General features: G+C 67.3%; 399 protein-coding genes, 3 tRNA genes and 3 pseudogenes (2 of these 405 only partly in view). 175 read left to right on the top strand and 230 right to left on the bottom strand.

All coding sequences use genetic code 11. The features are described from left to right. A protein-coding gene (locus POR01S_RS01790; RefSeq protein WP_052382610.1) for a metallophosphoesterase family protein crosses the window boundary here: on the top strand, positions 1-671 show its end. It extends 1,222 nt beyond the left edge of the window; only the last 671 of its 1,893 coding nucleotides appear in the window; the start codon falls outside the window, past its left edge; the stop codon is at positions 669-671. Positions 672-689: 18 nt separating this feature from the next. Here POR01S_RS01790 and POR01S_RS01795 read toward each other — a convergent pair whose 3' ends face one another. From POR01S_RS01795 to POR01S_RS01825, 7 genes are all read right to left on the bottom strand, one after another. Continuing rightward, the gene (locus tag POR01S_RS01795) at positions 690-1,805 is read right to left on the bottom strand and encodes an FUSC family protein (protein WP_255211783.1); all 1,116 of its coding nucleotides are present in this window, start codon (positions 1,803-1,805) and stop codon (positions 690-692) included. Between the two features lie 108 nt (positions 1,806-1,913). Further along, positions 1,914-3,158: a TIGR03862 family flavoprotein gene (locus POR01S_RS01800; RefSeq protein ID WP_042133364.1), complete on the bottom strand. Its 1,245-nt coding sequence runs from the start codon at positions 3,156-3,158 to the stop codon at positions 1,914-1,916. 46 nt (positions 3,159-3,204) lie between these two features. Beyond that, a complete protein-coding gene (locus POR01S_RS01805) occupies positions 3,205-4,446 on the bottom strand; it encodes a zinc-dependent alcohol dehydrogenase (protein ID WP_042133367.1) in 1,242 nt (413 codons plus the stop codon). A gap of 154 nt (positions 4,447-4,600) precedes the next feature. Next, on the bottom strand, positions 4,601-5,377 hold the full coding sequence (locus tag POR01S_RS01810; RefSeq protein WP_007158988.1) for an NYN domain-containing protein: 777 nt from the start codon (positions 5,375-5,377) through the stop codon (positions 4,601-4,603). Positions 5,378-5,389: 12 nt separating this feature from the next. Beyond that, the gene (locus tag POR01S_RS01815) at positions 5,390-6,316 is read right to left on the bottom strand and encodes a histone deacetylase family protein (protein WP_042133369.1); all 927 of its coding nucleotides are present in this window, start codon (positions 6,314-6,316) and stop codon (positions 5,390-5,392) included. After that, complete coding sequence (locus POR01S_RS01820; protein ID WP_007158986.1) at positions 6,313-6,945, bottom strand: exopolysaccharide biosynthesis protein; 633 nt, start codon at positions 6,943-6,945, stop codon at positions 6,313-6,315. The genes POR01S_RS01815 and POR01S_RS01820 overlap by 4 nt, the downstream gene beginning before the upstream one ends. Continuing rightward, a complete protein-coding gene (locus tag POR01S_RS01825; protein ID WP_052382612.1) occupies positions 6,942-8,558 on the bottom strand; it encodes a histidine kinase famiy protein in 1,617 nt (538 codons plus the stop codon). Before POR01S_RS01825 ends, POR01S_RS01820 begins: the two co-directional genes overlap by 4 nt. Before the next feature lie 171 nt (positions 8,559-8,729). Between POR01S_RS01825 and tesB the strand changes: the two genes are divergently transcribed. The 3 genes from tesB to POR01S_RS01840 all read left to right on the top strand — a co-directional run bounded on the left by tesB (position 8,730) and on the right by POR01S_RS01840 (position 11,547). Next, complete coding sequence (tesB, locus tag POR01S_RS01830) at positions 8,730-9,590, top strand: acyl-CoA thioesterase II (RefSeq protein ID WP_027599866.1); 861 nt, start codon at positions 8,730-8,732, stop codon at positions 9,588-9,590. Between the two features lie 114 nt (positions 9,591-9,704). Next, positions 9,705-11,153, top strand: coding sequence for an ATPase domain-containing protein (locus POR01S_RS01835; RefSeq protein ID WP_042133372.1), 1,449 nt, complete (start codon positions 9,705-9,707; stop codon positions 11,151-11,153). A 25-nt stretch (positions 11,154-11,178) separates the two neighbouring features. Next, a complete protein-coding gene (locus tag POR01S_RS01840) occupies positions 11,179-11,547 on the top strand; it encodes a response regulator (protein WP_007158982.1) in 369 nt (122 codons plus the stop codon). 79 nt (positions 11,548-11,626) lie between these two features. Here the strand turns inward: POR01S_RS01840 and POR01S_RS01845 are convergent, their stop codons facing one another. Then, positions 11,627-11,878 carry a CsbD family protein gene (locus POR01S_RS01845; RefSeq protein WP_007158981.1) on the bottom strand — a complete coding sequence of 84 codons (252 nt, stop codon included), beginning with the start codon at positions 11,876-11,878 and terminating at the stop codon, positions 11,627-11,629. Between the two features lie 136 nt (positions 11,879-12,014). Between POR01S_RS01845 and POR01S_RS01850 the strand changes: the two genes are divergently transcribed. From POR01S_RS01850 to cadR, 3 genes are all read left to right on the top strand, one after another. Beyond that, complete coding sequence (locus POR01S_RS01850) at positions 12,015-13,418, top strand: hypothetical protein (RefSeq protein WP_042133374.1); 1,404 nt, start codon at positions 12,015-12,017, stop codon at positions 13,416-13,418. Positions 13,419-13,587: 169 nt separating this feature from the next. Next, a complete protein-coding gene (locus tag POR01S_RS01855; protein ID WP_007158979.1) occupies positions 13,588-13,767 on the top strand; it encodes a hypothetical protein in 180 nt (59 codons plus the stop codon). A gap of 194 nt (positions 13,768-13,961) precedes the next feature. Next, on the top strand, positions 13,962-14,432 hold the full coding sequence (gene cadR / locus POR01S_RS01860) for a Cd(II)/Pb(II)-responsive transcriptional regulator (protein WP_042133376.1): 471 nt from the start codon (positions 13,962-13,964) through the stop codon (positions 14,430-14,432). 7 nt (positions 14,433-14,439) lie between these two features. Here the strand turns inward: cadR and rimO are convergent, their stop codons facing one another. Next, entirely contained in the window at positions 14,440-15,765 is a 1,326-nt protein-coding gene (gene rimO, locus POR01S_RS01865; protein WP_027599861.1) for a 30S ribosomal protein S12 methylthiotransferase RimO, read from the bottom strand. A 307-nt stretch (positions 15,766-16,072) separates the two neighbouring features. On the opposite strand from rimO, the gene POR01S_RS01870 reads away from it, so the two are divergent. Further along, positions 16,073-17,914 (top strand): potassium transporter Kup, encoded by a 1,842-nt coding sequence (locus POR01S_RS01870; RefSeq protein ID WP_007158976.1) that lies wholly within the window; start codon positions 16,073-16,075, stop codon positions 17,912-17,914. 46 nt (positions 17,915-17,960) lie between these two features. Here POR01S_RS01870 and POR01S_RS01875 read toward each other — a convergent pair whose 3' ends face one another. From POR01S_RS01875 to POR01S_RS23790, 5 genes are all read right to left on the bottom strand, one after another. Further along, positions 17,961-18,266: a hypothetical protein gene (locus POR01S_RS01875; protein ID WP_027599859.1), complete on the bottom strand. Its 306-nt coding sequence runs from the start codon at positions 18,264-18,266 to the stop codon at positions 17,961-17,963. A gap of 96 nt (positions 18,267-18,362) precedes the next feature. Further along, positions 18,363-19,637, bottom strand: a complete 1,275-nt coding sequence (locus POR01S_RS01880) for a virulence factor family protein (RefSeq protein WP_007158974.1) — start codon at positions 19,635-19,637, stop codon at positions 18,363-18,365. A 7-nt stretch (positions 19,638-19,644) separates the two neighbouring features. Then, on the bottom strand, positions 19,645-22,302 hold the full coding sequence (gene mprF / locus POR01S_RS01885; RefSeq protein ID WP_042133378.1) for a bifunctional lysylphosphatidylglycerol flippase/synthetase MprF: 2,658 nt from the start codon (positions 22,300-22,302) through the stop codon (positions 19,645-19,647). A 190-nt stretch (positions 22,303-22,492) separates the two neighbouring features. Continuing rightward, positions 22,493-22,569: transfer RNA gene (locus tag POR01S_RS01890), tRNA-Met, on the bottom strand. Between the two features lie 89 nt (positions 22,570-22,658). Beyond that, a complete protein-coding gene (locus tag POR01S_RS23790; protein ID WP_165904647.1) occupies positions 22,659-22,805 on the bottom strand; it encodes a hypothetical protein in 147 nt (48 codons plus the stop codon). Between the two features lie 172 nt (positions 22,806-22,977). Here POR01S_RS23790 and POR01S_RS01895 point away from each other — a divergent pair, with 172 nt between their 5' ends. The 3 genes from POR01S_RS01895 to dinB all read left to right on the top strand — a co-directional run bounded on the left by POR01S_RS01895 (position 22,978) and on the right by dinB (position 24,752). Further along, positions 22,978-23,304, top strand: a complete 327-nt coding sequence (locus tag POR01S_RS01895) for a hypothetical protein (protein WP_042133380.1) — start codon at positions 22,978-22,980, stop codon at positions 23,302-23,304. Positions 23,305-23,327: 23 nt separating this feature from the next. Then, complete coding sequence (locus tag POR01S_RS01900) at positions 23,328-23,561, top strand: hypothetical protein (protein ID WP_007158971.1); 234 nt, start codon at positions 23,328-23,330, stop codon at positions 23,559-23,561. 93 nt (positions 23,562-23,654) lie between these two features. After that, positions 23,655-24,752 (top strand): DNA polymerase IV, encoded by a 1,098-nt coding sequence (gene dinB / locus POR01S_RS01905; RefSeq protein WP_007158970.1) that lies wholly within the window; start codon positions 23,655-23,657, stop codon positions 24,750-24,752. Positions 24,753-24,756: 4 nt separating this feature from the next. On the opposite strand, the gene POR01S_RS01910 is transcribed toward dinB, so the two are convergent. Beyond that, positions 24,757-27,525 carry a response regulator gene (locus POR01S_RS01910; protein WP_042133383.1) on the bottom strand — a complete coding sequence of 923 codons (2,769 nt, stop codon included), beginning with the start codon at positions 27,523-27,525 and terminating at the stop codon, positions 24,757-24,759. A 213-nt stretch (positions 27,526-27,738) separates the two neighbouring features. Here POR01S_RS01910 and POR01S_RS01915 point away from each other — a divergent pair, with 213 nt between their 5' ends. From POR01S_RS01915 to mazG, 5 genes are all read left to right on the top strand, one after another. Beyond that, the gene (locus tag POR01S_RS01915; protein WP_169742403.1) at positions 27,739-28,629 is read left to right on the top strand and encodes an alpha/beta hydrolase; all 891 of its coding nucleotides are present in this window, start codon (positions 27,739-27,741) and stop codon (positions 28,627-28,629) included. Between the two features lie 80 nt (positions 28,630-28,709). Next, positions 28,710-29,609 carry a cysteine synthase CysM gene (cysM, locus tag POR01S_RS01920; RefSeq protein WP_007158967.1) on the top strand — a complete coding sequence of 300 codons (900 nt, stop codon included), beginning with the start codon at positions 28,710-28,712 and terminating at the stop codon, positions 29,607-29,609. Continuing rightward, the gene (gene rlmD / locus POR01S_RS01925; RefSeq protein ID WP_042133386.1) at positions 29,596-30,960 is read left to right on the top strand and encodes a 23S rRNA (uracil(1939)-C(5))-methyltransferase RlmD; all 1,365 of its coding nucleotides are present in this window, start codon (positions 29,596-29,598) and stop codon (positions 30,958-30,960) included. The genes cysM and rlmD overlap by 14 nt, the downstream gene beginning before the upstream one ends. A 61-nt stretch (positions 30,961-31,021) precedes the next feature. After that, on the top strand, positions 31,022-33,262 hold the full coding sequence (gene relA / locus POR01S_RS01930; protein WP_007158965.1) for a GTP diphosphokinase: 2,241 nt from the start codon (positions 31,022-31,024) through the stop codon (positions 33,260-33,262). A 69-nt stretch (positions 33,263-33,331) separates the two neighbouring features. Then, complete coding sequence (gene mazG, locus POR01S_RS01935; RefSeq protein ID WP_042133387.1) at positions 33,332-34,177, top strand: nucleoside triphosphate pyrophosphohydrolase; 846 nt, start codon at positions 33,332-33,334, stop codon at positions 34,175-34,177. A gap of 149 nt (positions 34,178-34,326) precedes the next feature. On the opposite strand, the gene POR01S_RS01940 is transcribed toward mazG, so the two are convergent. Together POR01S_RS01940 and fliK are read right to left on the bottom strand one after the other, a co-directional pair. Further along, positions 34,327-34,641 (bottom strand): EscU/YscU/HrcU family type III secretion system export apparatus switch protein, encoded by a 315-nt coding sequence (locus POR01S_RS01940; protein WP_007158963.1) that lies wholly within the window; start codon positions 34,639-34,641, stop codon positions 34,327-34,329. Further along, positions 34,638-36,212, bottom strand: coding sequence for a flagellar hook-length control protein FliK (gene fliK / locus POR01S_RS01945; RefSeq protein WP_042133390.1), 1,575 nt, complete (start codon positions 36,210-36,212; stop codon positions 34,638-34,640). Before fliK ends, POR01S_RS01940 begins: the two co-directional genes overlap by 4 nt. A 107-nt stretch (positions 36,213-36,319) precedes the next feature. Between fliK and ccmA the strand changes: the two genes are divergently transcribed. Genes ccmA through POR01S_RS01990 form a run of 10 tightly spaced genes read left to right on the top strand, consistent with a single transcriptional unit; the run spans position 36,320 to position 44,028 of the window. Next, complete coding sequence (ccmA, locus tag POR01S_RS01950; protein WP_042133391.1) at positions 36,320-36,925, top strand: cytochrome c biogenesis heme-transporting ATPase CcmA; 606 nt, start codon at positions 36,320-36,322, stop codon at positions 36,923-36,925. Continuing rightward, positions 36,922-37,593 (top strand): heme exporter protein CcmB, encoded by a 672-nt coding sequence (gene ccmB, locus POR01S_RS01955; protein ID WP_027599850.1) that lies wholly within the window; start codon positions 36,922-36,924, stop codon positions 37,591-37,593. The genes ccmA and ccmB overlap by 4 nt, the downstream gene beginning before the upstream one ends. Positions 37,594-37,603: 10 nt before the next feature. Then, positions 37,604-38,350: a heme ABC transporter permease gene (locus POR01S_RS01960; RefSeq protein ID WP_042133393.1), complete on the top strand. Its 747-nt coding sequence runs from the start codon at positions 37,604-37,606 to the stop codon at positions 38,348-38,350. Continuing rightward, positions 38,347-38,523, top strand: coding sequence for a heme exporter protein CcmD (ccmD, locus tag POR01S_RS23265; protein ID WP_074583134.1), 177 nt, complete (start codon positions 38,347-38,349; stop codon positions 38,521-38,523). The genes POR01S_RS01960 and ccmD overlap by 4 nt, the downstream gene beginning before the upstream one ends. Further along, the gene (gene ccmE, locus POR01S_RS01965) at positions 38,520-38,975 is read left to right on the top strand and encodes a cytochrome c maturation protein CcmE (RefSeq protein WP_027601890.1); all 456 of its coding nucleotides are present in this window, start codon (positions 38,520-38,522) and stop codon (positions 38,973-38,975) included. The genes ccmD and ccmE overlap by 4 nt, the downstream gene beginning before the upstream one ends. Then, a complete protein-coding gene (locus POR01S_RS01970) occupies positions 38,972-40,933 on the top strand; it encodes a heme lyase CcmF/NrfE family subunit (protein WP_042133395.1) in 1,962 nt (653 codons plus the stop codon). Before ccmE ends, POR01S_RS01970 begins: the two co-directional genes overlap by 4 nt. Further along, complete coding sequence (locus POR01S_RS01975; RefSeq protein WP_042133397.1) at positions 40,933-41,466, top strand: DsbE family thiol:disulfide interchange protein; 534 nt, start codon at positions 40,933-40,935, stop codon at positions 41,464-41,466. Before POR01S_RS01970 ends, POR01S_RS01975 begins: the two co-directional genes overlap by 1 nt. After that, positions 41,463-41,912, top strand: coding sequence for a cytochrome c-type biogenesis protein (locus tag POR01S_RS01980; RefSeq protein ID WP_042133398.1), 450 nt, complete (start codon positions 41,463-41,465; stop codon positions 41,910-41,912). The genes POR01S_RS01975 and POR01S_RS01980 overlap by 4 nt, the downstream gene beginning before the upstream one ends. After that, the gene (gene ccmI, locus POR01S_RS01985; protein WP_255211784.1) at positions 41,909-43,096 is read left to right on the top strand and encodes a c-type cytochrome biogenesis protein CcmI; all 1,188 of its coding nucleotides are present in this window, start codon (positions 41,909-41,911) and stop codon (positions 43,094-43,096) included. Before POR01S_RS01980 ends, ccmI begins: the two co-directional genes overlap by 4 nt. A gap of 35 nt (positions 43,097-43,131) precedes the next feature. Continuing rightward, a complete protein-coding gene (locus tag POR01S_RS01990; RefSeq protein WP_042134389.1) occupies positions 43,132-44,028 on the top strand; it encodes a hypothetical protein in 897 nt (298 codons plus the stop codon). Here the strand turns inward: POR01S_RS01990 and POR01S_RS01995 are convergent. Further along, positions 43,954-46,059 carry an NAD(P)-binding protein gene (locus POR01S_RS01995; protein ID WP_052382613.1) on the bottom strand — a complete coding sequence of 702 codons (2,106 nt, stop codon included), beginning with the start codon at positions 46,057-46,059 and terminating at the stop codon, positions 43,954-43,956. The genes POR01S_RS01990 and POR01S_RS01995 overlap by 75 nt on opposite strands. A gap of 170 nt (positions 46,060-46,229) precedes the next feature. On the opposite strand from POR01S_RS01995, the gene POR01S_RS02000 reads away from it, so the two are divergent. Together POR01S_RS02000 and POR01S_RS02005 are read left to right on the top strand one after the other, a co-directional pair. Further along, positions 46,230-52,835 (top strand): response regulator, encoded by a 6,606-nt coding sequence (locus tag POR01S_RS02000; protein WP_042133400.1) that lies wholly within the window; start codon positions 46,230-46,232, stop codon positions 52,833-52,835. Between the two features lie 6 nt (positions 52,836-52,841). Further along, entirely contained in the window at positions 52,842-53,756 is a 915-nt protein-coding gene (locus POR01S_RS02005; protein WP_027599841.1) for a diguanylate cyclase domain-containing protein, read from the top strand. Between the two features lie 18 nt (positions 53,757-53,774). Here the strand turns inward: POR01S_RS02005 and POR01S_RS02010 are convergent, their stop codons facing one another. The 8 genes and pseudogenes from POR01S_RS02010 to POR01S_RS02045 form a co-directional block, all read right to left on the bottom strand. Next, on the bottom strand, positions 53,775-54,803 hold the full coding sequence (locus POR01S_RS02010; protein ID WP_027599840.1) for a GGDEF domain-containing response regulator: 1,029 nt from the start codon (positions 54,801-54,803) through the stop codon (positions 53,775-53,777). A 96-nt stretch (positions 54,804-54,899) separates the two neighbouring features. Beyond that, a complete protein-coding gene (gene cheB, locus POR01S_RS02015) occupies positions 54,900-55,937 on the bottom strand; it encodes a chemotaxis-specific protein-glutamate methyltransferase CheB (RefSeq protein WP_042133401.1) in 1,038 nt (345 codons plus the stop codon). Continuing rightward, positions 55,934-58,120 (bottom strand): hybrid sensor histidine kinase/response regulator, encoded by a 2,187-nt coding sequence (locus POR01S_RS02020; protein ID WP_027599838.1) that lies wholly within the window; start codon positions 58,118-58,120, stop codon positions 55,934-55,936. The genes cheB and POR01S_RS02020 overlap by 4 nt, the downstream gene beginning before the upstream one ends. Then, entirely contained in the window at positions 58,117-58,644 is a 528-nt protein-coding gene (locus tag POR01S_RS02025) for a chemotaxis protein CheW (protein ID WP_042133402.1), read from the bottom strand. Before POR01S_RS02025 ends, POR01S_RS02020 begins: the two co-directional genes overlap by 4 nt. Then, positions 58,641-59,891, bottom strand: a complete 1,251-nt coding sequence (locus tag POR01S_RS02030) for a CheR family methyltransferase (protein WP_042133404.1) — start codon at positions 59,889-59,891, stop codon at positions 58,641-58,643. The genes POR01S_RS02025 and POR01S_RS02030 overlap by 4 nt, the downstream gene beginning before the upstream one ends. Further along, entirely contained in the window at positions 59,888-60,343 is a 456-nt protein-coding gene (locus POR01S_RS02035; protein WP_042133406.1) for a chemotaxis protein CheW, read from the bottom strand. Before POR01S_RS02035 ends, POR01S_RS02030 begins: the two co-directional genes overlap by 4 nt. A gap of 2 nt (positions 60,344-60,345) precedes the next feature. After that, entirely contained in the window at positions 60,346-62,151 is a 1,806-nt protein-coding gene (locus POR01S_RS02040; protein WP_027601902.1) for a methyl-accepting chemotaxis protein, read from the bottom strand. A gap of 218 nt (positions 62,152-62,369) precedes the next feature. Continuing rightward, a pseudogene (locus tag POR01S_RS02045) lies at positions 62,370-62,546 on the bottom strand (con-10 family general stress protein); the annotation flags it as partial. Between the two features lie 672 nt (positions 62,547-63,218). On the opposite strand from POR01S_RS02045, the gene POR01S_RS02050 reads away from it, so the two are divergent. The 3 genes from POR01S_RS02050 to cysE are packed head-to-tail and all read left to right on the top strand — an operon-like array spanning position 63,219 to position 65,141. Further along, complete coding sequence (locus POR01S_RS02050) at positions 63,219-63,761, top strand: helix-turn-helix domain-containing protein (RefSeq protein ID WP_042133408.1); 543 nt, start codon at positions 63,219-63,221, stop codon at positions 63,759-63,761. Between the two features lie 9 nt (positions 63,762-63,770). Continuing rightward, on the top strand, positions 63,771-64,337 hold the full coding sequence (locus POR01S_RS02055; protein ID WP_042133410.1) for a GNAT family N-acetyltransferase: 567 nt from the start codon (positions 63,771-63,773) through the stop codon (positions 64,335-64,337). Positions 64,338-64,352: 15 nt separating this feature from the next. Further along, positions 64,353-65,141 carry a serine O-acetyltransferase gene (cysE, locus tag POR01S_RS02060; protein ID WP_042133412.1) on the top strand — a complete coding sequence of 263 codons (789 nt, stop codon included), beginning with the start codon at positions 64,353-64,355 and terminating at the stop codon, positions 65,139-65,141. On the opposite strand, the gene POR01S_RS02065 is transcribed toward cysE, so the two are convergent. The 4 genes from POR01S_RS02065 to POR01S_RS02080 all read right to left on the bottom strand — a co-directional run bounded on the left by POR01S_RS02065 (position 65,123) and on the right by POR01S_RS02080 (position 70,522). Next, entirely contained in the window at positions 65,123-65,863 is a 741-nt protein-coding gene (locus tag POR01S_RS02065) for an NUDIX domain-containing protein (protein ID WP_042133414.1), read from the bottom strand. The genes cysE and POR01S_RS02065 overlap by 19 nt on opposite strands. A 5-nt stretch (positions 65,864-65,868) precedes the next feature. Continuing rightward, positions 65,869-68,394: a mechanosensitive ion channel domain-containing protein gene (locus POR01S_RS02070; RefSeq protein ID WP_042133416.1), complete on the bottom strand. Its 2,526-nt coding sequence runs from the start codon at positions 68,392-68,394 to the stop codon at positions 65,869-65,871. A 65-nt stretch (positions 68,395-68,459) separates the two neighbouring features. Continuing rightward, positions 68,460-69,503: an AraC family transcriptional regulator gene (locus tag POR01S_RS02075; RefSeq protein ID WP_042133418.1), complete on the bottom strand. Its 1,044-nt coding sequence runs from the start codon at positions 69,501-69,503 to the stop codon at positions 68,460-68,462. Further along, positions 69,500-70,522 carry a carbon-nitrogen hydrolase family protein gene (locus tag POR01S_RS02080; protein WP_027599827.1) on the bottom strand — a complete coding sequence of 341 codons (1,023 nt, stop codon included), beginning with the start codon at positions 70,520-70,522 and terminating at the stop codon, positions 69,500-69,502. Before POR01S_RS02080 ends, POR01S_RS02075 begins: the two co-directional genes overlap by 4 nt. A 195-nt stretch (positions 70,523-70,717) precedes the next feature. Here POR01S_RS02080 and POR01S_RS02085 point away from each other — a divergent pair, with 195 nt between their 5' ends. From POR01S_RS02085 to POR01S_RS02095, 3 genes are all read left to right on the top strand, one after another. Beyond that, a complete protein-coding gene (locus POR01S_RS02085) occupies positions 70,718-72,772 on the top strand; it encodes an NADPH-dependent 2,4-dienoyl-CoA reductase (protein WP_042133421.1) in 2,055 nt (684 codons plus the stop codon). Between the two features lie 287 nt (positions 72,773-73,059). Continuing rightward, positions 73,060-74,373, top strand: a complete 1,314-nt coding sequence (locus tag POR01S_RS02090; protein ID WP_169742404.1) for a chromosome partitioning protein ParA — start codon at positions 73,060-73,062, stop codon at positions 74,371-74,373. 11 nt (positions 74,374-74,384) lie between these two features. Beyond that, positions 74,385-75,308, top strand: a complete 924-nt coding sequence (locus tag POR01S_RS02095; RefSeq protein WP_081875151.1) for a 1-aminocyclopropane-1-carboxylate deaminase/D-cysteine desulfhydrase — start codon at positions 74,385-74,387, stop codon at positions 75,306-75,308. Here the strand turns inward: POR01S_RS02095 and POR01S_RS02100 are convergent. Further along, positions 75,281-76,261 carry a DUF1853 family protein gene (locus tag POR01S_RS02100; RefSeq protein WP_081347899.1) on the bottom strand — a complete coding sequence of 327 codons (981 nt, stop codon included), beginning with the start codon at positions 76,259-76,261 and terminating at the stop codon, positions 75,281-75,283. The genes POR01S_RS02095 and POR01S_RS02100 overlap by 28 nt on opposite strands. A 40-nt stretch (positions 76,262-76,301) precedes the next feature. Here POR01S_RS02100 and POR01S_RS02105 point away from each other — a divergent pair, with 40 nt between their 5' ends. From POR01S_RS02105 to POR01S_RS02115, 3 genes are read left to right on the top strand one after another with little or no spacing between them, the layout of a single operon-like run. Continuing rightward, positions 76,302-77,186, top strand: coding sequence for an NAD(+) kinase (locus tag POR01S_RS02105; RefSeq protein WP_007158929.1), 885 nt, complete (start codon positions 76,302-76,304; stop codon positions 77,184-77,186). Then, entirely contained in the window at positions 77,186-78,145 is a 960-nt protein-coding gene (locus POR01S_RS02110; protein WP_042133425.1) for a metallophosphoesterase, read from the top strand. The genes POR01S_RS02105 and POR01S_RS02110 overlap by 1 nt, the downstream gene beginning before the upstream one ends. Further along, complete coding sequence (locus tag POR01S_RS02115; protein ID WP_042133428.1) at positions 78,142-79,011, top strand: rhomboid family intramembrane serine protease; 870 nt, start codon at positions 78,142-78,144, stop codon at positions 79,009-79,011. Before POR01S_RS02110 ends, POR01S_RS02115 begins: the two co-directional genes overlap by 4 nt. On the opposite strand, the gene POR01S_RS02120 is transcribed toward POR01S_RS02115, so the two are convergent. Both POR01S_RS02120 and POR01S_RS02125 read right to left on the bottom strand, forming a co-directional pair. After that, the gene (locus POR01S_RS02120; protein ID WP_255211785.1) at positions 79,012-79,329 is read right to left on the bottom strand and encodes a hypothetical protein; all 318 of its coding nucleotides are present in this window, start codon (positions 79,327-79,329) and stop codon (positions 79,012-79,014) included. Between the two features lie 75 nt (positions 79,330-79,404). Beyond that, entirely contained in the window at positions 79,405-81,171 is a 1,767-nt protein-coding gene (locus POR01S_RS02125; protein ID WP_042133431.1) for a thiamine pyrophosphate-requiring protein, read from the bottom strand. Between the two features lie 252 nt (positions 81,172-81,423). Here POR01S_RS02125 and prmB point away from each other — a divergent pair, with 252 nt between their 5' ends. Both prmB and POR01S_RS02135 read left to right on the top strand, forming a co-directional pair. Continuing rightward, entirely contained in the window at positions 81,424-82,338 is a 915-nt protein-coding gene (gene prmB, locus POR01S_RS02130) for a 50S ribosomal protein L3 N(5)-glutamine methyltransferase (RefSeq protein WP_042133433.1), read from the top strand. Between the two features lie 50 nt (positions 82,339-82,388). Further along, complete coding sequence (locus POR01S_RS02135) at positions 82,389-83,708, top strand: DEAD/DEAH box helicase (protein ID WP_042133437.1); 1,320 nt, start codon at positions 82,389-82,391, stop codon at positions 83,706-83,708. 54 nt (positions 83,709-83,762) lie between these two features. Here POR01S_RS02135 and POR01S_RS02140 read toward each other — a convergent pair whose 3' ends face one another. The 4 genes from POR01S_RS02140 to POR01S_RS02155 form a co-directional block, all read right to left on the bottom strand. Next, on the bottom strand, positions 83,763-85,598 hold the full coding sequence (locus POR01S_RS02140; protein WP_042133440.1) for a putative bifunctional diguanylate cyclase/phosphodiesterase: 1,836 nt from the start codon (positions 85,596-85,598) through the stop codon (positions 83,763-83,765). Between the two features lie 114 nt (positions 85,599-85,712). Further along, positions 85,713-86,675, bottom strand: a complete 963-nt coding sequence (gene egtD, locus POR01S_RS02145; RefSeq protein WP_027599816.1) for an L-histidine N(alpha)-methyltransferase — start codon at positions 86,673-86,675, stop codon at positions 85,713-85,715. Between the two features lie 3 nt (positions 86,676-86,678). Continuing rightward, positions 86,679-87,962, bottom strand: a complete 1,284-nt coding sequence (egtB, locus tag POR01S_RS02150; protein WP_042133447.1) for an ergothioneine biosynthesis protein EgtB — start codon at positions 87,960-87,962, stop codon at positions 86,679-86,681. Positions 87,963-88,060: 98 nt separating this feature from the next. Then, the gene (locus POR01S_RS02155) at positions 88,061-89,290 is read right to left on the bottom strand and encodes a maltoporin (protein WP_042133449.1); all 1,230 of its coding nucleotides are present in this window, start codon (positions 89,288-89,290) and stop codon (positions 88,061-88,063) included. Positions 89,291-89,496: 206 nt separating this feature from the next. Here POR01S_RS02155 and POR01S_RS02160 point away from each other — a divergent pair, with 206 nt between their 5' ends. Continuing rightward, positions 89,497-90,441 carry a 2-hydroxyacid dehydrogenase gene (locus POR01S_RS02160; protein ID WP_042133451.1) on the top strand — a complete coding sequence of 315 codons (945 nt, stop codon included), beginning with the start codon at positions 89,497-89,499 and terminating at the stop codon, positions 90,439-90,441. 53 nt (positions 90,442-90,494) lie between these two features. Next, the gene (locus POR01S_RS02165; RefSeq protein WP_042133453.1) at positions 90,495-94,841 is read left to right on the top strand and encodes a DEAD/DEAH box helicase; all 4,347 of its coding nucleotides are present in this window, start codon (positions 90,495-90,497) and stop codon (positions 94,839-94,841) included. Between the two features lie 3 nt (positions 94,842-94,844). Here the strand turns inward: POR01S_RS02165 and POR01S_RS02170 are convergent, their stop codons facing one another. Continuing rightward, a complete protein-coding gene (locus POR01S_RS02170; RefSeq protein ID WP_027599811.1) occupies positions 94,845-95,570 on the bottom strand; it encodes a TorF family putative porin in 726 nt (241 codons plus the stop codon). Positions 95,571-96,039: 469 nt separating this feature from the next. Here POR01S_RS02170 and POR01S_RS23960 point away from each other — a divergent pair, with 469 nt between their 5' ends. Next, positions 96,040-96,171: a hypothetical protein gene (locus tag POR01S_RS23960; protein WP_007158915.1), complete on the top strand. Its 132-nt coding sequence runs from the start codon at positions 96,040-96,042 to the stop codon at positions 96,169-96,171. Between the two features lie 70 nt (positions 96,172-96,241). Here the strand turns inward: POR01S_RS23960 and POR01S_RS02175 are convergent, their stop codons facing one another. The 5 genes from POR01S_RS02175 to POR01S_RS02195 form a co-directional block, all read right to left on the bottom strand. After that, on the bottom strand, positions 96,242-97,006 hold the full coding sequence (locus POR01S_RS02175) for an ABC transporter ATP-binding protein (RefSeq protein ID WP_007158914.1): 765 nt from the start codon (positions 97,004-97,006) through the stop codon (positions 96,242-96,244). 34 nt (positions 97,007-97,040) lie between these two features. Then, positions 97,041-98,153, bottom strand: coding sequence for a succinylglutamate desuccinylase/aspartoacylase family protein (locus POR01S_RS02180; protein WP_007158913.1), 1,113 nt, complete (start codon positions 98,151-98,153; stop codon positions 97,041-97,043). 37 nt (positions 98,154-98,190) lie between these two features. Continuing rightward, positions 98,191-98,901, bottom strand: coding sequence for an ABC transporter permease (locus POR01S_RS02185; protein WP_007158912.1), 711 nt, complete (start codon positions 98,899-98,901; stop codon positions 98,191-98,193). Next, positions 98,898-99,638 carry an ABC transporter permease gene (locus POR01S_RS02190; RefSeq protein WP_007158911.1) on the bottom strand — a complete coding sequence of 247 codons (741 nt, stop codon included), beginning with the start codon at positions 99,636-99,638 and terminating at the stop codon, positions 98,898-98,900. Before POR01S_RS02190 ends, POR01S_RS02185 begins: the two co-directional genes overlap by 4 nt. Positions 99,639-99,740: 102 nt before the next feature. Then, a complete protein-coding gene (locus POR01S_RS02195; protein WP_007158910.1) occupies positions 99,741-100,520 on the bottom strand; it encodes a transporter substrate-binding domain-containing protein in 780 nt (259 codons plus the stop codon). Positions 100,521-101,015: 495 nt separating this feature from the next. On the opposite strand from POR01S_RS02195, the gene POR01S_RS02200 reads away from it, so the two are divergent. Then, a complete protein-coding gene (locus tag POR01S_RS02200; protein WP_042133456.1) occupies positions 101,016-101,501 on the top strand; it encodes a hypothetical protein in 486 nt (161 codons plus the stop codon). Here the strand turns inward: POR01S_RS02200 and POR01S_RS02205 are convergent. From POR01S_RS02205 to POR01S_RS02355, 31 genes are all read right to left on the bottom strand, one after another. Continuing rightward, positions 101,441-102,544 carry an FUSC family protein gene (locus tag POR01S_RS02205; RefSeq protein WP_042133459.1) on the bottom strand — a complete coding sequence of 368 codons (1,104 nt, stop codon included), beginning with the start codon at positions 102,542-102,544 and terminating at the stop codon, positions 101,441-101,443. The two genes, POR01S_RS02200 and POR01S_RS02205, sit on opposite strands and share 61 nt — an antisense overlap. Positions 102,545-102,547: 3 nt before the next feature. Then, positions 102,548-104,269, bottom strand: a complete 1,722-nt coding sequence (locus tag POR01S_RS02210) for an ATP-dependent DNA ligase (RefSeq protein WP_042133461.1) — start codon at positions 104,267-104,269, stop codon at positions 102,548-102,550. After that, entirely contained in the window at positions 104,266-105,285 is a 1,020-nt protein-coding gene (locus tag POR01S_RS02215) for a ligase-associated DNA damage response exonuclease (protein ID WP_042133463.1), read from the bottom strand. Before POR01S_RS02215 ends, POR01S_RS02210 begins: the two co-directional genes overlap by 4 nt. A 61-nt stretch (positions 105,286-105,346) precedes the next feature. Beyond that, complete coding sequence (gene cobA, locus POR01S_RS02220) at positions 105,347-106,093, bottom strand: uroporphyrinogen-III C-methyltransferase (RefSeq protein ID WP_042133466.1); 747 nt, start codon at positions 106,091-106,093, stop codon at positions 105,347-105,349. 241 nt (positions 106,094-106,334) lie between these two features. Then, positions 106,335-107,135 carry an ABC transporter ATP-binding protein gene (locus tag POR01S_RS02225; RefSeq protein WP_017642296.1) on the bottom strand — a complete coding sequence of 267 codons (801 nt, stop codon included), beginning with the start codon at positions 107,133-107,135 and terminating at the stop codon, positions 106,335-106,337. A gap of 12 nt (positions 107,136-107,147) precedes the next feature. Continuing rightward, positions 107,148-107,993 (bottom strand): nitrate ABC transporter permease, encoded by an 846-nt coding sequence (gene ntrB, locus POR01S_RS02230; protein WP_017642297.1) that lies wholly within the window; start codon positions 107,991-107,993, stop codon positions 107,148-107,150. 29 nt (positions 107,994-108,022) lie between these two features. Further along, positions 108,023-109,348 carry a CmpA/NrtA family ABC transporter substrate-binding protein gene (locus tag POR01S_RS02235; protein WP_042133469.1) on the bottom strand — a complete coding sequence of 442 codons (1,326 nt, stop codon included), beginning with the start codon at positions 109,346-109,348 and terminating at the stop codon, positions 108,023-108,025. A 289-nt stretch (positions 109,349-109,637) separates the two neighbouring features. Next, positions 109,638-110,882 carry a nitrate regulatory protein gene (locus POR01S_RS02240; RefSeq protein ID WP_042133471.1) on the bottom strand — a complete coding sequence of 415 codons (1,245 nt, stop codon included), beginning with the start codon at positions 110,880-110,882 and terminating at the stop codon, positions 109,638-109,640. A 63-nt stretch (positions 110,883-110,945) separates the two neighbouring features. Beyond that, complete coding sequence (locus POR01S_RS02245) at positions 110,946-112,616, bottom strand: bifunctional protein-serine/threonine kinase/phosphatase (protein WP_042133473.1); 1,671 nt, start codon at positions 112,614-112,616, stop codon at positions 110,946-110,948. A gap of 73 nt (positions 112,617-112,689) precedes the next feature. After that, positions 112,690-114,723 (bottom strand): M13 family metallopeptidase, encoded by a 2,034-nt coding sequence (locus POR01S_RS02250; RefSeq protein WP_169853332.1) that lies wholly within the window; start codon positions 114,721-114,723, stop codon positions 112,690-112,692. 150 nt (positions 114,724-114,873) lie between these two features. After that, complete coding sequence (gene nuoN / locus POR01S_RS02255; RefSeq protein ID WP_027599801.1) at positions 114,874-116,325, bottom strand: NADH-quinone oxidoreductase subunit NuoN; 1,452 nt, start codon at positions 116,323-116,325, stop codon at positions 114,874-114,876. Positions 116,326-116,332: 7 nt separating this feature from the next. Then, the gene (nuoM, locus tag POR01S_RS02260; protein WP_042133478.1) at positions 116,333-117,865 is read right to left on the bottom strand and encodes an NADH-quinone oxidoreductase subunit M; all 1,533 of its coding nucleotides are present in this window, start codon (positions 117,863-117,865) and stop codon (positions 116,333-116,335) included. A gap of 27 nt (positions 117,866-117,892) precedes the next feature. Continuing rightward, entirely contained in the window at positions 117,893-119,740 is a 1,848-nt protein-coding gene (gene nuoL / locus POR01S_RS02265; RefSeq protein ID WP_027599800.1) for an NADH-quinone oxidoreductase subunit L, read from the bottom strand. Then, on the bottom strand, positions 119,737-120,045 hold the full coding sequence (nuoK, locus tag POR01S_RS02270) for an NADH-quinone oxidoreductase subunit NuoK (RefSeq protein ID WP_007158894.1): 309 nt from the start codon (positions 120,043-120,045) through the stop codon (positions 119,737-119,739). The genes nuoL and nuoK overlap by 4 nt, the downstream gene beginning before the upstream one ends. Before the next feature lie 25 nt (positions 120,046-120,070). Beyond that, on the bottom strand, positions 120,071-120,583 hold the full coding sequence (nuoJ, locus tag POR01S_RS02275; protein ID WP_042133480.1) for an NADH-quinone oxidoreductase subunit J: 513 nt from the start codon (positions 120,581-120,583) through the stop codon (positions 120,071-120,073). A gap of 9 nt (positions 120,584-120,592) precedes the next feature. After that, positions 120,593-121,141, bottom strand: a complete 549-nt coding sequence (gene nuoI, locus POR01S_RS02280; RefSeq protein WP_007158892.1) for an NADH-quinone oxidoreductase subunit NuoI — start codon at positions 121,139-121,141, stop codon at positions 120,593-120,595. 10 nt (positions 121,142-121,151) lie between these two features. Then, complete coding sequence (gene nuoH, locus POR01S_RS02285) at positions 121,152-122,162, bottom strand: NADH-quinone oxidoreductase subunit NuoH (protein WP_007158891.1); 1,011 nt, start codon at positions 122,160-122,162, stop codon at positions 121,152-121,154. Further along, the gene (gene nuoG / locus POR01S_RS02290; RefSeq protein ID WP_042133483.1) at positions 122,159-124,876 is read right to left on the bottom strand and encodes an NADH-quinone oxidoreductase subunit NuoG; all 2,718 of its coding nucleotides are present in this window, start codon (positions 124,874-124,876) and stop codon (positions 122,159-122,161) included. The genes nuoH and nuoG overlap by 4 nt, the downstream gene beginning before the upstream one ends. A gap of 140 nt (positions 124,877-125,016) precedes the next feature. After that, positions 125,017-126,366, bottom strand: coding sequence for an NADH-quinone oxidoreductase subunit NuoF (nuoF, locus tag POR01S_RS02295; protein ID WP_017642309.1), 1,350 nt, complete (start codon positions 126,364-126,366; stop codon positions 125,017-125,019). Beyond that, entirely contained in the window at positions 126,363-126,863 is a 501-nt protein-coding gene (nuoE, locus tag POR01S_RS02300; protein ID WP_007158888.1) for an NADH-quinone oxidoreductase subunit NuoE, read from the bottom strand. The genes nuoF and nuoE overlap by 4 nt, the downstream gene beginning before the upstream one ends. A 2-nt stretch (positions 126,864-126,865) precedes the next feature. Then, positions 126,866-128,650, bottom strand: a complete 1,785-nt coding sequence (gene nuoC, locus POR01S_RS02305; RefSeq protein WP_042133486.1) for an NADH-quinone oxidoreductase subunit C/D — start codon at positions 128,648-128,650, stop codon at positions 126,866-126,868. 51 nt (positions 128,651-128,701) lie between these two features. Further along, positions 128,702-129,376 (bottom strand): NuoB/complex I 20 kDa subunit family protein, encoded by a 675-nt coding sequence (locus tag POR01S_RS02310; protein ID WP_007158886.1) that lies wholly within the window; start codon positions 129,374-129,376, stop codon positions 128,702-128,704. Between the two features lie 10 nt (positions 129,377-129,386). Next, positions 129,387-129,800: an NADH-quinone oxidoreductase subunit A gene (locus POR01S_RS02315; protein WP_007158885.1), complete on the bottom strand. Its 414-nt coding sequence runs from the start codon at positions 129,798-129,800 to the stop codon at positions 129,387-129,389. A gap of 258 nt (positions 129,801-130,058) precedes the next feature. Then, positions 130,059-130,820, bottom strand: coding sequence for a secretin N-terminal domain-containing protein (locus POR01S_RS02320; protein WP_042133489.1), 762 nt, complete (start codon positions 130,818-130,820; stop codon positions 130,059-130,061). After that, positions 130,817-131,347: a DUF7931 domain-containing protein gene (locus POR01S_RS02325; RefSeq protein WP_042133491.1), complete on the bottom strand. Its 531-nt coding sequence runs from the start codon at positions 131,345-131,347 to the stop codon at positions 130,817-130,819. The genes POR01S_RS02320 and POR01S_RS02325 overlap by 4 nt, the downstream gene beginning before the upstream one ends. 12 nt (positions 131,348-131,359) lie before the next feature. Beyond that, positions 131,360-132,535, bottom strand: coding sequence for a ribosomal protein uL16 3-hydroxylase (locus POR01S_RS02330; protein WP_042133493.1), 1,176 nt, complete (start codon positions 132,533-132,535; stop codon positions 131,360-131,362). 58 nt (positions 132,536-132,593) lie between these two features. After that, on the bottom strand, positions 132,594-133,964 hold the full coding sequence (gene purB / locus POR01S_RS02335) for an adenylosuccinate lyase (protein ID WP_007158881.1): 1,371 nt from the start codon (positions 133,962-133,964) through the stop codon (positions 132,594-132,596). A gap of 87 nt (positions 133,965-134,051) precedes the next feature. Then, positions 134,052-134,672, bottom strand: a complete 621-nt coding sequence (hflD, locus tag POR01S_RS02340) for a high frequency lysogenization protein HflD (protein ID WP_007158880.1) — start codon at positions 134,670-134,672, stop codon at positions 134,052-134,054. Next, positions 134,669-135,778, bottom strand: a complete 1,110-nt coding sequence (mnmA, locus tag POR01S_RS02345; protein WP_145247990.1) for a tRNA 2-thiouridine(34) synthase MnmA — start codon at positions 135,776-135,778, stop codon at positions 134,669-134,671. The genes hflD and mnmA overlap by 4 nt, the downstream gene beginning before the upstream one ends. A 1-nt stretch (position 135,779) precedes the next feature. Next, on the bottom strand, positions 135,780-136,232 hold the full coding sequence (locus tag POR01S_RS02350; RefSeq protein ID WP_042133495.1) for an NUDIX hydrolase: 453 nt from the start codon (positions 136,230-136,232) through the stop codon (positions 135,780-135,782). A 129-nt stretch (positions 136,233-136,361) separates the two neighbouring features. Continuing rightward, positions 136,362-138,593, bottom strand: a complete 2,232-nt coding sequence (locus POR01S_RS02355; RefSeq protein ID WP_042133497.1) for an NADP-dependent isocitrate dehydrogenase — start codon at positions 138,591-138,593, stop codon at positions 136,362-136,364. Positions 138,594-139,016: 423 nt separating this feature from the next. On the opposite strand from POR01S_RS02355, the gene POR01S_RS02360 reads away from it, so the two are divergent. Beyond that, the gene (locus tag POR01S_RS02360; RefSeq protein WP_007158876.1) at positions 139,017-139,226 is read left to right on the top strand and encodes a hypothetical protein; all 210 of its coding nucleotides are present in this window, start codon (positions 139,017-139,019) and stop codon (positions 139,224-139,226) included. Positions 139,227-139,327: 101 nt separating this feature from the next. On the opposite strand, the gene POR01S_RS02365 is transcribed toward POR01S_RS02360, so the two are convergent. The 4 genes from POR01S_RS02365 to POR01S_RS02380 all read right to left on the bottom strand — a co-directional run bounded on the left by POR01S_RS02365 (position 139,328) and on the right by POR01S_RS02380 (position 141,908). Then, positions 139,328-139,510 (bottom strand): hypothetical protein, encoded by a 183-nt coding sequence (locus tag POR01S_RS02365; protein ID WP_042133499.1) that lies wholly within the window; start codon positions 139,508-139,510, stop codon positions 139,328-139,330. Positions 139,511-139,651: 141 nt separating this feature from the next. After that, entirely contained in the window at positions 139,652-141,106 is a 1,455-nt protein-coding gene (locus POR01S_RS02370; protein ID WP_042133501.1) for an inorganic phosphate transporter, read from the bottom strand. An 82-nt stretch (positions 141,107-141,188) separates the two neighbouring features. Beyond that, the gene (gene queD, locus POR01S_RS02375; protein WP_074583066.1) at positions 141,189-141,545 is read right to left on the bottom strand and encodes a 6-carboxytetrahydropterin synthase QueD; all 357 of its coding nucleotides are present in this window, start codon (positions 141,543-141,545) and stop codon (positions 141,189-141,191) included. 105 nt (positions 141,546-141,650) lie between these two features. Next, a complete protein-coding gene (locus tag POR01S_RS02380; RefSeq protein WP_007158872.1) occupies positions 141,651-141,908 on the bottom strand; it encodes a DUF1652 domain-containing protein in 258 nt (85 codons plus the stop codon). A gap of 114 nt (positions 141,909-142,022) precedes the next feature. Here POR01S_RS02380 and POR01S_RS02385 point away from each other — a divergent pair, with 114 nt between their 5' ends. Then, entirely contained in the window at positions 142,023-142,640 is a 618-nt protein-coding gene (locus tag POR01S_RS02385; protein ID WP_042133503.1) for a hypothetical protein, read from the top strand. Here POR01S_RS02385 and POR01S_RS02390 read toward each other — a convergent pair. The 3 genes from POR01S_RS02390 to POR01S_RS02400 all read right to left on the bottom strand — a co-directional run bounded on the left by POR01S_RS02390 (position 142,595) and on the right by POR01S_RS02400 (position 146,069). Next, positions 142,595-144,466, bottom strand: coding sequence for an ABC transporter ATP-binding protein (locus tag POR01S_RS02390; RefSeq protein WP_027599789.1), 1,872 nt, complete (start codon positions 144,464-144,466; stop codon positions 142,595-142,597). The two genes, POR01S_RS02385 and POR01S_RS02390, sit on opposite strands and share 46 nt — an antisense overlap. 95 nt (positions 144,467-144,561) lie before the next feature. Then, entirely contained in the window at positions 144,562-145,116 is a 555-nt protein-coding gene (locus POR01S_RS02395) for a peptidylprolyl isomerase (protein WP_027599788.1), read from the bottom strand. 62 nt (positions 145,117-145,178) lie between these two features. Further along, positions 145,179-146,069, bottom strand: a complete 891-nt coding sequence (locus POR01S_RS02400; RefSeq protein WP_007158868.1) for a LysR family transcriptional regulator — start codon at positions 146,067-146,069, stop codon at positions 145,179-145,181. Positions 146,070-146,241: 172 nt separating this feature from the next. Between POR01S_RS02400 and POR01S_RS02405 the strand changes: the two genes are divergently transcribed. From POR01S_RS02405 to rarD, 3 genes are all read left to right on the top strand, one after another. Then, a complete protein-coding gene (locus POR01S_RS02405) occupies positions 146,242-146,832 on the top strand; it encodes a DUF3060 domain-containing protein (RefSeq protein WP_007158867.1) in 591 nt (196 codons plus the stop codon). A gap of 74 nt (positions 146,833-146,906) precedes the next feature. After that, complete coding sequence (locus tag POR01S_RS02410) at positions 146,907-147,758, top strand: EamA family transporter (RefSeq protein ID WP_007158866.1); 852 nt, start codon at positions 146,907-146,909, stop codon at positions 147,756-147,758. Continuing rightward, a complete protein-coding gene (rarD, locus tag POR01S_RS02415; RefSeq protein ID WP_027599786.1) occupies positions 147,755-148,663 on the top strand; it encodes an EamA family transporter RarD in 909 nt (302 codons plus the stop codon). The genes POR01S_RS02410 and rarD overlap by 4 nt, the downstream gene beginning before the upstream one ends. On the opposite strand, the gene POR01S_RS02420 is transcribed toward rarD, so the two are convergent. The 4 genes from POR01S_RS02420 to puuE are packed head-to-tail and all read right to left on the bottom strand — an operon-like array spanning position 148,660 to position 151,606. Next, on the bottom strand, positions 148,660-149,160 hold the full coding sequence (locus POR01S_RS02420; RefSeq protein ID WP_027599785.1) for an ureidoglycolate lyase: 501 nt from the start codon (positions 149,158-149,160) through the stop codon (positions 148,660-148,662). The two genes, rarD and POR01S_RS02420, sit on opposite strands and share 4 nt — an antisense overlap. Continuing rightward, on the bottom strand, positions 149,157-150,164 hold the full coding sequence (gene alc, locus POR01S_RS02425) for an allantoicase (protein WP_042133508.1): 1,008 nt from the start codon (positions 150,162-150,164) through the stop codon (positions 149,157-149,159). Before alc ends, POR01S_RS02420 begins: the two co-directional genes overlap by 4 nt. A gap of 24 nt (positions 150,165-150,188) precedes the next feature. Next, positions 150,189-150,701, bottom strand: coding sequence for a 2-oxo-4-hydroxy-4-carboxy-5-ureidoimidazoline decarboxylase (gene uraD / locus POR01S_RS02430; protein ID WP_027599783.1), 513 nt, complete (start codon positions 150,699-150,701; stop codon positions 150,189-150,191). Beyond that, a complete protein-coding gene (gene puuE / locus POR01S_RS02435; RefSeq protein ID WP_042133509.1) occupies positions 150,698-151,606 on the bottom strand; it encodes an allantoinase PuuE in 909 nt (302 codons plus the stop codon). The genes uraD and puuE overlap by 4 nt, the downstream gene beginning before the upstream one ends. A 216-nt stretch (positions 151,607-151,822) precedes the next feature. On the opposite strand from puuE, the gene uraH reads away from it, so the two are divergent. Further along, a complete protein-coding gene (uraH, locus tag POR01S_RS02440) occupies positions 151,823-152,194 on the top strand; it encodes a hydroxyisourate hydrolase (protein WP_042133511.1) in 372 nt (123 codons plus the stop codon). A gap of 68 nt (positions 152,195-152,262) precedes the next feature. Here uraH and POR01S_RS02445 read toward each other — a convergent pair whose 3' ends face one another. Continuing rightward, positions 152,263-153,309: an SGNH/GDSL hydrolase family protein gene (locus POR01S_RS02445; RefSeq protein ID WP_007158859.1), complete on the bottom strand. Its 1,047-nt coding sequence runs from the start codon at positions 153,307-153,309 to the stop codon at positions 152,263-152,265. 187 nt (positions 153,310-153,496) lie between these two features. After that, on the bottom strand, positions 153,497-153,820 hold the full coding sequence (locus POR01S_RS02450; RefSeq protein ID WP_042133513.1) for an ArsR/SmtB family transcription factor: 324 nt from the start codon (positions 153,818-153,820) through the stop codon (positions 153,497-153,499). Positions 153,821-153,927: 107 nt separating this feature from the next. Between POR01S_RS02450 and POR01S_RS02455 the strand changes: the two genes are divergently transcribed. Then, positions 153,928-155,025: an NADH:flavin oxidoreductase/NADH oxidase gene (locus POR01S_RS02455; protein WP_042133515.1), complete on the top strand. Its 1,098-nt coding sequence runs from the start codon at positions 153,928-153,930 to the stop codon at positions 155,023-155,025. 143 nt (positions 155,026-155,168) lie between these two features. Next, entirely contained in the window at positions 155,169-156,332 is a 1,164-nt protein-coding gene (gene ptaA / locus POR01S_RS02460) for a pyoverdine biosynthesis transaminase PtaA (RefSeq protein ID WP_027599778.1), read from the top strand. A gap of 213 nt (positions 156,333-156,545) precedes the next feature. Here the strand turns inward: ptaA and guaD are convergent, their stop codons facing one another. The 4 genes from guaD to xdhA are packed head-to-tail and all read right to left on the bottom strand — an operon-like array spanning position 156,546 to position 162,542. Continuing rightward, positions 156,546-157,850: a guanine deaminase gene (guaD, locus tag POR01S_RS02465; RefSeq protein WP_222932022.1), complete on the bottom strand. Its 1,305-nt coding sequence runs from the start codon at positions 157,848-157,850 to the stop codon at positions 156,546-156,548. 36 nt (positions 157,851-157,886) lie between these two features. After that, positions 157,887-158,714, bottom strand: coding sequence for a xanthine dehydrogenase accessory protein XdhC (gene xdhC, locus POR01S_RS02470; RefSeq protein WP_042133517.1), 828 nt, complete (start codon positions 158,712-158,714; stop codon positions 157,887-157,889). Then, the gene (gene xdhB, locus POR01S_RS02475) at positions 158,711-161,110 is read right to left on the bottom strand and encodes a xanthine dehydrogenase molybdopterin binding subunit (protein ID WP_042133519.1); all 2,400 of its coding nucleotides are present in this window, start codon (positions 161,108-161,110) and stop codon (positions 158,711-158,713) included. The genes xdhC and xdhB overlap by 4 nt, the downstream gene beginning before the upstream one ends. Continuing rightward, the gene (xdhA, locus tag POR01S_RS02480; protein WP_042133521.1) at positions 161,103-162,542 is read right to left on the bottom strand and encodes a xanthine dehydrogenase small subunit; all 1,440 of its coding nucleotides are present in this window, start codon (positions 162,540-162,542) and stop codon (positions 161,103-161,105) included. The genes xdhB and xdhA overlap by 8 nt, the downstream gene beginning before the upstream one ends. A gap of 313 nt (positions 162,543-162,855) precedes the next feature. Here xdhA and POR01S_RS02485 point away from each other — a divergent pair, with 313 nt between their 5' ends. After that, on the top strand, positions 162,856-165,432 hold the full coding sequence (locus tag POR01S_RS02485) for a bifunctional diguanylate cyclase/phosphodiesterase (protein ID WP_042133523.1): 2,577 nt from the start codon (positions 162,856-162,858) through the stop codon (positions 165,430-165,432). 17 nt (positions 165,433-165,449) lie between these two features. On the opposite strand, the gene POR01S_RS02490 is transcribed toward POR01S_RS02485, so the two are convergent. From POR01S_RS02490 to cydP, 8 genes are all read right to left on the bottom strand, one after another. Beyond that, a complete protein-coding gene (locus POR01S_RS02490; protein WP_042133525.1) occupies positions 165,450-166,088 on the bottom strand; it encodes a LysE family translocator in 639 nt (212 codons plus the stop codon). Positions 166,089-166,244: 156 nt separating this feature from the next. Continuing rightward, positions 166,245-168,206 (bottom strand): methyl-accepting chemotaxis protein, encoded by a 1,962-nt coding sequence (locus POR01S_RS02495; protein WP_042133527.1) that lies wholly within the window; start codon positions 168,204-168,206, stop codon positions 166,245-166,247. A gap of 520 nt (positions 168,207-168,726) precedes the next feature. Further along, positions 168,727-170,688, bottom strand: a complete 1,962-nt coding sequence (locus tag POR01S_RS02500) for a methyl-accepting chemotaxis protein (protein WP_042133528.1) — start codon at positions 170,686-170,688, stop codon at positions 168,727-168,729. Between the two features lie 217 nt (positions 170,689-170,905). Further along, entirely contained in the window at positions 170,906-171,208 is a 303-nt protein-coding gene (locus POR01S_RS02505; protein ID WP_042133531.1) for a cyd operon YbgE family protein, read from the bottom strand. Beyond that, positions 171,189-171,305: a cytochrome bd-I oxidase subunit CydX gene (cydX, locus tag POR01S_RS23270; protein ID WP_007158843.1), complete on the bottom strand. Its 117-nt coding sequence runs from the start codon at positions 171,303-171,305 to the stop codon at positions 171,189-171,191. The genes POR01S_RS02505 and cydX overlap by 20 nt, the downstream gene beginning before the upstream one ends. A 23-nt stretch (positions 171,306-171,328) precedes the next feature. Next, positions 171,329-172,468, bottom strand: a complete 1,140-nt coding sequence (gene cydB / locus POR01S_RS02515) for a cytochrome d ubiquinol oxidase subunit II (protein WP_042133533.1) — start codon at positions 172,466-172,468, stop codon at positions 171,329-171,331. A gap of 10 nt (positions 172,469-172,478) precedes the next feature. Then, positions 172,479-174,092 (bottom strand): cytochrome ubiquinol oxidase subunit I, encoded by a 1,614-nt coding sequence (locus POR01S_RS02520; RefSeq protein ID WP_042133535.1) that lies wholly within the window; start codon positions 174,090-174,092, stop codon positions 172,479-172,481. Positions 174,093-174,125: 33 nt separating this feature from the next. Then, complete coding sequence (cydP, locus tag POR01S_RS23795) at positions 174,126-174,269, bottom strand: cytochrome oxidase putative small subunit CydP (RefSeq protein ID WP_169742405.1); 144 nt, start codon at positions 174,267-174,269, stop codon at positions 174,126-174,128. 259 nt (positions 174,270-174,528) lie between these two features. On the opposite strand from cydP, the gene POR01S_RS02525 reads away from it, so the two are divergent. Next, a complete protein-coding gene (locus POR01S_RS02525) occupies positions 174,529-174,789 on the top strand; it encodes a hypothetical protein (protein WP_042133538.1) in 261 nt (86 codons plus the stop codon). 80 nt (positions 174,790-174,869) lie between these two features. Next, a complete protein-coding gene (locus tag POR01S_RS02530) occupies positions 174,870-175,871 on the top strand; it encodes a membrane dipeptidase (protein WP_042133540.1) in 1,002 nt (333 codons plus the stop codon). A gap of 28 nt (positions 175,872-175,899) precedes the next feature. On the opposite strand, the gene POR01S_RS02535 is transcribed toward POR01S_RS02530, so the two are convergent. Then, positions 175,900-177,087, bottom strand: a complete 1,188-nt coding sequence (locus POR01S_RS02535) for a BaiN/RdsA family NAD(P)/FAD-dependent oxidoreductase (RefSeq protein ID WP_027599764.1) — start codon at positions 177,085-177,087, stop codon at positions 175,900-175,902. A 193-nt stretch (positions 177,088-177,280) separates the two neighbouring features. Then, a complete protein-coding gene (locus POR01S_RS02540) occupies positions 177,281-177,784 on the bottom strand; it encodes an Lrp/AsnC family transcriptional regulator (RefSeq protein WP_217996690.1) in 504 nt (167 codons plus the stop codon). A 138-nt stretch (positions 177,785-177,922) separates the two neighbouring features. On the opposite strand from POR01S_RS02540, the gene POR01S_RS02545 reads away from it, so the two are divergent. Continuing rightward, a complete protein-coding gene (locus POR01S_RS02545) occupies positions 177,923-178,858 on the top strand; it encodes a DMT family transporter (protein ID WP_255211786.1) in 936 nt (311 codons plus the stop codon). A gap of 25 nt (positions 178,859-178,883) precedes the next feature. On the opposite strand, the gene POR01S_RS02550 is transcribed toward POR01S_RS02545, so the two are convergent. Further along, entirely contained in the window at positions 178,884-181,352 is a 2,469-nt protein-coding gene (locus POR01S_RS02550) for a PAS domain-containing protein (protein ID WP_081875152.1), read from the bottom strand. Positions 181,353-181,900: 548 nt separating this feature from the next. Between POR01S_RS02550 and POR01S_RS02555 the strand changes: the two genes are divergently transcribed. After that, a complete protein-coding gene (locus POR01S_RS02555; protein WP_042133542.1) occupies positions 181,901-182,893 on the top strand; it encodes a dienelactone hydrolase family protein in 993 nt (330 codons plus the stop codon). A 261-nt stretch (positions 182,894-183,154) separates the two neighbouring features. Beyond that, complete coding sequence (locus POR01S_RS02560; protein WP_042133543.1) at positions 183,155-183,604, top strand: DMT family transporter; 450 nt, start codon at positions 183,155-183,157, stop codon at positions 183,602-183,604. Positions 183,605-183,671: 67 nt separating this feature from the next. Here POR01S_RS02560 and POR01S_RS02565 read toward each other — a convergent pair whose 3' ends face one another. The 6 genes from POR01S_RS02565 to POR01S_RS02590 form a co-directional block, all read right to left on the bottom strand. Further along, on the bottom strand, positions 183,672-184,574 hold the full coding sequence (locus tag POR01S_RS02565; protein WP_027599758.1) for an allantoinase PuuE: 903 nt from the start codon (positions 184,572-184,574) through the stop codon (positions 183,672-183,674). A gap of 52 nt (positions 184,575-184,626) precedes the next feature. Then, positions 184,627-185,496: a MurR/RpiR family transcriptional regulator gene (locus POR01S_RS02570; protein WP_027599757.1), complete on the bottom strand. Its 870-nt coding sequence runs from the start codon at positions 185,494-185,496 to the stop codon at positions 184,627-184,629. 36 nt (positions 185,497-185,532) lie between these two features. Further along, positions 185,533-186,768, bottom strand: coding sequence for a cysteine desulfurase-like protein (locus POR01S_RS02575; RefSeq protein WP_042133546.1), 1,236 nt, complete (start codon positions 186,766-186,768; stop codon positions 185,533-185,535). Between the two features lie 20 nt (positions 186,769-186,788). Further along, positions 186,789-187,523: an amino acid ABC transporter ATP-binding protein gene (locus tag POR01S_RS02580; protein ID WP_042133549.1), complete on the bottom strand. Its 735-nt coding sequence runs from the start codon at positions 187,521-187,523 to the stop codon at positions 186,789-186,791. Then, positions 187,520-188,197 carry an amino acid ABC transporter permease gene (locus tag POR01S_RS02585; RefSeq protein WP_027599754.1) on the bottom strand — a complete coding sequence of 226 codons (678 nt, stop codon included), beginning with the start codon at positions 188,195-188,197 and terminating at the stop codon, positions 187,520-187,522. The genes POR01S_RS02580 and POR01S_RS02585 overlap by 4 nt, the downstream gene beginning before the upstream one ends. Before the next feature lie 64 nt (positions 188,198-188,261). After that, entirely contained in the window at positions 188,262-189,038 is a 777-nt protein-coding gene (locus POR01S_RS02590; RefSeq protein ID WP_042133551.1) for a transporter substrate-binding domain-containing protein, read from the bottom strand. Positions 189,039-189,560: 522 nt separating this feature from the next. Here POR01S_RS02590 and POR01S_RS02595 point away from each other — a divergent pair. Further along, complete coding sequence (locus POR01S_RS02595) at positions 189,561-190,793, top strand: glutamate carboxypeptidase (protein WP_042133553.1); 1,233 nt, start codon at positions 189,561-189,563, stop codon at positions 190,791-190,793. A 48-nt stretch (positions 190,794-190,841) separates the two neighbouring features. On the opposite strand, the gene POR01S_RS02600 is transcribed toward POR01S_RS02595, so the two are convergent. Beyond that, positions 190,842-191,804, bottom strand: coding sequence for an endonuclease (locus POR01S_RS02600; protein ID WP_042134407.1), 963 nt, complete (start codon positions 191,802-191,804; stop codon positions 190,842-190,844). 263 nt (positions 191,805-192,067) lie between these two features. On the opposite strand from POR01S_RS02600, the gene POR01S_RS02605 reads away from it, so the two are divergent. Then, positions 192,068-192,232 (top strand): hypothetical protein, encoded by a 165-nt coding sequence (locus tag POR01S_RS02605; protein WP_255211787.1) that lies wholly within the window; start codon positions 192,068-192,070, stop codon positions 192,230-192,232. Between the two features lie 94 nt (positions 192,233-192,326). Here the strand turns inward: POR01S_RS02605 and POR01S_RS02610 are convergent, their stop codons facing one another. From POR01S_RS02610 to POR01S_RS02630, 5 genes are all read right to left on the bottom strand, one after another. Further along, complete coding sequence (locus POR01S_RS02610) at positions 192,327-192,581, bottom strand: DUF2790 domain-containing protein (protein ID WP_027599750.1); 255 nt, start codon at positions 192,579-192,581, stop codon at positions 192,327-192,329. A gap of 165 nt (positions 192,582-192,746) precedes the next feature. Next, positions 192,747-193,919 (bottom strand): MFS transporter, encoded by a 1,173-nt coding sequence (locus POR01S_RS02615; protein WP_042133556.1) that lies wholly within the window; start codon positions 193,917-193,919, stop codon positions 192,747-192,749. A 77-nt stretch (positions 193,920-193,996) separates the two neighbouring features. Continuing rightward, the gene (locus tag POR01S_RS02620) at positions 193,997-194,485 is read right to left on the bottom strand and encodes a DUF3237 domain-containing protein (RefSeq protein ID WP_042133558.1); all 489 of its coding nucleotides are present in this window, start codon (positions 194,483-194,485) and stop codon (positions 193,997-193,999) included. Between the two features lie 41 nt (positions 194,486-194,526). Beyond that, positions 194,527-195,861: an alginate export family protein gene (locus POR01S_RS02625; RefSeq protein ID WP_042133560.1), complete on the bottom strand. Its 1,335-nt coding sequence runs from the start codon at positions 195,859-195,861 to the stop codon at positions 194,527-194,529. Positions 195,862-195,988: 127 nt separating this feature from the next. Further along, complete coding sequence (locus tag POR01S_RS02630) at positions 195,989-197,251, bottom strand: serine hydrolase domain-containing protein (RefSeq protein ID WP_042133561.1); 1,263 nt, start codon at positions 197,249-197,251, stop codon at positions 195,989-195,991. A 142-nt stretch (positions 197,252-197,393) separates the two neighbouring features. Between POR01S_RS02630 and POR01S_RS02635 the strand changes: the two genes are divergently transcribed. The 3 genes from POR01S_RS02635 to POR01S_RS02645 all read left to right on the top strand — a co-directional run bounded on the left by POR01S_RS02635 (position 197,394) and on the right by POR01S_RS02645 (position 199,383). After that, entirely contained in the window at positions 197,394-198,014 is a 621-nt protein-coding gene (locus tag POR01S_RS02635) for a TetR/AcrR family transcriptional regulator (protein ID WP_027601977.1), read from the top strand. A 339-nt stretch (positions 198,015-198,353) separates the two neighbouring features. After that, positions 198,354-198,704 (top strand): CidA/LrgA family protein, encoded by a 351-nt coding sequence (locus POR01S_RS02640; RefSeq protein ID WP_042133563.1) that lies wholly within the window; start codon positions 198,354-198,356, stop codon positions 198,702-198,704. Further along, positions 198,697-199,383 (top strand): LrgB family protein, encoded by a 687-nt coding sequence (locus POR01S_RS02645; protein WP_042133565.1) that lies wholly within the window; start codon positions 198,697-198,699, stop codon positions 199,381-199,383. Before POR01S_RS02640 ends, POR01S_RS02645 begins: the two co-directional genes overlap by 8 nt. Positions 199,384-199,433: 50 nt before the next feature. Here the strand turns inward: POR01S_RS02645 and POR01S_RS02650 are convergent, their stop codons facing one another. The 6 genes from POR01S_RS02650 to POR01S_RS02675 form a co-directional block, all read right to left on the bottom strand. Beyond that, positions 199,434-199,934 carry a hypothetical protein gene (locus POR01S_RS02650; protein ID WP_027599746.1) on the bottom strand — a complete coding sequence of 167 codons (501 nt, stop codon included), beginning with the start codon at positions 199,932-199,934 and terminating at the stop codon, positions 199,434-199,436. Between the two features lie 187 nt (positions 199,935-200,121). Then, a complete protein-coding gene (locus tag POR01S_RS02655; protein WP_042133567.1) occupies positions 200,122-200,679 on the bottom strand; it encodes a hypothetical protein in 558 nt (185 codons plus the stop codon). 282 nt (positions 200,680-200,961) lie between these two features. Continuing rightward, positions 200,962-201,390 carry a nuclear transport factor 2 family protein gene (locus POR01S_RS02660; protein ID WP_027599744.1) on the bottom strand — a complete coding sequence of 143 codons (429 nt, stop codon included), beginning with the start codon at positions 201,388-201,390 and terminating at the stop codon, positions 200,962-200,964. Between the two features lie 342 nt (positions 201,391-201,732). After that, positions 201,733-203,571 (bottom strand): amidohydrolase, encoded by a 1,839-nt coding sequence (locus tag POR01S_RS02665; protein ID WP_042133569.1) that lies wholly within the window; start codon positions 203,569-203,571, stop codon positions 201,733-201,735. A 73-nt stretch (positions 203,572-203,644) separates the two neighbouring features. Then, on the bottom strand, positions 203,645-204,208 hold the full coding sequence (locus POR01S_RS02670; RefSeq protein ID WP_042133570.1) for an antibiotic biosynthesis monooxygenase: 564 nt from the start codon (positions 204,206-204,208) through the stop codon (positions 203,645-203,647). A 66-nt stretch (positions 204,209-204,274) separates the two neighbouring features. Then, the gene (locus tag POR01S_RS02675; protein WP_027601982.1) at positions 204,275-204,961 is read right to left on the bottom strand and encodes a hydrolase; all 687 of its coding nucleotides are present in this window, start codon (positions 204,959-204,961) and stop codon (positions 204,275-204,277) included. Positions 204,962-205,230: 269 nt separating this feature from the next. Between POR01S_RS02675 and POR01S_RS02680 the strand changes: the two genes are divergently transcribed. Then, positions 205,231-205,692: a Rid family hydrolase gene (locus POR01S_RS02680; protein WP_042133572.1), complete on the top strand. Its 462-nt coding sequence runs from the start codon at positions 205,231-205,233 to the stop codon at positions 205,690-205,692. On the opposite strand, the gene POR01S_RS02685 is transcribed toward POR01S_RS02680, so the two are convergent. Then, the gene (locus POR01S_RS02685) at positions 205,689-206,627 is read right to left on the bottom strand and encodes a LysR family transcriptional regulator (RefSeq protein ID WP_223855448.1); all 939 of its coding nucleotides are present in this window, start codon (positions 206,625-206,627) and stop codon (positions 205,689-205,691) included. The two genes, POR01S_RS02680 and POR01S_RS02685, sit on opposite strands and share 4 nt — an antisense overlap. Before the next feature lie 335 nt (positions 206,628-206,962). On the opposite strand from POR01S_RS02685, the gene POR01S_RS02690 reads away from it, so the two are divergent. Beyond that, a complete protein-coding gene (locus tag POR01S_RS02690; protein ID WP_027599739.1) occupies positions 206,963-207,184 on the top strand; it encodes a hypothetical protein in 222 nt (73 codons plus the stop codon). A gap of 129 nt (positions 207,185-207,313) precedes the next feature. On the opposite strand, the gene POR01S_RS02695 is transcribed toward POR01S_RS02690, so the two are convergent. The 11 genes from POR01S_RS02695 to POR01S_RS02745 all read right to left on the bottom strand — a co-directional run bounded on the left by POR01S_RS02695 (position 207,314) and on the right by POR01S_RS02745 (position 219,055). Then, positions 207,314-207,559, bottom strand: a complete 246-nt coding sequence (locus POR01S_RS02695; RefSeq protein WP_027599738.1) for a hypothetical protein — start codon at positions 207,557-207,559, stop codon at positions 207,314-207,316. 270 nt (positions 207,560-207,829) lie between these two features. Further along, positions 207,830-209,419, bottom strand: coding sequence for a gamma-glutamyltransferase family protein (locus POR01S_RS02700; protein WP_150338848.1), 1,590 nt, complete (start codon positions 209,417-209,419; stop codon positions 207,830-207,832). An 11-nt stretch (positions 209,420-209,430) separates the two neighbouring features. Next, positions 209,431-210,303 carry an ABC transporter permease gene (locus POR01S_RS02705; protein ID WP_042133579.1) on the bottom strand — a complete coding sequence of 291 codons (873 nt, stop codon included), beginning with the start codon at positions 210,301-210,303 and terminating at the stop codon, positions 209,431-209,433. Next, on the bottom strand, positions 210,300-211,247 hold the full coding sequence (locus tag POR01S_RS02710) for an ABC transporter permease (protein ID WP_042133581.1): 948 nt from the start codon (positions 211,245-211,247) through the stop codon (positions 210,300-210,302). The genes POR01S_RS02705 and POR01S_RS02710 overlap by 4 nt, the downstream gene beginning before the upstream one ends. Before the next feature lie 2 nt (positions 211,248-211,249). Beyond that, on the bottom strand, positions 211,250-212,752 hold the full coding sequence (locus tag POR01S_RS02715; protein ID WP_042133583.1) for an ABC transporter substrate-binding protein: 1,503 nt from the start codon (positions 212,750-212,752) through the stop codon (positions 211,250-211,252). Then, positions 212,749-213,672 (bottom strand): oligopeptide/dipeptide ABC transporter ATP-binding protein, encoded by a 924-nt coding sequence (locus POR01S_RS02720; RefSeq protein ID WP_042133585.1) that lies wholly within the window; start codon positions 213,670-213,672, stop codon positions 212,749-212,751. Before POR01S_RS02720 ends, POR01S_RS02715 begins: the two co-directional genes overlap by 4 nt. Further along, positions 213,669-214,655, bottom strand: a complete 987-nt coding sequence (locus POR01S_RS02725; RefSeq protein WP_027599732.1) for an ABC transporter ATP-binding protein — start codon at positions 214,653-214,655, stop codon at positions 213,669-213,671. The genes POR01S_RS02720 and POR01S_RS02725 overlap by 4 nt, the downstream gene beginning before the upstream one ends. Beyond that, complete coding sequence (locus POR01S_RS02730; RefSeq protein WP_027599731.1) at positions 214,652-215,374, bottom strand: FadR/GntR family transcriptional regulator; 723 nt, start codon at positions 215,372-215,374, stop codon at positions 214,652-214,654. The genes POR01S_RS02725 and POR01S_RS02730 overlap by 4 nt, the downstream gene beginning before the upstream one ends. Before the next feature lie 635 nt (positions 215,375-216,009). After that, positions 216,010-217,371: a CitMHS family transporter gene (locus POR01S_RS02735; RefSeq protein ID WP_042133587.1), complete on the bottom strand. Its 1,362-nt coding sequence runs from the start codon at positions 217,369-217,371 to the stop codon at positions 216,010-216,012. 86 nt (positions 217,372-217,457) lie between these two features. Then, positions 217,458-218,162 carry an S-adenosylmethionine--2-demethylmenaquinone methyltransferase gene (locus POR01S_RS02740; protein WP_027599729.1) on the bottom strand — a complete coding sequence of 235 codons (705 nt, stop codon included), beginning with the start codon at positions 218,160-218,162 and terminating at the stop codon, positions 217,458-217,460. Continuing rightward, complete coding sequence (locus POR01S_RS02745; protein WP_037007868.1) at positions 218,159-219,055, bottom strand: DUF1932 domain-containing protein; 897 nt, start codon at positions 219,053-219,055, stop codon at positions 218,159-218,161. The genes POR01S_RS02740 and POR01S_RS02745 overlap by 4 nt, the downstream gene beginning before the upstream one ends. A 212-nt stretch (positions 219,056-219,267) precedes the next feature. Here POR01S_RS02745 and POR01S_RS02750 point away from each other — a divergent pair, with 212 nt between their 5' ends. Continuing rightward, positions 219,268-221,232: a sigma-54-dependent Fis family transcriptional regulator gene (locus tag POR01S_RS02750; protein ID WP_042133590.1), complete on the top strand. Its 1,965-nt coding sequence runs from the start codon at positions 219,268-219,270 to the stop codon at positions 221,230-221,232. A gap of 227 nt (positions 221,233-221,459) precedes the next feature. On the opposite strand, the gene POR01S_RS02755 is transcribed toward POR01S_RS02750, so the two are convergent. The 3 genes from POR01S_RS02755 to POR01S_RS02765 form a co-directional block, all read right to left on the bottom strand. Then, the gene (locus tag POR01S_RS02755) at positions 221,460-222,683 is read right to left on the bottom strand and encodes an MFS transporter (protein WP_042133592.1); all 1,224 of its coding nucleotides are present in this window, start codon (positions 222,681-222,683) and stop codon (positions 221,460-221,462) included. A 382-nt stretch (positions 222,684-223,065) separates the two neighbouring features. Continuing rightward, positions 223,066-223,974 (bottom strand): EthD domain-containing protein, encoded by a 909-nt coding sequence (locus POR01S_RS02760; protein ID WP_042133593.1) that lies wholly within the window; start codon positions 223,972-223,974, stop codon positions 223,066-223,068. Positions 223,975-224,142: 168 nt separating this feature from the next. After that, entirely contained in the window at positions 224,143-224,868 is a 726-nt protein-coding gene (locus tag POR01S_RS02765) for an SDR family NAD(P)-dependent oxidoreductase (protein ID WP_042133595.1), read from the bottom strand. Between the two features lie 103 nt (positions 224,869-224,971). On the opposite strand from POR01S_RS02765, the gene POR01S_RS02770 reads away from it, so the two are divergent. Next, positions 224,972-225,364: a winged helix-turn-helix transcriptional regulator gene (locus POR01S_RS02770; RefSeq protein WP_042133597.1), complete on the top strand. Its 393-nt coding sequence runs from the start codon at positions 224,972-224,974 to the stop codon at positions 225,362-225,364. A 181-nt stretch (positions 225,365-225,545) separates the two neighbouring features. Here the strand turns inward: POR01S_RS02770 and POR01S_RS02775 are convergent, their stop codons facing one another. Together POR01S_RS02775 and POR01S_RS02780 are read right to left on the bottom strand one after the other, a co-directional pair. Next, positions 225,546-226,271, bottom strand: a complete 726-nt coding sequence (locus POR01S_RS02775) for a TrmH family RNA methyltransferase (RefSeq protein WP_027601994.1) — start codon at positions 226,269-226,271, stop codon at positions 225,546-225,548. Next, positions 226,271-227,920: an NAD(P)/FAD-dependent oxidoreductase gene (locus POR01S_RS02780; RefSeq protein ID WP_042133599.1), complete on the bottom strand. Its 1,650-nt coding sequence runs from the start codon at positions 227,918-227,920 to the stop codon at positions 226,271-226,273. The genes POR01S_RS02775 and POR01S_RS02780 overlap by 1 nt, the downstream gene beginning before the upstream one ends. A gap of 244 nt (positions 227,921-228,164) precedes the next feature. Between POR01S_RS02780 and rlmE the strand changes: the two genes are divergently transcribed. Together rlmE and POR01S_RS02790 are read left to right on the top strand one after the other, a co-directional pair. Then, positions 228,165-228,785 (top strand): 23S rRNA (uridine(2552)-2'-O)-methyltransferase RlmE, encoded by a 621-nt coding sequence (gene rlmE / locus POR01S_RS02785; RefSeq protein WP_042133601.1) that lies wholly within the window; start codon positions 228,165-228,167, stop codon positions 228,783-228,785. A 352-nt stretch (positions 228,786-229,137) separates the two neighbouring features. Continuing rightward, positions 229,138-229,509 carry a hypothetical protein gene (locus POR01S_RS02790; RefSeq protein ID WP_027599722.1) on the top strand — a complete coding sequence of 124 codons (372 nt, stop codon included), beginning with the start codon at positions 229,138-229,140 and terminating at the stop codon, positions 229,507-229,509. A gap of 122 nt (positions 229,510-229,631) precedes the next feature. On the opposite strand, the gene POR01S_RS02795 is transcribed toward POR01S_RS02790, so the two are convergent. The 3 genes from POR01S_RS02795 to POR01S_RS02805 form a co-directional block, all read right to left on the bottom strand. Beyond that, positions 229,632-231,290 carry a methyl-accepting chemotaxis protein gene (locus POR01S_RS02795; protein ID WP_042133603.1) on the bottom strand — a complete coding sequence of 553 codons (1,659 nt, stop codon included), beginning with the start codon at positions 231,288-231,290 and terminating at the stop codon, positions 229,632-229,634. A gap of 773 nt (positions 231,291-232,063) precedes the next feature. Next, on the bottom strand, positions 232,064-232,810 hold the full coding sequence (locus POR01S_RS02800) for a BPL-N domain-containing protein (protein WP_042133605.1): 747 nt from the start codon (positions 232,808-232,810) through the stop codon (positions 232,064-232,066). Positions 232,811-232,943: 133 nt separating this feature from the next. Then, entirely contained in the window at positions 232,944-233,696 is a 753-nt protein-coding gene (locus POR01S_RS02805) for a DeoR/GlpR family DNA-binding transcription regulator (protein ID WP_042133607.1), read from the bottom strand. A gap of 104 nt (positions 233,697-233,800) precedes the next feature. On the opposite strand from POR01S_RS02805, the gene POR01S_RS02810 reads away from it, so the two are divergent. Next, positions 233,801-234,397: an NUDIX domain-containing protein gene (locus POR01S_RS02810; protein ID WP_027599718.1), complete on the top strand. Its 597-nt coding sequence runs from the start codon at positions 233,801-233,803 to the stop codon at positions 234,395-234,397. Between the two features lie 80 nt (positions 234,398-234,477). On the opposite strand, the gene POR01S_RS02815 is transcribed toward POR01S_RS02810, so the two are convergent. Continuing rightward, the gene (locus POR01S_RS02815; protein WP_007158734.1) at positions 234,478-235,038 is read right to left on the bottom strand and encodes a DUF1993 domain-containing protein; all 561 of its coding nucleotides are present in this window, start codon (positions 235,036-235,038) and stop codon (positions 234,478-234,480) included. A 41-nt stretch (positions 235,039-235,079) separates the two neighbouring features. Continuing rightward, positions 235,080-235,712 (bottom strand): pyridoxamine 5'-phosphate oxidase family protein, encoded by a 633-nt coding sequence (locus POR01S_RS02820; RefSeq protein WP_027602000.1) that lies wholly within the window; start codon positions 235,710-235,712, stop codon positions 235,080-235,082. 303 nt (positions 235,713-236,015) lie between these two features. Here POR01S_RS02820 and POR01S_RS02825 point away from each other — a divergent pair, with 303 nt between their 5' ends. After that, entirely contained in the window at positions 236,016-236,720 is a 705-nt protein-coding gene (locus tag POR01S_RS02825; RefSeq protein WP_042133610.1) for a glutathione S-transferase family protein, read from the top strand. Positions 236,721-236,778: 58 nt separating this feature from the next. On the opposite strand, the gene POR01S_RS02830 is transcribed toward POR01S_RS02825, so the two are convergent. Further along, positions 236,779-238,794 (bottom strand): peptidase U32 family protein, encoded by a 2,016-nt coding sequence (locus tag POR01S_RS02830; protein ID WP_042133612.1) that lies wholly within the window; start codon positions 238,792-238,794, stop codon positions 236,779-236,781. A 360-nt stretch (positions 238,795-239,154) separates the two neighbouring features. Between POR01S_RS02830 and POR01S_RS02835 the strand changes: the two genes are divergently transcribed. Next, positions 239,155-240,534: an MFS transporter gene (locus POR01S_RS02835; protein WP_156045003.1), complete on the top strand. Its 1,380-nt coding sequence runs from the start codon at positions 239,155-239,157 to the stop codon at positions 240,532-240,534. An 81-nt stretch (positions 240,535-240,615) separates the two neighbouring features. On the opposite strand, the gene POR01S_RS02840 is transcribed toward POR01S_RS02835, so the two are convergent. Next, positions 240,616-241,515, bottom strand: a complete 900-nt coding sequence (locus tag POR01S_RS02840) for a LysR family transcriptional regulator (RefSeq protein WP_027602003.1) — start codon at positions 241,513-241,515, stop codon at positions 240,616-240,618. A 97-nt stretch (positions 241,516-241,612) separates the two neighbouring features. Here POR01S_RS02840 and POR01S_RS02845 point away from each other — a divergent pair, with 97 nt between their 5' ends. Then, positions 241,613-242,233 (top strand): RraA family protein, encoded by a 621-nt coding sequence (locus POR01S_RS02845; RefSeq protein WP_027599711.1) that lies wholly within the window; start codon positions 241,613-241,615, stop codon positions 242,231-242,233. A gap of 15 nt (positions 242,234-242,248) precedes the next feature. Then, entirely contained in the window at positions 242,249-243,118 is an 870-nt protein-coding gene (locus POR01S_RS02850) for an NAD(P)-binding domain-containing protein (protein ID WP_042133614.1), read from the top strand. 67 nt (positions 243,119-243,185) lie between these two features. Here the strand turns inward: POR01S_RS02850 and POR01S_RS02855 are convergent, their stop codons facing one another. Continuing rightward, the gene (locus tag POR01S_RS02855; protein ID WP_223855447.1) at positions 243,186-244,091 is read right to left on the bottom strand and encodes a LysR substrate-binding domain-containing protein; all 906 of its coding nucleotides are present in this window, start codon (positions 244,089-244,091) and stop codon (positions 243,186-243,188) included. A gap of 126 nt (positions 244,092-244,217) precedes the next feature. Here POR01S_RS02855 and POR01S_RS02860 point away from each other — a divergent pair, with 126 nt between their 5' ends. The 4 genes from POR01S_RS02860 (at position 244,218) to POR01S_RS02875 (ending at position 248,360) form a co-directional block, all read left to right on the top strand. Beyond that, complete coding sequence (locus tag POR01S_RS02860; protein ID WP_042133616.1) at positions 244,218-245,090, top strand: transketolase; 873 nt, start codon at positions 244,218-244,220, stop codon at positions 245,088-245,090. A gap of 1 nt (position 245,091) precedes the next feature. Beyond that, positions 245,092-246,093: a transketolase family protein gene (locus tag POR01S_RS02865; RefSeq protein ID WP_042133618.1), complete on the top strand. Its 1,002-nt coding sequence runs from the start codon at positions 245,092-245,094 to the stop codon at positions 246,091-246,093. Between the two features lie 8 nt (positions 246,094-246,101). Further along, entirely contained in the window at positions 246,102-246,947 is an 846-nt protein-coding gene (locus tag POR01S_RS02870) for an NAD(P)-dependent oxidoreductase (RefSeq protein WP_042133620.1), read from the top strand. 84 nt (positions 246,948-247,031) lie between these two features. Continuing rightward, positions 247,032-248,360: an MFS transporter gene (locus POR01S_RS02875; protein WP_081347897.1), complete on the top strand. Its 1,329-nt coding sequence runs from the start codon at positions 247,032-247,034 to the stop codon at positions 248,358-248,360. A 151-nt stretch (positions 248,361-248,511) separates the two neighbouring features. On the opposite strand, the gene POR01S_RS02880 is transcribed toward POR01S_RS02875, so the two are convergent. Next, positions 248,512-249,402, bottom strand: a complete 891-nt coding sequence (locus POR01S_RS02880; RefSeq protein WP_042133622.1) for a LysR family transcriptional regulator — start codon at positions 249,400-249,402, stop codon at positions 248,512-248,514. A 103-nt stretch (positions 249,403-249,505) separates the two neighbouring features. On the opposite strand from POR01S_RS02880, the gene POR01S_RS02885 reads away from it, so the two are divergent. Together POR01S_RS02885 and POR01S_RS02890 are read left to right on the top strand one after the other, a co-directional pair. Continuing rightward, positions 249,506-251,032 (top strand): NADH-quinone oxidoreductase subunit L, encoded by a 1,527-nt coding sequence (locus POR01S_RS02885; RefSeq protein WP_169853330.1) that lies wholly within the window; start codon positions 249,506-249,508, stop codon positions 251,030-251,032. After that, a complete protein-coding gene (locus tag POR01S_RS02890; RefSeq protein WP_042133624.1) occupies positions 251,029-253,476 on the top strand; it encodes a YbcC family protein in 2,448 nt (815 codons plus the stop codon). Before POR01S_RS02885 ends, POR01S_RS02890 begins: the two co-directional genes overlap by 4 nt. An 86-nt stretch (positions 253,477-253,562) precedes the next feature. On the opposite strand, the gene POR01S_RS02895 is transcribed toward POR01S_RS02890, so the two are convergent. The 13 genes from POR01S_RS02895 to POR01S_RS02955 form a co-directional block, all read right to left on the bottom strand. Further along, positions 253,563-253,979 (bottom strand): NUDIX hydrolase, encoded by a 417-nt coding sequence (locus POR01S_RS02895; protein ID WP_042133625.1) that lies wholly within the window; start codon positions 253,977-253,979, stop codon positions 253,563-253,565. Between the two features lie 120 nt (positions 253,980-254,099). Continuing rightward, positions 254,100-254,345: a hypothetical protein gene (locus POR01S_RS02900; protein ID WP_222932021.1), complete on the bottom strand. Its 246-nt coding sequence runs from the start codon at positions 254,343-254,345 to the stop codon at positions 254,100-254,102. A gap of 165 nt (positions 254,346-254,510) precedes the next feature. After that, positions 254,511-254,720, bottom strand: coding sequence for a hypothetical protein (locus POR01S_RS02905; protein ID WP_042133627.1), 210 nt, complete (start codon positions 254,718-254,720; stop codon positions 254,511-254,513). Positions 254,721-254,744: 24 nt separating this feature from the next. Beyond that, positions 254,745-255,452, bottom strand: coding sequence for a FadR/GntR family transcriptional regulator (locus POR01S_RS02910; RefSeq protein WP_027599703.1), 708 nt, complete (start codon positions 255,450-255,452; stop codon positions 254,745-254,747). Between the two features lie 64 nt (positions 255,453-255,516). Beyond that, the gene (locus POR01S_RS02915; RefSeq protein ID WP_042133629.1) at positions 255,517-255,855 is read right to left on the bottom strand and encodes an L-rhamnose mutarotase; all 339 of its coding nucleotides are present in this window, start codon (positions 255,853-255,855) and stop codon (positions 255,517-255,519) included. 29 nt (positions 255,856-255,884) lie between these two features. Further along, positions 255,885-256,895: a zinc-binding alcohol dehydrogenase family protein gene (locus tag POR01S_RS02920; protein WP_042133631.1), complete on the bottom strand. Its 1,011-nt coding sequence runs from the start codon at positions 256,893-256,895 to the stop codon at positions 255,885-255,887. A gap of 91 nt (positions 256,896-256,986) precedes the next feature. Next, entirely contained in the window at positions 256,987-258,003 is a 1,017-nt protein-coding gene (locus POR01S_RS02925; RefSeq protein WP_042133633.1) for an aldo/keto reductase, read from the bottom strand. A gap of 14 nt (positions 258,004-258,017) precedes the next feature. Continuing rightward, complete coding sequence (locus POR01S_RS02930) at positions 258,018-258,962, bottom strand: ABC transporter substrate-binding protein (RefSeq protein ID WP_027599699.1); 945 nt, start codon at positions 258,960-258,962, stop codon at positions 258,018-258,020. Between the two features lie 30 nt (positions 258,963-258,992). Continuing rightward, complete coding sequence (locus tag POR01S_RS02935) at positions 258,993-259,979, bottom strand: ABC transporter permease (RefSeq protein ID WP_027602020.1); 987 nt, start codon at positions 259,977-259,979, stop codon at positions 258,993-258,995. Positions 259,980-260,016: 37 nt separating this feature from the next. Then, positions 260,017-261,567 carry a sugar ABC transporter ATP-binding protein gene (locus POR01S_RS02940; protein WP_042133635.1) on the bottom strand — a complete coding sequence of 517 codons (1,551 nt, stop codon included), beginning with the start codon at positions 261,565-261,567 and terminating at the stop codon, positions 260,017-260,019. Between the two features lie 354 nt (positions 261,568-261,921). Beyond that, positions 261,922-263,157: a nucleoside permease gene (locus tag POR01S_RS02945; protein ID WP_042133637.1), complete on the bottom strand. Its 1,236-nt coding sequence runs from the start codon at positions 263,155-263,157 to the stop codon at positions 261,922-261,924. 48 nt (positions 263,158-263,205) lie between these two features. Further along, positions 263,206-264,276 (bottom strand): sugar phosphate isomerase/epimerase family protein, encoded by a 1,071-nt coding sequence (locus tag POR01S_RS02950; RefSeq protein WP_042133639.1) that lies wholly within the window; start codon positions 264,274-264,276, stop codon positions 263,206-263,208. 2 nt (positions 264,277-264,278) lie between these two features. Beyond that, the gene (locus POR01S_RS02955) at positions 264,279-265,451 is read right to left on the bottom strand and encodes a Gfo/Idh/MocA family protein (RefSeq protein ID WP_042133641.1); all 1,173 of its coding nucleotides are present in this window, start codon (positions 265,449-265,451) and stop codon (positions 264,279-264,281) included. A gap of 162 nt (positions 265,452-265,613) precedes the next feature. Here POR01S_RS02955 and POR01S_RS02960 point away from each other — a divergent pair, with 162 nt between their 5' ends. Beyond that, a complete protein-coding gene (locus tag POR01S_RS02960; RefSeq protein WP_042133643.1) occupies positions 265,614-266,609 on the top strand; it encodes a LacI family DNA-binding transcriptional regulator in 996 nt (331 codons plus the stop codon). A gap of 24 nt (positions 266,610-266,633) precedes the next feature. Here POR01S_RS02960 and POR01S_RS02965 read toward each other — a convergent pair whose 3' ends face one another. The 4 genes from POR01S_RS02965 to POR01S_RS02980 all read right to left on the bottom strand — a co-directional run bounded on the left by POR01S_RS02965 (position 266,634) and on the right by POR01S_RS02980 (position 268,663). Continuing rightward, positions 266,634-266,870 (bottom strand): hypothetical protein, encoded by a 237-nt coding sequence (locus POR01S_RS02965; protein ID WP_042133645.1) that lies wholly within the window; start codon positions 266,868-266,870, stop codon positions 266,634-266,636. Next, on the bottom strand, positions 266,867-267,124 hold the full coding sequence (locus POR01S_RS02970; protein ID WP_042133646.1) for a hypothetical protein: 258 nt from the start codon (positions 267,122-267,124) through the stop codon (positions 266,867-266,869). Before POR01S_RS02970 ends, POR01S_RS02965 begins: the two co-directional genes overlap by 4 nt. A 144-nt stretch (positions 267,125-267,268) precedes the next feature. Beyond that, positions 267,269-267,481, bottom strand: a complete 213-nt coding sequence (locus tag POR01S_RS02975; protein WP_169742406.1) for a hypothetical protein — start codon at positions 267,479-267,481, stop codon at positions 267,269-267,271. Between the two features lie 294 nt (positions 267,482-267,775). Continuing rightward, entirely contained in the window at positions 267,776-268,663 is an 888-nt protein-coding gene (locus POR01S_RS02980) for a LysR family transcriptional regulator (protein ID WP_042133648.1), read from the bottom strand. Positions 268,664-268,865: 202 nt separating this feature from the next. Here POR01S_RS02980 and POR01S_RS02985 point away from each other — a divergent pair, with 202 nt between their 5' ends. Genes POR01S_RS02985 through POR01S_RS03005 form a run of 5 tightly spaced genes read left to right on the top strand, consistent with a single transcriptional unit; the run spans position 268,866 to position 275,478 of the window. Continuing rightward, positions 268,866-270,248: a glutamine synthetase family protein gene (locus POR01S_RS02985; protein WP_042133650.1), complete on the top strand. Its 1,383-nt coding sequence runs from the start codon at positions 268,866-268,868 to the stop codon at positions 270,246-270,248. 11 nt (positions 270,249-270,259) lie between these two features. Continuing rightward, positions 270,260-271,753: an aldehyde dehydrogenase gene (locus tag POR01S_RS02990; RefSeq protein ID WP_042133652.1), complete on the top strand. Its 1,494-nt coding sequence runs from the start codon at positions 270,260-270,262 to the stop codon at positions 271,751-271,753. Between the two features lie 55 nt (positions 271,754-271,808). Continuing rightward, positions 271,809-273,086, top strand: coding sequence for an NAD(P)/FAD-dependent oxidoreductase (locus tag POR01S_RS02995; protein ID WP_042133654.1), 1,278 nt, complete (start codon positions 271,809-271,811; stop codon positions 273,084-273,086). Positions 273,087-273,131: 45 nt separating this feature from the next. Then, positions 273,132-273,878: a gamma-glutamyl-gamma-aminobutyrate hydrolase family protein gene (locus tag POR01S_RS03000; RefSeq protein ID WP_042133656.1), complete on the top strand. Its 747-nt coding sequence runs from the start codon at positions 273,132-273,134 to the stop codon at positions 273,876-273,878. Positions 273,879-273,936: 58 nt separating this feature from the next. Beyond that, a complete protein-coding gene (locus tag POR01S_RS03005; RefSeq protein WP_052382618.1) occupies positions 273,937-275,478 on the top strand; it encodes an APC family permease in 1,542 nt (513 codons plus the stop codon). Between the two features lie 29 nt (positions 275,479-275,507). On the opposite strand, the gene POR01S_RS03010 is transcribed toward POR01S_RS03005, so the two are convergent. Then, on the bottom strand, positions 275,508-276,653 hold the full coding sequence (locus POR01S_RS03010; RefSeq protein ID WP_169853339.1) for an MFS transporter: 1,146 nt from the start codon (positions 276,651-276,653) through the stop codon (positions 275,508-275,510). Between the two features lie 173 nt (positions 276,654-276,826). On the opposite strand from POR01S_RS03010, the gene POR01S_RS03015 reads away from it, so the two are divergent. After that, the gene (locus tag POR01S_RS03015; RefSeq protein WP_042133660.1) at positions 276,827-277,438 is read left to right on the top strand and encodes a TetR/AcrR family transcriptional regulator; all 612 of its coding nucleotides are present in this window, start codon (positions 276,827-276,829) and stop codon (positions 277,436-277,438) included. 15 nt (positions 277,439-277,453) lie between these two features. On the opposite strand, the gene POR01S_RS03020 is transcribed toward POR01S_RS03015, so the two are convergent. Together POR01S_RS03020 and POR01S_RS03025 are read right to left on the bottom strand one after the other, a co-directional pair. Continuing rightward, positions 277,454-277,993 (bottom strand): nuclear transport factor 2 family protein, encoded by a 540-nt coding sequence (locus POR01S_RS03020; RefSeq protein WP_027602036.1) that lies wholly within the window; start codon positions 277,991-277,993, stop codon positions 277,454-277,456. A gap of 205 nt (positions 277,994-278,198) precedes the next feature. Continuing rightward, positions 278,199-279,905: an amidase gene (locus POR01S_RS03025; RefSeq protein WP_042133663.1), complete on the bottom strand. Its 1,707-nt coding sequence runs from the start codon at positions 279,903-279,905 to the stop codon at positions 278,199-278,201. Between the two features lie 228 nt (positions 279,906-280,133). Between POR01S_RS03025 and POR01S_RS03030 the strand changes: the two genes are divergently transcribed. Next, positions 280,134-281,072 (top strand): cation diffusion facilitator family transporter, encoded by a 939-nt coding sequence (locus POR01S_RS03030; protein ID WP_042133664.1) that lies wholly within the window; start codon positions 280,134-280,136, stop codon positions 281,070-281,072. Positions 281,073-281,079: 7 nt separating this feature from the next. Here POR01S_RS03030 and POR01S_RS03035 read toward each other — a convergent pair whose 3' ends face one another. Together POR01S_RS03035 and POR01S_RS03040 are read right to left on the bottom strand one after the other, a co-directional pair. Further along, positions 281,080-282,336, bottom strand: coding sequence for a DUF2254 domain-containing protein (locus tag POR01S_RS03035; RefSeq protein ID WP_042133666.1), 1,257 nt, complete (start codon positions 282,334-282,336; stop codon positions 281,080-281,082). A gap of 6 nt (positions 282,337-282,342) precedes the next feature. Then, the gene (locus POR01S_RS03040) at positions 282,343-282,975 is read right to left on the bottom strand and encodes a cyclodeaminase/cyclohydrolase family protein (protein ID WP_027599677.1); all 633 of its coding nucleotides are present in this window, start codon (positions 282,973-282,975) and stop codon (positions 282,343-282,345) included. 184 nt (positions 282,976-283,159) lie between these two features. On the opposite strand from POR01S_RS03040, the gene POR01S_RS03045 reads away from it, so the two are divergent. The 4 genes from POR01S_RS03045 to POR01S_RS03060 all read left to right on the top strand — a co-directional run bounded on the left by POR01S_RS03045 (position 283,160) and on the right by POR01S_RS03060 (position 286,596). Further along, positions 283,160-284,527, top strand: coding sequence for a GntT/GntP/DsdX family permease (locus POR01S_RS03045; RefSeq protein ID WP_007158688.1), 1,368 nt, complete (start codon positions 283,160-283,162; stop codon positions 284,525-284,527). A 13-nt stretch (positions 284,528-284,540) separates the two neighbouring features. Continuing rightward, the gene (locus POR01S_RS03050) at positions 284,541-285,092 is read left to right on the top strand and encodes a chromate transporter (protein ID WP_042133668.1); all 552 of its coding nucleotides are present in this window, start codon (positions 284,541-284,543) and stop codon (positions 285,090-285,092) included. Further along, on the top strand, positions 285,089-285,613 hold the full coding sequence (locus POR01S_RS03055) for a chromate transporter (RefSeq protein WP_007158686.1): 525 nt from the start codon (positions 285,089-285,091) through the stop codon (positions 285,611-285,613). Before POR01S_RS03050 ends, POR01S_RS03055 begins: the two co-directional genes overlap by 4 nt. 71 nt (positions 285,614-285,684) lie before the next feature. Continuing rightward, positions 285,685-286,596 carry a bestrophin family protein gene (locus tag POR01S_RS03060; protein ID WP_042133670.1) on the top strand — a complete coding sequence of 304 codons (912 nt, stop codon included), beginning with the start codon at positions 285,685-285,687 and terminating at the stop codon, positions 286,594-286,596. Positions 286,597-287,004: 408 nt separating this feature from the next. Here POR01S_RS03060 and POR01S_RS23275 read toward each other — a convergent pair whose 3' ends face one another. Both POR01S_RS23275 and POR01S_RS03065 read right to left on the bottom strand, forming a co-directional pair. After that, positions 287,005-287,199, bottom strand: a complete 195-nt coding sequence (locus tag POR01S_RS23275; RefSeq protein ID WP_074582846.1) for a DUF1272 domain-containing protein — start codon at positions 287,197-287,199, stop codon at positions 287,005-287,007. A gap of 16 nt (positions 287,200-287,215) precedes the next feature. Next, positions 287,216-288,202: a GlxA family transcriptional regulator gene (locus POR01S_RS03065; protein WP_042133672.1), complete on the bottom strand. Its 987-nt coding sequence runs from the start codon at positions 288,200-288,202 to the stop codon at positions 287,216-287,218. Between the two features lie 137 nt (positions 288,203-288,339). On the opposite strand from POR01S_RS03065, the gene scpB reads away from it, so the two are divergent. Next, positions 288,340-289,086: an SMC-Scp complex subunit ScpB gene (gene scpB / locus POR01S_RS03070; RefSeq protein WP_042133674.1), complete on the top strand. Its 747-nt coding sequence runs from the start codon at positions 288,340-288,342 to the stop codon at positions 289,084-289,086. 645 nt (positions 289,087-289,731) lie between these two features. Here the strand turns inward: scpB and gap are convergent. After that, positions 289,732-290,736, bottom strand: coding sequence for a type I glyceraldehyde-3-phosphate dehydrogenase (gene gap / locus POR01S_RS03075; protein ID WP_007158681.1), 1,005 nt, complete (start codon positions 290,734-290,736; stop codon positions 289,732-289,734). 136 nt (positions 290,737-290,872) lie between these two features. Here gap and edd point away from each other — a divergent pair, with 136 nt between their 5' ends. The 12 genes from edd (at position 290,873) to POR01S_RS03135 (ending at position 304,380) form a co-directional block, all read left to right on the top strand. Continuing rightward, positions 290,873-292,702 carry a phosphogluconate dehydratase gene (gene edd / locus POR01S_RS03080; protein ID WP_042133676.1) on the top strand — a complete coding sequence of 610 codons (1,830 nt, stop codon included), beginning with the start codon at positions 290,873-290,875 and terminating at the stop codon, positions 292,700-292,702. Next, positions 292,699-293,676 (top strand): glucokinase, encoded by a 978-nt coding sequence (locus tag POR01S_RS03085; protein ID WP_007158679.1) that lies wholly within the window; start codon positions 292,699-292,701, stop codon positions 293,674-293,676. The genes edd and POR01S_RS03085 overlap by 4 nt, the downstream gene beginning before the upstream one ends. 105 nt (positions 293,677-293,781) lie before the next feature. Next, complete coding sequence (locus POR01S_RS03090) at positions 293,782-294,522, top strand: response regulator (RefSeq protein ID WP_007158678.1); 741 nt, start codon at positions 293,782-293,784, stop codon at positions 294,520-294,522. Continuing rightward, positions 294,512-295,960: an ATP-binding protein gene (locus tag POR01S_RS03095; RefSeq protein ID WP_042133679.1), complete on the top strand. Its 1,449-nt coding sequence runs from the start codon at positions 294,512-294,514 to the stop codon at positions 295,958-295,960. Before POR01S_RS03090 ends, POR01S_RS03095 begins: the two co-directional genes overlap by 11 nt. A gap of 124 nt (positions 295,961-296,084) precedes the next feature. Then, positions 296,085-297,347, top strand: a complete 1,263-nt coding sequence (locus POR01S_RS03100) for an ABC transporter substrate-binding protein (RefSeq protein ID WP_042133681.1) — start codon at positions 296,085-296,087, stop codon at positions 297,345-297,347. Between the two features lie 163 nt (positions 297,348-297,510). Beyond that, complete coding sequence (locus POR01S_RS03105) at positions 297,511-298,428, top strand: carbohydrate ABC transporter permease (RefSeq protein ID WP_027599667.1); 918 nt, start codon at positions 297,511-297,513, stop codon at positions 298,426-298,428. Beyond that, on the top strand, positions 298,421-299,251 hold the full coding sequence (locus POR01S_RS03110) for a carbohydrate ABC transporter permease (protein WP_007158674.1): 831 nt from the start codon (positions 298,421-298,423) through the stop codon (positions 299,249-299,251). Before POR01S_RS03105 ends, POR01S_RS03110 begins: the two co-directional genes overlap by 8 nt. An 11-nt stretch (positions 299,252-299,262) precedes the next feature. Beyond that, on the top strand, positions 299,263-300,363 hold the full coding sequence (locus POR01S_RS03115; RefSeq protein ID WP_042133683.1) for an ABC transporter ATP-binding protein: 1,101 nt from the start codon (positions 299,263-299,265) through the stop codon (positions 300,361-300,363). A gap of 128 nt (positions 300,364-300,491) precedes the next feature. Beyond that, complete coding sequence (locus POR01S_RS03120) at positions 300,492-301,397, top strand: carbohydrate kinase family protein (protein WP_007158672.1); 906 nt, start codon at positions 300,492-300,494, stop codon at positions 301,395-301,397. Positions 301,398-301,437: 40 nt separating this feature from the next. Further along, the gene (locus POR01S_RS03125) at positions 301,438-302,649 is read left to right on the top strand and encodes an AGE family epimerase/isomerase (protein ID WP_042133685.1); all 1,212 of its coding nucleotides are present in this window, start codon (positions 301,438-301,440) and stop codon (positions 302,647-302,649) included. 64 nt (positions 302,650-302,713) lie between these two features. Beyond that, positions 302,714-304,114: a carbohydrate porin gene (locus POR01S_RS03130; RefSeq protein ID WP_007158670.1), complete on the top strand. Its 1,401-nt coding sequence runs from the start codon at positions 302,714-302,716 to the stop codon at positions 304,112-304,114. 92 nt (positions 304,115-304,206) lie between these two features. Continuing rightward, positions 304,207-304,380 carry a DUF1289 domain-containing protein gene (locus POR01S_RS03135; protein WP_007158669.1) on the top strand — a complete coding sequence of 58 codons (174 nt, stop codon included), beginning with the start codon at positions 304,207-304,209 and terminating at the stop codon, positions 304,378-304,380. 389 nt (positions 304,381-304,769) lie between these two features. On the opposite strand, the gene POR01S_RS03140 is transcribed toward POR01S_RS03135, so the two are convergent. Next, the gene (locus POR01S_RS03140; protein WP_042133688.1) at positions 304,770-305,639 is read right to left on the bottom strand and encodes a LysR family transcriptional regulator; all 870 of its coding nucleotides are present in this window, start codon (positions 305,637-305,639) and stop codon (positions 304,770-304,772) included. A gap of 141 nt (positions 305,640-305,780) precedes the next feature. Here POR01S_RS03140 and leuC point away from each other — a divergent pair, with 141 nt between their 5' ends. The 18 genes from leuC to POR01S_RS03230 all read left to right on the top strand — a co-directional run bounded on the left by leuC (position 305,781) and on the right by POR01S_RS03230 (position 323,910). Then, positions 305,781-307,205: a 3-isopropylmalate dehydratase large subunit gene (leuC, locus tag POR01S_RS03145; RefSeq protein ID WP_042133689.1), complete on the top strand. Its 1,425-nt coding sequence runs from the start codon at positions 305,781-305,783 to the stop codon at positions 307,203-307,205. Positions 307,206-307,216: 11 nt separating this feature from the next. Next, a complete protein-coding gene (gene leuD / locus POR01S_RS03150; RefSeq protein ID WP_027599661.1) occupies positions 307,217-307,861 on the top strand; it encodes a 3-isopropylmalate dehydratase small subunit in 645 nt (214 codons plus the stop codon). A gap of 45 nt (positions 307,862-307,906) precedes the next feature. Further along, positions 307,907-308,671: a class I SAM-dependent methyltransferase gene (locus tag POR01S_RS03155; protein WP_027599660.1), complete on the top strand. Its 765-nt coding sequence runs from the start codon at positions 307,907-307,909 to the stop codon at positions 308,669-308,671. A gap of 19 nt (positions 308,672-308,690) precedes the next feature. Beyond that, complete coding sequence (gene leuB, locus POR01S_RS03160; RefSeq protein ID WP_027599659.1) at positions 308,691-309,773, top strand: 3-isopropylmalate dehydrogenase; 1,083 nt, start codon at positions 308,691-308,693, stop codon at positions 309,771-309,773. A gap of 56 nt (positions 309,774-309,829) precedes the next feature. Then, positions 309,830-310,942 (top strand): aspartate-semialdehyde dehydrogenase, encoded by a 1,113-nt coding sequence (gene asd, locus POR01S_RS03165; RefSeq protein WP_007158663.1) that lies wholly within the window; start codon positions 309,830-309,832, stop codon positions 310,940-310,942. 76 nt (positions 310,943-311,018) lie between these two features. Further along, positions 311,019-312,014, top strand: coding sequence for an aspartate-semialdehyde dehydrogenase (locus POR01S_RS03170; RefSeq protein WP_027602050.1), 996 nt, complete (start codon positions 311,019-311,021; stop codon positions 312,012-312,014). Between the two features lie 123 nt (positions 312,015-312,137). Beyond that, positions 312,138-314,816 (top strand): motility hub landmark protein FimV, encoded by a 2,679-nt coding sequence (locus POR01S_RS03175; protein ID WP_042133692.1) that lies wholly within the window; start codon positions 312,138-312,140, stop codon positions 314,814-314,816. 71 nt (positions 314,817-314,887) lie between these two features. Beyond that, positions 314,888-315,739: a tRNA pseudouridine(38-40) synthase TruA gene (gene truA / locus POR01S_RS03180; protein ID WP_007158660.1), complete on the top strand. Its 852-nt coding sequence runs from the start codon at positions 314,888-314,890 to the stop codon at positions 315,737-315,739. Positions 315,740-315,793: 54 nt separating this feature from the next. Further along, a complete protein-coding gene (locus tag POR01S_RS03185; RefSeq protein WP_042133694.1) occupies positions 315,794-316,423 on the top strand; it encodes a phosphoribosylanthranilate isomerase in 630 nt (209 codons plus the stop codon). Positions 316,424-316,633: 210 nt separating this feature from the next. After that, positions 316,634-317,503 carry an acetyl-CoA carboxylase, carboxyltransferase subunit beta gene (gene accD, locus POR01S_RS03190; protein WP_007158658.1) on the top strand — a complete coding sequence of 290 codons (870 nt, stop codon included), beginning with the start codon at positions 316,634-316,636 and terminating at the stop codon, positions 317,501-317,503. After that, positions 317,503-318,795, top strand: a complete 1,293-nt coding sequence (folC, locus tag POR01S_RS03195) for a bifunctional tetrahydrofolate synthase/dihydrofolate synthase (protein WP_042133696.1) — start codon at positions 317,503-317,505, stop codon at positions 318,793-318,795. Before accD ends, folC begins: the two co-directional genes overlap by 1 nt. A 3-nt stretch (positions 318,796-318,798) precedes the next feature. Beyond that, the gene (locus tag POR01S_RS03200; RefSeq protein WP_027599653.1) at positions 318,799-319,464 is read left to right on the top strand and encodes an SPOR domain-containing protein; all 666 of its coding nucleotides are present in this window, start codon (positions 318,799-318,801) and stop codon (positions 319,462-319,464) included. A 54-nt stretch (positions 319,465-319,518) separates the two neighbouring features. Continuing rightward, on the top strand, positions 319,519-320,064 hold the full coding sequence (locus tag POR01S_RS03205; RefSeq protein WP_007158655.1) for a CvpA family protein: 546 nt from the start codon (positions 319,519-319,521) through the stop codon (positions 320,062-320,064). A gap of 81 nt (positions 320,065-320,145) precedes the next feature. After that, complete coding sequence (gene purF / locus POR01S_RS03210; protein WP_007158654.1) at positions 320,146-321,654, top strand: amidophosphoribosyltransferase; 1,509 nt, start codon at positions 320,146-320,148, stop codon at positions 321,652-321,654. A gap of 10 nt (positions 321,655-321,664) precedes the next feature. Then, complete coding sequence (locus POR01S_RS03215; RefSeq protein ID WP_042133698.1) at positions 321,665-322,876, top strand: O-succinylhomoserine sulfhydrylase; 1,212 nt, start codon at positions 321,665-321,667, stop codon at positions 322,874-322,876. Further along, positions 322,873-323,640 carry an SDR family oxidoreductase gene (locus tag POR01S_RS03220; RefSeq protein WP_042133700.1) on the top strand — a complete coding sequence of 256 codons (768 nt, stop codon included), beginning with the start codon at positions 322,873-322,875 and terminating at the stop codon, positions 323,638-323,640. The genes POR01S_RS03215 and POR01S_RS03220 overlap by 4 nt, the downstream gene beginning before the upstream one ends. A gap of 79 nt (positions 323,641-323,719) precedes the next feature. Further along, positions 323,720-323,795: transfer RNA gene (locus POR01S_RS03225), tRNA-Val, on the top strand. A gap of 38 nt (positions 323,796-323,833) precedes the next feature. After that, positions 323,834-323,910 (top strand) — tRNA-Asp (locus POR01S_RS03230). A gap of 138 nt (positions 323,911-324,048) precedes the next feature. Here the strand turns inward: POR01S_RS03230 and POR01S_RS24200 are convergent. The 3 genes and pseudogenes from POR01S_RS24200 to kdgR form a co-directional block, all read right to left on the bottom strand. Then, positions 324,049-324,912 (bottom strand): methyl-accepting chemotaxis protein, encoded by an 864-nt coding sequence (locus POR01S_RS24200; RefSeq protein ID WP_420893585.1) that lies wholly within the window; start codon positions 324,910-324,912, stop codon positions 324,049-324,051. Then, positions 324,904-325,731, bottom strand: a pseudogene (locus tag POR01S_RS24205) (MCP four helix bundle domain-containing protein); the annotation flags it as partial. The gene POR01S_RS24200 and the pseudogene POR01S_RS24205, both read right to left, overlap by 9 nt. A gap of 121 nt (positions 325,732-325,852) precedes the next feature. Further along, on the bottom strand, positions 325,853-326,635 hold the full coding sequence (kdgR, locus tag POR01S_RS03240) for a DNA-binding transcriptional regulator KdgR (RefSeq protein ID WP_027599650.1): 783 nt from the start codon (positions 326,633-326,635) through the stop codon (positions 325,853-325,855). A gap of 193 nt (positions 326,636-326,828) precedes the next feature. Here kdgR and POR01S_RS03245 point away from each other — a divergent pair, with 193 nt between their 5' ends. From POR01S_RS03245 to POR01S_RS03285, 9 genes are all read left to right on the top strand, one after another. Then, complete coding sequence (locus POR01S_RS03245; RefSeq protein ID WP_255211789.1) at positions 326,829-328,124, top strand: MFS transporter; 1,296 nt, start codon at positions 326,829-326,831, stop codon at positions 328,122-328,124. Further along, positions 328,111-329,022, top strand: a complete 912-nt coding sequence (locus POR01S_RS03250; protein WP_042133707.1) for an SMP-30/gluconolactonase/LRE family protein — start codon at positions 328,111-328,113, stop codon at positions 329,020-329,022. The genes POR01S_RS03245 and POR01S_RS03250 overlap by 14 nt, the downstream gene beginning before the upstream one ends. Then, entirely contained in the window at positions 329,019-330,002 is a 984-nt protein-coding gene (locus tag POR01S_RS03255) for a sugar kinase (protein WP_042133709.1), read from the top strand. Before POR01S_RS03250 ends, POR01S_RS03255 begins: the two co-directional genes overlap by 4 nt. A 4-nt stretch (positions 330,003-330,006) precedes the next feature. After that, complete coding sequence (manD, locus tag POR01S_RS03260) at positions 330,007-331,218, top strand: D-mannonate dehydratase ManD (protein ID WP_042133711.1); 1,212 nt, start codon at positions 330,007-330,009, stop codon at positions 331,216-331,218. A gap of 14 nt (positions 331,219-331,232) precedes the next feature. Beyond that, a complete protein-coding gene (locus tag POR01S_RS03265; RefSeq protein ID WP_042133713.1) occupies positions 331,233-332,261 on the top strand; it encodes a Zn-dependent oxidoreductase in 1,029 nt (342 codons plus the stop codon). Between the two features lie 70 nt (positions 332,262-332,331). Further along, positions 332,332-333,609, top strand: a complete 1,278-nt coding sequence (locus tag POR01S_RS03270; RefSeq protein ID WP_042133715.1) for an MFS transporter — start codon at positions 332,332-332,334, stop codon at positions 333,607-333,609. After that, positions 333,606-335,039, top strand: coding sequence for a mannitol dehydrogenase family protein (locus POR01S_RS03275; protein ID WP_042133717.1), 1,434 nt, complete (start codon positions 333,606-333,608; stop codon positions 335,037-335,039). The genes POR01S_RS03270 and POR01S_RS03275 overlap by 4 nt, the downstream gene beginning before the upstream one ends. A gap of 1 nt (position 335,040) precedes the next feature. After that, a complete protein-coding gene (gene uxuA / locus POR01S_RS03280) occupies positions 335,041-336,225 on the top strand; it encodes a mannonate dehydratase (RefSeq protein WP_042133720.1) in 1,185 nt (394 codons plus the stop codon). 73 nt (positions 336,226-336,298) lie between these two features. Continuing rightward, complete coding sequence (locus POR01S_RS03285) at positions 336,299-337,855, top strand: UxaA family hydrolase (protein ID WP_042133721.1); 1,557 nt, start codon at positions 336,299-336,301, stop codon at positions 337,853-337,855. A 9-nt stretch (positions 337,856-337,864) separates the two neighbouring features. On the opposite strand, the gene POR01S_RS03290 is transcribed toward POR01S_RS03285, so the two are convergent. The 5 genes from POR01S_RS03290 to POR01S_RS03310 all read right to left on the bottom strand — a co-directional run bounded on the left by POR01S_RS03290 (position 337,865) and on the right by POR01S_RS03310 (position 347,363). Next, positions 337,865-340,864 carry a chemotaxis protein CheB gene (locus tag POR01S_RS03290; protein WP_042133724.1) on the bottom strand — a complete coding sequence of 1,000 codons (3,000 nt, stop codon included), beginning with the start codon at positions 340,862-340,864 and terminating at the stop codon, positions 337,865-337,867. A 141-nt stretch (positions 340,865-341,005) separates the two neighbouring features. Next, positions 341,006-344,011: an efflux RND transporter permease subunit gene (locus tag POR01S_RS03295; RefSeq protein WP_042133725.1), complete on the bottom strand. Its 3,006-nt coding sequence runs from the start codon at positions 344,009-344,011 to the stop codon at positions 341,006-341,008. A gap of 3 nt (positions 344,012-344,014) precedes the next feature. Continuing rightward, entirely contained in the window at positions 344,015-345,112 is a 1,098-nt protein-coding gene (locus POR01S_RS03300) for an efflux RND transporter periplasmic adaptor subunit (protein WP_042133727.1), read from the bottom strand. A gap of 14 nt (positions 345,113-345,126) precedes the next feature. Continuing rightward, positions 345,127-345,912 carry a MipA/OmpV family protein gene (locus POR01S_RS03305; protein WP_042133729.1) on the bottom strand — a complete coding sequence of 262 codons (786 nt, stop codon included), beginning with the start codon at positions 345,910-345,912 and terminating at the stop codon, positions 345,127-345,129. 11 nt (positions 345,913-345,923) lie between these two features. Beyond that, entirely contained in the window at positions 345,924-347,363 is a 1,440-nt protein-coding gene (locus POR01S_RS03310; protein ID WP_042133731.1) for a TolC family protein, read from the bottom strand. Between the two features lie 96 nt (positions 347,364-347,459). Between POR01S_RS03310 and POR01S_RS03315 the strand changes: the two genes are divergently transcribed. Together POR01S_RS03315 and POR01S_RS03320 are read left to right on the top strand one after the other, a co-directional pair. Beyond that, on the top strand, positions 347,460-348,134 hold the full coding sequence (locus POR01S_RS03315; RefSeq protein WP_027602071.1) for a response regulator: 675 nt from the start codon (positions 347,460-347,462) through the stop codon (positions 348,132-348,134). After that, on the top strand, positions 348,131-349,300 hold the full coding sequence (locus POR01S_RS03320) for a sensor histidine kinase (RefSeq protein ID WP_042133733.1): 1,170 nt from the start codon (positions 348,131-348,133) through the stop codon (positions 349,298-349,300). The genes POR01S_RS03315 and POR01S_RS03320 overlap by 4 nt, the downstream gene beginning before the upstream one ends. Positions 349,301-349,354: 54 nt before the next feature. Here POR01S_RS03320 and POR01S_RS03325 read toward each other — a convergent pair whose 3' ends face one another. The 9 genes from POR01S_RS03325 to POR01S_RS03365 all read right to left on the bottom strand — a co-directional run bounded on the left by POR01S_RS03325 (position 349,355) and on the right by POR01S_RS03365 (position 358,760). Further along, positions 349,355-349,909 (bottom strand): ProQ/FinO family protein, encoded by a 555-nt coding sequence (locus tag POR01S_RS03325; protein ID WP_027599636.1) that lies wholly within the window; start codon positions 349,907-349,909, stop codon positions 349,355-349,357. Positions 349,910-350,307: 398 nt separating this feature from the next. Then, on the bottom strand, positions 350,308-351,753 hold the full coding sequence (locus POR01S_RS03330; RefSeq protein WP_042133736.1) for an aldehyde dehydrogenase family protein: 1,446 nt from the start codon (positions 351,751-351,753) through the stop codon (positions 350,308-350,310). Between the two features lie 54 nt (positions 351,754-351,807). Further along, on the bottom strand, positions 351,808-352,995 hold the full coding sequence (locus POR01S_RS03335) for a hypothetical protein (protein WP_042133738.1): 1,188 nt from the start codon (positions 352,993-352,995) through the stop codon (positions 351,808-351,810). A gap of 22 nt (positions 352,996-353,017) precedes the next feature. After that, complete coding sequence (locus POR01S_RS03340) at positions 353,018-353,638, bottom strand: hypothetical protein (protein WP_007158631.1); 621 nt, start codon at positions 353,636-353,638, stop codon at positions 353,018-353,020. A gap of 8 nt (positions 353,639-353,646) precedes the next feature. After that, positions 353,647-355,128, bottom strand: a complete 1,482-nt coding sequence (locus tag POR01S_RS03345; RefSeq protein ID WP_042133740.1) for an aspartate aminotransferase family protein — start codon at positions 355,126-355,128, stop codon at positions 353,647-353,649. 8 nt (positions 355,129-355,136) lie between these two features. After that, entirely contained in the window at positions 355,137-355,793 is a 657-nt protein-coding gene (locus POR01S_RS03350; RefSeq protein ID WP_027599633.1) for a class II aldolase/adducin family protein, read from the bottom strand. Beyond that, positions 355,790-357,424 carry a xylulokinase gene (locus POR01S_RS03355; protein WP_042133742.1) on the bottom strand — a complete coding sequence of 545 codons (1,635 nt, stop codon included), beginning with the start codon at positions 357,422-357,424 and terminating at the stop codon, positions 355,790-355,792. Before POR01S_RS03355 ends, POR01S_RS03350 begins: the two co-directional genes overlap by 4 nt. Before the next feature lie 10 nt (positions 357,425-357,434). Then, the gene (locus tag POR01S_RS03360; RefSeq protein ID WP_027599631.1) at positions 357,435-358,319 is read right to left on the bottom strand and encodes a TorF family putative porin; all 885 of its coding nucleotides are present in this window, start codon (positions 358,317-358,319) and stop codon (positions 357,435-357,437) included. A gap of 21 nt (positions 358,320-358,340) precedes the next feature. After that, positions 358,341-358,760, bottom strand: a complete 420-nt coding sequence (locus POR01S_RS03365; RefSeq protein WP_042133744.1) for a DUF2147 domain-containing protein — start codon at positions 358,758-358,760, stop codon at positions 358,341-358,343. 148 nt (positions 358,761-358,908) lie between these two features. Here POR01S_RS03365 and POR01S_RS03370 point away from each other — a divergent pair, with 148 nt between their 5' ends. Further along, positions 358,909-359,556: a TetR/AcrR family transcriptional regulator gene (locus POR01S_RS03370; RefSeq protein ID WP_042133746.1), complete on the top strand. Its 648-nt coding sequence runs from the start codon at positions 358,909-358,911 to the stop codon at positions 359,554-359,556. Between the two features lie 80 nt (positions 359,557-359,636). Then, positions 359,637-360,245, top strand: a complete 609-nt coding sequence (locus tag POR01S_RS03375) for a DapH/DapD/GlmU-related protein (protein ID WP_042133748.1) — start codon at positions 359,637-359,639, stop codon at positions 360,243-360,245. Here the strand turns inward: POR01S_RS03375 and POR01S_RS03380 are convergent. Further along, positions 360,242-360,817, bottom strand: a complete 576-nt coding sequence (locus tag POR01S_RS03380) for a cysteine hydrolase family protein (RefSeq protein WP_027602080.1) — start codon at positions 360,815-360,817, stop codon at positions 360,242-360,244. The genes POR01S_RS03375 and POR01S_RS03380 overlap by 4 nt on opposite strands. Before the next feature lie 107 nt (positions 360,818-360,924). Between POR01S_RS03380 and POR01S_RS03385 the strand changes: the two genes are divergently transcribed. The 9 genes from POR01S_RS03385 (at position 360,925) to POR01S_RS03425 (ending at position 371,981) form a co-directional block, all read left to right on the top strand. After that, on the top strand, positions 360,925-361,914 hold the full coding sequence (locus tag POR01S_RS03385; RefSeq protein ID WP_042133749.1) for a GlxA family transcriptional regulator: 990 nt from the start codon (positions 360,925-360,927) through the stop codon (positions 361,912-361,914). A 401-nt stretch (positions 361,915-362,315) separates the two neighbouring features. After that, positions 362,316-364,346 carry a hybrid sensor histidine kinase/response regulator gene (locus POR01S_RS03390; RefSeq protein WP_042133751.1) on the top strand — a complete coding sequence of 677 codons (2,031 nt, stop codon included), beginning with the start codon at positions 362,316-362,318 and terminating at the stop codon, positions 364,344-364,346. 199 nt (positions 364,347-364,545) lie between these two features. Beyond that, on the top strand, positions 364,546-365,772 hold the full coding sequence (locus tag POR01S_RS03395; RefSeq protein ID WP_042133753.1) for an SfnB family sulfur acquisition oxidoreductase: 1,227 nt from the start codon (positions 364,546-364,548) through the stop codon (positions 365,770-365,772). 4 nt (positions 365,773-365,776) lie between these two features. Continuing rightward, positions 365,777-366,133: a hypothetical protein gene (locus POR01S_RS03400; RefSeq protein ID WP_042133755.1), complete on the top strand. Its 357-nt coding sequence runs from the start codon at positions 365,777-365,779 to the stop codon at positions 366,131-366,133. A gap of 12 nt (positions 366,134-366,145) precedes the next feature. Beyond that, positions 366,146-367,111 carry a sugar ABC transporter substrate-binding protein gene (locus POR01S_RS03405; RefSeq protein ID WP_042133758.1) on the top strand — a complete coding sequence of 322 codons (966 nt, stop codon included), beginning with the start codon at positions 366,146-366,148 and terminating at the stop codon, positions 367,109-367,111. After that, on the top strand, positions 367,108-368,646 hold the full coding sequence (locus tag POR01S_RS03410; RefSeq protein ID WP_042133760.1) for a sugar ABC transporter ATP-binding protein: 1,539 nt from the start codon (positions 367,108-367,110) through the stop codon (positions 368,644-368,646). Before POR01S_RS03405 ends, POR01S_RS03410 begins: the two co-directional genes overlap by 4 nt. After that, entirely contained in the window at positions 368,630-369,619 is a 990-nt protein-coding gene (locus POR01S_RS03415; RefSeq protein WP_156045004.1) for an ABC transporter permease, read from the top strand. Before POR01S_RS03410 ends, POR01S_RS03415 begins: the two co-directional genes overlap by 17 nt. Then, a complete protein-coding gene (locus POR01S_RS03420; RefSeq protein WP_042133761.1) occupies positions 369,616-370,569 on the top strand; it encodes an ABC transporter permease in 954 nt (317 codons plus the stop codon). The genes POR01S_RS03415 and POR01S_RS03420 overlap by 4 nt, the downstream gene beginning before the upstream one ends. A gap of 8 nt (positions 370,570-370,577) precedes the next feature. Continuing rightward, positions 370,578-371,981: an LLM class flavin-dependent oxidoreductase gene (locus POR01S_RS03425; protein ID WP_042133763.1), complete on the top strand. Its 1,404-nt coding sequence runs from the start codon at positions 370,578-370,580 to the stop codon at positions 371,979-371,981. Between the two features lie 9 nt (positions 371,982-371,990). On the opposite strand, the gene POR01S_RS03430 is transcribed toward POR01S_RS03425, so the two are convergent. The 6 genes from POR01S_RS03430 to POR01S_RS03455 form a co-directional block, all read right to left on the bottom strand. Then, positions 371,991-372,548 carry a histidine phosphatase family protein gene (locus POR01S_RS03430; protein ID WP_042133766.1) on the bottom strand — a complete coding sequence of 186 codons (558 nt, stop codon included), beginning with the start codon at positions 372,546-372,548 and terminating at the stop codon, positions 371,991-371,993. 249 nt (positions 372,549-372,797) lie between these two features. Beyond that, the gene (locus POR01S_RS03435; RefSeq protein WP_027599618.1) at positions 372,798-373,508 is read right to left on the bottom strand and encodes an SOS response-associated peptidase family protein; all 711 of its coding nucleotides are present in this window, start codon (positions 373,506-373,508) and stop codon (positions 372,798-372,800) included. 86 nt (positions 373,509-373,594) lie between these two features. Beyond that, positions 373,595-374,047, bottom strand: a complete 453-nt coding sequence (locus POR01S_RS03440; RefSeq protein WP_042133767.1) for a YeeE/YedE family protein — start codon at positions 374,045-374,047, stop codon at positions 373,595-373,597. After that, positions 374,044-374,454, bottom strand: a complete 411-nt coding sequence (locus tag POR01S_RS03445) for a YeeE/YedE family protein (protein WP_042133770.1) — start codon at positions 374,452-374,454, stop codon at positions 374,044-374,046. The genes POR01S_RS03440 and POR01S_RS03445 overlap by 4 nt, the downstream gene beginning before the upstream one ends. Then, positions 374,451-374,801, bottom strand: coding sequence for a sulfite-sensing transcriptional repressor BigR (gene bigR, locus POR01S_RS03450; protein ID WP_042133772.1), 351 nt, complete (start codon positions 374,799-374,801; stop codon positions 374,451-374,453). Before bigR ends, POR01S_RS03445 begins: the two co-directional genes overlap by 4 nt. Before the next feature lie 100 nt (positions 374,802-374,901). After that, on the bottom strand, positions 374,902-375,765 hold the full coding sequence (locus POR01S_RS03455; protein ID WP_042133774.1) for an SDR family oxidoreductase: 864 nt from the start codon (positions 375,763-375,765) through the stop codon (positions 374,902-374,904). A gap of 106 nt (positions 375,766-375,871) precedes the next feature. Here POR01S_RS03455 and POR01S_RS03460 point away from each other — a divergent pair, with 106 nt between their 5' ends. Together POR01S_RS03460 and POR01S_RS03465 are read left to right on the top strand one after the other, a co-directional pair. Then, positions 375,872-376,750 carry a LysR family transcriptional regulator gene (locus POR01S_RS03460; protein ID WP_042133777.1) on the top strand — a complete coding sequence of 293 codons (879 nt, stop codon included), beginning with the start codon at positions 375,872-375,874 and terminating at the stop codon, positions 376,748-376,750. A 97-nt stretch (positions 376,751-376,847) separates the two neighbouring features. Continuing rightward, entirely contained in the window at positions 376,848-379,049 is a 2,202-nt protein-coding gene (locus POR01S_RS03465) for an OsmC domain/YcaO domain-containing protein (RefSeq protein WP_042133779.1), read from the top strand. A 40-nt stretch (positions 379,050-379,089) separates the two neighbouring features. On the opposite strand, the gene POR01S_RS03470 is transcribed toward POR01S_RS03465, so the two are convergent. The 12 genes from POR01S_RS03470 to POR01S_RS03525 all read right to left on the bottom strand — a co-directional run bounded on the left by POR01S_RS03470 (position 379,090) and on the right by POR01S_RS03525 (position 390,626). Beyond that, positions 379,090-380,706: a gamma-glutamyltransferase family protein gene (locus POR01S_RS03470; RefSeq protein WP_042133781.1), complete on the bottom strand. Its 1,617-nt coding sequence runs from the start codon at positions 380,704-380,706 to the stop codon at positions 379,090-379,092. Between the two features lie 16 nt (positions 380,707-380,722). Further along, entirely contained in the window at positions 380,723-381,811 is a 1,089-nt protein-coding gene (locus tag POR01S_RS03475) for a polyamine ABC transporter substrate-binding protein (RefSeq protein ID WP_042133783.1), read from the bottom strand. A gap of 13 nt (positions 381,812-381,824) precedes the next feature. Then, positions 381,825-382,601, bottom strand: a complete 777-nt coding sequence (locus POR01S_RS03480; protein WP_042133785.1) for an amino acid ABC transporter ATP-binding protein — start codon at positions 382,599-382,601, stop codon at positions 381,825-381,827. A 2-nt stretch (positions 382,602-382,603) separates the two neighbouring features. Further along, positions 382,604-383,371, bottom strand: coding sequence for an amino acid ABC transporter permease (locus POR01S_RS03485; protein WP_007158607.1), 768 nt, complete (start codon positions 383,369-383,371; stop codon positions 382,604-382,606). A gap of 12 nt (positions 383,372-383,383) precedes the next feature. After that, positions 383,384-384,190 carry an ABC transporter substrate-binding protein gene (locus tag POR01S_RS03490; RefSeq protein ID WP_042133787.1) on the bottom strand — a complete coding sequence of 269 codons (807 nt, stop codon included), beginning with the start codon at positions 384,188-384,190 and terminating at the stop codon, positions 383,384-383,386. A 40-nt stretch (positions 384,191-384,230) separates the two neighbouring features. Further along, entirely contained in the window at positions 384,231-384,917 is a 687-nt protein-coding gene (locus POR01S_RS03495) for a GntR family transcriptional regulator (RefSeq protein ID WP_027599608.1), read from the bottom strand. Positions 384,918-385,096: 179 nt separating this feature from the next. Continuing rightward, positions 385,097-385,924, bottom strand: a complete 828-nt coding sequence (locus POR01S_RS03500; protein ID WP_042133789.1) for a phosphodiesterase — start codon at positions 385,922-385,924, stop codon at positions 385,097-385,099. A gap of 12 nt (positions 385,925-385,936) precedes the next feature. Beyond that, positions 385,937-386,968 carry an ABC transporter ATP-binding protein gene (locus tag POR01S_RS03505; RefSeq protein WP_042133791.1) on the bottom strand — a complete coding sequence of 344 codons (1,032 nt, stop codon included), beginning with the start codon at positions 386,966-386,968 and terminating at the stop codon, positions 385,937-385,939. Then, positions 386,965-387,759 carry an ABC transporter permease gene (locus POR01S_RS03510; protein WP_042133793.1) on the bottom strand — a complete coding sequence of 265 codons (795 nt, stop codon included), beginning with the start codon at positions 387,757-387,759 and terminating at the stop codon, positions 386,965-386,967. The genes POR01S_RS03505 and POR01S_RS03510 overlap by 4 nt, the downstream gene beginning before the upstream one ends. Before the next feature lie 11 nt (positions 387,760-387,770). After that, on the bottom strand, positions 387,771-388,613 hold the full coding sequence (locus tag POR01S_RS03515; RefSeq protein WP_042133795.1) for an ABC transporter permease: 843 nt from the start codon (positions 388,611-388,613) through the stop codon (positions 387,771-387,773). A 1-nt stretch (position 388,614) separates the two neighbouring features. Next, complete coding sequence (locus POR01S_RS03520; RefSeq protein ID WP_042133797.1) at positions 388,615-389,628, bottom strand: ABC transporter substrate-binding protein; 1,014 nt, start codon at positions 389,626-389,628, stop codon at positions 388,615-388,617. Continuing rightward, complete coding sequence (locus POR01S_RS03525) at positions 389,625-390,626, bottom strand: substrate-binding domain-containing protein (protein ID WP_042133798.1); 1,002 nt, start codon at positions 390,624-390,626, stop codon at positions 389,625-389,627. Before POR01S_RS03525 ends, POR01S_RS03520 begins: the two co-directional genes overlap by 4 nt. Before the next feature lie 278 nt (positions 390,627-390,904). On the opposite strand from POR01S_RS03525, the gene POR01S_RS03530 reads away from it, so the two are divergent. The 6 genes from POR01S_RS03530 to POR01S_RS03555 all read left to right on the top strand — a co-directional run bounded on the left by POR01S_RS03530 (position 390,905) and on the right by POR01S_RS03555 (position 398,873). Then, the gene (locus POR01S_RS03530) at positions 390,905-392,659 is read left to right on the top strand and encodes an ABC transporter permease (protein WP_027602104.1); all 1,755 of its coding nucleotides are present in this window, start codon (positions 390,905-390,907) and stop codon (positions 392,657-392,659) included. A gap of 13 nt (positions 392,660-392,672) precedes the next feature. Beyond that, entirely contained in the window at positions 392,673-393,980 is a 1,308-nt protein-coding gene (locus tag POR01S_RS03535) for an ABC transporter ATP-binding protein (protein WP_042133801.1), read from the top strand. A gap of 26 nt (positions 393,981-394,006) precedes the next feature. Then, a complete protein-coding gene (locus POR01S_RS03540) occupies positions 394,007-395,065 on the top strand; it encodes a sensor histidine kinase (protein ID WP_037007009.1) in 1,059 nt (352 codons plus the stop codon). After that, on the top strand, positions 395,062-395,703 hold the full coding sequence (locus POR01S_RS03545) for a response regulator transcription factor (protein ID WP_042133803.1): 642 nt from the start codon (positions 395,062-395,064) through the stop codon (positions 395,701-395,703). The genes POR01S_RS03540 and POR01S_RS03545 overlap by 4 nt, the downstream gene beginning before the upstream one ends. A 140-nt stretch (positions 395,704-395,843) precedes the next feature. After that, a complete protein-coding gene (locus POR01S_RS03550) occupies positions 395,844-397,472 on the top strand; it encodes a methyl-accepting chemotaxis protein (protein ID WP_042133805.1) in 1,629 nt (542 codons plus the stop codon). A gap of 186 nt (positions 397,473-397,658) precedes the next feature. Next, entirely contained in the window at positions 397,659-398,873 is a 1,215-nt protein-coding gene (locus POR01S_RS03555; RefSeq protein ID WP_042133807.1) for a cyclic di-GMP phosphodiesterase, read from the top strand. Positions 398,874-398,906: 33 nt separating this feature from the next. Here POR01S_RS03555 and POR01S_RS03560 read toward each other — a convergent pair whose 3' ends face one another. Continuing rightward, positions 398,907-399,530, bottom strand: coding sequence for a VOC family protein (locus tag POR01S_RS03560; protein ID WP_042133809.1), 624 nt, complete (start codon positions 399,528-399,530; stop codon positions 398,907-398,909). Between the two features lie 129 nt (positions 399,531-399,659). Beyond that, on the bottom strand, positions 399,660-400,127 hold the full coding sequence (locus POR01S_RS03565) for a winged helix-turn-helix transcriptional regulator (protein ID WP_042133811.1): 468 nt from the start codon (positions 400,125-400,127) through the stop codon (positions 399,660-399,662). Positions 400,128-400,219: 92 nt separating this feature from the next. Here POR01S_RS03565 and POR01S_RS03570 point away from each other — a divergent pair, with 92 nt between their 5' ends. Beyond that, complete coding sequence (locus tag POR01S_RS03570; protein ID WP_042133813.1) at positions 400,220-401,182, top strand: aromatic alcohol reductase; 963 nt, start codon at positions 400,220-400,222, stop codon at positions 401,180-401,182. Between the two features lie 355 nt (positions 401,183-401,537). Next, positions 401,538-402,863 (top strand): M20/M25/M40 family metallo-hydrolase, encoded by a 1,326-nt coding sequence (locus POR01S_RS03575; protein ID WP_042133815.1) that lies wholly within the window; start codon positions 401,538-401,540, stop codon positions 402,861-402,863. Between the two features lie 55 nt (positions 402,864-402,918). Here the strand turns inward: POR01S_RS03575 and POR01S_RS03580 are convergent, their stop codons facing one another. Next, positions 402,919-404,043 (bottom strand): MFS transporter, encoded by a 1,125-nt coding sequence (locus POR01S_RS03580; protein WP_042133817.1) that lies wholly within the window; start codon positions 404,041-404,043, stop codon positions 402,919-402,921. Positions 404,044-404,280: 237 nt separating this feature from the next. On the opposite strand from POR01S_RS03580, the gene POR01S_RS03585 reads away from it, so the two are divergent. Further along, a complete protein-coding gene (locus POR01S_RS03585) occupies positions 404,281-404,736 on the top strand; it encodes a DUF2231 domain-containing protein (RefSeq protein WP_377708396.1) in 456 nt (151 codons plus the stop codon). Continuing rightward, positions 404,733-406,028, top strand: a complete 1,296-nt coding sequence (locus tag POR01S_RS03590; protein WP_042133821.1) for a PQQ-dependent sugar dehydrogenase — start codon at positions 404,733-404,735, stop codon at positions 406,026-406,028. The genes POR01S_RS03585 and POR01S_RS03590 overlap by 4 nt, the downstream gene beginning before the upstream one ends. 45 nt (positions 406,029-406,073) lie before the next feature. Here POR01S_RS03590 and POR01S_RS03595 read toward each other — a convergent pair whose 3' ends face one another. From POR01S_RS03595 to POR01S_RS03615, 5 genes are all read right to left on the bottom strand, one after another. After that, positions 406,074-406,382 (bottom strand): cytochrome o ubiquinol oxidase subunit IV, encoded by a 309-nt coding sequence (locus POR01S_RS03595; protein ID WP_042133823.1) that lies wholly within the window; start codon positions 406,380-406,382, stop codon positions 406,074-406,076. Then, positions 406,379-407,008: a cytochrome (ubi)quinol oxidase subunit III gene (locus tag POR01S_RS03600; RefSeq protein ID WP_042133825.1), complete on the bottom strand. Its 630-nt coding sequence runs from the start codon at positions 407,006-407,008 to the stop codon at positions 406,379-406,381. Before POR01S_RS03600 ends, POR01S_RS03595 begins: the two co-directional genes overlap by 4 nt. Next, entirely contained in the window at positions 407,005-409,068 is a 2,064-nt protein-coding gene (locus tag POR01S_RS03605) for a cbb3-type cytochrome c oxidase subunit I (protein ID WP_081875155.1), read from the bottom strand. The genes POR01S_RS03600 and POR01S_RS03605 overlap by 4 nt, the downstream gene beginning before the upstream one ends. Next, complete coding sequence (locus tag POR01S_RS03610; RefSeq protein WP_052382619.1) at positions 409,061-410,002, bottom strand: cytochrome ubiquinol oxidase subunit II; 942 nt, start codon at positions 410,000-410,002, stop codon at positions 409,061-409,063. Before POR01S_RS03610 ends, POR01S_RS03605 begins: the two co-directional genes overlap by 8 nt. Positions 410,003-410,123: 121 nt before the next feature. Then, positions 410,124-411,023, bottom strand: coding sequence for a LysR family transcriptional regulator (locus POR01S_RS03615; RefSeq protein ID WP_042133827.1), 900 nt, complete (start codon positions 411,021-411,023; stop codon positions 410,124-410,126). 146 nt (positions 411,024-411,169) lie between these two features. Here POR01S_RS03615 and POR01S_RS03620 point away from each other — a divergent pair, with 146 nt between their 5' ends. The 3 genes from POR01S_RS03620 to POR01S_RS03630 all read left to right on the top strand — a co-directional run bounded on the left by POR01S_RS03620 (position 411,170) and on the right by POR01S_RS03630 (position 415,047). After that, entirely contained in the window at positions 411,170-412,249 is a 1,080-nt protein-coding gene (locus POR01S_RS03620) for a 4-oxalomesaconate tautomerase (protein WP_027599586.1), read from the top strand. Between the two features lie 56 nt (positions 412,250-412,305). Further along, on the top strand, positions 412,306-413,619 hold the full coding sequence (gene dctA, locus POR01S_RS03625) for a C4-dicarboxylate transporter DctA (protein WP_007158581.1): 1,314 nt from the start codon (positions 412,306-412,308) through the stop codon (positions 413,617-413,619). A 114-nt stretch (positions 413,620-413,733) separates the two neighbouring features. Beyond that, positions 413,734-415,047 carry a CitMHS family transporter gene (locus POR01S_RS03630; RefSeq protein WP_007158580.1) on the top strand — a complete coding sequence of 438 codons (1,314 nt, stop codon included), beginning with the start codon at positions 413,734-413,736 and terminating at the stop codon, positions 415,045-415,047. Between the two features lie 157 nt (positions 415,048-415,204). Here POR01S_RS03630 and POR01S_RS03635 read toward each other — a convergent pair whose 3' ends face one another. Next, on the bottom strand, positions 415,205-415,993 hold the full coding sequence (locus POR01S_RS03635; protein WP_027599585.1) for a substrate-binding domain-containing protein: 789 nt from the start codon (positions 415,991-415,993) through the stop codon (positions 415,205-415,207). A gap of 151 nt (positions 415,994-416,144) precedes the next feature. On the opposite strand from POR01S_RS03635, the gene POR01S_RS03640 reads away from it, so the two are divergent. The 3 genes from POR01S_RS03640 (at position 416,145) to POR01S_RS03650 (ending at position 419,465) form a co-directional block, all read left to right on the top strand. After that, positions 416,145-416,822 (top strand): response regulator transcription factor, encoded by a 678-nt coding sequence (locus tag POR01S_RS03640; protein WP_042133829.1) that lies wholly within the window; start codon positions 416,145-416,147, stop codon positions 416,820-416,822. Continuing rightward, positions 416,800-418,173, top strand: a complete 1,374-nt coding sequence (locus POR01S_RS03645; RefSeq protein ID WP_027599583.1) for a sensor histidine kinase — start codon at positions 416,800-416,802, stop codon at positions 418,171-418,173. Before POR01S_RS03640 ends, POR01S_RS03645 begins: the two co-directional genes overlap by 23 nt. A 134-nt stretch (positions 418,174-418,307) precedes the next feature. Continuing rightward, positions 418,308-419,465, top strand: a complete 1,158-nt coding sequence (locus POR01S_RS03650) for a D-alanyl-D-alanine carboxypeptidase family protein (RefSeq protein WP_042134428.1) — start codon at positions 418,308-418,310, stop codon at positions 419,463-419,465. 15 nt (positions 419,466-419,480) lie between these two features. Here POR01S_RS03650 and POR01S_RS03655 read toward each other — a convergent pair whose 3' ends face one another. After that, on the bottom strand, positions 419,481-420,446 hold the full coding sequence (locus tag POR01S_RS03655; RefSeq protein ID WP_042133832.1) for an alpha/beta hydrolase: 966 nt from the start codon (positions 420,444-420,446) through the stop codon (positions 419,481-419,483). A 277-nt stretch (positions 420,447-420,723) separates the two neighbouring features. On the opposite strand from POR01S_RS03655, the gene POR01S_RS03660 reads away from it, so the two are divergent. Both POR01S_RS03660 and POR01S_RS03665 read left to right on the top strand, forming a co-directional pair. After that, positions 420,724-421,716 (top strand): helix-turn-helix transcriptional regulator, encoded by a 993-nt coding sequence (locus POR01S_RS03660; RefSeq protein WP_042133834.1) that lies wholly within the window; start codon positions 420,724-420,726, stop codon positions 421,714-421,716. 107 nt (positions 421,717-421,823) lie between these two features. Continuing rightward, positions 421,824-422,738, top strand: coding sequence for a SphA family protein (locus POR01S_RS03665; protein ID WP_412177551.1), 915 nt, complete (start codon positions 421,824-421,826; stop codon positions 422,736-422,738). Positions 422,739-422,747: 9 nt separating this feature from the next. Here the strand turns inward: POR01S_RS03665 and POR01S_RS03670 are convergent, their stop codons facing one another. Continuing rightward, on the bottom strand, positions 422,748-425,657 hold the full coding sequence (locus POR01S_RS03670; RefSeq protein WP_081875157.1) for a PAS domain-containing hybrid sensor histidine kinase/response regulator: 2,910 nt from the start codon (positions 425,655-425,657) through the stop codon (positions 422,748-422,750). Positions 425,658-426,051: 394 nt separating this feature from the next. On the opposite strand from POR01S_RS03670, the gene POR01S_RS03675 reads away from it, so the two are divergent. Beyond that, positions 426,052-427,368, top strand: coding sequence for an APC family permease (locus POR01S_RS03675; RefSeq protein WP_042133838.1), 1,317 nt, complete (start codon positions 426,052-426,054; stop codon positions 427,366-427,368). On the opposite strand, the gene POR01S_RS03680 is transcribed toward POR01S_RS03675, so the two are convergent. Continuing rightward, complete coding sequence (locus POR01S_RS03680; protein WP_042133839.1) at positions 427,365-430,451, bottom strand: hybrid sensor histidine kinase/response regulator; 3,087 nt, start codon at positions 430,449-430,451, stop codon at positions 427,365-427,367. The genes POR01S_RS03675 and POR01S_RS03680 overlap by 4 nt on opposite strands. A 228-nt stretch (positions 430,452-430,679) precedes the next feature. Between POR01S_RS03680 and POR01S_RS24210 the strand changes: the two are divergent. The 3 genes and pseudogenes from POR01S_RS24210 to POR01S_RS03690 all read left to right on the top strand — a co-directional run. Then, positions 430,680-431,444 (top strand): annotated as a pseudogene (locus POR01S_RS24210) (MCP four helix bundle domain-containing protein); the annotation flags it as partial. 66 nt (positions 431,445-431,510) lie between these two features. Then, positions 431,511-432,299 (top strand): methyl-accepting chemotaxis protein, encoded by a 789-nt coding sequence (locus tag POR01S_RS24215; protein ID WP_437123800.1) that lies wholly within the window; start codon positions 431,511-431,513, stop codon positions 432,297-432,299. 154 nt (positions 432,300-432,453) lie between these two features. Next, positions 432,454-432,762 (top strand): hypothetical protein, encoded by a 309-nt coding sequence (locus tag POR01S_RS03690; RefSeq protein WP_007158568.1) that lies wholly within the window; start codon positions 432,454-432,456, stop codon positions 432,760-432,762. Here POR01S_RS03690 and POR01S_RS03695 read toward each other — a convergent pair. Then, the gene (locus tag POR01S_RS03695; RefSeq protein ID WP_042133842.1) at positions 432,759-433,679 is read right to left on the bottom strand and encodes a GGDEF domain-containing protein; all 921 of its coding nucleotides are present in this window, start codon (positions 433,677-433,679) and stop codon (positions 432,759-432,761) included. The genes POR01S_RS03690 and POR01S_RS03695 overlap by 4 nt on opposite strands. Positions 433,680-433,948: 269 nt before the next feature. On the opposite strand from POR01S_RS03695, the gene POR01S_RS03700 reads away from it, so the two are divergent. The 3 genes from POR01S_RS03700 to POR01S_RS03710 all read left to right on the top strand — a co-directional run bounded on the left by POR01S_RS03700 (position 433,949) and on the right by POR01S_RS03710 (position 437,098). Next, complete coding sequence (locus POR01S_RS03700) at positions 433,949-435,421, top strand: iron-containing redox enzyme family protein (protein WP_042133844.1); 1,473 nt, start codon at positions 433,949-433,951, stop codon at positions 435,419-435,421. Between the two features lie 71 nt (positions 435,422-435,492). Next, complete coding sequence (locus tag POR01S_RS03705; protein WP_042133846.1) at positions 435,493-436,455, top strand: methyltransferase; 963 nt, start codon at positions 435,493-435,495, stop codon at positions 436,453-436,455. A gap of 64 nt (positions 436,456-436,519) precedes the next feature. Further along, on the top strand, positions 436,520-437,098 hold the full coding sequence (locus POR01S_RS03710; protein WP_042133848.1) for a glutathione S-transferase family protein: 579 nt from the start codon (positions 436,520-436,522) through the stop codon (positions 437,096-437,098). Positions 437,099-437,138: 40 nt separating this feature from the next. Here the strand turns inward: POR01S_RS03710 and POR01S_RS03715 are convergent, their stop codons facing one another. Genes POR01S_RS03715 through POR01S_RS03735 form a run of 5 tightly spaced genes read right to left on the bottom strand, consistent with a single transcriptional unit; the run spans position 437,139 to position 442,407 of the window. Then, positions 437,139-438,203 carry a 2,3-butanediol dehydrogenase gene (locus POR01S_RS03715; protein WP_042133851.1) on the bottom strand — a complete coding sequence of 355 codons (1,065 nt, stop codon included), beginning with the start codon at positions 438,201-438,203 and terminating at the stop codon, positions 437,139-437,141. A gap of 12 nt (positions 438,204-438,215) precedes the next feature. Continuing rightward, entirely contained in the window at positions 438,216-439,337 is a 1,122-nt protein-coding gene (locus POR01S_RS03720) for an acetoin dehydrogenase dihydrolipoyllysine-residue acetyltransferase subunit (RefSeq protein WP_042133852.1), read from the bottom strand. Further along, positions 439,334-440,353, bottom strand: a complete 1,020-nt coding sequence (locus tag POR01S_RS03725) for an alpha-ketoacid dehydrogenase subunit beta (protein ID WP_042133854.1) — start codon at positions 440,351-440,353, stop codon at positions 439,334-439,336. Before POR01S_RS03725 ends, POR01S_RS03720 begins: the two co-directional genes overlap by 4 nt. A gap of 25 nt (positions 440,354-440,378) precedes the next feature. Beyond that, positions 440,379-441,356: a thiamine pyrophosphate-dependent dehydrogenase E1 component subunit alpha gene (locus POR01S_RS03730; protein WP_042133856.1), complete on the bottom strand. Its 978-nt coding sequence runs from the start codon at positions 441,354-441,356 to the stop codon at positions 440,379-440,381. 1 nt (position 441,357) lies between these two features. Further along, positions 441,358-442,407 (bottom strand): ATP-NAD kinase family protein, encoded by a 1,050-nt coding sequence (locus tag POR01S_RS03735; protein ID WP_042133857.1) that lies wholly within the window; start codon positions 442,405-442,407, stop codon positions 441,358-441,360. A 365-nt stretch (positions 442,408-442,772) separates the two neighbouring features. Here POR01S_RS03735 and POR01S_RS03740 point away from each other — a divergent pair, with 365 nt between their 5' ends. Together POR01S_RS03740 and POR01S_RS03745 are read left to right on the top strand one after the other, a co-directional pair. Further along, positions 442,773-444,656 (top strand): sigma-54-dependent Fis family transcriptional regulator, encoded by a 1,884-nt coding sequence (locus POR01S_RS03740; protein WP_042133859.1) that lies wholly within the window; start codon positions 442,773-442,775, stop codon positions 444,654-444,656. 172 nt (positions 444,657-444,828) lie between these two features. Beyond that, positions 444,829-445,800, top strand: a complete 972-nt coding sequence (locus tag POR01S_RS03745) for an SDR family NAD(P)-dependent oxidoreductase (RefSeq protein WP_042133860.1) — start codon at positions 444,829-444,831, stop codon at positions 445,798-445,800. A gap of 16 nt (positions 445,801-445,816) precedes the next feature. On the opposite strand, the gene POR01S_RS03750 is transcribed toward POR01S_RS03745, so the two are convergent. After that, positions 445,817-446,269, bottom strand: a complete 453-nt coding sequence (locus POR01S_RS03750) for a type 1 periplasmic-binding domain-containing protein (RefSeq protein ID WP_042133862.1) — start codon at positions 446,267-446,269, stop codon at positions 445,817-445,819. A 211-nt stretch (positions 446,270-446,480) separates the two neighbouring features. Between POR01S_RS03750 and POR01S_RS03760 the strand changes: the two genes are divergently transcribed. Further along, positions 446,481-446,762, top strand: a complete 282-nt coding sequence (locus tag POR01S_RS03760; RefSeq protein ID WP_042133866.1) for a hypothetical protein — start codon at positions 446,481-446,483, stop codon at positions 446,760-446,762. A gap of 9 nt (positions 446,763-446,771) precedes the next feature. On the opposite strand, the gene POR01S_RS03765 is transcribed toward POR01S_RS03760, so the two are convergent. The 3 genes from POR01S_RS03765 to POR01S_RS03775 are packed head-to-tail and all read right to left on the bottom strand — an operon-like array spanning position 446,772 to position 449,746. Then, a complete protein-coding gene (locus tag POR01S_RS03765; protein WP_042133867.1) occupies positions 446,772-447,086 on the bottom strand; it encodes an AtuA-related protein in 315 nt (104 codons plus the stop codon). After that, positions 447,083-448,435, bottom strand: coding sequence for an acyclic terpene utilization AtuA family protein (locus POR01S_RS03770; protein WP_042133869.1), 1,353 nt, complete (start codon positions 448,433-448,435; stop codon positions 447,083-447,085). The genes POR01S_RS03765 and POR01S_RS03770 overlap by 4 nt, the downstream gene beginning before the upstream one ends. Continuing rightward, the gene (locus tag POR01S_RS03775; RefSeq protein WP_042133871.1) at positions 448,436-449,746 is read right to left on the bottom strand and encodes a CitMHS family transporter; all 1,311 of its coding nucleotides are present in this window, start codon (positions 449,744-449,746) and stop codon (positions 448,436-448,438) included. Between the two features lie 128 nt (positions 449,747-449,874). Here POR01S_RS03775 and POR01S_RS03780 point away from each other — a divergent pair, with 128 nt between their 5' ends. Beyond that, positions 449,875-450,547 carry the 5' portion of a LysR family transcriptional regulator gene (locus POR01S_RS03780; protein WP_042133873.1) on the top strand. Its footprint extends 209 nt past the window's final position, so the window shows 673 of its 882 coding nt (coding positions 1-673); the start codon lies at positions 449,875-449,877; its stop codon lies beyond the right edge, outside the window.

A 450,547-nucleotide genomic window follows, 5' to 3' on the forward strand; every position in this document is an offset into this window, starting at 1 on the left:
TGATCGTGCTGGACACCCGGACGCGTCGCTGGCGCAGCGAGCGGCGCCTGGAGCACCCCTCGGGGCTGATGGACTGGGAAGCCCTCTGCGAATTGCAGCAGGACCTGCTGGACCATCCCTCGGCGGTGATCGTCTCGGCTGCGCCCATGTTCGGGGTCAAGCTGATCGAGGCGGTGCAGCGCATCTTTACCTGGTTCGGCCAGCCGCTGATGGTGGATGCCGAGAACTGGATGGCCCACCCCGGGGCGGCCAAGACCATGCTCAACATCTTTCGCCACCGCCGCACCCCGGGCAACTACGTGGTGCTCTCCGGCGACGTGCACTATTCCTTCGTCTACGACATCCGCATCCGAGACCGGCGCGGTGAGCCGCGGCTCTGGCAGATCACCAGCAGCGGCATCAAGAACGAATTCCCGCCGCGCCTGCTGGCGACCCTGGACCGACTCAATCGCTGGCTCTATGCGCCCTGGTCGCCGCTCAACGGCTTCACCAAGCGCCGCCGCTGGGAACTGCAGCCGCGCCTGCCGGATCGCCGCGAGGCCGGCGAGCGATTGTGGAACGGTGCCGGCATCGGCCAGGTGCTGCTGGACGGGGAAGGGCGGCCGGCGGTGATCCGCCAGCACAATGCCGATGGCTCGCCGGCCACCGAGTTCGTCGAGCGCCCGCCCTGAGGTCGGCGCCGCCGCGCCCTAGGGTCTTCCGGGTGACAGGCGCCTGATCAGCCAGGTCGAGAGCCAGTACACCGGTTCCAGCACCAGAAAACCCAGCAGGATGCCGCCCAGTCGCGCCAGGCCTGCCACCGGGTCGATATGGTCATAGTGGTCAGGCACCATCACCACCAGAAACGCCAGCGCGAACTGCATGCCGAGATAGCCGATACCGAGCGGGCCGTTCTCGAGGTGTCTGCCGATCAGCACACCGAGCGCAACGCCCGCCAGCGTCAGCCAGAGGCTTTCCTGGCCGACCAACAACAGAAGGGCCGCCAGGCCACCCCCGAGCAGGCAGCCGAGCATTCGATGCAGCAGCCTTCTGGAAACCGCCTTGCCGGCGCTGCTCAGGCCGTCGAAGGGAACCACCATGACCGCCAGGATGGTGATGGCCGCCTGGCTGACATCCACCTCGATCTCTGCCGTCGCGCCCAGAGACAATAGGGCCAGAGCCAGACCTCCCTGCAGCGCATGGCGCAACGCTAGGGGCTGCCAGACACCCAGGGTTCGGGGTGTCGAGGCCACCGTGGTCGGCACCTTGGGCCACAGGCGCGCACGGACGCCGTAGGTGGAAAGGGCGCTCACCAGCACGCACGCCGAGGTGCCGAGCGCCACCTCCAACAGGCGTGACAGGGCGTATTGCTCGAGCTGATCGGGCGCCTGGAGGCTCGCCAGGACCACCATGGCGTAGGTGAGGCCGCCCAGCAACCAGGCATAGCCATAGCGGCCTACCAGTGTCAGATAGAGGGTGATGCTGCCCACTGTGCCCAGCAGGACGGCCTGCTCGTAGGGGTTCAGCTGCAGGTGGCGCAGGACCAACAGGGCGCCTGCGGCGCCGATACAGGTACCCAGCACCCGCAGGCAGCCGCGCGAGAAACTGTCGCGGACATCTGACCTCATCACGATATAGCCGCTGAACGCCGCCCAACCGACATGCTGAACCCCGGCCAGGTGGCCGAGCAGGATCGCCAGCAGGACCGAGGTCAGGGTTTCCAGTTCGTCGACCAGACGGCGCCGGTCGCGGCCGAACTGGCGGAGATCGCCTGCCAGATCGCGCAACAACTGCCTGAATTCCGACAACGCCTGAGAGGGAGACATGGATCCCTGATGAGTACCGTGATCGCTGCCTATGTTACCGCCGCTGATCGCCGTCTGGCAGCACGGGAGCCGGCCGCGAACGGTAGAGGCGCATCGCGACGGGACCGCTCAGGCCGAGCTGCCACCAGTGGCCAGCCAGCGCAGCACGCCCTGGCCCGCCGCGCGGCCACTGGCGAAGCAGGCCGTGAGCAGATAGCCGCCGGTGGGCGCCTCCCAGTCGAGCATCTCGCCGGCGCAGAAGACGCCCGGCAGCTGCCGGAGCATCAGGCCGTCGTCCAGCGCTTCCAGGGGTACACCGCCCGCGCTGCTGATGGCTTCCGCCAGGGGCCGCGCTCTGACCACGGTGAGGGGCACGGCCTTGCAGGCCTGGGCCAACCGGCCCATGTCCTGGAAGGTCTCTGGCGGGGCCAGTTCGCGGAGCAGGGCGGCCCGGGCGCCGTCGATCCCTGCGTGGCGCCGCAGGTGGTTGGCCAGGGACTGGCTGCCGCGGGGTCTGGCCAGGGCCCGGCCAAGTTCCGCCAGGTCACGCTGCGGCGCCAGGTCCAGGCTCAGGGTCGCCTGGCCATCCCGTTCGATGGCCTTGCGGATTTCGGCGGACAGCGCATAGACCAGGCTGCCCTCGATCCCGGTGTCGGTGAGCACGAATTCGCCCTGGCGTGGCGGCTGACCCGGCAGGGCCAGGGTAGACGGCTTGATCGGCGCGCCGGCATAGCGGGTCTTGAGGAAGTCGCTCCAGCCGGCCACCTCGAAACCGCAATTGGCCGGTTCCAGCGGGCGCAGTTCGACTCCTCGCGCGGCGAGCAGGGCCTGCCAGGCCCCATCCGAGCCCAGCCGCGGCCAGCTGCCACCGCCCAACGCCAGTACCGTAGCCTGGGGCTGCAGGAGCCGCTCGCCCTCCGGGATGGCCAGGCGCAGCCGGCCCTCGGCGTCCCAGCCCAGCCAGCGGCTGCGGGTATGGATGCGTACGCCCTGGTCGCGCAGGCGATGCAGCCAGGCACGCAGCAGGGGTGCGGCCTTCATGTCGGCGGGAAACACCCGGCCCGAGGTGCCGACAAAGGTCTCGATATCCAGCTCATGGATCCAGGCGCGCAGGGCGTTGCTATCGAAGCTATCGAGCCAGGGGCTGACGCCGCTCTCACGCTCGCGATAACGCTGACGAAAGGCAGACTGCTCCTCGGCATGGGTGATGTTCATGCCACCCACGCCGGCCAGCAAAAACTTGCGGCCTACCGAAGGCATGGCATCGAAGAGGTCCACAGGGACGCCTGCGGCGGCCAGGGTCTCGGCCGCCATCAGCCCGGCAGGGCCGCCCCCGATGACAGCGACGACGGGCGTGGCAGAAAGGAGAGACATGGCGGCATCCAGGAGCTGAGGAAAACCGCCATTGTACGCGACGCGACTAGACCACGCCGGCCTGGCCCAGGGGCGCCGCCAGGGGTTCTTCCAGTCGTTCGGGAATCAGCGGCTCGCTGCGTCCGGGCGTCAGGATCACCTTGCGGCAGTCCTCCTGCTTCTTGTCGAAGATCTTGTAGCCCTCGACCGCCTGCTCCAGGGACATCCGGTGGGTGATGATAGCCTCCGGCGCCAGGTCACCGCGCTCGATGTGTTCGAGCAGCTCCGGCAGATAGCGCTGCACGTGGGTCTGGCCCATCTTGAAGGTCAGGCCCTTGTCGAAGGCGTCACCGAACAGGAAGCCGTGGATGAAGCCGGCATAGACGCCCGGTACGCTCACGGTACCGCCACGGCGTACCGCGGCGATGCACTGGCGCAGGGCCTTGCCGCTGCTGCCTTCCAGCTTGAGGTTGGCGAGGATGGTTTCGGTGGTGCTGCCCTTGGCCTCGAAGCCCACCGCATCCACCACGCCGTCGACGCCGCGCTTGCCGGGCGTCTGCTCGATGATGGTGGCGGCCGGGTCGTCGTCTTCGTCGAAGTTGATCGGGATGACGCCATAGGTCTGCTGGGCATAGGCCAGCCGATAGGGGTGGTGATCGACCATGAAGATGCGCTCGGCGCCCAGCATCCGCGCACAGGCCGCGGACAGCAGGCCGACCGGGCCAGCGCCATAGATGGCGATGCTCGATCCCTGGCCGATGCCGGTGTTGAGCACGGCCTGCCAGGCGGTGGGCAGGATGTCGGACAGGAACAGCACCTTTTCGTCGGCCAGGGTGCCGGGCACCTTGAAGGGACCGGTGTTGGCCTTGGGCACCCGCACGTATTCGGCCTGGCCGCCCGGTACGCCGCCATAAAGGTGGCTGAAGCCGAACAGCGCCGCGCCCGGCGGGATCTGTTTCTTGTTGAGGATGGCGCCGCGACCGGTATTGGTGGTCTCGCAGGCGGCGTAGAGATCCTGGTTACAGAAGAAGCAGCTGCCACAGGCGATGACGAAGGGAATCACCACCCGGTCGCCTTTCTGCACGGCAGTGACGGCCGGGCCGGTTTCCTCGACGATGCCCATGAATTCGTGGCCGAAGATATCGCCGTGTTCGACGGTGGGAATCTTGCCGCGGTAGAGGTGCAGGTCCGAACCGCAGATGGCCGTGGCCGTCACCCGCAGGACGATGTCATCGGCGTCCTGGATGGTCGGATCGGGGACGGTATCGACGCGGACATCGTGGGCACCGTGGTAGGTCAAGGCTCGCATGGCGGTCTCCGAAGGGCGGTAAGCACCTAGGGTGGAGGCCGCCGTCAGCCGAGCGGTTCCGCGAGGTCGGACCGGTGGTATGGCGATCTGATAGCGACATTTCGCGACTTTTCGCCGCTATTGCCCGGGCCAGAGCCGGGCAGGCGCAGCGGCGTCAGCGGTTGCGGATATAGACGGCCTTGCCGGCGCTGCCGTCGGCGGGATCGCGTTCCTGAACCTCGAAACGATCGCCATGGGCCTTGACCAGGCCGCTGAATTTGCGGTGCCCATAGAGGCGGGCGTCGAAATCCGGCCGCACCTTGCCGAGGTTGGCCCCGACCATGCCCAGATTGGCCCAGCCGCCTTCGTCGGAGGCGTCTTCCACCGCCTGCTCGATGAGCTTGAGGATGGTGCTCAGCTTGGGCTTGCCGCGATTGGTGGTGGCGGGCTTGTCGCTGGCGCCGGCGGCCTCGCGCGGCTCTTCCCGCGGCTTGGACCTGAGGATCTCGGTGTAGATGAATCTGTCGCAGGCCGAGACGAAGGGATCCGGCGTCTTCTCCTCGCCGAAGCCGTAGACCGTCAGCCCTTCCTCGCGCAGTCGCGCCGCCAGGCGGGTGAAGTCGCTGTCGCTGGAGACCAGGCAGAAGCCATCGAAGCGGCGGGTGTAGAGCAGGTCCATGGCGTCGATGATCAGGGCGCTGTCGGTGGCGTTCTTGCCCTTGGTGTAGCCGAATTGCTGCACCGGCTGGATGGAGTGGTCGAGCAGCACCTTCTTCCAGCTGTTGAGCTGGGGTTGGGTCCAGTCACCGTAGATGCGCTTGACGCTGGCCACGCCGAAGCGGGCGATCTCGGCCATGAGGCCGTCGACGATGGCCGCGGGGGCGTTGTCGGCGTCGATCAGCACGGCCAGGCGTGCCTGGCTGGATTCGGGTGTCTTGGCGGTCTTGCTCATGGAAACTCCTGTTCAATGCAGGCCGAGCTCGTGCCAGACCTGGGTCGCCGTGTGATGGAGGATGCCGTGACGACGGGCCAGGGCCAGGCGATCGGCTGAATAGCCGCCGCCGATCACCCCCACCACGGGTATATCTGCCGCCAGGCAGCGCCGCAAGACGAAACCGTCGCGCGCCGCGAGACCGGCATCGGTCAATTCGAGATAGCCCAGGGCGTCGTCGCGATGGACGTCCACCCCGGCGTCGTAGAGCACCACGTCGGGCTGATGGAGCGGCAGCAGGTAGCCCAGGGCGTCGTCGAGCACCCGCAGGTAGCCGGCGTCGTCCAGGCCGCGGGGCAGGGGGATGTCCCAGTCGCTTTGCGCCTTGCGCGCCGGATAGTTGGTGGCGCAGTGCAGGGAAACGGTGACGGCGTCGGGCACCTCGGCGAGGATGCGCGCCGTGCCGTCGCCCTGGTGGACGTCGCAGTCCAGGATCAGCACCCGTCCGGCGCGTCCGCTTTCCAGCAGCGACAGCGCCAGTATCGCCAGGTCGTTGAAGATGCAGAAGCCGGCCGGATAGTCGTGATGGGCATGATGGGTACCCCCGGCGAGGTGACAGGCCAGGCCATGACGCAGCGCCAGCTCCAGGGTGAGCAGGGAACCGCCCACGGCGCGGATGGTGCGGCGCACCAGGGCTTCGCTCCAGGGCAGGCCCAGCTGGCGTTGCAGCGGCGGCGGCAGTTCGCCGGCCTTGAACGCCTGGATGTAGTCGGGGGCATGCGCCAGCGCCAGTAGCTCGTCCGGGCAGAGTTCGGGCCGTTGCCAGTTGTCGGCGCCCAGGATGCCGCTGGCACTCAGGTGTTCGTGCAGCAGCCGGAATTTCTCCATCGGAAAACGATGGCCAGCGGGGAAGGGCGGACTGTAGTCCTCGTGGTAGACCAGGGGCAGGCGTGTGCTCAAAACACCAGAAGCTCCAGGATGAACCAGAGGATACCGGTACAGAAACCCAGCGCCAGCAGAAACAGCAGGCCGTCGCGGGCGATGAGCGACAGGGCGAAGGAGGTCAGCGCCAGCCCCGCCGTGGTGTTGGCGAAGGGCACCAGATCCAGCACCGGCATGGTCGCGGCGATGAGGATGCAGAGCAGGGCGGTGACGAAGTGCGCCGGGCGCGAGGTGAGTACCCGCAGCCGCGACTTGACCACCTTGTCGACCCAGCGCGCCGGCTTCTGCAGCAGCCGCAGCGACTTGCGCAGCTTGCCGCGGGAGACGGAGCGCTGCAGCACCCAGCGCGGCAGCCAGAAGTGGTCGCGCCCCAGTAGCAGCTGACCGCTCACCAGCATCACGAAGACGGCGATGGCGGTGGCGATACCGGGAATGCCGGTGAGCGGCGAGATCGCCAGCACGCCCGGCAGGAGGATCATGGGGCCGAAGGAGCGACTGCCGATGGCGTCGATCAGGTGCTGCACCGAGACCTGGCTGGGGCTGTTACCCACCCGCTCCAGGCAGGCCAGAAAGCTCTGGAGGTCCACCGGGCCATCCTGCCCGGTGTCGCAGCTGGCGGGCTCGCGCTCCAGGGCCTCCTCTTTCATGGCTGGGCGCTGTCCAGCATGCGGCGGATCCAGCGGGTCAGGTCCTGGCGGCCATAGGGCTTGTTGAGGATGGGGAAGCGCTCGCCGTTGCCTTCTTCCAGTTCCAGGGCGTTGTTGGCGTAGCCGGTGGTGAGCAGGATGCGCAACTCGGGCTGCCGCCGCTGGGCCTCCTTGGCCAGCATTACGCCATTCATGCCGCCAGGCATGATCAGGTCGCTGAACAGCAGGTCGATGGCGGGTTCGCGCGCGAGAATGTCCAGCGCCTGCTGGCCATTGTGGGCGACCAGCACCTGGTAGCCGGTCTCTTCCAGGATGGCCTGGGCCAGGGCCGCCACGTCCGGGCGATCGTCCACCACCAGGATGGTCTCGGAACCGCCGCTGTCCTCGTGCGGGGTCGGCAGGGGCGCCGGGTGTTCGCGCGCCTCCTCTTCGGAAACGGGGAAGTAGAGACGCACCGAGGTGCCTATGCCGACCTCGGAATAGAGCCTGACCAGGCCGCCCGACTGCTTGAGGAAACCATAGACCATGGACAGGCCCAGGCCGCTGCCCTGGCCTTCGTCGCGGGTGGTGAAAAAGGGGTCCAGGGCGCGCCCGAGCACGTCGGTCGACATGCCGCAGCCGGTGTCGGTCAAGGCTATGCAGACATAATGCCCCTGGGCCAGGCCGCCATGGGCCAGGTCCTGGCCATTGACCTCGACGTTGAGGGTTTCCAGGGTCAGGGTGCCGGTGCCGCGCTCCTGCATGGCCAGGCGGGCGTTGTCGACGATGTTGAGCAGCGCCGTCTCCAGCTGGATCGGATCGAGCCGGCAATTCCACAGCGCCGGTGCCGGGCGGAAGATGAAGCGGAAGGGGCCGCCCAGGGCCTGGGCCAGGCGACTCTGGCGGGCATTAATGAGCTTGTTCAGGTCCACCGCGCGCCCGGTCAGGCGCTGCTTGCGGGCGAAGGCCAGCAGCTGCTGGGTGAGGGTCGCCGCCCGATTCACCGCGTCGCGGGTGTTGTCGACATGGCGCTTGGCCTTGTCCCTGTCCAGTTCCGGGCGGTCCAGGTTGATCCTCAGGATATCCAGGTAGCCGACCATCACCTGCAACAGGTTGTTGAAATCGTGGGCGATGCCGCCGGTGAGCTGACCCAGGGCTTCCATCTTCTGAGCCTGGCGCAGGGCGTCTTCGGCGTCGCGGCGGCGGGAGACGTCGAGCTGCGAGGCGAAGAAATAACGCAGCTGGCCCGCGGGATCGAGCACCGGCGAGATGAACAGCGCATTCCAGAAGGTCGAGCCGTCCTTGCGGTAATTCAGCAACTCGATGTCGCAGTCGCGCTGCTCGCGGATGGCGTTGCGGATCTCGGCGATGTGCTCCTGGCGGGTGTCGGGTCCCTGCAGAAAGCGGCAATTGCGACCCAGCACCTCGTCCAGGGCATAACCTGTGGTACGCAGGAAGGACTCGTTGGCAAAGATGATCGGATTATCCGGCTGGTGCGGATCCGTCACGATCATCGGCATCCGGGTCTTCTTCACGGCGGCAAAGAAGATGTCGTCGTGGCCGAGACCCTTGCCCAGCTCCGCGATCTGGGCCGCGGCGGGGTGGGAAGACGAAGCGTTGGCGGTTTCGGTCATGGAGAGGAAGCCTGCGAGCGGACAGCGATACCTTTATTGTGACCCTTTATACGGCCACAAGCTCCACCAGTTATCGTCATACGATGAGCAATGTGTCTGGAAGCACGGCGAACGCACAGGATTTGACCGGTTTTGCGTATGATGATCGCTCTCTGTCAAGGAACCCTACCCATGAGCAAGGTGCTGGACAACCTGGTCGATCTACTGACCCTCGAATCCCTGGCCCCCGATCTGTATCGGGGCGGCAGCCAGGATCTGGGCTTTCCCCAGCTCTTTGGTGGTCAGGTCCTGGGGCAGGCGCTGTCGGCGGCCAGCCAGACCGTGCCGGTGGAGCGCCGGGTGCACTCGCTGCACGGTTACTTCCTGCGCGCCGGGTCGGCGGTCGAGGCGGTGACCTACCAGGTGGATCGCATTCGCGACGGCGGAAGCTTTTCCACGCGCCGGGTCACCGCCTTCCAGGGCGAGCAGCCGATCTTCTTCTGCAGCGCCTCCTTCCATATCGAGGAGCCGGGTTTCGAGCATCAGACGACCATGCCGGAGGTACCGGCACCCGAGACCCTGCAATCGGAAATCGCCCACGCCCAGCGCTATGCCGAGCTGATTCCTGCGCCGCTGCGCGACAAGCTGCTCGGCCCGCGCCCGATCGAGATGCGCCCGGTGGTCTTTACCGACCCCTTCCAGCCGCAGCCCACCGAACCGGTCCGCCACGTCTGGTTCCGCGCCACCGGCGACCTGCCGGACCAGCCGGCCCTGCATCGCTATCTGCTGGCCTACGCCTCGGATTTCAATCTGCTGCCCAGTTCGCTGCTGCCCCATGGCACCAGCTTCTGGGATCGCTCGCTGCAGATCGCCAGCCTCGACCATGCGGTCTGGTTCCACCGCGATTTCCGCCTGGACGACTGGCTGCTGTACGCCATCGACAGCCCCTGGGCCGGTGGTGCCCGCGGTCTGTGCCGCGGCAGCATCTACAACCGCGCGGGTCAGCTGGTGGCCTCGGTGGCCCAGGAAGGACTGATTCGCAAACGCGGCTGAGATCCAGCCGTCCGGCTGGCTATTTGGTTATCACCCTTATAGGCTCTTGCCTGCGAAGGACTGGATGCCCGCGGCTGGGCGTCCCAGGCACAACATTAGTTTGAGGCATCGTTCTTGAATCGACTCGCGCGCGTCGTAACCGGTATCCAGGGGCTGGATGAGATCTTGAAGGGAGGCCTGGTTGCAGGTGCGTCCTATGTCATCCAGGGGCGTCCGGGTTCCGGCAAATCGATCATGGCCAACCAGATCGCCTTCAACCATGTGCGCGGCGGTGGGCGGGTTCTGTTCGCCACCATGCTGTCGGAAACCCACGAGCGGATGTTCCAGTTCTTTTCCACGCTGGATTTCTTCGACCGCTCCTGCATCGGCGACCAGGTCCAGTACCTGAGTGCCTTCGACACCATGGAAGGTGAGGGGCTGGACGAGGTGGTCCGCCTGCTGCGTCGCGAGATCAGCCGGCAGAAGGCCAGTCTGCTGGTGGTCGATGGCCTGCTCAATGCCCGGTCGCGCGCGGAAACGCCGATCGACACCAAGAAATTCATCGCCGAGTTGCAGGGGCATGCGGCCTTTGCCGGTTGCACGGTCATCTTTCTCACCAGCGCGCGTCTCGAGGACGGCAGCCCGGAACACACCATGGTCGATGGTGTGCTGGATCTGCACGAGGAAGAAATCGGCAGTCGCACCATCCGCCGCCTGGCGTTGCGCAAGACCCGTGGCAGCGGCGCGCTGCCGGGCTTTCACGAATTCACCATCTCCGATGCCGGCATCACCGTGTTTCCGCGCCTCGAGGCGCTGTATCGCGATCCTTCGGCCGGCGCGACCTATCGCGTCAGTCACCAGCGCGTGCCCAGTGGCATGGCGTCGCTGGATGCGATGATCGAAAACGGCCTGCCGGAGAGTTCGACCACCCTGCTCATGGGGCCATCGGGTGCCGGCAAGACCTCCATCAGTCTCAACTTCCTGGCGGCCTCGACGCCGGAAGCGCCCGCGCTGATGTTCGGCTTCTACGAGCCCCCGGAGCGACTGCTGCTCAAGGCGAGTGCCCTGGGCCTCGATCTGGCCAGCCGGGTCGACGAGGGCGCCTTGCATCTGCACTGGCAACCGACCACCGAGATGCGCCTCGACGAGGTCGGTCTCGAACTGCTGGCCATGGTCAGAGAGCACGGCATCAAGCGGCTGGTGATCGACAGCCTGGGCGCCATCGCCCGCTTCGCCCTGCCGCAGGGACGGCTCATCGAATACTTCAGCGCGCTACTGAACGAGCTGCGTACCCAGGGCGTCACAGTTCTAGCCACCTGGGAATTGCGCGACGTCTTTGGCGCGGACATCGCCGCGCCGGCGCCCGAACTTTCCAGCATGGTGGACAATCTGATTTTGCTGCGATTCGTCGAGGCCGAGGCCGAGATCAAGCGGGTGCTGTCGATCCTCAAGGTCAGGGACAGCATCTACGATCCAGCGCTGTGCGAACTGATCATCGACGACTCGGGAATCGAACTGAAAAAGGCATTCAAAGACATGGTGAAGGTACTTTCAGGTTCAGCCATGCCCTCCACACAACCATGATCGCGTCGGGTGGGAGAATCTCCAGATGACGACGATACTGGTGGTCGATGACGAATTCCTGATAGCGGACATCCTGGCCTTCGCCCTCGAAGACGAAGGCTACATGGTGGTCAAGGCGAGCAATGGTCGCCGAGCGCTTGACGTATTCGATCGCGAACTACCGTCCCTGGTCATCACCGATTTCATGATGCCGGTGATGAACGGCCGCGAGCTGGCAGAGGCCCTGCGTGAACGTCAAGGCTTGCAGCATCTGCCCATTATCCTCATGAGCGGCGCCCAGGCGCATCTGGCTCAGGAGAGTTCGGAGCTGTTCGATTCCGTGTTTCAGAAGCCGTTCAACATCAGCGACATCGTCGATGCGGTGCACAAGCACCTGGTGACCCTGGAGCAATGACGAACCCATAGCAAAAAGGCCTGTCTAGACAGGCCTTTTTGCTATGGGGCTGGCGCAGCGGCCAGCCCCGCGTCTCCGATCAGGAGCGCGAAAGCAGTACGCCCAGCACGAAGCCGACGCCGCCGGCGATGGCCAGGGCAGTGAAGGGCTTGTCGGCGGTCACGTTGCGCGCGCAGTCGATGGCCTGGCCATACTGCTCCTGCAGCTTGCCTTCCAGCTGACGGGCCTTGCCCTGGGCTTGCCAGTCGGCATTGCCGGTCGCCGCGCCAAAGCTATCCTGGACCTTGCCGGTAGCGTCCTTGGCATTGCCTATGATCTGATCGGTATTCATAAATGCACCTCGTGTGGGGAAACGGGGGAGGTCATGCCAAGCGGCATGCTTCCTTTATTGATCCGCGCCAGACGCATTTCGTTCAGGTCAATTTGCTGTTCGCGACGTGTATCGCGGTTCCCTGCCGAGAGGATCCATGATCTCCAGCCGTTTTTCCGCCCTTTGCCTGCTGTCGCTCCTGGCGGGCTGCAGCACTCAGCAGCCGCCGGCCGAAGCCCCGACTGGGGCCGACGACCTCTTCGCCCGTCCTATCATCGCCGAGAGCGTTCTGCGCGAGGGTTCGCGTCTGCAGATGGCGCTCGCCCTGGCCGATGGCGGCTCCGCCCTGGTCTCCCTGGATTGCGTGGCTGACCAGGCCGAGTTGCTCTACCTGGATGGCGCTCAGCGGGTCTATCCGGGGCGGGTGAATGCCTATGCCGCGCCCTTGCCGTTGAGCGCGGCCAAGGTCGCGGCGCTCAAGCAGCGTCCCGATGTGGCGGCGCTCTGCGCCCGGCCCGCCAACGCCGACTGGCGCGCCCTCGCCAGGGGCCCCGGCGGCGACACCCTGGTGATTGATCGCAACAGCCTGGTGGACGATAACAGCGTGCGCCGTTTCTGGGCGGGTCAGCAACTGCCCGTCGTCCTGCAGACGCCACGCTACGGTGCTCCGGTGCGCCAGTGGCGCGAATCCCTGGCGGCCGACTGCACGGCGCGCCGCTACCTGCTACTGGCGCGCTACGGCCTGGACGATGCGGGGCGGGTGACCGACAGCCAGCCGAGCGCCCAGGGCCAGGAAGCCTTCACGGCGGCGCCGGCCGAACGGCGTACCCTGCTGGAAGCCGCCTGTGATCGGCGAGACGCCTTGTTGGCTACGCCGCGCATGGAAGAGGTCAGGGCCGCCGCCACACCGCCGGCTGCTCCGCCGCCTCCCGGCGAACTACCCGCGGCCCAGGCGCAGCCCCTGCAGGCGCTCAAGGCGTTGGCGCTGCCCGCGCCGCGGGTGGTTGTGCAGCGCTTCGTGGAGGAGGGCGAGAGCCGCTACGAAGGCCAGACCCATGCCTATCGCGAAGAGGTGCAGGTCAGCCCTGGCGCCCAGCCCGGACTGCTGCGCTTCAGTGCCCAGGGCAAGGCGGCCCGGGTCGATTCGCTCACCTGGCGCGGGCTGATCGACCTGGTACGCCGTACCCGTATCGACAACGGCAACCTGCCGGTGGAAGAAGTCGCCAGCCTGGATCAGCTGACCTTCAGCGGCGACTGGCGCGCCCTTGCCGTTGGCAGCCAGGTCGGTTACCAGGCGCGGCAGACCCTGACCGGCAATCTCAAGGGCGCCGAGCAGCGCGAGATCAGGCTGTCCTGCAAGGTGGTTGGCGACGGCGAGGCGCGCCGGGTATTGGCCAGCCTCAGCGGCCGGGCCAAGACCCTGGAGTGCCGGCATGGCGAGGCGGGCCATGGCCCCCTGAGTCGCTGGACCTACCTGGAGGACTACGGCTTCTTCCACCTGACCAGTGTCGGAGCCGGACGCGCCATGGGCCTGGAAAAGCACCTTAGCGACCTGCGATAGCCGGCCCAGAGCCCCTGGTCAGGCCGGGGGCTGCTGCATGAGGTCTGGAAGTTCCCAGGTGATATTTTCCTCAGAGGTAAATATCACTCTCTAAAAGGACTCTTTTTGGCGAATTAGTACTGGGAGTACGCTGTGTCTATCGAAACAGCACAACCAAGAGGTATTCGCTATGAAAGTCCTGGGTGTCCAAGCCATCGTCGCCGTCCTGTTCATGGGTCTGCTGTCGGGCACGGCGTCCGCCGCCAGCCGCGATATGTCGAGCAAGTCGATTCGCGCCAATGCTCAAGCCCAATTCCAGTCGGAGCATCCCAACCGGGTCTCCGCGCTCTACCAGAACAACGCCAACTAATCTGGCGGCTGTCTCGACGCCCCGGCGACCCACTCATCGCCGGGGCGTCGTCCTGTCTGGCCCCTCGTCAGCCGGACTATCCATGTCTTCCCCCTCCGGTAACGTCGCTCCCTCAACCCCCTGACCGTCTTCCGTCCTTGCTGCAGCGGCTCCGGCACGGCAGGCTGTGCACCTCAGCTCAACGAGACAGGATGATGAAGATCGGCGAATTGGCCAGGCGCACCGATTGCGCCGTCGAGACCATCAGGTACTACGAGCGCGAAGGGCTGCTGAGTCCGGCGGCGCGCAGCAGCAGCAACTACCGCAGCTATGACGAAAGCCAGGTCGAGCGCCTGGTCTTCGTTCGCCATTGTCGGTCGCTGGACATGACGCTGGAGGAGATTCGCGCTCTGCTGGCCCTGCGCGATACCCGCGAACCCGGCTGCGCCCAGGTGGACGCCCTGATCGGCGACCATCTGCATCATGTCGAGGTGCGTATCCGCGAGTTGAATCAGCTGCGTGAACAGCTGGTGACCCTGAGGCGCCACTGCCAGGGAGAGGGCGAAGGGGACCGTTGCGGCATCCTGCGCGAACTCGGTCAGCCGGCGGCGCCATCGGCGACCACCGCCAGCTGCAGTGCGGCCGGGCACGCCCATGTGCCCGGCACCCACCGCCTGCATGACTAGCTAGGAATCAGAGCGCCTCTGCCCAGAGGTCGTACTCGTCGGCGTCGGTGACCCGCACCCAGACCTTGTCACCCGGCTTCAGCGGATTGGCGCTGTCGACGTAGACGTTGCCGTCGATTTCCGGGGCATCGGCATAGGAACGGCCAATGGCGCCCTGGTCGTCCACCTCGTCGATCAGCACCTCGATCTCGCGACCGATCTTGAGCTGCAGGCGCGCGGCGGAGATGGCCTGCTGGTGCGCCATGAAGCGCTCCCAGCGCTCCTGCTTGACCTCGTCCGCAACTGGCTCCAGGCCCAGCTCGTTGGCGGGTGCGCCCTCGACCGGCGAGTACTGGAAGCAGCCGACGCGATCGAGCTGGGCCTCGGTGAGCCAGTCCAGCAGGTACTGGAAGTCTTCCTCGGTCTCGCCGGGAAAGCCGACGATGAAGGTGGAGCGGATGGTCAGCTCCGGGCAGATCTCGCGCCAGCGCTTGATGCGCGCCAGGGTCTTGTCCTCGAACGCCGGGCGCTTCATGGACTTGAGCACCTTGGGGCTGGCGTGCTGGAAGGGGATGTCCAGGTAGGGCAGCAGCTTGCCGGCGGCCATCAGCGGAATGACGTCGTCGACATTGGGGTAGGGGTAGACATAGTGCAGGCGCACCCAGACGCCCATGCCCGACAGCGCCTCGCAGAGCTCCAGCATGCGCGTCTTGACCGGCTGGCCGTTCCAGAAGTCCAGCTTGTACTTGAGGTCGACGCCGTAGGCGCTGGTGTCCTGGGAGATCACCAGCAGCTCCTTGACACCGGCCTTGACCAGGCGCTCGGCCTCGGACAGCACGTCGCCCACCGGGCGGCTGACCAGCTTGCCGCGCATGGAGGGGATGATGCAGAAGCTGCAGCTGTGGTTGCAGCCTTCGGAAATCTTCAGGTAGGCGTAGTGGCGCGGGGTCAGCTTGATGCCCTGGGGCGGCACCAGGTCGATCAGCGGATTGTGCTCCAGCTGCGGCGGCACCACCTCGTGCACGGCGCTGACCACCTGCTCGTACTGCTGCGGACCGGTCACCGCCAGCACGCTGGGATGCACGCCGCGGATGTTGCCCTCGTCCACACCCATGCACCCGGTGACGATCACCTTGCCGTTCTCGGCGATGGCCTCGCCGATGGCGTCCAGCGACTCCGCCTTGGCGCTGTCGATGAAGCCGCAGGTGTTGACCACCACCACGTCGGCGTCTTCATAGGTCGGCACGATCTCGTAGCCTTCCATGCGCAGCTGGGTGAGGATGCGTTCGGAGTCGACGGTGGCCTTGGGACAGCCGAGGCTGACGAAACCGACCTTGGGGGCGGACGTTTGGATGGACATGGGCTAACCTCGGCGGGGCGCTCAGGAGGCGCCTTGATCAAAAAACGCGCGATTCTAGCCATCTCTGCCGCTGCTTGGAAGGGGCAGGCAGGTCCTGGCGACCGCGCAGAGCTTTTTGCCGACCAAGGAGTCTATGGTGCTGGAAGCGCTGCGCTGAGAGGTTGCGCGCGCCACGCTACCGGCCTTTTCAACTTGATCCTGACGCCGCTTCGGCGCAGGATTCGCCGATTTTAGACTCTAGGAGCCCTGCATGAGCCGTCCGGAACACGAGCACGGTGGTAAAGCCCCTTCGGCCTTGGGAATGATCGTGCTCGCCACCGGTGTGGTATACGGCGACATCGGCACCAGTCCTCTCTATACCCTCAAGGAAGTCTTTTCGCCGCACTACGGCTTGCCGCTGAATCACGACAGTGTGCTCGGCATCCTGTCGCTGATCTTCTGGTCGCTCATCTGGGTGGTCACCCTTAAATACATCACCTTCGTCATGCGTGCCGACAACCAGGGCGAGGGCGGCATCATGGCGCTCACCGCCCTGGCCCGGCGTGCCGCCCAGGGCTCGCCGCGCCTGGCCACCACCCTGGTGCTGCTCGGGCTGTTCGGCGCCGCACTCTTCTATGGCGACAGCATGATCACCCCGGCGGTCTCGGTGCTGTCGGCGGTGGAGGGCCTGGAACTGGCCTTCGATGGCCTGGAAGCCTGGGTGGTGCCCATCGCGCTGGTGATCCTGGTCGGCATCTTCGCCATCCAGAAGCGCGGTACCGCCACCATCGGCAAGTTCTTCGGGCCGGTGATGGTGCTCTGGTTCACCACCCTGGGCGCCCTGGGTGTCTATGGCATCGTCCAGCAGCCCGAGGTGCTCAAGGCCTTCAATCCCTACTGGGCGGTGCAATTCTTCGCCGATAACCCGGTGAAGGGCTTCATCGTGCTGGGCGCGGCCGTGCTGGCGCTGACCGGCGCCGAGGCGCTCTACGCCGACATGGGTCACTTCGGCCGCAAGCCGATCGCCCGGGCCTGGCTGCTGCTTGTGCTGCCGGGGCTGGTGCTCAACTACTTCGGTCAGGGCGCGCTGCTGCTCGCCGATCCCGCGGCGGTGCGCAATCCCTTCTATCTGCTGGCCCCGGAATGGCTGCTGCTGCCGATGATCGGCCTGGCCACCCTGGCCACCGTCATCGCCTCCCAGGCGGTGATCACCGGCGCCTTCTCCATGACCCGCCAGGCCATCCAGCTGGGCTACATCCCGCGCATGCAGATCCAGCACACCTCCAGCCAGGAGCAGGGGCAGATCTACATTCCGCTGATGAACTGGGCGCTGATGCTGGGCGTGATCTTCCTGATCCTGACCTTCCAGTCCTCGGCCAACCTGGCCGAAGCCTACGGCGTGGCGGTGACCGGCACCATGCTGATCACCAGCTGCCTGGTGTCGGCGGTGATCCTGCTGCTGTGGAAATGGCCGCGCTGGATCATGGTGCCGCTGCTGATCGGCTTCCTGCTGGTGGACGTGCTGTACTTCTCCGCCAATGCGCCGAAGATCTTTTCCGGCGGCTCCTTCCCGGTGATCGCCGGTATCGTCATCTTCATCCTGTTGACCACCTGGAAGCGGGGCCGGCAACTGGTGGTGGAGCGCCTGGACGACGGCGCGCTGCCGCTACCGATCTTCATCAGCAGCATCCGCGCCCAACCGCCGTTCCGCGCCAAGGGCACCGCGGTGTTCCTGACCGCCCGTACCGACGTAGTCCCCCACGCCATGCTGCACAACCTGCTGCACAACCAGGTGCTGCACGAGCAGGTGGTGCTGCTCACGGTGCGCTACGAGGATCGTCCGCGGGTGTCGCGCGGCGAGCGCATGGAGGTCGAGGACTTCGGTGATGGCTTCTATCGGGTGGTGCTGCACTACGGCTTCATGGACGAACCAGACATTCCCCTGGCGCTCAGCCATTGCCCCTATCCGGGACTGGATTTCACGCCGATGCGTACCACCTACTTCCTCAGCCGGGAGACGGTCATCGCCTCCAAGCGCCTGGGCATGGCGCCCTGGCGCGAGAATCTCTTCGTCTTCCTGATGAAGAACGCCAACGGCAACCTGAGATTCTTCAAGCTACCGGTGAACCGGGTGATCGAACTGGGTACCCAGGTGGAGATCTAGCCGAGCGCGAAAAGCGCAAAGGCCCCAGCAGGGGCCTTTTCTTTGCCTAGTTGAACACTGGCGGGGGGAGGGCGTCGGGATCGGTGATGAAGGGCATCTGCCAGCTGTCGAGGGTCTGGCCCCGGCTCTCCAGCTCGCTGCGTACCGTGCCGATGTAGCCGGCCAGGCGCAGGGGATCGGCGTAGTCCGCTTCGCCGAGCTGTTCTTCGGTATAGAGCGTCTTGCCCTGGGCATCCACCACGCCCAGTGCCAGGTCATGGCCATCCGCACCGGACGACACCACGCAGCCAAGGGGTTGGAAGGCATCCACCAGAATCTTGCTGGCGGCATCGGCGGAAAGCGGTGTGCTCATGTCGGGGGTCTCCGTGGCTGTTGCAGCCATAGACCGCGGGAGACCGGCTCCTTGTTCCGGCCGTTCGTCCGGGCCCGCAGGCCCGGACGGGATACGCTATTGCGGCGTACGGGCCTCGATGGCCTTGACCATGAAGTCGGCCAGCTTGTCGTAGTTCTCGTCGAAGTGGTGACCGCCCGGACGGCCCAGCTTCTCGCCCGGCTGGCCCGGCTGGGTGCAACCGCTGTCGTCCTTCTCTTCCTCGCCATAGACGCAGAACAGCTTGGCGGCGGGGATCTTGCTGGTTTCCGGCAGGGTGTCGGCTTCGTCACCCGGCTTGCCCAGCCAGCCTTCCACGGCGATCTCGAAGTTGCTCTTGCGGCTGAAGGCCAGCAGCAGCAGCGAGGTCACCTGGTCCTGATCCGCCTTGGGCAGGCGGTTGTAGACCGCCGGCAGGATGTCTGCGCCAAAGGAGTAACCGGCCAGCACGAAGTGCTTGGCGTTCCACTTCTCGCGGTATTCCTGCATCAGGTTGGCCAGGTCGGCGGCCACCTGTTCCGGGCTCTTGTGCTGCCAGAAGTAGCGCAGCGCATCCACGCCCACCACCGGATAGCCCGCTTCGTTCATGGCCTGGGCGGAGAGCCGGTCGATGTCGCGCCAGCCGCCGTCACCGGAGTAGAAGATGGTCACCACGTCGGGATGGCCGGGCTTGACGTCGGGATCGGCCGGCATCTCGATGGTCGGGATGTCGTTGTGCTGACCCAGCAGGCGGTTCTTGAGCTGGGTACGCAGCACCACCGGCAGGGCGGTGCCGTAGTCGGCGATGGTCAGGTCGGCATTGCTCTGCTGACGCACGAAGATCGCCGAATCATCGGTCGGATGATCGTTCCAGGCGATGTGCCACTGGCCGGCTGCCGCCTTGGCGGGCAGGGCGTCCGGGCAATCCAGGGTTTCCAGGTTGAAGCCGACGCTCAGGGCGGCGGCCTTCGGGTTGTCCTGGGTGGCCAGCCAGCGCCAGGCGCGGGCAGCGCCCGGGCCGATGCCGCCGACAAAGGTCGGCGCGCCGCTCAGCTGCTTGGCGGCGTTGGCGAAGTCGTCGTTCTGCGCCTGGCAGTTGTTGGAGACCTGGACCTCGTACTGGACGATCTCGGCGCCGGTGTTGGTCGCCAGCCCCAGCAGATCGGCGTCCGCCAGCTGCAGATCCGCAGGTGTGGCCAGAACCACGCGAGCGTGTGGCTCGCCCTTGGGCGCGGCCATGGTCAGCAGGCGACCGTCCGGCTGCGCCATGACCTTGACCTGGGGCGCCGAGGGCCAGCGATGGAGCCACCACCAGCCGAGGCCCCCCGCGATCAGCAGGATGACGAGCAGTACTGCGAGTGCACGTTTCAGCATAGGAGTCTCAACGTTTGACCAGGCCGGTATAACCCCCGGCGATTAGGGCGGCGGTATCGGCGAAGGCGACCAGGGGATCCAGGCCAGCGGGGACCGCCATGTAGCGCGGTTCCCATTCCGGATCGAACTTGTCCTTGAAGCGGCGCAGCCCCTGGAAGTTATAGAACTGTTCGCCACGTCTGAACACCATGGCGCCCAGGCGCTGGGTGATGGGGGCGCCGCGGCGGGGATGCAGGCCGGCCAGCGGGACCATGCCCAGCGAGAAGCGCGCGAAGCCGGCGGCCTTGAAGTGCAGGATCAGCCCGAGCATGAGGAATTCCATGGTCTGCTTGGGCGCATCCGCGGTGACCCGCATCAGGTCGATGCTGGCCAGATCCGGGCGTTCGGTCTCCAGGAGGTTGGCGAAGGCCACCGCCTTGCCCTGGAAGCGCACCACGGCGATGCGGAAGTGCCTGAGATAGGTCGGATCGAAGCGACCCAGGGAAAAGCCCTTCTCGCGCACCTGCTTGCTTTCCAGCCAGACGTCGGAGATGGCCTTGAGCTCGTCCAGGGGCGCCTCGCCCGGGGCGTGGAATTCGATGGCCAGGCCATCGCGCTGACCACGATTCCAGGTGTATCTGAGGTCCTTCTTGCCCTTGCTGTCGAGATCGAAGGCATGCAGGTCGACCCGCGCCTCTTCGCCGAGTTTGAGCGCGGTGAGGCCGATGTCCATGTAAAAGGGCAGGTTCTCCGCCCGTACCTGGTAGAACACCGGTCGTGCATGGTGCAGGTCGCAGAGGTCGCGAAATTTCCAGATCAGCTCGGCACGGGGCTGGGAGCGGCCGATGGGATCGAATAGGGCGATCAGGCTGCGGCCCCGCCGTCCGTACATCAGGAAGGCATCGTCGCTTTCGTGGAAGAGCAGGGCCTTGTCGCCGGTCATCACCAGGCCGCCATCCGGCTGGCTGGACTTGCGCACGATGCCGAAGGCGCGCTCGAGCTCGGCGCCGGTGGGCGCTTCGATGGGCGGTGGCGCGGCGCGCAGCAGCCAGCCCAGGGCGATGATCAGCAGCAGGACGGAGCTGCCCAGGGCGGCACGCAGGCCGCGCGGGGCATCGGCATCCAGCGCGAATTGCCACCACAGACGCGTTTCGTAGGGGACATCCTGGTAGGCGAACAGCAGCAGCCACACCGAGGCGGCGACCACGCAGATGCTGGCGGTCACGTACAGCGGCGAGAAGGGCTGTTCCATCAGCCGGCTGCGGCGATAGAAGGATTTACGAAAGATGGCAAGCAGCGCGGCCGTCATCGCCAGAATGGAGGCTTCCTCCCAGTCGAAACCTTTCAACAGGGACAGCAGGCAGCCCAGCAGCAGCAAAACCAAGGTCACCGCCCAAGCCGCGGAAAGGCGCCGGCGCAATCCCTGCGCCAGCAATAGACAGACGACGCCGATCAGGCTCGCGCCCAGGTGGGAGGCATCGATCAGCCGCTGGGGGAGCAGGAAGTCCATGCCCTCCAGGCGGGTGTCTATTTCAGGGGTGACCCCAGAAAAAAGCAGCACCACCCCAGAAAAAAAAACCAGGATGGCGAGGATGGGGGCGGCCAGGCCTGAGGCGACCCGTACGGCCGGGCTGTTCGACAGCAGGCGCCGGCCTTCGCTGAACAGCAGCACCAGGCAGGCGATCACGAACGGCAGTAACACATAGAAGAGGCGGTAGACCACCAGCGCCGCGGCTAGCTGCGCGGCGCCCAGCTCATTGGCGAAGGCGGCCAGCAGTACCGCTTCGAACACGCCGACACCGCCTGGAACATGGCTGAGCACCCCGGCGGCCAGGGCCAGCAGGTAGACCAGCAGGAAGGCACCGAAGGGCGGCGCCGTGGGCAGCAATAGATAGAGCACCATCGAGGCGGCGGTCACGTCGAGGATGGTGATCACCAGCTGCAGCACGGACAGCCGCAGGGTCGGCAGGCGCAGGGCGCGCTTGCCGATGCGGAAGTGCAGGGCATGGGCGCAGGGCTGCTCGGGCGCGCGCCAGCGACGCAGCGCCAGGATGCCCACGGCATAGCCGATCAGGATCAGGGCAGCCACCGTGACGATGACAGCTTCCGGCACGCGCAGGGCCTGGGTGGAGGCCGGCAGGTTGGTCAGGGCGGCGATGGCGGCCAGCGGCGGCAGGGCGGTGCCCAGCGCCAGACTGGAGAATACCGTCATCTGCGCCACTTCCAGGGCACTGAGCCCCTGACGGGCATAGAGGCGATAGCGCACCGAGCCGCCGGACAGCATGGACAGGCCGATCGCGTTGCCGATGGCGAAGGCGGTAAGACCACCCATGGTCCAGGTTCGGGCCGGCAAATTGACGTCGGCGAAGCGCATGGCCGACCACTCGTAACCGAGCAGGATGGTGAAACCGGCGGCCGCGGCGATGAGGGCGCCGATCAGCGAGGAATGGGGGATATCGTGGAGGGCATCGTGAAGGGCTTCGCCATCGATGCTGCTGAGCAGGTGCCAGCAGACCACCAAGGCGGCGGCGAACAGTACCAGGGTGACGCCCAGTTCGATGGGTTGTCGATAGGCCGTCAACCGCTCCAGAAGGCGCCAGGGTAGCGCTTGAGGGGGCGCTACGGGGTGGTCCGCAGGGGATGCCGGCTTCGAGGAGACCTCTTTGGCTGGATCAGGTGCAGTCATGCAAACTCCTCTAGACAGGAACGCGCGTCAGATTACTGGTCGCGCGCGGTTTGCCAAGCCTTGTACAGATAAAAAAGCTCTATACCAACCTTTGTAGCTCTTGCAGCTGCCAAGTTCGCACCGCTTGGATCTGACCTGGGTCAAATTCAGCGCAAAAAAAAACCACTCAAGAGAGTGGTTTTTTCGAATTTGGTTGCGGGAGCTGGATTTGAACCAACGACCTTCGGGTTATGAGCCCGACGAGCTACCAGACTGCTCCATCCCGCGTCCGATGGGGCTCAGTATAGGGCCAAGAAAAAATTCGTCAAGAAAAATTTAATAGCGATCAAAGGCTTATTTACCAAGCAGGGGCGGGCCTACTTGTCGCCGTCGCTTTTCTGCATCTGCACGGATGCCTTTTCACCGCTCGAGCGATTCTGTTGATCCGACTGGTCGCGATCGAAGCAGCCACCCAGCATGAGGCTGAGGAGCAGGGCGGAGGACAGGAGTAGAGGGCGTTTCATGAGGGTTCTCCTAGAGGTACGTCCTCAGTCGACCTGTCCTGGCGGCAAAGAGTCCGGAAACCCGATGAGAGTGCCTCTTCGATCAAGTGAGAAGGTGATAGCAAAACGCCGCTAAGCGGTTAAGGCGGGTGGTGGCCATGTGCTATCCTCGATGAGTGTTATGGAGAACCTCATGCAGCCTTCCCAGGATTCGAGTTGTCTGGATCAGCGCATCATGCGCGTGATGGATCACGATATAGCGACACTGGTCGCCCAGTTGTGCAATCTTTCCCTGGCGCTGACCGGCAGCAGTGCCAAAGGCGCGGCGGAGATGGCACTTCAGGTCGTGGAGAAAGTCGAATTGCTCGTCGACGACATGCAGACGCTCCGCGCCGCTGCGCAGGAATTGCTGGACACCACGTCCCGCCATGTTCGCTCCGGCCATATAGAAGATCGGACCGCCATCGCCGGCGACGAGAGTGCACCTTTCGACGATGGGCAGCGCGACCGGACCGTTTGACCAGGAAAGTCCAAGGGGCCGCCATGAATCTCCTGCTGGAAACCTTGCTCCACCATCTCCAGGGCCTGGGTCGCATCGAGTTCTTCGAGCGCAGCGAGCATTTCGCACGATTGATGATCACCACACCCGACGGCGTGATCGCCGAACGCCACCTTTATTACGATCAGCTGCACCATGCCCACGATCTCAAGGCGGTGGTCGATGAGCTGCGCGAAGAGGTCGTGCACCGGCAACGCCTGCTGCAAGACGTCGGTTGACGGGTGATTTGTCGTTCGCCATGGACAAATCCGGGCGGTCTTGGCTTACTGTACGGATAATCAGTCGTCATGCCCGGCCCGGCATCTGCTCCCATGGCTCCGGACAATTCTCTCGCCCAGCTCCCACCCAAGCGCCAGCGCAAGATCATCCATGTCGACTGTGACTGCTTCTATGCGTCCATCGAGATGCGTGACGATCCGCGCCTGGGCGGCAAGCCGCTGGCGGTAGGCGGGACCCCCGATCGGCGCGGGGTGGTCGCCACCTGCAACTACGAAGCCCGGGCCTTCGGGGTGCGTTCGGCCATGTCCTCCCATCAGGCGCAGAAACTCTGTCCCGACCTGGTGTTCGTCAAGCCGCGCTTCGAGGTCTACAAGGAGGTGTCGCGGCAGATCCACGGGATCTTCCAGGACTACACCGAGCTGATCGAGCCGCTGTCCCTCGACGAAGCCTACCTGGATGTCACCCAGTGCGAGCTGTTCAACGGCAGCGCTACCCTGATCGCCCGTGATATCCGCAGGCGGGTGTGGCAGGAGCTCAACATCACGGTGTCCGCCGGGGTCGCGCCCAACAAGTTTCTCGCCAAGATCGCCAGCGACTGGAAAAAGCCCAACGGGCTGTTCGTCATCGCTCCCCACGAGGTGGCTGACTTCGTCGCCGCGCTGCCGGTGGCCAAGCTGCACGGCGTCGGCAAGGTCACCGCCGACAAGCTCAAGCGTCGCGGCATCGTCCTCTGCAGCGATCTGCAGACCTGGTCGCGCTTCGATCTGCTGCGCGAATTCGGCAGCTTCGGCGAGCGCCTCTGGTCGCTGGCCCATGGCATCGACGAGCGCCAGGTCAAAGTGGACAGCCAGCGGCAGTCGGCCAGCGTGGAACGCACCTATGACCGCGACCTGCCCGACGCTGCCGCCTGTGCACAGGAATTGCCCGACTTGCTGGCCAAGCTCGAAGAGCGCCTGACGCGGCTGGCGGACCGCTATCGCCCGGAGCGGCCCTTCATCAAGGTCAAATTCCACGACTTCACCCAGACCACCCTGGAGCAGCAGGGTGCCGGTCGCGATCTCGACAGTTATCGGCGCCTGCTGGAGCAGGCCTACCGCCGGGGCAATCGGCCGGTACGGCTGCTGGGCGTGGGCGTGCGCCTGACCGATCTGCGCGAGGCGGCGCTGCAGCTGCGGCTGTTCGAGGACTAGCCCGCTAGAGCGGGCTCTTGGCCTGGGTCGACAGGTTGACGATGGCCGCGTCCAGTTCTTCCAGCGCCGGGCTGGAGGTGGGAGCGCCCTGCTTGAGCAGGGTTTCGCTGTGCTGGCAGGCCGCGCGCAGCTGGGGTACGCCACAATAGCGGGTGGCGCCGTGCAGGCGGTGGACGCGCTCGATGAGGGCGATCCGATCGCCGTCTTCACGGGCCTGGCGGATGGCCTGGCGATCCGCGGCCAGGGAGGCGAGCAGCATGCTCAGGAGATCCTTGGCCAGATCCGGCTTGTTGGCGGCCAGCCGCAGGCCTTCGTCGGCATCCATTACCGGCAGGGTGGAGATGTCCTGGCCACCGCTGTTGAGGCTGGTGACCTCGGGCGCCGAGCTGTGCAGCAGGCGCAGGCCGGTCCACTTGAGGATGACCTGGGCCAGTTGCCGATCGCTGATGGGCTTGGTGAGGTAGTCGTCCATGCCGCTCTGCAGCAGCGCGCGTTTCTCGTTGGCCATGGCGTGGGCGGTGAGGGCGACGATGGGCACCGGAGTGCCGCCCTCGCTGGCTTCCCAGTCGCGGATCGCCTCGGTGGCCTGGCGTCCGTCCATGCCGGGCATCTGCACGTCCATGAACACCAGGTCGAAGCGCTCCTGCTGCACCGCTTCCACTGCGGCATAGCCGCTTTCCACCGCCGTGACCTGGGCGCCCAGGTCGGTCAGCAGGGTCTCCACCAGCAGCAGGTTGGCCGGATTGTCGTCCACACAGAGCAGTCGCGGCGGGCGGTCGGTGATGCCCAGGCCACCGCTCTCGTTGCGCTGCGGCCGCTGGTTGAGCAATTCCGCCACCGCCTGCTCCAGCTTGCGACTGCAGGCCGGCTTGGAATGCAGCTGGCAATGGACATCGGGCAGCGAGGCATGGAAGACCGCCTGGTCGGTGGTCGGGCAATAGACCAGGGTGTTGCAGTCCTGGCGGCCCAGTTCCCAGATGCGCTCGGTGAGCAGATCCGGCGGAATGCTGCGGGCGCTGACGCCGAGTACCGCCAGGCTGACCGGCAACTTGCCGGAGGCCGGATGGGCGACGGCTTCGCTGAGCTGCTCGAGGGTCTCGAACGGCTCCACGCTCAGGCCGCATTCTTCCAGCTGGTGCTGCAGCGCCTGGCGGGTGAGGGGGTGGGGCTCCACCAGGCCGACGCGGCGACCGGCCAGGGCGATGCGCTTGTGACTCTCGACGCTGCCGTGGGCCTTGGGCAGGTTGAGGGTGATCCAGAATTCCGAGCCCTCGCCGGGGATGCTCTCCAGGCCGATCTCGCCGCCCATCTGCTCGATCAGGCGCTTGGAGATGACCAGGCCAAGGCCGGTGCCGCCGGCCTGGCGGGTCAGGGAATTGTCGGCCTGGGAGAAGGCCTGGAACAGCATCTGCCGGTCTTCGTCGGTGAGGCCGACGCCGGTGTCCTGGACGCTGATGCGCAGCTGGGCGTGGTCGTCGGTCTCTTCCTCGACCATGGCACGCACGGCGATGGTGCCGGAGTGGGTGAACTTGATGGCATTGCTCACCAGGTTGGTGAGCACCTGGCGCAGACGCTGCGGATCGCCGACCAGGTGGGTCGGGGTGTCGCGATAGACCAGGCAGACCAGTTCCAGGTGCTTTTCATGGGCCGAGGGAGCCAGGATGGTCAGGGTGTCCTGGATCATGTCACGCAGGTTGAACGGCAGATTCTCCAGCACCAGCTTGCCGGCTTCGATCTTCGAGAAGTCGAGGATCTCGTTGATGATGCCCAGCAGGCTCTCGGCGGAATTCTGGATGGTGCTCAGGTAATCCTGCTGGCGCGGGGTCAGTTCGCTCTTCTGCATCAGGTTGGTGAAGCCGATGATGCCGTTGAGCGGGGTGCGGATCTCGTGGCTCATGTTGGCCAGGAATTCCGACTTGATGCGGCTGGCTTCCAGCGCGGCCTTGCGCGCCAGATCCAGTTCGATGTTCTGGATCTCGATGGTTTCCAGATTCTGGCGCACGTCCTCGGAGGCCTGATCGATGTTGTTCTGCATCTCGAACTGGGCGTTTTCCATGGCTTCGGCCATGCGATTGATGCCGGTGGCCAGTTCGTCGAATTCGGGACTGCCGAGCTGGGTCGGCAGGCGGGTCTCCAGGCGACCTTCCTGCAGCTGGCTGACGCCCTGGGCGATCACCTGCAGCGGTCGGTTGATGCGCCGACCCATGCGCACCGCGATGAAGGCGGTGAAGGCCAGGCCGAGCAGGATCAGCAGGAGGCCGGCCACCAGGTTGCGATAGCCGCGCAGCAGGGTGGCGTGATGGGAGAGTTCGAGCTGGATCCAGCCCAGCGTCTGGGGGGTGGCCGGGCTGCCGTCGCTGCGGGTCAGGCGCAGGTCGTGGGTCTGCACCGGCAGGTTGAAGTGGGTGATGTCCAGACCGGATCTCATGCTGATGGTCTGGTAGTCGCGCCCGGTGAGCTCCACCGTCATCGAGGGACCGGCGTGGGCGAGGACGTTGCCGTCGGCATCCAGGAAGGTGATGGCGCGGACATCGGCCTGGTCGAGGGCACGCTGGGCGATGCGGTTGAGCTGGTCGTTGTCGCCGGTGCGCATGGCCGGGGCGATGAGCGGCGCCATCTGCTGGGCCACCAGCTGGCCGTGCTCGATGAGCTGGCTGCGCATGTCGGACAGCTGCACCCAGCTGAAGTAGACCCCCAGCAGGGCCGCCATGCAGCAGGTCGGGAGGACGCTCAACAGCAGGATGCGCCCCTTGAGTCCCAATTCGTCCAGCACTGCACGTCCCCCAAAGGAAATTTGGCCAGTCTAACCCCTTTACCAAATGTAAAGAGAGTCTTTGCGAAAAGGGTCGCACCCCCTGGCGCTCTGATTCGAGAAAATCCGCGAAGGCTGCCACGGTCCCTGGCCGCGGTGCACAACCATTGACCCCATCGGCGGTCTGGTAGGGACTGCCGGTCGTTCCGGTGCGGTTGCGTTCGAGGAGATCCTTTGAAGAAGAGTTGCAGTCTGATGCTAGCGGGGGCCCTGTTGCTGGGGACCGGCTGGCTGGCGCCGACCCAGGCCCAGGAGCCGAAGAAGACCACCCTGGTGGAGCGGGGGTCGATGTACTACAGCTTCGAGACGCACCTGCTCGACTCGGCGGATGGCAAGCGCCGCTATCGGGTCTATATCGGTATTCCCAAGCAGCCGGCGCCGATGATGGGCTATCCCGCGCTGTTCCTGCTCGATGGCGATGCCGCCCTGGCGCAACTCCAGGATGTCTGGCTGTCGCCCCATAAGCTGAAGAGTGCCCCGGTGCTGGTGGCGATCGGCTACGCCGATGCCGCGGACGCCATGCAGGAGCGCACCTACGACTACACCCCGGCGGTGGGCAATGGCCGCGCCCGCGATGACGTGCGCAAGGACTGGCCGGCAGGAGGCTCGCGGGCCTTTCTCGACCTGATCGAGCAGCGCATCAAGCCGCTGCTGACCCAGAGCGTGCCGGTGGATCCCAATCGCCAGACGCTGTGGGGCCATGGCTACGGCGGCCTCTTCGTGCTCGACACCCTTTATAGACAGCCGCAGGCGTTCCAGCGCTATGTGGCGAGCGATGTCGCCTTCGGCTGGCAGCAGGGCTTCATTCTCAAGCGGGCGCAGGAATTCCAGGGCGTGGGCGGGGCCCGGCCGGTGCAGCTCTGGCTGTATTCCGGTACCGAGGACCTGACCCGCAAGGTGGCGCCCGATGCCGCCAAGCGACTGGCCGAGCGTCTGGCCGGACTGCCGGGGATGCAGGTGACGCCCGAGATACGTCCCAACCTGGGTCCGGAGGGGGTGCTGTCAGTGAGCCTGCCCGCGGCCCTGGAAGTGGCCAGCGACGGTGCCGCCACGCGCCGACCCTAGCCAGGCGCCGGACGGGTAGGGTCGGCGGGGCTTTGGGAGTATCATGGAAGGCTTTCACCCTTGGCGGAACGAGCTGATTCATGAGTCTGCACTATCCCACCATCGCCGATTGCATCGGTAACACACCGCTGGTGCGCCTGCAGCGCCTGGCCGGCGACACCCGCAGTACCGTGCTGCTCAAGCTGGAAGGCAACAATCCGGCGGGCTCGGTCAAGGACCGCCCGGCGCTGTCGATGATCCGCCAGGCCGAGGCCCGCGGCGACATCCAGCCCGGGGATACCCTGATCGAGGCCACCTCCGGCAATACCGGGATCGCCCTGGCCATGGCGGCGGCCATCATGGGTTACCGCATGATCCTGATCATGCCCGACAACTCCAGTGCCGAGCGCAAGGCGGCCATGACCGCCTATGGCGCCGAGTTGATCCTGGTGAGCAGGGAAGACGGCATGGAAGGGGCGCGGGATCTGGCCACCCGGATGCAGGCCGAAGGTCGCGGCAAGGTGCTCGACCAGTTCGGCAATGGCGACAATCCGGTGGCCCACTACCTGGGTACCGGTCCGGAAATCTGGCGCCAGACCCATGGCAGCATCACCCATTTCGTCAGCTCCATGGGCACCACCGGGACCATCATGGGCACCTCGCGCTACCTCAAGGAGCAGAATCCCAAGGTGCAGATCGTCGGTCTGCAGCCGGAGGAGGGCGCGGCCATCCCCGGCATCCGTCGCTGGCCGGAGGCCTATCTGCCAAAGATCTACGAGGCCAGCCGCGTGGATCGCATCATCGACATGGGCCAGCAGGAAGCCGAGGACACCATGCGCCGCCTGGCGCGGGAAGAAGGCATCTTCTGTGGCGTGTCGTCCGGTGGTTCGGTGGCGGGCGCCCTGCGCATCGCCCGGGAAGTGGACAATGCGGTGATCGTCGCGATCATCTGTGACCGAGGCGATCGCTACCTGTCGACCGGCGTCTATGACGCGCGCTAAGCGGGGCGGTGGCGGACTGCGCTTCCAGCCGGCCGGTGGCGCCCGGGCGACCGGGGTGCCGACCGGCAAGCGGCAGCTGCTGGGCATCGAGCGGCTGTCCCATGACGGGCGCGGCATCGCTCACGAAGGCGGGCGGACCTGGTTCGTCGCCGGCGCCCTGCCGGGCGAACGGGTCGAGGCGCGGGTGCTCGGTGCCCGCAGCCAGGTGGTCGAAGCCCGTACCCTTAGAGTGCTGGAGGCCAGTCCGCTGCGGCGTACGCCGCCCTGCAGCGTGGCCGACCGCTGCGGCGGTTGCACCCTGCAGCACCTGCCCCATGCCGATCAGCTGACCCTCAAGCAGGAGGCCCTGGCCGAGCAGTTCCGCCGGCTGGCCGGGGTGCAGCCGCTGGCCTGGGCCGCGCCCATGGTCGGACCCGAATTCGGCTATCGCCGTCGCGCCCGCATCGCGGTGCGCTGGGACGAACGCCAGGGCCGCCTGGAGGTGGGCTTTCGCGCCGAAGCCAGCCAGGACATCGTCACCCCCGACGACTGCCTGGTGCTGGTGCCGGAACTGCAGCCCCTGCTGCGGGCGCTGCCGGAGCTGCTGAGCGGGCTGGAACGGCCCCAGGCGATCGGACATGTCGAACTCTTCCAGGGGACGGCAACCGCCTTGCTGGTGCGCCATACCCAGGCGCTGCTGCCGGGTGACCAGGCGCGCCTGCGCGACTTCTGCGCGGCGGCCGGCGTCCAGCTCTGGTGGCAGGGCAAGGGCGAGCCGCAACCGGACCAGGCCGACGCCAGGCTGGGCTATCGGCTGGCGCCCTGGGACCTGACGCTGGCCTATCAGCCGGGCGACTTCGTCCAGGTCAATGCCGCCATCAACGAAGCCATGGTCGCCCAGGCGCTGGACTGGCTGGCGCCCAAGGCCGACGACCGGGTCCTCGATCTCTTCTCCGGCCTCGGCAACTTCGCCTTGCCGCTGGCGCGGCAGGCGGCGGCCGTCACCGGGATCGAAGGGGTCGCGGCGATGACATCCCGGGCAATACAAAATGCGCGTGACAACGGCATCGGCAACGCGCACTTTCTACAGGTGGACCTGTCGAACCCGCTACCCGCCGATCTGGGCAGCCATTCGCTGGCGCTGCTGGATCCGCCGCGCGACGGTGCGCTGGAAGTGGTCCGGCAACTCAGCGGCCTGGGTATCGGGCGACTGGTCTATGTCTCCTGCAATCCGGCCACCCTGGCGCGGGACGCGGGAGAGTTGGTCCGACAGGGCTATCGCATGACAAGAGCGGGCATTCTCGACATGTTCCCGCAGACCGCCCATGTGGAAGCCATGGTGTTGTTCGAAGCGGGCGGGATGCCCGGGTAACGACGGCTCGCCAACCGATGCGAGCCAATCCGGCGAAGGCACCGCCGTGAGGAAGGGGTAGATGGTACAGGTCAGAGCGCATCAGCCAGTCAACGTCGATGGCAGCATCAACCTTCACGCCTGGCTGGATCACATCCAGAGCGTGGATCCGAATCTCGATCGCGAGACCTTGCTGGATGCCTGCGGCTTCGCCCGCACGGCGGAGGAGAATTCCGGCCAGGTCGAGCACACCTGGGCGGAGGGTACCTCCAGTTTCCACACCGGGCTGGAGATGGCCGAGATCCTGGCCGATCTCAAGCTGGATCAGGACAGCCTGATCGCGGCCATCGTCTACCGGGCGGTGCGCGAGGGCAAGGCGACCCTGGAGTCGGCCGCGGAGCATTTCGGGCCGGTGGTGGCCAAGCTGATCGAAGGCGTGCTGCGCATGGCGGCGATCAGCGAGAGTCTCAATCCGCGCAAGTCCATGGTGCTGGGCAGTCAGACCCAGGTCGACAACCTGCGGCGCATGCTGGTGGCCATGGTCGACGACGTGCGCGTGGCCCTGATCAAGCTGGCCGAGCGCACCTGCGCCATCCGTGCGGTCAAGAACGCCACCGAAGAGCGCCGCAACCGGGTGGCTCGCGAAGTGGCCGACATCTATGCGCCCCTGGCCCACCGCCTGGGCATCGGTCATATCAAGTGGGAGCTGGAGGACCTGTCCTTCCGTTACCTGGAGCCCCAGCAGTACAAGCAGATCGCGACCCTGCTGCACGAGCGGCGGCTGGATCGCGAGCAGTACATCGCCGATGTCATGCAGCAGCTGCGTGACGAACTCACCGCCACCGGCATCAAGTCCGACATCAGCGGCCGGGCCAAGCACATCTATTCCATCTGGCGGAAGATGCAGCGCAAGGGCCTGGAGTTCAGCCAGATCTACGACGTGCGCGCGGTGCGGGTGTTGGTCCCCGAGGTGCGTGACTGCTACACCGCGCTGGGTATCGTGCATACCCTGTGGCGGCACATTCCCCGCGAGTTCGACGACTATATCGCCAACCCGAAGGAGAACGGCTACCGTTCCCTGCACACCGCGGTGATCGGTCCGGAGGGCAAGGTGCTGGAGGTGCAGATCCGCACCCACGCCATGCACGAAGAGGCCGAACTGGGGGTCTGCGCCCACTGGCGCTACAAGGGTACCGACGTCAAGTCGGCCTCCAACCACTACGAAGAGAAGATATCCTGGCTGCGCCAGGTGCTGGAATGGCACGAGGAGCTGGGCGACATCGGCGGCCTGGCCGACCAGTTGCGGGTCGACATCGAGCCGGACCGGGTCTATGTCTTCACCCCCGACGGCCATGCCATCGACCTGCCCAAGGGGGCGACGCCGCTGGACTTCGCCTATCGGGTGCACACCGAGATCGGCCACAACTGCCGCGGCGCCAAGATCAACGGCCGGATCGTGCCGCTGAACTACCAGCTGCAGACCGGCGAGCAGGTGGAGATCATAACCGGCAAGCAGGGCTCGCCCAGCCGCGACTGGCTCAACCCCAACCTCGGCTACGTCAACACCTCGCGGGCCCGGGCCAAGATCGTCCACTGGTTCAAGTTCCAGGCGCGTGACCAGAACGTCGCCGCCGGCAAGGCCATGGTCGAGCGCGAGTTGTCGCGCCTGGCGCTGCCGCCGGTGGACTTCAATACGCTGGCCGAGAAGGTCAACTACAAGGGTGCCGAGGACATGCTGGCAGCCCTGGGCGCCGGTGACCTGCGCCTGGCCCATGTGATGCATGCCGCCCAGCAGCTGGTGGAGCCGGACAAGGGCGTCGATACCCTCGATCTCCTGCCGCGCAAGCCGACCAACAAGCCGGGCAAGCGCGGCGATGTGCAGATCCAGGGGGTGGGCAACCTGCTCACCCAGATCGCCGGGTGCTGCCAGCCGGTGCCGGGCGACGCCATCGTCGGCTACATCACCCTGGGGCGCGGCGTGACCATCCACCGGCAGGACTGCGCCAACGCCCTGCAGCTGGCCAGTCGCGAGCCGGAGCGGACCATTCAGGTGAGCTGGGGCCCGGTGCCGGTGCAGACCTATCCGGTCGATATCGTCATCAAGGCCTTCGACCGCTCCGGTCTGTTGCGCGATGTCTCGCAGATCCTGCTCAACGAGCGGATCAACGTGCTGGCGGTGAACACCCGCTCCAATCGCGAGGAAAACACCGCCAACATGCTGCTGACCATCGAGATCCCCGGCCTGGACGCCCTCGGTCGTCTGCTCGGACGGATCTCCCAGCTGCCCAACATCATCGAAGCCCGGCGCAATCGCGCCGCCTGAGCCGGTGACGATGCCCCCACGAGGCGCCTCCTGGCGCCTCGTTCTTTTTCCAGTGACAGGATTCACCCAATGTACAAGCTCGACGACCTGCTGCACCTCATGGCCCGGTTGCGCGACCCCCAACACGGCTGCCCCTGGGACCTGCGCCAGGACTACGCCAGCATCGTGCCCCACACCCTGGAAGAGGCCTACGAGGTCGCCGACGCCATCGCCCGGCGGGATTTTCCGCAGCTGCGCGACGAGCTGGGCGATCTGCTGTTCCAGGTCGTCTACTACAGCCAGCTGGGGCGCGAGGATGGCCATTTCGACTTTGGCCAGGTGGTGGATGGCATCACCCGCAAGCTGGTGCGACGCCATCCCCATGTCTTTCCCGATGGCGACCTGCATGGCCCGCTGGACCTGCCGCGGCTGGACGAGGCGACCATCAAGCGCCGCTGGGAAGAGATCAAGGCCGAGGAGCGAGCGGAAAAGGCGGCGGCGCCCGAGCAGCTGTCGCTGCTGGATGACGTGCCAGCCGCGCTGCCGGCCCTGAGTCGCGCGGCCAAGCTGCAGAAGCGTGCGGCCAATGTCGGCTTCGACTGGGCGGATGCCACGCCGGTGGTGGCCAAGATCCAGGAGGAACTGGACGAGGTGCGCGAGGCCATGGCCAACGGCCAGGCGGCCCAGGTGGCGGAAGAGGTCGGCGATCTGCTGTTCGTGATGGTCAACCTGGCGCGGCACCTGCAGGTCGACGCCGAAGACGCCCTGCGCCAGGCCAACGCCAAGTTCGAGCGGCGCTTCCGCTTCATCGAAGAGGCGCTGAAAGCCCAGGACCGCACGCCCCAGGAGGCCAGCCTGGAGGAGATGGATGCCCTGTGGGACGCCGCCAAGGTGGAAGAGAAGGGCGCCGTCGGGCATTCGTTGCGGCGGGGGTAGGGCAGGTTTTTGCGAATTTTATCGCGGCCATGCCGGTGCGCCGTAGCGACCGGCCTGACTGGACTATCGCGGCCATGGGCCGCTCCTATAAAAGCATCACTCCCTGTAGGAGCGGCCCATGGCCGCGATAAGAGAATTGAGCTGGATATCTACGGCATCCGCTCCCAACCGTACGACAGATCCGGTTGGTCGGCCAGGTGCGCCGGGCACTTGCCCTTGAGGTGCCAGGCGAAGGCGATGATCTCGGCCAGGGTGCGATAGAGCGCCTCGGGGATTTCCGCGCCCAGCTCCAGGCGCGCCAGGATGCGCACCAGGTCGGCGTTCTCATAGATGGGCACCTCGTGCTCCCGGGCGGTGGCCAGGATGAGTTCCGCCAGTTCGGCGTCGCCCTTGGCGGAGAGGATGGGGGCGCTGCTGCCGTCATAGGACAGCGCGATGGCCTGGCGGGCGGCGGTCGTGCTCATGCGGTGTCGTCGATCCAGCGTTGTTCGAGGGAGGTGCGCGGATGGCGTGCGGGACGGCCCTGGCGGCTGCTGAGGTCGCCGACCACGAAGCCGGCGGCCAGCAGGCGCTCGCGCAGATGGGGCAATTCGGTATCGATCAGGGTGGCGGTGGCGCCTTTTTCCGCCCAGAACTCGCTCGACAGCCGGCCACTGGCCAGTTGCGCGCGTACCTGCAGCGGGCCGAGCGGCGCCAGATCGAAGGCCAGTTCCACCTTCCACAGGCTGTCGCGGGCTTCACCGCGGCTGTCCGGCGGCGGTCGTTCCTCCTGGAAGCGCACCTGCACCGCGCCAAGGCGCTCGCCATCGCGCCAGGGGATCTCGGTCTGCCAGGTGGAGAGGTAATAGCCGTCCGGCAAGACCTGGGTCTGCGCCAGGCTGGCGAGCTGGTGGGTCTGCAGCCGGGCGATGACGCCGGTGGCCAGTTGCAGCAATTCGTCGAGTTCGGCGTTGGCGGCACTGAGGCCGCGACCATCGCGCTCACCCAGGGGAAAGTCCAGGGCGGTGGGCTGGCGACTGGCGGTGGCGGCGTCGCCCAGCGCCCGGCGCAAGGCATCGGGCAGATTCTGCTGGGCGGTCTGGATCGCGACCTGGGGATTGCGCAGGGTCTCGCCCGGCAGGCTCGCCAGTAGCCGATCCACTAGGCGCAGCAGGTTGGCCTTGAAGTCTTCCTGGAGCTCGGGACCGCCGCGATCCAGCAGTTGCTGCTCCAGTTGCAGACCGCTGCGCGCCAGGGCGCGCGCCCAGCCCTGCGGGGTGGTCAGGGCCTCGGTGTGTTCCAGATTGGCCAGCAGGGACTTGAGCGCCGCACCCACCGACGGTGGCAGGTCCGCCTCGGGGACGTCCTCCAGCCATTGCAGCAGGGCATTCATCGACAGTTGGCGCTGTCCCTGGCCCTGCAGTTGGCGGTCGATGTCGAGTTGGTCGAGGCGCTGCGCCATGGGCAGCACCGTGACCTCCTGGCTGTCCTTGATCACCACGGTCAGCAGGCTGCCCACCGGCACCGGGCGGGGCGATTCCAGCTTGAGCTGGCGACCTTCGAGACTGGAGCTCAGGGCCTTGGCGATCACCTCGTAGGTAGGCGCCGCACCGGGTGGCTGCTGCAGCAGGCTGCTCAGCACCCGCAATTGCAGGGTGGTGCCTACCGGCAACTGGCGCAGATCCAGTTGCTGCAGCGGCGGTGGTGGCGCGTCGCCCTCCAGGCTCTGCAGCAGTACGGCCAGCTGGGTGGAGCCGAGGGTGCTCACCAGCAGCTGGCTGCCCACCGGCAGGTTGTTGGTTGGACTCTGGGTGGTGAGCAGGACGCTGCCGCCCTCGGCCAGCTGCAGTTGCAGCAGGAACTGGAAGCTCTGGCCGGCCGGACGGGTGGCCAGCACCTCGGCGGTGGTCGTGCTGCCGGGCGGAATCAGGTCGTCGAGGGATTGCAGGGCCTGCAGGATCTGCGCCCCCGCGTCCGACGCCTGCGCCGCCGCGGCCCGGACGGGCAGGGCGGGCGTGACGCCAGCGCTGGGTTGGATCGCGGAGATGGAAGTCATCGGGCAGGTCCGGTGGAATCGCCTGTGTATAATGGCGCGCCTTCAAGGGCGTGTGCCGGGTTAACGGCCAGCGCCCGACCGACTTTAGTGCCGTGAGAACCCCTGTCTTGAATCAGCCCCTGCTCGACGCCGTCGCGCTCCGTTGCGAACGGGGCGGTCGCCTGCTGTTCGACGACCTGAGTCTGAGCGTGGCGGCGGGCGAATCGCTGCAGATCGGGGGCGTCAACGGCAGTGGCAAGACCAGCTTGCTGCGCATCCTGGCGGGACTGCTGCCGGCGGATGCCGGTACGGTACGCCGGCCCGCCGCCGGCGAACTGCTCTGGCTGGGGCATGCGCCCGGCATCGCCGAAGGGCTGACCGCGGCGGAAAATCTCCATAGCCTGGCCAATCTGTGGCGCCCGACGACCCGGGAGGCCTGCTGGACCGCCCTGGCGGCCGAGGGACTGGCCGACTGGGCGGACGAGCCCTGCCGACAGCTCTCGGCGGGTCAGCGTCGCCGCGTCGCCCTGGCCCGTCTCCAGCTGCCCGAACCGCCGCGGCTCTGGTTGCTGGACGAACCCTTCACCGCCCTCGACGCCAGCACCTGCGCGCGGCTGGAAGCGCGCCTGCAGGCGCATTGCGCCGCGGGTGGCGCCCTGGTGCTGACCAGTCACCGCGAGCTGGAAGCCGCCCCGGCCGCCCATCGCCTGCTCTGGCTGGACGCTGGTCGATGAGCGGCGCCTGGCTGGCCATCCTCGGGCGCGAAGGGCGCCTGGCCTGGCGCCGACCGGCGCTGTGGCTCACGCCTCTGGCTTTCCATGCCCTGGTGGTGACCCTCTTTCCCCTGGCCCTGGGGCCTGATAGCCAGCAGCTGGCCGCCCTGGCGCCGGGCTTGCTGTGGATCGCGCTGTTGCTGGCCCTGCTGCTCGGTCAGGAAGCCCTGTTTCGCAGCGAGTGGCAGGACGGCTCCCTGGAACTCTGGCTGCTGGCACCCCAGCCCTTGCCGCTGCTGGTCCTGCTCAAGCTGCTGGTGCACTGGTGCTTCGCCGGCCTCGGCCTGGTCGCCCTGACGCCGGTACTGGCGCTGATGCTGGGGCTGCCCGCCGCGGCCCTGCCGGCGACCCTGGCGGCCCTGACCCTGGGCAGTCTGGCCCTGACCCTGATCGGCGCCATCGGCGCGGCCCTCACCGTGGGCCTGGCCCGTGGCGGGCTGCTGCTGGCGCTGCTCAATCTGCCGCTGCAGATCCCGGTGCTGATCCTTGGCGCCAGCACCCTGGACGCGGCGCGGCTGGGCCTGCCGGTAGCGGGGCTACTGCTCTGGCTGGGTTGCCTGACCCTGCTGGCCCTGACCCTGGCCCCCCTGGCGATCGCCGCCGGCCTGCGCATCGGCGCGGCCCAATGACGAGGACGACATGAACTGGACCTGGCTGCATCGCCTGGGCTCTCCCGCCATCTTCTATCGCCTGGCCGGCCGGCTGCAGGGGCCCTGCCTGGCGCTGGCCGGACTGCTGCTGGCCGTGGGTCTGGTGTGGGGCCTCTTTCTGGCGCCGCCGGACTATCAGCAGGGCGACAGCTTTCGCATCATCTATGTGCATGTGCCGGCGGCCTTTCTGGCGCAATCCTGCTATCTGCTGCTGGCGGTCGCCGGAGCCATCGGCTTGGTCTGGCGCCTCAAGCTGGCCGATGTGGCCCTGCGCGCGGCCGCGCCGATCGGCGCCTGGATGACCGTGATCGCCCTGGCCACGGGGTCGCTGTGGGGCATTCCCACCTGGGGCACCTGGTGGATCTGGGACGCCCGGCTCACCTCGATGCTGGTGCTGCTGTTTCTCTATCTGGGCGTGATCGCCCTGGGGCAGGCCATCGACCATCGCGAGAGCGCCGCCCGGGCCTGCGCCATCCTGGCGCTGGTGGGCTCGGTCAATCTGCCGATCATCAAGTATTCGGTGGAGTGGTGGAGCACCCTGCACCAGCCGGCCACCTTCAGCCTGGTGGAGCGTCCCCCGATGCCGGCGGCCATGTGGCTGCCGCTGCTGGTGATGGTGCTGGCGTTCTACCTGTTCTTTGCCGGCGTGCTGTTGCAGCGCATGCGCCTGGAGGTGCTCAGGCGCGAATGGCGCAGTCGCTGGGTACGCCTGGAACTGGGCGAGGAGAGCGCGTGAGCGGCGTGGACTGGGCGCAAGCCCTTGGCATGGGGCGTCATGGCCTCTATGTCTGGCCGGCCTTCGGCCTGACCCTGATCGTCCTCGGCGGCCTGCTGCTGCACGGCTGGCAGGCGCGTCGACGGCTGCAGCGGGAGTTGCGCCAGCGCTGGCGGCGGGAGCGGCGGCCATGAATCCGGTTCGTCGTCGTCGGCTGCTGTGGATCCTGCTGCTGTTGCTGGGCGTAGGGGGCGCAGCGGCGCTGGCCCTCAGCGCCCTGCAGCAGAATATCAACCTCTTCTATACCCCGAGCCAGATCGCCCGAGGCGAGGCGCCGCGCGATACCCGCATCCGCGCCGGCGGCATGGTGGAGCAGGGCAGCCTGGTACGCGCCGCGGATTCCCTGGCGGTGAGTTTCGTCATCACCGATTTCCAGCAGGAGGTGCGGGTGAGCTATGCCGGCATCCTGCCGGATCTGTTCCGTGAGGGGCAGGGCGTGGTGGCCCTGGGTCGACTCGACGACCAGGGGCGCCTGGTGGCCGACCAGATCCTTGCCAAGCACGACGAGAAATACATGCCCCCCGAAGTGAGCCAGGCGCTGCGCCAGGCCGGACGGCCGCTCGACGGCGCGAGGCCGGCGCCATGATCCCGGAACTCGGACAACTCTGCCTGCTGCTGGGGCTGGCCATGGCTCTGGTGCAGGGCACCCTGCCGCTGCTGGGCGCCTGGCGCGGTCAGGCCGACTGGATGCGTCTGGCGCGCCCGGCCGCCTTCGGTCAGTGGCTGTTCCTGGCGCTGGCCTTTGCCGCCCTGACCTGGGCCTTTCTGCAGGACGACTTCTCGGTGGCCTATGTGGCGGCCAACTCCAACAGTCGCCTGCCCTGGTACTACAAGGTCAGCGCCACCTGGGGCGCCCACGAGGGCTCCCTGCTGCTCTGGGCGCTGATCCTGGCGGGCTGGAGTCTGGCGGTGGCGTGCTGTTCACGATCCTTGCCCCAGGCGCTGCTGGCGCGGGTGCTGGGCATCCTCGGGCTGGTGGCCACCGGATTCCTGACCTTTCTGGTCGCCACCTCCAATCCCTTCGCCCGCCTGCTGCCGCAATTTCCGCGGGAGGGCAACGACCTCAATCCGCTGCTGCAGGACCCCGGGCTGATCCTGCATCCGCCCATGCTCTACATGGGCTACGTCGGCTTTTCGGTGGCCTTCGCCTTCGCCCTGGCGGCGCTGCTGGAAGGCCGGCTGGACGCCGCCTGGGCGCGCTGGGCCCGGCCCTGGACCCTGCTCGCCTGGGCCTTTCTCGGCTGCGGCATCGTGCTCGGCTCCTGGTGGGCCTACTACGAACTGGGCTGGGGTGGCTGGTGGTTCTGGGATCCGGTGGAAAACGCATCCTTCATGCCCTGGCTGGTGGGCACGGCGCTCCTGCACTCCCTGGCGGTGACCGAGAAACGCGGCCTGTTCAAGGGCTGGACGGTGCTGCTGGCCATCGCCGCCTTTTCCCTCAGCCTGCTGGGGACCTTTCTGGTGCGCTCGGGGGTGCTGACCTCGGTGCATGCCTTCGCCAGCGATCCCACCCGCGGGGTCTTCATCCTGGCCTTCCTGCTGCTGGTGGTCGGCGGCTCCCTGGCGCTGTTCGCCTGGCGTGCGCCGGCGCTCAGCGGCTCGGTGTCCTTTGGCCTGGCGTCGCGCGAGGCGCTGCTGCTGATCAACAACCTGATCCTGGTGACCGCCGCCGCCACGGTCTTGCTCGGCACCCTCTATCCGCTGGTGATCGACAGCCTGACCGGCGCCAAGCTGTCGGTGGGCCCGCCGTATTTCGACCTGCTGTTCGTGCCGCTGATGGCGCTGCTGATGCTGGCCCTGGGCGTCGGGGTGCTGGTGCGCTGGAAAAGCAGCCCGGGTCGCTGGCTGGCGCGCCTGCTGGCACCCATCCTGCTGGGCTGCGCGGCCTTGGCCGGTCTGCTTGGCTGGTGGCTGGATCAGCCCAGGGCGGCGATCCTGGCGGTGCTCGCGTTGGCGGCCTGGATCCTGTTGACCGCGCTGCGCGACGCGCTGGGCAAGGTGGCGGCGCTGGGCTGGCGCCGCGGCCTGCGCAGTCAGCCCCGCAGCTACTGGGGCATGCACCTGGCCCACCTGGGGCTGGCGGTGCTGGCCCTGGGCGTGGTGCTGGCCAGCCAGCTAGATGTGCAGCGCGATCTGCGCCTGGCGCCGGGCGAGCACGTCGAACTCCAGGGCTATCGCTTCGGCTTCGCCGGTACCCAGCACTACGAAGGGCCCAACTTCACCGCCGAGCGCGCCCTGCTGCAGGTCGAGCGCGAGGGCCGGGTGGTCGCCCTGCTGACCCCGGAAAAACGCCGCTATCTGGCCAGTGGCGCGGTGATGACCGAAGCCGCCATCGACGCCGGCCTGACCCGCGATCTCTATGTGGCCCTCGGCGAGCCGCTGGGGCAGGGCGCCTGGGCCGTGCGCCTGCAGATCAAGCCCTTCGTCCGGCTGATCTGGCTTGGTGGCCTGCTCACCGCCCTGGGCGGCCTGCTGGCCCTGGCCGATCCGCGCTATCGCCGCCGCCGGTCGTCTTCCCCTGCCTCTGCCGCGGAGTCCCGCTGATGCGCCGTCGCCTGTTGCTCTGCCTGCCACTGCTGGCCTTTCTGGTGCTGGCCGGCTTTCTCTTTCGCGGGCTCTATCGCGATCCCCAGGCCCTGCCGTCGGCGCTGGTCGGCCAACCCTTTCCGGCGTTTTCGCTGCCAGGCGTGCAGGACGACCGCCTGTTCACCCGGCAGGACCTGCTCGGCCGCCCGGCGCTGGTCAATGTCTGGGGCACCTGGTGCGTGGCCTGCCGGGACGAGCACCCGCTGCTCACTCGACTCAAGGCCGAGGGCGTGGTGATCCACGGCATCAACTACAAGGATGACAACGCCAGCGCCCGCCGCTGGCTGGCGGAGTTCCACGATCCCTACCAGCTCGATATTCGCGACGACGAAGGCCGGCTGGGGCTGGACCTGGGCGTCTATGGCGCGCCGGAGACCTTTCTCGTCGATGCCCGGGGCGTGGTGCGCTATCGCCATGTCGGGGTGATCGATCAGCGCGTCTGGGACGCAGACCTCGGGCCGCGCTATCGCGGCCTGGTGGCGGCGCCATGAGGGCCGGCTGGCTGCTGCTGTTGCTGCTCTGGTCGATCCTGAGCCAGGCGGCCATCGACCCCTATGGCTTTCGCGACGACGCTGAGCGTGCGCGCTTCCAGGCGCTGACCCGCGAACTGCGCTGCCCCAAGTGCCAGAACCAGGACCTGGCCGATTCCAATGCGCCCATCGCCGGCGATCTGCGCCGCGAGATCCAGCGCCTGATGGCGGCCGGGCAGAGCGATGCCGAGATCATCGCCCACCTGAAGCAGCGCTACGGTGAATTCATCCGCTATCGACCGCCTTTCGAGGGGCGCACCCTGCTGCTGTGGCTGCTGCCGGGCCTGGGCCTGCTGGGCGGTGCCGGCCTGCTGCTGGTCCTGACGCGGCGGCGCCGGCCGGAGCAGGCCTTGAGCGAGGCCGAACGCCAGCGCCTGGCCGCGCTGCAGGCGGAGGAGGAGCCATGATGCCGACCTTCTGGGGATTGGCGGGGCTGCTGCTGATCCTGGCGCTGCTGATCCTGCTGGTACCGCTCCTACGCGGCGGACCCGCCACGGCGGACCAGCGCGCGGTGCTCAATCGCACCCTCTATCAGGAGCGCCTGGCCGAAGCCCAGGCGCGGGCGGCCCGGGGCGAGCTGGACGACCAGGCCCTGGCGCTGGCCGAAGCCGAGGCCGGCCGCAGCCTGCTCGCCGACAGTCCTGCCGAGGAGGCTTCGCCCCAGCGCCGCGGCCGTCGCCTGGGGGTCGCGGTCGCCCTGGGCGGCCCGGCCCTGGCCCTGGGGCTCTACCTGCTGCTGGGCGGCTGGCCGGCCTGGCAACTGAGTCAGCGTCTCGCCGCGCCGCCGGCCTCGCCCCAGGCGCTGCTGGCCGATCTGGAGGCAGCGACGCGACTGCAACCCCAGGCGGCCGACAACTGGTACCTGTTGGCACGCGCCTATGCCGGCCTGGGTCGCTACCGGGATGCCGTGGCCGCCTTCGAACAGGTCATTCCTCGTGATGGCCGGCGCGCGGAGGTCCTTGGGCAACTGGCCCAGGCTCGCTTCTTCGCCGCCGGGCGCCAGCTGGATGCCGAGACCCGGGCGCTGGCCGACGAAGCCCTGGCCGCCAATCCCGGGGAGCCCACCACCCTGGGGCTGCTGGGCATGGCTGCCTACGAACGGGGGGGCTACGCCGAGGCGGCAGGCTACTGGCAGCGGCTGGTCGCCGTGCTGCCAGCGGGCGATCCCCTGCGCGCCACCCTTGCCCAGGGAATCGCCCGGGCGGAGACGGCGGCGCGGGCGGCCGGTCAGGCGCTGGCCACGCCGGGGCTCGAGGTGGAGGTCCGCCTGGCGCCCGCGGTGGCGCAGCGGGTACGGCCCGAGGACAGCGTCTTCGTGCTGGCCCTGGCGCTGGATCAGCCCGGTCCACCGCTGGCGGTACGGCGATTGCGGGTTGCCGATCTGCCCCGGCGGGTACGCCTGGATGACCGCGACGCCATGCTGCCCCAGCGCAAGCTGTCCGACCACCGGCGGGTAAGACCCGTGGTGGTGATCGCCCGGGGCGGCGATCCGCTCAAGGGCGACTGGCGGCATGAGGGACAGCCACTGGAGCTCCCTTCTAGTGCGTTCAGCCTATTGCGCGTGGAGGTCGGTGATGCCATTGCGCCATGATCGGCCAGGATTCCAACACGCAGGGCAGGGAAGGCATGTACACCTATGAAGACGCCGTCGCGGCGACCCGCGAACTCTGTCGCCAGATCGAGAACGTGCCTGTCCGGCGGCGGGCGGTCCGCGAGGACTTCTACAGGAGCTTTGGCGACGCCGACAACGATGGCCTGAGCTATGGCGATTCGGAGCTGGCCTTTCTCGACTGGGAAATCCAGGCCGGTGTCCTGGATCCCGTGACCGGCAGCGCCTGGTGGCGCAACGTCAATCTGCACTTTATCTATCTGTCCGAGCTGGCCGGTTGCCTGGCGCAGCAGGGACTGGCCGGTGACCAGGCGCCCTATCCGACGCGCTGCTGGCTGACCTTCATCGCCGATCCCACCCCGCGTCACTGGTACCGGGCGCACAACGCCTCCATCCTCGCCGGCTTCGCCCTGCATCAGGAAGAGGCTCGCGCGGAGAACACGGTAGGCCAGCTGTTCCTCAACATCACCCTCTATCGGCTGATGTTCGCCCAGGCGCTGGTGGAGGAGGCGACGCTGTTCGCCGAGCTGGGGGCCCTGCTGGCCGATCCGCGCGGCTTCTCGGTCAAGCTGCTGGTCAGCCTCGCCGAGTTCTATCCCCCGCACTATCCCCTCACCGAGGCGGATCGCGAGGTGATCGAAGGACACGGGCTGGGTATCGAGGAACTGGGCGTACGCCTCATGGACGGCTGGATCCGCTTCGAATTACACAAGCTCTACAGCGAGGCCGCCGTCTGGAACCAGGCGCCCGAATTGCTGGCTTACCTGGACGGCGGCGAGCCGTGCTATCCGCCTGCCGTGGACCGCTGCACCGAGCGCGCAGCGGCCCAGACGGTGGCGCTATTGGAAGGCGTCCTCGCCGGGCAGGACCTCGTCATGGCCGAGCAGGGCGCGAGCGGTCTGCAGGCCGGATAGGGTCGCCGACTCCACGCAGCCCATGTTGAAGCCGTTGTCGATCCAGTCGCCGGTCAGGTAGAGGTTGCGGCAGACGCTGCCGTCGGTGGTCAGCCGATGGCGGCTGCTGCCGGCCACGCTCTGCACATAGCGCTCGCTGGGATCGACGTTGGCGCGCCAATATTGATAGTCGAAGCGCGCCTGGCCCTGGACCTCGGCGGGTGCCAGCAGGAAGTCCCAGCGATAGCCCGCCGGGGTCACGGCTTCCGGCCAATAGGCACCCAGCTTGCCGTTCATGAGGTCGAGGAAGGCCTGCTTCACCTTGGCGGCTTCCTGCTGCGGATAGTCATCCTTTTTGCCGATGGGCGGAGCGGCCGCGGCGGCGAGCACCCCGCAGAAATAGCTGATGTCCGCCGGCGGCGTGCCGCTCGACCAGTCCTCCCGCTCCACCAGGTAGCTGACATCGGCCCAGGAGTCCATCGCCTGGGCGGCGAAGCCCAGCAGCTCGGGGGCCTGGCCGCCCTCGGGCGAGCCGCTCCAGCCCAGTTGCCAGGCGTCGCGGTTCTGCCAGAGTTGCACGGCCTGGGTGGCGACGGTAGCCACCTGCCGGGTCATGCGCGCGAACGCCGGGTCCAGGGCGCACAGGCTGGGGGCCAGGTCGGCCAGGCCGGCCACGGAGATCCCCAGCACCACCTCGTCGAAGTCGCGGTCGACCTGCAGTTCCAGCCGCTCGACGCCCTGCCAGCCGCTCCAGTTGGATTCCAGGTTGATCTGGCCTTCCTGCAGGTCCCGGGCGATCTGGTCGTCGAGCTGCTCGTACAGCGGCGCCGAGGGCCAGCAGGGCAGGCCCTTGACGTCCACCAGCGGCTGGTAGGCGGCGCCCTTGAGCCTGACCTGGCGCTGGATCTGGAGGCGCGTCACCCGCGGACCCTGGCCGTCGTCGGCGGCTTCGATGGCGGTCACCTGGTGGAAGAAGCGGAAGTCCACCCCGCGGCGCGCGAGCACCTCGTAGTAGGGCGCGAAGACCACGTCGCCCATGCCGGCCTGCATGCGCCAGATAAAGGAGCCCTTGGCCGTGGTCAGGGCCAGCAGGGCGGCGCGCAGCACGGTGCCGGCCTCGACGTCGGGCTGGGCGAGATCGCCGTCGCGATAGGCGAAGATGCCGCCGTGCAGGGACTTGAGCACCGCGCCGTCCAGGGTCGCGGCGCTGGCGCCATGACGGCTCAGCCAGGCCTGGAAGGTTTCTGCGTTGAGCGCCGCGAAGCCCTTGGCATAGACCTCGTCGGCGAGCATGCCGATCAGCACGGTCAGGCCGAAGTCCATCAGCAGCCACAGCCGGTGGGCCTTGACGTGGGTCTGACTGCGGTCGTGCAGGATGTCGCCGAGCAGGCCGCGGAGCTTGCGCAGCAGCGCCAGCAGCACGGGATGGTCGACGCCGTCGGACAGCGCCGTGCGGGCCTGCTGCAGCTGGCGCTCCGCCTCGTTCAGGAGTCGCTCTTGCAGCTCCTCGCGGCAATGTGCGCGCAGCCGGGCGAACAGGCCACCTGGCGCAGCGGCGGTCGGGGTGTCGTCCTCCTCGCCCAGCCGCAGCAGCCACTCCAGCAGATCGCCGAGGGCGGCCATGAAGGGCTTGGGATTCCAACCCTCGCCGGGCTTGCCGGGCAACGCCAGGGTGTCGATGGGCCAGGTGGTCCACTGCGCCTGGAAGTCGTCGGCGAAGGCGGTGTGGGAATGCGGGAAGAAGGCCTCGTCGAGGGTCGCCAGCGGCGCGCCAGCGGGCCGGCCCAGTTCCTCGTAGCACTGCCTCAGGCTATGGAAGGCGTTGTAGTAGAAGCCGAACCAGACATGGATGCCGTGTTCCTCGATGCGCTGGTGGTCGGCGGCATTGCGTCCGCTGGCCCCCTTGCCGCCGAGACGCCAGCCCTGCTGGTACAGGGTGATCTGGTAACGCTCCTGCCAGTTGGGCTCATTAGTAATACGAAAGGCGGTGGTGACGGCGGACACGCCGCCGCCCAAGATGGCGATCTTGCGGACAGAAGGTACAGCGTCCATGCCTATTGCTCCGAAGTGTGCAAATTGTTGCACCAGTGGACGAATGCCAGATGATGGCTAGGGTAATATCACTTTATCGAAAAGTTCCCTTGAGACTTTAGCAAGGCAACGGAAATAGTTGAGGCGCTGGCCCGGCGTAGACCGGTCGGCCGAGGATCGAGGCGAACGCGGTGTTGAGGATTCCAGGCTACAGCTGCAAGACGCGGGTGAGCGAAAGCCGCCATGCCCTGATCTACCGCGGCACGCGCCTGGTCGATGGCCAGCCGGTGATCCTCAAGCAGCTGGCCGCCGACTATCCCACGCCCCAGGCCCAGGCCGGGCTGCGCCATGAATTCGAGCTGACCCGCCGCGCCAGTGCCAGCGGGGCGGTGAGCGCCGCCCTGGAACTGCTGGAATACCAGGGTCGCCAGGTGCTGGTGCTCGAAGACATCGGCGGTAGCGACCTGGCCGAGTTGCTCGCCGCCGGGCCGCTGGCGCTGGACGACTTCTTCGACTGGGCACTGGCCATTGTCCGCGCCCTGGCGCGGCTGCACCGGCTGCGCATCGCCCACAACGACCTCAATCCGCGCAACATCGTCTGCAACTGCACCACCGGCAGCCTGAGACTCACCGATCTGGGCATCGCCACGGCCTTTGGCGCCGTCCAGGGCAGCGACAGCCGCCTGGAGGGCTCGCTGACCTATCTCGCCCCGGAACAGAGCGGGCGGACCGGGCGGCACCAGGACTACCGCAGCGACTTCTATGCGCTGGGCGTGACCTTCTACGAGATGCTCGCGGGCGAGCCGCCGTTCCGCGCCCAGGATCCGCTGGAGCTGGTGCATGCGCACCTGGCGATGCGCGCACCCTCGCTGGTCGAGCGGGTCCCGACGGTACCGCCGATGCTGGCGGCGCTGGTGGACAAGCTCATGGCCAAGGCCGCCGAAGAGCGCTACCAGGGCTGCTTCGGCATCCTGCGCGACCTGCAGCGCTGCCAGGCGGCCCATCAGGCCGGTGAGCGGACGCCCTTCGCCCTCGGCGAGCAGGATCCGCCCGCGCGACTGGTGCCAGTGCGTACCCTGCAGGGGCGAGGCGCGCCGCTGCGCTTGCTGGAAGAGGCACTGGCCCGGGCGACCCTGGGTCGGAGCGAAGCCGTCTTTGTCAGCGGCCAGTCCGGGGTGGGCAAATCGGCGCTGGTGCAGGCCTTCGTCCGCCGCCAGGGCGATCGGGTGCTGCTCGCCCACGGCAAGTTCGAGACCCTTGGCAAGGAGGTGCCCTATGGCGCCCTGCGCCAGGCCGTGCGCGAACTGGTGGAGATCGGCCAGACCCTGGGCGAGGCCTTTGCCGACCGCCTGGTGGAGGGCCTGGGGGGCAACGCCGGGGTGCTGACCGAGGTCTCGCCCGAGCTGGCCAGCTGGCTCGGGCCCCAGGCACCGGTGGCCGAGTTGCCGCCGCTGCAGGCCGAGCAACGTTTCGACGAAGCCGTGATCGCGCTGCTGCTGGCCTTTGCCGCGGACTCCCGGCCGCTGCTGCTGTGGCTGGACGATCTGCAGTGGGCCGACAGCCCGTCGCTGCGGCTGATCGAGCGCCTGCTGGCCCGCGGCGATCAGGGGCCGCTGCTGCTGGTGGCGACCCATCGTGAAGAGCAGCTGGCGGGCAGTGCCCTGGAACGGTTGCTGGGTGCGGCGCTGATCCGCAATGTGTCGCTGGGACCGCTGTCGCGGGTGGAAATCGAGCGACTGATCGCCGAGCTGCTGCCGGCACCGGCGGAAGACCAGGCGGCCCTGGCCGGCCTCTGCCTGGACAAGACCCTTGGCAATCCCTTCTTCATCGAGCAGCTGCTGCGCAGCCTGCAGCAGGAAGGCCTGCTGGAATTCGACGGCGAGACCGGCCAGTGGCACTGGGAGCTGGCCCGGCTCCAGGCGCTGGACGTCTACGACAACGTCGTCGACTTCATGGTGGGCAAGCTCAAGGACCTGCCGGCCGCCACCTCGCAGCTGCTGCAATGGGCAGCCTGCCTGGGCACCCATTTCTCCAGCGACCGCCTGGCCGCGCTGATGGCGGAATCGCCCGCGGACATCCGCCGGCGCTGCCAGTCGCTGGTGCAGGAAGGCCTGCTCACCGAGCCCGAGGGTGGCCAGGCGGGTGAGCAGACGCCCACCCACTACAGCTTCCTGCACGATCAGGTGCGCCATGCCGCCCATTCGCTGCTGGCGCCCGCCGAGCGCGAACGTGTCCATCTACGTGCCGGGCAGCTGTATCTGGCCGAAGGCAGCGCCACGCGACTGGACGCGGTCAGTCACCTCAACCTTGCCGTCGCCCTGATCGAGACGCCCGCCGAGCGGCTGCAGCTGCTGGAGCTAAACCTGGACGCCGCCCGCAAGGCGCGCCAGGCCAATGCCTATCCGGCCGCCCAGGATTTCCTGCGCACGGCCGTCGCGCTGATCGACGCCGCCGCCTGGGAGAGCCGCCACGCGCTGCTGTTCCAGCTGCATCGGGAATGGGCCGAGGTCGCGCACCTCTGTGGCGATGCCACCGAAGCCCTGCGCATCTGCGAACTGCTGTTGCCGCGCGCGCGCAGCACCTTCGAGGAAGCCGGGGTGCGGGCCCTGCAGATCGATCTCTACAGCGGCCTCGGGCGCTTTACCGAAGCCCTGACCGTGGCCAAGGCCGGTATCCAGGCACTGGACGAGCCCTGGCCGGAGGCACCGGACGCCATCAATCAGGCCATTGGCGCCGACAGCGCCGAGGTCGAGGCCTGGCTGGCCACGCGCAACCCGGCGGCGCTGCTCGACCTGCCGCGCATGGAAGACCCGCGCGCCCAGTTGCTGATCCGCCTGCTGGGCCTGCTCTGGGGGCCGGCGATCAACGTCGACCTGCCAATGAGCCTGCTGGCGGTCATGCGCATCGTCAAGCTGTCGATCCAGTACGGCAACGGCGATCTCTCGCCCTTCGGCTATGCCAACTACGGCTCGCTGCTGTCGGCCTTCCACGGTCGCTACGAGCTGGGTTATCAGGTCGGGCGGCTGGCCGTCGACCTGGTCGACCGCACCGGCAATCTGCCGCTCAAGTGCAAGGTCTACACCATGTTCGCGGTGACCAACAGCCCCTGGTCGAGCCCCATAGCGGACAACGTCGCCCTGCTGCGCGAGGCCCTGGCGGCCGGTCAGCGCACCGGCGAGATCATCTTCACCGCCTACAGCGCCTTCCACATCCTCAAGCACCTGCAGCACGCCGGCGCGCCGCTGGACGACATCCTCGGCGAAACCGCGGAGATCGAGCGGATCCTGCTGGGGATCGGCGATCCCAACACCCTGGAGATCTTCACCATCCTGCGCCAGTCGCTGCGCCTGCTGCAGGGCATCACCCCGAGCCAGGAGACTTGGGACGAGGAGGGCAAGGACGAAGCGGCACTGGTGCGGCAGATGCAGGACAGCGGCCATGTCCTCTGCCTGAACTACTACGACTTCAACAAGATGCAGGCGGCGCTGCTGTTCCGCCGACTGCCCCAGGCCCGGCAGCACGCCGAAGCCATGGAGGCCTCGCTGGCGGCCAGCTTCGGCTGGTTCAGCATCGCCGAGCACGCCTTCTATCAGGCGCTGATCCTGCTCGCCGAGGGCGAGTTGGCGGGCGAGACCCTGGCCAAGATCGAGACCGCCCAGGATCGGTTGAGTGGTTGGGCGGCGCACTGCCCGGAAAACTTCGCCCACAAGCGCGACCTGGTGGCCGCTGAACGGGCGCGCCGCGAGGGCCGCGCCGACGCCGCCATGGACCTCTATGAGCAGGCCCTGGAATCCGCGCGGCTGCATGGCTTCCGCCAGGGTGCGGCGCTGGCCGAGGAACTCTATGGGCGTTTCTGGCTGGAACAGCAGCGTCCGCGCATCGCCCGGACCTACCTGCAGGACGCCCAGCGCAGCTATCTGCACTGGGGCGCAGCAGCCAAGGCCCAGGCGCTGGAAAACGAATTTCCCCACTGGTTGCGCGTGGCCGAGGCCACTGCCCTGACGGTGCAGCGCACCCAGGCCCAGTCCACCAGCGACATCATGCGCCTGGACTGGCTGTCGGTGCTCAAGTCGCTGCAGACCATCTCCAACGAACTGGCGCTGGATCAGCTGCTGGCGCGGATGATGCGCATCATCCTGGAGGAGGGCGGCGCTCAGCATGGCTTGCTGCTGTTGCCCGAGGGCGGGCGCTGGCTGGTGCAGGCCTCGGTCTGCAGTGGTGCCGCCGAGCCCAAGGTGCTGCAGGGACTGCCGCTGGCGCTGAACGAGCAGGATGCCGGCGAGGGCCTGGTGCCCCTGACCCTGGTGTCCCATGTGATCCGCCATCGCGAGCCGGTGATTCTCGACGACGCCGCTCGTGCCGGTCGGTTCGTCCGCGACGCCTACATGCGCGCGCGCCGTCCGCGGTCGGTCTGCTGCCTGCCGGTGCTGCGCCAGAATCGCCTGATCGGCATCCTCTATCTGGAAAACAACCTGCTGGCCCAGGCCTTCACCCCGGGGCGGCTGCAGGTGCTGAGCATCCTGGCCACCCAGGCGGCGATCTCCCTGGAACACGCGCAGATCTACGAGACCCTGGAGCAGCGCGTCGGCGAGCGCACCCTCGAACTGGACCAGGCGCGCATTCGCGCCGAAGAGGCGGCCGCGGCCAAGTCGCTGTTCCTGGCGACCATGAGCCACGAGATCCGCACCCCGCTCAATGCGGTGATCGGCCTCAGCCGCCTGACCCTGGGCACCAGGCTGTCCGGCGAACAGCGCGGCCATGTCGGCAAGATCCTCGATTCCGGCGAGACCCTGCTGAGCGTGATCAACGACGTGCTCGACTATTCGCGCAACGAAGCCGGCGGTACCCAGCTGGAACAACTGGGCTTCAACCTGGCCAAGGTGCTCGAACGCACCCTCAATCTCTGCGCCCTCAAGGCCCATGAGAAGGGTGTCGAACTGGTGCTGGATTGCGGTCCGGATATTCCCCTGGCGCTGGAAGGCGATCCGCTGCGCCTGCAGCAGGTGCTGGTCAATCTGCTGAGCAATGCGGTCAAGTTCACCGAGCGGGGCCATGTGCTGATCCGGGTCGGCGCCGTCTGCGAAGCCGGTCGTGCCCATTTCAGCCTGGCGGTGGAAGACACCGGCATCGGCCTGACCGAGGCCCAGCAGGCACAACTCTTCCAGCCCTTCACCCAGGCGGACGGCTCCATCAGCCGCCGCTATGGCGGGACTGGCCTGGGCCTGGCGATCTCCCGCCAGCTCACCGAACTCATGGGCGGCACCCTCGACGTCCACAGCGAAGCCGGGCGCGGCTCCTGCTTTACCCTGCGGCTGACCCTGCCGGTGGTGGGCGAGCCCGAGCGGCTGCCCAGCCAGACCCCGCGCCAGGTCCTGCTGGTGGACGACCACGGCCTGGCCCGGCGCACCCTGGGGCAACGGCTACGCGAACTGGGCATGCAGGTGGTGGAAGCCGAATCCACCGAGCAGGCCCTGGCGGCCATGGCCACGTCGGTCTTCGAATTGGCCATCGTCGACTGGCGCCTGGGCGGCGAAGACGGTCTGGCCCTGGCGCGCCAGCTGCGCGCCCGGCAACCGGAGTTGGCAGTGACCCTGCTGGCCTCGCCCTACGAGGCGGAAGAGGTGCGCAGCCTGGGCGAGGATCTGCCGGGTCTGGAGCTTCTCGACAAACCGGTCACCGGTCCCGCCGTGCAGCGCCTGCTGTCCGGACTGGGCCTGGCGCCGGTCGCCGCCCCGACGGTGGGGCAGAGCGTGGTGGACCTGCAGGGCATTCGCCTGCTGCTGGTGGACGATAACGCCATCAACCGCCAGGTGGTCATCGGCTTCCTGCAGGGCAGCGGCATCCTGATCGACGTGGCCGAAGACGGCCAGGCCGCGCTGGACCAGCTGGAACAGCAGCGCTACGACCTGGTGCTGATGGATGTCCATATGCCACGCCTGGACGGCCTGTCGGCAACCCGCGAATTGCGTACCCGACCGGCACTGGCCGGGCTGCCAGTCATCGCCATGACCGCCAACGGCCTGCCGGGCGATCGGGAGCGCTGCCTGGATGCCGGCATGAACGATCACCTGGTCAAGCCCCTCGATCCCGCCGAGTTGTTCCGCATCATCGCCGCCTGGGCCAACCTCGAGCAGCTGCAGCGCGCCGAGCGCAAGGCTGTGGAGGAGGTCGTGGAGGTCAAGGAGGTCGGCGTGCTGGCGCGGGCGCGTGCCAGTGCGGTGCTCGAACCCGAGTCGGCGCTGCGCCTGTTGCGCGGCAGCGCCCAACTCTATGAGCAGCTGATCCGGGATTTCCGCGTGCAACAGGCCGAACTGCCGGGGCGGATCTCCGCCTGGCGCGCAGCGGACGATGTCACCGCGCTGTTCGAGTGCGCCCACGGCCTGCAGGCCACCGCCGCCTATGTCGGCGCCCTCGACCTGCAGGAAGCGGCGCAACGCCTGACAAACAGGATCCGCCTGGCCCAGCCCATCGGCGAGGACGTGCGCCGCCTGCACGCCGAGGCTGAGCGCTGCCTGGCGTCTCTCGACGAGATCCTGGTCGAGGTGGCCGGTGGCGAGGAGGGCACGGTCGAGGAGCTGGAGGCCCTGCTCGAACGCCTGATCGCCCTGCTGCAAACGTCGGATTTCGCTGCCGAGGAGGTCCTCGACACCCTGCTGCGCGCCTGCGTGAGCACGCCCCACAGCGCCGACGTGGTGCGCATCCGCGAATGGGTGAACGAGGTGGAGTTCGAGCATGCCGCCGATGCCACCGCGGATCTGCTGCGACGGGTGCGGCAGGCCGGACAGCGGTCGAGCTAGGTGCCCATGGAGGGGCGCCGTCCGGACCTGCCGTTGATCCTCATCGTCGACGATCAGAAGAGCAATCTGCGCGTCCTCGGCGACCTGCTGCGCGACGAGGCGCGCATCATGCTGGCCAAGAGCGGGGTGCAGGCCCTGACCAAGGCCGCCCGCGAGCACCCCGACCTCATCCTGCTGGACGTGGTGATGCCCGGCATCGACGGCCTGCAACTGATCCAGCTGTTCAAGCGCCGCGCCGAGACCAGTGCCATCCCGGTGATCTTCATCACCGCGGCCAATGACCTGCACCGCGAGGTGGAGTGTTTCGAACTGGGCGCCAGCGACTTCATCCAGAAGCCCTTCAATCCTCTGGCCGTGCTGGCGCGGGTGCGGCTGCACCTGCAACTGGCCCGCCAGCGGCGGCTGCTCGAAGAGCTGGCGCACATGGATCCGCTGACCGCAGTGGGCAATCGCCGCCGCTTCGACGAGCAGCTGGCGATCGAGTGGCAGCTGGCGGTCAGCCGGCGGGGCTCGCTGGCCATCGCCATGCTCGATATCGACTACTTCAAGCAGTACAACGATACCCACGGCCATGGCGCCGGGGATCAGGCGCTGGCGCGGGTCGCTCAGGTGCTGGAACAGCGCATCCGCGAGCGGGATTGCCTGGCGCGTTATGGTGGGGAGGAGTTCGTGCTGCTGCTACCGGGCGCTTCGCGCACGGCCGCCGAGGCGGTGCTGGAACGCTGTCGGCAGGGCATCGCCGAATTGCGCATCGCTCATCCGCTGGCCGAGGACCGGCTCTGGCTGACCATGAGCATGGGCCTGGCCTGCTGTAATCCGACCCCCGAGCAGACCCCGGAGGGCCTGCTCAAGGCCGCCGACAACCTGCTCTACCAGGCCAAGGCCGAAGGGCGTAATCGCCTGGTCAGTCGCAGCTTCTAGGTTGCAGCCGCCGCGTCCCTAGGCCGGGAGGTCCTTGCCGCTGCCCTTGACCAGGTGCACCCGGTTGCGGCCTTCGGCCTTGGCCTGGTACAGCGCCTGGTCGGTGCGCTCGATGAAGGCTTCGTGGTCGTCACCGCTCTGCGGCTGGATGCTGCCGACGCCGATGGAGATGGTGACGAAGCCCAGGTCGCTGCCGGAGTGGGCCACCTGCAACCGCTCGACACCGGCCCGGCAGGCCTCGGCGACCTTGAGCGCGCCCTCGGCGTCGGTCTCCGGCAGCACCATGGCGAATTCCTCGCCCCCGTAGCGGGCCACCAGGTCGGCCGGTCGCTTGAGTTGCTCGGTGAGCACCGCCGCCACCTTCTTCAGGCAGAGATCGCCGCTGAGGTGGCCATAGGTGTCGTTGTAGCGCTTGAAGTGGTCGACGTCGCACAGCAGCAGGGCCAGCGGCTGGCGATTGCGCCGGGCTCGCAGCCATTCGCCTTCGTAGGTCTGGTCGAAATGGCGGCGGTTGTTGATGCCGGTGAGGCTGTCGATGGCCACCAGCTTCTGCAGCTGGATATTGGCCTCGGCGAGCTGGCGCTGGCTTTCGCGCAGGAAGCGAAAGGCCTCGTCGCGCTGGGCGCGCAGCACATGGGCCTCGGAGTGGTAGCGCACCCGCGCCAGCAGTTCCAGCTTGTCGGGCAACTTGACCAGATAGTCGTTGGCGCCGGTGGCGAAGCTCTGCGCCTTGACCTGGGGGTCCTCCTTGGAGGAGAGCACCACGATGGGCACGTCGCGCAGCGCCGGTTCGGCACGGAAACGCTTGACCGTTTCCAGGCCGTCGATCTCCGGCATGATCAGGTCCTGCAGGACCACCGTGGGCTTGAGTTGCAGGGCCATGCTGACCGCCTGGTGGGCGTCCAGGCAGTAATGCAGCTCGATGTCGGGCTGATCGGCGATCATCCGCCGCAGGGCTTCGATGATGATCAACTGATCGTCCACCAGCAGCAGGCGCACCTTGGGTGCGGTCAGGCTGTCCAGGGTATTACCCTCGTGCGTGGCCATTACTGCGAGTCCTTGTGCGGGCGGGGTCAAACGTCCCGCGTCTCTTCTTGGCCAGTCCCTGCCACTGCGTCGTCCAACGCTCCTGTTGGCGACCTGTCATATGCTGTTCCGCGAGCCGTTGCCGAAGCGTCGTTGCAGCCAGGCACCGATCTGCGTGGGGCTGAGTACGCGCTCCGCGGCGCCCATTCTAACCGCAGCCGCGGGCATGCCGTATACGGCACAACTGGCCTCATCCTGGGCCAGGGTCGGACAACCGCTCTGGCGCAGGGCATAGAGGCCGCTGGCGCCATCGCGGCCCATGCCGGTCAGCAGGATCCCCAGGGCCTTGGCGGCCCGCAGCGGGTGGCTGGCGAGGTTGTCGAAGAACACATCCACCGAGGGACGATAGGGGTAATCCACCGGTTCGGCGGTGTAGGCGAAGCGACCGCGCTCGTCCAGCAGCAGATGGTCGTCACCCAGGGCGACGGACACCTGACCGGGGGCGGGCAGGGCGCCGGGCAGGGCGGCGGTGACCGGCCAGGCGATCTGGGTGCCGAGCCAACCGATGAAGCTGGGGGCGAAGCGCCGATCGATGTGCTGTACCAGCACCACGCTGGCCTGGGGCGTGGGCGCCCAGGCCTCGAACAGACTGACCAGGGCTGCCGGGCCACCGGTGGAGGCGCCGATGGCCACCAGGGTGTCCGGCGTCGCCTGGGCGCGATCGGCGGGAGCGGCAGCGCTGACCGGTTGCGGGCGGGCGGCGCGTTCCGGCAGGCGCACCAGGGGTTCGATACGGGCGATCTTGCGCAGCAGGGCGCCGCCATCGGCACCGCCGCTGAGGGCCGGGGTGGCGGTCACGTCGAGGGCGCCGGCGCCCATGGCGCGAAACACGCCTTCGCAATCGTCGGGGGTGGCGGTGACCATGAGGATGGCGCAGGGCGACTGGGCCATGATCCGGCGGGTGGCCTCGATGCCGTCCAGACGGGGCATCTGCAGATCCATGAGGATCAGATCCGGGCGGTCCTCGACGCAGCGCGCCACGGCTTCCTCGCCGTCGTGGGCGATCCAGGCGACCGTATGGCGACCGTCGCCCGTCAGCAGGCGGCGCAGGGCTTCGGTGGCCAGCAGCAGATCGTTGACGATGGCGATTCTCATGGCGCTCCGATGAGGTCCTGCACGGCGGTGATCAGGGCATCGTCGTGGAAGCTGCCCTTGGTCAGGTAGTAGTCGGCACCGGCCTGCATGCCCTTGAGCCGGTCTTCCGGGCGATCCTTGTAGGACACGATCATCACCGGCAGCGCATGCAGACGCGGATCGCGGCGCACCAGTTCCACCAGTTCGATACCGTTCATGCGGGGCATGTCGATGTCCGACAGCAGCATGTCGAATTCGCCGGCGCGGACGGCGTTCCAGCCATCCATGCCATCCACCGCGACCTCCACCTGGTAGCCCTGGCCTTCCAGCAGCTTGCGCTCCATCTCGCGCACCGTGAGGGAGTCGTCCACCACCAGAATACGCTTGACCCGCCGGCTGTCCAGGACGGCGCCGCTCTGCACCTGGCGCAGGCGGCCTTCGCCGAGCAGGCGCTCGATGCCGGTGAGCAGATCGGCGACGTCCAGCAGGAGCACCGGACTGCCGTCGTCGAGCAGCGCCCCGGCGGTGACCGAGCGCAACTTGCCAAAGATCTCGTCCAGCGGCTTGAGCGCCAGGCCCTGCTCGCCCCGCAGGCGATCCACCACCAGCCCGTAGCGCCGGTCGCCGCTGCCGATCACCAGCACGGCGAGATCGCCGCTGGGTGGCGCGCCGTCCAGCTCCAGCAGCTGATGGGCGGCGACCAGGCCCAGGCGATCTTCGCCGAGCAGGAAGAAGGCCTTGCCCTCCAGCGAGTGCACTGCGGCCGGATCCAGGCGCAGCACCCGTTCGATCCGGTTGACCGGCAGGGCATAGGCCTCGCCGGCGATGTCGACGATGAGGGCGCGGACGATGGAGCGGCTGACCGGAACCAGCAGGTGGGTGCTGAAGCCCAGCCCCGGGCGGGTTTCCAGGCGGACCTCGCCATCCAGGGCGCGAATGGCGTCAGCCACCACGTCCAGGCCCACGCCGCGCCCGGACAGCTCGGTCACCGTTTCCTTGAGACTGAAGCCGGGCAGCAGCAGGAATTCCAGTAACTCCGCCGGGCTCAGCTCGGCGGCCACTGGCGGCGGACTGAGGCGGCGGGCGATCACCGCGGCGCGGATGCGCTCCAAGTCCAGGCCACGACCGTCGTCGTGCAGACTGACCTGCAGGCGGCCGGCGACATGCCGCGCCTCGAGGCGAATCTGGCCGCACTCGGGCTTGCCCAGGGCGCGGCGTTCGGCCGGGGTTTCCAGGCCGTGGTCGACGGCGTTGCGCAGGAGGTGATTGAGCGGGCTTTCCAGCCGCGCCAGCACCTCGCGATCGATCAGGGTGTCGGCGCCGTCCACCTGCAGCACGGCGTCCTTGTCCAGCCCCCGGGCCAGGTCGCGCACCAGTCGCGGAAAGCCCTGGACGGCATCGCGCAGCGGGCGCATGCGCACCCCCAGCACCTCGTCCAGCAGCCCCTGGCAGACCCCGAGCAGGCGCCGCTCATAGGCTTCCAGGGCCTGCAGCTGCTGCTGATAGCGATCGAGCAGGCCTTCCTGGCGCTGACGCAACTCGCTGCTGACCGCCTGGGCCTGGCCGAACAGTCCCTGCAATTCGGCGCGATAGCCCTGGAAGCCCTGGACCAGGCCATGCAGGCCGAGGCCCATGACCCGCGCCTCGCTAGTGAGGGCGAGAATCTGGTTGAAGCGACCACTGTCCACCCGCAGCGGATCCCGACTGCGCTCGGCGTCGGGTGCCGGTTCGTCCTGGACCGCCGGGGCAGGCATCGGCTCCTGGGGGGCGGCCACGACAGGCGGGGGCGCTTCGCTGTCAGTGGCGCTGAGCGCCTGCGCCAGTGCCCGCTGGGCATCACGCTGCTCGCGCTGCCAGCGCTGGCTGGCGGCTTCGTCCAGGCGACTGACCTCGCCGAGAACATCGACGCAGCGAAACAGCTGGTCGATATCCGCCGGTCCGAGCCTGCGGCGCCCGGCCTGAACGGCGACCAGGCAGTCCTCCATGGCATGGGCCAACTCCACCAGGCCGTCGAGATCGACGATGCGCGCCGCACCCTTGATGGAATGGGCCGCGCGCATCATCGGCTCGATCACCCCCGTGTCTGAGGGATCGCGCTCCAGACGCAGCAGGCCGGCATCCAGCGGCTGCAGATGACTCTGCACTTCGCTGGCGAAGAGATCATAGAGGGACATCTCGCGCACATCGCGCGGTGGCTGGCTCATCGCAGCGCCTCCTCCAGGGCTCGCTCCAGCCGTGGCAGATCGAGCAGACCGACCTGGTACTCGCCTTCGCGATAGACACCGTCCAGATAGCTGAGCAAGTCGCCGCCCAGGGTCGCGGGGGGCGGCTGCACCTCGCCGGGGGCATAGCGCTGCAGCCCCAGCACCTCGTCCACCTGCACGGCCCAGTCGCGGCGGCCGACATGCAACAGCAGCAGGCGCGGAAAGCCGCGGGTCTGGGCACCCGGTGCCACCGCCAGCAGCAGCTCCAGGGCAATGCAGGGCTGCAGCTGGCCGCGTACCGGGACGATGCCGCGCAGCAGCGGCGAACGCCGGTGAGGAACGCGGTGCACGGCGGTGGGTTCGGTGGCGGTCACCAGGCAACTGCCCGGCAGCCCCAGCCATTCGGCGCCCAGACGAAAGACCAGGGCGCTGGCCGAGCGCGCCTGGCGGTCGTCCAGGGGTTCGGCATAGTGCTCGGCCCAGGCGGCGCGCTCCAGGGCGCTGAGTTCACGATTCAGGCTCATGCGTCGTCACCGGCGCGGGTCTGGATGCGCGCGGCGCGCTCGCGCAGGCGTCCGGCTTCGTCGAGGCGGCCGGCTCTTTCGCAGATTAGCGCCAGGCGACAGAGGGCGGGATAGTGCCCCGGCTCCAGATAGAGGGCCTGGCGCAGCGCCCGCTCGGCTTCGGCGGCGCGGTCGTCGGGCAGGATCAGCGCCAGCAGGAAGTGGGCACCGGCCTGGCTGCGATCCGCCTCGAGCAGGTTGCGCAGCAGCGCCTCGGCTTCGGCGCCACGCCCGGCGTCGGCCAGGCGCTGGGCTTCTTCGAGCGGCTGAGCGCTGCTGGCGACCGGAGTTATCGGAGCGGGTGCGGGTGTGCTTCTGGCGCGCAGGCGGGTGGGCAGCGGCGGCGCCGGGGGCGGCGGTCGCACCGCGGCCTTGCGCCGTGGCGACGCCGGCTGCGGGTGCGGACGCGCGGGTTCGGCGCCCGCGGCCTGGCGTTTGACCAGTGCCGAGGCGTGGGCCACGCCCAGGCTGGCGAAGCCATGCCGCATGGCGCTGACCATTTCCGAACTGCCGACGCAGAGCAGGCCGTCGTCGTGCATCAGGGCGGCCAGGTGGCTGAGGGCGCGGCCCTGGGTCTGGTCGTCGAAATAGATCAGCAGATTGCGGCAGAGCACCACGTCGAAGGGCGCGCCGTCGCGCAGGCTGCCCAGCTGCAGGATGTTGCCCTGGCGAAAGCGCACCTGGTTGCGCACCCGTTCGGCCAGGCGCTGGCGATCGCCCTCGGCGTCGAAATAGCGATCGCGAAAGCCGAGGTCGCGGGCGCGAAAGGAATTGCGCCCATAGAGGCCGCGGCGGGCGCGCTCCAGGGACGGCTCGTTGATGTCCACCGCGGTGACCTGGAAGGCCTGTGCGGGCAGGCCGGTATCGAACAGCGCCATGGCCAGGGTATAGGGTTCTTCGCCGGTGGAGCAGGGCAGACTGAGCAGCCGCACCGGCGCGCCGCTGCGGGCGTGGCGCTCCTGGGCGAAGCGGGCGGCGTGGGCGATCGCCTGCGGATCGCGAAAGAACCAGGTCTCGGGGATGACCAGCAGGTCCAGCAGATCGGCGAATTCGCCTTCGTCGTCAAGGATGCGCGCCATATAGGCCTCCGCATCGCCCTCCTGGCGCTCGCGCAGGCGCTGGCGAATGGCGCGGCCGAGCATGTCGTCGGCGATGGCCAGGCCGGTGCGCGCCCGCACCAGGGGCGCCAGCCGGGGATCGAGCTTCACGCGGCCTCCTGGAACAGCAGGGCGGCCAGGGTCGGCGAGAGCAAGCGATCCGGTTCCAGCCACAGCCAGAGGCCCTCGGGCGTCTCCAGCACCTCGCCGAGCCAGGGGTAGTCGGGCAGGCGGACGCCGGCCGGTCGTGGCGCGCGGGCGGTGACCCGGCGCACGCCGGCGACGCCTTCCACCACCAGGCCGAGCGGACGGCTACCGCCCTCGGGCAGGGTGAAGTCCACCAGCAGGATGCGGGTGTCCTGGCGCGCCCGGGCCGCCGGGCCGCCGCTCATGGCGGTGACGTCGACCACCGGGATCGCCGCGCCGTGCAGATTCATCAGGCCGGCGACGCCCGCGGGCGCCGCAGGAAAGCGGGTGAGCTGCAGCAGGGGCAGCACCTGGCGGATCGCCGTCGTCGGCAGGGCCGCCACGGCCTCGGCCAGCTGGAAGACCAGGATCTGCATGCTCAACGAGTGACCGAGAAGGTAGCGACGCTGCTCTGCAGGTCCTGGGCTGCCTGCTGCAGATACTGGACCGCCTCGCTGGTAGCCTTGAGCGCCTCGGTGGTCTGCTGGGTGCTGTCGTTGAGCTGGGTGATGGTCTCGGCGATCTGGCCGGCGCCCACGGCCTGGGACTGCATGCCCTCCAGCACGATGTCGAAGCGCGCCGGCAGCTTCTGCACGTCCTCGATCACCTCGGCCAGCTGGTCGCTGACGCTGGCCACCTCCTGCACGCTGCGGCGGATCTCCTCGGAAAACTTGTCCATGCCCATGACGCTGGCGGACACCGCGGAATTCATGTCCTTGAGCATCTGCTCGATGTCGTCGGTGGCGGCGGTGGTCTGGTCGGACAGCCGGCGGATCTCGGTGGCCACCACCGAAAAACCCCGCCCGGCCTCGCCGGCCTTTTCCGCCTCGATGGCGGCGTTGAGCGACAGCAGGTTGGTCTGGTCGGCGACCTTGGTGATGGTGGTCAGCACCTTGTTGATGTGGCTGGACTTCTCCGACAGGGCGGCGAGCTTGGCGTTGATGGAATCGGTCGCCGCGACCATGCGCTGCATGGTGCCGTCCATGCTCGCCAGGCTGCTGCGCGCCTGCTCCGCGCCCTGGGTGGTCTCATCCGCCACCTGCACGGCTTCTTCCATGGTGCGTACCAGGGCGTTGGCGTTGGCGGCGATCTCCCGCGTGGTGCTCAGCACTTCCACGCTGGTCTGCGCCTGCTCGATGCTGGTGGCCTCCTGCTGGCGGGAGGAGGCGGCGATCTCGGTGGTGGAAGAGGTCACCTGGATACCGGCGCGCTGCACCTTGGCGATCATGCCGCGCAGGTCCTCGATCATCTTGCTCAGGCCGCGAGCCAGTTGGCCGATGGCGTCGTCGCCGGTGACGCTGGTGCGCCCGGTGAGGTCGCCCGCGGCAGCCCGGTTGACCACCCCGAGCAGGTCGTCCACATCGGCGCGCAGGCGGTGCATCAGCGCCTGTTCGCGCGCGTGGTCGTCCTGGATCTGCTGCGCCATCTGATTGAAGGCCAGGCCCACCTGGGCGAGTTCGTCACGGCCTAGCACCTGCACCCGAGCGCCGCTGTCACCGGCGGAGATGCGCGCCACGGTGTCGGTCAGGCGCCGAATCGAGCGCAACAGGTGATGGGACAGCAACCAGGCGATGAGGGCGGCCAGCAGGACGCAGAAGGTGCCGCCGGCCACCAGGGTCCAGGTCAGCTGGTCACGCACTTCCTCGGTATGGCCCGCCCGTTGCGCGGACAGCCGGCGCTCTTCGTCGCCTATGCCCTGGATCTGCTGGCGCAGGTTGGTGACCTGGGTGGACAGGGCGGTGACCAGCGGTTCGTTGGCCAGTTGAGCCGGACTGAGGTTGCCCGTCTCGCGCAGGCGCAGGAGGGGCTCGAAGGTGTTCTGCCGCCAGTTGTCGAGATCGGCGCTCAGGCGCGCGAAGCGCTGCTGCTGGCTGGCGTTGTCCTGGGTCAGTTGCTGGGGCACACGGACGGCCGCGGTCAGGGACGTCAGCGCCTGGCGCGCGGTATCGGCATCGGCGCTAGCGCCTGAGTACCAGAAGGTGCGCAATCTGGCGCGGGTTTCCAGCAGGTTGTTGTCCAGCGCCGTAACCGACAGCAGCACCTCGGCGGTGTGCCTGTCCCAGCGGTTGGCGTCGACCAGGCTCTGCAAGGCGGCATAGGTCAGCCAGAGCAGCAGGACCACCAGGGCGATGATGGCGGCGAAGCCGGCGAAGAGTTTGTTCTGGATGCGAATGTTGTTGAGCATGGGCACCGGCGCAGACGGACAGAAGCAGGGAGAGCGAGCCCTGGGGACCACTCGGGTTGTCCGATAAAAGTAGCACGGTCATGCATTTGTGTGAGTTGGAACTCACTGGAGGAGCAGGATAGGCGGCGGGCGGCGGGGCAGGAGGGTAAGCGAGAAGCAAAGGTAGCAGCCGGCCCGGAGTCTCTGATCCGAGGCGGCTGCCATGGGGGCAGAATGCCTCAGGTCGCCGCGGCGTCGTTCGCGGCCTCGGGACGGCGGGTGCCATGGCTGTTCTGGCCACCCTTGCGCCCGGCTTCGGACGCCCGGGCCGGGTTGTTGGCGAAGTTGCCGCCGCTCGCCCGTCCGCCCTTGCGACCCGCCTCGGCGGCGCGCTCGCGATTGTTGGCGAAGTTACCTGGATTGCTACTTTTGTTGGCCATAAGAACTTCTCCCACTTTCAATTATTGAACAGTTGAATGCGTGCCCCCAAAGGCTAAGCGATTCGGATATTGAGAGTAGGGGTTTATAAAGCGAGTTCGAGCGGGCTGATGGAGGGATATATTGTTATACGAGGTGCAACTTCGATACAGACTTAAACTTGAACTTTGTCCTGCTAGAGCCGTTTCCGGAAAAGTTGTACAGGAGCTGTAAAAGAATTCGGCCAAGGTCGGAATAACTTTCCGGTTGGAACCCCTGTCTGGCGCTGAAAATTCTTGAAACATCTTGCTGCAGGGAGCGTTTTCGCTGGGGTTTGATACGCTCAGGCATTCAGACGCCTTTATCGAAGTCGCGTTCTGGAGTCGCCTGAAAATTATCATCTTCGTCGCGCGTACCTGCTTGTTCGATGTTACAGAGTAGCGCTCTTTCGATGCCGGTGGAAGAATGCGGACGGCTTGGCTAGAGCCTCTCGTTGCTGAATGGTCCGGAAAGGCATCTGGATATAACGACGTGCCCGGTAAAGAGTTTCTCCGATAAGGTTTAACGCGATATCAACTTTGGCAGCGGCCTGATGCGACAGGGGTAGCACAGCAGTAACCGTGCACTTTTCTCTCTTATGTGAGAAAAATTCCCTGAATCGGGAGGTGGTCATGCTGGATCAACAACTGGCGGTAAGGCTCAAGGCGCTGCGCCTGGAGCGTGAATGGTCCCTGGAGCAATTGGCGTCCTTGAGTGGGGTCAGTCGCGCGACGCTGTCTCGCCTGGAGAACGCCGAGGTCAGCCCGACCACGGCGGTGCTCGGGCAACTCTGTTCAGCCTACGGCCTGACCCTGACGCGCCTGCTGCACAGCGTGGAAAGCCGCTATCCGGCCCAGGTCCAGCGCCAGGCGCAGCAGATCTGGAGCGATCCCGCGCAGGCGTTCACCCGCCGTTCGGTGTCGCCGCCGGCCCAGGCCCTGGCGGGTGAGGTCATCGAAAGCGCGCTCGGGCCGGGCGTGGACATCCGCTACGAGGCATCGCCCCGCCCAGGCCTCGAACACCATCTGCTGCTGCTCGAAGGCGAGTTGCAGCTGTGGATCGAAGACCAGTCCTACCGCCTGGGCGTCGGCAATTGCCTGCGCTATCGCCTCTGGGGCAGCAGCCGCTTCCTCAGTGGTCCGGCGGGCGCCCGTTATCTCCTGTTCATGATCTGAGGTGTGTCCATGAGTACGTCCCTGCGTATCGAGCAGCTCGAGGCTGCCGCCTTCACCCGTCACCTGGATGACTTTCAGCGCCTGCTGGCCGCCTGTGTCGAGCAGGGCGCCAACATCGGCTTCATCCTGCCGCTCGCCGACAGCGTGAATCGCCGTTTCTGGACCGAAGCCGTGGCGCCGGGCCTGGCCCGGGGCACCCGGGTGCTGTTTGCCGCGCTGCAGGACGACCGGGTGGTCGGCAGCGTGCAGCTGGTGCTGGATACCCCGGCCAACCAGCCGCACCGCGCGGACGTGGTCAAGTTGCTGGTGCATCCGGACTACCGGCGCCAGGGACTCGCGCGCCGGCTGATGCAGGCGGTGGAAGCGGCCGCGCGGGCCGAAGGACGGGAATTGCTGACCCTGGACACCCGCAGCGACGACCATGCCGAGCCGCTCTATCTGTCCCTCGGCTATCAGGTGGTCGGCAGGATTCCCGGCTATTCCCTGGATGCCCGCCAACCGGAACGCCGCGACAGCACCACCCTGATGTACAAGACGCTGAACGCCGTGCCCGTTAAGCTGGGCGCCTTCAGTTAAGGACGCCTATCCGCCATGCCGCCTCGCTCCGCTCCCGAACTCTGGCAACTCCTGCGCGCCCAGGCCGAGGCCGGGCGTCGCGATGCCCCGGCCCTGGCCGCGGGGCTGACGCGCGCGCTGCTGCAGCCGGTGGATCTGACAGCAGCCCTGGTCCGGCGCTGCGCCGAGGCCCTGGCGGAGGATCCGGGGCAGGCCGAGGCCCTCGCCGAGCGCTTCGCCGCCCTGCATGCCGAGTGGCCGGCATTGACCGCAGCGGCCTGCGCGGACCTGGAAGCGGTGCTGGCGCGGGATCCGGCCTATGCCAGCCTGCTGGAGATCTTCCTGTTCTCCAAGGGCTTCCTGGCGCTGCAGACCCAGCGCCTGAGCCATGCCCTCTGGTGCAACGACGAGCGGCTGCTGGCCCTGCACCTGCAGGCGCGTTGCAATCGGCTGCTGGCCATCGACATCCACCCGGCCGCCCGGCTGGGGCGCGGCATCATGCTCGACCACGGCACCGGTATCGTCATCGGCGAAACCGCGGTGGTGGAAGACGACGTCTCCATCCTGCAGCAGGTGACCCTGGGCGGCACCGGCAAGGAGCAGGGCGATCGGCATCCCAAGGTGCGGCGCGGGGTGATGATCGGTGCCGGGGTCAAGATCCTCGGCAATCTGGAGATCGGCGAAGGCGCCAAGATCGGCGCCAACAGCGTGGTCCTGCACCCGGTGGCGCCCCATACCACGGTGGTGGGCATTCCCGCCCGTCCGGTGGGGCGTCCGCGCGACGCTCATCCGGCCGAGAGCATGGATCAGTCCTTCGACGGCTGAGCGAGAAAGACCTCGGCCTTGGGATAGCGCTCGCTGTTCAGCGCACTCGCCTGCAGGCCCTCGGCCTGCGCCAGGCTGCGCACCAGCTCGCGATTGAAGGCGCTGTTGCCCGGATCCGCCAGGTACTCGGGCAGCGCCAGCCAGCGGGCGTCCTCGATCTCCTCCGGATCCTGGATGGCGATCTCGGCACTCAGCGGATCGAGGCGGCAGACCACATAGAGATTGGACTTGCCGAAGCGGTAGGGATGGGTGGTCACCAGGCCGACCACGCTGCGAAAGGCGCTGCGGATGCCGGTTTCCTCCCAGACTTCGCGGACCACCGCCGGCGCCAGGTCTTCGCCCAGTTCGACATGGCCGCCCGGCAGCTTGTAACCCTGGCTGCCGCGCTCGCGGATCGCCAGCAATTCGCCGCGGTCGTTGAGTACCAGGCCGCCCACGCCCAGGCTGTGGGTCGGCACGAAGGGCGCGAAGGCCGTGGGGGTGCCGCGCCAGACCAGGGTCAGCTCCTGCTCCAGGCAGTTGTGAAAGACGAAGCCGGCGGCGGTGGCGACCCCCACCAGATCGCCGAGGGCCAGGGGCAGGGTCAGCCAGATCAGGTTGCGTCCCTCGCGCCGAGCGCTGGTGAGCAACTCCGCTAGCGCCGGGGCAAAGGCCTCGCGGTCGGTGGGCAGCGAGGCGGCATCGATGATCAGGCCGTTGAAGGCGTCTTGGCGGTACTGCACGGGGTTTACTCCGCAGGGCGTGACGGGATGGGCGTGGAGGGTACGATACCGGCTTCGCTGGGCAGCAGCAGACTGGCGCGCGGATTGGCGATCTCGATGCCGCGCTCGCGGAAGCGTTCGAGGATGCGGCGATTGAGTTCGCGCTGCACGCCCCAGCGGCCCTTGTCGAGGCATCTCATCTGGCCGGCGATGGTCACCATGGAGCCGTCGACGGCGTCCACGCCCCAGATCTCCAGATCGGCGAGGATCAGGTCCTTGAAGGCATCGTCGGCGCGCATGCCGGCGCCGATGTCCTTGAGTTCGGCGATGACGCGCTCGATGTCTTCCTCGTAGCCCACGCTGATGCGCAGGGCCGCGTTGCCCAGACCGCGGTTGATGTTGTTGACCGCGGACACCGAGCTGAAAGGCACGATGTGCAGGGAGCCGTCGCCGGCGCGCAGGCGCACGGTGCGGATCGACAGGTATTCCACGGTGCCCGAGACCCCGGCCACGGTGACCCAGTCGCCCACCTGCATGGCGTTTTCCAGCAGCAGGAAGATGCCGGTGATGAAATCCTGCACCAGCTTTTGCGAGCCGAAGCCCAGCGCCACCCCGATGATGCTGGCGCTGGCCAGCAGCGGCGTGGTGTTGATGCCCAGCTCGCTCAGGGCGGTGAGGCCGACGATCAGCGCGACCAGGATGAGCAGGCCGGTGCGCAGCATGGGCAGCAGGGTGCGCAGCCGGGCGGCGCGCACCGTATCGCCGCGTTCGCTCCAGCTGCTCAGTCGCCGGTTCACCGCGGCGTTGGCGCCTTCCCAGATCGCCACGGCGATGATGGCGGCGATGAGGATGGTGAGGAAGGCGGACAGCAGGTTGCGACCGATGCTGCCCTCGCCGAACCAGTCCAGCACGTCCCAGCCCCAGGACTGGAACAGCGCCAGGGCGGTGATCAGGGTGACGATCACCCCCACCAGCCAGCGCGCCAGCGGGTAGTAGCGCTGCAGGTGCAGATCGCTGCCGCTGGCGCCTTCGCTCGCCGCCGGCTGGAACAGCCGACCCAGCAGGCCGAGCAGGAACACCGCCGCCAGGCGCCCGAGGATGACGATGCCGGCGGACAGCGCGACGAAGTTCATCAGCCGCGGCAGGCCGTTCTCGATGTCCAGCGCCCACATGGTCCAGCCGCCCATGACGAACACCGCGGCGAACACCGCCCAGACCTGGCCCAGCCAGGCGCGCAGCACGGCCAGGGCACCACTGCCATCCTGACGCCCGGCGATGCGCGCGGCCACCGGCCGGCGCACGTGGAAGATCAGCCCCACCACCAGCAGGTGGGCCAGCAGCGAGACCAGCTTGACGATGGCTTCGCGGCCTTCTTCGTTGGCGCCGAGGATGTCCGCGGCCTGAGCCAGCGCCAGCCCGAAGGTGATCAGGGCGACGAAGGCGTGCAGCCAGCGCAGCAGGGTGCAGGCGAGGGGCGCCTTGACCTTGAGCAGGCGGATGCCGTGGGCGGCGGGATCGATCAGCAGGCGAATGACGATCAGCGCCAGGCGGGTGGTGAGGTAGGCGCCGAGGAAGCCGCCGACCAGCTCGCGCAGGTTGGCATCCGAGCCCACCAGGTAGTGGATGAGCAGCGCCGCCATGGCCCAGAAGGCCAGCAGCGGCAGCACTTCCAGCACCAGCAGCCCGAGGGCGAAGGGCAGATGCCGCAGGGTGGTCCAGTGCTCTTCGCCGCTGCGTCGGGCGGGGCTGGCGGGCGCGGGATCGGCCGGGATGGAGCTGGGCGCGGGCTCATCCGGCACCGGTGCGGCGCTATCGGACGGGGCGATGGGCACCTCTTCGAGCTGATCCACGCCGTCGCGCTGGGTCATGACCAGGGCCACCGCGGGTTCGGCCGGGCGGGTGGCGGCCTCTTCGGAGGCCGGTGCCGCGGCCGCAGGCGGTGACGGCTGGGCCGCCTGCTGCTGGGCCTGGCGGCGGGCGCGGCTGTCGGCGTGATCGGCCTGGCGCTGCAGCCGTTGCCGAGGGCGCTGGAGTGCGCGGCGGATCAGCCACTCGACGAGCAGGCCGGCGGCAAAGAGGGTGGCCAGGGTCAGCAGGGCCTGCAACAGGGCCCGGCGACCCGCTTCGGAGGTGAAGCTGGCGCGCGACCAGTCCGGCAGGCTGCGTACCGCCCGCTGTACCTGATTCAGTTCGCTGCCCAGGTTGTCGGCCCAGCGCCCGACGCGACTGAGCGTCTGGGCGATCAGGCCATTGGCTTCCAGGGGCACCAGCGTCTTTTCTTCGCCTGTAGCCGGGGTGGCGGCCGTGGCCGGCGCAGCTGCGGTTGTTGTGCTCGCCGGCGCCGGGTTGGTCGCGGTCGTGCTGGCCGGCTGGCTGGCAATGGCTTGCAGGGTCAGGATCAGCTCCTGGCGCCGCTGCGGATCCTGCAGCAGGGCCGCGACCTGGCGCGCCTGCTGGGGGTCGAGGCCGGTCGCGGCCTGGGCGGGGGTTTCGGCGGCGCGCAGCGGCAGCGCCAGGCACAGCAGTAGCAGGGCAAACAGGAAATTGGGCATGGGGCGAGCGCAGTCCTGGTGAAGGATCAGGCAGTTAGGACCCACGATCGGCGCCTATGCTCCCTTCAGCCGGCCACGCCCTGCCGCTGCAGGCGCCGCCAGTCGCCGGGGGTCTGGTCGGTCCAGCGCTTGAAGGCGCGCTGGAAGGCGGCGGGGGAGGCGAAACCGAGCAGGTAGGCGATCTCGCCGAAACTGGCCTCGGTGTCGCGGATATAGGCCAGGGCCAGGTCGCGGCGGGTCAGGTTGAGCAGGGCGCGGTACTGGGTGCCTTCCTCGGCCAGCTTGCGCCTGAGCGTCCAGGAGGGCAGGCGCAGCCGGCTGGCGATCTGTTCCAGGGTCGGCTCGCCATGCCGCAACAGCGGCCCCATGACCTCGACCACCCGCTCGGTGAGTCCGCGGGTGCGGGTCAGCCGGCCGTGCTCGGCGTCGCTCAGCGCCAGCAACTGGCGCCAGGTGGCGGGGCAGTGTTCGGGACCGGGCCGGCTCAGGGTCACGGCGTCGAGCAACAGGGCATTCTCGGCGGCGCCGAATTCCACCGGGCAACCAAAGGCGGTCGCGTAGGACGCGAGGTCAGCCGGGGCAGGGTATTCGATGAGCACGCGGCGCGGTTGCAGCGCCTGGCCGGCCACCGTGCCCAGCAACGCCAGCCAGGCGCTCAGCACCGCGTCCACCACGAAGCGGTTGTAGGCGTTATAGGGGCTGATGCTATAGAAGTGCAGCCAGGCGTCGCGACCCTGGGCGGCATAGCGCGACCGGCCCCGGTAGTTGCGGCCATAGAGCGGCTCCAGCCTGAGCAACGTCTCGGCGGCGTGGCGCACGTCCGGCGCCTGGCCCACGGTGACGCCGGCGAGGCCGAGAAAGGCTGGTCGCATCGCCCGGCCCATGGCCAGGCCCAGCGCCGGATCGCCGGTCAGCTCCAGGGCGGCATGGCCCAGGCGCATGTAATGGGGAATCGACAGCCGTCCGCCGGGTTCGGCCAGCCGCGCCGCGCTCAGGCCGAAGCGCGCCAGCAGGCCGGCGGCATCGGCGCCCCGCTGGTCGACGGCCGCGGCCAAGGCCAGCACGAAGCCGGTGGAGAGATCGCCCAGGCGCAGCGCCGGCGCGCTCATAGCCGCAGATTGATCAACTTGCTGCCGGCCCGGGCAGGATCGGTGGCGGCTTCGGCGTCCGGGGTGAAGGCCCGGCTGCCGCCGCCGGCCTGCCATTCCCAGAGCCGTCCGCGCAACTGCACCTCCAGCGCGGCGCGAATGCCGGCGGCGCGCAGACGCTGCACATCGAAGGGCGCCGGTGCCGGGGTGGCGCCCGAGGCGAGGGCGGGGATCGCCAGCAGTTCCACCTGGGGATCGTCGAGCACCCTGGCGCGACCGGTGTCGCTGCCCTGGATGACGCCCAGACGGCCCAGCGGCGTCTCCAGCCGCAGCAGGGGTGGACTGAGATCGTCGCCGCGTTCCCGGGCTGTCAGAGGCCGCACCAGCGGCTGGCCGAGCACCTTGCCATCGGGTCCGAAGACCAGGGTGACATTGCGCAGCGGTCCCGTGCCCACCTGCAATTCGCCGTCGACCAGGGTCGGACCGGGCAGCACGATGGAGCCGGCCACCAGGGTGACACCGTACTGGCGGGCGAGTCCGCCGAAGAGTTGCTGATAGGCGCTGGCCATGTCCCAGGCCTTCATGCGCAACAGGCTGTCGGCCAGGCGCCGGTCACCCTCGGCCTGGAACCAGGCGCGGGCCACGCGCAGCGGATTGCCCAGCAGCAGCCACTGGATGGCGTCTTCGCTGCGGGCGGCGGCATAGACCTCGGGTTTCTCGCCCATCAGCGCCAGCGGAGTGCCCAGGTGTTCGGGCAGTACCACGATGGTCTGGGCGCCGATCAGACCCAGGCGCCGCGCATTGGCCAGATAGGCATCGAGCTTGAGGCGCAGTCGCTCGGGATTGCCGTAGTCCAGGGCGATCAGCTCGGGCTCGATCCCCAGCAGGTTGCCGGTGGTGGCGGCCGCCGGCGTGGTGGTCAGGTCCACGGCCAGGCTGCTGCGCAGATCCGACAGGTAATGGAAGGCTGGCCGCTGGGCCACCCAGCCCGCCAGTACGGCGAACAGGGCGATCAGCACCAGGAACACGAGCTTGCGCATCGGCACTCCAGAGCGGTCCGGCCTCCTGGGCCGGGCGGGATAAAGGTGCTCAGGGTAGGAGACCAGACCGCCACTGCCAAGGGGCGGCTGTGCATTTGGGTAAAGAGGTTGTCATTTCCGGTGATTGAGACGGGGGCGCGCTCCTCCTATCGTGGCGCCAGGCTTTCCCAGAAAGGCCAACCACCGGAGACCGCCATGATCGAGCTTGCCCCCCGTAATACCACCCCTCTGGAAAGCTATCCGCATCTGCTCGAACCTCTGCCCGTGGGGTCGATCACGTTGCGCAATCGCGTGGTGATGGGGTCCATGCACACGGGGCTGGAAGAGCGGCCCGGCGGTTTCGCGCGGATGGCGGCCTTTTTCGCCGAGCGGGCGCGGGGCGGGGTGGGGCTGATCGTCACCGGCGGCATCGCGCCGAACGAAGAGGGCGCCGTGGCCAAGGGCGCGGCCAAGCTGACCACCCCCGAGGAAGCCGAGCATCATCGGCCGGTAACGGACGCGGTGCACGCCGCCGGCGGCCGTATCTGCCTGCAGATCCTGCACGCCGGGCGCTATGCCTATAACCCCCAACTGGTGGCGCCCTCGGCGCTGCAGGCACCGATCAATCCCTTCACCCCGCGCGAACTGGACGAGGCCGAGGTGGAGGGGCAGATCGCCGCCTTCATCCGCTGCGCCACCCTGGCGCAACAGGCCGGTTACGACGGCGTCGAGGTGATGGGTTCCGAAGGCTATTTCATCAATCAGTTCATCGCCGCGCGGACCAATCACCGCACGGATCGCTGGGGCGGCGACTTCGCCCAGCGCTGCCGCTTGCCGCTGGCCATCGTCGAAGGCATCCGCGCGGCGAGCGGTCCGGATTTCCTGATCATCTTCCGGCTCTCGCTGCTGGACCTGGTGGAGCAGGGCAGTACCCCCGAGGAATGCCTGCAGCTGGCGCTCTGGCTGGAAGCCGCCGGGGTCAGCCTGATCAACACCGGCATCGGCTGGCACGAGGCGCGCATCCCCACCATCGCCACCCTGGTGCCACGCGGCGCCTTTGCCGCCGTGACCGCCCAGCTCAAGGGCCGGGTGCGGGTGCCGCTGATCGCCACCAACCGCATCAACACCCCCGAGGTGGCCGAGGCCATCCTCGCCGCCGGCCAGGCCGACCTGGTGTCCATGGCCCGCCCGCTGCTGGCCGATCCGGATTTCGTCGCCAAGGCCGCCGCCGGCCGTGCCGACGAGATCAACACCTGCATCGCCTGCAACCAGGCCTGCCTGGACCATACCTTCGCCGGCAAGCTGACCAGCTGCCTGGTCAATCCGCGCGCCTGCCACGAGACCGAGTTGCGGATCCTGCCTGCCGCCGAGGTCCGCACCTTCGCCGTGGTCGGCGCCGGACCGGCGGGCCTGGCCGCCGCCTGCACCTTGGCCGAGCGCGGCCATAAGGTAGTGCTGTTCGAAGCCAGCGAGCGCATCGGTGGCCAGTTCAATGTTGCCCGGCGCATTCCGGGCAAGGAAGAATTCGGCGAAACCCTGAGGTATTTCCAGCGGCGCCTGGAGCGACTGGGGGTGGATGTCCGCCTCAACCATCGTGTCAGCGCCGGCGAGTTGCAGGCCGAGGGCTTCGCCGCGGTGATCCTGGCCACCGGGGTGACGCCGCGGGTGCCGCCCATTCCGGGAGTCGACCATCCCAAGGTGCTGGGTTATCTGGACGTCCTGCTGGAGCGCAAGCCGGTAGGCCGACGGGTCGCCCTGATCGGCGCCGGTGGCATCGGCTTCGACGTGGCAGATTTCCTCACCCATGGCCACCAGGAGGTGGAGCCCATCACCGCCTTCTACCGAGAGTGGGGCATAGACCCCAGCTTCAGCAGCCGTGGCGGCCTGGCCCCGGCCGCGCCGCCGGCGGTGCCGCGCGAGGTCTGGCTACTGCAGCGCAAGCCGGGCAAGCCCGGCAAGGGCCTGGGCAAGACCACCGGCTGGATCCACCGCGCGCGCCTGCAGCAGCGCGGCGTCAAGGCCATTGGCGGGGTGGAATACCTGGGCATCGACGATGCCGGTCTGCACCTGCGCCTGCCCGATGGCGGCGAGCAGGTGCTGGACGTCGACAACGTCGTGCTCTGCGCCGGCCAGGAGTCCCTGCGCGAGCTGGAAGACGAACTGCTCGGCGCCGGCATGGCGGTGCATCGGGTCGGGGGCGCGGATGTCGCCGCCGAACTCGATGCCAAGCGCGCCATCGATCAGGCCACTCGCCTTGCCGCCGAGCTGTAACTCTTCGTTGCAATCGGGGATGATTTCTGTGATCCACTCCGCATAACATCGGTTCCGGACCGACCCTCGTCCCAATGTCTGGCCTCTCTTCCATCCCGCCGACCAGGATTGGCTAAGCTGCCGTCCTGATGCGTCGGGTGGGGGCCCGGCGCGTTGGAGCAGTCGGGCGGCGACGCGGATCAAGCGCGTCGCCGCCCGAGGTCGGCGCGCGGATGCAGGTCCGGTCGCCAATTGGCGAGAGGCCGGCCTCGGTATTCATGTGGGATCGACAGAGCACGCGGCGAGAGATGGCAGAGACGTTGAACGAAGAGGCGGTACTGACCCCGGTGGTGCTGGGGTTCGGCGACCAGGGTGTGAATCGCGCCTTGCTGTTTCCCGATTTCCAGGCGCTCTGGCAGGGCGACCAGACGCTGCTCGACTGCGCCGGACGGCGCCATCGCTTCGTCTATCTGCTGCTGGACGACCACCGCCGGGTCAAGGCCGCGGTGTTTTTCCTGCTGGCCTTCGATGCCCAGGGCAGTCCGCTGCCGGAGTGGGACCTGCCGCTTACGGAGCTGGCCGAGCGCGGCGATGTCGGTCCCGACCTGGGCGCCGGGCCGATTCGCCTGGCCAGTCGCAGCCACTGTCCGATTTCCTGGCACCAGGGCGATCTCTGGGATCCGCGCAGCGAGGCCGAGCATGACGACTGGCAGGCGATCCGCGACTGCCTGGGTCTGGTCGCGCCGCGCGATGGCGAGGTGGAGCTGGCCGGCGAATACCACCCCAGCGCCGCCGACGGCATCGATGTCGAGGCCCGTCTCGAACGGGTGCGCCGCATCCTCGCCCAGGAACACCAGGAGGCACTGGACAAGCTGATTGCCGGCCAGCGCACCCGGCTGCTGACCCTGACCCGCCAGCACCAGGAAGACCTGGCCCGCCTGCAGCGCGACGCCGACGAAGTCCGCGCCGCCAAGGCCGAGCTGGAGGTGCGCTACGCCGCCCTGGCCCAGCACCTGGAGCAACAGCACGACCTGGCCCGGCAGGAGCGCGAAGAACTCAACGAACAGATGCGCACCCTGGAGCGCAACGCCCTCTACAAGATCGAGGCGCTGCGCATCCAGTCCGAAGCCGAAAGCGAAGCCCGGGTGGCCGCCGCGGTGGGCGAGCTGAAGAATCAGCTGACCATCCGCGAGGTGGAACTCAAGTACCGCGACGAGCTGGACGGCCAGTTGCAGGAAGACATCCGCCAGCTGCGCGAGCGCTGCGCTCAGCTGATCGGCGACAGCAACGAAGGCCAGCTGGAGCGCCTGGCGCGCCAGGGCATCCTGTTCGTCACCTTCCAGCCGGGGGCGGGGCATCTGATCCTCAGCCGCCAGGACGTGCCGCGGTTCAGCGCCGATCCCCTGGGTTATGTCGCCGAGCACTGCAAGGTCAGCCGCGAGCAATACCAGCGCTGGCTGGAACATCACCAGCAGCCGGTGTGCCAGGCCGAGGTGGAGGGCGAGCGCTGCGGGCAGCCGGTGGTGCGGGTCGAGCATCCCGCCCAGTTCGATCCGCTGCGCTCGACGCTGTGCGCCGAGCACCGCGGCGATGACAGCGATGGCGACGTCGCCAATCTCTGAATCCCCGGCGGATGACATCTCTCCCACCCGCCGCGCTGCAGGAGGTGCAGCTCGCCGCCCTGGCGCCGCGCGACCTGCGCCTGGCGGTGCTGCGCCTGGATCAGCGCCCGGCCGCGCATAACGGCAACAAGGGCTACAAGCTGCGGCCCTGGCGCGAACGCCTGGCCCGGGGCGAGGGCCGTGGGCTCATCAGTCTCGGCGGTGCCCACTCCAATCATCTGCATGCGCTGGCCGCCCTGGGTCGGGAAGACGGCTTCGCCACTGTCGGCCTGCTGCGCGGCGAGCCCTGTCTGACGCCCACCGTCCAGGATCTGCAGGCCCAGGGCATGACCCTGCACTGGCTCGGCTATGGCGGCTATCGCCGTCGCCATGACGCCGACTTCTGGCAGCCCTGGCAGGCGCGCTATCCCGGGTTGCTGCCCATTCCCGAGGGGGGCTGCGACGAGCAGGCCGCCGCGGCCTGCGCGGCCATCGTCACGGAGTTGCGCCAGGGCCTCGCCGCCCTGGACTGGCCCGATTGCCAGCAAGTCTGGCTGGCCGCCGGCACCGGCACCACCCTGGCCGGGGTGATCCGCGCCGCCGATCCCGCCTGGCAGGTGGTGGGCGGCCTGGCGGTGCCATCCGGGCACGGCGTCGAAGCCAACCTCGACCGGTTGCTCGCCCAGCACATGGCCCCGAACTGGCGCCTGCTGGACGCCAGCCGCGGTGGCTTCGGCCGCCTCGATGCCGAACTGGCCCGGGCCATGGCGGAGTTCGAGGCGCAGACCGGGATTGCCCTGGAGCCGCTCTATACCGGCAAGCTCTGGCTGGCCCTGCGCCAGGCAATCGAGGGCGGCGCGCTGGCCCCGGGCAGTCGCCTGGTGCTGATCCACAGCGGGGGCCTCCAGGGCCGCCGCGCGCTGGAGCCTCAGCTGGCGAAGTGGGTCGGCGGCTGAAGCGGCCAACCCCCAGGCACCAGGAACAGCCGGGCATCCTCGTCGCCGCGTGCATCGCGCCGCACCAGCAATTGCGGCCAGATCGGCTCGCCGTCCGGCAGCGGCAGGCAGGGCGTGTCGGCCACTGCGGGTGCCAGCCAGTGGCCCTTGGGCAGCACCTCCCAGGGACCCTCCGGCAGTTGCCCGCGCGCGCACCACAGCTGGGGTTGTCGGGATGGCAGGGCGTCCGCCGGCCAGGGCAGGGGGCGATCGAGCGGCTGGAACAGATAGCCGCCCAACCACAGCGCCGCCCGCGGCGGGGCGATGTCCAGCGCCGCCAGGCTGGCCCGGGCCAGGGGCGTGGCCGACAGCGGCAACTGGCGCTGGCGCAGATGGGCGAGCTTGCGCGCCAGCTGGTCTTCGCCGCCGGGGCCCAGCCAGCGGGGCGCGTCCGCCGGGCCTTCGCCCAGGTAGAACTTCACCGCCAGTTCCAGGTGATGGACCCCCTCAGCGTCTTCCACCAGCAGGTCCAGTTCACCCAGGGTACGGTCACCGTCGCGCAAGGGCAGGTTGGCCGCCCGCAACCTCAGCCCCGGCGCGCGCTCCAGGGCGAATTGCCAGAGTCTTTCGTACTGGCGCCCCAGGCGGCGATCGCTGCCCTGGGCGAGCCAGGTCGCCAGGGCCGCGGGGGCCGCGTCCTGTTGCCGCAGCCAGTCGGCCAGACGTTCGGGGTGGGTCGCCCAGTCGCTGGCGGCCAGCGGATGACGGGTGTCGGCGGCTGCCAGCAAGGGCGGCGCGACCAGGGTCCAGGCGAGATCGCGCACCTGGGGCTGGCTCAGGCGGCGGGGCAGGGCGTGCAGCTCGGCGAAGGGCGTCATGGTGCCAGCATAGGCCAAGCCGGGCCGCTGCGGATCACCGGCGGCGACCCGTGGTCGGATGAGGGCGGTTTGCCGCTGCCAAGGGCTTTCGCCCATACTTTCCGCACTTTCCAGCCAACGGGGCCGCCGGCGCGTCATGGACTCCTTTCGTAACATCGGCATCATCGGTCGACTCGGCAGCACCCAGGTGCTGGACACCATCCGCCGGCTCAAGACCTTTCTGCTGCAACGCGGGCGCAACGTCATCCTGGAAAACACCATCGCCGAGGTGCTGCCCGGACACGGCCTGCAGACGGTGTCGCGCAAGCTCATGGGCGAGATCTGCGACCTGGTGATCGTGGTCGGTGGCGACGGCAGCCTGCTCGGCGCCGCCCGCGCCCTGGTGCGCCCGCGGGTTCCGGTGCTGGGGATCAACCGCGGCAAGCTGGGTTTTCTCACCGACATCCGCCCCGACGAGCTGGAGACCAAGGTCGCCGAGGTGCTCGACGGCCAGTACCTGATGGAGACGCGCTTCCTGCTGGATGCCTTCGTCGAACGCGGCGGCGAGATGATCGGCCAGGGCGATGCCCTCAACGACGTGGTGCTGCACCCGGGCAAATCCACCCGGATGATCGAATTTGAGTTGTACATCGACGGCCAGTTCGTCTGCAGCCAGCGCGCCGACGGCCTGATCGTCGCCACCCCCACCGGTTCCACCGCCTACTCGCTGTCGGCGGGCGGTCCCATCATGCATCCCAAGCTGGATGCCATTGTGGTGGTGCCCATGTATCCCCACACCCTGTCCAGCCGGCCCATCGTGGTCTCCGGCGACAGCACCCTGTCGATCCTGGTGTCGCCGAACATGACGATCTATCCGCAGGTCTCATGTGATGGCCAGAATCATTTCACCTGCGCACCCGGCGATACCGTGACCATTCAGAAGAAGCCCCACAAGCTCAGGCTGATCCACCCGCTGGATCACAACTACTACGAGATCTGCCGGACCAAGCTCGGCTGGGGCAGTCGCCTGGGAGACGATTGATGCCCCGCGGCTACGATCTGATCGGCGACATCCACGGCTGCGCCCATACCCTGGACCTGCTGCTGGAGCGCCTCGACTATCAACAGGTGGACGGCGTCTGGCAGCATCCCGAACGCCAGGCGATCTTTCTCGGCGATCTGGTCGATCGCGGCCCGCGCATTCGCGGCGCCCTGCGTCGGGTGCGCGCCATGGTCGAGGGTGGCCATGCCCACTGCATCCTTGGCAATCACGAACTCAATGCCCTGGCCTGGCACACCCCGGCGCTCCCCGGCACCGGCCAGACCTGGGTGCGCGAACACACCCCCCGTCATCGCCAGCTGATCCAGGAGACCCTGGCCGCCTTCGCCGATCATCCCGGCGAGTGGCAGGACCACCTGGACTGGCTCTACACCCTGCCGCTGTGCAGGGACTTCGGTCACTTCCGCATCGTGCATGCCTGCTGGGATCAGCGGCTGATCGACGAACTCCTCCACCACTATCCGGACGCCTGCATCGACGAGGACTTCGTCCGCCAGTCCATCGTCGGTGGCAGCCTCGCCAGCCGGGTCGCCTCACGCCTGCTCAACGGCGTCTCGCTGCCCTTGCCCCACGGCCTGCGCCTCACCGGCAGCGACGGCTACGTGCGGGCGCGCTTTCGCACCAAGTTCTGGGAGAGCGATCCCCAAACCTATGGCGACGTGGTCTTCCAGCCGGATGCGCTGCCGGCGGAAATCGCCTGCGAACCCCTGAGCGACGAGGAAAAGGCCGGGCTGCTCTGCTATGGCGAAGAGGAGCCGATGCTGTTCGTCGGTCACTACTGGCGCGATGGCCATCCCGAACCCCTGCGGCCCAACCTGGCCTGCCTGGACTACAGCGCGGTCAAGTACGGCAAGCTGGTGGCCTACCGCCTCGACGACGAACGCCAGATCGATCCGGCCAAGTTCGTCTGGATCGACGTCCAGCGCGAGGAGGGGCGATGAACCAGCCGCAACCCGTGCTGCGCGTGCCCCTGGGCCGTGACCTGCTGGGCTTCACCCGCCTGCTGCGGCGCCTGCAGATCCGCCACCGGGTGGTGGAAGAGGGCGACAGCCAGGTGCTCTGGGTGCTGGATCCGGCGCGGGTCGAAGAGACCCGCAGCCTCTATGAGCGCTATCCCGATGGCGATCCGCGTGGCGAGGTCCAGACCGCCCGCGGACCCCGCGACTTCGGCCTGCTGGCGCAACTCAAGGCCAGTCCGGTCAGCGCCGTCTTTCTTGCCATCACCCTGCTGCTGGGCCTGGCCACCGAACTGGGCGACAACCTGGCGCTGATCCACTACCTGACGCTGCAGGAATTCCGCCTGATCGACGCCGAGCACATCGCCTTCCTCGAACTCGACGCCAGCCTGGCCCGTGGCGAATGGTGGCGGCTGGTCACTCCGATCTTCCTGCACTTCGGTCTGCTGCACCTGGCGATGAACGCCCTCTGGTACTGGGAGCTGGGTCGGCGCATCGAATTCCGCCAGGGCGGCCTGATGCTGCTGCTCCTGACCCTGGTGTTCGCCGCCGGCTCCAACCTGGTGCAGTACGCCTGGACCGGACCGGCCCTGTTCGGCGGCCTGTCCGGGGTGCTCTATGGCCTGCTCGGCCACTGCTGGCTGTTCCAGTGGCTGGCGCCCAATCCGGCCTATCGCATGCCGCGCGGCGTGGTGGCCATGATGCTGATCTGGCTGGTGATCTGCCTGACCGGCGTCTTCGACCTGCTCGGTTTCGGCTCCATCGCCAATGGCGCCCATGTCGGCGGCCTGGTGCTGGGTTGCCTTACCGGCCTGCTGGGCGGTGGCCTGGCACGCCTGCGGCAGCGCTAGCTAGCGCCGCCGCTTGAGCTGGGGCGAGAGGCTCAGGGCATTGCGATAGCGCCAGCGCCGCTGGCTGCGGCGGCGCAACCAGAGCCCGACCAGCAACAGCAGCGCGCCGCCACCCAGGAAGCCCTGGGCGGTCTCGCGGGCCAGGGACAGATAGGGCGCCAACTGCGGCAGCTGCAGCAGCGCGGCACCGCCCGCCAGCAGCGCGGCCAAACCCGTCAGCACCGAGAGGGTGCTGAGGCCGGCGGCGAGGGAGGTTAGAAAGGGCCGCCGCAGGCGCAGCGGCGGCGGATCGAAACGGTCTTGCTCGGGCAACTGCATGCTCATACCCCAGGCGCTGTAAGGCCGCCGAGGTTATACGCCTCGGCGGTCCTTGGCGAGCCTGAGAGGCGCGGGCTAGCGCAGCAGCTGTCGGGCCCCCTGCTTGAGCATGTCCCAGCGATTCGGATCACCACTGGCGATGGCGCCGAGGAAGGCCCGCGCCTGCTCGAAGCTGATGTGCGGCGGCAACGGCGGCACGCTGGGGTCGGTGACGAACTCCAGCACCACCGGGCGATCCGCTTCGAAGGCCTGCTGCCAGGCATCGGCCACCTCGTCCGGACGATGGATGCGCAGGCCCTTGAAGCCGAGCAATTCGCCATAACGGGCATAGGGGAAGTCCAGCACGTCCTGGGCCGGGGCGAACTTGGGATCACCGGCCAGGGCGCGTTGCTCCCAGGTCACCTGGTTGAGATCGCCGTTGTTGAGCACCATGACGATAAAGGTCGGGTTACTGAATCTTTTCCAGTACTGCTGCAGGGTGACCAGTTCGGCATTGCCGTTCATCTGCATGGCGCCGTCGCCCACCAGGGCGATCACCGGACGATCCGGATGGGCGAACTTGGCCGCGATCGCATAGGGAATGCCACAGCCCATGGTCGCCAGCTTGCCCGACAGCGACCCCAGCATCTGCCCGCTCATGCGGATGTCGCGGGCATACCAGTTGGTGTGGGAGCCGCTGTCGCCGCAGAGGATGGCGTCACGCGGCAGTTGCTGGGACAGCTCATGGAACACTCGCTGCGGATTGATCGGGTCGGCGGGCGCCAGGGCGCGCTGCTCGATGGAGTGCCAGGAGTCGACCACGCTCTTCTCGATGCGCGCGCGCCATTTATCGTGGGGCTTGCTCTGCAGCAGCGGCAGCAGGCGCCTCAGGGTCTCGGCGGCATCGCCCAGCAGCGGCTGCTCGATGGGATACCTCATGCTGATGTTGCGCGCATGCAGGTCGATCTGCACCGCCCGCGCCTGGCCTTCCTTGGGCAGGAATTCGGTATAGGGAAAGGTCGAGCCGACGATCAGCAGGGTGTCACATTCCTTCATCAGCAGATCGCTGGCCTCGGTGCCGAGCAGGCCAATGGAACCGGTGACATAGGGCAGTTCGTCGGAGACAACACCCTTGCCCAGCAGCGCCTTGGCCACCCCGGCGCTGAGCTTCTCGGCCACCGCCATCACCTCGCTGCGCGCCTGCAGGGCACCGGCGCCCACCAGCAGGGCCACCTTCTTGCCGGCATTGAGGATGTCGGCGGCGGCCTGCAGGTCGTCTTCCTGGGCATAGGGCCGTGGCGGGATGGCACCGGCCCCGGAAAGGACATTGGCGTGCTGGTGCGGCGGGCTTTCCACCGCCGGCAATTGCTGGATGTCGTTGGGAATGATCACCGTGGCCACCTGGCGCTCGGCGATGGCCACGCGAAAGGCGCGGTCGACGACATGGCGCAGTTGCGCCGGATGCACCACCGTCTCCACGTAGGCGGAAACGTCCTTGAACAGGGTGTGCAGGTCGACTTCCTGCTGGTAGTCGCTGCCGAGCGACGAGGCGGCCTGCTGGCCGACCAGGGCGACCACCGGCACATGGTCCATCTTGGCATCGTACAGGCCGTTGAGCAGGTGGATGGCCCCGGGCCCGGAAGTGGCCAGGCAGACGCCCACCTCGCCGGTGAACTTGGCATGGGCGCAGGCCATGAAGGCGGCCATCTCCTCGTGGCGCACCCGCACATAGTCGAACTGCTCGGCCACCCGCCCCAGGGCACCCATGATGCCGTTGATGCCATCGCCGGGATAACCGAAGACGCGCTCGACGTTCCACTGCCCGAGGCGCTCCCAGAGATGGTCGGCTACGGTCTTGCTCATGACGTTCTCCTAACTGGACCTTTAGGCTTTGTCCGAAAAGTGCCTGCGCTCGGCCATGCTGCGTTAAAAAACCGTTCGGAATGCTCATTTACCACTCGTAAACTCCGCTTCCTCACGGATTTTTGCCTTGCCTGACCTTCGCTCGGCGACTTTTCAAACAAGCCTAGGTTAGGAAGAAGGGGTCCGGCGTTAAGTTCCTGCAGCCGGACCGGGCGCGGGTTAGAATGCGCGGCTGATCATCCGGAGCCTTTCATGAGCGAATCCCGCCTGCGCACCTTGCGCGACCACATCCGCTGGGCCGTCAGCCGCTTCCATGCCGAAGAGCTGTTCTTCGGCCATGGCCACGACAACGCCTGGGACGAGGCCCGCGCCCTGGTGCTGGGCGCCGTGCACCTGCCCTGGGACACCGCCGACCGCTACCTGGACTGCGCCCTGGAAGACGACGAGCGCTACGAACTCGGGGTGCTCTTGCACAGGCGCATCCAGGAGCGCGTGCCCACCGCCTATCTGCTCGGCGAAGCCTGGTTCTGTGGTCTGCCGTTCACCGTCGACGAGCGGGTGCTGGTGCCGCGTTCGCCCATCGGCGAGCTGATCGAAGCGCACTTCGCCCCTTGGCTGCCGGCCACGCCGGCGCGCATCCTCGATCTCTGCACCGGCTCGGGCTGCATCGGCATCGCCTGCGCCTATGCCTTCCCCGAGGCCGAGGTGGCCCTGGGCGATCTGTCCTACGACGCCCTGGAAGTGGCCTGGCAGAACATCGAGCGCCACGGCCTGGAGGAGCGCGTCTATACCGTCCAGGGCGACGGCTTCGCCGGCCTGCCGGGGCAGCGCTTCGACCTGATCGTCAGCAATCCGCCCTACGTGGATGCCGAGGACTTCGCCGACATGCCGGCCGAGTACCAGCACGAACCGGCCCTGGGCCTGGCCTGTGGTGACGACGGCCTGGATCTGGTGCGACGGATGCTGGCCGAAGCGGCCGATCACCTCACCGAGCAGGGCATCCTGGTCGTGGAGGTGGGCAACAGCCAGGTCCACGTCGAGGCGCTCTATCCGGAAGTCGATTTCACCTGGCTCGAATTCGAGCGCGGCGGCCATGGCGTCTTCTTGCTCGCCGCCGCCCAGTGCCGCGAGCACCAGGCGCTGTTCCGCAGCCGTCTGGTCCCCTGATCACCTGCGGTCGCCGGTGGCGGCCGCCTTTCATTACCGAGGTCTACCCCGTGTTTACCGAACTCGCTCTGCACGAGCGCCTGCTCAAGGCCCTCGACACCCTGGGCTTCAAGACGCCCACCCCGGTCCAGGCCGCCGCCGTGGGTCCGGCCCTGGAGGGCCATGATCTGCGCGTCACCGCCCGTACCGGCAGCGGCAAGACCGCGGCCTTCCTGCTGCCGCTGCTGGATCGCCTGCTCAAGGATCCCAAGCCGCGTTCCGGCGCCCGCGCCCTGATCCTGCTGCCGACCCGCGAGCTGGCCCAGCAGACCGCCAAGGAAATCGAACGCTTCGGCCAGTTCACCTTTCTCAAGGCCGGCCTGGTGATCGGCGGCGAGGACTTCCGCGTTCAGGCCGCCGGCCTGCGCAAGAATCCGGAGATCCTGGTGGCCACCCCCGGTCGCCTGCTGGAGCAGCGCAACGCCGGCAACGTGGATCTCAGGGACATCGAGATGCTGGTGCTGGACGAAGCCGACCGCATGCTCGACATGGGCTTCTCCGAGGACGTGCTGCAGATCGCCACCAGTTGCGAGCGCGAAGGCCGCCAGACCCTGCTGTTCTCCGCCACCAGCGGGGGCAACAGCCTGCGTCAGGTGGTCGAGCAGGTCCTGCGCGAGCCGCAGAATCTCATGCTGGACCGCACCGGCGAGCTCAACGAAGCCGTGGTGCAGCAGGTGATCCTGGCCGACGAGCCGCCGCACAAGGAGCGCCTGCTGCAGTGGCTGCTGGCCAACGAGACCTATCGCAAGGCCATCGTCTTCACCAACACCAAGGTGCAGGCCGATCGCCTGACCGGCCGCCTGGTGGCCGAGGGCCTCAAGGTCTTCGTGCTGCACGGCGACAAGGACACCAAGGACCGCAAGCTGGCCGTGGAGCGGCTGCAGAGCGGCGCGGTCAAGGTCCTGATCGCCACCGACGTGGCCGCCCGCGGCCTGGACGTGGACGGCCTGGACCTGGTGATCAACTACGACCTGCCACGCAGTGGCGACGAATACGTCCACCGCATCGGCCGCACCGGGCGCGCCGGCGAGGCCGGTCTGGCGATTTCCTTCGTCACCCATGGCGACTGGAATCTGATGTCCAGCATCGAGCGCTATCTCAAGCTGAGATTCGAGCGTCGTCACCTGCCGGGTCTCAAGGCCAGCTACAGCGGTCCGAAAAAGCTCAAGGCCTCGGGCAAGGCCGCGGGTGTGAAGAAGAAAAAGACCGAGGGCAAGAAGGACGGCAAGGCCAAGAGCAAGGCCAAACCCAAGTCCGAACGCCGTCCCGGCGCCCTGGTGCCAACGTCGGCCGACGGCTTCGCGCCGCCGCGCAAGCGCACCCAGGAGTGATCTTGCGGCGGGCCTGAGGCGCCAACCCGCGGCTAGACCGCGGGGCAGGGCGCCTCAGTGCTTGGCGGCGTTGTCGAACAGCTGGAAGACCGGCGCACGCCGCGTAGGGCGTCGTTGCAGATCCGGTTGCTGGATCAGCAACCAGGCCTGCAATTCCGGTTCGGGCATGGGCTTGCCGATCCAGAAGCCCTGGCCTTCGTCGCAGCCCATGGCCAGCAGGCTGGCCAGGGCCTCGGCGGTCTCGATACCCTCGGCGGTGATGCGAAAGCCCAGTTGATGGGACAGTTCGATCAGCGAGCTGACGATCAGCCGGTCCTTGGTGCGGTGGGTCAGTTCGCGGACGAAGCTGCGGTCGATCTTGATGGTGTCGGCCGGCAACTCACGCAGGTGCGAGAGGTTGTTGTAGCCGGTCCCGAAGTCGTCGATGGCGATGCCGATGCCCAGCTCGCGCAGGGCGGCCAGCTGCCGATGGATCAGCGCCACGTCACCCAGCAGGGCATTCTCGGTGACCTCCAGCTCCAGGCGCCGGGGGTCGACCGGATAGCGCTGCAGCAGGTCGGTGGTGTGCTCGGTGAAGTCCGGATCGTTCAGGTCATGGGCGGAGATGTTGATCGCCACCCCCAGGCCCCGGCCCTCGCGTTGCCAGGCATAAGCCTGGCTGATGGCCTGCTGCATGACCCAGCGACTCAGCGCGGTGATCAGCGCGGTCTTTTCCGCCAGCGGAATGAATTCCGCCGGACTGACCGGGCCCAGGTGCGGATGCTGCCAGCGCAACAGCGCCTCGACGCTGTGGCAGCGACCGGTGGCCAGATCGATGCGCGGCTGATAGACCAGGCTCAACTGGTCCTCGGCGCGCAGTGCCTGGGGCAGGGCGCTGAGCAGGGCGAAGGCGCGGCGGTAGGCGGCGTCATGCTGCGGATCGAAATACCGGCAGCCGCGCATTTCGGCGCGGGCATCGTCGGCTGTGGCGATCAGGGCACGCAGCCAGTCGGTGGGATGGTCGTCGGTCAGGGACATCACCCCCAGACCCAGCCGGGTCTGGATGGGAATGCCATTGTAGTCGAGCACCCCGGTCAATTCCTGCTGCAGGCGCTCGAGCAGCGCCCGCTGCGCGGCCTCGTCGGCGTCGTGCAGCAGAAAGCCGAAGCGGGCCGGTCCGAGGCGATACAGCGGTTGTTCAGCCGGTAGCAGGCGGCGCAGGTGCTGCTTGATGGCCCGTTGCAGGCCATCGAAATGCGCCTGGCCCATGGCCTTGATGAAGTCGTTGAGATAGCTCTGGGCGAACAGATCGGCCGCCACCGCCACCACCGAGGTACCGGCCCGGGCCAGGGCTTCGGCATCCTCGCTGAAGCGCTGACCATTGGGCAGCTGGGTGACCGGATCCCAGAAGGCTTCGGTGCGCAGCAATTCGATGTGCTGGCTGGCCAGGGCCGCCAGTTGCTGCAGCGCCACCAGCCGATCCTGGGGTAGGGCGGCGCGGGGAGCGGCATCGAACAGGCAGAGACTGCCGAGCATCAGCCCTTCGGCGGTGCGCAGCGGCGCGCCCAGGTAATAGCGGATGTTCGGTGCACCCCTCACCACCTGGAGGTCGGCGAAGCGGGCATCGTTGCGGGCGTCTTCCACCTGCAGCGGCAAATTGGTTTCCTGCAGGTGCTGGCAGAACGACTGGGTGCGCGGAACGGTGAAAGGCGCGCAGCCTACGGTGGCTCGACAATGGACCTGCTGGCCGTCAAGAAAGCAGATCATTGCATAGGGCACATCGAACAACCGGGCGCAGAGATCGGTGAGATCCTGGAAGGCACGGTCGGCAGGGCGGTCGATCAGGGCAAGATCGCGCAGCAGTGCAAGACGCTGGCGTTCGTTGGCCGCAGTGAGTGGAGCGGGCTCCATAGCAACGTCTCGGTGCGCTGTAGTAGCAGATTGCTACTTAGAGCGTGATCGGGTCGAGAGTTCCCTCTCTACCCGCCTCACAGTCTACCGGTTGTCATTTATCTGTCGAAAGGATCAGGCCGCGAAGTAGAACACGGCGAACAGCCCCTCGGGGTCGGTCCACACCCGCACCTGTCTGAAACCGGCGTCTTCGGCCAATGCACGAAAGCTCGCCAGGCTGTACTTGTAGGAATTCTCGGTATGCAGCCGCTCGCCTTCGCGGAAGGTGAAGCGGCGGCCTTCGAGACGTACCGTCTGGTCGCGGGTACTGACCAGGTGCATCTCGATACGCGCCTGTTCTTCGTTGAAGAAGGCCAGGTGGCGGAAGCGCTGCGGATCCAGATCGGTGTCCAGCTCGCGGCGGATGCGTTCGAGCAGGTTGAGATTGAAGTCGGCGGTCACTCCCGCGGCATCGTTGTAGGCCGCATCCAGCCGCGCCCTGTCCTTGATCAGGTCCACCCCGATCAGCAGGCCCCCGGTCGCCGGCAGCATCCGGTGCAGATTGCGCAGGAAAACGCCGGCTTCTTCCGGGGTAAAGTTGCCGATGCTCGAACCGGGAAAGAAGGCGATGGGGCGCAGGCCGTCGAGACTGTCGGGCAGGGTCATGGGCCGGCTGAAGTCGGCGCAGGCGGCGCTGACGTCCAGCCAGGGATAGTCGGCCGCCAGACGCTGGGTGCTGCTGAGCAGGAATTCCCGGGAGATGTCGATGCCCAGGTAGCCGGCCGGGTGCATGGCTTCCAGCAGCAGTCTCACCTTGCGACTGGCGCCGCTGCCCAGTTCGACCAGGGCGGCGTCGCGCCCCGCCAGGCGGGCGATCTCACCGGCCGCCGCGGCCAGGATGCCCTCTTCGGTGCGGGTGGGGTAGTACTCGGGCTGCCGGGTGATGGCCTCGAACAGCTCCGAACCGCGCTGATCGTAGAAGTACTTGGGCGACAGCGCCTTGGGGGTCTGGGCGAAGCCCTGGAGCACATCGTCCCGCAGCGAGCTGTCGGCGACGGTCACCGGTTGCTGATCGAAGAAGCGCACGGCTAGGGCCATGGGTCAGACCTCTCTGGCCAGGCGCAGGCCCGAGAACTGCCAGCGCATGGTGGGATAGAAGAAGTTGCGGTAGGTGGCACGCACATGGTCCTGGGGCGTGGCGCAGCAGCCCCCGCGCAGGACCATCTGGCCGGACATGAACTTGCCGTTGTATTCGCCCAGACTGCCCGGCAGTGGCTTGAAGCCGGGGTAGGGGCGGAAGGCACTGCCGGTCCACTCCCAGACGTCGCCGAACAGCTGGCGCATGCCCTGGTCCGCATTGGCGACCGGTTGCAGGTGATCCTGGTCGACGAAGTTGCCCTGGATCGGCTGGCGCGCCGCCACGGTTTCCCATTCCGCCTCGGTGGGCAGCCGGGCACCGGCCCAGCTGGCGTAGGCATCGGCTTCATAGAAGCTCAGGTGGCAGACTGGTGCGGTTGGATCCACCGGGGTCAGGCCGCCCAGGGTGAAGTGGTGCCAGACGCCATCGAGCTTCTGCCAGTACAGCGGCGCCTGCCAGCCAAGGGTGCGGATGGCCGCGGCGCCGTCGGACAGCCAGAGATCGCTGCGGCCGTAGCCGTTGTCTTCGATGAAGGCCAGGTATTCGCCATTGGTGATCAGCCGATCGGCCAGCTGGAAGTCATCGACGAATTGCCGATGCACCGGCGTCTCGCAATCGAAGGCGAAGCCGTCGCCGCCATGGCCGACATGCCGGACGCCGCCCGGATGGGCTTCCCAGCCCAGGGGCGCGACCGCGGCCTTGGGGCCCTTGGCCAGGTCGGCGCGATAGACCGGATGCAGGGGGTTCTGCGCCAGGATGTGCTTGATGTCCATGAGCAGCAATTCCTGGTGCTGCTGCTCGTGGTGCAGACCGAGTTCCAGGCGCCGGGCGATCTCGGCGGCATGTTCGGCCGGCGGCGCGCTGAGCAACTCGGCCATGGCCGTGTCCACCGCCGCGCGAAAGCGATAGACGTCGTCCACGCCCGGCCGCGACAGGTGCCCGCGGGCCGCCCGCGGAAAGGGCTTGCCGTGGGTCTCGTAATAGGAGTTGAACAGGTAGTCGTAGGCCGGATTGGGCGTCTGGTAACCCTTGAGGAAGGGCTTGAGGATAAAGGCCTCGAAGAACCAGGTGACGTGGGCCAGGTGCCATTTCGGCGGACTGACGTCGGCCATGCTCTGGATGACGTAATCCTCGACGGTGAGCGGGGCGCAGAGCGCCTCGCTGGCCCTGCGCACACGCTGGAAGCGCTCGAGCAGGGTGGTGGCGGTGTCACTCGCTGCGGGCAGCTCGCGGGCGAGAGGATTCATGGCGTTCTCCCTGGTCGGCCTTTTGGTTGTCAGGAAACCGACCGGGCGGCATAAGTTTAGTTCGCCCGGTTATGACGGGCGGTCTCGCTTGCCCCTGTCTACCACCAGGTTTCCAGCTGCACGCCGAAGTTGTTGCCGTGACGGGCATCGCCGAAGGCGCCGCTGTCGGACAGCGCCGTACCGGCCACGGCAGCATCCTGGGCACCGCGGTTCCAGCTGGCGTAGGTCCAGTAGAGGCGGATCTCCGGCCGGTCCATCAGCCCCATGCCGCCCAGCGCCAGGGTCGGCGCCACGGTGACCTTGTTCAGCTTGCGGGTGGCGCCGCTGTCGGGATGGATCTGGTCATGGCCGAACTCCACCTGCAATTTGAACAGACGGGTGAAGGCATAGCTGGGCCGCACGCCGAAGGAGTACCAGGTCTGGCCGCCATCGCCGGGGGCGCGGTCGCGCTGATAGAGCGCCAGCAACTGGCCGCCGAAGCGCGGGGTGAGCTGCCAGCGCGGCGATTCGAGCACGCGCAGGCTCTCGTAATCCCTATCGGCGGTCAGGCTGCCGGTCGCGCCCAGGCCGGTGCCTGGCCCGCGACCGTATTGCACGGTGAAGACGTTGACCCCGCCAAAGAATTGCGCCTGTTTGTGCTCGGCGGTGGCCGACCAGCCGCTGTGGGCATTCTGTACCTGACCGGCGCGCTGGATGTAGGACAGCCCCAGTTCGATCTCGCCACCGGGATTGGTCTTGATGCCGCCCAGGTTCAGGTCGTGGCGGTTGGCCTTGTCCGGCTGGTCGATGTTGTCTTCGCGACTGAAGGCGTAGCTCAGCCGCAGGCCGCTGTCGCCCAGGCCGTAGTCCTCCACGCCGAAACCGGTGCCGCTCGGATTCCAGTAGTAGAAGTCGTTGATATGGATGTCGTGACGCTTGTAGTAGCGACGCCCGGCCCAGAGACCACCGCCATTGAGCGCCGGCAGGCTGAGACTGGTCCAGATCTGCGGCAGGCGCACGTTGCCGTTGTCGCCGCTGAAGGTGGGGGTCTGGTCATAGACGTTGTAGAGGCTGGCCATGCCGTGCACCTTGAGTTCGGTGCCATCGACGCCCTTGTACAGGGTCTGGTGCACTTCGAGTTCCCAGTAGGTCTCGCATTCGTTACCCAGACGGTACTTGGCGGGTGCGCTGGGCAGCTGGAAGCAGCTCTGCTTGCCGCCTTCGGCGGAGCCGCCGACACCCACTCGCCCGTAGCCGCTGAATTCCAGCGCCGTGGCGGTCAGCGGCAGGCTGCCGGCAAGGAAGGCAAGACAGCAGGTGGTGCCGGCCTGGCGGAGAACTCTGGTCATCCCGAAAATCCCTGTGTGGTTGGCGGACGCCGATCGGACCTGGGCCCGGCTCGACAAGTTGCGCGAATTTCCCAACCGATCAAGGACTTGGCTTGGTTCGGAGGCACGGATCAAGACTGCCGAAAGCGGCAGCCTAAAGAGAATGGTTGACGACCGTGGCTCCTGCTGGCGACGCTTGGGTTTTGCCTCAGGGAAAGTATTACAAAATGAAACCGACGCTTCTGATGGCCCCGCAATTGCCCCAGGGACTGGTGACCCAGCTCGAAGCCCACTACCGGGTCCTGGGGCCCTTTCCTTCGGCCGATCCCGCGGCGCTGCCCGCGGGAGCTGAGGAGGCCGTGGCGCTGCTGACCATCGGCGGCCTTCCGACCCGCGCCGCGCTGCTGGATGCCCTGCCGGCGCTGCGGCTGGTGGCCTGCTACGGCACCGGCTACGAAGGCGTGGAACTGGACGCCTGCCGCGCGCGCGGTATCGCCGTGACCACGGCGGGTGATGCCAATGCCACCGCCGTCGCCGAATTTGCCTTTGGCCTGATCCTGGCCAGCGCGCGCCGCCTGCTGCAGGGCGATGCCTTCGTCCGCAGCGGCCGCTGGCAGGGCAACGCCGTCGAGCGCATGCCCCAGGTCCCGGGCCTGGCTGGGCGGCGCCTGGGCATCTATGGCCTGGGCGAGATCGGTCGGCGCATCGCCCGGCGTGGCGCGGCCTTCGACATGGAGATCGGCTACTTCAATCGCTCGAGGCGGGAAGGGCTGGACTACACCTACCATGGCAGCCTGCTGGAACTGGCGCGCTGGAGCGACGTGCTGGTGGTGGCGGTCCGCGCCAGCGCCGAGACCGTGGGGGCGGTGGATGCCGAGGTTCTGGTCGCGCTCGGCGCCGAGGGCCATCTGGTCAATATCTCTCGCGGCAGCGTGGTCGACGAGGATGCCCTGGCCGACGCCCTGGAGCAGGGGGTGATCGCCGGCGCCGGGCTGGATGTCTTCGCCCGCGAACCCGAGGTGCCCGAGCGCCTGCGCCAGCAGCCCAACCTGGTGCTCAGTCCCCATGTCGCGGCCAATGCGGCCTCGGCCCAGCAGGCCCAGCAAGAGGTGATGCTGGCGAATATCCAGGCCATGCTGCAGGGGGGCGAATTGCGCAATCGCATCGCCTGAGCCGCCGGTCGGCTTGGGTTGTGGCACCGGATGGCCCCTCCCATATTGGGCGCATGACCTCGAATTCGCCTGCCGCCGTCCTGGCGGACTTTCACGACGCGCCGCGCAGCTGGTTCACGACGCGCTTTCCCGCCCCGACCGAGGCGCAGCTCAAGGCCTGGCCGGCCATTCGCGCCGGTGAATCGGTGCTGGTGGCCGCGCCCACCGGGTCGGGCAAGACGCTGACCGCCTTCTTCGCCGTACTCGATGGCCTGGTGCAGGAAGCGTTGCAGGAGGGTGGCCTGCCCGAGGCCTGCCTCTGGCTCTATGTGTCGCCGCTCAAGGCCCTGTCCAACGACATCCGCCTCAATCTCGAAGAACCCCTGGCCGGCATCGGCGCGGCGCTGGAGGCGCGGGGGTTGCCGCCGCTGGCCTTGCGCACGGCGGTACGCACCGGCGATACCCCGCAAAAGGAGCGGGCCGCCATGCGCCGGCGACCGCCGCACCTGCTGGTCACCACCCCCGAATCCCTCTATGTGCTGCTGGGTTCGGATTCCGGGCGGCGAATGCTGGCCAGCGTGCGCGGCGTTATCGTCGACGAGATCCATGCCATCGCCGATGGCAAGCGCGGCAGCCACCTGACCCTGAGTCTGGCGCGTCTGGAGGCCCTCACGGGCCGTCCGCTGCAGCGCATCGGCCTGTCCGCCACCCAGAAGCCGCTGGCCGCCGTGGCCGCCTTTCTGGTCGGCCGCGATGCCAAGGGGCAGCCCAGGCCCTGCACCGTAATCGACATCGGCCACCAGCGCGCCCGCGACCTGGCGCTGGAGGTGCCGCCCATTCCCCTGGAGGCGCTGCTGTCCACCCAGGCCTGGGAGCTGATTTACGACCGCCTGGCCGAACTGGCCGAGGCGCACCGCACCACCCTGGTGTTCGTCAACACCCGCCGGCTGGCCGAGCGCATGGCGCGCCAGCTCTCGGATCGCCTCGGCAATGCTCAGGTCGCCGCCCACCACGGCAGCCTGGCCAAGGAGCAGCGACTGGACGCCGAGCAGCGCCTCAAGCGTGGCGAGTTGCGGTTGCTGCTGGCGACCGCGTCCCTGGAGCTGGGCATCGACATCGGCGAGGTCGACCTGGTCTGCCAGATCGGCTCGCCGGGCTCCATCGCCGCCTTCCTGCAACGGGTCGGTCGCGCCAATCACCAGGTCGGCGGGCTACCCAAGGGACGGCTGTTTCCCACTTCGCGCGACGACCTGGTGGAGTGCGTGGCGCTGCTCGACTGCGTGCGCCGCGGTGAGCTGGATACCCTGCACATCCCCGTGGCGCCGCTCGACGTCCTGGCCCAGCAACTGGTGGCCGAGGTCGCCTGCCAGGAGTGGTCGGAAGCGGGGCTGCTGGTCGTGCTGCGCCAGGCCGAACCCTATGCCGCGCTGAGCGAGGCCGACTACCGGGCCGTGGTGGAGATGCTCAGTCAGGGCTATACGGATCGCCGCGGTCCGCGCGCCGCCTATGTCCATCGGGACGCGGTCAACGGACTCCTGCGCGGCCGCCGCGGCGGCAAGGCGACCGCCGTGATGAGCGGCGGCACCATCCCGGAAAGCGGCGATTTCAGCGTGCTGCTGGAACCCCAGGGCCATACCGTCGGCAGCGTCAACGAGGATTTCGCCTTTGAAAGCCTGGTGGGCGACGTCTTCCAGCTGGGCAACACCGCCTACCGCATCGTCAAGATCGAAGGCAGCAAGGTGCGGGTTGAAGATGCCAAGGGGCAACCGCCCAACATTCCCTTCTGGCACGGCGAGGCGCCGGGGCGCAGCGATGAGCTGTCGGCGGGTCTGGCGCGCCTGCGCGCGGAACTCGAACCCCTGCTGCCCGGCGCCGACGAGCCGCCCGAATCGGCCGTCGCCCGCATTGGCGCGGCCTATGCGCTGGCCGAGGCCGCAGCGCGCCAGCTGGTGGACTATCTCGGTCGGGCGCGCCAGGCGCTGGGTGCCTTGCCGACCCAGCAGACCCTGGTGATGGAAAGATTCTTCGATCAGGCCGGCGGCATGCAGCTGATCATCCATGCGCCCTTTGGCAGCCGCATCAACCGTGCCTGGGGCCTGGCCCTGCGCAAGAGATTCTGCCGCACTTTCAATGTCGAGCTGCAGGCGGCGGCGACCGAGAACGCCCTGATCCTCTCGCTGGCGACCAGCCACAGCTTCGTGCTCGATGAGGTCTGGCGCTATCTGCATCCGGCCACCGCCGAGACCGTGTTGATCCAGGCGCTGCTCGACGCCCCGCTGTTCGCGGTGCGCTGGCGCTGGAACGCCACCACGGCCCTGGCGCTGCCGCGCTTCAGCGCCGGGCGCAAGGTGGCCACCCAGGTGCAGCGCATGCGCAGCGAAGACCTCCTGGCCACGGTCTTTCCCGATCAGGTGGCCTGTCTGGAAAATCTCGCCGGCGAGCGCCAGGTGCCGGAGCACCCACTGGTCCGCCAGACCCTCGATGATTGCCTGCACGAATCCCTCGACAGCCGCGGTTGGCTGGCCCTGCTGGGACGCATCACGGCGGGCCAACTGACCCTGCTGACCCGCGACCTGCCCGGACCTTCGCCGCTGGCCGCCGAGGTGCTCACGGCCAAGCCCTATGCCTATCTGGACGACGCGCCCGTCGAGGAGCGGCGGACCCTGGCGGTGCAGAATCGCCGCTTCGGCGGTGCCGATCCCGACGAACTGGGCGCCCTGGATCCGGCGGCCATCGCCCTGGTGCGGGAGGAAGCCTGGCCGCGGCTGGAAAGCGCCGACGACCTGCACGAAGCCCTGCTGGGCATCGGCTTTCTCACCGAAGCTGAAGTCGCACCGCAGCAGACCCAGGCGCGCCAGCTGGTCAAGGCCGGGCGGGCAGGGCGGCTGCGGCTGCCGGCGGCGACCCTGTGGATCGCGGCCGAGCGACTGCCATTGTTCCAGGCGCTGTTTCCCGGCGTCGCCACCGAGCCGGCGCTCGAGGCGCCGCCGGGTTTCGCAGCGCCCGCGGATGCCGAGGCGGCCTTGGTGGAGCTGCTGCGCGCGCGCCTCACCGCCCTGGGTCCGGTAGACCAGGATGGACTGGCCGCCAGTCTAGGGTTGCCGTCGGCCCAGCTCACACCGGCGCTGCTGGCCCTGCAGGGTGAAGGCTATGTCCTGCAGGGACGCTTCACCGCAGCGGACAGCGCCGGGGAATGGTGCGAGCGCCACCTGCTGGCGCGGATCCATCGCTATACCCTGGGGCGGTTGCGCAAGGCCATCGAGCCAGTGGCCCTGGCCGACTACCTGAGATTCCTACTGGAGCACCAGCATTTGACCGGTCCGGCGATCCTGAGAGGCAATGAGGGCCTGGAGCAGGTGATCGGCCTGCTGGAAGGCTTCGAGGTCGCCGCCGCCGGCTGGGAAGGCGAGATCCTGCCCAGTCGCCTGCCGAGCTATCAGTTCACCTACCTCGATGACCTCTGCCGCGCCGGTCGTGTGGTCTGGTTGCGCCTGCCCCAGGCGGGGCGCGGAGGCGGCGGACCGGTCAAGGGTTCGCCCATCGTCCTGCTGCCGCGCCGCCACCTGGCCGACTGGAACAGCCTGACCGAGCCCGCCGGCAGCGAAGTGCTGTCACCCAAGGCGCAACGGGTGCTGGAGGTGCTGACGCGCAGAGGTGCCTCCTTTTTCGATGAATTGCTCGGCGAGGCGCGCCTGCTGCGCAGCGAGCTGGAGACGGCCCTGGGCGAGCTGGTAGGGGCCGGTGCGGTAAACGCCGACAGCTTCGCCGGCCTGCGCGCCCTGCTGCAGCCGGCGGCCAAGCGCGGCAGCGGTCGCAGCGGTTCGCGGCGCGGGCGCATGGCGCTCTATGGCGGGATGGAGGATGCCGGTCGCTGGGTCGCCTTGCGGCCCGCCGAGGCGTCGGACGAGGCGCGGCTGCCGGATGCGCTGCTGGAGCGGCTGGTCGGGCTGCTGCTGCGTCGCTATGGCGTGCTCTGCTGGCAGCTGCTGCAGCGCGAAAGCGCCGTCCTGCCGCCCTGGCGCGATCTCCTGCGTGCCTGCCATCGCCTGGAAGCCCGCGGCGAAATCCGCGGCGGGCGCTTCATCGCCGGTCTGTCCGGCGAGCAATTCGCCGATCCGGCGGCCATCGCACCCCTGCGTGAGTGGCGCCAGCGTCCGGCGGAAGATCTCTGGGTGTGCGTCTCGGCGCTGGATCCGCTCAATCTGGTCGGCACCCTGCTGCCCGGGGCCAAGGTGCCTGCCGTGGCCGGCAATCGCCTGCTTTATCGCGACGGAGTGCCGATCGCCACGCGGGTGGGAACCAGGGTCAACTGGCTGGTGGAGCTGGACGCAGGAGAACAGGTGCGGGCGCGGCAGGCGCTGCAGCAACTGGGACGGGAACGGCCTCAGGTCGGCATCGGGCGCAGCCTGCTGCGGCAGTAACGACTAGAAGAAGGGGTGCGAGGCCTTGAGCATCAGGGCGCTGTCGCAGTAGGTGTTGTGGCCCGAATACACCGAGCAGTCGGCGCCTCTCAGGCTGGTGCCGCTGTAGGTCAGGTTGAACAGGGTATTCACCCACTTGCGACTCAGATTCACCGACCAGTCGTTGAAGCTGCGCACCATGCCGCCGCTGTCGAGGGTCGTGGGTACGTCCAGCACATAGTTGGTGTACTTGAGCGAGACACCGGTCTTGATCAGCGGCAGGGTCCCCAGGTCGGCATAGACCGAGGCATTGTGGCGCCCCGGGTCATTGGCGAAGGCGGCGCCCAGGCGCTTGCCATAGACGGTCATCCCGGAATACAGCTCGCGACTGGGATCGACGTTCTGGATCAGGTTGCTGTAGTTGATCACGCCCAGTTCGTAGCCATAACCTGGGGCGAAGCGGTGCTTGTAGCCGGCGTAGGTGTCCATCTCCAGCAGCGGCGCTTCCGCGGACGAGGCGTTGTTAGTCGTCCACTGGCCAAAGTACAGCCCGCTGTCGTGGGTGAGATCGAAGCCACCGCCCATGCCGGCGGAGTTCGGTGCGACCAGTCCCTGGGCCATGCTGCGTGACGGCGCCGTGCCCATCTTCAGATCGAAATCCCCTACCTCGCGCTGCATGCCCCAGCTGGCCGCCAGCGCCGGACTGGCCAGCAGCCCTAAAACGAGGAAGAGAGGTAAGGATCTGGTCATGGGAGCACTCCTGCCGTGCCGGTCACGCAAACTTGAGAAAGGATGTGATGGGGATAACAACAAGCAGGGAGAACATCGAGGTGCGAACACCCTGATGACATCGTTGTTATTGGATGAGAAACCGCGGCTAACCCGTTATCGTCCCTCGATGATAACCAACGAAGAAGGCATTTTTTCGCCATTCGTCAGTTTTCAGATCGAGAATTGAACTCGTCGTTAGGCTCCAGACCTTCGAATTTGATATGGGTTCCGATAACAATCGGCAACCGACTGCTCTGCGAGCGAGCATCCACGAGGCCACTGCCGTCCAGTAAAAGACACACTTTTTGACAAAGCGCAGCCCTGTTGCGACGAACAACCGCACGCCAGTGGATTGAATCGACAGGGAAAGGCTCAATATTGTGGAGGAGGGCAGCACGCGCTGCCCGCCATGGCTGTCCCTGACTGAGCGCTGGCTCGAGGAGTTTTCATGAACGACCGTATACAAGCTCTGATGCTGGACCTGCTCGCCCGACTCGGTCTGGTCAAGGCCATCCCGATTCCCAGTCGCGAGCGCGAGCAACTGGCTGCCCAGCGTCGTCGTCAGCAGCAGCGCCGCTGAACGCGCTGATGCGAATCCGAGCGGCGGGCGCCGCCGGGTTCGCGTAGGGTCCCCGGCCGGGGACCCGGGCTTACTTCAGATTGCCGCTGAGAAACTGGCGCAGGCGTTCGCTCCGCGGACTGACCAGCACTTCGCTCGGCGGACCTTCTTCCTCCACCACCCCCTGGTGCAGGAACAGCACCTGGGAAGACACCTCGCGGGCGAAGGCCATCTCGTGGGTCACCATGAGCATGGTACGACCTTCTTCCGCCAGGGCGCGGATCACCTTGAGCACCTCGCCGACCAGCTCCGGGTCCAGGGCCGAGGTGGGCTCGTCGAACAGCATGATCTCCGGTTCCATCGCCAGCGCACGGGCGATGGCGACCCGTTGCTGCTGACCGCCTGACAGGAAGGCGGGGTACTGTTCGGCAACCCGGGCGGGCAGGCCGACCTTGTCCAGGTACTTGCGTGCGCGGTCTTCGGCTTCCGCCTTGCTCACGCCCAGGGCCTTGCGCGGCGCCAGGGTGATGTTGTCCAGCACGCTCAGGTGACTCCAGAGATTGAAGTGCTGGAAGACCATGGCCAGGCGGGTGCGCAGATTCTGCAGCTGGGCCGCATCGGCCACCCGGACGGCGCCGCGATCATCGGCCATGCGAACGGTCTCGCCGTCCAGGGTCATGGTCACGGCGTTGGGCTGCTCGAGGAAGTTGATGCAGCGCAGAAAGGTGCTCTTGCCCGAGCCACTGGCGCCGATCAGGCTGACCACATCGCCGGTCTTGGCCTTGAGCGACACGCCCTTGAGCACTTCATGGTCGCCGTAACGCTTGTGCAGGCCTTCGACGGTCAGTTTGTACATGGATAGGGATTCCACAGCAGAAAAGGGGTAGGGATCACGGCGAGAGCAGGTAGCCGCTGCGATAGGCCTCGGTGCCCGCCACATGGGCGATCACCATGCCGGCGGTGGCCATGCGGCGATTGGAGCGCGCATAGAGGATGCCGGCGACCGCGCTGCGCACCTCTTCGACGCGATCGCTGATCGGATCTATGACGTGCGCCAGCACCTGGCCGACCGCGATGCGCTCGCCCACCTGGGCCTTGAGCACCAGCACACCGCCCTGGGTGGTCGCCACCGGCTCCACGGCCGCCAGCGGCGTGGCGGGTTGCAGCAGCGGCGGCAGCGGGGCGGCGGTGCCGCTCAGGAAGCCCTGGTGGCGCAGGTAGTTGACGATGGCCTCGGCATCCGCCGCGGCGAGATCATCACGCACGTCCAGCTGGCCACGCAGCTCCAGGGTCACCGACAGGCTGCCCAGGGGCAGGCGCTCGCCAAAGCGCTGGTTGAGATTCCACCAGAGCAGGGTGAAGCATTCATCGAAGGACTGGCCGCCCGAATCGGTGGCGAGCAGGCTGGCTTCGGAACCGAAGTAGCGCGCCAGCGGTTCGACCTGGGGCCAGGCTTCCGGCGTGGTGTAGAGGTGGGCCACGGCGTCGAAATCGCAGTGCAGGTCGAGCACCACCTCGGCGTCGCAGGCGAGGCGCTGCAGGGTCAGGCGCTGACTGTCGAGCTGGGTAGTGGCGGATTCCGCGGCCAGGGCCGTGCGGAAGACCTCGCGCACCAGGGCCTGGTTGGCGGCCACGTCATCGCCGAGGCGCTCGGCGATGACGGCCTCCACCTGGGCGGTCATGTCGCGGAAGCGGCGATTGAAGTTCTGCCCCGTCTCCAGCTCGTAGCGACCGAGGTGGACGTCGGCGACCTGCTGGTCCTGGCCGATGGGGTTGGCTACCGGCACCAGCACCACTTCCGCCAGCAGTTCACCGGCGGCTTCCAGCGCCTTGAGGCGCTGCTTGAGGTGCCAGGCGGTGAGCATGCCGGGCAATTCATCGGCATGCAGCGAGGCCTGGATATAGACCTTGCGACCGCTGTCGGCAGGGCCGAAGTGGAAGCTGTGGATGCAGCGCTCGGTGCCCGGGACCGGGGCGACCAGCGGATGGGTGAGATGGCGCATGACAACTCCGGGGCCGCGCCGGGCGCGGCCGCTTGGGTCAGTGGGTCGGGCCGAGGAAGGCCAGCCAGCGGCGCTCCGCCAGGCGGAACAGGCCGATCAGGATGAAGGACACCGCCAGGTACAGCAACGCGGCCAGGCCGAAGGCCTGGAAGGTCAGGAAGGTGGCGGTGTTGGCATCGCGGGCGATCTTGAGCAGGTCCGGCACCGTGGCGGTGAAGGCCAGGGTGGTGGAGTGCAGCATCATGATGACCTCGTTGCTGTAGAACGGCAGCGAGCGGCGCAGCGCCGAGGGCAGGATCACGTGCACATAGAGGCGCCAGCCGTCCAGCCCATAGGCCTTGGCCGCCTCGACCTCGCCATGGGGCGTGTTGCGGATGGCCCCGGCGAAGATCTCGGTGGTGTAGGCGCAGGTGTTCAGGGCGAAGGCTAGGATGGTGCAATTCAGGCCGTCGCGAAAGAAACTGCCCAGCATCGGCTGGTCGCGCACGAAGCCCAGGCTGTAGATGCCGGTGTAGCAGATCAGCAGCTGCAGATAGAGCGGGGTGCCACGGAAGACGTAGGTATAGAAGCCGATCGGCCAGCGCAGCCAGCGGCGCTCCGAGACCCGGGCCACCGACAGCGGCACCGAGACGATGAAGCCGATCACCACCGAGGCCACCAGCAGCCAGAGGGTCATGGCCAGGCCGGTGATGTGGTAGCCGTCGGTCCACAGCAGCGGTTTCCAGTATTGCTGCAGGAGTTCGATCATCGCTTGGCCTCCCGCACGCCGACGTGATAGCGCCGTTCCAGCGCCCCGAGGATGGCATTGGTCACGGCGGTGATGAGCAGGTAGATGACGCCGGCGACGATCAGGAAGTAGAACAGCTTGAAGGTGCCCTTGCCGGCCTCCTGGGAGGCGCGGACCAGATCGGCCAGGCCGATGATGGAGACCAGCGCGGTGGCCTTGAGCAGCACCTGCCAGTTGTTGCCGATGCCGGGCAGGGCGAATCTCATCATCTGCGGAAAGGTGATCAGGGTGAAGGTCTGCCAGCGGGTCAGGCCGTAGGCCAGGGCCGCTTCGCCCTGGCCGCGCGGCACCGCGAGGATGGCGCCGCGAAAGGTCTCGGTGAAGTAGGCGCCATAGATGAAGCCGAGGGTGGCGATACCGGCGGCCATGGGATCGATGTCGATGTAGTCCCAGCCCATGTAGTCGGTGAGGGCGCCCAGCCAGTTCTGCAGGCTGTAGAAGATCAGCAGCATCAGCACCAGATCGGGCACGCCCCGGATCAGGGTGGTGTAGCTCTGGGCGATGAAGCGCAGGGGTGCGAGGCGCGACAGCTTGGCCGAGGCGCCGAGCAGGCCGAGGATGACCGCCACGATCAGCGCGAAGCCGGCGAGCTTGAGGGTCGTCAGGGTGCCTTCCAGGATCAGCGGGCCGTAGCCATGCAGGCTGAGCGTGCCCAGTCCGATGGACTGCAAGAAGGAGTCGAAGGAATTCTGCTGCATGCGTCTTGGGAGAATCGCCTGGTGAGGCCGCGGGCGCCACGAGCGCCAACGGTCATACGTAAAACGCCCCCGGTGGCACCGGGGGCGTCTGCCGAACCGACCTTACTTGGGATCGTAGAGGTTCAGGTCGCCGAAGTACTTCTTCTGGATCTTGTCGTAGGTGCCGTCGGCGTGGATGGCCGCGATGCCCTTGTTGACGAAGGTCTTGAACTCGTCGTTGCCCTTGCGGATACCGATGGCGGTATCGGCCGGCAGCAGCTCGTCGTGGATGGCGGTGTTGGTGTAGCCCTTGCCCTGGGGCGACTTCATGAAGCCACCTTCGGCCTGCAGCATGTCCTGCATGGCGACGTCGATACGACCGGACACCAGGTCGGCATAGACCTGATCCTGGTTCTGGTAGCTCTGGACGTTGACGCCGTTGGGCGCCAGCTTCTGCTTGGCGAAGGTTTCCTGGATGGTGCCCTGCTGCACGCCGACGGTCTTGCCCTTCAGGCTTTCCGCGGTGGCCTGCAGGTTGGCGCCTTCCTTGGTGACCATGGAGGAGGGACCCGACCACAGCAGGTCGGAGAAGTCGATCTGCTCGGCACGCGCCGGGGTCTTGGTCAGCGAGGACAGGATGCCGTCGAACTTGCGCGCGCGCAGGCCGGGGATCAGGCCGTCGAAGTCACTCACCACCCACTTGCACTTCACTTCCAGCTTCTCGCAGATGGCGTTGCCCAGCTCGATGTCGAAGCCGACGAAGCTGCCATCGGCGGCCTGGGATTCGAAGGGCGGATAGGTGGTATCCACACCGAAGCGGATCTCTTTCCATTCCTTGGCCATCGCCGAACCGGCGGCCAGACACAGGGCGAGCGCAGAGAGAGTCAGCCAGCTTTTTTTCATGTCGGATCCTAGTGCGAATGTGGATGAAATCATGGCGCCAGTACGACGCCCGTGCCCTCGCGGGAGCAATAAGCTTACCAGTCGGCGAAGATCGTCCCAAATCTGTACGCGGTTGCCGCGTTGGTTACATCCTGTAGCAGCCGACCCAGCCAAGCGGCGCGCATTATGCACCGGAAAGGCGCGGCTTTCCTGCCCGTGGCGGACGAACGCACTGCTTTGGGTCTAAAAAGACACGCGTGCGCCAAAGGTGGGCAGAAAGGTAGCAGAAGACCCGATTCGATAAGACATCGTATCTGCTCGGTAGCAATAGCGGCGTGCGGCTGTGTGCAAAGGAAACGGGAGCGAGGCGAGATGACCGGTCGGGAAAAGGCGATGACCTCTGGCGTGCTCTACCAAGTTGGGTTCGACGACAGGCCCGGCCACGGAGACTGCGGCTTTCTGCCGCGACCGCTGGGGACAGGCCGGCACAGCTACCACAAGGCATTGGGCTAGCCGGTGGCGCGAGGCCTGGGCAGGCTACTGGCGCTGATCGCCCTGGCCGCACTCTATGGGGCGCTGCATGATCAGGTCAGCTATGGCCTGGGACCGGATTACTTCACCTGCCTGAAATTTCCCCAATTCGGCCTGCTCGACACGGCGCTGGTGCCTCATTGGCGAGCGGCCAGGGTCGGCCTGCAGGCCGGCGCGGTGGCCGGACTGCCGCTGGGCCTGGCGCTGCTCTGGCTGGCCCGCGGGCGGCCTGCCGGTGACCGCTATCTCTGGCGCGGCAGCGCGGCCGTGCTGCTCGGAGCACTGGGCTGCGCCCTGCTGGGCCTGGGCCTGGGTTGGCTCGCCCTGGAGCTGGGCAGCGTCCTGCAGGTGCCGGCCTGCGTGCAGGATCGTCGTGGTTTCCTGCTGGCGGCCTGGATGCACGATGGCAGCTACCTGGGCGCCTTGCTGGGGTTGCTGGTGTTCGCCTGGCGCAACCGACGTCGCCGTTGAAGGCGGGCGAGTCCCTGTTCGACGCCGGCCTCCAGCGCCAGAAAGAGCAGGGCGACCGCGCCGCCGAGCAGGGTGCTGCCGATCCGTTCGCGGGCGATGCTGGCCTCGGGCGCGCCGGCCAGGGCGACCATCAGTACCGTGGTGCCGGTGATGAACAGCGTCTGCAGCGAGTAGCGCCCGTCCTGCAGCAGATAGGCACCTGCCGCACACAGCAGGCAGGCGCCGGCCAGGACGGCAGGGGTGTCATCGAGCCAGATCACCGCGCCCGCCAGCAGGCAACCGGCCAGGGTGCCGCCCAACCGGCCGAGGCCGCGCCGCCAGGTGTCGCCCAGGCGCGGCTTGAGCACCAGCAGGGCGGTCATGGGCGCCCAGTAGCCGTGACCGTACTCCAGCAGGCCGGTCAGGGTCTGGCAGAGAGCGACCACGGCGGCGGCATAGAAGCCGTAGCGGCCGAGGCGAAACCTGTCCGCGAACAGCACCACGACCTCGTGGAGGTGGGCTTTCAGGGAGCCGGTGCGCAGCCGCCACTGGGAGCGGTAGAGCGCCTTCTGCACCAAGGCGAAGAGCACCAGTTGCAGCAGCCCACCGCCCAGCACCAGACCGCCCCGCAGCAGCGCCTGCTGCAGGTCACCGGGAAAGCCGCCGGCCACCAGCAGGGCCACCGTCCACTGCTGGGTGATCCACCAGGGGCCGTTGCCAACGGCGAACAGCCAGGCACAGCAGGCGGCCCAGAGGGCACCGGCCAGGACCAGCGCCGGCAGCTGATGACCTAGCAGGGAGCCGACCACGGCGGAAAAGGCCATCCCCAGCGCCGCCACCAGCATGGGTGCCAGAGGTTCGGCGGCAAAGCTCTTGTAGGCGCCGAAGCCGACGGTATAGGCGCCGCCCAGGGCCACCACGCAGGGCAGCCAGGCACCCGTCCAGCCGCCGGCGAGCAGGATGATCGCCAACGCCGGCAGGCAGGCCAGCGCCAGGGCCCAGCGCGGTTCCCGAGGGGCCCCTATGTCGCCATCGGCGACCGGCGGCGCGGTCTGACCGGCCATGGGCTAGGCCAGCAGATTCTGCAGGATGTCGAGGGTATCGGCTTCGGCCACCGGCTTGTCGTGGCGCCAGCGCAGCATGCGCGGAAAGCGCACCGCGACACCGCTCTTGTGGCGCTTGGACAGGGCGATGCCCTCGAAGCCCAGTTCGAACACCAGGGTCGGCTCGACGCTGCGCACCGGGCCGAACTTCTCCACCGTGGTGCGCCGGACGATGGCGTCCACCTTGCGCATCTCTTCGTCGGTCAGACCCGAGTAGGCCTTGGCGAAGGGCACCAGGGTGCGTTCGCTACTCTCCGGCGGACCGTCCCAGACGGCGAAGGTGTAGTCGGAATAGAGACTGGCGCGCCGCCCGTGGCCGCGCTGGGCATAGATGAGCACCGCATCCACCGAAAAGGGATCGACCTTCCACTTCCACCAGGTGCCCATGTCCTTGGTGCGACCGACGCCATAGAGCGAATCCTGGGCCTTGAGCATCATGCCTTCGACGCCCAGGGTGCGGGAGGCCTCGCGCTGGCGGGCGAGATCCTGCCAGTCGCGCCCGTGCAGCAGCGGCGAGGGTCTCAGCAACGGGCTGGCGCAACGGGCCACCACCCGCTCCAGCTCGGCGCGGCGCTGGCGTTGCGGCTGGCTGCGCAGGTCGTGGCCCTGCCATTCCAGCAGGTCGTAGGCGAGCAGGATGACCGGCACGTCTTCGAGAATCTTCTTGCCCAGGGTCTTGCGACCGATGCGCTGCTGCAGCAGGGCAAAGGGCTGCACACCGAAGGGGATGGGCGCGGCCGGATCGCGGCCATCCTGCTGCTCGCTCACCTCTTCGCTGCTGAGCAGGGTGTCGGGCGCGGCGTCTTCCTTCCAGACCACGATCTCGCCGTCGATCACGGTGCCATCGGGCAGCGCTTCTGCAAGGGGATGCAATTCGGGAAAACGATCGGTGACCAGGTCTTCGCCCCGCGACCAGATCCACAGCCGACCGTCGCGCTTGACCAGCTGGGCGCGGATGCCATCCCACTTCCATTCCACCTGCCAGTCCTCGGCCGGCCCCAGTTGCGCCTCGAACTGCTCCACCGGCAATTGCAGGGCGTGAGCGAGAAAGAAGGGATAGGGCTGACCGCCGCGCTGGGCGTGCTCGTCCGGACTTTCCGGGGCGACCAGGCGGGCATAGCCCTCGGCGGTGGGACGGTGGGAGAGATCGGTATAGCCCACCAGGCGCTGGGCGACGCGCTTGGGATCCAGGTCCGCCAGGGTGGCCAGGGCACGGGTCACCAGCAGCTTGGAGACACCGACACGGAATTCGCCGGTGATCAGCTTGATGCAGACCATCAGACTCTGCCGATCCAGCTGGCCCCACAGTGGCGGCAAGCGCTCGGCCAGCTCTTCCGGTGGCAGGCCGCGCAGGGGTAGCAGGTACTCCTCCAGCCAGAAGGCCAGGCCCTCGGCATTGGCGGCATCGGCGGTGGGAATCAGCAGGGCCATGGTCTCCGCCAGGTCACCCACCGCCTGGTAGCTCTCTTCGAACAGCCACTCGGGCAGGCCGGAGAGGGCCATGGTCAATTCGCGCAGCTGCCGGGTCGGCACCAGCCGACGGGGACGCCCGCCGGCGAGGAAATACACCGCCCAGGCGGCATCGGCGGCCGGGGCGCTGCCGAAGTAGTCCACCAGGGCCGCGAGCTTGGCATTGCTAGAGGTGGTGGCGTCGAGACGCCCGTAGAGTTCGGCGAAGGCCTTCATGCCTGGGCCTCCGCGGCGACGGGGGTGTCGTCTTCCTCACCGTATTCGGTGGTGAAGCCCTGGGCGTCCAGCCCCTGGTCGCGCAGGTAGCGCACCAGGGTGGCGACCGAGCCATGGGTGACCATCACCCGCTCGGCGCCGGTCTGCTCGATGGCCCACAGCAGGCCCGGCCAGTCGGCGTGGTCGGAGAGCACGAAGCCGCGATCCACGCCGCGCCGGCGGCGGGTGCCGCGCAGCATCATCCAGCCACTGGCGAAGGCGTCGCTGTGTTCGCCGAAGCGGCGGATCCAGGTACTGCCCCCGGCCGAGGGCGGGGCGATGATCAGCGCCTGACGCAACGCGGGATCGCTCTTCTTGAAGTCGCCGGCGTAGTGGGTCTCGGGAATGCGGATGCCGGCCTCGCGATAGACCCGGTTGAGCGGCTCCACCGCGCCATGGGCCAGGATGGGGCCGATCTCCGGATCGAGGCCGTGCAGCAGGCGTTGCGCCTTGCCGAAGGCGTAGCTGTAGAGGACGCTGGCCAGCCCCTGGGCCTGGTTGGCGCGCCACCATTGGTTGACCTCGGCGAAGATCTCGGCCTGGGGTCGCCAGCGATAGATCGGCAGGCCAAAGGTGGATTCGGTGATGAAGGTATGGCAGCGCACCGGCTCGAAGGGGGTGCAGGTGCCATCGGGTTCGACCTTGTAGTCGCCCGAGGCGACCCAGACCTCGCCGCGGTATTCCAGACGCACCTGGGCCGACCCCAGCACATGGCCGGCCGGATGGAAGCTCAGCCTGACCCCGTGGTGGTCGATGACCTCGCCGTACTCCAGGGTCTGGAGGTTGATGTCGGCACCGAGCCGGGCGCGCAGGATGCCGGCACTGGCCGAGGTGGCGAGATAGTGACCGTTGCCTACCCGGGCATGGTCACCGTGGCCATGGGTGATGACCGAACGTTCCACCGGATGCCAGGGATCGATGTAGAAGTCGCCGGGCGGGCAGTAGAGGCCGTCCGGGCGAGCGATGACGAGGTCCATGGGCGCCGCTCTGCTGGGGGATTACCCATAGGAACGGCGGCTGGGCTCCGGAGTTCGCCGCTCAGGCCTGGGCGGCGAAGCTCAGGGCCTGTTGCAGGGCGGCCTGGCCGACCACCTCGCCGATCACCAGGATCGCCGGGCTGCGCAGCTGGAAGAGGGCGGCGTCCACCTGCAGATCCTGCAGGGTCGAGCGGCACTCGCGCTGGCTGGGCAGGGAGGCGTTCTCGATCATGGCCACCGGGGTGGTCAGGGCCAGACCGCCGTCCAGCAGGCCCTGCTGGATCTCGGCCAGGCGCGCCACGCCCATGTAGACCACCAGGGTGGTGCCGGAGGCGGCCAGGGCCGGCCAGTTGGGCGCGCTGTCGTCCTGGGTGTGGGCAGTGACCAGGGTCACGCCCCGGGCCACGCCTCTCAGGGTCAGGGAGATGCCGCAGGCGGTGGCGCCAGCCAGGCCGGCGGTGATGCCGTTGACGATCTCGCTGCTGACGCCACGGGCGGCCAGCCATTCGGCTTCCTCGCCGGCGCGACCGAAGATGCAGGGATCGCCGCCCTTGAGCCGGGCCACGCAACGGCCCTGGCGGGCATAGCGCAGCATCAGTCGATGGATGAAGGCCTGGGGCGTGGAGCGGCAACCGCCGCGCTTGCCGACGCGGATCACCCGGGCGTTCGGACAGTGTTCGAGCACCGCCGGATTGACCAGGTCATCGATCATCACCACCTCGGCCTCACCCAGGGCGCGCACGGCCTTGAGGGTCAGCAATTCGGGATCGCCGGGGCCGGCACCGATCAACCAGACTTTCCCGCTCATGTAGTGACCTCTCGTATCCAGGGTGGCGACTGTAACGCAAAAAAAAGGCGTCCCGCTGCAAGCAGCTGGGACGCCTTTGTCCGGAGGGTCTTTCCTCGCCGTTGAAGAAAGACCTAAGTTGTCTGAGGATTTGCAGGCTTCGTGCCAGTTGCCCCAGCGAGACAAATCCCGGGTTTGTGCGCGCGGGAGACCGCAAAATCGCCCCGTTTCGAGGCGTGCTGCCTCGAAACGGGGCGAATCATCAGGCTACGGCACCGGGGTGGCTGTGCTTCTCGTAGAGGAAGCTCAGCACCGCGTGGCGATAGCCGTTGTAGCGGGGATCGTCGACCAGGGTGATGCGATCGCGCGGCCGCGGCAGGTCGATGGTTAGGATCTCGCCAATGGTGGCCGCCGGGCCGTTGGTCATCATGACGATACGATCCGAGAGCAGCACCGCCTCGTCCACGTCGTGGGTGATCATCATCACGGTGTTGCGCAGTTCGCTCTGGATGCGCATCACCTCATCCTGCAGATGCGCCCGGGTGAGGGCGTCCAGGGCGCCGAAGGGCTCGTCCAGCAGCAGCACCTTGGGCTCCATGGCCAGGGCCCGGGCGATGCCGACCCGCTGCTTCATGCCACCGGAAATCTCGCTGGGTCTTTTGTGCAGGGCATGGCTCATGTTGACCATTTCCAGGTTGTGCAGCGTCCAGGCATGGCGCTCGGCCTTGCTCTTGGCGCCCCGGAACACCTTGTCCACCGCCAGGGCGACGTTCTCGTAGACCGTCAGCCAGGGCAGCAGCGAGTGGTTCTGGAACACCAGGCTGCGCTCCGGACCAGGACCGCGGACCTCGCGGTTCTCCAGCAGGATGGAGCCGGAGGTGGGTTCGATCAGGCCGGCGACGATGTTGAGCACCGTCGACTTGCCGCAGCCGGAGTGGCCGATGATGGAGATGTACTCGCCGCGTTCGATCTTGAGATTGACGTCGCGCAGCACCGTGGAGGTCAGGCCGTTGCGGGTGAAGCTCTTGTCGACGTGCTCGATGCTCAGGTAGGGCTGGGCCATGGTGGGAGTCCTCTAGTTCGCGGTGCCGCGGGTGACCAGCCGGCCGATGAGGGCCACCAGCCGGTCGAGCAGGAAGCCGATGACGCCGACGTAGACCAGCGCCAGGATGATGTCGCTGATGCGCGAGGCGTTCCAGGCATCCCAGATGAAGAAGCCGATGCCCACGCCACCGATCAGCATCTCGGCGGCGATGATGGCCAGCCACGACAGGCCCACGCCGATGCGCAGGCCGGAGAAGATGTAGGGCGCGGCGGCCGGCAGCATGATCTTCTGGAAGTATTCCCAGCCATTCAGGCGCAGGACGCGCGCCACGTTGCGGTAGTCCTCGGGGATGTTGCGGATGCCCACCGAGGTATTGATGATGATCGGCCAGATGGCGGTGATGAAGATGACGAACAGCGCCGAGGGGTGGCTGTCCTTGAAGCCGGCCAGGGACAGTGGCAGCCAGGCCAGTGGCGGCACGGTGCGCAGGACCTGGAACAGCGGATCGAGGCCGCGCATGGCCCAGGCCGACTGGCCCACCAGCACGCCCAGGGCGATACCCACCACGGCGGCCATCAGGTAGCCGTAGGCGACGCGTTCGAGGCTGGCCAGCAGTTGCCAGGCCATGCCCACGTCATTGCCGCCGTTGTCGTAGAAGGGCTGGGTGATCAGCTCCCAGGTGTCGTTGACCACCTGGCTCGGCGGCGGCAGGGCCGCGCCGGGGCGACTGCACAGCAGTTGCCAGACGATCAGCAGCAGGGCGCCCACCACCAGCGGTGGCAGGCCATTGCGCAGCACCTGCTGGCCGAAGCGACGCAGACGGGTTTGCGGACGAAAGGTCGCGAGGGCCTTGGGCGGCCGGGTGTGGGCGTTCATCGGCGGCACTCCTTGAGGGATGGTGGACGTCAGGCCTTGAGCGTCAGGCTGGCGAGATAGGCCTTGGGGTCGGCGGGGTCGAACACCTTGCCGTCGAAGAAGCTTTCCTTGCCGCGCGAGTTGCCGGCGGGGATGTCGCCGGCCGGGACGCCGATGGCCGCCGCCGCTTCGCGCCAGAGATCGGCGCGGTTGACCTTGGCGATCAGGCCCTGGGCATCCAGGTCGCCGGGTAGATAGCCCCAGCGCTGGTTCTCGGTAATGAACCAGAGGTCGTGGCTCTGGTAGGGGAAGGAGGCATGCTCGTTCCAGAACTTCATCAGGTGCGGACTGTTCTGCACCACCCGGCCGGTACCGTAGTCGAAGGTGCCCTGCAGGCGGCCGACCACGTCCTCGGCGGGCGCGCCGATCCAGCGCCGCTTGGCGCAGATCTCGGCGACCTTCGGCTTGTTCGCCGCCACGTCGCAGTATTGCTGGGCCTCCAGTACCGCCTTGAGCAGCGCCACGGTGGCCTTGGGATTGGCCTGGACATAGTCGCCGCGCAGGGCCAGGGCCTTCTCGGGGTGATTGGCCCAGAGCTCGCCGGTGGTCAGGGCGCTGTAGCCGATGTTCTGCTTGATCAGCTGGGCGTTCCAGGGCTCGCCGACGCAGAAGGTGTCCATGTTGCCGACCTTCATGTTGGCGACCATCTGCGCCGGGGGCACCACCAGGGTGGTGATGTCCTTGTTCGGGTCGATACCGTTGGCTGCCAGCCAGTAGCGAATCCACAGATCATGGGTGCCGCCCGGGAAGGTCATGGCGGCCGAGGTCTTCTTGCCAGCGGCCTGGCGCGCGGCCAGGGCGGTCTTGAAGCCGCTGGCGTCGAGGCCGACCTTCTGCTCCTTGTAGTCGTTTGACAGGGAGATGCCTTGGCCGTCGACGTTCAGCCGCGCCAGCAGCGCCATGGGCAGCGGCTGGCCGTTGGGGGTGATCTTGCCGGAGGCCAGGTGATAGACCATGGGGGTGAGGATGTGGGCGCCGTCGATGCCATTGGCCGCCGAGCCCAGCACCAGGTTGTCGCGGGTGGTACCCCAAGAGGATTGCTTGAGCACCTCCACCTCGGTCATGCCGTACTTGGCGAACAGCCCGAGCTCGTCGGCGACGAACAGCGGCGCCGCATCGGTGAGGGCGATGAAGCCCAGTTTGGCCTTGGTCGTCTCCACGGCATCGCTGCCGGAGGCCCAGGCGGCGGACCTCAGCCCGGGTGGCAGCAGCGTGAGCGCGGCGCCAGCGCCCAGTACGCCGAGCGACTGCTTGAGGAAACTGCGGCGGGGGAGTCCGCGACCGGCCTGGTCATCGTTACGCGAGCTGTCGTCCATCGTCCTTCCTTATTTCGCGGGCACAAAAAAAGGCATCCACTCTCGGCAGGCTTGGGCTGCGAGCGTGGACACCTTCGTCCGGGGATTGCTGTGGGAGCGCGAGGCGCTCGCCAGGACTTTTGCAGGGACTGTGCCAAGCCCGGAATCCCGGGCGATCCAGGCCTTTGCGGTTCCTGGGCGCACAGTCAGGGGGCGTTCCGCTGGCGCGGTGCGCCCTGGCGGCGCATGGAGGGTGCCGAACGGGCCCGGGCAGTACGATGGCCAATACTGATCGGTGAATAGTGCCGACCTAGGGCTCCTGGCCGAGTAGCTGCCGGACCAGTTCGGGCAGCGGCCGGCCGCTGCGCATCGCCAGCCGCTGCAGATGCTGGTGGGCGTCCGCCTCCGGCAGTTGCAGCTGCTGCATGAGCTGCTGCTTGGCGCGCTCCAGCAGCTTGCGCTCGACCAGGGAGCGGCGGGTTTCCTGGAGCTCCGCCTCCACCTCGTGCAGGCGTCGGGTCTGCTCGTGCAGCAATTCGAGGATGCCGGGCTGACCTTCGCCTGGCCGGGCTTCACCCAGCGGATTGGCGGTCAGGCTGAACAGCAGCGGCGTGCTCGGCTCGCGGTCGAGCTCGGCCAGGCGGCGGGACAGCTTGCGATGGCTGTCCAGGTCCGCCCGGGCCTGGGCGATGCTCTTCGCACAGCGCGCGCGGAGTTCCAGGACCAGGTGCTGGGCGACCCCCTGCATGGCGTCCAGGCGGCGGGTATTGAGTTCGAACCAGAGTTCGGCCAGCGCCGGCTCCACCTGGGCACTCGCCGAGGTGCGCTGGGCGACGCCGCGCAGCCGTTCGATCTGCTGCCGCGAGGCGCACTCCTGCACCCCGTGCCAGAGGACCAGGGCCTGGGGATCGGCATGGTCGAGGAAACCGGCGAAGCAACGGGCCTGGCCACTGTCCAAGTCGTCGAGACGGGCCAGCAGCACGGCATCGAAATGACCCTGGGCGAAGCCGACCACGCCGGTCGCCCGGGCCTGGCCCGCCAGTTCCTTGCCCTGCATGAAGTTGAACAGCGCCACCAGGGCCCGGCTGAGACCCGGGTCGCTCGCCGTGTCGGCCGCCTCGAAGATGACCGCCAGCAAGCCGCCGATCAGGTGCGAGAAGGCCGCGGTGGCCTCTTCCATCCCCAGGCGCCGGTCGAGCACGCCGCGCCTCAGACCCGGCAGGCCATCGAGCAGGTGCAGGACACAGGCGATGCGGTTGAGCAGGCGCGGGCGATCCTGGGCCAGGCTGGCGTCGAAGGTGTCCAGGCCTTCGCGCAGACGCGTCTCGCTGCAGCGCGTCGTCGCCGAATGCCGTTCCAGGGCGCTGCGATAGCGATCGCTGCCCGTCCCCAGCAGGATATTGCTGAAGCCGCGCTCGCGCTGCAGGTCATGTACCAGTGCGCTGGCGCCCTCCACCAGTTCGCAGGTCAGGGCAAGCCCCTCCAGTTGCTGCAGTTCGCAACGGCGGGCCGCCAGCATGAAACGCAGGGCAGGGGGCATCTGGCGATCGGACATGGGGCGAGACTCGAGCAGGAGGCTGGCCACTGGCCTGCAAAAGCTGCTCCAGACCGGGACGCCTCAGTGGCGATAGAGCCACAACAGCCCGAGCACCAGGTTGGCTAGAAGCGACAGGGTCGCGACCACCTGCCAGGTGCGCAGCGGATCGCGGTGCAGCAGCGGCAGGGCGCGGACCGCCGGTTGCCGCTCGCCCTGCTCCAGCAGCAGCAGGGCTTCTTCCGCGGTTTCGAAGCGCTCGGCGGGGTCGACCGCCACGGCCCGCTGCAGCCAGTCGTCGAGCCAGGCCGGTACATCCGGACGCCGGCGCAGGGCGCTGGCCGGCGTGCCGAAGCGTGGGCGCTGGAAGGGCTCCACCTCGCCGTAGGGATAAGCACCGGTCAGCAGCTGATAGAGGGTCACCCCGGCCGCATAGAGATCCTGGGCGGGACTCGGCTCGGCACCTTCGAAGGATTCCGGCGCCCGGTAGCTGGGGGTGCCCGGACTGTCCTGCAGATCCTGGGACAGTTGCGGACAATAGGCCAGGCCGAAGTCCAGCAGGCGCAGTTCACCATCCTGGCCGCGGTGCAGATTGTCCGGCTTGATGTCGCGGTGAAGGATGTTGCGTCTGTGCAACTGGCCGAGCGCACGCAACAGGCGCGAGGCGACGTCCAGCCAGTCGGCCAGGGCCAGGGGCCCGTCGCTGGTCAGCTGTTGCGCCAGGGTGCGCCCCGGATATTCGCGCTGCACGAAATAGAGATGGGCGCGCCGTGGCAGCGGATGCACCTCGACGAAGGCGCGGCCGGCGACGCGCCGCAGGAACCACTCCTCCATGAGCAGGGCATGACCGGCCAGGGTGTCGAATTGCAGCGCCGCGGGGAGGGTCTTGAGCAGCCAGGGGCGGCCACCCTCGTCGGTGACCCGGTAGAGCAGCGATTGCCGCGACTCGGCCAGGCGCTCCACCACCGTCCAGCCTTCGAAGGCCTGGCCGGGTTTCAAGGCGGGCAGCGGCGGCCAGGTGTCGGCATTGGCCAGGGTATCGGCCAGGGATATGTCCGGCAGGCGATCGACCCGCACCAGCAGGGCGCTGGCATTGTCCTGGCCGCCGGCATGCAGGGCGCCAGCCACCAGCGCCTGGGCGGTCGCGTCCAGATCGCTGACGCCGTCGACGAGGATGCGCCTCATGCTGTCTTCGCCCAGCGCGGCCCAGACCCCATCGCTCACCAGCAGCAGGGTTTCGCCGGCTTCCAGTTCGCCTTCGCGAAAATCCACCACCAGGTGATTTTCCAGCCCCAGGGCGCGGGTCAGCACATGCTGCATGCCGGCCTGCTGCCAGACGTGGTCGACGGTGAGACAGGTCAGCCGTTCGCCGTGCCAGCGATAGGCGCGGCAATCGCCGACATGGGCCAGGGTGTAGCGCCGGCCGCGGATCACCAGGGCGGTGAGGGTGGTCAGCAGCGGCTGGCCATTGCCGGCGGCCTGCAACCAGCGATTCTGCGCCAGCAGCAGCCGCTCCAGCGCCTGGGCCACCGGCCAGGTTTCCGGGGTGGAGTAATAGTCCTGGGCCAGGGCCTGAAGGGTGGCGCGCGCCGCCAGGCCACCGTCCGGACAACCGCTGACGCCATCGGCGAGGGCGAACAGATGCCCCTTGGTCGCCGCCAGCGCCGCGCTGGGCTGGACACTGCGCAAGGCGTCCTGGTTTTCCTTGCGCGGACCGGTCGCAGTGGCTTCGGCGAAGGCGAGTTCTAGGGGCATGGACGGGGCGCCAGCGGAGAGAGAAGGCGAGCGATGCAAAAGCGATACCCGCTCGACCGACGCCCCCGGTCCGTCACCAGATTTCCACGCGCTGCTCGTCCGGCCGGACCATGGCATCGCCTGCCTTGCAGCTGAAGGCCTGGGCGAAGGCCGGCATGTTGGACGGCGCGCCGATGGCACGGAATCTCATGGGCGCATGGGGATCGGTGTTGAGGAACAGGCGCGCCTGCTCTTCACGGATCGAGCCCCGCCAGACCCGCGCCCAGTTGAGGAAGAAGCGCTGGTCCTGGGTATAGCCGTCGATCTTCCGGGCAGCCTCTTCCGGCTTCTTCGCCAGGGCCAGTTGCAGGGCGTCATAGGCGGCATTGATGCCGCCGAGGTCGCCGATGTTCTCGCCCAGGGTGAGCTTGCCGTTGACGTGCAGCTCCGGATGGTCCGGCAGCGGCCGATAACCGTCGAATTGCTGCACCAGCTTGCCGGTGCGGGCCTCGAAGGCCTTGCGGTCGGCCGGGGTCCACCAGTCGACCTGGTTGCCGGCACCGTCGAACTTGCTGCCCTGGTCGTCGAAGCCATGGCTGGCCTCGTGGCCGATCACCGCGCCGATGCCGCCGTAGTTGATGGCGTCGTCGCCGTCCGGATAGAAGAAGGGCGGCTGCAGGATGGCCGCGGGGAAGTTGATGGTGTTGTCGGTGGGGCTGTAGTAGGCGTTGACCGTCTGCGGATACATGCCCCATTCCTTGCGGTCGGTGGGCTTGCCGATCTTGTCCAGGTCATGCCGGTAGTTGAAGCGCGAGGCGGCTTCCAGGTTGGCATAGAATCCCTGGGGCTGGAGGGTCAGGCCGCTCCAGTCACGCCAGCGCTCCGGATAGCCGATCTTGGGCAGGAAGCTGTCCCACTTGGCCAGCGCCTTCTGCTTGGTCTCAGGGCTCATCCAGTCGAGCTGCTCGATGCGCGCCTTGAGCGCCAGCATCACGTTGTCCACCAGTTCCTGGGCGCGGGCCTTGGCCTGGGGCGAGAAATGCTCCTGCACATAGAGCTGGCCGAGACCTTCGCCCATGGCGCCGTTGACCGCGCGCAGCACCCGCTTCCAGCGCTCGCTCTGCTGCTGCTGGCCGCTCAGGGTCTTCTGGTTGAAGTCGAAGCTCTCCTGCTGGAAGGGCCGGGACAGCAGCGGCGCGGCGTCGTCGATCACATGGGCACGCAGATAGGCCTGCCACTGCTCGACGGGGGTCTCCGCCAGCATCCGGTCGAATTCGGCGAAGAAGCCCGGCTGGGACAGCGAAAAGCCCTGCTGGCCGGTGACGCCCTGGCTGGCGAAGAAGGCCTGCCAGTCGAAGTGCGGCGTCACCTGGTTGGCCTCGGCAAAGCTCAGGTAGTGATACTGGTTTTCCGGATTGCGCAGCTCCACCGGCTTGACCGAGGCGCGCGCCAGGCGACTCTCGAAGGCCAGCACCAGTTCGGCCTGGGCGGCGGCCCTGGCCTTGGGTACGCCGGTCAGGACCAGCAGCCGGGCGATGTGGCCCAGATAGGCCTGGCGCAGCTTGGCGTAGTCGGCTTCGGTGTAGTAGTCGGGTGTCGGCAGGCCCAGGCCGCCCTGGTAGGCATAGGCGATCTGCTGCTTGGCATTCTGGTAGTCGGCGCCGGAGCCGAAGGAGAACACCTGCATGTCGCCGCGGGCGAAGCTCTGTTGCAGGTACTTCACGACATCGGCCGTGGTGCGCAATCCGTCGATGGCCGCCAGTTGCGCCTGGATCGGTCGATAGCCGGCGCGCTCGATGGCGGCCTCGTCCATGCCCGAGCGATACAGCCAGCCGATCTTCTGTTCCACCGAGCCCGCTGCCGCCCGATCGGCCGTGCGGGCCGCCCGCTGCAGGATGGCATGCTGGTCGTTGAGCGATTTCTCCCCCAGGGCCATGAAGGAACCCCAGCGCGACTTGTCCGGCGGGATCGGATTGGCGGCGACCCACTTCTGGTTGACGAAGGTGTCGAGGTCGCTGCAGGCGGTGGCGGGGTCACTCAGTTCGGTGACGTCGAAGACAGGGGCGGCGAAGGCCTGGCCGCCGAGCAGCAGGCCGATGGCGAGGGTGAGAGGTTTCAACGCAGGCATGGGAGAAAAGGGTCTCCAGGATAGGACAGGAAAAGCAGGGTAGGGCGCCGAGGGTAGCGGTCGGGGCGCGACCCTGCCAAGGGCGGGTCTCTTGCGGACCCCAGAAACGACGATCCCCGCCGAAGCGGGGATCGTGGGCGACGTCCTGGATCAGAACACCGTCAGCTGCGCCAGTTGCAGCAGCGGCTGCGGATAGACGCCGAGGACGAAGGTCGCGATGGAAATGGCGATCAGCATCACGCCACCGGCGCGCTGACCCCAGTTCATCGGCGCATCGTGGCGCTGCAGGCCCTGCTCGGTCAGGTACAGGGTGACCATCACGCGCAGGTAGTAGAACAGGCCAATGGCGCTGCCCAGCACGATGGCCGCGGTCTGCCACCACATGCCCGCTTCCACGCCCACGGTGATGACGTAGAACTTGCCGATGAAACCGGCGGTGAGCGGGATGCCGGCCAGGGACAGCATCATCACCGTCAGCGCCGCGGTCAGGTACGGGCGGCGCCAGAACAGGCCGCGGTACTCGAACAGGGCATCGGCGTCACGCTGGCCGTTGCTCGGGCTGGACATCAGGGTGATCACGCCGAAGGCGCCCAGGCTGGTGAAAACATAGGTCACCAGGTAGACCGCTACGGCTTCCATCGACAGGCCTTCGCCCGAGGCCACTGCCACCAGCAGGTAGCCGAAGTGGGAGATGGAGGAGTAACCCAGCAGACGCTTGAGGTTGCTCTGCATCAGCGCCAGCAGGTTGCCGACCAGCATGGAGGCGATGGCGATGAAGGCGATGGCATCGTGCAGCCAGCCGTCTTCGGTGGCCATGGGCATGGTCTGGAACACCCGTACCAGCACGGCGAAGACGGCGACCTTGCTGGCGGTGGCCAGGAAGGCGCCGACCGGCGCCGGGGCGCCCTCGTAGACGTCCGGGGTCCAGAGGTGGAAGGGCACCAGGGACAGCTTGAAGCCGAGACCGACGATCAGCATGCCCAGGCCGATTTCCATCAGCAGGCCGGTGCTGGCCGGGGCGTCCATCTGCATGCCGATGTCGGCGAAGTTGAGGCTGCCGGACTGGGCGTAGAGCAGGGCCATGCCGAACAGCAGGATGGCCGAACCGGCGGCGGACAGCACCAGGTACTTCATGCCGGCTTCCAGGGAGCGGCGATTGAAGTAGCTGTAGGCCACCAGGCCGTAGACCGGTACCGACAGCAGTTCCAGGCCGATGAACAGACCGGCGACGTTCTGCGCCGCCACCAGCACCAGGCCGCCGGTGGCGGAGATCAGCAGCAGCAGGTACAGCTCTTCGCGGTTGCCCGGATAGCCTTCCATGTAGGCATGCGACAGGGTCATGCAGGCCAGGGTGGCGATCAGGATCAGCGCCATGTAGAAGCAGGTGAAGCCGTCGATGCGCAGCAGCGGGGTGACGTCGATGGCGCCGACGCCCAGGGCCGGGATGCAGGACAGCAGGGCCAGGTTGAGACCGATCACGCCCAGGGTCGGGATGATGGTGTGATCCCGCCGCCAGGCGATGCCCAGCATCACCACCACGGCGGTGAAGCCGGTGATGATGATCGGCAGGAGGGCGATGAAGTGTTCGTAGGTAAAGGTCATGGCGCTCTTACCGGGCGGAAACGAGAGAGGAGAAGGCTTCGCCGAGCCACTGCTGGACACCGGCCATGCTCGCGGCCGAGGTATCCAGCACCGGCTGCGGATAGACGCCGAGCAGCACCAGCAGCACGCCAAGCAACAGCAGCATCGACAGTTCCCGTGCGTTCAGACCCGGCAGGGCACCTTCGGCCCTGGCCGGACCGAAGTAGGCGCGGTGGATCATGATCAGCGAGTAGACCGAGGCGAACACCAGGCCGAAGGTGGCGATGACGGTGATCATCGGCACCACCGGGAAGGCGCCCAGCAGGATCAGGAATTCGCCGACGAAGTTGCCGGTACCCGGCAGACCCAGCGAAGCCGAGGCGAAGAACAGACTCAGGGCCGGCAGGTAGGGCACCCGCGCCCAGAGCCCGCCCATCTGGCGCATGTCACGGGTGTGCATGCGCTCATAGAGCTGGCCGCAGAGGATGAACAGGCCGGCGGCGGAGAGGCCGTGGGCGATCATCTGGACCACCACGCCCTGCAGCGCCTGGGGGCTGCCGGAGTAGATGCCGATCAGCACGAAGCCCATGTGCGAGACGCTGGAGTAGGCCACCAGGCGCTTGATGTCGGTCTGGGCGAACGACAGGATGGCGCCGTAGAAGATGCCGATGATGCCCAGCCACATGGCGATCGGCGCGAATTCCGCCGAGGCGTTGGGGAACAGCGGGATGGCGAAGCGCAGCAGGCCGTAGGCGGCGGTCTTGAGCAGGATGCCGGCGAGGTCGACGGAACCGGCGGTCGGCGCCTGGGCGTGGGCATCCGGCAGCCAGGAGTGCACCGGCACCACCGGCAGCTTCACCGCGAAGGCGATGAAGAAGCCCAGCATCAGCAGGTATTCCAGCTTGGGATCCAGTTGCAGCTGCAGCAGGTCTTCGTAGTCGAAGGTCAGGACGCCGGTCGCACCGTAGTTCACCAGCACCAGGGCGATGATCGCCACCAGCATGATCAGACCGCTGGCCTGGGTGAAGATGAAGAACTTGGTGGCGGCGGTGATGCGGCTCTTCTTGCCGTCCGCGGAGCTATGGCCCCACAGCGCGATCAGGAAGTACATCGGCACCAGCATCATTTCCCAGAAGAAGAAGAACAGGAACAGGTCCAGCGCCAGGAACACCCCCACCACGCCGCCGATGATCCACAGCAGGTTGAGGTGGAAGAAGCCGACGTGGCGCTGCACTTCGCGCCAGGAGCAGGTCACCGCCAGCACACCGAGCATGCCGGTGAGCAGGATCATCAGCAGCGACAGGCCGTCGAGACCGAAGTGCAGGCTGATGCCGAAGCGCGGAATCCAGTTCATCTGGAATTCCGCGGTCCAGGCGGTTTCGGCGCCAGGGGCCGGAGCCAGGCTGTAGTCGCCGTGGGCCCACAGCCACAGGCCGAGCACCAGCTCCAGCAGCATGGTGAACAGAGCGATCCAGCGGGGCACCAGCGGGCCGGTCTTTTCCGTGAGGAAGCAGAGCAGGCCGCCGATGAAGGGGATCAGGATTAGCCAGGGCAGAAGCATGACGTGTACTTATCCTTAGTCAGGGGGTCAGGCCAGCAGCAGCGCGCCGAGCAGCAGCACGGCGCCTCCCACGATGGAAGCCGCGTACCAGCGCAGACGGCCGTTCTCGGTGATGCTCAGTGCCAGGTTGCCACCGCGCGCCAGCATCGGGATCAGGCCGATGGCCTGGTCGATGGGATCGCGGCGCAGCAGGCGGGCCAGCAGCAGGTACGGCTTGACGAAGATCAGGTCGTACAGCCAGTCGAAGCCCCAGGCGTGATACCACCAGGTCCCGAAGAAGCGACCCGGTGCGCTCTTGGCCAGGCCGTTCACGAAGGAACGCTTGCCGAGGAAGAGCAGGGCGGCCAGCAGGATACCGGCGATGGCGATGGCCCCCGAGGTGATCTCCAGCGAGTGCTTGGCTTCGCCACCGGCATGGCCGATGGATTCCGGCAGCACACCGGCCAGCGGCGGCACGATCATCGCGCCGACAAAGGTCGAGAGCACCAGCAGCACCGCCAGCGGCAGGTTATGGGCGATGCCGTGGCCGGCATGGGCCTCGGTGTGCGCCTGGCCGTGGAAGGTGATGAAGATCAGGCGGAAGGTGTAGATCGAGGTCAGGAAGGCACCGGCCAGGCCTGCATAGAGCAGGTAGGTGTGGCCGCTGGCCATGGCTTCCCAGAGGATCTCGTCCTTGGAGTAGAAGCCGGCGGTGACCAGCGGCAGCGCCGCCAGGGCCGAACCACCCACCACGAAGCTGGCGTAGGCCAGGGGAATCTTCTTCCACAGGCCGCCCATCTTGAAGATGTTCTGCTCGTGGTGGCAGGCCAGGATCACCGAACCCGAGGCGAGGAACAGCAGCGCCTTGAAGAAGGCGTGGATCATCAGGTGGAAGATCGCCGGTTGCCAGGCGCCGACACCCAGGGCCAGGAACATGTAGCCGATCTGGCTCATGGTCGAATAGGCCAGGATGCGCTTGATGTCGGTCTGCACCAGGGCGGCGAAGCCAGCCAGCACCAGGGTCACGGCACCGACGATGCCGACCAGGTGCAGGATCTCCGGGGCCAGCAGGAACAGGCCATGGGTCCGGGCGATCAGGTAGACGCCCGCGGTCACCATGGTCGCCGCGTGGATCAGGGCGGAGACCGGGGTGGGACCGGCCATGGCGTCCGCCAGCCAGGTCTGCAGCGGCAGCTGGGCCGACTTGCCGACGGCGCCGCCGAGCAGTGCCAGGGTGGCCAGCACGATCAGCGGATCGCCGCTGGCGAAGACGTCGGGCGCCTTCTGCAGCAGCTCCTGGATGTCCAGGGTGCCCAGGGTCATGAACAGGATGAACAGACCGAAGGCCATGAAGACGTCACCGACACGGGTGACGATGAAGGCCTTCAGCGCCGCGTTGCCGTTGGCGCGCTCGCTGTAGTAGAAGCCGATCAGCAGATAGCTGCACAGGCCCACGCCTTCCCAACCGAAGTACAGCAGCAGCAGGTTGTCGCCGAGAACCAGCAGCAACATGCTGAAGATGAACAGGTTGGTGTAGGCGAAGAAGCGCGAGTAGCCCTCTTCACCGCGCATGTACCAAGAGGCGAACAGGTGGATCAGGAAGCCGACGCCGGTGACCACGCCGAGCATGGTCAGCGACAGGCCGTCCAGGTAGAGCGCCATGTTGGGCGCGAAGCCCTCCACGTTCATCCACTGCCAGAGGACGAGGGTCAGGTGACCGTCGGCGGGCGGCGCGACGTGGAAGTTCCAGCCGACCCAGGCGGCGACCAGCGCAGCCAGGCCCACCGAACCCACGCCGATCAGCGCGGAGAGATTCTCCGACAGCCGACCGCGGGAAAAGGCCAGCAGGAAGTAGCCGACCAGGGGAAAGGCGAAGGTGAGGGGTAGCAGGTTCATCCGTGCATCTCGCTGGCGGCATCGACGTCGAGGGTGTGGAAGCGGCGATAGAGCTGCAGCAGGATCGCCAGGCCGATACTGGCCTCGGCGGCGGCCAGGCTCAGCACCAGGATGAACATCACCTGGCCGTCGGGGGCGCCCCAACGGCTACCCGCGACCACGAAGGCCAGGGCGGCGGCGTTCATCATGATTTCCAGACTCATGAGCACGAAGAGGATGTTGCGGCGGACCATCAGGCCCACCAGGCCAAGGGCGAACAGGGCGCCGGCGAGGGCCAGGCCGTGTTCCAGAGGTATGGCGTTCATTGGCTGTTCTCCAGTCCTTGGCGACTCACTCGCCGATCCCGTCTTTGACGTCGCTGCGACCCAGGTGATAGGCCGCGACCAGGGCACCCAGCAACAGCATGGAAGCCAGTTCGACCGCCAGCAGATAGGGTCCGAACAGGCTGATGCCCACGGCCTTGGCTTCCACCGAGGTGTGGCCGATGGCGGCGCCGCCCGGGGTGCGCGACAGCACCACCATCAGTTCCACCAGCAGCGCACCGGCGAGGATCGACGGACCGATCCAGACCTTGGGGGTCAGCCACTTGCGCTCCTGCTCGGCGACGACCGGCCCGAGGTTGAGCATCATCACCACGAAGACGAACAGCACCATGATGGCGCCGGCGTAGACGATGATCTCCAGGGCCCCGGCGAAGGGTGCGCCCAGGGCGAAGAACACCATGGACACGGCCAGTAGCGAGATGATCAGGTACAGCAGCGCATGCACCGGATTGGTGTTGGTGATCACCCGGAAGGTGGCCAGGACGGCCACCCCAGCGGAGAAATAGAAGGCAAATTCCACGACAGCTCCTTAGGGCAGCAGGCTCTTCACGTTGATCGGCTCTGCCTCGCTCTGCGCGGCACCCTTGGGCTTGCCCGCGATGGCCATGCCGGCCACGCGGTAGAAGTTGTATTCCGGATACTTGCCCGGACCCGAGATCAGCAGGTCCTGCTTCTCGTACACCAGCTCCTGGCGCTTGAACTCGGACATCTCGAAATCCGGGGTCAGCTGGATGGCGGTGGTGGGGCAGGCCTCCTCGCACATGCCGCAGAAGATGCAGCGCGAGAAGTTGATGCGGAAGAACTCGGGGTACCAGCGACCGTCTTCGGCTTCGGTCTTCTGCAGCGAGATGCAGCCGACCGGGCAGGCCACGGCGCACAGGTTGCACGCCACGCAGCGCTCCTGGCCGTCGGGGTCACGGGTGAGCACGATGCGGCCGCGGTAGCGCGGCGGCAGGTACACGGGTTCCTCGGGGTATTGCAGGGTGTCGCGCTTGCGGAAGGCGTGGCCGAAGACCATCACCACGCTGCGCAACTGGGTGTAGGTGCCATGCAGGACGTGCAGGATTTCCTTGATCATGACGGATACCTCACTGGCCGATGGCCGGCGTGGCGCTATAGAGCACCACCGCACCGGTCACCAGCAGGTTGATCAGGGTCAGGGGCAGGCAGAACTTCCAGCTGAAGGCCATTACCTGGTCGTAGCGCGGACGCGGAATGGACGCACGCAACAGGATGAAGATCATGATGAAGAAGGCGGTCTTCAGGGCGAACCAGACAAAGGACAGCCAGGGCAGGGTATCCAGGAAGGGACCGTGCCAGCCGCCAAAGAACAGGGTCACCAGCAGCGCCGAGATCAGCACGATGCCGATGTACTCGCCGACAAAGAACATGCCCCACTTCATGCCCGCGTATTCGATGTGGTAACCGTCGGCGAGCTCCTGCTCGGCTTCCGGCTGATCGAAGGGGTGACGGTGGGTGACGGCGATGCCGGCGATGAAGAAGGTGCAGAAGCCGAAGAACTGGGGAATGATGAACCACCAGCCCTGGTGCTGCGCCTCGACGATGTCCCTCATGTTGAAGGAGCCGGTCACCGCGACGATGCCCATCACCGACAGACCCATGAACACCTCGTAGGAGAGGGTCTGGGCCGAGGCGCGCATGGCGCCCAGCAGCGAGAACTTGTTGTTGCTCGCCCAGCCGGCGAAGAGCACCGCATAGACGTTGACGCCGGCCATGGCGAAGAAGAACAACAGGCCGATGTTCAGGTCCGCCACGCCCCAGGTGGGGGTGATCGGGATGACCGAGAAGGCCACCAGCAGCGAGCCCATGGCGATCACCGGTGCCAGGGCGAAGATCATCTTGTCGGCGAACGGGGGCGTCCAGTCCTCCTTGAAGAACATCTTCAGCATGTCGGCGCCCAGCTGGAAGGCGCCGAAGGGACCGACCCGGTTGGGACCGTGGCGGTCCTGCCAGAGACCCAGCAGGCGCCGTTCGACGAAGCTCAGCAGCGCCCCGCAGATGACCACCGCCAGCAGGATGACGATGGCCTTGAGGACGCCGATCACCACGGCGATGAGGGTGGGGGTGAGCCAGGTCATGCCGCGGCCTCCTGCAGTCCTTCCACGGTGAGGCCGGCGAAGTCCACCGGAATCCCTTCGAAGCCGGCGGGCAGACCGACCAGGCCGGCGGACAGCTCGGGCTTGATCTGCAGCGGCAGGCGCAATTCCTGACCGGCGACCTGCAGGCGCAGCAGGGCACCTTCGTTGACGCCCAGGCGGTCGGCATCGGCCTTGGCCAGCGCCACGTAGGCGGCCGGGATGCGCTCACGCACCGGCTCGGCGCGCGAAGAGGTCTCTTCGCTGCCGAACAGGTGGTACAGCGGCACGGCCTGGAAGCCGGACGCGGTACCGCGGACGGCGGCGGCCGGGACGGCGAACCAGTTCAGGCGATCGCCCTGGGTCTCGATCAGGCGCACGCCCGGATCGCCGGCGCGCAGATGACCACCGACCTCGTCCTGGAACTTGTTCCAGGCCTGGGGCGAGTTCCAGCCCGGGGACCAGGCGAAGGGGATCTGCTGACGCGGCTCGGCGCTGCCGGCATAGCCTTCCATGGAGAAGGCGAAGGCGGTGTCGGCGTCCTGGGGCGCGCGCGGCTCGTGCACGCTGAGGTTGGCGCGCATGGAGGTGCGGCCGCTGTAGCGGTGCGGTTCGCGGGCGAGCTTGAGGCCCTTCACCCGGAAGCTGGCGTTGGGCGCGGCGTCGCGGATGCCGTCCAGTTGCGGCGCGGCAGTGGCCACGGCGTCGGTGACATGATCCAGCTGGGTCCAGTCCACCGGACGGTTGTCCAGGGTGTTGCGCAGGGCGTGCAGCCAGCGCCAGCCTTCGCGGACCAGGCTGGAGGGATCGTAGTAGCTCGGCTCATAGACCTGGAAGAAGCGCTGGGCGCGACCTTCCTGGCTGACCAGGGTACCGTCGCCTTCGGCGAAGCTCGCCGCCGGCAGCACCAGATCGGCGCGCTGGGCGGTGGCGGTGCGCTGGTGATCCAGCACCACCAGCACCTGGGCGCGGGCCAGGGCCTGATCCACCTGCTGGGCAGGGGCGCGGCGATAGAGGTCGTTCTCCAGCACCACCAGGGCATCGGCCTGGCCGTTTTCCAGGGCCGCGAAGGCGTCTTCGACGGACTCGCCGCCATAGAGCGCCAGACCCAGGCTGTTGGCTTCGGGCACCACCAGACTCAGGGAGCCGGCCTTGCCCTTGGCGGCCAGAGCCTTGGCCAGGTTGGCGGCGGCTTCGATCAGCGCCGGTTCACCCAGGGAGGTACCGGATACCACCAGTGGACGTTCGGCCGCCAGCAGGGTCTCGGCCAGCAGACGCGCCTGCTCGGCGACTTCGTCGCTCAGGCCGTCGACGGCCGGGGCGCTGGCGTCGATGGCATGGGCCACGGCATGGCCGAAACGGGCCAGTTCCAGCGGCGAGCCATGCAGACGGGCGTCGGCGACGTCGTCCAGGCGGGTGGCGGCGACGCTGGCGATGAACAGCGGATTGCGCTCGCTCTGGCCGATATTCTGCACGGCCGCGTTGAGCCAGGGCTGGATCTTCTGCGCCACGGCCATGGCCTCGGGCTTGCCCTTGACGGACTGCCGCAGGGACAGCGCCAGGCGGGCCGCGGTCTGGGTCAGGTCCTCGCCGAGGACGAAGACGGCGTCATGCTTTTCCATGGCGCGCAGGGTCGGGACGGGCAGGGGGCTGTCCTTGAGCACCTGCAGCACCAGGCGCACATTGGCCAGGTCACGGGCGCTCATGCCGCTGTAGAAGTTCTCGGCGCCGACCAGTTCGCGCAGGGCGTGGTTGCTTTCCAGGCTGGCACGCGGCGAGCCGATGCCGATCACCTTCTTGCCGCGCAGCAGCAGGGCGGCGCGATCCAGGGCGGCGTCGATCCCGGTTTCCAGGCTGCCATCTTTCAGCAGGGCCTGGCGCGGACGATCCTTGCGATTGACATAGCCATAGCCGAAGCGGCCACGGTCGCAGAGGAAATACTGGTTCACCGAACCGTTGAAGCGGTTCTCGATGCGGCGCAGTTCGCCATAGCGCTCGCCGGGGCTGATGTTGCAGCCCGACGAGCAGCCATGGCAGATGCTCGGGGCGAACTGCATGTCCCACTTGCGGTTGTAGCGCTCGGAGTGGGTCTTATCGGTGAACACCCCGGTGGGGCAGACCTCGGTCAGGTTGCCGGAGAATTCGCTCTCCAGGGCACCGTCCTCGACGCGGCCGAAATAGACGTTGTCGTGGGCGCCATAGACGCCCAGGTCGGTACCGCCGGCGTAATCCTTGTAGTAGCGCACGCAGCGATAGCAGGCGATGCAGCGGTTCATCTCGTGAGCGACGAACGGGCCGAGGTCCTGGTTCTGGTGGGTACGCTTGGTGAAGCGATAGCGGCGCTTGTTGTGGCCAGTCATCACCGTCATGTCCTGCAGGTGGCAGTGGCCGCCTTCTTCGCAGACCGGACAGTCGTGGGGATGGTTGGTCATCAGCCATTCGATGACCGAGCTGCGGAATTCCTTGGCTTCGGCGTCTTCGATGGAGATGTAGGTCTTGTCGCTGGACGGGGTCATGCAGGACATGACCAGGCGCCCGCGGGTGTCGTTCTCGTCGGCGAACTGCTTCACCGCGCACTGGCGGCAGGCGCCGACGCTGCCCAGCGCTGGGTGCCAGCAGAAATAGGGGATGTCGAGCCCCAGGGACAGGCAGGCTTCGAGGAGGTTGTCCGCCCCGTCGACCTCGTACGTCTTGCCGTCTACGTGGATAGTGGCCATAGGGTTTTCTTCTCACCCGCGCAGGGCGGGTCTGGCTAATGGGAAAACGTTCGCGCCGACCTGGCGATCGCCAGAGGCAGCGCCGGCCGGAACGGGTCCGGCCAGAAAGCGATGGAAGCGGCCCCCGCGGGGGCCGATCCTCAGGTCACGCTCGCCGAAGCAGTCGGTCGCGGCTCGCTGGGCGCCTTGCGCACACCGGCCTCGAACTCTTCGCGGAAATACTTGATGGCACTACCCAGGGGCTCGACGGCACCCGGTGCGTGGGCACAGAACGTCTTGCCCGGGCCGAGGAAGTTGACCAGCTGCAGCAGGGTGTCCAGATCGCCCTGCTGCCCCTCGCCCTTCTCCAGGCTGCGCAGGAGCTTGACGCTCCAGGGCAGGCCGTCGCGGCAGGGGGTGCACCAGCCGCAGGATTCCCGGGCGAAGAATTCTTCCATGTTGCGCAGCAGCGAGACCATGTTGACGCTGTCGTCCACGGCCAGGGCCAGACCGGTACCCATGCGGGTGCCGACCTTGCCGATGCCGCCGGCGTACATCTGCGCCGAGAGGTGCTCGGGCAGCAGGAAGCCGGTACCGGCGCCACCGGGCTGCCAGCACTTGAGCTTGAAGCCGTCGCGCATGCCGCCGGCGTAGTCCTCGAACAGCTCCTGGGCGGTGATGCCGAAGGGCAATTCCCAGACGCCAGGGTTCTTCACCTTGCCGGAGAAGCCCATGAGCTTGGTGCCCATGTCTTCGCTGCCTTCGCGAGCCAGGCTCTTGTACCAGTCGACGCCGCCCGCGACGATGCCCGGCACGTTGCACAGGGTCTCGACGTTGTTGACGCAGGTCGGCTTGCCCCAGACGCCGACGGCGGCGGGGAAGGGCGGCTTGGAGCGCGGGTTGGCGCGGCGACCTTCCAGGGAGTTGATCAGCGCGGTCTCTTCGCCACAGATGTAGCGACCGGCGCCGGTGTGGACGAACAGCTCGAAGTCGAAGCCGCTACCGAGGATGTTCTTGCCCAGCAGGCCGGCCGCCTTGGCTTCTTCCACCGCGCGCCGCAGGTTGGCGGCGGCGTCGACGTATTCGCCGCGCAGGAAGATGTAGCCGCGATAGGCCTTGAGCGCCCGGGCACTGATCAGCATGCCTTCCACCAGCAGGTGCGGCAGCTGCTCCATGAGCAGGCGGTCCTTCCAGGTGTTGGGTTCCATCTCGTCCGCGTTGCACAGCAGGTAGCGGATATCGAGGGATTCGTCCTTGGGCATCAGGCCCCACTTCACGCCGGTGGGGAAACCCGCGCCGCCGCGGCCCTTGAGGCCGGAGTCCTTGACTTCCTGGACGATGGCATCGGGAGCCAGCTCGGTCAGCGCCTTGCGCGCCGCGGCATAGCCGTCCTTCGCCTGGTATTCCTCCAGCCAAACCGGAGCGCCGTCTTCACGCAGGCGCCAGGTCAGGGGATGGGTCTCGGGGGTACGGGCAATGCTGTTGGCAGGCCCGAAGGAGGTCAGTCTCATGCGTATCCCTCCAGCAGTTTGGCCACGCCCGCGGGTTGGACATCGCCATGGGTGTCGTCGTCGATCATCAGCGCCGGGGCCTTGTCGCAATTGCCCAGGCAGCAGACCGGCAGCAGGGTGAAGCGGCTGTCGGCGGTGGTCTGGCCCAGGCCGATGCCCAGCTGGCGCTGGATCTCGCCAACCACGGATTCGTGGCCGCCGATGTAGCAGGTCATGCTGTCGCACACCCGAATGATGTGGCGGCCGACTGGTACGCGAAAGATCTGGCTATAGAAGGTGGCCACGCCCTCGACGTCGCTGGCAGGAATGCCCAGCACTTCGCCGATGGCGTAGATGGCGCCGTCCGGCACCCAGCCACGTTCCTTCTGGACGATCTTCAGGGCCTCGATGGACGCCGCGCGCGGGTCCTCGTAGTGGTGCATCTCGTGCTCGATGGCCGAGCGCTCGGTTTCGCTCAGGACGAAACGGTCGGTTTGGATCAGGGTTTCGGTGCTCATGCTCAGCGGTCCACGTCGGCCATGACGAAGTCGATACTGCCCAGGTAGGCAATCAGGTCGGACACCATGCTGCCGCGGATGACGGCCGGGATCTGCTGCAGGTGCGGGAAGCTCGGCGTCCGGATGCGGGTGCGGTAGCTCATGGTGCTGCCATCGCTCGTCAGGTAGTAGCTGTTGGCGCCCTTGGTCGCCTCGATCATCTGGAAGGCTTCGCCGGCCGGCATCACCGGACCCCAGGACACTTGCAGGAAGTGGGTGATCAGGGTCTCGATGTGCTGCAGGGTGCGCTCCTTGGGCGGCGGCGTGGTCAGCGGGTGATCCGCCTTGTACGGGCCCTCGGGCATGTGCTGCAGGCACTGCTCGATGATGCGCAGGCTCTGGCGCATCTCCTCGACGCGCAGCATGCCGCGGTCGTAGCAGTCGCCGTTGTGGGCGATGGGCACTTCGAATTCGAAGTTCTCGTAACCGGAGTAGGGGCGGGCCTTGCGCAGGTCGAAGTCCAGACCGGTCGCGCGCAGGTTGGGACCGGTGACGCCCCACTCGAGGGCTTCCTTGGTGTTGTAGACGGCGACGTTCTTAGTCCGGCCGATGAGGATGCTGTTCTTCATCGCGGCCTTTTCGTACTCGTCCAGACGCTTGGGCATCCAATCGAGGAATTCGCGGACCAGCTTGTCCCAGCCACGTGGCAGGTCATGGGCGACGCCGCCGATGCGGAACCAGGCGGGGTGCATGCGGAAGCCGGTGATGGCCTCGATCACCTTGTAGGCGCGCTGACGGTCGGTGAAGGTAAAGAACACCGGGGTCATGGCACCGACGTCCTGGATATAGGTACCCAGGTACAGCAGGTGACTGTTGATGCGGAAGAACTCGGCCATCATCACGCGGATGAAGTCGACCCGCGACGGCACCTTGATGCCGGCGAGCTTTTCCACCGAGAGGACGTAGGGCAGGTTGTTCATCACCCCACCCAGGTAGTCGATCCGGTCGGTGTAGGGGATGTAGCTGTGCCAGGACTGGCGCTCGGCCATCTTCTCGGCGCCGCGGTGGTGGTAGCCGATCTCCGGCACGCAGTCGACGATCTCTTCGCCGTCCAGCTGCAGGATGATGCGGAAGGCACCGTGGGCGGAGGGGTGGTTCGGACCCAGGTTGAGGAACATGAAGTCGGAATTCTCCGCATGCTCCTTCATGCCCCATTCCTCGGGCTTGAATCTCAGGGTTTCCTGTTCGAGGTCCTGCTTGGCGGCATTCAGCGCATAGGGATCGAACTCGGTCGCGCGCGCCGGATAGTCCTTGCGCAGCGGATGACCCTGCCAGTTGTCGGCCATCAGCATGCGCTTGGGCAGCGGGTGTCCGTCGAAGTGGATGCCGTACATGTCCAGCACTTCCCGCTCGTACCAGTTGGCATTGGGGAAGATGCCGGTGGCGGTGGGCAGGCGCAGGTCGTTGGCGGAGAGGGCCACCTTGAGCATTACATCGCTATTACGGTCGATGGACAGCAGGTGGTAGAAAACGGTGAAGTCCGCGTTGGGCATGCCGCGGCGGTGGGTCCGCAGCCGCTCGTCCACGCCATGCAGGTCATAGAGCATGACGTAGGGGCGGGGCAGATTGCGCAGGAAGCGCAGTACTTCGATGATTCGTTCGCGTGCCACCCAGATTACCGGCATGCCGGTACGGGTGTCTTGCAGGGTCAGGGCGTCGGCGCCGAATTGGCCCTGGAGTTCGCCAACCACCGACGCTTCGCCGGCAGGGGCGAGCGCAGAGGCGGACAGAGCGGTGTCTGCGGTCATGATGTTCCGTCGCTAATCGATCGTCGTCAGCGTGCAGGTCCCGAAGGGGACTTACACTTCGTCTGGGCTGCGCAGGTTGGTGACCTGGATGCGGCGCTCGCGGTTCTGCTCGCGCTGCGAAGGCATCTCGGCGCGGTAGATACCCTGGTCGCCCACCACCCAGGAAAGGGGGCGGCGTTCTTCACCGATGGAGTCCTGCAGGAGCATCAGGCCCTGGAGGAAGGCTTCGGGGCGAGGCGGGCAGCCGGGCACGTAGACGTCGACGGGCAGGAACTTGTCCACGCCCTGAACGACCGAGTAGATGTCGTACATACCGCCGGAGTTGGCGCAGGCGCCCATGGAGATCACCCACTTGGGTTCCAGCATCTGCTCGTACAGGCGCTGGATGACCGGGGCCATCTTCATGAAGGGGGTGCCGGCGATGACCATGAAGTCGGCCTGACGCGGCGAGGCCCGGATGACTTCGGCGCCGAAGCGGGCGATGTCGTGGGGCGCCGTGAAGGCGGTGGTCATTTCCACATAGCAGCAGGACAGGCCGAAGTTGTACGGCCACAGGGAATTCTTGCGTCCCCAATTGACCGCGCCCCGCAGGACATCTTCGAGCTTGCCCATGAAGATGCTGCGGTTGACCTGACTTTCGACGGGGTCGGCCACGGTTTCCCGCTGGCCGGCCGGATAGCGGTCTACTGCCGCATCGGGATCGATCCGGGTGAGATTGTATTGCATTGCCAAAGCCTCATTGTTTCGACTTCGCCTGCCGCTCGCGACGGCTCGCAGGCGCCCAATCGAGCGCTCCGATTCGCCACAGGTAGACAAGACCCGCCAACAGAATTGCTATGAAAATGGAGGCTTCCACGAAGCCGGCCCATCCCGATTCACGGATGGACACCGACCAGGCGAAGAGAAAGAGGGCTTCGACGTCGAAGATCACGAAGAGCATCGCGACCAGGTAGAACTTGGCAGAGAGACGAAGACGGGCACCCCCGGTGGGGACGATGCCGGACTCGAAGGGGTCGTTCTTGCTGCGGCCCACGGCTTTGCTGCCGAGCAGGCTCGAGACTCCGAGCATGAAGGCGATCAGACCAACCACGCCCAGGAGAAATACCGCGAAGCTCCAGTTGTGGGTCAGTAGGCTGATCGACTCAGACATGCTTTGAATCCTTAATTATTGGGTATCAGGCGCTATCAGTGCGACACGGTGTCGCAAGACAGACAGATTTTATGCTCTATCGATTCATTCTGTAAACTTATTGGTCCAAAAAGATTCTATTGGACTGCTTTGAATCAAACTAAACAGAACTTCCGGTTTATTTGAGAATGAATATAAGAATTATTCTCAAATAACTTCCTTCTGTTCCTGTGTCCTAGATTGCCAGCCGCGGCAGGAGTTCTGCCGTTCGCCGGTTTGCTAGTCGATGAGATCGGCGCGGATGCTCAGCTGACGGTCGTCACGGCCTTCGGTGGAGTAGTGGCGGACAAGGTCGCTCTGGTCGCCCTCGATCTGCTGCCGGAAGCCGCCCAGGTCCAGCCACTGGCCCAGGGGGCCGCTGATGCGGGTAGCGGCGCTCTGGGTCTGCACCGTGCCCGGACGCATGGCGGCGGCCCGGTCATCGACGCTGCTGATGTCCAGGTGCACCAGATTGCCGCTCAGGCGGGCGGTGACCTGAAAGCCCCGTTCGAGGCGGCGATAATCGGTCTGGGCGTAGCTCTGACCATAGGGCGAGGTCTGGTAGGTGGTCACCGGGACGTCTTCACCGAAGCGGATGAAGGCGGGATAGCCCTCGGTGACCTGGACGCGCTGGGCGCCATCCTCCTTCTGGCCGGTGCTGTCTTCGATGATGCGCACCTGGGGCGCACGCACGTCGCCGTTTACCGAATAACCCTGACTGGCGCCCGAGCTGCCGGCGCGGGTGGCCAGGGTGATGAGCAGGCGCCGCGGCTGGGTGTCCAGCTGGGCGAGCAGACTCTTGAGTTCGGCCAGCTTGGCCGGCTCGGCATTGACGATCAGCTGATTGCCGTAGACGTTGACCTTGCCTTCGCTGCCAAGGACGGCTTGCAAGGTAGGCAGCAGATCGTCGGCGGTGCGGTATTGCAGGGGTATGACCTCGGTACGAGGCGCCGCCCAGGCGGCGGTCGTCAGCAGCAACAGGAACGCCAGCAGACCTTTCACAGCACCATCCTCCGCAATTCCTGATCCGGCTGGCTGCTGGCCCAGAGGCGATCGAAGACCTGCTGCTGAACCTTGACGGCGGCGCGGTCGCCGTAGCGGACGAAGCCGGTGGGCGCGCTGCCCGTGCGGCGCAGCAGGGCCTGGTCGTCGACGATGAGGCAGCTGCCTTCCGGTTGCTGATCGGCCGGTGGCCGCCGGATCAGCAGATTGCTGGTCAGGCGTTGCGCCAGGGCGATGAGTCGGTGCCCCTGGCGCATGGCGAGGGCACTGTCGTTGATGAGGATGCGGACCTGATGCCGCGGATGGCCCAGCAGCAGACGCTTGATCGCCGCCTCGACGGCGAGATTGTCGTAGAGCGGTGCTTCCAGGTCGGGCGTCTGGATGCTCAGCTGGCGGCTGGCTTGGCCGATGAGGCGGACACCGTGCTCACGCAGGGCGTCCAGGCCTTCGAGGCGCAGGGCGAGGTCCTGGCCGAGCTGGGGTTCGGGCAATCCGTCCAGGGTCAGATCGGTAAAGGACTCGTCCACGGCGGCTCCCCATTACTCGTCGTCTTCTCCGGCGAAGATCAGGCTGCCCTGCTGGAGCAGTTCGCGGATCAGGCGCATGGCATCGTCGTCCTGCAGCCAGGGCGCGAGATTGGCCTCGTGCAGGACGTCCGCCGAGCATAGCAGGTCGAGCAGCGGTTGCAGCCGCATGGGCAGCAGGCGGCTCTGGCCGCTGGCGAAGACCATCACCTCGTCTTCCAGGCGACTCCAGGCGATGCGGCCGCTGGGGTTGCGCATCAGCAGGGCGCCTTCGTCGAGTTCCTTGCGCAGCTGCTTGGCGCTGAGGTTTTCTCCGGCGACGCGCTCCGGGTAGCGCGGCTCGGTCATGTGCTGGCCGAACCAGGCCAGCAGCAGGCGATCGTCGCTCAGGTGACGCTCCATGAGGCCGCGCAGCCGCTCGATGGCCTCGGGCGGAATCTCCGCCGGATGCTCGCTGGCCGGGGCGCAGCCGGCGTCGCTGTAGCGCTCGTCCTCGGGGATGAACTGGTTGAGGAAGTCGGTGAAGTGGGTGAGCACCTCGCCGGCACTGGGGGCGCGGAAGCCGATGGAGTAGGTCATGCACTCGTCTTCGGCGATGCCGTCGTGGGCCAGGCCCGGTGGCAGATAGAGCATGTCGCCCGGTTCCAGCACCCATTCGTCGGTCTGCTGGAAGTCGGCGAGGATCTTCAGCTCCAGGCCGTCGATCAGCGGGCTGTCGGCGGTGCACGGCTGACCGATGCGCCAGCGACGGCGGCCATGGCCCTGCAGCAGGAAGACGTCATAGTGATCGTAGTGGGGGCCGACACCACCACCGGGGGCGGCGTAGCTGATCATGACGTCGTCGACGCGCCAGCTGGGCAGGAAGCGGAAGGCCTCCAGCACCTCGGCCACCTCGGGGACGAACTGGTCGACCGATTGCACCAGCAGGGTCCAGTCGCGCTCGGGCAGGCTGGCGAAGGTGTCTTCCGGCAGCGGGCCGCGGCGCAGCTCCCAGGTGCGGTCCTGGCCGATGATCAGGCGGGATTCGATTTCCTCTTCCAGCGACAGGCCGGCCAGCTCGTCCGGTTCCAGGGGGCTCTGGAAATCCGGGATGGCCTGGCGGATCAGCAGGGGTTTCTGCTGCCAGTAGTCGCGGAGGAATTCACGGGCGGTCAGGCCGCCGAGCAGTTGCAGGGGTTGATCCGGGTTCATGCACACCTCGCGCAATGAAAAACGCCCGGCGAGGCCGGGCGTGAAAAAGAAGGCAGCCTCAGACCCGACGGGCCTGCTCGGCAGCGTTACCGATATAGCCGGCCGGGGTCAGCTGGCGCAGTTCGGCCTTGGCGGCTTCAGGGATTTCCAGGCCGTCGATGAAGTCCTGCAGGGCGCTGGCGCTGATGCCCTTGCCGCGGGTCAGCTCCTTGAGCTTCTCGTAGGGGTTAGCCACGCCATAGCGGCGCATCACGGTCTGCACCGGCTCGGCCAGGACTTCCCAGCAGGCATCCAGGTCTTCGGCGATGCGCGCGGCGTTGAGCTCCAGTTTGCCGATGCCCTTGAGGGTGGCTTCGTAGGCGATCACGCCGTGGGCCAGGCCGGTGCCCAGGTTGCGCAGCACGGTGGAGTCGGTCAGGTCGCGCTGCCAGCGGGAGATCGGCAGCTTGCTGGCCAGGTGCTGGAGGATGGCGTTGGCGATGCCCAGGTTGCCTTCGGAGTTCTCGAAGTCGATGGGGTTGACCTTGTGCGGCATGGTCGAAGAGCCGATCTCGCCGGCCACGGTCTTCTGCTTGAAGTAGCCGAGGGAGATGTAGCCCCAGACGTCCCGGTCGAAGTCGATCAGGATGGTGTTGAAGCGGGCGATGGCGTCGAACAGCTCGGCGATGTAGTCGTGCGGCTCGATCTGGGTGGTGTAGGGATTCAGGGTCAGGCCGAGGTCGTCTTCGATGAAGGTGCGCGCATTGGCCTCCCAATCGACGTCCGGGTAGGCGGACAGGTGGGCGTTGTAGTTGCCCACCGCGCCGTTGATCTTGCCCAGCGGGCGGATGGCGGCGATCTGCTCGATCTGGCGCTCCAGGCGATAGACCACGTTGGCCAGTTCCTTGCCCAGGCTGGTGGGGGAGGCGGGCTGGCCGTGGGTGCGCGAGAGCATGGGCACGTCGGCGAAGCGATGGGCCAGCACGCGGATCTCGCCGGCGATCTGGCGCATCAGCGGCAGCAGCACCTGGTCACGGCCTTCGCGCAGCATCAGCGCGTGGGACAGGTTGTTGATGTCCTCGGAGGTGCAGGCGAAGTGGATGAATTCACTCACCGCGGCCAGTTCCGGCAGGCCGGCGACCTCTTCCTTGAGCAGGTACTCGATGGCCTTGACGTCGTGGTTGGTGGTGCGCTCGATGTCCTTGACCCGCTGCGCCTGCTCGACGCTGAACTCGGTGGCCAGCTTGTCCAGCAGGGCATTGGCCTCGGCGGAGAAGGGCGCGACCTCGGGAATGCCCGCGTGGGCGGCCAGGCGCTGCAGCCAGCGGACCTCGACCTGGGCGCGGAAACGGATCAGGCCGAATTCGCTGAAGATGGGGCGCAGGGCGGCGGTCTTGCCGGCGTAACGGCCGTCGATGGGCGATACGGCGGTGAGCGAGGAGAGCTGCATGGGCATTCTCTTGGTAGCGGGGGAGAAAGGGGCGGAATTCTACACGCAAAGACCGGGGCTTTAGTACCGCCGCCGGCCGGTCCGGGATCAGCCGTTGCGCAGGGGATAGAGGTTGTCGAGCAGCTTGCGGCGATTGAGCACCAGTTGCCAGCGGTGACCGCCGAGCTGGCGCCACAGGCGGGCCGAGCGAATGCCGGCCAGCAGCAGGGCACGCACTCGCGAGGCGGTGGCTGATTGCTGCAGGTAGCGCATCTCGCCGTGCACCTGGATGCGCTGCTTGAAGGTGCTCAGGGTGTCCTCGTAGAGACCCCCGCAGGCAGCGATGACGTTCTCGTGAGCGACCCCGAAGTGCTCGACCTGGGACTGGATCTGGGTGAGGCGCCGGCCGATGAGATCGAGCAGGTCGCCGCGCTTCTCCAGCTTGCGTTCCAGGGCGGTCATCGCCAGGGCGTAGCGCAGCGGCTCGCGCTGCAGGCTGTTGGGGTTGCGCTCCAGGGTGCTGGAAAGCGCGCCGAGGCCCTCGCGCAGAGGCGCGACCTGGCCGCCGTAGACCTCCAGGGTGCTGCCCGGATCGCGCACCAGCAGGCTGCCGAGCAGACAGGCGAGGGGTTCTTCCGCGACCTGGCCGGTGCGTGCCAGCTGGTCGACCAGCACGGCGGCCTGGAAGACGCCGCCCAGGGCGATGAGTTGTTCCTGGGTGCGATTCATGCGGCGGGCGCCTCGGCGCAGGCGGGTTGATAATGTTCGATCACGCCGCCGCCCAAGCAGACGTCGCCGTCGTAGAAGACCACCGACTGGCCGGGGGTCACGGCGCGCTGGGGTTCGTCGAAGACTACCCGGTAGCCGGCGCCCTGGCGCTCGATCTGGCAGGGCTGGTCCTGCTGGCGATAGCGGACCTTGGCGGTGAGGCGGCGCGGTTGGGCGAGCTCCAGGTCATTGACCCAGAACATCTCGCTGACGGTCAGGGCCTCGGCGAACAGCCAGGGGTGGGCATTGCCCTGGCCGACGATCAGCACGTTGCGGGTCAGGTCCTTGCTCAGCACGTACCAGGGATCGTCACCGGCGTCCTTCATGCCGCCGATGCCCAGGCCCTGGCGCTGGCCGATGGTGTGGTACATCAGGCCGTGGTGGCGGCCGATGACCTCGCCGGTGGTGGTCTCGATGTCGCCCGGCTGCGCCGGCAGGTACTGCTTGAGGAAGTCGCTGAAGCGACGCTCGCCGATAAAGCAGATGCCGGTGGAGTCCTTCTTGCGCGCGGTGGCCAGGCCATGCAGCTCGGCGATGGCGCGGACCTCGGGCTTTTCCAGTTCGCCCACCGGGAAGAGGGTGCGCGCCAGCTGCTCGCCGCCCACGGCGTGGAGGAAATAGCTCTGGTCCTTGTTGGCGTCCAGACCCTTGAGCAGCAGGGTCTGGCCGTCGACGTCGCGACGGCGCACATAGTGGCCGGTGGCGATCAGGTCGGCGCCCAAGGCCAGGGCATAGTCGAGGAAGGCCTTGAACTTGATCTCGCGGTTGCAGAGGATGTCCGGATTCGGCGTCCGGCCGGCCTTGTATTCGGCGAGGAAGTGCTCGAAGACGTGATCCCAGTACTCGGCGGCGAAGTTGGCCGTGTGCAGCTTGATGCCGATGCGGTCGCAGACCGCCTGGGCATCGGCGAGGTCTTCCTTGGCCGTGCAGTACTCGGTGCCGTCATCCTCGTCCCAGTTCTTCATGAACAGGCCCTCGACCTGATAGCCCTGCTCCTTGAGCAAGAGGGCCGAGACCGAGGAATCCACTCCGCCGGACATGCCGACGATGACGCGGGTGCCGTTCACTTCAAAAACCTCTCATATCTACGATCATCGACAGGGGATAGCGGTGCCCGTCCAGGTACTTCTCGATGGCGTCCAGGACCAGGGGGCTGCGCAGCCGGGCCTGCTCGGCGCGGATCTCGTCGAGGGTCAGCCACACCGCGCGGGTGATGTCGGCGTCCAGGGCGCGCTCCGGCTGGTGGGCCAGGGGGCGGGCATGGAAGGCCGTGCGATAGTAGGTGACGCCATTGGTCGGGGCGACATAGAGGCCGATGCCGATCACGCCCAGGATCTCCACCTGCCAGGCGGTTTCTTCCAGGGTTTCGCGCCATGCCGCCTCGATCAGGCTCTCGCCCGGCTCCAGGTGCCCGGCCGGCTGGTTGAGCACCAGGCGACCCTGCTTCTCTTCTTCCACCAGCAGGAAGCGACCGGCGTCTTCCACCACGGTGGCCACGGTGACGTGGGCGTGCCAATCCATCTCGGACTCCGCTATCGGTAATCGCGCAGTATACGCCTTAAGCTTTGCGTGCCCCAAATGCAGCGAACCCCGGCCGGGGCCGGGGTTCGCTGTGATCACCCATTCAGGCTGCGGATGCAGCCCTCAGGTTCAGCCCTTGAGCTGTTCCAGGGCGGCATTGAGCGTGGCGCTCGGACGCATGGCCTGGCGGGTCTTGGCCTGGTCGGGGTGGTAGTAGCCACCGATGTCCACGGCCTGGCCCTGGACGCCGTTCAGCTCGGCGACCACCTTGGCTTCGTCGGCGGTCAGCGACTTGGCCACCGGCTCGAACTGGGCCTTGAGCTGGGCGTCTTCGCTCTGCTCGGCCAGGGCCTGGATCCAGTACAGCGCCAGGTAGAAGTGGCTGCCGCGGTTGTCCAGTTCACCGGCCTTGCGCGACGGCGACTTGTTGCTGTCGAGGAACTTGCCGTTGGCCTGGTCCAGGGTCTTGGCCAGGATCTTGGCCTTGGCGTTGCCGGTGGTCTCGCCCAGGTGGTTCAGGGATTCGGCCAGGGCCAGGAACTCGCCCAGGGAATCCCAGCGCAGGTGGTTTTCCTGCACGAACTGCTGGACGTGCTTGGGCGCGGAGCCGCCGGCACCGGTCTCGAACAGGCCGCCGCCGTTCATCAGCGGGACGATGGACAGCATCTTGGCGCTGGTGCCCAGTTCCATGATGGGGAAGAGGTCGGTCAGGTAGTCGCGCAGGACGTTGCCGGTCACCGAGATGGTGTCCTCGCCCTTGCGGATGCGCTCCAGGGACACGCGGGTGGCTTCCTCGGGCGCCAGGACACGGATGTCTAGGCCGTTGGTGTCGTGGTCCTTGAGGTAGCGCTCGACCTTGGCGATGACCTGGGCGTCGTGGGCGCGGTTCTGGTCCAGCCAGAAGATGGCCGGGGTGCTGCTGGCACGAGCGCGGTTGACGGCCAGTTTGACCCAGTCCTGGATCGGCGCGTCCTTGGTCTGGCACATGCGCCAGATGTCACCGGCCTCGACCGGATGCTCGAAGACCACCTTGCCCTGGTCGTCGGTCACGCGCACGGTGCCGTCGGTGGGGATCTGGAAGGTCTTGTCGTGGGAGCCGTATTCCTCGGCCTTCTGCGCCATCAGGCCGACGTTGGGCACGCTGCCCATGGTGCTGGGGTTGAAGGCGCCGTGCTGCTTGCAGTCCTCGATCACCACCTGGTAGACGCCGGCATAGCAGCGGTCGGGGATGATGGCCTTGGTGTCCTGCAGGTTGCCTTCGGCGTTCCACATCTTGCCGGAGTCACGGATCATGGCCGGCATGGAGGCGTCGACGATGACGTCGCTTGGCACGTGCAGGTTGGTGATGCCCTTGTCGGAATTGACCATGGCCAGGGCCGGGCGCTGGGCGTACTGGGCGTCGAAATCGGCCTTGATGGCGGCCTGGGTGGCTTCCGGCAGGCTGGACAGGCGGGCGTAGAGGTCGCCGATGCCGTTGTTGCGATCGAAGCCGGCTTCTTTCAGGGCGGCTTCGTGCTTGGCCAGGACGTCCTTGTAGAACTCGCCGACGATGATGCCGAACATGATGGGGTCGGAGACCTTCATCATGGTGGCCTTCAGGTGCACGGAGAACAGCACGCCCTGGGCCTTGGCGTCTTCGATCTGGGCGGCGATGAAGCTCTGCAGAGCCTTGCGGCTCATGGTCGAGGCGTCGACGATCTCGCCGGCCTTGACCGCGGTCTTCTCTTTCAGGACCTTGCTGCTGCCGTCCTTGCCGATCAGTTCGATCTTCAGGCTGCCGGCGTTCTCGATGGTGGCCGAGCGCTCGCTGCCATAGAAGTCATGGGCGTCCATGTGGGCGACGTGGGACTTGGAGTCGGCGCTCCAGGCACCCATGCGATGGGGGTGCTTGCGGGCGTAGTTCTTGACCGACAGCGGCGCGCGGCGGTCGGAGTTGCCTTCGCGCAGGACCGGGTTCACGGCGCTGCCCTTGACCTTGTCGTAACGCGCCTTGACGTCCTTTTCCTTGTCGTCCTTGGGCTCGTCCGGATAGTCCGGCAGCGCGTAGCCCTGACCCTGCAGTTCCTTGATCGCCGCCTTGAGCTGCGGGACCGAGGCGCTGATGTTGGGCAGCTTGATGATGTTGGCTTCGGGAGTGGTGGCCAGTTCGCCGAGTTCGGCGAGGTGGTCAGAGATGCGCTGCTCTTCCTTCAGGTACTCGGGGAAGAGGGCGATGATGCGGCCGGCAAGGGAGATGTCACGGGTTTCGAGGGCGACGCCGGAGGAGGCGGTGATGGCCTCGACGATGGGTAGCAGCGAATAGGTCGCCAGGGCGGGCGCTTCGTCGGTCAGGGTGTAGATGATCTTCGACGTGGTGGACATGTCTTGCTTTAACTCCTCTTTATCACAGCTGTGGCGCGAAGCCGGGCGAGCGAGGATCGACCCTTGAGTCGATAGACGCCCCAAGAAGGCGTTATCGGGCCGCGCGACAGGCGCGGCGGCGATGGACGTGCGATGCGACAAAGCGTCGCTGCGGAAATTGCGGGATCGGCCGATACAGCCAGCGGAACCGGCAGGGCCTGCAGCGACCCGTCAGTCGGCGGAGTATATCAGCGCGGCGCCTGGCGTGCATTCGTACTGCCGCGGCCTGGCTGTGGGCAGATGTTGCGGCTGTGACGGGTCTGGTAGAAGCGCACAGCCGCATCGAGCAACCAGGTCAAGAGGCTTGACCATTCGACGGCTGGCGCTGCACGGCAGTTGCTTAAGGGACTAAACTATTGCCCCTCTTAATCTGATGAGGTCGTTATGAAAACCAAGGACAATGCGTCCAAGAGTCGTTCCTGGGCTATCGTCGGGCTGGAAACGCTCGTGATCGTCGCCCTGTCGCTGTACGTCGCCTTCGGTGCCGGGCTGTTCATCAAGCACCACTGCTGGGACACCCTGACCCCGCAGCAGCAAGACCAGATCCTCGAGCAGATGAGCCGCAGTGCTCAGGAAAATACCCTGCTCACCTGATTCGCCTTCGCTCGAATCCCTTCTTTTCAAACAATAAGAATCCTTCTTTTTTCTCCCGCGCACTCCCTGGGTGTCGAGGTGGCCTCGTCACGTCCGCTTTTCTAGCAGACCAGGTGTTTGGCTGGACTCACGGGGGCGGTGGGGGTTGCCTTGGGCAGCACGCTGGGCGAGGAGGTCGCCACGGGTCTGGCACGACGTGCCAGGCGCAGCATGGCCCAGAGTATGGCCAGCGCCAGGGCCAGCCAGCCCAGAATCAGAAGAAGGATGTAGGTCGCAGGAGTCATTGACGTTCACCGTACGGCTGTCTCGGAAAGGTGTCTCTGCTGGGACACATTTCACTAGACTCGTCAATAGCTATCCTGTTCAGGCTTTCCCGACGAGGGGTCCGACCGGGCGCCGCCGATGCGGCGCCCGGTCGGCGCGGATCACAGGAACAGGTGCGCCAGCCAGAACAGGCCGGCGGAGAGGGCCATGGAGGCCGGCAGGGTCAGGACCCAGGCCATCAGGATGTTGCGCACCGTACTGCCCTGCAGGCCGCTGCGATTGGCGACCATGGTGCCGGCCACGCCCGAGGACAGCACGTGGGTGGTGGAGACGGGCAGGGCGAAGACGTTGGCCATGCCGATGGCGGCCACGGCCGTCACCTGGGCGCTGACGCCCTGGGCATAGGTCATGCCTTGGCGGCCAATCTTCTCGCCGACGGTCAGCACCACCCGGCGCCAGCCGACCATGGTGCCGATGCCCAGGGCCAGGGCGACCGCGATGATGACCCAGAAGGGCGCGTATTCGGTGGTGCTGGTGAGGTCCTTGCGCAGGCGGCTCAGGTCGTCGCGATCGCGCGCGGTCAACACCGGCAGCTTGCTCACCTTCTTGGCGGTGTCGTCCAGGCACAGCAGGTAGCGGCGCACCTGCTGGCGATGGTCGTCGCTCATGGCGCGGTAGTCGGTGATGCCTTCCAGATCGGCCAGCAGTGCCTGCAGGGTCGGCACGGTCATGTGCGGGGCGCAGCGGAATTCCTGGGGCAGGTCGCGATTGCCGGGCACTTCGGCGAGGAAGTCCTTGAGGTTGTCGCCCTGGCGCTCGTAGAACTGACCCAGGTGGATGGCGGCGTCGCGGGTGCGCTCGATCTGGTAGGTGGTGCTGTCCAGGTCCAGTACGAACTTGGCCGGGACGATGCCGATCAGCACCAGCATGATCAGGCCGATGCCTTTCTGGCCGTCGTTGGAGCCGTGCACGAAGCTCATGCCCATGGCCGAGAGGACCAGCATCAGACGATTCCAGAACGGCGGGTGCTTCTTGGCGTCCACTTCGCGGCGCTGTTCCGGGGTCTTGTGCATCTTCGACAGCGGCCGCCAGCGCTTGAGGGCAAGCAGCAGCAGGCCGGCGACGGCGAAGCCGGCCAGCGGCGAGAAGATCAGCGACAGGCCGATGTCGATCGCCTTCTGCCAGTTCACCCCTTCGCTCATCGGGATGCCGGTGAGCAGGGCGTTGGTCACGCCGACGCCGAGGATGGAGCCGATCAGGGTGTGGGAACTGGAGGCGGGGATGCCGAAGTACCAGGTGCCCAGGTTCCAGGTGATGGCCGCGGCGAGCAGGGAAAACACCATGGCCAGGCCGTGGCCGGTGTTGACGTTGATCAGCAGCTCCACCGGCAGCAGGTGGACGATGGCGTAGGCGACGCCAACGCCGCCGAGCAGCACACCGAGGAAATTGAAGATGCCGGAGAAGAACACCGCGAGGTGCGGCGGCATGGCCTTGGTGTAGATCACCGTGGCGACGGCGTTGGCGGTGTCGTGGAAGCCGTTGATGAATTCAAAGGCCAGGGCCAAGACGAGGCTGATGGCGACCCAGGCATGGAGTCCGCTGAAAAGTTCGAACATGGGGATACGTCGACAGTTGGCAGGCGCGAATTATGGCAGAAAAATGACTGCCGCCATCGCCACCTTGAATGGGAGGGGCGAATTAGTCGCCGCGGTAGATGCAGCCGCAGGTGCAGGTCTCATGGACGCGGACCTGGCTGAGCTCGGGCAGCTGGGGCTTGAGTTGTTGCCAGATCCAGCGGGCGAGCACCTCGCTGGTAGGGTTCTCGAGGCCCGGGATGTCGTTCAGGTAGTGATGGTCGAGACGCTCGTACAGGGGTTTGAAGACGGCCTTGATGTCGGCGAAATCCCGGACCCAGCCGGTATGGGGATCGACCGCGCCTTCGATGTGCAGGCCTACCTTGAAGGAATGCCCATGGAGACGGCCACACTTGTGACCTGCCGGAACATTGGGCAGGAAGTGCGCGGCTTCGAAAATGAATTCTTTGAAAATTTCCACGATAACCACTCGCGTTGGGCCACGGGGTGTGGCGGCTGCGGGGCGGCAGTCTATCAGCTCGACAGCGCCTTGCCGAACCTCCCGCTGCCCGGCAGCGGCCAGCGGCTAGCCCGGCATCGACCAGGGTTCCAGCAGATGGCCGTCGTGCGCCAGTTCCAGGCGGGTCCGTTCGATCAGCGCGGCGAGGTGGCCGGCATGGCTGTACTGGCTGCGGGCGACGTGGGCGACCGAGGCCAGGACCTGGCTGCCGTCCGTCACCGCGAAGGAAAAGCTGGCGTCGCTGGGGTCTTCACGGACCTCGCCGTGCAGCGGCAGAAAGGCCTTTTCGACGATGTGGACGGCGCGGGCGAGATCTATGGTCATGGACGGATTCCTCTGCAGATCGCCTTCTATAGAGGACCGGGTGGCGGAGAAATTCTGATTTGCCAACGCCTGCGGGCTTAGGCAGTCTCCCGGTCTTTGTCTGGACGTTTCCCCATGCGCAACAGCAATCCTCGTACCTTCTGGGCTCTGGTCGGCCTGGCCGCGGTCTTCGGTCTCGCCGGCCTGATCGGCAATCGGGTGGGCTGGGAGCGACTGGAGATCGGCTATCGGACGGTGCCGTCGCCCAGTGGCCTGGACATCGGCGTGGCGGGGCAGGTCATCACCGGTCTGCCGTCGCTGTGCATAGCCCTGGCGCTGGTCACCATAGTGACGGCGCTGATCATCCGCGGTGGCCGCCGCTTTCGTTCGCGGCTGCCCCTGCCGGTGACGGCGGCCATTCTCTGGGTGCTGCTGGCGGGCCTGCTGGTGCTCTTCTATCCCAGTACCCTGGCGTTCCAGTGGGAGAACCATCGCAGCGCGGCGGACATCGACTTCTATGTGCTGCAGGAGCGCCAGGGTCCGTTCCAGGGCACGGTGCAGAAAAGCCAGCGCCTGACCTACTACCGCGACTGCGGTGCCACCGGGCAGACAGCCTGCCCGGTGTTCGAGTGCGTGGTGGAAAGACGCAGCTGGCTGGGTGGTCTGCAGAAGATCGAAGGCTTCTACCCGGGGCTGGACCAGGAGCGTCAGTTGGAGCTGCTGCGCACCCGCTGCCTGCCCGGCACGCCGTGACCGACGAAACCGCCGGTCTGGTGGCGCCATAGGCGTGCATAGAGACCGTTGTAGGCGATCAGCTCGTCGTGGGAACCCATCTCGACGATCTGGCCGCGCTCCATGACCACCAGGCGGTCCATGCGCGAGATGGTCGACAGCCGGTGGGCGATGGCGATCACCGTCTTGCCTTCCATCAGGGTCTCCAGACTCTCCTGAATGGCCGCTTCCACCTCGGAATCGAGGGCGGAGGTGGCTTCGTCGAGCAGCAGGATCGGTGCGTCCTTGAGCAGGGTGCGGGCGATGGCGATGCGCTGACGCTGGCCGCCGGAGAGCTTGACGCCGCGCTCACCCACCTGGGCGTCCAGGCCGGTACGGCCATGGGCATCGGTGATGCGGGCGATGAAGTCGTCGGCCTTGGCCTTGCGCAGGGCCGCGTGCAGCTCCTCGTCGGTGGCCTCAGGGCGGCCGTAGAGCAGGTTCTCGCGAATCGAACGGTGCAGCAGCGAGGTGTCCTGGGTGACCACGCCGATCTGGCATCTCAGGCTTTCCTGGGTGACGTGGGCGATGTCCTGGCCATCGACCAGGATGCGACCGCCTTCCAGGTCATAGAGGCGCAGCAGGACGTTGATCAGGGTGGACTTGCCGGCGCCCGAGGGGCCGACCAGGCCGATCTTCTCGCCCGGGGCCACGTCGAGGGTCAGGCCTTCGATGATGCCGGCGCCCTTGCCGTAGTGGAAATGGATGTCCTCGAACAGCACGGCGCCACGGCTCACCTGCAAGGGCTTGGCGTCCGGGGCATCGCCGACCTGGCGCGGTTTGGCGATGGTGCTCATGCCGTCCTGCACCATGCCGATGTTCTCGAAGATGCCGTTGACCACCCACATGATCCAGCCGGACATGCTGTTGATACGGATCACCAGGCCGGTGGCCAGGGCGATGGCGCCCACGCTGATGACGCCCTGGTGCCAGAGCCAGAGGGCGAGGCCGGTGGTGCCGGCGATGAGGAAGCCACTGAGGATGGCGATGGTCACGCCCATGGCGGTGATCAGGCGCGCGGCGCTCTCGGCCTTTTCGGTCTGCTCTTCCATGGCCTGGCGGGCGTATTGCTCCTCCTGGGCGGAGTGGGAGAACAGCTTGAGGGTGGAGATGTTGGTGTAGCCGTCGACGATGCGTCCGGAGAGCTGCGAGCGGGCTTCGGAGGCGATGGCCGAGCGCTCCTTGGTCTGGGGCACGAAATACCAGAGGGCGATGACGTAGCCGATGATCCAGAGGACCAGGGGCACCATCAGCCAGACGTCGGCCTGGGCGAACAGGATCAGCGAGGTGACGGCAAAGATCAGCACGTGCCAGATGGCGTCCACCGCCTGCACCGCCGAATCGCGCAGGGAGACACCGGTCTGCATGATGCGGTTGGAGATGCGCCCGGCGAAGTCGCTGTGGAAGAAACCCAGGCTCTGCTTGAGCACATAGCGATGGTTCTGCCAGCGGATCAGGGTGGTGAGGCTGGGGGTGATGGTCTGGTGCACCAGCAGGTCATGCAGGCTGATGAACAGCGGCCGGATGACCAGGGTAACCACCGCCATCCAGATCAGGGTGCCGCCGTGCTCCTGGAAGAACACCGTGCTGTTGGGCGCGCTGCCGGCCAGGTCGACGATCTGGCCGATGAAGTTGAACAGGGCGACCTCGATCAGGGCGCCGATCAGACCGACCGCCAACAGCAGGGCGAAGGCCGGCCAGGCTTGCTTGAGGAAGTGCAGATAGAAGGCGCCAACGCCAGTGGGCGGCATTTCATCGGGGGCTTCCCGAAATGCATCGATGAGGCGTTCGAAGCGGCGAAAGATCATGCGGGGTCCTTGTGAGGAGGAGACGGCGTCTCGCACTGGGGCCTCGCCTGGTTGACCGGACGACCGCCAGCGGATCGTCCGGCAGGACGGGTCGGCTACAGCCGTTTGGCAGCGAGAATCATGACCGGTTCACGGGGAATGTCGCGCAGCATGCCCTGGCGGGTGGTCTGCACCCCGGCGATCTGGTCGACGACTTCCATGCCGCGCACGACCTTGCCGAACACCGCATAGCCGAAGTCGCGCGAGCCGTGGTCGAGGAAGGCATTGTTCTCGACGTTGATGAAGAATTGACTGGTAGCGGAATTGACGTCCGAGGTCCGCGCCATGGCCAGGGTGCCACGCAGATTCTTCAGGCCGTTGTCGGCTTCGTTCTTGATCGGCGCCTTGGTGCGCTTTTCCTGCATGTCGCGGGTGTAGCCGCCACCCTGGATCATGAAGCCGGGAATGACCCGGTGGAACAGGGTGCCCTTGTAGAAGCCGCTGTCGACGTAGCCGAGGAAGTTCTCGGTGCTGACCGGTGCCTTGGCCGCGTCCAGCTCGACCTCGATGTCACCCTTGTTGGTGCTGATGAGCACGTGCGGATTGTCCGCGGCCCAGGTGGAGGAGGCGACAAACAGCGCGCAGGCGGCAAGCAGGGCTTTGAACATGATGGATCCTTGAGTGGCGGAGACGACTGGCGAACGATAGCAACCCGGCCGGCACCCCGCCACGGTCAGCGTGGCAGGGCATGCTTGCGCAGCAGGTTCATGAGGATCTGCGAGGCCGGGCCCAGCTCGTGCTGGCGGGTCTTGTAGAGCTGGAAGGGATGGAAGCGCTGGGCGCCCTGTTCCAGGGGCAGCGGCTTGAGCAGACCGGCCTCGAGATCGGTCTGGATGGCGTCCCGGGGCAGCCAGGCGAAGCCCAGGCCGTCACGCAAGAAGGTCGCCGCGGTGCTGATGCTGCCCACCGTCCAGCGCTGCTCGGCGGCCAGCCAGCCGGCATCCCGTGGCTGGGCGCGGCCGCTGTCGCGGATCACGATCTGCAGCTGTTCTTCCAGATCGGCGGTCACCAGGGTGCGCTGCAGCTGGTGCAGCGGATGCTCGGGATGGGCGACGGCGACGAATTCCACGGTGCCGAGGGAGGCCCCCAGGTGCGCGGCGATGACCAGCCCGGTGATCGCCAGGTCCGCCGAGCCGTCGAGCAGGGCCTCTTCCACGCCGGACAGCACCTCTTCGCGCAGCCGTACCCGGCAGCCACGACTTTGCGGCATGAATTCGCGCAGGCACAGCAGCAGGGGACGGGTGGGGTAGGCGGCGTCCACCACCAGCCGCACCTCGGACTCCCAGCCCTGTTCCATGTGGTAGGCCAGTTCCTCCAGCTGGCTGGCCTGCTGCACCAGGCGGCGCGAGCGGCGCAGGAGCACGGCGCCGGCATCGGTCAGCACGGCGCGGCGTCCCTCTAGGCGCAACAGCGGCACGCCGAGCTGCTCCTGCATGCGCGCGACGGTATAGCTGACCGACGACTGGGAGCGATGCAGCACCTCGGCGGCCTGGGCGTAGCCGCCGTGATCCACCACCGCCTGCAGGGTCCGCCACTGATCGAGGGAAACGCGAGGAGTCTTCATCAAGCGCTCTGGGCTCACGAAAGGGCGCATGTTAGTGCCTAGCCTGGCAATGGCAAAACGCGGCGTCCATCACGGCATGAAAAAATGTCGGCTGGCGGGTCAAATGTCCCGCCGGCGCCAGCCTCCAAGCCTGCCGATGAGTTTCCCACTCTAGGCAAGACAAGGAGTCTCCATGTCGTCATTCAAGGCGTTGCTGGGTTGCTGTCTGGTCATCGCGCCGCTGCTGGTCCAGGCCGAGGAATCTCGCGCGGCGGCCGCCGATCCCATCGATATCGAAGGCATGAACATCAGCCGGACCCTCGACTGCGAGGGGCGCGACGTGTCCCTGTCCGGCGAGGGCAATACCCTGACCCTGAAAGGCCAGTGCGGTGAGGTGTCGGTCTATGGCAGCCATCATCGCCTGGTGCTCGACAGCGCCCGGGCGCTGACCATCCATGGCCTGGGCAGCGTGACCACGGTCAGGGGCGCCGTGGCCAGCCTGAGCATCGGCGGCGGCTATCAGCAGGTGCAGGCCAATGTGCGCGGCAGCGATGGCCTGGCCAAGGTCGATGCCTACGGCTACGGCGCCAAGGCGCGCCTGACCCTGCTCAGCCAGGCCGACATCGCCGTGGGTGGTTCCAGTCAGCAGGTCTACTGGTCCCGCGCGGCCGGGGTGGCCGAGCCCAAGACGCTGGTCTCGGGTGCCGACAACGTACTGCAGGCCAACCAGTCGGTGGCGGGCCTCACCGGCGGCGAACCCTCGGGCCTGAACGCCACCCGCTAGGCCGTGAAGGGCCGGGGGTTTCCCTCGGGCGGCGGGCACGTTAAGGTCGCGCACCTTTTTCGTGCGTCGCCGTCATGCCTTATCTCCTGCTCGTCACCCTCATCTGGGCGTTTTCCTTCAGCCTGATCGGCGAATACCTCGCCGGTCGGGTCGACAGCGACTTCGCCGTGCTGGTCCGCGTGGCCATCGCCTTCGTGCTGTTCCTGCCTTTCACCCGCTGGCGCGGGGTGCCGGGACGCTTCGCCCTGGGGCTGATGGCGGCTGGCGCGCTGCAATTCGGCATCACCTATCTATGCCTGTATCGCAGCTTCGCGGTGCTGACGGTACCCGAGGTGCTGCTGTTCACCGTGCTCACGCCCATCTACGTGACCCTGCTGGACGACGCCTGGCAGCGGCACTTGCGAATCTGGTCGCTGCTCGCCGCCGTGGTGGCGGTGGGCGGCGCGGCCTTGATCCGCTTCCAGCCGCTGACCGGTGACTACCTGCTGGGTTTTCTCCTGCTGCAGGTGGCCAACCTGACCTTTGCCGCCGGCCAGGTGCTGTGCAAGCACCTGGGGCATGCCTATGCCGGGCAGGGCGCCCTGCATCGCCATTTCGGGCTGTTCTTTCTCGGCGCCCTGCTGGTGGCGGCGCTGTCCTTTCTGCTGTTCGGCAATCCGGCGCGGTTGCCCGGCACCCTGTTGCAGTGGGGCGTACTGGTGTGGATGGGCGTCTTCGCCACGGCGCTCGGCCTCTACTGGTGGACCCTGGGCTCGCTGCGGGTCAACGGCGGCACCCTGGCGATCATGAACGAAGCCCATGTGCCGGCGGGCCTGCTGGTCAGCCTGCTGATCTGGCAGCACCCGGCCGATCTGCCTAGGCTGTTGCTGGGCGGTGGGATCATCCTGCTGTCGCTATTCATCAATCGTCTGGGGCGTCAGTCATGAACGTGCTGTCCGGCAAGGGCCTGGGCCTTTCGGTGCTGTCGTCGGTGCTGTTCGCGCTGATGCCGGTGTACTTCGCCTGGCTGGCGCCGTTGGACGGCCTGCAGGTGGTGGCCCTGCGGGTGGTCTGGTCGCTGCCCATGGTGCTCCTGCTGGTGCTGCTGCTGCGGGAGGGCAGGGCCCTGTGGGGCACGCTCAAGCGACTGGTGCGCGAGCCCCGGCTATGCCTGGCGATCCCGGCGGCGGCGCTGCTGATGGGCATCCAGTGGTGGGTGTTCGTCTGGGCGACCATGAACGGCGAGGCCATGGCCATGTCGCTGGGCTACTTCCTCTTGCCCCTGGCCATCGTGCTGACAGGCCGGCTGGTCTATGGCGAGCGGCTGCGGCCGCTGCAGCGCCTGGCGGTCGGCTGCGCGCTGCTGGGGGTGGTCAACGAGGTCTGGGTAACCGGGGCGCTGTCCTGGGTCAGCCTGCTGCCAGTGGTGGGCTATCCGCCGTATTTCGTCCTGCGCCGCTGGATGGCGGTGGACGCCTTGTCCGGGTTCGTCCTGGAGATGGTCTGCCTGCTGCCCTTCGCGCTGCTCGCCCTGCACTGGTTCTCGCCCGGCGTCATCCTGCAGCAGTCGCCCTGGCTCTGGGCGCTCCTGCCAGGCCTGGGCCTGCTCAGTGCCATCGCCTTCGCCGCCATGCTGGCGTCGAGTCGCATGCTGCCGCTGAGTCTGTTCGGCATCCTCAGCTATGTGGAGCCGGCGCTGCTGGTGTTCGTCGCCCTCTATGTGCTCGGCGAGCAGCTGCCGGAGGGCGCGATCTGGACCTATGGCCCCATCTGGCTGGCAGTGGCCTGGGTCTGTCTCGACAGTGCGCGCCTGCTGCGCAAGCAGCTCAGGCGCGCGCCAGTGGCGCCCTAGAGCGCCAGGGTCGGGCACTCCGCGGCCGCGAAAAAGAACTCGTCGCAGTTGGGCAGACTGCCGGCGCGATCGACGATGAGGAATTCATCCTCGTCGCGCAGGGCCAGCACAGGGTGGTGCCAGACGCCGGCATGGTAGTTGATGCCCTGGCGGCCATCGGTGCGGAAAACGCGGATGGCGCCGGCATCCGGGACCGTCGCCGGCGGCGCCACCACCACCAGGAAAGGCTCGCCGCGCAGCGGCACGAAGGCCTGGCTGCCGTGGGGATGGCGTTCGAGCATGGCGATGGTCAGCGGATAGTCCAGCCGCCGGGCGCGAAAGATGCTGATGATCGCCGCGCCGTCCGCCGGCCCCGTCTCGACCCGTGCCAGGGCGTGGTATCTCTGGGTCGAGCCGTTGTTGATGGGATACCAGTCCCGGTCCGCCGTCTCTATGACCTCGCCGAAGGGCGCGAAGCCCTCGGCGGTCAGCGGCTCGATGCGCAGTGGCCGGCTCATGCCTGGCCCCGCGCCACCTTGCCGAACAGTCGCAGTCGGCTGACGCCGCCGTCCGGGAAGATGTTCAGGCGCACGTGGGTGATGGGGCCGAGGTCGCGCACCTGCTCGCGGAAGCTGTGCTCCTGGTGCATCTGCAGCTTTTGCGGCGGCAGCAGCTCCTTCCAGAAGAGACTCTGGGTCTCGATCTGACCGTCGGTGCCGCCGCGCACATAGGCGCCCTGGATCTGGCAGCTGTCCGGGTAGTTGCCCTTGAAGTGCAAGGTGTCCACCAGGATTTCCTCGACGATGCCGGCGTGGCCCAGGGCGACGATGATCCAGTCGTTGCCGGGGGTGCGGCGGCGCGCGGTTTCCCAGCCGTCGGCCATGCTGGCGGCGCGGCCCGGATTGAGGATGTTGCTCATGCGGCCATAGTGCTCGTCATTGCAGGCCAGGGCGCGACCGCCGTTGAGGGCGGCGGCCAGATCCAGCACCTCGTCGTCGGCCTGGGCCGACCAGTCGCGGTGGGGGATGCCATAGACCCGTAGGCGGGCCACGCCACCGTCGGGATAGATGTTCAGCCGCAGGTGCGTCCAGGGGCGGTCATCGGCGATGGCATGGTAGTGGTGGCTGTTGCCCTGCATCTCGACGGCCGGCAGCACCTCGGTCCAGGCGGCATCGGCGGCCGGGTCGCCCTCGGCGCAGAAGCAGGCTTCCAGGGAGGCGGAGGGCGGGTAGTTGCCGGTGAACCAGCGGGTGTCGATGTCGACGCCCTTGATCGAGCCGGGCACGCCCAGGCGGATGACCGCATGGTCGTAGCCTTCGAAGCGCTTGCGCCGCGACTCCCAGCCGTCCATCCACTTGCCGTTGTCGTCGTAGACGCCTTCCTTCCACTCCGGCTCGTGGGGCTGGAGCATGCGGTCGGCGGCGGCGAACCAGTCGTCGGTGACGCTGATGACACGGGTGCCGAGGCGGGCATCGGCAAGGTTGAGGTACTTCTCGAAGGGCGCAGCGTAGGTGCGTTTCATGGGGTGCTCTTGTCGGGGGAGGGGTCAGAGGGTCTGCAGGCGGAAGAGGGCGATGCGGTCGATCTCGGCCAGGGCGCGCTGGAATTCCTGCTCCGGACTGTTGGGCAGGCGTTCCTCGAAGGCGGCCAGGATCAGGTGCCGGTTGCTGCCCTTCACCGCCATGATGAAGGGGAAGCCGAATTTGGCGCGGTAGGCCTCGTTGTGGCGGGTGAAGCGTTCGAGTTCGTCCGGGGTGCATTGATCGAGGCCGGCACCGGCCTGTTCGCCACTGCTGGCGGCGGTCAGTTCTCCCGCCAGGGCGGCGCGTCCGGCGAGATCCGGGTGCGCCTGGATCAGCGCCAGCTGTTCGGCCTGGCTGGCGCGGGCGACCTGGGCGGCGAGGCGCTGGTGCAGGGCTTCGACGCTGTCCGGCAACGGCTGGCCCTCGTCGAAGGCGCGCTCGGCGACCCAGGCGGAATGCTCGTAGATGCCGCCAAAGGTCGCGACGAAGGCAGCGCGCTCCAGCTGGCTGGGGGTGACGGTCTGGAAGGTGCTCATGCCGGCGGATGCTCCCGGTGCCAGTGACGGGCGATGTCCACCCGACGGGCGAACCAGACGCGCTCATGGCTCTGCGCGTATTCGAGGAAGCGCTTGAGGCCCACCAGGCGACCGGGGCGACCGATCAGCCGGCAATGCAGACCGATGGAAAGCATCTTGGGCGCGGTGGCGCCTTCTTCGTAGAGGGTGTCGAAGGCGTCCTTGAGGTACTGGAAGAACTGCTCGGCGGTGTGGAAACCCTGGACCTGGGTGAATCTCATGTCGTTGGTGTCCAGGGTGTAGGGGATCACCAGGTGCGGCTTGCCGGTGGGCGTATCGGGTTCCCAATAGGGCAGGTCGTCGTCGTAGGTGTCGCTGTCGTAGAGGAAGCCGCCTTCCTCCATCACCAGGCGCCGGGTATTGGGACCGGTCCGGCCGGTGTACCAGCCCAGCGGTCGTTCGCCGGTCAGTTCGGTGAGGATCTCGATGGCGCGCTGCAGATGGGCGCGCTCCTCGGCTTCGTCCATGTACTGGTAGTCGATCCAGCGATAGCCGTGGCTGCAGATCTCGTGGCCGGCCTGGACCATGGCGCGGATGACCTCGGGGTGGCGCTCGGCGGCCATGGCCACGGCAAAGATGGTCAGGGGCACCTGGTGCCTGGCGAACAGTTCCAGGATGCGCCAGACGCCGGCGCGACTGCCGTATTCGTAGAGCGACTCCATGGACATGTTGCGGACGCCCGGCAACGGCTGGGCGGCGACCATCTCGGAAAGAAAGGCCTCGGACTCCTTGTCGCCGTGGAGGATGTTGCGCTCGCCACCCTCTTCGTAATTGAGCACGAAGGACAGGGCGATGCGGGCGTCACCCGGCCAGCGGGGGTGGGGCGGCTGGGCGCCATAGCCGATGAGATCACGGGGATAGGTCATGGAAGGGGCATCCTGGCAGTCGAGATGTTTTGTATACAATGTTTGGAGACCTTTGCCGAGTCCCAGCAAGAATCCTGCCTAACTGGTCTGACCGGTCTGAAGACTTTCGGCCGGCTGGAACGCGCCCGGGCCGCAGACAGTGCCTCTGGCAGGGCTGTATACAATCGCTGGCTGAAAAACTGTTAGGCTGGCTCATCACCCTGTAGGAGCGCTCCCATGTCCGTTTCTTCCCCTGGCGGTTACTTGACGACCCATGTGCTGGACACCGCCGGTGGCTGTCCGGGCGCGGATATCGTCTTTCGCCTGTACCGTCTGGAGGGGGCCGCGCGGCAGGCCCTGGGTGAAGGGCGGACCAACGCCGATGGCCGCAGCGATACGCCGCTTTTGCAGGGCGACGCCTTCACGGCAGGGGTCTATGAGCTGGAGTTCGAGGTGGGCGCCTACTACCGGCGCCGCCAGGTGGCGCTGGATGAGCCGGCCTTTCTCGATACCGTGGTCCTGCGCTTCGGCCTCGCCGACGAGGGCGCGCACTACCATGTACCGCTGCTGGTCTCTCCCTACAGCTACTCGACCTACCGCGGCAGCTAGCGGCAACTGCTCCGCGGCGGTGCGCTTCCGCCCGAATCGGCACCAGGGTAGGGCGTAGGTCCGCGGAGCTAGTGGAAGGTCGGCTCGGTGTTGAGTCGCGCGGTGGCGAGCAGCGGACGATCCGGCACGGCACTGCCGGGCCAGGTCTGGGCGATGCGTTCCAGCACTACCTGGGCCAGCATGCTGTGGGTACGACTGGCGAAATGCCCGCGGGCGCCAAAGATATAGGCCTGGTCAGCGCCCGGTTCGACGTAGCTGTCCGGATCGCAGAATTCGCGACCGGGGAGACAGGCATCCCCTTCGGCATGGGTAAAGCCGTAGTTTCCGTAGTGAGCGAAGACCTCTTCCATCACCCGGTAGGCATCCACCAGCAGCAGACGGTCTCCGGCCGGCAGGTTGGCCTGCAGGGTATCGTTGTAGAGCTTGACCAGCTCATGGTTGCGCTGCGCCACCTGCTCGGTCCAGGGCTCGAGATAGGGCGCCTTGCCGTAGTCGGTGTTGTTGAGCACCACCAGCCGTTGGGCACCCAGGCTCAGCAGATAGCGCAGCAGCTTGACCTCGTTCAGGGCCGTATGCCGGATCCGCGCCTCGACCTGTTCGCGGACCTCGGGGGGCAACGGGGCGTCGGCCATCAGCGCGGCCTTGAGCTTCTTGTCGTAGAAGGGGCCGATGATGTCATTGCCGCCGATCTGCACCAGCACCAGGTCCTGCTGGCGGAAGCGGCCGTGCTGCATCTCGAAGTTGCGGATCTGCTGGGAAAAGGCCAGTGGCGCCTCGTTGTGGTCGAAGCCCGGCTCGGTGAAGCTGCCGGTCACGGCGCCGCCCTCGGCGTAGCAGAGACCGTCGGGGTCGCTCGGCCCCTCGTGGCCATAGCCTTCCACCTGACGATTCGGGCCCAGCTCGATGCCGTAGGCGTCGGCGATTTCCTGCGGGTAGGTACGACCGGGATTGGTCGCATAGATGTGGCCGAAGGTGCCGCAATCCATGAGGCTGTCACCAAAGGCGATGACCCTCTGGATACCCCGCGCCTCGGCGATGGGCTCGGGGCTGGGTACGAGGGCGAGTAGCGCGGCGACACCCGCCAGTGCGGTCGCCAATCCCCAGTGCTTGCCCATCCTCTACCTCCCGGCAGCGCCCAGCGTCTGTGCTGTCACCGCCTGCTGCAACCTTCATACCGGGAAGAGCGGGAAAAACGGCGGAGAGTTCCCTGCGCCCGGACCAGCCGAGACGGCAGGCGACGACAGGCAAGGACCTCGGGTGGGACGGGGCGATTGCGGCCCGCCCGCTGCCATTCAGGGTGGGTCAGTCCGGCTTGGCGACGGGATCGGAAGATTGCGCCAGGATGGCTGCCATCAGACCGGGGAAGCGCTTATCCAGGTCTTCGCGCCGCAACTGGTTCATGTGCGTGGTACCGGCGTTGCGGGTATGCACCAGGCCGGCGTCGCGCAGGACACGGAAGTGATGCGACATGCTGGACTTGGGACGGCCGCCGTCGAGTTCGCCACAGGTGGCCTCGGCGACCCGCGCCAGATAGCGGACGATATCCAGGCGCACGGGATCGCTGAGCGCGTGGAACAGACGCTCAAGGGAAAATTCGTCGGGACTGGGATGTTTGAAAGGGCGCATGCGCCAATCATACACCGGGGGTTGGCGATTATGTTATGTTCGATTAATATCGAATTAACGAACAAGACTTCAACGTACACCTTGTCAACATACGGGAGACCGCTCAGATGTTCGCATTGTTCCAACCCTTCACCCTCAAGGACGTGACGCTGCGCAACCGCATCGCCATTCCGCCCATGTGCCAGTACAGCGCCGTGGACGGCGTCATCAACGACTGGCACCAGGTCCACTATGCCGGCCTGGCCCGTGGCGGTGCGGGTCTGGTCGTCGTCGAGGCCACGGCGGTCTCGCCGGAAGGCCGCATCACGCCCGGCTGCGCCGGCATCTGGTCGGATGCCCAGGCCCAGGCCTTCGTGCCGGTGGTCCAGGCGATCAAGGCCGCCGGTTCGGTACCGGGCATCCAGATCGCCCACGCCGGTCGCAAGGCCAGCGCCAACCGGCCCTGGGAAGGTGACGACCATATCGCCGCCGACGACGCCCGCGGCTGGGACACCATAGCCCCGTCCGCCGTGGCCTTTGGCGCCAACCTGCCCAAGGTCCCCAAGGCCATGACCCTGGACGACATCGCCCGGGTCCGCCAGGACTTCGTCGACGCCGCCAAGCGGGCCTACGAGGCCGGCTTCGAGTGGCTGGAACTGCACTTCGCCCACGGCTACCTGGCGCAAAGCTTCTTCTCGGTGCATTCCAACCAGCGTGACGACCAGTACGGCGGCGACCTCGCCGGCCGCAGCCGCTTCCTGCTGGAAACCCTGGCCGCGGTGCGCCAGGTCTGGCCGGAGCACCTGCCGCTGACCGCGCGTTTCGGCGTGATCGAATACGACGGTCGCGACGAAGAGACCCTGGCCGAATCCATCGAGCTGGCCCAGGGCTTCAAGCGCGAAGGCCTGGACCTGCTGAGCGTCAGCATCGGCTTCTCCACCCCGACCGCCAACATCCCCTGGGGCTCGGGCCTGCTGGCGCCCATCACCGAGCAGGTGCGCAAGGCGACCGGCCTCAAGGTGGCCTCGGCCTGGAACATCGACACCCCGGCCCTGGCCAACCAGGTGGTGGCCGACGAGCAGCTGGATCTGGTGATGGTGGGACGCGCCCACCTGGCCGATCCGCACTGGCCCTACTATGCGGCCAAGGCCCTGGGCGTCGACAAGCCGTCCTGGGTGCTGCCAGCGCCCTACGCCCACTGGCTGGAGCGCTATCGCACCAGCTGAGGCTGAAGAAATGGCCGCCGCGGACCGGCGGCCATTTCTACTGGCGAGTGGCCAGTATGATAGCTAGCTAATCGTTAGGCCCGCACCTTGCATGACGTCAAAGCGATCCATCGCTGCTCTATCGTCATACAGGGAAAATTGTCATGTCCGAGATGTCTCGTCGCTCCTTCGTCAGCCTGGCCACCCTGGCCTCTGCCGCAGTTCCGCTGGTGGGCTGGTCCCGTCTGGCTGCCGCGGATACGGCCGCGCCGCCCGTGCGGGAAAAGGTGCTGATCAACTACAACGAGAATCCGCTGGGACCTTCGCCCAAGGCCGTGGCCGCCATGCAGCGAGGGGCGGCCCTGAGTGGCCGTTATCACTTCGAGTATCAGGAGCAGCTGATCGAGCTGTTCGCCCGCCAGCACGGCTTGCCGAAGGATCATGTACACGCCTTTTGCGGCTCCAGCGAACCCCTGCAGTACGCGGTGATGGCCTTTACCGGGCCCCGCAGCCTGGTGCTGGCCAACCCCAGTTACGAAGCGGCCATGGTGGCAGCCAAAGCCAAGGGGGCACCGGTCCACGAGGTTCCGCTGGACGCCAGCCATGCCCACGACATTCCCGCGATGCTGGCGGCGGACAGCCAGGCCGGGCTCATCTACATCTGCAATCCGAACAACCCCACCGGCACCGTCACGGCACGCGAGCGCATCGAATTCGCCATCGCCAATCGCCCCAAGGGTAGCGTGGTGATGATCGACGAGGCCTATATCCACCTGAGCAACGAAAAGAGCTGCCTGGACCTAGCCGCGCAGCATGACGATGTTCTGGTCCTGCAGACCTTTTCCAAACTCTACGGCATGGCCGGCGCCCGACTGGGCTTCGCCGTGGGTAAACCGGATTTGCTGGCCAGGCTGGAGGTGTTCGGCGGCGAGAATGCCATTCCGGTCGCCGCCATGCTGGGTGGCATGGCCAGCCTGGAGGATCGCCAGCTGGTAGCGCAGCGCCGCAAGGAGAATGCCGCCACGCGCGACGAGACCCTGGCCTGGCTTCGTCAACGGGGCTTCGCCTGCACGGCCTCCCAGGGCAACTGCTTCATGGTCGATACCGGTCATCCGGGCCAGCAGGTGATCGCCGCCCTGGCCAGGCGCAACATCGTCATCGGTCGCACCTGGCCGGCGTGGCCGACCTGGGTAAGGGTCAGCGTCGGGTTGCCGAATGAGATGAAGGCCTTCCGCGAAGCCTTCGTCGCGGTGCTCAAGGACCCGACGGCGCTGGCCGGATTCACGCCCTTGGAACGCCAGGGTGGCCAATTAGCGCAGCTCGCCTGATCCGCCGATAAAGCGCTTGCAGGGTGGCTAACGGCGCAGCCTTATCCACCCTGCCGCGTGCCTGCCAGTGGAAAACGCGGCGCGGTTTTCCACGCTACCGGATCGAGGCTCGGGCTTGGTCGTTTGGGTTTGTTGGGCTTCGCTAGGCTCAACCCAACCTACGTTGATGGGTAGGTTGGGTTGAGGCGGCTCCAGCGGCGAAGCCCAACAGGTTCAGCTGTCGCGGCTGTGTACCCGGCGACCCGCGGCATAGGTCTCGCGCACCACGCGGTCGTCGGCCAGGGTGGTGAGGACGAAGAGGGTTTCTTCCAGGCTCTTGGACTGCTGCAGGCGGTAGTCGAGCAGCGGGGTGGCCTTGAGGTCGAGCACCACGAAGTCGGCGTCGTGGCCGGGGGCCAAGCTGCCGATGCGGTCGTCCAGGCGCAGGGCGCGGGCGCCGCCGAGGGTGGCCAGGTAGAGCGACTTGAAGGGGTGCAGGCGATGGCCGCGCAGTTGCTGCACCTTGTAGGCCTCGCCGAGGGTCTGCAGCAGCGAGAAGCTGGTGCCGGCGCCGACATCGGTACCGAGGCCGACATTGACCTTGAAGGCTTCCATCCGCTCTAGATCGAACAGCCCGCTACCGAGGAAGAGATTGGATGTGGGGCAGTGGGCCACCGCCGAACCGGTGTCGTGCAGGCGCTGGCATTCGGCGTCGCAGAGGTGGATGCCGTGGGCGAACACCGAGCGCGGACCGAGCAGCTGGAAGTGGTCGTAGACGTCCAGGTAGTGGCTGCGCTCCGGGAACAGCGCCTTCACCCAGTCGATCTCCTTGAGGTTCTCGGAGAGGTGGGTGTGCAGGTAGACGTCCGGGTGCTCGGCCAGCAGGCGGCCGGCGGCTTCCAGTTGCTCCGGCGTGCTGGTGGGGGCGAAGCGCGGGGTGACGGCGTAGTGCAGTCGGCCCTTGCCGTGCCAGCGCTGGATCAGCGCCTTGCTGTCGGTGTAGGCGGACTCGGCGGTGTCCTGCAGATAGTCCGGGGCGTTGCGGTCCATCAGCACCTTGCCGGCGATCATGCGCAGGTCGAGGCGTTCGGCGACCTCGAAGAAGGCATCCACCGACTGCGGATGGACACTGCCGAACACCAGGGCCGTGGTGGTGCCGTTGCGCAGCAGTTCGCCGACGAAGACCTCGGCCACCTCGGCGGCCTTGGCCGGATCGGCGAAGGCACCCTCGGTGGGGAAGGTGTAGGTGTCCAGCCAGTCCAGCAGCTGTTCGGCGTAGCTGGCGATCATGCCGGTCTGCGGATAATGGATATGGGTGTCGACGAAGCCGGGGGTGATCAGGGCGTCGCGATGCTCGATGACCTGGGTGCCCGCGGGCAGGGTGGGCAGCAGTTCGGCGGCCGGACCCATGGCCTGGATGCGGCCGTCCGCGACCAGCAGCAGGCCGTCAGCGTGGTATTCGTAGGAGGCGTCCAGCCCCACCTCGGCCGGGTCGGCGAGGCTGTGGAGCAGGGCGGCGCGATGGGCGATGGCAGTCATAACGATCTCTGAAAGACGAAGCGGCGGAAAAGGGGATCAGCTGGGCGCGACGGCGTTGACCAGGCGCAGCGGCTGGTCCGCCTGCTGGGCCTGGCGGCCGTAGTGGGCGATGACCTCGCCGGCCACGGCGATGGCGATCTCCAGCGGCAACTTGCCCTGGACCTCGGGCAGGCCCAGCGGGCAGCGCACCGTGGCCAGGCGGTCGGCGCCGTGGCCACGGGCGGCGAGGCGGTGGCGGAACTTGGCCCACTTGGTCCTGGAGCCGATCAGGCCGAAGTAGCCATGGTCGCCGCGGGCGAGGATGGCGTCGGTCAGCTCCAGGTCCAGGGGGTGATTATGGGTCATGACGATGTAGTAGGCACCCGCCGGCATGCGGGCGATCTCGTCGACCGGCTCGTCGGTAACGATCTTTTCCACGCCAGCGGGCAGGACGGCGGGAAACTCCTGGGGCCGCGAGTCGACCCAGCGCACGGCGCAGGGCAATCCCGCCAGCAGCGGCACCAGGGCGCGAGCGACATGGCCGGCGCCAAAGACGATCACCGGGACGTCCTGCGCCAGCTGAGGTTCGAACAGCAGGGTGGTGACGCCGCCACAGCACTGGCCGAGGCTGGCGGCCAGGGAGAAGCGTTCCAGGCGCGGCTGGCGGGTGCCGGCGGCGAGCATTTCCCGGGCGATGTCCACGGCGCGGTATTCGAGATGACCGCCACCGATGGTCAGGTGCTGCTCCTCGCGCCCCACCAGCATCTTGGTGCCGGCCTCGCGGGGCGTGGAGCCCTGTTCGTCGGCCACGGTGATCAGCACGCAGGGTTCGCCGCGTGCCTCGAAGTCGGCCAGCAGGGCCAGCCAGCCACGTTTGGGGGTCATGCCGGTTCCTCCGTGGCGGGGACCGGGGTGGTGTGCAGCTCGGCGGCCAGGCGGCGCATGCGCTCCACGCCCCAGAGTACCCGCTCGGGGGTGGCGGGCGCGTCCAGCGCGGGATGGAAGCGGTAGTCCGCCACGCTGGCCACGGCGTCCTGCAGGGCGCACCACACCGAGATGCCGAGCATGAAGGGCGGCTCGCCCACGGCCTTGGAGTGGAACACCGTGGCCTCGGGATTCTGTCGATTCTCCACCAGCCGTACGCGCAGATCCGGTGGCACGTCGCTCACTGCCGGGATCTTGTAGGTGGAGGGACCGGCGGTGAGCAGCTTGCCGGCGTCGTTCCACACCAGTTCTTCCATGGTCAGCCAGCCCAGACCCTGGACGAAGCCGCCTTCCACCTGGCCGATGTCGATGGCCGGATTCAGGGAGGCACCGACGTCGTGGAGGATGTCGGTGCGCAGCAGCCGGTATTCGCCGGTGAGGGTGTCGATCAGCACCTCGGAGCAGGCGGCGCCGAAGGCGTAGTAGTAGAAGGGCCGACCGCGGGCCTGGTCGCGGTCGTAATGGATCTTGGGCGTGCGGTAGTAGCCGGTGCTGGACAGCGACACCTGGCCGACATAGGCCAGCTGGATCAGCTCCTCGAAGCTCAGCAGGCGATCGCGCACCCTGACATGGCCATTGCGGAAATCGACCTCTTCGGGCCCGATGTGGAAGTGCCGACTGGCGAAATCGATCAGCCGGTCCTTGATGGTCTGGGCGGCGTTCTGCGCGGCCTTGCCGTTGAGATCGGTGCCACTGGAGGCGGCGGTGGGCGAGGTGTTGGGCACCTTGTCGGTGTTGGTCGCCGTGATCTGGATGCGGGCTATGTCGACCTGGAAGACCTCGGCCACCACCTGGGCGACCTTGGTGTTGAGCCCCTGGCCCATCTCGGTGCCGCCGTGGTTCAGGTGGATGCTGCCGTCGGTGTAGACATTGACCAGGGCGCCGCCCTGGTTGAGAAAGGAAGAGGTGAAGGAGATGCCGAATTTCACCGGGGTCAGGGCCAGGCCCTTCTTCAGTACCGGACTGTTCCGGTTGAAGTCGCGGATGGCCGCACGACGCGCCTGATAGTCGCTACTGGCCGCCAGGTCCGCGGTCATCTCCTCGAGCAGATTGTCTTCCACCACCTGGTGGTAGTGGGTGAGGTTGCGCGTCTCCTTGCCGTAGTAGTTGCGCCGCCTGACCTCCAGCGGATCGAGACCGCGATGGCGGGCGATGGCGTCCATGACGTTCTCGATGGCCAGCATGCCCTGGGGGCCGCCGAAGCCGCGGTAGGCGGTGTTGGACGCCAGGTGGGTCTTGCATCTGTGGCCGGTGATCTGGGCATTGCCGAGAAAGTAGGCGTTGTCGGCATGGAACATGGCGCGGTCGATGATGGCGTTGGACAGGTCCGGCGAATAGCCGCAGTTGCCTGCCAGTTCGAAGCGGATGCCCAGCAGCCGGCCGTCTTCGTCGAAGCCGACGTCGTACTCGACGTGGAAGGGATGGCGCTTGCCGGTCATGTGCATGTCTTCAAAGCGCGGCAGGCGCATCTTCACCGGGCGCCCGGTGAGATGGGCGAACACCGCGCAGAGCGCCGCCGGCATGCCGGCCTGGCTCTCCTTGCCGCCGAAGGCACCGCCCATGCGTCTCATGTCGACGGTAACCCTGTTCATGGAGACGCCGAGCACCTCGGCCACCTGTTTCTGCACCTCGGTGGGATTCTGGGTAGAGGAATAGACCAGCATGCCGCCGTCTTCGGTGGGCATGACCGAGGCCACCTGGGTTTCCAGGTAGAAGTGCTCCTGGCCGCCGATGGCCAGTTCGCCCTGCAGACGATGGGGGGCAGCGGCCAGGGCGGCGGCCGCGTCACCCAGGTGGTGGCTGTGGCTGGGCGAGATGAAGTGCTCGCGGCGCAGCGCTTCCTTGACGTCGAGGATGGCCTCCAGCGGCTCGTATTCGACGAGGGCGGCCTGGGCGGCGCGGCGGGCAGCGTCAAGGCTGGTAGCGGCCACCGCCAATACCGGCTGGCCCAGGTACTGCACCTCGCCATCGGCGAGCAACGGATCGCCGGGGAGGACGGCGCCGATGTCCAGCTGGCCCGGTACGTCGGCGGCGGTGATGGCCAGGGCCACGCCGGGAATCGCGTAGCAGGGCGCGAGATCGATGTGCTTGATCCGCGCATGGGCGTGCTCGCTCATGCGCGCATAGACGTGCAACTGGTTGGGGAATTCCAGGCGATCGTCGATATACAGGGCCTCGCCACTGACATGCTTGTCGGCGCTCTCGTGCTTGAGCGATTTTCCGACGCCGGTGGCCAGGCCGGCGGCGAAGGCCGCGGCCATTTCCTCGGGGGTGCGAACAGGGAGGGTGCTAGACATGGGCGGTGACCCTCGTGGCGAGCGTGGGTTGGGTGGTCTCCAAGTGACATTTGCGCAGCAGATTCTGCGCCGTCAGCAGGCGGTATTCGCGACTGGCGCGGAAGTCCGACAGTGGGGCGAAATCCTCGGCCAGGGCCTGGACGGCGCGTTCGATGGACGCGGCATTCCAGGGCTGGCCAAGCAGTGCCTGCTCGCACTGAGCGGCACGCTTGGGCGTGGCCGCCATGCCGCCGTAGGCGATGCGTACCGCCGCGACGCGGTCCTGGTCGAGCTCCAGCGCGAAGGCGGCGCAGACCGCGGAGATATCGTCGTCCAGCCGCTTGGATACCTTGAAGGCGCGGAAGACCAGGCCCTCACGCGCCCGCGGCACCCGGACCGCCTGGATGAATTCGCCGGGTTCCAGGGCCGTCTTGCGGTAGTCGAGAAAGAAATCGTCCAGAGCCAGTTCGCGCAGGCGTTCACCCTGGCGCAACAGCAGGCTGGCGCCCAGGGCCAGCAACAGGGGCGGACTGTCGCCGATGGGCGAGGCATTGCCGATATTGCCGCCCAGGGTGCCCTGGTTGCGGATCTGCAGGGAGGCGAAACGCTGCAGCAGGGCGCCGAAGTCCGGGTAGTCGGCGGCCAGGGCAGCGGCGCAGTCGGCCAGCGGGGTGGCGGCGCCGATCTCGATCGAATCGTCGCCAACGGTGACGCCGCGCAATTCCGGGAGGTTGCCCAGGTAGATCAGGGTCTCCAGACGGCGATGCTGCTGGGTGACTTCCAGGGCCAGGTCGGTACCGCCGGCCAGCAGGCGCGCCTCGGGGTGCGCTTGGTAGATACCGGCCAGTTCGCTCAGGGTGGTGGGGCTGTGGCAGCGCCGGTTGGCGCCCTCCAGACGGGTGTCGGGTACTGGCGCCAGGGCCTCGAGGCGCTCCAGGGTCTGTTGCTCGCGGGCATCGAACTGATCCGGCTGACGGCCGGCGCAGGCCTGCTCGGCTGCGGCCAGGATCGGCCGGTAGCCGGTACAGCGGCAGAGATTGCCGGCCAGGGCCTCGTGGGTGGCGGCGTCATCCGGCGCGGCGACGTTCTTTTGCAAGGCGAACAGCGACATGACGAAGCCCGGGGTGCAGTAGCCGCACTGGGAACCGTGGCAGTCGACCATGGCCTGCTGCACGCCGTGCAGGCGGCCCTGGTGCTTGAGGTCCTCCACGCTGATCAGCTGCCGGCCGTCCAGAGCTGCGACGAAGGTCAGGCAGCTGTTGACGGTGCGATAGCGCAGCTGGTCGCCGTCGGGCTCGGCCAGCACCACGGTGCAGGCGCCACAGTCGCCCGAGGCGCAGCCTTCCTTGGTGCCGGTCTTGCCGCAGCGCTCGCGCAGGTACTGCAGCACGGTAAGGTTGGGATCGAGCTGCTCTTCAACGCGCAGCTCCTGGTCCAGCAGAAACCTGATCACGGCCGCTCTCCACCTGGTCTCGAATGCCTTGATGGTGGGTAAAGCTGACCGATAGGTCAACATTTGCCCGGGTGAGTGGCGCCCCTCTGTCGTTTTTGAGCAAGAGGGGCAGGAAAGGCTGCGCCGTCCTGGCGCACTCGGTACGTCGGCGCCCATGGATGGTGCAAAAGCAGCCGCTCTAGCGAGCTCTTCTGCGGAATATTTATGCGGGGGCTTCAAGCCGCCCAAGGCAGTGCCGATATAAAGGCAGACGATTACGGCCTGGCCGCCTGCCGTCAGCACCCCGTACAACCCGTTGCAACAGGTCGCCCCCGTGCCTACCCAACTCAATCGTGTCGCCCGTCAGGCCTCCCTCGGCTTCTTCGCCCTGGTCACCCTCATCTTCGCCCTGGCGGGCTGGATGCTGTTCGACCTGTGCGCCCGCATCGACGAGCAGCAACGCCACCACAGCGAGGCGGACGCCCAGCGCGCGCTGGAAACGCGGGTGGACAAACTGGGCCGGGTGCTGACCGATTATTCCTTCTGGCTGGAGGCCTATGCGCGGACCAATAAGAAGGTCGACGTCAACTGGGCCTACGAGGAGGACAACGTAGGGCCGTCCCTCTACAGCGGCTACGGGGTGAACGGCGCCTTCATCCTGGCACCCAATGGCATGACCCGCTATGCCGTGGTTGGCGGCGGCCGCAGCAAGATGCAACTGGACACCTGGCTCGGCGACGACCAGACGGCGCTGCTGGCGCAGGCGCGGGAACGCTCGCTCAAGGATGGCTATGCCCAGGGCTATTTCCTGATCGATGGCCAGCCGGCCAGCGTGCTGGCCGCGGTCATCCGCCCGGATGCGACCTACCAAGACTTCAAGCGGCTGTCCTATATGGTGTTCGTCGACATCCTCACGCCGGACAAGCTGGCCCAGCTCGGGCACGCCTTCGAATTGCCCGGGCTGACCGCGGAGCCCGGGGACCTGCCCGCCCTGGCGGAGCGGCCGACCCTGGTGGTGAGGTCCGATCCGGGTATCGCGGTGACCTTCCACTGGCTGGTGCATGGCATGGGGCATCGCCTGCTGACGCAATTCGTGCCGCTGCTGGCGACCATGTGTGGCCTGGCGCTGCTGCTGGTCTGGTACCTGCGCCGGCGGATCGCCCTGGCGGCGCGGCAGACCGACGTGGCCGAAGATGCCCTGAGGCACAGCGAGCAGCGCTTTCGTACCGTTTCCGAGGCCTCGTCCGACTGGATCTGGGAGAGCGACGCCGAACAGCGCCTGGTCTATCTCTCGGAGCGCTTCGTGGCCGTCACCGGCTTCAGCCGCGAAGACTGGCTGGGGCGTCCGCTGCACGAGTTGCTGGGCTACCCGCCGAGCCAGGTCGAGGAGGTGGCCCGGACGCCGCTGGCGGCCGGCCGCACCCGCCGTCCGCTGCCCTGCGAGATGCGCGATGCCCAGGCCAAGCTCAGGTACTGCCAGCTCTCGGCGCAGCCCATCATCAGCGGCGGCCTGCTGGCCGGCTTTCGCGGCACCGTATGCGACGTGACCGAGGAGATCGAGGCCAAGGCCCGCATCGAGCACATCAGCCGGCACGACGCCCTGACCGGACTGGCCAATCGTCATCAGCTGCACCGCTACCTGGCGCAGCGCTTCGCCGAGGGCGTCAGTGCCAGTCAGCCGCTGCATCTGCTGGCCCTCGACCTGGACCGCTTCAAGCCGGTCAACGACTCCCTCGGCCATGGGGCGGGCGATCAGGTGCTCTGCCAGGTCGCTCGCGAATTGCGCGCCAGCGTCCGGGAGGGCGATCTGGTCGCGCGCATCGGCGGCGATGAATTCCTGATCGCGGTGAACGGCTGCCTGAGTGCCGAGCAGGTGAGCCTGATGTGCAACCGGATGCTGGAGGGCATCGGCCGGACCATGCGCATCGACGAGCACGACATCAATATCGGCGCGAGCATCGGCATCGCCCAGGCGCCCCAGGATGGCCATGGCGCCGAGGATCTGCTGCGCTATGCGGACATCGCCCTGTACGAAGCCAAGGCCGCCGGGCGCAATACCCTGAGGTTCTATGAGCCCACCATGAACCAGCGCATCCTCGAACGGCGCCAACTGGAGACCGAGTTGCGCCTGGGATTGCAGCGGCTGGAATTCGAGCTGGATTTCCAGCCGCGATTCGACGCCAGCAGCCAGCGCCTGCTGGGCGCCGAGGCGCTGGTGCGCTGGAACCATCCCGCGCGCGGTCGCCTGGCACCGGCCGAATTCATCGGGGTGGCGGAGGAGACCGGACTGATCCTCGGCCTGAGCGACTGGGTGCTGCAGGAAGCCTGCAGCCAGGCGGTGGTCTGGGAGCCGGAGCTGATCGTGTCCATCAACCTGTCGCCGCTGGAGTTCCAGCGTGACGATCTGGTCGCGCGGGTGCGCAAGGTGCTCGACCGCACCGGCATCGATCCGGCGCGGGTCGAGCTGGAGCTGACCGAGAACGTCCTGCTGGACGACGCCGCGGGCGCCCTGGAGTTGATGAAGAAGCTCAAGGCGCTGGGGGTGCGGCTGTCCATGGACGACTTCGGTACCGGCTATTCCTCGCTGAGCTATCTGCGTACCTATCCCTTCGATTGCCTGAAGATCGATCGCAGCTTCGTCTCCAACATCGAGGTAAGCGAGAGCAACGCGGCCATCGTCGAGGCCATCGTCAGCATGGGGCGGGCGCTGTCGCTCACGGTGGTGGCCGAGGGCATCGAGACCGCCGGCCAACTGGCGCGCATCGCCGATCTCAGGTGCGACCAGGCCCAGGGCTTCCATCTGCAGCGACCGCTGTCCCAGGCGCGTTTCGCGGCCTTGCGGCAGGAGCAGTCACGACCGCGGGAAGCGTCCAACGACGCCAGTCGTACCCTGGTCGCCACCAGGCACTAGGCACTAGGCATTAGGCATTAGGCATTAGGCACTAGGACACCCAGGGCCGCACCCAGCAGCAGCGCGGCGAACAGCAGAAAGAGTCCGCCGGCCGCCCGGTTCAGGCGCGCGAGGGTGGAACCCGCGGTCAGGCGGGTACTCAAGGCTGCTGCGGCCCCGGCGTAGCTGCAGTGAATGAGGAGGCTCAACAGGCAGAAGCTCGCCACCAGCAGCACCAGCTGCGGCAGCACCGGGCGGTCGGCCTGGATGAAGGGCGGAAACAGCGCCAGAAAGAAGATGATCAGCTTGGGATTGGTGAGGGACACCAGCAGCCCTTGCCGGAGGCGTCTGGCGACGCCGATCGCCGGCCGGGTAGTGCCGGTCCGCTGGCCTGGAAGCGAGTCCTGGCGCAGGCGACTCAGACCCAACCACCCCAGATAGAGCGCGCCGAGCAATTGCAGCCCCTGCAGCGCCCGTGGCGAACTGCTCACCAGGGCGCCGAGCGCGGTGCTGGCCAGAATGGCTACCAGCAGGATGCCCAGCACCACACCGAGGATGCCTGGCAGGGCGCCGCGCCACTGCAGCAGCAGGGCGTTGTTGACCGTGAGCAGCACGCCCGGACCAGGACTGGCAATGGTGAGGCCGCACAGCAGCAGGTAGAGGGCAAAGGTATCCATGGCGTTTCCAGGCGGTCTGGTGGCCGGTCCTGGGCTGGCCGGTCCTGCGCTGCCGGCGACCAGTCGCTGACAGCGGCGCCCAGTCTGGCGACAGGGCGCGCCGGCGTCGCCATCCAGAGGGGCGGCTTTTCCACCGTACAGCGGCCGGCGCGGGGCTCAGGCCACCTGGAAGCGCCCCACCAATGACTGCTGGGCGTCGGCCAGGCGGGCCAGTTCGCGACTGGTGACCGCGGTCTGCTCGGCACCGGCGCTGACCTGGATGACCAGCTCATGGATGTCGCTGACGTTGCGGCTGATGTCTTCGGCGACCTGGCTCTGCTGCTCGGCGGCCGAGGCCACCTGGATATTGCGATCGTTGATCAGGGTCACGCCCTCGGCGATCTCGCTGAGCAATTCGCCGGCGCGGAGCATGTTGCCGGCGCCGGTCTGCACCTGGCCGAGGGTCTCCTGCATGGCCTGGGCGGCGCGGTCGGTGCCGCTCTGCAGGCGGCTGATCATCTGCTGGATGCTGCCGGTGGACTGCTGGGTCTTTTGCGCCAGGGAGCGTACCTCGTCGGCCACCACGGCAAAGCCGCGACCGGCCTCACCGGCGCGCGCCGCCTCGATGGCCGCATTCAGCGCCAGCAGATTGGTCTGCCCGGCAATGCCATTGATCACGTCCAGCACGAGGGAGATGGCGTCGCTCTCCTGCTTGAGTTCGGCGATGATCTGCGCGGTGCGCTCGGCCTGCACCGACAGCCCCTGCACCAGGCCGATGGTGGCCTGCAATTCGTGGCGACCCTGGCGGGCGCTGGCCTCGACCTGCCGCGAGCCCTCGGCGGCTTCGCTGGTGCTGCGGGCGACATCCTTGACCGTGGCGCTCATCTCGGCGATGGCGGTGGCCATCTGATCGGTGCCCAGGCGTTGCTGGGTCACGTTTTCGCTGGTCTGGATGGCGACCGCCGAGGCTTCTTCGGCGGCGGTGGCGACCTGCTGGGTGGCCGCGCCGATCTCCTGGATGACCTGGCCGAGTTCCTGGCTCATCAGATTGAGGTTGCCGGTGATGGTGCCGAATTCGTCCCGGCCCTGGTAGACGCAACGGGCGCTGAGGTCGCGGGTCGCCAGGCGGGTGAGGGTGCCGTTGACCTGTTCGACCGCCTGCCTGATGTTGCGGATGACCAGCCACGCCAGCACCGAAACGGCCACCAGCAGCACCAGCATCAGGCCGAGGGTGGTCCAGAGATCGCGGCTGGCGCCGTCGCGTAGCTGTTCGGTGGTGGCGATGATGCTGGCGCCCAGCTCCGTTTCCAGGGTGCCCAGCTGATCGATGCGCTGGGTGGCCAGGTCGAACCAGGTGTCCGGCTGCACATTCAGCGGTCTACCCGGCGTCGTGTAGAGCGCGCGCCGCTGCAACTGCGCCAGCTCCAGGGCACCGGGCTGCTTGAGGAGGTTCTCGAATCGCTGGACGACCTCGGGCGCGGACCTCTGCCTGAAGGCGTCGGCGTAGGCGGTGAATTCGCCGAGATTGCGTGCGATCTGCACCAGTAGCGGCAACTCCAGCCGATTCCTGCTGAAGGCTATCCCCAGCAGCGCGCGCTCGCGGCCGGCTCTTTCCTTCATCTCGACGAACAGATTCAGGGCATTCAGGGCGCGCTTGATCGCCGGATCCTCGACTTCGGCTTCGAGCTTGCTGTTGTAGCCGATCAACGCCTGGATCATCTCAGTATAGGCGGCACTGGATTGGGTACCGCTGATCGTCAGGCCGTCCACGGTGGTGCGTACCCCGGGCAGGCCGTCGAGGAGCTTCAGCACGGGTTGCAGGGCGGTATCGTCGCTGGCCACCCGGGCGCGCAAGGCGCCTTGGGCCTGGTCGCTGTCCTGGCGATAGGTTCGCAGGTCGTCACGCACGGCCGTGCCGCCACTGCTGAGAAAGGCGCCGCTGGCGCCCCGTTCGCGTTGCAGGTTGGTGATCAGGGTGCTGACGTCTTGCGCCGTGGCGCTGGCGGTCACGGTGTGATCGAGATTCTCCAGCGTCTGGTAGCGCTCCTTGAGGAAGAGACCGCAAATCAGCAGAAAGCCGGTCAGGGGCAGGAGCAGGATCAGCAGCAGCTTGGTACTCAGGGCGGCGTTCTTCAGCATCGGTCAGTCCTTCAAGAGATGACCCTCGCGCTTGCTGGGACGCGAGGGATAGGTTCCATGAGAGGTCACCGCGCAGGCATCGCCGGACAGGATTCAGCTGCTCAAAGCCTGACTGTTGCTTGGGGAAATACCCGGGTGGCGGATGCGCGCGCATGACCGGCTGTAATGCCTGCAAGTAGCGTGCTAGAGCGGTTCGTGGGTGTTGGTTGCCGATTCCCTGCTCCGTCTGGAACCGCGGAGTCGCCACCGGGGCTGAAGGGCGATGGCGGCAAAGGCCTGCGGTGGAAGGATCAAGCCGGGGCAGACGGTAGAACTCGGTACAGAGCACTGACGTCCGGGTTGGGGGCGAGGCTGGGCAGTGCCGAAGGGCGACCAAGCCCAGCGGCAGGGCAACGCAGGGAGGCGCGGAGGCGGGAGAGGATAGCGGGAGCGGGAGCGGGAAGAGCGAACTTGCAGCGTATGGCCAGAGAGGGGGACCTGGCGCTGTCCTCCTCTCTGGCCATCGAGTGCCTGGGTGGAGTCAGGCCACCCGGAAGCGACCCACCAGCGCCTGCTGCTGTTCGGCGAGGCGCGCCAGTTCGCGACTGGTGACCGCGGTCTGTTCGGCACCGGCGCTGACCTGGATCACCAGGTCGTTGATGTCGTTGACGTTGCGACTGATCTCTTCGGCGACCTGGCTCTGCTGTTCGGCGGCCGAGGCGACCTGGATGGTGCGGTCGTTGATCAGGGTCACGCCCTCGGCGATCTCGCCCAGCAGCTCGCCGGCGCGAACCACATTGCTGGCGCCGGTCTGCACCTGGCTCAGGGTTTCCTGCATGGCCTGGGTGGCGCGGTCGGAGCCGGTCTGCAGATTATTGATCATCTGCTGGATGCTGCCGGTGGATTGCTGGGTCTTTTGCGCCAGGGAGCGCACCTCGTCGGCCACCACGGCGAAGCCACGCCCGGCCTCACCGGCGCGAGCGGCTTCGATGGCGGCGTTGAGCGCCAGCAGATTGGTCTGCTCGGCGATGCCACGGATCACGTCCAGCACCGAGGAGATGGCATCGCTCTCGTGCTTGAGTTCGGCGATGATGTCCGAGGTCCGTTCGGCCTGCACCGACAGCCCCTGCACCAGGCCGATGGTGGCCTGCAATTCGCGACGACCCTGGCTGGTGTTGCCCTCGACCTGGCGCGAGCCCTCGGCGGCTTCGGTGGTGCTGCGGGCGACGTCCTTGACCGTCGCGCTCATCTCGGCGATGGCGGTGGCCACCTGATCGGTGCCCAGGCGCTGCTGGGCGACGTTCTGGCTGGTCTGGATGGCGACCGCCGAAGCCTCCTCGGCAGCGGTGGCGACCTGGACGGTGGCCGCGCCGATCTCCTGGATCACCTGGCCCAGCTCCTGGCTCATCTGGTTGAGGTTGCCGGTGATGGTGCCGAACTCGTCCTTGCCCTGATAGGCGCAACGGGCGGTGAGGTCACGGGTGGCCAGGCGGGTGAGGGTGCCATTGACCTGTTCGACTGCCTGCTTGATGTTGCGGATGATCACCCAGGCCAGCGCCGAGACGGCCACCAGCACCAGCAGCACCAGGCCCAGGGTGATCCAGAGATCGCGACTGGCAGCGGCGCGGGCCTGCTCGGCCTGGGCGCCGACGCTGGCGCCGAGGTCCGCCTCCACCTTGCCCATCAGGTCGATGCGCTGGGTGGCCAGGTTGAACCAGTCCTCCGGCTTGACGCCCAGGGCGTCGCCAAGGGGAACGGTAAAGGCCAGTTGCTGCAGGCGGCTGACTTCCTGGGCGCTGGGTTGCTTGAAGGTGTCGTCGAGCTGGCGGATGAACTCGGGCGTGGCCTTGCGCTGGAAGGCGTCGGCATAGGCGGAGAATTCGCCCAGGTTGCGGGCGAAGCGCGACAGCAGGCTGGCGTCGAAGCGATTCTGGTTGAAGGCCAGACCCAGGAGCACCCGCTCGCGACCGGCGCGTTCCTTCATCTCGACGAACAGATTGAGGGCGCCCAGGGCGCGCAGGATGGCCGGATCGTCGACCCCGGCTTCCAGCGAATGGGTGTAGCCGATCAGCGTCTTGATCAGGTCGGTGTAGGCCGCACCGGACTGGGTGCTGTTGAGCGCCAGGCCGTCGACCTTGGTGCGCAGCTCCGGCAGACCGTCCAGGGCACGCAGCAGGGCCTGGATGTTTGCATCGCTACCGCTGGCGAGGGTCTTGAGTTCGCCATGGGCGTTGTCGCTGTCCTGGCGGAAGGTCTTCAGCTTGTCCTGCATCGACTTGCCGCCGCTGCCGAGAAAGACGCCGCTGGCGCCGCGCTCGCGCTGCAGGCTGGTGATCACGGCGCTGATGCGCTGCGCCGTGGCACTGGCGGTGACCGTGTGCTCCATGTCCTTGAAGGTTTCGTAGCGGTCGGCGGTGTAGAGGCCCGAGATCACCAGGAAGCCAGCCAGCGGCAGCAGCAGGATCAGCAGGAGCTTGGTACTTAGGGGGGCATTCCTGAGCATGGTGGACTTCTCTGAGGCGGTCAGCAGGGGCGCCGGCGGCAAAGCGATCAGCCGTCGTGGGCGAGGTCGATTGCGGTTATGTCGGCACCCCGGGACGAACCTTTATAGTCAGGTTAATCAGTGGTGCGAGTGAGAATGCACCAGGCTGTATGTCAGGCGGTACGCCGGGTGGTGCGTGCTGCGCCCGGGGAGGCCGGGCGCTAGGGTCGGACGTCGATCAGCCCAGCTGCGCCCTGAAGAGCAGGGCGTAGCCGAGCACCAGCAGCGGCCAGCCCACCGCCGGCCCGAACACCAAGCGCCAGAGCCACAGGCGCGGCACGAAGCCGACGCCGTGGACCAGTCCGGCGGACACGCCCAGCATCACCGCCATCAGCAGCGGATGGCTGTAGTGGCCGCTGGCGTCGAGCATCAGCCCGGGGTGGATCAGCAGCAGCAGGGCCAGGGGCGCCGCCAGCAGCAGGGACAGCGTCCGCCCCAGCGGGTGGACGCGGGGCAGGGCTTCAGCATTCGGCGTCGTCATGGACGTCCAGCTCCCGGGTGCTTTCCAGCCAGAGGGCGTTGATGATGCCGAAGCTCGCGGCGAGCAGGACACCGAGGATCCAGGTGAAGTACCACATGGCGTGTCTCCTTGAGAGGCTGATCAGTAGAGGCCGTGGGGGTTGGCGTCGATGAAGCGGTCATCGACCTTGCCCCACATGCGGACGTAGCTCCACAGGGTGTAGGCGAGGATGAGCGGCACGAAGAGGGCCGCGGCGACGAACATGATGCCCAGCGTCTTGTGGCTGGAGACGGCGTCCCAGACGGTCAGGCTGGAGGCCGGATCCAGGCTCGACGGCAGCACGAAGGGAAACAGCGCGCAGCCGGCGGTGGCGAGGGTGCCGACGATGGCCAGGGCCGTGCCGGTAAAGGCCAGACCGGCCTGGCGCCAGCTGCTGCCCAGCAGCGCGAGGACGCTGCCGAGTACAGCCACGACCGGGGCGATCAGGGTCAGCGGTTGGGCATGGTAGTTGGCCAGCCAGCCCGGGTTGCCGGCCGCGACCACCTTGTGCAGCGGATTCAGGGCAGTGCCCGGATCGCCCTGGCTGATTAGCACATAGCCGTCGATGCCATGGGCCAGCCAGACGCCGGCCAGGCCGAAGGTGGCGAGATGCAGCAGGGCGCACAGGCCGGTGGCGCGGCGGGCGCGCTCGCCCAGGGCCTGGTGGGTGCGCAGCATCAGCCAGCTGCCGCCATGGGCGCAGAGCATGGCCAGGCTGACCCCGCCGCAGAGCAGCGCGAAGGGGTTGAGCAGGGCGAAGAAGCTGCCGCTGTAGGTGGATCTCAGGGTGTCGTCGAGCTGGAAGGGCACGCCCTGGAAGAGATTGCCGAAGGCCACGCCGAACACCAGCGCCGGGACCAGGCTGCCGGTGAACAGGCCCCAGTCCCAGGCGCTGCGCCAGCGGCTGTTGTCCAGTTTGCTGCGGTAGTCGAAGCCCACCGGGCGCAGGAACAGGGCGAAGAGCACCAGCAGCAGCGCCCAGTAGAGTCCGGAGAAGGCGGTGGCATAGACCATCGGCCAGGCGGCGAAGAGGGCGCCGCCGGCGGTGATGAACCACACCTGGTTGCCGTCCCAGTGCGGGGCGATGCTGTTGATGGCGGCGCGGCGTTCCTTGTCGGTCTTGCCGATCAGGGGCATGAGGATCATGGCGCCCATGTCGAATCCGTCGGTGAGGGCGAAGCCGATCAGCAGCACGCCGATCAGCACCCACCAGATGAGCTTGAGGACTTCATAGTCGAACATGGCGGTCTCCTCAGACGTTGGCCGGGGCAGCGGGCTTGGCCACCGCGGCCTGGCGCAGGGCGTCGCCGACCTGGGCGGCGCGTTCATGGAAGTAGCGGCCGGTATGCAGGCTGCTCGGGCCGAGGCGGGCGAAGCGGATCATCAGGTACAGCTCCACGATCAGCAGCAGGGTGTAGAAGGTGACCAGGGCGCCGATGGAACCCCAGAGGTCGGCTGGGGCCAGGGTCGAGGCCGACAGGTGGGTGGGCAGCACCTCGCTGATGGTCCAGGGCTGGCGACCATGCTCGGCGACCCACCAGCCGGTCTGGGTGGCGATCCAGGGCAGGGGCAGGCTGAACAGCGCCCCCTTCAGCAGCCAGGGTTTCCTGAGTTCGTTGCGCCGGGTCGAGGCCCAGAAGGCGCAGAGGAACAGGGCCAGCATCAGCACGCCGCTGGCGACCATGATGCGGAAGGTCCAGAACACGCTCGCCACGTTGGGGATGGTGTCCAGGGCGGCCTTGCGCACCTGCTCGTCGGAGGCGGCAGGCAGATCCTTGGTGTATTTCTTGAGCAGCAGGCCATAGCCCAGGTCATGCTTGCGGGCATCGAAGGCGGCTCGGGTAGCGGCGGAGTCGTCGCCGGCGCGCAGGCGCTCCAGCAGGGCATAGGCCTGGGCGCCGCTGCGGATGCGTTCTTCGTAGTGCTTGACCAGATCCTTGATGCCGGTGACCTGCTCGGTGGTGGAGCGGGTGGCGATCAGGCCCATCACATAGGGGATCTTTACCGCGTAGTCGGTGCGCATCTCCTGCTGGTTGGGGATCCCGAACAGGGTGAAGGAGGCAGGGGCTGCCTCGGTGTTCCACTCGGCTTCGATGGCGGCCAGCTTGACCTTCTGTACCTCGCCCACGCGATAGCCGGATTCGTCGCCCAGCACGATCACCGAGATGACTGCGGCCATGCCGAAGGCGGCGGCCACGGCAAAGGAACGCCGGGCGAAGCCGATGTCGCGGCCCTTGAGCAGGTAGTAGCTGGAGATCGCCAGGACGAAGATGGCGCCGGTGACATAACCCGAGGCCACGGTGTGGACGAACTTCACCTGGGCCACGGGGTTGAGCAGCAGAGCGCCGAAGTCGACCAGCTCCATGCGCATGGTGACGTAGTTGAATTCGGCACCGACCGGATTCTGCATCCAGCCGTTGGCCACCAGGATCCACAGCGCGGAGAGATTCGAGCCCAGGGCCACCAGCCAGGTCACCAGCAGGTGCTGCCCTTTCGACAGCCGCTCCCAGCCAAAGAAGAACAGCCCGATCAGCGTCGATTCGAGGAAGAAGGCCATCAGGCCCTCGATGGCCAGGGGCGCGCCGAAGATGTCGCCGACATAGTGGGAGTAGTAGGCCCAGTTAGTGCCGAACTGGAACTCCATGGTCAGGCCGGTGGTGACGCCCAGGGCGAAGTTGATGCCGAACAGCTTGCCCCAGAACTGGGTCATGTCCTTGTAGACCTGTTTGCCGGTCATCACATAGACCGACTCCATGATCCCCAGGATCACCACCAGCCCCAGGGTCAGGGGCACGAAGATGAAGTGATACAGCGCGGTCATGCCGAATTGCAGGCGTGACAGGTCCACGACGGATTCCGAGATCATCCCGGCAATCTCCTCAAGCGAAGGGAAGGGGTACTAGTCCAGCAGGTGGGCGCTGACCGCCTGGGTGGCGTTAGGCGGCACCGTGGGGGCGCTGAACCAGAGGCTCTTGATCGCCATGAGCAGCGCCAGCTTGATCAGCAGGATGATCAGCAGTTCCTTGACCAGGCGTCCGTTCATGGCGACCTCGCGAGCCGTGGCGCCGCTCCAGGACGGAGTGGCGGCTGCATGCAGGATGCGCCTGCTGGCCCTGGGCAAAACTGATCCAGATCAATTGGCCAGTGGCCATCGCCTGGGGCAGGTTGTCGCAGTCGTTCAGGTCGGGTTCAGAGGGGTTAAGACAGCGTTAAGACGCCTGGGCGCAAGGTGGAACCGTGACTGACGCCGGCCCGCTGCCGCGGCGACGCCAGCCCCCGTGTTCAAGACAGGAGGATCCACCATGAACGTCTTCAACAAGATGGCCGCTCTCGCCCTGCTCAGCACCGCCAGCTACACCGCCATGGCCGCCGAGATCAACGAAAGACGCGCCCAGGCCGCACTGCAGCCCAAGGCGGCCCATTCCGAGGTCGTCGCGGTGCAGACGCAGGCACCGGCACGCTGGGACCAGGTGCTCGATCCCCAGGCCTATGGCCAGGCGTCGGTGCGCTATCAGGCAAGGGTCGTGGATCCGGCGCTGCTGCGGACCGTGAACGTCGGTTAGCGCCGCGGCGGGCCGGGCGGACCCCGGCCCCCGTTCGCATGCTATGTTGCATCCCTCGAGACGTGCGTAGGGGGACGCCAATGCAGCCGGTCACAGCCATATCCGCGGGACTCGGGCCGATCCGCTGGGAGGCGCATGCCTGCCTGCCCCTGGTGCCGGGGCAGGACATGTCCGGCTTGCATCGCTATCGCGACGCCGGCTTCCATCATGTGTCGATCAACGTCGGCATGGACATGACGCCTTTCGCGATGGTGGTGCAAACCCTCGCGGATTTCCGCGCCTGGCTGGCGCGGCATGAGGCGCACTTCCGTCTGGTCGGCACGGTGGCCGACATCCACCGGGCGCGTGAGCAAGGCAAGCTGGCCGTGTCCTTCGATCTCGAAGGCTCGACCATGCTGCTCGACGACCCGGCGATGGTCGGGCTCTATGCCAGTCTCGGGGTGCGCCAGATGCTGCTCGCCTACAACCGCGACAACAGCTGCGCCGGGGGTTGCCATGGCGCGGGGGGCGGTTTGACGGCGCTGGGTCGCGAGATGGTGGCGGCCGGCAATGCGGCGGGCATCACCCTCGACTGTGCCCACGCGAGCGAGCGCGCCAGCCTGGAGATCATGGCGGTGTCGACACGGCCGGTGGTCTTTTCCCACACCAACATCAAGGCGCTCCACGAGCATCCGCGGACGGTGAGCGATCGCCAGATCCGCGCCTGCGCCGACCAGGATGGGGTGATCGGCTTGACCGGGCTAGGCATCTTTCTGGGTGATCCCGCGGCTTCGGTGGCCAGCTTTGTCCGCCAGATCGACTACCTGGCGGAGCGGGTCGGGATTCGCCATATCGGCATCGGGCTGGATACCGAATTGTGCCCGGCCGACCATGACCTGCCCGCTGGCGTCGACGCCGAAGACTGGTGGCCCGCACGCCACTATGGACAGCCGCATGGTCATACCCAGCTGCAACCCGAGGCGCTACCTGAACTGGTACGCCAACTGGCGGATCGGGGCTACACCGCCGCCGACATCGACGCCATCCTGGGCGGGAATTTCCTGCGTATCGCGTGCCAGACCTGGCCGTCTGCGGCTGCCTGACTCCAGGCGCAAAGCGCTTTCCTTTGGCCTAGACGTACTGCGCCGCCGCGTAACCCGACGCCCAGGCCCACTGGAAGTTGAAACCGCCCAGGTGGCCGGTGACATCCAGCACCTCGCCGATGAAGTACAGGCCGGGCGACTTGAGCGACTCCAGGGTTTTGGACGACACCTCGCGGGTGTCGACGCCGCCCAGGGTGACCTCGGCGGTCCGGTAGCCCTCGGTGCCCGCCGGGACCAGTTGCCAGTCGTGCAGGCGGGCGGCGATGACCTTGAGTTCGTCCGGGGTGTATTGCTTCAGCGGCCGGGACTGGAACCAGCTGTCGGCGAGCAGCGTGGCCATCTTCTTGGTGAACAGCTCGCCCAGCAGGGTCTTGAGTTCGCTGTTGGGCCGCGCCTGGCGCTGCTCGGCGAGCCACTGGGCCAGGTCCAAGTGCGGCAGCAGGTCGATGCTGAGGCTGTCGCCGGGTTGCCAGTAGGAAGAGATCTGCAGGATCGCCGGACCGCTGAGGCCACGGTGGGTGAACAGCAGATTCTCGACGAAGCTCTGGCCGTTGCAGCTGATCCGGCAATCTTCCACCGCCGTGCCGGACAGGGCGCTGCAGAATTCCTTGAGCTGCGGATCGGTGATGGTGAAGGGCACCAGACCGGCGCGGGTCGGCAGCAGCTGATGGCCGAACTGGCGGGCGACCTGATAGCCGAAGCCGGTGGCGCCGAGGGTCGGGATGGACAGGCCGCCGGTGGCGATCACCAGGGACTCGCCACGCACCGGGCCCAGGCTGGTCTGCAGCTGATAGCCGCCCGGGTCGAGGCGGGCGATCTCCTGCACCGAGGTATTGAGGCGGATGTCGACGCCGCCCTGTTCGCACTCGTCCAGCAGCAGGGCAAGGATGTCGCTGGCCTTGTTGTCGCAGAACAGCTGGCCGAGCTTCTTCTCGTGATAGGGCACGCCGTGCTTGGCCACCAGGGCGATGAAGTCCCATTGGGTGTAGCGCGCCAGGGCCGATTTGCAGAAATGCGCGTTCTGCGAGAGGAAGTTGGCGGGCTCGCAATAGAGGTTGGTGAAGTTGCAGCGGCCGCCGCCGGACATGAGGATCTTCTTGCCGGCCTTGTTGGCGTGGTCGAGTACCAGTACCCGGCGCCCACGCGCCGCAGCGCTCAGGGCGCACATCAAACCGGCGGCGCCGGCACCGATGATGATGACCTGGGTATCGAACACTGTGACTCCTTACCGAGAGAAAGGGGCCACTGGCCCGCGGCGGCGCATGTTACCCGATCGCTCGCCCGGGGTGGATGGCCGCCGTCGCGTCGCGGGTCCGGCTGTCCGGGCACCCTCCGACAGGCGCGGGCCGGGGCGGCAGGCGGTCCATGAGCACCCTCGGCCACGCTTGGGCGCGCGACAGCGGGCAGTCTCAGCGATGGCTGCCCGCCGCCCGTCCGCGCAGGTGATTGGTCGGTAGGGCGGTGGTGTACTTCACCTGGCTCAGGGCGAAGCTTGATCTGATGCTGGCGACGACGGGGATGGTCGTGAGGCAATCCAGCAGCAGCGTCTGGTACTTGGCCAGGTCCTCGCTCACCACCCTGAGCATGAAGTCGGCCTCGCCGCTCATCAGGTAGCACTCCATGACCTCCGGACGCTCCTTGATCGCATCCGTGAAGACCTCCAGCGACTGCTTGTCCTGCAGCTTGAGCGACACATGCACGAAAACGTTGATGGCGAGCCCCAGCGCGGCCGGATCGACCAGGGTCACGGCGCCGCGCAAGACGCCATGCTCCTTCATGTCCGCCACGCGCCGCCAACACGGGGACGTCGAGAGTCCGGCGATTTCCGCCAGTTCGGCATTGCTCAGTTCGGCGTTCTGCTGCAGGGCATCCAGGATGCGCAGGCTGGCATCGTCGAGTTTGGCGCGGTTCACGGTAGGAATTTCCTCTTTTAGAGCTCTGCAGGGTTGGATGTACCGATCTTTCCATTTTTCACGAAGAGAAAGGTGCGTTTTCGCGCGCGAGCGGAAATAGCATAACTCCGAGTGATCCATGGGCAACAGGGTGGCATCGTGAGCGCTACGATTCGGCAAAACCTCGACCTTCCAGGCAAGGCCTTCGGGCTTTCCTCCACCTATGTCGCGCTCGGCGTCATGGTGCTGCTGTGGGGAAGCAGCTGGCCGGTGACCAAGCTCGCCCTGCAATCGGTGCCGCCGCTCTGGCTGGCGACCGTGAGATTCGCCAGCGCCGCGGTCTGCCTGTGCCTCTACCTGGCGCTGCGGGGACAACTCAGGCTACCCACCCGGCAGGACCTGCCGATCATCGCCAGCGTGGGACTGCTGCAGATGATGACCTTCACCGGGCTTGGCATGGTGGCCATGGTGCAGATCGACACCAGCAGGGCCGTGCTGCTGGCCTACACCACGCCCCTGTGGTGCGTGCTGGTCGCCTGGCTGCTGTTTCGCCAGGCGCCGTCGCGCCTGCAGCTGACCGGATTGGCCATCGGCATGGCCGGGGTGGCCGTCGTCTGCAGTCCCGCGGAACTCGAATGGACGCAGCCGGGCACCGTGAAGGGGGCGCTCTTTCTCCTGCTCGCCGCGGTGAGCTGGGCGCTCGTCATCCTCCATGTGAAGCGCCATCGCTGGGTGACGTCGCCGCTGGCACTGGCACCCTGGCAGATGCTGCTGGCCGTGGTGCCCCTGGCCTTTGCCGCCTGGCTGAGCGAAGGCTGGCCGACCGCCGTCACCCTGGATACCCGGCTGTTGCAGGAGCTGTTCTTTATCGGTCCGATCGCCACCTCGGCCTGTTTCGTGATCTCGGCGGAGTTCGGCCGGCGGATATCCACCTTCGCCATGTCGACCGTCACGCTCGGGGTGCCCCTGGTGGGAACCCTGGCGTCCTGCCTGGCGTTTGGCGCCACCGTGTCGAGCCTGTTCGTCGCCGGGCTCGGCCTGGTGGTGGCGGGGGTGCTCGTCTCGGCCCTGGCGGTGCGCCCCGGCCGTGCCTGAGCCTGACCGTCCGTACCGCGGCGCCCTAGGTGGTCAGGGGCGTCGCGGTTTCTTCGAGGATCTGCTGCAGCCGGCGTGACAGGGCCTCCGCCGAATAGGGCTTGTGGATCAGCTCGAAGCCCTGGGCGCCATTGGTCGCCAGGACGTGGCTGTAGCCGGAGGTCAGCAGGATCGGCAGGCAGCGATAGAGGCGTCTGATCTCGATGGCCAGCTCCAGCCCGCTCATGCCGGGCATGACGACGTCCGAGAAGACCACGTCGAATCGACCCGGCTGGTCGGCGAGCAGGGCGAGGGCGCGCTCGGCGTTGGTGGCCAGGACTGCGTGGTAGCCGAGATCGCCCAGCAGGTCGACGGCGAAGCTACCCACCTCGAGATTGTCCTCGACCACCAGGACGGTGATCCCACCGCCATCGACCGTTGCCGTGGCATCAGCGAGGGTCGGTTGCGGCCCGCTGGCCGGCGCGAGCGGCAGATAGAGGTGGAAGGTCGTCCCGTGGCCGACCTCGCTGGTAACCCTGACCTCGCCACCGGACTGCTTGATGAAGCCGAACACCTGGCTCAGGCCGAGTCCGGTACCCTGGCCGACTCTCTTGGTGGTGAAGAAGGGCTCGAAGATCTGCTCCAGGTGTGCCCGGGCGATGCCACTGCCGTTGTCCGCCAGGGTGATGGCCACGGCTGGGAGGTCCAGCGCTGGCTGAGCCCCGCTGGCCGGAATGCCGGCGACGGTCATTACGCCTATGGTCAGGCGTCCGGCACCGCTCATGGCGTCGCGGGCGTTCACCGCGATGTTCACCATCGCGGTATCGAACTGGCTGGGGTCGGCATAGACCAGGCACGGGTCATCGCCTACCTCGAGCTCGATGCCCACCTGCGAACCCAGCAGGGTTTCCAGCATGTCACCCATGGCCAGGACATTGTCCCGCGCGGAAAACACCTCGGGCGCCAGGGCCTGGCGCCGGGCGAAGGCCAGCAGTTGCCCGGTCAATCGCGCGGCGCGATCCACGGTGGTGGAGATCGCTTCCAGGTAGCGCTCGCGTCGCGCATCGCTGAGGTTGGGGCGCTTGAGCAGGTCGCAGGAGGTGCGGGCGACGGTGAGCAGGTTGTTGAAGTCGTGGGCCACGCCCCCGGTGAGCTGGCCGATGGCTTCCATCTTCTGCGCCTGGCGCAGGGCGTCTTCGGCGGCCGCGAGATCCAGCGTCTGCTGGCGTTGCTGGGTCACGTCGCGCACGGTGGCATAGATGAGTTCGCCGTTGCGCGTGGCATTCCAGGAAAACCAGCGGTAGGTGCCGTCGCGGTGGCGATAGCGGTTTTCGAAGCTGACCAGCGCCATGCCCTGCTTGACGTCGCGAAACGCCTGGCGCGTGGCGACGAGGTCGTCATCGTGGACGAAGGTCAGGAAGGGACGGGCCTTGAGCTCGTCGAGCGACCAGCCCAGGGTCGCCGTCCAGGCCGGATTGAGGTTGACGAAGAAGCCTTCGAGGTCGGCCACGCACAGCGGATCGGTAGAGCAGTTCCAGATCTGGTCGCGCTCGGCGGTGCGCTCCGAGATGCGTAGCTCCAGCTCGTCGTTGAGCGCGGCAATGGCTTCGGCACGGGCCTGCTGCGCCTGCTGGGCGAGGATGCGACTGCTGATGTCGCGCGAGATGCAGACGATCTTGACCTCGCCGGTGCCGGCCACCGCGAAGGGCGAACAGGACACCTCCCACCAGCGCGGCTCGCCCCGGGCCGTGGGGCAGAATCCCTCGACCCGGGTGCCCTGGCCTTCGACGGCGCGCCTGACGGCGTGGCGGATCTTCTCGACCTCCGCGTCAGGCCAGAGCGCGGCGTATTCGCAGCCCATCACCTGATCGACGGACTGCAACTGGTTGAGCTCCAGGCCCTGGGCGTTCATGAATTCGATATGGCCCCCGGCGGAGAGGACCTTGACGCAATCCAGGCTGGCCTGGAGCAGGCTGCGGGAAAAGCCTTCGCTGTGCAGCACGTTGCGGGCGGCCACGAAGCGGCGCTGGGCGTCGATCTCCAGCGCGATCATGCTGGCGAAGAGTTCGAAGGCGGGCAGGATCTCCGGGCTGCTGGGCTTGGCCGGCTGCGGATCGATGGCGCAGAGGGTGCCGAAGAAGCTGCCGTCCTCCAGCACGATGGGCACCGAGATATAGCTGCGCAGGCCGTACTGCCTGGGCGTGTGATGATGGCGATAGAGCTCGTCCAGCACCACGTCGTCGATCACCACCGGCTGGCGATGGTCGCGGATCTCGTCGCAGATGGTCGATTTGACCTCCAGTTCGCCACCGGGCTCTAGGCCGAAGCCGATCAGGTCGAGGGTACTGCAGGCGATCCAGCGATCGTCGGTCACTCGGGCGACGGCGGCGAAGCCCATCCCTGTCATCCGACAGACCACGTCCAGGATCCTGGGTACCGCGGCGATCTCGGCAATGAGATCGATGTCCTGGGACAGGAGGTACGAGGGGACTGGAGTCGAGGTGAGAGTGCTCATCGGGTCGCTCGTACGGTGCCCTGCCGGGGCAGCGGGGAAGATGGCGAGCGACAGGTTGAAGCCTCCAACACGGATGCTAGAGGTGTTCGTCACAGGCCGTGCGCGGCCAGTATAGCGAGCATCCAAGCGAAGCGGGTGACAGGATGCCCACCGGTTTGCGATGGGCGTCTCCGTCTCTAGCCTGAGGCTGCGGCGGGTATGGCCGTGCGACTGCCCAGGGGCTGGCTGGCACTGGCGTTGAACAGCGCGGTGAGGGGCGCGTAGTTGTAGAAGGCAGTGATGGCCTCGGCCAGGGAGGCGCTCTGCGTGCCCGCCAGCGGTTTCGCCGCTGGCGCGGGGAGAATCGGAGGAAGCCGTCCTGGTGCATTTGGGAAACCTTTGCAGCGGAAAAGGGCGGCCGCTCAGAGGCTAGGAGGTTCGTACCTCAGGGCAGGATTGCGGGCAAAGGTGCCCATTCTGGCTAGTGCGGCGGGTTCTGCTCGCCGTCTTTCCAGCAGGGCACCGCCGATTGGCTACCCTGGGAAGACCTCACAAGAAGGATGCAACCGATGCGCTACCTGTCCGCTGGAACCCTGCGCCCCTTGCTCGCGGCCATTGCCGGTCTTGCCAGTGCCACGGCTTTCGCCGCCACCGCGCCCGCTACCGACATACCCGCTCGGCAAGAGGTGCTGACCTTCACCTCGCTGACCCTGAGCGATCAGCAATTCCTGACGGGGGACCAGGGCGGCACCGAGGTCCTGCTCGGCGGCGTACTATCGCTGCCGCCCGGCGAGGGCCGGGTGCCGGTGGTGCTTCTGCAGCATGGGTCGGGCGGGATGGGGGCCAACATCACCTATTGGCAGCGGCAGTTCAATCAGGCCGGCATCGCCACCTTTGCCGTGGATGGCTTCTCGGGGCGGGGCATCACCAGCACCGCCACCAATCAGGCTCAGCTGGGGCGGCTCAATTTCGTGCTGGATGACTATCGCGCCGGTGCCTTGCTCGCGCGGCATCCCCGCATCGATCCAGGCAAGATCATCCTGATGGGCTTTTCCCGTGGTGGGCAGGCCTCGCTCTATGCCGCCATGGAGCGCTTCGACAAGCGCTGGAAAAGTCAGGACTTCCAGTTCGCCGGCTATCTGTCGTTCTATCCCGACTGCTCGATCAGCTTTCGCGAGCAGGACCGGGTCGTCGCCAAGCCGCTGCGCGTCTACCACGGCCTGGCCGACAACTACGATCCCTATTCCCGCTGCGAGGGCTATCTCGCCACGCTCAAGCAGCAGGGCGCCGATCTCGGGGTGCACACCTATCCTCACGCCGAGCACGGCTTCGACAGCCCCTATGCCTGGAGTCCGGTGGTGGTCGCGAAGGGCAGCCAGACCGTGCGGGAGTGTCGGATTACCGAGAACGCCAAGGGCGAGTTGATCAACCAGCAGACCGGCAAGGTCTTTTCCTATCAGGATAGCTGTGTGGTGCTGGGGCCCAAGGTCGGGCCCGATGCGGAGGCGACCCGGCAGGCCACCCGAGATGTGCTGGCGGCGGTCAAGGCCATTGTGAAATAGGGCTGACGCTGGACATCGGCCCTGGCGGAGGAGGGCGCAGGACCGCATCGGGGTTCGAGCGGATCGGCTGGCGGGACCGGCATGGATCCAGGCGGCGGGTCAGGCCCGCTGGTCGAAAAAGCGCCCAATATCCCGGTGTAGAGCCTTCACGAGTGAGCGAGACGGCACTTTTACAAGATGTGTCCAGTCGTAATTCAGGCCTCGCCGGGTCGCTTGAGCGGCCCCGCGTCTCTCCCATGCTCCGCTCCGAGACGACTCCTGATGAATACTGCGAACTGGGCTTACATCCTTATCGTCGTGGCCGGATTCCTGCAGGCTGCCGGTGCGGCCATGAACGGCTCGCTGAACAAGGCGCTGGTCAATCCCTGGCTGGCGACCTCGGTGTCCTTCGTGATGGTCACCTTCGTCGCGCTCGGGCTGTTCATCTGCATGCCCAGGCCGCTGCCTTCGGTGAGCCAGATCGGCGACATGCCCTGGTGGGCACCCCTGGGCGGCATCGCCGGCGCGGTGGCGGTCTTTGCCGGTCTGCTGTTCATCCAGCGCCTCGGCGCAGCGCCGGTGAACGGCGTCACCATCACCGCGAACCTCATCGCCAGCCTGGCCATCGATCACTTCGGCCTGTTTTCCATGGAACAGCATGCGGTCAACGGCTGGCGGCTGCTGGGCGCGATCCTGATGATCGCCGGGGTGGTGCTGATTGCCCGGTTTTGAAGCCACACCCCGGTAATCCCGGGACAGCGGAGGCCTTCGAAGCGCCTCCGGATTCATGGGAACCGGGCTAGCCGTCAGCCCTTTCCAGCCAGGCGCGGGCGATCTCCTCGCGGGTCGCGAACCAGACCCCTTCAAACTGCCTGGCGTATTCGATGAATCTCTTGATCGCCCGGACCCGACCCGGACGACCCACCATGCGTGGGTGCAGTCCGATCGACATCATGCGCGGTCCGGTCGCGGAATCCTCGTAGAGGACCTCGAAGCTTTCCTTCATGTATTCGAAGAAGTCCGAGGCCTGAGACAGGCCGGGCGAATTCCAGTAGCGGAAGTCGTTGACGTCGGCGGTATAGGGCACGACGAGATGGCGGCTGCCCTCGACCTCGACGAAGTAGGGGACGTCGTCGTTGTAGGCGTCGGAGTCGTAGAGAAAACCGCCTTCCTCGGCCACCAGCCGGCGGGTGTGGATGCTGGCGCCGTAGCGGCAGTACCAGCCGACCGGCCGCTTGCCACAGGTGCGCTCGAAGGATTCGACGGCGAGGCGGATATGCTCGCGCTCCTCTGCTTCGCTGAGGCGAAAGACTTCCTCCCAACGATAGCCATGGCTGCAGATCTCGTGGCCACCGGCGACGGCCGCCTGGGCGACGTCGGGATTCTGTTCGAAGGCCACCGCACAGGCGTGGAAGGTCGCGCGTACCGATTGTTCGTCGAGGATGTCGAGGATCCGCCAGATGCCGACCCGGGAGCCGTATTCGTACATGGATTCCATGGCCAGGTTGCGGGTGCCGGCGGGGATGGCGTAGCTGCCCCATTCGGTCATCGACTCCTGGTCCGGATCGCCCATGGCGAGCGAGCGCTCGGAGCCTTCCTCGTAGTTGATCACCAGGCTGATGGCCAGACGGGCGCCGTTGGGCCAGGTGCCTTGCGGCCGTTGTCTTCCATAACCGACCAAATCGCGTGCAGGTGACAGCATCGGGATCTACTCCTGAAGTGATTGTTGTGAACTACCCGGTGAGCGCTTGGGCTCAGCAGTCGATGTCCTTCAGCCGTTCATGGTCGAAGGCGCCATCGGTATCGCCCTGGCTGAAGGCGAGTCCCATGGCCAGGGTCTGGGCGATACAGAAGGAGGCGGTGAGGGAGCGAAAGCCCAGCAGCTCGGCATCGTTGACCTCTATCACCGTCTCCGCCATCTTTCCGATCGGACTCAACACGGTGTCGGTGATGGCCACCAGCGTCACACCCGCCTCGCGCGCCTGCCGGCAGGCTTCGACGGTGTCCCTCGCGTAGGGTGGAAAACTCACCGCGATCAGCAGGTCGTCCTGGGCGATGGCGCTGACCTGTTCCGGCAGGGTGCCGCCGCCACCGCTGATCTGCACGGCGCGTCGGCCCACGCGGGCCAGGGCGTAGCTCAAATAGGCGGCCACCGGAAAGGCCCGCCGCAGACCGATGACGAAGGTTGTGCGCGCCAGCTGCAGATGGGCGATGGCGGCTTCGATATTGGCCTGCTGGTCGCCTTCCGCCAGGTGTTCCAGGGACACGATATTGGCCTGGCTGAATTCCCGCAGGATCGCCCCGACGTCGCTGGGGTCATCCAGCAGCTTTTCCCCACCGTAGTGCCGGATGCGCTCGCTGTGGGTGGCCGCGGCCTGTTGCAGCGGCGCGCGAAACAGCCGCTGCAGATCCTTGAAACCGGCGAAACCCAACGCCTGCGCCAGCCGGATATAAGCCGCCGGGGCGATGTTTGAGCGCTTGCCCAGTTCGGCGACCGTGCTGAGGGCGATCTCGTGGGGATTGTCGATGAGGAAGCGGGCCGCATCGCGCAGGCGCTCCGACAGGTGTTCGTGCTGGGCGGTTATGCAATCGCGCAGCTCCGCAAGGGTTTCCGGTAAGGCCATGAAAAACGCTCGGCAGGTGGAAAGGAGAGGCGCCGGTCAGCGCAATTCGGTGATTGCCTGATCGAGCGCGGCGATGAGACGGTCGATTTCTTCGAGCGTGTTGTAGTGCGCCAGCGACACCCGTACCACGCCGCCCTGGGGCGCCAGGCCCAGGGCTTCGATCAGGCGTCGGGCATAGAAGTCGCCGAAGCGGATGCCGATGCGCTGCTCGTCGACCTTGAGCACCACGGCTTCCGAGCGCACGCCTTCCACCACGAAGCTGATCGTGGGCACGCGCGCCTGGACGCTGGTCTTGCCGATGATGCGGACCCCGGGGCGCTGGCGCAGAAAGCCCAGCAGTCGTTCGGCGAGGGCATCTTCCTGGATCTCGAAGGCGTCGAATGCTGCCTGCATCCGCTCTCGCTCGCTACCCTGGATGCCCAACTGGTTGGCGATGTCGAGCAGGTAGTCGGAGATGCCGATGCAGCCAAAGGACAGCTCGTAGTTGACGTTGCCGGGCTGCAGTTTGTAGGGCACCACGTCCTGGCCGATGAAGAAGTGGTTAAGGCTGGGAAAGTCCAGCAGCAGGTCACGACGGCCCCAGAGCACGGCAAAGTGCGGTCCGAAGGTCTTGTAGAAGCTGTAGACATAGAAGTCGGCGCCGCTGGCCTGTACATCGACCAGCCGGTGTGGCGCATAGGCCACCGCATCCACGCACAGCTGCGCCCCCACGGCATGCACGCGGCGGGCGATCTCGGCGACGGGATTGATCGAGCCGAGGATGTTGGAGGCGTGGGTCACGGCTACGTAGCGGGTCTTGTCGCCGAGCAGCGCCTGCAGGTCGTCCAGTTCCAGCTCGAGGCTGTCGGGATCGACCTCCCAGACACGCAGGGTGGCGCCGCGGTCTGCGCAGAGCCGGACCCAGGGGCCGATGTTGGCCTCGTGGTCGCAGTTGGTGACGATGATTTCATCACCGGGCGCGATCGAGGGGGCGATGGCGCGGCAGAGTATCTGCAGCAGGTGGGTGGTCGAGCCGCCCATGATGACTTCGTCGGGATGAGCCGCGTTGATCAGCTGCATGACCGAGCGGCGCGCCTGCATCACCCGTTCGCCGGCCGCGACCGAGGGCGCGTAGGAGGCGCCCAGCTGGACACTGCTGTTGAGCAGGTAGTTGGCCACCCGGTCGGCGACCCCTTGCAACACCATGGAACCACCGGCGTTGTCCATGAAGGCGTAGTCGCCGGCCAGACCGGGAAACTGCTTGCGAACGTATGCGATATCGAGGGGATTCACGCGACTCTCTCCAGCCAGGATCAGTGGTGCAGGATGGCCTGCAGGAAGGCCCGGGTGCGGGGTTCCTGAGGGGCGGTAAAGAAGGGTTCCGGGGTGTTCTGTTCGACGACGCGGCCGCTTTCCATGAAGATCACCCGGTCGGCGACGCGCCGGGCGAAGCCCATTTCATGGGTCACCACGACCATGGTGACGCCGGAGCGGGCCAGGTTCTGCATGACGTCGAGCACCTCGCCGACCATCTCCGGGTCCAGCGCCGAGGTGGGCTCGTCGAAGAGGATGGCGCGCGGCTCCATGGCCATGGTGCGGGCGATGGCGACCCGCTGCTGCTGGCCGCCGGACAACTGGCTCGGGTACTTGTGGGCGTGATCGCCCATGCCGACCTTGACCAGCAGCTCCCGCGCGCGGGCGTGGACCTCGCGCCGGTTCAGGCCGCGCACCCGGATCGGCGCCAGCGAGACGTTGTCCAGGACGTTCAGGTGCGGATAGAGGTTGAAGCTCTGGAAGACCATGCCCACTTCGCTGCGAATACCGGCCAGGCGCGGTCCGTTCTCGACCCGTTCCCCGGCCACGCGGATATGGCCCTGCTGATAGTTTTCCAACAGGTTGATGCAGCGGATCAGCGTCGACTTGCCGGAGCCGGACGGGCCGAGGATGACCACCACCTCGCCTTCCTCCACCTGCAGATTGATGTCGCTCAGCGCCTGGAAATTGCCGTAGTACTTGTCGAGGTGTTCGATGTCGATCAGGGTGCTCATGCGGTCTTGCCTCCCATGGCATTGCGTCTTTCGACCCAGCTGACCAGTTGCACCATGGGCAGGAGCAGCAGCAGATAGAGCAGGGCGGCGCCCACCAGCGGGGTAGGGTTGGCCGTCAGGGCCTGGGCCTGGGTGGCCTGCTTGAGCAGGTCCGGCATCGCCACCACCGAGGCGAGAGCGGTGTCCTTCATGACGTTGATGCAGTTGCTGGTCATGGGCGGCAGCACGATGCGGATCGCCTGGGGCAACACGACGTCGCGCATGGTGTTGAAGAAGCTCATGCCCTGGGCGGCCGACGCCTCGAACTGACCGCGGGGAATGGCTTCGATGCCCGAGCGAAAGATCTCGGCGCTGTAGGCGCAGGACACGAGGGACAGCGCGCTGGCCGCTGCCGCGAAGGAGGACAGGCGGATCCCGACGAAGGGCAGCGCGTAATAGATCAGGACCAGCAGGACCAGCAGCGGGATGGACCTCATGATGTCGATGTAGATGCGTGCCAGCAGCCGGACCGGGGCGTAGGAATACAGCCGCAGCAGCGCCAGCAACAGCCCGCCGACCAGCCCCAGGACGATACTCACGAGGCCCAGCAGCACGGTCACGCCCAGGCCCCGGATCATCAGGGGGAGCGATTCGACGAGCACGTTCCAGTTGAAGAAGGTTTGCAGAAGATCCATGGGATACCTCGGTCACGGCCCGGGGCGCGCGGACGGCGTCCCGGGCCTGCAGCAGCGGCAGGACTCACTTGGGCGCGGCGGAGACCTTCAGGGTGCTCGACTCCTTGTCGGCCTCGGTACCGAACCACTGTTTGTGGATGGCGCCCAGGGTGCCGTCTTCCTTCATCTTGCTGATGATGTCGTTGACCTGATCGCTCATGGCCCAGCCCTTGGCATGCATCAGCGAATAGCGTTCACCGGTGGGGATGCGGGCGACGACGGTGAATTGCGGCTTGTCCTTGATGTAGTAGAGGACGGCGGGGATATCGCTCAGGTAACCATCGATGCGCCCGGAGCCCAGGTCCAGCATGGCCGGTGACAGCCCTTCGTAGCGCGAAACGTCGGCGAACTTGTATTCGTTCCTGTGCTGGCCGATCCACATGTCGCCGGTGGAGCCGGTATCGACACCCACGACCTTGCCATTCATGTCCGCCAGGCTTTTCACCTTGGAGTTGGTCCGGGCGGTCAGCGACTGGTCGCTGTCGAAGTAGGGTTGAGCGAAGGCGACCGATTCCAGGCGTTTGGGCGTGATGGTGATGGACGAAATCGCGATGTCCACGCGTTTCGACTGCACCGCGCTGAACAGCCCGTTGAAGGGAATGTTGACGAAATCCACGGTCTTGCCGGCCCGTTTCGCCACTTCCTTCACCACATCGACTTCAAAGCCGACGAAGTCACCCTTGGCGTCCTGGAACTCCCAGGGCACGTTGCCGACGTTGGCACCCACCGTCCAGTCGGCTGACCAGGCGGGCAGGGCTACGGCGGCGGTCATGAGCAGACCCAACGCTATCTTCGCTTTCATCTTCACTCCCTATTTTTCGGTGCGGTCAGTGGCTTGTTCCTTACGACGTCGAGCCGAGAGTAAGGCGATGAAATTTTTTATTCAATAGTCTTTTTTGATGAATATTTTGCTCCAAAATTGTGCGAAGTAGCTCGATGAATGCTCTGCTGTAGGGGCTTTGCGCGGGTTTTTCTGGCTGCATTTTCAGTCGATGGCCGGCGCTAGACACCTCCAGCGGCCGGTCGCACGCATGCCCGAAAATGAGTCACGCGACCTTTGGCTAGACGCTCGGCCCGGCAGCTCTCTTGCTGTCAGCGGACGAATGACAGCCTCCTCTGCAGCAGTGCGGCCGGATCGTGGGCGACTGGCCTTGGGCTAGCTCTGGCTACGGGCGTGTCTGGTCCCTGGATACTTCCTCAGGACAAGCACCGCCGGCAGCCCGCTACGGGCTCAGGCCGGTTTGGAACGGCGCGAATTTCCCCTATGTCCTTGTTGCGACTACAGTTGTCTGACTAATCCAACAATGCCAACAAGGAAAGCCCGATGTCCGCTCCGTTCTTCCGCACCACCCTCGCTGCCGTTCTCGCCTGCTGTATCGCCCTGCCCGCCAGTGCCGCGCTCGATGCGCGCATCCAGACCGCTGCGGAGCAGGCCAAGGCGCCGACGCTCAAGCTGCTGGAACAACTGGTCAACATCGACTCGGGTTCCGGCTACGAGCCCGGCCTGAGCGAGGTGGGCAAGCTGGTCAGCGCGGAATTGAAGACACTCGGCGCCACGCTGCAACAGGTGCCCAATACCGCGCCGGACAAGAGCCAGCACCTGGTGGCCACGCTCAAGGGCAGCGGCAAGGCGAAGATTCTCCTGCTGGCGCACATGGACACGGTGTTCAAGGAAGGCACCGCCAAGGCCCGGCCGTATCGCACCGATGAAAAACGCGCCTATGGTCCGGGCGTGTCCGACGACAAGGGCGGCATCGTGGTCGCCCTGGCGGCGCTGGAGATCCTCAAGCAGCTCGACTTCAAGGACTACGGGCAGATCACCCTGTTGCTGGACGCCAGCGAGGAAACCGGCTCCCAGGCCGCCACCGAGCTGATCGCCAGCACCGCCAAGCAGCACGACGTGACGCTGAATCTGGAGCCCGGTCGACCGGCCGATGGCCTGGTGGTGTGGCGCAAGGGCAGCGCCACCGCCGTGGTGGAGGTCAAGGGCAAGTCGTCCCACGCCGGCGTCTCGCCGGAGCTGGGGCGCAACGCCGCCACCGAGGTGGCGCACCAGGTGCTGCAACTGGGCAACCTGGGCGATGCGGAAAAGAAGACCTCGGTCAACTTCACCGTGATCGAGGCGGGCGAGCGGATCAACGTGATTCCCGATCATGCCGTGGCCAAGGCCGACGTCCGCGCCGCGCTGCCCGAAGAATTCGACCGGGTGGAAAAGGACCTGGCGCGCATCGCCGCCAACAAGCAGATCCCCGATGCCGAGGTGACCACGCGGCTGGAGCGTGGCCTGCCGCCGATGCCGCAGACGGCGGCGAGCGATCGGCTGCTGGCCATGGCCCAGGGCATCTATGGCGAGCTGGGCCGCAAGCTGACCGTCGAAGGCAGCGGTGGCGCCGCGGATGCCAGCATCGCCGCCGGTGCCGGCGTGCCCACCCTGGACGGCTTCGGCATCGTCGGCGGCAAGCTGCATACCCCCGAGGAGTACGTCGAACTGGACAGCGTGGCGCCGCGTATCTATCTGCTCACGCGCATGCTGGTGGAGCTGTCCAAGGGGCAGTGACGGCCTGGGCCCCCTGATGCATGGGGGCCAGCGCCCAGCGGCCAGCGATCAGGGCGCGCAATTGCCCGCCTTGGTGAAGCCGGCCGCCTTCGCTTCGGCTTCCGAGGCGAACGTGACCTGGTTCTTCGGCGACACCTGGGCGTAGCTCGGGCAGCCTTGCGGCAGGTGATAGACGTGGCTGTTGCGGTTGCCGATGATCGCGCCCTGGCTGGCAGCGGCAGGGCTATCGGTCTTGGCCGGTGCCTTCGGCGCCGATTTCGGTCCGGGCAGCGGGCTGACGATGCCGTCGCCGACCGGCTGGTAGCCCAGCGTCCAGTGCCGCTCGCCGGACACGAAGGGATTGCCGTAGCCCATCACCGCGGCGATGCGTCTGTCCCGTTCGCGCTCCCAGGCGGTGACCGGCTGCTGCTTGTCCCAGGCCATGAGCAGTTGCTGCTGCTGGCGCGACATGTTCAGGCCGTAGCGATCGAACATGTAGAAGGTGACCCGGGCGACCAGTCCCTTGACCTCGTCGCGCGGTTCGGCGGCGCGTTCCTGGAAGTCGATCCTGGTCGTGCAGCGGCCATATTGGGGCTGCACGCCCTGGGCCATGCCGTAGTTGAAATTGGCCCGGTCCCCATTCACCTCGCCCACGGCGGGGTAGAGGTTGAAGAGGTCGGCCTCCATGGCCCGGAACACCGGGTCATCCGCCACGCAGTGTTCGCGGCCGCCGTTCTGCCAGCACTGGCGCTGATGACCAAAGGTCCAGGCCGGCACGATGTGCTCCCATTCGGTGCGCTCCCCACGGGTTTCCTGCTTGCGTGCCTGGAAGCCGCAGGAGGCGGCATCGACGCGCCCCCCGGACTTGCCGACCCACTCCCATTGGCAGCCGCAATAGAGGTCGCCCTGGGCGCTGGTGTTCTGGTCGAAATAGACTTTTTGTTTGGCGATTACCTTGGCTTCGACAAAGGTATCGGGCGCAGCGGCGAACGCGGAGGAGGCCAGCAGCGTGGCCAGGAGAAGCGAGAGCAGAGGACGCATGTATCTTCACGGCTTATTTAGGGCGCCGAATTGTATAGCTTTTGCCGGGCTGATGGCGGGTGCAAAGGTTGGGGGGAGTCAAGGAAGCGCTCTAGCCCGAGGGGGCGGGAAACACCGCGGTGGAACGCATATTCAGCAACAATGAGATTCGCTACGATTTGTGAACCAAATCTCAAAAACTTGTCTGATGACGCAGTCTGCACATCTGTCCGGAGTTTTTTATGAATGGCCCCAACCCCTGCTGTGATCTGGGTATGAGCACCTCGTTGCTGGAGCAGGAGCTGGCCGAGCGCAAGACGCGTCTGGCCCATGCCCAGGCCCAGGCCGATGCCCAGCGCCAGTTCCTATCCTATGCGGACGAGCACGCCTGCATCGCCGTGCTGGAGCGGGCGCTGGCCAAGGCCTATCGGTTTTTCTAGTGTCTGGCTGCCGGCGCCTGGCGTGAGGCGCCCGGAGTCCGGCTAAGGGAGGCGCCTATTCAGGCGCTCCTTCGGCACTGAGTCGACTAGCGCCTCAATTCTGGTTGTAGCAGCCGTTGCCGAACACCTGGTAATCCAGCTCATGTTCCCGGCCAGCGTGATCCAGATAGTCGAGGCGGGCCGTGACGATCCCGCATTGGGCGCTCAGGTCGGTCTGGCTGACCACCCGGTCGACGTCGAGGGGAACGAAGAAGCCGGGCTGGTCGTGGATCAGGGCGGGATGGTCGGGAGCGGCCAGGGCGGAGCCGGTGGCGAGCAGACCGAAGAGACCGAGCAGCAGTGCTTTCATGATGAGTCCTCTTGAGTGGGGTAGCTATTCGCTGACCGGGCCACTCTAGGGGGACAGGAGGGACGTCAGCCTGACCGGCGCATGACAAATCGGTCATGGAGGTTTTCGTCTGGTCGCGCAGAAGGACGAGAGATCCGCGCGGACCTCTTACCAGGCGCCCAACGCTCAGACCGAGCAGTCCAGCGTCTTGCCCGGCACCCGGCGCCGCCCGCAGGACAGCATGACGATCACCAGGACGCAGCCGATGAGGATGGCCCCTGAGGACAGCACGAAAAGGCTGCGCCGGTCGTTACCTTCGATGATCAGGCTCAGCAGGGTCGGCGCCGCGGCGGCCGAGGCGACCTGCACCACGCCGACCAGCTTGGTCAGGCGACCGCTCGGATCGTGGGTTACGACCGACGACATGTAGTAGGACAGCGCCAGGTTCCAGCCGAAGTTCATCAGGAACACCGCGATCATCAGGTCCGAGGCCGTGTGGATGCGCGTGGCCAGCAGGTAGATGGCGCCGAGCACGGCCAGGGAGCCGGTGAGGATCATCGGCACCCGGCCGAGGTGCCGCCCGGCCAGGCTCGGCAGCGCCGCACCGGGCAGGCCGCCGAGCAGGCCAAGGCTGATCGCCCAGCCGATATCGACCGGTGCCACCCCGGCGTCGCTGGCGATGCCCTCGACGAAGCCCCACAGCGAATAGATCGACAGCTGCAGGAACAGCATGCCGAGCAGCGAGCAGACGCCGATCACCGTCAGGCCGGAGCGTAGCGACGCCTGGGAGACGGATCGTGTTTCCGGGCTGTGCCTGGCCGGCAGGCAGAGGCTCAGCAGGCAGACCAGGGCGAACCAGGCTGCCAGGTAGTAGATCGCCCCGGCGAAACCCTGCCACTGGGCGATCATCGGCATGATCACCGCGCTGCTGGCGAACAGGGCGGTCTGCACGAACAGCAGGATGCCGAAGGACCTGTCCTGGCCCGGCATGCTGCCCAGCCAGTAGATGGCGTAGGAGTAGAGCACACCCGAGCAGAGACCCGAGAGACCGCGCAAGGCCAGCAGCGGATCGAGCGTGGTGACGCTGGCGGTCGCGGTGTTGGCGAACAGCAGGAGCAGGGCGGTGCCCAGGGCCAGGGTGCGCGGACCGAGGAAGCGGATCATCGGCAGGTACAGCAGCGTCCCGACGATGGAGCCGCACATCTCCACGGACAGGGTCCAGCTCTGCTGCGCCAGGCTCAGGCCGAGGCGTTCGGTCAGCAGTCCGATAAAGATCGGCTGCACACCGATGACGAGGATCGAGGCGGCGGCGATGGCGATGCACGCGGCGCGTACCAGGGTTTGATGGGCGATGGTCATGGTCATTTACCTGCCGGCTCGGCCACGGCGGGGCCTGCCGCTTCAGTAGAAAGCCGTGCTGCGAGAAGGGTGGGCGGTCAGGTGAGGCGATAGCAATGGATGGCGACCCGGTCGGCGGCGGGATAGCCCACCTTGCCGATCATCACGCTACGGGTCAGCCAGTCGAGTCTGCCGCTGGCCACCTGGAAGCGCGGCGTGCAACTGCAGTGATAGTCCTCCTCGGCGATGGGCCAGAGGCCCTGGGCGACCTGCGCCCGGCCCCGGTCGCTGAGGGTGATCAGGCCGGTGTTGTGGATGTTGATCCACTCGCCCTGGTCGCTGCGCAGGCTGTAGCGAGCGTCCAGCTCGCCCACGCCATCGCTGCGCAGCAGATAGAAATCCGCGCCGCCGGCGATGACTTCGCCGCGCACGTTCAGGCCTTCGAACTGCCCGCCGGTGATGCGGTAGTTGCTGCGCTGGCCATCCGTGCAGGCGCCCAGGCCATCGGCCGGATCGATGATCACATGCAGGCTCAGCACCCATTCCAGCGTCGGCACGGCGATCCCGTTTTCTGTCTTGGTATTCATCACGCTCTCCTGTGCCCCTCGGGGGCAGTGGTGGCTGGTGGTCAGTAGCGATAGGTGAAGTACAGCTCGAGGGCGCTGAAGCGCTCGGTATCGCCGAACGCCTGGCGGGCGGCCGACCTGGCCTGCACCCAGTTGTACGAGAGCGAGCCGTAGAACTGCCGGTTGGGGGTCCAGTCGAGATACACCGCGGTCTCGTCGGCGAAACGCCGATCGCTGACCGCGGCGCCGCGGAAGTTGGCCTGGTCGAGCCAGAACTGGTAGTGGATGACGCCGAGGGTGAGGGTGTCGCCGAGGCGGTTCTTCAGCGAGAACTGCTGGACGCGCTCGTTGCTGTTGAACAGCAGGTAGTTGCCCACCACGTCGCCGATCAGCCAGGTGCTCCAGTCCGTGAACCCCTTGCTCAGCGGGTCCCAGGCTTTCTGGCGATTGTCAGTCGGGTTGCTGTCACCGGAGAAGACGGCGTAGCGATAGCCGAGGGTGGGGCTGAAGGGCAGGTCCTGGAATTGATAGTCGGCCTGGGCGTACCAGGCCCTGGCGTCGTAGCTGAGGGCGCCGTCACCGCCGCGCTGCACCGCGTATTCGCCATTGAGGGCGAGGTTGGGCAGGCCTGGCAGGTGACCACGCAAGGCCCGCAGGTTGTATACCCGCATGCCGTCGCGGCGGACCGCGGTGCTGCCTCGGCTGGCCAGGGTATCGACCGTCATGGCCAGGGCGCCGAGGGTCACCTGGCCGTCGAGGTCGTAATCCAGGTTGGCGCCGCTCAGGCGGAAGTCGCCGTAGTGATCGTCGGTGCGCAGGGTAAAGACCTGGGCCTGGGCTGGACCTTGGCCCCACGCCAGGATCGCCGAGTCGCGAAAGGCAGTGCGCGGACCGAGCCAGTAGGCGCCATCGCCGAACAGATCGAGATTGCCGTCCATGACGATGAAGCCGGTGCCGACCATGAAATTCTGGCGGCCCGCGGTGAATTTCCAGTCGCCCAGCTGCACCCCGGCATAGAGCTCTTCGGGGGCGAAACGGCCGTCCGAACTGCGGGTGAAGCCACCGGCATCGCCGTCGCCAAAGGTGGTGGCGCCGACCACCGAGCCCCCGGCGAGCAGATGGAGCCTGTCGCTGAGCGAATAGTCGAGCGTGACGCCGGGTTTGACGTAGAACTCCTGCCAGGCGCTGCGGCTGCCGTTGTTCTGGCCGCTGCGGGCATCCACGTGCCCGGCACCGAAGTTGACGCCCCGGGTGCTGATGGAACCGGCGCCCACCGTCAGGTTGAGGTCACCTTTGAGATTCTCGTAATCGAACGCATAGCCCGCCAGGGCCGGCTGGCTGGCCAGCGGCAGGCCGAGCGCCAGCAGTACGCCGGGGAGGCGCTTGGTTGTGCACATGTGGAGCTCCTGACTATTTTTCTTGTATTACAGGGCAGTGAAGGATGGCCAAGGCGACCACCGGATACCTGACAGTGCAGGTGGGAGCGCTGGCGAGGCGGCGCTCTTCGATCTCGTTAGGGGTGGATCAACCGCGCAACCGGGCGGCAATGGCGCGCAGCAGGCGCACGGTATCGATGTCCAGTTCGGTGACCGCCTCGGGCAGCGACGACTGCTTGACGATCACCACCTCCGAGGCGAAGTCGACGAACAGGTACTGGCCGTGGATGCCGCTGGCCATGAGGGCCGGGCTGTGGTCATTGAAGACGTACCACTGGCTGCGGTAGGAGGCGCCCGGGGTCCAGTCGGAGAAGTCCTGGTGCACGCCATAGACGGCCGGATCCCCGCCGGCGGCAATGGCCTCGATCACCGCCTGGTCGATGACCTGCTGGCCATCGACTACGCCGCCATTGGCCAGTATCAGGCCGAAGCGGCCCATGTCGCGCAGGGTGGCGTTGAAGCCGGCGCCGGCGACACTGCGGCCCCAGGGATCGGCCATGAAGTAGGCGTCGCGCTCGCAACCGAGTTGCTGCCATACCCGCTGCAACTGCTCGGCGCAGCCCAGGCCGCTGGCGCGCTCCATCACCCAGGCCAGCACCTCGGTGGTGGCGGTCACGTAGTGGAAGAGGCCGCCGTGCTCGCCTCTTTTGCGCAACGACGGCAGGTACTGGTACAGCGACTCGTACTGGGCGTACTCGGACGGCGCGGGCTTGAAGCCACAGGCATAGCCGTACTGGGAGCTTTCCGAAGTCGGATCGTCGTACAGCTCGGTGTAGTGGACGCCCACGGCCATGTCGAGCAACTGGCGGACGGTGGCGTCACCGAAGGCGCTGCCGGCCAGTTCCGGCACATAGCGCTGGGTCGGCGCCTGGGCATCGAGCACGCCATCGTGGATGAGTTGCTCGCCGAGCAACCCGATCAGCGACTTGGTGACCGAGAACATGATGTGGCGGTCGGTGGCGACCTGGCCGTTGAAGTAGCGCTCGTACACCACCCGGCCTTGGTGCAGCACCAGAAAGCCGTCGGTCTTGCTGGCCTGCAGATGGTCGAGGGCGCTGACGCTGCGGCCGCAGCTGCTCTCGAATCTCAGTTCTTCGAGGGCCTCGGGTGCATGGGCCAGCACCCTGTCCGGTCGCGGTCCGGCCGCCACCTCGATGGTAGGGCGCAGGCGCGCCAGATGGCGGAAGCCCCAGCGATTGAACGGCGGTGACATCCAGTTGGCCCAGGTCACGCGCCGGTCCGGCTCGGCCGGAAAACCCTGCATCAGTACGGGCTCTTGTTCTTGTCTGTCGTACATCTCGCTGACTTCCCGACCCCGGGAAACCAGGGAGCGATCGAGGCTCTGGTTCATCAGACTCATCCTGGCAGTGGCCCTGCGTAGAGCAGGTACGAGAAAATAATTAACCCCGTTAATTTCTTTAGTCAATAAAATATTTTCTTTGCCGAAGCCTGGCCAGCTATCCTCTCTGGCACCCCAGGAATCAGGAGCGACGGTGAGCGGGCTACGCGAACGTCAGAAGGAATCACGCCGCACCGCCATCTCGGCCGCGGCGGTCATGCTGTTCCAGCGCCAGGGCTTTCGCGAGACCACCGTCGAGCAGATCGCCCGCGAGGCCGGCGTCTCGGCGCCCACGGTGTTCAAGTATTTCGGCAGCAAGCACGAGATCATCCTGGAGATGATCAAGGAGTCCGATCGCCGGGCCCTGGTCGACGTGCGCCGGCACCTCCGCGACTTCGCGGATCCCGTCGATGCGCTCTGCCACCTAGAGCACCTGCTGGTCAGCTACGCGCTGGATGTCCTGCCCGCCGCCCTTTGGCGCGAGCTGCTGCCGCTGGTGCTGGTGGGGGGCGACAGCGGCCTGCCCCTGGCCTACCGGCAGATGAACAGCGGCCTGCAGGACGAGATCGCCAAGGTGCTGCGCGAGTTGCAGGCCGCCGGCAAGTTGCGCGCCGACCTGGATGTGCAACTGGCCGCCTTTCTGCTCAACGACTACTCCCATCTGCAGCTGCTGCGGCTGACGGCCAGTGACCCGCTGGATCGCGAAGGCCACGCGGCCAACGTGCGCAACACCACGCGCCTGATCTTCGAGGGCATGCGCGCGCTGCCGGCGTGAGGCGCCAGCGGCGTCATCAGTCGTGGCGGTGTCTTTGCGGGTCGGCTGGCGTCTCGTCAGGTTTCGCTCAGGGGTGCTCTACGGCGCTACGATTGCGAGGGCAGGGGGCAGGCGAAGCGAATCGCGGCGCCAACCCAACAGTGAGCCGACCAAGGCGAGCGCCTCTCACCTATCCCGGCAGGGAGGTGCCCAGCCCTTTTCAGATGCGCCTATAGTGAGTCCGCGCGCAGCAGGTGAACGTTGAACCGCCTTATCGGCGGCGATCGATACTCCTGCCGTATCCAACGGGCCGGTGCGGCGCGTGCGGGCTGCTCAGAACAACAAGGTAATGGAGTGCTTATGCCTATAGCGGGCTTCTTGATGCTGGTGGGTTGCTATCTGGCGGGCGTCTATCTGACGACTCATATAGGCGGCATTCCGGCCAGCGTCATAGGGATCATCGTCCTCTTCGCCCTGCTGATGCTCTTGCGTCGCGTGCCGGAAGGCGTGGAGACCATGGCCGGCAACCTGCTCAGGTACCTGCCGCTGATGCTCGTGGTGCCGGCGGTGGGCATCGTCGATTTCAGCGGTCTCGAGGCGTCGGTGTGGTTGCGCCTGGTACTGGTCATCGCGCTGTCTCTGCTGGTCACGGTGCCGCTGTGCGGCTGGTTGCTGCAGTACCTGATCGGACGGAGCAAAGACCATGGCTGATCAATCCCTCGCACCCCTGCTGGCCCTGTCCCTGACGCTCGCGGCCTATCAGCTGGCGCTCGTGCTGCAGCAGCGCCTGCGCCTGGTCATGCTGCAACCGGTGCTGGTCACCACGGCCATCGTCGCCACCGTGCTCTGGATCGATGGCATTCCCTACGAGCAGTATCGAAGCGCCAGCGGGATGCTCGCTATGCTGCTCGGGCCCACCACCGTGGGCCTGGCCGTTCCACTCTACAAGAATGCCCAGCGGGTGAGGGCACTCTGCACGCCGCTGCTGATAACCCTCGTGGTCGGTGGCGTGGTGGGCGTCTCCCTGACCCTGGCCCTCGGCTGGCTGTTCGGCTTGTCCGAGACCCTGCTGATGAGTCTGGTGCCCAAATCGGTCACCATGCCGATCGCCTTGCCGCTGGCGGATCATTTCGGTGGCATCGCGCCCCTGACCGCGGTGATCGTCATGCTGACCGGCGTGATCAGCACCACGCTGGCGCTGCCGCTGCTCAAGGTCTGCAAGGTAGAGGATCCGGCGGCCCGCGGCCTGACCCTGGGCATGAACGGCCATGCCATAGGCACCGCCCATGCGTTGCGCGAAGGTCAGGAGACGGCGGCCTTTTCGGCACTCGGCATGATCCTGCTCGGCATCCTGACGGCACTGGTGCTGCCTTGGGTGCTAGGTGCCTGAGCGACCTTGCCCGAGCGGGCGGGAAGGGGCGTGGCAGGCCAGTCCGGGCGTCACGGCCTCGGGGGCTCCTGCAGGGCTCGCCGCAGACCGGCATGGCCCAACGAAAAGGCGATGCCGTCCTCGGCCAGGCCCAGACCCGCGTTGATCCAGGTGTCAGCGGCGTAGCGCTTGCGCAGTCCTATCGCGACCCGGGCGGCGACACAGGCCGCCGTCGCCCCGATCATGGCAGGCAACAGCCGCGGTTGCCGCCGCGCGCCGGCGAGAGCTGCCGCGCTGAGGCCGCCGGACAGGGCACGGACCAACATAGAGGGCGCTATGGTACGGTCCGGGGCGAAGGGCAGTTTGTCGCCCAACAGCTCGCCGGCCGCCAGGGGCAGCAGGTACTGCCGTACGGGCTGCGACGCGAGCGTGCGAGCGGGTTCGCAAGCTTCGTCGAGGTCCGCACGTTCCGCCAGTGCCCGGCTGACCAGGGTCGGCGCCAGCATGCTGCGCATGCCCGTCACCACGCCAATGGCCAAGGCGCCCCACAAGACATTGCGGGCTGTCGTCATCGTCGAGTCTCCCAATGGTCGTTCCAATAGGGACCGGATCCACGGGTGGCTGTTCAGCTGGATGGCACCACGGGTCGCACGCCTGCTCGTATCCAGGGATGCCCGCCTTCCGGTCTCGCGGCGCGGACGCTCTCGCTACCGGTCCTGTCGTCAGGAAGCGGCGACGCTCCTGCCGGATGGGGTGTGATCAGGCACTTAGCAGTGCCCGGACGTGGGGCCGCCAGGGTTTGTGGACCAGCCGGCCCTTGAGCAGGTCGGCATCGGTATCCAGCAGCCGCGAGGTCCGGAAATGGTCCCAGTCGTGCTGGAAGGCCGAGCGCGAACGCAACAGCTGGAGCTGCGCCAGCACCACCCGTTCTTCCTCGGCCGAGCTGCAGGGGTCGATCCAGTCGATGCGACGGCGCTCGCGATCCACCTTGCCGGCCATGACCAGGTGGCCGTGGCGATCGGAGACGGAGATCCGCTTGGGGTGAAAGTCGAGCGCCGCCACGGGGGTCGGATAACGATCCTGGCGGACCGCCGCCAAGGCGATCCGGAGGACGTCATCGAGCACGCCGCACTGGCCGAGCTGGACATGCCCGGCGACATGGAAGGTGCCATGCCCGGCGTCTTCGAAGCGCTTCATCGTCCCGTGCAGCAGGATGGTGAATTGCCGCTCGAACAGATCCTGGCGAAGCGAAGTGCCCGGTACATAGGGGTTGCTGACGAAGGGCTGGCCTTCGAAGTGTCGAATGATCAGATCCATGATGCCTCCAGCGTCCTGGAATCCATCATGCCCCCGAAAGGATGATGGATTCCTTAAGGGTAGACGACGCAGGCGGGAAGCCAAGTCGGGCCGGTGATCCGCACCCCGCCCGGCGGAGGGAGTAGGGACCTTGCCATCTGATCATCGCCGCACCCCATGGCTTGCCTGGAGCAGGGACGGAGGGTGCGCGCCCGAGCCGTCCACCTGAATTCGGCGGGCGGCTCGTGAGGAGGCAGGTGCGCGCCCGAGGCCTAGGCGACGTTCAGTGACTGCTCGGGGCTATCAGAAGCGAAAGGCCTGGCGACCGATCAGCAGCCAGTGGCCGTTCTGTTTTTGCCAGATCTGGAAGTTTTCGATTTCGGTGGGCACGACCTTCCCGCTGTTCACGGCCTGGGCGGAAAAGTGGTTGCGCACCAGGGCGACGTCACCGGACAGCGTGATCTTCTGATTGAGCATCTTCAGCTCGTTGAAGGCGCTTTTGCCCGTTTCGATGTCGGCGATGAAGGCCTTCTTGTCCTGAATGTTGCCGCTCGAATGGCCGTAGGTCAGGTTGTCCGCGGTCAGGGCATCGAGTTGCGCGATATCCTTGTGCCACATGGCTTGGGTCAGCTTGTCGACCGCAGTGGCGACATCGCCTTCATCGCCGGTAGCCGCGGCGACATAGCCGCTGAACAGACACAGGAAACCTACCGCCAATTTCAGCTTTTTCATGCGCGTATCCTTTTGTTGTAGTTGTCGAAAAGGGGGCGTAGCAGACGTCACAGGACGACCCTTCTTGTCGGTCATCGTATGACTATTGGATTGTGCCTGGCGGAAAGGCGTAAGGCCAGCCCTGGCCACATTCCGCGGAAGGCGGAATGCCTGGCCTGTTGGCTGCGACTGGCTGGCACCTGCAGGTGCCCGCAGAACCCAACCCGAGGCCGGCAAGCGCCGGGATGCTGGGCCCGCGCGTCTGGTCCCCGCCTGAGCGCAGGGACCAAGGTGCTTTGGGCCCTCAGGAGTGGTCATTGCCGCGACCGCAGCGAGCCAACAGCGATTGACGGCGGTGCAGGGCTAGAAGGCGAAGCACGAGCAGCCGAAGGCCCCCCAGAAGCCCTGGTGGTCACTGACCGGCACCGAGCTGCGGCGTGCGCGATCGTGCTGGTGCTGGTGAACGGCGCAGGAGCCGATGCACTGGTGGAGGCTGGCCGCCAGCGGGGCCGCGGGACGCCAATGGCCAGGTACGATGGCCACCGGTGACCAGTCCGGCATGACTGGTACGGCTGGCGGTGCCAGGTCAGCGAATTCGCTGGCGGCATGCACCACCTTGCCCCCGACCACCGTCAGCACCGATTCGAGCCATTTGATCTGCTCTTCCTCGACGCTGAAGAAATCGGCCGAGAGCGCCACCAGATCGGCCAGCTGGCCGACCTTGAGCTGTCCCTTCTTGCCTTGCTCGCTGGAGAACCAGGCGCTGCCGTGGGTGAAGAGCTGCAGGGCGGTGGCCCGGGGCAGGCCTTCCGGATAGAGGGTCATGCCGCCGACGGTCTTGCCGCTCACCAGCCAGTAGAGCGCGGTCCAGGGGTTGTAGCTGGCCACCCGGGTGGCATCGGTACCCGCCCCGACCGGTACGCCTTCGGCGAGCATGCGCTTGATCGGCGGGGTGGCCTCGGCCGCCTGGGCACCGTAGCGGTCGACGAAGTATTCGCCCTGGAAGGCCATGCGATGCTGGATGGCGATGCCGCCGCCCAGGGCCCGGACACGCTCGATGTTGCGCGGGCTGATGGTTTCGGCGTGATCGAACAGCCACGGCAGGCCATTGAAGGGGATGTCGCGATCGACCTTTTCGAAGACATCGAGCATCCGCGAGATGGACTCGTCATAGGTGGCATGCAGCCGGAACGGCCAGCGCTGCTCGACCAGATGGCGCACCACCGGCTCCAGTTCGTCTTCCATGCTCGGGGCCAGATCCGGCCGGGGTTCGAGAAAGTCCTCGAAGTCGGCGGCGGAAAACACCAGCATCTCGCCGGCGCCGTTGTGTCGGAGAAAGTCGGTGCCCTGGTGCAGGGTGACGCTGCTCGTCCAGTGCTTGAAGTCGTTCAGCTCTTCCTTGGGCTTCTGCGTGAAGAGGTTGTAGGCGATGCGCACGGTGAGCTGGTCGTTGTCGGCCAGCTGCTGGATCACCTGGTAGTCCTCCGGGTAGTTCTGGAAGCCGCCGCCGGCATCGATGGCGCTGGTGACGCCCAGGCGATTGAGTTCGCGCATGAATTGCCGGGTGGAGTTGACCTGGTATTCCAGCGGCAGCGTGGGCCCTTTGGCCAGGGTCGCGTAGAGGATGAGGGCGTTGGGCCGGGCGATCAGCATGCCGGTGGGATCGCCCTTGGCATCGCGCTGGATCTCGCCGCCGGGTGGGTTGGGGGTGTGACGGTCATAGCCCACCGCCCGGAGCGCCGCTCGATTCAAAAACGCGCGATCGTAGAGGTGCAGCACGAAGACCGGCGTGTCCGGCGCGGCCCGATTCAGTTCCTCGACGGTAGGCATGCGCTTTTCGGCGAACTGGAATTCCGTCCAGCCACCCACCACCCGCACCCACTGCGGCGTGGGCGTGCGCTCGGCCTGCTCCTTGAGCATACGCAGGGCATCCGCCAGCGACGGAACACCCTCCCAGCGCAGCTCCAGGTTGTAGTTGAGGCCGCCGCGGATCAGGTGCAGGTGCGAGTCATTGAGGCCGGGGATCACACAACGCTGCCGCAGATCGATCAGCCGCGTCGCCGTGCCACGAAAGGCCATGGCCTCGGCATCGGTGCCCACCGCGATGAAGCGGCCATCCCTGATCGCCACGGCGGTGGCCTGGGGTTGCTGGGGATCGACGGTGTGCAGGCGACCATTGAACAGAATCAGATCGGCGCTCATGGGTAGGGTCCTTGTGAACGAAAGGAAGGGTTGTAGAGGGCGAAAGGGTGAGGGCAGGGGCCGGGGCCACGCCCTAGGCGGGGTCGGCGGTCAGCCAGGGATCCAGCATCCGCGTGGCCAGCGGCATGAACAGGTACACCACCAGCACCACGATGCTCAGGGTGATCAGCAGGTTGCTCATCAGGTAGCCGGCCAACCAGGGCGCCACGCCGAATACCGGTTGCCAGAGCGCGGGTACCAGCAGGCTCAGGGGCAGAATGACCAGGAAGCTGATGACCACCTGCTTCCACCGCGGCGGTGCCTGCTCGGCCGGCCGGGGCGCGAACCAGAAGTCCTTGCCGAGCCGGACCTCGGTGTTGTCGCCGTCCTGCAGCCAACCCTGTGCCTGGCTGACCAGCCACTGGCGGGCGGAGGACGCGAGCCAGTCCTGCAGGTGCTGCATCTCGTCGAAGCGCAGCACCGAGGTGAACTGCAGGGCATCGCCATGGCGTTCCCGGCCGACGTCCACCCCGAGGTGCCCGGGGAATTGACTGGCGGCCTCGATGGTCTGGTGCAGCCAGGTTTCGTAGCGCCGTTCGTGCTGCGGATGGACCTGGTGGCGGACGACCAGGGTCGCGGTAGTAAGAGCGGGGTTCATGAGCAGGACTCCTGCCTGGACTGGGGAAGCGCCAGCCCCGCCTGATACGGTGGGGCTGGCAGGGGCTCAGACGGCGGCGGCGACCGGGGCCAGGGTGGGGCCGTGGGCGATACGCTCGGGGGCCTTGTGCACCATGGTGTAGGCGTAGTCGACGCCCATGCCGTAGGCGCCGGAATGCTCCTTCACCAGGGCCATGACGGCGTCGTAGGTGTCGCGGTTCTTCCAGTCGCGCTGCCATTCCAGCAGGACCTGCTGCCAGGTCACCGGAATCACGCCGGCCTGGATCATGCGCTGCATGGCGTAGTCGTGAGCGGCCTGGGTGGTGCCACCCGAGGCGTCGGCGACCATGTAGATCTCGTAGCCGGCGTCGTGCATGGCGGAGAGGGCGAAGGTGGTGTTGCAGACTTCCGTCCAGAGGCCGGAAACGATGATCTTGTTGCGGCCATTGCGCTTGAGCGCATCGCGCACCTTCTGGTCGTCCCAGGAATTCATCGAAGTGCGCTCCAGCAGCGGCGCCTCGGGGAACACGGCGAGCAACTCGGGATAGGTGTGGCCGGAGAAGCTTTCGGTTTCGACCGTGGTGATGATGGTCGGCACGTTGAAGATCTTGGCGGCCTTGGCCAGGCCGACGGTGTTGTTCTTCAGCGTCTGGCGATCGATGCTCTGGACGCCAAAGGCCATCTGCGGCTGCTGGTCGATAAAGATCAGTTGGCTGTTCAGGGGGGTCAGGACTTCGGTTTTGGAGTTGTTCATGGCTTCACCTATCGATTGAGTGTGGTTTGGGATGTGCTCCGGGCGGCGATCTGGGCGGCTCGCCTTCAAGGGGGCGATGGCCTCGTTCGCAGCGGTTGTGACCGGAACTGCTATCCAAGGTAAGGGATCAATCGAGGCTGTGCTTGTGCACTTTTGCGCCTTTGAAAGCGCAAATTTGCGCCATTGGATTCGCCAGGGGGCTGCTAGGGTGTGGCCTTCCAATCACCCGGATTCCACAGCGCGAATCCACTTTCCGCGAGGAACAGGCAATGGCAGCAGCACAGTTGAGGGACAAGGACACGGCGTACTGGGGCGTGCCCTGGGAGCAGGCCTACGGCTATCCGCAGGCCCGTCGGGTGGGTGACGAAATCTTCGTCTCGGGGCAGTTCAATCACAACGCGGACGGCAATCTGGTAGCGCCGGCACCGCTGGACAGCGAGGGCCGCCCCAGCGACTTTTCCACCATGGGCGAGCAGATGCGCACCGCCTACGACAACATCGCCACACTGCTCGCGCTCTATGGCGCCACCCTGCAGGACGTCGTCGAGGAAACCCTCTATGTGCTGGACATGGACGCCGCCTTCGCCGTCGTCGGCAAGGTGCGCAAGGCGGCCTACGGCTGCGAGGCACCGCGCTGCGCCAGCAACATCATCGGGGTTTCGCGGCTGGCCCAGCGCCCGCAGCTGATCGAGATCGCCTGCCGGGCGGTGATTGGCAGTCGCGCGCGCTAGGCAGAGGCTTCGCGCTCTTCGGGCGCAGTGGCAAACGGGCGCTGACCTTCCACCAGCGCCTTCTGCTCGGCCACCGCCGCCGCACAGAACGCCATGAAGGCCTTAACACGCCAGGACTTGCGGATGTCCTGATGGGTCAGCAGCCAGAGTTCGTCGTTGAGCTCCGGCACCACCGGCCCAACGCGCACCAGGCCGGGCGTGGTATCGCCCAGCATGCAGGGCAGAAAGCCGAAACCCAGCCCCGCCACGATGGCCGCACTGGCGGCGGCCACCGAGTCGGTACGGTAGGAGACATCCTCAGGCGCCACCCGGCATTCCAGATAGGCAGCTGCCTTGAGGTTGGCCAGGGCGGAGGTGTAGGACACCCAGGCCTGACCGGCCGCATAGGGATCCTCCTGCCGCGCACCGCCACGACTGCCATAGGCGGCCCAGGCGATGGTGGCCAGCTTGCGCCCGACCAGGCTGTCGGCGGGCTTCCTGGTGGCCCGGATCGCGATGTCTGACTCGTCGCGGGCCAGACTCAAGGTCTGATTCCCCACCAGCACCTCGATGGTCATGCCATCGTTCGCCGCCTTGAAATCGGCGATGATGGGGGTCAGGAAGTACAGCAGCAGCGAGTCGCTGGTGGTGATGCGCAGCTTGCCCAATGGCCCCTGGGCGGCGCGGGATACCCGTCGGGCGACGCTGACGATATCCAGTTCGACCCGCTCGCCCAGGGCGCGGAGCTCTTCGCCTTCGACGGTCAGCTGGTAGCCGGAACGCCGATGGTCGAACAGGGCGACACCCAGGGTTTTCTCCACCTGCGCGACCCGTCGGGAGACGGTGGAGACGTTGATGCCTAGTTTCTTGGCAGTCGCCGCGCGATTGCCGGACTCGCTGAGGGCCTTGATGATGCGCAGGTCGTCCCAGGACAGCTGGCTGACCGCCGCCCCCACATCCCAGCGCGCTGCAGCCTGATCAGGTTGGCTTGGAGAAGCCGGTTTTGCTGAGGCGTCCACACCTGAGGTTCCGTCGGTTGTTGTCGGGCATCATACGAAAAAGGCCATGGCAGAACCACGGTCGGGCAAGGGCGCTGGCGGTACCTGCAGCCATGCGGGCCTTCCACGGGCGTATTTGGCGGGCGGTCACTGGCGATTCCCCCGGCCAAGTGCCGCTCAGTCATCAATATGGACAGTTCATGCGATAACTGATGTATTCATCAGGCCGTCACGAATGATGATGGCAATAAGCCAGTCGGCAATCGACAGCAGTGCTTTCAGGTAAGACCACCATGGGCATCGACGACACCGAATTTCCGCCTCGCTTCACCCTGACCAGTCCGCTGGACCTGAACCGGGTCATGGATCAGGCCCGCCTCGATCAGGGCTTCATGCGCCGGGTCATCACGGTGCTGGAAGAGTGTGGGGTGGACGATCGTACCGACGACGAAAATGCCCTGCTCGAATGGGCACGCAGCTTCCAGCGTCGCCAGCCGGACGAGGCTGAAGGCTAGAAGGCCGGAGATGCCCGCGCCGGGCGTTGGCCCACCTGGTTCAGGCATTGCGCCTGGTCCGAGCCTTTCCGCGGCCGACCGATCCTTGGAGGGGCAGCCACGGCCTCCCGATCCGGCGTAGACGTGGCGTCAGCCCTGATCCGGGCTTCCCGTGGGAACCGTTTCCGCCACCAATCCCAGAGGCACAGGCGCCAGCAGCGCCGTCTCGGCCACCATGTCGGCCACCCGTTCGTTGAGATCCTGTACGGCCTGGAGCACAGCCTGGACGTTCGGATCGTCGCAATCGACCTTGCCCAGCCGCCTGGCATTTTCCTGTAACTGACGATGGAGGCCGAGCAGCGCCTCCCGGGCTTGGCTCTGGGGATCAGGATGCATGGCGAGGTCTCAGGCTCTTGTCTGGTTGATGGCGCCTGGCCACTATGTCCACATTGCTTTGGTATCGCAATAAACATTAAGACGATGCCGCTACCTTTCGACGAGTGGCGGCAGGGGCAGGGGCGCGGATAGGCACGGTGTGGCTGAAACGTTCTGGCCAGATTTCCAGCCACACCCTGGCACGCCCAAGGCCGACCAATCTCGGCGCCTCAAGCTAAGGTCGAACAGCCTGAGCCGCCGCGCCTGGCCTAGGGGCCGCCGCTTTCAGCTTCAGTAGCCGGCCACCAGGCCATCCTTGCGCGGATCGGAGCCGCCCACGTAGCCACCGGCAACGCGCTGGATGATCTGGGCGCCGCCGAAGGCGAACACGCCGGAGGGCTCTTCCACCGTCACCTCGTGGCCCAGGGCCCGCAGTGCTTCCAGGGTGGCCGGGTCCAGGCTGCTTTCCACCGCGACCCGGCGGCCGCCTTCAAGGCGCCAGCGTGGTGCGTCGGCGGCGGCCTGGGGATTCTGCCGGTACTTGAGGATGCGCAGCATCAGTTGCAGGTGCCCCTGGGCCTGCATGGGGCCGCCCATCAGGCCGAAGGCCATCAGCGGGGTGCCGTCGGCGTTCATGGCGAAGCCGGGGATGATGGTGTGGAAGGGTCGCTTGCCCGGCGCCACGCTGTTGACGTGATCCGGCGCCAGGGTGAAGCCGGCGCCGCGATTCTGCAGGCTGACGCCGGTACCCGGCACCACCACGCCCGAGCCGAAGCCCATGTAGTTGGACTGGATGAAGGAAATCATCATGCCGCTCTCATCAGCCGCCGACAGGCAGACGGTGCCGCCGGGGCGTGGGGCGCCATAGCCGGGATCGCCGGCACGCGACCCGACCAGTCCGGCGCGTTCGCGCAGGTAGGCCGGGTCCAGCAGGTGTTCGGCCTGGACGCGCATGTGCGCGGAATCGGTGACGTGCTGGTAGAGATCGGCCAGTCCCAGCTTCATGGCCTCGATCGAGCGGTGCAGGGTGGCGGGGCTGTCCACGGGATCCGCGCCGATGCCGGCGGCTTCGAGGATGCCCAGGCCGGCGAGGGTGGCGATGCCCTGGCCGTTGGGCGGCAACTCGTGCACCACGGCGCCGGCGAAGGGTACCGAGAGGGTGTCGATCCAGTCGGCCCGGTGGGCGCGCAGATCCTCTTCGTCCAGCACCGCTCCGTGTTCGCGGGCATGGCGGGCCATGGCCTGGGCCAGTTCGCCCTGGTAGAAGGCAGCACCGTTGCTTTCAGCGATGGCCTCCAGGGTTCGCGCGTGGTCGGGCAGGCGTACCAGGGTGCCGGCCCGGGGTACGCCGTTGGCCAGGAAGCAGGCGGCGAAACCGGGTTGGTCCTTGAGCTGCTCGGCGCCGCGGCGCCAGAGTTCGGCGATCACCGGGGTGAGCAGGAAGCCGTCGCGGGCATAGTGGATCGCCGGGGCGGCGAGGGTGGTCAGCGGCAGCTTGCCGTAGCGCTGGGCCAGGGCGACCCAGGCCGAGACGGCGCCTGGCACCGTGACCGCGCCCCAGCCGCGGGCCGGCATGGCGCTCTGGCCGGCGAAGTATTCCGGCGTCCAACCGCGCGGTGCGCGGCCGGAGGCATTGAGGCCCCGCACCTTCTCGCCGTCCCAGACGATGGCGAAGGCGTCGCTGCCGATGCCGCAGCCGGTGGGTTCCACCACGGTGAGCACCATGGCGGCGGCCACCGCGGCGTCCACCGCGTTGCCGCCGCGGCGCAGCATCTCCACGCCGGCCTGGGCGGCCAGCGGCTGCGAGCAGGCCACCAGGTTGCGGCCCATGACCGGCGAGCGAGCCGAGGAATAGGGGTTGTGATAGTCCAGATCGGGCATGGCGAAGGGTCTCATTGGTGACGAGGATCAAGGGCGTCGCGCAGGCCGTCGCCCAGCAGGTTGAAGCCGAGGACGGTGAGGTAGATGCAGACGCCCGGGGCGATGGACATCCAGGGCGCCTGCTCCATGAAGTTCTTGGCGGTGTTCAGCATGGAGCCCCAGGAGGGCATCGGCGGTTGCTGGCCGAGGCCGAGAAACGACAGGCTGGCCTCGGCGAGGATGGCGGCGGCGATGGTCAGGGTGGCCTGGACCACCAGCGGCGAGAGGATGTTGGGCAGGACGTAGCGCCAGAGAATCCAGCGATCCGGCAGGCCGATGGCGCGCGCCCCCTCCAGATAGTCCTCGTGGCGGATGGCGAGCACCTGGCCACGGGTCAGGCGGGCGAACACCGGCATGGCGGACAGGCCGATGGCGATCATGGCGTTGCCCAGACTCGGGCCGAGAAAGGCCCCCAGGGCGATGGCGAGGACCAGGAAGGGACAGGACAGCAGGGCTTCGACCAGGCGTGAGACCACGGCGTCCAGCCAGCCGCCGAAGTAGCCGGCGACCAGGCCCAGGGGCACCCCCACCAGCAGGGCGATGGCCACCGAGACCACGCCCGCCAGCAGGGAACTGCGCGCGCCCCACAGCAGGCGCGAGAGCAGGTCGCGCCCGAGTTCGTCGGTGCCCAGCCAGTTCAGCGCCGAAGGCGCCTTGCGTACCGCCAGGAAGCTGGTCTTGAGCGGATCGAAGGGGGCCAGCCAGGGTGCCAGCAGGGCGGCCAGGGCGAAGGTCAGGATCAAGGCGGCGCCGAGCAGCGCGCCGCGATTGGCGCTGAACTTGCGCCAGAAGGGCGAGCGCGCGGGTCTCAGGGTGGCCGGGCGGGGCAGGGTCAGGGCGTTCATGCGGCGTGCCTCAGGCGCGGGTTGATCAGGCGGTAGAGCAGGTCGGCCACCAGGTTGAGCAGCACGAAGCCCACCGCCACGCAGAGCACCACCCCCTGGACCACCGCGTAGTCGCGGTTGAACACGGCGTCGACGATCATCTTGCCGAAGCCGGGGATGCTGAAGACCTGCTCGGTAAGCACCGCACCGCCGAGCAGTTCGCCGAACAGCAGGGTGGTGAGGGTGACGATGGGCATCAAGGCATTGCGCAGGGCATGGCGCAGGATCACCACGCGCTCGCGCAGTCCCCTGGCTCGGGCGGTGCGTACGTAGTCGGCGCGCAGCACCTCCAGCATGGCCGCTCGGGTATGGCGCATCAGGGTGCCGGAGAGGCCGGCGCCCAACACGAAGGCCGGCAGGATCAGGGTGCGCAGGTTGCGCAGCGGGTCCTCGTGGAAGGGCACGAAACCGGAGGCCGGCAGCCACTGCAACTTCACCGCGAAGAGCAGGATCAGGAGGATGCCGAGCCAGAAGTGCGGGATGGAGATGCCGGACAGGGCCACCAGATTGGCGCCGTAGTCGACCGCCGTGCCCCGGCGTACCGCGGCGAGGATGCCGGTGGGGATGCCGATGAGCAGTGCGATGACGATGGCCAGCAGCGACAGCTCCAGGGTCACCGGCAGCTTTTCGGCGATCAGCGCCGTCACCGGCTGGTCGGTGCGCAGCGAGATGCCCAGGTCACCCCGCAGCACCCCGCCCATCCAGTGCAGGTACTGCACCGGTACGGGATCGTTCAGCCGGTATTTCTCGCGCAGGAATTCCAGCACCTGGGGATCACGCTCCTCGCTGGCCATGGCCAGCACCGGATCGCCCGGCAGCAGTTGCTGCAGGGTGAAGACGAACAGCGACACCAGCAGCAGGGTGGGCAGGGCACTCAGCAGGCCACGCAGGAAGAGGCGCAGCATGGCTATTGCCCGCGGGTGACGCCGGCCAGGCGAATCAGGCCGTCGGGATTGGGGACGAAGCCCTTGAGATCGGCGCGGGTGGCGATGATGCGCGGATCGAAATAGAGATAGAACACCGGCAGCTCCTCGCGCAGCAGGGTCAGGGCCTGGGCATAGAGCGCCTGACGCTGGGCCTGGTCATTGATGGTGCGGGCCTGGTCGAGCAGTTGATCCAGCGCGGCGTTGCAGTAGCGGCCGTCGTTCTGGTTGCCCTTGCAGGTGACGAATTGATGCACGTTGCCATCCGGATCGGGGCGGCCGGACCAGGCGCTCAGGCCGAGCTGGAAGTTGCCGGCGTGCTGTTCGGCCAGCAGGGTGGCGTATTCGGTGGCGACCAGGTTGACCTCGAAGCCGGCCTCGGCGGCCATGGCCTGGATCAGCTGGCCTACCTGCTGGGCGATGGGATTGTTGGCGATCTTCAGCTCCACCTTGACCGGCAGGCTGACCCCAGCGGCCTTGAGCAGCGCCTGGCTGCGCGCCACGTCGCGGGCCGGCACGGCGAAGGCCTTGTCGTAGTAGGGACTGCTCTGGGGGAAGGGCTGCACGCTCGGCGCATAGAGGCCTTCGAACACCACCTGGTTGAGCGCCTCGCGATCCAGCGCCAGGTCGAAGGCCTGGCGCACCCGCTTGTCCCCGGCGAAGGGATTCTTCGCCCGGTCGCCATTGGCCATATTCACCATCAGCTGCATGTAACCCAGGCCCGGGGTGTTGTAGAGGGTGAAGCCGGCCTGGCCCTGCAGGCCCTTGACGTCGGTGGGCGCGACCCGCTCGACGATGTCCAGGTCGCCGGAGCGCAGGTTGGCCAGGCGCACCGAGGTGTCCGGGATGGGCAGGAAGATCAGCCGGTCGAAGTGGTAGGCGCTGGCGTTCCAGTACTGCGGGAAGCGCTCCAGCACGATGCGGTCCTGCTGCACCCGCTGCACGAAGCGATAGGGACCGGAGCAGACCGGCTTGCTGCCCACGTCGCCCGCCGAGGCCTTGGGCGCCAGCATCATGCCGGCGCGGTCGGAGAGCTGGGCGAGCAGGGTGGCGTCGGGTTGCTTGAGGCGGATGCGCACGGTCTGGGGATCGACCACCTCGACGGTATCCACCGAAGCCAGCTCGCTCTTGCGCAGCGAGTCGGGCAGGGTGCGGGCGCGGTCCAGGTTGAATTTCACCGCGGCGGCGTCGAAGGTCTCGCCGTCATGGAAGGTCACGCCTTGGCGCAATTGCAACGTCAGGCTGCGGTTGTCGTCGCTCCACTGCCAGGCGGTAGCCAGTTGGGGCACCAGCTCCAGCTGTGGCGAGACGTCTACCAGCTTGTCGCACAGGGCGGTGTAGACCAGCCGCCCCGAATAGGTCCGCGAGCGGTGCGGATCGAGCACGTCGGGATCGTCCTGGATACCGATGCGCAGGGTGGTCTCGGCCAGGGCGGAGCCGCCGGCCAGGAGCAGAAGGGTGGCGGTGAGCCAGGCGGAGGCTTTCATGGGGTGGACTCCAGAAGGGATTGGTGACGGTTGAACAGGGCCAGGCGGCGCGTGAAGGCGGCGCTGGTGGCGATCAGCGGCGGCGGTGAGGCGCCCGCGCCGGCGATCTCGCGCCAGAAATGGCAGGCCACTCGGCCTTCGCCGGCGGCGGATTCCAGCAGCGGCTTGGCCTCGCGGCACAACGGCCGGGCGTGGGGGCAGCGGGTGTGGAAGCGACAACCGCTGGGCGGCGCCGTGGGGCTGGGCAGGTCGCCGCCGAGCAGGGTGCGTGGCCGCCGCGCCCGCGGATGGTTGACCGGCACCGCGGCCAGCAGCGCCTGGGTGTAGGGATGCAGGGGCGTCTCGAACAGCGCCTCCACCGGCGCCAGTTCGACGATCTCGCCCAGGTACATCACCGCCACCCGGTCGCTCATGTGGCGGATCACGCCGAGGCCGTGGGCGACGATGATCAGGGTCAGGCCGAAGCGCGCCTTGAGGTCTTCCAGGAGGTTCACCACCTGGGCCTGCACCGAGACGTCCAGCGCCGACACCGGCTCGTCGCCGAGCAGCAATACGGGCTCGCCAACGATGTCGGCCACGCTCATGCGCGGATTCAGCGAGGCGAAAGGGTCCTGGAAGATGATCTGCAATTCCTGACGCACCTGACGTAGCGCCGCCGGACTGAGGTTGCCCAGGTTGCGGCCTTCGTAGATGACGTCGCCGGCGGTGGGCGCGAGCAGGTTGAGCAACAGGCGGCCGAGGGTCGACTTGCCCGAGCCGGACTCGCCCACCAGCGCCAGGGTCTCGCCGCGGCGCACCGTGAAGGAGACATCGCTCACCGCCTGTACCGGTGGCTTTGGGCGTTGCAGGAAACCGGCCTGGCCACCGAAGTGCTTGGTCAGGCCGATGGCTTCGAGGATGGGACGTTCCACAGCATTCATGCGGGGGTCTCCAGGTGCTGTTCCAGGGGCGCGCGCAGGCAGGCCACCTGCTGCCCGGGAGCGAGTTCCACCAGGGGTGGCGGCGCGACGCGACAGGCATCGAGGACGAAGGGGCAGCGGCTGGCGAAGCGGCAGCCCGCCGGCATCTCGGCGGGCGTCGGCACCCGGCCGGCGATGGTCGCCAGGCGTCCCGTGCGCGGTCCCAGCGAGGGCATGGAGCCCATCAGGCCGAGGGTGTAGGGATGCTGCGGATCGTCGAACAGCTGGGCGACCGGGCCGGATTCCACCACCCGGCCGGCGTACATCACTGCCATCTCGTCGGCGACCTCGGCGACCACGCCGAGGTCGTGGGTGATGAGGATCATGGCGCTGCCGGTCTCGGCCTGCAGACTGGCGATGAGTTCGAGGATCTGCGCCTGGATGGTCACGTCCAGCGCCGTGGTGGGCTCGTCGGCGATGATCAGCGCCGGGTCGTTGGCCAGCGCCATGGCGATCATCACCCGCTGGCGCATGCCGCCGGACAGCTCGTGGGGATAGGCCGCCAGTCGCTGGGTCGCCGCCGGCACCCGCACCTTCTCCAGCATCTCCAGGGCGCGCTGCCGGGCAGCCGACTGACTGCCACCACGATGGCGCAGCACGGTTTCCATCAACTGTTCGCCGACGGTGAAGGCCGGATTCAGCGAGGTCATCGGCTCCTGGAACACCATGGCCAAGCGATCGCCGCGCAGGTCGCGGCGGCGCGCCTCGGGCATGCCCAGCAGGTCCTCACCCATGAAGCTGGCTTGATGAGCGCGGACCTGGGCGCTAGCCGGCAACAGCCCCATCAGCGCCATGGAGGTCACGCTCTTGCCACAGCCGGATTCGCCCACCAGGGCCAGGGTACGGCCCGGCTGCACGGTAAAGCTCAGGCCTTCCACCACCGCGGCCGGCGCTCCAGCGAAGCGTACGCTGAGGTCGTCCACCACCAATACCGGGGCACTCATAGGGCCTGCTCCAGGGTCTGTTGCAGCACGCTGTCCAGTGCCAGCTGCAGGGCGCGCAGATGGGCGCGCATCACCGCCGCGGCGCGGACCGGATCGCGGGCATCGAGGGCTTCCACCAGGGCCTGGTGGTCATCGTGGTAGGCCAGCAGGCGCTGGGCATTGCGCGCCCGGTGGCGCAGGTCGCGCCAGATCGGGTCCAGGCGGATGGCGTCGAGCATCTCGAACAGGTCCAGCAACAGGCGGTTGCCGGCGGCCTCGGCGATGCTGCGGTGGAAGGCGCTGTCCCACAGCTCGATGGCATCGGCGTCCTCACTGCTGCCCAGGCGTTCGAAGGCGGTGCGCTCGGCCATGCGGCGGATCAGGGCGCGCTGTTCGCCACTGGCGCGCTGGGCGGCCAGGGCGGCGAGATTCGGCTCCAGGTGCAGCCGTGCCTCCATCACCTCGCTGAAATTGGTGCGCGCCGACAGCTGGGTCAGGGTGAGGGCTGCGCTCGGCGGCGTGGGCCCGACGTAGGTGCCCTTGCCCTGGCGGCGCCACACCTGGCCCTCGGCTTCGAGCACCGCCAGGGCGCGGCGGATGGAACGCCGGCTGACGCCGAATTCACTGGCCAGCTCGCGCTCCGGCGGCAGGGGTTTGTCTGGTAGGTTGCTCTGCTGGGCCACCAGGTTGCGCAAGGCATCCAGGGCCAGGCGGGCACTGTCGTCGGTGTGGATCTGCATCGAACCTTTGCCTCTTAGGTCTGGGCCGTCTCCCGCTGCGAAACGCGCTAACAACGCGATCGCAGGGGAGATGCGAATACCTGAGGCGGGTGCAAGGCCGATGCCATTTGAAATTGGTTCGCTGGACCTTTCAGCGCGAGGCTCTGGGGCGATGCCTGGATTCCGGTCGCGGTCCGGACCCGCAGCATTGGTTCGCGTCTGGGCGAACCTTTGTCCGGCTACTCACGAGACGCTGCGCCAGGATGGAGCCCGGTTGCACCGGAGCGGCGCGTTGGGAATGTCACTCAGCGCCTGCCCCGATACTCCGCCTCCCACGCTGAGCGGATCGATGCAAGGGATAGCCAGATCTTCCTCGTGCTGCCGGACCCTACGTAAATGTTCGGTCCCGCTGCCGAGCGCTGAATGGACAAAGCCGCGGAAGAGTCTTCGTGGCGGTCAGTGTCCAGGCCTCGCCCAGGAGAGCGTCGATAAGGACCATTAAAGGGCTACATGTCTCGCCACTGCACATGGCTGTGCCGAATGCCTGGATGGTCTACTCGGCATTCGGCTGCATGCGCTTCTACGTCTGGTCCAACACCACCCGCGGGGACGTCGCCGCTTGCCATCCCAGCTAACAGCCGACTGGCATCAGGGCGTCAGCCGATGGGCAGTTCACCGGTCACGATGGCGGTGACGATGAACAGGCCAAACATCGGTAGCGACCACTTGAAGAATTCCTTCTGGTACTCGCCGAAGGTCATTTCCGTTCGATTCATCAGCAGGAACAGCCAGGCGACGGTGGGACTCGCATAACGCAGGGCCTGCCCCATGAATGAGGCCACGCCGATCTCGGTGGGGGTGATGCCGAACTGATAGGCGATGGGCGCCACCACCGGCAGGATGCCGAAGTAGTAGGCGTCCACCGGCAGCGCATAGCAGGCGATGGCGCCGAGGAAGGCGAAGGCCAGCGCCGTATGGCTGCCCATGGACTCGGGAATCAGCCCGGCGATGCTGGTAGCCACTGCGGCGGCCATGCCGCTGCCGTTGAAGATGCCGAGGAAGCAGCCCGCCGCCAGAATGATGGACGCGACGGCGATGGCGTCACCGCCATTGGCCGTGATGCGCTCGCGCTGTTCGGTGGCGCTGTAGTTCACGGCCAGGGCGATGGCGGTTCCCAGCATGAAAACGATGGCGCCACTGGCCCAGCCGGCCAGCAGCGTGACCAGCATGATCACGGTCAGCGCCAAGTTGAACAGGAAGAGGCGGGGGCGCTTGAATTCCCGGTCGTTTTCCTGGATGACAGTGACCATGTCCTCGATCTGCTGCGGCGTGACGATGGCGCGTTCGCCGGGGATGTAGCCGAGCCGCGCGCGCTCTTTGCGCCCCATCAGATAGGCCATGCAGAACACATAGACGAAGGAAACCCCCAGGATCGGCAGGATCGCCACGAAGAGGGTATTCACCTCCACGTTCAGCACCGCGGCGGCGCGTGCCAGCGGGCCGCCCCAGGGCAGGCAGTTGCCCAGGCCACAGGGCAGGATGATGAGCATGGCCAGGTTCGACAGCTTCAGCCCCATCTGCTTGTACAGCGGCAGGAAGGCGCTGGTGATGATCAGGATGGTGGTAGTGCCATCGCCGTCCAGGGTCACCACCGAGGAGGTGAAGGCCGTCACCAGGATGATCTTCAGGGGATCACCGTTGGCCTTGCGGATGAGATAGGCACACAGCGGATCGAACAGCCCCACGTTCATCATCAGGCTGAAGTAGAGGATGGCGAAGAGGATCATCACCGTGGGGTTGACTGTGCCCAGCGCCACCTTGCCGCTCTGGCTGTTGGAGTAGAACAGGCCTTCGCGAATCCAGGTGACCAGGGATTCGAAGGGGACGCCGCTGGCTATGCAGGCCAGGGCGCCGGCGGCCAGGGAGACCACGATCAAGCCGGTGAAGGGTGACAGCTTCTGCCGGATGACCAGGAACAGAAAGGCGATGATCAGCGCATAGCCGAGGAAGGTCAGCATTCGGAGCAACTCCCAGTCTTATTGTTATCGGGACGCGAAACGAGTGGAGCGGGAGGAGTCCTGGTGGTGGACTCCTCGGGCGACGGTCAGCGCTTTTCCAATAGCGCGGTCACCCAGTCCGGCGCCAGCGGCGGCAGGGGCTCACCCTGGGCACGACAGCGGGCATAGTCGGCGATGATCGTGCGGCGCTGCGCCTCGTAGGCGTCCTTCTTCTCCGCGGCTTCGAGCACCTCCAGCAGGCGGGCGCGAGGCACCACGGTGATGCCGTCGTAGTCGCCGAAGACCAGATCACCCGGGGCGACCTCGACCCCCGCGCACTGGACCGGCACGTTGATCCGACCGGGGCCGTGCTTGGCCGGGCTGCGCTGCATGAAGCCCTTGGCGTAGATCGGGATGTCCAGCTCCGCCAGCGGGCGCCGGTCACGCACGCAGCCATCGACCACCAGACCCGCGAGACCCACCGCCTGGGCGGCCCCGGCCATTAGGTCGCCCAGATAGGCACGCTCCCGGTTCGCCTTGCCGGCCACCACCAGTACGTAGCCCGGTTGCCCCTGGTAGATGGCGACGTGGATGGGGAAGTTGTCGCCATCCTCGGTATCCACGGTGCAGGCAGTGCCCAGTAGGAGCTTGTCCGGGTCCAGCGGCAGCAGATCAGCGTCCATGCAGCCGCTGCGGGGGATGCCCAGGCTCTGCATGCCATCGCACAGCTGCGCCGGGCTGAGCGCGCGAAAGCGCTCGAGCAGCACGGCGGGAATGAGTTCGGGTAGCGGCAGGTACTGATCGGTGTTCATCGCGACGACTCCTGTTGGGCGCGGGTGAAATGGACGATGGCGGTGCGGTAGTCCAGCTCGCTACCCCCGGAGCCGAGTTCGGTGTGCCAGTCCTGCTGCGCCAGTTTCAGAAGTTGATCGCGGGTCGCGATGGACATGCTGGCATCAACGCCCACCGCCTGCAGGGTCGCGACGACGTCGTCCAGTTCGGCGGCGCGGCGTTTGGCATGGATGAGCGTGCGGGCGGTGAAGGTGTCGGCCAGTTGCGTCACCGTCTTGCCATCGAGGGACTCGCTGAGGGAGGCGACCAGGGTGTCGAGCACCCCGAAGCGCTCGGCCGCCTGAAAGGATTCGAGGAATAGTTGCGGCAGCCCCTTCATCACCACGCTCTTGAGCATCTTGATGGCCGAGGCGGCGCCGGGCTCGGCCTCCAGGACGGTGAGGCGCATGCCATAAGGGGTAAGGGCGGCGGCGAAGGCCGGCGCCGCGCTGCCGGCCAGCAGCATCGGGACGCGGTGATTGTTGCCCGGCACGGTGCCCATCACGGCGCAATCGCAAAAGCCAACACCGGCGGCCCGTGGCAGACGCTCTATGCGCTGCTTGACCCCGGGCGCCGCGGAATTCAGGTCCAGGTAGTCCTGGCCTGCGGTCAGCAGTGGCAGGATGCGCTCAGCCAGGGCCAGGGCGCTGCTTGCGCTGGTGAGGCAGAGTACGAAGCGTGCTGCCTTGCAGGCCTGCTCGGGGCTGTCGAACAGCTCCACCCCGGCCTGGGCAGCGCGCTGCCGGATCAGCGGGCCCACCTTGGCATCGTCGCGATAGGCGTCGTAGGCGCCCAGTTGCAGTCCTTCCGCAGCGCCCAGCCCGAGGGCCAGGTGATAGGCGGCCTCGCCGAAGCCTATGAAGACCATTTTCATCGCCAGCTACCTTCTTGGTGTTGTTTGCACAGTAGCGGCGCAAGGCTTGTGCCAGATCGCTCAGTCGTGTCAGGCCGAACTGAAAAAATTATTGCAATCAAATGGATAGGAAGACGTCACGGTTTTCCGCCGAACGCTGCGAAGCTAAAGTCATGGCGCGAGTTTGCAAAAGCTTTCAAGCTGGTGAAAGGCCTGAAACAAGAAGAACGTCAATGAATGCCGAGCCAAACCCTTCCGTGTCCGCCGGTCTGTCCGGTCGAATCGCCATCATCGCACCCTCGCGCACCCTTACCCTGACCATGCAAGCGTTGCTCGCCCGGCGCGGGTTAGCGCTGCCCGTGGTGGAAGCGGTACAGGGCGACGCCCTGCGTACCGCCCAGCACCTGCTGGACCAGGGCGCCGTGGTCCTGATCAGCCGTGGCAAAACGGCCCACCGCCTGCGGGAGCACTTTCGCGTGCCGGTGGTGGAGCTCAGGCACACCTTCTTCGATTGCATCAATGCCTATCGGCAGGCGTTGCGCATCTCACCTCGGGTCGCCTTTCTTGCCACCTCGGACGGCTACGCGCGGATTCTCGTCAGATCCCACCCCTTCATGCCCGATGCGCACATCTGCGTGATAGATCCGCTCGCCAGCAGTCACGAGATCGAAGCCCGCCTGGACGAACTGCAGGCCCAGGGCATCGAGGTCACCATCGGCGGGCTGTCCTTCGCCGATGCCGTCACCGCCCGCGGTCTGCATTTCGTGATGTCCGATACCGATGGCGACGCTGCCGCCGAGGCCCTCGACGAAGCCCTGCATCTGCTCCGGATTGAGGATGAACGCCGCGGACAGCGCCAGGAACTGCAGCGTCGCTACGAGCTGATCCAGGCGATCCTCGATTGCGTGTCCGAAGGCATTTTCAGCGTCGACGGCGCGGGCCGGGTGACCCGTCTGAACCAGGTCGCGCAGTCCTACATGGGGGATCTCGCCTGTGGCGATCTCATCCTCGACCTGCCCATCGGGCGCTATTTCGAGCCGGCGTTGCAGCAGGGAAAGGCGGTTCGCGGAGCCTTGCTGGACATCGGCCGCCACTCCCTGACGCTGAGCATCGCTCCCGTCGAGCTGGATGACCAGGTCATCGGCGCGGTCGCCACCCTGCAGAAGCAGACGGACATCAGGACCTTGGAGCGCAAGATGCGGCGAGCGATCGCCAGCCAGCACCTGGCGCGGCGCACCTTCGCCGATATCGTCGGCAGCAGTCCCGCCCTGCAGCGGGCGAAGCGGCTGGCCCAGGCCTACGCCAGCGCTGACAGCACCCTGATCATCGAAGGCGAGACCGGTACCGGCAAGGAACTTTTCGCCCAGAGCATCCACAATGCCTCGGCGCGCTGCCATGGCCCCTTCGTGGCCATCAATTGCGCTGCCTTCGCCCCCGGGGTGCTGGAAAGCGAGCTGTTCGGCTACGTCCGGGGCGCCTTCACCGGGGCGTCCAGCGAGGGCCGTATCGGCGTCTTCGAGCTGGCCCATACCGGTACGCTGTTCCTCGACGAGATCAGCGAAACCTCCGCGGATATCCAGCTCAAACTGCTGCGTACCCTGCAGGAGCGGCAAGTCGTCCGCATCGGCGACGACAAGGTCACGCCGGTGGACATCCGCATCATCACGGCCAGCAACAAACCCCTGCTTGAGCAGGTCGCCAGGGGGTTGTTCCGGGAAGATTTCTACTACCGGCTCTGCGTCCTGCGCCTGACGCTGCCACCGTTGCGCGAGCGCCGTGACGACCTGCCCGAATTGCTGGACCGGCTCCTGGCCGAGCCCTCCGCAGTGACCCGGGCGCTCACCCAGACCTTGCTGACTCGACTCGCCGACTACCCGTGGCCAGGCAACGTGCGCCAGCTCGCCAATCTGGTCGAGCGCCTGGGCGTCATGCTCTCCTGCGACCTACCCGCCGACGAGTTGCTCGACGAGCTGCTCGGCGACCTGCCCCATCCCGAGGTGTCCCCGCCGGCAGCACGGGCGGCCGCGTTACCCGACGAGCGCGCGATCCTGCATGCGGCCCTCAGCGCCGTGGGGGGTAATCGCAAGCAGGCCGCGGCCCGGCTCGGCATCAGCACGGCGACCCTCTGGCGGCGGATGCGGCGCTATCTGGATGAGGATCCCGCCTGCTTCAATGGCAGTCGCTATGGCGAACGCTGAGGGGATACCGACGCTGTGCGCGCTAGGTATCCGAGCCTGCAGAGGATGGTCGCATCACCATCCTCGGCAGCTGACACCGTTCACGTAGCGAACGGGGATGGCGATGGCTGCCGCCATCAAGAGATGCGGGTATTGCGTATCCTGACGTCCTTCTGGCACATGTCTCCCATATTCTTGCCACTTCGATTCAGCGTTCACAGGGGCAAGCTATACCTGCGAATGGCACTTCATTCCTTTTTGGCATTGAGATGGCTTTCCACTGCACGGAACGTCAGCAACAGCAGACCGGCGATGCCGAGCGTGAGGGGGGCGCCTAGGGCGCTGGCGAGCAAGCCGGCGAGCAGGCCACCCACCGCCTCGAAGCCGAAGCGCATGGCGATGTACAGGGCGATCACGCGGCCACGCAGCGCTGCCGGGGCATCGCCCTGCAACAGCATGTTGGTGCTGACGTTATTGGCGGTGATCCCGAAGCCCAGCAGGGCCAGCAACAGTAGCGCGAAGGTAAGCGGCATCTGGAACGCCAGCAGGCACAGGGCCAGGGCGCAGCACAACTCGGCGATGAAGATCACGCGCCTCAGGCGGTGCAAGGCGCCGGCGAGGGCGAGCATGATCGTGGCGACGAAGGCACCCGCACCGGCGGCTCCCCATAGCCAACCCAGCATCCGGGCGTCGCCGAGGTAGAGCGTCTTGGCCAGTACCGGCAGCAAGACGCTGTAGTTGGAGGCCAGCAGGTTGACGGCGACCACCCCCAGCATCAGGCGCCGGACCGAGAAGGTATTCCAGACGTAGCCCAGGCCTTCACGAAACATCTGACTGGTCGAACCGCTGGCTTTGGCGGTCGCGCTGCCCTGAACCTTCGTCAGGCCCAGCAGCAAGGTGGCAAAGGCGATCGCCGTGATCAGGAAGCACAGCGCTTCGCTACTGGCGGCGATCAGGGCGCCGGCCAACGGCGGGCCGATGAAGCGCGCGGCGTTGATCAGCATGGCATTGAGGGCGAGGGCGTTGGGCAAATCGCTGGCGTCGGCCACGAAGCTACCGATGAGTGCCTGTCTGAGCGGTGTTTCCAGGGCATTCAGCAAGCCCAGGAATAGAGCCATGGCGATCAGGACCGGTGCGTCGATCCAGCCTTGCCAGCTCAAGAGCGCGAGCAACAGCGATTGGATGGCCAGCAGCGACTGCGCCGCGATCAGGCAACGGCGTTTGTCGTGGCGGTCGATCCAGGCGCCGGCGATCGGACCTACCAGCAGTTGCGGAGCGAGCGTCAGAAAGGTGATGACGCCCAGCAGGGTGGCGGAAGCGGTGACGTGATAGGCCATCCACGACAGCGCAACCTGTTGCACCCATTTGCCCAGGGTCGACACGCCCTGGCAGGCAAAATAGATCTGGAAGTCACGATGGGCGAGCGCCCGTACAGCGGTGGGCCAACGGGAGGGCTGAGCAGGTTTCGCCAAGAAGGCTGTCTCCAGATTGACTCGGCAGGCAGCGGCCGGTCCGGCAGGTCAAGTGCGGCACCGCGACAACCAGCACGGCGATGCTTGGGACAAGAGCGGCTACCCCTGGCGCTCATGCCATACAGGGCGGGCAGTGCGCAGAACCCGTCATCAGGCCGGCCGTTTCAAGTTGCGGGGTAACAACCAGCTATGAGCTGGCTTTTTAGAATGTCATTTCGTTTTGTTGTTTGCAATGGCCAGCCCGCCAGCCCGAGCAGCCGGGCTGGCAGAAGTTGGCGGGACGAAGGTCTCCTCGTCCGGCCCTAGCGGCCGGCACGGCGCCGTTGTCGAGCATGGGGTGAACAACCAAGCCGGCCGGAAGTAGGACCGACGGCCTTCAGTCCTAGCGTGGGGTCGATGCCGAGGAGGGCGCATCGTTTTCCGGTAACGCGCCGTGACGAAGCAGATGCACGACTTCGTCCTGCGTCTGGTTGACCGCCCCGAGGCGTTCGATCAGTTCGGCCGCGCGACTGCCGCGCAGGCCGGCGGTGGTGAGCTGGCCGGCATGGACGTAGGTGTAAACCCCGGACACGGCGAATGCCTTAAGGCAGGCGATGTGCCGCGCCTGTTCGGGCAGGCTGCTGCGAAAGGCTTCGCTGGCGAAGAAACGTCGGCGTTCCAGTGGCGAGGCGAAGACGATCTCCACCATCGACAGCGCCGCGCGGATGGCATCGGCCCGGTGCGCCACGTCGGGCGACGGAGGATGCTGACCGTCGTTGACGAAGGGCACGCACGGGTGGACGCGCACTTTCAGGACGGCCGCCTGGGTGGCCAGCCAGGGGCCCAGGTGGCTCAGCAGATAAGTGTTCAGGTCCTCGAGGATGTCGCGGGGATGCAGATGGAGCTGCAGGCGATCCAGCTGGTCGGGACCGTTGTGCTGCTCGTCCGCCAGCGTGTTCTTGAAGGCATGCGAGCCATAGGGCAGATCATAGGCAAGCGTCTCGGCGAACATGTTCTGCTCGTCGCTGAACAGCACGGGGCCGGCGGCCTGGAAGGTACGCTGATGCGCCTCGTCAGCGAAGCCGATCTCGACCATTCCATCCAGTTCGTAGTCGGGAATCTCGCGGATGCCCTCGGCCAGCGGCCACAGATGGGCGTCCTGCTCTCGGTCGAAGTGGTATTGCACGTAGTGACCGAGCCCCGGCAGACGGGCGCACAGGGGACCGTGGACATCACGCCAGTATTGCGCGAACAGGTCATTGGGCACGCGTTCGCGACGCTTGACCGTGGTGTAGCTGTTGAGAGTGATCATGGGGGCGCATTCCTGAAGGCGAGACTTGGAAAGTGGACCCCTGATGTTGGCGATAAGCTCCGGACGTTCGCGAGCGAGATCCCGGGCCATGGTGCGTACCTACCCGCCCGGACCCGGACGCGCTCGATCCGTGGAGCGCGTCCTGAACATCCAGGCGCGAGACGCTTGTCAGACCTGCGCCATGCCACCGTCGACCGGCAACTCGGCGCCGGTGATGAAGCTGCTCTGGTCGCTGGCGAGAAAGAGCGCGGCCGAAGCCACTTCCTCGACGCGTGCCATCCGGCCGAGCGGGATCAGCCTGTTCAGCTGCTCCCGTACCTCCGCCGAGGTCGCCGCCATCATGGCGGTGTCCGTGGGGCCCGGCGCGACGACGTTGACGCGGATGTTGCGGGGCGCCAGTTCATTGGCCCAGGTCCGCGCGAAGGAGCGTACCGCCGCCTTGCTCGCCCCATAGACGCCATAGCCTGGGGTGCCGATCGCGGCGGCGATGGAGCCGATCAATACGATGGTGCCGCCAGCGGGCATGATCGCCGTCGCCGCCTGGGTGGCGAAGAGCAGGGCGCGTACGTTGAGCGCGAAGGTTCGGTCGAAGTGCTCTGCGGTAAGGGTCTCGAGCGGTGCGAACTCCGAGAGGCCGGCGTTCACCACCAGCACATCCACCCGCCCGGCTTCGCGCCGCACGCTGTCGAAGAAGGCGGCAAGGGCCGTCACATCGGACGCATCGAGGCTGCGCTCGAGCAACCTGCCCGCGCCGCGTTCGACGTCGCGGGCCTGGGTGCGTCGACTGCTGGCGTACACCGTTGCGCCCTCGGTCGCGAAGCGTTCCGCGATGGCCCCACCGATCCCGCCATGACCACCGATCACGACGGCGACTTTTGCTGAAAGTATGCTCATGGATCCTTACCCGGTTGCTGTGGCTGTCCAGGAGCACGGTATCATTCGTATATCTGATCGCAAGAACGCACCTGAGGGTGCCTAGATATCCAGGCGGATACCCATGTCCAGCAACGAGCTCGAACTCCCGCTCGACGTCAGCGCGACGCGTCCCATCCTCGAACACATCGGCAACAAGTGGGCCGTGCTGATCCTGAGCGTCCTGTGCACGCAGCCGGCGCGCTTCAACGATCTCAAGCGCCGCCTCCACGGCATCACCCACAAATCCCTTTCCGAGGCCTTGAAGCGGCTCGAGCGCAACGGCCTGATCAGTCGCAAGGTACTGCCGACGCAGCCGATCGGCGTCGAATACACCATCACCCCGCTTGGCAGCTCGCTGCGCGAACCCTTCGCCGCGCTTTATCAATGGTCTCTGGCGAATGGTGCCGCCATGGAAGAGGCGCAACGGGTCTACGACGAGTCGCGAAAGGGGGAAGGGCAGGAGGAGGACCTCTAGCGCCCGTCATCTGGGTTCGCCGCTCTTGCCAGCGTAGCGGACGGGCGTGGTGCTTCAGGGACTGCCAGTGAATCCCCGGCAAGAGGCTTGGTGAGTCATGAGCGCGGGCGGGACGGCCTCTCTTCGCCTGGGAGGCGCCTCGCCGCCCTCTGGAACGGCCACCACGCGGCGTGCGTCAGCGCTAGCGACTCAACTCATAGGCGCACATGTTCACCGTGGCCGCCAGATTCAGGGACTCGATGGCGCCCGAGCCGCCGATGGTGAAGGGCTGAGCGTTCAGCGCCGCCAGCTGCTCGCGCGGAACGCCGCGGGCTTCGTTGCCGAACAGGTAGCAGTCGAAGGCTGCGAAATCAGCGGACTGCACCGGCGTGCCCTGCATGTCCAGGCAGGCGAGGCGGGGGAAGCGCTGCTGCAGGCCGGCGAGTTCGACGTCGAGTTCCAGCGGGGTGTGGAAGATGGCGCCCATGCTGGCGCGGACCACCTTGGGGTTATAAGGATCGACGCTGCCCGGGCTGAGCAGGCAGCGGAAGCGCCCGAACCAGGCCAGGGTACGCAGAATGGTGCCCAGGTTGCCGGGATCCTGGATCTCGTGCAGATAGACGGCGCGCTCGCCCTCGACCGCTGCTGCCACGGGCTCCCGGGGCATGGGCACCACCGCGAGGATGCCCTGCGGGGTCTTGGTGTCGGCGAGCTGCGCCATCTGGCGGTCGCTGATCAGGTGCGTCCGGAACGGACTCTGCCAGTGTTCGTAGGCGCCCGTCACATAGAGTTCGGCGCGCTGCAGCGGGGGATGCTGCAGCGCGGCCTTTTGCAGTTCCAGCGCCAGGTGCTCGCCCTCCACCAGGAAGTGGCCGAATTCGGCGCGGTACTTCTTCTGGTGGAGCTTCTTGATGTCGTCGAGCTTCATCAACCCGCAGCCCGAACCAGCGGCGCGTCCTGCGCGTCGCCTTCCGCGAGCATCGCCTTGGCCAGGGCCTCGGCGACCTTGATGCCGTCCACGCCTGCGGAGAGGATGCCGCCGGCGTAGCCGGCGCCTTCCCCGGCCGGATACAGGCCGCGCAGATTCAAACTCTGCAGGCTGTCGTTGTCGCGGGTGATGCGCACTGGCGAAGAGGTGCGGGTCTCGATGCCGGTCAGGATGGCGTCATGGCGGTCGAAGCCGCGGATCTGCTTGCCGAAGGCGGGCAGGGCTTCACGGATGGCCTCGATGGCATAGGCGGGCAGCGACGGCGCCAGATCGCCCAGGCGCACGCCGGGCTTGTAGGAGGGCTCGACTTCACCGAATTCGGTGGAGGGCACGCCGCGAATGAAGTCGCCGACCAGTTGGCCGGGCGCGGAATAGTCGCTGCCGCCCAGTTCGTAGGCGCGCGATTCCAGGCGCTCCTGCAACTCGACGCCGGCCAGCGGATCGCCGGGGAAATCCTGCTCGGGATTGATGCCCACCACGATGCCGGAGTTGGCATTGCGCTCGTTGCGCGAGTACTGGCTCATGCCGTTGGTGACCACGCGGCCCGGCTCTGAGGTGGCGGCCACCACGGTGCCGCCCGGGCACATGCAGAAGCTGTAGACGGCGCGGCCGTTCTTGGCGTGATGGACCAGCTTGTAGTCGGCGGCGCCGAGTTCCGGGTGGCCGGCGTACTTGCCCAGGCGGGCCTGGTCGATCATGCCCTGGGGGTGTTCGATGCGGAAGCCGACGGCGAACGGCTTGGCTTCGATGTACACGCCCTGGCGGTGCAGCATGCGGAAGGTGTCGCGCGAGCTGTGGCCCAGGGCGAGCACCACATGGCGGCTGTGCAGGGTTTCGCCGCTGGCGAGCACCACGCCTTCGAGCTGGCCGTCGTTGATCACCAGGTCGGTCACCTTGCTCTCGAAGCGGACTTCACCACCGAGGGCGATGATCTCTTCGCGCATGGCGGCGACCACGCCGGTCAGGCGGAAGGTGCCGATGTGCGGCTTGCTGACGTATAGGATCTCTTCCGGCGCGCCGGCGCGGACGAATTCGTGCATCACCTTGCGGGCGTAGAACTTCGGATCCTTGATCTGGCTGTAGAGCTTGCCGTCGGAAAACAGCCCCGCACCGCCTTCACCGAATTGCACGTTGGATTCGGGGCTCAGCAGCTTCTTGCGCCACAGCGCCCAGGTGTCCTTGGTGCGGCTGCGCACGTCCTTGCCGCGCTCGAGCACGATGGGCTTGAAGCCCATCTGGGCCAGCAGCAGGGCGGCGAACAGGCCGCAGGGACCGAACCCCACCACCAGCGGGCGCTCGGTCAGGTTGGCCGGCGCCTGGCCGACCGGGTAGTAGCCGGTGTCCGGCGCCGGACGCACGTGCAGGTCATTGGCGAAGCGCGCCAGCACCGCCGCCTCGTCGCGCACTTCCAGGTCGATGATGTAGATGAACAGGATGACGCTGTTCTTCTTGCGCGCATCGTAGCTGCGCTTGAACACGGTGAAATCGAGGAGGTCGGCGTCGCTCAGCTTCAGGCGTTCCAGGATGGCCTGGCGCAGCTCGGCGGGGGTGTGGTCAAGCGGCAGAGACAGTTCGTTGATGCGAATCATGACAATAATCCTGGCCGGTGACTCCGGCAAAGGAAGGGACGAGGGGGGTAGGGCGGCGATTGTACCCGGCGGCTCCAGCGCTGTCAGGCCGGGACGATGGGCGCTCCACTAGGCGGCCTGGCGGTCGCTCGGGCGATCCCCGATTCGTCCCCGGGCGTTATCGGCTTATAATCGCCGCCACTTTGCGGCCGGCCCGACCTGGCGCGCGTCCGCTCCTCACCCGCTTTCCCGTGGTAGCTCCAACATGAAAAGATCCAAAAGCAGCCGTCGCTGGCTGGATGAACACGTCAACGATCCCTACGTCAAACGCGCTCAGAAAGACGGCCTGCGCTCGCGCTCCAGCTACAAGCTGATCGAGCTCAACGAGAAGGACAAGCTGATCCGTCCCGGCATGCTGGTCATGGACCTGGGCTCGGCGCCCGGTGGCTGGTCGCAGGTGGCCGGCGGCATCGTTGGCGACAAGGGCCGCGTGGTGGCCACCGACATCCTGCCGATGGGAGCCCTCGACAACGTCGACTTCGTCCAGGGCGACTTCACCGACGATGCCGTCTTCCAGAAGATCCTCGGCGTGCTCGATGGCCGCCAGCCCGATCTGATCGTCTCCGACATCGCGCCCAACATCAGCGGGGTCGCGGCCGCCGACCAGGCCGCCGCCATGTACCTGGTGGAACTGACCCTCGACATGGTGCGCCAGGTGCTCAAGCCCGGTGGCAACTACGTGGTCAAGGTGTTCCAGGGCGAAGGCTCCGATGTCTTCCTGAAAGACGTACGCACCTCCTTCGAGAAGGTGTTGATCCGCAAGCCCGAAGCCTCGCGTCCCCGCTCGCGCGAGGTCTATCTGGTGGGCAAGGGTTTCAAGGGCTAGTTCTGGCCCTTGCCGCCGGCGCGGGCCTGCCAGATGGCCCGCCGAGATGATCGTCCGCCGTGCTGTTTCGTCATTAATACCTGCCGCTACCCGCCGAGTGTGCGCGCTGGCTCCTGGAGCTGCTACAGCGCATTGACGCGTCTTTCGAAGAGCCGCTTCCTTCCACAGGAGACGCTGAAAATCCCGTAATCAGGGCCAAGGCGAACTGGCATTGCTCTTCAGCGCTATCCCGCAACTGTGAAGGAATGTTTCCGGCAGGAGTTAATTCCTGGGTGGCTGCTAGGGTTTCCTGTTCATCTGCGCTCAAGCAGTTGTTGCGGTGATCTCATGCCGAAAACTGGGGGCGGAAGAGATGAATACCTATGTGTTCGAGACGGCCAGAAGATTGCTGACGGACATCTATGGCGCCTTGTACGAGATGGAAAGCGGGCATGGTTTCAGATGCGTGAAGGCCGAGCGAGGTCAGATCTTCCTTTATCGGCCCGTGGCGGGTCTGGCCGAGGGCAATCTGGGCGAGATCGCCTTCGAGATCGAATCCCATGCCAGGCGCGCAGGCCGAGGGGTCGTCGAAACCCGACACTTCTTCAGGCAGCTGAAAGTCGCCAGCGGCCACCCCACCGAGCGTGACAGTCGCTATGACTGGCCGCGGATCGGCTTCACCGATAAGGAAGAGGTCACGGCTATCGTGCTCGAGCTCAAAGCCTTTCTCGGCGTGGGCCGCTGAGGCTTTCCAGCAGACAGCCTGGCCAGGGATCCTGACCAGCGTCCATCCGCTGTCTTGCAGGCAGAGGTGCTCACCCTGGGGTGAGCACCTCTGCCGAAGGGGACCGTATTGCCGGACCGGTCTCAGGCCGGCTCTTCGAAACGGGCATAGCCGACGGGGATGCCGCCTTGGCTGGCCTGCCGCGAGTTGTCGACGAGAGCGGCCGCCCGCTTGGCCAGCCCCGGTCCCGAGCGCTTGGTAGCGGGGCGCGACAGGTCTTGGCCAGTCAGGGTGCTGTTCAAGGTGAAGAACTCCATCAGTTGCTGGAGCAATTCGGCCTGGCTGCTCATCTCTTCGGCGGTGGCGGCCAGTTCCTCGGAGGCCGAGGCGTTCTGCTGGGTGACCTGGCTCAGCTGCAGCATGGCGCTGTTTATCTGCTCGACGCCAGAGGTCTGTTCTTCCGAAGCGGCAGTGATCTCCTGCACCAGGTCGGAGGTCTTGCTGATGGAGGGCACCATCTCGTCCAGCAGCGAGCCGGCGCGCTCGGCCAGGGCCACGCTGCCCTGGGCGACGTTGCTGATCTCCTGGGCGGCGACCTGGCTGCGCTCAGCCAGCTTGCGCACCTCGGACGCCACCACGGCGAAGCCCTTGCCATGCTCGCCGGCACGGGCCGCCTCGATGGCGGCGTTGAGGGCCAGCAGGTTGGTCTGGTAGGCGATGTCGTCGATGATGCTGATCTTGGCCGCGATGGTCTTCATCGCCACCAGGGTGTCCCTGACGGCCTGGCCGCCTTCGTTGGCCTCGCGATTGGCCTTGCCGGCCATGCCATCGGTGACCTTGGCGTTCTCGGTGTTCTGGGCGATGGAGGCCGACATCTGCTCGACGCTGGCACTGGTCTCCTCGACGGAGGCGGCCTGCTCGGTGCTGGCCTGGCTGATGCTCTGGGCAGTAGCAGAGATCTCTTCCGACGCGCTAGCCAGCCCATCGGAGGCACTGCGGACATCGCTGATGATCTGCGACAGGCGCTGGTTCATGCCGTCCATGGCGCGCAGCAGGGCGGCGGTCTCGTCACGGCCCTCGGCGTCGATGCGCTGGGTGAGGTCGCCGGCGGCCAGGCGATCGGCGATCTCGACGGCGGCGCGCAGGGGCCGGGTGATGCTGCGGCTCATGAGGAAGCCCAGCAGGATGCCAAAGGCCACGCCCCCCGCGATGATGCCGATCAGCATGACCCGGCTGCGGGCATAGATCTGGTCGGTGAGGTCGTTGGCGTCGCTGGCGTTCTGCTCCTTGCGCTTGGACAGTTCGGTCATCAGCACGCCCACCTGGTCGCCATAACGGCGGACACTGACCAGCTGGTTGTCCAGCTCCGGATCGGCGTCCCGCAGCGTTCTCTTGCCCGCGATCGCCATGGCCTGGTCCAGTTGAGAGGTGTAGCTGCCGAGCAACTCGTCGATCTGCCGGAAATTGGCGGCCGACGCCTCGCTGCTGAACAGGGGGCGGGCCTTGGCGAGATTGTCCCGCACGTTGGCCAGGCCCAGCTTGACCTCCGCCTTGGCCCGATTGCGATCCTCTTCGGAGGTTGCCAGCAGGTAGTTGCTGCGCGCGCGGCCGATAAAGACCAGGTTCAGATTGGCCTCCTTGATATAGGACAGCCCGAGCAACTCGTTCTGATAGAGCTGAGTTGCCAGATCGTTGATCTGGCTGCTGTTGCTCAGACCTGCCAACCCCACGACCAGGCTGATGGACGCCACGGCGATAAAGGACACGATGAGGCGGGTGCCAATCCGGAAATTCTTGAACATCTGAAAGCTCCTGCTTAGGAAGGCTAGTGTTCGCGACTAGCCAGGACTGACGACGGAATAGTGACGTCAATAGGCAGGCTTTCGGATCGGGCTTAACTAAATTTATAGTGGCCTAACGCCACTTCGATAAATAAAAACAGTTGTTGTAGTTAGCGTTAATATTCTTCCGATAATTGTTTTCACGCTAATGGTGGCGTGTGGCGAAGTTCCAGGGCGTTGTGTTCGGGCAATGCGCCGACAGTCGCTCGCGACCCCGCAGGGGGAAGCGAAGCGGACAGTAGGCGGCGCGTTGAAAGGCAGTTTCGACAGTCCAAATCGCGCATTTGGTGGATCGCGCCTCAGCGGCGTTCTGCGTAGCCACGAGTCTTGGATCCTGCAACGGTACGGATGAAGCGCGGAAGGTGGGCGGGATCATGGTTCAACTGCGCGCGGGTTCAGCGAGTAAAGTTGTGAGTAAGTGCAGCGAGTTAAACCCTGGGGCAGTTCTCTCAATCAGATTGGTCTATCTGCCAAAGTTTTAGTTGGAAGTTTTATTTTGATGGATATGGCTACAACGTTTCCATTGTTCTTTTTATATCTAGGCGCTAGCCGGAAAAGTTGGTGTTTGAGCCTTCGGCAGTTAGTGGGAGGGCACAGCAAGAGTGGTAAGGTCATGTTCGCCCGCGTCCATCCCTTGGGCGCTGCATAGCCCAACTGATCTCGCCAGTCTGACGGACGATCGCGTCGACCTGCGCGGTCTGCCTGCCAACACGTCTCACTGCCAGAGCACGGCCTCAGCGCAGGGTTTCGTCCACCAGGCTCTTGAAAAGCGACGTCCGAGGCCGGCTCGCCGGTGGGATGTCGGCCTGTTCGAACCAGCTCGCATCGGCCTCGGGATGCGGTCCGCTCAGGGCCACCACGCCACGGCCGAAGGGATAGCGGGCCGCGGCTATGTCCCCGTTGGCATAGGTCGCCAGCACCCGAACGCCAGGCGCATGACTGGGCGGTAGATAGGGCCCATCCTGGTAGAAAACGTGGTCGTCATGGCCTGCCCAGCGTACGGCGACCGCGGCGTCGTCGATGGTGGTCACGGGAAAGCCGGGGCGTCCCACCTCCGAGTCCAGATCGTCGGGTATGAGTCTGAGATTTCCGGCATCGGCTAGGTAGGCGCCCATGCACAGCCCCAGATAGCGTCCGCCCTGGGCAACGTAGTCACGCAGCGCGGCGCTGCGCGCATCGCCAAGGCTGGCCAGGGCGGCGGGAATGTCCTGGCCGCCGCCCGGCTGTACATAGAGGCTGTAGCGGCGCAGGTTGGCGGGCGTGATATCGATGCGTTCCGCCGGGCCGACGAAGTCAACGCGATAGCGCGGGTCCAGCCGTTCGATGGCCGTCCGGACCGTTTCGGAGCAGTCGTCGCATCCCGCAGGGCCGCGGTAGACGGCCACGGCCACGGTGGGCTGGGCAGCCTGGGCCAGTGGCAAGGGACCGGCCAGACAGAGGAGCGCCAGCGCGGCGCGTCTTACTCCAGTTGAAAGCGTCATCCGCGGGACTCTTTTGCAGGGGGCTCTAGGATTGGCAAGCGGCATCAGGCTTTGGCCCCATCCATTCAAGGACCGAAACACGCCGTTACGGGTCAGCTTATCAGGCGAAGGGCGTGCCAGGGCGGTAGGGGCGTCAGGCGTGGATCACGGAAAGCGCCGAACGCAGCGCCCCGAGCGTCTCGTCGTCAGGCGCCGTGTCCGTTACCAGGGTGCTGACATCGGCCAGCGGGATGATGCCGTAGGGAGAGGCCGCGCCGAGTTTTTCCCGCGTCGCCAGCACAAAGGTCTCCGCCGCCTGGCGGCTGATGATGCGCTTGATCGCGGCTTCCTCGGCATTGCCGGTGGTGGCGCCCGTCTCGGGATGCAGCCCGGTCACGCCCATGAAGTAGCTGTCGACCCGCACCCGGGCGATGGCCTCCGCACAGGCCGCGCCCAGGGTCACGATGGAATGCTTGAACAGGCGGCCACCCATGAGCTCGACCTCAATCAGCGGATGTTCGACCAGCTCCACCGCGATGTTCGGGCTATGGGTTACCACGGTGATCTCAAGCTCCTTGGGCAGGTGGCGGACGAGCTGGACATTGGTCGTGCCGCCATCGATAAAGACGATCTGTCCCGGTTGGATCAGGCGGATGCCCGCCTGGCCGAGCGCCACCTTGCTGGCCGTGGACGTCTCTTCACGCCTGGCGTAGTCCGAGACGGCAGCCGACGCCGGCAAGGCGCCGCCATGCACGCGTTGCAGCACACCTTCCGCCGCCAGTTCCCGCAGATCGCGTCGAATGGTGTCTTCCGACACCCCCAGCTGCTGGCTGAAGGCCTTGGCCACCAGTCGGCCTTCCTGGCGCAGCACCTGCTGGATAAGCACCTTGCGTTCACGGGTCAGCATCGGAGACTCCTGCACGAAAATTCTTGACGTTGCACGAAACTACACGAATTCTAGCGCGAAGGCCCAGAGCGGTAAACACCGTTCGCCAACCCAGAGGATCGCCCATGAGCATCGCCCCGCGTATTCGTGTCGAAGAGGTCGAGGTGTTGTCTGACGACTGGTTCGTCCTGAAGAAGACCACCTTCGCCTTCCTGCGCAGTGATGGCACCTGGCAGCGGCAATCGCGAGAGACCTACGATCGCGGCAATGGCGCGACCATCCTGCTCTACGATCCCCGGCGGCGCACCGTGGTGCTGACGCGCCAGCTGCGTTATCCGGCCTTCGTGAACGGGCACGACGACCTGCTGATCGAGGCGCCCGCCGGCCTGCTGGACGCGGCCGAGCCCGAGGTGCGCATCCGTGCCGAGGTCGAGGAGGAGACGGGCTTTCAGGTGCGGGAAGTGCGGCAGGTGTTCGATGCCTTCATGAGCCCCGGCTCGGTGACCGAGCGGCTGCATTTCTTCGTCGGCGAATACGCGCCAGGCGATCGCAAGTCGGCCGGGGGTGGCAATGTCGCGGAAGGCGAGGACATCGCCGTGCTCGAGGTGGACCTGGACGAGGCGCTGGCGATGATCGATGCCGGGACCATTCGTGACGGCAAGACCATCATGCTGCTGCAGTACGCGGCCCTGAAGCTCAGGCCACACCTGGCGGTCAGCTGATCGCCAAGGCTGACGACCAGGGCTCTGGCAGGCCCTCTCGGATCCGGGAGACCCGGCTCCGGGCGCTGACCGCCTGGCAACTAGGAGGACGCGCCGGGCCTCAGGAATGGCAGTACATGGGCGACGTAGTCGGCCTTGCCCAGCTCGACGCCCTGAGCGCGGAGGATGGCGTAGGCGGTCATCACGTGAAAGTAGAACTGCGGCAGCGCCCAGTCGCGGACGTACTGTTCGGCGGTGAAGTCGAACACCAGGCCCTGGGGCAGTTCGTGAGCGACCGGCGCGCCCTCCTTGATGGGCGACCCTTCGCCGGCGATGGCCTGTACCCGGTCCAGGGTTTCGCGGATGCGGGCCTGCGCCTGGGCGAGGGTGCCCGGTTGTTCGGCGGCGTTGCGGCCTTCGTTGAGCAGGTCCGTCAGTTCGGGCGGAAAGGCCTGGTCGTGCAGTCGCAACATCCCTTCCTGGGCCTGGACGCAGGCGAAGCGGATCTGGGTGGCGAGCGGGAACATGTCGGGCGCCAGGCGGGCGACCAGCAGGGCCTCGGCGGCACCGTCCGGCCGTTGGGTCTCGGCCTTGCCGAGCCAGGCCGACAGGGCGCCGAGCAGATTCGTATAGGTGGGAACGAGGATATCGGTGAAGGTCATGGCGAGTCCTTTATGGGGGCTGGAGGCAGGGCCGGGCAGCCCTAGTAGAGCGTGCTGGCGATCCGCTGCGGCAAGGCCTGGTCGTAGGCGTCGCCGTCCACCTGCGTCGGGCAGAGCTGCTTGAGGATGGTGCCGGGAGAGGGCAGCGCGCTGCGCGCAAGGTGCCTGGAGGGATCCCACAGGCCGGCCCGGATCACCGCGCGGCTGCACTGAAAGTAGACGCTGGTGACCGTGACTTCCAGTACGGTCCGCGGGCGCTGACCCTTGACCTCGAAGCGGGCCAGCAAGGCCGGATCGACCGCTATCCGGGCGGTGCCGTTGATGCGCAGGGTTTCGCCGATACCGGGGATCAGGAACAGCAGCGCCACCCGGGGATCCTGGAGGACATTGCGCAGCGTATCCAGGCGATTGTTGCCCCGGCGATCCGGCAGGTAGAGCGTCCTGGCATCCTCGACATGCACGAAGCCCGGCGCATCGCCGCGCGGCGAGGCATCCAGTCCCTGAGGCCCCGAGGAGGCCAGGACCACGAAGGACGCGGCTTCGATGAAGGGCTGGTAAACGGGGTGGATGTGATCGATCTCCTTGAGGATCGAGGGTGCCGCGACCTCGCCGTAGAGGCTTTCCAGCGCCTCCAGCGAGCTGAGGTAGTCCTGCGCGGGGTTGTCCTGCTCCATGTGCGACTCCTGGTTCGAGGTGCTTTGCGCGCCTTCTCGCGCGGGTCTTCCGGCGGCTGGCGTTCGCGGCAGCCAAAGGGTTGGCTGAACTGTAGCCGATAGGCGAGGTGGGGGCTCGGTCTGTGAGCAGGTTCCCCCGAGCGTCGCCGGGCTAGCGACCTTCGCCATGGCGGACCAAAGAAAGCGCAAGCGGTCGGGTGCTTATAGCCGTTTGCCGCTGTCCCAGAAGACCTGATCGGTGGCTGTGCGCGACCCGACCGTCACCCGTGAATCCCCATTGGTTAACCAAGAGAAGACATCCTGATGAGCCTTCCGCTACGCCTGTACGAACTGACCGGTGCCGACGACAGCTGCCGCTTCAGCCCCTATTGCTGGCGCATACGCCTGGCGCTGGCGCACAAGGGGCTGCCGGTCGAGACCATTGCCTGGCGCTTTCACGAGAAGGAGGCCATCGCCGCTTCGGGGCAGGGCAAGGTGCCGGTGCTGGTGGATGGCGAGCAGTGGGTGAGCGACAGCTGGGCCATCGCCGAGTACCTGGATCGCCAATACCCCGAGCGGCCCTCGCTGCTGGGCGATGCTTCGCTCAAGGCCACGACGCGCTTCATCAACCAATGGGTCGCGGACAGTGTGCATCCGGCGCTGGCGCGGGTGATCCTGCCCGACGTCCATGCGGTGCTGGATGAAGCCGACCAAGACTATTTCAAGCGGACCCGCGAAGCGGCGTTTGGCGTCTCGCTGGAGGCCCTGGCTGGGCAGCGCGAGACTTCGTTGCAGGCCTTCCGCGAAGTCCTGAAGCCCCTGCGCAGCACCCTGGCCCTGCAGGATTACCTGGCGGGTGAAGCCCCGGCCTATGCCGATCACATCGTCTTCGGCGCCTTTCAGTGGGCGCGGATCGTCAGCACCCAACCCTTGCTGGCCCAGGACGACCCCATTACGGCCTGGTGTGGGCGGATGCTCGACGCCTACAACGGACTGGCGCGGCAGACACCCGCGGCAGCCGAGCGCTAGCGAATCGGGCCGGCGGATCGCTGCTGGCTAGCCAGCAGCGACGTCATGCCCTCAGGGCTCAGTGACTGTACCCGGTCGGCTTGTTGCGGATGGTCTTGAGCAGGTCTTCCGGGCTGATGCTGGCGAGCGCCTTGGCCGCGGCCTGGCTGCCCGGCAGCGGCAGGTCGAGGATGTGGCCCTTCATCTTGCCCACCACGTGCATCTCGCAGGGCTTGCAGTCGAATTTCAGGGTCAGCACCTCGTCGCCGTGGACCAGTTGCATCGGCGCGACCTTGGTGCGCACGCCGGTGACGCCCTTGGCCTGCTTGGGACAGAGGTTGAAGGAGAAGCGCAGGCAGTGCTTGGTGATCATCACCGGCACCTCGCCAGGCTCTTCATGGGCCTCGTAGGCCGCGTCGATCAGTTGTACGCCATGGCGATGATAGAAGTCGCGGGCCTTCTGGTTGTAGACGTTGTAGAGAAACGACAGGTGCGACTCGGGATACACCGGCGGGGGACAGCTCTCGGCCTTGCGGCTGCCGCGCGGGTGGGCGGCGACGCGGGCGGCGGTCAGCCGCTCGATAGCTTCGCGGCGCAGCGCCTTCAGTTGCGAATTGGGCACGAAGAAGGCCTGGGGTGCATCCAGGCTCACGTCCAGGGCGTGGTATTCGGTGGTGCCCAACTGGGTCAGCAGATCGCGCAGGCCATCCAGCGCCTGCTCCGGCTTGTTGGCCACACCGAAGGGACCGTCTAGGGCAACCGAGACACTGACGCCTTCTTCGCTGGTGACGGTCAGCTCTAGCCGCTGCTCGCGCAGCTCGGCCAGCCAGTGCACGCCGATGCGGCGCTCGGCGCTGGTCTTGAGCAGGGCCTGCTGCCAGTTGTGGTCCAGGTTGCGCGACAGCGGATGATTCGGGCGCAGGCGGAACAGCCCCTCGGGCATCTCGTTGGGTTCGACGCGATAGCGATAGCGCTTCTGGCCGTCCTCCTCGAATTCGCCCTTGAGCTCGGCGACGTTGGCGCGAAAGCCCACCACCTCGCGCTTGACCAGCACATTGAGGCCGTCGCCGTTGGACAGCGGCTCCTCGGTGACGGCAATGAAGTCGCGCTTGCCGACCTTTTCCACCTGACCCACTGGCAGACCGGTAAAGGTCGGCGAGTCGAAGGCGCCGATGTCCACCTTGCGGTCGGTGACGAAATAGTCGGTGCTGCCGCGGTGGAAGGTCTTGTCCGGATCGGGCACGAAGAAGTGCGCCGTGCGACCGCTGGAGGCGCGCGCCAGGTCGGTGCGGTCTTCTAGGATCTCGTCGAGCAGCTGGCGGTAGTAGGCGGTGATGTTCTTCACATAGCCCATGTCCTTGTAGCGGCCCTCGATCTTGAAGGAGCGCACGCCGGCCTCGACCAGGGCGCGCAGGTTGGCGCTCTGGTTGTTGTCCTTCATCGACAGCAGGTGCTTCTCGAAGGCCACCACCCGACCCTGGTCATCCTTCAGGGTGTAGGGCAGGCGGCAGGCCTGGGAGCAGTCGCCGCGGTTGGCGCTGCGACCGGTCTGGGCGTGGGAGATGTTGCACTGGCCGGAGAAGGCCACGCACAGGGCGCCATGGATGAAGAATTCGATGGCCGCGTCGGTCTCGGCGGCGATGGCCGAAATCTCCTGCAGATTCAGCTCGCGCGCCAGCACCAGCTGGGAGAAGCCGGCCTGGTCGAGAAACTTGGCCCGCGCCAGGGTGCGGATGTCGGTCTGGGTGCTGGCATGCAGCTCGATCGGCGGGATGTCCAGTTCCAGCACGCCCAGGTCCTGCACGATCAGCGCATCCACGCCCGCGTCGTACAGCTGGTGGATCAGCGTGCGCGCCGGCTCCAGCTCGTCGTCGTGCAGGATGGTGTTGATCGTGGTGAACACCCGCGCATGGTAGCGGCGGGCGAATTTCACCAGCTCGGCGATCTCGCTGACCTCGTTGCAGGCATTGTGCCGCGCACCAAAGCTCGGCCCGCCGATGTAGATGGCATCGGCCCCATGCAGGATGGCCTCCCGGGCGATACCGACATCGCGGGCAGGGCTGAGCAATTCCAGATGGTGCTTGGGCAGGGACATGGCGTTTCTTCTCGATCAGGCGTGGCACGGCAAGGCGCGCATTGTAGCGGGCGAGGGGGAGGAGGGCACGCCTGGGGTGCTGGGTGGTTGGGCCAGTCCATCAACCGGGGGGGAGGATTCACAGACCCGCCGGCTGACCGACAGTCATCCGTGTTTCCGACCCTTATTCCTGCCCGGGGAGTGCAGTGATCGCGACCCGCAAGCCGGCTGCCAAGGGCTTAAGCATCGCTATCCCGCCGACTGGGGGCGCTGCTCATTCCTAAGGGGAATGAATGCCTGTGCCTCTTTATCGCTTTTTTCCATTAATGGGCCGTCGTAAAACCTCCGTCACCTTTAATAACCATAAAAATCGGAGGACTCATGACCGAATCCCTGGCTTCAAAGCCGGCACCGGCACCGGCAGTGGCGGAACGGGCAGCGCTACAGACGCGGTCCAGGACCCGCTATCGCTGGGTGGTACTGGCGGTCATCGTGGTCGTGTACATGCTCGCTGCAGCCGATCGGGCCAATATCGGGATCGCCTTGCCCTATATCCAGAAGGAGTTCGGCGCGACCAATGCCGAGGTGGGTCTGCTGGTCAGTGCCTTCTTCCTGTTCTACTCGCTCGGTCAGATACCGGCGGGCTTTCTGCTGAGTAAGGTCAGCGTGCGCGTGGTCGCCCCCGCGGCGATTGGCCTGACGTCGCTCGTGACGCTGCTGATCGGCACCTCCCACAGCATCGGTATGCTCAAGATCTATCGCTCGGCGCTGGGCGTCGCAGAAGCCGCCTTGCCCCTGTCGATGTTGAGCACCATCAACCGCTGGTTTCCGCCGCGGGAAAAGGGCACGGCTACCGGCGCCTTCCTGTCCGCCGCCAAGATGGGCGCGGTGATAGCACCGCCATTGGGGGCAGCGCTGATTCTGCTCGATGGCTGGCGCACCATGTTCATCGCCTTCGCCCTGCCAGGCGTGCTGCTCGCCTTGCTGTGGTGGTGGCTCGTCCCCAATGATCCGAGAGCCTGCAAGCAGGTGAGTGACGCCGAAGCCGAACACATCGAAGACCAGACGACCGCGCACAGCGAGTCGGTCCGTAAGCACCGGGATTTCGACAGGCTCGACCGCGCGCTGCGCTATGAGCGCACCCCCCTCCTCGATACGTCACGCTCCGTGTTCAGGTCCTGGAACATCTGGGGCTGTGGATTGGGCTACCTGCTGATGACCGGAGTAGTGAACGTGCTCCTGGCCTGGCTCCCCAAGTACCTGGGCGAGGTAAAGCACTTCGAACTGATGCAGGTCGGCTTCGTGGCGTCCTTGCCCTTTGTTGGCGGGGTGCTCGGCAATATCGTCGGCGGCTGGCTGTCGGATCGAATCCTGGACCGCCGTCGCAAACCGACCATGATGATCAGCGCGGTAGCGACCTGCGTGATGATGGTCGCTCTGGTTTACGCACCCAATGGGCTGCTCGCGGTCAGTCTGTTGCTGTTCGGTACCGGCTTTCTGCTCAACATCGGCTACTCGTCGTTCTCGGTCTATTCGATGGGACTGACGACCAGAACGACCTATCCGGTGGCTGCATCCGTGGTCAACAGCGCGGGCCAGGCGGGGGGCGCCATGGCGCCGCTGATCACCGGCTTCCTGCTGGATAGCTACAGCTGGACGGCGGTGTTCATCTTCCTCGGCGTCTGCTCCCTGGCCGCCCTGGCCTTCGTGTTGACCATTTCCGAACCGGCTACCGCGCCGGTCGAGGCCTCTGCTGGCTAGGGGGCGGAACCTTGGTCCAGGATCACGGCCGTCTGCTGCGCTGTCGCTCTGGTAGCCGCAGGACGGTCTGGCGATAGCGGGCTAACGCTGCAACTGTTTCGTGAAGTCGCAGAGTTGCGTCGCCAGCGTGGCGATCTCGGCGACGAAGGTCGAGGGCCGATCATTGCGGTACATCGCCATGTAGGGAACCGGTGGCAGCTCGGGATCGGTCTCGACGATGACGAGTTTGCCTTCGTCCACCAGCGGGCGGAAACATTCGCGTGGCAGGTAGGTGACGCCCAGGCCCGCCGAGGCCAGACCGAGCATGGCGGTGAGGCTGTCGGAGGAGAGGATCCTGGGCAGCTCTATTCCGCGTGCATGCAGCCAGCGATTTACGAACAGGCCAGATCCTGACTTCTTGCCCTGCATCAGCATGGGATACTTGGCCAGCTCGGCCAGGCCCACCACGCCTGAACTCCGGACCAGTCCCGGCGCGGCCATCCAGGCATTCTCCACGGTGGCGAGGGGTACGCTGGTGACCTCGGGCGCCGTGAAGGTGTCCGGTATCACGATGAGGTCGACCAGATCGTCCATCAGCCGCTCGTGCAGATTGCGACTCATGTCGACTTCCGGCTCCACGGTAAGCCCGGGGAAGTCGGCAACCAGGCGCGTGACCAGGCGCGGTAGCCAGGTCCAGGCAGTAAGTTCGGTAACGCCCAGTCGCAGACGGCGGGTGGTGACGTGCTTGCCGTCCTTGAGCGAGGTGATGCGCTCGTTCAGATCGAGCATCTCGCGCGCAATGACCAGCAGCTCCTCGCCCTCGGCGGTGAAGCGGGCACCCCGCTGCGAGCGATCGAACAGCTGCAGGCCGGTGGAGGACTCCAGCTCCTGCACCCGTTTCGAGATGGCTGACTGGGTGGTGTTGAGATGCTCGGCGGCCCTTTCGAAGGTACCCAGACGTTCGATCCAGTGCAGCGCCAGCAACTGGCGTAGTGTGACCAAGGGCATTCCTCCAGGGCATGAATGGCCATACCTTAATATCGCTTTTTCTATTTGGCCACTGGCCTATCCTCGACGTTATCCAACAAGAGGAGCCCTTATGAACGTCAACGCTTCCAGTCCGACCTCGCTGGTCGAAGCCTTCGCCCGTACCTCCACCTCGATCATCAGCGACTGTCTCGACCGGCTTCCAGGCGCTCCGCTGCGGCCCTTCCATCGGATCGAAGGCACCATGGCCGGCCTTGCGCTCACCGTCAAAGTACCCGCCGGCGACAACCGGGCGATCCACCAGGCGCTGGAGCTCCTCGTCCCCGGCCAGGTGCTGGTGGTCGATGGCGGTGGCGACCTGAGTCGCGCCCTGATGGGCGACATCATGGCGGCTATCGCGGAAAAACGCGGTGCCGCGGGCGTCGTCGTCGATGGGGCGATTCGCGACCTGGCGACGATCAGCAAGGGCAGCTTCCCCATCTTCGCTCGCGGGGGCTATCACCGTGGCCCCTACAAGAACGGTCCGGGGGAGATCAACGTGCCGGTGAGCATTGGCGACATGATCGTTTCACCAGGAGACCTCGTCGTGGGTGACCATGACGGCATCGTCGCCTTTCCCCTGGCCCAGGCGGCGGAGCTGCTCGACCGTTGCCTGGCGACCGAGCGCAAGGAAGCGGAAATGCTCGCGCAGATTGCCGCGGGAACCTACCGGGGCGCCTACGCGGCCCACTGATTACGGAACAAGCAAATGAAACTAGCGATTATCGGCGCAGGCGAAGTGGGCCTTACCTACGCGCACCCCTGGGCGGCAGCAGGCCACGAAATCCTCTTGTGTGACCTCAAGCCTTCACCCAGGGCCCAGGCCTTCGCGAAAGAGCATGACGTGGCTCTCGTCACCTCGATGGAGGATGGGGTAGCCGATTGCGATGTCGTCGTCTCCTGCGTATTCGGCACTGTCTCGCTGCCAGTCGCCGAGCAGGCGCTCGCCCTTATGCGGACGGGTGCGCTGTTCATCGACATGACCACCGCGGATCCGGAGCAGATCAGGCGAGCCGCGGCCATCGCGGCCGAGCGCTCCATTCCCTATGTGGACGTGGCCATCCTGGGGGCCATCGCCTTGACGCACGCGAAAACCAATCTGCTGGCCGCCGGTATCGGCCTGGAGCGCGCGGTCGTCCTCTTTGCCGAAGCCGGCGCCCCGCTCAAGCCCGTCGAGAGCGGCGCCGCGGGCGATGCAGCCGCCCTGAAGATCTTACGCAGCGTGTTCACCAAGGGACTGGAAGCCTTGACCATCGAGTGCTTCATGGCGGCCGAGAAGCAGGGTGTCACGGAAAAGCTTCATGACGCCCTGAGCGATATCGACCAGGCCTCATTAAGAGACTTTCTCGGCGCCCTCATTAGGACGCATGTCGTGCATGCCCCGCGCCGTCTCAAGGAAGTGGAAGAGGCCGAACGCCAACTGCGGGCCGCCGAGCTACCGGTGGCGGTGCTGCCTGGGGTGAGGGAGGTATTCGCTCGGACATCCGCGCAGCTGGCACACGCGCCTATCGACACGGCATCGCCGAGTCTTGGCCAGGCCTTCGATTGGCTGTTCAAGGCCAATGGCGTGGTGAGGTAGCGGGGCAGCGCCGAGCGAAACTCTTTGCTCGGCGCTCTTGCCGATCTGAGCGAGCCTTCCTTCTGGATCAACGAACCCCCAACTCGTCCAGCAGCCATTTCTTGAACACTTCCGCTGCTTCTTTGCGGTTCCGGCTCTTGGGGTAGGCGAGAAAGTGGCCGACGTACTGGATGTCGTGAGTCAGGCTGCGCAAGGGGGCTACCAGGCGCCCCTCCTGCAGTTCCCGTTCGGCCAGCAGCGTGGATTCCAGCACCACGCCCATGCCATTGACCGCGGCGGCAATCGCCATGGCACTACGGTCGAAGCGTAGAGAATAGTGGTGAACGGGCAGCAGGTGGTTGGCCTCGAACCAGCCCTTCCATTGCAGCATCTGCACATCGCATTGGATCAGGGTGTGCTGGTGCAGGTCCTGCGGCGCCTTGATGGCTTCGGCCAGCGCAGGGCAGCACAGAGGTGTGAGGTGTTCGACGGCCAGCGGCACGTGTTCGCAAAAATCCTGCCGCGGTTCGCCGTAGACGATGTCGAGGTCAAAATCGTCATTCTCGAATCGTGCATAGTCGGTACTCGCCGAGAAGCGCAGATCGATGTGAGGATACTTCTTCACAAAGTCCGGCAGCCTCGGCAATAGCCACTGGGTCGCGAAGCTGGGCGCGGTGTGCAGCCGCAGCGGCGGCGGCTCATCGGCTTGAATGAGCGAAAGTCCGCGGTACATCTCGCCCAGCCCGCGCTGAACGTGTTCGAGCAACAGCCGACCCTTGGGGGTGAGGCGGACTTCGCGCGTACTGCGTTCGAACAGCGTGAAGTCGATGCTTTCCTCGAGTTTGCGAATGGAGTGACTGACCGCGCTGGAGGTGATGCCCAGCTCCTGGGAGGCCGTGGCAAAGGACTCGGTTCTACCGGCAGCCTCGAATACTCTGAGGGTCGTCAACGGCACACGTCTAAGCAGGTTCATGCGTGAGTTGAATTCATCCATTGCTGTTAAAAACTCCTTTGTCGGTCTTGTTTTCTCGATGGTAGCTTGATTTTCAGGCCGCTCACCGTGTTTAGGATGAATTCTAAGCACCTGTCGTGAGCGGATCTGCACATCGAGGAATTCATAATGACAATAAGATCTGAGGCCACCGCTCCGGCAGTGGAACCGCTCGAACGTCTGGCCTATCACGCCTGGCGCATCCGCCGTTTTGCCCTGCGTATGGGTGAGGTCCAGGGCCAAGGTTATGTGGGCCAGGCCCTTGGTTGGGCCGACGTCCTGGCCGTCGCCTATTGCCACGCAATGAATCTCGACCCCAGCGATCCTGAATGGGAGGGTCGGGATCGGTTTCTGCTCTCCCATGGCCATTACGCGATAGCGCTCTATGCCGCTTTGCTGGAGGCGCAGGTGATTCCCGAGAGTGAGCTGGAGAGCTACGGCGCGGATGACAGTCGGCTGCCGATGTCGGGAATGGCTACCTACACACCAGGCATGGAGATCTCGGGTGGATCGCTTGGCCAAGGGCTGGCGATTGGCGTCGGGATGGCGCTGGGACTGCGGCTGAAGAACAACCCGGCGTGGGTCTTCAACTCAATGTCCGATGGCGAACTCGACGAAGGGGCGACCTGGGAGGCCGCGATGTCGGCGGCGCACCATGGGTTGAGCAACCTCATTGCCCTGGTGGACTTGAACAGACAGCAGGCCGATGGTGATTCCAATGACATCCTGGGATTCGAGCCGCTGGTGGACAAATGGCAGGCTTTCGGCTGGCACGTTCAGCGCGTGGACGGCAATGATCTGGCCGCCGTGCTCGCGGCGTTCGATAGCGCCATGGCGCTGGCCGAGCCCAAACCTCGGGTCATCCTGTTCGACACCCTGATGGGCAAGGGCGTGGACTTTCTCGAAGCCCGGGAAAAGAACCACTTCATCCGCGTCGAGCCCCATGAGTGGCAGCAGGCGCTCGAGGTGCTCGATGGCCACTACCACCAGGGAGCGCAGTGACATGGGTGTCGATACTCTCAAAAAGCCACGCCTCACCACCTCGGCGATGATCGCCTCTATCGCCAGCGAGGGACAACGTACTGAAGCGGCGCCCTTCGGACAGGCGCTCATCGCGGCAGCTGCGCGGGATGAGCGCATCGTCGGCCTGACGGCGGATCTTTCCAAGTACACCGACCTGCACATTTTCGCCCGGGAGTTTCCCAAGCGTTACCTGCAGATGGGCATGGCGGAGCAGCTCCTGATGGCAGCGGCCGGCGGTCTGGCGAAGGAAGGCCTGGTGCCGTTCGCCACGACCTACGCGGTGTTCGCCACCCGCCGGGCGTATGACTTCATCCATCAGGTCATCGCCGAGGAACATCTGAACGTCAAGATTTGCGCGGCTCTGCCAGGGCTCACCACCGGTTATGGCCCGAGCCACCAGGCCACCGACGACCTTGCGTTGATGCGCGCGATACCTGGTCTGACCGTGGTCGATCCCTGCGATGCGCTGGATACCACCCAGGCGGTCGCAGCCATCGCCGCTCACCCGGGGCCGGTCTACATGCGCCTGCTGCGGGGCAAGGTGCCGATGGTCCTGGACCAATACGACTACCAGTTCGAGCTGGGCAAGGCCAAGTTGCTGCGTGACGGACGCGATGTGCTGATCGTGTCCAGCGGCATCATGACCATGCGGGCGCTGGAAGTCGCTGAAGCCATGGCGGATGGCAGTGCCGACGTAGCGGTGTTGCATGTACCCACCATCAAGCCGCTGGACGAGGCCACCCTCATCGAGCAATGCCGCCGTAGTGGTCGGCTGGTCATAGTGGCCGAGAATCACAGCACCGTAGGTGGCTTGAGCGAGGCGGTCGCGCTGACGTTGTTGCGCGCCCGCGTGTACCCGGAGTTCCGGCAGATCGCCTTGCCGGATCAATTCCTCGACGCCGGCGCCTTGCCCACATTGCACGATCGCTACGGCATTTCCACGACCGCCATGGTCGCCCGCATTCAAAGCTGGTTGGGTTAGGAGGCAGCATGAACGTAGCTTTCGTAGGACTGGGCGCCATCGGCTTGCCCATGGCGGTACAGATTCAGCACGCCGGGCACCGTGTGATCGGCATCGAGCTGTCGGAGGCGTCCCGGGAACGGGCCGCAGCGGAAGGGCTGGAAGCGGTCGCCGAGTGGCAGGCGCTGATCGATGCCGACGTGGTGGTGGTGATGGTGGCGACGCCGGCGCAGTTGGCGTCCCTGGTCAGCCAGTGCAGTGGGCTGTGTGCCGGCCAGCACTGGATTGTCATGAGCACCGTGGGACCGGCGTCCGTTCGCGAGCAGGCGAGCCGCCTTCTGGCGCAAGGTGTGCAGGTCGTGGATGCACCGGTCACCGGCGGGGTGGCCCGCGCCCTTACTGGGAGCCTGCTGATCTTCGCCGCGGGTGCGGCCGAGGCCGTAGCCCGTTGCGAGCCGGTCTTGCAAGCGATGGGGGAGGTCAAGAATGCCGGCGTCCAGGTCGGCGATGGCCAGGCCATCAAGGTGGTCAACCAGCATCTGTGCTCGGTGCACCTGGTGGCGGCTGCCGAGGCGCTCAGTTTGGCACGCGCCCTTGGGCTGCAGCCGGAGCAGGTGCTGGAGTTGGTCGAAAAGGGCGCAGGCGGCTCCTGGATGCTCAGCGATCGGGGCCCGCGCATGCTGGAAGGCACGGACACTCGTGTGACCAGCATGGTGGACATCTTCGTGAAAGACAGTGGCCTGGTCGCCGAGGCCGCTCAGGCCTGCCAGGCCGCGGTACCGCTGCTCGACACCGCCCATGCTCGTTTCCAGGCAGCAGCCGCAGCGGGACTTGGTCAGCGAGATGACAGTCGCGTCATCGAGACCTGGCGCTAGCGCCGACAATTCATAGTTTCTCGGCTTCACCACCAGAGGCAGACACCTGCCTCATTACAACAACAATAGGTAGCGGAGTTATCCATGCACCCTTCAGATAGCAAGGCCGTGCCGGCCCGGGACAGTGCCGGAAAAGTGTCTTTCGCCTCCATGATCGGCTCGGCGGTGGAGAGCTATGACTTCTTCATCTACGGGACGGCCGCCGCCGGTTGGTTCGGTAGCGTGTTCTTCCATACGACTGAACCCATCGTCGGTATCCTCGCCGCCTTCGCCACCATGGCGGTGGGCTTCTTCATGCGCCCCTTGGGTGGTTATCTGGCCGGCCATTACGGAGACCGCATCGGACGCAAAGCCATTCTGCTCTGGTCGCTCATCGCCATGGGCGGCGCCACGGTTTTGATCGGCGCCTTGCCGACCTACGAGCAGGCGGGCGTGGTCGCGCCACTGTTGCTGATCCTGCTCAGGATGATCCAGGGAATCGGCTTCGGTGCCGAGTGGGGTGGCGCCGTCCTGATGGCCTGCGAGCACTCGCCACCGCATCGCCGCGGCTTCTTTGGCGCTGTGCCGCAGATTGGTATCCCGCTGGGCCTGTTGATGGCGAACGGTGCTTTCCTGGCCTCCGGGGCGCTATTCGAAGGTGACTGGGTCTGGCGAGCGCCATTCCTGGCATCGGTGGTGATGGTCGGGGTGGGCATGTATATCCGTATGGGTGTCAGCGAATCCCCGGAATTCGAAAAGATGAAGGCGGAGAACAAGCTGGTCAAACAGCCGGCGCTCGAGGTGATTCGCAACGACTGGAGAAAGATTCTGCAAATCATCGGTCTGCGCCTTGCCGAAACCGGCGGCTATTACCTGGCGACCAGCTTCATGCTCTCCTACGTCCTGCTGGCAGGCGTTGCGACCAAGGAAAACGTGCTTTGGGGCACCATGATAGGGTCGGCACTGGGCCTGCTCAGCCATTTGTTGTTCGGTGCTTTGAGCGATCGGATCGGGCGCAAGCCGGTGTTTCTCCTGGGATCCCTGTTCACCATCGCGTTCGGGATACCGCTGTTCCTGCTGATCAACAGTGGGATCTTCGTCATGGTCATCGTTGCAGTGGCGCTGTCCCTGCTGCTTAGCCATGATCCGATCTTTGCCGTCGAAGCCAGCTGGTTCACCGAGCAGTTCCCGCCCAATGTGCGTTCTTCGGGTATTTCCCTAGGCTACAACGGCGCCTCCATGATCGCCGGGCTGCTGCCATTCCTCGCGACTGGGCTATTCGCGGTGGTGGGCTGGATGGGGCCTGCGCTGCTGTTCAGTTCGCTCGGCGTCATTTCCACGCTCTGTGCGCTGCGGATGCCGGAAACGGCGCCTGCGGTCGCGAATACCAAACGGCAGGCGGTGCTGGCACCGCGGCCCGTCACCCTGGGCTGACGCTCCGCTTGCGCGCGCAACGGCGTAGCGAGTGACGCGGGGCTTCAACACTTGATGCGGCTAGCGCTTCTGCGGTGCACAGCGGCCTGACTCCACCGCAATGGCGGAGTCAGGCCGCGTCTCCTGACGCAGATTCAAGCGCCTCTGCCCATCAGACGGCTTCCGGCACCGCTGGCTGCCCCAGCAACTCCTCCAGAATGCTCAGTCGAAATTGTCGCTGCAGGGTCACCGCATAGAAGCGCTCGGCGATTTCGGGCACCTCGGCGTAGAGCTGCAGCGCGCCGCTGCGCAGTTCGTCCTGGACCACCACGGCGGGCAGCAGGGCCATGTCGCCGGAGTCGCGGGCGAGCAGGCGCAGCAACGCCATGTCGTCGACCTCCGCGCAGATGCGGGGCGTCAGCCCCTGGCCGCTGCAATAGACGTCGAACTGGCTGCGCACGTCGCTGCTGCGACCGGGCACGATCAGGCGGGCCTGTTGCAGGTCGCGGTGGAGATCGAAGGGGCGACTGTCCTGGCGCGGCGGGCCGATCAGGCACACCGGCTGGCGATGCAGCAGGCGGCATTGCCAGGTGCGCTGGCTGTCGGCGCTCACCGCCTGGTTGGTCAGCACCACGTCCAGCTTGTGCAGCGCCAGGCGCTCCAGCAGTTCGTCCACGCTGCCGGACTCGAGGGTCAGCACCAGGTCTTCACGACCGAGGAAGGGGCGCAGCAGGTTTTCCTGGAAGTTGCGCGAGAGGGTCGCCACGGAGCCGATGCGCAGCGTCTGGTTGGCTTCCTGGGTGTTCTGCAGGGTGTCCTGCAACTCGCTGCCCAGGGCGAAGATGGTCTCGGCGTAGTCCAGCACCAGCTGCCCGGCTTCGGTCAGCCGCAGGCTGCGTCCGGAGCGGATGAACAGGGGGTGGCCGAGCTGATCCTCCAGCACGCGGATCTGGGTGGAGAGGGCGGACTGGGAGACATGCAGCGCCTCGGCGGCGCGGGTGAGGTTGCCTTCCTTGGCCACGGCCCAGAAGTAGTGCAGGTGGTGAAAATTGAGGCGGCGCATGCTTCGTTCTTCAAAAGTGAACGTTAGGTTCTGATCAATCTATTTTAAATAACTCGTACACATCCTGAAACTATCGGTATCTGGTGTTCATGGAGTGTGCACGATGTCTAGCCTGCCGTTTTCCCTGCCTCCCTTGTTGCCCTGGGTCTATGCCCTGGCGCTGTTGCCCGCAGCCGTCCTCGCTTCACCCAGCCGACTCTGGCTACCCGCACGGGTCGTGGGTTATCTGGGCGTCTTCCTGGTGCTGGCGGCCTGGCTGCAGGCGCTCCACGACACCCGGCACCCCGACCGCCTGGGCCTGGCGATGGCCGGACTGATCAGCCTGCTGGCGCTGGTGATCATCGAGTATTCCCGGCGCTATCTGGAGGGGGAGGCCGGGCAGCGGCGCTATGTGCTCGCGCTGCTGGGCACCCTGGCGGCGGTGGCCACGGTGGTCACCAGCGGCAACCTCGTGCTGGTGGCAGGTGCCTGGATCCTGTCCAGTCTGTGCCTGCATCTATTGCTGACCTTCTACCGCGAACGCCCCCAGGCGGTCGTCGCAGCCCACAAGAAATTCCTCGCCAGCCGCCTGGCTGATATCAGTCTGCTGCTGGCGACCCTGCTGCTGGTGCAGGCCGGCGGGAGCAGCCAGATTTCGCTGATCCTCACCGCCGTGACCGCCCAGGTGCAGGCGGGGGGACCGCTCGGCTGGGAATGGCAGGGCGCGGCGCTGCTGCTGGCGCTGACGGTGATCCTCAAGTCGGCGCAGTTGCCGGTGCATGGCTGGCTGATCCAGGTGATGGAGGCGCCCACGCCGGTCTCGGCCCTGCTGCATGCCGGGGTGGTCAACCTGGGCGGCTTCGTGCTGCTGCGCTTCGCCCCGCTGTTTTCCGCCGCAGTGCCGGCGCAGAGCTTGCTGGTGCTGATTGGCGGCCTGACCGCGGTCCTGGCCGCGCTGGTGATGATGACCCGGATCAGCATCAAGGTCCGCCTGGCCTGGTCGACCTGCGCGCAGATGGGCCTGATGCTGCTGGAATGCGGGCTAGGACTGTACGAACTGGCGCTGGTGCACCTGCTGGCCCACTCGCTCTACAAGGCCCATGCCTTCCTCGCCGCCGGCGAGACGGTAGCCCACGCCCGCCAGCATGCCCTGCAGCCGCCGGCACCCACGCTCGAACTGGGCGGCCTGCTGCGGGCGCTACTCACGGCCGCGCTGGCGCTGCTCCTGTTGCAAGGACTCTGGCGCTGGCTGCTGCCCAGCCATGAGCTGCCCCTGGTGGCTCTGACGCTATTGGCAATCGGCCTGGCGCCCTGGTGCCTGCGCCGCGACCAACCCGCCCATGGCCTGCTCATGTTCGGCCTGCTACTGGGCGCTTACCTGCTGTGGCACCAAGCGGCCGGTTGGCTGCTCGACCAGCACCTCGCCACGGCGCCGCTGCCGTTGACCGTGGTGGCGATGGTCATGCTGGTCGGACTTTACCTGGTGCAGGGCCTGCTGCTGGCCCGACCGCACGGCGCCCTGGCGCAACGGCTCTACCCCCTGGCTTTTGCCGGCTTCTACCTGGACGAGCACTTCACCCGCCTGACCTTTCGCCTTTGGCCGGCGCGTGCGCCCCAGCCGCTGAACGCAACCCTTGGAGACCGCGCATGACCGTCCTCGAAACACTTCCCAGCCTTGAGCACCAGGCCCTGCATGAGGCCGCCCGGCAGGCCTGTGCGCGCATCGCACCGACCTGGCCGCTGGATCGCATGATCGCTGTGAACCCGCTTTGGGAGCGGCGCGACCAGGCCTGGCAGGCCGTGGCCGCGCAACTCTGGCAACGTGCCGGCAGCCGCCTGACCCTGGAAGCGGCCGACTATCGCCAGGCCTGGCAGGAGGGGCATATCGCCGAGCGTCATCTACAGCAGGCGCTGGCCGAGCAGGGGTCGTCCTGCAAGCCGACCTGGCTGCTGGAGGCGCTGGACGCTCCCGCCGAGGTCGGGCAAGGGTTGCCGTTGCTGGAAGATCTGGCCGAGCCAGGGATCCCGCTCCCGGGCTGGCCCGCACTGATCACCCACCAGATCGGCCAGAGTTGCGCGGCCTGGTTCGATCACGAACAGGCGGATTGGCGTCCGTCAGACGGTGGCGGGCTCTATCAGACCTGGCGCGCCAGCCTGCTGGCTGACCGGGGCTTGAGCGTACTCAGCGGTTGTCGCGAGCTGCACCAGCGGATCGCCGAATTGCCGGCACTACCCGAGGCGGCCCTGGAGGCGGCGGTCGACCACCTGGGGCTGCCGGCATCAGACTGGGCCGCCTGGTTCGACTGCCTGCTGCTGCGCAACCTGGGCTGGGCCTCCTGGTGCGCCTATCGGCACTGGCAGGCCCGGCTGCAGGGAGAGGACGACCGCACGCTGCTGGAGTTGCTGGCCATCCGCGCGGCCTGGGAGTGGCTGGTGGATGATCGGCGGCGCGATGCCGATAGCCGCTGGCAGTGCTGGCGGGCGGCTTGGGAGGAGGGCTTGCAGCGGATGCCTTCGGCCAATTGGCAGGCCCTGCAGCTGTGGCAGCGCGCCGACGAGCTGGCCTGGCAGGAGCACCTGCAGCAGGCGCTGTGCCACAGCGTACCGGCGGCCTTGCCCCCGGTGCCACTGGCCAAGCTGTTCTTCTGTATCGACGTCCGCTCCGAGCCCCTCAGGCGCGCCCTGGAGCAGACTTGCCCGGCCCTGGAAACCGGCGGTTTCGCCGGCTTCTTCGGGCTGCCCATCGCCTTTACCCCGCTGGGTACCGGTGCCACGCGCCCGCAATTGCCGGGCCTGCTCGCGCCGCAACTGCAGGTCAGCGAGGGCAGTGGCGATGCCGTACGGGATCGGCAATTGGCACAGGTGCGTCAAGGTCGTCTGGCGCGGCTGGGTCGCTGGCGGCTGTTCGAGCGGCTGCCGGCCTCGACCTTCACCCTGGTGGAAAGCGTCGGGCTGGGCTATGCCGGGGCGCTGTTGGGACGGACCTATGGCCTGGCCAGTGGCGCGCCTTCGCCCGAACTCAGCGCCTGGCGCCGCCATGAGCGGCAACAGCTGCAACCACAGCTACCGGAGATGTCACAGCTGCAGCGGGTCGACCTTGCCGAGCGTATCCTCAAAGCCATGGGCCTGAACGGACCGGTACCACCCCTGCTGGTGCTGCTCGGCCATGGCAGTCAGAGCGCCAACAACCCTCAGGCGGCGGGTCTGGATTGCGGCGCCTGCTGTGGTCAGAGCGGCGAGATCAATGCGCGGCTGCTGGCCGGCCTGCTCAACGATGCCCAGGTGCGCGCCGGGCTGCGGGTGCGCGGACTCGACCTGCCGCCGCACTGCCAGGTACTGGCCGGGCTGCACAACACCACGACGGATGAGGTGCAGGTCTTCGGGTGTGAGTCGCTTCCGGCAGAGCTCCAGCCCAGCTGGCAGCGCCTGCGGCTGGCACTGGACAGCGCCAGCGCCGAGGTGCGGCGGCAGCGGGCGGGCAAACTGGGCCTGGCGCCGCTGCCGGCGCAGCCGGAAAGATTGCTCGGCCAGCTGCGCCGGCGGGCCCGTGACTGGGCGCAGACCCGGCCGGAATGGGGCCTCGCCGGCAATGCCGCCTTCATCGCCGCACCGCGGGCGCGCACCCGCGCGGTGGACCTGGAGGGCCGCGCCTTCCTGCACGACTACGACTGGCGGCAGGACCAGGAGGGCAAAGTGCTGGAGCTGATCATGACGGCGCCCATGGTGGTGGCGCACTGGATCAACCTGCAGTACTTCACCTCGACCACCGACAACCTGCGCTTCGGCAGCGGCAACAAGTTGCTGCACAACGTGGTGGGCGGCCATATCGGTGTGTTCGAAGGCAACGGCGGCGACCTGCGCATCGGTCTGGCGCGCCAGTCGCTGCACGACGGCCAGCAGTGGATGCACCGTCCGCTACGCCTGCACGTGGTGATCGAGGCGCCGCGCGCCATGATCGACCAGGTGATCGCCAACCACGCCGTCGTGCGCGATCTAGTGCGCAACGGCTGGCTGCACCTGCTGCGTCTGTATGGCCTGCCGGCCTGCCTCGAGCTGCGCACGGCCGGGGGGTGGCAGCCGTTGCCCAGGGGCTGACGCGTGCCGGCGCCCGGCCGCCTGCTGCTGCAGACGGCCTGGTATGGCACGGCTGGCATCCCTGACCTGGAGATCGAGGCCGGGTGCTAAGGGGTCAGCAGTTGCTGCCTCAGCAGTGGAAGGATCACATCGCGGGCCAGGGGCGCCAGCGGCAGATCGCCGGGTTCGTCCACTGCGACCCATACCGCCTCTTCGATCTCGGCGGCAGGCACCGCCTGGTCCCCCGCGCGCAGGGCGACCTGATACAGCGCGCAATCGACCCTGAACCCGGGTTCGTTGGCGGCGGGCGCCTGGTGATTGCCGAGAAAGGTCGCAGCCTCCGCGGTGATGACCAGGCCGAGTTCTTCCCGCAGTTCGCGGATTAGGGCTTCCAAGGGTTGCTCCCCCGGATCCACCTTGCCGCCCGGTTGCATGAAGGCGGTGGTACCGCCCTTGCGTACCAGCAGCACCTGCTGACGTTCGTTCAGGAGGATGGCAGCGGCGATGTGGAGGGTAGGGGTCAAGGCATACGTCCCGGTAAGCGTGGGCGGATCACCCTGCAGTGAACCGATCGAAAAGGCAATCGTCGGCGCTCCTGGCTACGCCTGGTCATGAGGGCGCGTGACGGCCGTCGAAGATCTATTTCAGCGATCGCTGTGCAGCGCATAGCCATTGAACCCGACCGCGAACAGCAGGGCGCCCCAGAGGAAGAGGTCCGTCTGCAGGAATTCGCGCCTTATCGAAGCGAACTTGATGCCACGTTGCAGGGAAAGGGAGGGATCGATCAGCCACCCCAGAAGGACGACAGCCAGGCCCAATATCATGGCGATAGCGCCGATGCTCTTCAGGACGTGCTTCACCTCGGTAACCCCCTGCGCGAAAAACGGCATTCAGCGAATCATCGCCGGGGGTCAAGGGTATCGAGCGATAAAGGGCCGCGTGTAAAACTTCCTGAACGCTTGTAAACAAGTGTTAAAGGGCGGCCTCAGGCACCAGGGCAGAGTCACCTGGCAGCGACCGGCGTCACCCGAGGTGACACCGGCGCATCTGGCGGCTCAGCCCGATCGTGCTGCCAGATGCGCAGGTACCCAGGGACCGCGGAGCGGGATGTGGGGAAAGGCGTCGTCGAGGATGCGCAGCTCGGCGTCCTTGGGCGTGTTGTCGCCTTCCCCCTGAATGCTGACGATATCCTGGGGACAGGCCGAGAAGGCGACGAAGCAATCCATTTCCGCGCGCAGGGTGATGAAGTCGCCTGGGCGGGTCACCGTGGGCAGGGTGGCCAGGTGGCCTCACTCCTCGCTGGACGCGAACCCCTCTAGCCAGCGCGCTTCCGAGCAGAGCAGGTGGTGGCGCATGGCGGTCTGGGCGCCGATCAGGTCGCGGGCTTCCACGGCGCGCAGGATGGCCTCGTGTTCGGCCACGGCGACGCCCCAGGTCTTCTGGCTTTCGGTCTGCTCGGCGACGTGGGTGGAGATGGGGCTGTGGCGCTCGTCGAACAGTGAGGTGATGATGCGCACCAGCGTGGAGTTGCCGCTCATCCGGGCCAGGCGGCAGTGGAACTTGCGATCGTCCTCCATGGGCGACAGCCCCTGGGCGATCTTGTCGCTCATGTTCTGGATGCACTTTGCCAGGTAGCGGTAGTCGGCCTTGCCGCCCAGGGAGCAGGCCAGGACGATGGCCGCGCCTTCGATGATCGCCCGGGCGTGCATCAGCTCCGAAGGACTCTCGCCGAGGGTGGAGGTCCGCGCGCCGTTGTTGAGCAGGGCGGCGTTCACATAGATGCCGGAACCCTGGCGAACCTCGATGCTGCCTTCGATTTCCAGGGCAATCAGGGCTTCGCGCAGCGACGGCCGGGAGACGCCCAGCAACTGCGCCAGGTCGCGCTCCGGCGGTAGGCGGGTGCCGGCTTCGATGGCGCCCTCGCGGATGTGCTGGCGCAGGCGGTCCGCGATCTTCTGGTAGAGCTTTCTTTCGGTGGTGGCAGTGGGCAGCGTCATCGATGAAACCTGCATCTTCAAGGGCTTCAGTATCTCATGGGCTACCCGGATCGGCGCCAGCGACCTAGGGCAGGGCCGCCAGCTCGAACAGCGGGGTCGCCAGCTGCCACTTTTCCGATCCCGCCTCCGGCGAGGACAGCTGATAGCGCGCCATCAGGGTCTCCCATTCCTGGACCTTCGGATTGCGCTGTTCCAGCTCCTGCATGCGGGCGAAGGAGAAGTCCGGCCCCGCCTCGAGCAGCATGGTCAGGCGGCAGCCGAGGCGCCAAATGGTCATGTTGGCGACGCCGGCTTCGCGCAGATGGGCGATGACCTCGGGCCAGACCGCCGCGTGCTGGCGTTCGTATTCGGCGATGAGTTCGGGTTCGTCCCGTAGGTCCAGCAACAGGCAGTAGCGTGTCATGGTCTCGCTCCTCGGCCAGGTCAGGCCCGTTAGATTTCGACGATGGCTTTGACGACACCGCGGGCCGGGTCCAGCAGCTCGGCGAAGCGGGTGGGCAACTCGGCCAGTTGCAGGCGATGGGTATTGAGCGCCTGGTCCGGGATCAGGCCTTCGCGCAGGCAGCGCTCGACGTGCTGGAAGTCCTCGGCGGTGGCGTTGCGACTGCCCAGCAGGGTGGTCTCGCGCTTGTGGAATTCGGGGTCGGCGAAGCGGATGTGGTCCTTGACCACCGAGATCAGCACATAGCTGCCGGCATGGGCGACGAATTCGAAACCCCGCTCGATGGCGCGGGCGTTGCCGGTGGCGTCGAACACCACATCGAAGAAGTCGCCATCGGTCAGCCGCGCCAGTTCGTCCTTGTCGCCGTCACCGACGGCGACCGTGGCGGCGACCTTCAAATGCTGGCGACAGAACGCCAGGCGATCGGTGCGGGTGTCGAGGACGGTAACCTGGGCCCCGGCGATACCGGCGAAGATGGCCGCGGCCATGCCGATCGGACCGGCGCCCACCACCAGCACGCGCTGGGCCTGGCCCAGGCCCGAGCGGCGCACGGCATGGGCGCCGATGGCGAGAAATTCCACCATGGCCGCCTGGTCGAGGCTGAGGCCCTCGGCCTTGAAGACGAAGCGGTCGGGCAGGCTGAGGTATTCGGTGAGGGCGCCGTCGCGATGCACGCCCAGCACCGCGATCCTGGTGCAGCAGTTGGTCTTGCCCTGGCGGCAGGCGATGCACTGGCCGCAGGACAGATAGGGCACCACGTAGACGATGTCTCCCGCGTGCAGGCGCCCGCTGTCGTCGGTTTCCTCGACGACGCCGGAAATCTCGTGGCCCATCACCCGTGGGTATTCCAGATAGGGCTGGTTGCCTTCGTAGATGTGCAGGTCGGTGCCGCAAACGCCGACCCGGCGGATGCGGATCAGGGTTTCGCCTTCGCCTCGGGCAGGCTTGGGCGTATCGCGCGAGACCAGCAGGCCGGGTTTTTCACAGATGACGGTCAGCATAGGAAGACTCCGCATCGCATCGGGATGCACGTTGGATTCAGGGCGGCGAGCGTCCGTCGCCACAGAGGCGGGTGGAAAGGGCGGTGCGGCTTCATGCCGGGGCTCCCGCCACGGGAGCGTCGGCGTCCAGCAGGCCGCGCTGCTTGAGGGTGCTCCAGAACTCCGCCGGCATGGGCGTCTGCAGCCAGGCCAGGTTGCTGGCGACCTGCTCGGCGCTGCGTGCGCCGATGACCGCCGAGGCGACCGCCGGATGGGCCAGGGGAAATTGCAGGGCGGCGGCGGCCAGGGGGACCGCGAATTCCTGGCAGACCGCCTGCAGCGCCCGCACCTTGGCGACCACCACCGGCGGCGCGGCGCCATAGTCGAAGTGCTGGCCACCGGCGAGGATCCCGGAGTTGAACACTCCGCCGGCGACGATGGCGTGGCCCTGGGCCCGGCAGCGATCGAGCAGGGGCTTCAGGCTTTCCTGTTCCAGCAGGGTGTAGCGACCGGCCAGCAGGGTGCAGTCCAGCGGGCACTCCTCGAGGCTGTCGACCACCACCTCCCATTCGTTGACGCCCAGGCCGATGGCCTGGATCTGGCCACTGCTGCGCAGCTCTTCCAGGGCGCGGAAACCGCCGCCCCGGGTCAGCGCCTGCCAGTGAAGGTCGTGCCGCTCGCCATGGGTGCGGCGGCCGATGTCGTGCACATAGAGGATGTCGATCCGCGCCAGCCCCAGTCGCTGCAGGCTGTCTTCGTGGGACCTCAGGATGGCGTCGTAGCGGTAGTCGTAGACTGGCTTGAAGGGCAGCGGCCGTTCCCAGCCGTCGCCGTTGGCGCGCTCGCTGCCATTGGGCGCGAGCAGCCGGCCCACCTTGCTGCTGAGCACGAAGTCATCCCGTGGCTGTTCGTCGAGAAAGGCACCGAGGCGATGCTCCGAGCGGCCATAGCCATAGAAGGGCGCCGTGTCGAAATAGCGGATGCCCTGCTGCCAGGCGCCGGCCAGGGTGTCGACGGCCTGCTGCAGCGGCATGTCCCGGTACAGCCCGCCCAGCTGGGAGCAACCGAGCCCCAGCACCGGCAGGGCCAGCGGGCTTTTCGCCAGGGGACGCCGTTCGGAGAGATTCATCGCCAGGCCTCCGCTCAATAGAGCACGTTGCGTGCGTCAGGGCTGTCCAGGTTGGCCTTGTCGATGAGCAGGACGCCGGTGTCGATGAACTTGGGCACCTTCTGCTTCTCGATGACCTTGATCACCGTGGCGACCGATTCCAGGCCCATGCGATAGGAACTCTGCACCACGATGGCGTCCAGGGTGCCGTCGCGGACGAAGCCCTGCAGGTCTTCGTTGCCGTCGAAGCCGATGGCCTGCAGCTTGCCGGCCTTGCCGGACTGGGCGATGGCCCGCGCCATGCCGACCGCGGTGGGTTCGTTGGCGCCGTAGATGCCCTTGAGGTCGGGATTGGAGGCCAGGACGTCGGTGGTCTGGTTGAGGGCGTTGGCCATCTGCGACTGGGAATAGAAGGGGCCCACCACGGTCAGCTGCGAATGCTGCTCCAGGTACTTGCGGAAGCCGCCGACCCGGCCCACTTCCGAACCGGTGCCCGGCACATAGGACATGATGGCGATCTTGCCGGTCTTGCCGACCTTTTCGATCATGCGCTGGGCGGACAGCTCGCCGGCCTTGTTGTTGTCGGTGGAGAGAAAGGACTGGTAGTAGGGCGCGCCGCTTTCCGCCACCGAGGAGTCGATCAGCACCACCGGGATATGGGCTTCCCAGGCCTGCTTGATGGCCGGGACCAGGGCATCGGGGTCGGACGGCGCCAGCACGATGCCCGAGACGCCACGGTTGACCGCGTTGACCACCATGTTCACCTCGTCCGCGATCGCCGATTCCGACGCCGGTCCCTGGAAGGTGACCTTGTAGTTGGCGTGCTGTTTGGCCGTTTCCTGCACGCCCTTCTGCACGTTCTGCCAGTAGTTGGAGTTGGCACTCTTGACGATGACGGCGATCTCGCCGTTACCGGCCAGCGCCAGGGAGGTCGCGGCGGAGAGGGCGACACCCAGGACCACTTTCTTGAAGTTTTTCATCGGTCGTTCCTTGTTGTTGTTATCGAGGGTTCACTTCTTGCGGTTGCGGAGCTGGTCGATACAGACGGTCAGCAGGATCACCAGGCCGATGATGATCTGCTGGGTGAAGCTGGAGACGCCGAGCATGTTGAGGCCGTTGCGCAAGACGCCGATGGTGAAGGCGCCGATCAGGGTGCCCGACACGCTGCCGATGCCACCGGAAAGGGAGGTGCCGCCGATCACCGCGCTGGCGATGGCGTCCAGTTCGTACATCACCCCTTCGTTGGGCTGGGCGGTGACCAGGCGTGACATCAGCACCGCGCCGGTCAGGCCCGCCAGCACACCGGACAGCACATAGGTGAAGAGGGTGACCGCGCGCACCTTGACCCCGGAGAGGCGGGCCGCCTCGGCGTTCGAGCCCACGGCGTAGATGTGGCGCCCCAGGCGGGTGCGGCTGAGCACCAGCCACAGGGCGATGGCCAGCACGATCATGATGATCACCGGGTAGGGGATGCCCGGAAAGATCACGTTGGGAAAGCCGTCGTCGCCGATGCGTTCGATGCGCCCCAGGGTGCCGTTGCCGAGCACGCCGAAGGCGGCGCCGAGGCCGGAGATGGGCTGGGCATCGGTCAGTCGCAGCGCCAGGCCGCGGGCCACCAGCATCATGCCCAGGGTGGCGATGAAGGGCGGCAGCTTGACCAGGGTCACGAACAGCCCGTTGATCGCCCCGCAGATCCCGCCGACGATCAGGCCGACCAGGATGCCCACCTCGATGGACGCGCCGGCCTTGACCGCCATGGCGTTGGCCACGCCGGCCAAGGCCAGCACCGAGCCCACCGAGAGGTCGATGCCGCCGGTGATGATCACCGCCGTCGCGCCGAGTCCGAGAAAGGCGATGGAGGTGACCTGCAAGGCCACGCTCATGCCATTGCCCATGGTCAGGAAGGCGCTGCTCATGGAGGAAAACACCGCGATCAGCGCCAGCAGGCTGACCAGGGCGCCAAACTTCTGCAGGAATTCTTTTTGTTTTTCGGTCATTTCTCTGTCTCGCTCGACACGCGTGGGCGAGCTGCCGTCAGTGCGACGTGCAGCCGGAGGCGTAGTGCATGATCTGGTCCTGGGAGGTGGCCCGGGTCTCGACGTCGCCGGTCAGGCGACCTTCGTGAAAGACCAGGATCCGATCGCTCATGCCGAGCAATTCCGGCAGCTCCGAACTGATCAGGACGACGCCGATGCCCTGGGCCGCCAGCTGGTCCATCATTTCGTAGATGGCGTACTTGGCGCCGACGTCGATACCCCGGGTGGGCTCGTCGAAGAACATGATCCGGGCGTCGCGGAACAGCCATTTGCCGATGATGATCTTTTGCTGGTTGCCGCCCGAGAGATAGCGGGTGACCTTGTCGATCGAGGGCGTGCGGATGTCCAGCCGCCGCACGTAGTCCTGGGCGACCCGCGCCTCCTCGCCGAAGCGAATGAACCCCAGCGGCCCGCAGAGGGCGTCCAGATTGGCCAGGGTCAGGTTGTGCGCCAGGGTCATCTTGACCGCCAGGCCATCCTTCTTGCGGTCCTCGGACAGGTAGGCGATGCCTTCATCGATCCCGTCGCGCGGACTGCGGATGGTGACCGCGCGGCCGTTGATCTCCACCTCGCCGGCATCCAGCCGGTCGGCGCCAAAGATCGCCCGGGCGATCTCGGTGCGGCCGGCGCCCATGAGGCCGGCGAAGCCGAGGATCTCGCCGCGGCGCAGCTCGAAGCTGATGTCCTGAAAGACCCCCTTGCGGGTCAGGCCCTGCGCCCGCAGCAGCACCTCGCCGGTGGGCACGGCGGTGCGTGGCGGAAATTTCTCGTCGAGGGAGCGCCCGACCATGCCCGCTACGATGGCGTCGACACTGGTCTCGGCGAAGCGCTGGGTGGAGACGTAGCGACCGTCGCGCAGGATGGTCACCCGGTCGACGATGTGGCGCATCTCGTCCAGCCGGTGCGAGATGTAGAGCATGCCGACGCCGCGCGCCTTGAGGTCCTGGATGACCTTGAACAGCGCCTGGGTCTCGCTTTCGGTCAGGGAGGAGGTCGGTTCGTCGAGGATGAGTACCCGGGCGTCCAGTGACAGCGCCTTGGCAATCTCCACCATCTGCTGCTGGGCCACCGACAGCTTGGAGACCGGCGCGCGGGGGCTGATGGCCACGCCCAGGCGCGCCAGGCAGGCTTCGGTGTCCGCCTGCATCTTGCGTCTGTCGATCAGACCGAAGCGCACCGGCTCGCGGGCCAGGAAGATGTTTTCCGCCACCGTGAGGTGGGGCACCAGGTTGAGTTCCTGGTGAATGATGGCGATACCCACCTGCTCGGCTTCCGATACCGACTTGAACTGCCGCTCTTCGCCCAGGTAGCGGATCCGCCCCTCGTCCGGCGGCTGCTGGCCGCTGACGATCTTCATCAGGGTGGACTTGCCGGCGCCGTTCTCGCCGCAGATGGCGTGGACTTCACCCGGGTAGAGGCTGAGGCTGACATCGTTGAGGGCCACGACGCCGGGAAAGCGCTTGGAGATGTTTTCGAGCGTCAGACAGGGCGCGGGCGCAGCCGGTACGGGGCCGCCACCTTCGCCGCGGGGCGATGGGGTATCCAGCATGGTGCTCTCTCTTGTTGTTGTTCTAGGGTCGCTGCCCTATGTGAGATCCATGGCAGGGAAAGCTACACCCCAGTCTGGATATCTGGCAAGACCAATTGGATTTTTTCGAATTGGTCTTGCCAGAGTGCGGTCTGATTAGTGAAAGCCTTCTTGCTCAAGGCAGGCGATGGGCGCGGGAGGGGCAGGCGCTCGGGCCAGCGTGGCCTTGCTGTAGAGGAGGGCGCGGGAGGGATAGCCCCAAGGCGCAGACCGGCAGGCGCAGCGCCTGGGCCACGGGTCTAGCTGGATCGTCGGGGAGGAAGGCGCTGATCGGAGGCCCGACCCAAGTCGAGTCGGGCCTCCGATGGCAATGTGCTAGCGCACGGGCGCAGCCGCCGTGGCGCGCGTCGGGCGGGCGTCGCGGAAGGTAACCAGGAAGGCCAGCAGCACGCCCAGGGAGAACAGCGCCGGGAACAGCCAGATGCCCTGCCAGTCATGGCCGGCGGCGCTGGCATAGTGGTCCGAGACCATCCCGGCGACCCGGAAGCCGACCAGCATGCCCACGCCATAGGTGGCCAGGGTGATCAGGCCCTGGGCCGCGCTCTTGTTCGCTTCGCCGGCCTTGGCGTCGGTGTAAATCTGCCCGGAAACGAAGAAGAAGTCATAGCAGACGCCATGCAGGGCGATGCCCAGCAGCAGGTAGGCGAGGGCGTCACCCTGGGCGCCCAGGGCGAAGCAGCCATAGCGCACCGCCCAGGCCAGCATCCCCACCAGCAGGGTGCGCTTGAGGCCGAAGCGGCGGATGAACAGCGGCAGCAGCAGCATGAAGCCCACCTCCGACACCTGGCCGAGGGTCATCATGCCGGTGGGATTGGCCACCCCCAGTTCGGCGAGAAAGAGGTTGGCGTTCTGGTAGTAAAAGGCCAGCGGAATGCAGATCAGCACCGAGGCGGCAAAGAACACCGCGAAGCTGCGGTCCTTGAGCAGGCGCAGGGCGTCCAGGCCGAGCATCGCGCCCAGGCCGCCGCGGGTGGCCGGCAGCGGCGCGGTGCGCGGCAGGCTGAAGCTGTAGAGACCGAGGATGAGGGAAGCCGCGGCGCCGAGCAGGAAGGTGTTGCGCAGGGCCCCGGCGGCGATGCCGCTGCGGCTGTCCCAGGCGAAGACGAAGCTGATCGCCAGGCCGGCGGCAATCCAGCCCAGGGTGCCCCAAACCCGGATCTTGGCGAATTGCCGGGCTGGATCGGCCAGGTGGCGGAAGGCCACGGAGTTGGCCAGCGCCAGGGTCGGCATGTAGCAGAGCATGTAGGCCAGTACCAGTGGATAGAAGGTGGTGAAGTCGGCCGCCGCATAGAGCTGGTAGAGCAGCACCGCGCCGGCCAGGTGCAGCAGGCCGAGGATGCGCTCGGCGTTGAAGTAGCGATCGGCGATCAGGCCGATCACGAAGGGTGCCAGGATCGCGCCCCAGGACTGGGTGGCGAAGGCCTGGCCGATCTGGCCGCCGTTGGCGCCCAGGGTATTGCCGAGAAAGGTCGCCAGGGTGACGAACCAGCTGCCCCAGATAAAGAACTGCAGAAACATCAGGGTGCTCAGGCGTAGCGAAAGTGCGTTCATCGTCGATTCCTTGTTGTGGGTTATGTGACGAAAAAACGAGGCGGATCCTCACTCCAGGCCGAGCATTCGCCGATTGCGCGCCGGGTCGGCGTCGCTGCCGGCGAAGTCGTCGAAGGCGCGGGTGGCCGGCTGGATCAGGTGGCGCTGGATGAAGGGCGCTCCTTCGGCCGCGCCCTGGGCCGCGTCCTTGAGGCAGCACTCCCATTCCAGCACCGCCCAGCCGTCGAAGCCGTACCGGGTGAGCTTGCTGAAGATGGCGCCGAAATCGACCTGGCCATCGCCCAGGGAACGGAAGCGTCCCGGCCGCTCGGCCCAGTCCTGGTAGCCGCCATAGACGCCGCTGCGGGCATCGGGACGGAATTCCGCGTCCTTGACGTGGAACATGCCGATGCGCGCGTGATAGCGGTCGATGAAGCCCAGGTAGTCCAGTTGCTGCAGGACGAAATGGCTGGGGTCATAGAGGATGCGCGCGCGGGGATGGTCGTCCACGGCCGCCAGGAAGCGCTCGAAGGTGGCGCCGTCGTGCAGGTCCTCGCCCGGATGCAATTCGAAGCAGAGGTCGATGCCTTCTTCGCCGTAGACGTCGAGGATCGGTCGCCAGCGCCGGGCCAGTTCGGTGAAGCCCTCGTCCACCAGGCCGGCGGGCCGCTGCGGCCAGGGATAGACATAGGGCCAGAGCAGGGCACCGGAAAAGCTCGCCACCGCCTTGAGACCGAGGCGGCGACTGGCCTTGGCGGCAAGCTTGAGCTGCTTGACCGCCCAGGCCTGGCGCTCCTCCGGACGACCGCGCAGCGCCGGCGGGGCGAAGCCGTCGAAGGCTTCGCTGAAGGCCGGATGCACGGCCACCAGTTGCCCCTGCAGGTGGGTGGAGAGTTCGCTGATGGCCACCCCGGCGTCGGCGCACTGCCCGAGCAGTTCGTCGCAGTAGTCCTGGCTGGCGGCGGCGCGTTCCAGATTCGGGCACTGCGGGCCCAGCGTCGGCAGCTGGATGCCGCGGTAGCCGAGGTCCGCCGCCCAGCGCGCCAGGTTGGGCAGGGTGTCGAAGGGCGGCTTGTCGTCGAGAAACTGGGCGAGAAAGATCGCCGGGCCCTTGAGGCCGGGACGAGCGTTGGCGGCCATGTTCAGGCTCCTAGGGTCGGTAAGGGGGTCCAGGCGCCCTGGCGCCGATGGCTGGCCAGGGCGGTTTCGATAAAGGCCAGGCCGCGCCAGCCGGTGGTGATGCCGGGCAGGCCCGGCGCGGGATCGGCGGGATCGCGAATGGCCGCGGCCAGCTCGCGATAGAGATTGGCCAGGGCTTCGAGATAGCCCTCCGGGTGCCCGGCGGGCAGGCGCAGGCGCTGCTGGGTGCCGGCACTCAGCCAGGGCAGACCGAGGCCGGCGCGCAGGGTCTGCGGCGGTTGGTCGAGGCTGCGCTGCAGCAGGCTGTTGGGTGCCTGCTGCTGCCATTCCAGACTGCCGCGCTCTCCGTAGAGGCGGATGCGCAGGCCATTCTCCTCGCCAATGCAGACCTGGCTGGCCAGCAGGCTGCCGCTGGCGCCCGCGGCGGTTTCGAACAGCACCATGACATCGTCGTCCAGCCGCCGACCGGGCAGGTGGCTGCGCAGGTGGGCACTGAGGCGGGTGATGGGCTGGCCGCCGATGAATTCGGCGAGGCTGAAGGCATGGGTGCCGATGTCGCCCAGGCACCCGCCCGGGCCGGAGAGGGCCGGATCGTCGCGCCAGGCCGCCTGCCGATTGCCGGTGGCGGCCAGGTCCTGGGCGAGCCAGCCCTGGGGGTATTCCACATGGATCTTGCGCAGTGCCCCCAGCTCGCCGCGGGCGACGCGCTCGCGGGCTTCCCACACCAGCGGATAGCCGAGGTAGGTGTGGGCCAGCGCATAGCGCAGGGGCCGGGGCAGGGCGGCCAGCGTGTCCGCCAGGCGCTGCACCTGGGCCAGGGAGATGCCGGCGGGTTTTTCCGATAAGACGTGGAAGCCGGCGCTCAGGGCCGCCTGGGCGATGGGCACATGGAGGTCGTTGGGCGTGACGATCACCAGCAACTCGGCCCGTTGCTCGGGGGGCAGTCGGGCTTCGCTGGCCAGCAGGGTCTCCCAGGAGGCATAGACCCGTTCGGGCGCCAGACCCAGCTCGCGACCGGTCGCCTCGTTGTTGGCCAAATCACGGCTGAAGGCGCCGCAGACCAGTTCGAGCGCGCCATCCAGGGCCGCCGCGCGCCGATGGGCCGCGCCGATGAAGGCGCCCTGGCCGCCACCGATCATGCCGTAGCGGACCTTGCCGCCGGTTTCAGCCTGCATCCTCTTACCCTCGGTTTGTTATTGTGTTGAGTGTAACCGGTTACATCTGCGGGTATTTGGAGCCTGCGGCGATCGTTAGTCAAGCGCCCGGCGGACGTACGGCTTGCCCGCACGCCGGGCTTTGCGCACAGTTGCACCCTTTCCCACGCCAACCGAGGCCGCATGTCCAATATCCGCAGGGTCGCCGAACTGGCCGGGGTATCGGTCGCGACCGTCTCGCGCACCCTGAAGAATCCCGAGGTGGTGGCGCCGGCGACTCGCGAACGGGTGCAGGCCGCCGTGACCGCGGCCAACTACCGGCCCAACGCGATGGCGGTGCAGTTTCGCTCGCGCCGCACCGGCAACCTGGTGGTGCTGGTGCCGCTGATCGCCAACAGCTTCTTCGCCCGCGTCATCGCCGGGATCCAGCAGGCGGCCCAGGCGGCGGGGTATCGGGTGCTGCTGTGCGATACCGCGGGCGACGAGGCCCGCGAGCGCGAGTACGCCGAACTGGTCTATGCTCGGCAGGCGGATGGGGTGATCCAGCTGCGCGCCTTCGATCCCTTCGCCGGGGACCCCGACGCACCGCCGGTGGTGAATGCCTGCGAGGTGCTCGCCGAGCATTCCTGGCCCAAGGTGCGGCTGGACAATCGCGCTGCCGCCCGCTGCCTGACCGAGCACCTGCTGGCGCTCGGTCACAGGCGCATCGCCCTGATCAAGGGACCGGAACGCAGTCCGCTGACCCTGGAACGCCTGGCGGGTTATCAGGAGGCGCTCAACCAGGCCGGTGTCCCGCTGGACCCTGACCTGCTGCACCCGGGTGATTTCACCCTGGCCGCCGGTGCCGCCGCGGCCCGGGCGCTGTTGAAGCTTTCGGAGCGGCCGACGGCGCTGTTCTGCTGCAGCGACGAGATGGCGATCGGCGCCCTCCAGACCCTTCGCGGCGCCGGGCTGCGGGTGCCCCAGGACCTGTCCCTGGCAGGCTTCGACGACATCGCCTTCGCCGCCTACAGCGATCCGCCGCTGACCACCATCGCCCAGCCCGCGGAAGCCTTCGGCCAGCGTGCGGTCGCCCTGTTGCTGGAGACCCTCGCCGGTTCGCCACCGCCCTGTCGGGAGGTGGTGCTGTCCTTCGAGCTGGTGGTACGGGGCAGTACCGGCCCCTGCCGCCCTGGCTGAGAGGCCGGTTGCGCGGAGGTCCGCTCAGACGCGGGAGGCGCGCACCAGCGCCAGTCGCTCGCGGATATAGCTGTCGTTATCGATCGCCTGGACGTCGAAGGGGATGACGATCGCGCGCCGGTCGGCGCGCGAATACAGGCGCGCGAAGATCGAGCCGTCCGGGCAGGTCGGGCTGACCAGCACGGTCCAGCCGTCCAGTTCACGCGTCAGGCGCTGCATCAGTGTTTGCGTGGGCAGCGTGGCGAGTTTGGCGTTCTTCATCGGTCTGGCCTTGGATGCTGGGTGATGACTTCATTGGGGACCCGGCGCCGCTCGGCAGCGCGCTCGCCGGACGTGCTCGAGCCAGCCGTGCGGCGCAGTCGCTCCAGCAGTCTGGACAGCGTCGGACGCCTCGCAGGGTGGCGCCGCGCCAGGGCGCTGGCGAAGGCGGGTGGCTGCGGGCTGCCGGTCGTGTCGTTCAGCTTTTCGAGAACGGAATCGAGCCGGCAGCTCTTGATCTGCGAATGGACGCTCATGCTGGACGGAGCCTGATCGTGTGCGCCTTCCTCCTTGAGGGCGACGTTACCCAAGGTCTGCTTTTGCCGGCAGCGGCACGGATCACCAGGAGGCGTTTCGCCTAGGAGTGCCGCGCCGTCCGGACTTGCACTGTCAGTCGTCAGCTAGCTTGTTTCCGTGGCAAGTCGAACTGCGACTTCCTCCACCAGTTGGATAGTTTCCGCCGTCAGGGCTTCGAACTGAAAGAGCATGTCCTGCAGTTGCGGACTGCCCATATCCACATTGCGAAGTTGATCGATTCTCAACGTCAGCAATCTGTGGATCTGCAGCAGGCAGTCACGATCGGGATTCTCGGGGATGACGAACAGGCGGCTCATCGTTGTCTCCATGGACAGGTTCCTCACGCCCATGGATATCGCCTAACCTGCTTGTTTTTTAAGGCAATTCGTCGCCGACGATCTACTTGGAAAGAGCGCCTTGCGTGCTTGACTCTGGTTGTCGGAAGAGCGCTTGAGGGCTCTTGGTCGCATTAGCGACCTTATCTTCAAAAAGCTCGTGAAGAATGCGTGAAAAATTCGTTAAAACCTTTTTAGGTGGTTGTTTAAGTGGGACGTGGTGTTTCAAAAGTTTTAGGCAAGTTGGCAGCAAAACCGACGAACGAACGCTTCGTTTCAGGCCTGACAGACATCCGCTATCCGCGCCTTCAACAGATTCGCCAACTCATCGAAGAGGATCTGCACCGAGCGCAGCGACAGATTGTCCGGGCGGGTTAGCAGCCAGATATCGGTGTCGCAGCCATGCAGCGCCGGACCCAGGCGTTCGACGCCCTCCAGGCTGCTGATCATGAAGTCGGGGAGGGCGGCCACACCGAGGCCGGCGCCGACCAGGCTGCCTACCGAAGACATGCTGCTGCAGCGATAGCGCGGGGTGAGGCTGGGATAGGCCTGTCTCAGCCAGGCGACCGAGACGTGATCGGCGAGGGAGTCGTCCGGGGCGATCCAGGGCAGCTCGGTGGCCAGCTGGCCGTAACCGCTGCGATAGCGTTCGTGACCGCAGACGAAATAGGAGCTGCGACCGAGCCGGCGGCCGATCAGGTGTTCGGGCGGGGCGTTGGACAGGCGCAGGGCGATGTCCGCATCCCGTCGGCTCAGGCTGGCGAAGGTGTTGGAGGTGGCGACTTCCAGGGCGACCGCGGGATAGCGCGGCATGAGGTCGGCGAGGCCGGGCAGCAGCAGGCTGCGCAGCACGGCATCGGTGCAGGTCAGGCGGACCGTGCCGCTGATGACGTTCTCGCCCTGGGTGAGGGCGATGCGCGCCGCATCCAGCGCCTGTTCGGCGCGCTCGGCCTGTTCGGCGAGGGCCTTGGCGCTCTGGGTCGGGGTGTAGCCGCGGCGGGTCTTGTCGAACAGCGCGACCTGCAGATTGGCTTCGAGCTTGCGGATGGCGCGAAAGACCGTGGAGACGTCCACCTGCAACTGTTCCGCCGCGCGGGCCAGGGTCCTGCCGCGGACCAGGGCAAGGATCAGCTTGAGATCGGCATGACCTATCTGATATTGCATCGGTGCATTCTTCCTTTGCCGATTCGCCGATATGGGTTGCGCTCATGCCAATTTATACTGGCCCGGCCCCCCAAGGGCAATCAGGTGGAAGGGCGGACCTTGCAGACAGGGTCGGCGCCTGCAGCAACCACCGCCCACAGCCACGCTGCCAGACCCGCACGAGCAAGCACAACGAAGCGGGCCAGCGTCAAGGATGCCTCCCATGAATTCGATATCCCCCCGCGTCGTCCAGCTCACCGAAGCCAACGGCTTTCTCAAGGAGCACCCCGAGATCCAGTACGTCGATCTGTTGATCACCGACATGAACGGCGTCATCCGGGGCAAGCGCGTCGAGCGGGCCAGTCTCTCCAAGGTCTATGAGCGCGGCATCAATCTGCCGGCCTCGCTGTTCGCCCTGGACATCAACGGCTCCACGGTGGAAAGCACCGGCCTGGGCCTGCACATCGGCGACGCCGACCGCACCTGCTTTCCCATCCCTGGCACCCTGAGCTACGAACCCTGGCAGAAGCGCCCGACCGCGCAACTGCTGATGACCATGCACGAACAGGACGGCTCGCCATTCTTCGCCGATCCGCGCGAGGTGCTGCGCCGGGTGGTGAAGAAGTTCGACGACCTGGGGCTGACCATCTGCGCCGCCTTCGAACTGGAGTTCTATCTGATCGACCAGGAGAACGTGAACGGCCGGCCGCAACCGCCGCGCTCGCCGATCTCCGGCAAGCGACCGGTCTCCACCCAGGTCTATCTGATCGACGACCTGGACGAATACGTGGATTGCCTGCAGGACATGCTGGAAGGCGCCAAGGAGCAGGGGATACCGGCAGACGCCATCGTCAAGGAATCCGCGCCGGCGCAATTCGAGGTCAACCTGCATCACGTCGAAGACGCCATCAAGGCCTGCGACTACGCGGTGCTGCTCAAGCGGCTGATCAAGAACATCGCCTACGACCATGAAATGGATTCCACCTTCATGGCCAAGCCCTATCCCGGCCAGGCGGGCAACGGCCTGCACGTGCACATTTCGCTGCTGGACAAGCAGACCGGGCAGAACATCTTTGCCACCGGCGATCCCGAGCACCATGCGCCGCTGCGCCATGCCATCGCCGGCATCCTCGAAACCCTGCCGGCGTCGATGGCCTTTCTCTGCCCGAACGTCAACTCCTACCGCCGCTTCGGCGCCCAGTTCTATGTGCCCAATGCGCCGAGCTGGGGCCTGGACAACCGCACCGTGGCGGTGCGCGTGCCCACCGGCAGCAGCGAGGCGATCCGCATCGAACACCGGGTCGCCGGGGCCGATGCCAATCCCTATCTGATGATGGCCTCGATCCTCGCCGGCATTCACCACGGCATGACCCAGCGCCTGGAGCCCTGCGCCCCGGTCAGTGGCAACTCCTATGAGCAGCTCGAACAGAGCCTGCCCAACAACCTGCGCGACGCCCTGCGCCAGCTGGACGACAGTGCGGTGATGAATCAGTACATCAGCCCCGAGTACATCGACATCTTCGTCGCCTGCAAGGAAGCCGAGCTGGAGGAGTTCGAGACCACCATCTCCGACCTCGAATACAACTGGTACCTGCACACTGTCTAGGAGGCGTGATCATGACCGTGCTGACGCAACAGGACTGGGAGCAGCGTGCCCAGGCGTTGACCATCGAAGCCCGTGCCTTCATCGACGGCCGCTACCAGGCCGCCCAGGGCGGCGCGACCTTCGCCGACCTGAGTCCGGTGGATGGTCGCCCGCTGGCCCGGGTGGCCAGTTGCATGGCCGAGGATGCCGAGCTCGCCGTGCAGGCTGCGCGGGCGAGCTTCGCGCGAGGCGACTGGGCCCATCGGGCACCAGCGCAGCGCAAGCGGGTGCTGATCGCCTTCGCCGATCTCTTGCTGGCCCATGCCGAGGAGCTGGCCCTGCTGGAAACCCTGGACATGGGCAAGCCGATCAGCGATTCGCTCGCCATCGATGTGCCGGCGGCGGCCAATGCCATCCGCTGGAGCGCCGAGGCCATCGACAAGGTCTACGACGAGGTGGCGCCCACGCCGCGCGACCAGCTCGGTCTGGTGACCCGCGAACCGGTCGGGGTGGTCGCGGCCATCGTGCCCTGGAACTTCCCGCTGATGATGGCCTGCTGGAAACTGGGGCCGGCGCTGGCAACCGGCAACTCGGTGATCCTCAAGCCGTCCGAGAAGTCGCCGCTGACCGCCATTCGCATCGCTGCCCTGGCGCTGGAGGCCGGCATCCCGGCGGGCGTGTTCAACGTGCTGCCCGGCTACGGCCACACCGTCGGCCAGGCGCTGGCGCTGCACCCGGACGTCGATACCCTGGTCTTTACCGGTTCCACCCGCATCGCCAAGCAGCTGCTGGTTTATGCCGGCGAGTCGAACATGAAGCGGGTCTGGCTGGAGGCGGGTGGCAAGAGCCCCAACATCGTCTTCGCCGACGCCCCGGACCTCAGGGCCGCGGCCGAGGCAGCCGCCGCGGCCATCGCCTTCAACCAGGGCGAGGTGTGCATCGCCGGCTCGCGGCTGCTGGTCGAGCGCTCGATCAAGGCGCGCTTTCTGGCCCTGGTGGCGGAGGCGCTGCAGGCGTGGACGCCCGGCCATGCCCTGAATCCCGATACCCGCGTCGGCGCCCTGGTGGACGAAGGCCATCTGCGCACCGTGCTGGAGTTCATCGTGGCCGGCCGCGCCGAGGGGGCGCGACTGGTGAGCGGCGGTGAGCGGGCCCTGAGCGAAACCGGCGGCAGCTACGTCACGCCGACTATCTTCGAAGGCGTAGACAATGCCATGCGCATCGCTCGGGAAGAGATCTTCGGTCCGGTGCTGGCGGTGATCGACTTCGACGGCGAAGCGGAGGCCGTGCGCATCGCCAATGACACCCCCTATGGCCTGGCCGCCGCCGTCTGGACGAGCGACCTCTCCCGCGCCCATCGCGTGGCCCGCGCCTTGCGTGCGGGCAGTGTCTGGGTCAACCAGTATGATGGCGGCGACATGACGGCGCCCTTCGGCGGCTTCAAGCAGTCCGGCAACGGACGCGACAAGTCGCTGCACGCCTTCGACAAATACACCGAACTCAAGGCGACCTGGATCAAGCTCTGAACAGGCGCGGCGGCCCGGGCGTTCGCGCCGGAGCCGCAGGCAGAGGAATCTCACCATGCAACAACACGTCGGCAGTTACTACGCGGCTTCGCGCAACATCCACACCGAGTATCCAATGCTCCAGGGCAGTGTCGACAGCGACGTCTGCATCATCGGCGCCGGTTACACCGGGCTTTCCACCGCGCTGTTCCTGCTGGAGCACGGCTTCAGCGTGACGGTGCTGGAAGCGGCGCGGGTCGGCTTCGGCGCCTCCGGGCGCAATGGCGGCCAGATCGTCAACAGCTACAGCCGCGACATCGATACCATCGAGCGGCAGTTGCCGGCCAAGCAGGCGCAACTGCTGGGCGAGATGGCCTTCGAGGGAGGTCGCATCATTCGTGAGCGCATCGCTCGCTATGGCATCCAGTGTGATCTGAAGGACGGTGGCGTCTTCGCCGCCCTGACCGGCAAGCAGCTCGGTCACCTGGAAGCCCAGCAGAAGCTCTGGGAGCGCTACGGCCATACCCAGCTGCAGCTGCTCGACAAGGCCGGCATCGGCAAGGTGGTCGGCACCGATCGCTACCTGGGTGGCCTGCTGGACATGAGCGGCGGCCATATCCACCCGCTCAACCTGGCCCTGGGCGAGGCGGCGGCCGTGGCGTCCCTGGGCGGCAAGATCTACGAGCAGAGCGCGGCCACCCGCATCGACCGCGGCGCCAACCCCGTGGTGCATACCGCTCAGGGTCAGGTGAAGGCGCGTTTCGTGGTGGTCGCCGGCAACGCCTACCTGGGCGGGCTGGTGCCGGAACTGGCCGCCAAGTCCATGCCCTGCGGCACCCAGGTGCTCACCACCGAGCCGCTGTCCGAGGAGCTGGCGCGCAGCCTGCTGCCCCAGGACTATTGCGTCGAGGACTGCAACTACCTGCTCGACTACTTCCGCCTCAGCGCCGATCGCCGGCTGATCTACGGCGGGGGCGTGGTCTATGGCGCGCGGGATCCGGCGGACATCGAGGCCATCATCCGGCCGAAGATGCTGCAGACCTTTCCGCAACTCAAGGGCGTGAAGATCGATTTCACCTGGACCGGCAACTTCCTGCTGACGCTGTCGCGCCTGCCCCAGGTGGGCCGCCTCGGCGACAACATCTACTACTCCCAGGGCTGCAGCGGTCACGGCGTCACCTACACCCACCTGGCCGGCAAGGTGCTGGCCGAGGCCCTGCGCGGCCAGGCCGAGCGCTTCGATGCCTTTGCCGGCCTGCCGCACTATCCCTTCCCGGGCGGGCAACTCCTGCGCGTGCCCTTCACCGCTCTGGGCGCGACCTACTACCAGTTGCGCGATCGCCTCGGTATCTGACCCTGTCCGCCCGCCGGCTACCGGCGGGCACTCTGGAGATAAGCCATGTCCCCTATGCCCCTCATCGGCGTGACGGCGTGCCGGCAGACGCTCGGCAAATACGATTCCCATACCGTCGGCGACAAGTACGTCGAGGCGGCGGGTCATGCCGGCGTGCCGGTGGTGCTGCCGGCGCGCAGCGTGCCGAGCGATCCGCAGGCGCTGCTGGCGCACCTGGACGGTCTGCTGTTCACCGGCTCGCCATCCAATGTCGAGCCCCATCACTACCAGGGACCGGCGAGTCTCGCCGGCACCCACCATGATGCCGCGCGCGACGCCTACACCCTGCCGCTGCTGCGCCTGGCCATCGACCGCGGCATTCCGGTGTTCTGCATCTGCCGCGGCTTTCAGGAGCTGAACGTGGCCCTGGGTGGCAGCCTGCACCAGCGCGTCCAGGAACTGCCCGGGCACGACGATCACCGCGAGCCCCAGAGCGAGCTGCTCGCCGAGCAGTACGCACCCACCCATCCGGTCACGGTGCCGCCGGGCGGGGTGTTCGAGCGCCTCGGCCTGCCGGCCAGCTTCCAGGTGAATTCGCTGCACAGCCAGGGTATCGCGCGCCTGGCGCCCGGGCTGCGCATCGAGGCCCAGGCGCCGGATGGGCTGGTGGAAGGGGTATCCCTGGCCAATGCTCCGGGCTTCGTCGTCGGGGTGCAGTGGCATCCCGAGTGGAATTTCCGCGACAACCCCGAATCCCTGGCGCTGCTGGACGCGTTCCGCGACGCCTGCCAGCGCCATGCCGCCGCGCGCTAGGCACCTTGCCGCACACGCCGCACTCTGAATAACAAGACCAACAGCAGGACAGAGACCTATGACTGAACAGCGCAAGGGCACGCCGGCCGGCGGCTCGGACACCGCCGGGCCGGCAGCCCTGGCCGATCCGTCCGCCAAGGGCCTGGCCGCCGGCTCCCTCGGCCTGCTCGCCTGCGTGGTGCTGGGCATCTCCACCATCGCCCCCGTCTACACCCTGACCGGCGCCCTGGGCCCCACCGTGCGCGAGGTGGGCGTCTATCTGCCGGCGGTCTTCATCGTCGGCTTCCTGCCGATGCTGCTGGTGGCCCTGGGGTATCGCGAGCTGAACGCGGTCGATCCGGACAGCGGTACCTCCTTTACCTGGTCGACCCGCGCCTTCGGTCCCATGATCGGCTGGATCGGCGGCTGGGGCCTGGTCACGGCCACCACCATCGTGCTGTCCAACCTCGCCGGGGTGGCGGTGGACTTCTTCTACCTGTTCCTCGCCCAGCTCAGCGGCCGGGCGGAGCTGGCGGCGCTGTCGCAGCACCTGCTGGTGAACGTCGTCACCTGTTGCGTCTTCATCGCCATCGCGGTCTGGATCAGCTGTCGCGGCATCGGCATGACCATGAGCGTCCAGTACGGCCTGGTGGCCCTGCAGCTGCTGGTACTGATCGGCTTTTCCCTGGCGGCCTTCAATGCCGCGCCCGAGGCGGCGCCGGTGGTCTTCCACCCGGAGTGGTTCAATCCCTTCAACGTCGAATCCTTTTCCGCCTTCGCGGCGGGGCTGTCGCTGTCGATCTTCATCTTCTGGGGCTGGGATGTCTGCCTCACGGTGAGCGAGGAATCGGTGGGCAGCCAGAAGGTGCCGGGGCGGGCGGCCACGGTCACGGTGCTGCTGATCCTGCTGCTGTACCTCTTCACCGCGGCGGCGACCCTGCAATTCGCCGGCATCAGCGAAGCCGGCCTGGGCCTGGGCAATCCGGAGATCCAGGAAAACGTCTTCGCCCACCTGGCCGGTCCGGTAATGGGGCCGCTGGCGATCCTGATGTCCATCGCGGTGCTGGCCAGCACCGCCGCCTCGCTGCAGTCCACCTTCATCTCCCCGGCGCGCACCCTGCTGGCGATGGGGTACTACGGCGCGGTGTCGCGGCGCTTCGCCCACATCTGCCCGAGATCGCGCACGCCGCGCTATGCCACCATCGCCGCGGGCATCGCCACCGGCGGCTTCTATGTGGTCATGCGTACCCTGAGCGACAACGTCCTCGCGGACACCATCACCGCCCTGGGCATGATGATCTGCTTCTACTACTCGCTGACCGCCTACGCCTGCGTCTGGTACTTCCGCCGCAGCCTGTTCGACAGCCTGCGCCATGCGCTGCTGCGTGGCCTCTGCCCGTTGCTGGGCGCCATCATCCTCTCGGTGATCTTCTGGCAGACCGCCATCGCCAGCCTCTCGCCGGACTTCGGCAGCGGCTCCCACCTCGGCGGCATCGGCCTGGTGTTCATCATCGCCGTGACGATCCTGGCACTGGGTCTGGTGCTGATGCTGTTCGCCCGCTGGCGCGCGCCGGCGTTCTTCCAGGGCGAGACCCTGGAGGCACAGCCGCACCGGGGCTGAGGAGGCGGGCAGGGCGCCCGCACCCAGGGTCAGTGACCCATGACCGCTGAGCCGCTCGCCCGGGTGCCGGCGGGAAAGCCATGGCGCCGGGCACTGGCGGCGATGGCCAGGGCGCTCAGTGACAGCGCCACCACCGCCCAGCTCAGCGCCTGGGGGCCGATGCCGTCCAGCAACAGGCCGCCGAGGATGCCGCCCCCGGCGATGGCGCTGTTCCAGGTCACCACGTTCATCGCCAGGGCCGCATCGGCGCCACTCCCCGCGGTATCCGCCAGGGCGGTCTGCAGCAGGGTGGCCGCACCGCCAAAGGTCAGGCCCCAGCCAAAGACGCCCAGGTACTGCAGCGGCGCCGAGTCACGATTGAGTCCCAGCAGCAGCGCGATCGCGGCGAAGCCGAGGAGACTCAGCAGCACCGCCCGCCGCAGGCTGTGGTCGACGATCCGCCCGGTGATCCAGATCCCCGCCAGTGACGCCGCCCCGAAGGTCAGCAGCACTCGATCGACCTGATCGCCCAGCCCGGCCTGGGCGACGAAGGGGGCGATATAGGTGTAGAGCAGGTTGTGCGCCAGCATCCAGGTAAAGACCACGCCGAGGATGGCGCGAATGCCGGGCGTGGCGAACACCTGGCGCAGCGGCAGGCGCTGCCCCTCGGTCTGCCCCGGATAGTCGGGCACCTTGGCCAGCACCCAGACGATCAGGCCGAGGGTGAGGGCGGACATGCAGGCAAAGGCCAGCCGCCAGCCCAGCAGCCCGCCCAGCCAGGTCCCCAGGGGTACGCCCAGCGACAGGGCGACCGGCGTGCCGAGCATGGCGATGGCCATCGCCCGCCCTTGCAGGCGCGGCACTACCAGGCGCCGGGCATAGCCGGCCAGCAGACTCCAGGCGAGGCCGGCCGCGGCCCCGGCGGCGAAGCGGGCGACCAGGGTCAGCGGATAGCTGGAGGAGAGCGCGGTGAGGGTGTTGAACAGCAGAAAGCCCAGGATGGTCGCCAGCAGCACCCGGCGACGCCGCCAGCGCGCCGTCGCCAGGGTGAGGGGGATGGCGGCAGTCAGCGAGCCGGCGGCATAGGCGGTTACCGTCTGCCCGGCCAGGGCATTGGAGACCTGGAGTCCCTGGGCGATCTCGGGGAGCAGGCCGGCGGGCAGGGTCTCGGTCATGATGCAGATGAAGCCGGTCATCGCCAGCGCCAGCAGCGCGGCCACTGGCAGGCGTTCAGGGTTGGGGATCGCGGTCACGGCTAGGCTCCTTAGATATGTATCGATTGGTATATATCTAAGCAGCAGGTCCTCCGGCTGGTCAATGAATTCTGTATCGTCTAGTATAAAAATCGATTTTGACGAGGAGTACGGCTGTGGCTCAGGTGGGGCGTCCGCGGTCCTTCGACCGCACCCAGGCAATCGATGACGCGATGCTGCTGTTCTGGCGCTATGGCTATGAGGCGACCTCCCTGAGTCGGCTCAAGGCGGCGATCGGCGGTGGCATCACCGCGCCCAGCTTCTATGCGGCCTTCGGTTCGAAGGAGGCGCTGTTCAAGGAGGTGGTCGCCCGCTACATGGAGACCCATGGCCGGGTGAACGATCCGCTGTTCGACGAGACCCTCGCCCCGCGGGAGGCGATTTCCTCGGCCCTGTCTCGCTCGGCGCGGATGCAGTGCGACGAGCACCTGCCCAAGGGCTGCCTGGTGGCGCTCGGCACCCTGGGCTCCTATGCGGATGAAGACTCCAGCATTCCGCTGCCCCTGCGCGAGGCCCGTGCCCGGATCCGCGCCGGTCTGCTGGCCTGCGTCAGGCGCGGTATCGACCGTGGCGATCTCGCGGCGGGCACCGAAGCGCCTGTCCTGGCGACGCTGTTCGAAGGCTTGCTGCTGGGCATTTCACCCATGGCGCGGGATGGCGTGGCATTGCCCGTGATCAAGGGCGCCATCGCCCTGGCGATGACGCTCTGGGACGCTCATCGGCCGTGATCGCACGGGGGGGCGTCAGGGCGCCTGCCGTTCTGCGCTGGGCATGGCGGGCGAGGAGTCTGCCAGGGCTATGCGGTCGATGACGTCCTGGTAGGGGACGAGATCGAGAAAGGCCTCGACCTGGGTCGCCCGTGCCCCGTCCATCCTGAAGATCCACACGTATTCGTTGCGATAGGGCGCGCCATCGCGCGCGGTGGCCGTGCCCATCCAGCGCACCACGACCTGATCCTCGCGTGCCCAGATGCCCTCGACCCGGGGCACGATGGGCGTGGCCAGGCGCTGCGCGAAGGGGCGTACGGCGCGTTGCAGAAAATCCTCGCGGCCATGGTAGGTGCCCGCTGCCGGACCGCTGCCCCGGATGGTCCAGACCACCGTGGGCGAGAGCAGGTCGTCGAACAGACTGCCGCGGCCCGCGCTCCAGTTCGCGAAGGCCCGTTCGACCAGGCGTTGGTTGCGTTCAGCGGTGGATTCGGCGGCTGCGACGCCGCTCCAGAGAACACTCAAAAGGGCGAGCGCCAGCAGCGCGCTTCCGGTCAGACGTTTGGCTGGATTCATGGCGGTAGGCTCGTGCAGGACGGAATGAGGTGGGCAGCGGCGCCGGCAAACGGCACCTGCCTGGAACCCACCTTAGGCCCCTGGCGGCGTCCGCATAACCGGCCCATGGCTGGACACTCTGGTTAGCGCGCCTTGACGCCAGGGGGCATCCTCCGATTCCGGCCGCCGGGTGACGCCTGGCGGCCAGCGTCCACGCCGTCTCCGCTCAACCCTCCAGCGGCGGCGTCCGTGGCGGTATCTGGCGCTTGGAGCCGGTCGCCTCGTAGGCGGCGGCCAGGCGCAGCAGGTTGGCGTCGTCATAGGCGCGACCGGCGAAGGTCAGGCCCACCGGCATGCCGATGTCGGCCATCACGCCCATGGGCACGGTCACGGTCGGCACGCCCAGGTGGCGGATGGCGAGGTTGCCGTTGGCGACCCAGACGCCGTTGCTCCAGGCGATGTCGGCCGAGGCGGGATTGATCTCGGCATCCGCCGGGCCCACGTCGGCCACGGTGGGAAAGAGCACCGCGTCCAGGCCCTGGGCCTCGAGCCAGTCTTCCAGGTCCAGCTTGCGCGTCCGTTCCAGGCCGCGCAGACCGTCGGGGAGGGTGGTGATCTGCTCCAGGGTCTTGAGCCCCCGCTCGGCCATGCGCACGTATTCGGCCATGCCGGCGGCCAGGTCGCCTTCCCGGTTGGGCAGGGTGCCGGGCTCGTGGGGAAAGATCAGTTCGCCGTCGACGTCCACCAGGCGATTGAGTTTGGGATCGTTGTTGTCGCGCAGGAAGGTGTCGAAGCCCCAGGCGGACAGGTCCCAAAGTTCGTCATGGAGAAATTCCCGGGAGACGATGCCGCGGTTGAACACCGTGGGTGCGCCGGGGCGGTCGCCTTCGCAATTGGAGACCAGCGGGAAGTCCACCTCGATCACGCTGGCGCCAGCGGCTTCCAGGGCCGTGCGGGCCTGTTCCCAGAGCGCGATCACCGAGTCGCGGGTCTGGATGCGCTGGCCGGTGGGACCGCCGATGCCGGGATTCTCGCTGGTGCCGGCGTCCGGATCCTGGTTGATGAACATGCGCGGCACGCCCAGGCGCTTGCCGGCCAGAGCATTGGGACCGGTGGCCAGGGCCGGGTAGGACGCCGGACGTACCGCCGAGGCCAGCGGCAGCGGCACCCAGGGTTGCAGGCGCCAGAGGTCGCCGGAGGTATCGGGATCGTCGGCCACCACCACGTCGAGCACTTCCAGCAGATCGGCCATGGTGCGGGCATAGGGCACCACCACGTCCATGGTCGGCGTCAGCGGCCAGTTGCCGCGTACCGAGATGATTCCGCGCGAGGGGGTGTAGGCGCACAGGCCGTTGTTGGACGCCGGGCCGCGGCCGCTGGACCAGGTTTCCTCGGCCAGACCGAAGGCGGCGAAGCTGGCTGCGGTGGCGGTGCCGGCGCCATTGGAAGAGCCGGAGGCGAAGGGCGCGGTCAGGTAGCCGGCGTTGTAGGGGCTTTCGGCGCGGCCATAGACGCCGCGCTGCATGCCGCCGTTGGCCATGGGCGGCATGTTGGTCTTGCCCAGGCAGATGGCGCCTGCAGCACGCAGCCGCTCGATGGTGAAGGCGTCGCGCTGGGCTACCAGCTCCTTGAAGGCCGGGCTGCCGGAGGCGGCGGTAAGGCCCTTGACCAGGTAGCTGTCCTTGGCCGTGTAGGGGATGCCGTCCAGCGGCCCCAGGGTCTCGCCACGGGCACGCCGGCGATCGGACGCGGCCGCTTCGGCCAGGGCCTCGGGATTGCGCACCACCACGGCATTGAGCGCGGTGGCGCTGCTGGGTGGATCGTAGGCGTCGATCCGGGCCAGGTAGGCCTCGACCAGCGCTACCGCAGTGGTCTGGCCGGTTTCGAGTGCGCGACGCAACTCGGCGATGGAGCGTTCGGTAACTTCGATCATGGTGGGTCGCCGTTGAGGATTCCACGGTATGGGACAGGCGGCTGCCAGAGATCCCGGGAGAAAAAAGCACCGCTGCAGTGTACACCCGAAGCCCACCGCCTTTTGATTGCGTCCGCGCATGGAAGCCTTGCCGGACCGCCCATGCAGGTTGAGCTGTCGGCCTCTATGCTTGGCGTTAACTCAACCCGTTGGCCACGCCGGGAGGCGATCCCGTGGCCGGAGTCGATCATGCTGAAATGGCTGAGCAACGAGCGCAGGGTGCTGCGCTTTTCCATTGCCGTCACGGTGCTGCTGGCGGCCGTGGGTATCGCCTTCGGGGTGCTGTCCGGTTCCTATGCCATCGTCTTCGACGGCTTCTATTCGCTGACCGACGCCTTCATGAGCGGCGTGGCGCTGCTGGTGGCCATGCTGATCCACCGGCATGCGCAGGAACCGGAGGGCGATCGGCGGTTGGCCGAGCGCTTCAACATGGGTTTCTGGCACCTCGAACCCATGGTCCTGGCGCTCAACGGCAGCGTGCTGTGCATCGTGGCCTGTTACGCGCTGGTCAACTCGATCATCAGCCTGATGAGTGGCGGCAAGGCACTGGCATTCGGCATGGCGCTGCTCTATGCGCTGGTCGCGGCCTTGAGTTGCTTTGGATTCGCCGCCCTGGTGCACCGGTTGAACCGCGACATCCAGTCGGACTTCCTCAGGCTCGACATCAAGAGCTGGATCATGTCGGGCAGCATCTCGGCTGCCCTGGTGGTGGCCTTCCTGATCGGCGCCCTGGCCCAGGGCACGGCCTATGCCTGGATCACGCCCTACATTGATCCCCTGGTGCTGTCGATCATCTGCGTGCTGATCATCCCCATACCGCTCAGGCTGGTCTGGCAGGCCGTTAGGGAGATCCTCATGGTGACCCCGCCGGAGCTCAAGCGGCAGGTCGATGAAGTCGCCCGGGGCATGGTCACGCGCTTCGGCTTTCTCGACTATCGCGCCTATGTGGCCAAGGTCGGCCGGGCGCGGCAGATCGAGCTGTACTTCATCGTGCCCCTGGGGTGGCCGGCCAAGACCCTGGACGAATGGGACGCCATCCGCGACCAGATCGGCGAGGCCATCGGCGGCGAGGGGCCGGACCGCTGGCTGACCATCGCCTTCACCACCGATCCGGCCTGGTCGCGCTAGCGCTGCACTACTGGCGCGCCGTGCAGAGGCGTTCGACGTCCGCGGCCAGCTGCTGGAGGATGACGCGGTCCTCGGCCTGGCCAAGGGTGGCCTCGGCGCGGGCCAGCGCCAGGCGCGAATGGCGCAGGCACTCGCGCCTGATCCGGGCATCGCCCTGGACCGCCAGGCGCGCCAGGGCTTTCTGCAGCCGCATGCCCACTTCCACCAGCGGCGCCGCATCGCGACCCACCGGCAGGAAGAAGTCGTCGAACAGGTCATCCAGCGACAGCTCCGGCACCTCGATCCGCGGATAGCGGGGCTCGACCGCTTCCCGCGGCTCGGTGAGCGCCGTCAGCAGCCGTTGCGCGCGACCGAGGATGGCGATGGCGGTACCCGAGTCGCTGCGCGAGGGCACCAGCGCCCCGGTGGCGATCTCGCCGAGCACCGTCAGGCCGAAGCGCGGATCCTGGTCGTGTACCCGCCGGGCATCCAGGGTGAAGGCGGCGCGCAGGCGCTGGTCCTTTTCCGGTGGCAGGCCCTCGACCCAGAGCAGCGGCTGCGCCGGATCGAGAAAGGCGCCGGGCAGGGCGGCCAGGCGCAGGCGACCCTGGTCACCGCAGAGGTCGGCCAGCAGTGGCATGTCCACCCGTTGCAGATAGCCGGTGCGATCGGCCATGACCGGGCGGCCGCTGGCGGGCTCATCGACGGGCGCCGCCACCCCGCCCAGGTATGGCTGGGCCAGCCAGCGCTGCAGACTGTGTCTGGCGGCGTCCTCGATGCTGTCGCTGGTGGCATCCAGCTGGCCCAGTCGTGAGAGATGGTCGATCCAGCGCAGCAGGGTAAAGACGATCAGCAGGATCACCACCAGGGTCACGGCGAAGAGCACCACCCGGCCGTTGTCGCCGTAGAGCCCGGTGCTCAGGGCGATGATGCCGACCAGGCTGAACAGGAAGGAGCCGAGAAAGGTGGCCAGGGCGTTCTGGGTGGTGCTGTCTTCCAGGAGCAGCGGATAGGCACGGGGCGTCACGCTGCTGGCGGCGGCGTTGTAGGCCGTCACCATGGTGCTGAGGGAAAAGGTGGTCACCGCCAGCATGCTGCTTGCGATGATGGTGAGGATCTTGTCGACCGCATCGGCGCCGACCTTGGCCGGCAGCGTGGTCGGGATATGGTCGCGCAGGAGCAGGGCGAGGAGGGCGGTCGCCACCCCGGCGACCGAGAACAGGGTGGCGCGAAACCACAGGCGTCGCTGCAGTCCGCGCAGGACCCAGCCCAGGCGGGCCAGCACCGCGCGTCAGCCCATGGCCGGTGGTACGGGGGTGGCGCTCAGCTGGGCGAGACGCTGGTCGGCCTGCTGCTGGAGCTTGTCGCGCATCTGCCGGGCGGCTTCCCGGGCGTCGCCGGATTTCAGGCCATTGCGGTCGGCATCCACGGTGGTGAGCACGGCGCCCAGGGCACCATGGACCAGGCGGCCACCGGCCAGGGTGTCGCTGCGCAGCGGCTCGACGGTGAGCGGCGTGGCCGTGACGGCCAGGTCCAGGGCCTCCAGGCACAGCTGGGCGGTGGCGATGGGGATCTGCACGGCATTGGCCGCGGCCAGATTGAGCGCCTGCTGGCGGCGTTCGCCCTCGGCACTGGCGCCGCTGGCCTGGCGATCGGCTTCCAAGTAGTTGGCGAAGGCCTGCACATCGGCATCGGCGCAGGTGCTCAGGGCTTCCTGCAGGCGCTCGCCGACGGTGATCAGGTCGGCGTGGCGGGTCACCGGTTGGCGCTGCTGGCTGAGCTTGAGGCCCTTGAGGATCAGGGCGACACCCAGGCAGGCTGCCACCGTAGCCGCCGCGCCACTGCCCGGGGTGGGCAGGGTGGAGCCGGTGCCGTCGCGGAACTGGGCGAGGGTCTGCTGCCAGAGAGTAGAGGTTTCGTTCATGCCAACCGCCTGCAAGCAAAGGGTAAGGGATTCGGTCACGACCGAACGCTGTTTGGATCGTGCGAAACGGCTGAGGTTCGCAAGCTAAGTGCAATAAGCGACAGGCTTTATTTCGATTTACGTCGTACCTCGGCCGGCGTTCGGTTAAGGTAATCCTGAAACAATAAGTTACAAGGAGTCACCTGTGGATCCTGCTGCGCTCGCCTGGGTCGCCCACGACACCCGGCTGATCTCGTGCTGCCTGGCCGCCATCCTGGCCATCGTCCTGCTCATCGGCGTCACCCGTCTGCCCCCCTTCCTGTCCATTCTCATCGGCACCTTCATCGCCGGGCTGGGCGCCGGCTTGCCCGCCGAGGCCGTGGCCAAGGCCTTCAGCAAGGGCGCGGGCGGCATCCTCGGCGAGGCCGGCATCATCATCGCGCTGGGCTCCATGCTCGGCGCGCTGATGGCCGAGTCCGGGGCCGCCGACCGCATCGCCAGTACCCTGCTGGGGCTGGGCAAGGGCCGCAGCCTGCCGTGGGTGATGGCGCTGGTGGCCATGGTCATCGGTCTGCCGCTGTTCTTCGAAGTGGGCCTGGTGCTGATGGTGCCCATCATCTTCGTCATGGCGCAGCGCTCCGGACAGCCGCTGCTGCGCATCGCCATTCCGGCGCTGGCGGGCATGACCACCCTGCATGCCCTGCTGCCGCCGCATCCCGGTCCGCTCATTGCGGTCGGGGCGCTGCACGCGGACCTCGGCCTGACCATGCTCCTGGGGCTGGCGATCGCCATCCCCGCGGTGATCCTGGCCGGGCCGCTGTACGGCGGCTGGCTGTCGCGGCGCATGACCATCCAGCCGCCGGCGGAACTGGGCGAGCTGTTCAGCGCCCGCGACCAGCACGCCCGCCAGCCGGGTTTCGGCCTGTCGCTCCTGGTGATCCTGCTGCCGGTGCTGCTGATGCTGGGCAGCACCTTCGCCAAGGTCGCCCTGGATCCCCACAGCGGCCTGGCGGAGGGGCTGAAGTTTCTCGGTGAACCCCTGATCGCCCTGGGTCTCGCCGTGCTGGCGGCCACGGTGCTGCTCGGCTGGGGCAGCGGCATGCCGCGCGAGCGCGTCGGCGGCGTGCTGCGCAAGAGCCTGGCGCCCATCGCCGCGCTCCTGCTCACCATCGGCGCCGGCGGCGGCCTCAAGCAGACACTGCTCGACGCCGGCGTCAGCCATACCGTGGCCAAGGTGGCCGAAGGCGCCCATCTGCCCTACATCCTGCTGGCCTGGCTGATCGCCGTGGCGCTGCGCCAGGCGACCGGTTCGGCGACGGTGGCCACCACCACCACGGCCGGGATCCTCGCGCCAGTAGTGGCCGGGCTGGCCGGTCCCCAGGCTTCGTTGATCGCCCTGGCCATCGGCGCCGGTTCGGTGTTCTTCTGCCACGTCAACGACGCCGGCTTCTGGATGGTGCGCGAATACTTCGGCCTGGAGCTCAAGCAGACGCTGTGGGTCTGGTCGGTGCTGCAGACGCTGGTTTCCGTCACCGGCCTCGCGGGTACGCTATTGTTGTCGCTCTGGCTCTAGCTGAGAGGTGCCCATGGAGACCGCTCCCACCCTGAACCGCCCGCGCCGCCGCGATCTGTTCCTGGGCTTCTTCGGCCTGGGTATCACGGCCTTCGGCGGGGTGTTGCCGCTGGCGCGGCGCTACCTGGTGGAGAAGCGTCGCTGGCTGTCGGCGGAGGAATTCACCGAGTTGCTCGGTCTCTGCCAGTTCCTGCCGGGCGGCAACATCATCAACCTCTCGGTGGCCGTGGGCATGAGATTCGCCGGCTGGAGCGGCGCCCTGGCCGCTGCCGCCGGACTGCTGGTGGGGCCGACCCTGGTGGTGGTCGGCCTGGGCGTGCTCTATGACCGCTACCACGACGATCCGTTGGTGGGGCGCGCCTTCGCCGGACTCGCCGCCGCGGCGGCCGGGCTGCTGGTGGCCATGGCCGTCAAGCTGGTCCAGCCCCTGCGCGGTCGCTGGCTGGCCCTGGGCATCGCCTGCCTGGCCTTTCTCGCCCTGGCGCTGCTCAAACTGCCGCTGCTCTGGAGCATGCTGGTGCTCACCCCCATCAGCGTGCTGCTCAGCTATCGGCAGGGCCTATGAGCACGACCCTGCTGGCCCTGGCGCTGATCTTCACCCAGCTTTCGCTGCTGGCCTTTGGCGGCGGTAACTCGGTGCTGCCGGAGATGCAGCGCCAGGTGGTGACGGTGCACGGCTGGATGAGCGCCGCCGACTTCGCCGCCCTGTTCGCCCTGGCCCAGGCCGCGCCCGGTCCCAACCTCATGATCGTGCCGCTGATCGGCTGGCACGTGGCCGGCTGGCCGGGGCTGCTGGTGACCTCCCTGGCCAAGTTCGTGCCGTCCTCGCTGCTGACCCTGGGCGTGCTGCACCTCTGGCAGCGCTTCGCCGATCGCCCTTGGCGGCGGCATCTGCAGGCCGGGCTGGTGCCGGTCACCGTCGGCCTGGTGGCGGCCAGCGCCTGGCTGGTGGGCAGCAGCGTGGCCACCGCGCCGCTGTGGGTGCTGATCCTGGCCGCAGGCGCCCTGGGCTCGCTGTTCACCCGCTGGCATCCGCTGTGGCTGCTGGCCGGCGGGGCCCTGGTCGGGGTGCTGTTCGGACCCTGAACCGCGAGGGGCCCCAGGCACTGCCGGACGCGGATAGCGTCGAAGTCCTTACCTCAATCGAGAACACCGCTGTGATCACCCGTCCCCAGAATCCCTCGCTGCGCGAGCTGCTGTTCACCGTGCGCGGCTCCATCGTCCAGGCGATCTGGCCCAAGCTGCTCTATGTGGTGCTGCTGAGCCTGGCGGTGACCCTGAGCCATGACGTCTTCCTGCGCTTCGACTTCGGCCTGACCACCACGCCGCTGACCCTCTGGGGTCTGACCCTGGCGATCTTTCTCGGCTTTCGCAACACCACCGCCTACCAACGCTTCTGGGAGGCGCGCGGTCTGTGGGGTGAATTGCTGATCGCCGGGCGCAACCTGGCGCGCCAGGTCGAGACCCTGCTGCCGGGGCTGAGCTCGACCGAGCGCCGCCAACTGCTGACTCCGCTGCTGGCCTTCGGTTATTCCCTGCGTGACCACCTGCGCCGTGAAGCGCCGTCGGCCGATCTGCAGCGCGTGTTGGTGGGAGAAGATGCTTTGCTCGCGGCACCGCACCGACCCAGCGCGCTGATCCGCCGGCTGGGCACCCGGCTGGTCGCCAGGGCCCGCGAAGAAGGCCTCGGCGATCCGCTGATCGCCAACCTCGACCACCAGCTGGACCGGCTGACCGCGGTGCTCAGCGGCTGCGAACGCATCCGTCAGACGCCCATTCCCTATCCCTACATCCTGATGCTGCACCGGGTGGTGCACGTCTATTGTTTCCTGTTGCCGTTCTGCCTGGTGGACAGCCTGGGCTGGTTCACGCCCCTGGCGGTGCTGGTGCTGGCCTACACCTTCTTCGGCCTGGACGCCCTGGGCGACCAGATCGCCGATCCCTTCGGCACCCAGCCCAACCACCTCCCGCTGGACGCCCTCAGCCGCGGCCTGGAGATCGCCGTGCTGGACCTGCTGGGCGAGCCTACGCCCGAGCCGATCCGGGCGGAGGCGGGGTTGTTGCGGTAAGGGCAGGGCGGATAGCCCGCTATCCCCGTGGGAGAGGGTTGGGGTGAGGGCACGCCTCACCGCGGACACTGGGCACGACAGTGCGCCCACGGTGATAGCCCGATGACCGATCGGCAGCTACCGGTTCCGCAAGCGCCGAACGCCTGCACGAATAGCCCCCTATCCCCGTGGGAGAGGGCTGGAGTGAGGGCACGCCTTATCGCTGACACTGGGCACTACAGTGCGCCCACGGTGATAGCCCGATGACCGATCGGCAGCTACCGGTTCCGCAAGCGCCGAACGCCTGCACGAATAGCCCCCTCTCCCTGTGGGAGAGGGTTGGGGTGAGGGCACGCCTCACCGCGGACGCCCAGTGGAAAAGGCTGCGCCGTTTTCCACGCTACGGCTATCGATATTCCTGGCGTCGACTCAGTCCATTGTGTCCTTTGGTACCCGCCGCGGTCGCCTGAGCAACTCCCCCTGGCAATTCGGGCAGCGCTGCTGTAACGGTCCTGCGGCGCACGCTGCGCAAAAGGTGCACTCATAGGAGCAGATCAGCGCCTCCTCGCTCTCCATCGGCAGCGCCTTGGCGCAGTGTTCACACGAGCTACGCATGTCCAGCATGACTGTCTCTCCCTGATCAGGCGCCAAAGCGCGCCGCGTAGTCCTGGGGGCTGACCGCCAGGTGCTTGTGAAAGGTGCGCCGGAGATTTTCCGGATGGCCGAAGCCGCACAGGCGCGACACGGTGGCGATGGAGGCCTGGCCGTCCTGCAGAAGCACCCGCGCCGTCTCCAGGCGGACTTGCTCGACATAGCGCCCCGGTCCCATGCCCACCTCGCGGCTGAACAGGCGCGACAGGGTGCGCGGCGCCATATGGGCGCGTTCGGCCAGGCGCTCCAGGCCCAGGTCTTCCCCCAGGTGACCGGGAATCCAGTCGAGCAGGGCGGCCAGTCGCGGCGTCCGCCCCGGATCGGGCGCCAGGCAGGCGCTGAATTGCGCCTGGCCACCGGGGCGGCGCAGGAACATCACCAGTCGGCGCGCCACCGCCAGGGCCAGAGGGCGCCCGAGATCGGCTTCCACCAGCGCCAGCGCCAGGTCGATGCCGGCGGTGACGCCGGCCGAGGTGAAAACATGGGGATCGCCATCGCGTCCCTGGGGATCGTAGGTATGCAGGCGATCGCCCTGCACCGCGATGGCTGGAAAGGTCGCAAGTTCGTCGACATAGGCCCAGTGGGTGGTGGCGCGCCGGCCGTCCAGCAGCCCGGCACTGGCCAGCAGCAGGGCGCCGGAACACACCGAGCCGAGTCGTCGTATCCGGGGTTCCAGGTCGCGCAGCCAGGCCAGCAGGCCGGCGTCCTGGCGCAACGTCTCGATGCCCAGGCCGCCGGGGACGAGCAGGGTGTCCACATCGCCCACGTCGAGGTCGTACCAGCTCTGTTCGGCCTGGATGCCGATCCCGGCGGAGGTACGCACCAGCCCTTCGGCGGCGCCCAGCAGGCGCAACTGATAGTGGGCGGGCAGCCCCTGGCGCTCCCGTTCCAGATTAGCCGAGGCGAACACCTGCAGCGGACCGGTGACGTCCAGACTCATGACATCGGGATAGAGCAGGGCGGCGATCAGCGGCATGGGTGGCTCTCCGTAGCGATCTGCCGAGGATGCCCTGGCCGCCAGGCTGGCGACAAGGTCAAACACCCCACGAATCTGGCCATCCTGCGACAGGTTGGATTTGGCGGCACCCGCGCCCGGCCTTATCATCGCCGCCCATGAACTACACCGATCCCAAGCAACTGGCGCCGCTGCTGGAAGCCATCCTGCTCGCCGCCGGCCGACCCCTGACCCTGGAGCGCCTGGCCGAACTCTTCGAAGAGTACGAACGCCCCGAGCCCGCCCACCTGCGTGCTGGTCTCGCGGTGCTCGGCGGCTCCTGCCGCAAGCGCGGCTTCGAACTCAAGGAAGTGGCCTCCGGCTATCGTCTGCAGGTGCGCGAAAAGTACGCGCCCTGGGTCGGACGGCTCTGGGAAGAGCGCCCGCCGCGCTATTCCCGCGCCATGCTGGAGACCCTGGCGCTGATCGCCTATCGCCAGCCCATCACCCGCGGCGAGATCGAGGAGGTGCGCGGGGTGGCGGTCAACAGCCAGATCGTCAAGACGCTGCTGGAGCGCGACTGGATCCGCGTGGTCGGCTATCGCGACGTGCCCGGGCGCCCGGCCATGTTCGCCACCACCAAGACCTTTCTCGACTATTTCGACCTGCGCAGCCTGGACCAACTGCCGCCCCTGGCCGAAGTCCGCCAACTGGAGCCCGAGCCGGCCTCGGTGCTGGAAGACCCCGAACTGAGCCTGGCGGCCCTGGGCGTCGGTGATGCGCAAGAAGTGGAGGAGGGCTCCCTGGTGCTTCCCGAACGAACCAGCTTCCGCACCCTGCTCACCGAGCTGGACGCCATGGAAACCGGCCTCAAGACCGATTTCGATGATCTGCAGCAGGCGGCGGATGAGGAGGAAGAGGTTTGATGCAGGAGGTGTTGGACTTCACTGTGCTCAACCCAAGCTCCATCTCCGTCGCGACCATTGTGGTCCGCTGATGCCGCTAGACGAACGCCTGCTCGGGTAGCCCCCTCTCCCTTAGGGAGAGGGCTGGGGTGAGGGGACCCTTCGTGGCGGATTTCCAAGTGGAAAAGGCTGCGCCGTTTTCCACGCTACGTTGCTTTCCTGGCCGCGGAAGACCAACCGCTCGCTCGAACAACCCCCTCTCCCTCGGGGAGAGGGTTGGGGTGAGGGCACGCTTCACGATGAAGGCCCAGGCGGAAAAGGCTGCGCCGTTTTCCACGCTACGGTGCTTTCCTGGCCGCGGAAGACCAACCGCTCGCTCGAACAACCCCTCTCCCCTAGGGAGAGGGTTGGGGTGAGGGTAGGGCTCACCATGGGTGCTTGACCGGAACAGGCTCCGATGCGTATCGCGGCCATGCCGGTGCGCCGTAGCGACCGCTCCTACAGAAGATCCAGCTGCTGTAGGAGCGGCCCATGGCCGCGATAAAGACAGTGGCTCTTATCCTCGGAACTCCCCCGTAGGAGCGGCCGCATCCGTGGACCGACCTTGCCACAACCGAAAACGAAAAAAGCGCCCGAAGGCGCTTTTTCAGCTGAGTCCTACAGACCTCAGGCCGGCGCGTTGACCAGCGCCTTGCAGGTATCGAGCATACGGTTGGAGAAGCCCCACTCGTTGTCGTACCAGGCCATGATCTTCACCAGCTTGCCGCTCACCTTGGTATGGTTGGCGTCGAAGATCGACGACAGGCGGTTGTGGTTGAAGTCGATGGAGACCAGCGGCTTGTCGTTGTAGCCCAGTACCGGCGAGGCTTCGGCCGCGGCCTTCATGAAGGCGTTGATGGTCTTGGCGTCGGTTTCCTTGGCGGTCAGGATGGTCAGATCGACCAGTGACACGTTGATGGTCGGCACCCGCACGGCCATGCCGCTAAACTTGCCTTGCAGCTCCGGCAGTACCAGGCCCACGGCCTCGGCGGCACCGGTCTTGGTCGGGATCATCGACTGGGTGGCCGAACGCGCCCGGAAGGGATCAGAGTGATAGACGTCCGACAGGTTCTGGTCGTTGGTGTAGGCATGGATGGTGGTCATCAGACCGTTCTCGATGCCCAGTTCGCGCTGCAGCACCTGGGCGACGGGCGCCAGGCAGTTGGTGGTGCAGGAGGCGTTGGAGATGATCTGGTGCGACTGGCGCAGGATGTTGTCGTTGACGCCATAGACGATGGTGGCGTCCACGTCCTTGCCCGGGGCCGAGATGATCACCTTGGAGGCGCCGGCTTCCAGGTGGGCAGCGGCCTTGTCGCGGTTGGTGAAGAGACCGGTGCACTCGAACACCACGTCGACCTTCATCTCTTTCCACGGCAGCTCGGCCGGATTGCGGATGGCCGTCACGGCGATGCGATCGCCATTGACCACCAGCTTGTCGCCCTCGACGGACACCTCGGCAGGGAAGCGGTCATGAACGCTGTCATACTGTAGGAGATGCGCATTGATGGCGGCGTCGCCCAGGTCGTTGATCGCGACGACCTCCAGGTCCTGGCGATAGCCTTCGGTATACAGCGCCCGCAGCACGTTGCGGCCGATGCGTCCAAAACCATTGATGGCAATACGAATACTCATTGAGAGAAACCTCGCGATAGCTGGGTTTTGTTGTAAAAAACATTACACATGACGCGTGCTAAGCGGAATAATAGCGCCAATTTGGCTGTGAATGTTTTAAATAACAACAAATTTAGCCCGGTGGAGAATCGAAACCATGCATCCTCGCGTCCTCGAAGTCACACAGCGGTTGGTGGAACGCAGTCGTCCGACCCGTGAGCGTTACCTCGCCATGATCCGGGCCGCCGCCAGCGACGGTCCGCAGCGCGGCAAACTGCAATGCGCCAATTTCGCCCATGGCGTCGCCGGGTGTGGATCCTCGACGGATAAGCAGCGCCTCCGTTTGATGGACCAGGCCAACGTCGCCATCGTTTCCAGCTACAACGACATGTTGTCGGCTCATCAGCCCTATGAGCACTATCCGGAGATCATCAAGCAGGCCCTGCGCGAGATCGGCTCCGTTGGTCAGTTCGCCGGTGGCGTACCCGCCATGTGCGATGGCGTGACCCAGGGCGAGGCCGGCATGGAGCTGAGTCTGGCGAGTCGCGAAGTCATCGCCATGTCCACCGCCGTGGCCCTATCGCACAACATGTTCGACGCCGCGCTGCTGCTCGGCATCTGCGACAAGATCATTCCCGGGCTGATGATCGGCGCGCTGCGCTTCGGCCATCTGCCGATGATCTTCGTCCCGGGCGGCCCCATGCCGTCGGGCATCTCCAACAAGGAGAAGGCGCGCGTGCGCCAGGCCTTCGCCGAGGGCAAGGCGACCCGCGAAGAGCTGCTGGAATCGGAGATGAAGTCCTACCACAGCCCCGGCACCTGCACCTTCTATGGCACCGCCAACACCAACCAGGTGGTGATGGAGGTCATGGGCCTGCACCTGCCGGGTTCCTCCTTCGTCAATCCCTACACCCCGCTGCGTGACGAACTCACCCGCGAGGCGGCGCGCCAGGTGACCCGCATCACCCACCAGAGCGGCAACTTCATGCCGCTGGGCGAGATCGTCGACGAGAAGTCCATCGTCAACTCGGTGGTGGCCCTGAGCGCCACCGGCGGCTCGACCAACCACACCCTGCACATCCCGGCCATCGCCCAGGCCGCCGGCATCCAGCTGACCTGGGACGACATGGCCGAGATCTCGGCGGTGACCCCGACCCTGGCCCAGGTCTACCCCAACGGCAAGGCCGACGTGAATCACTTCCACGCCGCCGGTGGCGTCAACTTCATGGTGCACACCCTGCTCGAGGCCGGGCTGCTGCACGAAGACGTCAACACCATCATGGGTCGCGGCCTGTCGCGCTACCTGCAGGAGCCCTTCCTGGTGGACGGCAAGCTGGAATGGCGCACCGGCCGGGCCGAGAGCCTGGACGAAGACATCCTGCGTCCGGCCAGTCGCCCGTTCAACGAGGAGGGCGGTCTGCGCGTCATGCAGGGCAACCTCGGTCGCGGCGTGATGAAGGTGTCGGCCGTGGCGCCCAAGCACCAGCTGGTGGAAGCCCCGGCGCGGGTCTTCCATGACCAGAGCGAACTGGCCGCCGCCTTCAAGGCCGGCGAGCTGGAGCGCGATTTCGTCGCGGTGGTACGCTTCCAGGGACCCAAGGCCCTGGGCATGCCCGAGTTGCACAAGCTCACCCCCTACCTGGGCGTGCTGCAGGATCGCGGTTTCAAGGTGGCGCTGGTCACCGACGGCCGCATGTCCGGCGCCTCGGGCAAGGTTCCGGCGGCGATTCACGTCTGCCCGGAAGCCATCGATGGCGGTCCGCTGGCCAAGGTCTGTGATGGCGATCTCATCCGCGTCGATGGGCGTACCGGAGAGCTGAAGATTCTGGTCCCGGCGGACGAATGGATGGCCCGCCAGGCGGTCGAAGCGCCCCAGGGCACCGGGGTAGGCTGTGGTCGTGAGTTGTTCGCCTTCATGCGCGGCGCCATGAGCACGGCCGAATCGGGTGCCAGTGCATTTACTTCCAGCCTGGAGGCGCTGAAATGAGTTTGGCTTTGGTTGGCGACATCGGGGGCACCAATGCCCGCTTCGCCCTGTGGCGCGACGGTCGCCTGGAGGCCATCGAGGTCTTCGCCTGTGCGGATTACGCCTGCCCGGAAGACGCCGTGCGCAAGTACCTGGCGCAGACCGGCGTGGCGCTGGACGACATCACCGCCGTGTGCCTCGCCTGTGCGGGCCCGGTGGGCGAGGGTGACTTCCGCTTCACCAACAATCACTGGGTGATCAAGCGCGAGCAGTTCTGCCGCGAGCTGGGCCTGACCCATCTGCTGCTGATCAACGACTTCACCTCCATGGCCTGGGCGATCGCCCGCCTGGATCCGGCGGACTCCGTCCAGGTGCGCGACGGCATTGCCCTGCCGACCCGCCCGCGCCTGGTGATCGGGCCGGGCACCGGCCTGGGTCTCGCCAGCCTGGTGCCGAGCGGCAAGGATCGCTGGATCGTGCTGCCCAGCGAGGGCGGTCATGTCGACCTGCCGATCAACACCCAGCGCGAATTCGATATCTGGAAGATCCTCAAGCGCCAGTTCGGCAACCACGTCTCCGCCGAGCGCGTGGTGTCCGGCAGCGGCCTGGTCAACCTCTATCACGCGAGTTGCGAACTGGACGGCCGGACCGCCGCCCTGCACAGCGCGGCGGACATCTGCGAGCTGGCGCTCAAGGGTGATCCCTATGCCGACGCCGTGCTGGAACAGTTCTTCATCTGGCTGGCGCGGGTCGCCGGCAACGCGGCCCTGACCCTGGGCGCCCTGGGTGGCGTCTACATCGCCGGTGGCATCCTGCCGCGCTTCGTCGAGCGCTTCCAGAGCGGGGCCTTCGCCCATGCCTTCGCCGACAAGGGCAAGACCAGCAGCGCCTACCTCAAGGACATTCCGGCCTGGCTGGTGACCGCCGAGTACCCGGGCCTGTTCGGTGCCGGCGTCGCCCTGGATCAGACCATCGCCGAGGCACGGCAGGCCTGATCCATCCCCGGGGTCGGGCGACTACTCAAGGTCGCCCGACCCCGGTATGCTGCCGGCACTACCGGTAGCTGGCCTCCGGCCAAGACAACAAGAGCGATCATCGCCATGTCCACCCTGGGCAAATCCCTCCTGGTCGTCGACGACGACGGGGAAATCCGTGAACTTCTCGACGCCTATCTCACCCGTGCCGGCTATCTGGTGCGCGCCGTTGGCGACGGCCGCGAACTGCGCCGGGCGCTGGGCGACTTCGTCCCCGATCTGCTGATCCTCGACGTCATGCTTCCCGGCGAAGACGGCTTCGCCCTCTGCCGCTGGATGCGCGAGCAGTCCAGTTGCCGCCAGGTCCCCATCATCATGCTTACCGCCAGTTCCGACGAAGCCGATCGGGTGATCGGCCTGGAGCTGGGCGCCGACGACTACCTGGGCAAGCCCTTCAGTCCGCGTGAATTGCTGGCACGCATCAAGGCGCTGCTGCGCCGGGCCGGCTTCGGCGAGACGCGCCCGGCGGCCACCGGTCTGCTCACCTTCGACGACTGGCGCCTGGATCCGGTCAGCCACCGGCTGTTCCATCGCGACGGTGAGGAGGTGATCCTCTCCGGCGCCGATTTCACCCTGCTCAAGCTATTTCTCGACCATCCCCAGCAGATCCTCGATCGCGACACCATCGCCAATGCCACCCGCGGGCGCGAGGTGCTGCCGCTGGAGCGCATCGTCGACATGGCGGTGAGTCGCCTGCGCCAGCGCCTGAGAGACACCGGCAAGTCGCCGCGGCTGATCCGCACCGTACGGGGTTCCGGCTATCTGCTCGCCGCCGAGGTCAGCGGACTGGTCGCCGATGCGGTGTAGCGGTCTGCTCGCGCGGCTGGTGCCGCGTTCCCTGTTGGCGCGGATGCTGCTCCTGACCCTGCTGGCGGTGCTCCTGGCCCAGGGTGCCTCGGCACTGTTCTGGTCCGCCTCCCTGCGCAGCGACCGCAACCAGGGCCTGCAGACGGCGGCCCGCAGCCTGGGCTATTCCATCGCCGCCAGCGTGCGCTACTTCAGCCTGCTGCCGCCGGCCTATCGGCCGCTGGTGCTGGAGCAGTTGCGAAACATGGGCGGCACGCGCTTCTTCGTCTCGCTCAACGAAAAGCCGCTGACCATGCAGGCGCTGCCGGATACGCCCGGCCGCCGGGCGGTGCTCCAGGGGGTCGAGGCGGTACTGCGCGAACGCCTGGGCGCGGCCATGCCGATGTACGTCGAATTCATCGGCCCGCAGCAGCTGCGGCTATTCAACGGCGCCGTGGCGCTCGACGAACTGCCGCGCTCCTGGGCGCACTACGCCCTGAGTCTGGAGCCGCTGGAGCCGCCGGTGCTGGTGACCCAGATCCGCATCGGCGAAGGGGAGTGGGTGTATCTCGCCACCCTGATGCCGGCGCCCTACTACAGCCTGGACGAGTCCTGGCTGCCGCTGCAGCAGCTGCTGTTCATGGTCTTCAGCAGCGCCTTCCTGCTGCTGTTCATCGGCCTGCTGATCCGCTGGCAGAGTCGCCCGCTCAAGCGGCTGTCGCGTGCCGCGCGAGAGCTGTCGCTGGAGGTGCATACGCCGCCGGTGCGCGAGGAGGGCGCCCAGGAGATCCGCGAGGTCACCCGCGCCTTCAACGCCATGTGGGAACGCATCGCCCGTTACCTGGACGAGCGCGCCCAGCTGTTCAGCGCCATCTCCCACGACCTGCGCACGCCCATTACCCGGCTGCGCCTGCGCGCCGAGCTGGTGGACGACGAGGTGATGCAGGCCAAGCTGGTGCGCGATCTCGACGAGCTGGACCTGCTGGTCAAGGGCGCCCTGCAGTGTGTCAAGGACACCGACATCCACGAGAATCTGGAGCCGGTCGACCTGCAGGCGCTGCTGCTGCAGCTGGTGGAGCCCTTCACTCAGGAGCAGCCACCGCGGGTGCGCCTCACCGGGGAAGCCCGGGGCACCCTGCTGGGCAAGCCGCTGGCGCTCAAGCGCTGCATCGGCAACCTGCTGGACAATGCCCTCAAGTATGGCTATCGCGCCCACCTGCAGGTGGAAGACGACGGCCAGGCCTTCGTCCTGCATGTCGACGACGAAGGCCCGGGGGTGCCGGAGCAGGAGCTGGAGCAGGTGTTCCAGCCCCATGTCCGCCTGGCCACCGACCGCCAGGGTTACGGCCTGGGCCTGGGCATCGCCCGCAACCTGGCCCATGCCCATGGCGGCGAGGTGGAGTTGCGCAACCGCCGCGAGGGCGGTCTGCGGGTGACCCTGACCCTGCCGCGCAGCTAGGTAGCCGTCTTTCGCTATGTCACCAGCCCGTGACAAATCTCCTTCCCTTCGTTACCCACGGCCGCAGTCGTCTGACTAGACTCGGCCCAGCTCCAATAAAAAAACAACAAGGAACGACCCCCTCATGAATGCGTTGAATCGTCTCGCTCTCGCCGTTTCCCTTTCCTGCGCCGCGCTCGCCGCCCCCCTGACCGCCCATGCCGGTGAGGTCGAGGTGCTGCACTGGTGGACCTCCGGTGGCGAGGCTCGCGCCGTCGATGTCCTCAAGCAACTGATGCAGAAGCAGGGCGATACCTGGAAGGACTTCGCCGTGGCCGGTGGCGCCGGCGAGGCCGCCATGACCGTGCTCAAGACCCGCGCCGTCTCCGGCAATCCACCGTCCGCCGCCCAGCTCAAGGGCCCGGACATCCAGGAATGGGCCGGCATGGGCTTCCTGGCCAACATCAGCGACATCGCCAAGCAGGGCAACTGGGACACCATCCTGCCCAAGCGCGTGGCCCAGACCATGCAGCACGATGGCGAATACGTCGCGGTACCGGCCGGCATCCACCGCATCAACTGGCTGTGGATCAACCCCGCCGTCTTCAAGAAGGCCGGCGCCAAGGTCCCCACCACCCTGGACGAATTCTTCGAGGCCGCCGACAAGCTCAAGGCCGCCGGCGTCGTGCCCCTGGCCCATGGCGGCCAGAACTGGCAGGACGGCACCATCTTCGAATCCCTGGTCATGGCCATCATGGGTCCGGAAGGCTACGACAAGGTCTTCGTCCAGACCGACGCCGACACCATCCGCAGCGACAAGATGGTCGAGGTATTCAAGACCTTCAAGCGCATCAAGGGCTATGTCGATCCCAACGCCGCCGGTCGCGACTGGAACCTGGCCACCGCCATGGTCATCGAGGGCAAGGCCGGCATGCAGATCATGGGTGACTGGGCCAAGGCCGAATTCACCGCTGCCGGCAAGAAGCCGGGCGTCGACTACGAGTGCGTGGTGATGCCGGGCACCCAGGGCGACTTCATCTACAACATCGACTCCCTGGCCATGTTCAAGATCAAGAACAAGGACAACCAGAAGGCCCAGGACGACCTGGTGCGCACGGTCATCGACAAGCCCTTCCAGGAGGTCTTCAACCTCAACAAGGGCTCCATCCCGGTACGCAACGACATCGACCTGGCCAAGTTCGACAGTTGCGCCCAGCAGTCCGCCAAGGACTTCCAGGCGGCCAACGCCGACAGCAAGGCCGAGCCGAGCATGGCGCACAGCATGGCCAACACCAGCTATGTGCAGGGCGCGATCTTCGACGTGGTGACCAACTTCTTCAACGACGCCAACGCCGATCCGAAGAAGGCCACCGAGCAACTGGTCGCCGCCATCCAGGCCGCCAAGTAAGGCCAATCGCGGCCATGGCGGTCCGCCGCTGAGACCGCTCCTGCAGGCGCCCGAACTGCCTGTAGGAGCGGCCCATGGCCGCGATAAGCCCAGGTGCTGTGCCGCGATGCATTCTGAGACCGGCCAGCTCCATAAAAATAATACCACCCCTTGGGAGCGCTCCATGGCTCTTACCGAAACCCTTCCCGTCGCGACCGTCAGTCGACGTCCGGACCGGCTGCAGCGCCTGCTGCCCAAGCTGGTGCTGGCGCCCACGGCCATCGCCATGGTCGTCTGCCTCTATGGCTACATGCTGTGGACGGCGGTGATCTCCTTTACCAACTCGCGCTTCCTGCCCAGCTACACTTTCGCCGGCTTCGCCCAGTACGCCCGGCTCATGGAAAACGATCGCTGGCTGGTGGCCTGCAAGAACCTGGCGATCTTCGGCGGCCTGTTCATCCTGCTGAGCCTGGCCATCGGCGTCTTCTTCGCCATCCTGCTGGACCAGCGCATCCGCCGCGAAGGCTTCATCCGCACCATCTACCTTTATCCCATGGCGCTGTCGATGATCGTCACCGGCACCGCCTGGAAGTGGCTGCTCAACCCCGGCATGGGGCTGGACAAGTTGCTGCGCGACTGGGGCTGGGAGGGCTTTCGCTTCGACTGGCTGGTGGATCCCGACCGGGTCATCTACTGCCTGCTGATCGCCGCCCTCTGGCAGGCCTCGGGCTTCGTCATGGCCATGTTCCTCGCCGGCCTGCGCGGCGTGGATTCCTCCATCCTCAGAGCCGCTCAGGTCGACGGGGCAGGGCTGCCGACCATCTACCTGCGCATCGTCCTGCCCAGCCTGCGGCCGGTGTTCTTCAGTGCGGTGATGATCCTCGCCCACATCGCCATCAAGAGCTTCGACCTGGTGATGGCCATGACCGCGGGCGGCCCCGGTTACGCCTCGGACCTGCCGGCGGTGTTCATGTACCAGCACACCTTCACCCGCGGCCAGATGGGCCTGGGTTCGGCCAGTGCGGTGCTGATGCTCGGCGCGGTGCTGGCGGTGCTGGTGCCCTACCTCTACTCGGAATTGCGGAGCAAGCGAAATGGCTAAGGCTCTGAACGTCAATCGCGTGGCCATCCACGCCACCCTGATCATCGCCTGCGCGGTCTATCTGGTGCCGTTGCTGGTGATGCTGCTGACCAGCTTCAAGACCCCGGACGACGTCCGCACCGGCAACCTGCTGAGCCTGCCCCTGGATTGGACGATCATCGGCTGGCTCAAGGCCTGGGACGTGGTGCACAGCTACTTCTGGAACTCCTTCATGATCACCGTCCCGGCGGTGCTCATCTCCACCTTCATCGGCGCGCTCAACGGCTACGCCCTGTCGAAGTGGCAGTTCCGCGGGTCGAATCTGCTGTTCAGCCTGCTGCTGTTCGGCTGCTTCATTCCCTTTCAGGTGATCCTGCTGCCGATGTCCTTCACCCTCGGCCAGCTGGGCCTGGCCAACACCACCGCCGGCCTGGTGCTGGTGCACGTGATCTACGGCCTGGCCTTCACCACGCTGTTCTTCCGCAACTACTACGTGGGCATCCCCGATGCCCTGATCAAGGCAGCGCGGCTGGACGGGGCGGGCTTCTTCACCATCTTCTTCAAGATCCTGCTGCCGCTGTCCACGCCCATCGTGATGGTCAGCCTGATCTGGCAATTCACCCAGGTGTGGAACGACTTCCTGTTCGGCGTGGTGTTCGCCAGCGGCTCGTCGCAGCCCATCACCGTTGCCCTGAACAACCTGGTCAACACCAGCACCGGCGCCAAGGAATACAACGTCGACATGGCGGCCGCCATGATCGCCGCGCTGCCGACGCTGCTGGTCTACATCTTCGCGGGTAAGTATTTCGTCCGGGGCCTGACCTCGGGCGTGGTCAAAGGATAAGGAAGGCCACCATGGCAGCTCTCGAACTCAAAAGCGTACGCAAGACCTACGGCAACGCCGCCCAGGAAGCCCTCAAGGGCATCGACATCCGCATCGACGCCGGCCAGTTCCTCATCCTGGTAGGGCCCTCCGGCTGCGGCAAATCCACCCTGATGAACGCCATCGCCGGCCTCGAAGACATCAGCAGCGGCGCCATCTGCCTGGACGGCGAGGACGTCACCCAGGTCGAGCCCAAGGACCGGGATATCGCCATGGTGTTCCAGTCCTACGCCCTGTACCCGACCATGACCGTGCGCGAGAACATCGCCTTCGGCCTGAAGATCCGCAAGACGCCCAAGGAGCAGATCGACGCCGAGGTGGCGCGGGTCAGCAAGCTGCTGCAGATCGAGCACCTGCTGGAGCGCAAGCCGGCGCAACTCTCCGGTGGCCAGCAGCAGCGGGTGGCCATGGGCCGCGCCCTGGCCCGGCGGCCCAAGCTCTATCTGTTCGACGAGCCGCTCTCCAACCTCGACGCCAAGCTGCGGGTGGAGATGCGCACCGAGATCAAGCTGATGCACCAGCGCCTGCAGACCACCACCGTCTACGTCACCCATGACCAGATCGAAGCCATGACCCTGGGCGACCGCGTCGCGGTGATGAAGGACGGCGAGGTGCAGCAATTCGGCACCCCCGAGGAGATCTACAACGATCCGGCCAATCTCTTCGTCGCCAGCTTCATCGGTTCGCCACCGATGAACTTCGTGCCGGTGCGCCTGGAAGCGCGCGAGGGCAGGGTGGTCGCCCGCGTCACCGGTGATATCGGCGACAGCCAGGTGGACCTGCCCGATCTGGACCCGGCGCTCGCGGGGCGAGAGGCTATCCTTGGGGTGCGCCCGGAGCAGATCCAGTCGGCGCATCCGGCGGACAACGCCGTGCCAGGCATCCTGACGCGGATCCAGGTGGTCGAGCCGACCGGTCCCGATACCCTGCTGTATGCCGAGTGGAACGGCACCAAGGTCTGCTGCCGGGTGGCCCCGGGTGAAGCGCCGCGGGCCGGCGACCAGGTGCTGTGGCGGATCGATTCGCGACGGGCGGTGCTGTTCGATCCTGCGAGCGGTCGCCGACTTTCTTGAACGGAGCTCATGGCTGAAACGTTACAGCAATGGTAAGGTCCGCCCGCCGCCGCGCCTGACGTCGGGTCGCGGCCCTACCAGAGGCCAGGAGTGCAGCTCCGGCCGCCGTGACAGACAGGAGAACAACAATGGCACTACCCCGCGTTGTGGTCTTTGGCGAAGCCCTCACCGACATCGTCCAGGGTAATCCTGGCGAATGGCGGGGTTACCCGGGCGGTGCCCCCTGGAACGTGGCGCGTGGCCTAGCCCGGCTGGGCGTGGAAAGCGCCTTTGGCGGCGCCATCAGCCAGGACGGTCTGGGTGACGAGATCGCCTGGCAGTCGGAAACCGCCGGCCTCGATACCCGCTTCCTGCAGCGCGTCGCCGCCGATCCGCTGGTGGCCATCGTGCCGTCGAGTCGTCCGCCGCGCTATTTCTTCGCTGGCGAAGCCGATCTCCAGTTCGATCCGGCGCTGCTGCCCGAAGGCTGGCTGGAGGCCGCCGAGGTCTGCCATTTCAGCTGCATCAGCCTGGCCCGCTATCCGCTGGCCGACACCCTGCTGGACCTGGCCCGTCAGGCCAAGGCCGCCGGCAAGCGCCTGAGCTACGATCCCAACTGGCGCAACCTGATGGACGATCGCTATCGCCAGCAGACCTTTCCCGAGCTGGTGCGCCTGGCCGACGACATCAAGCTGTCCGACGAAGACATCCGCCAGATCTATCCGGGCCTGGACGAGCGTGCCGCGCTGGACGAATTGCGCGCTCTCAATCCCCACGCCCGCATCCTCTTCACCCGCGGCGAACACGGCCTGGTGCTCTATACGCCGGAAGGCGAGTGGCAGCAGGCCGCCATCGCCGTGGACGTGGCCGACACCGTGGGTGCCGGCGACGCCTGCATGGCCGGCTGGCTGGCCTCCGGCCTGCTGGGCCTGACCGATCTGCAGCAGCGCCTGAGATTCGCCGCGGCCAGTGCCTCGGTGTCCTGCCGCCATGCCGGCGCCTATGCGCCGACCCGCGCCGACGTCGAAGCCCTGCTGCAGGTGAGCCCCCTCTAGACCGCGTTCCCACAACAACAATAGCCGCCAAGGAAACCCGATGGACTTCCCCGATTTTCGTCGTCGCGACACCCTGCTGGAGCACGTCCGCCACACCCTGGCGTTCTACCATCCCCGCTGTGTCGATCCGCAAGGCGGCTTCTATCACTTCTTCAAGGACGACGGCACGGTCTACGACAGCCAGACCCGCCATCTGGTCTCCAGCACCCGCTTCGTTTTCGATTTCGCCATGGCCTACCGGCACTATGGCGATCCGGCCTTTCTGGACGCGACCCGCCATGGCCTGAGATACCTGCGCGAGCGGCATCGCCAGGCCAATGGCGGCTATGCCTGGCTGCTCGACGGCGACACCGTGGTGGATGGCACCAATCACTGCTATGGCCTGGCCTTCGTGGTGCTGGCCTATGCCCACGGTCTGCAGGCCGGCATCGAGGAAGCCCGCGGCTGGCTGAGCGAAGCCTGGGAATCGCTGGAGACCCATTTCTGGCGCGAAGCCGATGGCCTCTATGTCGACGAGATCAGCGCCGACTGGCAGACCGTGGCGCCGTATCGCGGCCAGAACGCCAACATGCACGCCTGCGAAGCCCTGCTGGCCGCCTTCGAAGCCAGTGGCGAGGTGCGCTACCTGGACCGCGCCGAGACCCTTGCGCGCAACATGACCCAGCGCCAGGCCGCACTGACCCTGGGGCAGGGCGGGGTGGCCGACGAGGTCCCCGGCGGCCTGGTCTGGGAGCACTACCACAGCGACTGGTCCATCGACTGGGACTACAACCGCGACGATCCGGCCAATCTGTTCCGGCCCTGGGGTTTCCAGCCGGGGCACCAGATCGAATGGGCCAAGCTGCTGCTCATCCTCGAGCGTCATCGCTCGCAGCCCTGGCTGCTGCCGCGCGCCCAGGCGCTGTTCGACATCTCCTGGCGCCTGAGTTGGGATGACGAGCACGGCGGTCTCTACTACGGCTTCGCCCCGGACGGCTCGCCCTGCGATCCGGACAAGTACTTCTGGGTGCAGGCCGAGGCCCTGGCTGCTGCGGCGCTGCTCGCGGAGCGCAGTGGCGAGGCCCGCTACTGGGAACACTATGAGGCGCTCTGGCGCTGCAGCTGGACGCATTTCATCGATCACGAGCACGGCGCGTGGTGGCGCCTGCTCGACCGTCGGAACCACAAGTACTCCGACGACAAGAGTCCGGCCGGCAAGGTCGACTACCACACCATGGGTGCCTGTTACGAAGTCCTCAACGTCCTGCCGTAAGTATTAGAGACGCGGGTTTCGGGCACCCGGGGTGTCATCACTTCAATAAAAAGGGATCTCAGTAATGAACAAGCAAAACCACAAGAATCGTCCGGGGCGCGCACTGCCCCTGGTGTCGCTGCTGGCCCTGGCGGTCGCCGCGGGTGCCCAGGCGGCGCCCCAGGCCAACCCGGGTGGCAACTTCAGTGGCGTCAACAACACCGAGGCCGCCTTCGAGCCGCTGGGCAACACCATGACCGGTGACTGGGGTGGCGTGCGCAAGGACCTGCGCGACAAGGGCTGGGACATCAAGCTCGAATACGTCGGCGAGGGCGCGACCAACCTGCGTGGCGGCTATGACGACGACCGCACCGGGCGCTGGAGCTCCCAGTACATGTTTGGTCTCTGGGGCGACATGAACAAGATCGCCGGCTGGGAGAACTCGGTGTTCAAGCTGGCCATCACCTCCCGTGACGGCCGCAACCTGACCGACGACCGCATCACCGATCCGCGCGTCGGCGGCTACTCCTCGGTGCAGGAAGTCTATGGCCGTGGCCAGACCTGGCGTCTGACCCAGCTGTGGCTGTCCAAGGGCTTCTTCGATGGCCGCCTGGACATCAAGGCCGGTCGCTTCGGTGAAGGTGAGGACTTCAACTCCTTCGAGTGCGACTTCCAGAACCTGGCGTTCTGCGGCTCCCAGGTCGGCAACTGGGAAGGCGTCTGGTACAACTGGCCGGTCAGCCAGTGGGCCCTGCGCGTCAAGTACAGCCTGACCCCCGAGCTGTTCGTCCAGGTCGGCGCCTACGAGCAGAATCCGTCGCTGCTGGAAACCGGCAACGGCTTCAAGCTCAACGGCAGCGGCACCAAGGGTGCGGTCCTGCCGGTGGAAATGGTCTGGTCGCCCAAGGTCAACGGCCTGCCGGGCGAATACCGTGTCGGCTACTACTACAGCACCGCCGATGCCAACGACGTCTACGAAGACGTCAACGGCAATTCCGCCGCCCTCACCGGGCTGGATTACAAGGAGCATTCCAGCAAGCACGGCTACTGGGTCGTGGCGCGTCAGCAGATCACCGCGCACAACGATGACCCGAGTCGCGGCCTGTCGGTCTTCGCCAACTTCACCGCCCACGCCAAGGACGTCAACAAGGTCAGCAACTACGTCCAGGCCGGCCTGGTGTACAAGGGCCCCTTCGATGGTCGTCCCAAGGATGACATCGGCTTCGGCGTCGCGCGCATCAGCACCAACAGCGACTTCCGCGACAACCAGCGCGCGCTCAACCAGGCCGCCGGTGCCACCGACTACGACGATCCGGCCTACACACCCTTGCAGCACAACGAGTACGACGCCGAGCTCTACTATGGCGTGCACGTGACCAACTGGCTGACCGTGCGCCCCAACATCCAGTACATCAAGAGCCCGGGTGGCGTGCGTGAAGTCGACAATGCCGTGGTCGGCGGCCTGAAGGTTCAAGCGGTTTTCTAAATCGCCCCCATAGCCCGCCATCCTGCCGGATGGCGCTGGACAGGGCCCTGCAGTGGTTATACTGCAGGGCCTTTTTCATTTCCGAGGTTGCCGTGGGTAAGGTCGAAAGTCCCTGCATCAGCCAGTGCAAGATCAAGGACGAAGTCTGCCAGGGATGTGGCCGCAAACGCTCAGAGATCAAGGGCTGGAAGGAATTGAAGGACAAGGAGCGCAAGGAAGTCATCGACAAGTCCAGGAAACGCCTGAAGAAGCTCAAGAAGGGCTGATGCGTTTCTGACGGCGCCGTAGGTTGGTCTGAGCGCCGCGAAGCTCGACAATGCCGGGCCGCGTGCCTTATGCGAGTGCCGGCTGATCGCGGCCATGGGCCGCTCCTACAGCACAGGCCGAATTACAGGAGCGGCCGCATCGGCGGACCGCCATGGCCGCGATGAAGACATCCAGCCCAGGTCGAGCCCGCGCTGTTGGAGTTGAACACCTACTCGGACAGCCCCCTCTCCCTTGGGGAGAGGGTTGGGGTGAGGGCGCTCCTCGCCATCAAACCCCCCTTGCGGAAAAGGCTGTGCCGTCTCCACGCTACGTATCTATGCGTACGGAGCCTGCCTGTAGGAGCGGCCCATGGCCGCGATCTCAGGCACGGCTAGTCCCCAATCACGGCTCAACCCGCCTCATCCAGCAACCCCATGAACGCCTGCGCCGCATTCGAATGGGTGCGCTCAGTGTGCAGGATGTACCCCAGCCGGCGTTCCAGCTGTATCCCCGGCAACGGCAGGCGACGCACCTGGTCATCCAGCAGGGTACGCGGCAGCACGCTCCAGGCCAGGCCGATGGACACCAGCATCTTGATGGTCTCCAGGTAGTTGGTGCTCATGGCGATATTGGGTGTCAGTCCCTGGGCATCGAACAGCCCATGCACGATCAGCCGGGTAAAGGTATTGCCACCGGGAAACACCGCCGAATGCCGCGCCACGTCGGCCAGGGTGACCTCCGCCTGGTTCGCCAGCGGATGTTCGGGCGCCGCCACGAAATCCAGGGGGTCGCTCCACACCGGCACCGCCTTGATCGGCGCCGCGGTCTGGGGCGCCAGGGTGATGATCGCCAGCTCCACCCGCCCATGCAGGATCTCGTCGTAGGCCGCTTCCGAATCGAGAAAGCGGATGTCCAGGGCGACGTCGGGATAGTCCCGGGTGAAGCGCCTGAGGATCGGCGGCAGCCGGTGCAGGCCGATGTGGTGACTGGTCGCCAGCGTCAGCCGCCCGCCGATGGCACCATTGAGATTGGTCAGGGCACGCCGGGTGTCATCGATCACGCCTAGAATCTGATAGGCGCGAGGGAGCAGGGCGCGTCCCGCCTCGGTCAGGCTGACCTCGCGCCCGATGCGATCGAACAGCCGCAGTCCCAGCTGCAGCTCCAGGGCGGCGATGCGTTTGCTCACCGCTGGCTGGGTCAGGTGCAGCCGCTCGCCCGCATCGGAAAAGCCGCCGGTTTCGGCCACCGCGACGAAGGCATTCAGATTGGCGAGATCCAAGACGTCGAATTCCTGTTGGTTATGCGCTTCATGAAAAAGATGAATTTGTTTCATGCGAGCCTAGCGCGGTATCTTTGACCCCACAAGCACCAAGGGCATGCAAAGGCCCGTGCCGTTCCACGCCTGATGAGGAATCGATCCATGGCTGGCAAGACGCTCTACGACAAACTCTGGGATATGCACCTGGTCAAGCAGCGCGACGACGGTTCCGCGCTGCTCTACATCGACCGCCACATCATCCACGAAGTGACCTCGCCCCAGGCTTTCGAAGGCCTGCGTCTGGCCGGCCGCAAGCCTTGGCGCCTGGACGCCAACCTGGCGACCCCCGATCACAACGTGCCGACCACCCCCGATCGCAAGGAAGGCCTCGACTCCATCAAGGACGAGATCTCGCGCATCCAGGTCCGCACCCTGGACGAGAACTGCGACGACTTCGGCGTCACCCAGTTCAAGATGAACGACGTCCGCCAGGGCATCGTCCATGTGATCGGCCCGGAGCAGGGCGCCGTGCTGCCCGGCATGACCGTGGTCTGCGGTGACTCCCACACCTCCACCAACGGCGCCTTCGGTGCCCTGGCCCATGGCATCGGCACTTCCGAGGTCGAGCACGTGCTCGCCACCCAGTGCCTGGTGGCTAAGAAGATGAAGAACATGCAGGTGTTGGTGGAGGGTGAATTGCCCTTCGGCGTCACCGCCAAGGACATCGTGCTCGCCGTCATCGGCAAGATCGGCACCGCCGGCGGTAACGGCCATGCCATCGAATTCGCCGGCAGCGCCATCCGCGCCCTGTCCATGGAAGGCCGCATGACCATTTGCAACATGTCCATCGAGGCCGGTGCCCGGGTCGGCATGGTCGCGGTGGATCAGACCACCATCGACTACGTCGAGGGCCGTCCCTTCGCGCCCACCGGCGCCGTCTGGGAAGCCGCCGTCGCCCAGTGGCGCGGCCTGGTGTCCGATGCCGATGCCCACTTCGACACCGTGGTCGAACTCGACGCCGCCCAGCTCAAGCCGCAGGTCAGCTGGGGCACCTCGCCGGAGATGGTCCTGGCCGTCGACCAGCAGGTACCGGACCCGGCTCGCGAAGCCGATCCGGTCAAGCGCGGTTCCATCGAGCGCGCCCTGAAGTACATGGGCCTCAAGGCCAACCAGCCGATCACCGACATCGTGCTGGACCGCGTCTTCATCGGCTCCTGCACCAACTCCCGCATCGAGGACCTGCGCGCCGCCGCCGCCGTGGCCAAGGGCCGCAAGGTCGCCGCCACCCTCAAGCAGGCGCTGGTGGTGCCGGGCTCCGGCCTGGTCAAGGCCCAGGCCGAGCGTGAAGGCCTGGACAAGGTGTTCATCGAAGCCGGTTTCGAATGGCGCGAGCCGGGTTGCTCCATGTGCCTGGCGATGAACGCCGACCGCCTGGAGAGTGGCGAGCACTGCGCCTCCACCTCCAACCGCAACTTCGAAGGCCGCCAGGGCGCCGGTGGCCGTACCCACCTGGTGAGCCCGGCGATGGCCGCCGCCGCCGCCATCGCCGGTCGTTTCGTCGACGTCCGCGACTTCGCCAACGCCTGAGGAGCCTGACCATGCAAGCCTTTACCCAGCACACCGGTTTGGTCGCACCCCTGGATCGCGCCAACGTCGACACCGACCAGATCATTCCCAAGCAATTCTTGAAGTCGATCAAGCGCACCGGCTTCGGCCCCAACCTGTTCGACGAGTGGCGCTACCTGGATGTCGGCCAGCCCGGCCAGGACCACAGCAAGCGTCCGCTGAATCCCGAGTTCGTGCTCAACCAGCCGCGCTACCAGGGCGCCAGCATCCTCCTGGCCCGCGAGAACTTCGGCTGCGGTTCCAGCCGCGAGCACGCGCCCTGGGCGCTGGATGGCTACGGCTTCCGCTCGGTGATCGCGCCGAGCTTCGCCGACATCTTCTTCAACAACAGCTTCAAGAACGGCCTCTTGCCGATCATCCTCAGCGATGCCGACGTCGACGAGCTGTTCCGCCAGGTCGAAGCCAGCGAGGGCTACCAGCTGGTGGTCGATCTCGAGAGCCAGACCGTGCGCCGTCCCGATGGCGTGGCGCTGTCCTTCGAGATCGATGCCTTCCGCAAGCACTGCCTGCTCAATGGCCTGGACGACATCGGCCTGACCCTGCAGGATGCCGACGCCATCGCGAGTTTCGAAGACCGCTATCGCCAGAGCAGTCCCTGGATGTTCCCCAGCGCCTGAACCCAGTCGCCGGCCCGCGAGGTCGGCGCTCTTTCCGGAGGCTCCATGAGCGGTGACCACGAGCAACACGTACAGCAGCAATTCGGCGCCACCGCCGAGGCCTATCTGACCAGTGCCGTCCATGCCCAGGGCGCCGAACTCCTCGAACTGCGCGACGCCGTGGCCCAGCGCGAAGGCGCCAAGGTGCTGGATCTCGGCTGCGGTGGCGGTCACGTCAGCTACAACGTGGCGCCCGTGGCCGGGCAGGTGGTCGCCCTGGACCTGGCCGAGGAAATGCTCTCGGTGGTCAAGCGCAGCGCGGCCGAGCAGGGCCTGGACAACATCAGCGTCCAGCCCGGCATGGCCGAGCACCTGCCGTTTGGCGACGCCAGCTTCGACTTCGTCTTCAGCCGCTATTCGGCGCACCACTGGCGCGACATCGGTGCTGCCCTGCGCGAAGTGCGCCGGGTACTGCGCCATGGCGGCGAGATGGCCATCATCGACGTGATCTCGCCAGCCAACCCGCGCCTGGATACCTACCTGCAGACGGTGGAGATCCTGCGTGACATCAGCCACGTGCGTAACTATTCCTTCGCCGAGTGGCACCGCCTGCTGGACATGGCGCGCCTCGGCGTGACCCGTTGCCGTCGCCAGCGCCTGCGCCTGGACTTCGCCAGCTGGACTGCGCGCATGCGCACCCCCGAGCCACAGTGCCAGGCCATCCGCAGCCTGCAGAGCAAGATCGGCCAGGAAGTGCGCCAGTATTTCGAAATCGACCGCGACGGCTCCTTCACCGTCGACGTCATGGTTCTCTGGGCCCAGCCCATCTGATTTGGAACAGGAAAAGACAATGAGCAAGCAGATCCTCATCCTGCCGGGCGACGGCATCGGTCCGGAAATCATGGCCGAGGCGGTCAAGGTGCTGGAAGCGGTCAACCGCGACCATGACCTCGGCTTCGAACTGGTTCATGACGACCTGGGCGGCGCCGCCATCGACCGTTACGGCGTGCCCCTGGCCGATGAGACCCTGGCGCGTGCCCGCGCCGCCGACGCCGTGCTGCTGGGCGCCGTAGGCGGTCCCAAGTGGGACAAGCTCGAGCGCGACATCCGTCCCGAGCGCGGTCTGCTGAAGATCCGTTCCGCCCTGGGCCTGTTCGGCAACCTGCGTCCGGCCATCCTCTATCCGCAACTGGCCGAGGCCTCGACCCTCAAGCCGGAAGTGGTCTCCGGCCTGGACATCCTCATCGTCCGCGAGCTGACCGGTGGCATCTATTTCGGCTCGCCGCGCGAGACCCGGGTGCTGGAGAACGGCGAGCGCCAGGCCTTCGATACCCTGCCGTACAGCGAAGGCGAGATCCGCCGCATCGCCCGCGTCGGCTTCGACATGGCCCGCCTGCGGGGTCGCAAGCTGTGCTCGGTGGACAAGGCCAACGTGCTCGAATCCAGCCGCCTGTGGCGCGAAGTGGTGGAGGAGGTGGCCAAGGACTATCCGGACGTCGAACTCAGCCACATGTACGTCGACAACGCCGCCATGCAGCTGGTCCGCGCGCCCAAGCAGTTCGACGTCATCGTCACCGACAACATGTTCGGCGACATCCTCTCCGACGAGGCCTCGATGCTGACCGGTTCCATCGGCATGCTGCCCTCGGCGTCCCTGGATGCGCACAACAAGGGCATGTACGAACCCTGCCACGGCTCGGCGCCCGACATCGCCGGCCAGGGCGTCGCCAACCCGCTGGCCACCATCCTCTCGGTGGCCATGATGCTCAGATACACCTTCGGTGCCGCCGCGGCGGCCGAGGCCATCGAGGCGGCTGTGGGCCAGGTGCTGGACCAGGGCCTGCGGACCGGCGACATCTGGTCGGAAGGCAAGCAGCGGGTCGGTACCCGCGAGATGGGCGAAGCAGTAGTAGCGGCGCTCGTTAGGCGTTAATCTGATCGGCCGCCAGGGGAGGCGGCCGTCCTCAAGACAACAAAGGTGCAGTAGCGATGAAACGTGTAGGTCTGATCGGTTGGCGTGGCATGGTGGGCTCCGTGCTCATGCAGCGCATGCTCGAAGAGCGGGATTTCGACTTGATCGAGCCCGTGTTCTTCACCACCTCCAACGTCGGCGGCGAAGGCCCGGCCATTGGCAAGGGCGTGGCGCCGCTCAAGGATGCCTACAGCATCGACGAGCTCAAGACCCTCGACGTCATCCTCACCTGCCAGGGCGGCGATTACACCAGCGAGGTGTTCCCCAAGCTGCGCCAGGCCGGCTGGAAAGGCTACTGGATCGACGCGGCCTCCAGCCTGCGCATGCAGGATGACGCCGTCATCGTGCTGGACCCGGTCAACCGTCGCGTCATCGACCAGGCCCTGGCCGATGGCCGCAAGGACTTCATCGGCGGCAACTGCACCGTCAGCCTGATGCTGATGGCCCTGGGCGGCCTGTTCGAAGCCGGTCTGGTGGACTGGATGAGCGCCATGACCTACCAGGCTGCCTCCGGCGCCGGTGCGCAGAACATGCGCGAGCTGATCCGCCAGATGGGCGCCACCCACGCCGCCGTCGCCGACAGCCTGGCCGATCCGGCCAGCGCCATTCTGGACATCGATCGCCAGGTCGCCGAGACCCTGCGCAGCGAAGCCTTCCCCACCGAGCAGTTCGGCGTTCCCCTGGCCGGCAGCCTGATTCCCTGGATCGACAAGGAACTGCCCAACGGCCAGAGCCGCGAAGAGTGGAAGGCCCAGGCCGAGACCAACAAGATCCTCGGTCGCTTCAAGAATCCGATTCCCGTGGACGGCATCTGCGTGCGCATCGGCGCCATGCGCTGCCATAGCCAGGCGCTGACCATCAAGCTCAACAAGGACGTGCCGCTGTCCGACATCCACGGTCTGATCAGCCAGCACAACCCCTGGGTCAAGCTGGTGCCGAACAACCGCGACGTCAGCATGCGCGACCTGACTCCGGCTGCCGTCACCGGCACCCTGAGCGTGCCGGTCGGCCGCCTGCGCAAGCTGAACATGGGCTCCCAGTACCTGGGCGCCTTCACCGTGGGCGACCAGCTGCTGTGGGGCGCCGCGGAGCCGCTGCGGCGCATGCTGCGGATCCTGCTGGAACAGTAGGTCGACGGCTAAACGTTTGCTTAGGGAGGAGGGCCGCCAGTAAAGTGCGGCCCTCTTTCGTTGCGGACGCCTCATCATGACTGCCAGAGATATCGCCCTCGTCGGCGCCACCAGCGCCTACGGCGAAGCCATTCGTGAACTCCTCGACGAGCGTGACGTGCCCCTCGGGCGGCTGCACCTGCTCGCCAGCGGTGAGTCAGCGGGGCAGAATCTGCCCTTCCGAGGCAGCAACCTGCGCGTCACCGGGCTCGAAGGCTTCGATTTCGCCCAGGTCGGCATCGCCATCCTCGCCGTGCCCGCCGCCGTGGTGGAAAGCCTGAGGCCGCAACTGGCCGCCGCTGGTTGCGCCGTGCTCGATCTCAGCGGCGCTTCCGCCGCGCTGTCCGTACTGCCGCGCATCAATGGCGAACGCCTGGACAGCCTCGCGGCGAACGCCTGGCTCGGCGTTCCCCTGGCGGCTGCCCAGGCCGCTGCCAGCGTGGCCGCCGTGCTGGCCCGCCTGAATGCGCTCACCGATGCGTCCCTGACCGCCTGCCTGGCGGCCTCCGGTGCCGGCCGTGGCGGCGTCGAGGAATTGGCGCGGCAGGCCACCGAATTGCTCAATGGTCGCCCGGTGGAAGCCCGGCTGTTCGAAGGCCAGCTGGCCTTCAATCTGCTCGGTCGCACCGGTGCACCGGCCGCGGATGGCTATACTGCCCAGGAACATCGCCTGCTGGACGAATGTCAGCAGGTGCTGGGAGCGACCTTGCCAGTGCTGGATGTCACGGCCCTGCAGGCCCCGGTCTTCTTTGGCGACAGCCTGGCGCTGAGTCTGAGGGGTAAGGAGCAATGGCAGCTGGAGCAGGTGCTCGAGGCCCTGGGTGACGAGCCGGGTCTGGCGCTCGACGAAGACGTCGATTGTCCGTCGGCGGTCGGCGATGCCCTGGGGCGGGAAGAGGTGCTGGTTGGGCGAGTACGGCGACATCCGCGGGATGCGCGACGGCTGGAATGCTGGCTGGTGGCGGACAATGTCAGATTGTCGGCACTGACGGCCGTTCAGCTGGCCGAATTGTTGCTTAAACAGTCGGCCTAAAAGATACTTCGTGAAATGCTTCGCCCTTTTGGCTTGAGTAAAAGGGCAGTGGACGTGGCACGCAGCGATGGACACAGGCGCCCGCACGGTGGCGCGATCGACAGCTTCTAAAAAGGGACGGTCATGGTTCGAGTTCAGAAACTGGTGCGGGCAATTGCAGCGGCGAGCGCCTTGATGTCTGGCGCGGCCCAGGCGCTCAGCCTGGGGGAGATCCACCTCAACTCCGCCCTCAATCAGCCCTTCGATGCCACCATCGATCTGTCGGACCTGCGTGACCTCGGCACCGCCGACTTGCGCCCCAATCTGGCGTCCGTCGAAGAGTTCGGCAAGGCCGGCGTCGACCGTGCCTTCTTTCTCAACGACCTCAAGTTCACCCCGGAGGTGCGCAACGGGCGCACCGTCATCCGCGTGACCTCGGCACGTCCGGTGCGCGAGCCCTATCTCAACTTCCTGCTGGAAGTGAACTGGCCCAGCGGCCGTATCCTGCGCGAGTACACCGTGCTGCTGGATCCGCCGCTCTATACCCCGCAGGCCGCCGCCGCGCCTTTCGCGCCCCAGGTCCCGGCCACGCCGCGAGCACGCGCCAACACGCCGAGCGCACCGCGTCCGGCCACGCCGCCAGCCGCGCCGGCGCCGAGTGCGACCCAGACGCCTGGCACCTACACCACCGAGCCGCGCGACACCCTCTGGGAAGTGGCGGCGCGCAATCGCCCTGCCTCCAGCGTCAGCGTCGACCAGACCATGCTGGCGATCCAGGATCTGAATCCCGACGCCTTCATCGATCGCAACATCAATCTGATGAAGAGCGGGCAGGTGCTGCGCCTGCCCGATCAGGCCCAGGCCGGTACGCGACCCCAGCGCGAGGCGGTCGCCGAGATCGCTCGCCAGACCCGTGCCTGGAAGCAGGGTGGCACCGCCGCACCAGCCGGTACGCCGCGCCGTCAGGTGGACGCCTCCGCCCAGCCGAGCGGCAACGAGGCGCCGGCCGCCGCCGCCCCCAGGGACAATCTCAAGCTGCTCTCCGGTCAGCCGGCCGGGCGCGCGGGCGAGTCCGCCGGTGGCAAGGGCGGTGACCAGTCCCTCGCCGATCGCCTGGCGGTGACCCAGGAAAGCCTGGACACCACCCGCCGCGAGAACGAAGAACTCAAGAGCCGCTTGGGCGATCTGCAGTCGCAACTCGACAAGCTGCAGAAGATCATGCAGCTCAAGGATGCCCAGCTGGCGCGGATGCAGGCCAACATGGCCAATCCGCAGGCTGCGGGCCAGCCGGCCCAGCCGCCGGCGACCCCGGAAGCCGCGGCGCCGGTCGCGCCTGCGCCGACCGAGAACACCGCCACGCCGGCGCCCCAGGAGCCGACGGCAGCGACCCCGGCCATGCCGGTCGAGGCCACCCCTGCGCCCGCCACCACGCCGCCGGCCAGCGAGGCGGGTACCGGCTCGGCGCCGCCCGCGGCCAGCGAGCCCAAGGTCATTCCGGTCACCCCGAGCACCCCGGCCACCGAACCCACCGAGGCCACCAACAGTTTCCTCGACGAGATCCTCAGCAATCCGCTGTGGCTGGGCATCATCGGCGGCAGCGCGTTACTGGCGCTGCTGGTGCTGCTGATGATCAACTCGCGCCGCAATGCCGTGAAGGAGGCCGAGCGTGAGCGCGACGCCGAAGCCGCGCGCAGCGATACGGTGTTCGACGCCGATCCCGAACTCGGTGATCACCACGCGCTCGCCGGCCTGGAATTGAACCAGGGTACCCAGGACGCCGCACGAGACGCCGATGCCCAGGACGATGCCCTGGGTCAGGCCGACATCTACATGGCCTATGGTCGCTTCAGTCAGGCGGCCGAGGTGCTCAAGAAGGCCAGCGACCAGGAGCCCCATCGCGCCGATCTGCGCCTCAAGCTCATGGAAGTCTATGCCGAGATGGGCGACAAGGACGGCTTCCAGCGCGAAGAGCGCGAACTCAAGGAGATCGGCGGCGCCCAGCCGGCGGTCGAGCACCTGAAGTCGCGCTATCCGGCCATGGCCACCGTCGCCGTGGCCTCCGCTGCGGTCGGCGCGGCTGCCCTGGCCGCCGCCCACGAACTGAGCGAGGAGCAATCCCGCAACCAGGGCTTCTCGGCCACCGAGGACAGCCAGGACTTCGATCTGTCCCTGGATGACTTCGGCAGCGAGGACACCCAGGGTCATCAGCCTGCCGGTCCGGCCGAGGAGCCGCTGTTCGGCGAGGCCTTCGCCGATGCTCAGGCCAAGGCGGCCGACCCGCGCGACGATTTCGACTTCGATCTCAATTTCGATGCCGAACCCGCGGCCACCCCGGCGGCGACTCCCGCCGCCAAGGACGACGTCTTCGCCCTGGACTTCAGCGAATTCGAACGGCAGGGCGACCTGGCGCACGAGGAGCCTCTTGCGGATTCCAGTGCCGGCTCGGCCTTCGACGAGCCGCTGGCGCCGCCGGCGACCTCGACGACCGACGCCGAATTGCCCGCGAGTTTCGATCTGTCCGACTTCGACGACGAGCAGCCGGCGCCCAAGCGCGAAAGCGACGAGGAATTCGCCGCCCGCCTGCAGGAGGCCTCCCGCCAGTTCGATGCGGAGACCACCAGCGGCACCACCGGGGGCGATGGTCTGGACGACTTCGACTTCCTGTCCGGCGAAGACGAGACCGCCACCAAGCTGGACCTGGCGCGTGCCTACATCGACATGGGCGATCCGGAAGGTGCTCGGGACATCCTCGACGAGGTGCTGGCCGAGGGTAACGCCGGGCAACAGCAGGAAGCGCGCGAGATCATCGCCCAGCTCAGCTGAGGCTGGCCGGACTTGGCAGAGGAGGGGAGGCGCTATAAGCTGCCTCCCCTTTTTTTCGCCTGGCCGTCGCCTTGGATTTTCTAGACCCCACCATCATCGTCCCGCCGCAGCGCATCGCGCTCGGCGTCGAGTACAAGGGCGCCCGCTATCGCGGTTGGCAGCGCCAGCAGCCGGGCGTGCGCTCCGTTCAGGAGACCCTGGAAGACGCCCTGTCCGAGGTCGCCGCGGCGCCCATCGCGCTGCATTGCGCCGGGCGTACCGACTGTGGCGTGCACGCCACCGGCCAGGTGGTGCATTTCGAGTCCCCGGTCGCGCGGCCACTCAAGGCCTGGGTGATGGGCACCAACGCCAATCTGCCGTCCGACATCAGCGTCACCTGGGTCAAGCCGGTCAGCAACGAATTCCATGCCCGTTTCAGCGCCATGGCGCGGCGTTACCGCTATGTGATCTACAACGATCCGATCCGGCCTGCGCACCTGGCGGAGGAGGTCACCTGGAATCACCGTCCGCTGCGCATCGAGCCCATGCGCGAGGCAGCCCAGGTGCTGCTCGGTACCCATGATTTCACCTCCTTCCGGGCCAAGGCCTGCCAGGCCAAGTCGGCGATCAAGACCATCCACCACCTGCGCCTCTGGCAGAGCGGGCGGCTGATCGTGCTGGACATCCGCGCCAACGCCTTCCTGCATCACATGGTGCGCAACATCGCCGGGGTGCTGATGGCGGTGGGCTGTGGCGAGCGACCGGTGGAGTGGGTCGCCGAGGTCCTCGCGGCGCGGGAGCGGCGCCTGGGTGGCGTCACTGCCCATCCCTACGGCCTCTACCTGGTGGACGCCGAATATCCCGAGAGCACGCCGGTGCCCAAGCGGCCGCTGGGTCCGCTGTTCCTGGGGCATATCCCCGAGCTGGATGACCCCCAAGGCTGACGCTGCGCGGGTGGTCTGCTAACATCCATCGATTTGGAACGAGGTCATTCCGGTTTGGCTAACGTTCGAGTGAAGATCTGCGGGATCACCCGGGTCGAGGATGCGCTGGCCGCCGCGGCCGCCGGCGCCGATGCCATCGGCCTGGTGTTCTATGCGCGCAGCCCACGGGCGGTGAGCGCTGCCCAGGCGCGCCAGATCGTCGCGGCGCTGCCGCCCTTCGTCACCAGTGTCGGGCTCTTTGTCGATGCCTCTCCCTGCGAGATCGAGGAGACGCTGGACGCCGTGCCCCTGGACCTCCTGCAATTCCACGGCGACGAGACCCCGGCGCAGTGCGCCCGGTATCGCCGTCCCTATATCAAGGCCCTGCGCATGCGCGAGGACATCGACCTCGCCGCCATCGCCCGGGACCATGCCGGCGCCCGCGGGCTGCTGCTCGACACCTATGTCGCCGGCGTACCCGGAGGGACCGGTCAGGCCTTTGACTGGACGCGGGTGCCTCGGGATCTGTCGCTGCCGCTGATCGTGGCCGGTGGCCTGGACGCGACCAACGTCGCCACCGCCATCGCCGCGTCCCGCGCCTATGGCGTGGACGCGAGCGGCGGCGTAGAGCAGGCCAAGGGCATCAAGGATGCCGCCGAGATCGCGCGTTTCGTGGCGGCCGTGCGGGGTGCGCCGGTCGCCTGATGTGACCCTCGTCGGGTGGTTGCCGTCCACACCTGCGACATATTCAAGCAGATCCGCCCTGGTGGGCCTGCCGTCCGACTCTTCGGGAGTCGGCATGAGACAACAGGGTGGCGACCCGGGCAACAGCGGGCGCTGCCGAACCTATTACAGATGCTCAAGGAAGGCGCGGCCACGGTCGCGCTGGGAGCCCATGCAAGTGGAGAGAGATGCATGAGCAATTGGCTGGTCGACAAACTGATTCCTTCCATCATGCGGTCCGAGGTGAAGCGCAGTTCGGTGCCGGAAGGTCTTTGGCACAAGTGTCCGGCCTGCGAAGCGGTCCTCTACCGTCCGGAGCTGGAAAAGAACCTGGACGTGTGCCTGAAGTGCGGTCACCACATGCGCATCAATGCGCGACGCCGCCTGGACATCTTCCTCGACGCCGAGGGCCGTGAAGAGCTGGGCACCGAGCTGGAGCCGGTGGACCGCCTGAAATTCCGCGACAGCAAGAAGTACAAGGACCGTTTCACCGCCGCGCAAAAGGAAACCGGCGAAAAAGACGCCCTGATCTCCATGCGCGGCACCCTCAAGGGCATGCCGGTGGCGGTCTGTGCTTTCGAATTCTCCTTCATGGGTGGCTCCATGGGCGCCGTTGTCGGCGAGCGCTTCGTGCGCGCGGCCAACGTGGCCCTGGAAGAGCGTTGCCCGCTGATCTGCTTCTCCGCCTCGGGTGGTGCGCGGATGCAGGAAGCGCTGATCTCGCTGATGCAGATGGCCAAGACCTCCGCGGTGCTGGCGCGTCTGCGCGAAGAGGGCATCCCCTTCATCTCGGTGCTGACCGATCCGGTCTATGGTGGCGTCTCCGCGAGTCTGGCGATGCTGGGTGACGTCATCGTCGCCGAGCCCAAGGCGTTGATCGGCTTTGCCGGTCCGCGCGTGATCGAGCAGACCGTGCGCGAAAAGCTGCCGGAAGGCTTCCAGCGCAGCGAATTCCTGCTGGAGCACGGCGCCGTCGACATCATCGTCTCGCGCAAGGAATTGCGTGATCGCCTGGCGCGTCTGCTGGCGACCTTCCAGCACCAGCCGGTACCGGCGGCCTGATGGCTTCGCGCAGCCTCGCGCAGTGGCTGGCCTATCTCGAGCAGCTGCATCCGTCGGCGATCGACATGGGCCTGGACCGGGTGCGCGAGGTCGCGCAGCGGCTGGGTCTGACCCGGCCGGCCCCGCGGGTGGTGACCGTGACCGGCACCAACGGCAAGGGCTCCACCTGCGCCTTTCTCGCCAGTCTGCTGCGCGCCAGCGGACAGCGGGTCGGCGTCTATGCCTCGCCGCATCTGGTGCGCTACAACGAGCGCGTCGATGTGGACGGCACCCTGGCCAGCGATAGCGATCTGTGCACCGCCTTCGCCGCGGTGGAAGCCGCGCGGGGCGAGATCAGCCTGACCTATTTCGAAGTGGGTACCCTGGCGGCCTTCTGGCTGTTCGAGCGTGCCCGGCTGGACGTCGCCATCCTCGAAGTCGGTCTGGGCGGACGCCTGGACGCGGTCAATCTGATCGACGCCGATCTGGCGCTGGTCACCAGCATCGGCCTCGACCACGCCGAATGGCTGGGCGACACCCGCGAAAGCGTCGCCGTGGAAAAGGCCGGTATCTTCCGCGCCGGCAAGCCGGCCCTCTGTGGCGATCTGGAGCCCCCCGCGCCACTGATCCAAGTCGCCGAGCGCCTGGGTGCTCCCTTGCTGCTGCGCGGCGAAGCCTTCGACCTGCAGATCGAGAGCGCCGGCTGGTTCTGGCGCGGGCGCGATGCCCAGGGCAACGCCCTGGCGCTGCCCGGTCTGCCGTTGCTCGACCTGCCCATGGAAAATGCCGCCCTGGCCTTGCAGGCCTACGCCTTGCTCGACCAGCCCTGGCTGCCGGAGCAGATCGCCGCGGCCCTGCAGGCGACGCGCATGACCGGACGACTCGATCGCCGCCAGGTCGAGCGGGCAGGGGAGACCCGTAGCGTCCTGCTGGACGTGGCCCACAATCCCCACGCCGCCGAGTACCTGGCCCGGCGTCTGGCCATGAAGCCGCTCGCCGGCGTGCGTCGCGCGGTGTTCGGCGTCCTGGCCGACAAGGACCTGGACGGCATCCTGGCGCCCCTGGAGGGCCTGTTCGCCAGCTGGGCGGTGGCGACCCTGCCGACCCCGCGCAGTCGCGACGGGGCCGAGGTGGCCGCACGCCTGGCTGCACGCGGTGTCCAGGCCGAGGCCCATGCCTCCCTGCTGGCCGCCTTCGAGGCGCAACTGGCCGCCAGTGCGGCCGACGACGAGGTGGTCGTGTTCGGCTCCTTCTACAGCGTCGCCGAGGTGCTCGCGCAGCTCTCTTCCCCATCCGAATCCGCGGAGGCATAACCCATGCTCAAGCAAAGAGTCATCGGAGCGCTGGTGCTGCTGGCGCTGATCATCATCTTCGTGCCCATGCTCTTCAATCGCCAGGACGACGCCCGCAAGGTGGCGGTCGAGGCGCCGCCCCAGCCGGCCGCACCCACGGTGCCCGCGACCGAGGTGCAGCCGGTGCAGACGCCCGAGGCGCCGCCCGTGGTGGTGGTACCGGACGAGCCGGCCAAGCCGCTCGGCAAGCCGCAGACCCCCATTGCCGGTACCGCCGGCCAGGCGCCGACGCAGAATGCGCCGGTAAGTCCCGCGCCTGCCCAATCCCAGCCTGCCGCGCCGGTCGCCAAGGCGCCCGCCACCCCTGCACCCGTCGCAAGCGCGCCGGCAGCACCCGCAGCTACACCGGCGCCGGCGGCCAAGCCGGACTCGCGGCTGGGCGCGGCCAATCTGCCCAACAGCTGGTCGGTCCAGCTCGCCAGCCTGTCGTCCCGGCCCAGCGCCGACGCCCTGCAGGCCAAGCTGCGCAGCCAGGGCTACAACGCCTATGTGCGCACCGCCGACGGCATGAATCGCGTCTTCGTCGGGCCGGTGATAGAGCGCAGCGAGGCGGATCGGCTGCGCGATCAGCTCAACAAGCAGAATGGCGTCAAGGGGTTCGTCGTGCGCTTTCAGCCGGAGCGCGGTTAACCCGGTCACAAGGCTCTGCTAGAATGCAGGGCCTTTTTGTAAGTGGACCTTGCCGTGGGCTTCACCTGGGTGGACTGGGCGATCGTCGCCGTTGTCATCGTTTCCAGCCTGATCAGTCTCAGGCGCGGCTTCGTCAAGGAAGCGTTGTCACTGGCCACCTGGATCGTTGCCGGTGGCGTGGCCTGGGTCTTCGGTGGGGCACTGTCCACCTATCTGGTCGACTATATTCAGGTGCCGTCCGGGCGAGTGATCGCCGCCTGTGTCATTCTTTTCGTGCTGACGCTGCTGGTGGGTGCCCTGGTGAGCTTCTTGCTTGGCGAACTGATCCGCGTCACCGGATTGTCGGGCACCGATCGCTTTCTCGGCATGGCCTTTGGCGCCGCCCGCGGTGCCTTGCTGATCACCGTGGCCGTGGGGCTGTTGAGCCTGGGGCCGGTCCAGCAGGATGGCTGGTGGCAGCAGTCGGTGCTGGTTCCACATTTTCTGCTGGTGGCCGATTGGTCGAAGAATCTGCTGTTGGGCTTTGCCGGCCAGTGGCTGGGCGCGACGCCCATGCCCAGTCTGCAACTGCTGCCGCAGCTGGGGCCCAAGGCTCCTTGAACGCTTTTCCAGGCCTCGCCTTGCGGGGTCATCCTGCGATGGTCCGCCGTCGCATCACTTGAAACAGTGGGGTCGCGTCACATGTGTGGCATCGTAGGTATCGTGGGCAAGACGAACGTCAACCAGTCTTTGTACGACGCGCTCACCGTCCTTCAACATCGCGGTCAGGATGCCGCCGGTATCGTCACCAGCCTGGACGGTAAACTCTTCCTGCGCAAAGACAACGGCCTGGTCCGCGATGTCTTCCAGCAGCGGCACATGCAGCACCTGGTCGGCCACATGGGCATCGCCCACGTGCGCTATCCCACCGCCGGCAGCTCCAGCTCCGCCGAGGCGCAGCCGTTCTACGTCAACTCGCCCTATGGCATCACCCTGGCGCACAACGGCAACCTGACCAACGTCGAGCAGCTGTCCCGCGAGATCTACGAATCCGATCTGCGCCACGTCAACACCACCTCCGATTCCGAGGTGCTGCTCAACGTCTTCGCCCACGAGCTGGCGGTGCGCAACAAGCTGCAGCCGACCGAGGACGACGTCTTCGCCGCGGTCTCCGAGGTCCATGAGCGCTGCCGTGGCGGCTATGCCGTGGTGGCCATGATCACCGGCTACGGCATCGTCGGCTTCCGCGATCCCAACGCCATCCGCCCCATCGTCTTCGGCCAGCGTCACACCGAATACGGCGTGGAGTACATGATCGCCTCCGAGAGCGTCGCCCTCGACGTACTCGGCTTCACCCTGATCCGTGATCTGGAGCCGGGCGAGGCGGTGTACATCACCGAAGACGGTCGCCTCTACACCCGCCAGTGCGCGCAGAATCCGCAGTATGCGCCCTGCATCTTCGAGCACGTCTACCTGGCGCGTCCGGATTCCATCATCGATGGCATCTCGGTCTACAAGGCGCGCCTGCGCATGGGCGAGAAGCTCGCCGAGAAGATCCAGCGCGAGCGCCCCGAGCACGACATCGATGTGGTCATCCCGATTCCGGACACCAGCCGTACCGCGGCGCTGGAGCTGGCCAACCACCTGGGCGTCAAGTTCCGCGAGGGCTTCGTCAAGAACCGCTACATCGGCCGGACCTTCATCATGCCCGGCCAGGCCGCGCGCAAGAAGTCGGTGCGCCAGAAGCTCAACGCCATCGAGCTGGAATTCCGCGGCAAGAACGTGATGCTGGTGGACGACTCCATCGTCCGCGGCACCACCTGCAAGCAGATCATCCAGATGGCCCGCGAAGCCGGCGCCAAGAAGGTCTACTTCTGCTCGGCGGCCCCGGCGGTGCGCTTCCCCAACGTCTACGGCATCGACATGCCCAGCGTGCACGAGCTGATCGCCCACGGCCGCACCACCGAGGAAGTCGGCGAACTGATCGGCGCCGACTGGCTGATCTACCAGGATCTGCAGGACCTGCAGGAAGCCGTGCGCACCCGCAAGGCACCCAAGGTCGAGCAGTTCGACTGCGCGGTGTTCGATGGCGAGTACATCACCGGCGACGTCGATGCCGCCTATCTAAACCGGATCGAGCAGGCGCGCAACGACGCGGCCAAGGTCAAGCACAAGGCGGTCAGCGCCATCATCGATCTCTACAACGACTAAGGAGCTGCACATGAGCCAAGACTGGGATGCCGGACGCCTGGACAGTGATCTCGAGGGCGCGGCCTTCGAGACCTTGGCGGTGCGGGCAGGGCAGCAGCGCTCGCCGGAAGGCGAGCATGGCGAAGCCCTGTTCCTGACCAGCAGCTACGTGTTCCGGACCGCCGCGGATGCCGCGGCGCGCTTCGCCGGCGAGGTGCCGGGCAACGTCTATTCGCGCTACACCAACCCCTCGGTCCGTACCTTCGAGACCCGCATCGCGGCCCTTGAGGGCGCAGAGCAGGCGGTGGCCACCGCCTCGGGCATGTCGGCCATCCTGGCGATGGTCATGAGCCTGTGCAGCGCCGGCGACCATGTGCTGGTCTCGCGCAGCGTGTTCGGCTCGACCATCAGCCTGTTCGAGAAGTACTTCAAGCGCTTCGGCATCGAGGTGGACTATCCGCCGCTGGCCGATCTGGACGCCTGGCAGGCGGCCTGCAAGCCCAACACCCGGCTGTTCTTCGTCGAGTCGCCGTCCAATCCCCTGGCCGAGCTGGTGGACATCGCCGCCCTGGCCGAGATCGCCCATGCCCAAGGCGCGCTGCTGGCGGTCGACAACTGCTTCTGCACCCCGGCGCTGCAGAAGCCGCTGGCGCTGGGTGCCGACATCGTCATCCATTCGGCGACCAAGTACATCGACGGTCAGGGCCGTGGCATGGGCGGCGTGGTCGCCGGTCGTGCCGAGCAGATGAAGGAGGTGGTGGGTTTCCTGCGTACCGCAGGGCCAACCCTGAGTCCCTTCAACGCCTGGCTGTTCCTCAAGGGCCTGGAGACGCTGAAGATCCGCATGCAGGCGCACAGCCAGACCGCACTGGAGCTGGCGCGGTGGCTGGAAGGCCAGCCCGGCGTCGAGCGGGTCCACTATGCCGGCCTGGAAAGCCATCCGCAGCATGAGCTGGCGTGCCGCCAGCAGAGCGCCTTTGGCGCCGTGGTGAGCTTCGAGGTGGCCGGTGGGCGCGACGCCGCCTGGCGCTTCATCGACGCCACCCGGATGATCTCCATCACCACCAATCTGGGCGATACCAAGACCACCATCGCCCACCCGGCGACCACCTCGCACGGGCGGCTGTCGCCGGCCGAGCGCGCCAATGCCGGGATCAGCGACAGCCTGATCCGCATCGCCGTGGGTCTCGAAGACCTGGGCGATCTGCGCCAGGACCTGGCCCGCGGACTGGCGGCGCTATGAGTCTGACGTTTGCACCGGTAGAGCTGCGCGTCGCCCTGGTCACCGGCGCGGCGCGTGGGATCGGGTTGGGTATCGCCGCCTGGCTAATAGCCGAAGGCTGGCGGGTGGTGGTGGCCGACATCGAGCAGGAGCGCGGCGCCAAGGTGGCCGCCGCCCTGGGTGAGCGGGCCTGGTTCGTGGCCCTGGACGTGGCCGACGAGGCGCAGGTGGAGGCCGCCGTGGCCCTGGTGATCGGCCAGTTCGGTCGGCTGGACGCCCTGGTCAACAACGCCGGTCTCGCCACCGCCCAGGGCCAGCCGCTGGAAAGCCTGGCGCTGGCCGAGTGGCGCAAGGTGCTCGGGGTGAATCTGGACGGCCCCATGCTGATGGCCAAGCATTGCGCGCCCTATCTGCGCGAGCAGCAGGGCGCCATCGTCAACATCGCCTCGACCCGCGCCCGGCAGTCCGAGCCCCACAGCGAAGCCTATGCCGCGAGCAAGGGCGGGTTGCTGGCCCTGACCCATGCCCTGGCCATCAGCCTGGGCCCGGAAGTGCGGGTGAATGCCCTCTGCCCTGGCTGGATCGATGCGCGCGATGCCCATGTCCGCGAGGCCGAACCCCTGTCCGCCGCCGACCACGAGCAGCATCCGGTCGGACGGGTAGGGACGGTGGAGGACGTGGCGGCCTGCGTGGCCTGGCTGCTCGGCGGCAACGCCGGTTTCATCACCGGCGAGGCCATCACCCTGGACGGCGGCATGACCCGCAAGATGATCTACCTGGAATAGCGCCCGTAGAAAATAAAATTGGAAAAATCCTTGACGGATCAAGGGGCTACGAGGAGAATGCGCGTCACCCGAAGGGGATGGCTGATTAGCTCAGCTGGGAGAGCACCTGCATCACACGCAGGGGGTCGGCGGTTCGATCCCGTCATCAGCCACCAAACTCTTCGGGAAGTGTTCCGCAAGGTACACGCAATGCGCGGCGGTAGTTCAGTCGGTTAGAATACCGGCCTGTCACGCCGGGGGTCGCGGGTTCGAGTCCCGTCCGCCGCGCCATACGAGTCGTTCCGGGTCCTCTGAACTGCCCGAACGACGCAAGAGAAGCTGCCCCAGGGCAGCTTTTTTGTGCCTGGAGAAAAGGCCGGCCGATCCTTCGCGGACTGGCGCCGTTTTGGCGGCCAGCGCCGGCCCCGGTCAAATCACGAATTCCGCCACCACCTGACGGAGACCGGCCGCCAGGCGCGATACCTCGTTGCTGGCGCTGGAGGTCTGGCTGGCGCCCGCGGCGGTCTGGTCGGACAGGTCCTTGATGCTGATCAGACCCCGGTCGATGTCCTTGGCCACCAGGGCCTGTTGTTCGGCGGCCGTGGCAATCAGCGCCGTACGCTCGTCGATGCCACCCATGGCCCCGGCGATGGCCAGCAAGGCACCATTGGCTTCCCGGGCAACGGCCAGGGATTGCTCGGCGGTCTGGCTGCTCTGCTGCATGGCCTTCACCGCGTCCGTCGAATCCTGCTGGATGGTGCCGATCATGGCCTCGATCTCCCGCGTCGACTGCTGGGTGCGGTGGGCGAGGGCGCGGACCTCATCCGCGACCACGGCGAAGCCGCGACCCTGATCGCCGGCGCGTGCCGCTTCGATGGCGGCATTGAGCGCCAGCAGATTGGTCTGCTCGGCGATGGCGCGGATGACGTCGACCACGTTGCTGATGGCCTGGGCGCGTCCCGACAGCGTCTGGATCTGGCCGCTGCTCTGATCGACCTGGGTAGCCAGCCGTTCGATGGCGGTCAGGGTCGCGGCCACGTGTTGCAGGCCGGCCTGGGTAAGGGTGCTGCCCCTTTGCGAGGCGCCGGCGCTTTCCTCCGCGTGGCGGGCCACCTCGTCCACCGCGGCGCTCATTTCCGTCACCGCGGTGGCCACCTGGCCGATCTCGTCGTTTTGCCTGAGCAGGCCGCGATTGCCAGCGTCGATCACCGCGGTCATCTCCTCGGCGGCGGCGGCCAGCTGACTGGAGCTGTCCGCCAGATGGGCCACGGTGTCGCGCAGATTGGCCTGCATGCCGGCCAGGGCGGTCAGCAGGCCGGCGGCCTCGTCGCGACCCGTGACCTGGATGTCTTCGGCAAGATCCTTGTTGGCGATCCGCTGGGCGATGCGCAGGGCTTCGCCGATGGGCAGGGTGATGCTGCGTGTCAGCAGGAAGGCCAGGGCGATGGTGGCCAGCAGGGTGGCGAGGATCAGCCCCACGACCCAGGCCAGGCCGTGGTCGTAGATCCGTCCCGCTTCGATGCCCGAGGCGACGGCGCCCCGGTCATTCAGCGCGGCCAGGTTTTCGATCTGCGTCTGCAACTGGTCGGCGGCCGCGCGCATGCCACCGTTGGCCAGGGCCTCGGCACCGGGCAGATCCCCCGTCCGGTAAAGGGTCTCGAAGCTGTCCAGCAGGCCCAGATAAGCCGTGGCCCCGTCCTGTACCGCCTGGTACAGCCGCTGCTCCGCATCGCTGGACACCAGGGGTGCATAGTCCTTTACCCCGGTGGCGAAGCGGCTGCGCAGATCGACCAGGGCCGTGGCCATTTCCGGCTGGCGCGCGGGGTCCCGGGTGCCCAGGGCTCTCAGGCTTTCGAGGCGCAACCTGAGCAGCGCCGCGGTCATCTGGCCGGCCTGGCGAACGCTGGGCATCCAGTCCGTTTCCACCTCGATTTCCGACTGCCTGAGTTGCCGCATCTGGATCAGGGCGATAGCCCCGAGCGCGATGACGATTGCTACGATAACCGAGAAGGCCAAGGCCGACCGGCGACCCACCTTAAGTGTGCGCATCATCATGACAGTCACCGTGAGGGTAGCCCCGGCGGGACACCGGGTTGGAGTTGTGATGTGCATCACACGCTATAGGGGGTGGCTTAGCGGCGGCTTAAGGCCGAGCCGGCCATAGGACCATTGGTCTGACTATGGCTGGACGCTCGAATCAGTGCCCTCGTGGGAGCGACGATCCCGGCTGGCGCTAGCCGGCCGGGGCACCCATCTGCGCCGAGATGCGCGCCGTGGTGGCGAGCATCTGCTCGACGTACTCGGCCTTGAGGTCTTCGCGGAAGCGGAAGCAGGGAAAGGACACGCTCAGGCCGGCGATGACCTGGCCGAAGCGATCGCGGATCGGCGCCGCCAGGCATCTCATGTTGGCCTCGAATTCCTCGTGGTCTTCAGCGAAGCCCAGCTCACGAACCCGCGCCAGTTCCGCGAGGTAGGCGGCCAGGCTGTCGAGGGTGTTGGGCGTGCGACGGACAAAGGTCTCCTGGGCGAGGATCTGCCGCACCTCGGCTTCTGGGCGCCAGGCCATCAGCACCTTGCCGATTCCCGTGCAATACAGCGGAGCCCGCCGACCGATGCGTGAATACATGCGCAGGGTGTAGCGCGAATCGAGCTTGTGCACATAGACGATGGCGCCCTCGTCGAAGATGCCGAGGTGGACGGTCTCGCCGGTGAGGTCGTTGAGCAGGCGCATGCCCGGTTCGGCTTCGCGGACCAGCTCCAGCTGGGGCAGGGCGCGGGCACCCAGTTCGAACAGCTTGACGCTGAGGCGGTAGCGGTCCTCGGCGTCCTGGACCACATAGCCCAGCGCCTTGAGCGTCTGCAGGAAGCGGTGGACGGTGCTCTTCGACAGGTCCAGCTGCTGCGCCAGCTCCGAGACGCCGCAGTCGTCCTCGCGCTCGCCGAGCGCTTCGAGCACCGCCAGGGTGCGCCCGACGGCGCTGACCATGTCATTGCCGAGTTGCTGATTCTTTTCCATGGGACCGCCGGTCGCCTGGTTGCCGGAACACTGTTCCATTCTGATTGACGGATGCGGGAAAGGCCAGCAACACTGTCCGCCAGCGAATGGAACAACGTTCCAAAGCATTTCGCGCGTAAGGGTCTTCTCTCACCGCTGGCGGTCGCCGGCGGTGCGAACAAAAACAACAACGGAACCCGCGACGATGAAATCCATGACCAAGGCCCCGGGCGCATTGGCGCCTGCCGTTCGTACCCCCCGCTGGCTGCCTCGCGCCCATCCGGTGTCCTGGCAGATGCTGGGCATCACCACCCTGGCGATGCTGATGATCTCGGTAGATCGCCAGCTGTTGCCGACCGTGCTGCCGGCGATCATGCAGGAATTCGGACTGGACGCCGCCCAGGGCGGCTGGCTCAGTTCGCTGAGTTTCGTCGGCACCCTGGTCGGCGCCCTGGTGGTGGGGGTGCTGGCCGACAGCGTCGGTACCGGCCACCGCCGTGCCTGGAGCTGGGTGGGAGCCTGCGCCCTGACCATAGGCTCGGCCTTCGCCACCGTGTACGCGCGCTCGCTGGGCGCCCTGCAGGTGCTGAGATTCACCATGGGCCTGGGCACCGGCGCCATGGAGCCGGTCAACATCGCCGTGGCCAGCGAATTCTGGCAAAAGGAAAATCGCGGCTTCGCCCTGGGCGTCCACCATACCGGCATGCCCCTGGGTCAATTCGTCGGCCCGGTTTTGATGGGGTTGATCCTGGCAAATGGCGACTGGCGCGCCACCTTTCTCTGGATTCCCCTGATCGGTCTGCCGATCATCCTGCTGCAGCTCTACCTCGGCCGCCGCCGCAACGAGGAACAGGTCTATGCCTGGATCCGCGAGGAGGGGCTGACCGTGCCGGTCGACACCGCCGCGCCGGTCTCGCGCAATCCGCTGAGCAACCTGCGCCAGGCCTTCGCCGAGCGCAACGTGCGCCTCTGCCTGGTGATGAACTTCCTGTTTCTCTGGACCGAGATGGGCGTGGCCACCTTTCTGACCTACCAGCTCACCAGCCAGCTGGGGCTGAGCCTGGCCGAGGCCGCGGTGATTTCCGGCGCCTCGGGGCTGGTGGGCTGGGCGGGGCAGATCTTTTGGGGGACGCTGAGCGATCACCGCGGTCGCAAGTTCGCCCTGGGCATCCTGACCGTCGGCTTCTCGATCTGCGTGGCCCTGTGCATGTTCATCGACAGCCGCGCCATGGCCTGGACCCTGCTGCTGGCCTGGGGCCTGTTCCGCAACTCGCCCTATGTGGTGCTCTATTCGCTGGCGGTGGATTCCTCGCCCCGCGCGGCCGGCAGCGGCCTGGGTCTGCTGATTGGCGTGGGCCTGGGCCTGGCGGGCTTTCTGGTGGGGCCGGTGGCCGGCTACGTGATCGAGCATTTCGGCTGGCACTGGAGCTACGCCATGCTCGCCCTGAGCTGCCTGCTGGTGCTGATACCGCTGCGCTTCGTGGAGGAGACCCAGCATGGCGCCACCTGAGTGCCTGTTCGACCATAGCGATGAACTGGGCGAAGGCCCGGTCTGGGATACCCGACAGCAGCGCCTGCTATGGGTGGATATCCTGGCCGGTCGCCTGTTGCGCGCCGCGCCGCAGCCGGCGGCTCCGGTCGAGGTACTGGAGTTCGGCCAACCGCTGGGCTGCGCCGTGCCCCATGTCGATGGCTCCACCTGGCTGGCCCTGAGCGACGGCGTCTGGCGCCTGGCCGCCGGCGCCGCCCAGCCGACGCCCATTGCGCAGCCGCCCCGGGCGGTCCATGGGCCTCAGCACCGTTTCAATGACGGCAAGTGCGATGCGCTCGGCCGCTTCTGGCTGGGTACCACGCTGCTCGACGAGGCGCCCGGCGGTGGCCGGCTGTATTGCCTGGACCTGGATGGCCAACTGCATCAACGCCTCGACGGCATCACCGTGTCCAACGGCCTGGGCTGGAGCCCGGACAACCGGACCTTCTACTACATAGATTCGCCCACCCGCCGGGTGCAGGCCTTCGACTTCGATCTCGCCAGTGGCCGGCTCGGTCGCGGACGCACCCTCATCGACTTCGGCGAGCAGCCCGGCGTGCCCGATGGCCTGGCCGTGGACAGCGAGGGCGCCCTGTGGATCGCCCACTGGGACGGCTATCGCCTGAGTCGCTGGAGCGCCGAGGGCGTATTGCTCGCCTGGGTGGAGCTGCCGGTGGCGCGGGTCACCTCCTGCGCCTTCTATGGCGCGCGCCTGGAGCAGTTGCTGATCACCACCGCCCGGGTGGGTCTCGATGATTCCGCCCGCCAGGCGCAACCCCTGGCCGGGCGCAGCTTTCGCCTCGATCCCGGCGTGACCGGCCTGGCGGTGTCCGCCTGCCGCGTCCGGGTTCCGGACCATCCTCAGGAGTCTGCATGACGCTACCCCTCGTTTCGTCCCCCCTGACCCGCATCGGCCTCATCGGCGAATGCATGGTCGAGTTGCGCAGTCAGGAAGATGGCCAGCTGGGCCAGGCCTTTGGCGGCGATACCCTGAATGCGGCGGTCTATCTGCGGCGGCTGCTCGGGGATGACCCGGTGCAGGTGGATTACCTTACCGCGGTGGGCGACGACAGCCTGAGCCAGGCCATGCGCGCACGCTGGCGGGAGGAGGGGGTGAGTGACGCGCGGGTGCGGGTATTGCCCGGGCGCCTGCCGGGACTCTATCTGATCCAGACCGATGCCGACGGCGAGCGGCGGTTTCTCTACTGGCGCGGCGAGGCGGCGGCGCGGGAGTGTTTCGACGGCGCCGAGGCGCAGCCGCTGCTGGCGGCCCTGGCCGAGTATCAGCTGCTCTATCTCAGCGGCATCAGCCTGGCGGTGCTGACCGATACCGGTCGCGAGCGGCTGCTGGAGGCCCTGCGCCAGGCGCGCGCCGCCGGCACCCGCATCGTCTTCGACAACAACTACCGGCCGCGGCTGTGGCCGAATCTGCAGGCGGCGCGCACGGCCTATCACCGGTTGCTGCAGCTCGCCGACCTGGCGCTGGTGACCTGGGAGGACGACGCCGCGCTGTCCGGCTTCGCCGACGAGGCGGCGCTGCTTGCCCAGTACGCCGAGTGGGGCGTGGCCGAGGTGGCGCTCAAGCGCGGCGCGCGCAGCTGCCTGCTGCAGCATCGCCAGGGGCGCCAGGAGGTGGCCGGCGAAGCCGTGGCCCGAGTGGTGGACACCACCGCCGCCGGGGATTCCTTCAGCGCCGCCTACCTGGCCTGCCGCCTCCAGGGCGGGGCGCCCGAGGTGGCCGCCGCCTGGGGGCATCGCCTCGCCGCCACGGTCATCCAGCATCCCGGCGCGCTCATCCCGCGTGCCGCCATGCCGGCGCTGCCGCCCCTGATTCCCGCGCTCACTGCCCAGGCCTGAAGCCATGAAGATCACCGAAGCCCGCGTCATCGTCACCTGTCCCGGTCGCAACCTGGTCACCCTCAAGATCGTCACCGACGAAGGCCTCTATGGCCTCGGCGACGCCACCCTCAACGGCCGCGAACTGGCGGTGGTGGCCTACCTGGAAGAGCACGTGCTGCCGGCGCTGATCGGTCGCGACGCCCATCGCATCGAAGACATCTGGCAGTACCTCTATCGCGGCGCCTACTGGCGGCGCGGACCGGTCACCATGACCGCCATAGCCGCGGTGGACGTGGCGCTCTGGGATCTCAAAGCCAAGGCCGCCGGTATGCCGCTGTACCAGCTGCTCGGCGGCAAGAGTCGCGAGCGGGTGATGGTCTATGGCCACGCCACCGGCAAGGACATCGAGAGCTGCCTGGACGAGGTGGCCCGCCATGTGGAGCAGGGCTATCGCGCGGTGCGGGTGCAGTGCGGGGTGCCGGGCATTCCCACCACCTACGGCGTGGCCAAGCGCGAGGGCGAGCGCTACGAGCCGGCCGACAGCGACCTGCCGGCCGAGCACGTCTGGGACACCGCCAAGTACCTCAATCACGTGCCCAAGCTGTTCGCCGCGGTGCGCGAGCGCTTTGGCGACGACCTGCACCTGCTGCACGACGTGCACCACCGGCTGACGCCCATCGAGGCGGGACGGCTGGGCAAGAGGGTCGAGGAATACAACCTGTTCTGGCTGGAGGACTGCACCCCGGCGGAAAACCAGGAGGCCTTCCGCCTGATCCGCCAGCACACGACCACGCCGCTGGCGGTGGGCGAGGTGTTCAATTCCATCCACGACTGCCGCGAGCTGATCCAGGAGCAGCTGATCGACTATATCCGCGCCACCCTGGTGCATGCCGGCGGCATCACCCACATGAGGCGCATCGCCGATCTGGCCGCGCTCTACCAGGTGCGCACCGGCTTCCATGGCGCCACCGACCTGTCGCCGGTGTGCATGGGCGCGGCGCTGCACTTCGACACCTGGGTGCCCAACTTCGGCATCCAGGAGCACATGCCCCACGAGGCGCGCATCGAGGAGGTCTTTCCCCATGCCTATCGCTTCGACGACGGCCATTTCACCCCGGGCGAGGTGCCCGGCCACGGCGTGGACATCGATGAAGACCTCGCCGCCCGTTATCCGTACAAACGCGCCAGCCTGCCGGTGAACCGGCTGGTGGATGGCACCCTGTGGCACTGGTGAAGGAGGAGTCCAGGATGAAAGCCTTTCAGGTCAGAGCGCCCCACGAATTCAGCATCGCAGAGGTCGCGGTACCCACGCTGGCGCCCGGTGAGGTCCGCGTCGGAGTGGCCTATGCCGGCATCTGCGGCTCGGACATGCACATCATCCATGGGCAGAACGCCTTCGTGCGCTTTCCCCGCGTCACCGGCCACGAGTTCGCCGGCGTGGTGCGCGAGGTGGGCGAGGGCGTGAGCGGCCTGGCGGTGGGCGATCCGGTCTGCGTCGATCCGGTGATCGCCTGCGGCAGCTGCTATCCCTGCCGCATCGGCCGGCCCAATGTCTGCAGTCGCCTGCAGGTGCTTGGGGTGCACCGCGATGGCGGCTTCAGCGAAGAGGTCTGCGTACCCGCCGTCAACGCCCATCGCCTGCCACCCGGTCTGCCGCTGGCCCAGGCCGCCCTGGTCGAGCCCTACAGCATCGCCCTCAATGTGCTGGAGCGGATGCAGTTCCTGCCCGGCGATGGCCTGCTGATCTACGGCGCCGGCGTGATCGGCCTGACCCTGGTGCAGATGGCCCGGGCGCTGGGCATCGCCGACATCACGGTGACCGATGTGCTGGACGATCGCCTGGCCACCGCCCGGACCCTGGGCGCGACCCGCACCCTCAATGGTCGCGAGACCAATGTCGAGGCGGCCATGCGCGAAGCCACCGGCGGCGAGGGCGTGCCGCTGATCGTCGACGCCGCCTGCCATCCGGCCTTGCTGCCGGAGATCGTCCGGCTGGCGTCGCCGGCCGGGCGCATCGGCCTGCTGGGCTTCAGCGCCACGCCCAGCGAGCTGGTGCAGCTGGAGATCATCAAGAAGGAACTGACGCTGGTGGGCTCGCGGCTCAACAACGGCCGATTTCCGCGGGTCATCGAGCTGCTGGCGGCGGGCCGGCTGGATGCCGCGGCGCTGATCAGCCACCAGGTGGCCAGCCAGGAGATGCCGGGCGCCATCGAGCTGATCGAAAGGCACCCCGAGCAGACCCGCAAGGTGCTGGTGCAATGGGGTGGCAACGCCTGACAACACGGGCTCCCCAAGGGGCGCCGCTGCGATGCCTTACCGAATAAAGACAATGAGCGGGAGGTAACAAATGGCTGGACAAGGTCGTGGACTGGTACTCGTCATGCTGTTCCTGGCGGGGGTCGTCAACTATCTGGATCGCTCTGCGCTGTCGGTGGCGGCGCCGCTGATCCAGAAGGACTTCGCACTCAGCGCCGGCGAGATGGGGTTGCTGTTCAGCGCCTTCTTCGTCGGCTATGCGGCGTTCAACTTCATCGGTGGCTGGGCCGCCGACCGCTATGGCGCCAAGACCACGCTGCTGCTGGCCATGGTGCTCTGGTCGGCGTTCAGCGGCCTGACGGTGCTGGCCTCGGGCTTCGCCGCGCTGATCGTGATCCGGGTGCTGTTCGGCATGGCCGAGGGGCCCCTGAGCGTCTCCACCAGCAAGATGGTCAACAACTGGTACGCGCCCCACAACCGCGGCCGCACCCTGGGCCTGTCGATGTCGGGCACCCCCCTGGGCGGCGCCATCTCCGGCCCCATCGTCGGCGTGATCGCGGTGGCCTACGGCTGGAAGGTGTCCTTTGTCGTCATCATGCTGATCGGCTTCGTCTGGGCGGTGGTCTGGTACCTCTGGATCAAGGACAAGCCAACCGGCCAGCTGGCCGCCGACATCGCCGCCGAGGAGCGCGCCGTGGCCGTGGTGGACACCGAGGTCAGGCCGCTCAAGTACTACCTGCGCCAGCCCACGGTGCTGTTCACCGCCCTGGCGTTCTTCGCCTACAATTACACCCTGTTCTTTTTCCTCACCTGGTTTCCCAGCTACCTGATCCAGGCCTATGGCCTCAACGTGAAGGACATGAGCATCGCCACGGTGATCCCCTGGGTGCTGGGCTTCATCGGCCTGGCGGTGGGCGGCTATCTGTCCGACTGGGTGTTCCGCAAGACCGGCCGGCTGATGTTCTCGCGCAAGGTGGTGCTGGTGAGCTGCCTGCTGGCCTGCGCCCTGTGCATCGCCGTAGCCGGCCTGGTCAGCACCCTCTATGCCGCGGTGGCCCTGGTGGCGCTCTCGGTGTTCTTCCTCTACCTGACCGGGGCGATCTACTGGGCGATCATCCAGGACACGGTGCCGGCGGCGCGGGTGGGCGGGGTGAGCGGTTTCATGCACTTCCTGGCCAACACCTCGGGCATCATCGGCCCGGCGGTGACCGGCTACCTGGTGCAATTCACCGGGGCCTTCACCAGCGCCTTCCTGCTGGCCGGCGCCCTGACCGTGATCGGTTCGCTGTGCGTGGCGCGCTTCGTCAAGCCGCTGGCCGAGCGGCCGGCCGATGAACCTGCCGCACTGGCCACCGGAGGCGCCCGATGAGCGATTTCGAACGTATTCCTTCGCGCTATCCGGCGCCCGCCATCGGCATCGTCCACCTGGGCCTGGGCGCCTTCCATCGTGCCCACCAGGCGGTCTATCTGGAGCGCAACCTGGCTCGCCATGGCGGCGGCGCCTGGGGCCTGTGCAGTGCCAACCTCAGATCGGGGCGGGCGCTGGTGGAGACCCTCAGCGCCCAGCAGGGCCGCTATCACGTGGCCGAATACCGCAACCGGCGCGAAGGGGTGCTGCGCGAGATCGGCGCCCTGCGCGAGGTGCTCTACGCCGGCGACGGCGGGGCCGGGCGCGAGGCCCTGCTGGCCCGGCTGGCCGATCCCGGGGTGCGCATCGTCACGCTGACGGTGACGGAAAAGGGCTATTGCCTGAGTCCGGCCAGCGGCGCGCTGCGCCGCGACGATCCCGGCATCGTCCACGACCTGGCCGAACCGCGGGCGCCGCGCACCGCGCCGGGGCTGCTGGTGGAAGGCCTGCGCCGGCGCCGGGCGGCCGGCATCGCGCCCTTCACCGTCCTCTGCTGCGACAACATGCCGGACAACGGCCAGCGGACCCGCCAGGCGGTGGTGTCCCTCGCCGAGGCCCAGGACGCCGGGCTGGCGGCCTGGATCGCTACCGAGGTGGCCTTTCCCTGCAGCATGGTGGATCGCATCGTCCCGGCCATGGACGAAGCCGCCTTCGCGCGGTTGCGCGATCTCGGCTGCGATGACCCGGCCGCCGTGGTCGGCGAGGCCTTCAGTCAGTGGGTGGTCGAGGACCGCTTTCCGCAAGGGCGCCCGGACTGGGAACATGAAGGGGTGCAGATGGTGGCGGACGTCCGTCCCTTCGAGACCATGAAGCTGCGCCTGCTCAATGGCAGCCATTCGCTGCTGGCCTATGTCGGCAGCCTGGCCGGTCACGGCACCGTGGCCGAGGCAATGGCCGATGAACGCCTGGCGGCCCTGGTGCACCGCTACATGAGTCGCGAGGCGGCGCCGACCCTGGACATGCCGGAAGGCGTGGATCTGCCGGGCTATGCCCAGGCGCTGGTCGCGCGCTTCCGCAACGATGCCCTGCAGCACCGCCTGCGGCAGATCGCCATGGACGGCTCGCAGAAGCTGCCGCAACGCTGGCTGCTGGGCGCCCGGCAGCTGCTGGAGCAGGGCGGTGATCCGGCCTGCACCGCCCTCGGCGTGGCGGCCTGGATCCACTATGGTGAAGGCGAGGGCGAGGCGCTGGACGATCCCCTGCGCGCCACCCTGGCCGCCTTGCCTACGGGCGCGGCGCGGGTGGACGCCGTGCTGGCGCTGGCCGAGGTCTTTCCCCCCGACCTGGCCGCGCACCCCGTCTTTCGCGCCGCGGTGCAACGGGCCCACGCGCGCATCGCCGCGGCGGGTATCGAAGCGGCCATCGCCGATCTGACCGAGCAAGGAGTCTGACATGGAACACACCTGGCGCTGGTTCGGCCCGCGCGATCCCATCTCTCTCGCCGACATCCGCCAGACCGGGGCCACCGGCATCGTCACGGCGCTGCACGAGATCGCCAATGGCGAGGTCTGGCCGGTGGCCGCCATCGCCGAGCGCAAGGCGCTGATCGAGGCGGCGGGGCTGTCCTGGTCGGTGGTGGAGAGCATCCCGGTCCACGAAGACATCAAGCGCGGCCTGCCGGGTCGCGAACGCTATCTGGAGAACTACTGCCAGAGTCTGCGCAACCTCGCCCAGTGCGGCATCGACGTGGTCTGCTACAATTTCATGCCGGTGCTCGACTGGACCCGCACCCAGCTGGCCCATCGGTTGCCCGACGGCGGCTGGGCGCTGAGATTCGATCAGGACGCCTTCGCCGCCTTCGATCTCTGCATCCTGCAGCGTGACGGCGCCGAGGCCGAGTACAGCACCGCGGAGATCGAACGGGCGCGCCGCTATCACGCCGGGCTCGACGACGCCGGTCGCGACGAACTGGTGCGCACCCTCATCGCCGGTCTGCCGGGCGCCGAGGAGGGCTATACGGTGGCCGACCTGCGCGCCCTGCTGGCCACCTATGCCGGCATCGACGCCGCGCGGCTGCGCGAGCACCTGGCGACCTTTCTCCAGACCGTAGTGCCTGTGGCGGAAGAAGTGGGCATCCGCCTGGGGGTGCATCCGGACGATCCGCCGCGACCGCTGCTGGGTCTGCCCCGGGTGGTCTCCACCGCCGCCGATGCCCAGTGGCTGCTGGATGCTGTGCCGAGCCCGGCCAACGGCCTCACCTTCTGCACCGGCTCCTATGGCGTGCGCGCCGACAACGACCTGGTGGCCATGGCCCGCCAGTTTGCGCCGCGCATCCATTTCGTCCATCTGCGGGCGACCCGGCGCGAGGCGGATCCGCGCAGCTTCCACGAGGCCCATCACCTGGACGGCGACGTCGACATGGTCGGGGTGATCCGCGAACTGGTGCGCGAGGAGCGTCGCCGCGCACGCGACGGCGGAGCGCGCCTGCCCATGAGGCCGGACCATGGTCATCAGCTGCTGGATGACCAGGGGCGGCGGACCAATCCGGGCTATTCGCTGATCGGCCGGCTCAAGGGGCTGGCGGAATTGCGCGGCGTGGAACAGGCCGTGCGGCAACTGGAAGAGGAGGGCGGTTGATGCGGATCTGCACCTATCAGGCACCCCTCAGGCGTGATCCGGACCAAATTCGAAGGCTGACGTGGAGACTCCTATGGAATTGATCACCCGCAGCGGCGCCGCGGCCGCTGCCCGCGCCACCCTGCGTCTGCATCCGCAAGACGATGTGCTCATCGCCCGCCAGGCGCTGGTACCCGGCCTGGAATTGGCGGAGGAGGGCGTGCAGGTCCGCGAGCCGGTGCCCGCCGGGCACAAGGTCGCCGTGCGCGCCATCGCCGCAGGTGCGCCGGTACGCCGCTATGGCCAGATCATCGGCTTCGCCCGCGAGGCCATCGCCGCCGGCAGCCATGTGCACGTACACAACCTGGCCATGGGCGACTTCGCCCGCGAACACGCCTTCGGCATCGAGGCCCGCGGGACACCGGCGCCCATCGAGCGCAGCTTTCTCGGCATCGTCCGCCCGGATGGCCGGGTGGCGACCCGCAACTACATCGGCATCCTCACCTCGGTGAATTGCTCGGCCACGGTGGCCCGGGCGGTGGCCGACCATTTCCGCCGCGACGTCCATCCCGCGGCGCTGGCGCCCTATCCCAACGTCGACGGCGTGGTCGCCCTGACCCACGGCGTCGGCTGCGGCATCGACACCCAGGGCGAGGGCATGGCGGTGCTGCGCCGCACCCTGGGCGGCTATGCGGCCCACCCCAACTTCGCCGCCGTGCTGTTCATCGGCCTCGGCTGCGAAGCCAACCAGATCCCCTCACTGCTGGCCGACCAGGGCCTCGCCGAGCATGCGGGACTGCAGACCCTCAATATCCAGGACAGCGGCGGCACCACCGCCACCGTGGCCCGTGGCATCGCCGCGGTCGAGGCGTTGCTGCCCACGGCCAATGCGGTGCAGCGCGAACCAGTCAGCGCGCGGCATCTGATCCTGGGCCTGCAATGCGGCGGCTCGGACGGCTATTCCGGCATCAGCGCCAATCCGGCCCTGGGCCGGGCGGTGGACCTGCTGGTGGCCGCCGGGGGCACCGCCATCCTCTCGGAAACGCCGGAAATCTACGGCGCCGAACACCTGCTCACCCGCCGCGCCGCCAGCCCGGCGGTGGGCGAGCGCCTGGTGGAACGCATCCGCTGGTGGGAAGACTATTGCGCCCGCTTCGGCGCCAGCCTGGACAACAACCCCTCGGCGGGCAACAAGGCCGGCGGCCTGACCACCATTCTGGAAAAATCCCTCGGCGCGGTGATCAAGGCCGGTTCCACCGATCTGATGGCGGTCTATGGCTACGCCGAGCCGGTGCGCAGCCCGGGCCTGGTGTTCATGGACACCCCCGGCTACGACCCGGTCTCGGCCACCGGCCAGGTGGCGGGGGGCGCCAACCTGATCGCCTTCACCACCGGCCGGGGTTCGGCCTATGGCTGCGCACCGACGCCGTCGCTGAAAATCGCCACCAACACCCGGCTGTGGGAGAGCCAGCGCGACGACATGGACGTGGACTGCGGGGGCCTGGTGGACGGCAGCACCACCCTGGAAGAGCGGGGCGCCTTCATCTTCGAGCGCCTGCTGGCGCTGGCTTCGGGGGAGCGCAGCCGCAGCGAGTTGCACGGCTACGGGCAGAACGAATTCGTCCCCTGGCAACTGGGCGCCACCACCTGAGTGGGGGGATCAGGGCTCTGCCAGCCCGGTGTCGATGCCGCTGGTCACGGCCTCGCCATCCGGTTGCAGGTGCCGCCAGATGATGATCGCCGCGGTGTGGGTGAAGGCCGCGGCCAGTTCGAGATCCATCGCATCCGGCAGTCGGGGATGTTGGAAATACATCGCCAGGGAACCGAGGCTCTCACCGTCCGCAGTCTTGACCGGAAAGGACCAGCAGCCACGGAAGTCGTATTGACGTGCCATCCACGCCCGGGATTCCCAGAGCGGCTCCTCCAGCACATCGCGGGTGATGACCGGCTCACCCAGCGCGATGGCCAGCCCGCAGGCCAGCGAATCAAGGGAGATCGGGCAACCCTCCACGTCCCGAGCGTAGCGCTCCGTCATACCCACCACATGGCTCAGACCCGTGCTCTTGGATAGAAAGAAGGCGCACCGGCGCTGATCACCCGCTTCGGCGATCAGGGCCTGGATCAGAATGCCCAGCGACCGGCGTAGGCCTTCTCCCCTCATGGCGGACTGGAAGGCGTCCTTCTGCGCGGTGAGCCATTGCTGACTGCGTTTCAGCTGGCGTTCGCGTTCACGCAGTGCCAGCTCCGCCTGGGTGCGCAGGGTGATATCGGCGAAAGTGACGGCGACACCGGCGACGGCTCGCGGATTGCCCGTATCCGGGTAGATTCGCCGCAAAAACCAGCGGCTGTCCCGGGACTGCACCACCGCCGTGCGGGGCTCGCCATCCTGCAACACCTGCCGAATGTCCTCGAATAGCTCGGGATCCTGGAATTTTGGTACCAGGTCACGCACATGCCGCCCGGTATCGGCCTGTTGCAGCGGCAGCAGGTCGGTCATGGCCGGGGTGAACCAGAGGATCTTCAGCTCGGCATCCAGGCAGAGGGTCATCACGGCGCCCGAGGACAGGACCCGCCGCTGCATCTGCAACTGCCCAATATGGTCCTGCAGCGAGTCGTTCGCCCGGTTCAGGTCCTCGTTGCTCAGTTGCAGCTGGTCGTTGGTGTCCTTGAGTTCGTTGTTCAAGGCCTTGAGTTCTTCGGTGAGTGCCTGCAGCTCCTCGCGCGAGGCTTCGAGCTCTTCCTGGGAAAGACGGATCGCTTCACGCCAGTCCGCTTCCTCTACCACCCGGGTGTCATCGAAAACGTCTGGAGAGGCGGGTGTCCCAGCGCTCCCTGACTGACGGATGAAGGACACCAGCACCTGATCCTGTTGACCCGGACCGTCCAGGGGCGTGATGCGCAAGGTGACGCTCAAGGTGGCGTCGAAGCGATCCGGCAAGCCCGCGACCAGCGTTGGCTCGCCACCGTGCAGGGCGCCGGTGAGGTGATGGCGCAGGGTGGCGACCCAGGGGCGGGGCACCAGATCGAGCAGTCGGTAACTCGGTTCGCCGACCGGCAGGCCGAGAAAGGCCTCGGTGTTGCCGTACAGGCGCAGCACCTGCCCCTCGACGTCGATCAGCACCGAGGGCAGCTCGAAGTGTTCGAGGGCCGTGCGCTCGGCTTCGAGGGCGCGCGCTGTCCGGCCGGATCGTCGCCGGGGCAGGGTGGGCGGCGGGCCTGGCAAGGGCCCTGCCTTGCGATGGAGATTCCAGCGCAGGGCCACGGGTTCGAAGCCGAAGCGATGCAGGGGATAGGCCTCGCTCTTGCCCAGCAGCAGATAGCCGCCAGGCCGAAGCGCGCCGTGCAATAGCTGCAGCACGAAGTCGATGGTCTCGGGTTCGAGGTAGATCAGCAGATTCCGACAGCTGATCAGATCCATCGCGGCGAACGGCGGATCAAGCAGCAGGTCCTGCACCGCGAAGACCATGCGCTCGCGCAAGGAGCGCCGAACCCGATAGGCCCCATCGACGGCATAGAAGAATCTTTCCAGACGTGCGGGTGACAGCGTCGCCAGCTCTCTGCCGCGATAGGCGCCACGGCTGGCCTGGGCCAGCATCTCCGGGGCCGGCTCGGTGGCGAACAGCTGGGCTCCGGTGGTGCAGCCATGGGCGGTACGCAGTTCGTCGAGCAACATCGCCATCGAATAGGCTTCCTGCCCCGTGGAGCAGGCGGGGATCCAGATGCGCAGGGGCTCGGTCGCCGGACGCTTCAGCAGCGGCAGCAGCACCTCTTCGCCGAGTACGTCCCAGGCGTCCGGATCGCGAAAGAATTCGGTGACATGGATAGGGATGCCCTTGACCAGGGCCACCAGCTCGGCGGGGTCGTCCTCCAGCAGCGCGGCATAGTCGCCGAAGGCCCAGACCCGGCGTACATCCATGCGCTGCTGGATGCGCCAGAGCAGGGGGGACGTCTTGTAGCCGCTGAAGTCGAACGCCGCCTGGCGGCGGATCAGCTCCAGGATCTGCTCCAGGGTCGTTGCCAGGGAGGTCGGCTGGGTCGTGGGCTCCGGCCAGCGGTACTCCGGCGCGGCGCAGCCGATCAGATAGCGCGCGATAGCGGCGATGGGCAGGGCCAGATGATGCAGACCGCGCTGGGCGATGGCGTTGGGCATGCCTTGATGGGCGGCCGTCAGCGGATCCTGGACAATGACCGTGCCCCCGCACTGGCGGATGTGGATAGCCCCGGCGGTGCCGTCCATGCCACTGCCGGACAGGATCACCGTGACGGTACGGGCGGCCGCCTGCGGCGAAAGGCTCTCCAGGAAGGCATCGATGGCGTCGATTTCCGGCCGTCGCTGCCCACCTTCGGCTGGGCGCGTGTGAAAACGCTGGTCTTCCAGGGTCAGGATGGCGGCGGGCGAGGGCAGATGGACAGTGCCGGGCTTGGGGTGGGTGTCACTCGCGGCCGTCTCGACCGGCATCGCTGACCAGTTTTGCAGGAGGCTGCGCAGACCACTGGAGCTGCTGGGCGGTAGATGCTGCAGCACGACGAAGGCGAAGGGCAACTGGGTGCCGATGGACTCGAACAGCTGCTGCAGCGCGGTGATGCCGCCGGCGGAGGCGCCGATCACGATGAGCGGGGGAAGCGCGACAGCCTCCGATGGGGACTGGAGTCTGATCATGGGAGAGTCCTTGGCGGTGCCTGGGCGGGGGCATCGGGGCGAGGGGCGGCCACAGGAGCGGGTGGCGCCGGATCCCTACCAGCATAACGTCACCCCGCCTTTGCGCCAGCGAAGCGGCGCCTTCGCGCGCCCGGTTGCCCGCTAACGGCGCCCATGGAGCAAGCCATAGAGCACCGGGATCAGCCCCAGGGTCACCAGGGTGCCCAGGGCCAGGCCGCCGATCATGCTGATGGCCATGCCCGTCCACAGGGGACCGGCAAAGAGCATCAGCGGGATGAGACCGAGGATGCAGGTCAGCTTGGTCATGATGATCGGCCGCAGGCGCTCGCCGGCGGCGTCGAGCAGCGCCGGGATCAGGGGCTTGCCGGCCTGGCGTTCGGCTTCTATGCGTTCGAGCAGCAAGACCGCGTTGTTGACGATGATGCCGGCCAGAGACAGCAGGCCGAAGGTGGCCATGAAGCCGAAGGGATGGCCACTCAGCCAGAGCGCCAGGGCCACGCCGATGAGGATGAAGGGGATGCTGGCAACGATGATGAGCACCTTGCGCCAGGAGTCGAATTGCCAGAGGAACAGTAGCAGCATGGCCACGGCGGCCAGCGGCAGGTAGCGCAGCAGGGCGTCGTTGGCGGCGGCGGAATCCTCGCTCTCGCCGCCCAGCTCCAGGCGGTAGCCGGGCGGCAACTGCAGGGTCGGCAACTGGGGCGCGAGGGTGGCGACCAGGGTGGCGGCGGTCATGCCGGGATTGCGCGCGCTGACCGTGAGGGTGCGCTGCAGATTGCGTCTGACCTTGACCCCGGCCTCGCTGGCCAGCTCGATCCGGGCCACCGCCGCCAGCGGCAGCGGCGCGCCGCCGCCCTGGGGATAGACCAGCAGGCTGCCAGGATCGCCGTCAGGGGCAGGGCTGCGCACGGCGATTTCGACCGCATACTGGCCATCGCGCAACCGGGCGCCGCTCAGGCCGTCGCCGGCCAGTTGCAGCGTCTGGGCCAGGTCGCGCCGGTCGAGTCCGGCGGCGCGGGCCCGGGCCGGGTCGACCTCGACCTGATAGCGCAGCAGCCGCGGACCCCAGTCGTCCTGGATGTCGCGGGTCCCGGGGACGGCGGCGAGCAGGTCGGCAAGATCGCTGCCCAGCTGACGCAGGACCGCCTCGTCCGGCCCGCTCAGGCGATATACCGCCAGGCCGCTTTCGGTGGTGCCCAGGGAGAAGCGCTTGGGCTGGGCGCGCACCTCGGGATAGCCGCGCGCCAGCTCATTCCCGACTCGCGTCATCACTTGGGCGAGATCGGCGTCCGGGCGAGTGGTCACGGTGAAATAGGCGACATTGGGACCGGGCAACGGCGGATTGAGCCCCAGCACGATGCGCGGACCGCCCTCGGCGACGTAGCCGATGCTCTCGACGATATCGGCATCCGCGCCCAGCCAGCGGCTGAAGCCCTGCATGAGGTCCAGGGTGCGCTCGGCCGAGGTGCCGGGTTCCAGCTGGATGGGGATCTGGAACTGATTGCGATCCGAGGGCGGCAGGAAGTCGTAGGGCAGGCTGAGCACCTTGAGGGTGGCCAACACCAGCAGCCCGAGCATGGCCAGCAGATAGGCCAGCCGGTGCCGCAGCAGGGCTTCCAGCAGCCGGCGATAGCCCCGGTGCAGGGCGCTGTCGGTGCTGGCGCCGGTATGGGTGGGATCCGGCACCAGGCGCAGGCAGAGCAGCGGCGTCACCGTCAGGCTTAGCGCCCAGGAGCCCAGCAGGGTGAGCGCCAGCACCACGGCCAGGGACCTCAGGTATTCATTGGTGCTGGTCTGGCCGAGAAAGAACGGCGAGAAGGCCAGGATGATCACTAGCGACGAGGTGAGCAGCGGGATGGCCAGGGTCCGACCGGCGGCCTCGCAGGCGGCGCGGCGGTCCTCGCCGGCGCGTAGGCGTCGTTCGATGTCCTCGGCGATGACGATGCCGTTGTCCACCAGCAGTCCCAGCGCCAGGATCAGCGCGGCGATGGACACCGTCTGCAACTCGATGCCCAGGGCGCGCATGACCAGCAGGGTGGCCAGTACCGTGAGCGGCACGATGGCGCCGACGATCAGGCCCAGGCGCCAGCCCAGGAACAGCATGACCACCGCCATGACGATCACCATGGTTTCCATCAGCACGTGCTGCATGCGCGCCATGGCGTGATGGACCACCTCGGCCTGGAAGGTCACCCGGTGCAGGGCGAACCCGGCGGGCAGGCTGGCCTCCAGGGCCTTGAGCCGGTCGTGCAGCGCAGCGCCGAAGGCTTCCACGTTGCGTCCCGGGGTCATGGCGATGCCCAGCACCAGGGCGCGCTCGCCGCGATAGAAGGCGGCGCTGCGCACCGGCTGCGCGGGTTCGACCCGCACCCGGGCCAGCTCGGCCAGGGGCACGGCGCGGCCGTCGGCCAGCTGGATCGGCACGGCGCGCAGCGCGGCGGGATCGGCCAGTTCGCCGCCGATGGCCAGGCTCAGCGTACGGTCGCCCTGGCGCAGGCTGCCGCCGCTGACCAGTGCGTTGCGCGCCCGCAGCTGCGCCAGCAGGGCCTGGGGCGAAAGACCGGTCCGCGCCAGGGCGGTGGCGTCCAGTTCGAGGGTGACGCGGTCTTCCTGCAGGCCATAGAGGGCGATGCGATCCACCCCGGGCAGATCATAGAGCGCCCGACGCAGCCGTTCGGCTTCGCTGCGCAGTTCGCTCGGGCTGAAGCCGGGCGCGGTCACGGCGATGGACGCCACTGCCACCCGGCCGAAGTCGTCGTCCACCACCGGCCCCTGGGTGCCTTCGGGCAGCTCTTGCGCCACCTCGGCGACCTTGTTGCGCACCCGTTGCCAGAGCGCCGGCAGGTCCGTGATCTCGTCCCGTGCGGTGAGCTGGACGATGGCCTGGCCGGGTCTCAGGGTGGTCACCAGGGTCTTGAGTTCGGGCAATTCGCGCAGCCGGTCTTCCAGCGGCTTGGCCAGCAGCTCTTCCACCCGGTCGCTGGGCAGGCCGGGCAGGGCGACGCTGACCAGGGCGTCGCGCACCGTGACGCTGGGCTCCTCCTGGGAGGGAAAGCCGAGAAAGGCATAGAGACCGCCGAGCAGCAGGGCCAGGGCGACAAAGAGCACCAGGCGACCCCGGCGCAGGGCGAAAGCGGTCAGGGACATAACTTACTCCCCCGTGAGCACGGTGCCGGGCCGATAGGGCAGCACATGCTCGCCCGCGCGCAGGAAGGCGGCGCCGGCCACCACGATCTGCTCACCCTCGGCGAGACCGCTGGCGATCAGCGCCTGGCCCTGCTGCAGGGCCGCCACCGTGACCGGGCGCGGTTTCACCTGCTGGGTCTCCGGCTGGTAGACATAGACCTGACCGGCGCTGCCGCTCTGACCGGGCAGCAGCGCGCCCAGGGGCACGGCCAGCTGCGCCTGGGCTGGCAGCGGCAGACGCACGTCTAGCAGGCTGCCGCTGGGCAGGGCCGGTGCTTCCTGGTCGAGGGCGAAGACCGCTTCCTGCAGCAGGCCCTGCTCGGCACGCGGTGAAAGACCGACCAGCCGGAGCGGCAGGGGCGCGCCGTCGCGCGTGGCATAGGCCTGGGCCTGAGTGCCGGGCGCCAGCCCCTGGGCCAGGGCGGCCGGCACCTGCACCACCACCTGACGTTCGCCGTCGGCCTGCAGCCCGAACAGGGTCTCGCCCGCGCCCACCAGCCGCAGCGGCTCCGGCGCGCGCAGGACGATCTGGCCAGCGAAGGGCGCTATCAGCCGGGTCTGGGCCAGGGCGCGGCGCGCCAGGGCCAGTTCCGCCTCGGCGCCTCCTTGCTGGGCCTGGGCCGCACCCAGGGCGGCGTCGGCGGCTTCCAGCTCGGCCTTGGCCAGGTTGCCGTCGGCGAACAGCTGCCGAGCACGCCGCTGCCCGGCGCGGCGCTGGTCCAGCTCCACCCGAGCGGCCTGCACCCGGGCGCTGGCTTGGGCCAGGCGCAGGCGTGCCGGTTCGGCGTCCTGCTCGGCGAGCAGTTGCCCGGCCGCGACCCGGGCACCCACGTCCACGGCCACCCTCAGCACCCGGCCGCCATTTTCGAAGGCCAGCGCCGAGCTGTGCGTCTGGCGCACCAGGCCGGGTAGCAGCGGGGCCTGGGCCGCAAGGCGCGCGACCGGCGCGAGCTTGACGGTGCGCAGGGGCACCGGACCGGGGCGTTCATCGGGTGAACAGCCGCCCAGCAGGGGCAGCAGCAGGAGTAAGGCGAGGGCGGAGGTCAGGCGCGGGCCAGGCATGGCGGGCTCCAGGATCAGAAGCTGTAGGTCAGGGCGACTTGGGCGGTGGTGGCGGTGGCGCGCTGCCGCAGCGGGCTGTCGCGTGCCTGGTCGCCGTAGTAGGTGGTGGTCAGGGTCGCCACCGAACTCCAGTGCGGATCGAAGGCGTGCAACCAGTTCAGCGCGGCGGAATAGGCATAGATGCCCCGGTCGAGCCGCGCCGGGGCGAAGCCGCTGGCGGCGCTCTGGGCGGCGGTGACGCCGAAATAGGTCTGGTTGAAGCGGCTGTCACCGGCGTGGGCGTCGAGATCCAGCGCCAGGGTGTCCTGGTCGGTGTGCAGGCCGATGGCTTCCACGCCCAGGCGATAGCGATTGCCGCGCTGGGCCCCGGCCAGTCGCCATTCGCCCTCGGCGTTGAGGCTGAGCCAGGGCGCCAGGGCCTGGCTCAGATTGAGGTCCAGCACCGTGGCGCCGTCGACCTCGCCCATACCCTTCAAGCGGTCGGCGCCTGGCCGCGAGGCGTTGTCGCGGTCATCGCGGCCGAAGTCGTAGTTCAGGGCCCCGCTGAGGGTCAGTCCCTGGGCCGACTGCCATTGCAGGCCGAGGCCGCGACTGGTGTCGGCAAAGAAGGGTCCATGCTGCACTGCTACCAGCGGCAGCAACTGCGGCCGGTAGGCGGCCGAACCCATGTAACGACCGACCGCGCCGGCCACCAGGCCGAGGCTGACGTCGGTGTGGTCGCCCCAGGGCGAGGCGTCGGCCGCCTGGCCGGCCAGGGGTGTCAGGCAGAGCAGCAGCGGCAGCAGGGTGGTGCGGGTCATGGCGAGTCCTCTCAGGTGGCGGAAGGGTGGTCGAGGCCGTGCAGGGCGCGGTACAGGCGCAGGCGATTGAGGCGCAGGGCCTGGCCGGTCTGGCGCAGCGCCTCGCCGGCGCGCAACCCGTCGAGACCGGCCTGCAGGCTGGCGCCGGGATCGCCGGCCCCGGCCTGCCACTGGCGCGCCAGACGCTGGCGGCGCGCCTGGCTCAACTGCAGCTGGGCGGCCAGGGTCTGCCGCTGCGCGAGCAGCAGGCGGCGCTCTTCCAGGCCGTCGGCCAGTTCGCGAAAGGCGTCCTGCAGGGTGCGTTCGTAGGCGGCCAGGGCCAGGTCGCGAGCGGTCCTGGCGGCGTCCAGGTTGGCCTGGTTGCGCCCGCCGTCGAACAGCGGCAGGGACAGCGACGGCGTCAGCAGGCGCAGCCCTTGACGGGCGCTGAACAGGTCCTGCAGTTGCGGACTGGCCAGGCCCACCGCGGTGCTCAGGCGAATGCTCGGGAAAAAGGCGGCGCGGGCCGCGCCTATGCTGGCGTTGGCCGCCTGCAGGCGCTCCTCGGCCGCGCGTACGTCGAGACGCTCCAGCAGGCGGCTGGAGGGCAGGTCGGCCAGCTCGCCCGGCAGCTCCGGCGGTGGACCGGCCGGGGCAGGCGCAGCGCTGGGCGAGGGCGCCAGCCGGTAGCCGGTGACCCAGGCCAGCGCCCCATAGGCCTGGGTGCGTTGGCTCAGGCGCTGTTGCTCCAGTTGCCGTGCGTCCAGGGCGGCCTGGGTCAGGGGCTCCAGGGCAGCCGGGGCCAGGTCGCCGGCGGCGATGCGTGCCCGGGTCCGCTGCACCAGCTCATCGCTGAGGGCCGCCATGGCCTGGGCGCTGACGACCTGGGCATCGGCCTCGCGGGCCAGCAGGAAAAGGCGCGCCACCTCGGCTACCAAGGCGCCGCGCGCGGCCTGCTGGCCATAGGCGCTGGCCAACAGTTGGTGGCGGGCCTCTTCGCCGAGGCTGGCTACCCGCCCGAAGAAGTCCAGTTCGAAGGCGTCCACGCCGAGGGTGGCGGTGGCCAGGTCCTGCTGGTAGCGCTCGTCCAGCGCCTGGTCGGCGAAGCGCTGGCGCGGCCGCTGCACCGCCAGGCCCAAGGTGGGCCAGCGGTCGGCCTGGCGCGCGCCCAGCTGCGCCCGCGCCTGCTCGACCCTGAGCTGGGTTATCCGGTAGTCTCGATTGCCCGCCAGCGCCTGGCCCACCAGCTCTGGCAGGAGAGCTTCAGCGCTGACCGCGGCCAGCAGTTGGCGCTCGTCAGGGCTGAGATCAACGCCCGCCGCGGGGGCAGCGTCCTGCCGGTGCCACAGCCCCTGGTGCGCGGGCACCGGCAGGGGCGGCCGCTGGTAGTCGGGAATCAGCGAGCAACCGCTGAGGCCCAGCAGACCGATCAGCAGCAACTGGCAGGTGATGGAAGCGGCGAGTGAAGGCATGGCAGGCGGACCCGGTGCAAGGCATGGGTCGCAGCCTAGGGACGCCGAATCAAGATTCCTTCGGCGAATTGTCTAGATTCGATCAAGAGAGCGGACGTGGGCGACAAACTCATACTCATCGTCGAAGACGACGCCGACAGCGCCAGCGTGCTGGAGGCCTATCTGCTGCGCGATGGCTTCGCGGTCGTCCTCGCCGAAGACGGTCGCCAGGGGCTGGAACTCTTCCAGCGCGAGCGACCCGATCTGGTGTTGCTCGACATGATGCTGCCGCGCCTCGGTGGCACCGAGGTGCTGGCACAGATCCGCCGCGCCGGGGATACCCCGGTGATCATGGTGACCGCCATCGGCGACGAGCCGGAAAAGCTCGGCGCCCTGCGCTATGGCGCCGACGACTACGTGGTCAAGCCCTACAACCCCAAGGAGGTGGTGGCGCGGGTGCACGCGGTGCTGCGTCGCTGCCACCAGGCGCCGCGCGATGACCGCTGGCTGCGCCATGGCGCCCTGACGGTGGATCTGGAACGTTTCAGCGCCACCGTCGAGGCACGGGCCCTGGAGCTGACGCCCACCGAATTCGGCCTGCTCGCCACCCTGATGCGCACTCCGCACAAGGCCTTTACCCGCGAGGAATTGCTGGAGCGCTGCCTGCCGGAAAGCGAAGCCCTGGCGCGGGTGGTGGACACCCACCTGCACAACCTCAGGCGCAAGCTGGAAGCGGCAGGCCTTCCCGGCGTGCCGGTGACGGTGCGCGCCATCGGCTATCGCTTTTCATGAAGCGCCAGGCCCCGCTGGGGCGCTGGGTCGGCTGGCGCATGAGCCTGCTGGCCTTGGGCGCGGTGCTGCTGATCGCCGCCGGCATGTACCTCTGGTTTCTCTTTGGCGACTGGTGGGTGCTGCGCCAGGTGCCCCAGGCGGCGCGGGCGGAAATCCTCCAGCTGCGCGCCGATCCGCAGGAAAACGAGGCGCGACTCTGGGCGCTGTTCAGCCACTACTATCCGGTGCGCTATTTCCTGCCCGGCATCGCCAGCCGCGACTGGTGGGTGCTGGCGGGGCTGGTGCTGGCGGCCGTGCCGCTGATCCTGCTGGCCGGCTTTCGGCTGTCACGCCCGCTGTCGAGCCAGTTCTCCGCCATCGCCGCGGCGGCGCGGCGGGTGGCCTCCGGCGATCTGGAGACCCGCCTGGAGGTGGCCGAGACGGCGCCAGCGGAATTGCGCCGCCTGGCGCTGGACTTCAACAGCCTCACCGCGCGGCTGCAGCAATACGAGCGCGACGTGCGGGATTCCAGCGCCATCCTCGCCCATGAGCTGCGCACCCCGCTCAACGCCGCCTCGGTGCGGGTGCAGGGCATCCTCGACGAGGTCTTTCCCGCCGATGCCCGCCAGTTGCAGATGGTCAAGCGCCAGCTCGACCTGCTCAACACCCTGGTGGGCGATCTGCACACCCTGTCGCTGGCCGAGGCCGGGCAACTGGCGCTGGATCAGCGGCCCTTCGCCCTGGCGGCATTGGTGGAGGAGCGGCTGGCCTGGTTCGCGCCCCAGCTGCAGGCCGAGGCCATCCAGCTGCGCCTGGAACTGGATCCCCGCCAACGGCTGTACGCCGACCGCCATCGCATCGGCCAGTTGCTCAACATCCTGCTGGAAAATTTCCTGCGCTATGGCGCCAGCGGCGGCGAACTGGAGATCGTCCAGCTGGCCCTGGCCGAGGGCCTGGTGCTGGAATTCCGGGATCGCGGCCCGGGCATCGCCGAAGCCGATCGCGAGCGGGTCTTTCACCGCTTCTGGCGCGCCGACAGCTCCCGGGCACGGCACCTTGGCGGCAGTGGCCTGGGCCTGTCCATCGCCCGCGCCATCTGCGCGGCGCATCAGGGCCGCATCGTCGCCCTGGGGCGCGAGGGTGGGGGGACGGTCATGCGCATCGAGTTGCCGGGACGGCTGTCCTAACGCGGCGGGCGTCTGGAACGACTGCCCCTGTCTGGGCGACAGGGGCAGCGGGGCTCAGGCGGAGGCGTCGTCTGCGGGAGCGGCAACGGTCTCGGCCGCTGCAGGCGCTTGCGCTTCGGCAGGCGCGGCGGTGTCCGCCTTGGCCTTGGCCTGCTCACGGCGGGCCTGGGCGCGCTGGCGGCGTGCCTGCTGCTTGGCATAGACCGCCTGGGAGGCGGTCACGGTGCCAGCCGGCTGGCCATCCAGATCCAGGCGCGGGGCGTTTTCGGTCATGGCCGCCCAGTAGCGGGTGCCGCGACACCAGGTGGCGATCGACTGCTTGAGCTGATCACCGGTGATGCCCAGGCGCTCCAGGTGCTGCTCGGCGTCTTTCAGGATGCCTTCCTTGAGCGGCACCTTGGGTGCCGGATTGACCGGGAAGGCCAGCGGGAAGTGCTTTTGCAGACGGCGGATGCCTTCGACCACCGGATCCTGCTCGCGGGGCTTCTGCTCGCGGGGCTTGGCTTTCGGTGAAGGTCTCCGCGCCGGCCGCTCGTTGCTCTCGGTCTTTACCTGCGCTTTTTCGGCCCGCAGGCGGTCGCGTAGTTCAGCTAGTTGCTCAAAGCCCATCGTTCAGCTCACCGCTCCAAATAGAATTCACGTGCAAGGGTAACCCATGCCGGGCTTGGACCGCGCCAATCGCAGATCGGCACGCCCAAGGCTGGCGGCCCGTCATTCTAAAGGCTGGTTTGCCGCTCGTGCATCCTTGGCGGCGTCATTCCCGGCGGATGGTGTGCCCTGCTGGGCGTTTTCCAGGTCCGGTACGAAAGTCGCCGAGCGAAGGTGAGGCGGATTGAAACGACCAACGGGAGTAACCGCCCAAGGCTGCTCAAAGGGGTAGCGCTCACCAACCAAAAAGCAGAGGGAGCGCAGTGTACGTGCGGTAAAGGAGCATTCCGACCGGGCTGGCGATCCAGGGGTTTTTCCAACGAAGCATCGCCGATGCGCAGGCAGTTCTCGTACTGGACCTAGCCGCCTCCGGTCAGGCGCGACACCCATTGCGCCAGCCGCAGCTTGAAGGGCGAATAGGGCGGCAGCAGCAGACGAACGGCCAGCAGCGGACCGGCGGCGAGCACGCTGCGCTCGTGGGAAAAGGTGCGAAAACCGGCCTGGCCATGGGCGCTGCCGCTGCCGGAGTGATTGACGCCGCCAAAGGGCAGGTGCAGCTGGGTGTACTGCTGCATGCACAGATTGAGGCCGACGCTGCCGGAGCTGGTGCGGGCGATGACTCGCTGCTGGATGTCGCGGTCGCGACTCCAGAGATAGAGCGCCAGGGGCTTGGGCCCGGCGTCGATGCGCTGCAGTACCTCTTCCAAGTCGTCGTAGGCGATCACCGGCAGGAGCGGACCGAACAGCTCCTGGCTGTCCAGGGGGCTGTCGATGGCCGAGCAATCCAGCAGGGTCGGTGCGAGGTAGCGCCCGGCCGCGTCGTGCGCGCCGCCGTGGATCAGCTGGGCACCGGCCGCCTGGGCCTGTTCCAGCAGTCCGATCAGCTGGCTGGCGTGGCGTTGGTGAATGAGTCGGGCATAGTCCGGGCTGGCGGCGGCATCGCTGCCGTAGCGCTGCACCAGCAGGGCGCGACAGCGCTCCTTGAAGGCCGGCAGCAGGCGGCGGGCGACGAAGACATGATCGGGCGCCACGCAGGACTGGCCGGCATTGAGGAATTTGCCCCAGAGCAGCAGCTCGGCGGCGGCGTCCAGGTCGGCGCTGGCGTCGATGATCGCCGGCGACTTGCCGCCCAGCTCCAGGGTCACCGAGGCCAGGTGCCGGGCAGCGGCCTGCATCACCAGGCGGCCCACGGCGGTGGAGCCGGTAAAGAAGAAGTGGTCGAAGGGCAGCGCCAAGAGCGCCTGGGCGGTGGAGACATCGCCTTCGCAAAAGGCCACGGTGTCCGGGGTGAAGGCCTCGGCCAGCAGTTCGCGCAGTACCGCGTTGACCGCCGGGGTGAATTCCGAGGGCTTGAGCATCACGCTGTTGCCGGCCGCCAAGGCCGACACCAGGGGGCCGAGCAGGGTGGAGACCGGGTAGTTCCAGGGGCCGATGATCAGGCAGCGCCCGCGCGGCTGGCTGTGGATGTGCGCCGGGCAGCCGAGGGAGGTCAGGGTCGGGCGCACCCGCCGTGGCTTCATCCAGCGGCGCAGGTGGCGGCGCGCGTGCTGAATCTCCTCCAGCACCGGCATGATCTCCGACAGTTCCACCTCCACCTCGGGCTTGCCGAAGTCCTGGCGAAAGGCGGCATAGAGCGCCCCCCGCCGCGCCACCAGGGCGCCATGCAGGCGCTGCAGCAGGCTCAGGCGCTCGGCGGCGCTGGAGCCGCGCAGGGCCAGGGCACGCGGTCCCTGGGCGGCGAACAGCCGCTGCAGCATCTCGGGGTCGCCCAGGGCGGGAGCGGTATCGGGGAGGGGTGCATTCATGGCAGCAGTCCGCAAGGGGGCAGGAAGGGGACGATACGGCGACGGCGGCAGTATTCAGCCTGGGCGCTGCCAGCGCCAGCGCGGTACCGGCCGGGGGCGGCGGGCACTGAGGGCGAGCACGGCCGCCAGCCCCAGGGCCAGCAGGGCGAGCAGGGCGCTGGTGAGCGCGGCCGGTCGGACCGCGGCGCCCTGCAGCCAGAGCGACGCCAGCGCCGGGCCGGCGGCGCAGCCGAGCAGTTGCAGCGAAGGCACCAGGGTGGCGACGCGGCCACTGGCGTCCAGCCGCAGGGCCAGGCTGATCTGGAAGGGGGTGAGGGTCTGCCAGAGAAAGGTGAAGGTCAGGCACAGCAGCACGAAGCTCAGGTGCGCCCCCGGCGCCAGGCCATAGATCAGCGCGGCCAGGCTGCCCAGCGTCAGGGTCGCCAGGGTCAGGGTGGTGGCGGCCGGCAGCCAGGCCACCAGGACCGCGCCGGCCAGGCCGCCTAGCAGCTGGGCGGCGAAGCTGGCGGCGATCAGGGTCTGGGCCTGGCCGGCGTCCAGTCCGAGGGCTTCGCCATAGGGTTCCAGATAGGCCCAGAGCGCGCCGATGGCGGCCAGCTGGCAACCGACGAAGGCCAGCAGCAGTGCCTGGGGCAGTCGCCATCTATGGCGGACCGGCGCGCTGCCAGGGACGTCCACTGCCGCCAGCCGGCGTGGCAGGGCGACGGTCAGCGGCAGGGCCAGGGCGGTGACACCGGCCAGCAGCCGGAAGCCGCCGGCGCTGCCCAGCCGGGGCAGGATCCACAGCGCCAGCAGGGCGGCCAGCAGGCCCTGGCAAAAGGTCTGCAGAGCCATAAACAGGCCGGACAGCCGCTCGGCGGTGGGTTGACGGACGATCAGCGCCACCGCCGCCCAGAGCAGCAGGCCTTCGCCAAGGCCGGCGAGGGCGCGCAGGCCGAGCAACCGCAGATCACCGCTGGCCTGGGCGCTGGCCAGGTCGGCGGCGACCGCCAGCAGCGTCGCCGGCCACAGTACGGCTGGCAGCCCCAGCCGCGGGCCCAGGGCCTCACCGGCGATCACGCCCAGGCCTAGGGCGACGATCTCGCCCATGGCCACCAGGCCGAGGCCGTCGAGGCTGGCCCGGCCGCTGGTGAACAGCTCGCCGAGCAGCAGCGGCTGCAGGCCGAGGATGAGCAGCGCCAGGGAGCCCAGCAGCAGCGCGGCTTGGACCTGGCGAGGCGGAGCGGGCGCGGTGACGGTCATGGGGTCTACCTTCGAAGAGTGGCTAGTAACCACGGCTTTCCGCCGGCAGCCGGCCCTGACGAAAGGCCTCGGCGGCGGCGCGCTGGTCGCGCTGGAGTCGGCGGGTGGCGATCAGCACCACCCACCAGGGCAGGCGGGTGAGCACCGCGCCGGTGGCCTGGGCCAGGGTGTAGGCCTTGGCGCATTTCTCGAACAGCTCGGCATTGAGGGCGGCGCGACTGGCGGTGGTCCCCAGGCACAGTGGCTGGCCGCCGAGCAGCTGGACGTTGCCGCGCGCGGCCAGGGCTTCCGCCAGGGCATCGCCCCGGGCCACCGCGGGCGCCATCCGTCCCAGGTGCCGGGCCTGCTCGTCGAACAGCTCCGGCAACTGGCCGCCGAAGTCCGCCACATGCTGCCCGTAGCGCCCCGCGCCCTGGATGATGGCGCCGACATCCGGTCGCGACCGGTAGACGAGTGCATGATCCAGGGCGGCGCCGCTGCGGCGGGCCAGCTCGATCTCGCAGGGCGCGGCATCGCCCAGGGTGCCGTACCAGAGGCTCGCCGCCCCCGGTATGCGCACCGACAGGGCCAGGGCCGAGCGCTCGCCCTGGCGGGCCAGACGCTGCTGCAGATCCAGCCATTGCTGGCGCGATTCGGCTTTCATGGGCGGCCTCATACCAGTTGGAAGACCCGGTCGAAACGCTCCAGGGCGTCGTCGATCACGGCGTCGGTGTCGGCCAGGCTGGTGTAGATGCGGCTGCCGGCCAGGGTGATGAGGCCATGGGCGGTGTAGGCCGCGCCCATCTCTTCCATCATGTGCTTGCGCGCCTTGGCCTCGTTGCGCGCCCGCAGCAGCTTGAGCGGATTGCCGGTGTCGAGCAGCAGCACCCCGGAGGTCTGCAGGTGGACGATGGAACCCAGGTTGTAGGCGACATAGGGCAGGTTGCGGCGCTGGATGATCTCCTCCAGGCCCTGGCGCAGTCGATCGCCGGCGCGGCCGGCCTGGCCGGCGGCGTCGAGCCGCTGGATCTCCTTGAGGGCGTAGTAGCCGGCCACGCAGCACAGCGGATTGGCCGACAGGGTGCCGCCGACGAAGGCGCGCTTCGACGAGGTGCCGATGCCGCCCACCAGCAGCTGCATGACCTCGGCCTTGCCGCCCAGGGCCCCGGCCATGGGATAGCCGCCGGTCAGGCATTTGCCGAGCACGGTGAGGTCCGGCAGCACCTTGAAGTAGCCCTGGGCCCCGCCCATGCCGGCGCGAAAACCGGTCACCACCTCGTCGAAGATCAGCAGGGCGCCGAATTCGTCGCAGAGCTTGCGCACCTCGCGGTTGAAGTGCGGATGCACCGGGCGAGTACCGCTCTCCGGGCCGAAGGGTTCCACCAGCACCGCCGCGGTGCCGCCGCGCAGGCGATTGAATTGCAGGCGCCGGCGCAGGGCCTCGAGGTCGTTGGGCGGGCTTTCCTGGGTGTGGGCGGTGGCGCCGCGGGGAATGCCGAGGGCCTCCATGCGCCCGGTACCGGGCAGGCGCATGCCGTACACCAGCTGATCGCTCCAGCCGTGGTAGGCGCCGCCGATCTTGATGATCCAGCGGCGCCCGGTATAGGCCCGCGCCAGGCGTACCGCGGCCATGGCCGCCTCGGTGCCCGAGCCCAGCAACCGCACCTGGTCGATGCCGGGCACGCTCTGGCAAACGAGTTCGGCCAGCTTGACCTCGTATTCGTGCAGCAGGCCGGTGACCGGGCCGCACTCGGCGAGGATGCGCTGCACCTGGTCGCGCACGCCGGGATGATTGGAGCCGAGCAGGGTGGGGCCGCCGGCCTGGAGGAAGTCGATGTACTGGTTGCCGTCGACGTCGGTGAGGTGCGCGCCCTCCGCCCGGGCGATGGCCAGGGGGAAGGGATGGTTGAACGCCAGGTTGTGCTGGATGCCCCCGGGAATGAAGCGCTTGGCTTCTTCGGCGAGCCGCCGCGAGCCCTGGCAGCGCTCGTCGAAATAGCCCATGACCTTGGCCAGCGCCTCGCGGCGCAGCGGGCGCATGGGCTGTTTGACCAGGGCGTCGAAACGGCGATAGAGCGTCTCGGTATCCGGCCAGGCGGAAATCGCCGGAGGCGTGGGTACCAGGGGCGGCGGGGTGGTCAGGGGCTGATTCATGGCGGACCTCAGGACGGGAGGGAGGCGGTGAGGGTGGTCAGCAGGCGCTGGCGCGCCAGGCTGTCGGCTGCGGAGACACCTGGGCGGCTGGCGATACGACCGACCAGGTAGTGCTCGCAGAAGGCTTCCAGCTGCTCCAGCACCGCCAGGGTCTGGCGCGCGCTGGCGCCGTAGCAGAGCACTCCATGGTTGCGCAGCAGATAGGCCGGGCTCTCGGCGCTCAGGGCGCGATCCAGGCGCTTGGCCAGCCAGCCGGTACCGGAGGGGGCATAGCCCACCAGCGGCAGGCGGCGGCCCAGTTCGGGCCAGCGCTCGGGATCGTCGACGCTCAGGGCCTCGCCCAGCAGGGTGCAGGCGCTGGCCAGCGGCTGGTGGGTGTGCAGGCTGCAGCCCGCCGCCGGAAAGCGCCGCAGCACCCGGGCGTGCAACCCGGTTTCCACCGAGGGCGCGCGATCGCCTTCGAGCTGGTGCAGATCGGCCAGGCGCAGGATGCAGACGTCTTCCGCGCCCATCTGGTAGTAGTCGAGGGCGGAGGGGGTCACCGCGATGCGCTCGGCGTCCAGGCGCAGGGCCAGGTTGCCGCCGGTAGCGGCGAAGAAGCCGCGGCGCACCAGGTGCAGGCAGAGATCGACCACCTGTTCGCGCGCTTCGAGGGTATCGCTCATGGTCGGGCTCCCTGGTTGGGGTTGAGGCGGCGATAGAGCGGCGCCAGGCGCCGGCGGACTTCGAGAAAGGTGGCGTAGCTGTCGTCGTAGCGCGCCCGCGCCTGGGGGCAGGGCTGGTAGAGGCGCGGCGGTCGCTGCAGCGCCGGCACGTCGCTGAAGGCCAGGGCGCCGATGCCGGCGGCGGCGATATAGGCCGAGCCCCGGGCATTGGCCTGGATCGGCGCATCGGGCTGGGCGATCACCTGGCCGGTGACGTCGGCCATGATCTGGCACCAGAGATTGGACTGGGCGCCGCCGCCCACCGCGGTGATCCGCTCTGGCCGGCGGCCGAGGAAGCGGCCGAAGGGTTCCAGCATCCAGCGGGTGTTGAGCGCCACCCCTTCGAGAAAGGCGCGGATGATGTCTTCCCGCGTGTGCTCCAGCGACAGGTTGATCAGCGCCGCGCGCAGGCTGGGATCGTCCACCGGGCTGCGCTCGCCATACAGCCAGGGGGTGTAGAGCAGCCCGCGGGCGCCGGCCGGCACCCGGGCGGCGATGCGGTCGAGCAGGGCATAGAGATCCGGGTGCTGTTCGTCGCTGAGGAGTTCGTCCGGGTGGTAGAGCACCTTGTCGCGCAGGAACGACAGGTTGGCGCCCGCCGCGGTCTGCAGCGCCATGGCCAGGTAGCGGCCCTTGACCGCGCTGGGCACGGCCGCCATATGGCGCAAGACATCGGACTTCTTGAAGGGCACATGGGCGCCCAGCCAGGAGGAGGTGCCGAGATAGAGGTGCGGCGCGAAGTCTTCTACCGCCGAACCCACCGCCACCGCCGAGGTGTCCACCGAGCCGGCCACCACCGGCGTGCTGCGCGGCAGGCCGAGCTGGTCGGCCACCGCGCCGGTCAGGGTGCCGATCACCTCCGCCGAATCCACCAGGTCGGGCAGCTTGTCGCGGTCGAAGCCCAGGGTGCGGATCAGCCCGGCGTCGTACTTCACCTGGCGCGAATCGCGGTTGTCGGTGATCCAGGCGGTGCAGATGGAATCGGCGGTGGCGCAGCAGCGCCCGGTGAGGCGCAGATTCATGAAGTCGAGGACATTGAGAAACTTCACCGTGCGCGCATAGCGCTCCGGCTGGTGGTCCTGCAGATAGGCGATGTGCCCGGCGGAATCCTTGCCCGACAGCGAGGGCGCGCCACCGGTGAGACGGATCCAGCGCCACAGCTTGAACGGTGAGTACCCGGCCACCTTCAGCCGACCGCCGCCGACCCGCCGCGCCACCGATTCGGCGCCGCGCATGTCCAGCCAGAGCAGCGCCCGGCCCAGGGCCTGGCCGTTGGCGTCCACGCACACCGTGCCCTCGGTCTGGGTCGAGCAGCACACCGCCACCACCCGCCGACGCCGCGCCGGATCAGCCGCCAGCAATTCGCCGGCGCCGCGCAGGAAAGCCTGCCACCAGTCTTCCGGTTCCTGTTCGGCGCTGTGCCCTTCGACGTGCAGGGTGACGCCATGGAAGGTCCAGGCGACCACCTCGCCGCCAAGGGTGACCAGGGCGCTCTTGCAGCCGGAGGTGCCGAGGTCCACCACCAGCACCAGGCCGTCGAGGGCGGTGGCCTGGGCCGGCGCGGGCGGCGTGGCGAAGACGTGAGGTTTCATGGGCGCCGGCTCAGAAGGGACGGGCCACGGACAGTACCCAGCGGGCCTCGTCCGTCGCGCGCTGATGGTCGCCGTCTTCGGCGATGTAGAGTTCGCGCGCCCGGGTATGGGGACTCAGGTAGTCCAGGCCGAAGTCGAAGCCCCAGTGGCGATGCACCAGGCCGACGCCGTAGTCGCTGAAGTTGGCCTCGGAGAAATTGCGGATCTGCTGGTAGCCGGCGTGCAGCTTGAGGCTGGTGCGCGGGGTCAGCTCGTAGCGATAGTCAAGGTCGTAGAGCAGGCTGCCGCGGGAGTTGTGCTCACCCTTGGCATAGCACTCCAGGCCCTTGGTGGGGTCGGGGTTGAATTGCAGCTGGGCGCCGCAGACGCCGGCGGTGTTGGCGCCGCGGTAGTTTTCCGAGAGCACGTTGAGGATGCGCCCCTGCAGTGCCCCGTAGCCGATCTCCAGCACGGCGAACTGGCTGTTGTAGTTGGTGCTGCGAAAGCCATCGGGGGCGCCGGTCTCCGGATCGATGCGGCTGGGCGCCTTGAAGTGGGCGCCGGGAAAGAATTCCCCTGCCAGGCCCACGCCGAAGTGCCAGGCTTCCGGGTCGCCGAAGCGGTAGCCGCCAGCCAGCAGGACGTTGGCGCCATCGCCGTCGAGGAACTGCTTCTTGCTCACGCTGCCGATTTCCGCCAGGCCGATCAGGCCGCTTTCATGGGCGAATTCCACGGTGACCTTGGCCCCCGGCCGATTGAGCGAGTCCGAGATGCTGCGGTTGCGCACGTCCGAGAGCAGGCGCGGGGTGATGGTCAGGGCATAGCTGGCCAGGTCGTCATCGGCCTGGACCGCGCTGCCGAGAACGCTCAGGCACAGCAGGGCCGCCGCCTGGGTGCGGTGAAGAATCCGGTTCATGGGGTCGCTCCTTGCGGTGGCTTAGCTGCAGTGCGGGGTGGCGGGGAGGGTGCTCAGCGGGGTGAGCTGTTCGGTCTTGCCGAGCACCTCGGTGCCGACATAGGCGCGGATGTTGAGGTCGTCGCCCTTGCGGCGGACGTAGCCCTTGTACTTCTTGCCATCGCGCGGATCGAACACCCAGCCGTCGCGCCAGGTGCCGCCGTCGTCGCGACTCATCTGGAAGATGCGCGTGCCGCAGGTGTCATGGGCATTGCCGGCGTCCTTGTCCCAGACGATGGTGCCGCACAAGGCACTGGCGTTGTCGGCGCAGGGCGTGACCCTGACGGCGGCGCCCTGATCGGCGGTCAGCCAGAGACCCTGGACAGGTGCCGTGTCGGCGGCCAGAGCGGGCGCCAGGGGTAGCGCCCAGAGGGCGACGGCGAGCGCGAGGGGTATTTTCATGGAGGTGGCTCCTGCTGTTTGTTGTGGTTGTGGCTGGAGGCAGTAAGGGCAACGCGGTTGCTGATATGATAGTTATCGCTACACGATAGTTATAACTATCATTTTACTGCCCATCAAGGTGTTTTTTCGTCTAGACGAGAGCTTTTTCATGGTCGCCAAAGAGTCCGCTCCATCCTCCCGCGCCACGCCCAAGGCCCGCCCCAGCCAGCAGCGGGCAGCGGAAACCTACGAACGCATCCTGGCCGCGGCGGCGGAGGTGCTCTGTCAGGTCGGCATCGAGCGGCTGTCGACCAATCTGGTCTGCGACTGCGCCGGGCTGACCCCGCCGGCGCTCTACCGCTACTTTCCCAACAAGTACGCCCTGCTGGAGGAACTGGGTCGGCGCCTGCTGGAAAAGCAGAATGCGCAGATAGACGGGCGGATCAATGCCGAGCTGCTGGCCGGTCCTTTGGAGCGGGTGGAAGACGTCTTGACCGGGCTTTTGCTGGATACCTACCGGGTCACCGCCGAGACCGCCGGTGGCATGTGGATCCTAAAGGCGCTGCGCGCGGTGCCCTCGCTGGAGCACGTGCGCCTGGATTCGCACCGCCGGGTCGCGGCGCAGCAGACCGAGTTGCTGGTGCTGTTGCTACCCGGCGTGCCACCGGCCGCCGTGGCCCAGGTCGCGCGGATCGTGGTCGAGCTGATCCACTCCACCGTGGAGCTGCTGTTCGATGAGGAGCTGCCGGCGGAAAGCACCTGCCGCACCGTCGCCGCCATGCTCAGCGGTCATCTGGGGCGCCTGCGCGACGGCTGAGCCGTTCGCCCGGCGGAGCGAGCATCCGTGGGGGACTCAGGTCAGAATCGGCGGGCGTTTCACCACTGCCGAGGCCCGTCATGCCTGATCTGGATATCGCCACCTACATCGCCGCCTGGCCCAGCCTGCGCCTGGAAGCTGCCCCGCCCTGGACGCTAACCGGTGCCTGCGAGCACCAGGTCAGGCTGCTGCTGGCGCAGCTCGGTCCCGGCTATCGGCGCCAGGGCGACAGCGCTATCCATGAGACCGCGGTGGTGGAGGCGGGCGCGGTGCTCAAGGGGCCGGTCATCATCGGGCCCGGCACCCTGGTGGCGGCGGGCGCCTATCTGCGCGGCGGTGTTCATCTGGGCGCCCACTGCGTGGTGGGGCCCGCCTGCGAGCTGAAGAGCAGCCTGCTGCTGGATGGCAGCAAGCTCGCCCACTTCAATTTCGTTGGGGATTCGCTGATCGGCAGCGGGGTGAATCTGGAGGCGGGTGCCATCGTCGCCAACTACCGCAATGAAAGTGACGGCGCGGTCATCCGCATCCGCCACGGAGACCGGGTGATAGACACCGGGGTGATCAAGTTCGGCGCCCTGATCGGCGACAATTGCCGACTGGGCGCCAATGCGGTCATCGCGCCGGGCGCGCTACTGTCGCCCGGCACCCGGGTCGCGCGGCTGGAGCTGGTTGACCAGGGCGTGACTTAAGGCGCTTCGGGCGCCGCAGTGCCCTGGCCGGCGAGATAGGCGTCGGTGGACGCCAGGCTCGCATAGGCGAAGGCCAGCGCCGCCATCAGGGCGGCGTGCACCTGGGCCGCCGGCACCCGAACCCCGTTGAAGTCCAGATCCAGGGTGGCGCAGGCGTCATGGATCACGGTCACGGCGTAGCCCAGATCGGCCGCGGCGCGGACGCCGGCGTCGATGCACATATGGCTCATGGCGCCCACCACCACCAGCGATTCGATACCGCGCTCGTCCAGCAGTTGCCTGAGATTGGTTTCGCGAAAGGCATTGGGATAGTGCTTCACCACCACCGGTTCGCCGGCGCGGGGCACGACGGCGGCCTGGATCTCGACGCCATCGCTGCCGGGCACGAAGATCGGCGCCTCGGCGCTCAGCGACAGATGCTGCACATGGATCACCGGCACGCCCTGGTCACGGGCGTGGGCGATGATCCGCGCGGCATTGGCGACCGCGGCCTCGATGCCGCTGAGGGGCAGTTTGCCGCGGGGGAGGTACTCGTTCTGCAGATCGATGACGACGACGGCGTGCTTGCTCATGTCCAGCCTCTCGAAAGATGCTTCAGGTTTTGGGTCCGGTCATGATTGGCCAACCGCGCCCGCCGGCGAAGGGGCGTGACCGACAACTTCAGGGGCGCCAGCGACACATGCACGATCAACCACCGATCGAACTCGGCCTGCTGCTCTATCCCGGCGTGCAACAGGCGACGGTCCATGGCCTCACCGATCTGTTCGAGATCGCCGGGCGCCTCACCGGGACCGCGGAGGATGCCGAGCGCCCGCGGTTGCGCGTCAGCCACTGGCGGCTGGAGGAGGGCGAGACGCTGCCCAGGCGGGTCTACGACTCCCTGCCCGGGACAGGCGGCGCGCCCCAGGTACTGATCCTGCCGCCCAGTCTGGCCGAGCCGATTTCCCCGGCCGCCGCCGCGCCCTATCGTGACTGGTTGCGCCAGCAGCATGGCGAAGGCGTGCGCCTGGCCTCGATCTGTGCCGGTGCCTTCCTGCTGGCGGAAACCGGTCTGCTCGATGGCCGTACCGCCACCACCCACTGGCTGCATGTCGAGCGCTTCGCCACCCGTTTCCCCCGCGTGAGTCTGGACGCCGACCAGTTGCTCATCGACGGCGAGGACCTGGTCACCGCCGGCGGCCTCATGGCCTGGACCGATCTCGGTCTGCGCCTGGTCGACCGCTACCTGGGCGCCAGGCGGATGCTCGACACCGCGCGGACCCTGGTCATCGACCCGCCTGGCCGACAGCAGCGCTACTACAGCGCCTTTTCGCCGCGCCTGAACCACGGCGACAGTGCCATCCTCGCCGTACAGGAATGGCTGCTGGCGACCGGCGCCCAGGACCTCGCCCTGGACACCCTGGCCCAACGCGCCGGACTGGAACCTCGTACCTTTCTGCGCCGCTTTCGCCAGGCCACCGGCATGACCACCACCGCCTACGGCCAGCAACTGCGCGTCGGCCGTGCCCGCGAGTTGCTGCAGGCCAGCCGCCTGCCGCTCGAACGGGTCGCCTGGGAGGTCGGCTACAGCGATCCAGGCGCCTTCCGCAAGGTCTTTACCCGGGTCGTGGGGCTGAGCCCGGGGGATTACCGGCGGCGGTTTGGCGGATTGGCGGGAAGCGGACGCTGAGGGCGGGGGCGGGGCCAGCCGACCGCCACCCCGGCGGTCCCACGGGCGGTTTTCGGACGACCAAGGACCCGCTGAGCGCAGCTTGTCCAGAAAGCCGTAGCTGTGATCGGAAAGGCCCGCCTGCAGGAATCCGTTGTCGCCAAGCGCAACGGTAGAATCCGCCGGTACCGATCCTTTTGGGGCAGCTGCCGAGAGCGGTAGGGCAGGCCCGGTCTCAGGTGTTCACCCTGTATCTACCGACGGATGCCCGGTGCGCGGAACGGGCGATTCGTCTCCCTGTTTGAACTGAGCCCTGATCCATTCCTCCACAGAAAGAGTACAGATGACGGTGCCTCCAGCTTCCGCGAGGCATCGATCCGAGCGCCGCGCGCTCAGAGATGACAAGCCCCATGCAGGTAACAATGAGTCAAGATCCAAACTTTCAGCTGCTGTTCGAGGCGCTGCCTCACCTGGTCCTGGTACTGACGCCTGGTCCCGATTTCATCATGGTGGCGGCCAACGAAGGGCGGGTTCGCGGTACCAATACCCGACGGGAGGACTGCATAGGTCGCTCGATTTTCGAGGTGTTCGGCCGCAACCCGGACGGGCAGTCGGAGTTCGGGGCCGGTGTGCTGCGGGCCTCGCTGGAGCGGGTGGTGCAGACCGGCAAACCGGATCGTATGGCGATCACCAAGTACGACATTCCCCGGCCAGCCAGCGAGGGGGGTGGTTTCGAGGTCCGTTACTGGAGTCCGCTGAATGTCCCGGTGCTGGATGACCGGGGCGAGGTTCTCTACATCATCCACCAGACCGAAGACGTCACTGACCAGGTGCTGGCCGAGCAACATTCCCGCACCCATCTGAAGCTTGCCGACGAGCGCTTTCGCGCTGCCCTTCTGGCCTCCGAGGCAGGCATTTTCGACTGGTACATCGATGAACACAGCTTCTATTGCGATAGTGCCTTGCAGCAGCTGTTCGGCTTGCCGGACGTCCTGACCTCGGAACCCGTCGAGCGCTTCCTCGACCATGTGCATGTCGCTGACCGGGGCATCGTCAGAGCAGCGCTGGCGGAATGCGTCCATGGCAAGGATTTCGTCGTGGAGTTTCGCCTGAAGCGCGACGCAGGCAGACAGTGGCTCCTGAGCAAGGGCAAGGTCTTCCGGGATGCCGCCGGCAACCCGTCCTACGTCACCGGCACCTGCGCGGACATCACCGCGCGCAAGCAGGCGGAAAAGGCCTTGTCCGACCTCAATGAAACGCTCGAGGCGCGGGTCGCGGCCGAGGTGGCGGAGCGTTCCCGCGTGGAAGACACCCTGCACCAGGCGCAGAAGATGGAGGCCGTGGGTCAGCTCACCGGGGGTATCGCCCATGATTTCAACAATCTGCTCACCGGGGTCATCGGCAGTCTGGAGCTGATGCAGCGGCGTCGGCGCAGCGGTGACGAGACGAATGACGAGCGCTACATCACGGCGGCGGTCACCTCGGCGCAACGCGCGGCGGCCCTTACCCAGCGGCTGCTGGCCTTTTCCCGCCGCCAGACCCTCGATCTGAAACCCCTGGAGGTCAATCCCCTGGTGGCGTCCCTGGAGGACCTGCTGCACCGCACCACCCGGGAAGACATCACCATCACCACGCACCTGGCCGCGGGCCTGGCCCTGGTGCGGATGGACGCCAACCAGCTGGAAAGCGCCGTGATCAACCTGGCCATCAACGCCCGCGATGCCATGCCGGATGGCGGCACCATCACCATCACCACCGCAGCCGTGCATCTCACGCCGGAAGAGGGTGCCGCGATGGATCTGGCCGAGGGTGATTACGTGACGCTCACCGTGGCCGATACCGGAGTGGGAATGACGCCCGAGGTGCTGGCCAAGGTGTTCGAGCCCTTCTATACGACCAAACCGATCGGTCAGGGGACGGGCCTGGGGCTGTCCATGGTGTACGGCTACATGCGTCAGGCCAACGGCGGGGTCCGCATCCTATCCCAGCCGGGGAAGGGCACCCAGGTGCAGCTGTACATGCCGTGCCTGGGCGGTGACCTGGACATCCTGCCCAGCGAAGAAAGCCGCAGCGCTCCCCTTGGCGTCGGGGAGGTGGTGCTGGTCGTCGAGGATGAAGCCGTGGTGCGGTCGCTGATCGTGGAAGTGCTGGGCGAACTAGGCTATCAGACCCTCGAAGCCGGGAATGCCCAGGAAGCCATGCCGTTCCTGGAAAATCCCCAGCGCATCGATCTGATGATCTCCGACGTGGGCCTGCCCGGCATGAATGGCCGCCAGCTGGCCGATCTGGCCCAGGCCAACCGCCCGGAACTCAAGGTGCTGCTGGCGACCGGCTATGCGGAAGGCTCGAACGTGGAGGGCTATCTTGCTGCCAACATGGAGATCATCACCAAGCCCTTCGCCATCGATGCGCTGGCGAACAAGATCAGCGAGATGTTGAATCCGGCGGGTTGAGGAGAGCCCGGGGACGGGTTTGCGCGACTGCCCGCGTTCGGCCATCCGGGCTGTTCCCCGAGCAACAGTTGTCCGGGGAACTGTTCGGTCAGGGACTTCCAGGCGGCGAGGTTTTCACTTAAGTCACTGATATAGCGAGATTTTCGCGCTGGCACGGCATGTGCTCCAGCTCAGGGGCCACCTTTAAGGGAGTCCCTGCATGGCCGTCGCCCCCTCGCTCACTGCCGTTACCCGCGCCTTACCCGAACGTCCCGCCACCGTATTGCGCGACGCCGCCGAGGCCCTCGATGCCGCGGCGGCGCTGGCGGAGGATTTCGCCCGCGAAGCGCTCAGTCGCGATCAGGAGCGGCGCCTGCCCTGGGCCGAGATCGAGTGCTTCTCGGCCAGTGGTCTCTGGGCCATCACCGTGCCGCGGTCGTTCGGCGGCGCCGGGGTGGGCTTCGGCACCGTGGCGGAAGTCATCGCTCGGATCTCCGCGGCAGACCCCTCCCTGGGCCAACTGCCGCAGAATCACCTGGGCGTGGTCAACAACCTGCTGCTGACCGGCAGCCCGGACCAGCAGCGTCACTACCTCGGCCTGGTGCTCCAGGGCTATCGCTTCGGCAATGCCTTCTCCGAGGCGCGCAGCAAGACCGTTACCCAGTTCGAGACGCGCATCCGCTTTACCGGGGACACCGCCTGGATCGATGGCGAGAAGGCCTATTGCACCGGCGCGCTGTTCGCCCATGTGGTCCCCACGGTGGCGCTGGACGAGGAGGGTCTGGCTCATCTCGCCCTGGTCCCGCGCGATGCCGGTGGCCTGACGGTGATTGATGACTGGGACGGCTTCGGCCAGCGCACCACCGCCAGTGGCCGGGTGCAACTCAAGGGCGTCAGTGTCCGGCGCAGCGCGGTGCTGCCGGCCTGGAAGGCCTTCGAACGGCCGACGGCGGACGGCCCGGTGTCCCAGATCATCCAGGCGGCGGTGGACGTCGGCATCGCCCGCGGCGCCTTCGCCGCCACCCTAGCGGCTGCCCGGGTGGCGCGGCCCTGGACCGACAGCGGACTCGAGCACGGCTGGCAGGATCCGCTGAGCCAGGCGCTGATCGGCGACCTGAGCTGGCGGCTGGCCGCCGCCGAGGCCTTGCTGGAAGACGCCGGCGCCGCCGTCGACCGGGCTCTGGCGGCGCCCTCCGCGGCCAGCGTCGCCGAGGCCTCGGTGGTGGTGGGGCAGGCCAAGATCGCCTCCACCGAGATCGCCCTGGCCGCCGCCAATCGCCTCTGCGAGCTGGGCGGCACCCGTAGCGTCTCGGCGCGCTTCGGCCATGACCGCCATTGGCGCAATGCCCGCACCCATACCCTGCACGATCCGGTGCGCTGGAAGTATCACCTGATCGGCAACCACCTGCTCAACGGCGTCGAGCCGCCCCGTCACGCCTGGAACTGATGCCATGACCGATCTCGCCCCTGCCATCCACGCCGAACTCGCCTTCGCCGACCAGGTGCTCGCTGACCTGCGCGAGGCGCTGCCCCTGGACGCCCGCGCCCGCGATCCGCTGGTGATCGCCGCGGTGGGTGACCTCCAGGTGCGCCTGGCCGCCGCCCGCGCCCTGCAGCGACCGCACCGCAGCGAAGACGCCCCGGTACGCCAGATCCAGGCGCGCCTGGCTGCCGACCATGCCCGCCAGCTTGCGGCCGAACTCAAGCGCGAATGGCTGACGGACGCCCCGGCGCCCCGTCAGCCCGGGCCGAGCGTTCGCGACCTCCGGCGCCTGCTGGGCGAGCACCACCTGACGATCACCGACTAGAAAAGGACTGCCATGTCACTGCGTACACTGCTTCGTTCCCTCCTGCTAATGCCGCTGCTGGCCACGACCGCGCTGGCGGCTGCCGACGAGATCCCGTCGCTGGCCGGCAAGCGCATCGCCATCAGCATGACCGGCACCAGTCACTACTTCGATCTTAAGGCCTTCCAGGCCCAGGTGGAAGAGGTCAAGCGGCTGGGCGGCACGCCCATCACCCTGGACGCCGGTCGCAACGACAAGAATCTGGTGACCCAGCTGCAGACCCTGGTGACCCAGAAGCCGGACGCGGTGATCCAGACCCTGGGCACCCTGAGCGTGATAGACCCCTGGCTGCGCCGCATCCAGGCGGCCGGCATCCCGCTGTTCACCATCGATGCGCCCTCCCAGTACAGCCTCAACAACACCACCTCGGACAACGCCGCCGCTGGGCGGGAGCTGGCCGAGCAACTGGCAAAGGACACCGGCGCCAAGGGTGACATCCTGGTGTTCAACGGCTTCCAGGGCGTGCCGGTTTGCGCTATCCGCTACGCCGAGTTGCGCAAGGTACTCGACGCCCATCCGGGACTGAAGATCATCCAGCCCGAGTTGCGCGACGTGATTCCCAACACCGTGCAGGACGCCCGTGGCCAGATCGCGGCGCTACTCAACAAGTATCCCAAGGGGCAGATCGCCGCCATCTGGTCGGCCTGGGACATTCCCCAGCTCGGCGCCAGCCAGGCGCTGATCGAAGCGGGCCGCACCGAGATCAAGACCTATGGCGTCGATGGCACGCCCGAGATGCTGGAGTTGCTCAAGCGCGGCGACAGTCCGGTCGGCGCGGTGGTCGCCCAGCAACCGGCGCTGATGGGCCGGACCGCGGTGCAGAACGTCGCCCGCTATCTGGCCGGTGCGCGCGACCTGCCTAGGGAGACCCATGTGGCGACCCTGCTCACCACCCCTGGCAACCTGAGTCAGGTCGCGGCGCTGCGAGGTGATCCATGAGCAGGGCGATCCTCGAACTGCAGGGTATCTCCCGGCGTTATGGCGCCACCCGGGCGCTGGACGGTGTGGACCTGACCCTGAGGGCCGGCGAGATCCACGGCCTGATCGGCGAGAACGGTGCCGGCAAGTCCACCCTGATCAAGGTGCTCGGCGGCCTGGTGACGCCCGACACCGGGGCGCTGCGCCTGCATGGTGAAGTCCTGACGGGCGTCGGGCCGCGCGAGTTGGCCCGCCGTGGCATCGCCATCATCCACCAGGAGCGGCTGCTGCCGCCCAACTTCACCCTGGCCGAGGCGCTGTTCTTCGGGCAGGAGCGGCGCCTCGGCCCGCTGCTGGATCGCCGTGGGCAGGAACGGGCGGCGGAGCGGTTGCTGGCCGAGCGTTTCGGCCTGGACTGCCGCGCGCGAACCCGGGTGGCGGAGCTGAGCAGCGCCGAACAGCAGCTGCTGCAGATCAGCCGGGCGCTGCTCGGCACGCCCAAGGTGCTGGTGCTCGACGAACCCACGGTGGCCCTGGCCCATGGCGAGGTGGAGCGCCTGCTGAGCCTGCTGCGCCAGTTGCGCGACCAGGGGCTGGCCCTGCTCTATGTGTCCCACTACCTGCAGGAGGTCGAGCGCCTCTGCGATCGCGCCACGGTACTGCGATGCGGCCGGGTGGTGGCGGAGGTGACGCCCAGCGTGACGCCGGCAGCGGCCATGGCGCGGTTGATGATCAACCGGGAGCTGGGCGAGGCCTATCCCAAGGCCCAGGCGGCGCCGGGCGAGGTGTTGCTGGAAACCCGCAGGCTGGGCCGTCCGGGCGCCTTCGCCGAGGTCGACCTGCAGGTGCGCCGCGGCGAGGTGGTCGGGGTCGCCGGCCTGGTGGGCTCGGGCGCCAAGGAGCTGCTCAAGACACTGTTCGGCCTGTTGCCGGTAGCCGAGGGCGACGTGCTGCTGGACGGTCGCCCGCACCGTTTTGCCAGTCCCCGCGCGGCGGTGCGGGCGGGTCTGGCGCTGTTGCCGGAGAATCGCCGCCAGCAGGGCGTGGCCCTTGATCTCACCGTGACCGAGAATCTAACGCTGGCCGCCCTGGAACGTTTCAGCTGGTTCGGTCTCCGCCGGCCAGGCGCCGAACGCCAGGCGGCGCTACGGCTACGCGAGGCGCTGGACATCCGTACCCCGGATCTGGAGACGCCGGTGCGTCATCTCAGCGGCGGCAACCAGCAGAAGGTCGCCCTGGGCAAATGGCTGGCCCGGGACGCGCGGCTCTATCTGCTCGATGAACCCAGCGTGGGCATCGATCTCGCCGCCCGCGCCGAACTCTATCGCCAGGTCGCCCGGCTGGTGGAGCAGGGCGCCGGCGTCCTGATCCTGTCAGTGGATCTGCCCGAATTGCTCAATCTCTGCGACCGCATCCACGTGATGCACCGCGGCCGCCTGCTGCCGGCACGCCCGGCGGCCGAGTTGACGGCGGAGGAGCTTCTGGCCGCCGCCACCGGCGCCCGTGAGTGGCCCGCCAGACAGCAGCGGAGGGCAGATCTTGGCCTCGCCTCCTGAGCGGTTGTCGATCCCGGTCTTGACCTGGCGCCCGGACCTCTGGCGCCATGGCGCGCTGCTGGCCTTCGCAGTGATCGCGGTCCTGTTCGCCTGGCGCGCACCGGGCTTTCTCGGCGCCGGCAATCTGGCCAACATCCTGGCCCAGGCCGCCATTCCCGGCATTCTCGCCCTGGGCCTGACCCTGGTGATCGTCGGCGGCGGAGGTAACGTGCTCGCCGGTGGCCTGGACCTGTCGCTGGCGGCCAATCTCGGACTCTGCGCGGCGTTACAGGCGACCCTGGTCAACGCCGGCTACGGCGCGCCGCTGGCCATTGGCCTGACCCTGGTCTGCGGGTTGCTGGTCGGAGCGCTCAACGGCCTGACGGTGACCCTGCTGGGCCTGCCGCCGCTGCTGGCCACCCTGGCCAGTCTCAACGTGGTAGCCGGTCTGGAACTGGTGCTGAGCGAGAATACCGTGCTGCCGGCCAGTGCGCGCTGGCTGGATCTACTGGGCCTCGGCAGCTGGCTGGGCATACCGGCCGCGGGTTGGGTGCTGCTGCTGACCGCTCTGGTGCTGGCGGTGCTCCTGCAGCGCACCCCCTATGGGCTGCGCCTGGCGGCGGTGGGCGACCATCCCGAGGCGGCCCGCGCGGCGGGTCTACCGGTGCGCGGGCTGGTGTTTTCCGGCTATCTGCTGGCCGGCGGCTGCGCGGGCCTGGCGGCGCTGCTGTCGGTCGCCTGGTTCAGCGGCAGTACCCCGGGTTCGGGCGAGTTGCTGCTGCCGGTGGTGGCCATCGCCTTTCTCGGCACGGTGTTCTCCTGGCGCTCGCAACCCAGCGTCGGCGGCACCCTGCTGGCGGCCCTGCTGGTGGGGATGCTCGGCAATGGCTTTCAGTTGCTCGGGGTGAGCAGCTTCCTGGTCAATGGCGTCCAGGGCACGCTGATCCTGCTGGTGGTGGCCGCGGCCAGCCTGCGCCAGGAGAGCCATCGATGAACGCGACCCTTGCCCTCGGCCGGTCCGGTCTGCGCCTGGCATTGCCGTTGCTGTTCCTGGCGCTGGTGGTGGTCTTCGCCCTGGCCGCGCCCGGCTTTCTCAGCCAGGGCAACCTGCTCAGCCTGTTGCTGAACAATGGCCTGGTCCCCGCGCTGGTGGCCCTGGGATTGACCTACGCCATCGCCGCGGGCGGCATCGATCTTTCGGTGGGCATCGCCCTGGATCTGGCGGCCTTCGGTTGCATCGCCCTGCTCAACGCCGGTTGGCCGCTCGCCGTGGCGCTCGCCGGTGGGGTGGGGCTGGGCTTGCTGGTGGGGCTGGCCAACGCCCTGCTGGTGGCCGGCGTGGGGCTGTCGCCGTTCCTGGCCAGCCTGGGCGTGCTGTTCATCGGTACCAGCCTGCAACAGCTGCTGTCCGAGGGCGGCCTGCCGCTCTACCTCAAACCCGAATTCCGACCCCCTGCGAGCAGCTGGCTGGGCGCACCGGCGGCGGTCTGGGCGGTGGCGCTGCTGGCACTGCTCTACGGGGTGGTACTGGCGCGCGGCCGCCTGGGTCACGCCCTGCTGGCCCTGGGCAGCCAGCCGCTGGTGGCGCGTCATTCGGGGTTGGCGCCGCGCCGCCTGGCGCTCTGGACCTGCCTGGCCACGGCGCTGGCGGCGGCGGTCGCCGGCATCCTGCTGGCGCTGCGCATCGATGCCTATGTGCCGCTCTCGGGCAATGCCTACCTCATCAACGGCATCGGCGCCGTCTTCATCGGCGCCAGCCTCAATCGCCACGGCCGGCCCAATGTCCCTGGCAGCCTGCTGGGCGTGCTGTTGCTGGCGGTGGCCGCCAACGGCCTGCTGATGGTGGGCTGGAATTTCTACTGGCAGCAGGTGGCCACCGGGCTGCTGATCCTGCTGGTGCTGACCCTCAACCAATTGGCACGGCGCCGCGACGCGTCGCGCTAGGAGTCCCCATGTCCCGCGAAATCCGCCTCAATGCCTTCGACATGAATTGCGTGGCCCACCAGTCGCCCGGACTGTGGCGCCATCCGCGCGACCGCTCCTGGGAGTACAAGGACCTCGAATACTGGACGGAGCTGGCGCAACTGCTCGAACGCGGGCTGTTCGACGGCCTGTTCATCGCCGATGTGCTCGGGCTATACGACGTCTACGGCGGCGGCCCGGCGGCGACCCTGCACGAGGCCACCCAGGTGCCGGTCAACGATCCCCTGGCGCTGATCACCCCCATGGCGGCGGTGACCCGACACCTGGGTTTCGGCCTGACCGCGTCCCTGAGCTTCGAGCATCCCTATCCCTTCGCCCGCCGGCTTTCCACCCTGGATCACCTGACCCGGGGGCGCATCGGCTGGAACATCGTCACCTCCTACCTGGAAAGCGGCGCGCGCAACCTCGGCCAGTCCGCGCAGGCCGATCACGATGCCCGCTACGACTACGCCGAGGAATACCTGCAGGTGGTCTACAAGCTGCTGGAAGGCAGCTGGGAAGAGGGCGCGGTGCTGCGCGACCGCGCCTCCGGCCGCTTCACCGATCCGGCCAAGGTGCATCCCATCGGCCACCACGGGCGGCACTTCCAGGTGCCCGGCTATCACCTCTGCGAACCCTCGCCGCAGCGCACGCCCGTGCTCTACCAGGCCGGCGCCAGCAGCCGTGGCCGGCAATTCGCCGCCGAGCACGCCGAATGCGTCTTCGTCGCCGCCCCGTCCAAGACGGTGCTGAAGAAAACCGTGGCCGATATCCGCCGCCGGGCCGCCGAGGCCGGTCGCGATCCGCGCCAGGTGCTGATCTTCAACCTGCAGACGGTTATCGTCGGCGAAACCGATGCCCAGGCGCGGGCCAAGTGGCAGGACTACAAGGGCTACGTGAGCTACGAAGGCGCCCTGACCCTGATCTCCGGCTGGACCGGTATCGACTTCGCCGCCTACCGCCCGGACCAGGTCCTCAAGCACCTGCACACCAATGCCATCCAGTCGGCCGTGGAAGCCTTCTCCACCGCCGATCCCGGCAAGCAATGGACGGTACAGGAACTGGCCGACTGGGTCGGCATCGGCGGCTTCGGGCCGCTGCTGGTAGGCAGTCCGGCGACGGTGGCGGATGAGTTGCAGAGCTGGGTCGAGGAAACCGACGTGGATGGTTTCAACCTGGCCTATGCCGTGACCCACGAGACCTTTGCCGACGTGGTGGACTTGCTGGTCCCCGAGCTGCAACGGCGCGGCGTCTACAAGCGCGCGTATCAGCAGGGGACCCTGCGAGAAAAGCTCGGCAGCGCCGGCCCGCGGCTGCCGGCGGAGCACCCGGCCGCCGGCTATCGCGACCTGGCGCGGCAGCGGGAGGAAAGCGTGATACGGGTGCCGGCCTAGTCCGCCCCGTTATTCCGCCTTTTCATAGACGGCAAAGCCCCAGTAGCCACTGCCGGTCTTGCTGACTTCTAGCCAGCCTTGGCGTAGCAACTGCCTGGCGATCAGTCGATTCATGAAGCCGTGGCCCAGCAGCAATATGCTGTACGGGCCACCGGCCAGGGCGGCGAGCTTGTCTGCTGCCTGTCTCGACCGCTGTTTCGCCTGGGCATAGGACTCGGAGTCTTTCGCCACTCCGCACAGCCACAGCAGACGAAAGACGAAGGCCCAGGTGAAGGGTGACAGGCTTAGCAGCGGAACGCTCACCACGGGCAGTGCCGCCTCGCGAAAGGTCGTGTCCTCGATGGCTGGCGCCTTGCCCAATGCGGCGAGAGAAGTCAGGGCGCGTGGTGCAGTGCTGGTGGCTGCCAGGCCGATATCCCTGGCCGCGGCTATCGCCTCCGGAGTGGCGGCATCCGTGCCTATATCGGACCGATCATAGTCCGCGATCCAGTCGACCATGTCTCGCGCGGCGACGGCACGGTAGTTCTCCAGCGCCGGCTTGCCGTGGCGCATCAGTATGATTTTCATGGGACCTGGGTCGTTGCCGGAAGAAAAACGCTTGGATATGAACGCCTCTTGCAACTAGGTCATGGCAAGGGCTATCCCGTGATTATAACGGCGACTCCCAGCGTATCGTGCGCTGGGCACTCCGGCGTTGGCGAGGCTGCGCCAGCTTTGCTCCGGGCGCCTTGCTGGTCCGGTTGCCAAGGGCAGGAGGCCGCAGGGGCGAACCCACTGTGCCGCCGGCTGGGGGACGAGGCGGACATGGGGCAGCGCCTACACCAGCGGCTCGGCGATCCGCTCCAGCAACTCGGGTCCATCGTTCTTCACGCTGCCCACGGCCTTGCCCACCGGGTACCAGTCGAAGGCGTCCACCGGCGTACCCTCGACCTCGCCGATCTCGCTGGCGCGTTCCATGGGCAGCTCGGGGTCCAGCCATTCGCGCGCCACGGCGGGTGGCAGGACCAGCGGGCGGCGGTCGTGGATGTCGACCATGCCGGCGTCGGAGGCAGCCGTGATGATGACGAAGCCGTCATCGTCCTGAGGTGCCTGGTCGGCCGGGCGGAAGTGGCCGATGGCGGCAAAGAACAGCGGTTCGCCGGATTTCAGCCTGATGAAGTAGGGCTGCTTGAGCTTGGGATCGGCGGAATCCTTCTTCCATTCGTACCAGCCATCGGCGATGACCAAGGCGCGGCCTCTTTGCCAGAGGCCGCGAAACATTCGGCTGGTGGCCGCCGTCTCCACGCGCGCGTTGATCACCGGCGGCCGCTTGGCCTGGCGCGCCCAGGCGGGCTGGTAGCCCCAGCGCACCGGATCCAGGTGCAGGCCATCGGCCTGCTGGTGGAGCAGCTGAACCCGGGTGCCGGGCGCCACGTTGTAGCGACCCAGGGCGCGGGGCTCCAGGCCGGTGCGGACGTCCGCGGGCTGGGCGCCCAGGGCGTCCAGGTAGTCGAGGGCATAGCGGTACTGGGCGAAACGGCCACACATGGGATGCTCCTGGGCGAGGGAGACACAGGCTGAAGCGCCGCGCGTCCCTACTTTGGACCGCGCCCCACGCGTGAAGTACCTGGCGCTCAGGCCTTGGGCGCCGCCGTCTCGCGTCCGGCCAGACCACGGTCGTGCAGCATCATCCCCGCGACCAGGGCTGCGACGAAGCCATAGATCTTCGCGATACCCAGCCCCAGCCCCAGCGCCGCCAGCGCCGGCCCTGGGCAGAGGCCGGCCAGACCCCAGCCGAGGCCGAAGAGTGCGGCGCCCAGCACCAGGCGGCGATCGACGGGGCTGATAGGTGGGAGATGAAACTGGTTATCGAGCAGGGAGCGGGCCAGGCGATGCTGCAGCTGGACCGCCGGCATGGCCACCAGCAGGGCGCCGCCCAGGACGAGCAGCAGGCTGGGGTCCCAGTGGCCGCTGGCGAGGTCGAGAAAACCCAGTACGCGGGCGGGATCGAGCATCCCCGAGAGGGCCAGGCCACTGCCGAAGAGCAGACCGGCCAGCAGCGTGATGACCAGCCGCCAGAGCATCATCGTAGCAACCCACCCAGGGTGGCGGTCGCCAGTCCAAGGAGCAGGAAGACGGCGGTCGCGGCCAGCGAGCGGCGCGACCCTCGGGCCACGCCGAGGATGCCATGACCCGAGGTGCAGCCCGAGCCCAGCCGGGTGCCGAAGCCCACCAGCAGCCCGGCCAGCAGCACTGTCGGCCAGGTCGCGTTCACGGTCGGCTGGGGGAGGTCGTGCAGACCGCGCACCAGCAGCGGACCCAGAACCAGGCCCAGCACGAAGACCAGACCGGTGCCGACCTGCTGGCCGCCCAGCAACCGACCAAAGATCCCGCTGATGCCGGCGATCCGGCCGTTGACCAGCAACAGCAGGCTGACCGCCACACCCAGCAGCAGTCCGCCCGCCTGGGCAGGGAGATAGGCGGCGAGGGTCATGCTGGCGTGTCCTGCGCCTGGCAGAAGATCTGGTAGAGCGCCTGCAGCAGCTGGGTGGCCTTGTCTTCGGTGAGGCGGTAGAAGATCTGCTTGGCCTCGCGGCGGGTGGTGACCAGGCCGGCTTCGCGCAGCACCCCGAGCTGCTGGGAAAGGGTGGGCTGGTGGATGTCCAGGCGGGCTTCCAGTTCGCCGACCGCGTACTCGCCTTCGGCGAGGGCGCAGGCCAGCAGCAGGCGAACCGGATGCGCCAGGGTCTTGAGCAGGGCGGCCACCTCCCGGGCGCGGACCTGCATATTTTGGGCAGAGAGGGCCGCGCCGGGGGAGGGTTGGGCAGGAAGAGTCGTCATAAGCACGCCTGAGCGAGGACAATATACATATTTATATAATGTATATTGTCTCTCCGGCAAGCGTGATGTGGCGCGTTGATCCGCGCCTGGGTGGTACCCGTCAGCCGATCAGCGCCCGGGCGAAGTCGCGATAGCCATGCAGCGGGCGCCCCAGCATCTGCACCAGCCGCTCGCGGTCGCCGGGCTGCGGCAGCATGCCGTCGCTGACATAGCGCTCGGCCATGAGCCTCATCTCGTAGGCCATCCAGGCCGGCATGAAGGTCGCCATGTTCTGCTCGAAGCCCTGGGGATCGTCGCCGGCGTAATGGATGGGGCGGTCCAGCAGTTCGCTCCAGATCGCCGCGGCGCCCTCGCCGGTGAGGCTGTCCGGGCCGACCAGGTTGAGCGTCTCGCTGGGCAGCCTGCCCGGCGCCTGGTCGCGGCGGATGAGCTCGAGGGCGGCGACCTCGGCGATGTCTCGGGCATCGACCATGGCCACGCCCTTGTCGCCGAGGGGCATGGGATAGATCCCGTGCTGCAGGATGACGTCCTTGAGCATGGCTTCGTTTTCGATGAAATAGCTGGGCCGCAGGATGGTGGCGCCAAAGCCCATGGCCGCCAGCATGCGTTCGGCGCCGAACTTCACCGCGAAGTGCGGCACGTTGACCGCAGTGTCGGCGCCAAGGACCGAGAGATAGACGACCCGCTCGACACCGCTCTCCCGGGCGATGTTGAGGGTGATGAGTGCCTGGGTGAATTCGTCGCCGGTCACGGCGTTGAGCAGGAAGAGGGTGGAAACGCCGCTGAAGGCGCGGCGCAGGGCGGCGAGATCGAGCAGGTCGCCCTGCATGACCTCGACGGTGGCAGGAAAATCGGCGCTGGCCGGGTTGCGGGTCAGCACCCGGACCTTGGCATCGCGCTGCACGAGTTGTTGCACGAGGTGGCGGCCTACGCGACCGGTGGCGCCGGTGACGAGGATGGTCATGTCGGTAACTCCAGGTGGGTGAGGGGTGGAGCCACCTTAAGTCGTCTCACCTTGAGTCAATAGCCGCTAAAATAGGAACACTTCGTTCCATAATCGAGACACTGCCTTGGACTTCAGTCTGCTCTTCGACTTCCAGCTCATCGCCACCCACGGCGGCATCGGCAAGGCCAGTCGCGCCAGTGGCCGACCCAAGGCCAGCCTGTCGCGGCGGCTGGCCGAGCTGGAAGAGACCCTGGGCGTCAGGCTGATCGAGCGGGGTGGGCGCAGCCTGTTGCTGACGCCGGCCGGTGCCGAGTTGGCGGCCCGGACCCTGGGGCCGCTGCGCGAAGTGCAGGAGGCGATGGCGGCGGTGCAGGAGGGGGTGGCGGTGCCGCGTGGGCGGTTGCGCATCGCGGCGCCGCTGCTGTTTTCCCAGGTGGCGCTGGGACGTCTGAGTGCGGATTTTCGCCGGCAGTATCCGGAGATCCTGATCGAAGCGGTGGGCGAGGATCGCCTGGCCGATCTGGTGGACGAGCATTTCGACCTGGCCATCCGCATCAATCCGGCGGTCGATAGCCGCCTGGTGGGGCGCTGTTTCGCCCGGGATCGAAGGGTGCTGGTGGCAGCACCTGGCCTCGATCGCCCCCCGGAATCCGCTGCCGAACCCATGCCCCTGCCGGCGGTGGTCATGCCCGGCCATGGCGACGGCGAGGTCTGGACGCTCGCGGAGGACGGGGCGCGCTTCCTGCCCCAGCCGGTGGTGCAGCTGACCTCGCTGTTGACCGTCCGCGAGGCGGTGCTCGCCGGGGCGGGTGCGGCGCTGTTGCCGCTGTCCCTGGTGCAACGGCAGCTGGACCAGGGCGCGCTCAGCCGCTGGGGCACCCAGGCCGGCGAGACCGAACTCTGGGTGCTGCACACCTCGCGGCGACTGCAGAGCCCCAAGGTCAGGGCCTTCGTCGATTTCCTCTGCGCGCGCTATCCGGACGGCATCTTTCGGCTGGACTAGCGGAGTCCGCTGGCGGCGAGACGACAGCCTGCGTATCACCCGCCGCCCTTTGTCCGGATAATGGCGGCCACTCTGTCGCCAAACCGGAATGCTGTGCATGGAAATCAAGGTCAATTTTCTCGACAACCTGAGGCTCGAGGCCAAGTTCGACGACTTCTCGGTGATCGCCGATCAGCCCATCCGCTACAAGGGTGACGGCTCGGCCCCGGGGCCCTTCGACTATTTCCTGGCGTCCTCGGCGCTCTGCGCGGCCTATTTCGTCAAGCTCTATTGCCAGACCCGCGACATCCCCACCGATAACATCCGCCTGGCGCAAAGCAACATCGTCGACCCGGAGAATCGCTACAAGCAGACCTTCAAGATCCAGGTCGAGCTGCCCGCCGATCTGTCCGACAAGGACCGTCAGGGCATCCTCAGATCCATCGATCGCTGCACGGTGAAGAAGGCGGTGCAGGCCGGCCCCGACTTCATCATCGAGGCGGTGGAAAGCCTCGACGCCGATGCCCAGGCCCTGCTGCTGCCCAGCGATGGCACCCGCCAGACCTACATTCCCGGCAAGGACCGGCCGCTGGAAGAGACCATCGCCAAGCTCTCCGGCATCCTCGCCGAGCTGGGCATGAAGGTGGAAATCGCCTCCTGGCGCAACATCGTGCCCAACGTCTGGTCGCTGCACCTGCGCGATGTGCAGTCGGCGCTGTGCTTCACCAATGGCAAGGGCGCGACCAAGGAAGCGGCCCTGGCCTCGGCGCTGGGTGAATTCATCGAGCGCCTCAACTGCAACTTCTTCTACAACGACCAGTACTGGGGTGAGGCCATCGGCAACGCCGCCTTCGTCCACCACCCCGACGAGCGCTGGTTCCAGCCGGGGCCCAAGGATGCGCTGCCCCGGGAGATCCTCGACCGCTACTGCCGCAAGCTCTACGACCCGGAAGGCGAACTGCGCGCCTCGCACCTGCACGACACCAATTCCGGCAACATGGCGCGCGGCATCTGCGCGCTGCCCTTCGTGCGCCAGTCCGACGGCGAGGTGGTGTACTTTCCCTCGAATCTGATCGAGAACCTCTACCTCAGCAACGGCATGAGCGCCGGCAACACCCTGGCCGAGGCCCAGGTGCAGTGCCTGTCGGAGATCTTCGAGCGGGCGGTGAAGCGCGAGATCCTCGAAGGCGAGCTGGCGCTGCCGGATGTGCCTGAAGAGGTATTGGCCCGCTATCCCGCCATCGTCGAGGGCATCCGCGGCCTGGAAGCCCAGGGCTTCCCGGTACTGGTCAAGGACGCCTCCCTGGGTGGTGAATTCCCGGTGATGTGCGTGACCCTGATGAATCCGCGCACCGGCGGGGTGTTCGCCTCCTTCGGTGCCCATCCGCGCCTGGAGATCGCCCTGGAGCGCAGCCTCACCGAGCTGTTGCAGGGTCGCAGCTTCGAGGGCCTCAACGACCTGCCGCAGCCGACCTTCGAGAGCCAGGCGCTGATGGAGCCGAACAACTTCGTCGAGCACTTCATCGATTCCAGTGGCCTGGTCTCCTGGCGCTTCTTCAGCGCCAAGGCCGATCACGAGTTCGTCGACTGGGACTTTTCCAGCGAGGGCGAAGACGCCACCGCCCAGGAAGCCGCCACCCTGTTCGGCATCCTCGCCGAGCGGGACCTGGAAGCCTACATGGCGGTGTACGACGAACTGGGCGCGCCGGCCTGTCGCATCCTGGTGCCGGGCTACTCGGAGATCTATCCGGTCGAGGACCTGATCTGGGACAACACCAACAAGGCCCTGCCGGTGCGCGAGGACATCCTCAACCTGCACCGCCTGGACGATGCGGCCCTGGAATCCCTGCTCGAACGCCTGGACGATACCCAGGTGGACGACTACACCCGCATCGCCACCCTGATCGGCGTGGAATTCGACGAGAACACCGTCTGGGGCCAGTTGACCCTGCTGGAACTCAAGCTGCTCATCCACCTGGCGCTGCAGCAGTTCGAAGAGGCCAAGGAAGAGGTCGAGACCTTCCTGCAGTTCAACGACAACACCCTGGAGCGCGGCCTGTTCTACCAGGCGCTCAATGCGGTGCTGGAAGTGGAGCTGGACGACGAACTGGAACTGGCCGACTTCGAGGTCAACTTCCGGCGCATGTTCGGCAATGAGCGACTGGACGCCGCCCTGGGTTCGGTGTCGGGCGAGGTGCGCTTCCACGGCCTCACGCCCACCAGCCTCAAGCTGGAAGGCATCGACAAGCACCTGCGGCTGATCGACAGCTATCGCAAGCTGCACGCGGCGCGGGCCCGGGCGGCCGGCATCGCGCTCTGACGAATAGCCCGCCCGGACCCGGGCGGGACTTTCCCGGCGGTCAGCAAACCGCGATATGGGAATCCGCGCGCGGCTCGGTGCCGCCGCAGAGCACGCCGGTTTCGGGATCGCGGACGATGATCTGGCCGCGACCGAAGTCGGTGGAATCGTGGGCGATCTCGATCTGGTGGCCGCGCCGCGCCAGGCCACTGGCCAGGGCGCGGGAAGCCGCCTGCTCGATGCCGACCTTCATCTCCCCCAGCCATTGCCAGCGCGGCGCATCCAGCGCCGCCTGGGGATTCAGGCCGAAGTCCACCAGGTTCATCACCATCTGCACATGCCCCTGGGGCTGCATGTAGCCCCCCATGACGCCAAAGGGTCCGATGGGCACGTCGCCCCGGGTCAAAAAGCCCGGGATGATGGTGTGGAAGGTCTGTTTGCCCGGCGCCAGGGCGTTGGAATGCGCGGCATCCAGGCTGAATTCCGAGCCGCGATTCTGCAGGCCGATGCCACTGTCGGGCAGCACCACGCCGGAGCCGAAGCCGTGGTAGGCGCTCTGGATGAAGGACACCATGTTGCCCTCGCCATCGGCGGTGGCGATGTAGACGGTGCCGCTGGCCTGGGGATCGCCGTGCAGCGGCGGCTGGGCCTCGTCGGTGATCTCGGCGCGGCGGCGCTCGGCATAGGCGTCGTCCAGCAGCACGCTGGCGGCGACTCTCATGTGCTCGGGATCGGTGATGTAGTGCAGGCCGTCGGCATAGGCCTTCTTCATGGCCTCCAGCTGGCGGTGCCAGGTGAGCTGGCTGTCGCGCTGGTCGAAGTCATAGCCCTTGAGGATGTTCAGGGTCATGAGGGCGATCAGGCCCTGGCCGCTCGGCGGGATCTCCCACACCTGATAGCCACGGTAGTCGACCTTGATCGGCTCCACCCAGCGCGGCTGGTAGCCGGCCAGGTCAGCGGCGGTCAGGTGGCCGCCGGTCGCGGCGGCATGTTCGGCCAGACGCCGGGCGAGGGCGCCGCGGTAGAAACTGTCGCAGCGGGTCTGCGCCAGGTCTTCCAGGGTGCGCGCCTGGGCCGGATTGCGAAACAGCTGGCCGGCGACCGGGGCCTTGCCGTCGATGAGGAAGGTGTCGAACCAGGCTTCCAGTTCGGGCGACTTATCCCGGCTGGCCTGGTACTCGGCCTGGGCGATGCGCCACTGGTGGGCGACCACCGGCGAGACCGGGAAGCCATCGCGGGCCAGGGCGATGGCGGGTTCGAACAGGGTGGCGAAGGGCAGCGTGCCGAAGCGCCGCGACAACTCGGCCCAGGCCGCCGGACAGCCCGGCACCGTGACCGGCAGCCAGCCGTGCACCGGCATGCGTTCGTGGCCGGCGGCCTTGACCGTGGCGATGTCCAGGCTGGCCGGGGCATGACCGCTGGCGTCCAGGCCGTGCAGCCTGTCCTTGACCCAGACCAGGGCGAAGGCATCGCCGCCGATGGCATTGCCGGTGGGTTCCACCACGGTCAGGGCCGCGGCGGTGGCGATGGCCGCGTCGATGGCGTTGCCGCCCTGGCGCAGCATGGCGATGCCGGCCTCGGCGGCCAGCGGCTGGGAGGTGGCGACCATGCCATTGCGCGCGAAGACGCTCTGGCGTTGCGAGGCATAGGGGTAGTCGTGGGCGGAGAAATTCAGCATGGCAGGCTCTTTGGGGTCATTGTCCGGTCTTGATGCGGGTCCACTCGCGGGTCATCAGTCGCTGGATCTGCGGGGGCAGATCGGCGGAGACGTAGAGGCGTTCGGCGATGGCCTCGCTCGGGTAGATACCCGGGTTGTCGCGCACCTTGGCGTCGAGCAGGGCGGTGGCGTCGCGGTTGGGATTGGCGTAGCCGACGTAGTCACTGACCGGGGCGATCACCTCGGGGCGCAGCAGGTAGTCGATCAGCGCCAGGGCCCCTTGGGGATTCTTGGCGTCCTTGGGAATGGCCAGCATGTCGAACCAGAGGTTGGCACCTTCCTTGGGGATCACGTAGCGCACGTCGGTGGTCTTGCCGGCCTCCCGGGCACGGCTCTGGGCCTGCATGACGTCGCCCGAATAGCCCATGGCCACGCAGACGTCGCCGTTGGCCAGGTCGGTGATGTACTTGCTGGAGCTGAAATAGGTCACCGAGGGCTTGAGCTGCTGCAGCAGCGCCGAGGCCTTGCGGTAGTCCTCGGGATCGCGGCTGTTGGGGTCGAGGCCCAGGTAGTGCAGGGTCTGGGCGAAGACCTTTTGTGGCGCATCGAGCAGCGCCACGCCGCAGCCCTTGAGCCTGGCCAGATTCTCAGGTTTGAACAGCAGATCCCAGGAATCCACCGGCGCGGCATCGCCCAGGGCGGCACGAACCTTGGCCGCGTTGTAGCCGATGCCCACGGTGCCCCAGAGGTAGGGCACAGCGTAGCGATTGCCGGGATCGGCCGCTTCCAGGCGCTGCATGAGCCGTGGATCCAAATGCTGCCAGTTGGGCAGCCGGCTGCGATCCAGCGGCTGGTAGGCGCCCGCCTTGATCTGCTTGGTGAGGAACTGGTTGGACGGCACCACCAGGTCATAGCCGGAGTGGCCGGACAGCAGCTTGGCTTCGAGCATCTCGTTGGTGTCGAAAACGTCGTAGCGCACCTGGACGCCGCTGGTCTGGGTGAACTGCTTGAGGGTGTCCGGACCGATGTAGTCCGACCAGTTATAGAAGCGCACCTCGGACTCGGCGGCCTGGGCCAGAGGCGCCAGGCAGAGGGTGAGGGCGGCCAGCAGGGGGCGAACGGCCATTGTCATCTCCGGTCTAGAGCACGCGACTGAGGAATTCGCGGGTGCGCGGATGGGTGGGATTGCCGAACACCTGGGCGGGCGGGCCTTCCTCGATCAGTTCGCCCTGGTGCAGCACCACCACGCGATCGGCCACCTCGCGGGCGAAGCCCATCTCGTGGGTCACCACCACCATGGTCATGCCGTCCTCGGCCAGTTCCTTCATCACCTGCAGCACCTCGCCGACGGTTTCCGGGTCGAGGGCGCTGGTGGGTTCGTCGAACAGCATGGCCTGGGGCTTCATGGCCAGGGCGCGGGCGATGGCCACGCGCTGCTGCTGGCCGCCGGAGAGTTGCGCCGGATAGTGGTCGGCCTTGTCGGACAGCCGCACCCGGGCGAGCAGGGCGCGGGCCTGCTCCACGGCGGCGGTGCGCGCCACGCCGAGCACCTGGATCGGGGCCTCGATGATGTTTTCCAGCACCGTCATGTGCGGGAACAGATTGAACCTCTGGAACACCATGCCGATGTCGCGGCGGCGGCGGGCGATGTTGCGCTCGGAGTCCCTGACCCTCGATCCATCGGGACGCTCGCGAAAGCCCATCAGCTCGCCGTTGACGCGGATGGTGCCGCCCTGGATGTCCTCCAGATGGTTGAGGCAGCGGATGAAGGTGGTCTTGCCGGAGCCGGAGGCGCCGATCAGCACCACCACCTCGCCGCGGCGCACCTCCAGGCTCACGCCCTTGAGAATGTCCAGCTCGCCGAAGGCCTTGTGCACCTCCAGCGCCTGGATCACGGGTTCTTGCGTGGTCGTCATGGCTAGCGTCCCCGTAGTTTGAAGCCCTGCAGGCTGAACAGCCGGCCGGTGGCGGTGGGCCTGTGACCGTCGGCCTTGCCGAAGCGCCGCTCCAGCCAGGCCTGGAAGAAGCCCCAGAGGGTGGTCAGGACCAGGAAGTAGATGGCCACCACCAGGTACAGCTCGAAGACGCGAAAGGTCGCCGAGGTGATCATCTGGGTGCTGAGCAGCAGCTCCTGCACCCCGATGACGCTGACCAGGGTGGTGTTCTTGAGCATCACGTTGAACTCGTTGCCGAGCGGCGGAATGATCACCCGCAGCGCCTGGGGCAGCACGATGCGCCGCATCAGCTTGGCCGGCGTCATGCCAAGGGAGCGCGCCGCCTCGTACTGGCCGCGATCCACCGCACCGATGCCGGCGCGGATGATCTCGGCCATGTAGGCGCCTTCGTTGAGACCCAGGGCGATGATGGCCGCCTGGATGTTGCCCGGGATCACCAGGAAACCCAGGTCCAGGTCCTCGAAGCGGAAGATGCCGCCGGCCGCCAGGGCCGTGTAGAGGAAGACGATCTGCACCAGCAGCGGCGTGCCACGCATCAGCCAGACATAGAAGCGCACCGGGTATTGCAGCGCCCGGTAGCGCGACAGCCGTGCCAGCGCCGCCAGCAGGCCGAGCGCGCAACCCAGCAGCATGGCGCCGACGGCGATGACGCAGGTCAGCCCGAGGCCGTAGAGGTAGACGTCGCTCGGGTGCAGCAGGTACTGCCAGAACACATCCCAGCTGAAGTTCATCGTGACCGTCCCTTAATCGAGCTTGTCGCCTTCCAGGTGCCACTTGGCCATGAGGCCGGCGTAGCTGCCATCGGCCTTCATGTCGGCGAGGATCTGGGTGAGGGCGGCGCTGAGCTGGCTGTCGTCCTTGCGCACGCCGATCCCGGTGAGGATGCGGGCGAAGGCCGGCACGCCGGTCTCGAACTGGCCGGGCGCCACGCCCTGGTAGTAGGCGGCGGTTTCCACCGTGGTGCCGTAGGCGTCGGTCTGGCCCAGGCGCAGGGCCTGGAAGGCATCGGTGTCGCTGTTGTAGGCCACCAGCTTCATGGGCGCCTTGCCGGCCTTCTTCAGTTCTTCGTTGTGGGCGTCGAGCAGGGTGCGAATGGTGGAGCCGTTGAGCACCGCCACCTTCTTGCCGGTGAGGTCATCCAGGGTATGGATGCCGGCCTTGTTGCCGGCCGGCACCACCACCGCCTGGCTGGAATACATGTAGTTGACGATGTCGATCACCTGGCGGCGCTCGGGCTTGTCGAACAGCTGGTCGATCAGCAGGTCGCACTGGCCGGCCAGCAGCGCCGGGATCAGGCCCGAGAAGGGCACCACGCGCCAGTCGACCTTCTTGTCGCCGAGGCGCTTGGCGATCTCGGCGCCGAGGTCGACGGTGAGGCCCTTGGGCTTCTGGGCTTCGTCGAAGAAGCCGATCGGCGGGGTATCGAGGGCGCCGCAATAGGTGATCTTGGACGCCTTGGCCAGGCGCTCGGGGATCTGGGGGGCGGCCTGGGTGAAGCCGGCAGCGAGGGTTAGGGCGAGCAGACTGCAGGAAAGCCGGTGGCGGGTCATGGTCTTCTCCGGAAGGACGGGGGTGGGCAGGGCGGATGGCTCAGCGTGGGGGCGCACTTCGGGTCTGGTCGCCCGATCGTTCGATAAAGGTCAGCAGGTCGGGCACCGTGCCCTCGATGTGCTCGCGCAGCACCCGCTCGGCCTCGGCGGCATCGCCGGCGCGCAGGGCGGCGAGGATGGGCGCGTGTTCGTCGCGGGCCGACTGGGGGCGATCGGCGTGCAGCCAGAGCTGCATGTGCGGCTCGATCAGGGCATAGAGGCCGTTGATCTGGCGCAGCAGCCGCGGCCGGCCGGCCAGGCTGCACAGGTATTCGTGGAAGGCGCGGTGCTGGGCGACCCAGGCGCCGGGTTCCTGCTCGTCGTCCAGGTCTTCCAGCAGACGCTCCAGGCGCGTCATCTCGCGGGGGCCGACATGGGGCGTGGCCAGGCGGATGGCCAGGCCTTCGAGGGCGCTGCGCATCTCGAACACCTCGCGCATGTCGTCCAGGTCCAGGCCGCTCACCACCGCGCCGCGGTGCGGCCGGAGGATCACCAGGCCTTCGGCGGCGAGGCGCTGGAAGGCGCTGCGCACCGGCATGCGACTCATGCCCAGGGTGGTGGCGATGTCCTCGGCGATCAGGCGTTCGCCATTGCGATAGTGCCCGGCGCAGATGGCCTGCAGCAGATGGCGATAGGCCTCTTCTTCGGCGCTCAGGGCGGTGGAGCGGGACAGAGCGGAGAGCGGCATGGGCTGGCTTCCTGGATTTTTGTATCCAATCTGCCAAGGCAAGGCCCATGCCAGGGAACCAAATGCTTGCCAGCGCTGGGCCGCGGGTCAGGGCGGTCCGGCGCCGGCGTTACCTTTTGCACCAGCCTGGGTCGCAGTTGCCGCCGCCTTGCTACCCCAGGACCCGAAACGGGGCGGCGTCAGTCCAGCAACTGGCCGTCGGCGGCGAAGAAGGGATAGGGCCCGGGATAGTTGCCCAGCGGCAGATGGTGGGTCACCAGCGCCTCGTCCGCCCAGCGATGCAGCAGCAGGCCCGGCGGCTCCAGGCGGAAGCGCGAGGGCGCCGCCTCGCGCAGGTCCAGGTCGACCTGGTGCGACACGCCAGGGCAGACGCAGGCCAGGGTGCCGCCGAAGCGGCGCTGGATCAGCCGGTGCAGGTGACCGCAGAGCAGGCGTTCCACCTGGGGATGGCGGCGGATCACGGCTTCCAGTTCGGCACCGCCGGCCAGGCCGATGCGATCCATATGGCCGATGCCGACCGGGAACGGCGGGTGATGCAGGAGCACCAGGGTCGGCTGGTCGGGTGCCTGGGCGAGCTGGTCGTCGAGCCAGGCCAGTTGCCCGGCGTCGAGACGCCCCCCGTGCTCGCCGGGGATATGGGTATCCAGGCCGATCAACCGCAGCGGGCCGCAGTCCTGCTGCCAGTCCAGGGTGCCCTGGGCCGGCAGATAGGGGTGATCGGCGAAGGCGGCGCGCAGGGCGGCGCGGTCGTCGTGATTGCCGGGGATGACGAAGAAGGGCATGGCCAGCTCGGCCAGCACCTCGCGCAGGGTGGCGTATTCCTCGGGGGTGCCGAAGTCCACCAGGTCGCCGGTGATGACCAGGGCATCCGGGCGCGGTTGCAAGGCGTTGAGGCGGTCCACCGCCAGGCGCAGGGCGCCGAGGGTATCGACCACCCCGTAGGACAGCCGGCCGCCGGCCTTGATGTGCAGGTCGCTGAGCTGGGCCAGCAGGAAGGGCGCGTGCATTAGGGTCTCCAGTCAGGAAGCCAGGGTGAAGAGGGCATCGGGGCGCACGTTCAGGTGCAGCAGGTCGCCCGGTTGCGCCTGCAGGGGCTGGGCGGTGTCCACCAGCAGCGGCTGGCCGGTGCCCACCTCCACCAGCAGCCGCGAATGGGCGCCCTGGAAGAAGTGCCCGACCAGGATGCCGGTGAGGTGCGCGGGCGTCGCGCTCGGCTCCAGGTGTTCCGGGCGACAGAACAGGGTGCTGGCAGCGCCGGTCCAGGGCAGCCGCCCGCCAGCGACCGCCACCTCGGCGCCGCTGTGGGCGCGCACCTCGAAGCGGTTGAGCTGGCCGACGAAACCGGCGACGAAGCGACTGGCCGGGCGCTGGTAGATCTGCGTCGGGGTGCCGATCTGGGCGATGCGGCCTTCGCCCATCACCACGATGCGATCGCCCAGGGCCAGGGCTTCCTGCTGGTCGTGGGTGACGTAGACGGCGGTGGTGCCGAGTTCGCGCAGCAGGGCGCCGATGTCGGCCCGCAACTGCTCGCGCAGCTGGGCGTCCAGCGCCGCCAGGGGTTCGTCGAACAGCAGCACCCGGGGGCGCGGCGCCAGGGCCCGAGCCAGGGCCACGCGCTGGCGCTGGCCGCCGGACAGCTGCTGGATGCGCCGCTCGGCCAGGGGCTCGAGGTGCATCATGGCCAGCAGCTCGGCGACCCGGGCATCGCGCTCGGCGCGCGGCAGGCCACGGATCTTCAGGCCGTAGGCGATGTTGCCGGCCACGTCCAGGTTGGGAAACAGGGCGTAGTTCTGGAACACCATGCCGACGTCGCGCCGCTCGATGGGCAGGCCGGTGACGTCGCGGTCGTCGAACAGCACCTGGCCACCGGCATCGGGCTGCTCCAGGCCGGCGATCAGGCGCAGGGTGGTGGTCTTGCCACAGCCGGACGGGCCGAGAAACACCAGGGTCTCGCCCGGGTGGATGTCGAGGTCCAGGGGCTGCAGCACCTGGCGGCCTCCGGCAAAGGTCTTGGCGCAGTGGCGCAGGCGGACGGCGGTACCTTGGGTCATCGCAGGGCTCCACGGGACAGGCGGGCGCTGAGGGCCTGGAGGGCGACCAGCAGCGGCACGATCAGCAAGAGGAAGATCAGGGTGTAGGCGGAGCCCACCTCCAGCCGCGCCGAGGCGTAGCTGTCGGCCAGGCCCACCGGCAGGGTCTTGGTCAGGGGCGTGTGCAGCATCCAGGTGAGGTTGAATTCACCCAGCGAGAGGGTGATCACCATGAGGCTGCCGGCCAGGATGCCGGCGCGGGCATTGGGCACCACCACGCCGAAGAAGCGCCGCCAGGGACCGGCGCCGAGGCTGGCGGCGGCTTCCTCCAGCAGCGGCAGCTGGCTGCGTCTGAGTACCGCCATCACCGGGCGGATGAGGAAGGGCAGGGTGAACAGCAGGTGGCCCACCAGGATGATCGCCGGGCTGCGGCGAAAGCCGCCCAGGTGACCGTAGGTCAGCAGCAGCGCCAGCGCCGAGGCGAAGCCGGGCATGGCCACCGGCAACACCAGCAATTCCTCGAAGGCGCGGGCGAAGCGGTTGTCCAGACGCACCAGGGCATAGGCCGCCGGGACGCCGAGTACGACTGCGAGCACCGCCGTGCCCAGCGCCAGTTGCAGCGACAGCCAGACGGTGGGGGCATAGGCCTGCCAGACCTGCAGCACCCAGTCGAGGGTGAGGCCGCTGGCGAGGCCCTGGAAGTAGTTGCTGGTGAGGCCGGCCAGTACCGAGAGCAGCACCGGCACCAGCAGGAAGGCCGCCACCAGCAGGGTGAACAGCAATTGCAGCCAGAAGCGCAGGGGTCGATTCATCGCAGGTCTCCCTAGACGCCGCCGAGGCGCCGCGCCAGCAGCAGGACCAGCCAGGTGACGAGGCCGAGCACCACCGAGAGCGCCGCGGCCACGCCGAAGTTGGCGAAGTTGGTGAAGGTGTCGTAGATGGCGATGGGCGTCACTGCCAGCCGCGTGCCGAGGGTGAAGGCGGTGCCGAAGGCGCCCATGGCGGTGGCGAAGCACAGGGCGCCGCTGGACAGCAGCGCCGGGGTCAGGCCCGGGATCAGCACGTCGCGTACCACGGCGAAGAGGCCGGCGCCCAGGGAGCGGGCGGCTTCTTCCAGGCTGGTGTCGAGGGTCTCGCAGGCTGCCATCACCGTGAGGATCACCCGCGGGATGGAGAAATAGAGATAGCCGAGAAACAGCCCGAACAGCGAATAGGCGAACACCCAGGGCTCGCCGACCAGGCTGCGGCCGAGACCGGCGAACAGCCCCTGGCGGCCGCCCAGCAGGATGATCAGGAAGCCCACCACCACGCCCGGAAAGGCCAGCGGAAAGGTCAGCAGGGCCACCAGCAGGCTGCGCCCGACGAAGGCATGCCGCGCTAGGAAGCAGCCGGCGATGCCGGCCACCAGCAGGGTGGCCAGGGTGGTGACGGCGGCCAGGGCCACCGTCTGGGCGAGTCCGGACAGATAGCCGGCGCTGGTCAGCACCTGCCAGTAGCCGGAGCGGCCGGCAGCGTCCGGATGGGCGCCGAGTACCAGCAGCTGCGCCAGCGGCAGCAGCCAGAAGGCCAGCAGAAAGGCGCTCGCCGGTGCCAGGGCGACGAGCACCGGCCAGGGCAGCCGGCGCGGCACCCGGCGGCGCCCGAGGGAGACGGCGAGGCCCTGCATCTCAGCGCACCTCGGCCTGATAACGCTTGGCGAAGGCTTCCTGGACCGCTGCCATGTGACCGTAGTCGACGGTGCCGGCGCGGGCATAGTCGGCGTCGGGCAGGAAGCGCGCCTTCACCTCGGCCGGCAACGGCACGTCCCGCACCGGGCGCAGATAGGCCTGGGCCCAGAGCGCCTGGCCCTTGTCCGAGAGCACGTAGTCCAGCACCTTCTCGCCATTGGCGCGATGCGGCGCGCCCTTCACCAGGCTCATGGTGTAGGGCACAGTGAGGCTGCCTTCCTGGGGGATGACGAAGGCCACCGGGGCGTTGTCCTTGTAGCGGGCGCGGTAGGCGTTGAAGTCGTAGTCGACCAGGATCGGGATCTCGCCGGAGAGCAGGCGGGCATAGGCGGTCTGCTTGGGCACGATGGGATCGTTGGCGGCCAGCTTCTTGAAGAAGGCCATGGCCGGGCCGAAGTCGTCGAGGTTGCCGCCCAGGGCCTGGTTGAGCGCCACTGCGGTGACGTAGCCGACGAAGGCGCTGGACGGATCCAGGTAGCCCACCAGGCCGCGGTACTCGGGCTTGAGCAGATCGGTCCAGCGCTGCGGCACCGGCTTGCCGCCCAGGGCCTGGGTATTGACCATGAAGCCGAGCGTGCCGGAATGGATGGCGGTCCATTCACCCCTGGGGTCCTTGAGGCCGGCCGGGACCTGGTCCCAGTGCTTGGGCTGGTAGGGCTGCAGCACCCCGGCCTTGTCGGCCTGGATGCCGAAGGTCACCCCGTAGTAGACGACGTCGGCCACCGGGGCTTCGCGTTCGGCCACCAGCTGGGCCAGCGACTGGCCGGAATTCTTGTTGTCCTGGGGGACTTCGATGCCGGTGTCGGCGGCAATGGCCTTGAGCTGGGCACCCCAGTCGGCCCACTCCAGCGGGCAGTTGTAGCAGATGGCGGTTTCGGCGGCCTGGGCGCTGGCCAGACCGCAGGCCAGGACCACGCCGGCCAGGAGGCGACGCACGGGGAAGAGTGATTTCATCGGTAGGGCTCCTTCAAGGGGCCGGCACTGGTGCCGGGACGGACGAGGCAGGGCAGACACTGCTGGTGGGTGGCACTGCCGGCGATCAGCGCCAGCAATTCGGTGACGAGCACGGCGCCCAGGCTCTGCAAGGGCTGCATGACGCTGCACAGGCTGGGTTCGAGGCGGGCGCCCATGGCGATGCCGTCGAAGCCCACCACCGAGAGGTCGGCGGGCACGGGCACCCCGTGGCGCTGCAGTTCGGCGATGACGCTGATGGCCAGCAGATCGTTGGTGCAGAGCAGGGCGGTCGGGGCGTGGCGCTCCAGCAGCGGCGCCAGCTCCGCCCAGTCGGCGTCGGTGTGGCTGGCCAGTTCCAGGCGCGGCAGCGTCGGCAGGCCGGCGGTGGCCATGGCCTGGCAATAGCCGGCGAACCGGCGCTCGCTGCGATCCGATTGCTGGGCCGGCCCCGAGACCAGGGCGATGCGGCTGTGTCCCAGGCCGAGCAGGTGCTCGGTGGCCATGGCCATGCCCTGGCGGTTGTCCACCGCCACCGCCGCATAGGGGCGCTGGGGTTCGTGATAGGCCAGGATGAAGGGCGTCTGCTCCTGGCTCAGCTCGGCCAGCACCCCGCTGCGGTCGGCATCGGCCACCGTCAGCACCAGACCGGCGACGCGCTGGCGCAGCAGTTCCTCCACCACCGCCGCCTCGCGCTCGGGCTGGTAGTCGGTGGTGGCGATCACCAGCGAATAGCCCTGGCTGCGCGCGGTGCGCTCCATGGCCTGCAGCTGTTCGGCGAACACCGGGTTGAGCAGGCTGGGCACCACCACGCCGATCAGCCGGGTGCTCTGCTGGCGCAGCTGGCGGCCCAGCAGGTTGGGGCGGAAATTGAGACTGCGCGCGGCGTCCAGCACCCGCTGCCGGGTGCTCTCGCGCACCTGCTCGGGCGTGGCGAAGGCACGTGCCGCGGTGGCCCGGGAGACTCCCGCCTGTTGCGCTACCTGTTTCAGATCGGCCATGCCGGCCTCGTTTGAGATCGATCTCATTGGGGGCAGACAATGCCGGCGGCAGATGTCGGGACGATGACAGCGAGATGAAGCTTCTGCTCTGGCCCTGCGCGCCGGTAGGTCCTCCGGCGCGCAGGGCAGCAGGCGAGGGCGGGATATACCTTGGTATAGCCAAACGTCCATCGTTTCGATGGCTGGGACGGGGTGGCGCGCCTAGATTAGCCCGGTGTCCGAACCCTGCGCGGCAGGGCCGGCCGCTCTCCCAAGGCCCCCATTCAAAGAGGTACGCCATGAAGACCCTTCCTGGCCTCTACACCCCCGCCGTGGCGCCGCGCTCGCTGCGGCAACGTCCCACCTCCCTGTGGGCCGATGCCCTTTGCCTCGCCCTCGGGCTGATCGCCCTGGCGCTTATCTGGCATGGCGTCGCCGAGATGCGCGCGCCCCTGGCCGTGCTCGACGCCGATCCCATGACCCTCGACCTGGCGCGACTGCCCGAGTACGCCCTGCGCACCACCCTGCGCATGTTCATCGCCCTGGGCGCCTCGCTGCTGTTCACCTTTGTCTTCGCCACCCTGGCGGCCAAGAGTCGCAAGGCGGAGCTGCTGATCCTGCCGGCCATCGACATCCTGCAGTCGGTACCCATCCTCGGCTTCCTGACCTTTACCGTGAGTTTCTTCCTGGGGCTCTTTCCCGGGCGCCAGCTGGGCGCCGAGTGCGCGGCCATCTTCGCCATCTTCACCAGCCAGGCCTGGAACATGGCGTTCGGCTTCTACCAGTCGCTGCGCACCGTGCCCGAGGACCTGCAGCAGGTGAGTCGCCAGTTCGGGCTGTCGCCCTGGCGGCGGTTCTTTCGCCTCGAGCTGCCGTTCGCCATCCCCGGCCTGGTGTGGAACACCATGATGTCCATGTCCGGCGGCTGGTTCTTCGTGGTGGCCTCGGAAGCCATCACCGTGGGCGACAACACCATCAACCTGCCCGGTATCGGCTCCTGGCTGGCGCTGGCCATCGCCCGGCAGGACATCGCCGCCATCGGCTGGGCGGTGCTGGCCATGGGCCTGGTGATCCTGGTCTACGACCAGCTGTTTTTCCGCCCGGTGGTGGCCTGGGCCGATCGCTTCCGCGTCGAGCAGACCGCCAGCCAGCAGGTGCCGCGCTCCTGGGTCTACGACCTGGTCCGGCGTGCGCGCCTGGGGCGCATGCTGGGCGGCTTCGGCAGCTTCTGCACCCAGCTCGCCACCCCGCGGATCCGCCGCGCCTGGCCGCACTGGCACCTGGCGCCGCACCGCCGCGCCTGGCTGCAGCGCGGGCTGGACGTGCTCTGGTACGGCGCGCTGCTGGTGGTGCTGCCCTATGGCGTCTATGCGCTGTACCGCTTCATCGCCGCCGACGTCTACTGGGTGGAAGCGGTCGCGGTGCTCGGCCTGGGGCTGCTGACCATGGCCCGGGTGCTGCTGCTGATCGCCGTCGCCAGCCTGATCTGGGTGCCCATCGGCGTCTGGATCGGCCTGCGCCCGGGCTGGTCGCAGCGTCTGCAGGCGGTGGCCCAGTTCCTCGCCGCCTTTCCGGCCAACGTGCTGTTCCCGGTGGCGGTGGTGGGCATCGTCAGCTTCCACCTCAATCCGGACATCTGGCTGTCGCCGCTGATGGTGCTGGGCACCCAGTGGTACATCCTGTTCAACGTCATCGCCGGCGCCAGCGTGCTGCCCAACGACCTGCGCGAAGCGGCCCGGCTGTTCGGTCTCAAGCGCTGGCAGTGGTGGCGGCAGCTGGCCCTGCCGGCGATCTTTCCCTACTACGTCACCGGCGCCCTGACCGCCGCGGGCGGCTCCTGGAACGCCAGCATCGTCGCCGAGGTGGTGAGCTGGGGCAATGAACGCCTGCAGGCCCATGGCCTGGGCGCCTACATCGCGCAGATGACCACCGCCGGCGACTTCCCGCGGGTCGCCCTGGGCATCGTGGTGATGTCGATCTTCGTACTCGGATTCAACCGGCTGCTCTGGCGGCCCCTGTATGCCTACGCCGAGCGGCGTCTGCGGCTCGACTAAGAGGAGAAACGCCATGAACCTGACCGCGCTGAATGCCCGTCCCCTCATCGACGTCCAAAACGTCCGCCAGCTCTATGGCAACGCCGGCGGCCCGGCCCGGGTCGTGCTGGACGAAGTCTCCCTGACCCTGCACGAAAACGAGATCGTCGGCCTGCTGGGGCGCTCCGGCTCGGGCAAGTCCACCTTGCTCAGATCTATCGCTGGCCTGCTCACCCCCAGCGGCGGCACCGTCGACTTCCCGCCCAAGGACGACGGCCAGCGCGCCCGGGTCAGCATGGTGTTCCAGAGCTTCGCGCTGTTTCCCTGGCTGACCGTGCTGCAGAACGTTGAGATCGGCCTGGAAGCCCTGCACGTGCCGTTGGACGAGCGCCGTCGCCGCGCCCTGGCCGCCATCGACCTGATCGGCCTGGACGGCTTCGAGAGCGCCTATCCCAAGGAGCTCTCCGGCGGCATGCGCCAGCGCGTCGGCCTGGCCCGTGCCCTGGTGGTGCACCCGGACGTGCTGCTGATGGACGAACCCTTCTCGGCGCTGGACGTGCTCACCGCCGAGACCCTGCGCACCGACCTGCTCGACCTCTGGGTCGAGGGGCGCATGCCGATCCGTTCGATCCTGATGGTCACCCACAACATCGCCGAGGCGGTGCTGCTCTGCGATCGGGTGCTGATCTTTTCCAGCAACCCCGGGCGCGTCGCCAGCGAGATCCGCATCGACCTGCCGCAGCCGCGCAATCGCCACGATCCGGCCTTTCGCGAACTGGTGGAGGAGATCTATGTGCGCATGACTGGCGAGACCACCCCGGCACCCCACGACGCAGGGGTTCCCGGCAATGGCCTGGGCATGCGGCTGCCGACGGTCTCGACCAACGCCCTGGCCGGCCTGCTGGAGGCGGTCCAGGCCGCGCCCTACGACGGTCGCGCCGACCTGCCGGAACTGGCCGGCGGGCTGGGCTATGCGCTCGACGAACTCTTTCCCCTGGCCGAGGTGCTGCAACTGCTGCGCCTGGCGGTCCTCGAAGGCGGCGATCTGCGCCTGCTGCCGGCCGGGCGCGCCTACGTCGAGGCGGGGGTGGACGTGCGCAAGCAGCTGTTCGCCCGCCAGTTGCTCAACTTCGTGCCGCTGGTGGCCCATATCCGCCGGGTGCTGGACGATCGCCAGGGCCACACGGCGCCGGCGCGGCGCTTCCGCGACGAACTGGAGGACTTCATGGACGAAGCCGACGCCGCCCGCACCCTCGGCAGCGCCATCCAGTGGGGGCGCTATGGTGAGCTCTTCGCCTATGATCAAGCGGCCGATATGTTCAGCCTGGAAAATCCGGGCTAAGAGCGACCACGAACGAGAAACTGGCCATGGATCGACGACCCTTCGCCACCACCACCCACTGGCTGCGGCTAGGGGGCCTCTGCGCCCTGGCGCTGGGCATCGCCCTGCTGGACACCCTCACCGACCGGGAGATCGCCATCGGCGTCTTCCAGGTGGTGGTGGTGCTCCTGGCGGCCGGTTTCCTGTCCGCGCGCGGGGTCACGGTCACCGCCCTGGGCTGCACGCTGCTGGTGCTCTGCAGCTATGTCGCCACCCGTAGCGGCGACCAGGAGGCAGGGCTGGTCAACTGCATCATCAGCCTGCTGGCCATCGTCGCGGTCGCCGCCCTGTCGCTGCGCCTGGAGGCCGCCAAGCGCGCCGCCGATGCGGCCCGGACGCGTCTGGTCCAGGCCGGGCGCCTAAGCCAGCTGGGTGAACTGGCCGCGTCCATCGCCCACGAGGTGAATCAGCCGCTCACCGCCATCGCCGCCAGTGGCAACGCCTGCCAGCGCTGGTTGAGCAATCAGCCGCCACAGGTGGAGCGCGCCGTGCAGGCCGCGCAACGGGTCATCGACGACGCCCACCGCGCCAGCGCAGTGATCGCCCGGGTGCGCAGTCTGGTGCGCCAGGCGCAGGTGGCCAAGGATTGGCTCAACGTCGCCGATACCGTGGAGAAGGTGCTGGATTTCGTCCGCGCCGAATTGAGCCAGCGCCAGGTCGCCGTGGAGGTGCGCCTGCAGGAGGGCCTGCCGCCGCTGCTGGCCGACGAAAGCCAGCTGCAGCAAGTCATCCTCAATCTGCTGCTCAACGCCCTGGACGCCCTCGAAGGGATACCGCCCGAACAGCGGCGGGTGGTCATCCAGGTGGGGCAGGACACCGCCGGCGCCATCCGCCTCGGCGTCGAAGACAGCGGTCGTGGCTTGACGCCGGTAGCGCGCGAGCAGATGTTCGAGGCTTTCTACACCACCAAGGCGCAGGGCATGGGCCTGGGCCTGGCGCTGAGTCGCTCCATCGTCGAAGCCCACGGCGGGCGGATCTGGGCCACCTCGTTGCCGGAGGGCGGCACCGGGGTCTACTGCAGCCTGCCCAAGGATCCACAACCATGACCTCAGCGAGCATGACCGACCAAACTCAGCCCACCCTGGTCCACCTGGTGGACGACGACGCCTCGGTGCGCGCCGCCGTGGAAGACCTGCTGGCGTCCGTGGGGCTCGATACCCGCAGCTATGCCTCGGCCGTCGACTTTCTCGAGCGGGCCCGGCTGGACGCGCCGGGCTGCCTGGTGCTGGACGTGCGCATGCCCGGCATGAACGGCCTGGATCTGCAGCAGGAGTTGCAGCGGCGTGGCCTGGCGCTGCCGATCATCTTCATCACCGGCCATGGCGACATCCCCATGTCGGTCCGAGCGATGAAGCAGGGCGCCCTGGAATTCCTCACCAAGCCGTTTCGCGACCAGGACCTGCTCGATGCCATCGACCAGGCACTGCGCAAGGCGCAGGACGCCCATGCCCAGCGCCGCCAGTTGCAGGATCTGCAGAGCCGCCTCGACACCCTCAACGACGGCGAGCGAGCGGTGCTGGCGCGGGTGGTGACCGGGCTGCTCAACAAGCAGATCGCCGCCCAGCTGGGGGTCAGCGAGATCACCGTCAAGGTGCGTCGCGCCGCCCTGATGCGCAAGCTGCAGGCCGGTTCCCTGGCGGAGCTGGTCAAGATGGTCGAGCGGCTGGAGGCGTCGCGCGGCTAGGCCTTTCCTGTCGGGAGTACAGGCGCTGGACCGGCTCCGCAGCCTGGTTGTCGCGCCAATCACTTGCGCGCTAAAGAAAGGCAATAGTCAGTCGATACGGGTTTTAGAGGATCGCCTTTCGCCGATCCAAGGAGCCCGTCTTGAACCTTCGTCAGCTACGCATCGCCCCCCGCGCCATCCTCTGCTTTGGTGCAGTCACCCTGTTCGTGATGCTGCTAGGAGCCTTCGCCCTGGTCCAGCTCAAGGCCCTGCGCGCCACCGAGCAGGCGATGGAGGCCGAGTGGCTGGCGAGTATCCAGACCACCGATGACATCCAGATCGCCTTGATGCACACCCGGCTGGAGAGCATTCGGCTGCTGGCCACTGAGGACAGCGCCGCCATGGCCATGGCAACGCGGAAGATCCAGCAGAATCGCGATCTGATGAATGCGCGCACGGCCTATTACCGCGACCATCTGATCTCTACCGCTGAAGAGCGCGCCAATTTCGAGCAGGCCGCGCTGCAGATGAAAGGCTACCTGGACGGGCTGGATCGCATCGTCACCCTGGCCGCCAGCGATCGCGCCGAGGCCCTCAGGCTGGCCAATGGCGAGCAGCGCCAGCGGGCCGAAGGCTATCAGGAGCAACTGACCCGCCTGCGCGATTTCAACGGCGAAGGCGCCCGTCACGCGGGGGAGGCGGCCACCGGCATCTATGACCGCAGCGTCAGCATCGTGGTCGGCATCATGCTGCTGGCGGTGCTGGTGACCCTGCTGCTGGCCTGGCGTCTGACCCGTAGCCTGGCTCAGCCGATCGGCGACTCCCTGGCCGTGGCCAATGCCATCGCCCAGGGTGAGCTGACCGGCCGGATAGATCCCACGGGCAAGGACGAAGCCGCCGGCCTGATGCGCGCCCTGGCGCAGATGCAGGACAATCTCAAGGATACCCTCCACGGTATCTCGCGTTCGTCCGACCGCCTGAGTGATACCGCCCGCACCATGCACGCCGTCACCGACCAGGCCAGTCGCGCCCTGGCCAGCCAGAACGCCGAGATCGACCAGGCCGCCACCGCGGTCACCGAAATGAGCGCCGCCGTGGAAGAGGTGGCGCGCAACGCCTCGTCCACCTCCCAGGCCGCGCGGGAATCCAGTGCTGCGGCGGAAAACGGCAACACCAAGGTCGGCCAGGCCCTCGACGCCATGCAGCGTCTCACCCAGCAGGTGCAGTCGACCTCGGTCCAGGTCGAAGGCCTGGCCGGGCAGGCCCAGGACATCAGTCAGGTGCTCAGTGTGATCGGCGCCATCGCCGAGCAGACCAACCTGCTGGCGCTGAACGCCGCCATCGAGGCCGCCCGCGCGGGCGAGCAGGGTCGCGGCTTCGCCGTGGTCGCCGACGAGGTCCGCGCCCTGGCGCACCGCACCCAGACCTCGACCCGCGAGATCGAGCAGATGATCCAGGCGATCCAGAAGGGCTCAGCCGAAGCCGTGGATTCCATGCAGCTCAGCACCACCCAGGCCCAGGCCACCTATGTGATCGCCCAGGAAGCCGGCACGGCCTTGAGCGACATCCTCCAGGCCGTGCGCCTGATCGACGAGCGCAATCTGCAGATCGCCACCGCCTCCGAAGAGCAGGCCCATGTCTCCCGCGAGGTGGACCGCAACCTCATCAGCATCCGCGATCTGTCGGTGCAGACCAGCGATGGCAACCGCGAAACCGTGGGCGCCAGCGAGCAGCTGTCGGAACTGGCCGGTGAACTGCAGACGCTGGTGCGCCGCTTCAAGCTGGCGTGAGGGGCAGGGCGCGCTGACGGCGGTCGCGCGCCCGCTCTTCTTACATTCGGTTACCTTTGGCCACCCTGTTTCGCCGGCTCATCGGCCCGAACCCGCCGGGCGCTTTCCCGAGTAGTGGCTTTTTGGTATCAATGGTTATTGTAATACCTATTTAGTTTCGTCCCTCGACGCTCTCGCAGAGAAACCATGGCGCTGCCCCAATACAGTCTCAGAGTACCTGTCTCCCAATTGCAGCTGGGCATGTACGTCTGCGAACTGGATCGACCCTGGGCGGGCACGCCCTTCCTGTTCCAGGGCTTTCCCATCCAGAACGCGCACGACCTGCGCACCCTGCAGGAGACCTGCGAATTCGTCTGGGTGGATCGCCGCCAGAGCCATACGGTGACGCCGCTGTCCGCCAGCCTGTCGGCAGGCGCTCAGGCCAAGACCTATGCCATCGACTACCGCGATGAGGTCAAGACCACCGAACCGGTGTGGCGTGAAGCCCGCGCCGTGTCGATGCGCATGCTCGACGCCGTCAAGCTCGGCAAGGAACTCGACGTCGGCGAAGTGCGCCGCGCGGTCGGCGAGTGCGTCGAGAGCGTGCTCAAGCACCCTGCGGCCAGCCTCTGGCTGGCGCGCATCAAGCAGCGCGACCACTACACCGCGGAGCACTGCCTGCGCGTCTCGCTCTATGCCATCGCCCTGGGCAAGGCGCTGGGCCTGCTGCCTCTCGAACTGGAAGAACTCGGGGTGTGCGGCATGCTGCACGACGTCGGCAAGATCAAGGTGCCCGACGAGATCCTCAACAAGCCAGGCCGCCTGACCGACGAAGAATTTCGCATCATGCAGGCCCATACCACCTACGGCTATCAGTTGCTGATGGCCAACAGCGAGGTGCCGCCGGCCGCCGTCGACGTCGCCCATACCCACCACGAGCGCATGGATGGCAAGGGGTATCCCCGCCAGCTGCCGGCGCACCGCATCCCCTTCAAGGCCAGGATCATCGCCGTGGTGGACGCCTACGACGCCATCACCAGCGATCGCCCCTACAGCGAGGGCCGCTCCAGCCTGGAAGCCCTGCGCGTACTGTTCGAAGCCCGGGGCACGCAATTCGACGAAGTCGTCGTGCTGGCCTTCATCCAGCTGATCGGCGTCTATCCGCCGGGCGAGATCGTCGAGCTGAGCACCGGCGAGGTAGGCATCATCATCGGCTTCGACGCCGGCAGCAAATTGAAGCCCCGCGTGCTGATCGTGCTGGACGCCAGCAAGCAGCCGCGCCCGGAGCGGGTGCTCGACCTGGCGCGCAATCCGCTCGATGAGCAGGGCCGCCTGGTCAGCGTTCGCGAGGTGAAGCCCTCGGGTGCCTATGGCATCGACATCGACGCCTACCGCGCCAAGGGACTGGTGGTGCCGGGCTGAACGGATGAGGGGTCGCCGTTTGGGGGCCGACCGTCAGAGGGTCTTCAGACCCGTCGGCGTCTCCAGGTAGGCCAACAAGCCGGGTCTCTCCCCAGGCAGCACCGCGACGGGTCCGGAAAAGCCGATCGCCTCCAGCTGCTGCCCGAGCCCCGCGGCATCGGGATGCCTGAGCTCCAGGCGCTGCAGGCGGCAGCCCTGATCGATCAGCCCAGCCGCCGGGTGCCGGGCGTCGCCCCAGTCGATCAGGCTGGGCAGGACCCCGCCCAGTGGCAGCTGCCCATCGGCATGGATCGAGATCTGCCAGGCCAGCGCGCCGCGACTCATCGACTCGATGCGGCCGAAGGTCCGCGTGAGGTGCGCATCCGCCTGCGCCAAGCCCTGGGTCCCGGCCACCCAGTGGGCCAGGCGGGGCGCAGCGTCCGGTGCCAGCTCATCCAGTTCGAACCAGCGCGGTCTGGTCGGCGGCGGCGCGTCCGGGTCCGGGGCTATGACTTCCAGATAGCCGTCCCCCAGCCCCAGCAGCAGGTTGTGGGTACCCATGCGCGCATGCTGGCCGCCGGGCTGCAGCGCCACGCCGAGGCGCTCCTCGACATACCGGGCGCCCGCGGCCAGGGTCGGGGCCACGATGACCAGGTGATCCAGGCGGGAATGTCTCATGGGGGACGGCTCCTGAGCGGACAAGGTGGAGCACGAGAGAAGCGGTATGATCCGCCCAGGGCTCACTGGTGGGCCCGACTCAGGACACCAGCTGCCGTGGAGCGCGGTCGGTGGTCCTGGCGGTCCCACTCAGGTCCGAGGGTCTTCGCCAGTGGGCTCGTTCGGCATTGGTCTGGGCGATTGCCACGCCGGCTTCTCCGGGCCTCGCTCATCGAAGGCGCGGCGCGCGGCCCGGAAATCTTCCACATTCTCGATAACCCAGGTCCAGATGGGCGTCATCCGGAGCAGCAGGCTCATGCCCAGCGGCGTCAGTTCGTATTCGACCCGGGGCGGGACTTCATCGAAGTCGTGCCGCAGCAGGAGGCCGTCACGTTCGAGGGCGCGCAGGGTCTTGGTCAGCATTCGCTGAGTGATGCCCGACAGTTGCCGCGCCAGTTCGGCGTGCCGCATGACGCCATAGACCCCCAGCGCATGCAGGACCCCCAGGGACCAACGACTGCCCGCATGGGTCAGCACCTCGCGGCGTACGCCGTCTTCGTCCCGCCTGAGTGTCTGGCAGATGGCTTCGGACTGTTGGAGGAGTTCCAGATCGGTCATCTCGTCCCCTGGTATCACGCGTGTGCCTTCTTCTGAGCGCCGCTGGCGTCTGCCAGCATTCGCTCATCTTATACCTGACGTCAGGAGTCATGATGACTAACCCATTCCCTACCGCTACCCAATCCATTCTCGTGCTTGGCGCGGGCGAACTCGGCTTGCCGGTACTGCGCAATCTCGCCCGGCTTGCCAAGGAGAAACCCGGTTCGAAGGTGAGCGTGTTGCTGCGCCAGTCGACCCTCGACAGCCAGGACGCTGGCAAGAAAAGGGAGCTGGACGAGCTGCGCGCGCTCGGCGTCGCCCTGGTGGCAGGCGACCTGGTCAAGGATTCCATCGCCGAACTGGCGGCGGTCTTCGCGCGATTCGATACCGTCATTGGCTGCGCCGGCATGGTCGCTGGCCGGGAAACCCCCATGAAGCTGGCGCGTGCGGCACTCGCCTCGGGTGTGAAGCGCTACTTTCCCTGGCAATTCGGGGTGGACTACGACGTCATCGGCCGCGGCAGCCCCCAGGACCTGTTCGATGCGCAACTCGAGGTGCGCGAATTGCTGCGCGCCCAGAGCCAGACCGAGTGGGTGATCATTTCCACCGGGATGTTTACCAGCTTCCTGTTCGAACCCGCGTTCGAGGTCGTCGATCTCGTGACGGATACCGTCAGAGCGCTGGGCAGTCTGGATACCCAGGTGACCCTGACGACGCCCGAGGATATCGGCAGGCTGACGGCGGAGATCGTGTTTTTCGAGCCGCGCTTTCGTAACGAGATCGTCTATCTCGCCGGTGACACCCTGGCCTATGGCGAGCTGGCCGGGCTGCTGGAGCGGGTGCTGCAGCGGCCCTTCAGCACCCAGGTGTGGACGCTTCCCCAGCTGCTCGATGAGCTGGAGAAAGAGCCTGACGAGCAGCTCAAGCACATCTGGAAGTATCGCGCCGTCTTCGCCCAGGGCCGCGGCGTCGCCTGGCCGATGGAGACCACCTTCAATGCCCGACACGGTTTCCCGGTGACCAGTGCTGAGCAGTGGGCGCGAGAGCACCTGGTCGAGGCCGGACGGGCCGAGTGAAGCATGCAGGACTTCGGGTCATTCCTTTCCTGCATCGCCAAGATTCCCTAGAGACGTAGGGCGGCTTCGGGTATTTCCGATAAAACCTTCCCGTCGCTTCTGCCCGTGCCGACCCTTCCGCATGCCGCCTTGGCCGAACGCGGCACCGAGATCTGCCCCCGACTGCGGCGACTGGCCGCCTAGGGGCGCAGATTTCTGGACGCCTGAGTCGCGCAGAGCACCCTGAACGACGCCACATATCCGAGAGCGTCCCGTGCTTTGACCTTTCGTGCGCGGACACCTAGGGTCAGGCAGGGCGCATTCGTCTGACGATTGTGCTCAATCGGAATACCAATTCAGGCAATGGGAGTGTCAGATGTCTTTTGCTCGTTCGGCCTTGGCCAACCGCTTTTCCGCTCTAGTGCTCACCGCCGCGACCGCTACCCTGGCGCTGCCCCTGGCCGCCGCGCCGGGGGTCGAGGGTTCCCTGTCCGCCGTCCAGGGCGATGCCCGGGTCGCCAAGGCGCTGGAAGCGCTGCGCGCCGACGATGGTCGGACCTTCACGGAACAGAAGCACATCGCCCAGATTCCCGCGCCGCCGTTCAAGGAAAAGGTGCGCGCCGAGTATTACCTCAAGCGCTTCCAGGAGCTGGGTCTCAAGGACGCCAGCATCGCCCCGGAAGGCTATGTGATCGCTACCCGCAAGGGCACTGGCCAGGGTCCGCAGCTGGTGGTGTCGGCGCACCTGGACACGGTGTTTCCCGAGGGCACCGACCTGACCCTCAAGGAAAAGGACGGCAGGACCTACGGCCCCGGCATCGGCGATGACGCCCGGGGCCTGGCGGCGTTGCTGTCGGTGATCGACGCCCTGAACAAGAGTGGCATCGAGACGGTGGGCGACCTGGTCTTCGTCGGCACCGTGGGCGAGGAAGAGCTGGGCAACCTGCGCGGGGTGAAGGCGCTGTTCAAGGATCGCCAGGGCATCGACGGCTTCATCTCGGTGGATGGCATAGACGTGCGTCGCATCGTCAATCGCGGTACCGGCAGCCACAGATACGAGATGACCTTCAAGGGGCCGGGTGGCCACAGCTTCGCCGAATTCGGCCGACCCAGCGCCATCCATGCCATGGGTCGCGCCATCGCCAAGATCGCCGAGGTCCGTCCGCCCAAGGAGCCCAAGACCACCTTCACCGTGGGCACGGTGCAGGGCGGCACCTCGGTTAATGCCATCGCCGGCGAGGCGCGCCTGACCCTGGACATGAGATCCAACGAAGAGGCCGCACTGCTGGCCGAAGAGAAGGAGATTCTGGCCCTGGTGCAGGACGCGGTGAAGGAAGAGAACCAGCGCTGGGAGACCGACCAGATCTCGGTGGACATCAAGCTGATCGGCGATCGTCCGGCCGGGGGCACTGCGGAGGATTCGCCCATGGTGCAGACGGCGCAGCGCTCCATTGCGGCGGTCACCAAAGGCGCCAAGGTCACCCTCAGCGGTGGCAGCACCGATTCCAACACCGCCATGTCGCTGGGTATTCCGGCCATGACCATCAGCGGTGGGGGGGAGGGTGGCAGTGCCCACTCGCTGGCGGAATGGTACAAGCCGGTGGACGCCTATCAAGGCCCGCAGAACGTGCTGCTGACCAGCCTGACCTTGGTCGGCGTCAAGGGCGTCAGCGAGCCGGTGCTGCAGGCCAAGGGCAAGTAGCCCGCAGCCGGCCCTGGCACCGCCTCGCACGGGAGCGGTGCCAGGACCGGCGGCCTCATTCGCTCGCCGGCTTCAGTCGCAGGCAGGCCAGGGAGCTGACCAGGATCGCCAGGCCGGACAGCGGATACAGCAGGGTCGAGGGCACCAGCGGAATGAGCACCCCGGCCAGCAGCGGACCGACGCTGGCGCCCACGTCGCGCCACATGGCGTTGGAGGCCAGCGCCGGCAGCCGGGCCTGACCGGGATGGCGGGTGGCGACCAGGGTCACCACCAGGGGGATCTGCAGGGCGCGCAGGATCAGCACCCCGCCGGCGCCGAGGATCAGCCAGTGAAAGCCGAAGGCGATCAGGAACAGCGCGGTCAGCGTCGAGCAGACCACCAGCATGGGCGCCGCGCCATAGCGATCCGCCGCCCGGCCGCCGAGCGGGCTGAGCAGCATGTCGGACAGATAACGCAGCGCCATCAGCAAGCCAGCGACCAGCACCGCATTGCCGCCCAGTACCGCCTGGGAAAAGGCCGATAGACCAAAGATGAACAGGCCGTCCAGGGTCACCCCTTCGATAAAGGACCAGGTGACGATGCGATCCGGCCAGCGCAGGCGCCGTCCGGGCGCCGGCAATTCGTGCCCGGCGCGGGGCAGCCCCAGGGCCAGCAGCAGGCCGATCAGGCAGAGTCCGCTGCTCAGCAGCAGCACGGCGCGCGGGCCGTATTGCAGGGTCAGCCAGGCGCCCACCGAGAGCGCCAGCATGGGACCGATGGCGATCAGCGACCGGGACGTACCGGTGCGCCGGGCGGCGCCGGCCGGATCGGCGGTGGCCAGTACCTGGGTGGACAGGTTGAAGGTGGCGAAGCTCAGGCCCCAGGCCAGGCGCAGTCCCAGCAGTGCCCAGAAGCCGGAGAGATGGGCGTTGCCCAGGGCGCAGAGGGCGGCCACCGCGGAGGCCACGACAAGACTGCGGCGATCGCCGAAGCGGGCATAGAGCTGCACCACATAGCGGTAGCCGACGATGCGGATCACCCGGTTGGCGGCCAGCAGGATGCCGGCCTCGATCAGGGTGATGCCGAAGACCGGGGCGTACATGGGGAGGACGAGATAGAGCAGCACGTCGCTGGGCAGGCAGCAGGCGAGGACGATGGCCGCGCGCCGGGAGGCCTGGTCGACGGACCGGGAAGAGGTCATGCGCGAAAGATTCCTGTGGAGGAGGTGACGTCCAGCCCGTCGGTCGCCGGCTGGACAGCGGATTGCAGTGACGGCCCGGCCCTACAGGCGCCAGGCAGAGGCCGTGACTGCAACGAGACTGTCATTATCTCTTCTTTTGCAAGAGGTGTCCGCCAGGCGAAACGGCTGAACTAACCGCGGGCGCGCGCAATCCTTTTCAGTGCGTCTTGCGCCGCGCAGTGGCTGCCCGGCCGTGCCATGTCCCGTCATGAAAAGGAGTCGTCAGTGACCGTAGCTGCCCATCATTACCACCCTGTCCGGCCCGGCCCGCTGCACGCGCTGCTGCTGGCCGGCTCCGTCCCGCTGTTCATCGGTGGCCTGCTCAGCGATATCGCCTACTACCAGACGATGCAGATCCAGTGGGCCAACTTCGCCGCCTGGCTGATCGCCGGGGCGCTGTTGCTGTCCGGACTGGCGCTGCTGTTCGCCTTGGGCAATCTGTTCGGCGCGCGCTTCCGCGGCCGCCGGCCGGCGGCCTATTTCCTCCTGCTGCTGCTGGCCTGGGTGCTGGGGCTGGTCAATGCTTTCGAACATGCCAAGGACGCCTGGGCGGTAATGCCCGCCGGGCTGATCCTCTCGGTGATCGTGTCGGTGCTGAGCCTGGTAGCTGCCTGGATCGGTCTCTCCAACCTGCGTTCGGAGGTGGTCCGATGAGCACTCCACGAGTCTTGAGCGTCCTGGGTCTGGCCGTGCTGCTGGCCGCCTGCGGCAACGAAGGCGGTGCCGACACCCAGGCCCGCGGACCCGATCCCAAGCTGCCCGAACCCCAGCGCGGCCTCCTGCCGAGCATGAAGATCGCCGAGCCCGCCCCCTGGGGCGATCGCACCCCTAGCGTGCCCCAGGGCTACACCATCACCGCCATCGCCACCGACCTGCGCATTCCGCGGCAGATGCTGGTGCTGCCCAATGGCGACATCCTGGTGGCCGAAGGCCGTGGCGGCAACGCGCCCAAGCTCAAGCCCAAGGACGTCATCGCCGGCTACATCAAGGCCCAGGGCAACACCCAGGTGAAGGGCGGCAATCGCCTGACCCTGCTGCGCGACGCCGATGGCGACGGCACGTACGAACTCAAGACGGTGTTCGCCGAGAATCTCAACGCGCCCTATGGCCTGGCCTTCGCCAACGGCCGGATCTACGTGGCCAACCAGGATGCCCTGGTCAGCTTTCCCTACCAGGACGGCCAGACCCAGGCCAGCGGCGCGCCGGACAAGCTGGTCGAGCTGCCGGCGGCGATCAACCACCACTGGACCAAGTCCCTGGCCGCCAGCGCCGATGGTCGCTATCTCTATGTGGGCATCGGCTCCAACAGCAACGTCGGCGAGCGCGGCATGGACGTCGAGGTGGATCGCGCGGTGATCTGGCAGATCGATGCCCAGAGCGGTGCGCACAAGAACTATGCCACCGGGGTGCGCAATCCCACCGCCCTGGCCATACAGCCCGACAGCGGCCAGCTCTGGGCGGTGGCCAACGAGCGCGACGAGATCGGCCCGGACCTGGTGCCGGACTACCTGACCTCCATCCGCGAAGGCGGCTTCTATGGCTGGCCCTACAGCTACTGGGGGCAGAACGTCGATACCCGTGCCCAGCCGCAGGATCCGGCCAAGGTGGCCGCCGCCATCAAGCCCGACTACAGCCTGGGCTCTCACGTCGCCGCCCTGGGCGTGACCTTTTCCACCGCGGCGGTGGGCGGGCAATTCACCGATGGCGTCTTCGTCGGCGAGCACGGCAGCTGGAACCGCGACAAGCCGGTGGGCTACCGCGTGGTCTTCGTGCCCTTCCAGCAGGGCCGTCCGGCCGGCGAGCCCATCGACTTCGCTACCGGGTTCTACGGCGACGACGGCAAGACCCGCGGCCGCCCGGTCGGGGTGGCGGTGGATCAGCGCGGTGGCGTCCTCATCGCCGACGACCTGGCCAACACCGTCTGGCGCGTGACGCGTACCCAGTAAGGTGCGAGATGGATCGGCTTGCCGCGCAGTCGGGCGGCAAGCCGATCAATGCATGCGGTGCTGCAGATCGCCGAGCACCACCAGGCTGCCCACCACCATCAGCACCAGGATCAGGCTGGTGAACAAGAGCAGATAGAGGTCGTGGCGGTGCGAGCTGCCCAGGCTGATATGCAGGAAGCAGCGCAGGTGCACCAGGATCTGCAGCAGACCCAGGCCGAAGATGACCCCCAGGGTGGTGCCGCGCGGCCAGCTCGGGAAGAGCACCAGGCCGATGGGGATCAGACTCAGCGTCACCGCCAGCAGCAGGCCGACCACGTAGCTCGTCAGCTCCCGACGGTAGTCATCTCTCTTCATGGCAGCAGCCCCTGCAGGTAGACCACCGAGAGGATGGCTACCCAGACGATATCGAGAAAATGCCAGAACAGGCCCAGCCGCATCAGCCGGGTCTTCACCGGCGTATCCAGGCCGAACACCCTGAGTTGCACCAGCATCACCACCAGCCACAGACAGCCACTGGCGACGTGCACCCCGTGCATGCCCACCAGGGCGAAGAAGGCCGAGAGAAAGGCGCTGCGCTGGGGCAGGGCGCCCTTGTCCGCCATGCCGAGGAACTCGTGCACCTCCAGGCCCAGAAAGACCAGGCCCAGCGCCAGGGTCACCAGCAGCCAGGTCACCAGGGGCCGCAGGCGACCCTCGTGGTACTTCATGGCCAGGGACGCCAGGCCATAGGTGAAGCTGCTGGCCAGCAGCACCAGGGTCTGCAGGGTGACACTGCCGATCTCGAAGACGTCCCGGGCGACCGGGCCCCCGGCGGTGGCGTGCTGTAGCGTCGCGTAGATGGCGAACAGCAGCGCGAACACCAGGGCGTCGCTCATCAGGAAGATCCAGAAGCCGAACAGCGAATACTCGGCCTCGACGTGGGTGGCGTGATCGGTGGCGCCGACATTGAGGCCGGCGTGGTTCATGTCGCGCGGACTCATGGGCCCATCTCCGCCAGGCCACGGTTGCCCGGCCCGGTTTCCTCGTCGCGGTTGACCGCTCGCGTCGCGGCGACGAGATCCAGCCAAGCCTCGTGTTGGCGGCGGATGTCTGCAGCGGAAATCAGCCGCTCGGTATCGCGCTGGAAGCTGCGGGCGATCACCGCGCCCCAGGCCACCCCCAGGCCGAGCACGGCCAGCCAGCCGATGTGCCAGACCAGCCCGAAGGCGCAGGCGAAGCCCGCCGCCCCGACAAGGGCCGGCACCGCGCTGTTTTTCGGCAGGACGATGTCGGCATAGGTGCGCGGCCGGTCGTAGGCCAGGCCGTGCTCCTTGAGCCAGGTGAAGGGATCGCGGTCGTTGATCGGCAGCGGCACGGCGAAGTTGTATTCCGGCGGCGGCGCGGCCACGGCCCATTCCAGGGTGCGGCCATTCCAGGGATCGCCCACCGGCACCCGGGCACTGTCGCGCCGGCGGATGCTCACCACCAGCTGGATCACCAGGCTGGCCAGGGCGGCGAGCAGGATCACCGCACCCAGCTCGGCGACCCACAGCAGCGGGGCGAAATCGGGATTGTGGATCGCCTGGCTGCGCCGCGGCAGGCCGGAGACCCCAAGCACGTACAGCGGCATGAAGGCGAGCAGGAAGCCCAGGCCGAAATTCAGGGCGGCGATGCGGCCCCAACGCTCGTCTAGGCGAAAGCCGAAGGCCTTGGGAAACCAGAAGTGATAGCCGGCCAGCATGCCGAACAGCATCCCGGGGATCAGCATGTTGTGGAAGTGGGCGACCAGGTAGACGGTGTTGTGCATCTGATAGTCCACCGGCGGTGTGGCCAGGGTGATGCCGGTAAGGCCGCCGATGACGAACAGCATGATGAACATCACTGCATAGATCAGCGGCGTGGTCAGGCGGATGCGCCCGCGGAACATGGTCGCCATCCAGTCGTAGATCTTCACCCCGGTGGGAATGCCGATGAGCATGGTGGCGATGCCGAAGGCGGCATTGATCTTCGGACTCTGACCCATGGTGAAGAAGTGGTGCAGCCAGACGGTGAAGGACAGCACCGCGATCACCAGGGTGGCCCAGACCAGGGAGTGATAGCCATAGAGCCGCTTGGTGGAGAAGGTGGCGAAGACCTCGGAGAACACCCCGAAGGCCGGCAGGATCAGGATGTACACCTCCGGATGGCCGAACAGCCAGAAGAGGTTGATGTAGTTCATCAGGTTGCCGCCCTGGGTGTTGGTGAAGAAATGGAAGTCCAGGTAGCGGTCCAGGGCCAGCAGCAGGGTGGCCACGGTCAGCGGCGGCATGGCGAAGATCATCAGGATGCTGGTGCACAGCGCCGTCCAGCTGAACAGCGTCATATGGAACAGGCGCATGCCCGGCGTCCGCTCCTTGTAGAGGGTGACGGCGAAGTTGAGGCCGGTCAGGGTGCTGCCGATGGAGCTGAGGGTCAGCGCCCAGATCCAGTAGTCGGGGCCGACGCCGGGCTGGTATTCGGCGCCGGTATAGGGCGGATAGCCGCTCCAGCCACCGGTCGAGAAGCGACCCAGCACCAGCGAGACCATCACCAGGGCGGCACCGGCCACGGTCAGCCAGAGGCTGATGGCGTTGAGCAGCGGAAAGCGCACGTCGCGGGCACCGATCTGCAGCGGCATGACGAAGTTGATCAGCCCGGTAAGGAAGGGCATGGCCACGAAGAACACCATGATGGTGCCGTGGGTGCTGAACAGCTGGCCGAAGTGCTCCGGTGGCAGATAGCCCGGGGCATCGATGGCCAGGGCCTGCTGGGTGCGCATCATCACGCCTTCCACCACGCCGCGGCTGAACATCACCAGGGCCAGCACCACATACATGATGCCGATGCGCTTGTGGTCCAGGCTGGTGAACCACTCCTGCCAGAGATAGCGCCACTTGCCGAGCCAGGTGATCACCCCGGCGGTGGCCAGGGCGCCAAGGATCACCACGCTGGCGCCGCAGGTGGCGACCAGGCTGTAGAAGGGCAGGGCGTCGTAGCCCAGGCGACCGAACAGCAGGTGCCAGAGGGCCGAGGAATCAGTCATGGGTGGCTCCCTGGAAGGTGGCGCAGGCGGGTACCGGATCCTGGCGATAGCGCGCCAGCACCCAGGCGAAGAGGGCAGGTTGGGTCAGGCGCAACGCGGCGGCTTGCTCCAGGGTGCCGGGGCGGGACAGCACCTGGTAATGGGCGCAATCCAGCGCCTCGCGGGTCTGGCTGACGCCCTGGGTCCAGCTGGCGAAGTCCTGCGCATCCAGCACCCGGATCGGGAAATGCTGATCCTGGAAGCCTTCGCCGCTGTACTGGGCGTTGCGGCCCTCGAACTGGCCGGGCGCGGGAATCTGCAGGTAGCGCTGGGTCTGCATGCCGGCCATGGCGTAGATCTGGCCACCGAGGCGCGGCAACAGCAGGGATTGCATCACCGTATCGCTGGTGAGTCTGAGCTGCACCGGGCGTCCGGCTGGCAGGACCAGTTCATTGACCGTGGCGATGCCCTGTTCGGGATAGAGAAACAGCCACTTCCAGTCCAGGCCGATCACCTGGACCTCCAGCGGCGCCTGGCTGGGCGTCGGCGAGCGATAGGGGTCGAGGCTGTGGGTGCGGGTCCAGACCAGCACCGCCAGGACCGCGACGATCAGCGCCGGCACGCCCCAGGCGAAGACGTCCAGCAGCCAGGAGAATTCCCAGCGTGGCCGGTAGGCGGCGCGCGCGTTGCCGTGGCGATAGCGCCAGACGATCAGCGGGGTGAGCAGGATCACCGGCAGGACCACCACCAGCGCCAGGCCGACGATCCACAGCAGCAGGTCGCGTTCGCCACTGGCGGCGAGACCGGCCGGGGCGAGAAAGCCGTGCTGTAGCGGCGAACACCCAGTGAGCGAAGCGGCCAGCAGCAGGCCGGTCAGGGATCCGACCGCCAGGCGGCGCCTCGAGGTGCTCCCCGGGTAGGGAGAAGAAGGACGCGACTTTCGCGCAAGGGACATGAGCGGACTCGACCGTAACCAGTTGTTGCAGCCAACAGACCGCCCGAGCAGGCGAGCCGTTCACTGCATACTGGCGCTTGGCCGCCCCCCGCTCGGGGCACGACCGCGTGCGAGGTGCGGGCTAGGGCTGTTCGGTCTTCCACTGGCCGAGCAGGATGGCGACGAATTTTTCCGCGGCGGGCGACAGCGAGGCGCCGCGACGCGAGACCAGGCCCAGCGTCCGGGTCACCTCCGGATCGCTGAGGGGCACGCTGACCAGGGTCGGGTGGTCGGCATCCGGCATGGCCAGACTGGGCATGGCCGAGACGCCGAGGCCGGCTTCCACCATGCCGAGGGAGGTGGACAGGTGCTGCACCTCATAGAACCACTTGGGGCGAATGCCGCGGGCGGAGAGGGCATGATCGAGCAGCACCCGGTTGCCGCTCAGGCGCCCCACACCGATCAGCCGGTGCTCGACCAGCTCGGCCCAGCTGATCGACGGGCGCCCGGCCAGTTCGTGGTCGCGCCGGCAGGCCAGCACGAATTGCTCCTGCACCAGGGGCACGAATTCGATGTCCGGGTGCTGACCGCTGAGCATGTTGATGCCGAAGTCGGCTTCGCCGCGCAGCACGGCCTCCAGGCCGTCGTTGGCGCTGAGGTCCAGCAGGCGGATGCGGATCTTGGGGTATTGCTCGTTGTACTGGCGGATCACCGAGGGCAGGAAGTAGAAGGCCGCGGTGGGGATGCAGGCCAGGGTGACCTGGCCGGTCTGGCGCTCGGCCAGTTCGCGGATGCTGAGGATGGAGTCCTCGAAGTCGTCCAGCAGCCGCCGCGCCTTGGGCAGGAAATCGCGCCCGACGCTCGTGAGGCCGACGCGACGAGTGGTGCGTTCGAGCAGGGGCGTGCCCAGGCCGTCTTCCAGCTTCTTGATGCGCCGGCTCAGGGCCGGCTGCGACAGGTGCAAGGCATCGGCGGCCTCGTGGAAGCTGCTCAGTTCGGCGATTTTCACGAAAGATCGAATATCTTGCAGCTCGTAGTCCATGAACGCCCCGTTTCGTAAAGCCGGCTTTATTGATTATCCAAGTGGAATAATAGCGCTGATATTTGCATTGGATAGATTTATATCCGGCTGCCAATCTTGTTCCCAGAACATCAATAACCGCTATTGATCAACAAGAGTCAGCAGTCATGCAACGTATTCCCTGCGTTCTCATGCGAGGTGGCACCTCCAAGGGCCCCTTCTTCCACGCCAGTGACCTGCCCAGCGATCCCGCCGCGCGCGACGAGATGCTGATCGACCTCATGGGTGCCGGCCACGAGCTGGAAATCGACGGCATCGGTGGCGGCAGTCCCCAGACCAGCAAGGTGGCCATCATCAGCCCCTCCAGCCACGCCGATGCCGACGTGGATTACCTCTTCGTCCAGGTGATGGTTGCCGAGCGGCGCGTCGATACCGCACCCAACTGCGGCAACATGCTCTGCGCCGTGGGGCCCTTCGCCGTGGAGCAGGGGCTGGTTGCCGCGAGAGACGGCAAGACCCTGGTGCGTATCCGCAACCTCAACACCAACAGTTTCGTCGATTCCCTGGTGCATACGCCCGGCGGCCTGGTGCGCTATGAAGGCGACACCGCCATCGACGGCGTGCCCGGCACCGCCGCGCCGGTGCAGCTGACCTTTCTCGACGCCGTGGGCAGCAAGACCGGCCAGCTGTTTCCCACCGGCCAGGCCACGGATGTCTTCGACGGCGTGCCGGTGACCTGCATCGACATGGCCATGCCGATGATGATCGTCGAGGCCCGCCACCTGGGCGTGACCGGCAGCGAGCGGCCGGCCGAACTGGACGCCAACGCGGCGCTGCTGGCCCGGCTGGAAGCCCTGCGGCTGCAGGCGGGTCGGGCCATGGGCCTGGGCGATGTCAGCGGCAAGGTGATCCCCAAGCCGGTGCTGATTTCCGCGCCCCAGCAGGGCGGCACCCTGCAGGTGCGCTATTTCATGCCGCACAGCTGCCACCGGGCGCTGGCCATCACCGGCTCCATCGGCCTGGCCACCGCCTGCGTCACCCCGGAGACCGTGGTGATGGCGCTGCTCGGCGAGTCGGCGCGTGACCTGACCCACGTCCGCCTGGAGCATCCCAGCGGCGGGATCGACGTGGTGCTGTCGCGCGGCGGCGCGGACGGCACTACCATCCAGGCCTCGGTCGTCCGGACCGCGCGCCGTCTGTTTTCCGGTCATGTCTATGCGCCTACCGCGCGGAGGCTCGCCGGCTAACGCGACACCCCCAACCACCAGCGCATCCGCACAACTTCAATAAACGGTGATGCCCCATGAAACTTGCCAAATCGCTGTACTTCCAGATCCTCTGCGCCGTGGTCCTCGGGGTGCTGGTCGGTCACTTCTGGGCGCAACAGGCCGTCGCGCTCAAGCCCCTGGGTGACGCCTTCATCAAACTGATCAAGATGATGATCGCCCCGGTGGTGTTCTGCACCATCGTCACCGGCATCGCCGGCATGACCGACAAGAGCACCCTGGGCCGGTTGATGGGCAAGACGCTGCTGCTGTTCCTGGTGCTCACCGTCATCAGCCTGTTCATCGGCCTCGGCGCGGTCTATCTGTTCCAGCCCGGCGTGGGCATGAACATCGATCCCGCGACCCTGAGCACCGCCAGCATCGCCCAGTACACGGCGTCGGCGGCCAAGCTCAGCGTGGTGGACTTCTTCATGCACATCATCCCGGACACCTTCATGGGGGCGTTCAACAAGGGTGAGGTGCTGCCGGTGCTGTTCATCGCCGTGCTCTGCGGCTTCGCCCTGTCCGCCATGGGCGAGCGCGGCCGGCCGGTGCTGGACGTGCTGGAGTCGGCGTCGCAGATGGTCTTCCGCATCTTCGGCTACCTGATGCGCTTCGCCCCGGTGGGTGCCTTCGGCGCCCTGGCCTTTACCGTGGGCCAGTACGGCATCACCTCGCTGGGCTCCCTGGCCAAGCTGATCGCCACCCTCTACATCGCCTGCGCCTTCTTCGTCTTCGTGGTGCTGGGCGCGCTGTGCCGCTCGCGCGGCTTCAGCCTGTGGAAGCTGTTGCGCTACTTCCGCGAGGAATTCCTGGTGGTGCTGGGCACCTCGTCCACCGAGCCGGTGCTGCCGCGCATGCTGCAGAAGCTCGAAGGCCTGGGCTGCAAGAAGGGCGTGGTCGGCCTGGTGCTGCCCACCGGCTACTCCTTCAACCTGGACGGCACCGCCATCTACCTGTCGCTGGCCGCGGTCTTCATCGCCCAGGCCTGCAACATCGACCTCACCGTCGGCCAGACCCTGACCATGCTGGCGATCATGCTGCTGTCCTCCAAGGGCGCGGCAGGGGTGACCGGCAGCGGCTTCGTCGCCCTGGCCTCGACCCTCACCGTGATCCACGACATCCCGCTGGCCGGACTGGCGCTGCTCATCGGCATCGACCGCTTCATGTCCGAGGCCCGCGCCCTCACCAGCCTGGCCAGCAACGCCGTGGCCACCGTGGTGATCGCGCTGGGCGAGGGCGCCTGCGATCGCGACAAGCTGATGCGCGCCCTGGCCAGCGGCAAGGCCGAACCCGTGGCGCTGCCCGAGGCCGCCGAGTGGACGGCACCGGACGTTCGTCCCCACGCCTGATCGTTCCAACCCCGCTACCGCTGCAATCCCACCTCCGCGCCGTCAGCTGGCCGGAGGCGGGGATCGGCTGGCCCGCGGCCGGCCAGACCCACAACAAGAACAAGGGATATGCCTATGCTCGCGCTTCTCGGTCTGATCATGGTGGTGACCTTCACCTACCTGATCATGAGCAAACGTCTGTCGCCCATCGTGGCGCTCACCGTGGTGCCCATCGTCTTCGCCCTCATCGGCGGCTTCGCCCCCACCACCGGCAAGATGATGCTCGACGGCCTGAAGATGGTGGCGCCCTCCGCGGCGCTGCTGCTGTTCGCCATCCTCTTCTTCGGCCTGATGATCGACGCCGGGCTGTTCGATCCGCTGATCCGCAAGATCCTCAAGCGCGTCAACGGCGACCCGGTCAAGATCGCCATCGGCACCGCGCTGCTCTCGCTGCTGGTGGCCCTGGACGGCGACGGCACCACCACCTACATGATCACCTGCGCGGCCATGCTGCCGCTGTACAAGCGCATCGGCATGAATCCCATGGTGCTGGCGACCGTCTCCATGCTCTCCCTGAGCATCATGAGCGGCATGAGTCCCTGGGGCGGCCCGGCCACCCGCGCCATCGCCGCGCTGGGGCTGGACGCCACCGCCTACTTCATTCCCATGCTGCCCACGGTGATCGGCGGAGCGGCCTGGGTGGTCTTCACTGCCTACCTATTGGGTCGCCGCGAGCGCGCGCGCATCGGCAACGTCGCCCTGGAGAGCGGTGGGGCGGCCGGCGGCAAGTGCTACATCGAGGAGATCCTCGGTGATTCGCCGACCAAGCGGCCGCGCCTGGCCTACGTCAACCTGGTGCTGGTGATCGCGGTGATGACCGCCTTGGTCATGGGCGTGATGCACGCCGCCATCCTCTTCATGATCGGCTTCGTGCTGGCGCTGATGATCAACTATCCGCAACTGGAGCTGCAGAAGGAGCGCATCCTGGCCCACTCCGGCAATGCCATGACCGTGGTGCTGCTGGTGTTCGCCGCGGGCATCTTCGCCGGCATCTTTTCCGGCACCAAGATGGTCGACGCCCTGGCCCAGACCCTGGTCGACTGGATTCCGCCGGCCTGGGGCCACTGGTTCCCGCTGGTGGTGGCCATCACCAGCATGCCGCTGACCTTCGTGCTGTCCAACGATGCCTACTACTTCGGCGTGGTGCCCATCCTGGCCAACGCCGCCGCGGCCTACGGCATCGATCCGGTGGAGATCGCCCGCGCCTCGGTGCTGGGCCAGCCGGTGCACCTGATGAGTCCGCTGGTGGCCTCGACGCTGCTGCTGGTGGGCATGGTCGACCGCGACATCGGCGACTTCCAGAAGGCCACCGTCAAATGGGCGGTGCTGACCTCCCTGGTCATCACCGCCATCGCCCTGCTCACCGGCGCCATCTCTTTCTTCGTCTGAAGTCGGTGGAGCAACTGTCTTTATCGCGGCCATGCCGGTACGCCGTAGCGGCCGCTCCTACGGTGGCGTCCGTGCCTGTAGGAGCGGCCCATGGCCGCGATATGCGATCAAGACAGTTGCTCCTACAAAAGCATCATCCGCTGTGGGAGCGGCCTTATTACTGCTGCGCCGGAATGGGCTTGAGACCGCTGTCTTCGATGGCCTTGGCGGCGTCTTTCGAGGCCAGGTACTGCAGCAGGGCGCGCGCGGCATCCGGGTGCGTGCTCTTGCTGACCACGGCGCCGGAGTAGAGGGTCATCTTCTGCGCCTGGTCGGGGATCAGGCCGACGATGTCGATGCCCTGCACCGGCTTCAACTCGCTCAGCTGCTGGAAGCCCAGCTGCGCCTCGCCGCGGGCGACGACTTCGCCCACCGGCTCGGCGGGGATCATGCGCGCCTTGGCCTTGAAGGCATCGCTCAGCTGCATGCGCGGGAAGAGGATGTGGGCCAGGTAGACACCGCTGGCGCTGTCGGAATAGGCCACCGACTGGGCGCTTTCCAGGCTCTGCTTGAAGGCCTCCATGGTGGAGATGTCCGGCTTGGGCGCGCCCTTACGCACCGCCATGGCGATGAAGGACTGCCCCAGGTCGACCCGGCTGTCCTTGAGCGCCTGGCCGTTGGCGACCAGCTTGTCCAGCGCCGAACCCACCATCAGCACCACGTCGGCCGGCTCGTTGCGGGCCAGGCGCTGGGGGATGGCCTGGGGCGTGTCGCCCATGGACGGCGCGGCGGCGATGTCCAGTTTCACGCCAGTGGCCTTTTCATAGGCCGGGGCGACTTCGCGGATGGCGCCCATGATGCCGCCCGAGCTCAGCACCGTGAGGGTGGTGACGGGTTGTGCGGCCAGCAGTGGCGTGGAGGCCAGCAGCAGGGCGCCAAGGGCGAGGGTGGGCAGACGTCGAAACATGGTGAAGACTCCAGGGTGAAAAGACCGACGATAGACCGCGGGCGAGGCGGAAGCGCGTTAGTCCGAATGAAGAAAAATTTAATTTACCGACCTGGTCGTTTTCCCTAGGGTGTCCGGTCCGCCAGACCGGGCGCCAGATCCAGAGGCCATCATGACCCAGGCTTTGGTCATCGAAGACGACGAGGTGACCGCCCACGCCATCGCCAGCGAATTGCGGGCGCAAGACTATCAGGTACGTTGGGAAAGCACCGGCCGCGAGGGCCTGGCCGCGGCCATCGCCGGCGGCCATGACATCATCACCCTCGACCGTATGCTGCCGGATTTCGATGGCCTGACCATCGTCAGCACCCTGCGTGGCCTCGGCATCGCCACCCCGGTGCTGATGCTCAGCGCCCTGTCCGATGTCGACGAGCGCGTGCGCGGCCTGAGATGCGGCGGTGACGACTACCTGACCAAGCCCTTTTCCCTGGTGGAGATGATGGCCCGCCTGGAGGCGCTGCTCAGACGGCCGGGCGCGCAGTCCGCCAGTCACCAGTTGCGGGTCGGCGAGCTGACCCTGGACCTGATCGAGAACACCCTGACCCGGGCCGGCGAGGCCATCGCCCTGCTGCCCACCGAATTCAAGATCCTCACCTACCTGATGCGCAACGCCGGGCAACTGGTGACCCGTACCATGCTCTTCGAGCAGGTCTGGGGCTATCACTTCGATCCGGGCACCAACATCATCGACGTGCACATGGGGCGGCTCAGACGCAAGATCGAGCGGGTCGGGCGGCCGCTGGTGCATACCGTTCGCGGAGCCGGCTATGTCCTCGTCGTCCCGGACTAGGCGCTGGCGCTCGGGCAGCAGCCGCCTGCTGGCGCTCTATGCGCTGCTCTTCGTGGCCTGGGGCGCGGTCTTCACCGGGGTGCTCTACTGGCAGATCTCCGGTTACCTGGGCGCCGTGGCGGAGCGCACCCTGCTGCAGCGGGCGCACTACTACGGCAAGGTGGCCGATGCCGACCTGCTGGGCGAGCTGCAGGCCAGCGAGGTCTATTCCATGCCCGGCATCGACGCCTACGGCCTGTTCGAGGCCGATGGGCGCCTTGTGGCCGGCAACCTGGTCAAGCTCCTGCGCAACCTGCCGGACGACGGTCGGGTGCACTACCTGCAGCGCGGCCTCAGGACCACCGATGCCCTGGACGAGACCCGCAGCAGCCATGCTTTTCTGCAACGCCGCGCCGACGGCCGCATCCTGGTGCTGGCCCGCGACGGCGGCTCCATCTCGGCGGTGGGCGGCATCATCGGCCAGGCGCTGTTCTGGGGCCTGTCGCTGACCCTGATCCCCGGCCTGGTCGGCTGGCACCTGTTGCGGCGACGACCGCTGCGGCGCGTCGAGCGACTGCAACGCAGCCTGGAACGGATCGTCGCCGGTCACCTGGAGGAACGCCTGCCACTGTCGCCGCGCCACGACGAGCTGGACATGCTGGCCGATGCGGTCAATACCACCCTGGCGCAGCTGGAGCGCTCGATGCACGAGGTGAAGGGCGTCTGCGACGGCATCGCCCATGACCTGCGCACCCCGCTGACGCGGCTGCGGGCGCGCCTGCACCAGCTGCAGCAACTGCCGCTGGCCGAACCCCAGGCCGACAGCCTCGGCGAGGCGCTGGCCGAGACCGAGGCCATCATGTCGCGCTTCCAGGGCCTGCTGCGCATCTCCGAGCTGGAGGACACCCGGCGGCGCATGGCCTTCGCGCCCCTGGACCTCGCCGCGCTGCTGCGCCAGGCCCATGACTTCTACGAACCCCTGGCCCAGGAAAAGGCCCAGACCCTGAGCCTGGAGCTGGGCGAGGCGCTGCCGGAGGTGCAGGGCGACGCCGAGTTGCTGTTCGAGGCGCTGGTCAATCTGCTCGACAACGCCCTCAAGTTCGCTCCCGAAGGGGGCAGGGTGCGGCTGGTGGCGCGTGGCGTCGGCCTGGCGGTGCGCATCGAGGTGATCGACGACGGCCCCGGCATTCCCGAGGCCGAGCGCGAGAGCGTGCTGCGCCGGCTCTATCGCGGCGATGCCAGTCGCCAGCAACCGGGCTATGGCCTGGGCCTGTCGCTGGTGGCGGCCATCGTGCGGTTGCATGGCTTCAGCCTGAGCATCGAGGCGGCCGAACCGGTGGGCGCGCGGGTGATCATCACCAGCGCCGGGTGAGGTGCGCCTTCCTAAATTTTTCTTCATTTTGCTTCATTTGAGACCGGGGCAGGGCTCTCCCAGGATGGCGGGCCCCTCCTGCCACACCGGATCTGCCGCTCGTGAAACACCCCTTGCTACTGGGCCTCGCCGCCCTGGGTCTCGCCTGGCTCGGCCAGGTCGAAGCCGCGCCCGCCGCTGCACCCGCCGCTGCGCCCGCCACCACCGTGCTGATTCCTTCGCCGCCCCAGCTCTCGGCCAAGGCCTGGGTGCTGATGGATGCCACCACCGGCCAGGTGATCGCCGAAGAGAATGCCCACGAGCACCTGCCGCCGGCCAGCCTGACCAAGCTGATGACCGTCTATGTGGCGACCCGCGACATCCAGGCCGGCCAGCTCAAGGCCGACGACCCGGTCACCGTCAGCGAGCACGCCTGGCGCACCGAAGGCTCGCGGATGTTTCTCGATCCGCGCAGCCAGGTGTCGGTGCACGATCTCCTGCAGGGCATCGTCATCGACTCGGGTAACGACGCCAGCGTGGCCCTGGCCGAGCACATCGCCGGCAGCAACGAGAGCTTCGCCAGCCTGATGAACGCCACCGCGCAGCGCCTGGCCCTGCACGACAGTCACTTCATGAATCCCACCGGGCTGCCCGACCCCGAGCACTTTTCCTCGCCCTACGACATGGCGCTGCTGGCCCGCGCCATCATCCAGGACGAGTCGGCCTACTTTGAGCTCTATGCCAGGAAGTACTTCACCTGGAACGGCATCCGCCAACCCAATCGCAACCTGCTGCTGTGGCGCGACCACACCGTGGACGGCCTCAAGACCGGGCATACCGAGGCGGCTGGCTACTGCATGGTCACCTCGGCGCTGCGCGACGGACGCCGACTGATCACCGCGGTGTTCGGCTCGAACTCGATCAACAACCGCGCGGCGGACACCCAAAAGCTGCTGACCTATGGCTATCGCTTCTTCGACAACCTGAGCCTCGACAAGGCCGGCGTCGCCCTGGGCACCCCGGCGATCTGGGAGGGCGAGCAGGCGACCCTGCCGGTGGGCGTGACCGAGGACGTGGTGCTGACCCGTCCCAAGGGCCAGCAACCACCCGAGCGCCGCCTGGTGCTGAACGAGCCGCTGGTGGCGCCCATCGCCCAGGGCGCGGTGGTCGGCCGCCTGGAGCTGGTGGAGGGCGACCGCGTCCTGCAGACCCGCCCGCTGGTGGCCCTGGAGGCGGCGGCGCAGGGCGGTTGGTGGTCGCGCTGGCCGGAGCACCTCTATCGGCTGGTGCTGCACTGGTTCGGCCGGGTCTGACCCGCGCGGGCGGCCTCAGGTCGCCTGCTGCAGGTGCTCGCGCAGAAAGGCATTCATCCTTTCCAGGGTCCAGCGCACGCCTGGCAGCACCCCGAGCATCTCGATGAAGCCATGGATCATGCCCGGCAACTCGTGGTACTCCACGGCGTTGCCGGCGCCGATCAGCGCCTGGGCGTAGAGGCGGGCATCGTCGCGCAGGGCGTCGCATTCGGCGCCGAAGATCAGCGCCGGCGGCAGGTCGGCGTGGGAGGGGGCATAGAGCGGCGAGACGCGCGGGTCGCGGGTGTCCACGTCCTGGAGATACATCCCCGAGAAGTAATCCATCATCGGCCGGGTCAGCGGCGGGACCTGGGCGTTCTCGATGCGCGAGGGGTGATTCCAGGCCTCGGGCGTGTTGTCGACGCCGGGGTAGATCAGCACCTGGGCCTTGAGCCTGAGCGGTCCTTCGCGCAGGTGCAGCGCGGCCATGGCCGCCAGGCCGCCGCCGGCGCTGTCGCCGGCCACGGCGACGCGGTCGAGATCGAGATTCAAGGCGCTGCCGGCCTGGGCCAGCCAGTGCAGGGCGGCCAGCACATCGTCGGGGCTCGCCGGTGCCGGATGCTCGGGGGCGAGGGCATAGTGCACCGCCAGCACCGCGAAGCCGGTGCCCAGGGCAATCTGGCGGCAGAGCGAATCATGGCTGTCCAGGTCGCCGATCACCCAGCCACCGCCGTGCAGATAGACCACCAGCGGGCGCGGTCGATCGTCTTCCGCATAGGGGCGGTAGAGGCGCAGCGGGATGGGACCGAGCGGACCGGGAGCGCTGAGTTCGTCCACCCGCGTCACCGGCGCCGGCGGCAGGCCAAGGGCGCGATTCAGCTGCACATAGGCGGCGCGCGCCTGCGCCGGGGTGAGGCTGTCCAGCGGCGGCTGCGGGTGGGCGGCCAGCTGTGCCAGCAGGCCGCCCACCTCGGGAGTGAGGCGCGCGAAGACGTCGGGCATGGGGCTTCTCCTGTGGTCCCGGGCGCCAGGATGGACGCCGGGTCGCCGCCAGCCTCGCCGCAGGCTTGGGGCGGGTCTATCGATCAGATGAACGATGGCGGCGGCTGTTGGACCTCGGCTAGCCCGCGGCCGTTGCGCGGTCGCGCCCGTGGCTGAGGGCGGCCTATCCTGCATCTGAACGATAGGCGCGCCGCCGCGGTACGGTAGACTCGGACCCAAGCCAGGCCCCGTCAGGGGGCCGGCATCCTACCCAGACAATCAAAACAATGGGGGTAGCATGGATCAGTCAGCCGTCGTTTCCTGCAGTGTGCCCAGCGACGTGGTCGCCCGCTTCAGCCAGGTCGTCCTGGCGCTGCAAGCCCGCCTGCGGGGCGGGGCCATCACCGAATTCCATGCCCAGGCCCTGGCGCAGCTGCAGCGCCTGGTCGCCTTCGACAAGGCCTGGTGGGGCAACTCCGCCTGGCGCGACGGCGTCCCCGTGGCGCACAGCACCTTTCTGCTGGGGCTGCCCGGCAGCTATACCCGCGAATGGGATGCCCTCAAGGCCGACGACCGCACCCTCGGCGACCTGCACCTGGTGCAGGGGCGTTGCCAGGTGTTCGACTGCCGCGACCTGACGGCTTCGCCGAGCCTGGCCGCCCTGGGGCAGCGGTATGGCCTGGCCCACGGCCTGCGCATCGTGCTCACCGACGACCAGACCCGCCTGGGCGTGCACCTCACGCTGTTCCGCGAAGATCCCGCCACCCCCTTCACCGCCCTGGAATGCCAGCTGGTGGAATGGCTGATGCCGCACCTGCTGCATGCCGAGCGCGAGAGTTGCCTGCGCACCCTGGCGACCCTGAGAGACAGCCAGGGCAGCTTCGACGAACTGGCCCTGGCGGTGTGCGATCGCTATGGCGTGCTGCTGTCCATGGAGCCCGGCTTCGCCGCCCTGCTGGCGGGGGAGTGGGAGGGCTGGCAGGGCAATCGCCTGCCGCCCGCCTGCGATCCCCAGGGCACCTACCAGGGCCGTACCCTGCAGCTCGAGGCCCAGCCGCTGGGCGATCTGCTGCTGCTCAAGGCGCGCCGGCGCAGTTCGGCGGAACGCCTCAGTGCCCGCGAGCTGGAAGTGGCCCAGTGCTTCGCCCTCGGCCAGACCTACAAGGAAGTCGCCCGCAACCTGGGCATGGCGCCGGCCACGGTCCGCCATCACCTGAGGCGCATCTACGAGAAGCTCGGCGTCAACCGCAAGGCGCAGATCGCGCAACAGGTCGCCGCCGCGCCGGACTGATCTCCCCCTGATCCCTATGCCAAGACCGGGCGCCTCGCGTGCCCGGTGAGGCCTCGCTCGCCCGCTCGAAAGCCCTGAGGAATCCCGCCATGCCGTCTCTGCCCGGAATGCTGACCCGCGCCGCCGTCCTGTCACTCGCGGCGCTGGCCGCCACCACCCACGCCACCGAGAAGGGCATGCCGACCACCGCCGCCGGGGTGCAGGACTTCGGCGCCGGCTTCATGCCGCCGTCGACGCCCGTCGGTACGATCGGCATGCGCTTCAGCGACTACCAGGCGCGGGTGATCAAGGACAGCCATGGCCGGGACGATGGCAACGATTTCAACATCAACGTCCTGGCCATCGGCCTGGCCTATCTGCGCATGACCGATCAGCAGCTGTTCGGGGCGCGCTACGGCTTCGGCGCGGTCTCGGTGTTCTTTCGCATGGATGCGGACCTCGGTATCAACGCCGGCGGGCAGCGGGTGTTCAGCGACAGCGCCGAGCTGTTCCGCCCGGCCGACCTGCAGCTGATTCCGCTGATCCTCGCCTGGGAGCCGGCGCCCGGCGTCGGCATCAACACCCAGCTGTCGATCCAGGCGCCCACCGGTGACTACGACAAGAATCGCCTGGTCAGTCCCGGGACCAACCACTGGACGGTCTCGCCGATCTTCAACGCCAGCTACATCAGCCCCAGCGGACTGGAGCTGTCGTCCAGCTTCCAGGTCGACATCAATGCGCGCAACTCGGCCACCGACTACCGCAGCGGGGTGGAGTATCGCCACGAATTCGCCGTGGGCCAGCACGTCGGTCCCTGGACGGCGGGGCTGGGCGGCTACTATTACCGCCAGCTCAGCGACGACGACGCCCCCGGCCTGACCCATGGCAACCGCGCCCGCACCCTGGCGCTGGGGCCGGCGCTCAGCTACTTCGACCCCGCCTCTGGGCTGCCGGCCATCTGGCTGCACGCCTACAAGGAATTCGAGACGCGCAACCGGGCGGAAGGCTATACGGTGGCGCTGAAGATCGGCGCCAGCTTCTAGCAAGGTGGACTAGCCGCCCATCATCTCGCGCACCCGCGCCGCCAGGGTGTCCACGGCGAAGGGCTTGGTCAGGATCTCCATGCCGGGGTCCAGGTGGCCGTTGCCGATGGCGGCGTTCTCGGCATAGCCGGTGATGAACAGGGTCTTGAGCCCCGGGCGTGACTGGCGTCCCGCATCGGCCATCTGCCGGCCGTTCATGCCACCGGGCAGACCGACGTCGGTGATCAGCAGATCCAGGTGCACATCGGACTGCAGGATCTTCAGGCCGGTGAGGCTGTCGGCGGCTTCGATCACCGCGTAGCCGAGGTCTTCGAGGATATCCACCACCAGCATCCGCACCGTTGGCTCGTCGTCGACGATGAGCACCGTCTCGCCCTGGGCGCTGCCGGCCATGTCCAGGCGCGTGGCCAGGTCTTCGTCGGCCGGCGCCTCGCCCAGGTAACGCGGCAGATAGATGCACAGGGTGGTGCCCTGGCCGACTTCGGAGTAGAGCCGCACCTGGCCGCCCGACTGGCGCGCGAAGCCATAGATCATCGACAGGCCCAGACCGGTGCCCTGGCCGATGGGCTTGGTGGTGAAGAAGGGCTCGAACACCCGGGCCGCCACCTCGGGCGGGATGCCGACCCCGGTATCGGTCACGCACAGCGACAGGTACTGGCCTTCCGGCAGATCCTGGGCGCGGGCGGTCTCGCGATCCATCCAGCGATTGGCGGTCTCGATGGTGATGCGGCCGCCGTCGGGCATGGCGTCGCGGGCATTGATGCACAGGTTGAGCAGGGAGTTTTCCAGCTGGCTGGGATCCACCAGGGCGGGCCAGAGGCCGGCGGCACCGACCGTCTCGACCTGGATGCTCGGACCCACGGTGCGCTGGATGAGGTCGGTGAGGCCATCGATCAGCTGGTTGACGTCCACCGGTCGTGGCGCCAGGGTCTGACGCCGGGAAAAGGCCAGCAGCCGGTGGGTGAGGGCGGCGGCGCGCTTGGCCGCGCCCTGGGCGGCCACCAGGTAGCGATCGAGTTCGCGCAGCCGACCCTGGGCGATGCGCGTCTCCATCAGTTCCAGCGCGCCGGAGATACCGGCCAGCAGGTTGTTGAAGTCGTGGGCGAGGCCGCCGGTGAGCTGGCCGACGGCTTCCATCTTCTGCGCCTGGCGCAGCTTTTCCTCGGCCTGCATCAACTTGGCCGAGCGTTCGGCCACGCGCACCTCCAGGGTGTCGTTGAGGGTGCGCAGGGCGGCCAGGGCCTTGTCGCGCTCGGCCTCGATGGCGCGCCGCTCCTCGACGTCGATGAGCACGCCGGGAAAGCGCAGCGGCGTCCCGTCGGCGGCATGGTCGACCCGGCCGTTGGCCTCGATCCAGTAGTAGTGGCCGTCGGCGCGGCGCACCCGGTACTGATGGGCGAAGGATCCGGCCTGGGCGATCACCACCTCGATGGCCCGGGCGAGGCCCTCCTTGTCATCGGGATGGACGTTGGTGACCACCTGCGCCAGGCTCAGGCCCTCGCGGCCCAGCTGCGGATCGAGGCCGAAGACCGTGGCGAAGGCCTCGTCCACGGTGAATCTGTCGGTCGGCAGGTCCCAGTGCCAGGTGCCGATGATGGCCCCCGCGGAAAGCGCCAGCTGCACCCGCTCGATGTTCTCCCGGGCCAGGGCCTCGCTGACGCGCAGCCGTTCCTCGGCGTTGCGCCGCTCGGTCACGTCGCTGAAGAGGATGGCGATCTGGCGCTCGTCCGGGTCGCCGACCCGCACGGCGCGCACGTCGAACCAGCGTTCGAAGGTGTTGGCGTAGTTCTCGAAGGTGGCCGGTTCGCCGGTCTTGGCCACATGGCCATAGGTGTCGAACCAGAACTGCTCCAGGTTGGGGGCGAACTCGGTCACCCACTTGCCGCGCAGATTGACCCCGGCCTGGCGTTCGAAGGCCGGATTGGCCTCCAGGAAGCGGTAGTCGATGGGCTTGTCGTCGGCATCGAACTTGACCTGGACGATGGCGAAGGCCGAGCCGATGGTCTCGATGATGGCGCGAAAGCGCTCTTCGCTCTTGCGCAGGGCGGTTTCCGCCGTCTGCAGCTGACTCATGTCCAGCATGGCGCCGATCATCCGCGTGGGGCGGCCGTAGACATCACGGATCACCCGGCCGCGGTCGAACACCAGCGCATAGGAGCCGTCCGCACGCAGAAAGCGGTATTCGTCGGTCCAGACCAGGCCGTCGCCATCGATCACCCCATGGATGGAGGCGTCGATCCGCGTGCGGTCGTCCGGATGGATCTGGGCGAGCCACCAACTGCCGGTAGAGTCCACCGCTTCCGGGGCGTGGCCATAGGCCGTGGTCAGGGCTTCGTTCCAGCGCACCTGGCCGGTGCTGAAGTCCCAGTCCCAGATGGCGTCGTTGGTGGCTTCGGCCACCAACCGGTAGCGTTCCTGGGTTTCCTTGAGCGCCAGGCCCGCCAGGTGTTCGACGGTACGATCGCGCAGGATCTTGACGAACCCCAGGGGCTCGCCGTCGTCGTCGGTCAGGGCCATCATCTCGCCCGAGGCCCAGAAGCGCTGGCCGTCCTTGCGCAGGTGCCAGCGCTCATCCATGGCGCTGCCATCCCGCAACGCCTTGGCCATCTCGTACGCGGCACGACGGTTGGCCCGGTCTTCAGGGGTGAAGAAGCGCGAGGCATCCTGGCCGATCATCTCCTGGGCGGTCCAGCCCATGACCTGCTCGGCGCCCGGATTCCAGTCCGTGATGAGCCCCTCGCGGTCGCAGACCACGATGGCGAACTGGGTGGTGCTTTCCAGCACGGCGCGGCTGCGTGCCTTGCTGGGGCGGCGGGGGGCGTCTTTGTCCGGCAGGGCCTCCTGCAAGGCGGCGCGCAGGCGCAGCACCTCGGCTTCGAGTTCGGCGCGCGTCAGCGTGGCCAGGGGTCCCTCACTCATCTTGCTGGGCATCCTCGGGGGAAGGGATCTTCAGGGTCGTTCGACCGCAAAAAGTCGGAGAGTGTGGCAAGGGCCCGCGAGGGCGAAAAGGCCCTGCCGCTGATCGGCAAACCCGGCGGATCGGTGGCTTGCCGGTGGCCGGGCAAAACCGCTGCATGCCAGCGAAACGGTGCGCTCGCGCGGGCTCCCGGGCTAGACGAGGGCAAGCGCAGCGGCGGCTGGCCGGCAGCCGGGGCCCAGGATCGCGCTGTGCCCGCGCGCCTGACCGTCCGGCCCGGGGGACGAACGGTCAGGGGCTGGAACCCGGTCGGCGCGCGGGCTCTCTACGGTTGCACGCGACGGGTCCGGCAAGGGCCCGCGTCCGTCTCTTCGACCGCTCCAGGAGCACCACGCCATGGCCACGGAATCTTCCCCCGCAACCACCACGCTCAAACGCGCCATCACCCTGCCCATGCTGCTGTTCTTCATTCTCGGCGACGTGCTGGGCGCGGGTGTCTATGCCCTGGCGGGGACGATCGCCGGGCGGGTCGGCGGTGCCATCTGGGCGCCGCTGCTGATCGCCTTGCTGTTCGCCCTGCTGACCGCCGCCTCCTATGCGGAGCTGGTCACCAAGTACCCGAGGGCGGGCGGCGCGGCGGTCTTTGCCGAACGCGCCTTCGGCCGGCCCTGGCTGTCCTTTCTGGTGGGTTTCTCGATGCTGGCCGCTGGCGTCACCAGTGCCGCGGGGCTGGCGGTGGCCTTTGCCGGTGGCTATCTGCAGGCGCTGGTGCCCTGGCCGGCCGGCTGGGTCTGCCCGGCCTTCCTGGTGCTCATCGGCCTGCTCAATGCCCGCGGCATCAAGGAATCGCTGTCGGTCAACCTGGTGATGACCCTGGTCGAGTTGTCGGGCCTGGTGATCGTCATCGTGGCGGCGGCCTGGTTCGTCGCCCAGGGGCAGGGTGAGCCCGCGCGGCTGCTGGAGGTGGATGCGCCCTCGGCCACGGTGGCCATTCTCAGCGCCTCGCTGCTGGCCTTCTATTCCTTCGTTGGCTTCGAGACCTCGGCCAACCTGGCCGAGGAGGTGCGCGATGTCAGCCGCGTCTATCCGCGGGCGCTGTTTGGCGCCCTGGTCATCGCCGGCATCGTCTACATGCTGGTGGGGGCGGGCGCCGCGCTGGTGCTGCCGGTGGCGCAGCTCAAGGCCTCGGGCGCGCCGCTGATGGACGTCCTCGGCGCCTCGGGGCTGGGCGTGCCGACCCGGCTATTTGCCGTCATCGCCCTGATCGCGGTAGCCAATGGCGCGCTGCTGACCATGATCATGGCCAGCCGCCTGGCCTACGGCATGGCCCGCCAGGGGCTGTTGCCGGCGGTGCTCGGTCGGGTGCTGCCGCGGCGACAGACCCCGGGGGTCGCCATCCTCGCCACCACCGCGGTGGCCATCGCCCTGACCTATACCAGCACCCTGGATGTGCTGGCCGAGACCGTGGTGCTCTTGCTCCTGGTGGTCTTCATCAGCACCAACCTGGCGGTGCTGGTGCTCAAGCGCGACCGGGTCGAACACGCGCATTTCCGCGTCCACTGGCTCTTTCCGGTGCTGGCCCTGGCCTCCTGTGCGCTGCTCCTGGCCCAGCAGGGCGCGGCGACCTGGTGGCGCGCCGCGCTGATGCTGCTGGTCGGCGCCGCGCTCTATGGGCTGACGCGGCTGGCCGGCGCGCGCCGGGTCACCGCCTAGCCGCCCACCAGCGCATAGAGGGTCTGCATGTCGGCCGGCTTGGTCAGGTGATGATCGAAGCCCGCCGCCAAGGCCTCGGCCTTGTCCTGGGCCTGACCCCAGCCGGTCATGGCGATCAGCTTGACGGCCTGCCCGGCCGGGATCTCGCGGATCGCCCGGGCCAGTTGGTGACCGGTCAGCCCCGGCATGCCGATGTCGGAGATGACGATGTCGGGGCCATAGCTCTGGAACAGCGTGAGCGCCGCCTGGCCGTCGTAGACGACCCGTACCTCGTGGCCATCCAGCTCCAGCAATTCGGCGATGGTGTCGGCGATGTCGGGGTTGTCGTCCGCCACCAGGATCCGCCGGGTGGCCAGCAGCGTTGGCTCCGCTGCGACGGGCTCGGCAATTGCCGCCGGAGGCGCCACGGTCAGCGGCAGGCTCACGGTGAAGCGGCTGCCCTGACCCAGGCCGGCGCTGGTCGCGGTGATGTCGCCACCCTGCAGCCGCGCCAGTTCGCGGGACAGCGCCAGGCCGATACCCAGGCCCGGCGAGCGTTCCGCCAGGCGCGGATCGATCTGGCCGAACATCTGGAAGAGATCGGTCAGGCGTTCGGGCGCGATGCCGATGCCGTTGTCGGCGATCTCCACCCGTACCTCGTCGTCGCCCGCCTGCACGGCGAGGGTGATGCGCCCACCCGCCGGTGTGTAGCGGGCGGCGTTGCCCAGCAGGTTGATGAAGATCTGCTCCAGGCGCAGCGTATCGGCGTACAGCCAGAGCGGCGCCTCGGGCAGTTGCAGCATGAAGCTCTGACCCTTGTCCTGCATCGGCGCCTGGGCTGCGTCGGCCGCCGCCTGGAGCACCGTCTGCAGGGTAACGAAGGCGTTGTGCAGGGTGATGCGCCCAAAGGTGATGCGTGAGATGTCCAGCAGGTCATTGAGCAGGGCGCCCATGCGTTCCACCTGCCGCTCGATGGTCTGGCAACTGCGCTGTTGCTGTTCGAGCGAGGCCTGGGGCGCGGCGATCAGCGCCGCCGCATGGCGGATGGGCGCCAGGGGATTGCGCAGCTCATGGGCCAGCACGGCGAGGAATTCATCCTTTTGCCGATCATTGTCGCGCAGCTGCTGTTCCTGGCGCTTGCGCTCTGTGATGTCGAGAAACCAGACCGCCACGTTGCCGTCGAAGGGCGTGGCGCTGATCTGCAGCCAGCGGCTGGTGCCACTGGCATCGGCGCCCTGTAGTTCGACGGACCAGGCCGCCTCGTCGGCCTGGTGCTCACCACAGGCCTGCAGGATGCGCGGACCGGCCCAGGGCAGGCTGGGATGCGCGGCGCTGCCGTCGTGGCCCAGGGTGGCGGCGCCGATGGGGTTGAGATAGTCCCAGACGAAGCCGCCTTCGGCAGCGGGCACGGCGATGCCAAAGGACACCTGCGAGCTCTCCAGCGCCACTCGCAGACGGCGTTGCGAGTGCAGCGCGGCCTCCTGAATGCGGGCGCGATCGATCACCAGCGCCGCCTTGGAGGCGCACAGATCGGCCAGGCGCTGCTGGCGCGGCGTGGGTTCCCCGGCCTCCGGCAGGTGCACGGTGAGCGCGCCGAGGGTGCCGTGCAGGGTACTGCGCAAGGGCACGGCATGCAGGGCGGCAAAGCCCAGGCGGCGGCCAAGCGTGGCCAGGGCGGCGAACTCAGGCGCGGTCGCTAGCTCCGGTATCACCACGCGGGTACCGCTGCGCAGGGCGGCGGCACAGGCGCTGTCTGCGGGCTGCAGGGCGGCCAACTGGTCCTGCTCCTCGGCCGCGAAGCCCGGCGCGAAATACAGCTGCGGCGGCTTGCCGTCTTCCAGCAGCGAGACGCAGCCCAGGGACGTCTGATGAAAGTGGCAGAGGACCTCGAGGATCTCCTGCAACTGTTGCGACAGCGAGGGCAATTGCAGCAGGCGATGATTGAGCCGTTGCAGGACCTCCAGATCGGCGACCTGCAGCTGCAACTGTTCCTGACTCCGCTGCAGGCCCCGCAGGTAGTCGTCCCGCTCCTCTTCCAGCAGCCGGCGGGCGTCGGCTGCGGCCAGCAGGGCTTCGCCGACCTGGCGGATCTCCAGGACGTCACTGTCCGGCAGCACGGGTGGCTGGCGCTGGCCCAGCGCCTGGGCGGCGGCCTGCAGCGCCTGTACCGGCTGGCTGATGCGCCGCGACAGCAGCAGGGCCATCGCCCAGGCGAAAGCCACCGACAGCACCAGGCCACCGCCATAGAGGGCGAAGGAACGATTGGCGGCCGCGGTCACCTCTTCGGTGGGGATGGCGGTGGTCACGGTCCAGCCGGAATCGGGCAGGCGCACGAAGGCGGTATAGACCTGGCGGCCTTCGCGGGTACGGGCGGTGCCGACGCCTTCCTCACCCGGTTGCGTCAGGATCGCCGCCAGGCCTGGCAGGGCGGGCTCGCCCAGGCTTTCCTCATGCAGACTGGTACGGGCAATGCGCAGGCCATGGCGATCGAATACCGAGCCCACCCAGTCCTTGGGCAGGGCGCGGGCCAGACGCGCCGCGCGGATGCTTTCCGGTGTCATCACCGCGGTCAACACGAAGCTCAGCTGACCCTCACGCAACACCGGGACCCTAATCGGAAAGGCGAGCAGGCCGGAGGGGCCACGGCCCAGTTGCCCAACCACTGGCCGGCGCTGGGCGATCACCTCGGCGAAGCTGTCCGGCTCGGCGACAGGCCCCCCCGGCGCCCGTTTGAAGCTCGATATCCGTTTGATGACCTGCCCATCCGGTGTGGCGAGCAGCACCGAGCGCCATCCCGGCGCCAGCGGCAGGACCCGCTCGACCAGGGTGGCGAAGCCCTCCAGGTCGCCCGCCGCCAGCAGGGGCGACTCGGCCAGGGCCTGGAGGATGGTCACCGAACGGCGCAGTTCGCTCTCGATGGTGGTGGCGGCCTGGCGGCTGGATTCCAGCGCCCGCTGTTCAGCTTCATGCTGCTGGTGATGGACGAGCAGCCATAGCCCCAGCCCGGCAATCAGCGCCAGGGGCACGATCCCGGCGAAGGCGATGGCCAGCAGGCGGTTGCGCAGCGGGACCAGGTGCGCAGGGCGGGACTTGATAGGCGACATGGGCATTTCGATGGTGGAGAAGGCTCATTCTAGCCTGAGTTAGAGTGGTCCTTTGCCAGGCTTGAGCTCCCGTCGTCGGGCCGGTGTATATCGCTGCAGGCCGCGCCAGCTCTAGCCTGCAGCTTATCGAGGGGGTGCCGCTGATCGGCGATGGGTGGCTATTCAGTCAAGGGACGGTGACGCCGAACAGAAGGAGGTGAATCTGCCCTGTCTGCCCGGAGTCATTCCATGCGTACCCTGAGATTGTCGGCCCGTTCGGCCGTGTGTTTTGCCGCCGTCACCCTGTTGCTGCTGGTCCTGGCGGTCACCTCGGCCGTCGGCCTGAATTCGCTCTATAAAGCGGAGCAGGACGTCGAGACCAATTGGATGGCCAGCATCGCCCAGACCGCCAAGATGGATACCCTGGTGCTCCGTCTGCGCCTGGAGACCTTGCGCATGGTTGCCTCGGAGGACGACCAGATGAAGCAGACCGCCGCGGCGACCATCGCCCAGACGCGCGGCCAGCTGCAGAAGGAGGTGGCGGCCTATCAGGCCCTGGTCGCTTCGCCTGAGGAGCAGCGGTTGGCCGATGCCGTGTCCGCCGGCGTCAAGGCCTACGACGCCCGGCTCGACGAGATCGTTGCCATCGCCCGGACGCGTCCGGCCAGCGAAGGGACCGCCTACGTCAACGCCAACATCCGTCCGCTGACCAACGACCTGCAGGAGAAGATCGTCGCCCTGGGTGACTTCAACCAACGCGGCGCCAAGCAGGCGGGCGAGCTGGCCAACCAGACCTATAGCCGTAACCTCTGGCTGCTCGGGGTCATCTCCGCCGTGGCCGTGGTCCTCACCGTGGTGCTGGCCGTGCTCTATACCCGCAGCATCCTGCAGCCGCTGCGCCAGGTGCTGGCCATCAACAAGCGCATTGCCGAAGGCGATCTGCGGGTGTCGGTTGTGGCAGAGGGTCGCGACGAGATGGCCGACCTGATGCGGGCCACGGTGCAGATGCAGCAGACCCTGCGCGACACCGTCAGCCACATCGGCGAAGCCTCGACCCAGCTGGCGTCCGCCGCCGAAGAGATGAATGCCGTGACCGAAGAAGCCAGCCGTGGCCTGCAACGCCAGAACGGCGAGGTGGAACAGGCTGCCGCGGCGGTCAACGAGATGACCGCCGCCGTGGAGGAGGTGGCGCGTAACGCCGCCTCGGCCTCGACCTCGGCGCAGCAATCCGAGCGCTCCACCGGCCTGGGCGCGGCCCGCGTCACCGAGACCGTCAATGCCATCAACTCCCTGACCAGCACCGTGTCCCACACCAGCGAGCAGATCGTCGCTCTGGCCGGACAGGCGCAAGGCATCGCCACCGTGGTCGATGTCATCCGTGGCATCGCCGAGCAGACCAACCTGCTGGCGCTGAACGCCGCCATCGAAGCCGCCCGGGCCGGTGAACAGGGTCGCGGCTTCGCCGTGGTCGCCGACGAGGTGCGCGCCCTGGCCCACCGAACCCAGGAATCCACCCGCGAGATCGAGCAGATGATCGGCGGCATCCAGAGCGGTTCGGAAGGCGCCGTGCAGGCCATGCAACGCAGCCGCGACGAGGCCACCGCCACCCTGAAGATCGCCCACGAAGCCGGTGCCGCCCTGGAGGAGATCGCCCGCTCCATCACCGAGATCAACGAGCGCAATTTCCTCATCGCCACGGCTTCGGAAGAGCAGGCCCAGGTCGCCCGATCGGTGGACCAGAATCTGGTCAGCATCCGCGATCTGTCGATCCAGACCTCGGCCGGTGCCCACCAGACCGCCGCGGCCGCCCATGAGGTCTCGCGCCTGGCGGTGGACATGAATCGCCTGGTCGGTCGCTTCTCGGTCTGATCCAGCTGAACGCCTGGAAAGGCCCTGCCGAGAGCCCCTCGGCAGGGCCTTTGCGTTGCCAGCCTACCGGCAGGCAGGCATGGCAGGACCAGCGGCCGGGAACCGGTCAGGGGTGCCAGGGGGTCTGCAGCGAAAGATCCCAGGAGAAACGGCCATGTACCTCATCCAGTTGCTGCTACCCCTGAACGACAACGACGGCCAGCGCCTGCCCGGGGCGCTGTTCCAGGAGGTCCGTGAGGAACTGGTGGCGCGCTTCGGCGGGCTGACCGCCTTCAGCCGGGCGCCGGTGGAGGGCCTGTGCCAGGACGAGGCGGAGCGCGTCGAGGACGACGAGCTGCTGGTCTACGAGGTCATGACCGAAGCCCTGGACAGGGCCTGGTGGGCGGACTATCGGCGCCGGCTGGAAACGGCCTTTCGCCAGCGCGAGATCCTGATCCGCGCTCAGCCGACCGAACGCCTCTAGGCCTCGGCCAGCACCACCCGCGCCCGGCCGGCGCGCTTGGCCTGGTACAGGGCGCCGTCGGCGCGGCGGATCAGTTCATGGACATTGAGGCTGCCATCGGTGCAATGGGCGATGCCGATGGAGGAGGTGGTCTGGAGGCTGATGCCCTGCAGCTGCCAGGGTCGCTGCAGGGCACTGCACAGGCGCTCGGCCAGGGCCAGGGCCGCATCGGCGGAGGTCTCGCGCAGGAAGACGATGAATTCATCGCCGCCGATCCGGCCGAGCAGATCCCCGGCCCGCAGGCAGGCGCTGACCCGGGCGACGAAGGCCACCAGCAGCAGATCGCCGAATTCGTGGCCGAATTCGTCATTGATGGCCTTGAAGCGGTCGAGGTCCAGATAGAACAGGGCGCAGGGCAGGTGGCCAGCAGCGCCAGCCCGGTAATGGGCGATCTGGTCGAGGATGCTGCGGCGGTTGGCGATGCCGGTCAGGGCGTCCAGGTAGGCCAGTGACCGGAAGCGCCTTTCGCTTTCCTGCAAGGCGGTCTCGGCCAGTTTGCGTTCGGTGACGTTGCGACTGACGATGGTCAGCAGCCGCCGTCCACCCTGGGCATCGAAGTGCGGGGTCTTGACCACTTCCCAGGTGTTGATGCGGCCGTCCGGGCCCAGGAAGGACTTTTCGATCTGGGTGGGCGCGCCGTTCTGCCAGGCCTGCTCGTCGGTGTCGATGTTGTAGCGGAAGGCCTCGGCATGGGTCGGAAACAGCTCGATCAACTCGACATCGGTGATGCCCACATAGTCGAAGCCGACCATGGCATAGGCTTCGAGCACGATGCGATTGACGAATAGCCAGCGCCCCTGGCCGTCCTTGGCGACGATGAACTCCTGGATCGAATCGAGGAGGGTGCGCAGATCGACGTCGGAATCGGCGGGGGACATGGGCAGGGCCTGGCGGTCGCATGGGTTTCCAGGCTATCGGCCTGTCAGGGTGGGAAATGAGGTCCCTCGTCGGGTCACCCGTCGCCTGGCCAGGAAGGTGGCAACAGGCGAAGCGGCGCGGACCGGCCGCCGACGAACGGCAGTGTTCCCGAGCCTGCGCCTTTGACGGCCACAAGCGAGGCGGCACGCTACAGCGCGGGTTCGGTCAGGAACCTAGGTCTCTCCCATGGGCCGAACGAGGTATTCATCAGCTGCCAGATGTGCCCCTCATGCAGACCACGACAAGAGCCGTTACCGGCCAGCACGCCGCCTCGAACTCGGTCACTCTCGAACCCGCCAAGGCGCTCTACCAGGCGTTGCTGGTAGACCACCCGGGTACCCAGGCGCAGGAGCGGGCCCGTTTCTTTCTCGACGACCAGCTGCAGGCGGTAGCCGGCATGACCGCCGACCTGCCGGAAGACTCCGACGGCCTGGAGGCCTGGGTGCTGGAGAACAACGCCCGGGTCGGCGCCCAGTACCGCGACTACCTGGCCGCACGCAAGGCCGGGGCGCCGCGCCGCTATTTCGGCAGCAAGGCCCATGCGCTGTATTTCCTGCGCGGCGTGGCGCCGACCAAACTGGTGGATGGCGCCTGGCTCTATGGCACCCTGGCCCACTGGGACGACCTGCGCTATCGCGCCGCCATCCAGATCTACCTCGAAGAACTGGGCGACGGCCAACCGGACAAGAATCACGTGGTGCTCTATCGCAAGCTGCTGGCCAGCCACGGCTGCGAGGACTTCGCCGACCTGAGCGACGACCACTATGCGCAGGGCGCCATCCAGCTGGCCCTGGCCCATAACGCCGATCACTACCTGCCCGAGGTGCTGGGTTTCAACCTGGGCTACGAGCAACTGCCGCTGCACCTGTTGATCACCTCTTACGAGCTCAACGAGCTGGGCATCGACCCCTATTACTTCACCTTGCACGTGACCGTCGACAACGCCGGCACCGGCCATGCGCGCAAGGCCCTGCAGGCGGTGCACGACGCCATGCCCGCCGAGGGCCGCGAGGCCTTCTACCAGCGCGTGGTGCAGGGTTATCTGCTCAACGAACTGGGCGCCAGCACCACCTCGGTGATCGCCGGCTTCGACCTGGAGCAGGCGGTGATCGAGGTGCTGGCGGAAAAGAGCAGCGTCGGCCGCTATGTGCATTCCGACTATTGCCGCATCGGCGGACGCAGCGTCAGCGACTGGCTATACGATCCGTCGCAGATTCCGGACTTCCTCCAGGTGATGCAGGAACAGGGCTGGATCAAGCGCCACGAGGACCCCACCAACAGCCGCTTCTGGCGGCTGATCCAGGGCGAACGCGCGGAGATGTTCGGCGTCTTCACCGCCTACGAGCAGCAACTGATCCACGACTGGATCGCCGGCGATTTCGTGCACAACGGCGCCCGCAAGCAGGCCACTGGCGAGCGGGTGGCGGTGCTGCCGCGCCGCGGGGTGAGCTTTCGCGCCCGCCAGCGCCAGCAGGAACGCCTGTGCCCGGCGCTGGAAGCGGAGCAGGGCGGGGCGGCCAATGCGAGCAGGGCCCAGAGCAGCGATTTCGACAGCGAGGAGGCCGCACTGGAGCAACGGCTGGCGAGCCAACCCAGTCGCGCCGCCGCCATGGCGCTGCTGGTGGAGCAGCTGTCGCCGGCGCGCCATCACAGCCGCGCCGGCCTGCTGGCGACGCGGCTGTTCGTCTCGCTGTTGGGCTGACGCCCAGGCCAGGACCCGCGAGGGTCCTTTTTTCATTTCGATTGCCACCTAAGGACCTGCCCGTGACGGCCATGGAATACCCCGAACACCCCGCGACGACCCCGGACCCGACCAAGGCGCTGGAGCTACTGGTCGAGACGCTGCGTGCAGCCGACTATCACTTCATCACCCCGACCCCGGCCTCTCACGCCCGGGTCAATGCCCGACCCGGCAATGCCTGGGCGCGGGATCTGCAAGGCGTCTTCGGCTGGAGCCGGCCGTTTTCCCGCGAGGTGCTGCCGGAGTCCCTCATCGACGCCCTGGCCGCGGCCGAGCTGCTGACCCCGGTGCCCGGCGGCTGGCGCAGTCGGGTGCGGGTATCGAGCCTGGGCGATCAGCTGTTCGTGCATTCCGCCTATCCCACCGAAGAAGCCGATGCGGTGTTCTTCGGCCCCGATACCTATCGCTATGCCAATGCCCTGGAAGCCCAGTTGCGCTTCGAGACCGGCACCATCCGCCGGGCGGTGGACATCGGCAGTGGCGCCGGTCCCGGTGCCATCCTGGTCGCCCTGGCGCGGCCCGATGCCGAGGTGCTCGCGGTGGACATCAACCAGCGCGCCTTGGCACTGACCCGGGTCAATGCCGCGCTGGCCGGAGCCGGCAATCTGCAAGCGTGCTACAGCAATCTGCTCAAGGACGTGGACGGAGACTTCGACTTCATCCTGTCCAATCCGCCCTATCTGGTCGATCCGGGCGAGCGCGCCTATCGTCATGGCGGCGGCCCGCTGGGCGCTGGCCTGTCGCTGGCCATCCTCGACACGGCGCTGGAGCGCCTGGCCCCGGGTGGCACCCTGCTGCTCTATACCGGCGTCGCCATGGTCGAGGGGCGCGATCCCTTCCTGGAAGAGGTCCGCACCCGCCTGGCCGACCTGGACGTGGCCTGGCGCTATCGCGAACTGGACCCGGATGTCTTCGGTGAAGAACTGGAGAGCGGCGTCTATGCCCATACCGATCGCATCGCCGCCGTGGTCCTAACGGTGACCCGACCGCACTGAGGGCGTACACCAGCGGCTACACTGGCGGGGCGCCCTCATCACCCGCCGTGTCCCGGAGTCCGCCATGCAACTGCTGCTGAACCAGACCTCGCCCTATGCCCGCGCTGCGCGCGTCACCGCCCTCGAAGCCGGCTTCGGCGCGCGACTGACACTGGTGTGGAGCGATCCCTGGAACGACGATCCGACCTTGCTGGCAGCCAACCCGGGCAACAAGGTCCCGGCCCTGATCACCGACGAGGGCCTTGCCCTCAGCGAGACCCTGCTGATCTGTGTCCATCTGCACCAGTTGGGTGGCGGCAGTCCGCTCGCGGCCGAACGGCTGCAATTGGCCGGCCTGGGCCAGGGCCTGATCGACGCCGCCTTCGGCACGGTGATCGCCCGCAAGCATGGCGGTGCGGCCCAGGATGACTCGGTGCTGGGTGCCCGCCGACTGGCGGCCATCGACCGGCTGCTGGCGCGCTTGGCGGAGACGTCCACGCTGGAGGCACAGGACCTCGATTTCAGCCACTACCTGGTGGCCGTCGGCCTGGACTACCTGAGCTTTCGCCTGCCGGAGATCGACTGGTCCGCGCACGGACGGCTGGTGGCCTTCCACCAGCGCCTCACCGCACGCCCGAGCTTTAGCGCGACGACCTTCCAGTAGGGCGAGAAAAACCCCACGCGGCCGGCCGCGTGGGAAAGCCCTACAACTCGATCAGGATCTTCAACTGGGTCCCGGCCTTGTCCAGCAAGGCCTCGAAGCCCTGTTCCACCACGTCGTCCAGGGCGATATGGCGGGTCACCACCTTTTCCGCCGGCAGCTGGCCACTGGCGATCAGGGCCGCCACCTGGGGCCACATCAGTGTCGAGTAGCACCAGGAGCCGCGCAGGTCGACGTCCTTGTAGGTCAGGGTGAAGCCGTCCAGCGCTGGCGGCTTGCCCTGCATTCCCACCTGCACCACCACGCCCTGGCGGCGCACCGCTTCCAGGCACAGCCCCAGCGGCGCCTCGGCGCCGACGCATTCGAAGGCCACGTCCACGCCGACGCCACCGGCGGTGTGGGCGCGCACCTCGCGCAGCACGTCGGTGTTGCCGGGATTGAGGGTGATGAGGCCGTCCACCAGGCGCCGGGCCATCTCCAGGCGGTTGTCGTTGAGATCCACCAGGAAGATCCGGGTGGCCCCGGCGGCGCGCGCGGCCATGACCTGCAACTGGCCGATGGGCCCGGCACCGGCCACCAGCACGCTGTCGCCGGGTTTCACGCCGCCCCTGTGGGTGGCGTAGACGGTGACCGCCGTGGGTTCGATCAGCGCCGCGTGCGCGGTGCTGAGGTCGTCCGGCATGGGGATGGCGTTGTAGTCCTCCACCAGGGAGTACTCGGCCATGCCGCCCCAGGGATGGGACAGGCCGATGATCGCCAGCTGTTCGCTGAGCTGGTACTGGCCGCGGCGGCCGTAGTAGTCGTCCCGCGGCGAGACCATGGGCTGGATGGAGACCCGGTCACCGGGTTTCACCGCGGTCACCTGGCTGCCCACGGCTTCCACCACGCCCGAATACTCGTGGCCGAGGATCTGCGGCACCTGGCCGCCGGTGTAGCTGTGCGGCGCTGTAGGAATGAAGATGGGCCCGCCCAGGTATTCGTGCAGGTCGGTGCCGCAGATGCCGCAGAACTGGTTCCTGACCAGCACCTGGGTGGGGCCCGGCGCGCCGGGTGGCGGGACGTCTTCCACCCGGATGTCGCGGGCGGCATGGAAACGGGCTGCTTTCATGGCGAGGCTCCTCTAGCGTTCGCAACGGGGCAGAAAGGCCTGGATCAGGGCGTTGACCCGGTCGGCGGCTTCCATCTGCACCATATGGCCCTGGCCCTCCAGGATCTCGACCTGGACGGCCGCGGGCAGGCCATCGGCATGCTGGACCGGAATGATGGCGTCGGCCTTGCCCCAGATCAGCAGTGCGGGAATCTCGCCGCCCAGTACCTGGCGCAGCACCTGGGCCTGCTGGCCATTGGCGAAGAGGTTGCCCGCCAGCTGGTGCAGCGCCTGGTCCACGCCTTCCAGCCGCTTGTACTTCAGCAGGTCCTCCAGCAACGGCCGGGTGACCAGTCCCGGATCGCTGAACAACAGGCTGACCGGGCCCTTGAGCTGGTTGCGGCTGGTGGCGGCGACGAAGCCTGCGAGGTACTCGCCATTGATCTCCGCGCCGAGTCCGGCGCTGCCGATCAGCACCAGGCCGGCGACCCGCTGCGGCGCCACCTGCGCCAAGTGCAGCGCCACGGCGCCCCCCATGGAGTGGCCGACCAGCACGGCGCGGGGGATGTCCAGGTGGTCGAGCAGTGCCAGCACCGCGGCGCCCAGCTCGGCGAGGTCGCCCGTGGCCAGCGTCTTGCCGGACTGGCCATGGCCGGGCAGGTCCAGGGCGATCACCCGGCGCTCGGCGGCCAGGGCCTCGTGGTTGAACAGCCAGTTGTCCAGATCGCCGGAGAAACCGTGGATCAGCATCACGGGCAAGCCACCTTCACCGCGCTCCAGGTAGCGTAGCGGGCGACCATCGAGCTCGATGCGTTGGGCCTGGGGGCCGGCATCCGCGGCGTCTTCGCCACCGGGTACGAAGTCTTCCTGGAAGCGGGCGATCACGGCGTCGATCTCGGCCTCGCTGGCTTCGCCTTCCACCACGATGGCCAGCAGGGCGCCCACGGCGAGGGTCTCGTCCTCCCGCGCCAGGCAGCGGCGCAGGGTGCCGGAGAAGGGCGCCTCGACGCTGCTGCTGATCTTGTCGGTCTCGACGTCGAGCACCTCGTCGCCCTTGGTGATGGGGTCACCTTCGGCCTTGAGCCAGGCGTTGACCCGGCCCTCGCTCATGGACAGCCCCCACTTGGGCATGGTCAGGGTATGGATCTGGCTCATGCGGCCTGCCTCCCTTGGGTGATCTTGACCACGGCGCGCTCGATCTTGGCCGCGTCGGGGATATAGAGGTCTTCCAGGGCATCGGAGAAGGGCACCGGGGTGTGCGGCGCCGTCACCAGCTGCACCGGGGCGCGCAGGTCGTCGAAGGCCTGCTCGGCGAGCAGGGCGGCGATGTCGGTGGCCACCGAGCAGCGCGGATTGGCTTCGTCGATGACCACCGCGCGACCGGTCTTTTCCACGCTTTCCAGGATGCTGTCCCTATCCAGCGGGCTGGTGGTGCGCAGGTCCAGCACCTCGCAGGAGATGCCCTGGCGCGCCAGGTTGGCGGCGGCCTCCATGGCCAGGTGCACCATGCGGCCATAGGTGATGAGGCTGACGTCGTCGCCTTCGCGCAGGAAGCTGGCTTCGCCGAAGGGGATGGCATAGGACTCTTCCGGCACCTCGCCCTGCATGCCGTAGAGCAGCTTGTGCTCGCAGAAGATCACCGGGTCGTTGTCGCGGATGGCCTGGATCAGCAGGCCCTTGGCATCGTAGGGGGTGGCCGGGCAGACCACCTTGAGCCCGGGGATGTGGGTCCACCAGGAGGTGAGCATCTGCGAATGTTGGGCCGCGGCTCGCAGGCCGGCGCCGACCATGGTGCGCAGGACCAGCGGGGTGACCGCCTTGCCGCCGAACATGTAGCGGAATTTGGCCGCCTGGTTGAGGATCTGGTCCAGGCAGCAGCCGGCGAAGTCGACGAACATCAATTCGCATACCGGCCGGGTGCCGCGGGCGGCGGCCCCTACCGCCGCGCCGACGTAGCCGATCTCCGACAGCGGGGTGTCCAGCACCCGGCCGGGAAACTTGTGGTAGAGGCCCTTGGTGACCCCGAGCACGCCACCCCAGGCGTCCTGTTCGCCGGGCGCGCCGGCGCCGCCGGCGTTGTCCTCGCCCATGAGGAAGACGGTGGGGTCGCGGCGCATCTCCTGTTCCAGGGCTTCGTTGATGGCTTGCTGGTAGCTGATCTTTCTGGCCATGGTGGCGCTCCTTGTTGTTTTCCGATCAGGCGTAGGTGACGTAGACGTCGGTGAGCAGGTCTTCCGGGCCAGGCTTGGGATCGGCTTTGGCCTTGCGCACGGCGTCCTCGATGAGCTGCTCCACCTCCTGGTCGATGCTGTCGAGCAGGGCGGGTTGCAGCTGGCCGGAGCGCGTCACCCGCTCGCGGAATTGCATGAGGCAGTCGCGCTGTTCGCGGGCCTGCTTGACCTCGTTGGGATCGCGATAGGTCTGGGCGTCGCCCTCGAAGTGGCCGAAGTAGCGGGTGAACTTCACCTCGATCAGCGAGGGGCCTTCGCCGGCCCGGGCGCGGGCCACGGCGGCCGCGGCGGCTTCGTGGACGGCGAAGAAGTCGAAGCCGTCCACCGTCACCCCGGGCATGCCGAAGCCGGCGGCGCGGTCGGCGATGTGGTCGCAGGCCACCGACCAGTTGGAGGCGGTGGCCTCGGCATAGCCGTTGTTCTCGGCGACGAAGATGCAGGGGAGATTCCACACCGAGGCCAGGTTCATGGCCTCGAACACCGCGCCCTCGTTGGAGCCGCCGTCACCGAAGAAGGCCACGGCCACGGCGTCGCTGCCCTTGAGCTTGGCCGCCAGGGCGGCGCCGGCGGCCAGGGGCGCGCCGGCGCCGACGATGCCATTGGCCCCGAGCATGCCCTTTTCCAGATCGGCGATGTGCATGGAGCCGCCCTTGCCCTGGCAGACCCCGGTCTTCTTGCCGTAGATCTCGGCCATCATGCCGTAGACGTCCACGCCCTTGGCGATGCAGTGGCCATGGCCCCGGTGGGTGGAGGCGATGCTGTCCTCGTGACCCAGGTGGGCCATGACGCCGGCGGCCGAGGCTTCCTCACCGGCATAGAGGTGGACGAAGCCGGGAATCTCGCCGGTGGCGAATTCCACGTGCAGCCGCTCCTCGAAGGCGCGGATGGTGCGCATCACCCGGTAGGCATGGCTCAGTTGGTCGACGCTTGGGGTCTCGCTCATCTTATTGTTCTCCAGGATTGCCGAGGGCCGACGCGGGCCGGCGGCGGACCAGCAGGCGCTGCTGCGCCGCCAGTTCCAGCACCCGCTCCACGTCGATGCTCAGGGGGCCGTCGAGGTCCAGCGTCACCTGCGGACGCGCCTCGGGGCCGAATTCGATTTCGCGCTCGCCATCCAGCGCCAGGGTGCCGGCGGCCAGCGACAGGGTGCGCGGCTCGCCCGGCAAGAGCAGGCCGCTGGCGGCGATACCGGCCTGGGCCAGCACGCCGGGGGCGAGGGGGACGGTCAGTTGCGCCGGCGCCTCGGGCTCCAGCCGCACCCAGCCGCCATGGGGGGCGCTGCGGGCGACCGGATGCCAGAGGCCGCAGAGGGCCGACAGGCCGATGGCCCAAGGCTCGGCGAAGGTGGTGAAGACCTCGGCCAGATCCTCCACCCGGGTCACCGCCCGGGCGCCGAGATAGGCCTGGCGACAGACCGCCACGTCCACCAGCGCCCAGTCACGGATGCCGCGCTCCGGCACCTCCACCCGCAGTCGCTTGTTGCGCCGCAGCGCCAGCGCCGGATCGACCCGACCACTCGCCACCAGGCCGCCGGCCAGGCCCGCGCTGGTGGCCTCGCGCAATTCGGGAAAGGCGTTGTTGGTGCCGGTGGAAAGGGTCAAGAGCGGCAGGTCGCCCACCTCGGCGGCCACCGCCTTGTGGGTGCCGTCGCCGCCGAGCACGGCGATCACCGCCGCGCCCTGGGCCAGCAACAGCCGCGCGGCGCGGCGGGTGTCGTCCACGGTCTGGGTCAGCGGCAGATTAAGAAACACCAGCTCCGGCCAGCGCTGCTCGCGGGCCTGGCGACTGCCGCTGGCCTTGAGCACGGCGGCGGCGATACCGGTCATGTCCGGCGGCAGGAGCACCCGCTCCACCCCGGTGGCACCAAAGGCCGCCAGCAGGCGCATCACCACCCCGGCCTTGTCGGTGCTGGAGGTTAGGGCGGCATTGCCGGTCAGCCGGCGCAGGTCGCGCCCCGAGGCGGGGTTGGGCAGGATGCCGACGGTTATGGGCATGGCTGACTCCCGAGGCCTGGACCGTCGGTCAGGGCAGCCGTGCGGCGATGCCGGGGTGCGCTCATGGGTCTGGCCCTCTTGTCGTTGTCTTGGGAGCGTCGCAGAGCCCTGAGCAAGGCGGGTGCCAGATCGCTATAGTTTCGCTGCAGGCCAGGCTGGGTGCGGCTTTGTGGGGGGATGGCAAGGTCCGGCGGGACGGGCGCTTTGCGCCGGGGCGTCTCAGGGCTGCGACGGCAGGGCGAGACGCTGAGACGATTCGTCTCACGGCGCGGCGGACTTGAAGGCCGGGGCCAGGGGGCGCTAAATGAAGGGCAGAACAATGACCGGCCTTCCATGCCATGACCGGAATTCAGGGAGAGACGCCCATGTTGTCTACCCAGGCCCGCTATCACGCCCGCGCCATCGACCAGGCCCTGCGTGCGCCCTTGCGCTCGGCCAGTCCGCCCGGGCGCATCCTCGATTCCTGGCGTCGTTCCTTCGAGCAGTATCAGCTCGACCCGGGCAGCCTGCGCGGTCCGCGCATCCTCTCGCGCTACGAATTGCGCCAGCACCAGCAGGCGGCGGAAGACTTCCTGCGCGTCGCCGACGGCGAACTGGGCGCCCTGCATGCGCGGGTCGAGGCGGCCGACTATTGCGTGCTGCTGGCCGACGCCCAGGGCCATACCCTGGATTACCGGGTCAGCGATCGGCTGGACGACGAATGCCGCCGCGCCGGGCTCTACCTGGGCACCTGCTGGTCCGAGCAGGAGGAGGGCACCTGCGGGGTCGCCGCGGTGCTCACCGACCGGGCGCCGGTGACGGTGCACAAGGCCGATCACTTCCGCGTGGCCTTTACCGGCCTGACCTGCACCGCCGCGCCGGTGTTCGCGCCGAGCGGCGAGTTGCTCGGGGTACTGGACGTCTCGGCGCCGCGTTCGCCGGACGACCGCCGCAGCCAGCTGCTGATCCAGCAGTTCACCCGCGACAGCGCCCAGCGCATCGAGAATGCCTACTTCATGCACAGCGCCCGGGGCGACTGGGTGCTCTGCGGCCATGCCCAGGCCAGCTATCTCGACACCCAGCCGGACTTGCTGCTGGCCTGGGATCAGAGCGGACGCCTGACCGGTCTGAATCGCCCAGCCCGGCAACTCTGCCTCGCTCAGCTGGGCTATCTGCCGCAGCGCCTGGACGAGCTCTTCGGTCGCGATGCCCCGGCGCGGTTGCAGGAGGACCATGGCGAACCCCTGCGGCTGGGCGATGCGCATTTCCACGCCCGGGTACGGGCGCCGCGTCAGCGTCTTGGGGTGGTGATCCCGCTGGTCCGCGAGCCGCGTGCGGCGGACCCCGAGGAGGAGCCGCGGGTCAGCCAGGCGCTCGCGACCGCCCTGCGGCTCTATCGCCATGGCCTGCCGATCCTGGTGACCGGCGAGACCGGCACCGGCAAGGAGGTCTTTGCCCGCGGCCTGCACCAGGGTGGCGATCGTGCCGGGCGGCCCTTCGTCGCCCTCAATTGCGCGGCGCTGCCGGAAAGCCTGATCGAGAGCGAATTGTTCGGCCATGCCGCGGGCGCCTTTACCGGCGCCCAGCGCCAGGGTCGCGATGGTCTGATCGTGGCGGCCGATGGCGGCACCCTGTTTCTCGACGAGATCGGCGACATGCCCCTGGCGCTGCAGACCCGGCTGCTGCGGGTGCTGGCCGAGGGCGAGGTACTGCCGGTGGGCAGCGCCCAGCCGCGGCGAGTGGATGTGCGGCTGGTCTGCGCCACCCACCGCGACCTCCAGGCGCAGGTCGCCGCCGGGCTGTTTCGCGAAGACCTGCTCTATCGCCTCAATGGTGCCGTCTTTCAGCTGCCGCCGCTGCGCGCGCGTGCCGACCGCCTGGCGCTGGCGCGGCGGCTGCTCGAAGAAGAGTGCGGCGAGCGTCCGGCGCCAGAGCTGGCGCCCCAGGTGCAGGAGGCCATCCTGGCCCATGACTGGCCGGGCAATGTGCGCGAATTGCGCAATGTGCTGCGCTACGCCTGCGCCCTGTGCGATGGCGCCCTTATCACCCTCGATCATCTGCCGGTCAGTCTGCGGATGGGTGACGCGCCGGCCGCCGAGCCGCCACCCGAGATCGACAGCCCCGAGCGGCGGGCGATCCTGGCGGCCCTTGTCCGCCATCGCTGGAAGGCGATTCCGACCGCCCGGGCGCTGGGGATGTCCCGGGCCACCCTCTACCGGCGGCTCAAGTTGCACGGCATCGCGATGCCGCATCGCCAGTCCGAGGACTGAGGCGTTCCGCCGAACGGTCATGGCCAGCAGGGGCTGCCCTGGCACGGTGGTTACCGCAGACAACCGAAACGGCGGGCGTCGGCAACGCTGGCCCCGGTCGTCTCGCTGCGGGACGTCAGCGCGGTCGCCGAGGAGTCACACCTCAGACACAGACCCTGAGGAAACCTCCCTGATGCGTACCCTGCCGCTGTTGCTTGCCCTGCCTGCCGCCCTGGCGCTGCTGAATCGCACCTCGTCCCGGCGTTCGCCGCAGATCGATCACCATCAGCTGAATGGCCGGACTATCGTCGTGACCGGCGCCTCCAGTGGCGTCGGCCGCGGCGTGGCCCTGGCGCTGGCCCGGCACGGTGCCAACCTGGTGCTGGCCGCGCGGAGGAGCGAGGCGCTGGAAGCCCTGGCGGTCGAGGTCCAGGCCTTGGGCGTGGCAGCCCTGGCAGTGCCCACCGATGTGGCCGACGTGGCGCAGATGACCGCCCTGGCCGAGCAGGCCGAGCAGCGCTTCGGCCGTATCGATGGCTGGATCAACAATGCCGGCGTGGTCGCGGTCGGGCGTTTCGAAGAGGTGCCCCTGGAAGACCACCTGCGCCTGCTGGATACCAATGTGAAGGGGGTGGTGATCGGCAGCCACCTGGCCCTGCAGCGCTTCCGTCGCCAGGGCTACGGCCGGCTGGTCAACGTCGCTTCGGTGGATGGCGAGATCCCCCACGCCTACCAGGCGTCCTACTCGGCATCCAAGGCCGCGGTGCTCAGTCTCGGCCGGGTGCTGCAGCAGGAATTGCGCCGTGGACGCCAGCCGAACATCCAGTTGTCGACGGTGCTGCCCTGGGCGCTGGATACGCCGATCTGGGGCCATGCCGCCACCTACACCGGCCACCGCGCCGACCTGCCCACCAAGGACTCGCCGGACAAGGCGGTGCAGGCCATCGTCGGCGCGCTGCTGCAGCCGCAAAAGGAGATCACCGTGGGCTACAAGGCCAAGCTGGCCTACTGGGGGCATCGCCTGGCGCCGGAGCTCAACGAGCGCTTCACCGCGGCCGCGGTCCAGCGCGCCGAGATCGACTGGAATCCGGCCAAGGCCGCCACCTCGGGCAATCTGCAGCAGCCCGATCAGGCGGGACGGACGATCAGGGGTTCGAATTTCTAAGGCATGGACGTCCCAGCTAGTGCCAAGACGCGCTATCTGCCCCGGTACGCGCTTCGGGACCGGTGATGGTCAGCGAGGGTAGCGCGCCAGGGTATAGGGCGGTCTGGAGTGTCTGGGCCAGGATGGCCCGGGTGCAGAGCAGGGCGGTCGGAGCAGCGCCTTGCAGGCGGATGGCGAGCTCGGCCCAGCACAGGATGGCTGCCGGATCGAGCTCCAGGCAGGGCAGCAGGGGCAACCCCTCCGCCAGCATGATCTGACTGTGAGCCTGCAAGTCGGCGATTGGCGGCTCCCCGGCGGTGACCAGCAGGATTCGCCGATGCCCGAGCACGATCAGCCGCTGGGTGGCCAGCGCGATGCACTGGCCGTGCGCCTCGGCGGAGCGGCAGTGGTCAAGGTCGTTAGCCAGCGCCAGCCTTTGCGATGGCGTGGCGAAAGGATCGAGCGGACGGATGGCGGGACGAGTATCCATGGATGGGCCTCTGCCACGGCGTGGTGGTCAAGAGGTCCAGCGTGCCGGTAGTGGATGGCAGCTTCGTGACAGCCTCGCATCCGTTGATGCCCCCGTGCCCAAGTGAACGGAGGGCACTTCCCGTCGGCGGACAGGTCCCGAGTAGAGGCCTTGCGTTCTCCACCGAGGCGGCTAGCCTGAACAGGGTGACGTTCCTCCGGGAGCCCTGCTGATGGACAGGTTGCATGAACGCTTGGCCCAACTCGATCCGCCCGTGCGCCACGAGCTGGAGCGGCGTAGCGACGGCTTGCTGATCACCCTCATCGAGGCCGATCACAATGTGCGGGTGTCGCGCCTGCTGAAGGCGGACGACATGCGTGAGGTGGAACAGGTCAATCTGATCCTGCTGCACGCCATCAACGAACTCAGACGCAAGGGTGCCCAAGTGCCCCTCGACAAGGATACCGTTCTGCTGACGCGGCTGCCCTGCGCGGGGGTCGGTACTCCGGGTTGAGCGGCGTTTCTAGTCCTCCAGCTCCAGATCCAGCAGCGCCGCACCCAGGCCCTTGCCGTGGGCGTCCAGCGCCAGCGAGCGGGTGACGCCGCCGCGCAGGGCACCGGGCAGCACGAAGTTCAGCGCGCCCAGGGCCGGCAATTCGTAGCGGCGCACCGGCGCGGCATCGGCCGGGCGACTGTCGGCGAACCAGGCGGCGACCCGTTCCGCGGTAAGCGCCTGGCGCAGGAGTTCGAAGTCTTCGTGGCGATAGGCGATCACCGCCATGTTCGAAATGTCCCCCTTGTCGCCGGTACGGACGTGGGCGATCTCGCGCAATTTCATGGCAGCGTCTCCAGCTCCAGGGTAGGGGTGACGGCCGCACGCGGCCACAGCAGCGAGGCCACGGCGATCACCTCGCGGACCGCCTTGGTGGCGCCGCCGCCGCCGGCCGGACCATTGGTGTACAGGGTTTCCACCTCGTTGCCGATCTGCACCGCCGCCGCCCGGTTGGTGCAGCGGCCGACGACGCGCAGGCGCACCTCCCAGGGTTCGCCGCTGGCCCGGGCCGCTAAGGTGGCGCCGTGCAGGGCGTCGCAGCCGATCAGTTCGCAGCGCAGCTCTTCCACCGGTACCCCACAGAGTTGCAGGCGTTCGCGCACCACGTCAGCCGCCAGCCTGGCCCGGCCCACGGCGCCCGGGCCGGCGTAGGAGATCTGGCCTTCGCCATGCCAGCCGTCGCGATAGCCCACCGAGACCTTGAGCTGTTCCGGGCGCGGCTTGCCCCAGGCCCCGCTGACCGCGACCCGGTCGGGTGCGGACTGCTCCAGGGCGACGCCGGAAAAGTCGGCGGTCACGTCCGGCGTCAGGTAGGCCGCCGGGTCGTGGACCTCATAAAGCAATTGTTCGGTGCAGGTCGCCGGGGTCACGCAGCCGCCGGAGCCGGCGACCTTGGTCAGGGTCGCCTGGCCGTCGGCGTCCACCTCGGCCAGGGGAAAGCCCAGACGGGCGAGGTCGGGGACGTCCTTGTAGCCGGGATCGGCGAAGTAGCCGCCGGTGACCTGGCCGGCGCATTCCAGCAGATGGCCGACCAGGGTGCCGCGTCCGCGACGCTCCCAGTCATCTGCCGCCCAGCCGAATTCATGCACCAGCGGCGCCAGGAACAGCGAGGGATCGGCCACCCGCCCGGTGATGATGACATCGGCGTCCGCCTGCAGGGCCTGGACGATGCCTTCCACGCCCAGGTAGGCGTTGGCCGAGATCAATCGGTCGCCCAGTTCGGCCAGGGTCTGGCCGTTGTCCAGCCGGGCGTCGGCGGGCAACTGGGCCAGCACGTCGTCGCCGGCCACGGCGGCGATCTTCAGACCGGTTACGCCCAGCTCCCGCGCCAGGGCCGCGACCTTGCGCGCCGCGGCGGAGGGATGGGCGGCGCCCATGTTGGTGACTACCCGCAGGCGCGGCCGTCCGGCCTTATTCAGCAGCGGCAGGATACGGCGCATCCTGGCTTCCAGCAGCGGATCGAAACCGGCCTCGGGATCGGCCAGCCGCGCCTGTTGCGCCAGGGCGATGGTGCGTTCGGCCAGGCATTCGAAGACCAGGTAGTCGAGCCGGCCATGCTCGGCCAGTTCCACGGCGGGTTCGATGCGATCGCCGGAATAGCCGGCGCCGCAGCCGATGCGAAGAAGACGGCTCATCTAGAAGACTCCCAGGAGCAGGGCGGTCAGGGTCATCAGTACCGAGGCCGCGAACAGGAAGGGGATGGTGAAGCGCTGATGATCGGCCAGGTCCAGCTTGCACAGGCCCACCAGCAGGAAGGTCGCCGGGGTCAGGGGGCTGACCGGGAAGCCGGTGGTGTGCACCCCGAGCAGCGAGGCCTGGGCCACCTGCACCGGATCGATCCCCAGGTTGCGGCCGACCTCGGCGATTACCGGCATGACGCCGAAGTAGAAGGAATCCGGATCGAACAGGAGGCTCAGCGGCATGGAGAGGAAACCCACCACCGCCGGGATCAGCTGGCCGTGCCCGGCCGGGATGCCGGCCACCGCCACCTGGGCCATGGCCTTGAGCATGCCGCTGCCCTGCATGATGCCGGTGAAGACCCCGGCGGCGAAGAGGATGCTGGCCATGGTCAGGGCGGTCTTGGCGTGGGCGTCGATGCGCGCCTTCTGGGCGTCCACCGAGGGGTAGTTCAGGCACAGCGCGGCCACGGTGCCGAGCATGAACATCACCACCGGATCGACCCAGCCGGCGATCATCACGCCCATCACCACCAGGGTCAGCAGCAGGTTGATCCAGAAGCGCTGCGGGCGACGCAGGGCACGCTCGGCCTCGCTGAGCACCCGTTCCGGCGCGGCACCGGCGCCACCGCCGGCCAGCCAGGGCGCCTGGCCGGCCAGGGTCAGGCGCTTCTCCTCGCGCCGCCCGAGCCACCAGGCGCTGGCGAAGACGAAGGCCAGGCCCACCAGCTGCACCGGGATCAAAGGCTGGAACAGATCGGCCACCGGCACGTGCAGGGCGGCCGACGAGCGCAGCACCGGCCCGGTCCAGGGCAGGAAGTTGACCCCGGCGGCCATGGCGGCCACGCAGGCGAGGATGCGCCGGTCCAGGCCCAGGCGGGTATAGAGCGGCAGCATGGCGGGAATGGTCACCAGGAAGGTCACCGCGCCGGAGCCGTCCAGGTGCACCAGCAGGGCGAGCAGGGCGCTGCCGCAGACGATGCGCGTCGGCCGGGTGCCGACGGTGCGCAGGATGCGGTCGATGATGGGATCGAGCATCCCGGCGTCGGTCATGATGCCGAAGAACAGGATGGCGAAGACGAACATGCCGATCACCGGGGCGACGCCCTTGATGCCGGCGATGATGAAGGCGCTGGTGCCCAGGCCGAAGCCACCGATCAGGGCCGCGGCGATGGGGATGACGATCAGGGCGACCAGGGGCGAGACGCGTTTGCTCATGACCGCGACGAGCAACGCGAGAATGGTGACGACACCGAGCAGGGCGAGCATGGCGGACTCCTTGGACCGTGGCGCGGCAGGCGGGCGCACGGGAGGTTTTGTTGTTGTGGGTCCAGTATTCGAAGACGTCCGATGTCCTGTAAATTGGAATCTTCCGAAGCAGCGTTCAGAAAAACAAAATGAAGAATCTGCTCCAGCATGTGCAGGCCTTTCTCGCCGTGGCTCGCCAGGGCTCCTTCGCCCGGGCGGCGGAGGAATTGCACCTGTCACCCCCGGCGCTCACCGTGCAGATCCAGCAACTCGAAGCCTGGCTGGAGGTGCAACTGCTGGAGCGCACCCCGCGGCGGGTCCAGCTGACCACCGCCGGGGAAGAATTGCGCGGCCCCCTGGAGCGCATCCTGGTGGACCTGGGCGATGTCCAGACCCACGCCCGGGACCTGGCCGGCCTGCGCCGCGGGCGGATCACCCTGGCGGCCTTGCCGTCCTTCTTCATGGGGCCCTTTCCCGAGTTGCTGAAGACCTTCCAGGCCCGTCATCCGGCCATCGAGGTCCGCCTGCAGGACGTGGTGGCCGGCCGGGTCGAGGCGCTGGTCAGGGAAGGGCAGGTGGACCTGGGCATCGGCGTCCGTCCACGGGCCGTAGGCCTGGACTTCCAGCCGCTGTACGTCGATCACCTGCAGCTGTTCGTCCCCCGCGACCATCGCTGGGCAGGCCGCACCGAAATTACCCTGGCCGAACTCGACGCCGTGCCCCTGCTGCTCACGGGGCGTGACAGCAGCGTGCGCGAGTGCCTGGACTTCGCCTTCGCCGCCACCGGCCTGCGCCTGGTGGCGGCCCTGGAGGCCAACTACA

It is taken from the genome of Pseudomonas oryzihabitans NBRC 102199, assembly GCF_000730625.1.
Taxonomy (GTDB): Bacteria; Pseudomonadota; Gammaproteobacteria; order Pseudomonadales; family Pseudomonadaceae; genus Chryseomonas; species Chryseomonas oryzihabitans.

Excerpts from the sequence above, each read along its gene's own strand:
- POR01S_RS01795 (WP_255211783.1), bottom strand. The coding sequence starts at position 1,805 with ATGTCTCCCTCTCAGGCGTTGTCGGAATTCAGGCAGTTGTTGCGCGAT.
- POR01S_RS01800 (WP_042133364.1), bottom strand. The coding sequence starts at position 3,158 with ATGTCTCTCCTTTCTGCCACGCCCGTCGTCGCTGTCATCGGGGGCGGC.
- POR01S_RS01805 (WP_042133367.1), bottom strand. The coding sequence starts at position 4,446 with ATGCGAGCCTTGACCTACCACGGTGCCCACGATGTCCGCGTCGATACC.
- POR01S_RS01810 (WP_007158988.1), bottom strand. The coding sequence starts at position 5,377 with ATGAGCAAGACCGCCAAGACACCCGAATCCAGCCAGGCACGCCTGGCC.
- POR01S_RS01820 (WP_007158986.1), bottom strand. The coding sequence starts at position 6,945 with ATGAAAGAGGAGGCCCTGGAGCGCGAGCCCGCCAGCTGCGACACCGGG.
- POR01S_RS01825 (WP_052382612.1), bottom strand. The coding sequence starts at position 8,558 with ATGACCGAAACCGCCAACGCTTCGTCTTCCCACCCCGCCGCGGCCCAG.
- tesB (WP_027599866.1), top strand. The coding sequence starts at position 8,730 with ATGAGCAAGGTGCTGGACAACCTGGTCGATCTACTGACCCTCGAATCC.
- POR01S_RS01840 (WP_007158982.1), top strand. The coding sequence starts at position 11,179 with ATGACGACGATACTGGTGGTCGATGACGAATTCCTGATAGCGGACATC.
- POR01S_RS01845 (WP_007158981.1), bottom strand. The coding sequence starts at position 11,878 with ATGAATACCGATCAGATCATAGGCAATGCCAAGGACGCTACCGGCAAG.
- POR01S_RS01850 (WP_042133374.1), top strand. The coding sequence starts at position 12,015 with ATGATCTCCAGCCGTTTTTCCGCCCTTTGCCTGCTGTCGCTCCTGGCG.
- POR01S_RS01855 (WP_007158979.1), top strand. The coding sequence starts at position 13,588 with ATGAAAGTCCTGGGTGTCCAAGCCATCGTCGCCGTCCTGTTCATGGGT.
- cadR (WP_042133376.1), top strand. The coding sequence starts at position 13,962 with ATGAAGATCGGCGAATTGGCCAGGCGCACCGATTGCGCCGTCGAGACC.
- POR01S_RS01870 (WP_007158976.1), top strand. The coding sequence starts at position 16,073 with ATGATCGTGCTCGCCACCGGTGTGGTATACGGCGACATCGGCACCAGT.
- POR01S_RS01875 (WP_027599859.1), bottom strand. The coding sequence starts at position 18,266 with ATGAGCACACCGCTTTCCGCCGATGCCGCCAGCAAGATTCTGGTGGAT.
- POR01S_RS01880 (WP_007158974.1), bottom strand. The coding sequence starts at position 19,637 with ATGCTGAAACGTGCACTCGCAGTACTGCTCGTCATCCTGCTGATCGCG.
- mprF (WP_042133378.1), bottom strand. The coding sequence starts at position 22,302 with ATGACTGCACCTGATCCAGCCAAAGAGGTCTCCTCGAAGCCGGCATCC.
- POR01S_RS23790 (WP_165904647.1), bottom strand. The coding sequence starts at position 22,805 with ATGAAACGCCCTCTACTCCTGTCCTCCGCCCTGCTCCTCAGCCTCATG.
- POR01S_RS01895 (WP_042133380.1), top strand. The coding sequence starts at position 22,978 with ATGCAGCCTTCCCAGGATTCGAGTTGTCTGGATCAGCGCATCATGCGC.
- POR01S_RS01900 (WP_007158971.1), top strand. The coding sequence starts at position 23,328 with ATGAATCTCCTGCTGGAAACCTTGCTCCACCATCTCCAGGGCCTGGGT.
- dinB (WP_007158970.1), top strand. The coding sequence starts at position 23,655 with ATGGCTCCGGACAATTCTCTCGCCCAGCTCCCACCCAAGCGCCAGCGC.
- cysM (WP_007158967.1), top strand. The coding sequence starts at position 28,710 with ATGAGTCTGCACTATCCCACCATCGCCGATTGCATCGGTAACACACCG.
- rlmD (WP_042133386.1), top strand. The coding sequence starts at position 29,596 with ATGACGCGCGCTAAGCGGGGCGGTGGCGGACTGCGCTTCCAGCCGGCC.
- relA (WP_007158965.1), top strand. The coding sequence starts at position 31,022 with ATGGTACAGGTCAGAGCGCATCAGCCAGTCAACGTCGATGGCAGCATC.
- mazG (WP_042133387.1), top strand. The coding sequence starts at position 33,332 with ATGTACAAGCTCGACGACCTGCTGCACCTCATGGCCCGGTTGCGCGAC.
- POR01S_RS01940 (WP_007158963.1), bottom strand. The coding sequence starts at position 34,641 with ATGAGCACGACCGCCGCCCGCCAGGCCATCGCGCTGTCCTATGACGGC.
- fliK (WP_042133390.1), bottom strand. The coding sequence starts at position 36,212 with ATGACTTCCATCTCCGCGATCCAACCCAGCGCTGGCGTCACGCCCGCC.
- ccmB (WP_027599850.1), top strand. The coding sequence starts at position 36,922 with ATGAGCGGCGCCTGGCTGGCCATCCTCGGGCGCGAAGGGCGCCTGGCC.
- POR01S_RS01960 (WP_042133393.1), top strand. The coding sequence starts at position 37,604 with ATGAACTGGACCTGGCTGCATCGCCTGGGCTCTCCCGCCATCTTCTAT.
- ccmE (WP_027601890.1), top strand. The coding sequence starts at position 38,520 with ATGAATCCGGTTCGTCGTCGTCGGCTGCTGTGGATCCTGCTGCTGTTG.
- POR01S_RS01970 (WP_042133395.1), top strand. The coding sequence starts at position 38,972 with ATGATCCCGGAACTCGGACAACTCTGCCTGCTGCTGGGGCTGGCCATG.
- POR01S_RS01975 (WP_042133397.1), top strand. The coding sequence starts at position 40,933 with ATGCGCCGTCGCCTGTTGCTCTGCCTGCCACTGCTGGCCTTTCTGGTG.
- POR01S_RS01980 (WP_042133398.1), top strand. The coding sequence starts at position 41,463 with ATGAGGGCCGGCTGGCTGCTGCTGTTGCTGCTCTGGTCGATCCTGAGC.
- ccmI (WP_255211784.1), top strand. The coding sequence starts at position 41,909 with ATGATGCCGACCTTCTGGGGATTGGCGGGGCTGCTGCTGATCCTGGCG.
- POR01S_RS01990 (WP_042134389.1), top strand. The coding sequence starts at position 43,132 with ATGTACACCTATGAAGACGCCGTCGCGGCGACCCGCGAACTCTGTCGC.
- POR01S_RS01995 (WP_052382613.1), bottom strand. The coding sequence starts at position 46,059 with ATGGACGCTGTACCTTCTGTCCGCAAGATCGCCATCTTGGGCGGCGGC.
- POR01S_RS02005 (WP_027599841.1), top strand. The coding sequence starts at position 52,842 with ATGGAGGGGCGCCGTCCGGACCTGCCGTTGATCCTCATCGTCGACGAT.
- POR01S_RS02010 (WP_027599840.1), bottom strand. The coding sequence starts at position 54,803 with ATGGCCACGCACGAGGGTAATACCCTGGACAGCCTGACCGCACCCAAG.
- cheB (WP_042133401.1), bottom strand. The coding sequence starts at position 55,937 with ATGAGAATCGCCATCGTCAACGATCTGCTGCTGGCCACCGAAGCCCTG.
- POR01S_RS02020 (WP_027599838.1), bottom strand. The coding sequence starts at position 58,120 with ATGAGCCAGCCACCGCGCGATGTGCGCGAGATGTCCCTCTATGATCTC.
- POR01S_RS02025 (WP_042133402.1), bottom strand. The coding sequence starts at position 58,644 with ATGAGCCTGAATCGTGAACTCAGCGCCCTGGAGCGCGCCGCCTGGGCC.
- POR01S_RS02035 (WP_042133406.1), bottom strand. The coding sequence starts at position 60,343 with ATGCAGATCCTGGTCTTCCAGCTGGCCGAGGCCGTGGCGGCCCTGCCG.
- POR01S_RS02040 (WP_027601902.1), bottom strand. The coding sequence starts at position 62,151 with ATGCTCAACAACATTCGCATCCAGAACAAACTCTTCGCCGGCTTCGCC.
- POR01S_RS02050 (WP_042133408.1), top strand. The coding sequence starts at position 63,219 with ATGCTGGATCAACAACTGGCGGTAAGGCTCAAGGCGCTGCGCCTGGAG.
- POR01S_RS02055 (WP_042133410.1), top strand. The coding sequence starts at position 63,771 with ATGAGTACGTCCCTGCGTATCGAGCAGCTCGAGGCTGCCGCCTTCACC.
- cysE (WP_042133412.1), top strand. The coding sequence starts at position 64,353 with ATGCCGCCTCGCTCCGCTCCCGAACTCTGGCAACTCCTGCGCGCCCAG.
- POR01S_RS02070 (WP_042133416.1), bottom strand. The coding sequence starts at position 68,394 with ATGCCCAATTTCCTGTTTGCCCTGCTACTGCTGTGCCTGGCGCTGCCG.
- POR01S_RS02075 (WP_042133418.1), bottom strand. The coding sequence starts at position 69,503 with ATGAGCGCGCCGGCGCTGCGCCTGGGCGATCTCTCCACCGGCTTCGTG.
- POR01S_RS02080 (WP_027599827.1), bottom strand. The coding sequence starts at position 70,522 with ATGCGCAAGCTCGTGTTCCTGGTGCTGATCGCCCTGTTCGCCGTACTG.
- POR01S_RS02085 (WP_042133421.1), top strand. The coding sequence starts at position 70,718 with ATGATCGAGCTTGCCCCCCGTAATACCACCCCTCTGGAAAGCTATCCG.
- POR01S_RS02090 (WP_169742404.1), top strand. The coding sequence starts at position 73,060 with ATGGCAGAGACGTTGAACGAAGAGGCGGTACTGACCCCGGTGGTGCTG.
- POR01S_RS02095 (WP_081875151.1), top strand. The coding sequence starts at position 74,385 with ATGACATCTCTCCCACCCGCCGCGCTGCAGGAGGTGCAGCTCGCCGCC.
- POR01S_RS02100 (WP_081347899.1), bottom strand. The coding sequence starts at position 76,261 with ATGGGCGAAAGCCCTTGGCAGCGGCAAACCGCCCTCATCCGACCACGG.
- POR01S_RS02105 (WP_007158929.1), top strand. The coding sequence starts at position 76,302 with ATGGACTCCTTTCGTAACATCGGCATCATCGGTCGACTCGGCAGCACC.
- POR01S_RS02110 (WP_042133425.1), top strand. The coding sequence starts at position 77,186 with ATGCCCCGCGGCTACGATCTGATCGGCGACATCCACGGCTGCGCCCAT.
- POR01S_RS02115 (WP_042133428.1), top strand. The coding sequence starts at position 78,142 with ATGAACCAGCCGCAACCCGTGCTGCGCGTGCCCCTGGGCCGTGACCTG.
- POR01S_RS02120 (WP_255211785.1), bottom strand. The coding sequence starts at position 79,329 with ATGCAGTTGCCCGAGCAAGACCGTTTCGATCCGCCGCCGCTGCGCCTG.
- POR01S_RS02125 (WP_042133431.1), bottom strand. The coding sequence starts at position 81,171 with ATGAGCAAGACCGTAGCCGACCATCTCTGGGAGCGCCTCGGGCAGTGG.
- prmB (WP_042133433.1), top strand. The coding sequence starts at position 81,424 with ATGAGCGAATCCCGCCTGCGCACCTTGCGCGACCACATCCGCTGGGCC.
- POR01S_RS02140 (WP_042133440.1), bottom strand. The coding sequence starts at position 85,598 with ATGGAGCCCGCTCCACTCACTGCGGCCAACGAACGCCAGCGTCTTGCA.
- egtD (WP_027599816.1), bottom strand. The coding sequence starts at position 86,675 with ATGGCCCTAGCCGTGCGCTTCTTCGATCAGCAACCGGTGACCGTCGCC.
- egtB (WP_042133447.1), bottom strand. The coding sequence starts at position 87,962 with ATGAATCCTCTCGCCCGCGAGCTGCCCGCAGCGAGTGACACCGCCACC.
- POR01S_RS02155 (WP_042133449.1), bottom strand. The coding sequence starts at position 89,290 with ATGACCAGAGTTCTCCGCCAGGCCGGCACCACCTGCTGTCTTGCCTTC.
- POR01S_RS02160 (WP_042133451.1), top strand. The coding sequence starts at position 89,497 with ATGAAACCGACGCTTCTGATGGCCCCGCAATTGCCCCAGGGACTGGTG.
- POR01S_RS02165 (WP_042133453.1), top strand. The coding sequence starts at position 90,495 with ATGACCTCGAATTCGCCTGCCGCCGTCCTGGCGGACTTTCACGACGCG.
- POR01S_RS02170 (WP_027599811.1), bottom strand. The coding sequence starts at position 95,570 with ATGACCAGATCCTTACCTCTCTTCCTCGTTTTAGGGCTGCTGGCCAGT.
- POR01S_RS23960 (WP_007158915.1), top strand. The coding sequence starts at position 96,040 with ATGAACGACCGTATACAAGCTCTGATGCTGGACCTGCTCGCCCGACTC.
- POR01S_RS02175 (WP_007158914.1), bottom strand. The coding sequence starts at position 97,006 with ATGTACAAACTGACCGTCGAAGGCCTGCACAAGCGTTACGGCGACCAT.
- POR01S_RS02180 (WP_007158913.1), bottom strand. The coding sequence starts at position 98,153 with ATGCGCCATCTCACCCATCCGCTGGTCGCCCCGGTCCCGGGCACCGAG.
- POR01S_RS02185 (WP_007158912.1), bottom strand. The coding sequence starts at position 98,901 with ATGATCGAACTCCTGCAGCAATACTGGAAACCGCTGCTGTGGACCGAC.
- POR01S_RS02190 (WP_007158911.1), bottom strand. The coding sequence starts at position 99,638 with ATGCAGCAGAATTCCTTCGACTCCTTCTTGCAGTCCATCGGACTGGGC.
- POR01S_RS02195 (WP_007158910.1), bottom strand. The coding sequence starts at position 100,520 with ATGAAAAAAAGCTGGCTGACTCTCTCTGCGCTCGCCCTGTGTCTGGCC.
- POR01S_RS02205 (WP_042133459.1), bottom strand. The coding sequence starts at position 102,544 with ATGGCCGGTCAGACCGCGCCGCCGGTCGCCGATGGCGACATAGGGGCC.
- POR01S_RS02210 (WP_042133461.1), bottom strand. The coding sequence starts at position 104,269 with ATGAAGGCCTTCGCCGAACTCTACGGGCGTCTCGACGCCACCACCTCT.
- POR01S_RS02215 (WP_042133463.1), bottom strand. The coding sequence starts at position 105,285 with ATGGACCTCGTCATCGCTCGCCCGGACGGCCTCTACTGCCCGCCCGGC.
- cobA (WP_042133466.1), bottom strand. The coding sequence starts at position 106,093 with ATGAGCGGGAAAGTCTGGTTGATCGGTGCCGGCCCCGGCGATCCCGAA.
- POR01S_RS02225 (WP_017642296.1), bottom strand. The coding sequence starts at position 107,135 with ATGGCCCAGCCCTACCTGAGCATCGAGCACGTCGACAAGAGCTTCACC.
- ntrB (WP_017642297.1), bottom strand. The coding sequence starts at position 107,993 with ATGAACGCCCACACCCGGCCGCCCAAGGCCCTCGCGACCTTTCGTCCG.
- POR01S_RS02235 (WP_042133469.1), bottom strand. The coding sequence starts at position 109,348 with ATGGACGACAGCTCGCGTAACGATGACCAGGCCGGTCGCGGACTCCCC.
- POR01S_RS02240 (WP_042133471.1), bottom strand. The coding sequence starts at position 110,882 with ATGTCCGATCGCCAGATGCCCCCTGCCCTGCGTTTCATGCTGGCGGCC.
- POR01S_RS02245 (WP_042133473.1), bottom strand. The coding sequence starts at position 112,616 with ATGCCCCTAGAACTCGCCTTCGCCGAAGCCACTGCGACCGGTCCGCGC.
- POR01S_RS02250 (WP_169853332.1), bottom strand. The coding sequence starts at position 114,723 with ATGCCTGCGTTGAAACCTCTCACCCTCGCCATCGGCCTGCTGCTCGGC.
- nuoN (WP_027599801.1), bottom strand. The coding sequence starts at position 116,325 with ATGACCTTTACCTACGAACACTTCATCGCCCTCCTGCCGATCATCATC.
- nuoM (WP_042133478.1), bottom strand. The coding sequence starts at position 117,865 with ATGCTTCTGCCCTGGCTAATCCTGATCCCCTTCATCGGCGGCCTGCTC.
- nuoL (WP_027599800.1), bottom strand. The coding sequence starts at position 119,740 with ATGAACCTGCTACCCCTCACCTTCGCCTTTCCCCTGGTCGGCTACTTC.
- nuoK (WP_007158894.1), bottom strand. The coding sequence starts at position 120,045 with ATGAACGCCATACCTCTGGAACACGGCCTGGCCCTCGCCGGCGCCCTG.
- nuoI (WP_007158892.1), bottom strand. The coding sequence starts at position 121,141 with ATGATCAAGGAAATCCTGCACGTCCTGCATGGCACCTACACCCAGTTG.
- nuoH (WP_007158891.1), bottom strand. The coding sequence starts at position 122,162 with ATGACCTGGCTCACCCCCACCCTCATCGCCGTGGTGATCGGCGTCCTC.
- nuoG (WP_042133483.1), bottom strand. The coding sequence starts at position 124,876 with ATGGCCACTATCCACGTAGACGGCAAGACGTACGAGGTCGACGGGGCG.
- nuoF (WP_017642309.1), bottom strand. The coding sequence starts at position 126,366 with ATGAGACTGACCTCCTTCGGGCCTGCCAACAGCATTGCCCGTACCCCC.
- nuoE (WP_007158888.1), bottom strand. The coding sequence starts at position 126,863 with ATGAGCACCGAAACCCTGATCCAAACCGACCGTTTCGTCCTGAGCGAA.
- nuoC (WP_042133486.1), bottom strand. The coding sequence starts at position 128,650 with ATGACCGCAGACACCGCTCTGTCCGCCTCTGCGCTCGCCCCTGCCGGC.
- POR01S_RS02310 (WP_007158886.1), bottom strand. The coding sequence starts at position 129,376 with ATGCAATACAATCTCACCCGGATCGATCCCGATGCGGCAGTAGACCGC.
- POR01S_RS02315 (WP_007158885.1), bottom strand. The coding sequence starts at position 129,800 with ATGTCTGAGTCGATCAGCCTACTGACCCACAACTGGAGCTTCGCGGTA.
- POR01S_RS02330 (WP_042133493.1), bottom strand. The coding sequence starts at position 132,535 with ATGAACCCGGATCAACCCCTGCAACTGCTCGGCGGCCTGACCGCCCGT.
- purB (WP_007158881.1), bottom strand. The coding sequence starts at position 133,964 with ATGCAGCTCTCCTCGCTCACCGCCGTATCGCCCATCGACGGCCGTTAC.
- hflD (WP_007158880.1), bottom strand. The coding sequence starts at position 134,672 with ATGAATCGCACCCAGGAACAACTCATCGCCCTGGGCGGCGTCTTCCAG.
- POR01S_RS02350 (WP_042133495.1), bottom strand. The coding sequence starts at position 136,232 with ATGGATTGGCACGCCCACGTCACCGTGGCCACCGTGGTGGAAGACGCC.
- POR01S_RS02355 (WP_042133497.1), bottom strand. The coding sequence starts at position 138,593 with ATGTCCACCACGTCGAAGATCATCTACACCCTGACCGACGAAGCGCCC.
- POR01S_RS02360 (WP_007158876.1), top strand. The coding sequence starts at position 139,017 with ATGAAAACCAAGGACAATGCGTCCAAGAGTCGTTCCTGGGCTATCGTC.
- POR01S_RS02365 (WP_042133499.1), bottom strand. The coding sequence starts at position 139,510 with ATGACTCCTGCGACCTACATCCTTCTTCTGATTCTGGGCTGGCTGGCC.
- POR01S_RS02370 (WP_042133501.1), bottom strand. The coding sequence starts at position 141,106 with ATGTTCGAACTTTTCAGCGGACTCCATGCCTGGGTCGCCATCAGCCTC.
- POR01S_RS02380 (WP_007158872.1), bottom strand. The coding sequence starts at position 141,908 with ATGACCATAGATCTCGCCCGCGCCGTCCACATCGTCGAAAAGGCCTTT.
- POR01S_RS02385 (WP_042133503.1), top strand. The coding sequence starts at position 142,023 with ATGCGCAACAGCAATCCTCGTACCTTCTGGGCTCTGGTCGGCCTGGCC.
- POR01S_RS02390 (WP_027599789.1), bottom strand. The coding sequence starts at position 144,466 with ATGATCTTTCGCCGCTTCGAACGCCTCATCGATGCATTTCGGGAAGCC.
- POR01S_RS02400 (WP_007158868.1), bottom strand. The coding sequence starts at position 146,069 with ATGAAGACTCCTCGCGTTTCCCTCGATCAGTGGCGGACCCTGCAGGCG.
- POR01S_RS02405 (WP_007158867.1), top strand. The coding sequence starts at position 146,242 with ATGTCGTCATTCAAGGCGTTGCTGGGTTGCTGTCTGGTCATCGCGCCG.
- POR01S_RS02410 (WP_007158866.1), top strand. The coding sequence starts at position 146,907 with ATGCCTTATCTCCTGCTCGTCACCCTCATCTGGGCGTTTTCCTTCAGC.
- rarD (WP_027599786.1), top strand. The coding sequence starts at position 147,755 with ATGAACGTGCTGTCCGGCAAGGGCCTGGGCCTTTCGGTGCTGTCGTCG.
- POR01S_RS02420 (WP_027599785.1), bottom strand. The coding sequence starts at position 149,160 with ATGAGCCGGCCACTGCGCATCGAGCCGCTGACCGCCGAGGGCTTCGCG.
- alc (WP_042133508.1), bottom strand. The coding sequence starts at position 150,164 with ATGAAACGCACCTACGCTGCGCCCTTCGAGAAGTACCTCAACCTTGCC.
- uraD (WP_027599783.1), bottom strand. The coding sequence starts at position 150,701 with ATGAGCACCTTCCAGACCGTCACCCCCAGCCAGCTGGAGCGCGCTGCC.
- puuE (WP_042133509.1), bottom strand. The coding sequence starts at position 151,606 with ATGACCTATCCCCGTGATCTCATCGGCTATGGCGCCCAGCCGCCCCAC.
- uraH (WP_042133511.1), top strand. The coding sequence starts at position 151,823 with ATGTCCGTTTCTTCCCCTGGCGGTTACTTGACGACCCATGTGCTGGAC.
- POR01S_RS02445 (WP_007158859.1), bottom strand. The coding sequence starts at position 153,309 with ATGGGCAAGCACTGGGGATTGGCGACCGCACTGGCGGGTGTCGCCGCG.
- POR01S_RS02450 (WP_042133513.1), bottom strand. The coding sequence starts at position 153,820 with ATGCGCCCTTTCAAACATCCCAGTCCCGACGAATTTTCCCTTGAGCGT.
- POR01S_RS02455 (WP_042133515.1), top strand. The coding sequence starts at position 153,928 with ATGTTCGCATTGTTCCAACCCTTCACCCTCAAGGACGTGACGCTGCGC.
- ptaA (WP_027599778.1), top strand. The coding sequence starts at position 155,169 with ATGTCCGAGATGTCTCGTCGCTCCTTCGTCAGCCTGGCCACCCTGGCC.
- guaD (WP_222932022.1), bottom strand. The coding sequence starts at position 157,850 with ATGACTGCCATCGCCCATCGCGCCGCCCTGCTCCACAGCCTCGCCGAC.
- xdhC (WP_042133517.1), bottom strand. The coding sequence starts at position 158,714 with ATGACCCCCAAACGTGGCTGGCTGGCCCTGCTGGCCGACTTCGAGGCA.
- xdhB (WP_042133519.1), bottom strand. The coding sequence starts at position 161,110 with ATGTCTAGCACCCTCCCTGTTCGCACCCCCGAGGAAATGGCCGCGGCC.
- POR01S_RS02490 (WP_042133525.1), bottom strand. The coding sequence starts at position 166,088 with ATGGATACCTTTGCCCTCTACCTGCTGCTGTGCGGCCTCACCATTGCC.
- POR01S_RS02495 (WP_042133527.1), bottom strand. The coding sequence starts at position 168,206 with ATGCTGAAGAACGCCGCCCTGAGTACCAAGCTGCTGCTGATCCTGCTC.
- POR01S_RS02500 (WP_042133528.1), bottom strand. The coding sequence starts at position 170,688 with ATGCTCAGGAATGCCCCCCTAAGTACCAAGCTCCTGCTGATCCTGCTG.
- POR01S_RS02505 (WP_042133531.1), bottom strand. The coding sequence starts at position 171,208 with ATGACGACGCCGAATGCTGAAGCCCTGCCCCGCGTCCACCCGCTGGGG.
- cydX (WP_007158843.1), bottom strand. The coding sequence starts at position 171,305 with ATGTGGTACTTCACCTGGATCCTCGGTGTCCTGCTCGCCGCGAGCTTC.
- cydB (WP_042133533.1), bottom strand. The coding sequence starts at position 172,468 with ATGTTCGACTATGAAGTCCTCAAGCTCATCTGGTGGGTGCTGATCGGC.
- POR01S_RS02520 (WP_042133535.1), bottom strand. The coding sequence starts at position 174,092 with ATGATCTCGGAATCCGTCGTGGACCTGTCACGCCTGCAATTCGGCATG.
- cydP (WP_169742405.1), bottom strand. The coding sequence starts at position 174,269 with ATGAACGGACGCCTGGTCAAGGAACTGCTGATCATCCTGCTGATCAAG.
- POR01S_RS02525 (WP_042133538.1), top strand. The coding sequence starts at position 174,529 with ATGAACGTCTTCAACAAGATGGCCGCTCTCGCCCTGCTCAGCACCGCC.
- POR01S_RS02530 (WP_042133540.1), top strand. The coding sequence starts at position 174,870 with ATGCAGCCGGTCACAGCCATATCCGCGGGACTCGGGCCGATCCGCTGG.
- POR01S_RS02550 (WP_081875152.1), bottom strand. The coding sequence starts at position 181,352 with ATGAGCACTCTCACCTCGACTCCAGTCCCCTCGTACCTCCTGTCCCAG.
- POR01S_RS02555 (WP_042133542.1), top strand. The coding sequence starts at position 181,901 with ATGCGCTACCTGTCCGCTGGAACCCTGCGCCCCTTGCTCGCGGCCATT.
- POR01S_RS02560 (WP_042133543.1), top strand. The coding sequence starts at position 183,155 with ATGAATACTGCGAACTGGGCTTACATCCTTATCGTCGTGGCCGGATTC.
- POR01S_RS02565 (WP_027599758.1), bottom strand. The coding sequence starts at position 184,574 with ATGCTGTCACCTGCACGCGATTTGGTCGGTTATGGAAGACAACGGCCG.
- POR01S_RS02570 (WP_027599757.1), bottom strand. The coding sequence starts at position 185,496 with ATGGCCTTACCGGAAACCCTTGCGGAGCTGCGCGATTGCATAACCGCC.
- POR01S_RS02580 (WP_042133549.1), bottom strand. The coding sequence starts at position 187,523 with ATGAGCACCCTGATCGACATCGAACACCTCGACAAGTACTACGGCAAT.
- POR01S_RS02585 (WP_027599754.1), bottom strand. The coding sequence starts at position 188,197 with ATGGATCTTCTGCAAACCTTCTTCAACTGGAACGTGCTCGTCGAATCG.
- POR01S_RS02590 (WP_042133551.1), bottom strand. The coding sequence starts at position 189,038 with ATGAAAGCGAAGATAGCGTTGGGTCTGCTCATGACCGCCGCCGTAGCC.
- POR01S_RS02595 (WP_042133553.1), top strand. The coding sequence starts at position 189,561 with ATGTCCGCTCCGTTCTTCCGCACCACCCTCGCTGCCGTTCTCGCCTGC.
- POR01S_RS02605 (WP_255211787.1), top strand. The coding sequence starts at position 192,068 with ATGAGCACCTCGTTGCTGGAGCAGGAGCTGGCCGAGCGCAAGACGCGT.
- POR01S_RS02610 (WP_027599750.1), bottom strand. The coding sequence starts at position 192,581 with ATGAAAGCACTGCTGCTCGGTCTCTTCGGTCTGCTCGCCACCGGCTCC.
- POR01S_RS02615 (WP_042133556.1), bottom strand. The coding sequence starts at position 193,919 with ATGACCATCGCCCATCAAACCCTGGTACGCGCCGCGTGCATCGCCATC.
- POR01S_RS02620 (WP_042133558.1), bottom strand. The coding sequence starts at position 194,485 with ATGAATACCAAGACAGAAAACGGGATCGCCGTGCCGACGCTGGAATGG.
- POR01S_RS02625 (WP_042133560.1), bottom strand. The coding sequence starts at position 195,861 with ATGTGCACAACCAAGCGCCTCCCCGGCGTACTGCTGGCGCTCGGCCTG.
- POR01S_RS02630 (WP_042133561.1), bottom strand. The coding sequence starts at position 197,251 with ATGAACCAGAGCCTCGATCGCTCCCTGGTTTCCCGGGGTCGGGAAGTC.
- POR01S_RS02640 (WP_042133563.1), top strand. The coding sequence starts at position 198,354 with ATGCCTATAGCGGGCTTCTTGATGCTGGTGGGTTGCTATCTGGCGGGC.
- POR01S_RS02645 (WP_042133565.1), top strand. The coding sequence starts at position 198,697 with ATGGCTGATCAATCCCTCGCACCCCTGCTGGCCCTGTCCCTGACGCTC.
- POR01S_RS02650 (WP_027599746.1), bottom strand. The coding sequence starts at position 199,934 with ATGACGACAGCCCGCAATGTCTTGTGGGGCGCCTTGGCCATTGGCGTG.
- POR01S_RS02655 (WP_042133567.1), bottom strand. The coding sequence starts at position 200,679 with ATGGATCTGATCATTCGACACTTCGAAGGCCAGCCCTTCGTCAGCAAC.
- POR01S_RS02660 (WP_027599744.1), bottom strand. The coding sequence starts at position 201,390 with ATGAAAAAGCTGAAATTGGCGGTAGGTTTCCTGTGTCTGTTCAGCGGC.
- POR01S_RS02665 (WP_042133569.1), bottom strand. The coding sequence starts at position 203,571 with ATGAGCGCCGATCTGATTCTGTTCAATGGTCGCCTGCACACCGTCGAT.
- POR01S_RS02670 (WP_042133570.1), bottom strand. The coding sequence starts at position 204,208 with ATGAACCCCGCTCTTACTACCGCGACCCTGGTCGTCCGCCACCAGGTC.
- POR01S_RS02675 (WP_027601982.1), bottom strand. The coding sequence starts at position 204,961 with ATGAACAACTCCAAAACCGAAGTCCTGACCCCCCTGAACAGCCAACTG.
- POR01S_RS02680 (WP_042133572.1), top strand. The coding sequence starts at position 205,231 with ATGGCAGCAGCACAGTTGAGGGACAAGGACACGGCGTACTGGGGCGTG.
- POR01S_RS02690 (WP_027599739.1), top strand. The coding sequence starts at position 206,963 with ATGGGCATCGACGACACCGAATTTCCGCCTCGCTTCACCCTGACCAGT.
- POR01S_RS02695 (WP_027599738.1), bottom strand. The coding sequence starts at position 207,559 with ATGCATCCTGATCCCCAGAGCCAAGCCCGGGAGGCGCTGCTCGGCCTC.
- POR01S_RS02700 (WP_150338848.1), bottom strand. The coding sequence starts at position 209,419 with ATGCCCGATCTGGACTATCACAACCCCTATTCCTCGGCTCGCTCGCCG.
- POR01S_RS02705 (WP_042133579.1), bottom strand. The coding sequence starts at position 210,303 with ATGAACGCCCTGACCCTGCCCCGCCCGGCCACCCTGAGACCCGCGCGC.
- POR01S_RS02710 (WP_042133581.1), bottom strand. The coding sequence starts at position 211,247 with ATGCTGCGCCTCTTCCTGCGTGGCCTGCTGAGTGCCCTGCCCACCCTG.
- POR01S_RS02715 (WP_042133583.1), bottom strand. The coding sequence starts at position 212,752 with ATGAAAGCCTCCGCCTGGCTCACCGCCACCCTTCTGCTCCTGGCCGGC.
- POR01S_RS02720 (WP_042133585.1), bottom strand. The coding sequence starts at position 213,672 with ATGAATGCTGTGGAACGTCCCATCCTCGAAGCCATCGGCCTGACCAAG.
- POR01S_RS02725 (WP_027599732.1), bottom strand. The coding sequence starts at position 214,655 with ATGAGTGCCCCGGTATTGGTGGTGGACGACCTCAGCGTACGCTTCGCT.
- POR01S_RS02730 (WP_027599731.1), bottom strand. The coding sequence starts at position 215,374 with ATGCAGATCCACACCGACGACAGTGCCCGCCTGGCCCTGGATGCCTTG.
- POR01S_RS02735 (WP_042133587.1), bottom strand. The coding sequence starts at position 217,371 with ATGCTGACCTTCCTCGGCTATGCGCTGATCATCGCCTTTCTGTTCCTG.
- POR01S_RS02740 (WP_027599729.1), bottom strand. The coding sequence starts at position 218,162 with ATGAACACCGATCAGTACCTGCCGCTACCCGAACTCATTCCCGCCGTG.
- POR01S_RS02745 (WP_037007868.1), bottom strand. The coding sequence starts at position 219,055 with ATGAAAATGGTCTTCATAGGCTTCGGCGAGGCCGCCTATCACCTGGCC.
- POR01S_RS02750 (WP_042133590.1), top strand. The coding sequence starts at position 219,268 with ATGAATGCCGAGCCAAACCCTTCCGTGTCCGCCGGTCTGTCCGGTCGA.
- POR01S_RS02760 (WP_042133593.1), bottom strand. The coding sequence starts at position 223,974 with ATGATCACTCTCAACAGCTACACCACGGTCAAGCGTCGCGAACGCGTG.
- POR01S_RS02765 (WP_042133595.1), bottom strand. The coding sequence starts at position 224,868 with ATGAGCATACTTTCAGCAAAAGTCGCCGTCGTGATCGGTGGTCATGGC.
- POR01S_RS02770 (WP_042133597.1), top strand. The coding sequence starts at position 224,972 with ATGTCCAGCAACGAGCTCGAACTCCCGCTCGACGTCAGCGCGACGCGT.
- POR01S_RS02775 (WP_027601994.1), bottom strand. The coding sequence starts at position 226,271 with ATGAAGCTCGACGACATCAAGAAGCTCCACCAGAAGAAGTACCGCGCC.
- POR01S_RS02780 (WP_042133599.1), bottom strand. The coding sequence starts at position 227,920 with ATGATTCGCATCAACGAACTGTCTCTGCCGCTTGACCACACCCCCGCC.
- rlmE (WP_042133601.1), top strand. The coding sequence starts at position 228,165 with ATGAAAAGATCCAAAAGCAGCCGTCGCTGGCTGGATGAACACGTCAAC.
- POR01S_RS02790 (WP_027599722.1), top strand. The coding sequence starts at position 229,138 with ATGAATACCTATGTGTTCGAGACGGCCAGAAGATTGCTGACGGACATC.
- POR01S_RS02795 (WP_042133603.1), bottom strand. The coding sequence starts at position 231,290 with ATGTTCAAGAATTTCCGGATTGGCACCCGCCTCATCGTGTCCTTTATC.
- POR01S_RS02800 (WP_042133605.1), bottom strand. The coding sequence starts at position 232,810 with ATGACGCTTTCAACTGGAGTAAGACGCGCCGCGCTGGCGCTCCTCTGT.
- POR01S_RS02805 (WP_042133607.1), bottom strand. The coding sequence starts at position 233,696 with ATGCTGACCCGTGAACGCAAGGTGCTTATCCAGCAGGTGCTGCGCCAG.
- POR01S_RS02810 (WP_027599718.1), top strand. The coding sequence starts at position 233,801 with ATGAGCATCGCCCCGCGTATTCGTGTCGAAGAGGTCGAGGTGTTGTCT.
- POR01S_RS02815 (WP_007158734.1), bottom strand. The coding sequence starts at position 235,038 with ATGACCTTCACCGATATCCTCGTTCCCACCTATACGAATCTGCTCGGC.
- POR01S_RS02820 (WP_027602000.1), bottom strand. The coding sequence starts at position 235,712 with ATGGAGCAGGACAACCCCGCGCAGGACTACCTCAGCTCGCTGGAGGCG.
- POR01S_RS02825 (WP_042133610.1), top strand. The coding sequence starts at position 236,016 with ATGAGCCTTCCGCTACGCCTGTACGAACTGACCGGTGCCGACGACAGC.
- POR01S_RS02830 (WP_042133612.1), bottom strand. The coding sequence starts at position 238,794 with ATGTCCCTGCCCAAGCACCATCTGGAATTGCTCAGCCCTGCCCGCGAT.
- POR01S_RS02835 (WP_156045003.1), top strand. The coding sequence starts at position 239,155 with ATGACCGAATCCCTGGCTTCAAAGCCGGCACCGGCACCGGCAGTGGCG.
- POR01S_RS02845 (WP_027599711.1), top strand. The coding sequence starts at position 241,613 with ATGAACGTCAACGCTTCCAGTCCGACCTCGCTGGTCGAAGCCTTCGCC.
- POR01S_RS02850 (WP_042133614.1), top strand. The coding sequence starts at position 242,249 with ATGAAACTAGCGATTATCGGCGCAGGCGAAGTGGGCCTTACCTACGCG.
- POR01S_RS02855 (WP_223855447.1), bottom strand. The coding sequence starts at position 244,091 with ATGGATGAATTCAACTCACGCATGAACCTGCTTAGACGTGTGCCGTTG.
- POR01S_RS02860 (WP_042133616.1), top strand. The coding sequence starts at position 244,218 with ATGACAATAAGATCTGAGGCCACCGCTCCGGCAGTGGAACCGCTCGAA.
- POR01S_RS02865 (WP_042133618.1), top strand. The coding sequence starts at position 245,092 with ATGGGTGTCGATACTCTCAAAAAGCCACGCCTCACCACCTCGGCGATG.
- POR01S_RS02870 (WP_042133620.1), top strand. The coding sequence starts at position 246,102 with ATGAACGTAGCTTTCGTAGGACTGGGCGCCATCGGCTTGCCCATGGCG.
- POR01S_RS02875 (WP_081347897.1), top strand. The coding sequence starts at position 247,032 with ATGCACCCTTCAGATAGCAAGGCCGTGCCGGCCCGGGACAGTGCCGGA.
- POR01S_RS02880 (WP_042133622.1), bottom strand. The coding sequence starts at position 249,402 with ATGCGCCGCCTCAATTTTCACCACCTGCACTACTTCTGGGCCGTGGCC.
- POR01S_RS02885 (WP_169853330.1), top strand. The coding sequence starts at position 249,506 with ATGTCTAGCCTGCCGTTTTCCCTGCCTCCCTTGTTGCCCTGGGTCTAT.
- POR01S_RS02890 (WP_042133624.1), top strand. The coding sequence starts at position 251,029 with ATGACCGTCCTCGAAACACTTCCCAGCCTTGAGCACCAGGCCCTGCAT.
- POR01S_RS02900 (WP_222932021.1), bottom strand. The coding sequence starts at position 254,345 with ATGCCGTTTTTCGCGCAGGGGGTTACCGAGGTGAAGCACGTCCTGAAG.
- POR01S_RS02910 (WP_027599703.1), bottom strand. The coding sequence starts at position 255,452 with ATGACGCTGCCCACTGCCACCACCGAAAGAAAGCTCTACCAGAAGATC.
- POR01S_RS02915 (WP_042133629.1), bottom strand. The coding sequence starts at position 255,855 with ATGACACGCTACTGCCTGTTGCTGGACCTACGGGACGAACCCGAACTC.
- POR01S_RS02920 (WP_042133631.1), bottom strand. The coding sequence starts at position 256,895 with ATGCTGACCGTCATCTGTGAAAAACCCGGCCTGCTGGTCTCGCGCGAT.
- POR01S_RS02925 (WP_042133633.1), bottom strand. The coding sequence starts at position 258,003 with ATGAATCTCTCCGAACGGCGTCCCCTGGCGAAAAGCCCGCTGGCCCTG.
- POR01S_RS02930 (WP_027599699.1), bottom strand. The coding sequence starts at position 258,962 with ATGAAAAACTTCAAGAAAGTGGTCCTGGGTGTCGCCCTCTCCGCCGCG.
- POR01S_RS02935 (WP_027602020.1), bottom strand. The coding sequence starts at position 259,979 with ATGACCGAAAAACAAAAAGAATTCCTGCAGAAGTTTGGCGCCCTGGTC.
- POR01S_RS02940 (WP_042133635.1), bottom strand. The coding sequence starts at position 261,567 with ATGCTGGATACCCCATCGCCCCGCGGCGAAGGTGGCGGCCCCGTACCG.
- POR01S_RS02945 (WP_042133637.1), bottom strand. The coding sequence starts at position 263,157 with ATGAACGCACTTTCGCTACGCCTGAGCACCCTGATGTTTCTGCAGTTC.
- POR01S_RS02950 (WP_042133639.1), bottom strand. The coding sequence starts at position 264,276 with ATGGCCGCCAACGCTCGTCCCGGCCTCAAGGGCCCGGCGATCTTTCTC.
- POR01S_RS02955 (WP_042133641.1), bottom strand. The coding sequence starts at position 265,451 with ATGCAGGCTGAAACCGGCGGCAAGGTCCGCTACGGCATGATCGGTGGC.
- POR01S_RS02960 (WP_042133643.1), top strand. The coding sequence starts at position 265,614 with ATGTCCAATATCCGCAGGGTCGCCGAACTGGCCGGGGTATCGGTCGCG.
- POR01S_RS02965 (WP_042133645.1), bottom strand. The coding sequence starts at position 266,870 with ATGAAGAACGCCAAACTCGCCACGCTGCCCACGCAAACACTGATGCAG.
- POR01S_RS02970 (WP_042133646.1), bottom strand. The coding sequence starts at position 267,124 with ATGAGCGTCCATTCGCAGATCAAGAGCTGCCGGCTCGATTCCGTTCTC.
- POR01S_RS02975 (WP_169742406.1), bottom strand. The coding sequence starts at position 267,481 with ATGAGCCGCCTGTTCGTCATCCCCGAGAATCCCGATCGTGACTGCCTG.
- POR01S_RS02980 (WP_042133648.1), bottom strand. The coding sequence starts at position 268,663 with ATGCAATATCAGATAGGTCATGCCGATCTCAAGCTGATCCTTGCCCTG.
- POR01S_RS02985 (WP_042133650.1), top strand. The coding sequence starts at position 268,866 with ATGAATTCGATATCCCCCCGCGTCGTCCAGCTCACCGAAGCCAACGGC.
- POR01S_RS02990 (WP_042133652.1), top strand. The coding sequence starts at position 270,260 with ATGACCGTGCTGACGCAACAGGACTGGGAGCAGCGTGCCCAGGCGTTG.
- POR01S_RS02995 (WP_042133654.1), top strand. The coding sequence starts at position 271,809 with ATGCAACAACACGTCGGCAGTTACTACGCGGCTTCGCGCAACATCCAC.
- POR01S_RS03000 (WP_042133656.1), top strand. The coding sequence starts at position 273,132 with ATGTCCCCTATGCCCCTCATCGGCGTGACGGCGTGCCGGCAGACGCTC.
- POR01S_RS03005 (WP_052382618.1), top strand. The coding sequence starts at position 273,937 with ATGACTGAACAGCGCAAGGGCACGCCGGCCGGCGGCTCGGACACCGCC.
- POR01S_RS03010 (WP_169853339.1), bottom strand. The coding sequence starts at position 276,653 with ATGACCGGCTTCATCTGCATCATGACCGAGACCCTGCCCGCCGGCCTG.
- POR01S_RS03020 (WP_027602036.1), bottom strand. The coding sequence starts at position 277,993 with ATGAATCCAGCCAAACGTCTGACCGGAAGCGCGCTGCTGGCGCTCGCC.
- POR01S_RS03025 (WP_042133663.1), bottom strand. The coding sequence starts at position 279,905 with ATGATCGAAGTTACCGAACGCTCCATCGCCGAGTTGCGTCGCGCACTC.
- POR01S_RS03030 (WP_042133664.1), top strand. The coding sequence starts at position 280,134 with ATGCTGAAATGGCTGAGCAACGAGCGCAGGGTGCTGCGCTTTTCCATT.
- POR01S_RS03040 (WP_027599677.1), bottom strand. The coding sequence starts at position 282,975 with ATGAACGAAACCTCTACTCTCTGGCAGCAGACCCTCGCCCAGTTCCGC.
- POR01S_RS03050 (WP_042133668.1), top strand. The coding sequence starts at position 284,541 with ATGGAGACCGCTCCCACCCTGAACCGCCCGCGCCGCCGCGATCTGTTC.
- POR01S_RS03055 (WP_007158686.1), top strand. The coding sequence starts at position 285,089 with ATGAGCACGACCCTGCTGGCCCTGGCGCTGATCTTCACCCAGCTTTCG.
- POR01S_RS23275 (WP_074582846.1), bottom strand. The coding sequence starts at position 287,199 with ATGCTGGACATGCGTAGCTCGTGTGAACACTGCGCCAAGGCGCTGCCG.
- POR01S_RS03065 (WP_042133672.1), bottom strand. The coding sequence starts at position 288,202 with ATGCCGCTGATCGCCGCCCTGCTCTATCCCGATGTCATGAGTCTGGAC.
- scpB (WP_042133674.1), top strand. The coding sequence starts at position 288,340 with ATGAACTACACCGATCCCAAGCAACTGGCGCCGCTGCTGGAAGCCATC.
- gap (WP_007158681.1), bottom strand. The coding sequence starts at position 290,736 with ATGAGTATTCGTATTGCCATCAATGGTTTTGGACGCATCGGCCGCAAC.
- edd (WP_042133676.1), top strand. The coding sequence starts at position 290,873 with ATGCATCCTCGCGTCCTCGAAGTCACACAGCGGTTGGTGGAACGCAGT.
- POR01S_RS03085 (WP_007158679.1), top strand. The coding sequence starts at position 292,699 with ATGAGTTTGGCTTTGGTTGGCGACATCGGGGGCACCAATGCCCGCTTC.
- POR01S_RS03090 (WP_007158678.1), top strand. The coding sequence starts at position 293,782 with ATGTCCACCCTGGGCAAATCCCTCCTGGTCGTCGACGACGACGGGGAA.
- POR01S_RS03095 (WP_042133679.1), top strand. The coding sequence starts at position 294,512 with ATGCGGTGTAGCGGTCTGCTCGCGCGGCTGGTGCCGCGTTCCCTGTTG.
- POR01S_RS03100 (WP_042133681.1), top strand. The coding sequence starts at position 296,085 with ATGAATGCGTTGAATCGTCTCGCTCTCGCCGTTTCCCTTTCCTGCGCC.
- POR01S_RS03105 (WP_027599667.1), top strand. The coding sequence starts at position 297,511 with ATGGCTCTTACCGAAACCCTTCCCGTCGCGACCGTCAGTCGACGTCCG.
- POR01S_RS03110 (WP_007158674.1), top strand. The coding sequence starts at position 298,421 with ATGGCTAAGGCTCTGAACGTCAATCGCGTGGCCATCCACGCCACCCTG.
- POR01S_RS03115 (WP_042133683.1), top strand. The coding sequence starts at position 299,263 with ATGGCAGCTCTCGAACTCAAAAGCGTACGCAAGACCTACGGCAACGCC.
- POR01S_RS03120 (WP_007158672.1), top strand. The coding sequence starts at position 300,492 with ATGGCACTACCCCGCGTTGTGGTCTTTGGCGAAGCCCTCACCGACATC.
- POR01S_RS03125 (WP_042133685.1), top strand. The coding sequence starts at position 301,438 with ATGGACTTCCCCGATTTTCGTCGTCGCGACACCCTGCTGGAGCACGTC.
- POR01S_RS03130 (WP_007158670.1), top strand. The coding sequence starts at position 302,714 with ATGAACAAGCAAAACCACAAGAATCGTCCGGGGCGCGCACTGCCCCTG.
- leuC (WP_042133689.1), top strand. The coding sequence starts at position 305,781 with ATGGCTGGCAAGACGCTCTACGACAAACTCTGGGATATGCACCTGGTC.
- leuD (WP_027599661.1), top strand. The coding sequence starts at position 307,217 with ATGCAAGCCTTTACCCAGCACACCGGTTTGGTCGCACCCCTGGATCGC.
- POR01S_RS03155 (WP_027599660.1), top strand. The coding sequence starts at position 307,907 with ATGAGCGGTGACCACGAGCAACACGTACAGCAGCAATTCGGCGCCACC.
- leuB (WP_027599659.1), top strand. The coding sequence starts at position 308,691 with ATGAGCAAGCAGATCCTCATCCTGCCGGGCGACGGCATCGGTCCGGAA.
- asd (WP_007158663.1), top strand. The coding sequence starts at position 309,830 with ATGAAACGTGTAGGTCTGATCGGTTGGCGTGGCATGGTGGGCTCCGTG.
- POR01S_RS03170 (WP_027602050.1), top strand. The coding sequence starts at position 311,019 with ATGACTGCCAGAGATATCGCCCTCGTCGGCGCCACCAGCGCCTACGGC.
- POR01S_RS03175 (WP_042133692.1), top strand. The coding sequence starts at position 312,138 with ATGGTTCGAGTTCAGAAACTGGTGCGGGCAATTGCAGCGGCGAGCGCC.
- accD (WP_007158658.1), top strand. The coding sequence starts at position 316,634 with ATGAGCAATTGGCTGGTCGACAAACTGATTCCTTCCATCATGCGGTCC.
- folC (WP_042133696.1), top strand. The coding sequence starts at position 317,503 with ATGGCTTCGCGCAGCCTCGCGCAGTGGCTGGCCTATCTCGAGCAGCTG.
- POR01S_RS03200 (WP_027599653.1), top strand. The coding sequence starts at position 318,799 with ATGCTCAAGCAAAGAGTCATCGGAGCGCTGGTGCTGCTGGCGCTGATC.
- purF (WP_007158654.1), top strand. The coding sequence starts at position 320,146 with ATGTGTGGCATCGTAGGTATCGTGGGCAAGACGAACGTCAACCAGTCT.
- POR01S_RS03215 (WP_042133698.1), top strand. The coding sequence starts at position 321,665 with ATGAGCCAAGACTGGGATGCCGGACGCCTGGACAGTGATCTCGAGGGC.
- POR01S_RS03220 (WP_042133700.1), top strand. The coding sequence starts at position 322,873 with ATGAGTCTGACGTTTGCACCGGTAGAGCTGCGCGTCGCCCTGGTCACC.
- POR01S_RS24200 (WP_420893585.1), bottom strand. The coding sequence starts at position 324,912 with ATGCAGGCCAATCTGCGCGACACCGTGGCCCATCTGGCGGACAGCTCC.
- kdgR (WP_027599650.1), bottom strand. The coding sequence starts at position 326,635 with ATGGAAAAGAATCAGCAACTCGGCAATGACATGGTCAGCGCCGTCGGG.
- POR01S_RS03245 (WP_255211789.1), top strand. The coding sequence starts at position 326,829 with ATGACCAAGGCCCCGGGCGCATTGGCGCCTGCCGTTCGTACCCCCCGC.
- POR01S_RS03250 (WP_042133707.1), top strand. The coding sequence starts at position 328,111 with ATGGCGCCACCTGAGTGCCTGTTCGACCATAGCGATGAACTGGGCGAA.
- POR01S_RS03255 (WP_042133709.1), top strand. The coding sequence starts at position 329,019 with ATGACGCTACCCCTCGTTTCGTCCCCCCTGACCCGCATCGGCCTCATC.
- manD (WP_042133711.1), top strand. The coding sequence starts at position 330,007 with ATGAAGATCACCGAAGCCCGCGTCATCGTCACCTGTCCCGGTCGCAAC.
- POR01S_RS03265 (WP_042133713.1), top strand. The coding sequence starts at position 331,233 with ATGAAAGCCTTTCAGGTCAGAGCGCCCCACGAATTCAGCATCGCAGAG.
- POR01S_RS03270 (WP_042133715.1), top strand. The coding sequence starts at position 332,332 with ATGGCTGGACAAGGTCGTGGACTGGTACTCGTCATGCTGTTCCTGGCG.
- POR01S_RS03275 (WP_042133717.1), top strand. The coding sequence starts at position 333,606 with ATGAGCGATTTCGAACGTATTCCTTCGCGCTATCCGGCGCCCGCCATC.
- uxuA (WP_042133720.1), top strand. The coding sequence starts at position 335,041 with ATGGAACACACCTGGCGCTGGTTCGGCCCGCGCGATCCCATCTCTCTC.
- POR01S_RS03285 (WP_042133721.1), top strand. The coding sequence starts at position 336,299 with ATGGAATTGATCACCCGCAGCGGCGCCGCGGCCGCTGCCCGCGCCACC.
- POR01S_RS03290 (WP_042133724.1), bottom strand. The coding sequence starts at position 340,864 with ATGATCAGACTCCAGTCCCCATCGGAGGCTGTCGCGCTTCCCCCGCTC.
- POR01S_RS03295 (WP_042133725.1), bottom strand. The coding sequence starts at position 344,011 with ATGTCCCTGACCGCTTTCGCCCTGCGCCGGGGTCGCCTGGTGCTCTTT.
- POR01S_RS03300 (WP_042133727.1), bottom strand. The coding sequence starts at position 345,112 with ATGCCTGGCCCGCGCCTGACCTCCGCCCTCGCCTTACTCCTGCTGCTG.
- POR01S_RS03305 (WP_042133729.1), bottom strand. The coding sequence starts at position 345,912 with ATGACCCGCACCACCCTGCTGCCGCTGCTGCTCTGCCTGACACCCCTG.
- POR01S_RS03310 (WP_042133731.1), bottom strand. The coding sequence starts at position 347,363 with ATGCCTTCACTCGCCGCTTCCATCACCTGCCAGTTGCTGCTGATCGGT.
- POR01S_RS03320 (WP_042133733.1), top strand. The coding sequence starts at position 348,131 with ATGAAGCGCCAGGCCCCGCTGGGGCGCTGGGTCGGCTGGCGCATGAGC.
- POR01S_RS03325 (WP_027599636.1), bottom strand. The coding sequence starts at position 349,909 with ATGGGCTTTGAGCAACTAGCTGAACTACGCGACCGCCTGCGGGCCGAA.
- POR01S_RS03330 (WP_042133736.1), bottom strand. The coding sequence starts at position 351,753 with ATGAATGCACCCCTCCCCGATACCGCTCCCGCCCTGGGCGACCCCGAG.
- POR01S_RS03335 (WP_042133738.1), bottom strand. The coding sequence starts at position 352,995 with ATGACCGTCACCGCGCCCGCTCCGCCTCGCCAGGTCCAAGCCGCGCTG.
- POR01S_RS03340 (WP_007158631.1), bottom strand. The coding sequence starts at position 353,638 with ATGAAAGCCGAATCGCGCCAGCAATGGCTGGATCTGCAGCAGCGTCTG.
- POR01S_RS03345 (WP_042133740.1), bottom strand. The coding sequence starts at position 355,128 with ATGAATCAGCCCCTGACCACCCCGCCGCCCCTGGTACCCACGCCTCCG.
- POR01S_RS03350 (WP_027599633.1), bottom strand. The coding sequence starts at position 355,793 with ATGAGCGATACCCTCGAAGCGCGCGAACAGGTGGTCGATCTCTGCCTG.
- POR01S_RS03355 (WP_042133742.1), bottom strand. The coding sequence starts at position 357,424 with ATGAAACCTCACGTCTTCGCCACGCCGCCCGCGCCGGCCCAGGCCACC.
- POR01S_RS03360 (WP_027599631.1), bottom strand. The coding sequence starts at position 358,319 with ATGAACCGGATTCTTCACCGCACCCAGGCGGCGGCCCTGCTGTGCCTG.
- POR01S_RS03365 (WP_042133744.1), bottom strand. The coding sequence starts at position 358,760 with ATGAAAATACCCCTCGCGCTCGCCGTCGCCCTCTGGGCGCTACCCCTG.
- POR01S_RS03370 (WP_042133746.1), top strand. The coding sequence starts at position 358,909 with ATGGTCGCCAAAGAGTCCGCTCCATCCTCCCGCGCCACGCCCAAGGCC.
- POR01S_RS03375 (WP_042133748.1), top strand. The coding sequence starts at position 359,637 with ATGCCTGATCTGGATATCGCCACCTACATCGCCGCCTGGCCCAGCCTG.
- POR01S_RS03380 (WP_027602080.1), bottom strand. The coding sequence starts at position 360,817 with ATGAGCAAGCACGCCGTCGTCGTCATCGATCTGCAGAACGAGTACCTC.
- POR01S_RS03385 (WP_042133749.1), top strand. The coding sequence starts at position 360,925 with ATGCACGATCAACCACCGATCGAACTCGGCCTGCTGCTCTATCCCGGC.
- POR01S_RS03390 (WP_042133751.1), top strand. The coding sequence starts at position 362,316 with ATGAGTCAAGATCCAAACTTTCAGCTGCTGTTCGAGGCGCTGCCTCAC.
- POR01S_RS03395 (WP_042133753.1), top strand. The coding sequence starts at position 364,546 with ATGGCCGTCGCCCCCTCGCTCACTGCCGTTACCCGCGCCTTACCCGAA.
- POR01S_RS03400 (WP_042133755.1), top strand. The coding sequence starts at position 365,777 with ATGACCGATCTCGCCCCTGCCATCCACGCCGAACTCGCCTTCGCCGAC.
- POR01S_RS03405 (WP_042133758.1), top strand. The coding sequence starts at position 366,146 with ATGTCACTGCGTACACTGCTTCGTTCCCTCCTGCTAATGCCGCTGCTG.
- POR01S_RS03410 (WP_042133760.1), top strand. The coding sequence starts at position 367,108 with ATGAGCAGGGCGATCCTCGAACTGCAGGGTATCTCCCGGCGTTATGGC.
- POR01S_RS03420 (WP_042133761.1), top strand. The coding sequence starts at position 369,616 with ATGAACGCGACCCTTGCCCTCGGCCGGTCCGGTCTGCGCCTGGCATTG.
- POR01S_RS03425 (WP_042133763.1), top strand. The coding sequence starts at position 370,578 with ATGTCCCGCGAAATCCGCCTCAATGCCTTCGACATGAATTGCGTGGCC.
- POR01S_RS03430 (WP_042133766.1), bottom strand. The coding sequence starts at position 372,548 with ATGAAAATCATACTGATGCGCCACGGCAAGCCGGCGCTGGAGAACTAC.
- POR01S_RS03435 (WP_027599618.1), bottom strand. The coding sequence starts at position 373,508 with ATGTGTGGCCGTTTCGCCCAGTACCGCTATGCCCTCGACTACCTGGAC.
- POR01S_RS03440 (WP_042133767.1), bottom strand. The coding sequence starts at position 374,047 with ATGATGCTCTGGCGGCTGGTCATCACGCTGCTGGCCGGTCTGCTCTTC.
- POR01S_RS03445 (WP_042133770.1), bottom strand. The coding sequence starts at position 374,454 with ATGACCCTCGCCGCCTATCTCCCTGCCCAGGCGGGCGGACTGCTGCTG.
- bigR (WP_042133772.1), bottom strand. The coding sequence starts at position 374,801 with ATGACGACTCTTCCTGCCCAACCCTCCCCCGGCGCGGCCCTCTCTGCC.
- POR01S_RS03455 (WP_042133774.1), bottom strand. The coding sequence starts at position 375,765 with ATGACCATCCTCGTCACCGGCGCCACCGGTCGCGTAGGCCGCCACCTC.
- POR01S_RS03465 (WP_042133779.1), top strand. The coding sequence starts at position 376,848 with ATGGAAATCAAGGTCAATTTTCTCGACAACCTGAGGCTCGAGGCCAAG.
- POR01S_RS03470 (WP_042133781.1), bottom strand. The coding sequence starts at position 380,706 with ATGCTGAATTTCTCCGCCCACGACTACCCCTATGCCTCGCAACGCCAG.
- POR01S_RS03475 (WP_042133783.1), bottom strand. The coding sequence starts at position 381,811 with ATGGCCGTTCGCCCCCTGCTGGCCGCCCTCACCCTCTGCCTGGCGCCT.
- POR01S_RS03480 (WP_042133785.1), bottom strand. The coding sequence starts at position 382,601 with ATGACGACCACGCAAGAACCCGTGATCCAGGCGCTGGAGGTGCACAAG.
- POR01S_RS03485 (WP_007158607.1), bottom strand. The coding sequence starts at position 383,371 with ATGAACTTCAGCTGGGATGTGTTCTGGCAGTACCTGCTGCACCCGAGC.
- POR01S_RS03490 (WP_042133787.1), bottom strand. The coding sequence starts at position 384,190 with ATGACCCGCCACCGGCTTTCCTGCAGTCTGCTCGCCCTAACCCTCGCT.
- POR01S_RS03495 (WP_027599608.1), bottom strand. The coding sequence starts at position 384,917 with ATGCCGCTCTCCGCTCTGTCCCGCTCCACCGCCCTGAGCGCCGAAGAA.
- POR01S_RS03500 (WP_042133789.1), bottom strand. The coding sequence starts at position 385,924 with ATGCACGCGCCCTTCCTGCTGGCCCAGCTCAGCGACCTGCACATCAAG.
- POR01S_RS03505 (WP_042133791.1), bottom strand. The coding sequence starts at position 386,968 with ATGACCCAAGGTACCGCCGTCCGCCTGCGCCACTGCGCCAAGACCTTT.
- POR01S_RS03510 (WP_042133793.1), bottom strand. The coding sequence starts at position 387,759 with ATGAATCGACCCCTGCGCTTCTGGCTGCAATTGCTGTTCACCCTGCTG.
- POR01S_RS03515 (WP_042133795.1), bottom strand. The coding sequence starts at position 388,613 with ATGCAGGGCCTCGCCGTCTCCCTCGGGCGCCGCCGGGTGCCGCGCCGG.
- POR01S_RS03520 (WP_042133797.1), bottom strand. The coding sequence starts at position 389,628 with ATGAAATCACTCTTCCCCGTGCGTCGCCTCCTGGCCGGCGTGGTCCTG.
- POR01S_RS03525 (WP_042133798.1), bottom strand. The coding sequence starts at position 390,626 with ATGGCCGATCTGAAACAGGTAGCGCAACAGGCGGGAGTCTCCCGGGCC.
- POR01S_RS03530 (WP_027602104.1), top strand. The coding sequence starts at position 390,905 with ATGAAGACCCTTCCTGGCCTCTACACCCCCGCCGTGGCGCCGCGCTCG.
- POR01S_RS03535 (WP_042133801.1), top strand. The coding sequence starts at position 392,673 with ATGAACCTGACCGCGCTGAATGCCCGTCCCCTCATCGACGTCCAAAAC.
- POR01S_RS03540 (WP_037007009.1), top strand. The coding sequence starts at position 394,007 with ATGGATCGACGACCCTTCGCCACCACCACCCACTGGCTGCGGCTAGGG.
- POR01S_RS03545 (WP_042133803.1), top strand. The coding sequence starts at position 395,062 with ATGACCTCAGCGAGCATGACCGACCAAACTCAGCCCACCCTGGTCCAC.
- POR01S_RS03555 (WP_042133807.1), top strand. The coding sequence starts at position 397,659 with ATGGCGCTGCCCCAATACAGTCTCAGAGTACCTGTCTCCCAATTGCAG.
- POR01S_RS03560 (WP_042133809.1), bottom strand. The coding sequence starts at position 399,530 with ATGAGACATTCCCGCCTGGATCACCTGGTCATCGTGGCCCCGACCCTG.
- POR01S_RS03565 (WP_042133811.1), bottom strand. The coding sequence starts at position 400,127 with ATGACCGATCTGGAACTCCTCCAACAGTCCGAAGCCATCTGCCAGACA.
- POR01S_RS03570 (WP_042133813.1), top strand. The coding sequence starts at position 400,220 with ATGACTAACCCATTCCCTACCGCTACCCAATCCATTCTCGTGCTTGGC.
- POR01S_RS03575 (WP_042133815.1), top strand. The coding sequence starts at position 401,538 with ATGTCTTTTGCTCGTTCGGCCTTGGCCAACCGCTTTTCCGCTCTAGTG.
- POR01S_RS03580 (WP_042133817.1), bottom strand. The coding sequence starts at position 404,043 with ATGACCTCTTCCCGGTCCGTCGACCAGGCCTCCCGGCGCGCGGCCATC.
- POR01S_RS03585 (WP_377708396.1), top strand. The coding sequence starts at position 404,281 with ATGTCCCGTCATGAAAAGGAGTCGTCAGTGACCGTAGCTGCCCATCAT.
- POR01S_RS03590 (WP_042133821.1), top strand. The coding sequence starts at position 404,733 with ATGAGCACTCCACGAGTCTTGAGCGTCCTGGGTCTGGCCGTGCTGCTG.
- POR01S_RS03595 (WP_042133823.1), bottom strand. The coding sequence starts at position 406,382 with ATGAAGAGAGATGACTACCGTCGGGAGCTGACGAGCTACGTGGTCGGC.
- POR01S_RS03600 (WP_042133825.1), bottom strand. The coding sequence starts at position 407,008 with ATGAGTCCGCGCGACATGAACCACGCCGGCCTCAATGTCGGCGCCACC.
- POR01S_RS03605 (WP_081875155.1), bottom strand. The coding sequence starts at position 409,068 with ATGACTGATTCCTCGGCCCTCTGGCACCTGCTGTTCGGTCGCCTGGGC.
- POR01S_RS03610 (WP_052382619.1), bottom strand. The coding sequence starts at position 410,002 with ATGTCCCTTGCGCGAAAGTCGCGTCCTTCTTCTCCCTACCCGGGGAGC.
- POR01S_RS03615 (WP_042133827.1), bottom strand. The coding sequence starts at position 411,023 with ATGGACTACGAGCTGCAAGATATTCGATCTTTCGTGAAAATCGCCGAA.
- POR01S_RS03620 (WP_027599586.1), top strand. The coding sequence starts at position 411,170 with ATGCAACGTATTCCCTGCGTTCTCATGCGAGGTGGCACCTCCAAGGGC.
- dctA (WP_007158581.1), top strand. The coding sequence starts at position 412,306 with ATGAAACTTGCCAAATCGCTGTACTTCCAGATCCTCTGCGCCGTGGTC.
- POR01S_RS03630 (WP_007158580.1), top strand. The coding sequence starts at position 413,734 with ATGCTCGCGCTTCTCGGTCTGATCATGGTGGTGACCTTCACCTACCTG.
- POR01S_RS03635 (WP_027599585.1), bottom strand. The coding sequence starts at position 415,993 with ATGTTTCGACGTCTGCCCACCCTCGCCCTTGGCGCCCTGCTGCTGGCC.
- POR01S_RS03640 (WP_042133829.1), top strand. The coding sequence starts at position 416,145 with ATGACCCAGGCTTTGGTCATCGAAGACGACGAGGTGACCGCCCACGCC.
- POR01S_RS03645 (WP_027599583.1), top strand. The coding sequence starts at position 416,800 with ATGTCCTCGTCGTCCCGGACTAGGCGCTGGCGCTCGGGCAGCAGCCGC.
- POR01S_RS03655 (WP_042133832.1), bottom strand. The coding sequence starts at position 420,446 with ATGCCCGACGTCTTCGCGCGCCTCACTCCCGAGGTGGGCGGCCTGCTG.
- POR01S_RS03660 (WP_042133834.1), top strand. The coding sequence starts at position 420,724 with ATGGATCAGTCAGCCGTCGTTTCCTGCAGTGTGCCCAGCGACGTGGTC.
- POR01S_RS03665 (WP_412177551.1), top strand. The coding sequence starts at position 421,824 with ATGCTGACCCGCGCCGCCGTCCTGTCACTCGCGGCGCTGGCCGCCACC.
- POR01S_RS03670 (WP_081875157.1), bottom strand. The coding sequence starts at position 425,657 with ATGAGTGAGGGACCCCTGGCCACGCTGACGCGCGCCGAACTCGAAGCC.
- POR01S_RS03675 (WP_042133838.1), top strand. The coding sequence starts at position 426,052 with ATGGCCACGGAATCTTCCCCCGCAACCACCACGCTCAAACGCGCCATC.
- POR01S_RS03680 (WP_042133839.1), bottom strand. The coding sequence starts at position 430,451 with ATGTCGCCTATCAAGTCCCGCCCTGCGCACCTGGTCCCGCTGCGCAAC.
- POR01S_RS24215 (WP_437123800.1), top strand. The coding sequence starts at position 431,511 with ATGAATGCCGTGACCGAAGAAGCCAGCCGTGGCCTGCAACGCCAGAAC.
- POR01S_RS03690 (WP_007158568.1), top strand. The coding sequence starts at position 432,454 with ATGTACCTCATCCAGTTGCTGCTACCCCTGAACGACAACGACGGCCAG.
- POR01S_RS03695 (WP_042133842.1), bottom strand. The coding sequence starts at position 433,679 with ATGTCCCCCGCCGATTCCGACGTCGATCTGCGCACCCTCCTCGATTCG.
- POR01S_RS03700 (WP_042133844.1), top strand. The coding sequence starts at position 433,949 with ATGCAGACCACGACAAGAGCCGTTACCGGCCAGCACGCCGCCTCGAAC.
- POR01S_RS03705 (WP_042133846.1), top strand. The coding sequence starts at position 435,493 with ATGGAATACCCCGAACACCCCGCGACGACCCCGGACCCGACCAAGGCG.
- POR01S_RS03710 (WP_042133848.1), top strand. The coding sequence starts at position 436,520 with ATGCAACTGCTGCTGAACCAGACCTCGCCCTATGCCCGCGCTGCGCGC.
- POR01S_RS03715 (WP_042133851.1), bottom strand. The coding sequence starts at position 438,203 with ATGAAAGCAGCCCGTTTCCATGCCGCCCGCGACATCCGGGTGGAAGAC.
- POR01S_RS03720 (WP_042133852.1), bottom strand. The coding sequence starts at position 439,337 with ATGAGCCAGATCCATACCCTGACCATGCCCAAGTGGGGGCTGTCCATG.
- POR01S_RS03725 (WP_042133854.1), bottom strand. The coding sequence starts at position 440,353 with ATGGCCAGAAAGATCAGCTACCAGCAAGCCATCAACGAAGCCCTGGAA.
- POR01S_RS03730 (WP_042133856.1), bottom strand. The coding sequence starts at position 441,356 with ATGAGCGAGACCCCAAGCGTCGACCAACTGAGCCATGCCTACCGGGTG.
- POR01S_RS03735 (WP_042133857.1), bottom strand. The coding sequence starts at position 442,407 with ATGCCCATAACCGTCGGCATCCTGCCCAACCCCGCCTCGGGGCGCGAC.
- POR01S_RS03740 (WP_042133859.1), top strand. The coding sequence starts at position 442,773 with ATGTTGTCTACCCAGGCCCGCTATCACGCCCGCGCCATCGACCAGGCC.
- POR01S_RS03745 (WP_042133860.1), top strand. The coding sequence starts at position 444,829 with ATGCGTACCCTGCCGCTGTTGCTTGCCCTGCCTGCCGCCCTGGCGCTG.
- POR01S_RS03750 (WP_042133862.1), bottom strand. The coding sequence starts at position 446,269 with ATGGATACTCGTCCCGCCATCCGTCCGCTCGATCCTTTCGCCACGCCA.
- POR01S_RS03760 (WP_042133866.1), top strand. The coding sequence starts at position 446,481 with ATGGACAGGTTGCATGAACGCTTGGCCCAACTCGATCCGCCCGTGCGC.
- POR01S_RS03765 (WP_042133867.1), bottom strand. The coding sequence starts at position 447,086 with ATGAAATTGCGCGAGATCGCCCACGTCCGTACCGGCGACAAGGGGGAC.
- POR01S_RS03770 (WP_042133869.1), bottom strand. The coding sequence starts at position 448,435 with ATGAGCCGTCTTCTTCGCATCGGCTGCGGCGCCGGCTATTCCGGCGAT.
- POR01S_RS03775 (WP_042133871.1), bottom strand. The coding sequence starts at position 449,746 with ATGCTCGCCCTGCTCGGTGTCGTCACCATTCTCGCGTTGCTCGTCGCG.